The sequence below is a fragment of the Chryseobacterium sp. NRRL B-14798 genome (assembly GCF_050470705.1).
Taxonomy (GTDB): Bacteria; Bacteroidota; Bacteroidia; order Flavobacteriales; family Weeksellaceae; genus Chryseobacterium; species Chryseobacterium cupriresistens.
On the sequence record NZ_JBFLUL010000005.1, the window covers coordinates 4127055 to 4588427 of the forward strand.

The following is a 461373-nucleotide window of genomic DNA, read 5'->3' on the forward strand; positions in this document are numbered from 1 at the left end:
ATCTATAACTCTATTGAAAATTTTATTTAATTATGAAAATTCATCTTACAGCCATTATAAAATCCAAGGAAGAACATCAGGCAGAAGTACTGGAAGTTCTTCAGAATATGGTAAAAGAAACAAGAAAAGAAGAAGCTTGCGAGCTTTACAGCCTTCACCAGGGAATTGAAGACAAAAATGAATTTGTTTTCTACGAAATCTGGAAAAGTAAAGAAGGACTGGATCAGCACAATCAGCAGCCTTATATCCAGGCTTTCGGAGCTTTGGTTGAGGAGAAACTTCAGGAAAAACCACAGATTTATACCACCAATCTTATTTAACAATGAAAAAATTAGTGTTTTTAATGCTTGCGGTCTTTACGATAGGATTCGTACAGGCAAAAACCAAAAAATCAAAGAATATGAAAAAGAAAATATTATTCGTCGTAACCAGTCATGACAAAAAAGGCAGTACAGGTGAAGATACAGGATATTATCTGGGTGAAGTTTCTCATCCGTGGGAAGTTCTTCACAAGGCAGGATATGAAATAGACTTTGTAAGTCCGAAAGGCGGAACTCCTCCGGTAGACGGCTTCGATTTGAAAGATCCTGTCAACAAAGAATTCTGGGAGAACAAGGAATATAAAAACAAAATTGATCACTCAATGACTCCGTCACAGGTCGATCCTAAAGAATATTCAACCATCTTTTATGCAGGAGGACACGGAGCAATGTGGGATTTTGCAGACAATAAGGAACTTTCAGATATCGCTTCCAAAATTTATGAAAACGGAGGTATTGTTGCCGGAGTATGTCATGGTCCCGCAGGTTTGGTGAATATCAAACTGAATAACGGGAAATATCTTGTAGACGGTAAAAAAATCAATGCTTTTACCAATGAAGAGGAATCTGAAGTAAAATTAACAAACGTTGTTCCATTCTTACTGGAAGATAAACTGAAAGAAAGAGGAGCAAAATTTGAAAAATCTGGGCTTTGGCAGAATCATGTGGTAACCGATCAGAGAGTGATCACAGGACAGAATCCACAGTCAGCAAAAAGCGTTGGAGAAGCTATCGTAAAGGAATTAAATAAGTAACAAACAATTTTTAACCACAAAAGTCACAACAGTTTTCAGTCACTTAAGTAAAAAAAGATGCTATTCAGAATACAGAGAAGAACACTTAAGTTCTTTTTAAATCCGAAAAGTTCTTAGAAGTGTCACTATTGAAACAGCGAGAATTCCCCTCCTCCGGAGGGGTGGCGAAAATTCAAAGAATTTTTGACGGGGTGGTTTAACACAACAACAATTTTTAAACAAACAAAAATGGAATATAGAAAATTAGGAAACACAGATTTAGAATTATCAACTATCACACACGGTGCTTTTGCTATTGGTGGAAATATGTGGGGCGGTAATGAAAAACAGGATTCTATCAATTCTATTCACGCATCATTAGATCATGGTGTAACTTCTATCGACACGGCTCCATTCTATGGTTTCGGACTGAGTGAAGAAATGATCGGTGAAGCTATCAAAGGAAAAGACCGTTCAAAAATTCAGCTTTTAACAAAATTTGGATTGGTATGGGACGGAAGCAACAACGGAAAAGGAGAATTTTTCTTTGATGCAGAAGATGAAGGAAAAACACTTCCGGTTTATAAGCTGGCTTCAAAAGAAAACATCATCAAAGAAGTTGAAGAGAGTTTAAAAAGATTAGGTACAGATTATATTGACCTTTTACAGCTTCACTGGCCGGACAGCACAACGCCTATCTCTGAAACTATGGAAGCAATGGAACTATTGATCCAGCAGGGAAAAATCCGTGCTGCTGGAGTAAGCAACTACAGCGTGGCTCAGATGGAAGAAGCTAACAGGACTTTAAACCTTGCCAGCAACCAGGTTTCTTACAGTATGCTAAACCGTGCAATCGAAAATGATCTTGTTCCGTATTCTCTGGAAAACAATTCTGGAATTATCGTGTACAGCCCGATGGAAAGAGGTCTTTTAACCGGTAAATATTTCAAGGAAACCCAATTGAAAGATAACGACCACAGAAACGGATATTTCTCTCAGTTTGATCTGAATAAGGTAAAAACTTTCTTAGAAAAAATTGAGCCTATTGCACAGGAAAAAGGAGCCAGCCTTTCTCAACTGGTATTAAGATGGACTACGTTACAACCAGCTATTACAGTTGTATTGGCAGGAGCAAGAAATGCACACCAAGCCATCGAAAACGCAAAGGCAATGTCTATCGACCTTTCACAGGAAGAATTGAACTTCATCAATTCAGCTTTAAGCGAAATATAATACAAAGCTGGAAGAAGGGGCAGGAAGATGGAAGTTATTGATGTCGGATAACCAATAGATTGGTTTACGATTGAACTTCAACTGTCATTCCGACGAAGGAGGAATCTCTTTGTTACATGCAGAAAAGTGCATAGAAACCACCTAATTATCAATACACTAATAGAACTTCCCTCTCCCAGCTTCTGCTTCCCTCTTTTAACCCCCAAATCTTTTTAAAAATGAAAAATAATCTGATCAGAATGTTCGGGTTAGCTACACTATTGACTATCAACAGCATTAATTTAAAAGCTCAGACACTCGTCAATCCTGAAGATAAATCATGGTATCCTTCGGCTTACGGTACGAAAGATGAGATTGGAGCAGCCAATCTGTTAACACCGGAAGTTGTAAAACAAGCACTAGGACTGGTAAAACAAGGTAAAACGTTAGCACTTGCCGTTCCTATTGATAAAAACCTGCCTGCTTTCAGACACAGAAGTTTTAATTTATACAATATCCAACCCGGAGAACAGGGCGGAAAAAGCATAGGTCCTAATAAATTCACCTTCAATGATGAATTAGTAAACGGATGGACCGGAGTTGGAACACAACTGAACGGTATCGGACACATTGGTATTGACAACACTTACTATAACGGGAACAAGGCAACAGATTTCGTAACCGTAGAAGGCGTAAAAAAACTGGGTGTTGAAAAAGTACCTCCTTTCGTTACCCGAGGTGTAGTGCTTGATATGACTGCTCATTATGGAAAATCAATTGTGCCGGGAGGAACAGAATTTACGGTTGAAGACATTAAATCCGTTTTAAAGAAACAAGGACTTACTCTGCGAAAAGGTGATATCGTTCTTTTCAACACCGGATGGCTTGAATTGATCGGTAAAAACAACCAGCAATTTCTGGAAACAGAACCCGGAATAGGAATGGATGCCGCAAAATGGCTTGCCGACCAGGGAATCGTAGCTTTTGGTGGCGACACCTGGGCTTCTGAAGTCTATCCTAACCCAAAAAGTAAGGAAGAATTTCCCATCAATCAGTTTATGCTGGCTAAAAAAGGAATTTATAACCTGGAGCTGATAGACAGCCGTCCTTTGGTAAAACAAAAAGTCTGGGAATTTCTATTTGTGCTGGGACAGCCTTTGTATGTAGGTTCTACTCAGGTGAATGTAAATCCTGTGGCGATTTATTAATTTAAATGCTTACAGTAGGTTGTTTAAAATTTTATATTTATTATTTTAACCACAAAAGGCACAAAAGTTTTTTCAGAACCAAGCCTCATACGTAATAAGTACACCTTAGTTTTGTGAAAATCTCTGATTTTCATCTTGTGTGAACTTTTCTGCAGTATCATTTCAAACTTACTTAAGTGAACTCAAGTGTTTTAAAATGAACCCTTTTGTGACTTTTGTGGTTTGGTAAAATTCAAACAACTTTTATATCCGAGAAACGAAGAGACAATGTAGTTCTGTTTAAAAAAATAAAATTAACCTTAGAATTTATTTTTAGAATTAATACCCAAACTGTGTTACATTGTCAATTTGAATTTTACATTAAAACGGCCTTTCAAAAATTTGAAAGGCCGTTTTTATAAAAAGTAAACATCCGTAATTACGCAGTCTTCATCAACTTCCATCTTTCTTCCATCACTCAACTTCCTGACTCCGTTATTTTGCAATTGGAATATGCGTGCTCACTGCAATTCTGTTCCAGGCATTGATGGTAATAATCGCCATAATAATCTGAGCGATCTGGTGATCATCAAAGAATTTTTTAGCCTTCTGGAAAGTTTCTTCTGATAATCCGTTTTGACTGATCAGTGTAATTTCCTCTGTCATTGCCAAAAGTACCTGCTCTTCTTCAGTGAAAAATTCTTTCGCTTCTGTCCATCCGTTCAGAATAAAGATTCTTTGAGGATTTTCACCGTATTTGATGGCATCTTTGGTGTGCATATCAAGGCAGAACGCACATTTATTGATCTGTGAAGCCCTGATTTTAATTAATTCCTTCTGAATATGGGTTAAAGAAGTGGTCTGTAAGTATGCTTCTAATCCCATCATTGCTTTGTAAGCTGCTGAATCTACTGTTGCAATATTTAATCTTGCGCTCATAATATGTATTATTTTTTGGTTAATTGATCTATACTTAAAGAATAATGCTGCTGTACCGCCAGTAAAAGAGCGGCTGCACTTCCCACCCATACAGAATAGTTTAGTGGGGCTTTGGAACCTGATGCAATGGTCATAGAGATGGCAAAAACGAGTAGCAGTGCACTGCTTCCATAGGCTGCAAACTTTGTTTTAAATCCAAAAATAAGCATCAAAGGAAAAAGAATTTCTAAAAAGGTTGCGGTATACGCTGAAACCGTACTCAAAGCTTCCGGAAGAAAAAAGGTAAGCTGTCTTGTGTATTCTTTAAAACGCTCCATGTTTCCCCATGAAGAATTTTCTTTGCTCCATAATCCGAACCTGTCTGCTACTGCAGAAAGCATCGTAACGGCGAGAGCCAGTCTTAAAAAAAGTTGCGGAAATTGATATTTTTGATCTGTCATTGCATTAACTTTTAATCACATGACAAATTTCCGTCTTCTGATCCGTAAAAAACTTAAACTGGTTTAAGATCGTAATTTTGCTCTGATTTCACTCAGATATTCCGGAGTAAGATTCAAAAATGAGGCAATCAGATATTGAGGAATCCTTTGAATAAACCACGGATACAATGTACTGAAATGCATATAAAGTTCTTCTCTGGACATCTCATATAAATAACGGATTCTGCGTTCCGCAGCAGCATATGCCCGCTGATAGATCATGCGGAAATACCTTTCCATAATAGGATGCTTTTGTAATAATTCTTCCTGGCGCTCCAGATCAATCACCAAAACGGAAGAAGGTTCTACCGCCTGTATAGAAAAGTTAGTTTGTATCTGCCTTTCGTAAGAAAATGTATCTGTAATCCACCAGTTTTCAATGGCAAATTCCGTCGTCTGCTCTACTCCTTTTTCATTGATAAAAAACTTTCTCAGACATCCTTTCACTACAAAATACATGGTTCGGCATACTTCACCTTCCAGCACCAGATTTTGCTTCTTTTTAACATCCATTACCTCAAAAAATGATACAATAGAAGTATATTCTTCGTCAGTTACCGTAATAAATTTGTTTAAATGTGATTTGAATGAATCCATTGTAAGATTTAATACTCAAACTTAACTTTATTTTTTTAGTTTTACAATGAGAAAAATATTGAATCATGGAAATCGTTGCTAAAATTCTGATCGCTGTCGTTGCACTGGAACACCTTTATATTCTTTGGATGGAAATGTTCGCATGGGAAACCAAAGGAAAAGAAGTTTTTAAAGCAGCTCTGCCTGCAGAAATGTTTAAACCAACGAAAGGACTTGCTGCCAACCAGGGACTTTACAATGGTTTCCTGGCTGCCGGACTGATCTGGTCATTCCTGATTAAAGATCCGCAATGGCAGACCAATGTGGCATTATTCTTTTTAGGATGTGTAGCTGTGGCCGGAATCTACGGAGCCCTTTCTGCCACTAAAAAAATATTTTTCGTTCAGGCATTACCTGCCATTCTTGCTATTATTGCCATTTTATTGAAATAATCTTACAGGTTATCTTTTAAAATAATTACCATATCCATCTCTCTTACCTTTAATGATAAGAGAAAATTCATCATGAAACCACCTCTTTAAAACTATATTGAAAATCAACAATTTACATAGGTAAAAATCCATTTAATATAAAATTCGTAAATTTGCACCGTCATAAAAAATTGATAGACAGTTTTTTGATGCTGGCAAGCATTTTGATGAAATGTAGCCATTCAAGTTGTTCAGTATACATATCTGTAATTACATCATCAGTAATTTAATTGTAGAATCTATGTAAAAGATCAGTTTCTTTTTACATAATACACTCTTTTTCTAGAGTATAATCTATTGAAATATTTAAAATAAACATAAGGCCAGCAGGTCTTTATGCTATTATTTTTTTGTTTAAAGCTTTTATCACCAAAGGCTTGGCAAATTATTTTATCCTATTACCAACAACAGAACAACGAAAGCTAAATGTATATAATGAATTGGTGTACAATTTTTTATATCAAATTATTAATTGAAAAATTCTGAATATGGAAAAAAATGAAAACACTCGAAAAGTAAAACTTAAAGTGGAAGACCTGACGATCATCTTTGGTAAAAACAAAGAAAAGGCACAGGAACTTCTGGACAAAGGTTTTTCCAAAAAGGAAATTCTTGAAAAAACAGGCTGTACCATAGGAATCAACAAAGCCAGTTTTGAAATCTATGAAGGAGAATTCTTTGTGATCATGGGACTTTCAGGAAGTGGAAAATCTACTTTACTGCGTTGTCTGAACAGACTGAATGAGCCCACATCAGGAAAAGTATTCATCAATGACGATGATATCACCGGAAAAAACAATAAAGAGCTGCTGGAAGTAAGAAGAACGGAAATGAGTATGGTTTTCCAGAAATTTGGATTACTTCCTCATCATACAATTCTTGACAATGCTGGTTTCGGATTAGAAATAAGAGGAGAAGACAAAGCTTCACGCGATAAAAAAGCACAGAAAGCGCTGGATATCGTTGGATTAACCGGTTTTGAAAATCAGTATCCTTCCCAACTTTCCGGAGGAATGCAGCAGAGAGTAGGATTGGCAAGAGCGTTGGCAAACGATCCAGAAGTTTTGCTTATGGATGAAGCATTCTCTGCATTGGATCCGCTGATAAAATCTGAAATGCAGGATCAGATGCTTGAACTGCAGAATACCTTACAAAAAACCATTGTCTTTATTACCCACGATCTGGATGAAGCCATTAAAATCGGAGACCGTATCGTCATCATGAAAGATGGTGTCATAGAACAGATAGGAACAGCTGAAGATATTCTGACCAATCCGGCAAGCGATTATGTAAAAGCGTTCGTAGAAAAAGTAGACCGTAAAACCATTATTACCGCAAGATCTTTAATGTTTGACAAAGCGACAGTTGTACGTTTCAGAAAAGACGGTCCTGAGGGAGCTTTAAGAAAAATGAGAGCCACGGGATTAGAAAACTTGCCGGTGGTAGATTTTCAAAATAAATTTCTGGGTTTTGTAACCCTTAATGATGTGGTTCGCATTGCCAGAAAGAAAGAACCTACGGTAGAATCTATTATCAACAGCAATGTTCCTTCGGTTTATCCTGAAGTAACTGTAGAAGAAATGCTGCCGCTGATCTCTGAAAATAAATCATCCATCGCTGTAATTGATGAAGACAATAAATTTTTAGGTCTTGTCACTCAGTTATCACTGGTCATAGAAGCGACCAAATTTAACGAAGAAGAGATTATTGAATTAAAAGAAATCGCAAACAACCAATAAGATGAATAAAACTATAGATATAGGTCAATATGTAGAAACTGCAATCAATTGGCTCACAGAAAACGGAAAACCTGTATTTGATGTCATAAAGCATCTGGGAAATTCCTCTATTATGGGGATTGAATGGGTTTTAACAAACACTCCTTTTTATGTAATCATTCTCTTTTTTACCCTGCTGGCACTATGGAAAGCCGGAAAAGGCATTGCTGTAGTAACGGCTACCGGATTAAGTTTAATATTTTTAATGGGTCTATGGAAAGAAACCATGGAAACGCTGGCACTTATCTTTGTATCCACCATTACCGCTCTTATTCTTTCTATTCCTTTGGGAATTTTAGCAGCTAAAAGCAAAATAGCCGACAAAATCATTCGTCCTTTACTGGATCTGATGCAGACCATGCCCGCTTTTGTCTACCTGATCCCGGCTGTACTGTTTTTCAGTATCGGTAAAGTACCGGGTGCTTTTGCAACCATCATTTTCGCCATGCCGCCAGCAGTTCGATTAACGACATTGGGAATTGAAGCCGTTCCCAAAGATATTGTGGAAGCTGCCAGAGCTTTTGGAGCCACCAACCGTCAGATCCTGTTCAAAGTAGAGCTTCCTTTAGCGATGAAAACGATTTTAACGGGAATCAATCAGACAATCTTGTTATCATTATCCATGGTCGTTATTGCAGGAATGATTGCTGCAGGCGGTTTAGGAGAGAAAGTACTGGAGGGAATTAATAATCTGGATATCGGATTAGGATTTGAAAGTGGTTTATCCGTAGTGATATTGGCCATTATCCTCGACCGTATTACCCAGGGATTTGTAAAGAAAAAGCAATAAGATGAAACAATTTAAATATCTGTTTTTGCCCGTTTTAATGTTACTATTTACAGCATTAAGTTCGTGTGAAAACATAAAAAACTCAAAATACATTACCATAGGAATGGTAGATGGCTGGGCAGAAGATGTTGCGATGACGCATGTTGCAAAAGCCATTCTGGACGAGCAGGGATACCACGTTATTATTCAAAAAGCTTCTACGGATATGATCCTGGCTTCGATGAATAATGAAGATACAGACCTTTTCATGGGAGTCTGGCTTCCTTATACTCATGCTAAAAAACTGGCTAAATTTCCGGAATTAGTTCGTCTGGGAACCAATTACGACAATGGACGTATAGGACTGGTGGTTCCTGATTACGTTCCTGTTAACTCCATTGAGGAGCTCAATCAATATAAAAAACAGTTCAATCACAGAATTATTGGGATTGAAAAAGGAGCCGGGCTAACCACCGGAACGGATAAAGCTATTGTTGACTATAAACTGGATTACCAACAGATCAATTCCTCTACGATTGCCATGATCACCGAATTACAGAATGCTATTCAACGTAAAGAATGGATTGTGGTAACCGGATGGCAGCCTCACTGGATGTTTGGAAAAATGAAGCTTAAGTTTCTTGACGATCCCAAAAAGATATTTGGTGAAGCAGAACAGATTAAAACTTACTCCAGAAAAAGCTTTGCAAAAGATCATCCTGAGCTGGCCAAATTCTTTTCAAAACTCCATTTTGATGATGAAAATATGTCTGATCTTTTAATGAAAATGGAACAGAGTAAAAATAAAGAAGCCACCGCCAAAGAATGGGTGAAAGATCACCCGGAACTGGTACAGTCCTGGCTAGATAAAAATTAATAAACAGTTTGGTATTATTTAAAAATCCTCAACTCAACATGGGCTGAGGATTTTTTATCGACATAGATTAGTTGATTTTTTCTCTATGAAGCCATATTATTAGTAATCGCAAAGACGCAAAGAAATTTAATAACATACTGCTTTAAGGCGCAAGAACATTTCGACTTCGCTCAATGGGAGATTTTCAGCAAGTTTGTTTCAGTTAAAATTCAACAGAATTAAATTTTATCAAAGATAAAATCCTTGCGCCTTAAGGCATATTTAAAAGAAAATTGTTGCGTCTTTGCGTTTTTCAATATCTCATAACGATCCCATTGATTCTTTGATTTTCTCACGATGAAGGATCCCCCAATTCACCAATGTTTCTGTGACCGGAAATACAGATTTCCCGTATTCGGTCACCGCATACGTTACCGTAATCGGCTTTGTATCCTGAATGGTTCTGGTGATCAGGAGATTCGTTTCCAGTTCTTTTAATTCTTTGCTTAACATTTTCGCAGAGATACCTTCTATACTGCGTTCCAACTTTTTAAAATGAATCATCTGATCCGGTCTGTTCGTCAGATACCGTAAAATCATCAGTTTCCATTTTCCTCCCAAAACGTCCAGACTGTCGCGCATCGCGAACAATTCCTCTGTGCAGCTGGCCTCTCTTTCAATGCCGTTTTCAATGATTTTTGCCATAATAGTTTCATGAAGGTAACTAGTTACCATTGGTTAACTAGTAGCAAATATAAACTATTCCCGCTTTACATTTGTGTATCAAATTTTAAAGTATGAAAACAGTTATTTTAAATAAAAACGGAAAGTTGGAAGACGGATTTGCAGAACAGCCAAAACCCAAAGGCAATGAAGTTTTAATTCAGATTAAAGCAAGTGGTTTCAACCCCATCGATTATCAGATGCTGGAAAATGAATTGGAACGGAAACTGATCAGTTCCCCGATATTAGGAAGAGAACTATCCGGAATTGTAGTGGATAAAGGTTCAGGAGTTAAAGAATTCAATATTGGAGATGAAGTCTATTGTGGCAGCGGTTCCATGGGAAGCAACGGCACTTACGCTGAATATATTGCAGTTCCTGAAGCCATTGTTTCCTTTAAACCAAAAAATATTTCTTTTGAACAGGCGGCTGCCATTCCTTCAGCAGGGCTTACTTCTTTACAAATTTTTAATCGTCTGAAATTAAACCCCGAAAATACAGTTTTGGTAACAGGAGCAACCGGAGGAGTCGGTTCATTTCTGATCAAACTTTTATTAGCACATAATATCCGACAGATCACAACCACAGTGGGCAGTGAAGAAAACAGACAGATCCTTCTCAATCTGGGATTGAAAAATCATCAGATCATCAACTATAAAGAAGAAAATCTTATCAGTAATATTCTAAAAGCCAATAATGATCAACCTTTCGAATATGGAATTGATCTGGTGGGAAACTATATGTCTGAAATCACCGCAGAAGTTTTAAAAATCAACGGAACGTATGTGGATGTGACAGCCTTGGTCACTAGAGATGCTCATGAAACCCTTTTCAACAAAGGAACTATGATTATGAATATCTCCAATTATATGTATGGAATGGTAAAAAAATACGAGTATTATAAAAACAGTTTGCTTACCATCAAAACACTTATTGAAAACGGAATGATTCTCCCTCCACAATATAGAACCGTTGGAAATCTTTCTTTGGATACAGTTCTACAGGCACATTCTATTCTAAAAAATAATCAGACTCAAGGTCATAAACTTATTATGAAACATTAATCTATGAATAAAATACCAAGACGAATCGTAACAGGAATAAAAGACGGAAAATCCGTTATTACTGAAGATCAACAAGTAGAAAACGCTGTGGAACACTTCCCGGGGCTCATCATTTCAGATGTATGGAATACCCATACAATGCCGGCCAGCCTGGACTTTGAAACCCAAATTCCCAATACCGGATTTCCACAAACTCCTAAAAATGGTACTTACTTCCGATATGTAGTAGTTCCTCCTGATAAAGATTTAGGTATAGAATGGAAAAAGAACGAACCTCATCCGATGATGCATCAAACCCCAACACTGGATTATATCATTATTCTTTCCGGCGAACTTTACCTTATCTTGGAAGAAGAAGAAACGCTTCTGAAGCCAGGCGACATCGTCATTCAAAGAGGAACAAATCATGCTTGGAGCAACCGGTCTAATGAACCTTGCATTCAGCTAGCTGTTTTGATTGATGCAGAAATTTAATTTGTTGGAAAAACGCAAAGACGCAAGGATAAATAAATAATGTATTGTTTTTAAGGCGCAAGAAAATCAAAGATTTTCAGCAAGGATTAATGCATATAGTATTAGAATTAGACAATTTTATCGCAGATAAAATCCTTGCGCCTTACAGCATAATAATAGAAAATACTTTGCGCCCCTGCGCTTTCCAATAAAAACTCCCAATTTACAAAGCAGAAATCTCCAACAGTTTCTGCTTCATTTTTTCAGTCGTCATCTGCCCTTCCTGATAATACACCAGATTCTGATGCTTATCCAGGAATATCCACAAAGGATAAACAGGCTGATTTTTATTTTTAGACAATGCCAGCGCCAGCTCATGAATTCCCGAATTTCCATTCTGCAGATATTCAAAATCCTGGTTCTGAAAATGAATGGTCTCCTTCGTTTTCTCTGCCTCAAAGTTGATAAAATAAAAGTGATCATTGACCATATTCACCAACTCCTGATCTTTATTCATACGGAAAGACTCAATCTTACAGACCGCACACCAATCTGTATATAGATGGATCACAACCGGTTTAGGATTTTCTTTCTGCTGAACCTCAAGATCAGAAAAAGTGCCTGTCTTCATCTGAGACAGATAAAAACAGGGCACTAACATTAAAAATAAAGCTATTTTTTTCACTTTAAAGTATATTTTACTCCTAAGAAACCTCTGATTCCCTGCATCGGGGCATAACCGTATGCCGTATCAAAAGTATAATGATTAGGGTTGTTTATAGGATCATCAACATATTTATCAAACGGGTCAAATGGTCTCATCAAAGGATCTTTAGGTCTGAAATTGAATAAATTTTTCATCCCGCAATACACTTCAAATCCGGATTTGAAACTCTTGGACAACTGAATATTGGCCAGAGAATAAAAGGGCGAATATTCAGGGCGGTAGTCGTTTACCAGAACTGGAAGCCTCATGGGTCCGTAGAACTGTCCTGTAAAATCAATAGTTAGATTATTCGCAAACTTATACGTCAGATTATAAGTACCACTCCATTTTGGAGCATGAAGCTGCTGTGTTTTCTGGTTTTTGTCATCAAATTTCTGATAAACATCCAGATAAGTGACTCCCAGATTGACACTCAGAGGAAATTGAAATGTGAAATCCACATTCAGAGAAGCTCCTCTTGAAATTCCGTACCCGTGAAGATTATCATAAATAATTTTATTAGGATCGGAATCAAAATCCCCTACAATTTTATTGCTGAAATAGGTATAAAATGCAGAAGCATCAAGATTCACCATTCGACTGCCTACAGGAATTTTCCAGATATAATTCAGGTTTCCGTTGATGGATCTTTCGGGCTTCAGGTCAGATTTTACCACCACTTCCCTTGAACCTGTCAAAGCAGCATGATCTTCCGTAAACAAATTCACCACTCGGAAGCCTGTTCCAAAGTTAAAACGTAAAGTGTGATATGGATTAGGATTAAATTTCCATGCAAACCTCGGTGAATGTACGGAATGATGCACTTTATCATAATCATATCTGTATCCAAGCAGTAAAGTGTTTTTATCATTGATTTCCCACTGATCCTGGATAAATGCTCCCCAGATAGGAGATTTCATCGGTGCATTAGTGATACCATCCGCAGCTAATGTTCCGGGAGTATTATCATCGTAAAAAGTTCTTTTAAAAGTAAGTCCCGCAGTGATATCATGTTTTCCGAAACTCCTGTCCCAATAGGTCTGCACGAAAGCCACCTTTTGTGTAGCATTGAACGGATTGGAGCCATAAAATGAATTCTGATCATGGTAATTATAGGAAAACTGGGTCACAATATGTTCTTTCATGGGCCATTCATACAAACCAAAAATCTCTGCCCTGTTGGTATAGATACTTTCTCCGTACACCTCATCACTGCCACGGAAAGATTTATTCCACTGCATTTCACCACCAAAACGGTCTTCATACAGATATCTCATGGCAAAACTTGCCTGTCTGTTTTCCTTTCTTTTAAAATTCCACTTATTGAAAACCGAAATTCTGCTTTGTAAAGTAGCATCGGTGAAATTATCTTTATTCTGATCTATTCTTTCCTGAAAACTGAAATAGTTCAAACTTAATAATGAAGCTGCATTCTTTCCTACATTGAATTTAGTGGAAAGGTCCACATTATTTTCAAACCAGCTCGATGTCATCAGATCTACACTCAGCTTAGGAGCAGTCAAAGCATTTTTGGTAATAATATTGATCACACCTCCCATCGCTTCAGAGCCATAGATAGAAGACGCAGGACCTTTTACAACTTCAATTCGATCTACCAGACTATTGGGGATTCCGCTTAATCCATATACGGTGGAAAGTGAACTTACAATCGGCATTCCGTCAATCAGGATCATGGTATAAGGCCCTTCCAGTCCGTTGATGTGAATATCTCCCGTATTGCACACAGAACAGTTCAGCTGAGGTTTTACTCCATTCACCATGGCAATGGCCTCAAAAATACTGGGAGTAGGATTTTTCTGGAAAAATTTCTGACTGTAGATCTCCACTGCCACAGGACTTTTCGACCTGCTCATCGGTTTTATGGTTCCGGTAACTACAACATCTTCAATGTTACTTGTCTTGAATTCCCTCTTCATAACTTTTGCAGAATCCTGACTTTTAGACTGCTGTAAACTCAAACTGTCCGTCTCCTGCGCAAAGCAATAGGTAGATAAAAAAGTAATAGAAAATAATATTCGCTTCATGAAATTAAAATTGTTAGACAAATCTAACAATTATTTTTCAAACACAAAACTTCTTCAAAAAAATATAGATGGATTGAATTCATGAAAAATGATTAAATTTGAGAAACTACATATGAAAGTAAAATGAGATATCATCAATCGGGAAATATCCCACCAAAAAGACACACGATCTTTAAGTCTCCTGAAGATAAATTTTACTATGAGCAGCTTTTCGGTACAGAAGGCTTCCATGGTATTTCTTCTCTGTTATATCATATCCACCGCCCTACACAGATCAAATCTATCGGTGAGCCGAAAGATGTTACTCCCAAAATTGCTGTGGAAAAAAATGTGGCTCCGAGAATGTTTAAAGGAATGAACGTCACTCCTGAAGATGATTTTATGGACAGCCGAAAGATCCTTTTGATGAATAATGACCTGAAAATGGGACTGGCCAAGCCAAGAAAATCGATGGATTACTTCTACAAAAATGCAGAATGTGATGAACTTTTATATGTTCACCAAGGAAACGGAATCTTAAAAACATTTGTAGGTGATCTTGAATTCGTAACCGGAGATTATCTTATTATTCCGCGAGGAACTATCTATCAGGTAGAACTAAAGTCTGATGACATTGTGTTTTTCGTATTGGAAAGCCACTCTCCTATTTACACTCCGAAAAGATACAGAAACGAATTCGGGCAGCTTTTGGAACATTCTCCATTCTGCGAAAGAGATATAATTGCTCCTACCTACAGAGAACCCATCGATGAAAAGGGAGAATTCTTAATTAAAGTAAAAAAAGAAAACCAGATTACCGATTTCATCTACGCGACTCACCCGTTTGATGTAGTAGGCTGGGACGGATATTTTTATCCTTATAAATTCAACATTAAAAACTTCGAACCGATTACCGGAAGAATTCACCAACCACCACCTGTTCACCAGAATTTTGAGGGACACAATTTTGTAGTCTGCTCATTCTGTGCAAGAATGTATGATTATCACCCACAGGCGATTCCGGCACCTTACAACCACTCCAATATTGACTCTGATGAGGTATTATTCTATACGGAAGGAGACTTCATGAGCCGTAATCATATTGATTTGATGGACTTCACCCTTCACCCGGGAGGAATTGTACACGGACCTCATCCAGGTGCTATGGAAAGAAGTATCGGAAAAAAATTCACAGAAGAATATGCCGTAATGGTAGACCCTTTCCGCCCTTTGAAAATTACAGAAGAAGCTTTAAAAGTGGAAGATCCTTCTTATAAAACTTCATGGTTAGAATAGTCTACAAAGAATTAAAACAGTTTTAAACTTTACTATCAACCACAAAAGTCACAAAAGATATAAACGCTAAAAGTTTATAGGTGAATCTTTATTAATTATAAAGAACACAAAAGTTTTGAAAATCAAAGATTTTCCTCTAATGTGAACTTTATGCATTATTAATACTGGCTTTTTCATTAAACAAAAGTATTTAACCAAGCTTTTGTGACTTTTGTGGTTAAAAATTCAAATAGATTTATTTTAATATTAAAAAAGTCTATTAAGTTCATATCAAAAAGTATTACTGAATACATACAAAAGACGCTTTAAATCCTTTATTTAAAGCGTCTTTTTTTGTAAATTTGTGAGGTATGGTTACCATATTGGCCATCATTATTTTTCATGACGCATCCTAAGTAATGGTGGTTTAAAACAAAATCAATATTACATGTTAGAAAGAATCAGATTAGAAAGTCTACGCGAAAAAGTAACTACCGCTGAAAACGCAGTAAAAATCATTAAAGACGGTATGACCATCGGGTCCAGCGGCTTTACGAAAGCAGGTGACAGCAAAGCCATTTTGCCGGCACTGGCAGAAAGAGGAAAAACCGAAGACCTTAAAGTCACTTTAATGACGGGAGCTTCACTAGGCCACGGTACCGATGGAAAGCTGGCTGAAGCCAATGTTCTGAAGAAAAGGATGCCTTTCCAGGTAGATCCTGTTTTAAGAAATAAAATTAACAATGGCGAAATTCTATTCATCGACCAGCATTTAAGTGAAAGTGCCGAACTCCTCCACACCAAAAATCTTCAGAGTATTGACGTAGCTATTATTGAAGCAGCCTATATTGAAAGAGACGGAAGTATTGTTCCTACTACATCTGTAGGAAATTCTGTGACATTTGCTGCTTTGGCTAAAAAAGTGATTATTGAAATCAATACCGAAGTTCCTGAAGAAGTTTATGGAATCCATGATATCTACCAGGCCGAAGATTATCCTTACAGAAATGTTATTCCTATCGTAGCGCCATGGAACAAAATCGGGAGAAAAAGCATTCCTGTAGATCCTGAAAAAATTGAAGCTATCGTATTTACCAACCGTAAAGACAGCCCGGCTGATATTGCAGAACCGGACGAAAAAACTACAGCTATTGCCAAACATCTTCTTGCTTTCTTTGAAAATGAAGTTCTTTTGGGACGACTTACCGACAGACTACTTCCTCTTCAGGCAGGTATTGGTAAAGTAGCCAACGCTGTTCTGACAGGTTTCAAAGACAGTAATTTTTATGATCTGACAATGTTTTCCGAAGTACTTCAGGACAGTACCTTCGATCTGATCGATTCCGGTAAGCTAAGCTTTGCCTCAGCATCTTCCATTACCGTTTCTCAGGAATGCTACGAAAGAGTATTAGGAAATCTTTCAAAATATAAAGACAAATTCGTTTTAAGACCTCAGAATATTTCCAATACACCGGGACTGATCCGAAGATTGGGAGTGATTGCCATCAATACCGCCATTGAATTTGATATCTATGGAAATGTAAACTCCACTCATATCGGAGGAACCAAAATCATGAACGGAATCGGAGGTTCCGGAGACTTCGCGAGAAATGCTTATTTAAGTATTTTCGTAACTCAGGCTGCTTCAAAAGGCAACAATATTTCTCACGTCCTTCCAATGGTTTCTCATACCGACCATACGGAACATGATGTTGATATTCTGGTAACAGATGTCGGATTGGCTGATTTAAGAGGTTTAGCTCCAAGAGAAAGGGCACAGAAAATCATTGACAACTGTGTTCACCCGGATTATAAAGAAGAATTACAATCTTATTTCGACAGAGCCTGCGAAAAAGGAGGTCATACTCCTCATTTATTACAGGAAGCCTTCAGCTGGCATTTACGATTTGCAGAAACCGGAAGTATGAAACAGAAAACAGCTGTAGAAGCCGCTAATTAAGATTTTCATCAAAGATCAAATAAAACAAAAAGGACTGAATGCCAATGCATTTGGTCCTTGTTATTTTAAATCAAAATTGGTTTATTCATATGACAAAAATCTGTTCAATATCCTTAAAAAATTTATATGAACATAAAATTATAAAGATTATCTTTGAAAGAAGAGCGGTATTTTTATGAGATTTAAAATACGTTGAGCACCCTTTTAAAAAAGACAAAATATGAATAATTACATCAGCGCAGAAGAAGCAATATATACAATAAAAAGCGGAAACCGTGTGTTCTTTCATGGCAGTGCGTGTACCCCGAATTATCTGATTGACGAGTTGGCAAGACAGTCCGGCCGGCTGCAAAATGTGGAAATGGTTTCCATTACCCAACAGGGAAATGTGGAAATTGCAAAACCACAATACAAAGACAGCTTTTTCATCAATTCTTTATTTGTTTCAACGCCTGTGCGTGATGCTGTGAATTCTGACCGCGGAGACTTTGTTCCCGTTTTCTTAAGTGAAATTCCTATTTTATTCAGAAAAAACATCCTGCCACTGGATGTGGCGATCGTCACCGTTTCTCCACCAGATCAACACGGTTTTTGTACGTTGGGAACTTCAGTCGATATTGCGAGAGCTGCTGTAGATACGGCAAAAATCATTGTAGCCATCGTTAACCCAAGAATGCCAAGAACCCATGGAGACGGGATGATCCACATCAGCAGAATTCACAAGCTGGTATGGCATGAAGAGGAACTCCCAACAGTAGATTACGGTTCCAAAGTAGGCCCCGAAGAAATGCTGGTAGGAAAAAATGTTGCGGAGCTTATTGAAGACAGATCGACCCTTCAGATGGGTATCGGAACCATTCCTGATGCAGTTCTGAAATGCCTTACCAATCACAAAGATCTGGGAATTCACACAGAAATGCTGAGCGACGGTGTTATCGATCTGATTCAGAATGATGTGATCAATAATAAATACAAAGGCTACAACGATAACAAAACCATCACAAGTTTCTGTTTCGGAACCCGGAAACTCTATGATTATGTGGATGATAACACCGTTTTTGCTTTCAGGGATGTAAGCGAGGTTAATTTTCCTATCAATATCATGAGAAACAAAAAGATGGTTGCCATCAATTCTGCCATTGAAATAGACCTCACAGGACAGGTATGTGCCGACTCTATCGGAACGCTCCAGTACAGTGGAATCGGAGGACAAATGGATTTTATGCGCGGTGCTGCTTTAAGTGACGACGGGAAACCTATCATAGCCATTACCGCAAGAACAAAAAAAGGAGTTTCCAGAATTGTTCCCTTTCTTAAGCAGGGTGCTGGTGTAGTTACTACAAGAGGGCATATTCATTATGTAGTAACTGAATACGGAACAGCTTATCTGTACGGAAAAAACCTTCGCCAGAGAGCACAGGAACTTATCAGCATTGCCCATCCGGATGACAGAGAAATGCTGGAAAGAGCTGCTTTTGAAAGATTTAAACATTGATAATCAAACCATAAAGTTTTCAAAACTTTTTTTGCTATAAAAATTAAAACAAATTTTGAATTTAACATCATAGAATCATATGAAAATATTAATTTTTTGGCAGTATATTTGATAAAATTCATTCAAAAACAAGGAAATTGAAAACTATATATAATTCGATACGAGACGAAATTGTAAAACATTCCAAGGTAAGGAATTCTGTTTTGGGGAATGTGAATGAATGGAAGAGAAGCCACTATATTATTCTTTCCGAAATCATCAAAGATGAACTCTCTGAGGCTGAAGAACTGAAGGGAGGAAAAAAATTTGAAATCGGAAATACCATTTCCCATGTTACCCTTCAACGATTTTTTGAAAACGATTATCAGGATAAAACCCACAGTGATCTCAGATTTTTAAAAACACTGGATAAAATCTGTATCTTTTTAGGATATAAAGATCTTAATGATTACATCCTTACGGTAAGGTACAGAAAAGAGAATGATGAGGGAACAGATGACCAATCCTATCTTACACAGATGGTATATGATTACTGTGCTGCCGTTTTTGAATTTTATAAGCTGTTTCCGACTCACAATACCGAACTTTTAAAAGGTCTGGTATTTGACAACTCTCCTTTTCTGGAAAGAGCTTCACAGTTTAGTAAAGAGTTGTGTGATAAAGATTTTCACCTGGTTACAAAAAACAACAGATCCAATTATGAAGTATTTGATATTCACGTTGTCACAGACGAACCGGACAAAAAAATACTGGAGTCTCAGGAATTCTGGAATCTTCTGTTCAAAGTGGGAGAAACCGGCGAAGAACATTTCGTGAATCAACTCAGTACCCAGATCTATTTTATCCGAAAAATAAATGATACCTGGAAGATATGGGATAATTATAATCCCGACGCAGGAATGCTCAACCGAAAAATTGAAACAATCTAAAATAAAAAGCCGCAGAGAAATCTACGGCTTTCATGTTTCGAAATATTTTTTTTTCACTTGTCTTTTTGTATAACAAATGTAGGCAGACGATTTTAAACTTATGAAACTTAAATATACTTAAGTAAACTCTTCTTTAACGTTATGTTAAATATATTCAATGAATCCGGGGGAATATTTTCGCAATGTCTAAGAATTTTGTAATTTGCATACCAATAAAATAAAAGTAAAAGAGAAAATATGTCAACACTTACATTTGCCGAGAAAATAGCTCAAGCAGAAAATTTCTTACCAATTAATGGTACAGATTATATTGAGTTTTATGTAGGAAATGCAAAACAGGCTGCCCATTATTACAAAACCGCTTTCGGTTTTCAGTCTGTAGCTTATGCGGGTCCTGAAACAGGAGTAAGAGACCGTGCATCTTATGTGCTTCAACAAGGAAAAATCAGATTGGTATTAACAACAGGACTTAAATCTGACTCTCCTATCAGTGAGCACGTAAAAAAACATGGTGACGGAGTAAAAATTTTGGCACTTTGGGTAGATGACGCTTATGCAGCTTTCGAAGAAACAACTAAAAGAGGAGGAAAACCTTATTTAGAGCCTGTAACGTTAACTGATGAGCAGGGTGAGGTAAGAATGTCCGGTATCTACACCTATGGAGAAACCGTTCACATGTTTGTGGAAAGAAAAAATTATAACGGAGCTTTCATGCCTGGTTACGAAAAGTGGGAAAGTGATTATAAGCCTGAAGAAGCAGGTTTATTATACGTAGACCACTGTGTAGGAAATGTTGACTGGAACAGAATGATCCCGACCGTAGAGTGGTATGAAAAAGTAATGGGATTTGTTAACATCCTTTCTTTTGATGATAAGCAGATCAACACAGAATATTCTGCACTGATGTCTAAAGTAATGTCAAACGGAAACGGATATGCAAAATTCCCGATCAACGAACCTGCAGAAGGTAAAAAGAAATCTCAGGTAGAAGAATATCTTGATTTCTATGAAGGAGAAGGGGTACAGCACATTGCTGTAGCGACGAAAGATATTATCCATACCGTAACTGAATTGAAGAAGCGTGGTGTTGAATTCCTTTCTGCTCCACCGGAAGCTTATTACGACATGGTTCCTGAAAGAGTAGGTCATATTGATGAAGATCTTAAAAAACTTCAGGAGTTAGGTATACTTATTGATCATGATGAAGAAGGGTATTTATTACAGATCTTTACGAAGCCTGTAGAAGACCGCCCTACTCTATTCTTCGAAATTATTGAAAGACACGGTGCACAAAGTTTTGGTGCCGGAAATTTCAAGGCGTTATTCGAAGCATTAGAAAGAGAACAGGAAAGAAGAGGTAATCTTTAATTTTACAATAAAATATAAGTTTTGTCAGAATACTGTATTCTGGCAAAACTTTTTTATAAAACACAGTATATGAGAAAACTTTTTATCGGGATTTTCCTTCTGGGAACCTTAGGGCTTAAAGCCCAATATGGAACTTTGAATGAAATCCTTAACCGACTTGAACAAAGAAAAGGCATCAATCAGCATCTTGAAAATGTAAATATTGATAACAAAAAGTTTGTTTTCATCAAAGATGAAGCCGATCATACGGAACGGGACTTTATTATCATCAAAGGGAATAATGCCACGTATGTAGAAGTTTTCGATGATAAAGCAACAGGAGAAAGCAGTTCCAATGTTTTCACCGGTGATATCATCAGGAAAAAAAATATTATTTCTTTACGGGCAGACATGCTTGAAAACAAAAAAATCCCAATGCCTGTCACGAAGACTTTACTGCTGACACAACAGGACAATATTTTATACCTCATCGATGTCAATACCAGAGACAGATGGATAGATGAAGCATCTTACTCAAAAAAGGCCAAATAAATGTTCCGGGGAATTCTCCGGATGATATTGAATCTAACTAAAATCTAAACTTATGAAATCATTTGTAGACTATTCCTCAAATTCGGATTTTTCTATACACAATATTCCTTTCGGAGTCGCAGTTTTTAACAAAGAATATATCGGATGCTGTACAAGAATCGGAGATCAGGTCATTGACCTTGCTACATTGTACGATCTTGGGTATTTTGAAGATATTGAAGGATTAGACGACAATGTTTTTGAAGCGTATACCATCAACGAATTTATCGAGCTGGGTAAACCTGTTACCAATGCTGTTCGTATTAAAATCCAAACCTTATTACAGGAAGGATCCACTTTATCAAAAGATCAGAAAACTATTGAAGAGGCTTTCTATGACCTGGATAAAGTAAAAATGATGATGCCTGTTCACATCCCGAATTATACAGACTTCTATAGCAGCATCGAACATGCTACCAATGTTGGAAAAATGTTCCGTGATCCTGCAAACGCATTATTACCCAACTGGAAACACTTACCGGTAGGTTACCACGGAAGAGCATCCTCTATTGTAGTTTCCGGAACGGAGATCAACCGTCCGAAAGGTCAGACAAAGCCTGCCGATGCAGATAAACCGTTTTTCGGACCATCTAAACAACTGGATTTCGAACTGGAAATGGCTTTCATCATCAATAAAAATACAGAGATGGGAGAAAGTATTTCTACTAAAGACGCTGAAGATGCCATCTTTGGAATGGTCGTTTTCAACGACTGGTCTGCAAGAGATATCCAATCCTGGGAATATGTTCCGTTAGGGCCTTTCCTTGCGAAAAACTTCGGTTCATCCATTTCTCCATGGGTAGTTACCCTTGAAGCTTTGGAGCCGTTCAGAACCGCTTCCCCGGTGCAGGATCCTGAGGTTTTAGACTATTTAAAATTTGAAGGTGATAAAAATTACGATATCAACCTTGAAGTATATATCCAACCTGAAAACGGAGATCAAAATCTGATCTGTGAAAGCAACTACAAACACATGTACTGGAATATGACCCAGCAACTGGCACACCACACCGTAAACGGTTGCAACGTAGAAGTTGGTGATATGTACGCCAGTGGAACCATTTCCGGAAGTGACCCGAAATCTTTCGGTTCTATGCTTGAACTTACATGGAGAGGACAAAATCCTTTGTCATTAAGCAACGGAGAAGAAAGAAAATTCATTGAAGATAATGATACGGTTACCATGAAGGCCTGGGCTGAAAAAGACGGTGTGAGAGTAGGTTTCGGTGAAGTTTCAGGTAAAATCATTCCAGCACTTTAACTTTTTTTTACCACAATAGTCACAAAAGAATTTATGATTACGCAATCATTTTTAACAGATCTTACCTATAAAATAAATGGTGCTTGTATAGAAGTTCACAAAATTTTAGGGCCTGGTTTATTGGAAAGCGTATATCATAAATGTCTGGAAGAAGAATTTAGATTAAGAAATATTAATTTTAAATCTGAATTGAAAGTTCCTGTACATTACAAAGGAAAAGAAATTAACTGTGATTTCTTTTGTGACTTTTTAATTGAAGACCTAATTGTGGTAGAATTAAAGTCAGTTGCGAAGCTTAATGATATTCATAGAGCTCAACTTCTTAACTATATTAACTTAATGAAGAAACCCAAAGGCATTTTAGTCAATTTTAATGTAAAAAACCTATATCACGAAGGGCAAGAAACCTTTGTAAATCAATATTACGATATGCTTTTTTAAACTTTAATGATTAAAAGTATTTTACTTAAAACTTTTGTGCCTTTTGTGGTTAAATAGAATATGAAAACAGTAATCCCCTCCGAGATAACCTCCGTACAACTACAGACCATTATGCAGACCGCCGTTTCACCACGACCGATTGCACTGGCATCTACTGTAGATAAAGACGGTAATAATAACTTATCTCCTTTCAGTTTTTTTAATATGTTCAGTACGGTTCCTCCGATTTTGATTTTTTCACCATCGAGAAGAGTTCGTGATAATACCACCAAGCATACGCTGGAAAATGTTCTTGAAGTACCGGAAGTAGTCATCGGAACAGTAAACTTTCCGATTGTACAACAGATCTCTTTAGCCTCTACAGAATATGAAACCGGAGTGAATGAGTTTATCAAATCCGGTCTTACCATGAAAGAGGCAGATCTTGTACAACCTAAGCTGATTGAAGAATGCCCTGTTAACTTTGAATGCAAAGTTTTAGAAGTAAAATCATTGGGTGATCAGGGCGGTGCAGGAAATCTGGTGATCTGTGAAGTTCAGAAAATTCATATCAGGGAAGAATATCTGAATGAAGCCGGAAATCTGGATCAGAAAAAACTGGATATGGTAGCCCGTTTAGGCAGCAACTGGTATTCCAGAAGCAATGAAAACAGTCTTTTTGAAGTACCTAAACCTTTGGTAACAAAAGGAATCGGTTTTGATCTGCTGCCGGATTCTATCAAATATAGTAAAGTATTTACAGGAAATGACCTTGGAATGCTTGCCAATACGGAAGTATTGCCTGAAGGTGACTTTCATGCTGGTGAAAATATTCATCTCGACGCACAGAAATTACTTCTGGAAAGCAAAGTGGAAGAAGCGTGGGTTTTGCTCACTATTAAATAAAAAAATAAGCCTGAAATTTCAGGCTTATTTTTTTATGCTGGAAGTAAGAAGCTGGAAGTATATAAAGTCTTATGAATAGATTTTTGTCCAAATTAATACCCTTTGGAAAATAGTTCCATTTTGATTTCAATAGATACTGAATACTATTATCTTCCAGCTTCTTGTTTACTTTCTTATTTTGCTTTCAGTGATTCTGAGACCGTAATTTTCCCTTTTTCAGCAAATTCTGTTATCTTGCCGTTTTTATCTATGGAAACATTCAGATTATCATTTTTAGCATCGTAATAAATGCTTGTCGCGTATCCCGGACAATCGTGCTGTTTACATCCTGTCAGTTTGTAGATTCCATTTTCTGATACAACAGGACTTTCCACATTGAAATTCTTTACCATCTCATCATACTGAGCACCAGTAAGTTTTTTAAGTCTTTCTGAAATACCTTTATCTTCAAAGAATTTAATATCATGAGGATATTTCCCAACGTTTTTGGTAATAACATTATCCGGAGCAGGAGCAGAAGGAGCTGCAGTTGCTGCTGAATCTGTTTTTGGAGTTGTTGCGGAATCCTTAGGCATTACCGTTGCCAAAGTATCACTGCTTACAGAAGATTCTGTTTTTGTTTCTTTTTTACATGAAACAACACATAATGAAAGCGCAAATGCGCCTGCAATAATTTTTTTCATAAATATATTTTTATGGTGGTTACCATATAATAACGTAGTTTTAAACGTTTTATTTCAATTTTTCATTGATAAAATCAATGCATTTTTCAGTTACAGTATGGAGATCTTTTGGTAGATCATTTTCTTCCCATGGTTCTTTTGCCCCGAAAGTATGGTTGGCATTTTCAATAAGAAACAATTCAGAATTGGGGTGGAGAATATGAAGATGTTCAGCCTGTTTTACTTCTACCGCTTCATCTTCTGTTCCATGAATAATCAGCATATGAGCCTTAGCCATTTCTGTAGCTCGTTCTACATCAAAACGGTGAATATCCTTTTCATAGTCTTCATAAAACTGATAATAATGAGGCATTTCCTGTTTTGTACGGCCGTTCAGCGCATAATACACTCCATTATTCTTCCAGTTCTCAAAGGCTTCTCCTTTTGGAAAACGATCTAATGTGTCAACACTGGCCAACGTTATCAATCCATTGATTCTTTCATCTTCAAAAGTTTTGATAATGGATATTCCTCCTCCCCTGCTGTGTCCGATCAGTACAATCTTTTCATCATCAACATGAGGATCTTTACTGAAATGATCAATTACTACTCCAAGATCGGAAAGTTCTTTAGAATAATTATTATTTCCAAAAGCTTCAAGATCTCCGAAGTTGAGCGGATCATCGGTTGTTGTCCCGTTATGTGAAAAATTAAACTTGACAAAGAAAAAGCCTGCTTCCGCAAACTTTTCAGCCATCAGGTTCCAGGCTCCCCAATCTTTATACCCTTTATATCCGTGAACAAATATGATCAGGGGAAGTTTTTTTTGACTGTCTTTATAAAAAGCATCAGCAAGAAAACCTTTTGTTTCTTTATTTTCTAAGTATATATTCTTTTCTATAATCAAATTCATAAAACAAATGGGTTTTACTTAATATTATTTATATTTATAGGATGAATTCAAACTGAAATTTATGAAAAAAACTCTACTTTTTTTATCTTTAATCACATTTTCTTTCATCCTGAGCCAGACGACCAAAAGGGTATTCTTTATTGGAAACAGTTATACTTATGTTAACAATTTACCTGGCCTTATTCAAAGCATTGCTGCATCTAATGGTGATGTATTCGAGCATCACAGCCAGACTCCGGGAGGTGCTACCCTGCAGGATCATGCCAACAATCCGAATGTCACTACAGACATTAATCAGGGAAACTGGGATTACGTGGTATTGCAGGAACAGAGCCAGCTTCCTTCGTTTCCTGATTCGCAGGTACAAAACCAGGTGTATCCTTATGCGCTTCAGCTTTCCAATTTAATTAAAACAGCCAATCCTTGTGGAAATGTTATTTTCTATATGACCTGGGGCCGTAAAAACGGAGATGCTACGAACTGTCCCGGGCTTCCGGCTGTCTGTACCTATCAGGGAATGGACACGCAAATTTATAACCGATACATGGAAATGGCTATGAACAATGAAGGCATTGTCTCTCCTGTAGGTAAAGTCTGGAGAACAATCAGAGAACAAAACCCGGCCATTGAATTGTATGATCAGGACGAATCGCACCCGAGCTACATTGGTTCTATGGCGGCTGCGTATACATTTTATACCATTATTTTCAAAAAAGATCCGACCCAGATTCCTTTTAATGGAAGTCTTACTCCGGCACAGGCTCAGTTGATCAAAGAAATTGTGAAAACAGAGGTCTATAACCAGCCTGGTCAATGGTATGTAACCAACAATGATGTTCACAGCAGATTCACTTATCAGCTTACCGGAGCAGGAACCGTTCAGTTTACTAATACAACACAGAATGCAGCTTCTTATTTATGGGATTTTGGTGATGGTACAACATCTACTTTGGAAAATCCGACGCATACCTATACTGCAGTAGGAAATTATAATGTTAAACTGACAACCGATGCCTGCGGAGCAACAACTACCAAAACAAAACTGGTGGTTATAAATACATTAAATACTGCGGAAACAACTATAGAAAACGGAATTCAAATCTATCCAAATCCGGTTCAAAACCTTATTAACATTATTTCTAAAAAACAATTTGAAGTCGTTTCACTGACAGAAGCATCTGGAAAAATCATTCCCTATCATTTGAATAAGACAGAGGACGGCTGCAGTATTTCACTTCAGCATTTAGCCAGTGGAATTTACTTCCTGAAATATAAAACAGGTGAAAAGGAATTCACTAAAAAAATTATTAAAAAATAAGCTTATTTTTGCTGCATGCAGAATTTAAGAACTGTAACCGTGATGCGTTACATTCTGCCCCTGAGAGAAGGAGGATCTCTTCCGGCTCTGGCAGAAGCTGATGATGATTTTAAATATGTTTTAAAATTCCGTGGTGCAGGCCATGGGGTAAAAATGCTGATCTCCGAACTTTTGGGCGGGAAAATTACCGAAGCTTTGGGACTTAAAATTCCTGAACTTGTTTTCGTTAATCTTGACGCCGATTTCGGAAGAACGGAAGCCGATGAGGAAATACAGGATCTTCTTAAGTTTTCCGAAGGACTGAATCTTGGGCTGCATTATCTTTCCGGTTCTATTACGTATGACCCGGGAGTAAGTATTGACCCGCTTCTCGCTTCTAAAATTGTATGGCTGGATGCATTTATTACCAACATCGACCGTACTTTTAAAAATACGAATATGCTGATGTGGCATAAAGAACTTTGGATCATTGATAATGGTGCTTCGTTCTACTTCCACCACTCCTGGCAGAATTTTGATGCAGCGGCTAAAACGCCTTTCAAATATGTGAAAGATCATGTGCTTCTTCCTAAGGCCAAAATGCTTGACGAAGCGGATAAATTTGCTCATGAAGTTTTGAATGATACTCTTTTCAGAGACATTGTGAATATGATTCCTGGAGACTGGCTGCACTGGAATGATGCCGACGAAACACCGGAAGAAATCCGTGAGATCTATTTTCAGTTTATGAAAACCAGATTAGAAAATTCTCAAATCTTTGTAAACGAAGCGAAAAATGCAAGAGGATAAAATATATGAATATGCGGTAATACGCCTGGTACCTAAAGTTGAAAGAGAAGAATTTTTCAATATCGGGCTGGTGATGTTTTCCAAAAAGGAAAAATTCATCAGAGTGGAATTCTATTTGTGTCCGGACAAATTCAAACTGATGCATAGCAAACTGGATTACAATGATATCATCCACAATCTTGAAAGCTTTCAAAAAATTGCTAACGGTGAGAAAGATGGCGGTCCTATTGCTTTTCTTGATATTCCGGAACGTTTCCGATGGCTGACAGCGGTAAGAAGTTCTGTAGTCCAGACCTCAAGACCTCATCCGGGAAAATCAAAGGATCTGAATGCCACTTTTGGTAAGCTTTTTGAGGAGTTAGTAAAATAACACTCCTTAAAAATTTATTATGAAATTACACATCAACAACATATCAACATACAGGTTTTTCACAAACCTGTTTTTTATTTTATTTTTAAGCTTTACAAATTTATTTTTTTCACAAGACCTACCATTAAGACCAAACAAACCTTCTGCTGTAAAAAGTACATTACTTCCTGAAATTGCAACAGTTTCCGAAGATATCGTGTACAAAACAAACAGAAAGGGCAAACCTCTCGCTCTTGATCTCTATACACCCAAGAATGCCACCACTGAAAAACTTCCGGTATTGATCTACGTTCATGGAGGCGGATGGGTAGAAGGTGACAAAGTGGTAAATGCAGATAATTATCTTGAAACAACTGTAAAAAAACTAATAGACAAACAGTATGCGGTGATCAGTATCAATTATACGCTTTTAAGTGACAGCATTCATTTTCCTCTGCCGTTGGAAGATACCAAAGATGCCATAAGATGGGTAAGAAAAAATGCTGAAAAATATAACCTTGACACCAACAATATCGGACTTTTCGGGGCTTCAGCCGGAGCCCATCTTTCTCTGATGGCAGCCTATACACCAGACAATACTTATCTGGGTAATCCTGAACTTTCCTCTTATTCGGCTAAAGTGAATTATGTGATTGATCATTATGGCCCTGCAGACCTCAACAAACTTTTCCATACAAGATTAGGAACAATTCCGGTGGGAATTATAGGATTAATGTCTAAAAAAATTGTCGGTTTACAGGAAAATCTTGTCAAAGGAATTTCCGGATATAATATCAGAAAAGATCAGGACAGCGCTATTGACTATCTTAAAACGATTTCCCCTGTCTATTTTGTTTCCGGAGGAGTTCCAACTTTAATTGTCCAGGGGAATAATGATAAAATTGTTCCTTTAAGCCAGTCTAAAAAGCTCCACCGAAAATTAAACAGAGCCAAAATACAGAACTCCCTGATCGTCGTTGATGGCGGAGTGCATGGCTTTGGCACTACTGATAAAGCTTATCTGGACCAACTTACAGATAAGATGGTAGATTTTGTTCTTTCACAAAAGAAATAAGATATATATTTATCTATCAGAGCACAACACAAAATCCTATAAATCAAATTAATAACATAAAGAACAAATACAAATTTGCTAGATTGATATACATATTATTACTTTTTCATTGAGAATTAATTACCTTGGCTATTGTTTAAATTATTAACAACAAAAACACCAATAGTTTAATTTTTTATCAACAAAAATAAGCAGTATGGAATCTTTAAACAATATCAATGCACTTACGCTCATCTTTGTATCTGTTCTTCTTTTTGCGATAGCTTACCGTTTTTACGGTATTTTCATTGCCAATAAAGTTCTCCGGCTTAATGACGGGAATACAACACCTGCTGTAGAATTTGCAGATGGTAAAGATTATGTGGCTACCAATAAAAATGTACTTTTCGGGCATCATTTTGCAGCTATTGCTGCTGCCGGGCCTTTGGTAGGACCTGTTCTTGCTGCACAGTTCGGATATCTTCCGGGAGCTTTATGGATATTGATAGGATGCGTACTGGGAGGTGGGGTTCATGATATGATTGTTCTTTTTGCTTCAGTGAGACATAAAGGGCAAAGTCTAGCCACGATTGCTTCCAAAGAAATCGGGAAAGCAACGGGTACGGTAGCAGGTTTTGCGATCCTCTTCATTTTGATTCTTACACTGGCAGGTCTATCTTTAGCTTGCATCAACGCGATGCACGAAGCTTCATGGTCTCTTTTCACCGTTGTGATTACCATGCCTATTGCTATCATTATGGGGCTGATTATGCGTTATAAAAAGAATAGTGTCCTGTTTGCAAGTATTTTGGGAGGTATTCTTTTGGTTGCAGGAATTATCGGAGGGCACAGCCTTATGCAGAATCCTACAATGAATAATTTATTTTCATGGGATATTAAAACCATCTCTATAGCGATTCCTCTGTATGGATTTATTGCTTCGGTATTACCCGTATGGCTTCTTTTGGTTCCCAGGGATTATCTATCGACTTATTTAAAAATAGGAACGATTATCATGCTGGCTATAGGGGTAATCGTTATCCATCCAACGATACAGATGCCGGCTATCACAGCATTTGTGAATGGTGGCGGCCCTATTATTGGTGGTCCGGTGCTTCCTTTTATTTTCATTGTAATTGCCTGCGGAGCGATTTCCGGGTTCCATGCGGTGATTGCTACGGGAACCACTCCAAAAATGCTGAATAAAGAAAGAGAAATTCTTTTTGTTGGTTACGGAGCCATGCTGGTAGAAGGCTTCGTGGCATTGATGGCACTTATTGCTGCATGTACGCTGATGCCGGGTGATTATTTTGCGATCAACACACCCAAAGAAGCCTATGATTCATTTCTTGCGGCGCATCCTTCCCTGCACGGGGTAGATATTGATTATTACTCCCAGAAAATAGGTATTGATCTGTATGGCAGAACCGGAGGTGCAGTATCTCTGGCTGTGGGAATGGCCCATATCTTTAATAAAATCCCGTATATGGATCAGTTGACGGCTTATTGGTATAATTTTGCCATTATGTTTGAAGCAGTATTTATTCTTACTGCCATTGATGCAGGAACAAGAGTCGGACGCTTCTTCTTACAGGAAATGCTGGGGTCCGTAGTTCCAAAGTTTAATGATAAAAACTGGATTCCGGGAATCATTATCAGCAGTCTTCTTTTCACTTTTGCCTGGGGATATCTGGTATATACAGGAAATGTAAACAGTATCTGGCCGTTATTCGGAATCAGTAACCAATTGCTGGCAGCCTGCGGGCTTATTGTCTGTACAACGATGCTGATCAGAATGAACAGGGGAAAATATGCTTTATGCTCGGCTATTCCGGGTGTATTCATGGCTGGAATTACCTTCTGGGCGGGTTATATTCAGGTGACCGCCATTTACATTCCTAAAGGGCAGTATTTGCTGGCTGCTTTAGCGGTGACAGCCATGGTTCTGATGCTTATTGTATTTGCAGGAGCTTTCAGAAAGTGGTATCAGCTGCTTCAAATCAAAACAACTGAAATTGACCATTATGGTGAACCAGTGAAAGAACTGGTAGAAAGATAAAATTCAAATTTTATACAGAAAAAACAGTTCAGGATTTCTGAACTGTTTTTTTAAGCATTATCTTTTGTTTTATTTAAAAATTGAAATTCAATCTTGCAAAAACATATCTTCCATTCTGCCCAAACTGTGAAGTAGATCTTGAATAGATGAATTGGTCATTATTGGTAGAAGCGGTAAGGTTTTTCGTTGGATAGATATCAAACAAATTGTTTACTCCTAAAGTCAGTCCTACATTTTTAGTAAACTGATAAGCAGCAGATAAATCCGTAATGATCTTATCTCCGATCTGCTGATGTTCGTTAAAATCAATGATTCCGTCTCCGTTTACATCAATAATATCAGCACCTGTTACTTTTCCGAAATAGGTATTTCTGAGATATAAACTTGCATTCTTCCATGAAAGGGTGTGAGAAAGACTCGCTTTTACTCTAGGCACAGCCTCTTCAAGATATACTCTTGATTTTTCAGAAAAATAAATCTTTTCAAGCGAAGGAGACTGCAGCAGCCCGGCCGAATGAATTTCTCCTACCTGTTTGGTTTGGTTCAGATTAATCGCAAAGTTATTGTCCAGTTTAAATCCTGAAAACCTTGCATTATGTGAAATTACCACATCTAAACCTTTTGTTTCTGTATCGATAGCATTTGTGAAGAACTGGGCACCATTCACATTTAATTTATCATATTCTTTTTGTGCATCTGAAGGTACATCTTTTCTTAAAAACTGATCAGTAAGAATGATACGGTTATCAATTCTCGTAAAATATCCGTCCGCGGTAAAGCTAAGCCCGGCCGAAGGAATTCTGTAAGTAAATCCTACACTTGCTGATTTGGAAGTTTCCTGCTTCAGTTTTGGCATACCCAGCAGTCCTGCCAGCTGAGAATCATTACTGAAAGTTCCTACTTCCAACAGTTGATTATTGGTGAACAACGTAGAGGTTACATTATAATAGATCTGGTGGATAGATGGTGCTCTGAATCCTGTAGATCCCGCAAATCTTACATTGAAATTAGGAGCTACTTTGATTCTTGAAGCCAGTTTATAATTGAATGTAGATCCAAAATCCGAATAGTTTTCATATCTCGCCGCTGCATCTACCAATAACCAATTGGTAAAGTTGAATTCAACATCTGCATACGCTGCTACCGACTGTCTGTTTTTATCGACTGCATTTCCAGGCCTGAATCCGTTGAATACCTGAGAACCTCCCGGCAAGGGTTGTCCAAAAAAGTCTGTGGCTCTCTGGCTTGGATCTCCGTTCCAGATATTTCCAAACTGGTCATATGTCTGATAGGAAGCTTCTTCTCCTTGGGTAATTTTAAAATTCTCATAACGGTGCTCACCTCCAAAGGCTACATTAATTCCTTCCCATACATCATATTTCTTAGAAAAATCTAAATTGATCGTATTTTGAGAAAATCTTAAACCACCTGCATTAAACTCCCTTGGTGAAGCAAAACGCAAAGAGGTATTTCCTGTATTCTGAATATTATAGGTAAATGAATTCTGTCCGTACGTATTACTGAAATCAATATTCCAGCCTTCCCATTTTCCTTTGATTCCCGCTGCCAATGAGATATCCTGAATATCTGTTCCGATCTGTGGAAGATAACCGTTAGGATACAATCCCGTAAACGTTCTGCTTTCTCTCGGTCTTCTGTAAAATCCTCCGGAAGTTCCATGTCTTAAACTGTATCCTCCAAAAGTATATACTTTCCAGTTATCACTTACAGGAATTTCAGCATTCACAAAAAGCTGGTGATTGTTAAGTTTAGACTGTCCTACCTGCATATTAAAATCCTTTCTGACCTGTCCTCTGTAAGCCAGTTCCTGATCTGTCACATCGGCACTCAATAAAGACCAAAGTCCTTTCTGAAGAACATTTCCTGAAGCATCCGTAATGTCTTTAAATGTATTTGCATTTTGTATGTCAGAGAGCTGAGTTGCACTAAAATAGTTCACTCCCTGAGCATACTGATGTACATAATCAATAATCTGCTGTGAATTGGGAGTATTATTTATATTGGTAAAAAGAGAAGAAAGATTGACTCCGTCATTCAAGGCACGTTGTTCTATCGCATTATAAGCATTGTAGATTTTTCCACTTTCAGTACCGGCGCGGTAGGTAGGATTTCTGAATTGTGAAGACCAGGTAATATTAAAGAACCCTCCTTTGGTTCCGATTTTATTTCCATAGTTCAAATCCAGCTGAATATTCTGACCGTCAAAATCTCCGGTATGATCATTAGCCGTTGGCGTAAGGTTTCCTCCATAGCTTATCTGTCCTGCCAGTTTTCCTGTATCTCTTTTCAGGTCAAGGTTGATAACACCGGCAATGGCATCAGATCCGTATTGTGCGGCAGCTCCGTCTCTTAATACTTCAATCCTGTTCAAAGCGAAAGATGGAATGGCATTCAAATCGGTTCCTACGGTACCTCTTCCAGGTGTTCCGTTGACGTTCACCAATGCTGAAGTATGTCTTCTTTTTCCATTCACCAAAACCAAAACCTGGTCTGGCCCCAAGCCTCTCAGCTGTGCAGGATCCAGGTGATCTGTTCCATCTGAATTCGTTTGAATGGTAGAAGTAAATGAAGGAGCAACCGCATTCAGAATCTGCCCGATATTGGTTTGCGGGAGTATAACTGAAGATTCTTTAACATTAAATACATCTACAGGAACCGGACTATCTGTTTTGGATCTCGCCCCGGCTCTGGAACCCAGTACGACTACTTCTTCTACATTATTGGTTTTTATGGTGTCTTTATTTGCTTTTATGCTGTCTTTTTCCTGTCCATAAGTAAATACACCGAGGAAAAATAAAACAGAGGCCGAAAGAATAGTTTTCTTATTTTTCATAGTTTAGAATTTTGATAACATTTATGTTTTTACAGGGTGCAAATGTAAAATTTATTTATTAGTCTACAAAACAGATAGACTTTGTTTTTATAAAAAATAGTTATCGTTTCTTTCTATCCCTTATTTAAAGTTATGATAATTTAAGAACATTTCAATAAAAAAACATTGTTTTATAGAAGGTTAACAGTAAAATAAATTTTGAAAAAACGCTATGTGCGCTAAGAAATTCTTACTTAGTGATTATTTTTACGATCGCAACGGCACCTCCGTTCAGCAATAAAAAATCATCTCTGCTAAGTGAAACGCCCTTGCGAAAAAAAAAAATAGCAGATCCAGATAATCACATTGCGAACTTTGTATTTAAAAATAAAAACGGATCCAAAAATTGAATCCGTTTCTTTGCATCTTTATTTTTAAATTTAAATCTTAGTCAGTTTAGCATATTTCAGGATCAGATTTTTTTCTCCTTCATGCATGAAAACTACTTTTGCTTTGATATTCTGAGGATCTGTTCCATCCAGGAAAGTCACTTCTCCAATTCCGAAACGATCGTGTCTCACTTTATCACCCACTTCAATATCCTGAGAAGAAGCTCCGCTTGGATTGATAATTTTAGCCGTACTTACCGGTTTCAGTTTTCTGACTTCAGGAGCAGGTTTGGAAGTATCTCCTCTGTCGATGGTCTTTTTCTCAACCTTTTTGAAAGATCTCATTTCAGATGGATGCTCATCAAAGATATTGGATTTCACTCCTGAATTATTGATAAACCTTTTTTCCAAAGCCGGATTAAGGAATTCAATATATTCATCATCAATTTCGCTTAAGAATCTTGAAGGTTCAGCATCTGTAATTTTTCCCCATTGAAAACGGGAAACCGCATAAGAAAAGAAGGCTTGTTTTTCCGCTCTTGTCAATGCCACATAGAATAATCTTCTCTCCTCTTCCAGGTCTTCTCTGGTTGCAGAGCTCATAAAGCTAGGGAAAAGGTTTTCTTCAAGTCCTACCAGGTGAACCACCGGGAACTCCAGCCCTTTTGAAAGGTGAATCGTCATTAAAGAAACCATGTCATCTTCCAGATCTTTATCCTGGGTATCTGCAGAAAGGGCAATATTTTCAAGGAAGTTGGAAAGACTAGGATCTCCGTCCTCAAGCTGCATCTGTTCTTCAATGAAACCCTGCATGGAGTTCATCAATTCCTGAACGTTTTCTACTCTGGAAATTCCTTCCGGAGTCTGATCATCTTTTAAAAACTTGATTAAACCGCTTCGCTTTGCCACTTCCATAGCCACGCTGTAAGCTGTTTCTGTTTTCAGTAATACCTGAAAAGCTTTGATCATGGACCAGAAATCGTTCAGTTTGTTTAAAACTCCGTTGTTCAGGCCTAACTGCGGTGCATACATAGGAAGGTTCTCCAACACTTTTGAAACTGCAATATTATGAGCATCTGCAAAAACGATCAGCTTATTCTGAGTAGTTTCTCCAATTCCTCTTGCAGGATAATTGATAATCCTCATCAATGCTTCAGAATCATTTTCATTGATCAGAAGACGAAGGTATCCAATAAGGTCCTTTACTTCTTTTCTTTGGTAGAAAGAAAGACCTCCATACACTTTGTACGGAATATTTTTACGTCTCAGCGCATCTTCAAAAGCACGCGTCTGAGAATTGGTTCTGTATAAGATGGCAAAATCACTGTATTTTCTCTGGTCGCGGTTACGAAGTTCCCAGATATTTCCTGCCACAAAATTCGCTTCATCAGCATCGGAAAGGGAACGGTATATTTTGATCTTGTCTCCTTCTTCATTATCACTGAAAACATTTTTCTTAAACTGCTGAAGGTTTTTAGCAATAACAACATTAGCCGCATTTACAATATTCTGGGTGGAACGGTAATTCTGCTCCAGAGATACCGTTATAGCATCCGGATAATCTTTTTTAAAGTTTAAGATATTGTAGATATTCGCTCCACGGAAAGAGTAGATAGACTGCGCATCGTCTCCTACCACACAGATATTTTCAAATTTCGAAGCCAGAGCTTTTACAATAAGATACTGAGAATGGTTGGTATCCTGGTACTCATCTACCATAATATATCTGAACCTGTCCTGATATTTGGCCAATACTTCCGGAAAGCGGGTCAAAAGTTCATTGGTTTTCAACAAAAGATCATCAAAATCCATAGATCCGTTTCTGAAACACTGGTCTACATATTTCTGATAAATCTGCCCGATGAATTTCATATTCGCTTTTTCATCCGCTTCCATGAGTTCCGGATTGTTGAAATAAGCTTTTACCGTAATCAGGTTATTTTTATAAGTCGAGATTCTTGCCTGAACTTTTTTAGGTTTATAAAGATCGGCATCAATATTCATATCCTTCAGTACTTTTTTAATCACATTCAGGGCATCCTGCTGATCATAGATGGTAAAATTGGAAGGATATCCGAGATAATGGGCTTCAATTCTCAGAATTCTTGCAAAAACCGAGTGAAAGGTTCCCATCCAAAGGCTTCTTGCATTGCTGTCTCCTACTACCTTCGCAATACGTTCTTTCATCTCACGTGCCGCTTTATTGGTAAAGGTAAGCGCCAGAATATTGAAAGGGTCTATTCCATTGTGTATTAAATGGGCAATACGCATAGTCAATACACGCGTTTTACCGGAACCAGCTCCGGCAAGCACCATCAGAGGTCCCTGTAAAGAGGTAACGGCTTCATATTGTGATTCGTTGAGTCCTTTCAAATAGTCCATACAGCAAAAAAATTTGGGAACACAAAATTAAGGTATTCAGAGGAGAATTCAAACTTTCATAGAGAAGTTAGGGATATGAAGCATTAAGACTGTATTGATAGCATTTGTCAATGGTCAATTTTGCTTCGCAAGTAAATCGTAAATGGTTATTCTTAATCTCAAATCCCGCAACCCGAATCACGTAACCTCATTGATAAGCGAAGCGAATTCACCATTCACTACTCACATTTACCTATCTATTTTATACATTCTGTAACATTTAATTCACTTTTCATACTAATTGGTAAACAATTTCTAAATTTTATGAAAAAGCGACTTCTTTCTGCTGCTGCCGTAGCTTTCTTCGGGCTCATGCTGAATGCACAGCAAATCAAATTCGAAGAGTATGACCTTCCCAATGGTCTGCATGTAATTCTTCATCAGGATAATTCGGCACCGGTGGTAACGACAGGTGTAATGTATCATGTAGGTGCAAAAGATGAAGTAAAAGGCAGAACAGGTTTTGCTCACTTCTTTGAACACCTTTTATTCGAAGGAACTCCTAACATCAAGAGAGGAGACTGGTTTAAAATCGTTTCTTCAAACGGAGGGCAGAACAACGCCAACACGACCAATGACAGAACGTATTACTATGAAACATTCCCTTCCAACAATGAACAGCTTGGTCTTTGGATGGAGGCAGAAAGAATGCGTCACGCTGTTATCAACCAAATTGGTGTAGATACCCAGAGAGAGGTTGTAAAAGAAGAGAAAAGATTAAGAATGGATAACCAGCCTTATGGGAATCTTTTCACGACTATTCAGAAAAATTTATTCACAAACCACCCATACAACTGGCCGACAATCGGTTCAATGGAAGATTTAAACTCTGCTAAACTAGAGGAATTCCAGGCGTTTTATAAAAAATATTACGTTCCGAATAATGCTACTTTAGTGGTTGCAGGAGATATCAAACCCGAGCAGACAAAAAAATGGATCGAAACCTACTATGGAGGCATTCCAAAAGGAACCCTTTATCCAAAAGATTTCCCGAAAGAAACACCTATCACTCAGGAAAAAGAAGTAACTGCTACAGATCCCAACATCCAGCTTCCGGCTTATGTGTTCGCATATAGAACTCCGGCTAACAAAGAGAAAGATGCTTATGTTTTAGATATGCTTTCTTCTTATTTAAGCAGCGGTAAATCTTCGGTTTTATATAAAAAATTAGTAGACCAGGACAAAAAAGCACTTCAGGTGGCTGCTTTCAACCAGGGACTTGAAGATTACAGTATTTTTGCCTTCTTCGCAATTCCAATGGGACAAACTACAAAACAGGCTTTACAGACTGACATTGATGCTGAAATCAAAAAGCTTCAGACTACTTTAATTTCTGAAGAGGATTATCAAAAACTTCAAAACCAGTACGAAAACCAGTTTGTAAATGCCAATTCAAGCATTCAGGGAATTGCCGCTTCATTGGCAACCAACCACGTATTGATGGGTGATACGAATCTGATCAACAAAGAAATCGACATTTACAGATCTATCACAAGACAGGATCTTCAAAATGCTGCTAAAAAGTATCTTAATTCCAACCAAAGAATAATCATCAATTACGTACCTGAGAAAAAGTAATCATGTTCAACTTTCAGGTTACCTTATGATTATTAAAAATTAAATTTTTACAAATGAAAAAGCAATTAACATATATAGCTGCAGCATTTTTCTTTACAGGAATGGTTTCAGCACAAAAAATAGATCTTAATGCAATGCCAAAACCAGGACCTACTCCTGCGATTAACATTGCGAAGCCAAAAACTTTCCAGCTAAGCAACGGCCTTACGGTAATGGTGGTTGAGAACAACAAATTACCAAGAGTAAGTGCCAGCCTTTCTATGGACAGACCTCCATACAACGAAGGAGCAGTAACCGGAGTAAGCGAAATTATGGCTGAGCAGTTCGAAAACGGAACTACCAATATCAGCAAAGATGACTTCAACAAAAAAGTGGATTATCTTGGAGCAAACCTTAATTTCTCTTCGGGAGGTGCTTCTGCCAATTCGCTTTCAAAATATTTCCCTGAAGTTTTAGGTTTAATGGCTGATGCCATCATTAATCCTAAATTCTCTGCTGAAGAAATTCAAAACTCTAAGGAGAGAACGATTGAAGGATTAAAAGCTGACGAAAAAAATGCTTCTTCTATTGCTGAAAGAGTATCCAACGCTTTGATGTATGGAAAAAATACTTCAAGAGGTGAGTTTGAAACGGTTGAATCTATCAACAAAATCCAGCTTGCTGACGTACAAAATGTTTATAAAAAATACTACGCTCCGGATAATGCTTATTTAGTAATTGTAGGAGACGTAAAGTTTGACCAGGTAAAACCTTTGATCGAAAAAGCTTTCAGTGGCTGGAAAAAAGCAAACACTCCTATTACACCATTGGAACCTGCTTCTAACGTTGCCAAAACGGAGATCAATGTAGTAGACGTTCCTTCGGCTGTACAGTCTGTTGTTTCTTTAAACAACCTGAACACCCTGAAAATGAAAGACGCCAACTACTTCCCTGCTACAATCGCCAATTACATCCTTGGTGGTGGCGGTGAAGCCAGACTTTTCATGAACCTTCGTGAGAAAAACGGATTTACCTATGGGGCTTACTCAGAAATGGTGGCCAGCAAGTATTCTCCACAATTCTCTGCGAGTGCAAGTGTAAGAAATGAGGTTACAGACAAAGCCGTTAAGGAATTCATGAATGAACTTAATGCGATTTCTACCATAAAACCAGAAGAATTAGCGAACGCTAAAGCTAAATTAAAAGGAGCTTTCATTCTTGCCCTGGAACAACCTGCCAATATCGCAAGATTTGCTTTAAACCTGAAGGTTCAGGATTTACCTGCTGATTTTTATACCAATTACTTAAAATCTATTGATAAGGTAACTGCAGCAGATGTTTCCAATGCTGTAAAAGCTACAATTTTGCCCAACCAGAGCAGAATTTTCATCGCTGGTAAGGCATCTGATATTTCTGAAGGATTGGAAAAACTGGGTTATCCTGTAAAATATTTCGATAAAGAAGCCAACCCCGTTGCAAAACCAACTGTACAAAAAGTGGATGCCAATGTAACCGTTGCATCTGTTGTTGACAAATACATCAATGCTATCGGAGGAAAAGCTAATCTGGCGAAAATCACTTCTTATACAACCAACGCCTCAATGTCTATGCAAGGACAAAACATCGATTTTAAAATCGTTAAAGCACAGGGCGGAAAAGAGCTTACCACGGTAACGGCAATGGGACAGGTTGTTCAGAAGCAGGTATTCGACGGGAAAACCGGCTATTCTATGCAAATGGGACAAAAGGTTGACATCACACCGGAGGAAATTGCCGAAAAACAAAAAAATCCTGAGATTTTCGAAGAATTGGGATTTGCAAAATCTCCCGATTATAAATTAGGAGGAATTGAGAAAATTGGCGGGGAAGATTCTTATGCTATTAAAGGTGGAAATACAACCTATTACTACAGTGTGGCAACGGGATTAAAAACCGGAGAGACTAAAAAAATAAAAGCTAAAGGTCAGGAAATGACCATTCCGACAACCTACTCTAATTACAAAGATGTAGAAGGCGTAAAAATGCCTTTCACGATCTCTGTAAGCCAGATGGGAATGGATATGACCATGACTGTAAAGTCTTATGAGATCAATAAGGCTACAGATGCTGATTTTAAATAATAACATCCTATTTTTATAGAAAAAACGGCAACAAATGTTGCCGTTTTTATTTTTATCAACATTTGGCGATATCTTTTTTTGTAATTCAGTAAAAAAAGATTAAATTTGCCCATTCAAAAAGATATCAGAATTAATGGATACTATATTTACACTATTGATGGTTCTTATTATGATTGCCAGTGTCTTATTGGTAATTATTGTTATGGCACAAAATCCAAAAGGAGGAGGCCTTTCCAGTACATTCGGAGGTGCATCATCTGCACAGTTCGGGGTACAGAGAACCAATGATTTCATGGAAAAAGCAACATGGACTCTGGGCGGAACTATCATCGTTCTTATCCTTTTAAGCGTTGTTATTACAGGTAAGCCTTCTCAGGCACTTCCTACACAACAGCCTGCTAAGAAAGAAGCTCCGGCAAAACAGTCAGCTCCTGCTTCTTCCACAACTACTCCGGCACAGACTCCTGCACCGGCAAAATAAGAAGAATATCATCTTACATACAACAAAAGCAACTCAGATTGAGTTGCTTTTTTATTTTAACCTGATCTTTTCAATCTGATGCCGAAGCTTTAATCCTGCCTTTAAAAATGAATACTGTACAGGCTTCGATTCTTTATAATATTTATCAATAAAGATCTGCATGGCTCCGTAAAATCTGTTGAGGTATACTTCATCTTTAATGGTACTTTCCCCTTTGTGATGAAGAATTGAAACTTTCCCGTAATAGAAGTTTTGATATCCGTTTCTTAAAAAGGTATAACAAAGATCAATATCTTCTCCATACATAAAATAAGCTTCATCCAATCCTCCTATTCTCTCGTAAACGTCTTTTTTAGCCAATAAAAATGCTCCGGTGATTACTTCCACTTCAGCAATAGCATTTTCTTCTATATCGTTTCTGTAATAGGATTTCGAGTTGTTCTTTTTAAAATTGGTAAACAGCTTTTCAAATGAATTGAACATATCCGGAACCGATCGCTTGCTTTCAGGAAGAAAATTTCCTCCGGCATCATGCATTCTTACTCCCAGACATCCGAATGAAGGCTGTGCATCTGCAAAATCCAGCAGTTCTTTCATATAAAACCCTTCAAATTCAGTATCAGGATTCAAAAGCAAAATATATTCTCCTTTTGCCTTCCGGACAGCCTGGTTATTTGCTTTTGAAAACCCGCCATTTGTTGCAGAAGATATAAAATGTACGTTGGGAAATTCAGAAATAAGATCTCGCCATGAGCTATCCGCAGAAGCATTATCAATGACAATCACCTCATAATCTATATCCTGTACATACTTCCGGAGCGACAGTAGGCAGCTTCTGAGCAATTGGGTAACATTATAATTAACAATAATAACGGACAACTTCATATTAATCCTTTTCGTTGTAAGGCAGTCTGTTGATAATAGATCTTCCTAAAGAAATTTCATCTGCATATTCCAGTTCATCTCCCACAGAAATTCCTCTTGCAATGCTGGAAAAATTCACATTGAAATTTTTAAATTTCTTGTAAATATAATAGGCAGTGGTATCTCCTTCCATCGTAGCACTCAGAGCAAAAATAAATTCCTTTACCTGTCCGTCATTCAGTTTCTTTTCTATGCTTGGAATATTCAGCTGGCCTGGCCCTACTCCTTCCATGGGAGAAATTTTCCCGCCAAGAATCAGATATTTCCCGGTGTATTTTCCTGTATTTTCTATAGCAATCACATCCCGTACATCTTCAACAATACAAATCAGTTCACCATTTCTCTTTTCATTGCTGCATATTTCACAGATGTCAAAATCCGAAAAATTATGACATTCTTTGCAGTACTTTATTTCATTAACAAGATTAATCAGGGAGTTGCCAAGGCTTACAGCTCTGGAATTGGGCTGCTTCAGCAAATGTAATGCTAATCTCAAAGCCGTTTTCCTGCCAATTCCAGGCAGCCCGGAAATTTCATCTACTGCCTTTGCCAATACTTTACTAGGGTAATCCATAAGTACAAAAATAAGGATTAAAGTTGATAATTGATAGTGAATAATGAATCGTCGATTCGCTTCGTTTGTGAATTTGTATAAAGTGATTATTGACTATTGGCTTTGCGCAGCAAAAATTGACTATTGACCATGAGGTTAATGTCCCATTATGATATTTTATATTTCCCGTGTATCTGAGGACACTAAAAAAACCTTTATATTTGCGGCTTAAATTAAATATGAAAAAAATAAACTGATATGGTACTTAACAATCTTAATTATCCTCTGGATTTCAAATTCAAAATCACTACTTTAGCAAGTGACTTCAACATTACTGACAAAAACGGAAATTATGTGGCATATGTCCGTCAGAAAATGTTCAAGTTAAAAGAAGATGTTATTGTTTTTAATGATGAAAGCAAGTCTAAGGAACTTTTCAGAATTAAAGCTAACCAATGGATTGATTTCAACGCTTCTTATTCTTTGAACGACCTCATCGACAACAAAAACTTCGGCAGGCTGGCAAGAAAAGGAATGCGTTCTCTGTGGAAAGCAAGTTATGATATCCTGGATGCACATGATCAGCCTAAGTTTAAAATTCAGGAAGATAGTGCATGGGTAAGATTCTGGGACAGCTTTGTAGGAGAACTTCCTATCATCGGGATGTTTACAGGATATTTCCTTAATCCGTCCTATACTGTGACAGGGATTGATGGAAAGGCTTATTTTAAGCTAAAAAAAATGCCTTCATTCTTCGGAAGAAGATTTCAGCTGGACAGACTGATCGATATTGATGATGAGGAAGAAAGCCTGGTAATCCTTTCTTTATTGATGATGACACTTCTTGAAAGAGCAAGAGGATAAACAAATAATAAAACCACAAAGACATGAAATATGTAATCATTGTATTTTCCGCATTTCTACTGGTAGCCTGTAAAAAGCAAAAAGAAACTGTGTCAGGTTCTGCTCCTGCTGATTCTTTACATATCACTAAAGATACTGCTTCTATCGGACCTTCTTCAGGAAATATTCTGGTGGGAACCATTCCGTTTCCAAAAGAAATCAAAGAATGTTCCTGCTATTTTGCAGCCAGCAAATCTGATTTTGAAAATGAAAGATATATCTATGCGGATGATGCCGGAAAAACAGCATACATGATGCTTGACGGTAAAAGACTGGCGATGAACCTCATTTCATCAAGTGACATGGAAGTAGATGAATTGCTGACCAAGGAAATAGAAAATGATGATTATAAAATTTCTGTAAAAGGTAAAAAAATAAAGGGCGAAGAAGCTTTGCTGTTTGAAGGAACTCTGACTATAGAGAAACCGGACGGAACTACATTTACCACTCCGATCTATGGAGAATGCGGATGTTAATAAAGCTAAATCCTACAAAAATGCTTCTGTATCTCACGGAAGCATTTTTTATTTCGTAAATTTGAGAAAAATAAATTTCAATGGAATTATCTAATATAGAACCGCAGATTATATGGAAAAATTTCTCCAGATTAAATGCTGTTCCAAGACCTTCAAAAAAGGAGGAAAAAGTAATAGCTTTTATCAAAGGATTTGGTGAAAATTTAGGACTGGAAACTACGGTAGATGAAGTAGGAAACGTTATTATTAAGAAACCGGCCACGGCAGGAATGGAAAACCGTAAATCGATCGTGCTTCAATCGCACCTTGATATGGTTTGCCAGAAAAACAATGATGTGAATTTCGATTTTGAAACGGAAGGAATCAAAATGGAAATTGATGGTGACTGGGTTAAGGCTAAAGGAACTACTTTGGGCGCTGATAATGGTTTAGGAGTAGCAACCATCATGTCTATCCTTGAGAGTTCAGATATTCCACACCCTGCATTGGAAGCTCTTTTCACGATTGATGAAGAGACCGGAATGACAGGTGCTTTAGGATTAAAACCAGGACAATTGACAGGACAAATCCTATTGAATCTTGATACGGAAGAGGATGATGAAATTGATATCGGCTGTGCAGGAGGTGTAGACGTGACAATCACTCAAACCTATGCTGCAGAAGCTTCAAAAGGACAAATTGTAAGACTTGAAGTAAAAGGTCTTCAGGGAGGACACTCCGGAATGGATATCCATAAAGGTTTCGGAAATGCCAATATCATTCTGGGAAGACTTCTTTACAGCGGATTGGACAACCAAAATATTGAACTGGTTTCTATCGACAGCGGAGGTTTGAGAAACGCTATTCCAAGAGAAGGAGTTGCTATAATCTCAGTGAGAAATGCTCAGGAGTTTATTGAAAATGTAACGGTTCTTAAAAAAGAGATCTTAGAAGAATTTGCTGCTGTAGAACCGGGAATCCAGATCAATATTGAAAACTCTACGTCTTCCGACAAAGCTATTTCAGAAGCAGATTCCAGAAAAGTGATCCTTACTTTAAAGGCTCTTCACAACGGAGTTTACAGAATGAGCCCGGACGTAAAAGATCTTGTAGAAGCGTCCAACAATGTAGCAAGAGTAGAACTGAAAGGTGGAGAACTTAAGATCTTAAACCTTACGAGATCTTCTGTAGATTCTTCCAAATATTCAGTGGCAGAACAATTGAAATCGGTAGCAGAGCTTGCTGGAATGAATGTTGAATTCAGCGGTTCATATCCTGGATGGAAGCCAAAACCTGGTTCAGAGATTGTACAGCTGATGGAGAAACTTTATATTGAAAAGTTCACTGAAAAACCTCATGTAGTAGCATGCCACGCAGGTCTTGAATGTGGTATCATCGGTGCCAACTATCCTGAAATGGAAATGGTAAGCTTCGGACCTACTATCAGAGGCGCACACTCTCCTGATGAAAGAGCGAATATTCCTTCAACTCAGAAATTCTGGAGCTTCCTGAAAGATATTTTAGCAAATATCCCTCAGAAATAGAACATTAAAATAATTATATTAATATCCAAAGTCTTATGATTTTGGATATTTTTAGTTTTAGTCTGAATATATTTATTTAATTATAAAAGTGCTTCGACAGGCTCAGCATGGTATCTCTAATACTAACTGCTTTTTTAGAGATAATTTTTAGCAGCGTCATGCTGAGCTTGTCGAAGCATCCCAACAATAGAATAAAAAAACAAATCATATACAATGAAAAGTATCACCATATTCTGCGGCTCAAGCTTTGGTTCGCAAGACATTTACAAAGAACAGGCATTTTTATTGGGACAAACTTTAGCTCAACAAGGCATACAGCTTATATATGGCGGTGCTGATGTTGGTTTGATGGGAACTATAGCAGACGGAGCATTGACCGAAGGAGGCAAGGTTATTGGAGTCCTTCCCCACTTTTTACAATCTAAAGAAATTGCCCACAAGAACCTGACAGAACTTATCATCGTGGAGACTATGCACGAAAGAAAAACCAAAATGAATGAACTTTGTGATGGAGTTATCGTTCTTCCCGGCGGCTATGGTACATTGGAAGAGTTTTTTGAGATGATCACCTGGGCACAGCTGGGGCTTCACAAAAAACCGATAGGAATTTTGAATATTGACGGATTTTATGATGATCTGATCAATCTGGTTCAAACCATGGTCGATAAAGGATTTTTAAAGCAGGTAAACAGAGATATGCTGCTGATCAGCGATACCATTGATGGCCTGCTGGAAAAGATGAGAAATTATCAGGCGCCTACAGTTGGGAAATGGATTTCTAAGGAGGAAATTTAAGTTTTATAGTCTTTCATATGAATAACTACAACGTTAATAAAGAAATGCTTGGAGTTGCCACAGCATTTGTAACTATATTCGTTATTGTTCCTGCTCTTTCCTCTTATTTTATGGAAGATTGTAAGACTGCGATGGAAAGAGTCAAGAAGCAAAAATGTAAAATGAGAGTTGAAAGTATTGAAGGTATAAAATCTCTTAAATTAAAGGGAACTATTTCTGAAAGCAATCAGCCTTGTGAATGTTATGACAACGGCCAATGGTGGATTTCCTATAAAGATGAAATAGAACCGGGAGATTACTTTATAAAGAATGAAGGTGAAAGTTACTTAGAAATCATTAAAGAAGACACTCTAATCAGACACGAGTATATATGTTCTCAGAAATAAATATAAAAACAAAACCCGTCCGAAAAATCCGGACGGGTTTCTTATTAAGATTAAAAAATATTTTCTAAGGATAAGGAGCAATTTCCACTTCGAGCCCTTCCATAGCATCGGCAATATGTAACTGACATCCTAATCTGCTGTTGTCTTTCACGTGGAAAGCTTCAGCCAGCATGGCATCTTCTTCATCTCCCATTGGTTCCAGACCCGGATCATTGATTACATATACCTGGCATGAAGCGCACATCGCCATTCCTCCGCATACCCCAATAGTACCTTCTTCTGCCAATTCATAGGAACGGATAATTTCCATTAAATTCATGGACATATCCGTAGGCGCTACGACATCATGGGTTACCCCTTCTCTGTCGGTGATTTTAATATTAACGTCTGACATAATTCTGCAAAATTAGTCAATTTTTTTCACAACTGCCTTCTCAGCTTCTTTACGGCTTCCGTCAAATCCGTCTACACCACTTACCGTTGTATATTTTAATACGAATTTTTTACCAGGATTTAGTCTGTTGTACACACTCTGACACATTAAAGTAGCTTCGTGGAAACCACAAAGGATCAACTTCAGTTTTCCAGGGTATGTATTGATATCTCCAATAGCATAGATACCATCAATGTTAGTTTGATAATCAAGAGCATTGTTTACAACGATTGCATTTTTCTCGATATTCAGTCCCCAGTTTCCGATCTCACCCAATTTTGGTGTTAATCCGAATAAAGGAATGAAATAATCTGTTTCAATATCGTAAGCTTCCTGTCCTTCTACTTCTACAGTGATTGCTTCTACTTTTCCGTCACCTTTAATACCGATAACTTCTGCAGGCGTAATTAATTTGATTTTCCCCTGGTTTTTCAGATCCTGAACTTTCTCTACAGAATCCAAAGCTCCCCTGAACTCGTTTCTTCTGTGGATCAATGTTACTTCACTGGCAACGTTAGAAAGGAAGATACTCCAGTCTAACGCAGAGTCACCTCCACCAGCAATCACCACTTTTTTATTTCTGAAGTGTTCAGGTTCTTTAACGAAATATTCAAGGCCTTTTTCTTCATAATCAGCAATATTTTCAAACGTAGGTTTTCTTGGCTCAAAAGTTCCTAAACCTCCTGCGATGGCAATCGCTTTACATCTGTGAACGGTTCCTTTGTTGGTAATTACCTCAAACCATTCATCGTCTATTTTTGTATAAGAAACAGCTGTCTCCCCTAAAGTAAATCCAGGCTGGAACTGCTTGATCTGCTCCATCAGATTATCCACCAATTCTCCGGCATTCACTGAAGGATAACCAGGGATATCGAAAATAGGTTTTTTAGGATAAAGTTCAGCCAATTGCCCTCCCGGCTGTGGAAGCGCATCAATAATATGGCACTTCATTTTTAATAAACCAGCTTCAAAAACTGCAAAAAGTCCTGTAGGTCCCGCACCTATGATCAATATATCAGTGGTTATCATAATCTTTAAGATAATTTAATTATACATGTAACTGCAAATTTACTAATTTTAATGCGAAGCATATTTAATTGATTCTAAATAAAAACCTGAGATTTGTCAAATATCTATCTTTTAAGATTTTAAATTTGGCAATATTTTTGTAAAAGTCTTGTTATGAATAAACTTTTGAACCTTTTTGCTGTATTTATATTCTTTTTAGGCTCGGCCCAGATTGATAATATCGCGGATGGCGAATCCATTACTCTTAGAATTCACTATGGTTTCCTTAATGCAGGAACTGCCAATCTTACTACCAAACAAACCACTTACAAAGGTATACCTCATCTCTATGTAAAAGGAACCGGGCAGACAACAGGTGCTGTAAAAGCATTCTTCAAAGTAGAAGATTTATATGAAAGTTTCATCAATACACAGACGGGATTACCAAGCTTTTATGTTAGAAATGTACGTGAAGGAAGTTACCGCCAGCATTTTGAAACCGTTTTTAATCACGATAACAACACTTTAATTTTAACAGATAAAAAGACACCAGCCAATGGTTCTAAAGTTCTGAAATCAGTAAAAGGTGTTCAGGATATGCTTTCCTGCTTTTATTATTTAAGAAGTAAAAGCCCGGATGAACTGAAAGTGGGAACTGTTATTAATATGAATGTATGGATTGATGATGAAATGTTTCCTTTTCAGCTGAAAGTAACAGGAACAGAAAATTTAAAAACCAAATTTGGAACTATTAACTGTTTAAAAATTATTCCGTCTGTAAAAAGCGGAAGAGTGTTTAAGGAAAAAGAAGGCGTAACCATGTGGGTTTCCAATGATTCCAACCACATTCCTATGCTGTTGAAGGCTGAGCTTGCAGTAGGATCACTGAAAGCCAGTATTGATGATTATAAAAATGTGAAGTATCCTTTAAAGTTTAGTAAATAACAATCCACAGTTGTAAAGATAAAACCTGTCTCAAAAGTCAAATAATTTGATTTTTGTCATTGACTACGTCGAATCTTCGATTTCTGACGAAGGAAGAATCTCATCGATAATTAATAACCTGAGATTCTTCACTCCATTCCATTTCGTTCAGAATGACACTTTTGAGACAGGCTTTTTTATTTTCAATGTAATATATTCCTGCTACAGATTGTCTTTATAATAGAGGCAGACAAAGAGCTGCAGCATGTCAATACTTCATTTGAGGTACCTGGCGGTTCCGAACCGAAGTATGGGCATAAGAAACAGACACGTGTAAATTTTTCAATAAGATCAGTTTTTAATTACGTTTTGTTTCTTAGGTCAGTAATTAAAAACAAAAAACCTCCGGAGCTCCGGAGGTTTGATTTTTTATAGCGTTTTGAATTGTTCAAGTGTTCTGATATCATTTTCGAAGAACATTCTGATGTCACTCATCTGGTAAAGAAGCATCGTGATTCTTTCAATACCCATTCCGAATGCATATCCTGAATATTTCTCAGCATCGATATTCACATTTTTCAGTACGGCAGGGTCTACCATTCCGCATCCCATAATTTCCAGCCATCCTGTACCTTTTGTGATTCTGTAATCTGTTTCTGAGTTTAATCCCCAATACACATCAATTTCAGCACTTGGCTCTGTGAAAGGGAAGAAAGAAGGTCTCATTCTGATTTTAGATTTTCCGAAAAGCTCAGTGGTAAAGAACTGAATGGTTTGCTTCAGGTCTGCAAAGCTTACATTCTCATCAATATATAGTCCTTCAATCTGATGGAAAATACAGTGAGAACGTGAAGAAATTGCTTCATTTCTAAATACTCTTCCCGGAGATAAAATTCTGATAGGCGGCTGGTTTTCTTCCATATAACGTGTTTGTACGGAAGAAGTATGCGTTCTTAAAAGAATATCAGGATTCTGCTCAATGAAGAATGTATCCTGCATATCTCTTGCCGGGTGATATTCCGGAAGGTTAAGCGCGGTAAAGTTATGCCAGTCATCTTCAATCTCTGGTCCGTCTGCTACTGCAAAACCGATAGATTTGAAGATTTCAATAATTCTGTTTTTTACCAGGTTGATCGGATGTCTTGAACCCAATTCCAATGGAAAAGCAGGTCTTGTAAGATCTTCTTTTTCAACCACAACAGAAGATGCGGAAGCATTTTTCAAATCCTCCAGTTTTACAGCAACTGCCTGCTTCAAAGTGTTGATCTTCTGTCCGAATTCTTTCTTTTGATCGTTAGGAACTTCTTTAAATTTTTCAAAAAAATCATTTAGAACCCCTTTTTTACCATTGTATTTGATTCGGAAGTTTTCGATCTCTTCCTTAGAGGTAGCATTGAAGCCATTTACTTCGACCAGTAATTCTTCTATCTTTTCTATCATTGTTTTACCCTTTCAAAATGTTTTGCAAAAATACGATTTTAAGTTGAATAATAAGTCCGTCAAAAAAAAATCTGCCTCTTTTTCGGGAGGCAGACTTCAATCACTTATTTCACTTAAATAAAAAAATTATTTCTTTTCTAAAGCTTTAACGCTGATCTGAAGAGTTACTTCGTCTTTAATCACGCCGTTTTCAGCAGGAGCCTGAAACTTTACTCCAAACTCTTCTCTCTTGATATCTTTTGGCTCAGTAGCTACACTTACTTCTCCATCTTTCACAGAAACATTAGCTTTAAACTGAACAGGTTTTGTAATTCCTTTAATGGTTAAATTACCATCCAAAAGAGTATTATAATCACCTTCTGCAGCAGGAGTTACCTTTGTAATTTCATAAGAAGCTGTCGGGAATTTTTCAACTTCAAAGAAATCACCACTTTTCAGGTGGCCATTTAATTTTCCTAAATCTTCCGGGCTGTCTTTCAGGTCCACAGAAGTTAAAGAGTTCATATCAGCAACGAATTTTCCGCTTTCCAGTTTTCCGTCTTTCACCGTCACATCTCCGCTTTCAAACCTGATGGTTCCAAAATGGCTTGTATTCTCAGATTTAAATACTTTATATCCCTTCCATTCAACCTTACTGTTTAGCGTATCCAGAGTGAACTGGCTACCTTCTTTAGTAGTCGTCACCTCATTACTTTCACTCGTAAGTGGTTTGTCTTTTTTACAAGAAACCACTACAGCAGCAATAAATAATGCAGGAATAGCTAACGAAAACAGTTTTTTTCTCATTTTTGATTTATTTTTATTAGTTCCGCTAATATAATAAAAAAAATTATGTTTTCATAAAAACCTTACATTTGTAATATGCTATTAGAAATAAACAATTTATTTTTCTCTCATAACAAAGAAAATCCCCTGTTTCAGAACCTTAATCTAAGGTTTGAAGAAAACAGAATTATAGCGCTGGCCGGTGAAAGCGGATGTGGAAAATCTACTCTTCTCAACCTGATTTATGGTCTTTTGGATTGGGAAAGCGGAGAGATTATTTTTAACGGAACAAAGCTTTTGGGACCGAAAGGAAATCTTGTTCCAGGAGAACCGGAAATGAAATTCGTAGCGCAGAATTTTGATCTTATGCCCTACGCTACAGTGGCTGAAAACGTAGGAAAATTTATTTCTAATATCAATTTAAAACAAAAAAAAGAAACTGTAACGGAGCTTCTTGAGGTGGTAGGGCTTCAGGAATTTGCGAATGTACTTCCAAAATACTTAAGCGGCGGACAACAGCAAAGAGTGGCTATTGCCAGAGCATTGTCTGTACTTCCCAAGCTTCTTATTTTAGATGAACCCTTCAGTAATCTTGATTTTCCGAGAAAAATTGAACTGAGGGAAAGACTTTTCAGATATGTAAAACAACATGGCGTTTCTCTGATTATTTCCACTCATGAACTTCAGGATATCATGCCATGGCTGGACCAGATTGTTATTCTGCAGGATGGAAGACTGATTCAGAATGACAGCCCGGAAGAAACCTACAGAAATCCTTACAACTCTTATGTTGCTAAGCTATTTGGGGAAGTGAATATTTTCAGTGAAGCAGAAGCTGAAGATTTCCAGCTTACCAAATTCTCTTATTATCCCAAAGAAATCAGAATTACAGAAACTGGTCTCGAAGCCGAAGTTTTTGAAAGCAGATTTGCAGGAAATTATTATTGGAATAAATTAAAGACAAAAGGAAAGGAACTCATTGTGTATACGGATGAGAAAATTTCAGGAACCATAAATGTTTCGTTTATTTAAGCGAAAAGACTTAACAGAAAAAGAGAAACACTCCATTCTCTATGAGCCCGTTTTAACTTTCAATATTCGCTGCATAACTCATACATTTACTTACACTTATCAATAAAAAAATACAAACATAAGAATCTGTATATGAAACTTTTTCTTACATTTGTATTTCTAAAGTATAAGGAAATTTTTGGTTAATTCTCTTTCTGCCTTCCAGACGGACATTAGCAATCTTGCAATTAAGTCTGTTGAAAGATTACACTGTCCAATTTTTTCCTTTTCTTTATTTTCAGGGCATAGAAAAACAAAGTTTTCTTATGCTTTCTTTACAAATTCTGACTTAAGAGCCATTGCTCCGAAACCATCAATTTTACAGTCAATATTGTGATCACTTCCCGGTCTCAAACGGATATTTTTCACTTTAGTTCCGGCTTTTACCGGTTTTGGTGCTCCCTTTACAGGTAAATCTTTTATTACCACTACAGAATCACCATCCTGAAGTTCATTTCCGTTGGAATCCAGGATTTTTCCTTCATTTGCGGCTTCAGCAGCGGCTTCTGCCGGATCCCATTCGTAGAAACACTGGGAACATACCATCATATTATCGCTCGGGTATGTAAACTCAGAGCTGCATTTTGGACAAATTACTGTGTCACTCATATTTTTATTTTTTGCAAAGGTAGAACTTTTTAGAGGTTGAAGTCAATAGATAAAGCTCAGTATAGTAGATCATAAGCTCCTGTTAATTTTACACATATAGGTGAATTAACACAAATTAAATAAACTTGCTGCAAAGAAAATAAAGTATAGTAATAAACAGTGTATATTTTGTCAGCAAATATTTTTCATTAAGCAAAAAACACAGGTTTATCTGTCTTAGAGAAAAGGCTATCGTCAACAAATAAAAAATATAAATAATCGGAAAATCTTTACAATTCAGCATTAAAATTTATTTCTACCATGTAAAAAATTAATAAACATACAGGCCATTCACTACTGAATCTCAGATTGTCAATAGTCAGTTTTTGCTTTGCAAAGTGAATCGTGAATGCGCAACCTTCCATTAGAAAACTGATCTGTACAATATATAATTACTCAAACCTCTCAACCGGAAACCGAAAATTCACAAGCGAAGCGAATTGATCATTCACAATTAACAACCCTTCATCAACTCTCCCACCCCAAATTCCAAACTCTCAATTAAAAGTCGTATTTTTGCAGATTCAAACAGCGAAGCAAATTTATGGAACTTATTCACAGAAACTTGGCAATCGGAATTCACGATGCCTTACAGGAGACATTTTTTGAGAAAAACAAATATGCCGATAAAGTTATTGAAAGACTTTTGAAAGCAAACAGAAAATGGGGAAGCCAGGACAGAGCTGTTGTTTCTGAAATTTTTTACAATATTATCCGTTGGAAGAAACGCCTTGAATACTATATGGGTGAAGGTGTAAAACCCAACAATATCTACAAACTGATTATTGCGTATTTACTCTGGAGTAAAACCAATTATAAAAAATTCGAAGAATTTGACGGAATCAAAATCGCCGATATTCTTACCAAACTTAAAAAGAATACTGTTCCTACAAAAGCAATAGAACACTCTATTCCTGAATGGCTGGCTGAAACTCTTGAAAAAGAACTTGGTGCCAGCTGGGAAAGAGAAATGATTGCCTTAAACGAGCAGGCTCCTACGGTTTTACGAGCAAACTCTTTAAGAACAACCACTAAAGAACTTATCTCTGATCTTTCAGATGAGGGTGTTGTTTCTTATCCTGTTAAAGGTTATCCTGATGCTGTTCAGCTGGAAGAAAAGAAAAATGTTTTCCTTACTACCGCTTTCAAAGAAGGATTATTTGAAGTTCAGGATGCTTCTTCTCAGAAAATCGGGTATTTTCTTGATGTAAAAGAAGGACAAAGAGTAGTAGACGCATGTGCAGGTGCAGGAGGAAAAACATTGCACTTAGCCGCATTAATGAAAAACAAAGGTCAGATCGTAGCATTAGACATCTTTGAATGGAAGCTTGCAGAACTGAAGCGTCGTGCCAAAAGAGCCGGAGCACACAACATTGAAACCCGTATGATTTCCGATAACAAGGTGATCAAACGACTTCATGAAAAGGCTGACAGACTTCTGATTGATGCACCATGTTCAGGTCTTGGTGTTTTGAAAAGAAACCCGGACAGCAAGTGGAAAATTGATCAGGACTTTATTGACAGAATTAAAAAGGAACAACAACAAATTCTTCAGGACTATTCTAAAATGCTTAAAAAAGGAGGAAAAATGGTATACGCTACCTGTTCTATCCTTCCATCTGAAAACAATCTTCAGGTAGATGAGTTCATCAAAAACAATCCTGGATTCAAGATGATTAAAGATGAAAAAGTAATGCCTAGCGAAGGGTATGACGGATTCTATATGGCTTTGATTGAGAGAATTTCTTAATTTAAATCCAACAACAATACACTAAACTACTCTATTTTCCGGAGTAGTTTTTTTTATTTAAATCTTTCAAAAAAAAATGTAACATTTTTTGTAACATTTACAGTACGTTTTCTACTAACTGTATAGATTAAACCGGTTTGACGCTGTGAGAAGTTAAGAGTAACTTTGCAGTAAACTCATTTATTTATGCATACAAGACTTGTCTTCAATTTTCTGGCTGTTTTTTTATATTGTCTGTTTTCTGCACAGACCTATGAAATTCAGTACTCCAGTTCTTATAACGGAAAAGCATTAACAGATCAGCCTTCTACAATTATCTGGGTCAATGAAAAAGAAAACTTCATTCTTAACAGCACGATCAAAGAACAAAAAAGCAGCTATCCTTATGAAATCACTAAGGTGGAAAAGCCATCCAATACTATAGTTTCTTATGCCTTTTTAAAACCCGGCTCAATCATCTCAACCTCAGATGCTGAATCTGTAGGAAAACAGGATTTTGAACTGACTAATGAAACGAAAAAGATCTTAGGGTACAACTGTAAAAAAGCCTTTACGAAAATCAATTCAAATACCATTGAAGTCTGGTATACGAATGATCTGAAACTAAAAGGCGGCCCATCTGTATTGGGGCAGAATTTAGGATTAGTTCTGGAAGTGGAAAGAAATAAGAACTCTTTAACGACTGCCGCTTCAATCAAAAAAATAAAGAACACAGGGATTGAAAACATATTGAAAGGAAACATACAAATAACCGATCAGCTGGGATATAAAGATCTCCTGTGGAAAAGCAGATTTACCACGCTGAATGTTTTTGAAAACGAAATCATCAATTTCTCTGATGCCTCAAAATCTGACGGCCAAATAAAAAGATACGCCAAGGGAACTATTATCCTAAAAAAAGTAAAATTTCCTGCTATTACAGAAGGAGAGACTATTTTTGCAGAACTAAAACAGCAATCAAATGGTGATGCCTATGACAGAACCGGAACTGTATTTTTCATTCCGCAGGATAAAGAAAAGTCTTTTTTTGACGGCCTGGAAAAGGGGGCAAAAACACTTCCTCTTTACGAAAACGGAAATGGAAAACAATATTACGGGGTAACGGCTACCGACAGTTACAGCCCTGCCATGGAAATGATGCGGTTCTTTACCGCTTTTGGCATTCAGAAATTTAATCATATTCAGCTTAAGGGAAAAGACTGGCAGACCATCAGCCCTTACCGGCAGGATATTACAGAATTGAAGCCTGCTCTATCCGGAAAAGAGCTTTGGATAGGAACTTTTATTGGAAATTATGATAAAGGAGGACACAAAGTAAGTCTTGATATTACGATTCATAAAAGCGATCAAAACGTTAATAAAAATAATGTAGCCATCCCGTTATTCAACACTTTAAACATTATGGAAATGGCCGGACAGGACTATTCTACTATGTTCAGTCAGGACAAAGGTCTACTCGTTGATTTCACTTTGGATAAAGATCTGAAAAACGCTCAGCTAAGATATACCACAACAGGACATGGCGGTTGGGAAAATGGTGATGAATTTGTTCCAAAAGCCAATTCTATATTGATGGATGGAAATCCTGTATTTTCATTTATCCCATGGAGAACAGATTGTGGCTCGTATCGTTTATACAATCCAGCCTCCGGAAATTTCCAGGATGGTCTTTCGTCATCAGACCTCAGCAGATCAAACTGGTGCCCGGGAACGGTTACCAATCCTGATTTCATTCCTCTTGGAGATCTGAAAGCAGGAAAGCATACGATTCAGGTAAAAATTCCACAAGGTCCTACGGAAGGAACAAGCTTCAGTTCATGGAATGTTTCCGGAGTATTACTGGGGGCTCAATAAAAACAAAACCTTCTTGCATGAGAATTGCAAGAAGGTAAAAACACAAATGATGAAAAAAAATTATTTCGAGCCACAAAGTAAGGGGTAAAATTCATATAATTACTTACCATAGATTAATAAATATGTTATTTTTATTTCGTATGGAGATTATGCAATTTTAGTCGCGACGAAAAAAATTAATCAAAAACATCATAATTCAAATAAATAGTTAAAATTTTTAACTTCAAAACATAAATTGATTAAAAATTTTCTCATTTAAACATTTTTAATTGTTATTTATAAACATCACTTCTACTTTTGTCTCATAAATAATAAAAAATTATGTGTGGAATTGTATGTTTATTTGACGCCAAGCAAAAAACTGAAGTATTAAGACCTCAGGTATTGGAAATGTCAAAAAAAATCCGTCACAGAGGACCGGATTGGAGTGGAGTTTTCCAGGATGAGAAAGTCATTTTTTCTCATGAAAGACTTGCCATTGTAGATCCAACTTCTGGGAAACAACCTTTATTTACGAAAGACGGAAAAGTAGTATTAGCCGTAAACGGTGAAATCTACAACCATAGAGAATTAAAAGTAGAATTTCCTGATTATGAGTTTCAGACTCAGTCGGACTGTGAGGTGATCCTTGCACTATACAGAAAATATGGAAAAGATTTCGTAGAGAAACTCAACGGAATTTTTGCCTTCGCTTTATATGATACTGAAAATGATGTTTATCTTATTGCCCGCGATCATATGGGAATCTGCCCGCTTTATCAGGGTTGGGACAAAAACGGAAACTATTATGTCGCTTCAGAATTAAAAGCTCTTGAAGGGGTATGTAAAAAAATAGAAACATTCCTGCCCGGTCATTTCGTTTACAGCAAAGATGGCGCTGAGCTTCAGCAATGGTACACAAGAGACTGGGACAGCTTTGATCATGTAAAAGACAATGAAACTGATATTTCAAAACTGAGAAAAGGTCTAGAAGATGCCGTTCACAGACAACTGATGAGTGATGTTCCTTATGGAGTACTTCTTTCGGGAGGTTTAGATTCATCGGTCATTTCCGCTATTACTGCAAAATTTGCCCGCCAGAGAATTGAAAGCGGCGATACACAGGAAGCGTGGTATCCGAGACTTCACAGTTTCGCCGTAGGATTGGTTGGTTCTCCCGATCTGGCAGCAGCTCAGAAAGCTGCAGAACACATCGGATCTGTACACCATGAGGTTAACTTTACCGTACAGGAAGGACTGGACGCTGTACGTGACGTTATTTACCACCTTGAAACCTATGATGTTACCACCATCAGAGCATCCACCCCAATGTACCTTTTAGCAAGAGTGATCAAATCTATGGGGATTAAAATGGTTCTTTCAGGAGAAGGTTCTGATGAATTGTTCGGCGGCTATTTGTATTTCCATAAGGCGCCTGATGCAAAAGAATTCCACGATGAAACAGTGAGAAAACTGGGCAAACTTCACCTTTATGACTGTTTAAGAGCCAACAAAGCGTTGATGAGCTGGGGAATTGAAGGAAGAGTTCCTTTCCTTGACAAAGAATTCATGGATATTGCAATGACGATTAACCCTCAGGATAAAATGATCAGTACTGCTGAAGGAAAAATTGAAAAATGGGTATTGAGAAAAGCTTTTGAAGACCTTCTTCCAGATTCTATTGTCTGGAGACAGAAAGAACAGTTCTCGGATGGTGTGGGATATTCATGGATAGATACCTTAAAAGAGGTAGCTGAAAGAGAAGTAACAGACGAAATGATGGCGAATGCAAGATTCAGATTCCCGCTAAACACACCTCAGAACAAAGAAGAATACCGATACAGAACTATTTTTGAAGAACATTTCCCGAGTGAAACTGCAGCTGCTACCGTTCCATCAGTTCCTTCTGTTGCATGCTCCACTCCTATTGCTCTGGAATGGGATGAAGCGTTCAAAAAAATGAATGATCCAAGTGGAAGAGCGGTGAAGGTACATGAAACTTCATATTAGGAAGGGATGATGAATAGTCAATCGTCAATTCGCTTCGCTTGTCAATTTGTTGCGGGATTCGGGTTACGGGATTACAGGTTTATTATTCACTTGCAAAGCAAAATTCACTAATGACATGTATATTTTTCACATTCAAACGTATAACTCCTTCTGTTATAATTTATCAATCCTGTAGCAATACAGGATTTTTTCTTGAATTAACAATAACAATATGGCATAATTTAACTCACAATCCAAAATAATATCTAATAAATAATTATATTTGGAAAACGAAAATATCAATTATAAAAAAATGAGAAGAAACCTTACTGTTTTATTTGCCTTATTAGCGATTAGTTTTGCTTTTGGACAAGGGAAATATGGCAAATATCTGAATTCAAAGAAGCTTGCTTTGGCTTATAAGAGTGTGAAAGACCAGGATAAGGATGACTACTATCAACAATTCTACTGGCTGGTAAAAGCAGAGCAACTGAAAACTTATCCTCACCTTAAAGATATAAAACCTGTCGTTTTATATGAATTTGTAAAATACGTAAACCCTCAGAATCCGACCAAAAAACTGGATGCAAGAGGCAAAGAACTGAGAGCAACTGCAGAATTATCATTAAATCAATATTTTAAAAATAAAAAATTTGAAAACAATTCTGTATTAATGTACAATCTTGAAACGTATGTAGATCCTTCAAAAGGGCAATATTATACTAAGGTTGATCCGGAAAAAATCAAAGAGCTTGTACCAAAGGAATTATTTGCTTTCAACTCGTTCAACAGAAATATAGGAGAAGAAAAAACCTATTATCTCTGGATTGACAAGAAAAAAGATGATCTTAATATTGTAGATATCATTCCTAGCGAAAAAGAAGACAAAGCTTTTTATACCAGATTAAGACAATATCTTCCAAGCTATAAATTCTCAAAATATGTTCCTACTGTAAAAAAAGGGAACAAGTCTGACAAAACGGATATCGAATATTATTATATCATGCCTTTTGAACAGAATACCGATAACATCGAATACAAAACAAAGGATTTCAAAACTTTCACTTTAAGCCAGTACAGAAAAGCCGGTGATGAATGGAAAGGAGTAGAAAAGCCTAGAAAATAAATCAAAAAGTCCTGTGAAATTTCACAGGACTTTTTTAATTTTATATGGATTTCTTTATCTAAGAATCAAAACGCTTAGAGTAAGCGGTTCTTCAAATCAAATAAGTCTGGGGATTTTTTATAACCCAGCCGGTACAAAATGACAGAAGCAAATACACAACAGACCTCCGTAAAAAAAATACTTCCCTTAATTCTGGCCACTGCTATTTTCATGCAAATGCTGGATTCCACGATTCTGAATACTTCCCTGCCTGCTATTGCAAAAGATCTGAATGAGTCTCCGCTCAATATGCAGAACGCTATCATCAGTTATGTTCTAACCCTTGCTGTTTTTATGCCCGCCAGCGGATTTCTTGCCGACCGGTTTGGAACAAAAAAAATATTTATATTTTCTCTGGTATTATTCAGTCTGGGCTCGCTATTTTGTTCTTTGTCTCAAAACCTCACCCATCTTGTTATTTCAAGGGTCGTTCAGGGAGTTGGAGGAAGCCTGATGACTCCTGTCGGAAAACTGGCACTCATTAAAACATTTGATAAAAACGAACTGCTCAAAGCCATGAACTTTGCCATCATTCCTGCTCTTATCGGACCTGTATTGGGACCATTGGTCGGAGGTTATATGGTAGATTATCTTTCATGGCACTGGATATTCCTGATCAATATTCCGATTGGAGTTCTGGGAATTCTTTTAGGATTAAAATTCATGCCCAATTATAAATCCGATGATGTTGATTTTGATTTAAAGGGTTTCCTGATTTTTGCCGCAGCCTCTCTCCTGCTTTCTGTTTCACTGGAACTTTTCGGAGACATTCAGAATATCACACCTGTCTTATTGGTATTTATCATGGGATTTTTGTTCCTGTACTATTATTATAAACATGCAAAAAGAGGCGGAAATCCTATTTTCCCATTAAATCTGTTTCAGGTAAGAACTTTCCGTGTGGGTATTGTGGGCAATCTGGCGACCAGATTGGGAATCAGCTCCGTTCCGTTATTACTTCCGCTAATGATTCAGATTGCCTATAAACAGTCTGCAGTCACTTCGGGCTGGATCATTGCTCCTATGGCTTTGACGGCTATCTTCGGAAAATCATATGTTATTAAAATTTTAGATAAATATGGCTACCGCCAGACTTTGATGATTAATACATTCATCATCGGAACGCTGATATGCCTGCTTGCCATACCTGATATACACACATCTTTGTACTGGTTTGTTCCGATCATCGCAATATTAGGTTTTTTCAACTCTATACAGTTCACTTCCATGAATACTATTTCTATTGCCGATCTTCGTAACTTTCAGACCAGCAGCGGAAACTCTTTACTCTCAGTCAATCAACAGCTGGCGATAGGCTTCGGAATTGCCTTCGGACTGATTGTTTTAAAGTTATTTGAAAATACAGATCTTATTAATGGTGAAATCCATAATGCCTTCCGGTTAACCTTTCTCACGGTAGGAATATTAACAATTCTATCAGGATTGGTGTTCAGAAGACTCCATATTTCGGATGGAAAGAATATGAAGTCCAAGGAAGATTAAACAGATCTGATCGCAGCTTCATCCTTTTCCACGAACTTAACACAGATCAATGCTTTTCGCATATAACAATGGTAATTTTGTTTACATAAATCAACAATGTGATGGCAACTAAAAAAATAGAAATCGTAGTATCTCCAAAACCTGCGCACTTTGTAGGCGATGGGTTCAGGGTTCACAATTTCATTCCGGGAGTTCCTGGATTGGATATGAAAAGAATGGATCCGTTCATTATGCTTGATTATAATTCAAAATTTCATTTCAATGGTTCAGACAGACCAAGAGGTGTAGGAGTACATCCGCACAGAGGTTTTGAAACAGTAACGATAGCGTATAGCGGAAAAGTAGAACACCATGACAGCGCTGGCGGCGGCGGTGTGATCGGAGAAGGTGATGTTCAGTGGATGACTGCAGCCAAAGGAGTTCTTCACAAGGAATATCATGAAACAGAATGGGCAAAAGAAGGAGGAATTTTTCAGATGGTTCAGCTTTGGGTGAATCTTCCGGCAAAAGATAAAATGAGCTGCCCAAAATACCAGGCTATTGAAAACTCCAAAATGGAAAGAGTTGATCTCGGTGATAATGGTTTTATTGAAGTAATTGCCGGAGACTATGATGGTCATAAAGGACCTGCAAGCACTTTCACTCCGGTTCACATGATGAACGCAAAACTTAAAGCAGGAGGAAAAGCAGAATTTAGTTTCCCTGCTCATTTCAATACCGCGGCTTTGGTGATTGAGGGAAGTATTATTATTAATGGAGAAGAGAATGTTAAATCCGATCATTTTGTATTGTTTAAAAATGAAGGCGAAACATTTACCATCGAAGCAAAGGAAGATGCTGTTGTTTTAATCATCAGTGGTGAGCCTATCAATGAACCTATTTACCCTCATGGTCCTTTTGTGATGAATTCCAGAGAAGAAATTATGCAGGCTTTTGAGGATTTTAATACCGGAAAATTCGGATACCTGGAAGATTAAAAGATTTAAATTTATCTTAATCTTTGATTATTCCTTTTTTATTAACTTTATATAATGGCAAACCTTATAGGTTTTATGAACCTATAAGGTTTAATTGTCTTAACAAGCAATTTCCTGCATTTATAGGAAATGCAGCACCCTTAGTACAAATATTATGAAACCAGAATTTGAAAATATACCTCTTGTAAAAGCCGAAAAAAGATTTGAAATAGAATTCAACGGACATTATGCATTCATCGATTACCGTGAAACCATGCACCAGATTTCTTTGATACATACAGAGGCAGAACCGGAACTGGCAGGAACCGGCGCAGCAGCTGCGGTAGTAGAAAAAACTTTGAATTTTATTGAGGAAAGCGGAAAAAAACTTCTTCCCTTCTGTCCTTATGTTTTCGCCTTTATTAAGAAACACCCTGAATGGAAACGTATCGTGGATGAGAGATTTGAAGGCTACGACAAACTTTAAACCTTCATCAGAACTCATCAATTTATTTAAATAACATTTTAAAAAGTATCACATCATTATGTCAAATATTGGACTTATTATTGAAGAAAAAGCAGCAGATATCGGAAATTTCCTGGTAGGAAGACTTCTTCCTTTCCGTGAGAAAAGAGCCGTTGGACCTTTTGTTTTTATCGACCACATGGGGCCTTCAGAATTAAAAGATTATCAGAATCTTGATGTTCCGCCACATCCGCATATCGGATTATCTACCTTAACTTACCTGTTGGAAGGGTCTATCTTTCACAGAGACAGCATTGGAAGTGCTATAGAAATAAAACCGGGTGCCGTCAACTGGATGACTGCCGGAAAAGGAGTGGTACATTCAGAAAGAACGCCTGAATATTTAAGACACAGTGATAAAAGGCTTCACGGATTTCAGATCTGGGTGGGTCTTCCAAAGCATCTTGAGCAGTCTGAGCCTACTTTTCATCATATTGAAGCGGATGAAATTCCGGTCTGGGAAGAAGATGGTATTCAGTATAAATTAATTGCCGGTGAAGCATTCGGAAGAACATCTGCAGTTCCGGTACACAGCAAATTATTTTTCCTTGAAATTAAAACAAAAGAAGCAAGAAAAATCAGCATTGGAAAAGATCTTTATGGAGAAGCAGCCATGTATGTTCTGGATGGAACCGTAACCACCGATGGAAACTCTTATGGTTCCAAACAGCTGATGATTGCCAAAGATACCAAGCTTTGCGAATTTGAAATGAGCGAAAACGGAACGGTTTATCTTTTTGGTGGTGAGCCATTCGATGAAGAGCGTTTTATATTCTGGAATTTCGTTAACTCTGACAAGGAATTAATTGATCAGGCAAAGGTAAACTGGAATGATCAGAATCACGAAGCATTTCCTCTGGTTCCTGGTGACGAAAACGAATATGTGCCGCTTCCTAAGGCTATTCTAAACAGAAAATAACTTCAGTTCAGATTATTAACTATGAAAATATTAGCATTTGCCGGAAGTACATCTTCCACGTCTATCAACAGGGAACTGGTAAAATTTGTTCTGAAAGATTTTCAGGATGAGGAAATCAATCTGATTGACCTCAACGATTTTACGATGCCTGTTTTCTCTGTAGACCTTGAAAAGAAAGGTTTTCCGGATGAAGCCCACAAGTTTTTAAAAGCGATTGAGGAATGTGATGTAATCATCTGCTCGCTTGCTGAGCACAACCGTTCTTACAGTGCAGCTTTTAAAAATGTTTTTGACTGGGCTTCAAGAATTAACGTAAAAGTATTTCAGAATAAACCAATGCTTCTGATGAGCACCTCTCCCGGAGGCTATGGCGGCGGAAATGTGATGAATACGGCAAAAACATTTTTCCCACAGTTTGCAGCAGACATTAAGGATACTTTTTCATTGCCAAAATTCTATGAAAATTTTGATCTTGAAAGCGGGGTCATCAATCCTGATATGCTGAATGATCTGAAAGGTAAAATACAAAACTTTAAAAATCAGATAAAGTAAATGAACAAAGGAAGACTGGAGGCATTTAGTGATGGTGTTCTTGCTATTATTATCACCATTATGGTACTTGAACTGAAAGTACCTGAAGGAAATAGCTGGGCCAGTGTCAAACCTCTTCTTCCTAAGTTTCTGGCTTATATTTTCAGTTTTATTTATGTAGGAATCTACTGGAACAATCATCATCATTTGTTCCAGACAGTAAAGAAAGTAAATGGCAGCATTCTTTGGGCCAACCTTCACCTTCTGTTCTGGCTTTCTCTGATGCCAATTGCTACGGAATGGATCGGGACGACAAATTTTGCAAAAAACCCCGTTGCAGTCTATGGTATAGGGCTCATTATGTCGGCCATTGCCTACACTATTCTGGAGCATGTGATTATCCGCTGTGAAGGAGAAGATTCAAAACTGAAAGAAGCCATCCACTCGAAATATAAAGAGTATATCTCAATTGTATTTTATGTCCTTGGAATCGCTACTTCATTTTTTTATCCTTATATTGCCATAGGTTTTTATTATATCGTGGCTCTTATATGGCTGATTCCGGACAGAAGAATCGAAAAAACATTAAAAGAAAATTGATATGGAAACACACGAATATCCTAACGGAAACATTACTGTCATCTGGCAGCCTAAAAAATGTATCCATTCTGCCATATGTGTAAAAACACTCCCCAAAGTCTACGATCCTAAAGAAAGACCTTGGATAAAAGCAGAAAACGCAAGTCCCGAAGAACTAAAAAATCAGATCGACCTATGCCCATCAGGTGCATTAAGTTATAAATTCAATACAGCAAAATAATGGCGGTAACAGTAAAGGCAAGTTTAGGAAAAACAAAATATTATACAGAAGTAACAGCCGGCGAAAACACAATCATTACGGATGAACCGATTGATAAAGGCGGACAGAACAAGGGTTTCAATCCGCTGGAAATTTTGGCTACGTCATTGGCAAGCTGTACCGCAGCTACATTGAGAATGTATATTGAAAGAAAAGAATGGGATGTGGAAAACATCAATGTAGAAGTAGAGCTTGAAAATTTCCCATTAACAAAAAGAGCTGTTTTCAAAAGAGATATCAGCTTTGAAGGTATTCTGGATGATGAGCAGCGTAAAAGGCTGCACACTATTGCAGACGCATGCCCTGTTCACAAAATATTAACCAACGACATAGAAATACTAACTAAATTCTCATAATATGATCGAAGTAAAACAAAACAACGACGAAAAACACGGAAGTTTTGAAGCTTTCATAGATGGAAGACGCGCAGGAATGATGACGTATACCTGGGCCGGAGAAGAAAGATTTATTATAGACCACACCGAGGTGGAAGAAGCTTACAACGGAAAAGGCGTAGGCAAGGAAATGCTTCTGGCAGCCGTAGATTTTGCCAGAAAAAATGACAAGAAGATTATTCCCCTCTGCCCTTTCGCTAAGGCAAGTTTCCAGAAAAGTGAGGAACTTCAGGATGTTTTAGTGAATTAGTCACTGTATTACCCTTACGATACAACCCTTCCGGACAGTCTCTGGAAGGGTTTTTATTTTTAATGAAAAACATTGGCTGAAAGTAAATTAACAATTGTAATCTGCCAGGAAATGAACAGGTTTTTAAATTCATGATTCACGACTGATCTTTTTTATATATTTGCTAAAATTTAAAAATCAAGAATGAATCCAGGAACTATCCTTTTGTTATTTGTTTTCGTCTATTTTATCGGTCTTTTGGTGATTTCTTATTTCACCAGCCGGAATTCTGACAACCAGTCTTTTTTTATCGGTAACAAAAAGAGTAAATGGTGGCTCGTAGCATTCGGAATGATAGGAACCAGCTTAAGCGGGGTTACTTTTATTTCAGTTCCGGGAACCGTCGGAAAAATGACCGGCTCCGAATATATTTACGGAGGTTTTGAGTACTATATGATGGTGATCGGTTTCTTCATCGGATATTTTATTGTAGCAGCGATACTTTTACCGCTTTATTACAAGATGAATCTAACCTCTATTTATACGTATCTGGGGAAAAGATTCAATGTGGAGGCGCATAAAATCGGTTCTATCTTTTTTATTATTTCAAGAGCAATTGGAGCTACCGCAAGATTATACCTGGTAGTAAATGTTTTACAGATATTTTTACTTGAAGGATTGGGAGTTCCGTTTTGGGTAACTTCCCTTGTACTTCTGCTGATGGTACTTCTGTACACTTTTGAAGGCGGTGTAAAAACGATTGTTATTACAGATACCCTGCAGACTTCATTTATGATCATCAGCCTTGTAGCATGTATTGTTTATATTTTATCCAACCTGAATTTATCATTCGGTGAAGCTTATACGATTCTGGAACAGAAGAACTATACGCATTTCATCAATTTTGATCCTAATTCCAAAACCTTTTTCCTGAAAACCATTCTGGGAGGAATTTTCATTACCATTGCCATGACAGGGCTGGATCAGGAAATGATGCAGAAGAATATTTCTGTAGACAATCTTAAGAATTCAAAGAAAAATATGCTGACCTTCGCCGGAACACTTCTTATCGTGAACCTTGCATTCTTATTCCTGGGAGGGTTGCTATACCTTTTTGCGCTGCAGCATGGAGCGGAATATGGGACTATAAACGGTGAAACGGTAACGAATATTTTCGGATTTAAAGACCCTTCAGGAAACATTAAAAATGTAATGGGAGACGATCTTTTCCCGGCTTTATCGCTTCAGGGATATTTTCCTATGGCTATTTCCGTTATTTTCATCATCGGATTAATTTCAGCCTTATTTCCTTCTGCAGACGGTGCTTTAACAGCTGTAACAAGCTCATATTGTGTAGATTTATTAAACCTTAATGAGGATAAAACCAAAACTGAAAAAGAGAAGAAACGTCTTCGTATGAAAGTGCATTTAACTTTCACTGTCGTTTTCTTTATTCTGATCATCGTTTTCAAGGCATTAAATGATAAATCCATTGTGTACCTGATCATGGAAATTGCAGGATATACCTATGGACCGCTTTTAGGACTTTTCGCCTTTGGAATTTTCACCAGGTTCCAGATTTCAAGAAAATATTCAATTCTTGCGGTAACTATTTTTGCCCCTGTCCTTACCTATTTAATCAATCTTGCTGTTACCACGTATACAGATTACAGAATCGGTGTAGAACTGATTGTTCTTAACGGATTGCTGACCTTCATTGGTCTGTGGCTGGTAAAAAACAAGCAGCACTTAAGAGTCGTTTAACACTTATAAAAACATAAAAAAGGCTGTTTTCAATGAAGACAGCCTTTTTCTTTTTATTGGAATCAATGAAATAGATTATTCTTTAATCCACTTAATTGTTTTCTCTAAGTTCTTAGATTTAACTTTGATCATATAGTCTCCCTGGACAAGGTGAGACAAGTCAAAAGTACCTGTTTTATCATAATTCAATTTGTTATTTGCCTGAGTGAACACTAATTTTCCGCTTACGTCGTATACGGTAATATCATATACTTCATTTGAATTGGTAAACTTCACATTCAATAATCCTTTACTTGGATTAGGATATACAACAAATACATCTTTATTGGCAGCAGTCTCGTTCACACCCAATGTCTGAGTAATGGTGAAGTTGACAGGGTTAATGTTGTAAAATACGTTCGTTTCTGCAGCCACCATAATTCTTGCCTGTGTTGTATTTACGTTAGGAATAGTAACAGCTTCAGAACCATCATTCGGAGTAGAAGCCAGAATCAGTGTAGGATAGGTAAGACCGCCGTCTGTTGAAAGATAAATATTGACAGTAGCAGCATTCACAGGAAATGCCGTTGTATTGGCGACATCCCATGTTACCGTCTGAGTGGAATTACCAGCCCAGCTTACCGCTGTAGCAGGTGCAGTTACATTGAAAGGTCCGGAATTTCCATCAACGGTAATAACAGCATCATCATTGGCTACTCCGGCGCAACCCGCATTATTATCTCTTACGGTCAGTCTGAACTCCATCGTTCTTGCATAAGATGGTCTAACTTCTCCTTTGGAAACCGTACCATTGATTACATCTGTAAGTTTTGGGAAATATCTGTAAGGAACGGTTACAGGTACGTATGATCTGAACAGGGGTGCATTTCCTGTAGGAGCATTCCAGTCGCCTGCCGGGCCTACATCATTCTGCTCCCAGCTGTACGTAAGCGGATTATTATCAATATCTGTCGCAGAACCTTCCAATCTGAATGGTGTACTCTTCGGGATGGTATAATCACCTCCGGCGTTTACTGTTGGAGCAAAATTATTAACAGGAAGCGTAACCTGACATGTTGTTGACTGAACTTTTGTTGTGATAGACTGATATGATTTGGTATGGAAAGTCGGAATACTGTTAGGAGCCAGGTTATTGGTACTTCCACAAATTCCGGCGTAAGCCATTATGGTAATTCCACTTCCAGGTTCTACAGCATTAGATGCACTACGGTTACCATTACAACTCCCTGTAATGGCATTAAATGTATGCGGCCCACCAAACTGATGCCCTACTTCATGGGCTACATAATCAATATCATAAGGATCTCCAACAGGATTAGGCGAGCCCGTGATCCCTCTTCCTTTATTGGTTGCATTACAGATTACTCCCAATCCGGCTAATCCTCCGCCACCCGTACTGAAGGTGTGTCCGATATCATAATTTGCATTTCCTATCAATAAATCAATCTGAGTCTGGCTCTCATTAATTAACGTGCTGGCATTGTTATTTCCGTTAAACGGATCTGTAGCGGCATTTGTAAAGACCACATTGGCTTCATTATCCACCAGTACCAATCTTGAAGCAACTTCCTGTTCGTAGACTCCATTCACCCTGTTTACGGAGGTTACTATGGCTGAAAGTGTCTGTGCTACAGTAGGTGTGGCGGTACCTGTTGCTGCTACAGCATATTCTCCTGTACAAGCCACCGCAAGTCTGAAAACTCTAATCTGATTTCCTACGCTTGGTGCTACGGTCTTTTGAGCGTTTTTTTTTCCCAGGGGAGAGTCGTCCTCATCCTTTACTCCACAAGACCTTGGGTTTTTATCAATCAAATCACTTTTTTTATAAATGATATAATTGCTGATATCCTGTTTTGCATAGGGGTCAATATAAGAATCTCCGGCTACTATAGATTTTATCTGTGCATGGAATCCCAGCTCTGTAAAATCCAGTTTTATGGTGGCGTACTTGTCGTCAATTCCCTGTCCTGTAAAAGTAACAATCTGAGGAAACTGGCTGGCTAACCCGGGAGCCATCACTGAAGATTTCCAGATTCTGAATTTTGCTTTGGTGCCGTCAGGCATTGGCAGAACAATAATAGGAGCATTGTCTTTACGATCGCTGTCTTTTAACTCCGGAACGGAATTAAAATAACTTTTCATTCCGGCTACATCCAGTGTGTACGTTAGTGCCTTTTCCGGTTGTACTGTTCTGTTTTTAGGGTCTGCTTTAATGGATCTTTCACTAATTACTGTAAAAAAATCCTGTGCTTTCCCGGAGGAAACGGATATTATAAATATCCCCAGATAAAATAATTGTTTAATTTTCATATATAATGGTTTGTAATTTTTATTCATTCAAATAATAAGGCCAAAGCTAAAAGATAATTAACCAAGGAATAATAATTCAAATAATCTGGAATTATAAAATTAATTAAATTAATCAGATTATTACATACAAAAAGTAAAAATTTAAATACAAACCTATAGAAAATGTAAAAATTCGCCTGTATAAAGGCATTAAGCTAAAAAAAATTAATTATAATTTTTTCTTTTATTTACACAGATACTTTTACGATTTTAATATCTTTGAAATGTATAAAATAAACAGAATTAAAAATTAATCAAAATAAAAAATACAAACCTAAAAACCATGAAAAAAATTATCTCATTTTTCGCTTTCCTATTAACATTCAGCTTTATGAGCGCTCAGGACAATTTTGAACTATCAACATTAAGAATCGGGCCGTTTAAAGTCTTTATGCCGAAGGCTGAAGCCGAAAAAATTGCAGGAACAAAGCTGGTTAACACGGGTGGAGAGAAAAAAAACATGGTAAAGTATAATGGAGAAACTATACAGATTGATCTTTTTGATAATTACATTAATGAGGCCAATCCAAGTGTTCCTTCAATTACCTATATGACAACAACTAGTAAAAAGTTTAAAACCAAAAGCGGAATCGGAGTTGGAAGCACCCGCGACGACCTGATCAATGCCTACAGAAATTACCCCAACTTTAGTGTACGCCCGGATTGGGACTCTAATGGCAAACCGATTAAAGACACCGGTTATTTTAATCTTGAAGACAGCCAGGCAGGAACGCTGTTAAGCTTTAAATTTGTTAATAATATAGTCACCGAAATCTCCGTTTACCTTAATGAAGGTTGTTAAAAGCAGAAAAATATTAAAATCATACAAAAATCCGAGTTTTATCTCCAGGCTTTTGCATTTCCGTAAGCCGGTAAAAAATTGTAAATTCGCATACAAATAAATCAGATATAATGAGTAAAAGTATTGAGGAGTTAAAGACTCTTACTACGCAGATCAGAAGAGACATTTTAAGAATGGTTCACGCTGTTAATTCAGGACACCCGGGTGGAAGCTTAGGTTGTACAGAATTCTTTACAGCCCTTTATGGTAAAGTGATGAACTATAAGCTTCCTTTCACAATGGAAGGCAAAAATGAAGATCATTTTTATCTATCAAACGGACATATTTCTCCGGTATTCTATTCTACTTTAGCAAGATTTGGTTTCTTCCCTGTTGAAGAACTGAGCACTTTCAGAAAATTAGATTCAAGATTACAGGGACACCCAACTACACATGAAGGACTTCCGGGAGTCAGAATCGCTTCAGGTTCTCTTGGACAAGGGCTTTCTGTTGCACTTGGAGTAGCTCAGGGTAAAAAATTAGATGGTGATCAGTCTCTTGTTTACTCTCTTCACGGAGATGGTGAGCTTCAGGAAGGTCAGATCTGGGAGGCATTGATGTATGCTTCTGCTAAAAAAGTAGATAACATCATTTCTACTATTGATTACAACGGACGCCAGATTGACGGAGATACCGATGATGTATTAAGCTTAGGAAATCTTCATGCAAAACTAGAAGCATTCGGATGGACTGTTTTGGAAGAAAAAAACGGTAATGATCTTGAAGCGGTCATTGCAATTCTTGAGAAAGCAAAAACAGAAACCGGAAAAGGAAAACCTGTAGCCATCCTTCTTCATACAGAAATGGGATACGGAGTTGATTACATGATGGGATCTCATGCGTGGCATGGTAAAGCTCCTAATGATGAGCAGTTAGACACGGCATTCAAGCAATTGTACCTGGAAGCTCCGGTTGATTATTAATTATAAATGATAAATTATTATTGATAAATGATACTCCTGGAACTTTATAATATGATTAATCACTCATCATTTATCAATGATCAAAAACTTTAGTAAAAAATGAAATATACATATACAGAAAAAAAGGACACTCGTTCAGGATTCGGAGCAGGATTAGCAGAATTAGCGGACAAAAATCCTAATGTAGTAGCACTTTGTGCAGACCTTATCGGTTCTTTGAAGATGGAGAAATTCATTGAAAAGGCTCCTGAAAGATTCTTTCAGATCGGTATTGCAGAAGCGAACATGATGGGAATTGCTGCAGGTCTTAGTATTACAGGAAAAATTCCTTTTACAGGAACTTTCGCGAACTTCTCTACTTCAAGAGTATATGATCAGATCCGTCAGTCTATTGCTTATTCTGACAAAAATGTAAAAATCTGTGCATCTCACGCAGGTCTTACTTTAGGAGAAGATGGGGCTACTCACCAGGTTCTTGAAGATATCGGTATGATGAAAATGCTTCCCGGAATGACCGTGATCAACACTTGTGATTACAACCAGACTAAAGCTGCTACTCTGGCGATTGCAGATTTTGAAGGTCCTGTATATTTAAGATTCGGAAGACCTGTGGTTCCTGTATTCATCCCTGAAGATATGCCTTTCGAAATCGGAAAAGGAATCATGCTTCAGGAAGGTACTGATGTAACGATTGTTGCAACAGGACATCTTGTATGGGAATCTCTTGTAGCGGCTGATGAACTTGAGAAAGAAGGTATTTCTTGTGAGGTGATCAACATTCACACGATCAAGCCTCTTGATGAAGAGATCATTTTAAAATCTGTAGAAAAAACAGGTAAAATTGTAACCGCTGAAGAGCACAACTATCTTGGCGGTTTAGGAGAATCTGTTGCAGGTATGCTTGCAAGAAGAAGACCTACAAAACAGGAATTTGTGGCGGTAAACGATACTTTCGGAGAGTCTGCAACACCAGCAGAATTGATGAAAAAGTATCAAATTGACGCGGCTGCAGTAAAAGAAGCTGTAAAGAGAATTTTAGCTTAAAATAAGGTATTATATAGACAAACTCCGGCGGTTTCTTCGAAACCGCCGGAGTTTTTTGCTGGCAGATTTGTGAAAATCTGTTTTTTGTGATGTATCAACCACCCCGTAAAAAATTCTTTGAATTTTTGCCACCCTTCCGGAGGAGGTGAATGGTTATACACCCATTCTTCATTGTATTAGTTTTTACCCTGATTATTATTGTTCCGGTTGATTCAAAGGAATTCCAACAGCGATGAGAACGGGAGATAAAATTTCTTTGATGTATTCATCTTCTCTTCTTTCGGAAGCTTTAGATCCGGAAAAGTAATTGCTGATTCTGTAGTTTTTCACAAACTGATTTCTTTTCTTCCCGATGGAATAGTAATACCCACCTCTTTCATCATTAATAAAATAGGTCATTTCATCAAAGTTCATCAGCTTTTTGGAAAGTAACAGTTTTCTGTAAATACACTTTTCTGATTTATCAAAAATATATTTCACAGGAATTATGAAAAGAAGGTCAAACAGGAAATAAATCATATAAACAGCCCATAAGCCCATTGCTATTTTAAACTGGTCGCCAGACATCTTATCCATAAAATAATACACAATAACAGGAAGTGCAATCACTCCCAGTCCCAGCCACCATACCAGAGTGCGTAGGAAACTGTAATTCGGCATAAAGCTTATTTCACTTCCGTTTTCTTCAAATCTATAACGGTCTCTGATATCCATTCTCAGGACTATTAAGGTTCATTATATCTTCCGTCTCATTGACCATTTTCTGAATTCCTTTCTGAGTAAGTGCCTGGCCTATGGTAAGTTGCTTTTCTTTTCCATCTACTTCAAAATACATAGACAACATTACATTTGTGGTGATAAAACCCATGTATTTTGTAGCCAAAACATGAAAATTTCTGAAATTTTCTATGGGATAGGTCTTTACCGGAACAAAAATGGAGTGTTTTCCCGTAACTGTTTTACGGTCCATATCAATAATGAATTTCTTGGTAAAGAAATTGATCATAATAAGTACTACTGTAGCAATAATAACATAACTGAAAGTTCTTAGGCTATTAAAGAGTAATGCTGCTACAATCAGGAAAATAATACAAAGCACGGATACAAATACCGGCTGATTTTTAAAAATATATTGGTTTCCTTCCTGTTTATAAAATTGGTAGTTGTTCATAATGAATGTAATTGTTCTTTATATTTTGGTTGGTGGTTGAGTCTAATGCTTAAGAGATTGCAATGTATAAGAGGCTTCTGAGACAATTATTTTATCGGGCTTCATATGTATATATTTAAAGTGTTTTTTTATGCGTCATATTTTTAATTGCCCCAGGCAGCCATCCAGTTCAGATATTCACTTTTGTATTTATTATCGTTAAGTCTGACGATAAGATCTTTTAGCTCTTCCTTCTCAAACTCATAGTCTGAGACCGTGAAAATCAGGAAAATATCTTTGCCTGTGATCTTTGTGAAAAAGTTTTCATTTTTAAGTTTCTCCAGCACTTCAATACAGGTGGAATACAACTTCGTCTGAAAACCTTCAAACCAATGACCATCGTCGTCATGTTTAGTAAGCTCTGCTCTCAATTGGGTACAGATCTCATCAAATTCTTTATCGGCTCCTTCCATTTCGTAGGTCCATTCTGCCGGTTCATATTTATAATAAAGAGCATCTTCGTCATCTGTATTCTCCATTGCTTTCAATGTATTGGCAGCAGGGCAAACCGTCATTGCTCCCTCATCGCTGTACAAAGCAAAACTGTAAATACCTTCTGCTCCATGCTTTTCATACACTTCTAAAAAAGCTTTCCTTGCAGCGTCTTCAATTTGCTGTTTCAAAATTTCAAAATCCATACTTCTTTTCTTTTTTAAAATGGGCGTTAAAATTACCTTTATCCTGTCAAATCAGCGCATTATATTCTTTATAAGATCAGCCAGTTTCGTGATTATAGCTATTCTATTTTATCATTTTTTTAGCGTTCTGATTTTATTATCGTCAAAATGGTCTTTTGTACCTGTTAATCATCAGATATTATCTAATGAAAGAAAACTTATCTTCAAACATTTTTCCGATCAACGGTAAAGGTTTTTCAACATTGTTGGCTGCATTAATAATCCCGATAATCATTAACACCAAAGGGATCAAACCTAATATTCCCAGAATTCCGATTTTAGTAACCATCAATACAATATTGAGAATGATAGATAAAAAAATAGAAAAAAGAATTAATCCCAATGATTGTTTCAGATGGTATTTTAAAAGGCTGTCCGACTTTTCTTTTCCGATAAAGAAGGATATCAGCCATCCGAAAAGCGTAATGTAAGAAACAATTGATAAGGTTTTGTTGTCCATAGCTGTAAAATTTTTAATTAATATTCTTTGATTTTTTCCGGTCCAAAATTGCAGAAGAAAAAGATCCCAGTCTTCTTTTATGCAACTACAAAACATCTTCAATGCAGATTACGGATGACTACAAAATGTCTACAAAAACAATTAAAAATCTAATATTCAACAAATTACAAACAATACATAGTTCTACTTTTTCAGACAGGAAATTGACAGGTGTCTACAATTTTTGTACTTTCACCTTATGAAATTAAAGTACTTACTTTTATACTGTATACTTTTTATCTGCCCATTATATCCCGCACAGAATGCATTTATTGATGGTCTTAAGAACCAATTAAATGAAGATCATATTTCTACTGCAGAAAGATTCAGAATTTACAATGAACTTACCGAATATTACAGAGTCAGCGATCAATATTCTACTGCTGAAAAATATGTTCAGCAGCAACTTGATCTTGCTAAAAAAGAAAATGATTATGCTGAAGAAGTAAAAGCTCTCAGTCAAAAAGGAGTCATTAAGCTTAATCAGTCTGAATATGATAAGATTCCTCCTATTCTGGATGCTGCGAATGCAATTGTTCAAAAGAGTCATAACAAAACGGCTGAACTATATGCCACCTATCTGAATATCTACTACAGAAATGCACTTGGCGAACTTGAAAGTACCATCAAACTTGTTCAGAAAGTTCTTCCCACCGTTGAAAAACAACCTTCTGAAATCTTATTGAACGCAAAGCTCAATTATCTTCTCTACGGAATCTATACAGAATGGAACGATGCTGACAATGCCACCAGATATGCCAAGAAATCCATAGAGCTTGCTGAAAAGGCGGGAAACAAAAATTTACTCAGCTCTACTTATTCGGCGCTGGCTGTCTGCTACTCCTTTCAATATGAGAAAAGCGGGAACTCAAAAGATCTGAAACCCGTCATTGAGATGTGTAAGAAAGCTGTTGGCCTGTACCATCAATTTCCCGGTCATGTCTCAGCCCATGTACATGCAATGGCCTTACTGAATCTTACAAACTATTATCTGAGCTATCCGGTTATGACTCCCGAAATCCGTGAGGAAATTCAGAATAACGCCCACGAAATCCTGACCCTTACCCAGCATACGACTCTTAATCAGAGTATGCAGGCAGGTGCACTTGGTGTTTTGAGCAATCTTGCATCACGGGATCAGAATGATGCTTTATCAGAGCAGTATCTTCTGAAAGCTGAACAGATTCTGCTTACCCAGCAGCCGGTTTATTATCACGTGATGATCAATGTGGTAAAAAATCTTGCAGAGCTTTATGCAAAACAGAAAAATTACCGGAAAGCTTATGAGTACGAGACAAAAGTAACAGAATACAGCAATCTTCTCTTTGATGAAGGCCAGGCTGAAACTGCAAAAAGGTTGGAAGCTCAGTATCAATCGCAGAAAAAAGAATCTGAACTCAGATCTCTCACCGAAAAAACGGCCAGTCTGAAAAAGGAAAAACTTCTTTATATTATACTGGGAATCATAGGATTGATTGGAGCCTTCTTTATGTTCCGTTCTTATCATTTTAAACTGCGGTATTCTATAGAAAGGGAAAATAAGCTTGATACAGAAAAGCATGAAGCAGAAATGCAGGTCAAACTTCAGGAGGAAGAGCAGGCCCGATTAAGGGCAGAACAGGAACTACTTACCCTTCAGCAGCAAAAACTTCAAAGTGAGGTACTGGCGAGCCAGCTTCATATTCAGCATAAGAATGAGGTTCTGCAGCAGCTTCAGACCCAGCTTTCCGATACGGATATTAATATTCATCAGGTGGTAAAAGGAGAAAATCGGGTTGACAATGATTTTGAAAAAATCAGATTCACCATTCAGGAACTGCATCCTGATTTCTTCAAAAATATCAATGAAAAAGCTAAACAAAAGCTTACTGCTCTGGATTTGAAATACTGTGCTTACCTCTATCTGGGAATGGACACCAAACAAATTGCCAACCTCCTCAATGTAGAACCCAAAAGTGTAAGAATGACCAAATACCGTCTGAAAAAGAAGTTCGGTCTGGATCAGGATACCGCTTTAGAATCTTTTTTCCAGGGGGTATTTTCTGAGTAACTATATATATTTTATTTTTATACTCAATTGAAAGCTTTTCGTCTTAAAATTGAAGAGCTTTTTTATACTTAAAATTCATTTGTTAATATCCAAAGTTTTAAAATCAGAGGTTTTTTTATAAAAACTGAGGGGATACTTACGTGGTTTTTGGTGCTAAAAAAGTTGATTTTAAATAAAACAAATCACAAGAAGCATACAAATAGTACCCAAAACAAATTATTCAACATCTTATTTCCAGGCTTACATCCCTTATTTTCCGGTATTGTACAATAGAAAATATTACCGTACAAACTATTGTTAAAGTCATTAGCTTTCTTTTTATAGCCGGTATGTAATTTATACTTTTTCGAATTTCAAATATTTCACCAAAGCCCAGCTCCTATTCAGAGTAAAATTTGCATTTGTACACAAAGCAAAATACAAATCATTTACACATTTTATCCCTATAAAGTGATCTAAATATTTATAGTTTTATCCCATCAACGTTGACAAAATGTATTCTTCAGATTGACAATACAAGTGTACAGTGTATAATAAATAGGAAGAATTATTCACCCAAAGTCAAGGGTTAATTTGACACAAATGATTTATATAAAAACAATTAAAAATTACACACATGAAAAAATTAAATGGAATGAAGAGTGGCTTCTCTTCTACAGAAAACAAGAAATTACAAAGAAAGGATCTAAAATCTATTTTAGGTGGAGATGGTTATAAATATGTAGAAACAGATTGTGGTTCTACATGTTATGATAAAGAAACATGGAAAGATGGGACTCTTATCAGTACTTTAAAAATAGATACCAGCCTTAATTAGTATTATCACAGATAGAGGGTTATCCCTCTATCTCTTTTATCATCACACCATATTCGTTAGAGAATTTATGAAAAAGGATATTTGGAACTATGCTTCATATGGTTTAATAGCTATAATTTTCACTCTCATAGCTTGCAAGAGCAGAAATTTGAACTATATAACCTATTATAATAGAATCAATGAAATCGACAGTATATTTCGTTTACAAAAGGATACAATATTTACAATTAAGCAGTACAAAAAAATATTCAGCCAATATCCTCCCAAAAACCAGGAACGGAGGGAGGAATATGAAAATTACATAAAGCTTGCAGATCAACATCACAAAAATTTCGGAGGGAAAAAAAGTCTTTACAAGCTTATTCCGTTAGTTGCACATAATTGGAAATATAAAAAGCAAGACTCCAGCTTCATACAGCTCTATCAAAAATATGGTATTGGCAGGCAGGAAATGGAATTGAAAGTTGAGGAATGGAAAAGAGGACTTAATCAAAAACTTGTAGATTCTTTTACAGTCGCGTTTAAACGTGATCAAGACAGCCGTATTGATTCAAATTATGCAGATATCAATAAAAATGATAAAAAGAATGCTGAACTTCTGAGGTGGATGTTTGAGAATTATGGTTTCCCAAGTCTGCAAAAAATTGGTTTATCAAATGGTGATTTCTTTATGCCATCAGGACCTATATTACTACACATGGCAGATTATGAAGAGTATTATCCATATTTGAAAATAAAGCTATTAGAGTATGTAAAATCTGGTGAATGTCCCCCAAGAGACTACGCAGCTATGGTAGATAGAAATAATTTACACCATAAAGTACCTTATACTTATGGCGTTTATCAAGGATATGAAAATATAAAAGACTCCGCAACCGTCAATCGTAATCGCAAAAACATAGGGCTGCCAAGCTTAAAGCATGCTCAGTTGATTACAAAAGATTTTTTCAAAAAAATAAAAAAGAAAAATTGATACTGATCATTTCTCAAAATAACGAGATAACCACTACAGAAGTCATTAAATGGCTACAAAAATTGGATAAAAGCTTTATCCGGGTGCATGAAGATGAAATTTTTGATATTAAAATCCAAGAAAAACGGATTTATCTAGAAAGCCCGAGAAATTGTTTTTTTATTGATGAAATTAGCAGTGTATGGTATAGAAGAGGTAGACTGAAGTTTAACCGCCTGTACTATAAAAATGAAGCGATTAACCTCCATATGAATGAATATCAACACTGGCTGGAAGATTATGTAATAAAGGTTTTAGAGTCAAAAAAACATATTAATAAACAAAGCAATTGTGATATCAATAAACTTCTTGTGCTTGAAGAGGCCCAAAAGGCTGGATTAGATGTTCCGTCTTATTTTCTGGCTGACAACACAGATCATGTTACTTTAAATAAAACAATCATCAAAACCATTGGTGGCAACCCAAGAATGGAAAGCATACTCAAGGATTCCAGTGGGATGATGTATACAACAGTTGTTCAAGAAAATGAAAATAAAAATTTTTTAATCACTTTTTTTCAGGAAAAAATCGAAAAAAACTTCGAGATCAGAAGCTTTTATCTAAATGGTAAAGTTTGGTCTACAGCCATCTTTTCGCAAAATGATAACCAAACTAAAATTGACTTTAGGAAATACAATGATGAAAAACCCAATAGAAAAGTACCTTATAATCTTCCGAAAAATATTGAGCAAAAAATACATCTGTTAATGCAGTCATTAGATCTTAATTCCGGTTCTCTTGATTTCATCAAAAATGATGGTAAATACTATTTTTTAGAAGTCAATCCAGTAGGCCAGTTTTTGGGAATATCAGTAATATGTAATTATTTATTGGAAAAAGAAATAGCTGATTATTTATGAAAAGAGATTTTACTAACAAAGAAAAACATAAACTTCCCCTCACCTTTAAATATATTGACGTTGTAAAAAACAAAATTCGTGAGAAAAAACATTTTAGCATCACCATTCCATGCGAAAAATACTATACTGATTCTTACGCAAAACTTAATCCTTATAAATTTCTGACGAGATTATTATGAACTATTTCAGCCTATTTGCCAACATCCTTATCACCAAAGGAGCCACCAGAATTCTCATTTCAGATCTACAGAGAAATATATCAGAACTGTATCCGTTGGAGTTGTATGAAATTATAGAAGAGCTGAAAAACAAATCCGTTGAAGATACAATGACAAGTTATGATGAAGAATCCAAAGAAATTGTTCAGAACTATATCAATCTTCTGCTGGAAAAAGAATATGGATTTATTACAGAGAATGATTGGGACAGAAATTTTCCTCCTCTCTCTTTTGAACATCATGAGCCCAGCGCTATCACCAATCTCTTTATCGAAATGGAAGATATCGTGATCATAAAGAAGATATTTCCGTCAATAGAAAATCTTGGGATTAAGCATTTGGTTATTTACAGCTTGAAACCTTTACCCTTAAAAGATTGTATAGAAATTGATGAAATTTTTAAAACCTCAGTGTTATCAGGAATAGAAATTTTCTCACCGTTTCACCAGAAAGTCAACCTCTCTTTTATACAGGCTCTTCAAAAAAATACAGTCAGAATATACAGTCTCATTTTTTACAATTGTCCGGAACCTCCTTTCAAAGCCAAAGATGAATATAGATTCTCACTGAATTTTCTGAAAGACGATCTGAAAATATCTACCTGTGGAAAAGTAGAACTGAAATACTTCAACACGAATATTACTAAAGTTATAGAAGCAGTGAACCACAATTCCTGCCTGCATAAAAAGATAGGCATTGATAGAAAAGGTAATATTAAAAACTGTCCACTGATGAATGAAAGCTTTGGAAACATCCAAAAACAAAGCCTTGAAGAAGCCATCAATCAACCTGATTTTAGAAAATACTGGGATCTTACTAAAGACCAAATTGAAACATGTAAAGATTGTGAGTTCCGTTATGTCTGCACAGACTGCAGGGCATATACTGAAAACACGTTAAAAAACAAAGAGGGCCTTAGTATATCAAAACCTCTGAAATGCGGCTATAATCCTTATACAGGCGTTTGGGATGACTGGTCAAAAAACCCTTTAAAACAAGAAATTTTTAATTCCCTGGTACTCAGATAATTTTTTTCATAATCCCTGTTAATTGAAAACCGCTTTTAAATCTAATTTAAAAGCGGTTTGTTATCTTATCGTATTGATTACATTTTATTTAAAAAACTTCCATTTTGGGATAATAGCAAGCATTCCGAATCCTGTAAACAGAAAAAGATTGGTTACATCCGTATACAAAAATGTAGACAGATAGTAATTGTGCATAAAGAAATGCAGCACCAGTAAAGCCGGAAACATAAAGATTCCTGCCTTTTTGTAGAAGAACATCAGCACAAGCCCTATCATCATCAGTATATCAATAGAAAAAATCACATAGAAGTACCACCTCGGAATCTGAAGGTATTCATGCTGCAGATATTCATCCACATCGATACCAAGTCCCATAATAGTAAACAACATCAAGGCTGCAAACGCCAAAATAAATCCCCATCCTTTCTTTGGGTCTTCGTCAAAATAGCTGTATTCTTCCATACCTACAAAAATAAAGAACTTATGAGAGATTTCATAAGTTCTTTTATAATTATTCGTTTAAAATTTGACTTACACAGAGATTGCGTTGATCAGTCTGTTTTTGTCACTTAAGAATTCCTCCATAGAGATCATACTTTCAGTTCTCATTACATCCTGAATGTCGTCGATCTGGTAAATAATTCTTTTGGCATCATCAGTATTTTTAGCTCTTACTTTACAGAAAATATTATATTTTCCTGAAATAACGCTAGCCTCGATTACGTTAGGAATAGTTGACAATTCTTTCAATACTTCCTGAGTACGGTTTGATTTTGTCAAAAGGATACCTATGAAAGCTGTAAAGTGATAATCCAGCTTACCATAATCGATGTTAAGAGATGATCCCAAAATAATACCTGCATCTTCCATCTTTTTCACTCTTACGTGAATTGTTCCAGCAGAAACATCCATCTGCTTTGCAATTTCAGTAAAAGGCATTCTTGTGTTTTCTACTAAGAAATCAAGAATCTTCTTGTCTATTTCGTCCAGTTGATAGTTCATATTAGTTAAATTACAATTTCTTTAAAAAATCTATGTATTTTTTGCAAATTTACGAAAAATAATTTAACTAAAAAATATATATCAAATATTAACAATAATTAACACAGATGATAAAAATCATTAAAATATTCTAATTATTTACCATTCGATTTTATAGAATCTGTTTTTATTTCACCTTTTGCGTCTGAAGTTTTTTTGTCTTTTTTCTTCTTTTTAAACAAAGAATTGAAGCTTTTACTCCACACTACCCCTCCGCCATAAGCTTGATTAGCAGAACCGTTTGTACTCACCATACCGATGTTTGTAGGCTTGGAATACGCACGTATCACCAATGAGCCATCATTCTTTTTAGACAGATCATATTCTACAGATCCTTCCGTGGAAAGGTAATTGTTTTGTGCACCATCCGTTTTTGATAACGGAATACCCAAACCAGTCTTGATATTGACTCTCGGGGAGAGGGCTACACTTACTCCCGCATTGGCTCTGTCTCCATAATTTGAGTTCTGATCTCCTTTCACATAATTAAGGTCAATCTGAAATTCGTTACTCATCGTATTAAGAACGGATCCCAACTGCTTCAGAAGTATATTATATCCTGAGGATTCCGCTACATTTCCTACATTTACATCGAACCCACCAGTGTTGGATACGTTAAAGGTACTCAATAACAATACAGATCCGAACTGGAGAACCTTCTCTCCTTCCTGGCTCATTTTCGCAGCTAGTGTTTCTCTTACCTGGCTGGATACATCCATTGCCGTCACATTAAGATCAATCTGGGGGTCTACCAACGACTGGGTGATATGGGCCTGCAGCAGAATACTGATAGGCTGCAGTTTCCCCATACTAAGATATTCTCCCGCATTGGAAACCATTCTGATGTAGTTGGCATTAATATCCAGCATTGGTTTCATCGCATCACCATCCCACCTTATACTGCTGTTTCTTTCGATCTGGAATGTTTTATTAAGAATGGCCTTAGAGACAAATGTTCCGTTATCTACTTTATAGGTACCGCTCATCGCAATATTCCCCTGTCTGTTCATATGGAACCTCAACGGATCAGCTGATCCTTTTACCGTAATATTTCCCACATCGTCTCCTACCAGTACATTTACGGTGGTTCCTTTATCTACCGCCAGATTGAAGTCAATATTCATATTGGCTCCTGTTTTCTTCTTTTCTTCAAGTGTAATCAGACCATCTTTTCCTTCTTTCAGGAACCTCAGCATTTTAAATTCTTCTACATTGGACGTTGAGCTGGAATTAAAGGTAAAGGTACTTCCGTTAAGCGCCTTCATATTAGGAGTGGTTATACTTAATCCTGATACAGGTCCGTCCACGTACAGATCTCCCTGTCCGTAAACTCTTCCCCAGAAAAGGTCAAAATCTTTTTGCGTGGTATTCAGCATCAACAGGTTGTCTGCTCTCATTACAAGAGATACCCCCATGGAAGAAAGGGTTTCAAACTGAATCGCTCCGGAGATATTCCCTTTGGAATTGGTTCTTCCGTCGTGTACTTCAATATTATTGAGGATAGCAAGTCCTTTGGAAAGCTGAATCACAGTATCATCAAATGAATAATCTACCCCGGTAAACAATAGTTTTAATCCAAAATCTTTTAATGCAATATCTCCGCTATAATCAAGATTGTTAAGCTTTCCATTGATTTTAAGATCCCCTGTTGCCTTTCCGCGAAGGTTTCCGAAAATAGTCTGCACAAACTGCTGCGTAAATGCCAGGTCAAAATCACGCATTTCCGCAGTAAGATCAATAATCGGAGAAGAAGTATTATTATTAACCGTTCCTGTAAGGTTAAGGCTGTTGTTTCCAAGTACGCCGGCAGAGTGAACTTTCACATCAATATCATACACATTCAGCGAGAATCCATTGGTGGCAGAAATAGAGATATCCCCCATATCATCACCATTCATCTTAATATCATCAATGTTAAGATCTACCAGCGGCTGAAGTGTACTTTTATCCATTTTGATCTTAACGCTTCCGTTGGCAAGACCTTTAATATCCATAGTATTTCCTCCGGACTGCATTTCCAGCAGCTTTTCTACCGCAAAATCGTTGATATCTGCATCTACATAAAAGTCTTTCGCAGACTTAAACTGGGCTTCTTTAATAAACAAAGCACTTTTATCGGAATATACCCTCAGATTCCTGATATCAAAATCTCCGATTTTCTTTCTGTAGGTAATAGAGTGATTCAGCTCAGGACTTGTATCTATAGCCCAGGTAACTTCATTGAATTTTACCTCGGTAGGTTCAAACCTGAATACATAATCACCTGCTGCATCAGTAGACTGGTCTACGTTGATGGCGTATTCCTTAAGCTTTTCATTAAGCTCATCATCAGGACTTCCATGCTTGAACACGGTTGCTAAATGAAGTGTATTTCCATTTTCATTATTCCCTTTAAGCTCAAAATCTTTAATTACATTTTTATTATAAATGACCCTGTTGATCTTAGCATACAATTGCTGGTTAAGGTCACCTGTGTTAATTCTCACTTTAACACTATCCACCATTGCACTGTCTCTGCTGAGATTTTTTCGGTCATTAATTTTATAATCAGAATTTGAAGATGCCAGCGCCTGGTCAGCATCTGTAATCTCCTCTTCCTTGGTCATTATATATTTTAAAGATGCCGCATCAAGATTCAGGATCAGGTTGTTGGAATTCCCATCATATTCTCCTTCAACAAGAGCCCCCTGTGGTAATCTCAATTCAGGTAAGAAATAATTAACAAGGCCCTGCTGGACATCAAACTTCAACGCAAAATTCTGTCCACGGTATAATTTTCTTGGCGGTGGTCCCACTAATATTTTCCCTACTCCATTTTCTACCATTCCTGCAAGATCTGCAAGATTGTATTTTCCTGAGATTTTACCTGTGGCAGCTCCCGGAGCATCTACATCAATGACACGACCTCCTGCTTCAACAAACGTTTTTAACCTGGCATTCGGAATATTATATTTTTGAGTAGCTGAAGCAAAGTGAAGGTTATTGGCATTCACATCTAAAGTAAGATCGTTGATAGAAGACATGGCCATTTTCCCTTCTACCTGGCCACTTACCACCTGAGTGCCGGGCTTGTTGGTAAAGTAATTCATGTTCAGGTAAGTGACGTCTGCATTAACGTCCATAGCGATCCTCGAAGTACTGAAATCAATCAATCCTTTGACTGTAGCTTTAGCCTGCTCATCATTAACAGTGATGAGTCCGTTATATTTTTTATGATCCAATAAACCATCCAGATACAGATTATTGATCGTTTTATCCATAATTTCAATACTGGCAATCTGAGATTTCGTAGTCAGACGCATGGTATTGACGTCAAAACTTTGTCCGTTAAGATCAAATTTACCGGAAATTAAGCCTACCGATTTATTCTTAGTGATGACTGAGGTATTGAGATCTTTTACATCAAGATAACCGGAATATTTTGGCATTGCAGTGCTGTAGCCTGTCAGAGTAAGTTTCGAAATTTTCGCCTGCCCGATTCCTGTCATTAAATTACCATTATCCACATAAATTTGCTCAGGATTCACTTTTGCGGTTCCGTTATATTTCAGTTTTCCGAAATCATCTGCAAAGTTCTTCATCTTTTTGGAGATGAATGAAGGCATCATGGCTTTTAAATCCTTGTACGTAAAATCTGTTGAAAGATCTTTTGTTTCAATAGCAAAATTTCCTTTCAGCAGATTGTCAACCTTCATCGTTTTGGTAGCAATATTGACGTCAGGATTTCTGATCAGAAAGTTCTCCAGGTGGAATTTATTCAATGGCCCTGTCATTACCCCGGAAAGATTGAAGGGTTTGATATTATCCCAGTTGGTTACAAAATAACTGATATCATATCCGCTTAGCTGGCTTCCCTGTTTAATATTCATATCCCAGCGTACTTTGTCTGCAAAATCTGCCCAGGATCCGTCGTGAAGATTAAATTTGATATCTCCCTGAAGTAAGGTATGATCCGTATTCAGGGTAAGGTCTTTTAACGACAAAAACTGCTTCGTTAGAGAAAGTTCTGTTGAAAAGGTATCCACAAAGTGAGATTTTCCCCACCTTGAAGTTACAAATGACATATTATTAATCAACGCCGAAACATTCGGTCCGTTGACTTTTACGTTCGGTGCTTTTAAATTGAATTTTGTTGCGGTAAGCCATTTTCCCTGTTCTCCGGGAGAATTTTCATTAACGATGGAAACCTTAGAATCAATAATCTGAATTCTGGAATTCAGTTGAAAAGGAGGTTTCTTGGGATCTCTTTTCTTACCATTGTCAAAGAGTTCTACAAACCTTACAAAATTGGATATACTGTCTCCTTTATAAGTAATCACCTTTACATCGGCATTCACAAGAGCCAGAGAGTTAAAACTTAGAGAATTGCTGCTTCCTGAGATGGCATTTACTGCCAGAGATATCCAGTCTGAATCTGCGCGAAACTCACGGGCTGTAATAAAATCAAAACCTTTATAATCTTTTACTTTTAAGCCTTTAATTGTTACATCACCGAAGTAATTTACATCTACACTTTCTGTAGAAAAATCAGATTTAAAATCGTTATTAACAAGCTTCAGAGCCTGATCAGCAGCCCATCTTTTTGTTACCGGAAGGTTGATGGCAATAAGGACTCCACCTACAAGGAAAATACCCAGCCAAAAGAGAATCAGGAGCAGTTTTGCCCACCAGGTATAGCTGGTAACATCCTTTACAGCCTGTTTCCCAAATTCTTCAGCTGTTTCTACAGGATGATGTATCGCATCCGAAGCAAGCTCAGAGGCTTCTTTTACTGTTTCCCTTACTTTTCCCTCTACATTTTCAACAGTTTTCTGTACCTGATCCCCTAGGTTTTCAGCTACTGATTTTTTATTCTCATTCTCGTTATTATTCTCTAACTTTGCCATTATTATGAGCGACTCTATAATTTTAGGTATTGAATCGTCCTGTGACGACACCTCAGCAGCTATCATCAAGGGAAATTCTATTCTTTCAAACATTGCCGCGAACCAGGCCATCCACAAAGAATATGGCGGCGTTGTCCCTGAATTGGCTTCACGAGCCCATCAGCAAAATATTATCCCCGTTGTTGAAAAATCTTTTTCTAAAGCAAATATACAACAAAATGCTATCTCTGCTATAGGATTTACTCGCGGACCGGGACTTTTAGGATCTCTTCTTGTAGGAACATCATTTGCTAAGTCTTTGGCGATGAGCCTGAATGTACCTTTGATTGAAGTAAATCACCTTCAAGCCCACATTCTGGCCCATTTCATCGAGGATGCAAATCCTGTGCCGCCTACCTTTCCTTTTTTATGCCTTACCGTAAGCGGCGGACATACCATGATTGTATTGGTAAAAGACTATTTTGATATGGAAATCATCGGCAAAACCATTGATGATGCAGCAGGAGAAGCTTTTGATAAAATCGGAAAGATTTTTGACCTTGATTACCCTGCAGGCCCCATCATCGACAGATTGGCTAAGGAAGGAAATCCCGATGCTTTTACATTCAACAAACCGAAACTGGAAAACTACGATTATTCTTTCAGCGGTATTAAAACTTCCGTGCTGTATTTCATTCAGAAAGAAGTCAGAAAAAATCCGGATTTCATTAAGGAAAATCTTAATGACCTTTGTGCTTCCGTACAAAAATCAATTATTGAAATTCTGATGAATAAACTTGAAAAAGCAGCCAAAGATCTCAAGGTAAATCAGGTCGCTATTGCAGGAGGTGTATCTGCCAATTCTGCACTTAGAAAGGCAATGGAAGACAATAAAGAAAGACTGGGATGGAGTATTTATATTCCAAAATTCGAATATACTACAGATAATGCAGCCATGATTGCCATGGTAGCAAAACTGAAGTTTGAACGTGGAGAATTTACCGATCTGAGAACTTCCGCAACGGCAAAATACGATTTATGAAAATACTCTTAGAAGAAAAAGTACTGGGAACACATTCTAAAAAGAACTCAAAATATTACTGGGTATTGGAAACTATCACAGGAAGACATGAGGGCTCAGAAACTTTTTCAGAGTTTAACGGAGAAAGTTCTGAGACTGGATATATTCAGGATATCAAAGAAGAAGTTTTAAAATTAATTAATTCTGAACATCTTTTTAGTTTTCCCTATATTCCAAAAGAAGGAGATTATTTATCCATCAAAAATAATTTGAGAAAACAGGAATATTTAAATCTGATTTTCATTAATAATGTATGGATAGAAGAAATATACATGTGTTCTTACCGGGAATGTGATACAGATATATATACAACCATCAAAACAGGAGTAGCATTTATAAACCAGGATATATGAAACTATTCTACGGAGACATCAACAGAAATAAAGTTATAATCAACGACGAAGAACAGCAGCATATTGTAAAAGTTCTTCGCATGAGAGATGGTGAAACGATTCACGTGACGGATGGAAAGGGAAAACTGGCTTCCGGAAAACTGATTATAGAAGGCAAGAAAGCGGGGATTGAAGTTTCTGAGATCAAAGAAAATCTGCCGGAATTCAATCCTCAACTTCATATTGCGATTGCTCCCACCAAGAATATTGACAGAATTGAATTTTTTGTGGAAAAAGCGGTGGAAATGGGGATTTCAGAAATAAGCATTATTATCACTGAAAAAACGGAGCGTAAAAACATCAACATCGATAAAATCAGGAAACAGGCTGTTGCAGCATCCAAGCAGAGCCTGAGATTTCATTTTCCGGTTATCAATGATGCTGTAAAACTGACGGATTTTCTGAAAAATATTGATCCGGAGCATACCTTTGTAGCGCATTGCCATCAGAATCTGCAAAGAATTGATCTTAAAAATATTCCTCAGCTGAAGCAGCTTACTTTTTTAATAGGCCCCGAAGGTGATTTTTCTGAAAAGGAGATTGCATTTCTGGCAGAAAACAAAGTAAGAGCGGTTTCTCTAGGAAGTCAAAGACTGAGAACGGAAACGGCGGGAGTTTTTGTGGCCGCATGGAATTATTACAATATGATATAAATACAAAACGAGAAGGCACAAAACCTTCTCATTTTTATTTCAGATTACTATTTCCAGTCAATATTATTTTCTCTCAGATATTTTTCAAAAATCTGCTGTCCGCTTCTGATTGAATTGACAGCCCAAAGGATTTGCATCCTTAAAAGTTTTTCTTCATTCAGTTTATAATCAATCCCAGACTTTATCAGCTTTTGTTTCAGTTCGTACATACAAATGGAAGCCGCTACAGAAACATTGAAGCTTCTTGTAAAGCCATACATTGGGATGGCCAGTGTTTCATCGGCAAAATCTAAAATCTCCTGGGAAACGCCCTCCATTTCAGTTCCAAAAACCAAAGCAATGGGTTCTGTTATTTCATATTCAGGTAACATTTTAGCGTTCTTTTCCAGCGAAACAACCACTATTTTATATCCGCGGTCTTTAATATTCTGGAAAGATTCCATATTTCGGGGAAGTTTTTCTACCTCAACCCAGGTATCAGCTCCTTTTGTTACACGAAGATTGGGTTCAAAACTGTATTCTTCCTGCAAAGCCACTACTTTATGGAAACCACAGGCTTCCACAGAACGTACAATGGCTGCTGCATTTCTAAACTGATAGATATCTTCCACCACCGGAAGGACAAAGTCTGAACTTTCCTGAGAAAAATGTTCAATTTTCTCGAGCCTTTCTTCGGTTAAAAACTGTTTTAAATATTCAAAGGTTTGCGCTAAATCTTTCATCCGCATTTAGTTATTTTTTCAATAGCCTTATGAAACATCAGTCATTTTCATTTTATTTTTATAAAATTTCATGATAAGCGTTTCATTCATTTTCAAATCTTTGCAAATTAACGTAATTTTGACCTATGAACCCTAATCGGGGGCCAATTCTTAATAAATTAGTACATGAAGCGAAAAGTCCTGCTCATCTATACCGGTGGAACCATCGGAATGGAAAAAGATTATGAAACCGGAAGTCTCCGTGCCTTTGATTTTGGAAATATATTCGAAAAGATGCCTGAAATGAGGCTTATGGAATGCGAAGTCTTTGTACATCCTTTCGCCAAACCGCTGGACTCTTCGGATATGGGACCTGAAGAATGGAGAGTGATCGCTAATTATATTCACAAAAATTATAACGACTACGATGGCTTCCTGATTCTTCACGGAACGGATACCATGTCTTATACGGCATCAGCATTAAGTTTCATGCTGAAGGGATTAAGAAAGCCTGTCATCATGACCGGCTCCCAGCTTCCGATTGGAGACCTGAGGACGGATGCCAAGGAAAATCTTCTGACCAGCCTTTATTATGCCAGCCTTTATGAAAATGACGAAGCAGTCATTCAGGAGGTTGCCATTTATTTTGAGTACAAATTATTAAGAGGAAACAGAACGTTGAAATATTCCGCAGAATATTTTGATGCTTACGCAAGCCCGAATTACCCTATTCTAGGACAGTCCGGAGTTCATCTGAATATTATTAAAGATAACCTTTTCCGCTGTGACCCGACAGTAGAATTTCATGTGGATGAACATATTTCCGAAGATATTTTATTTTGGAGGATTTTTCCGGGAATGCATCTGAGCCACTTCAGGGAAATTCCTAAAATGAAGGTTCTTATTCTTCAGGTGTTTGGCTCGGGAACCATTTTCAGCAGCGCCAAAACGCAGGAAACACTTCAGGAAATCCGGGATAACGGGACTGAAATTGTAGTGGTAAGTCAATGTATTTCAGGAGGCATCTCATTCGGAAAGTATGAAAACAGTAATATTTTCTCCAGAATCGGAGCGATCAGCGGAAGAGACATGACAGCGGAAACAGCGATTACCAAAGCCATGCACTTAATTGATAATCCAAGTTACTCCGGAAGCTTTGCCGATAACTTCACCAGAAGTCTTTGTGGAGAAATTACAGATTAATTTGTAAGAATAATTTGGATATTCCAGAAAATACACTATTTTTGCAATCTCAAAAAGAAAGGTGTCCGAGTGGTTGAAGGAGCTACCCTGGAAAGGTAGTATACGGGTAACTGTATCGAGGGTTCGAATCCCTTCCTTTCTGCAAGAAAGTAAAGCCTGTGCTATTAAATAGTACAGGCTTTTTTATGATCAAGATTCTTGATTATTTTACATTCGTTCCTATAAGTATTTATACTCAGTTTAATAATTGGTCATTTATACGCTACTGCAGGTGCCTTGTTCTTCGTTACTTTGATACACAATCTAACAAACTAAAAACCAAACCAAAATGACATCAACAAGTGTAAATGCAAATTCTTCAGGTCAGTTAGTACTTGGAAACGGAGCACAATTCTGGGTGTATCTTTCCCCACAAAACGATACCTCTAAAATGATTTCTACATGGCGTGTAACTTTTTCACAAGGAGACTGGAGCGACTTCATCTCAAGTGAAAATCCTACCAAACAGATTCAAACGCCCAATCTTTCGGGAATCTTCGAAATTAAAGTAGAATTATTAAGCGGTTCAACAGGTACATGGCGCCAGATTCCACCTCAGGCTGGAAGTCATAATGAAATAGGCTGTAATTCCAACTGTGCTTCTATGGTAGGAATTGTTGCAGACAGTACAAATCCTCCTATCGGAGCTATTAATGCCCATTTCTGGACAACATGGGATGCTATGTGCGGAGTAAGACAGAATTAATAGTAAATAAACCAGTCCATAAACCAAATTGCCACAGTATTTATATTGTGGCAATTTACTTTATATACCATACAAAATCAAATAATTACACAGTAAACCAATAAATACATAGTGCTTTTCCACAAACTACTAACAAGTTACTCACATTTTATCCACAATTAAAATATTATTACAACATTAAGTTTTCCATTAGAATCTTATTCCTAATTCTATCCTAAATCAGGCCTTTACTTTGTCTTGTTTTTAAACAGTATTAAAAGATTTTGAATAAACATTCTATGAACAAAGCCTCTAATTTTGCTATTATAAAGTATTCTCTCTGCGTATCAACAGTATTCTTATCCGTCTCATGGTTTCGCAGCTATTTAAGATTAACAGTAAAACAGTTATCCATACTATTGAGCATGAAGAAATTTTTTGCAGGATTATTTTTATTGGGATGTATAGGAACATCGATCAAAGCGCAGATCAGTCCACCTGGACTGGGAGATGCCAACAATGCATTCTGGGGAGCCTTCGGAGTGAAGCGACAACTCGACTCTTTGGGTAAAAAACAGGCTTTGAGCTACGTAGCCATCGGGAGAAAAAGCAGTCCGGATGATCATAATCTGTTTTCGAAGCAGGCGATCATTGTTTTAAATCATGAAGTTTATCATTCATTTGCGCCACACCAGCAATATAGTTATGCATTAAGTTATCGGCGTCAGCCACAGTATGAAAGTACAGCTCCTTATGATAAAGAAAGTACGGAACAGGAATTCAGAATTTACGGAAGATATGCCTATACTTTTGATCTCGGCAGGAAATGGAAACTTAAAAGTACCATACGCCAGGAATTCAGGAAGTTTTTCGATGCAGACTTTCATAAAGTCGAAGAGGATTTTCAGTTGAGAACACGGATCAAGAATCAGCTCATCTATAATTTATCTCCAAAAAACAATCAGAAACTGGCCTTGAGTGCAGAAGCCCTGTTTTCTATAAGCCATCTCAATGAGCCGGATTCTGAATGGAATTCGTTTGGATATCGTGAAATGCGTATTGCGGCGTACTATATGTTTACAATTCCGAACTCTCCTTTTACTGTAGACATAGGATATATGGACGATCTGATCAGAGACAGCAGAAGTATTCATCATGGTGGCGTTCATTATCTGGCAGCCGACCTGGTATGGAATATTCCTTATAAAAAAAACAAGTAATACACATAAGCAAGTATTCATACAATTGCAATACAAAATCCCGATCATTACTGACCGGGATTTTTGGTTGAAAACATAAGTTTTCCGCAATATAATTAAGTATGAATGTTTGGTGTAAAATTTAGTTGCACAAAGTCAGAAACTGACGGCTCAACTGCACATTGAATTTGGCTTCCGCTCTTGAGCGTGCATAAATAGTCTGTTTAAAAGCATGCACAGTTTTTAATTTCTGGTCTATAAACTCTGCAATTTGAACAACAGAAAAAAGAAAATCCCTGTATACTGCCATATTAACGGTCTGTCCATAATAGGGAAGATAAGCTTTTAAAAATGGAATGGCTTTCTGATGACGGTTGTAGCTGATACAATACCCTACTCCTTCCATTGAAGTAATAATACTGTAATTATTAATATAGTCCTGAATATTTTTACTGCCATCAAGAGCATGAGCATTTTTTGAACAAAACTTATTGATCTTATCCAGAATATGCTGGGCATACTCCATCATGGAGATATTTTTAAATTCAAATACCTGATTCATTCCATTGGATGGAGAAGTTTCACTATCACAATCAATACAGAAAGAGATTCCGATTTTTTCATGATAAGGAAAAAAGCAGTCTTTCACTTCAATGGAAGCATCGGGCTTTAGCATGTCATCTGCAAAGTTATAATACACATAGGGGCGATAAAGCTCTGCAAGCGCTTTCAGGTAATCTGTTTCGCTGGTATTATGATATTCTTCAAACCATTTTTCAAGGTTATCGTAATAATTACTTTCAAAGTCGTTAAAGTTTAAGTAAAATGGCAATTCCATAGCTCTGTAATTTTGATATGACAAAGCTATAGCCGTAATGCGACAAAACTTGACGTAATATATTTTTTTGTAAAAAGATTTTTGTCAATGGTCAATTTTTGCTTCGCAAAGTCAATCGTCAATCATAATTAAAGCTAAAGTTCGCAAGGTCTATTAATATACAGAATTTATCAGTTCACAAAGGCACTCCGTTCAGCCAAGACATTAGTGTGTACATTGCTGAGTGAAACGCCTTCGCGATCGTTTTTTATAATAAAATATCGTAGCGGACTTTGTGTTAAAATCTATGTAAGTGTATCAAAAACTTGACGCAATATATTTTTTGTGAAAAAGATTTTTGTCAATGGTCAATTTTTGCTTCACAAAGTCAATCGTCAATCATAATTAAAGCTAAAATTCCCAAGGTTTATTAATATACAGAATTTATCAGTTCGCAAAGGGCACTCCGTTCAGCCAAAGACCTTAGTGTGTACATTGCTGAATGAAACGCCTCTGCGGTCGAAAAAAAGTAAACATCATAAAAACTTTGCGAACACCACGTTTAATTATATACGAGCTTATAAAATTCACAAGCGCAGCGAATTGGCCATTCACCATTGACACTTATTTATCATAATTCTTCATGATGTACTCAAAGTAGTGGATCATTTTCAGATAGTTTTCAATACTAAGATATTCATTGGTACTGTGAATACTCTGCTGCTCGGCACTGTTGATCTTAATCGGCATGAACCTGTAGACGTTTTTGCTTACAATTTCATATTTACCGGCATCGGTTCCAGCCATAGTAAGATAAGGCGTAACAATGGCTCCGGGATGAATTTCTTTCACACCGGCTTCTATCATTTTAAAAGCTCTTGTATTGGTTGGGGAAATAGCGGAGGCTTCCCTTGTATTATCAATTTCTTCTACCTCAACATCAAAACCTTCAGTCGATTTAGCAATATGATCTCTTACATCTTTCACCGAATTTCCGGGAAGTAATCTGAAATTAACCACAAATTCCACTTCTGGAGAAAGGACGTTAGTTCCATCACTTCCTTTCATCATCGTTAAAGCTGTTGTGGTTCTCACCAAAGCATTGGTTGTATTATTTTTGGTAAGCTGGGAAATCAGTACCGGTTTTAAAAGCCATTGATTCGCCAGTGCCATTCTTGTGGCAAAAGGCATTTCACCTCCGATATTCGTAAAAAATTCTTGGATTAAAGGGGTAATAACAGGTTTCATCTGGTGATCTTCCAGACGCTGCATGATAACAGCAGCTTTTCCGATTGCGCTTTCCATAGGAGGCATAGAAGAATGTCCGCCCAGCCCTTTTACTTTGATTTTTGCAGAAAGAAAACCTTTTTCAGCACATCCTACTACGGCAACGTCTGTATCAATTCCGGCTACATTTCCTTTTCTCATAATCAATCCTCCTTCGTCATAAACAGCATCGAATTTCAATCCCTTTTTCTTAAAATAATCGGCAATCTGAATCGCTCCTTTCTTTCCGCCTACTTCTTCATCAAAACCGAAAGCCAGATAAATATCACGCTGTGGAATCTGTTTGTTTTTAATCATAGAATTCATGGATTCCATCAAGGAAAAAAGCATTCCCTTCATATCTATGGCACCTCTTCCGTAGATCCTTCCGTTGGCAACAGCTCCTGAAAAGGGGGCAAATTCCCAATCTTCTGCGACTTTTGAAACGGGTTCTAAAGGTTTATCATCCGGACGGAATACATTTGGATCATTATTCTTTATATCAGCATCTCCGGGAGGAACTACGTCCATATGGGAAAGAAATAAAATGGGTTCCAGAGCAGGATTGCTTCCTTTAAGCCTGAACACCAGTCCATATTGGTTCACCTCAACATTTTCCGTATTTTGATAGACCAATGGATAGGATGTTTTCAGATAGGTTTTAAACTGATCAAACGGAGCATAGTCGAATTCACCCAAACTCCCTGTAGAAACGGTGGGTACTTTTATTCCTCCTGAAAGTCTCATGACTGCAGAATCATTTTTTACCGGTTTCCAGCCCTCGCCTGCCCCGATATTATTTTTTTTAAATGGATAGGTGTAGGTTTTGATTAATACGACAGCAGCCAGAATGACAACGATTCCCAAAAGGATTAAAAGAAATTTTTTCATAGTGAATAGTTTGTGAGGTGATTTTATTCTATAAATATAACAAAGTATTTTATGCCCAACAATTTAAAGCCTGGTTTTTTCATCAATGGAACATTTACAACAGATTCTTTTGGGTATAAGATGACGGATCGTTTTTATAGTAAACGTAAAGTTTTATATTCCTAAAACTGAATATAAGAGAGCTAAGCAGTAATCAACAAGTTGATTCGATGAAGCTTTGAGTCTTTCTAGTACTTTGTGTTTTTTCTTTAACGCAAGGACACAAAGTTTTTTATTACTGATATATTTAAGGCAATCGTTTTCACACCGTTGCGGTTTCTTTTAATCCAGGATTTCGTTCATTTCGGTTAAAATGATAGGTTTTCCATCAGTAATTACAATGGTATGCTCATGCTGGGCCATGTAACCGCCTTTATTACCTACCATAGTCCATCCGTCTTTTAATTCTACAGCAATATTGGAATCGGTGGAGATAAATGTTTCAATAGCCACCACAGAGTTTTTCTTAAAACGTCTGGAATCAAACCGGTTTCTGTAGTTCAGCAGTTCATCAGGCTGTTCGTGTAAGCTTCTCCCTACTCCATGGCCTGCAAGATTCTTAATAACTTTAAGACCTCTTTTCTTCGCTTCTGTTTCCATTAAATGCCCTATGTCTGCTATTTTGACACCACCTTTGATATTGTCGATAGCTTTTCTCAGGATATCCTTGGAAGCTTCCACCAGTTTCTGATGTCCGTGAATATCTTTTCCGATCACAAAAGAACCTCCATTATCTGCCCAATATCCGTCCAGTTCTGCTGAAACATCAATATTGATCAGATCGCCTTCTTTCAAAATCCTTTGATCTGTTGGAATCCCATGGCAGAATTCATCATCCACGCTGATACACGTCCAGCCTGGAAATCCATACGTCAGATAAGGTGCTGATTTTGCTCCGAAACCTTCCAGTATTTGGGCTCCATATTCGTCCAGATCTTTTGTGGTCATGCCGGGTTCAGCATAATCCATCATTTTCTTCAATGTATAGGCAACAGCTTCACTTACTTTTTGCATTCCCAGCATCTGATCTTCGTTGGTGATTGACATAGTTTTGTTTTGATTGTTATTGAGAACTACAAAGTTAGGAAATTAAAACGTTCTGAGATGACCTGTTTCCATTTAACACGATCCTCCAACTGGCGCGGCCGCAACGACAAAACCTGTCCTCTTAAAAAAAGGGCCAACTCAAAAGAATTGACCCTTCCAAAAAACATTAACTGTTTATTGATAGAATTATGATGTTTTATTTCCAGCCTCCACCTAAACTTTTATAGATGTCAACTACTGTGCTGAGCTGTTTCTGTTTTGCCTCAATAAGTTCCATTTTAGCATCCAAAGCATCTCTTTGGTTTAAAAGAACCTCAAGATAATCTGCTCTTGAATTTCGGAATAGCTGGTTGGCAATATCTATAGACTGATCCAGGGCTTTCGTTTCCTGAGATTTCAGTTGATAATACTGATCTATGTTTTTAACCTTTGACATCAGATTGGCAACATCCAGATAAGCATTCAGAATAGTTTTATCGTATTCGTACAACGCCTGAACCTGTTTGGCATCTGCTGTCTGAAAATTAGCCTTTATCGCACTTTTGTTAATTAATGGTCCTGCCAGTTCACCTACAAGATTGTAAGCTATTGATTCCGGCATTTTAACAAGGTATGAAGGTTTGAAAGCCTCCAGGCCTAATGTTGCCGAAATTTCCAGAGAAGGATAAAATTCTTTTCTTGCTGCTTCTACATCCAGTTTTGAAGCTTTCAATTCCAGCTCGGCCTGTTTGATATCAGGACGGTTGGCTAATAACTGAGATGGAATTCCGGTATAGACTGTCGGAGGAATGGTAGACATAAAGTTTTCCTTTGTTCTCACGATCGGTTGTGGATATCTTCCCAGCAAAGCATTGATTTCATTTTCTTTTTCAGTAATCTGCTGACGGATGGTATATTCTGCAGCTTTGGATTTCGCCAGTTCTGCTTCAAATTTCTTCACGGCAAGCTCCGTTGCAGCAGCAGCTTCTTTCTGAATTTTGGAAATTTCCAGCGCTTTTTGCTGAAGTTTAATATACTGTTGTATAATGTCCAATTGATTATCAAGTGCCAGCAATTCATAATAATTATCGGCAACTTCTTCAATAAGATTAGATAAAACAAAGTTTTTCCCTTCTACTGTAGAAAGATAATGGGCTACGGCAGATTCTTTTTCCGTTCTGAGCTTTTTCCAGATGTCAATCTCCCAGCTGGCATTTAATCCTGCTTCAAAATTTCCAAGCGGATCTGGCATTTCCTTTCCCGGTTCAATTTCTGTGGTAGCATCACCTGCTCCTTCGCTGGTATAGCGTCCGGATTTTTTCAGTCCTGCTCCTACTCCTGCAGACACCGTTGGGGTTAATCTTCCTTTTTTAGCTAACACACCACTTTTAGCAATCTCAATCTCCTGAAGAGTAATCAGCAGCTCCTGATTATTTTTTAAAGCCGTTTCAATAAGAGTTACCAGGTTTGGATCCGTAAAGAACTGTCTCCAGGGTGTGGTTCCGCTGTTATTGTTGGCATCCTGCTGCTCTTCCTGATTAAAGTTCTGAGGAATATTTTCTTTTACCTCATCTTTTATAACAGTCGCCATCGGCGCCTTACAACTTGCAAGTACAAGTGATAAGGTAATGGCTGTGATTATATTTTTAGTCTTCGAATTTTCCATCATGTTCATAAGGTTCAGTTTGTTCTGTTAAAGGATTCTCTTCTTCATATCTTGCCAATCGTGACTTATCAGCAATGGTTCCGAAGATATAATACAATCCGGGGATAATCATCAATCCGAAAATGGTTCCGATTAGCATTCCTCCTGCTGCTGCTGTACCAATGGTTCTGTTACCAATTGCTCCCGGCCCCGTTGCAATCACCAATGGAATTAATCCGGCAATGAAGGCAAATGAAGTCATCAAAATCGGACGGAAACGGATGGCAGCACCTTCAATAGCAGCTTTTGCCACTGGGATTCCTTCTTCGGCTTTCTTCTGTACGGCAAATTCAACGATCAACACTGCATTTTTACCCAAAAGTCCGATCAGCATGACCATCGCCACCTGTGCATAAATGTTATTCTCCAGTCCTAAGAGTTTTAAGCATAAAAAGGCTCCAAAAATACCTGTAGGCAGAGATAAAATAACCGGAAGCGGAAGGATGAAACTTTCATACTGTGCAGAAAGAATGAGATAAACAAATCCTAAACAAACCAGGAAGATAAATATGGCTTCATTACCACGGCTTACTTCGTCTTTAGAGATACCCGCCCAGTCGATACCAAAACCTCTTGGAAGTGTTTTATCTGCAACTTCCTGAATCGCTTTGATTGCCTGGCCACTACTGTATCCGGGAGCAGGCGTTCCACTTACTTCTGCAGAGTTATACATATTGTGTCTTGTAATCTCCGATAGTCCGTATACTTTTTCAAGCCTCATAAAATCTGAGTAGGGAACCATCTGGTCTTTATCATTTTTAACATACAGCTTCAACAGGTCGGTTGGGAGTGCACGATATTGAGGGCCAGCCTGAACAATGACCTTATACGGCCTGTCAAAGCGGATGAAACTCGTTTCATAGTTGGAACCAATCAATGTAGATAGATTATCCATTGCTTTTTCAATGGTTACTCCTTTTTGCTCTGCAAGATCATTGTCTATCCTAAGCATATATTGCGGGAAACTCGCAGAATAGAATGTAAATGCCGAACCAAGTTCCGGGCGTTTTTTAAGCTCCTTCACAAAGTCATTACTTACCTGTTCCATTTTATGATAATCTCCACTTCCTGCTTTATCCAGCAGACGAAGCTCGAAACCTCCTGCAGCTCCATATCCCGGAACGGAAGGCGGTTGGAAGAATTCAATATTGGCTCCCGGAATATTTTTGGCTTTTTCCTCAAGCTTTTCAATAATTTCTGCAGCTGATTCTTTACGTTCTTCCCAGCTTTTAAGGTTGATCAGACAGGTTCCTGAATTGGATCCGGTACCTTCAGTCAAAATCTCATATCCTGCAAGAGAAGAAACGGATTGTACTCCATCAATATCTTCAGATTCTCTCAAAAGCTCTCTGGCGATCTGATTGGTCCTTTCCAATGTAGAACCCGGAGGCGTCTGAATAATGGCATAGATCATCCCCTGATCCTCAGCCGGAATAAATCCTGAAGGTAAAGAATTGCTTAGGAAGAATGTGCAGGCACAAAATGCCAATAACAATGGTAGTGTTATTGTCTTTTTTGTCACTGTTTTATTCAGAAGCTTCTCATATCTTCCGGCTCCTTTTGTAAACAGGTTGTTGAATTTATCAAGGAAAATAGTAATTGGAGTTTTCTTTTTAGCTTTTCCATGATTATTTCTTAAAATTAAAGCACATAAAGCCGGTGTCAAAGTAAGTGCCACAACCCCAGATAAGATAATGGATGAAGCCATTGTAATAGAGAACTGGCGGTAGAATACCCCAACCGGACCGGACATAAATGCAATCGGAATGAATACCGATGCCATTACAAGTGTAATTGCGATAATTGCTCCACTGATCTCATGCATTGCTTCTTCGGTAGCCTTTAATGGGGAAAGATGTTTTTCTTCCATCTTGGCGTGAACAGCTTCAATAACTACGATCGCGTCATCTACCACAACCCCGATGGCCATTACCAGGGCAAATAGAGAAATCATATTCAGGGTAATTCCAAAAGCGGACATGACAGCAAATGTTCCCACCAATGAAACCGGAACAGCTAATGCCGGAATCAATGTTGAGCGCCAGTCTCCAAGGAACAGGAATACTACGATAGCAACCAGAATAAAGGCCTCAAACAATGTGTGGATAACTTTTTCCATGGAGGCATCCAGGAATCTTGATACGTCATAACTGATATCGTAATGCATTCCTTTCGGGAAGTTATTTTTTTCAAGATCCTTCATCAATGCTTTTACATTTTTGATAACGTCACTTGCATTGGATCCGTAGGATTGTTTTACGGTGATCGCTGCGGAAGGTTTTCCGTTCAGTGTAGAATAAATATCATACATTGAACTTCCGAATTCTATATCCGCTACATCTTTTAACCTTACAGATTCTCCGTTCGGTTTGGCTTTTAAAATAGTGTTTCCATAATCTTTTTCGTTATTAAAACGTCCGGGATATTTTAATACATATTCGAAAGACTGTGAACGTTTTCCGGAGCTTTCACCTGTTTTCCCAGGGGAAGCTTCCAAACTCTGCTCATTCAGAGATTCCATTACTTCATCTGCTGAGATGTTATAGGCGGTTAATCTATCCGGTTTAAGCCATATACGCATGGCATATTCACGGGTTCCCAGGATATCTGCAAAACCTACACCGCTAACCCTTCTCAATTCAGACATTACATTGATATCTGCATAGTTGAAAAGGAATTTCTGGTCAGCTTTAGGATCATCACTGTACAGGTTAATATACATCAACATGTTGGGTTCTTCACGCGTGATCTTTACTCCTTCACGTACTACCAGAGGCGGAAGTTTATTGACTACTGAAGATACACGGTTCTGCACGTTTACTGCAGCTACATTGGGATCCGTACCCAGATCAAATACAATCTGAATGGAAGCTTCCCCGTCATTTCCGGCATCTGAAGTCATGTATTTCATACCGGGAACTCCATTTAATCCTCTTTCTAAGGGGATTACTACGGATTTAATCAACAGTTCGTTGTTGGCTCCGGGATATTCTGCGGTGATATTTACTTTAGGCGGAGAAATGGAGGGAAACTGTGTCACCGGAAGTTTTACCAATGACAATATTCCCATAAATACAATAATCAATGAGATTACTATGGACAGAACTGGTCTGCGAATGAATTTCTTAAACATACTGTTTCGTTTTAGAGACCACTACTCTGCTTTTAGTTTCAATGATTGAAGAACTTTCTTAGGATCCTGGAATTTTGTTTTCACTTTCTGATCATCCTTTACTTTCTGAACTCCTTCCAAAAGAATCTGATCTCCTTTTGAAATTCCTGATGCCACTACATACAAGTCCGGAAGTTCATAGGCTACTTTGATATTTCTGGATTTAGCTACTCCATTTTTATCAATCACAAATACATATTTCTGATCCTGAATCTCATAGGTTGCTTTCTGCGGAATGATCAATGCATTATGAACCGGCATTGACATCTGTACTTTCCCGGTTTCTCCGTTTCTCAGAAGTTTATCAGGATTAGGGAATTTCGCTCGGAAAGCAATATTTCCTGTTTCATTATCAAATTCTCCTTCAATGGTTTGAATTTCTCCTTTTTGTGTATACATTTCTCCGTTTGCCGTAATCAGAGAAACCTGATTGCTTCCACGGTCTGCAGCATGAGTCTGATAGCTCAGATATTCAGGTTCGGAGACATTAAAATACGTATAGATACTTGTATTGTCTGACAATGAGGTCAGCAGATCACCTTCATCTACAAGACTTCCCAGCTTCAAAGGAATTCTGTTGATAATACCGGAAAACGGTGCTTTGATGTCAGTAAAGGAAAGATGGATCTGAGCTAGCTTCATTTCTGCATTGGCAGCATCCAGCTTGGCTTTTGCCATTGCTCTTTCATTTTTAGAAACGATATTGTTTCCTGCTAATGTACTTGCGTTTTTCAGCTCAATGGAAGCCTGTTCCACTTCTGCTTTTGCTTTTAATAATTCTGCCTGATACAATTTAGGCATGATCCGGAACAATGTTTGTCCGGCCTGTACGTACTGGCCTTCATCTACAAAGATTTTTTCCAGGAAACCTTTTTCCTGAGCTCTCACTTCAATGTTTTTTACAGATTGAATCTGGGCTACATATTCTTTATTGATTACGGTATCCATTACCACAGGAGATGTCACCGGATATACGGTAACTTCTTCTTTTTCTTCTTTTTTCTTATTGCAGCCAACTGCCAACAGAAGGACACTCAGCGCAATTCCCGAAACAACTCTCTTTATCATAATTCTAGAGTTTATATAAATCGTTAATGTTTTGATAGAATAAAACGGTAATAAAAGCGGTACGATGTGATGATTACCGGCATACACAGCGTAAAGTATTTCTACCTGGAATCAGGCAGAAAATCAATAAAAACGGGGAATTCTTAAATTCTAATGGAACGGATAAGAATGAATCTTTTGGTAGATAGGCCAAGAACAAAACCATGAATATCCGGTTTTGACCGCTTACAACTTTTCAATCCAAAAATATAAACAAGACTGAAAACTCCGGCAAAAACAACAATAGCCTGCCATACATCAGACAGCTGGAAATCGTTTTCGGTAAGTTCTAAAGTGGAATTGTCTACATTGTCTGCCATTTGCTGAATAGAGAGCTTTTCAAAAGTCTGATTCAGGCGGTTGGCTCTTTTGGGCATATGATGAGAAACATGACCGGAATAGTCATTTCGAAGCGTTTTAACGTTGAGTCTGCTTTCCACTACAAAGAGCAGAAAAAGACCGGTTAAAAAGTATACTATAAAGTTTCTCATTTTGAAGTTGCAAATGTACACCCAGATTATGATACTATCATAGCAGATTAACAAAATTTAACTCTCCTTTAAAATACCTGAAAATAAAAGAATGAAAAGTATTTAACATTTCCTTTATTTAAGCATAATTCAAGCAATCCTAATCTTTCATCTGTGCCCATTTAAATTTTCAAATATTAAGCCACTTTTTTGGATTTAAGGAAATTTTAATTTTAATGCTGTTGCTTTTTTGAACATTTCCAAGTGTCCCGGTATTCTATTCTGCCCCCTCCCTTATCCAAAACTAAACTTCATCATAATTTCAGATTATTAACATTAACTTATTGTTCTTCTCTTCTTTTTGAGTTATTTTTGCCAAAAATTTACACAACAAATGAAAAATGAAGAAAAACTACTTTATCCTTCTGGAAAAAAATCCTTTTAAAAATCCTGAATTAACAAGGTTTATCCTAAATTTTCCACAATAATTATTACTTTCTGTTTCGTGAATTCTGTTTCAAAAAACTGTGAGTTAAATGAGCTAATATTTTAATTATCTGTTAGTTTATGAAAAATTAACACATATTTATTAAAAATATTTGTAAATTTATATAGCATTAATATCATAATTCATGAAACACTTTAAAATCACTTATCACTATGAAAAATTTATTAGTACCAATCCTTTTCGGATTGACCCTTATTTCCCTAACAGCGTGTAAGCATCCCGGAAAAGAAGCTGAAACCATTACCGCTGCTGCCCCAGAAAATACAGATGACATTTCAAAAAATGTGTATGTTGACAGTTATGGAGAAAAAATAGAAGTGACCATCAACAATACCAAAAATACAGCAACAATACATTTAAACGGTAAAACTTTTGACCTTAAAAAAAGTGATGCCTTACCTGAATATACAGCCTCTAATGAAGAGTATCAATATTCTGATATTAAAGGCAATATCACTTTCCTGAAAAAGAATGTAGATATGGTTCTGTTTCATCTTAAACAGGCAAAAAAAGAGTCTGGTCCTGCAAAAATGGCATCGTATTAGCATAGGGATTAGCAATTCTAATTAAAAAAATAAACATTATGAAAAGTTTATATTATTATTTTTCGGCACTTGTTATCGCAACATTTTTAGTTGTTTCGTGTAAAACACAAAATGCTCAAAAAGCGACAACTGATATTACAGGAAAAACGTGGAAACTTACAGAGCTTAACGGGAAACCGATTGAACTGAAGAATCCTAAAAACAATCCTTATTTCAAACTTGAAATGGATGGAATGAGATATCAGGGACATGCCGGATGTAATGGCTTGGGAGGAACATTTGAGATCAAACCTGAGGTAATGAGAATTAAGTTCAATCAGGGAATGTCTACCATGATGGCTTGTGAAGATCTTGATATTGAAAATCAATTTACGAAAGCAATCCTGGCAGCAGATAATTACTCTGTAAACGGAAATACCCTTACTTTAAACAAAGCAAGAATGGCCCCTTTAGCTAAATTTGTTCTTCAATAATTAAATTTCACTTACATAAAAAAAAACGCTTCATTATGATGAGGCGTATTTTTTTATTTTTTTTTATTGTACATCATATAGCATATCAGAAGACTGATATTGACCAGAACAGCAAATGCATTGGACAAAATAATGGGAAGCTCGTCTTTTTCAAAGCCATACCACACCCATAAAGAGAGTCCTGAAATAAGAACCAGGAGCATAAGTAAGGAAATATCTTCCACATTTTTTTCTCTGATTACTTTGACAAGCTGTGGAATCATCGAAATAGAAGTAAGAACGCCGGCAACGATACCTAATATATTTTCATCCATAGATTTTCAGTTTGGAAATTAACACTAAGATACACTATTGAAATCTTTTCAATGAAACTTCTTCATGCAATGGAATATCCTGTTCAATAAAACGGAATAAATCTCTTGCAAAATAGCAGCCGTTGAGGATACCACGGGCACCAAGCCCGTTAAAAACGTAAAGATTACCGAATGTTTCATGTCTTCCAATGATGGGTCTTCTGTCTTTTACTGTGGGGCGGAATCCAAAATGTACTTCTTCCACTTCAAAATCATAAGGATAAAATTCTGAAAGTCCCTTCACCAATTGGTCAACTGCTGATTCATCAATGTGATGGTGAAGCTGCTCTCTGTCATAAGTGCCTCCGTAAAAATACAGTCCGTTTCCGGTTGGAAATAAAAAGTGTTTTTTCTTAATGGTTATGTTTTCAGGAATTGGCTGGGAAAGTTTCACCCTGATGTGGTGGCCTTTGTTAGGATTCACGGTGATCTCTGAAAAATAGGGATTGTCTTTCACACCCATTCCTTCACAGAAAATAATATTTTTGAAGGTATAATCTTTATAAGTGGATTCAGATGGATTTAATTTTGAATAATCAAATTTTTCCTTTACCAATTGATCATTTTTTTCAAAATAATCGAATAAACCGCTAAAAAATCCATTAACATTCAATCTAGCAGATTGATTCACCTTTCCTGTAAGAAAGTCGTTTTTTACTACCTCTAAACGATCAAAATTCTGATCAAGAAAATTCGACAATTCTTCATTTGCGGATTTTTTCAGCCATAAATTCTGTTCATTCTCATCATGAAAAATTCTGTGAATAGGAGCATTGATCAGATAATTTTCCCCTGTATATGATTCTATTTCTTTAAGACTGTCTTTAAGAAAATCTATTTGTTCCTGCGCTTTCCAGAATGTGGTAAACTTCTTCAGGACCACAGGATTGATAATTCCTGCTGAGACCTGGGAAGCACTTTTTCGTCCTTCAGTAAAAATGACGAAAGATTTATCATTTTTAATTAGCTGATGGGCCAGAAAAAGCCCTGCATATCCGTCTCCTACAATAATATAATCTACATGCTTCATATGAGAAATTTCATTTGTTTAAAGGTCATATGTGATCGCCTGTGTCATTGGTTATTGTTCGGTATAAACAAAGGGCGATTTTATCATAAAAAAACCTGAGTAAAAATACTCAGGTTTTCTATAAATATCAAGTGAAATTTAGTAATTCCACATATCATTTTCCATGTCAAGAATCTGTGCTTTGATTCTGTCGCTTTCTTCCAGCTGCTCTTCAGCATTTCTAGGAATATAGTCTTTGATAGTACCATCTCCTAAACCGCTTGAAGATTTGTAGATAATAGAAGAGAACCTTCTTGCATTGATGACATCATCGAAAGATAAGTCAGCAGAAGAATTTTTTCTATTGAAAACATAGTTGTTTGCTAAAATATCACGAGCACTTGGATAGTAAATCCAGAACAAATCGATCAGTTCATCAGCACCAGCTAAAGGTTGACCATCAGGACCAATTCTTCCAACAGATGTCGGATCCGGACCCATAGCTGCGATACCAAGCGGTCTGTATTTCATCTGACCATCTCTTTTATCGATAAACCACATACCCATCACTTTAAGAACTTTTACTTTATCAGTAGTTGTTCTGATGATATCTGTTAATCTTTTCTTCTCGTCTTCTGTAAGTGTTCTTCCAGAGTTAAGGATATCGATAGCTTCTTCGTCAAGTCTTACACTTTCCAATCTTTTCTGAATGGCTTCCGGTGAAAGTCTGGTAACGAAGTTTTCGTCATCATAAACTTCTTTGATGTCACCTTTAAGGGCTCCATCAAGTAATAATTGATATAATGATCTTGTAGAGCTGGAAAGAAGACCATCCGGATTGTCATAATAAAACGGCTGGTTGATCTTATCATTCATATCAATGATTTCCCAAACAAACATACTTTTGTAAATATCCTTGTCATCAACGAAACCATATTCAAGAGGCTTTACTTTATTGCTGATAACAGTATCCCCTGCTTTTCTCATTGATTCAGCTCTCATTTGTCTGAATTCCTCAGGAGAAGCAGCATTCAGAATAGTCTGGGAAAAAGCGAATCCCGAAACTAAAACTAAAAGGGTGCTAATATATTTTTTCATAATATGATTTTACAAATTAACCTTATTGAACATTAATAATTACAGGTGAAATTTCCTTAAGTCTCTGGTTACCCAATCCTGTAGCCGTAGCCTGAATATCATAAATCTGAACTACATCACCAGGTCTAAGGTTTCTAAGCATACCTTCTGCTCCTGATAGTGAGCTACCTTGAATCAGAGTACCTGCTTTTCCTGGAAGCTTAATAATAAAGCTATTAACAGTGAATGAAACAGGGAAGTCAAAGTCTGGTAAAGTAGCAGAAACAATCTGGTTAGGAATAGAACCTACCGGCATAAAGTTTACAGCTTTACCTCTGATCTGACCTTGTGGTCTAGGGATATTCTTAATTCTATATTCAAATACCTGAGAAACTGTTTTACCATATGGATCTGTTCCTGATAATGTTAACTTCACTACATTTCCTGTTGTAGGAGTAACATTCCATTTACCCTGACCTGTACTCTTCACAGTAGCTCCTGCTGCAGATAATGAAAGTTTAGAATTGTCAGCACCTAAGATTGATCCTGAAACAGGGTTCTCAAGTCCTCTATACATTACATTCATCTTATCGGCAGAAAGTAATAATCCTTTTTCAAGTTTTACTTCTCTTGGTCCTGCAATTACATTATAAGTATGTGTCCAAGGGAAAGACTGAGGTTTCCCTGAAGCATCTGTTAATGTAATCGTACCTCCTAATTTATGTTCGCCAATTCCAGAACCTGAAATTTGCATAACACCTTTACCGTTTTCTACTCTGCTTACTCCAGAGATGCTGATCTTGTTACTGTTAGAATAAGTTCCCAGCATTACTTTTACTTCAGCCTGTTTTCCTGCCTGGATATCTACCGGACCTGAAACAATAGGCTCATAGCTTGAGAATTTGATATTTGCATCTACTTTTTCCTGAAGTAATAGTGCCAATGCATCAGACTGAACGTTTCTGGCATCATTTTGGATAATTTCCAAATTAGATATCGCAGCGATTAGCGGCTGATGGTAAAATTTATTCTGAAACCAGGTCTTTTCATTGGGAGATGTTCCTTTAGGATACTCCGCAATAAGAGACTTATTGGCTCTTGCTACTAAATCCTGTAACTGGGCATTGCTTCCGAAAGTAGCATTGATGTAGTTTCTTACATCATCAATTTTAGCTTTCAGATCCAGTGCATTCTTTGATGGAGTATTTTCATCTCCTTCCTTAAAGAAATATTCAGTAGTAGCTTCGTTGTTGTTCAATGCAGCAAAGTTTTCACTTACATCAATATCTTTTCCTGTTTTAGGATCCTTATCGTGAAACTCAGATTGTTTTTTCAATAGATCTTTAACATCCTGAGCAGATTTCACCAACGCATCAATTTTGGTTTTCAATACTTTGTACTGAGCCCAAGGCTGTGCGTAAGTATCAGGAACTTGCTGAGCTTTAGCTTCCAACGTTCTCTCAAAGATCTTCTCGTTCTTTCTTTCTGTTAAAGTTCTGGTTTCATTTAATGCTCTGGTAGAGTCATAGTATGATCTGATGATTTCTGCATCAATATTTAGGGCCATCATCGCGATGAACACCAAATACATCAGGTTGATCATCTTCTGACGAGGGGTCTGTTTTCCTTGTGCCATTCTCTTTTCTTTGTTTTTTGATTAAGTAGTTAATTTAGAAATGGTTAGGAATTAAGACTTCATAGCAGTTAGCATACCACCATAAACTCTATTTAAGTTATTAAGATTAGATGTTAAACCTTGTAGCTCTTGGTTGAATTTCTCAGATTGCTCTGCAGATTTCTGCATATCAGCAACATACTTGTTAGCAAATTCAGATTGTCTCTTACCGCTTTCAAGCTGCATTGCATAAAGTGCATTCATACTTTCCATATGCTGAGCTGCTTTATTCAACTGGTCGTTATATTTATGAGTAGAAGCAGATACGTCAACAGTCTGATTAATCTGATCAACAGAGTTTGAGAATTTATCAATTCCTGTTCTTAATCTTTCAAATAATTGAACGTCTAATCTGGCATCTTCAAGCATTTTATCCAATTTGCTGGAAAGAGAGTTTTCCAATTCAGCAAATTGAGCGCTTGTATTTTTAGTTGTTACATTAGAATGTAAAGGATTTGGATTCGCATGTTTATCTAATAACTCAGGATAAACATTTTCCCAGGCATAAGACTCTTCAGTTTTTGGAGGGTCAAATGCAAAGATGATAAAGATAATAGCCTCAGTAATAAGTCCTACAGTAAGCGCGATGTTACCATTAATAGGTCCTAAGGTAATGTGAGTAATTTTAAGCCAAGCTCCAAGAATTACAATTGCAGCACCGAATGAATAAAAGAAATTCATCCAAGCATCTTTAGTCTTAAACATATTGAGTTAGTTTTTTTAATGTTAAATAAAATTGTTATTGAAAATTGTCTGATTAGTTATCTGTTAACTCTTCTTGGTTTAACGGCTGCTTCAGGAATGTCCTGTACAGTTCTGAATCCGATATAGCTTCTTGCGGAATCTTTTCTTTCCCAATCTCTCGCACCTGTCATCAGTGCATATCCTATATCTTTCCAAGATCCACCTCTTACGGATTTCTTCGTATCCTTTTTATCCTTAGTAGAAGGATTTAATGTAGAAGTGAATCCAGCTGAAGAGTTGTTAAAAGAAGATAATGTCCATTCAGAAACGTTTCCAGCCATATCAAATAACCCAAACCCATTTTTCTTAAATTTCTTAACTGGAGCTGTATATGTATAAGTACCTTTTTTCTCGTCTTCCATGTAGTTACCTCTCTTAGGCTTGAAGTTGGCAAGGTAGCAACCTCTGTCATCCATTAAATATGGACCACCCCAAGGGTAAGTAGCATTTTGCATACCACCTCTGGCAGCATATTCCCATTCAGTTTCTGTTGGAAGACGGAATACTAATGGTTTTTGTTTTTTTCTTTTTAAACTTTCGTTGTAATCTGATTTCAATTTAGATCTGAAGTTACAATAAGCCCTTGCCTGATCCCAGGTAACCCCGACAACAGGATAGTCTTTATAAGCCTTGTGCCAGAAATACTGTTCAAACAATGGCTCATTGTAAGCAAAGTGGAAATCTTTTACCCAAACTGTAGTATCAGGATAGATCGCGATACTTTCACTTTTCAGGTAGTTAGCTCCTCTTTCGTTATCTGCAACAGCAGCGTCCATATCTCCCCAACGGTAAGTATATTTCAGCTTACTTACATCTAAAATTCTTTCGTTTCCAATTCTTGAAGAAGAAGGCAGATACATAGATTCTAAAACTTCTGCGTATTCTACATCCGGATATTTTGATGTGCTCCAGTGTAAAGGGATTTTCCAATCTAATCTTTTGCTGGCATCATAGCTTCCGTCTTCACGGCCGCCCTGGCCTTCCATATATTCTTGATAAGGTGTTAAATTTTCTTCTTTTTTAGCAAGGTATGCGTAATCTCCTATGCTTGCTCCTTTACGTCCACCTTCGTCACCACCTTCTCCGGCAGCTTCAGCTAGTAAAGTTCTTGCGATAGAGTCTCTTACATAATTGATAAATACTCTGTACTCCGCATTGGTAGTTTCTGCTTCATCCATGAAGAAAGAAGAAACAGTAACTGTCTTCAATGATGCTTTTTCAGGTGTATTCGTCGGATCCTGGTCTGCTAAACCAGCAACAAACGAACCTGCAGGAATTGCGACCATTCCGTATGGTCTTTCCGCAACAAATGATTTAGTTTTTTCTCTTGGTATCAATTCTCCTTTTGTTCCTGGCTTCCCTACAGAAGAGCTGCCACCACCTGAACAAGATACCGATGCTACCGACGCAGACAATAATAAAAGAAATATCCTTTTCATGTTAATTTTTATAATTAAGCCGTAAATATATAATTTTTTTAAGAAACTTTTAAGATTTTTTTTGAAATAACGGAAGAAATCTAAATTTATTTTATTTACAACAACTTTTTATTCCACGGTAACAGATTTTGCAAGGTTTCTCGGTTGATCTACGTTGGCTCCTCTATATACTGCAATATAATAAGCAAGCAGTTGAAGAGGTACGGAAGCAACGATTGGAGAGAAACATTCTGAAGTTTCAGGGATTTCGATAACATAATCTGCCATTTCGCTCACCTGACGGTCTCCTTTATTCACTACAGCGATAATTTTTCCTTTTCTCGCTTTAATTTCCTGAACGTTACTTACAATTTTATCATAGTGACCTTTTCTAGGTGCTATAATTACAATCGGCATGTTTTCGTCGATCAGGGCAATCGGACCGTGCTTCATTTCTGCAGCCGGGTATCCTTCTGCATGGATATAAGAAATTTCTTTTAATTTTAATGCTCCTTCCAGGGCTGCAGGATAATTGTATCCTCTTCCCAGGTAAAGGAAATTGGTAGCTTTCACAAAATCTTTTGCAATATTCTGCGTAAGCTCATGAGTGGTATTGAGCACATCTTCAATTTTCTTAGGAATAGCATCAAGCTCAGCAATTAAGCTCATAAATTCTGCGTTTCCTAAGTTTCCGTTGTGTTTTCCTAATTTAAAGGCAATTAAAGTAAGAATGGTAAGCTGTGCTGTAAATGCTTTGGTAGAAGCAACCCCGATTTCCGGGCCAGCATGGGTATACGAACCTGCATCTGTAATTCTTGCTATAGAAGAATCTACAACATTACATATACCATATATAAATGCACCTTTTTCTTTTGCTAATTTTAAAGCAGCCATTGTATCAGCCGTTTCTCCGGACTGAGAAATAGCAATTACCACATCTTTATCAGTAATAATCGGGTTTCTGTATCTGAACTCTGACGCATATTCTACTTCAACAGGGATTCTTGCATATTCTTCAATCAGATATTCTCCGATAAGACCTGCATGCCATGAAGTACCGCAGGCAATGATAATAATCCTGTTGGCATTTTTGAATTTCTCAACATGATCCCAGATTCCAGCCATTTTAATAACTCCTTCATCTACAAGAAGTCTACCTCTCATTGTATCGTGTACAGATTTAGGCTGCTCGAAGATTTCTTTAAGCATGAAATGCTCGTAACCCCCTTTTTCAATCTGTTCAAGACTTAATTTAAGCTCCTGAATTTCAGGCTCAATTTTAGAGTTTTCATTGATGGTTCTGATATCTACTCCGTTTTCAAGAGAGATCGTTGCCATATGTCCTTCTTCAAGATAAATAGCTTCTTTTGTAAATTCCACGAATGGAGAAGCATCAGAAGCGATAAAATATTCTTTATCACCGATTCCGATTGCAAGAGGAGAACCTAATCTTCCTACGACCAATACCCCTGGATAATCTTCATGAAGTACAGTGATGGCATATGCTCCATATACTTCATTCAATGCATATCTCACTGCTGTAGGGAAATCAATTTCAGGATTAAGATCCATAAAATACTGGATAAGGTTTACCAATACTTCAGTATCTGTCTCTGATTTGAAAGTGAATCCTTTTTCAGTAAGCATTGTTTTAATAGTATCATAGTTTTCAATAATACCATTGTGTACAATTGCAATTTTACCGTTGTTTGACAAGTGCGGATGGGAGTTTCTGTCACTTGGAACTCCATGGGTTGCCCAACGGGTGTGTCCCATTCCAATTTTAGACTTTCCTTTTAGCTCTTTGGAAATATTCACCAAATCCTCCACTTTACCTTTTGTTTTTTCTACTTCCAGCTTGTTATCTGAACCTTCTAAAACAATTCCGGCACTGTCATACCCTCTATATTCCAATCTTCTAAGACCATTAATTACAATTTCATAAGCGTCTTGAAATCCTGTATATCCTACTATTCCGCACATATTTTATTTTGTATAGTGTTGTTTGTTGTTCTATTTTTTCGTTCCGTAAGTCACCAATAACTGGATTCTCTTCGGATTCGTATTGGTTTTATCTACTCCTGTAAGAATAATTCTGTTCATATCAAATGCTCTTGTTGTATTACGAACTCCTAAAAGGGTTCCTGTAGCATTGGCAGCAAATGTTCCTGCACTGATTATTAAAGGTTTATTAACAACCAGCTGTTCAACTCCATCTACTGTTTCTTTCTTCCCTTCTACAAGATCCTTAACTGTTTTTGTTACGACAAAATCATAATAACCTGGTTCAGGTTTATCTTTAAAATAATATAATCCAAGCCCGTTGGTAAGATCTGAAGTAAACGCCAGTTTTTTGTAGTCAATTTTACCACCAGCATCTAATGTATTGGTTAAAAGTGAAAATCTGCGGTCTTCAGTAGAACCTGTATTTTTCCACGTTGCAGCATCAAGATAGATTCTGATTTTAGCACTTACAATACCTGCTTTATCTTTAACAAAAATATCCTTAAGCTTTGCAATCGTCTCATCTTTAATCTTAACTACCACAGATGGTCCTCCCATTCCCTGAACAAAAAGTCTTTCATCTCCTTCACTAGGGTTACTTGCAGCCAATGCAGCCGCAACAGATGATCCGGATCTGCTGTATTCATACAGCCCGAGATGCGCATTAGAACCTCCTAAGTTGAAATTAAGGGTTGTCTGCGGTCTTGTTGTTGTTCCGTTCTCTGTTTTATCATATTTATAATACATGATAAGCTGCAAATCATTAGGAGAGAACTGGTAAAGATATTTATCCGTTTCATCTACAGAAATTTTTATTCCTTTAAAATATCTGATGAAGTTGGAAGCATCCTGAAGCTCAGGTTTTCCTTTTTTATCAAGAATATGAGTCTGGAAAAAGTCTGTATTACTCAACTTCATTCTGAATCCTAAGTTTCCGGTAAATACAACTGAGTTGTCAGATTTTTTAGTGATAGATGTAGAACTGATAGTACCGTCAAATACTCCTGATCCTAACAGTTCACCAGTACTTATTGTTTTATTGGAACGTTTGAAACTGTCATCATTTGCATCTATGAACGTGGTTACTTCATGTACATTGATTTTCATTGATTTTGAACCTGCTGTTTTACCGTATTTACGAACAGGGTACATTTTCTTTTCAATGGAAACCGCTGTAGCAACTCCATCTACCGGGAAATCAGTTTTCTCAAATGTTTTTGTTTTTAATGAATCGCCTTCAAAGAAGTAGGTATTCGCAGCAGTATTTGCAGGTGGTCTCACTACAAGAACTACAGAATCTACTTTTGGATTCGCTCCGTTAAAATCATAATTATCTACCGGCATTCTCAGCTGAGTAACATAAGAAGCTTTCTGCATTCCAAACTGGTTTTCAGTAAATGCTCCAAGAACACCTACATAGGAAGCCGAACCAGATTCGCTCACCGCACTGATCAGTCTGGCAGCATCACTTCTGATTGAATCGTTGTTACTATAATTGTATGCGATAACGGGATATGCAATTTCATTACCTTGTGCTGCATCATCATTAAACAACTGCTCACCAAGAGAATCCGGATCCGGTTCACAGTTATGAAGGAATGTACTTCCGAAAAACGCCATCAAAAGTATGGCGAAGGTCCTTTTAAGATTATGAGTCATTAAAAATGTGTTTTTTAATAAAGTTGATTTATTGAATCTATGTCCAGATACTCTGATTTTTGGGTAGCAGTTTCATTGAAAGCTTTATCCAGATCTTCATCCAGAAACTCGTCACCTTTCACAACGGCATCTACATAGTTCATACTTTCGATAACAAAACTTTTAATCGTTGGGTTATCTAACGCTTTTAATCCTGAAATATTATCAAACTGCAGTTTATCGTCAATCCTTTTATCCAGGTCGGCATCTTTCTCATTGTAAAGAGAAAGTATAATTTTCGCGTCTTTGAAATAAGTATCTGATTCGTAGTACGTTTTAAGATAAATTGGAACAAAAGAAGACATCCATCCATTTAAATGGATAACATCCGGCACCCAGTTTAGTTTCTTAATGGTTTCAATAACTCCTCTGGCAAAGAAAATAGCTCTTTCGTCGTTGTCTTCAAAAGGGTTTCCTTCATCGTCGAAATAATATTGTTTTCTTTTGAAGTATTCTTCATTGTCAATAAAGTAAACCTGAAGTCTTTCCCCCGGAAGAGACGCTACTTTAATGATCAGAGGCTGATCCAGATCATTGATAATAATATTCATCCCTGAAAGACGGATTACTTCATGAAGCTGGAATTTTCTCTCACTTATTTGTCCAAATCTTGGCATAAAAACTCTTACATCATTGCCTTCTTGGTGCATCTTAAGTGCCATTTTGTTTACCACTGCAGCCATATTTGTATCTTCCTGATATGGATACATCTCTGTAGTAATGTACAGTATTTTTTGATTCGGCATAAACTTTCTATCTAATTTTTGTAAAAATGCTTTAATGTGCAAAATTACAAAAAAACATCCAACATTATTTTAATTAACATTTTTTTACGAAAATTCCCTTTTCAAATTATTAAAACCACATATTATTATGCGATATTTTTAGTATTTTTGAAATAGTATTAAAATAAACTATGGAAGTTCTAAAAAACAGAAAAGTCCTTCAGGATTTCATTGAAAGACAGAAAGAAATGGGAAAAAGAATTGGCTTTGCCCCTACCATGGGTGCCCTGCACAAAGGCCATCTTTCTCTGTATGAAGAGGCAAGAAAGGAAAATGATCTTGTTATTTCTTCGATTTTTGTAAATCCAACTCAATTTAACAATCCTGAAGATCTGGAAAAATATCCAAGAGATGTCAACAGAGATATATTGATTCTTCAGAATTCTGGTCTTGTAGATGCAGTTTATATTCCGGAGGTAGCAGATATTTATCCTGAGAAAGCCGAAAGCCAGCGATATGATTTTGACGGACTGGAAAATGAGATGGAAGGTAAATCAAGACCAGGCCATTTTGACGGCGTAGGAACTGTTGTGGAAGAACTTTTCAGACAGGTAAAGCCTGATAATGCTTATTTTGGTGAAAAAGATTTCCAGCAGCTTGCTATTATTAAAAAAATGGTAGAGAAAAAGCATCTTCCTGTTAAAATAACCGGAGTTCCTATTTACAGGGCAGAAAACGGACTGGCGCTAAGCTCAAGAAATCAAAGGCTTCATGAAGACCGGAGAGAAGCTTCTAAAGTAATTTATGAGACTTTAAAAAAAGTAAACGACTGGTTCAGAACTGTTACGATTCCGGAAATCAAGGAAAGAGTAGCTGATATTTTTGATGACCAGCAGGGAATGAAACTGGAATATTTCCTGATTGCTGATGAAAAAACATTACAGGAGACTGATTTTTTCTATAAAGACAGAAGTTTCAGAGCATTTATTGTAGTGGTAGTAGATGGTGTAAGATTAATTGACAATATGCATCTGGATTAATCTTTCCAGATTTAAATACCAGATCCCTGACTTAGGTCGGGGATTTTTTTATTGAATAAAGTAAGGCAAACATTATTTTACAACCTTGATGCATACAAAAATCAAAGGCCTCCTGAAGGAAGCCTTTGAAACACCAAATCACAAAATATTAATATGAAAAAAATTTACTTTTCAGTAAACTTGTGACCCGGCTGGGATTCGAACCCAGGACCCATACATTAAAAGTGTATTGCTCTACCAGCTGAGCTACCGAGTCGGCCACAATTAAAATGAAATAAATTTCAATATTAATTATAAAATTTTCTTTGCAGTGCCTGCGACTGGACTCGAACCAGCACATCCTTAGGAAACCACCCCCTCAAGATGGCGTGTCTACCAATTTCACCACGCAGGCAATAAAATCACAAATTAAGTAATTATTATTGCTAGTGACCCGGCTGGGATTCGAACCCAGGACCCATACATTAAAAGTGTATTGCTCTACCAGCTGAGCTACCGAGTCGGCCACTTGTGCAACAAGTTTTCATTTAAGTAATGTCCCTTGTTTTAAGTGGTGCAAAGATATGACTTTTTTCTTTATCTCAAAACTTTTTCGCAAATTTGTTTAAAAAAAATTCATGGTAATTTCATTGATCGGATACATGGGAAGTGGCAAATCGCACATTTCCAAAATATTAAGCGAAAAAATCGATTTTAAATTAATTGACCTCGATAAAGAGATTTCCAGAAGAAATAAATTAACCATCCCTGAAATTTTCGAGAAAAAGGGAGAGATTTACTTTAGAAAACTGGAAAGGGAGGCACTTGAAGAGATATTGGCTTCTGAAGAAAATGTAGTTTTAAGTCTTGGCGGAGGAACCCCGGTGTATTATAATAATATGGAGATCATTAATCACAACTCCAAGAGCGTTTTTTTAAGAACCGGAGTGGGAACACTGGTGGAAAGACTTTCAAAGCAGAAAGAAAAAAGGCCACTGATTGCCAATATATCAGATGAAGACCTGCCGGAATTTATTGCCAAACATTTATTTGAAAGAAATCAGTTTTACAGCAAAGCACAATTCACTGTCGGGACAGATTCCAGAGAACCGGAAGACATCGTTAACGAAATAGTAGAAAAGCTCTATCTCTAGAGCTTTTTTACTTTTTATATTAATCTTCATCCTCACCTTCACCGCCAGTCTCTCCGAAGAAATCATCCCAGTCTGTAAAATCGGAGTCGATATCGTTGCCTACATATTCATCCATTTCTCTTCTGTCTTTTTTGGTAGGTCTTCCCTCTCCTTTGTTTCTGTAATAGTCCTGTGACATTTTACGAAGTTTCAGTAATTCGTATTGCTCTTTATCTGTGACGTCCTGAATGTGAAGAGGCACCAGCTTTGCTCCAATTCTGCTTTTAGGAATCTGAATTACCTTTATTTTATAATCAATCTGATTCTTACGGATTTTGATCGTATCTCCTTCTTTTACTTCTTTAGACGACTTTACGGCAGACGTTCCTATAGAAACTCTGTTCTTTTTAATCTCCTCTGCTGCAATACTTCTCGTCTTATAAAAACGAATGCTCCATAAAAATTTATCTATTCTCATATTTTTTTATACTTTTGCCGTTATATTATTTGTAAAGTAATTAAAGTTTTTTGAAATGAAAAAAATATTTTTATATATCCTTGCAGGATCTTTGTGTTTTTCTGCTTGTAAGAAAGATGATGATGTATCAACCTATGTAGAGCCGGAAGATGTTGCTACGCAAAACACGTATGATGATCAGGCCATTAAGAAGTTCATGGATGAGAATTATTTGGATGCACAGGGTAATATAAAAGCTTTCAGTTCTACAGATACTGCGGATGATACTGAAAAGAAGCTGTCTGAACTGAGTCCCATAACACTACCTTCGGGAACTATCTACATTATGAGAGACGGAGCTCAGCCACCCGCTGCCTCTGCAAAAACCATTGGAGATACTGATATTATTAAAATCATGGGAAGAGCATACTCTTACCTGGCAGTTAATTCTGACGGAAACACTTCATTTACATCAAAAACCGCTTTTTTAAATACTATTGATGGAACAGGTGTTCCTGTTATTGATCCTACGTATTATTATGTAAAAAAATCAATACTGGAAGCTGGTACAACTGATGCTGCAAAAAAAGCAAAATATTATCAAATCCCTGGGTTCAGAGAAGCTTTACAGAAGTTCAAAGCATACAATAATCTTTCCAGTGAGGCACCTTACAACCTACAGGGAGTAATCATTGTTCCTTCCAGAGCTGCTTTTGCAAGAAACCCTCATTATCCATATCTAAACATGTCTTACAGAAACAGAACTTTTGTATTCAACTTTCAGATTTATGGAAGAGAGGACAGACCTGATAGTGATAAACAGACAACAGAACAACAACAATAAAAAATATTCATACAATAAAAAACACCGTCTTAATGGCGGTGTTTTTGTTATATGTAATGTTGATTACGATCTTGCTTTCTGTTTTACATTTCCTAAAATATCCGGGAAATAAAGATCTGCAAGGTGGTCAAACTCATCTCCTCTCATAAACATGGTGGCGTCTACTTCCTCATAAGAACTTCTTCCTGCAGCGGCAATGAGTTCATTGCAGGTGTGAAGTGTATTTTTATGGAAGTGATATACTCTTTCTGCCTTATCTGTTACATCCAATCCTTTAATAAGCATTTTATCCTGTGTAGCAACTCCTGTAGGACAATTGTTGGAGTTACATCTCAAGGCCTGGATGCATCCTAAAGAGAACATAAATCCTCTGGCATTGTTACACATATCTGCTCCCATAGCAATGGCTCTCAGAATGTCAAGACTGGTAAGAACTTTACCGCTGGCGATCACTCTTAATTTACTTCTCAGGTTATAGTTATTAAGCGTTCTGTTCACAAAGATCAAAGCAGGTTCCAATGGCATCCCTACTCCATCTGAAAACTCCGGTGGTGCAGCTCCTGTTCCTCCTTCTGCACCATCTATGGTAATGAAATCAGGATAAATTTTCAATACATTCATCTGCACACAGATATCTTCAAATTCTTTGGTATCACCGATACAAAGTTTAAAACCAATCGGCTTTCCTCCTGAAAGTTCTCTTAACTGCTGTACAAACCTCAGCAATCCGGCAGCATCAGAAAAAGCGCTGTGTGAGGGTGGTGAAATAACAGTCATTCCCGGTGTGACATGACGAATCGCTGCAATTTCCGGTGTATTTTTTACTCCCGGAAGCACTCCTCCGTGTCCTGGTTTTGCTCCCTGTGATAATTTGATTTCAATCATTTTCACATTAGGAAGGGTGGAATATTTTGTAAATAATTCAGGGTTGAATTTTCCCTCGCCGTCGCGACATCCGAAATATCCAGTTCCGATCTGCCAGCAAAGATCTCCTCCTTCCAGGTGATAAGGTGAAATCCCTCCTTCCCCTGTATTATGATAGAAGTTTCCTTTTTTTGCGCCTCTGTTCAGTGAAATCTGTGCTCTGTCACTCAAGGCCCCGAAACTCATTGCTGAGATGTTAAATAAAGAAGCATGATAAGGCTGTGTACACTGTTCTCCTCCAACCCATACTCTCGGAAGTTCTTCTGATGGTGATTTTGCATAAATAGAATGCTTAATCCCTTCATACTTTCTGTGATTTACTTCCAGCTGCGTACCAAAAGCTACCGTATCACTTAAATTTTTTGCACGTCTGTATACTGCAGAACGCTGGTTTCTTGGAAATGGCTTCCCATCTGTTTCCCTTTCAATGAAGTATTGCTGCATTTCGGGTGAAATACTTTCGAAAAAATACCTGAAGTATCCCAATACAGGAAAGTTCCTCAAAATAGCATGTTTCGATTGGTAAGCATTGTAAACACCCAATGCATAAATTGCGGATAACAGCGTAGGTATCCAATAATGCGCTCTGATCAGTATTGCTATAATCCATGTAGCAGCTACTAATACAATTCCCCAAGATAAAAACTTATCTCTCATGAATGTAGTATTTAAAAGTTTAAAAATAAATTTAGTAGAATTTTAGCAAAGAGCCTACGCTTTTGCTAAAAAATTTTGGTAAGAAGATTGCACAGAAACCGTGCCATCTGACAGGATTTTTTCTAAATTCAGAAATTCGATTTGATTTACGGATGCAGGATCAAAGTCTTTCTGGACTCTCACATAGTTTTCTGTGAAGCCAAACATTTTCCCGTCTTTATTTTCGTGCTCCCAAAGAACAGGCAGCGTTTTTCCCAATTGGGTCTGATAAAATGCCATTTTCTTCTTTTCAGAAAGAATTCTCAGCATTTTATTACGTTTTTTTCTTTCCGCTACGGGAACTACTCCGTCCATAGCTGCAGCTTCCGTATTTTCTCTTTCAGAATAGGTAAATACGTGAAGGTAAGTGATAGGAAGTTCATTAAGGAAATTATAGGTTTCCATAAATCTTTCTTCTGTTTCTCCCGGGAATCCTACAATAACATCTACTCCGATAGCCGCATCAGGCATTACCTCGCGGATCTTGTTCACTCTGTCATTATACAGTTTGGTCAGGTAACGACGTTTCATCCTTTTCAAAAGATCATCGCTTCCGGATTGTAACGGGATGTGAAAATGCGGAACAAAGCTTTTGCTTTTAGAAACCAGTTCAATACTTTCATCTTTCAAAAGATTGGGTTCAATAGAAGAGATACGGATTCTTTCTATTCCTTCTACCTTATCCAGTTCTGAAATAAGATCAAGGAAAGTATGCTCGTGTTTTTTATTTCCAAATTCTCCTTTACCATAATCACCGATATTCACCCCTGTAAGAACAATTTCTTTGATATCTTTCGCAGCGATCTCCGTGGCATTTCTAAGAACATTTTCGATGGTATCAGAACGTGAAATTCCTCTTGCTAACGGAATGGTACAGTAGGTACATTTATAATCACAGCCGTCTTGTACTTTCAGGAAAGCTCTGGTTCTGTCCCCAATAGAATAACTTCCGATAAAGAAATCGGTTTCTTCAATTTCACATGAATGCACTACGCCTTCATTCTCAGATTTCTCCAAATCATCAAGGTAGCTCAGAATATTGAATTTTTCTTTTGCTCCTAAAACCAGGTCCACTCCTTCAATCTGTGAAATTTCTTCAGGTTTTAGCTGTGCATAGCATCCTACAATAACGACCAGTCCTTCCGGATTGGCTTTCATTGCTCTTTTCACGTGAAGTTTACATTCACGGTCAGCATTTTCTGTCACGGAACATGTATTGATAACATACACATTCGCTTTTTCATCAAAGCTTACCTTATCATAACCTGCATCTGTTAATTGACGGGCAATAGTAGATGTTTCTGCAAAGTTTAATTTGCAGCCCAGTGTATGAAACGCGGCAGTTCTGTGAAAAGTAGACATTTGTTACTCCTGAATTTTATGGGTGCAAAGATAGTAATTTTAATAAGAACTCAAGATTGATTCAATCTATTGTTTATATTCATCTCTTACTTCGGGGCTGTTTTGAAAGCAGACGGGCGACGAATTGGAAGCTGTATCCTGACCTGAAAATTTGGTTTTCATTTCTGTATTAAATTCCTGAGATCGGTTTCTGGCAATTGAAAGTGTACTCCAGTCTTCATTTTTTATCATTTTAGCAATATAAACAATCTGTCCGATGTGGTAAGGATAGTGAGCCAATTGACGAAGAACGGCATCAATAACAGGATGTGCTTCTCCTCTGATGTACGTTGTGGAATAGAGATTCTCCTCGTTTATTTTATCAAGAGCATCAAAAAAGCATTCCCAACCCTGTTCCCAAAAATCAAGAACCTGTTGTTTAGTAGTAAATGTATTGACAAATTCTCCGTCACGGTTACGCCAGGATTTCTCACCATCTTCGGTAAGGAAATTAGTCCATCGTGAAAGCATATTTCCTGCAAGATGTTTCACAATCACAGCAATAGAATTACTTTCTTCATTATACTGCCAGAACATCTGGTCATCTGTTAACTGTTCAAAGGTTTTATCACCAAGAGATTTATAGTATTCAAAACGTTTTACAAACAGGTCTTTCATTCTTTCTATTTTATTTCCTAATTTAATAATTTTTAAAACTAAAAACCACCTCAATTGAAGTGGTTTTTTCTATCTGTTTTATTATTATTCTCTGTTTTTCACCAGAACCCAGCCTGTATATTTAATGGCCGTATTCTTTTTATCATTTTCATTCCATGTGATAGAATACCAGTATGTCCCTGTAGGTACTCTTCTTCCACCCTGGGTTCCATCCCATTTGTAGCCGTTGGATCGGTCTGCCTGGAAAATTTTATTTCCATAACGATCGAAAACATTCATGATCAGATTTTGTTTGTTGGCAAGGGCTGAATAGTCGATCACATCATTTATTCCATCTGCATTAGGGGTTATCACATTAATCAAATTAGGTACAACGATTCCAATTTCTATCGGATCACAATCATAGGCATCTTTTACATATACTTTATGATCTCCTCTGGAAAGGTTATTGAAAACATTGGAATCCTGCCAGATGATATTATCTATTGAATATTTATAAGCCGGAGTTCCACCTATTACGGATACTGTGATTGTATTGTTCGAAATATCAATCCCGGAAACAACCGGCTGCTCGGAAGGAAGCACTTTTACCGTTTGTGTCGTCACACATTCTCCTGTTTTAAGTTTTACCCAATATACTCCTATTCCTGCTTTAATGCTTTGCGTAGTAGCTCCTGTACTCCACTCGTAGCTTTTAAATCCGGGTCCTGCATCCAGCGTAGTCTGGTCTTCTGCACAAATTGTCACATCTTTGAGCTTATCAGAATATACAGGCGGAATAACGATTAAAGTAACTTTAGCCACATTATAACAACCCTGAGCATTAGAAACTCTTATATACACAAAGCCATTAGGTGCAATGTAGTTATTGGGATTCAGGATTTCATTGGTCTGGTTAACAGCATCTGTCAATGAAGGATAATATTTTTTTGTCGGATTAGTTTGACCAGTTACTGAAGCATTGACAAGATTGAAAGAAGCGGTGGCTGGACTGGATTCGATGAAGCATGATCTCAAAGTCGTTTCATTTACGACTACAACGGGATAAAATTTCAACGTAATCTGTGCCACTGCAGTACAGCCAAATTCTGATATTACCTTTACGTAAATAACTCCTTCTGCAGAGACAAATGCCATTGGGTTGGTAATCTCATTGGTTCCGGCATTGAGATCCGCCATTGTAGGATAATATTTCTTAGTAACATTAGGGTTTGCAATAACATCTGCTGTGGTTAAATCAAATAAAGCTGTCCCTGCATTATTATTGTTACACTGGGTCAAAGTTGCGTTTGTTGCTGTGATAGAACCATTTTTAAATTTAAATGTTCCAACCTGCTTACATTTGTTGAGCGGATTAGATGCATTGGCCGGATCGGTATAATTGATACTGTAATAATAGACCGTTGTTGTATTGACTGTAATAGGAACTGTAATAGGGTTATTCCCCGTTAAGGCATCATTCTGGCTCAGATGATAACTTACCCCAAAGTTTTGATTTCCATTAAGAATTCCTGAGGATAATGTAGAAAAATCAAATAAAGCTGTTGCAGAACATATGACAACTTCTCTTGGGTCAGCAGGATTGGCAGCCGGAATTCCGGGAGGATTAAATGGCTGGGTCTGAATAGCCGGATCGGTAAATGGTGAAGCCAGTGTTGCAGTTCCTCCCCACGTTAAAGAAAACGGTGCTGTAGTGGAACTGGTACTGCTCACCCAGTTGTCAATAAACAAGTAATAGGTTTGCCCTGGTAAAACATCAAGATATCTGCAATAAGGAGTCAGAGAGCCTCCTGCAGCGCTTAAAAGTGTGCTTGTCATATTCAATCCTGTAGCAGGACCTGGTCCGATAACTGTTGCAGCATTACAACGGATTGGTGATCCTAAACTTCCACAGGTTACATTAGGACCAAAAATCGCCCAGTCATAATCGGCATCCGGATTATTCGGGACAAGGTCGAAGGTAAGTGTACCTCCTGTAGCGATTGTAATTTTATACCAGATTGAGTTGTGTTCTCCCGTAAAATCTATACAGCTTCCGGAATTGACCAGTTCCTTTATGTTACCATATCCGGTAGGACTATACGTGATATTTGAATTTCCGCAAACGGAAAGTGCAGTAGCACAGTCAGCCTGGGCATAGAAAGTATGAGAGAGACAAAGAAGTATGAAAAGTAAAAGTTTCCTCATAGATTTAATGTTTTTATGGTTATATCAGTTACACATTGCATTGATAATCAACGCACATCAAATATAACCTTATTTTAATTAAAAACAATAAAATCTAAACAATTTTACACTATTACAAATTAAAACATAGAATAATTTAAAATAATCCACATTATATCAAATTATACAGCAAATAATCAAATACACATCCTATTTATTTTATACTTGTAATATTTCCACAAAGATTTTCCAGGTGAAATATTTTATGGAAAGGACTTTTTACTTCTTTCAGATGTTCCTTATCCTGAATGAAGGTATATCTTGAGGCAATAGAATTCATATCGGAAACAATCACCAGCCAGCATTCATCTACTGACGTATCATAATAAGGGAATTTTTCGTTCTTCTTTTCAATAAGTTCCAGAATCTTTTCGGAGCACAGTTCATCAAACAGATTCATGCTGTACTCATGGGTTATGAATACATTTCTGCGATGGAAAGATTTTCTCAGACTTTTTACACAGCCTACAGCCTTATTTTTTTTAATGCTTTTATAAATACTGATAACGTTTTCCTGTTGTATTTCCAGATTATCAAATTTGGTTGCCGGGTGGAATTCTAAAAAATAAACACCACGATATTTCGTAGTGTCTTCCTGTTCTAATAATATTTCTGCCTGACGGAACATCTTGTTTAAAGTGCTTTCCACTTTTTTCATTTCCAGATGGTTGATTACTTCGGTCAGTTCTATTCCGATTTTTTTGTCGTTCAGTTTGGCGATAAAGTCCGGACTCTCGCAGGTAAGGTTTTCAAATTTCACTTCGGGAAAATGATGCATAAAAGAGTTGAGAAGAAGAATCTCGGATTTCTTTCTGTATTTTTCACGGTCGTGCAGCGGAGATTCGTCTATGGTACGGTGATACTTCTCTATGGGCTTTTTTTTCAAATGCCTGTTCAGGTAATATAAACTCAGATTCTTGATCAGATCTTCATCAGAAAATGTCTTTTTCATGTGTGATTTTTTTATTTAATTAAAGAACACATGCAGCCATTGGCTTTCATCATTAAAAGTTTTTGATAATCAAAAATTTACACTCTTAAAGATAAGCAAAAAAACAATTCAACACTTAGTTTTTAATTAATTTATCGATTAATTAATGTAAAGTTTATTTTCATAATTAATACCTTTGCCTTTTTAAACACAAACCCACATTTATGGATTTCAGGAATTTCAGAATACCTTACACGATTAATCCTCAATATTCAAAAAAAGCCGTTTATTTCTCAATGGAATTTGCTCTTGAGCAGGTACTTAAAATATATTCGGGAGGACTTGGCTTTCTGGCAGGCTCTCATATGAGAAGTGCCTATAACCTTAAGCAGGATCTTATTGGAATCGGTATCCTATGGAAATTTGGTTATTATGACCAGGCAAGAAACCACGATCAGACTTTACAACCTGTATGGACGAGAAAAATGTACAGTTTTCTTGAGGACACAGGAATAAAATTTCAAATCGAAATCCACAGTGCTCCGGTTTGGGTAAAAGTATGGTATCTTGATCCTGAAATCTTCAATACGGCACCCATGTTTTTCCTTTCTACAGATGTTCCGGAAAATGATCACGTTTCAAAAACAATCTGTCACAAGCTGTATGATGCGAATGAATCTACAAAACTTGCTCAATATATTTTATTGGGAAAAGGAGGAGCCAAGCTATTGGATGAAATGAACATTGAGAGAGAAGTTTACCATCTTAACGAAGCCCATGGGCTTCCGGCAGCTTTTTATCTCCTGAGAAAATATAACGGAGATCTGAATAAAGTTAAAGAAAAACTGGTTTTCACCACTCATACTCCTGAGGAAGCAGGTAATGAAAAGCACAGCTTCAGATTATGTTATGATATGTCCTATTTTTCGGGATACAGCATGGAAGAAGTGAAAAAGATTGAAGGATCTGATGATGACCGTTTCAATCATTCTCTATGTGCATTAAGAATGGCAAGAATGGCTAATGGAGTTTCCCAGCTTCATGGGGTTGTTTCCAGAGCCATGTGGAATAAATATCCGGGAATCTGTGAAATCACTTCTATTACTAATGCTCAGGAATTTAAATATTGGTCTGATAAACCTTTATACAATGCAAAAGATGAAAACGACACAACTGTTTTTGATTTCCGTAAGAAATATCTGAAGAAAAAACTGTTCAGCATTGTTGCAGATCAGACAGGAAATTTATTTAACCCTAATGTCTTTACCATGGTCTGGGCAAGAAGATTTGCCGGCTACAAAAGAGCAGAACTTCTTTTGCACGATAAGGAGAGATTCTACAGACTTCTGAACAATCCAAAATATCCGGTACAGATTATCTGGGCGGGGAAACCTTACCCAATGGACTATTCTGCAATTTCTACATTCAATACTCTGGTTGAAGAAAGTAAAAACCATAAGAATATGGCTGTTCTTACAGGGTATGAGCTTTCTTTAAGTAAGTCTTTAAAACAAGGTTCTGATGTATGGCTTAATAACCCAAGAGTTCCAAGGGAAGCTTCAGGAACTTCAGGTATGACGGCTGCCATGAACGGATCTGTCAATTTATCTACAGATGACGGCTGGATCCCGGAATTTGCCAAACACGGAGAAAATTCTTTCGTTGTTCCTAAAGCAGATTATCAGAATATGAGCATTTATGAACAGGATAATTATGATTTAAATACATTATATGAAATCCTTGAAAACGAAATTCTTCCCACGTATTATGATCGTCCTGATGAATGGAGAAAAATTCAGCATAATGCCATGAATGATGTGAAAGATCATTTCAACAGCGACAGGATGGCGGATGAATACTACCGGATCCTCTATAATAATCAAAAATAGAATTAATGAGTAATGTCTTGAACACACCTGAATCCGGTATGTTCAAGACTTGTATCAGGGCTGCTTTTCATACGGCGGGCTACTCTGTATCCGCTACAATAGCTATCATTGCATAAAAAGCTTCCTCCACGCAGGCTGCGTTTAACACTATACGGCTCCTGAGGGTCATACGACCTGTCGGCACCCTGAGGATTCAGAACCAGTCTGCCTTCCAGTTTTTTATAGTAATCATAATTATATAAATCGCTGCACCATTCCCAAACATTTCCAGCCATATCATACAGGCCATATCCGTTGGCTTTAAATGATTGTACAGGAGCAAGGGTAATATAGCCGTCTTTCTTTTCATTAAAATAGGGAAATTCCCCTTCCCAGCTGTTTGCTTTAGGAATTCCTTCATTGATGGGTTCATTGCCCCACGGATAGATATTATTTTTTAATCCGCCCCGTGCTGCAAATTCCCATTCTGCTTCTGTGGGCAAACGTTTACCGGACCATTTACAATATGCCTGTGCATCATCCCAGCTTATATGTACTACGGGATAATTGTCTTTCCCTTCAATATTGCTTGCCGGCCCCTGGGGATGTTTCCAGCTCGCACCTTTTACCCATTTCCACCATTGGCTGAAATCATTCAGATTCACAGGCTTGGTTGTTGGTTTAAACACCAATGAAGCAGCTACCAACAAACTATCCGGAGGTTTTGGAGTACCCTTAGGCAGATTTTTTTTTAATTCGTTCCAATCTGGTTTACGTTCTGCTGTTGTGATATAGCCTGTAGCATTTACAAATTTACAGAACTGGGCATTCGTCACTTCTGTTATATCCATATAAAACGGAGAAACCTTCACTCTATGTTTAGGGTATTCGTCTGGATCAGCCTGACTATTATCACCTCCCATATCAAACTCTCCTGCGGGGATTAGCACCATTGCTTCCAGAGAAGTTTTTCCATTAAAACTGATATGAGAAGAATCTGTTGTCCCTAATCTCTTCGGAATAGTCATGCAGGTATGCCCGGGTTTATTTCCCACAGGTTCTACGGCTTTATTTTTATTACAGGAACATACCAAACTTAATACTCCTGTACAAATTATCATTTTTATGGAAAACATCATCTTTATCTGAATATTTACAGTTTTTTATGATTTCGGTTTACTGTATCTCCATCCTTTTTTCAACTGAAGTGAAAGCTGATTGACTATTTTTTTAGAAGGAACTTCTTCAGCAATATTTATATTTTCGTCAGGATCATTTTTATGATCATAAAGCTCTCGGGCCAGATAAGCTCCGGGCTTTTCAGTCTCTTTATTCCATTCGAACCATTCTACATATCGATACCTGTCGGTACGGATGGCATATCCCATTCTTTCTACATTTTGTCCCTCTTTGGCTTTTACCCCGTATCTTCCCAATAAAAACTGACTGTAGGCTGCTGTTTTCCATTTACGGTCAGAATCCGAAAGCAGAGGTTTCATACTCGTTCCCTGAAGATAATCTGGAATTTTTATTCCGCTCATATCACATAAAGTAGGATAAATATCAACAAACTCTGTAAGTGCATTGCTGGATTTTCCTTTTGCTTTCACTCCTGCCCCACTGATAATAAGCGGTACTCTGGTATCAATCTCATAGTTGCTCTGTTTGCACCAGCTGTTATGCTCTCCCAGTTTCCAGCCATGATCTCCCCACAATACAATAATGGTATTTTCACTCAAACCTAATTCATCCAGAGCTTTTAACAATCTGCCTATCTGAGCATCTGTATAAGAGACAGAGGCATAGTAGGCATGGATAATTTCCTTTTGCTTTTCCAGATCATATGGCTTTTCCGATGGTAAAGGCAGGTCTGATCTGTCCGTATACCCTCTCAGTTCAGCATCACCATGTACGGCAAATTCCGGAGCATTTTCAGGTATGAATTGATTTTTCGCAAGAGGTATGTCGTTTCTGTTATACAAGTCCCAGTATTTTTTAGGAGCGTTAAATGGTAAATGCGGACGGTAATAACCTACTGAAAAAAAGAAAGGCTTATCTTTTCCTTTTAATTCTTTCAGCTTTTGAATGGCCATGGTTGTTTGCGCTCCATCATAATAGGCATCATCATCAACGTCTGCCATTTCAACAGAATTAGCCTTTGTATAGATAAATCCATAAGCATCCGGTTTTCCTTTTCCTATTTTCTCAAGGGCAAGCTCCTTTTCTTTCTGAATCAGTTTGTTTTTCTCCAGCTGATATACTGCGTCCGGATCAAAAGGGTATCCATTTACATGAAGTTCTTCATTCCAGGACTTATCATCAGGTAAAGTATTATGAAAGGTTTTTCCGATTCCTACCGTATAATACCCGTTATTCTTGAATACCTGCGGAAGAGTGATTACATCCGGCAGGTTTTTCCTGAAATCTGTCTGAAGATCCCATACACGAACAGAATCTGGTCTCAAACCTGTAAGGAGGCTTGCCCGTGAGGGGTTGCATACAGCCTGCTGGCAATAGGCTCTATTAAAAACAACTCCTCTTGCTGCAAGTTTGTCCATATTAGGAGTTTTTATAACAGTGTTTCCATAGCAGCCTATTTCAGGTCTTAAATCATCAATAGGAATAAACAGGATATTGGGTCTTGTTTGCTTGATAGCGGATCTTACACTTTTTTTAGGTTTGGGATTATCTTTATTAAAGCTTACACCTCTCACCGCTATGCAATTACAAATCAATATAATGAATACTATTTTTAAAAAGTTGAAATTCTTCATGAGGTATAATTTTCTTTTATTGATAAGACTTATTTGTTATCAGCTTATTTCTCACTTCCTTCCATCCTTTTTTACGTTGTTCAGAAAGCTTGTCAAGGATGTCTTTATTTTCGGGATACACTGCAATATTGAAATTTTCTTTCGGATCTGAGGTAAGATTATAAAGTTCCTGTGCCACAAGTTCTCCCGGCTTTTGGGTTACTTTATCCCAGTAGTACCACTCTATCAGATGATAGCTTTTGGTCATCATTGAATATCCCATATAATTTTTTTTGTTAAGGTCTATCCCTTCTCCTGCCGGACGCAGAAACTGGCTGAATACGGCTCCTTTCCATTCCACGCTGTTTTCATTCAGAAGTTTTTTAAAGCTCGTTCCTTGCAGATAAGCAGGAGTTTCTATTCCTGCAAGATCACAAAGGGTTGGATAAAGATCTACCATCTCTACCAGTTCATTGCTCTTACTTCCCGGATTTTTCATTCCAGGTGCATATACAATAAGAGGAACACGGGTATCATTTACATAATTAGTCTGCTTTCCCCAGGCGTTATGCTCCCCCAGTTTCCAGCCATGGTCTCCCCATAAAACAATAATAGTATTATCTATTAATTTTTGTTTTTCAAGCTCATCTACGAGTCGTCCAATACAGGCATCAACATAGCTTACAGAAGCATAATACCCATGTTTCAGAATTCTGGCTTCTTTTTCCGGCATTCTGAAGTAGGCAGGATGTTTTACATATTCAAGATCATAACAAGCAGTCATCTCCCTTTGGTTATACATGGCCATGCTTGGTGCATTAAACGGAATAAAGCTGTTATCTGCCATTGGTATTTCCATAGGGTCATAAAGATCCCAGTACTTTTTGGGAGCTACAAAAGGTAAATGCGGCCTGAAATACCCCAGTGCCATGAAGAAGGGTTTCTTTTTATTTTTAATACGGTTGATGGTCTGAATAGCAAGTGATGTCTGAGCTCCGTCATACAGCGAATCATCAGGACAGTCTGCAACTTCTACAGAACGTCCGTATGCCCAGCCATTCCCATATCTTTTAGGATCTTTGGCTAATCTTTCCAATCTTTTGGCAGCAAGCTCAGCTTTAAGTTCACCACTGAAATAAAAAGATTCGGGATCTCTGTCTCTCATATTTTTAACGGCATATCCTTCAGGGCGAAGATCCGGCTCGCGGAAAGAGATAGAATCAGGCATGTGATTATGAAAAATCTTTCCGATGGATACTGTATGATAATTGAATTTTTCGAACTGCTGTGGAATCGTTACCACATCAGGATGTATTTTACGAAATTCTTCTCCCAGCACCCACACTTTGGTGGAATCCGGCCGCAAACCTGTTAAAGCACTGGCTCTGGAAGGAGCACAAACAGCTACCTGGCAATATGCGTTTGTAAAAGTTGTACCTCTTCTTGCCAGATTATCAATATTGGGTGTTTTAATGATGGAATTACCATAAATCCCCAGTTCCGGCCTCAGGTCATCAACGACAATAAAAATTACATTGGGCTTAGACTTTTTTTGTGATTGTCCTGCAATTATATTAAATGATAAAATCAATAGAAGAATATAAACTGATTTTAAAGTTGAAACTCTGAACATATCAATTAGTTTTAAAAACCAGCCTTGTAAGAATGTGAGTTGCACCGTAATAGTAAAGAAAAAATCCCCAAGGCTGTTATTGATTAAATATTGAAAAAAGAAAAACTTTAACATCCACAAAACATTAAGAATTCTTTTTCATCATTTGTGTTTTGTATTGAAATAAGATATAATGAGTTATGGATGTGATGCGAATTTGCAACAAAAAAGAATAAACTCTTGCAAAGTAAACTACATCACATATACATCAATAACACAAGATTCACATTTACAGCGTTTTATAAATCACAAAATGATCAAAACATAGAAAAAATTATAGTTTAGGAAAACAAATCAGCTGATTTTCCATGTACTCCATTTATCTCACTTCATCTCGAAATTTCGAATTAGATAAAAAAAATCCGGAAAGTTGAGCTTTCCGGATGATGAATTACATATTTTTCTTTTTTGATGGTACTTTCATACCTTTTTCCCGCGCTTCAGAAATACCGATGGCTACGGCTTGTTTTCTGCTTGTCACTTTCTTTCCGGAAGAAGACTTTAATTTTCCTTCCTTGAATTCGTGCATTACCTTTCCTACTTTGTCCTGAGCTTTTTCTGAATATTTAGTCTTGCTCATGATCAGATTTTTTTTTTAAGATTTTGGCAGGGATACCCCTAATTCATAAACACAGGCATGTTTCAAATATTTTGAACGCTCTCTCGATGTTACCGATTCAAAATGATCGTTTTTGATCACAATAATCGGGTCTTCCGCATTTTCAATCTCAAAATTGGCTAAATATCTTTCATCCGGTGGAGATTGTTGCAGTTTTGCTTTTATTTTCTGCAGCTCATCTGCATATTTTCTAAATCCCGGATCTGAGGAATGGATAAATTTATACTCATCGCCTGCATACACATAGTAATGAATTTTTTTCTCTATCAACCCCGCCTCATCAGTAATTTCGGGATTATCATTTCCGTCTCTAAAAACTACTTCCACTAATGTTCCTCCTTTTTTATGAGCACATTCTTCAGCGTCTTTAAAACTGGAAAAACCTGTATAAACAATCTGATCGTTTAATACATAACGGTTCAGTTTCTGGTTGTATGCATTCGTTTCCATAATTATTATTTGATTTGATTATAAGGTATGATATTCAATTTTTTTGCCAAAAAAGCTTTTTTATACATTTAATAAAATTATTATCTTTGAAATCCATTACTATTAGAAATGAAAAAATTACTCTTAACTCTTACTGTTGCGGCGGTATTCCAAAATGTGTCGGCACAGGAAATCACTTTAGATAAAATATACTCAGGATATTACCGTGGAAAAGGGATCGCAGGAATCACTTCAATGAAAAACGGAGAAAATTATCTGGTCATTGAACCGTCAGGAATTGCAAAATATTCTTACAAAACTTCACAAAAAGAAGGGAATCTTGTAGATGGAAAATTTGAAAGCTATATTTTTTCTGATGATGAATCTAAAATTCTTTTACAGGTTGAAAGCCAGCCTATTTACAGACATTCTTTTCTGGGGAAATTTGATGTAAAAGATTTAAAATCCGGGAAAGTAATCAGCCTGAATGAAGGGAAACCTGTTCAGGAGCCTGCGTTTTCACCGGATGCTACGAAAGTGGCCTTTATTTCTGACAATAATCTTTTTTATCAGGACCTTAATTCAGGAAAAATCACACAGATTACAACGGATGGTAAAAAGAATTCAATCCTGAATGGTTTGGCAGACTGGGTATATGAGGAAGAATTCGGGCATGCAAAACAATATGAATGGACAAAAAATTCTGATGCCATCGTATTTGTGAAGTCTGATGAAAGCCAGGTTCCGGAAATCTATATTCCTATCTATGGGAAAACGCTTTATCCTACAGAAATGCGTTATAAATATCCAAAAGCAGGTGAGAAAAACTCCGTAGTTTCAGCACAGCTATACCGTCTTGATAACGGGAAAACAATGCAGCTGAACCTGGGTTCTTTCAAAAATTATTACATCCCGAATGTATTTCAGACTGCAAAGCCGGATGAAATGGTTCTGATCACTTCTGAAAGGATACAAAATGCTTCTGATATTTTAAAAGTGAACACAAAAACCGGAGCAGTTCAGAAGTTATTTACAGAAACAGATGAAAAATGGGTAGATACAGACAGCCCTACTCTTGAATTCCTTGAAGATGATTCCTTCCTTTGGGCTTCTGAGAGAGACGGGAACCGTCACCTGTACTGGTATGACAAAGATGGTAAGTTGAAAAAACAGATCACAAAAGGAAACTGGGAGGTAACCGATTATTATGGGTTTAATCCAAAGTCCAAAGAAATTTATGTTCAGACTACTGAAAAAGGAAGTATCAATAAAGTCATTTCCAAAGTCAATATTGAAAACGGAAAGACCCAGCTGATCTCTAATGCAGAAGGAAACAACTCCGCAAACTTCAGTAAAAACTATAATTATTTCATTGAAACATCTTCTACAGCAGCTAAACCTTATACCTATGTTTTAAAAGACGGTAATGGAAAAGCAGTAAAAGAGCTTCAGAACAACAATGACCAGTTACAGAAACTAAAAGCTGATAATTTTGTTGAAAAAGAATTCATTACGATTCCAAACGCTGTAGGTGATCAGATGAATGCCTGGATTATGAAGCCTAAAAATTTCGATCCTAATAAAAAATATCCGCTGTTTATGTTCCAGTATTCAGGCCCGGGATCTCAGCAGGTAGCCAACTCATGGGATAACGGAAATGCTATTTGGTTCAATCATCTTGTACAAAAAGGATATATTGTTGCTTGTGTAGACGGCCGTGGAACAGGCTATAAAGGAGCAAAATATAAGAAAGTAACTTATATGAATTTAGGAAAATATGAGATTGAAGATCAGATCACAGCAGCCAAGTGGTTCGGAAGCCAATCTTATATTGATAAAAGCAGAATCGGAATGTTCGGATGGAGCTTCGGTGGTTATATGACCAGTTTAGCCATGACGAAAGGAGCTGATGTCTTCAAAGTAGGAATTGCTGTAGCACCGGTAACCAACTGGAGATATTACGACTCTGTATACACAGAAAGATTTATGAGAACACCTCAGGAAAACCCGGATGGATATGATAAAAATTCTCCTACGGAATATGCTAATCTGTTGAAGGGAAAATTCCTTCTGATTCACGGAACGGCTGATGATAACGTTCACTTCCAGAATTCTATGGAGTTCTCTGAAGCTTTGATTCAAAACAAAAAACAGTTTGATTTCATGGCTTATCCGGACAAAAACCACGGAATTTACGGTGGACAAACAAGACCTCAGTTATACCAGAAAATGACGGATTTCATCCTGAATAATCTATAATATTCAATTATAACTCATAAAAAATCCCTTTCAGAAATTCTGAAAGGGATTTTTATTATTTAGGGTATTTCACCGCTTTATCCAGTTCTATAGGATTATTAAAGGCTTTTAACTTTTTTCTTTCGTTGGCTTCTGCGGGTTTCAGCTGTTCTTTGGAGAGAATTGTACCATCATCAAGCTGCAATTTTTGTCCTTCGCGCATGGTCAGATTTCCATTCAAGACATATTTAAAGGGATTGGAATAGAGGTCCAGCCTTAGTTTATTTAAATCTTTCTGAGTAACGGGAATTGCTCTGGATATAGAGGCATTTAATGAATTACGTTGATATTCATCCGGAATCTTTTCACTCTTAATTACATTAAAATAATAATTCTTTTTTGTATCATACAATTCCATAATCAATCCCGGTAATCCGTTAAACTTATAAGGTCCGTAGGGCATTGGGATATCTTTAGTAAACCATGCGATCCAGTTTCTTCCTCCGAACTGTGTAGTAGCTTTTTGAAGTTGGAAATTACTGGAAATCTTTATACTGTCTGTAATATTCCAATGTTGCTTCGTTTCTTCAGACAGTCTATAAAAATTCACATCTCCAATATATTCATAGTTTTGGTATATATTATCATCCTTCTTTTTTATTAAAAAAGAAGTCAATCTATTACCTTTAAATCCATAGTGCCCGGTAGCAGTAAATACTGAATCATTAATATAATTCAGTCTGTTGTAATACGCTATATCCTCTTTTGTGATATCCAGATAATAATTTTCCCTGGTAATATCTTTTGAGGTTGAATCTTTCTTGTATTTCACCTCATAGATGAACCTGTTGTTCTGGGAAAAAAACATTACAGTTCCAAGCAATATAAATAATAAGCTTTTCATAACAATTTAATTTTCGGATAATAATTCCGGGATAAAGAATTCCAGATCTGCTCTTTCATACTGAACCGGGTATTCCGTGTCATTGATAAAGATATTGGGTGTAAAATACACCCCATTGCTGCTTACCCATTCTTCATGTCCTTTTAATAATGCAAGTGCATTCTCTGAACTTCCAAAATATTTAGAATACTTATGATACCAGCCACTTTTGTCTTCATTATAGCCCTGAACATCATACCAGCTGCTCAACGCTTCCAGAAATTCTATTTTATTTTCACTATTGATATAAATATTGGTAAGGTTGACATGAACCGTTCTATTATCAAGATCATCCCTGCTAAGATCTATATCAAAGAAAATATTGATTCTCAAATCATTAGAATACTTTTTTACCAGCTTTAGAAAAACAGGATAAAATTCTTTGCAATGTTTACAAAAAGGATTGGTAATAAAGGTTAAAGTTTGATCTGCTTTTTCATTTCCAAACACAAAAGCGTTCGAAAAATCTTTATTCTCAACTTTTTTCTGTAAAGACAAATTATTTTTGAAAAACTGATAGTTTCTCCTGAATTTCAGATTTCTTTTTAGGGTATTTTCATCTTTCTGTCCCTTCTTATTTTTTATCCTAAAATTCATCAAAACAATGAGCGAACCTAAACTTCCTATTAGAAACAGAACAACAGTTATGTCCGGTTTTTTACTGGTAAATGAGATAAGATTGGCAGCCACCAGCTGAATACATACTGAGGTTATGATTACCATGCAGACAGGACAATACTTTTTAACAACAAATACCTGATAGAATAAGGATAAGAAAGCAACGGGTATGAATGCAAATAATCCATATTGATAGATCTCAAAAAAGAATTCAATATTTTTTATCAGACTCAATAAAATAAAACACACGATCTGACTGGTAAAAAACAGCAGTGAAATCTCAGATAAATCTATTTTATTAAAAATCTTCCATTTTTTCGAATTAAAAACCAGGTCACAATCCGTATTCAGATAATTGCTTTTACATACTCCAACCGGTATGAATGTTCCTTTCCCATGCGTTTTTTTGTAGGCTTCACGGGCAAATATGAATCCGATAAGTCCTGTAGCCGCAAAGATCAGTTTCAAAACCAGATTGGAATCATCATAAACGAAAAGGAACAGAAACAGCAGCGTTACAATTCCCCAGTTAATGTATGTATAATCTAGTTTTGATTTTGTATTGAACTGCTCCTCAGGCTTTTCTATAATAAGTATTATATTTTCCCATTCTGAAAAAAAATCTTCCGTTTGAGAACCATTGACTGTTATTTTATCACCTATATTATTCACCACTGCCAATTCTCCTTTTACTAAAGCCAGAAAATCCTCAGGTAAAATATCTTTTTCATCATTATCAATTCTGTAACTGTAATTTTCAATATTGAAAAAATGTAAAGCATCAGAAAATGCCAGAAGGCTTGGAAAATTGGGATGCCCTTCCAATTGAAGTTCAAACTCATCCTTATCAATATGTATTTTATTATCATCCAGGTAATTGATAACAGCAGTATAGCTTTTGCGTGTCATTTTACTATAACTTTTTGTATTTAAAAAAAATAGCAACAGTTTCCTGTTGCCATTTTAAAAGATTTACTTTAATTACCCACAACAAAAAGTACCGTTGCAATACGAATCACCATTCCCATTATGAGTATTTGCACATGCTGCATTGGTACATGCACATCCTGCATCCGAAATAGGATCTTCCTCTCTTAATCCCCCTTTAATGGTTTTCAACTCATTTCGGGATAAACTTCCTTTCATCTTTTTTAAATTGATCTTTTTCATAATAAATGTTTTTTTAATTACGTGTCACTATTGACATAGGCGAAAATAGAAAACAAATATCACTCACAAAGGAAATACATATGCATATTTTATGTTTATTCATTGTATTTTAATTTGTGAAATATGTACAAGTTTTTAAATAAAGAAAACCTGTCTGCACATTCATTTTTCTTATTTATTTCATTAATCATTTACGCAGCTATTATTTATTTTATCAATTAAAATTAAAAAGCTATTTTTGGGAAATTTGAAAATTGATTATATGAAGACTAAACATCCTAAAGGGCTGCCCTATCTATTCTTTACAGAAATGTGGGAGCGTTTCGGGTATTACCTGATTCTTGGAATCTTTGTTCTATATGTTATTGAGCCTACGGGCATGAAAGGCGGACTTGGACTTCCGGATAAAACTGCTGATGACATTTTCGGAACTTATATTGCTTTAACTTATCTGACTCCCTTTATTGGAGGATTCCTGGCAGACAGAGTGTTAGGATATATCAAATCTATTTATCTTGGAGGTTTTTTAATGGCTGCAGGATATATAGGTATGGGAGTTTTTAAAGATTTACCCCTGTTTTATACCTCTCTGGCATTAATTATTATTGGAAACGGTTTCTTTAAGCCTACTATTTCCACATTATTAGGAAACCTTTATTCAGAAGAACCTTATAAAGCTAATAAAGACTCTGGGTATAATATTTTCTATATGGGAATCAATATCGGGGCATTTATCTGTAATATTATTGCCGCTTTCATGCGTAATAAATTCGGTTGGGGTGAAGCTTTTATCACTGCGGGTGTAGGAATGCTTATCGGAATGGTTATTTTTACCATCGGAAGAAAGCATTACATTCATGCTGCACAGATGAAACCTGTACAGGAAGGTGATACAAAACTTTCAGAGATTCTGATCAAAGTATTTGTTCCTGCTATCGTTGCCGGAGCAATAGGTTGGTTTATCCCTGATAATATTTTTGGAAGTGACAGTACGGATGCCTTTATTTTTGCGTGTGTACCTGTTATTTATTTCTATGCATCCCTCTACTTTAAGGCTAAACCTGATGAAAAAGCCTCTATCGGAGCATTACTTTCTGTATTCCTGATCAGTATGTTCTTCTGGGCGGTTTTCAAACAAAACGGTACAGCATTGACAAGATGGGCTAATTATTACACGGACAGAAGTGTTCCTGCTTCTCTTGAAAAGCCATTGGAAGGTATCTATATGGTAGATGGGAAGAGCTATGAAGACAAAGAAACTCCTGTCTATGATAATCAGTTCCGTTCTCAGAAAGATGATAATGGGGAGACTAAAAAAGAAATGGGAAAAGATGTATACTTTAAAAACATATCCCCAGAGCAGCGTGCGACTCTTGAGAAAAACCCTGAAAACAAAGTTTATCTGTACAATACAGAACTGTTTCAGTCTATCAATCCGTTCTGGGTTATTGCGCTAACTCCGGTTATTGTAGGATTCTGGGCATTGTTGAGAAGAAAAGGAAAAGAACCATTAACGCCTACCAAGATCGTTTTAGGTTTATTTATTTCAGGACTTTCCTGCCTTGTCATGGTGTTAGCCGTAATGGCCGGAGACAATGGCGCTGTAAAAGTATCTCCTCTATGGCTGGTTGCCAGCTACGGAGTCATTACTATCGGTGAGCTGTGCCTGTCTCCAATGGGGCTTTCTTTTGTTTCCAAACTTTCTCCTGCAAGGATTACAGCATTGATGATGGGAGGATTTTTCCTGGCCAACTCTGTGGGAAATAAGCTTTCAGGAATCCTGGCAAGTACATGGTACAATTATGAAAACAAAACGAATTATTTCCTTGTTAATTTCGCTTTGTTAATATTTGCTACACTTTTAGGTCTTTCTATGTTAAAAAGGCTGAATAAGATTATGACAGAAAAAGGGCATTAAAATGCTCAATATGATAAAGATAACTAAGCTGCGGAATAGTCCCGCAGCTTTTTTATTTAAAAATAAAATTAAAACCTTGCCAAAAACCCAAAATAAACTATATTTGTCAGTCTTAACAAAAATTAACAATAGAAATGGATAATATTGAAGCATTGAGTCCGAAACCGGATGAATTTGTAGAGAATAAGAATTCCAGGCATCCTAAAGGATTATGGGTTCTTTTCGGAACAGAAATGTGGGAGCGTTTCAACTTTTATGGAATGAGAGCTCTTTTGACGCTCTTCATGGTAAATTCCTTATTGATAAAAGAAGCTGATGCAGCGATCATCTATGGTGGATTTCTAGCTTTATGTTATTTAACACCTCTTTTGGGAGGATTTATTGCTGATAAATATATCGGAAACAGATATGCGATCATCATTGGTGGATCGTTAATGGCTATTGGCCAGTTCTTATTATTCATCAGTGCCTCAACTTTTTCAGCGGATATTGGTAGTGCCAAACTTATCATGTGGCTGGCATTATTCGTGATCATTTTTGGTAACGGATTCTTCAAACCGAATATTTCTTCAATGGTGGGAAGCCTTTATCCAAAACAGGAAAAGTCTAAACTGGATTCTGCCTTCACTATTTTCTACATGGGGATCAACATCGGGGCTTTCCTTGGTCAGTTCATCTGTCCATACGTAGGAGACGTAAAAGATGCAGCAACAGGAGTAAGAGATATCTTCGCTTTCAAATGGGGATTCCTGGCAGCTTCTATTGCCATGGTAATCGGAACGGTAACATTCTTTATCCTTAAAAACAAATATGTAGTAACTCCGGAAGGAAGACCTATCGGAGGATTACCGAAAAACAATACAAGTGCTGACTTTGAAGAAGGAGAAACGCAGACTGCTAAATTCTCTGGCCAGGCTTTAGGAATCACTGGTGGAATATTTGTAGTTTTATTCTTCCTTTTCAGATATCTTCTTGTAGGTGAGTTTGGATTCAATTCTGTAGAAATGGGGCAATTGATTAAAGGAATCATTTATCCATTCATCTATTCAGCTGGTATTTCTCTTGCCTTCTTAATTATGTCTTCTGCTGAAAATAAAGTTGAAAGACAGAGAATCTGGGTAATTTATATCGTATCATTCTTTATTATTTTCTTCTGGGCTGCGTTCGAACAGGCAGGATCTTCATTAACATTTATTGCAGATAACCAAACAGACAGAAACATTTTAGGATGGAATATGCCGCCTTCAATGGTTCAGATCTTCAACGGAATCTTCGTTGTTATTCTGGCAGTTCCTTTCAGTTTAATCTGGGATAAATTAAGAGCTAAAGGAAAAGAACCGGTATCTCCGTTCAAACAGGCAATGGGATTAGCTTTGATCGCTCTTTCTTATTTCATCATTGCACACAATGTAAAAGATCTTGGAAACTCAGGTTTATTAGCCATCAAATGGTTAATGCTACTATACTTCATCCAGACATGTGGTGAGCTTTGTCTTTCTCCAATTGGTTTATCATTGGTTGGTAAGCTGGCTCCGAAAAGATTTGCTTCATTACTATATGGTGTTTTCTTTATTTCTAACGCTGCCGGTTATGCATTAGCCGGTTCATTGGGAGCACTTATCCCTGCAACAGGTGATAAATTCAAGAAAGCTGAAGAAATGGGTGTTAATCTACAGGATGTTTTGGATAAAAAAGTAACCCTGACAGCGGATCAGGTAGCTGCTTTTGATAAAGCTCAGTTACCATTACACAACCCTACTTTTGTAGGATTCGAAATCCATAACTTATTTGAATTCTTCATGGTATTCGTAGTACTTTGTGGGATTGCTGCTGTAATTTTAGGATTAATTTCACCTATCTTAAAGAAAATGATGCATGGTGTAAACTAATTGTATCAACAAAATATCATAAAACCTCTGCCAAGTCAGAGGTTTTTTTTATTTTCGTATGATGGAAATTTCCGAAGATTCTTTATTCCAATCCGTAAAGGAAATCATTAGGCAGTCGCGCGAAAAAGTGTTTCGTATAGCGAATTCTACTCTACTGCTCACTTACTGGCAGATTGGAAAATTGATTGTTGAAGATGAACAACAAGGAAAAGAACGCGCAGAATACGGAAAATATACGCTGAAAAAACTTTCTCAGAAACTTACCTTAGAATTTGGAAAAGGATTTGATGAAAGTAACTTAAGAAACATGCGCTCTTTTTATCATGCATTTCCAATATGTGACGCATTGCGTCACGAATTGAGCTGGACCCATTACAGATTACTGATAAGGCTTGACAATGCTGATAAAATGAATTACTATATCAATGAATCCGTTCAAAATAACTGGAATTACAGAGATCTTAAAAGACAAATCAATTCCCTTGCTTATGAACGCGTTTTAGAACATAAAAAATCTTCTCCGGAAACTATTCACAGTGTTTTAAAAGATCCTTATATTTTTGAGTTTCTCGGTCTAAAAGCTGATGAACAATTTTCTGAAAAAGAAATTGAAACAGCCATTATTGACCATATTCAAAAGTTTTTGCTTGAATTTGGGAAAGGATTCGCTTTTGTAGCCAGACAACAACATATTTCAACAGATACATCGGATTTTTATATCGACCTTGTCTTCTATAATTACATTTTAAAATGCTTTGTCATCATTGACTTGAAAACCGGCGAACTCTCTCATCAGGATATCGGACAGATTGATATGTATGTAAGAATGTATGATGATCTGAAACGCGGTGAAGGTGATAATCCGACCATCGGAATTTTATTATGTTCAGAAAAAGATGAGACCATTGTAAAATACTCCGTTTTGAATGATAAAAACAATTTATTTGCCAGCAAATACCTGCTGTACCTCCCAAAAGAAGAAGAATTAAAACAAATTATTGACCAGGACAGAATCCGTTTTGAACTGGATCAGGAAAATAAAAACCCTTAATTAGAACTTAATCATATATCATTATGAGCTTAACTTTAGATGAAATACAAAATTTCAAAGGAAAATATCCCAGACAAATCTGGAGCCTGTTTTTCTCTGAAATGTGGGAACGTTTCTGTTTCTACGGAATGCGTGGAATGCTGGTCTTCTTCATGATCTCACAGCTTAATTTCCATGAAAAAGAAGCCAACCTTCAATACGGTGCCACTCAGGCCTTTGTATATGCCTTTACCTTTGTGGGAGGTCTTTTTGCTGATAAAATTTTAGGATTCCGAAAATCCCTGTTCTGGGGCGGGCTGCTAATGATCGTAGGAAGTTTAATCCTGGCTACCGATCCCCATAAATTCTTTTTCTTAGGAATAGCTTTCACTGTCGTAGGAACAGGTTTCTTCAAACCTAATATTTCATCTATGGTAGGACAGCTTTACAAACCTAATGATTCAAGAGCAGATGCCGGATTCTCACTTTTTTATGCAGGAATTAATCTCGGAGCATTGCTAGGCGGTTATTTATGTATTGCCATTGGTAAAGGAGAATTCTTAAGCAACATTATTGCAGAAGAAATGAGGTGGCATATTGCTTTTGGTCTTGCTGCAATAGTAATGGTTGTAAGCTTAATTAATTTTGTATTTACACAGAGAACACTAGGAACTATCGGTTTACAGCCGGGACACCCTTTAGCAGAGGTAAAAGCAGCTCCAATTCCAAAATGGAAAGAATACGGAGTATATGTTTTGTCATTGGTTTTTGTACCCATCATCATGACCATGGTAGCCAAGACTGAGTATACAGATTATTTTATGTGGACCATCGGACCTTTAACTTTAATCTATCTGTTCTATGAAATGTCTAAAGTAACGGCATCTGAACGTAAAAAACTTTGGGCAGCTTTGGTTTTCATTATATTTTCAATCATATTCTGGGGAATCTATGAGCAAAGCGGAGGTTCTTTGAGCATTTTCGCAGCTAAAAACCTGAATAAAGATCTTTTTGGATTAGACCCAAATGGAGTGAATAACTCAGGAGGAGCTTTCTTCATTATTTTTCTTGCCCCATTGATCGGACTTCTATGGATCTGGCTGAACAAAAGAAAAATTGAACCCAACACGATTATCAAATTCGGATTAGGATTTATTTTCTTAGGATTAGGATATTATGTTTTATTTGCAACGCGCCTCTTCGCAGACCTTCAGGGAATCACTTCACTGAACTTCTTCACACTGGCATTGCTTATCATTACCCTTGGGGAATTATGCCTTTCTCCTATCGGTTTATCCATCATGACCAAGCTTTCTACCAAGAATCTTCAGGGAATGATGATGGGAATGTGGTTTCTTGCATCAGCGTATGGGCAGTATGTTGCAGGAATTATTGGGGCCAGTCTTGCCACAGCCAAAGAAGGTTCTACCAACTATGATACATTGATCACTTATACCGATGGATATAAACAATTAGGATTATATGCGGTAATTGCCGGAGTGGTATTAATTTTGATATCTCCGTACGTGAAAAAATTAATGCAAGATGTAAAATAAAAAATAAGTAATCATGCTTATTTTTATCCAAATATCACAATATGAAGAAAATTTTAAGCATAACACTCTTATTTTTATTAAATTTTAGTTTTGCACAAGTAAAGTGGATGACCATTGAAGAAGCTTTAAAAGCCCAAAAGGAAAGTCCCAAAAAAATATTAATTGATTTCTACGCAGACTGGTGTGGTCCATGCAAAATCATGGATAAAAAAACGTACGGCCACCCTGTACTGGCTCAGATATTAAATGAGAATTATTATCCTGTAAAGTTTAATGCAGAAGAAAAAAAGAGCATTGAAATTTTCGGAAGAACATTTTCCAATCCAAATACTGAACATAGAAAGGGAAAAAATTCTCTGCATGAGTTTACCCAGTATATGAATGTAGGAGCCGTTCCAAGTACAGTATTTCTGGATGAGCATGGCGATCCCATCACCATTCTTCAGGGAGAATTGTCTGCCAAAGAACTGGAACCTTATCTGGAACTGATTTCCAAAGATCTGTTTAAAAAGATTAAGACCAGAGAACAATGGGAGGATTACCAGAAAAAATTCAAATCTAAAATCAAAAATTAATTCAGAACTTTGAAACACCGATTTTCTGTTTCAATGCTAAAAAATTCATTATAGAGACTTCCAATTTTTTTGGAAGTCTTTTTTATTTTACCGAAATTCGGACCTTTATTTTTATTATCCGAAATAAGAATCAAAAAGTTCGAAAAACAGTATCCTGAAACCTGACAATGAATCTCGAAACCTCCATAGAATATGTAAAAGGAATAGGTCCGGAAAGAGCCAAACTCATCAAAAGTGTGTTGGGCTTATCTACTGTGGAAGATATGTTGAATTTCTACCCTATCCGTTATCTGGACAAAAGTAAAATCTATACTGTTTCTCAGCTTAGAGAAGAGACCAGTCAGGAAATACAGCTGAAGGGTAGAATTACTCAGGTACAGGAAATTCAGACCGGTAAAACCAAGCGATTATCTGCAAAGTTCAATGATGAAACAGGTAGTATAGATCTGGTTTGGTTTCAATATTCCAAGTGGTTGAAAGAACAGCTTCCCATCAACAGGGAAGTTTATATCTTCGGAAAGATTAATGTTTTCAACCGCCAGTTTTCCATGCCGCATCCGGAAATTGAAGCGGAAGAAAAAAAAGAGGGTGACACCCGCCTTAAACCTATTTATCCAAGTTCTGAAAAACTAACCAAAAGAGGATTAAACCAACGATTTTTCCAGAATGTTTTAAGAAATATCTGCAGAGAGATTCCGAGTCTTATTGAAGAAAATTTTCCGGAATATCTGATGAAAACCTTTAAATTCATGTCCAGGCAGCATGCTTTTCTGAATGTACATTTTCCAAAAGATCAGGAGCATTTTGATAAAGCAGATTACAGACTGAAATTTGAAGAATCATTTTTCTTTCAGTTAGGATACGGTTTAAAGAAGCTTCATCATAAAACACAATCCCACGGTAATCCTTTCCCTATTATTGGAGATCACTTCAATGATTTTTATGAAAACCATCTTCCTTTTGAGCTTACCAATGCACAAAAAAGAGTTTTAAAGGAAATTCGTATGGATATGAAAAGGCCGATTCAGATGAACAGGCTTTTACAGGGAGATGTAGGATCAGGAAAAACAATGGTTGCCCTTCTTACCATGCTTATCGCAATGGACAATGGGTTTCAGAGCTGCCTGATGGCTCCAACGGAGATTCTTGCCCAGCAGCATTACAATGGTATCAAAGAGCTGTTGGAAAAAACAGGAATCAATATCCGCCTCCTCACAGGTTCTACCAAAGCAGCAGAAAGAAGAATTATCCATGAAGAACTGGAAAGTGGTACACTTTCTATTTTGGTAGGAACTCATGCCGTTTTAGAAGATAAAGTTAAATTTAAAAATCTGGGATTAGCCATTATTGATGAGCAGCATAGATTCGGAGTTGCTCAAAGGGCTAAACTCTGGGCTAAAAATAAGATTCCGCCTCATATTCTGGTGATGACCGCCACACCAATTCCAAGAACTCTGGCCATGAGTTTTTATTCTGATCTGGATGTTTCGGTAATTGATGAAATGCCTGTGGGAAGAAAGCCTATTATTACAGCCCACCGCCGGGAAAAAGACAGACTGTATGTATATAACTTTTGTAAAGATGAAATAAAAAAAGGAAGACAGGTTTATTTCGTATATCCTCTCATCGAAGAATCAGAAACGCTGGATTATAAAAACCTTATGGAAGGTTTGGAGCATGTGATGGATTATTTTTCAGAATATAATGTCACTATGCTTCACGGGAAAATGAAACCGGATGAAAAAGATGCTGCCATGGCTTATTTTGCTTCAGGAAAAGCTGAAATAATGGTTGCAACCACAGTAATTGAAGTTGGGGTAAATGTTCCGAATGCTTCGGTAATGGTGATTGAAAGTTCTGAAAGGTTCGGACTATCACAGCTTCACCAGCTCAGAGGACGTGTAGGAAGAGGTGCTGAACAAAGTTACTGTATCCTGATGACTTCCGATAAATTATCAAAAGAAAGCCGAACACGTATTAAAACAATGACTGAAACCAATGATGGTTTTAAAATTTCTGAGGTAGATATGCAGCTTCGCGGGCCCGGAGATATACTGGGAACCCAGCAAAGTGGTGTGGTAGATTTTAAAAGACTGGATCTTATTAATGACTCGGCGATCATCAAAACAACAAAAAATACGGTAGAAAGAATACTGGAAGCTGATCCTATGCTTTCAAGACCTGACAATCTGATCATCAAAAATTATTATATCAGATACTACAAAGGAAAAAATAAGTGGAGTAAAATATCATAAAAAAACCGCAGAAAAAAACTTCCTGCGGCCCCCTTATAAAACTGTTATTTAGAAGAAATTACTTTTTGGTATGTCCAAAAAAATTTATTTTAATAGTTCAGGTTTAATATTTTGTGATGTGGTGTGAAAATATTTATATAACAATATAATAATGAGCTAAAACCATTACTATTAAAATAAATTATAAAAAAACAAAATGAATTATTTTTTCCAACTTGCTTATTATAAAAACTAACTGTGTTTCGATGGAGATGAGGGAATGAAACGAATAAAAATACCTCCAACTACTTATTGAGTTTTCATGATTGTACCGTTTTGTTTAAAGATCTTCTGTGCTTTAAAATTGGAAAATTAGTATAATTCATTTTGTTTAACTAACATCGTGATTTATATAATTTTTTTATTTTTAGAAACAATTACTTCTCATTCATCTGTATCTTGTACTATATAATAAATTTGTGTCTGAGTTTACTTTTACAAATGTCCGTATATTAATTCAGATGCCTTTTATATTATTTTAATGATTAGTTATAAAATTTTCACCTATTTGTGAATAGTATGCAATAAATACGATTTTTAAATTATTAACATTAAATTAATAAATCCTTTATTCATCATACTTTCAGGATTAAATTATCTTTATTCAAACCCGACGTGTGATACTGCCAGTTGATGGTAATAACTTCTGTAAGAACCTTTCTGAGTTTATCAAAACAGTCCGGTTTTTTCATAAAAATGTGAGCACCTTTCACAAAAATTTCTTCTACTTCATTTTCCGGAATCGGATCAGAAAAAATGGCTGTCACCATGTTGTTGAATTTTGCATTCGAACTGATATCTTCCAGACATTCCATGCTCTCTTTTCCGGGAATCATATAATTTATAAAAACAAGTTCCGGAACTACGGCATCATCATTATTCAGGTATTCCATCAGGCTGTTCCCGTTACTGAAACATTGAACTTTTATAGAGATTTTCAACTCTTTCAGAATTTTTTTAAAAAAAATCAAGATGTTTTCATCGTTATCTGCTACTATTACGTTCAGAAATTCTTTATTCATACTGCATTTTAGGGTTTATTACCGTGCTTTGTACTCTTCTTCGCCTGCCAATAATTTTTTGAAACTGGGATGGAGTAATTCCTGTTGTATTTTTAAATTGGGTACTTAAATGCGCCACACTGGAATAGTTCAGCTTATGGGCAATTTCTGTAAGGCTTTGTTTGTTTCTTATGATAAGAGCCTTCGCATGCTCTATCTTCTGCAGAATAATAAAATTCTCAATAGAGGTAAAAGCAACTTCTGAAAACAGATTGGAAAGGTATCCATAGCTGTGATTAAGTTTTTCAGAAATATAGATAGATGCTTTTACAGGTATAATTTCATCAGAAAAGACAAGCTCTACAATAGCATCTTTGATTTTCTGTACCAACGCGTTTTTTTGGCTTTCTATGATCTCGATACCATAATCTTCAAGATTTTTCTTAAAAAGATTGTGCTGTTCCTGAGTAAGGGGCTCATAGAATTCCACCTCACCGAAGTTCAGTAACCTGTACTTCAGCCCGTGTTCTTTAAGTTTCTCGTCCAATACCTTTTTACAAAGAGCATTGAAATCAAATTTAACATACATTTTCATCCTAGTATATATAAGCCAATTTATGGAGTAAATATAATAATTTATTTCAAGTAAATGTGAAATAGGTATATATTTTTAATATTTTACTATAAATACGAAAAAACTCCTGTATTTTAGAATACAGGAATTTAAACACTAAGGATGAAAAAAATATACTGATAAAAAGCTTTTCAGCTCAAAACCAAGCATATGAATGTATTGTATAAGTGATTTGGTTCTGAAGCAAAGATGAATCAAAAAAAGAAATCACTTGTTATAGAATTACAGGATAAAGTTACAAAATTTTAAGTCATTTATCTGTGAATTAGATATTCCATAAGAAAATCATCCATCACAAAACCGTTACCAATATCAAAGACACCTTCGTCATACACTCTATATCCCTGGGATTCGTAGAAGTTTCTGGCTGAATTGTATTTATTGACATTCAGGATAATTCTGTTGTTTCCGTTTTCAGAAACTTTCTCATTCAGAAACTGAAGTGCTCCTTTCCCAAATCCTTTTCCTTTACTCTCAGGAACCAGATAAATCCTGTGTAACTTTGTGGTTTCCTCTTCATAGTTGTGCTCATATCCGATAAAGCCTTCACAAGTATTATTATTTTCATCCTGAATAAGATAATAATGATAATTCGGATTTTGGAAATGATGTAAAATTTCATTTTCAGAATACATTTCTGAGAGCATAAACTCCATTTGTTCTTTGGAAAGAATGTCTGCATAGGCATTTTCCCATGATCGTCTTGCAAGATCCTGAATCAACGGGATGTCTGCAGCTGTTGCCTGTTGTAATTTCATGATTGGTTATATTATGATGATTAAAAAAAGTGAAAAGCCTAAACTTTTCACTCTTTATATTGTTCAATGATATTGATGAGTTTTAACATGATTAAAATTCATTTTGTCAGATCATTATTAAATCTTAGCCATTTCAGCTTTAATTTTTGCATGAAGACCTTCAGAAGCTTTTACCAAAGGAAGTCTAAGATAATTTTTGATGATTCCTTTTTCAGCCAATATTACCTTAATACCACAAGGATTACCTTCAGCAAAAATCAGGCGGGTAATATCTACCAGTTTGTTGTGAATTTCATAAGCTTCCTTTACTTTACCTTCGAAAGCCAGCTGTACCATTGTTGAAAATTCTTTAGGATACGCCTGTCCGATTACGGAAATTACACCATCTCCACCGGCTAATGTTACAGGTAATGTATATTCATCATCTCCTGAAACTAAAGAAAATCCTTCAGGTTTCTTTCTCAGAATATCAAAATACTGAAGAATGTTAGGAGAAGCTTCTTTAATCAAAAACAAATTCGGGAATTCCTTTGCAAGACGAAGTGTAGTATCAGCTTCTACATTTTGCCCTGTTCTTGACGGAACATTATAAATGATAATATTTTTTCCTGTGGAAGCTAATGCCTTATAATGCTGATAAAGCCCTTCCTGGTTCGGTTTATTATAATATGGAGATACTGAAAGTACTGCTTCAAATGCAGAAAGATCAGCTTCTTCAATCTGTTTCTTGACTTCAAGAGTATTGTTGCCGCCAATTCCCAAAACCAATGGAAGACGTTTATTATTCACCTTAATGATATGCTCAATTACCTGTTTCTTCTCCTCTGCAGAAAGCGTTGCGGCTTCTGCCGTTGTTCCCAATACTACCAAATAATTGGTTCCGTTTTCGATATTGTACTCCACAAGTTTTGTTAAACTGTCGAAGTCTACGGATAAATCTTCATTAAAGGGCGTTACCAATGCAACACCTACTCCTTTTAAAATGCTCATCTGTTAGAATTATTTTTGCCAAATTTAATCATTTACGGTAAGAATTTGTAATAAATAATAATGTTTTATTATACATATAGTTATATTTGCATATACTAAAAGAGATTATGAAAAATAAATTCTTGTTATTAGGAATTGCTCTGGTGTCGCTTACTGCATGCAAAACGGCTTCTGTGCCGCAGCTTGTGAATGTAAAGACCCAGAAAAATATTTCTATTAATAATGAGCTAAAGAATGATGAGGAGTTTGTAAAATTGATCGAACCTTATAAGCAGAAACTGGATCAAGAAATGAACCAGAAGATTTCACATACCAATGTGGATCTTACCAAACAGGGCGATAACAGCAATCTGGGTAATCTTTTAGCTGACTATACGTTTGAAGGAGGTAATGAGTGGATCAAAACTCATCTTAAGCAAAATGTAGATGCTGCACTGATCAATATCGGAGGGATCCGTACCACTATCGGAAAAGGAGATATTTTACTTAAAAATGTATTTGAGGTAATGCCTTTCGAAAATGAAGTAGTGATTGTGAAAATGAAGGGAGCAGATTTACAGGGTCTTTTTGAGTATTATGCAAAAACGCAGGTCAACAATCCTGTTTCTCATTTATACATTGAAACAAAAAACGGACAGGTAACCAAAGCCTTAATCAACGGCAACACAGTAGATCCGGCTAAAGATTATTATATTGCCACTTCAGACTATCTTGCCCTGGGCGGAGACAATATGAAATTCTTTGCTAAAGGAGAAACCATTGCAACAGGGATTAAAATGAGAGATATGTTTATCGATTATTTTAAAAAATCACCTGAAGTGGTGGTTAATTCGGATGTTCGTTTAAATTTTATCGGGAAGTAATAATGGATAGAAAAAGTTTTTTAAAAGCAATAGGAGGCGGATCTTTAGCAATGGCTTTAGCTCCCAATATGATGATGGCGGAGGAATTAAAAATTCTTAATTTAAAATCTGCAAATAAACTGACTATTCTTCATACCAATGACCAACATAGCAGAATAGAGCCTTTTGACGCGAGCTATACCAAAAATCCCAATCAGGGAGGTTTTGCAAGAAGGGCAAGCTTAATCCAACAGATCAGAAACCAGGAAAGCAATGTTCTTCTTCTTGATTCAGGGGATATTTTTCAGGGAACACCTTATTTTAATTTCTTTGGAGGTGAGCTGGAATTCAAATTAATGTCTATGATGAAATATGACGCCTCTACCATGGGAAATCATGATTTCGACAATGGACTTGATGGATTTTTAAAGGTGCTTCCAAATGCGAAGTTTCCATTTATCTGTTCCAACTATGACTTTAAAAATACCATTCTTGACGGGAAAACCTCTCCTTATCAGATATTCAACAAAAATGGAATCAAAGTAGGGATTTTCGGGGTGGGAATCCAGCTGGATGGTCTTGTAGGTAAAAAACAGTACGGGGAAACTGTTTATTCCAACCCGATTGATGTAGCACAGCATTATTCAAATTTTCTGAAAAAAGATCAGAAATGTGATCTGGTGATTTGTCTTTCGCACATCGGATACGACTACAGAGACGAACCGGATAAAATAAGTGATAAAATTTTAGCGGCCAATACAGAAAATATTGATATTATCTTAGGAGGCCATACTCATACATTCTTACCGGAACCACAATCCTTTACCAACAGACAAGGCAAAAATGTTCTTGTCAATCAGGTGGGATGGGCTGGTCTTCTTTTAGGTAGGATAGATTTTTATTTTGATACAAACAAAAACGTACAGCATATTTCCTGGAACAATCAGGTGATAGATAGCAGCATAACCGCATAATATGAAAAAACTTTCTCTAATTTCTCTTGGTATTTTAGCATCCCTGCAGCTGACAAAAGCACAGGTTATTTCATCAAAAAAATGGGCAGATCTGTTTTCCTATAATAATGTCTTAGCCATGAAAGAAGACAATGGAAAAATCATTGCAGCCACCCAAAACGGAATATTCTATTATACAATATCAACCGGAGAAATTACGAAGTTATCTAAAGCCAACGGGCTGCATAATATCGGAATCACAGCTTTTGATTATAATCCACAGACTAAAACAGGACTTATCGGTTATGAAAACGGTTCTATGGATGTTATTACGCCTCAGGAGATCAAATATATTGTTGATATTCCCATTGCTACAGGATATAATGGGGACAAAAAGATCAACCACATTTCCATAACCGGAGATCAGGCTGTCATTTCTGTTGGGTATGGAGTTTCCATCTTTAACCTTCAGAATAAAGAATTTGGTGATTCTGCATTTTTCCTGACCGGTGGGATTTATCAGGCAAGTAATGAAGCCACCATATTTGGGAATAAAGTATATTCTGTAACGGATACAGGTTTGAAAAGCCATCAAATGAATACTACATTTCCTGTATTTTCTACATGGACAACGGAAGCTCCCGGAGCTTTCAAACATATAGATTCAGAATCAGAACTGGTTTTCTCAACGGCTACAGCAGCTTATATTTATAATAACGGTACCCCGACACAACTTCCTACTACTTTTGAAAAAATCAGGGATGTTGTTATTACCTCCAATAGCATTGTCGTTACAGATAACAGAGTATATACTTATGGAATCAATGGAGTATCACAAAATGCGGTAAGTCTTGGTGAAGAATGCAATACTGCATTAACAGCTGGCGGAAAGATTTTAGGAGGAACGGTATTATCGGGAATTAAGGATGAAAGTAACAATACTTTTAAACCTTCCGGACCTTACTTCAATTTTGCTTATAATATCAATCTTTTTGATAATAACCAACTTCTGGTTTCTACCGGAGCAAGAGCGAATAACTATAACGAACCGGTTAGTAATCCTAAAAAACCTGGATTTTACTATTTTACTGGTACAGAATGGGTGTATCCTTCTTTTTTTGTTAATAACCCACAGTCTATCAATGTACTGGATGCTACATTAAGTCCTTTTAGTAATAATGAAGTATTTTTCACCAATTATACGATGTTTGATAATGGGGTCTACAAAATGAAGTACAATGCTACCAGCAAGGATTTTGAACTGGTAAAGTATTATAATCTTGGAGCACAGCCTTATTACAGACGCCCTGTAGGTTTTGCCACAGACTCTCAGAGTAATCTTTTTGTATCTTTTGGTTTCAATGATGGGAATCCATCTATAGGAATTTACGATAAAGCAGCAGATGATTTTGTTATTAAGAAAATAGTTCTGGCCAGTGATGGTACTCAAAAACCGGTTTTCCACGAAAATATGTTGTGGACTCCGCTGCCAAGATCCAATAACTTCTGGGTATATGATTATAAAAATGCTCTTAACCTTTCCGATGATTCAGATTATATTCTGGGAACATCTAATGGATTTAACAGTTCAGGAGGAATTTTATCTGTAGCCTTTGATAAGGCTGGTGATGCATGGATTGGTACGGACGGAGGTCTGAGGATCATGTCAAACTCAGCATCAGAAATAAAAAGTGCCCAGCCTAAAGTAGAACCTATAGTGATAGAGCAGAATGGTTTGGGTGAAGAGCTTTTCAGAGAATCAGCAATTCTTCAGATTGCAGTAGATGGAGGTGATTATAAATGGGTATCCGTTGACGGCGGCGGTGTTTACTATCTGTCTTCAGACGGTCAGAGAACCATAAAACATTTTACAAAGGAAAATTCACCTCTTCCTACCAATAGTGTTACTGATATCAAAATTGATAAAAAAACAGGCAAGGTGTATTTTGTAACGTATAATGGTATTGTAACCTATCAGGGCGATGTTGCTGATGTAACATCCAATTTCGGTGATGTTGTAGTATATCCTAATCCTGTTGTTTATTCAAACTTTAAAGGAAAAGTAACGATAAAAGGTCTTGCAGAAAAAACCAATATAAGAATCGTGGATGCTGCAGGAAATGTAGTACACTCTGCCGTTGCACGTGGAGGTTATTATGAATGGGATCTCAATAATCAGAAAGGAACAAGAGTAGCTTCAGGGATTTATTTTGTCCTGATGACGAACGAAGACGGATCTGATAAAGCTACCGCCAAAATAGGAGTGGTTAATTAATGAATTCACAAAACGGTTTTTTACTTTCATTTATCAAATACGGGGAAAATGATGTGGTATTGCATTGTTTTACAGAAGAAGAGGGTTTTCAAAGCTATTTTCTGAAAGGAATTTATTCCAAAAAGAACAAAAAGAAAGCCCTGCTTCAGCCGCTGAGCCATCTCAATTTTTCCATTAATCCAGCACGGGGCAACGGAATCCCGACTGTTTCAAAATTTGAATTGGTAAAAAACAATGACATTTATACAGATATAAAGGTCAATACTGTCATTTTCTTTATCTCGGATTTTCTGAGTCATATTCTTAAGCATGAGAATAAAAATATTCCCGTCTATTCCGGTATTGATCATCTTATCACTGAGCTGAACAATAGAAATTATCAGGCACATCTTCTGTTTTTACTGGCTTTTTTAAAAATTCAGGGTGTAGCTCCATTATTGAGTGAAGGTAATTTCTTAGATCCGGAAACCGGCACTTTTTCTCCGGGAATAAGTCATCAGCTTTTTAATGAAGAGATTTCAATGATATGGAAAGAAGCTCTTTGTGCAGAAGATTTTTATGCCACAAAAATCCGTTCTTCTTTGAGAAAAGATTTCCTTGACAGTCTTTTGGTGTACTATCATTATCATATCACGGACTTCAAAACTCCGGCCTCACTTGAAATTATACAGCAGATATTTGAATAAACCAACTTATTGTTTTTCTGCATTATCCGGCATTTCAGTTTCGGATTCTGCCATTTCTTTTTTGGAAAATCTGGGCTGAAGAATCTTAGCAATAAGTCCCGTCCAGCCTGTCTGATGGGAAGCTCCTACTCCACGGCCGTTGTCTCCATGGAAATATTCATAGAAAAGGATATAATCTTTAAAATCCAGATCGGTCTGAAATCTTTCATACTGTCCATGAACCGGGCGTTTACCATTTTCATCCTTTAAAAATATTTTCGCGAGCCTCTTATTTAAGGCATCTGCAATCTGATCAAGGTCTGAATAATTACCGCTGCCCGTAGGATATTCTACCAAAAAATCCGGACTGTAATAGAAGAAAAAACGCTGAAGACTGTCAATAATAAGAAAATTGATCGGAAACCATACGGGGCCGCGCCAGTTGCTGTTTCCACCAAACAAGCCGCTGTCACTTTCAGCAGGGGTATATTTAACAGTAAAATCCGTTTCATTCAGAGTTAAAGTATAAGGATTTCTTTCATACTCTTTGGATAAAGCTCTTACTCCGTAATCACTTAGAAACTCATCCGGATTCAACATCCGGTTTAACAGCCTTTTCAGACGATGTCCCCGAAGCAGAGATAAAAGATGTTTTGAATCCTGTCCTTTCACTTCCCATCTTGAAACCAGAGAAGCCAGTTCAGGTTTATTATCCAGTACCCATTTCATTCTTTTTTTGAAATTGGGAAGGTTTTCAATCATTTCATCATCAATAACCTCAACAGCAAACATCGGGATCAACCCAACGATGGTTCTTAATTTCAAATACATATGAGTTCCGTCACTGGAAGTAATTGCATCATAGAAAAATTCATCCTGCTCATCCCAAAGACTGAAATTCTCATCCCCCATATTATCCAATGAATGGGCAATCGACAGGAAATGTTCAAAGAATTTCATCGCCATCTCCTCATACACCTTATTGTAAAGGGCCAGTTCCAGGGCAATTCTCATCATATTGAGGGCAAACATAGCCATCCAGCTCGTTCCGTCCGACTGTTCCAGCTGTTCTCCGTTGGGTAAAACAGAATTCCTGTCAAAAACACCGATATTATCAAGCCCCAGGAATCCTCCTTCAAAGATATTATTACCGTTAAGGTCTTTTTTGTTAACCCACCAGGTAAAATTCATGAGCAGTTTTTGGAAAGCACTTTCCAGAAATTCCAGGTCCGGTTTGTCTTTTAAATATTCATCAATTTTAAATACCCTGAAAACCGCCCAGGCATGTACAGGAGGATTCACATCACTCAGGTTCCATTCGTAGGCAGGAAGCTGTCCGTTGGGATGCATATACCATTCAAACAGGAAAAGCTTTAACTGATGTTTGGCAAAATCCGGATCTATCAGTGAAAAGCTGATGGTGTGAAATGCAAGATCCCACGTTGCATACCATGGATATTCCCATTTATCAGGCATTGAAATGATATGCTCATTGTTCAGATGTTTCCAGTCGTAGTTTCTTATCGTTTCCCGGGATTTTGGCGGAGGCATTTCGGAAGGATCACCTTTCAGCCATTTTTCTACATTGTAATGGTAAAACATTTTATTCCAAAGCATTCCTGCAAAAGCCTGTCTCTGAACCAGTTTTTCATCTTCCGAAGCAATTCCTTTCTGGATTTCTGCATAAAACTCGTCTGCTTCTTTTTGTCTTTGTTTAAAAAGAATATCGAAATCTTTAAAAGGTTCTCTTATATCTTTATCTGAAAGCATGAATTCAAATATTTTTGATTCTCCCGCTTTAAAATCTTCATCAATAAAGAAAGAAGCTTTGGTTCCTGCATTTTGTGGATTTACAGACTGGGAACTTCCCGTCATCACAAAATTATTTATTCCATCTTTACAGTATTTTGAATCATTAGAACATTGATAAAGCTTTTCATTATTGGTTTCATTATTACAAAACAAGGTCTTTAAGGACTTTTTTGCATACACATTTTTAATCTCAATATCCTGATGATTGACTTTAATATGGTCAGCATCTTCCGCAGACAATTGGGGTTTATAATCATCATATCCCCATTTCCAGGTATTTCTGAACCAAACTGTCGGCAAAATGACCAGAGATGCTTCTTTTTCAGATTTATTGATAATTGTTAATCTTACTAGAATATCATTCTGACTTTCCTTTGCATATTCTATAAAAATATCAAAATAGTCATTCTGATCAAAAATTCCTGTATCAATCAGCTCATATTCCGGATCCTCTTTTCCTCTTTCAGCATTTATTTTTACAAGCTGCTCATAAGGAAATGCATTCTGAGGGTACTTATACAGCATCTTCATATAAGAATGTGTAGGAGTAGAATCAAGATAATAGAAATATTCCTTTACATCTTCACCATGATTCCCTTGTCCGTTTGTGAGTCCAAAGAACCGCTCTTTCACCATTTTGTCCTTTTTATTCCAGAAACCTACAGAGAATACAAGTTTCTGACGGTCGTCACAGATTCCGCATATCCCTTCTTCACCCCAACGGTATGTTTTGGCTTCTGCGATATCGTGGCCTGTGTAATTCCAGGCATCTCCGTCTTCACTGTAGTCTTCACGAACGAGCCCCCATTCACGGTTACTGACATAGGGCCCCCATTTTTTCCATGAAACATCTGAAATTCTCTGTTTTTCCGTCATAAGCAATAATTATGAGTAATGAATACTAAGTAATGAGTAATATTTTAATTCCGTTTCAAACTCTAAGAACAACTTCAAAACTTTAAACCTTGAACATTAAACTTTGAACTTCGAATTCCTTTATCCTCCGGTAGAAAAACTCTCAAACGTAGTCATTCCACCATCCACGAAAATGCTTGTTCCGGTAATATAATCTGCAAGATCACTAGCAAGAAATACAGCTAAATTTCCGATATCCTGCGGTTGTCCGATTCTGTTATAAGGAATAAGGCTGAGAAGAGAATTAAGGGCTTCCGGAGTATCCCATGCATTCAAGTTAATCGGCGTCTGAATCGCTCCCGGACAAATGGAATTGACACGGATTTTGTCCGCACCATATTCCTGAGCAAGCGTTTGCATCAACATTCTGATTGCCCCTTTACTGGAAGCGTAATTAGCATGACCCGCCCACGGAATAATTTCATGGACTGAACTGATATGAATAATTTTCCCACATGCAACAGAGCGGGAAGTGTCGATTCCTCTTCGCAGAAATTCTTTAATGGCTTCTTTGGCGCATAGAAATTGTCCCGTCAGATTAACTCCTATGACCGCATTCCATTGGTCAAGAGTCATTTCAGTAAATTTCGCGTCTTTCTGAATCCCTGCATTATTGATCAGAATATCTACAGTCTGGTACTCAGCAATGACATCCTGAAACATTCTAATGACCTGATCTTCTTTGGAAACATCACATTGGTAGGTCATTCCTTTCCCTCCGGCCTCCGTTATTTCCTTTAAAACAGCTTTGGCTTCATCTGTAGATCTGTATGAGGAATGGTTGACAATGACTGTTGCTCCTGCTGCGGCCAATGATTTTGCAATTCCTGAACCGATTCCACTGGAAGCTCCTGTGACTACAGCCACCTGGTTTTGAAGTGATATTTCCATGTTTTGTAATTTGATGTTACTCAAAGTTATGGAAAGATATCAGCAGATAAAAAATTATGATTTTAAAATTTTATTAAAGTTTTTTGTACATCAGATATTGAGGCCCGCTTCTTCCGATTCTGGTCTTACCGTCGTAAATATATCCTGCCATAAGGTAAATATGGTAAGCAGAATCGTTTTTCTGATTGACGGCCAATACAATTTCATCGCAGGTTTTAAAGTGGTTTCTGACAAAATGCCCCACTTCAAGCATCGCCGCTTTTCCAATTCCTTTGCCCTGCATCCCGGGATTCACAGATAAAGATCGTAACAACGTTGAGTTTTCATTATCAGTAATTTCCAGTTTATCTTTCCCGAAATCAAGGACAAAAAAGCCTGCAGGCAGATCGTTGTAAAATATAGTCACGGGAAATGCATCGTTATCATCCCGCTCACTGATGCTTTGCAAAGCCTGTTGAGCAGTCGCTGTAAATCTCATCTGATTTTCATCCAAAGCATAGCTGACCCCGGAAAGATCTTCTGGTTTAAAGAATTCTAAATGTATCATAGTATTAGTGATGGTAAATATCTTCATACATTACCCCTGTACGGATTTCCACGGGAAGCTTATTTTCCTCCGGAACAATCGGGCAGTTGTAATCATAAGCATTATAAGCACAGAACGGATGGTAAGATTGATTAAAATCAAGCACAATGGTATTTCCTTTCGGGATTTTAAGATCCATATATTTCCCTCCTCCATACGTTTCTTTTTCATTGGTTGCATCACGGAACGGAAGGAAAAGATAGTCTTTGTATTTTTCCTGTTTGATCAGATCCAGGCTTTGGTATAACGTTACAGTATACGGCTTGCCATCTAATGTAAAGGTTGCTTTTCCATATTCCTGATACGATTTGGTTTTCCCTGAAGACGTAGGAAGGTCAAAGGGTTTTGTATCTTCTGATTTTACAAATTGTGCAGTAACTCTGTATTTAGCATCAAAAGGGAAGAAAGGATGTCCTTTAAAATTTTTAAAATTATCACCTCTTAATGGAGTTTCCTTTGGGTTAAGATATTCTGCATTGAGTTCTTTCTGAAACTTCTGTACCTCTTTCTCTTCCTTTGACATCTTTTTCTGAGAAAAAACCCATAGAGGAAGCAGTAAAAAGAGTATGATATATTTTTTCATGAATTTAAAATTATAAGTAAAGCTATGGTTTATGAGATTATTTTAATAGTTCATTTTATTATAATGTAAAGTAAAAATCTTTTGATTCGCAATAAGCAACTTCTCCGTTAGATTTCATACGTTCCCAAACTTTGATCCGAGCTTCTTCCCAGTTATTATTTCCTCCTTCAGAAATAATACGTTTCATAAATAAATTTTTACAATGTAAAATCATCGCTCTTGAAATTCCTTTTCCTAAATAATATTTTTTTGAATCTGGAAACAAATCAACGACTTTCAAATCATTGCCATTTTCCATTTCTCGGAGGATAAAACTAAACTTGTCATGCTCTTCTTTCCCTTTCTCCCAAATTTCAAAAATTAATATATTAACATCATGGTCTTCTGAATATACTTGTTGAAAACTATATAAAAAAGAATAATTTATTTCATTTTTTGAAGTGTAGAGAATGCTTGTCATTTAATCGTAAATTAATATTTTTTCAACTCCTTTATCATAGTATGCTTTTCATTAATGTACTCACATATTATTTATAATTGATTTTGTGATTCAACTCTAAAGGATTATTTTCTTCAAGAATGGATTTTTGCGCTTCTCTGATCATTTCATTCATATCTTTTTCATTTCCCTGAGGATCTGTAAATATAACTTTTTTGGCGGTTTTGGTATTCCAGGGGTCATTATAATATGATTTTCCTAGCTGCTCATATTGTGTCCAGTCGATTTTAATTGTTTTTGTCCTTACATCAAACCTATTGCTGCCTTTTTTTACCTGTATTAAATTGAATGAGTAATCATGTTCTGTATCTTCAATGGAAATGATTAAACCAGGTAATCCATTGAAAATATAGGGGCCATCATTAAAAGGCAATTCCGTCGTAAACCAAGCAATCCAGTTTCTACCACCATAACTAACTTCTGCTTTTTGCGATCTATATTTTCCAATAGTTTTTTGTTCCGGTATGATTTTCCAATTTAGCTGTTCATCAATCGGTAGAACATAATTTGCCTTTAAGTAAGTAATAATTTTCTCTATTTTTTTATTAAGGATATCTTTTTTAATATAAAATTGATTTTCAACCCCCATTATATAGCCTCCATTTTTATTAATGAACTTCAGGGAATCAGCATTTCTGGACATGGAATCTCTAAAAATAGAAGTATTATTCTCCAAATCCAAAATCATATTTTCAGTATTAATATTTTCAGGTTTTTCCTTACTTGTTCTATATTTAGCCTCATAAATAAAGCTAAACTTTTGTGAAAAAATAGATGTTGATAGTAGTAAAAAAAATAAAATAAATTTCAATTTGTGTGGTATTTTCATAGAATCTATCGTTATTTGAGATTTTAAGAGGTTATTTATGTTGAGTATTTTTATTGTTTTTGATTGTCCAGTTCAAATTTCACTCGGTCTGCCTCTATCAAATTTTTCAGTTCTTTTTCGTCAGGAAGATATGTTCTGTATTTACTTGCGAATAGTTTCTCATTTTCTGACATTACGGAGTATTTCACTACCGTTTCATCTTTTTCGGTACATAAAATAATTCCTATTGTGGGATTGTCATCAACTCCTTTTTTAAGATCATTATACATTCTTACATACATATCCATTTGCCCAATGGCTTCGTGAGTCAGCTTATGAGTTTTAAGATCTACAAGCACAAAGCATTTAAGGTAGTAGTTGTAAAATACCAGATCTATATAGAAATCTGAAGTATCAGTAACGATATGCTGCTGTCTGGCAACAAACGCAAACCCTTTCCCTAACTCCATTAAAAATTGCTGAAGGTGCGTAATTAAAGCTGATTCTATTTGAGTTTCAGTTTGTGATATATCTGAAGGAAGTCCTAAGAATTCAAATATGTAGGGGTCTTTAATATAATTGGATATTTCTTTGTTTTCTGCTTCCGGAAATTTTAATAATCTACCTAAATACTGGCTGTCAATGTTTCTTTGAAGTGTCCTGGTATTCCAGTTTCCTTCAATAGAATGTTGTATATACTGTATTCTGTGTTCAGTATTTTCAATTCTACTAATAATTCGGTAGTGAGTCCAGCTCAATTCGGTACGCACTGCGTTCCAAATTGGAAATGCGATGAAAAAAGCCCGCATGTTATTAAGATTCCTTTCATTAAATCCCTTCCCAAATTCCACTGATAGATGATTAGCAAGATTCTTCAAGACTGATTTTCCATACTTCGCACGAAGTTCACCATTTTGTTCATCCTCAATAATAAGCTGTCCAATTTCCCAATACATTTTCAGCAATATAGTATTACTGTTTCTATAAACCTGGTCTTTGGCATCAACAATAATTTTTGCAATGGAACTGTAAAGCTCTTGATTAAATTCTGGTTTATTTTCTATCATTTACCAAAATTACAAAATTTACTGTCTCTAATTTAGCTAACCTCAAAGATCATTCTTCAGGTTTTATTAATTTATAGAACACACCAAACATTCAGCAATTTAATAAATCTAGAATAGCTATATAATCGTATTTTGAGATTTTTTATTACTTTTGATTTAGATCACGGAGAACTTTTCTTATTTGCAAAACAGTAATCGGTTGAGGACTTCTTACAGGAGCTTCTTTAGTAATGTAAGTGTTAAAATTTGAAAATGTACTTTTCCTAGCAACAGCCCCTCCACCTCCTGCAGAAGATGAAATTTGAGCAAGACCAATGTTTGCACCTACATTTGCTTTAAGATCTGCTTTCCCATTAAAACTTGATGATCCTGTTTTCGATGACCAAACAGCATCGAAACTTAAATCCATCTCAATGATGTCATCGTCAGCAATATTTGGAATTGCCATTAATGCAGTAAGGATATTAATTCTTAGGCTTTTATCCATTGTAACTAGATTTCCATAATATGCAGCAAGCAAAGGTGAAATTACTACACCACCTCCCACAAACATTGAATTCTGAGTAATTAAGGCAGATTCTGCTGCAACTTTAATATCAGCACCTGGAGTTGCACCAGATGCTCCAATTGCTGCGTTTAAATATCCTGAACAGTCAAGAGAATAGAAAAAGGAATTATAACCTGAAAGAATGTAATCTTCTACATTTAATTCATTGTATGTAGGAGAACTAATTACTAACCAAGAAAAATTATTGGCTACATTTGATTTTTTTATTGTTACTCTGTGAAGAATATTTGAAATACTTTCTCTAGGAATATAAATGGCAGTTATTGGCATTTGTGCAATATGTGACAATACAAATTCTGGAGCCCATGGATTTCCTCCATCTTTTAAATCTTTTAATTTTTTTGTAATTTTTGAAGGCAATTTGCAAGGATGATTTTCAGGATCAAAAAGTTTGAATATTTCCGCTCTTAGATTTACATCAATGCCTATGTTATTAGGTTGTAAATTGACAACTGTAATCGTATCTCTTAAAATGTTTTCATTAATTGCAATTAGATTAATTTTATCTTTAATATGATCTAAATTAATTGAATTTACAATGTTTTCACTTTTATTTACAACAGATGCATTTTGACATGAATGATGTATCAAAATACAAGCACAAATTAATGCTAATTTGAAAGGTTTTAATGTTTTCATAATGTATAGTTTTATTTATAAATTTATGAATAAAACTATACATTATGAAAATACTTTTACTGAAATTAATTTGAATCCTATGTTATGATAAAGTCTATACTCAATCTGTGGTTTGGTAACGCAATAAGAGAAAAATATTGGAAAAAATGATTTCAAAAATTTCCGAGCTGTTTAAATAATGTCTCATTTATAAAATTAGTAAATAAGGAAGTTTATCGTTTTTTGAGACTTTTGAATTTTTCAATTCATAAAACATCGTGATTTAATATATAAAATATACTTTACAGAATGTTTGTTAATGCCCAAATAACTCATGTAATTTTTGCTGAAGTAATTTTTTATCCGGGAGCTGGGTTTTATATTGTGAAACCATTGTAGGAGAAAGGCTTCTGCTCAAAGCATATTCTACAACCTCATTATCTTTGTCCTTACACAGCAGAATTCCAATGCTTGGATTCTCATTTATCTTTTTCACATCTCTATCAAGCGCTTCAAGATAAAAATTAAGCTGTCCCAAATGTTCTGGTTTAAATTTATCTGCCTTGAGTTCGAAAGCTACTAAACACTGTAATCCTCGATGCTAAAAAAGCAAATCAATATAAAAGTCTGATGAAACAACCTGAACTTTATATTCTTCCCCAACAAATAAAAAATCTCTACCTAATTCGAGGATGAAATCTTTCATTTGTTTGATTAAACCTTTCTGTAATCGTTTTCAGAATGTATATCCGGCAAGTTTAAGAAATCAAAAACATAAGTATCTTTGAAAGTATTTACAAGTTCCGAATCCATTTCTCTCAACGCTGGTGAGAGTGTTGATTGACCGACCATAGTTCTTTCAAACAAACTCGCATAAATCTGTCGTTCTAATTCTCTCTTACTGTAGCCCTCTTGTTTAGTTATTTTGAGATAAAATTCTTGTTCTTCCGGTGTTTTACATCGAGAAAAGATAACCATATTATGACTCCAGCTTATTTCTCTCACCGTCGGTGAGAGTTTTGGAGAATCTTTATAAGTTTCATAGAACTGTTTCATCCTCCACAAGTTCTTATCTGAAAAACCTCTTATTTCAGGCTCCGTCTTAATAATAAATTCCGATATCTCTTTTACAACGGACTGTCCCCACTCACTAACTTCTATTTTTTGGCTAATGTATGCTACAACGTTCCAATAAAGCGTATAGAGCTTATAATCTATTCTCTTTTGATTAACTTCGCTTTTATTCTTTCAATATCTTCATTCAGCTCTGAAGAATATGTTTCCCAACTAAAATAAGTTGATATAATATTTGCAGTTTTCCATTGGTTATCAAGATAAGTCTTAAAAACGATCGCTCTATCTAACCTTTTCTCAATGCTTATTTCGTTTAATATTTCCCTTTTATATGATTCCTCAAGTATTGGCGTATCGACTATAATTGAGTCTATATATGTGAATGAATGAATTAAAAATCTAAGATGATAAATGCCTGAATTAGTTACTCTAATCTGAAGAAGCGAATTTTGAACATCGAGCTGATCACCTTTTTGACTAGTTTCAAATAATTTCCTATTATAAGAGAAATTCAGTACTGAATCAATTTGATTAGCTGTATATCCAACCCCCTGCAAATAGCTAAATACTTCTTCAACTGTGACAAAACCATGGTTTCTACTATTTTTTGAATAGTCATCTAATAATCCAAGAAGAATTAATATAATAAAATGTTCATTTGCCTTTGGATATCTAATATCAAAAACATTAATTATATCTGAGCTAGTGGGTGAGAAGTGGATATTATCTCCATAAATTACAGATCTTAATAATTCATGAAGAGGAATATTATATCGACCCTCTCTTTCATAAATATCTATAATTTTTTCCATATCAACATGACCACTTCCGAAGAATTTCTTGACTAATTCTATAGCCTTTCGTATGTTTTCGTTTGAAACATTATTAATAAAGGTTAATAAGTTTTGATTAACATCAATTGAATAAAGGAATACATCTATTAATGAATGAAGTTTAGAAAAGCTTGTATTGTTGTTTAATCTGCTTAAAGCAATTTCTCCACTTGTTATTTTTTGTGCAAACTCTAATCTTTTTTTAATGACATCGTCTATTCTTGGTGGTGGTATTGTAAAAGCTTTTGTATGATAACCTGATAAAGCACCTGATTCTTTTTTTGTTCTATGAAATGTTTCTGGACGAATTGAAATGAACACTATCATTGGCCAATCAGAAGCGAATTCTTGTGAAATTAAGAAAGCAGATTCTTGATCTTGATCTGATCTTTGATCACAATTGTCAATAAAAATTATAATTTGTTTAGATTGATTTTTACAGATATAACCCAATGAAGCTTTAAGATGTTCAACTTCATCCTCAACTTTTTCAGTCAAATACTCAATTTCTTTTTCAAGAGCCTTATCATTATTAATTTCATATAGCCTTTTAACTCTAATATTTGATTTAAACTTTTGTAAATCTTGGAAATAGCAGTGACGAACAAAATCATCCTCTTCTATATCAATATTGTAAATATTTAATAGCTGTTCTTTAATTAGTCCGATAATTGCCTTTTTCATATCAAGAGCTACAATTGCTCTAGACCCTAAATCTATCTTAAAGCTTATAGCTTTTGCAAAAACTTTTGGCGCTTCTACAAGCCTGAGATAATCAATAAAAGTTGATTTACCAACACCAACATCACCAACCAGAAGGACTGGCCTTTTACTTAAGCTGTTAGCAAACAATTCGACTAGCTCTCCGGATATTCCTTTTTTAGTGGCTATTTGTTGTAAGCTTGCTTTTCTGTCACCATCTTCAAAAAGATAATTGTAGCGGGTAGATAGTATTTCTTTACTGACAAGAGAATAATTTGATAGAGCACCACTTTTGCAGTAACAAGAGATTAAAAATTCTTTTTCTATATCTTTTTCTTTAATAACATCTTCTAAAACAAGATCACTTATAATTTCAAGCTCAATTTGAAAAGGATTTCTGTTTTTAATACCTGGATATTGATAAATAGTAGAAGATAATTTAGAAGGCAATTCAATTTCAGATTTTCCTAGAAGTTTTTTTTGAAGTTGCTCACTTTCGAATCCTGTTTTTGATAAGCAATTCCAAATAGTTTTGAATTCTGCTAAAAAGACCTCTAAAGAAGGTACAATTAGTGCATTTCCTTCTAATGGTGGGATAGAGTCATTTCGATTTGCGATAAATGCAATAAATTGCCAACCATTGCATAAAACACCAATTTGTATTGAGCGATTATGACAATATCCCATAATTTGATCAATTGCTTTTTTAATGTTTATGTTATCCTTGTAAACACTCTTTAAAGGTTGAAAAAGACTTTGTTTTCCAGTTGGAAGTTCAAAATAATTACCCGATCTTTTTGCTTCCACTACAGCCACAGATCGGAATAGACTAAGAATATAATCTGTATATTCTCCCTCATAACTATCTTCACAAGAAATATCTGACTTTTCCCAGTTTAAACAATCAGTCAATAAACTATCTATAAATTTAAATCTAGTGTTTGCTTCATTTATTTTTGAATTTTCTAAAATATCAAAATCAGATTTTATTTTTTCCAGATTGGATCTACAAGTTTCGTAATTAATCATATTTTTTTTATTATTAAAAAAAGGTCAGTCTATGAGGAAAAATAATTATACTATTATAATCAAAAATAATTAAATAATTTGATGTGTAAATTTTAATTAAAAATAATTATAAGATGACAAGTTTTGACGTTAGGTCCTTATATATTTGCTTGCTTGTTAAAATGATAAAAATCCTGGATATCATTTTACGTATTACAATTTTTTATTAATTAATTTAAAATCTATTTTTATGAAAAAATTGCTTACAAGGCGAGAGTAATAAATAGTCTCCAGCTATTATTATGATTGATAAATTTCCTTAGATACTATAAATTAAGCTAATTAGATTATTGTAGATATCTTTGAAGGCTGCTAAAAAGCATTCATATTGAAAAAAATAAAAAACTGTTGATATTAATATCAACAGTTTTACTTATTTATTATTTGACATCTTCTTAATTTCTTCATTCGTATGATTATCAAGAATTTTAGCATAAAGATAAAACGTTGCTCTAGTCAAACCAAGTGGTTTGTAAATCTCCTCCGGAGCCTTAGTTGGGTCGTTTGTTGAGATTAATTATTCAACTTATACATAATTTTTAATCCTTGAATTTAATTAATATCTTCTCTTTGTTACTTTCTATTCTTATTTCTTCATCAATTCCTTTGAGAACATTCTCATAATTTAATATTCTTGGTTCTACAATATGTATATCATGTTCTCCTAATTGAAATTCTTGATTATGTAGAGTAAATTTTTTCATATTTGCAGCAAACTTTATAGTTGGATTTTCAATATCTGCAAACAATTTCTTATTCCTTTCTGTGAGGGGTATATTAAATGAAATACCCTTAAAAAACTCTTCTATTGGCTCTTTTCTAATCTTGGATATTATTCTGTTTAGAATTATATCATTTTTATCTGATACTTCATTTATATCAATGTTTGAGAATCTAATATTATATTCTTTTTCTATTTCTTTTAATTTCTCAAAATACTTTAAATAAAACAAGTTATAATCATAAAGACCTTTAAAACCATCTAAAATTCGCCTATCAAATTTTTCCACTGAAGTAAATACTAATTTACCTTCAGAGAATGCATTTATCGTATTTCCTGTCGCTAACAAATTCATAGCATTATAAAATTGAAGTTGTCTAGAGACGTTATTTATTAATGTAGAATTTCTATAATCTACGTGTAAAATAAAATTATTTTCTTTGATAGTTATTATAAGTTCAAATTCATTCTTTTGAAATTCAATGAGCACTTTAGTTCTGCTGCCGCCTCTTGTCACTTTAACACTTATATCATTAAGCTCATATCCATTTTCAAAAGAAACATCTACGTCTTTATCAAATATTGGTATAGGAGAGATCGTTAAAGTAGCGATATCACTTAGATCGGCTATTTTAATTCCTTCCATTCTTAAATCTAAATTTTTAAATGCAGATTTATCAATCACCAGTTCGTCAATGAATTCACCTTCAGAAGCATCTATCACCTTATCTATCTCTGGATAAGTTGAATCTATTACAAATTCTGCTATTGTTTCAGTATCTCCATTTAAACCACTAAAATTTTTTATGGTATTTGTTAACTCATTAATTTCTATATCAGATTTCAAATTAAAATTTCTGAGAAATTCAGCATAAATTTCTGTTGAAACCATTTTATTTTCATAATCCTTCTTTATATTATCTTTTAAATATTGAATAAGCTCAATTATAAGATCTTCTCCTTTTGAATCTATATAGTGAATTTTTTTATCACTTAAATGATACAGTTTTTGTGGTGGAACATTTGGTGAGACAAAAAAGCTTTCTTTACGATTGGCTCCGAGCTTTTTAGTAATGTTATCAAATATAACAGAAACATTAGAGTCTTCAAGGTTATATCCAATAAATAAAATACTCTTTGTTGCAATTTTTTCTTTTATCATTGTCCATAAAACTTCCTCTTCTTTTTTATTTCCAAAATAATTATCATAATCCGATTTTGTAATTATTACAGAATCCGGAACCGATAAATCTCCATGAATTTTATATAAAGTAACTTTTGAATTATCTATATATGGAATTTGGTGATCCGAGTATATTAAATTTAGTTTAGAACGATATACTAGTTCAAATAACTGATCATAATTTGTTGTTATAATATCTCTAAAGTGTGGAATTTTAGCAATATTCTCATGCGCGGAAGTAGAAAGAAAGTTATTTAATAGAATTTTTTCTTTTAGTTTCTGAATGATATAGTTTCTATTATTTCCTTTGATTCTATAAATTTCTTCAGCTAGGTCGGGCAGCAATAAATTTTTATTAATATATTCCTTTTCCTTGATTGATAGTCCATCAAATAAAAACTCCGAAAGCTTATTACCAGAAGGTAAACCTGCATATAAAGATGAACCTGCACCAACCCAGAGCACAACATCTCCTTTACTAATCAATTGAAATAAATTTTCTTTATGCATAAAATTAAAAATAGATGTGAATGAAGTAAATTTCTTATTGGGAATTATAGCAATTATTTTATGATTTTATTATTTTATAAAATGTTGCTTTACTTCCGATATTAAATGCTTTCATAATTTCCTCAATTGGAACATTCTTACTTTCATAAGAGCTCTTTACTAACGGTGCGATTTTTTTATATTTTTCGGTCATACCCTTTGGTCTTCCTCCGTTTTTACCTCTTGCCCTCGCAGCCTTCAATCCAGCATTTGTTCTCTCAATCAAAACATTTCTTTCATGCTCTGCTAAAACACAGAAAATCTGGAAAATTAATTTTCCACTCGCTGAACTTGTATCAATGTTTTCAGAAATAGATTTAAAATGTATTCCTTTTTCGTGCAGCTCTGTCACAAACTGTATTAACCCAACTGTAGTCCTTCCGATCCTATCTAATCTCCATACGGTTAAGGTATCACCTTTACGTACGAAATTTAATAAATCGTTAAGCTGCGGCTTTTCTGATTTAACACCGCTAACCTTGTCGATAAAAATTTTTTCAATTCCAAAACTCTTTAAGGCGTCAGTTTGTAAATCGAGATTCTGTTCAAACTTGCTTACTCTTGCATATCCAATTAACATAAGTTCAATTTACTCATTAGCTTCAAATATAATGTAATTTGTTTTTGTGTACAACGAAAATGTACTAAAAATAAGATAAAATGCTTTGATAAAGATATATCAAAGCAGGTACAGGAAACCGACCTCTTAAGGATAAATAAATATTCTATAAGTAATCAGTTTACGGAAAACCGTAGAAATGAAAAGAACTCCAATTAAGGAGTTCTTTATAATCATCTTCTTCAATCATGGAAATAGGCTCACCAAAGAGTCTGATCCATTCATTTCCCGATTCATAAGATGTTCTGTTTTCAAAAACAAGCTCTATATCAAGATCACTGAAATCATCTACCGGAGCATAAGGGTTTACCAATGAGCTGGTCAGGAGAACAGCCCGGATATCAGCATTGTTTTCAGCCCATTGAATAATCCGTTCCAGCTTTTCTTCCCTTACTTTCATATTCATAATTAATAAGACTCTGATATTTTGACGCGATACACATCAGAAGAGTTTCTTTTAATTGATTCTACAAAAAAACCTCCTTCCTCAGGAATAACTTCTTTCAGATCAAAACTTTTGCAGTCTTTTGGCAGCCCGGAAAAGATCAGGGTAAACCAAAAGTCTTTCATAAAGGGAACCGGTGTCCAGTATGGGGAAATTGAAATGTTTTCCGCATGAATCATTTTGCTTCTATGCTCAGACTGATTGTCAAAAAGATAGGTTGAATGCCAGATTCTGATCAGGTTTCCTAAGAATGGAGATGCCGGAAAGCAACAGTGTACAATAACCTGCCTCTCCTCTTCTGTTTTCGCTTGAAGAGATTCAAGGATTTCCTTGGCAATGACTGGTTTTACAATTACTTCTTCCACCTTTTTATAAGTAATAAGTAATGAGCAATAAATAATAGGATTACTTATTGCTCATTATGGATGTTAATATTCTAATTCTAATTTTTCTTTGGTGTAATTTCTTACTTCCTGGGTCAGTTCAGGGTTATCAGCCAGTTTTTGACCATAGGAAGGAACCATTTCAAGCAGCTTTCCTTTCCATTCTCCATGCAGTTTTTCAGGGAAGCATTTTTCCAGCACATTCAGCATGGCATATACTGCTGTGGATGCACCCGGTGAAGCTCCCAGCAGAGAAGCAATCGTTCCGCTCTTGTTTACGACCACCTCAGTTCCGAATTCCAGTTTACCACCTTCTTTTTCATCTTTTTTGATGATCTGAACTCTCTGTCCTGCTACTTTCAGTTCCCAGTCTTCTTCTTTAGCATCTTTGATAAATTCTCTCAAATGCTGCATTCTCTGAGACTTTGTCATGGCAACCTGCTGAATCAGATATTTTGTAAGCGGAATATTATGCCACCATGCTCCAAAAAGTGACCTTAAATTCTTCGTATTTACACTTTCAGGAAGGTCAAGATAACTTCCTTCTCTTAGAAATTTGGTTGAGAATCCTGCAAAAGGTCCGAAAAGAAGCGCTTTTTTCCCATCGATGATTCTAAGATCAAGGTGTGGAACAGACATTGGCGGAGCATCCACCGTAGCCTGAGTATATACTTTAGCATGGTGCTTTTCCACCAGTTCCTGATTATGACTTACCAGCCACTGCCCTGAAACCGGGAAGCCTCCGTATCCTTCACTTTCTTTAATATCTGAGCTGTCCAGTAGCGGAAGCGCGTATCCTCCCGCACCGATAAATACAAAATCTGCTACCACTTCCTGTTTGTGGCTATGGATTCTGTCTTTCACTTTCATTTCCCATGTACCGTTTTCTCTAGGGCTGATATCTTTTACTTCGTGGTATAAGAAAACCTCAACATTGGAATCTTCCAGAAGATGTCTTCCCATTTTTCTCGTCAATGTTCCGAAGTTTACATCTGTTCCCATATCCATCTTCGTTGCAGCCATTACTTCAGACTGATTTCGTTTACTCATCACCAGAGGAATCCATTCTTTCAGTTTTTCATGATCTGTAGAAAATTCCATTCCTGAAAAAAGAACAGACTCTGCCATTTTATCGTGGCGTTTTTTAAGGTATTCAGCATCTTTTTCTCCGAATACAAGGCTCATATGAGCACAGGAATTGATAAATTCTTTAGGCTCACGGATATATCCTTTGGTAATCAGATAGGACCAGAATTGTTTTGAAATTTCAAACTGCTCTGCAATGCTTTCGGCTTTGGTAATATCAATAGATCCGTCCGGTTTTTCAGGGGTATAGTTTAGCTCACAAAAAGCGGAGTGGCCTGTTCCGGCGTTGTTCCATGCAGCTGTACTTTCTTTGGCAAATCTTCCGAGTCTTTCGAAGATAGCGATTTCAAGATTTGGATCAAATTCATGAAGCAGCGTTGCTAAAGTGGCGCTCATGATTCCGCCGCCTATCAGTACAACGTCGTATTTAGGTTTCGGTGTTCTGCTTGTAAGCGATTGTGACATAATTTTAAAATTTTACTTCAAATTTCGGGAAAAGTTTTAAAAATCTGCACGATTTAATCCGTTATTTTTTTGTTCAAAAGACTTCTTGAGTACACAACAAAAAACCATGGAAAATTTCAATAAAGTACCATTGAAATGATTGATAATATAAAAAGCAGTACGGGCCGCTGCCAGGATAAATCAATAAAAAAACTTAAGCATTTAGTGCCTAAGTTTTTCTATGTATGTTTAACGAGCTTTTATTCCAGCTCCATTTTAATTCAATTTTGCGGTCAGTTTTTTAAACTGCTTTTCAGCATTTTTACCTTCATACAAAATAGCATATACCGTATCAATAATCGGGAGTTTAAGGTTTTTCTGTTTCGCTGTCTTATAAATGGAATCTGCTGCGTAATATCCTTCTGCTACCATGTTCATGGACTGAATGGCAGACTTCACGGTATATCCTTTTCCGATCAGGTTTCCAAGGTTTCTGTTTCTTGAGAAAAGTGAATAGGCAGTTACCAAAAGATCACCCAGATAGGCACTTTCATTGACATCTCTTGGTGCTTCATAAATCGCTTCCAGGAAAGTTTCCATTTCACGGATTGCGTTGGAAACAAATACTGCCGTAAAGTTATCTCCATATCCTAATCCACTGGCAATTCCTGCTCCTATGGCAAAAATGTTCTTAAGGATTGCACTGTATTCATTTCCTAAAATATCTTTGCTTGTATGCACTTTGATAAAATCTGAACTGAATATTCCTTCAAGTTTTTCAGCAGTTTCATCTTCTACTGCTGCAATCGTAAGATAAGAAAGTCTTTCCATGGCTACCTCTTCGGCATGACAAGGTCCTGCAATAACCGCCTGGTTTCTGAAACCAATTTTAAATTCATCACGAAGATAATGCGCCACCACATCATTTACTTTTGGGATAATTCCTTTAATCGCAGAGATAAAGATTTTATCTGAATAATCACATGTCATCTTATCCAGAGTATCGGACAGGTAAATAGACGGTGTTGCCAGCACAATAACATCACAGGCAGATACCAGTTCGTTAATATCTGTTGTCAGTTTTAAACTTTTAAGATTAAAATGGGCAGCGGTAAGATAAGTCGGGTTATGCCCACGAAGCTCAATAGCCCCTTTTACAAATTCATTTCTTACGCACCAGTGTACAACTTTGCAGTTTTCAACAAGCATTTTTACGATAGCGGTTGCAAAACTTCCGCTTCCTACAACTCCTACAGAAATATCCTTTTTATTCTTTTTTGGATTCGAAGATTCTGAAATAATTTTCTTTTTAGCCATAATTGGAATGTGAACTGCAAAGATATTAAAACAAAGACGTAACGCGGGCTTTGAAACTATGATAAAAGCCATTTTCTGAAAAAATTAACACTTCAACACAATTAAATAGTTAATTAGCCGTTAAATACAGAAAAAACTGAATTTTAAATAAAAATAACTCACAAAACTTATTTTTATTTAAATTTGCAGCTTCAAAACCGTTTTAAATTGACTAAGAGAAGAAATATGAAAAAATTTCTAAGCAGCAAGAAGAACGTAAACATTCTCCTGGGAGGACTTTTACTAGTAGTTTTTGCACAGGGTGTCTTCATTGCCAAGCTCTTTTCTGAAAGAGATGACAAAACCTACGAAGTGAACCTTGTAAAAATAAATACTGAAAAAGACAGTGTAGATTATCTAAAAATGAAAACTGATCTTACTCTTGTAGATCAGACTGTTGCCCAGCTCAACTCTTTCCTGAAGTCCAAAGACATTACCAACGAAAAGCTGATGATGCTCAACCAGGACAGTATTTCAAATTCTATTTATCTTTCCAAGCAGGCTAACCGATACAGCCAGTATCTGATGGATCTTCAGAAAAAACTGATGCAGGTCCCTTTAGGAATGCCTACTGACGGCTATATTTCGTCCAATTTCGGGATAAGAAAAAATCCTATCCCGTTCAAAACTGTTTTTGCTTCGGTAAAATCTGGTGCAGCGACAGAGACAAAGCCAGCTGCCGTTGCGGCAGCAAAACCAGAAGTAAAAGCCGAACCCGTTGAGAAAATTGTAGAGCTTACTGACAGCTATGGAAATAAAAGAGAAGTAAAAGTAATGGTTACCCCAAAAGCAGCTCCTGTAGCTGCTGCTCCAGCTCCTTCTACAACGAAAACTGTTGCGGGTAATGCTGCAAAAACTGCCATTGCTGAAAAAAACAATCCACCTGCTGAAGCTGATCAGATGCAGTTTCATAAAGGACTGGATATTGCTGTGGCCTATGGTTCTGATGTAAGAGCCGCCGCTGCAGGAACAGTCATTTTCTCCGGACAAAAAGGAGGCTATGGAAACTGTGTAATTGTTTCTCATGGAAACGGACTGGCCACACTATACGGACATTTATCTGAACTTGTTGCTAAGGTGAACGATAAAGTAAAAGTAGGCCAGGTCATTGCGAAATCCGGAAACTCCGGACGTTCTACAGGACCTCATCTTCATTATGAAGTACACAAAAACAATACTCCGATTAACCCGAAATTGTTTATGAATCTATAAAAAGAAAACTGTCTCGTGAGAGGCAGTTTTTTTTTAGTTTCAAAAGGCGGAGAATTCATGAAGGGATTCTTTTTAAACACGAAGGGCACTAATAATTTCACCAATATCACGAATATAATTCTCATGATCATCGATCTGCATAATCTGAAAAATCTGTGAGAGGTTATTTTAACGCAAGGTTTTTAATTTGCTTTCTTTTGATTCTAGGGAGGCAAAGTTGGAATCAGCAAGCTGATTTAATGAAGCTTAAGGATATTTTCATTGTTAATTCTTATGATATAAAAAACAGCTGCCAATGCAGCTGTTTTTCTACTTTAAGATTTTAAGCGTTCCTTTCGGATGGGTGAATGTACCGTCTGGACCTGCAATATTTGAATACACAATATTTTTATTATAATCCTGAATATGGGTTACATTGAAACCAAGGTGCGGCTCATGCCAGTAGACCATAAAAACATTTTTTGCTACTTCTACTGCAGTATATTCTACAGTATCTGTACTGTTTTTTGAACTCCCGGCTGTTCCTGTGAATGTCATGGTTTTATTATCTTTAAAATCAAGAATGAATTTTATTTCTCCAAAATCCACTTCCACTTTTTGTCCGATTGCCGGATAGGGTGATTTAAGATCCCAGTCCATTTCTTTAAGATAAACCTTTACTCCCATTTCAAGTTCTTCTTTTCCTGGCAGATCAGGGTATTTTTTTACCATGAAATCTACAATGGCAGATGTAGTTTTGTTCTCTGTTACTGCCTGCTTGTAATTTTCCAGATAGCCTTTTACAAAATCAAGAGACTGTGGTGATGTAGACAATTCTGCAAAATGAGAAGGAATAACTTTTTCCGGCTTCAAACCTTTCATAGCATCGATCTGCCCGATCCATTGATCAATGGCTTTTACATTCTGAGTGTCCGCCATCCAGAGATGTGAGCCTACAGAAACCGAAATCCCGCCCGCAATGGTTTTAATGGAAGGAATCCACAGAAAACTGTGTGCCGTATCTTCCGGGTTTTGTCTGATTTCAATTTTATTTCCTTCAAGATCAGGAATTGAAGTAACTGCTTCAGGAATTATAATTTCCGATGGTGCATCTGCCTTCAACTGTGGTTTCCACACTCCCATTTTATCATCTTTTGAAGCTGATATAAGATAAGCAGTTTGTGCCGTTGAGATAATTTTTGCATTAGGAAAAGCTTTTTTAATCACATCCAATCCAAAATAGAAATCAGGATCGCTGTGAGAAATAAAAACGGTTTTCAGGTTCTTTCCTGTTGCTTTTATTTCTTTTACCAGCTGTTCTGCATATTGTTTCTGAAACTGAGCATCTATCAATATGGCATCTTTATCTCCATAAATAATGGTAGACGTAATAGGAAAAATAGCTTTGGTTCCCGGATTATAAACTTTCACTTTGAGATTCCCTGCAAATATGCTGATGAATCCCAACAGTGCCACTAACGACCATAATTTTTTTTGTATCATTTCTGTTCTTTTATCGATTAGTAAGCTGCTGTGAAACGTTCACGGATGTGATTGTTCTGCTCTAGTTCGTCTACCAGCACTACCGCTACATCTTCTACAGAAAGACGGCTTCTTCCGTTTTCATCAAATACCGGAGTTTCCAGTGATGTTCTGTATTTTCCTGTTCTTTCTCCTACATTAGCCTGATTCATTTCGATAGCAGGGCTGAAGAATGTCCAATCCAACATATTATTCTCTCTGATCTTGTTTAAATAATCTCTTGCCGCTGTTGCCCCTGGTTTGTAAGCTTCCGGGAAATCAGGAGTGTCTACAATCTGTACGTTATCCGGTGTGTAAAGGCTTCCTGCTCCACCTACTACAATCAGTCTTTTTACTCCCGACTGTTCTACAGCTTTTTCAATGTTCTCGGAACCGTTTAAAAAATCGTTGTAAAGGTTAGGGTTGGTCCATCCTGCATTGAATGTACTGATTACGGCATCGCTTCCTTTCAATGCCTCAGCCAGTTCGTTTACATTGTTTACATCAACACTTTTTGCAGTTACATTTTCCTGTGTTTTCACTTTTGATGCATCTCTTACCAATGCTTCCACCGCATATCCTCTGTCTGCTAATTCTGATACTACGTGTGCTCCTACAAATCCTGTTGCACCGATTACTGCTACTTTTTTCATAATGTTTTATTTTTAATTAAATTGTAATAAATTTTGTTACATTTAAGGCCAAAAAATTTTTATTCAAACTGGTCAGTGAATTCCTGTAATGACTTGTCTCCTAAAAAGTTTACCACCAATTGATCTGTTTCTTCAAATAATGTATTTAAATGATTGTTGATCTCTTTTCCAACACTGCATGCCGGATTGGGATTCTGATTTTTTTTACCTAATACTTCTGTATTTTTTACTGCTTTATAGATCTCGGAAATAGTGATCGTTTCAGCATTCTTTGCAAGCTGGCTTCCTCCTTCTTTTCCCTGTCTGCTGATAATAAGGCCTGCTTCTCTCAATACGCTGATCTCCTTTCGGATAATCACCGGATTCACATTGATACTACCGGCCATCCAGTCAGAAGTAAGCCACTCCTGAGGACTTTTCGCCAATAATGTCATAATATGTACTGCCGTAGCAAATCTTGTATTGTTCATTGTAATTACAGGGCAAAGATACACATTTTTTAAATGTAACAAAATTTATTACAGTTAAATTTTTCTTAAAGGATCAGTTTATCCAGATCCAGTAACAGATAATTGATATTCTGATTAATGGTACGGGTTGCCGACTGCATCTGATTCAGCATAGCAGCGCGGTTATGAAGATCATCAGCCCTGTAAAACCCGCCATCACTGAAAATCACAGATTTATCCGCCGCTTCCTTACTATCATCAAACTGGTAATGCAGCCACCTCTGTTTCATATTCCCTATAATGGAATGCTCTTCTTTATTGGAAAACTTTTTCTCTGTGTACATATACCAGATAAAAGGGGGAAAATTCGGAGACTCTAATTTTTCTTTCCAGATATCTCTCAAAAGGTTTCTCTGGTGAATAAACTCTACCTTTTTCCCTTTTGGATTAAGGGTTGCCAGTCCAAAACCTGCTCCCAGAACCCCTCCGCCTATATCGATGGCATTACTCCAGCCTTGATCATGTACAATTCCTCCTGCTATTGAAGCTGCTGCTCCTGCAACAATTGAATATAAAATAAGCTTATTATTTCTTGATGAATTTAAGTTATCCACATAATTTCCAATCTGGGCTACTCTTTCTCCTTCACAGTCGAACTCTGCAGCTACTGCATCCAGTTCCGTAAGAGCAATCGTTATTTTGCTGTTTATTTTTGTCTTCAACTGTAAAACTTTAACCTGGGAAGCAAGGGATGAATCTTTTTTAAGATCAATAATCTGATGAACTTCATCCAGATTATCCAGTGCGTTTAAGATAAGAATACTCTGATCAGAAAATACTTCTTTTAATTCTTTATTGGCTGCCAATATAGAATCTGAATTATAAGACGGAAGTTTGTTGCTGTAGTTATATTTGAACGGCGCTTTACAGTAGCTGTCTTTCAGGGTGAGAATATTCTGCTGAATAGCCTGATTCTTCCTGGAAACACAGGAAGTAAGAAGCCCGAAAACAATCAATAGGTAAAAAAGTTTTTTCATTCAGTGATTTTTTGTGTTATCAGGTATATTGCAAAATAAATTTCTCCATTTTCCCAATTCTCCTATACGAATATAATACAAATAAAAAAATTTACCTGAAATCAGGTAAATTTTTAATCTATTTTTAAGAAGGATTATTTAATATCCAGCAGTTCAACTTCAAAAACAAGCGTACTGTTAGGCCCGATTTCTTTGCTGATTTCCTGATCGCCATACGCTAAGTGTGGAGGAATGATTAATCTCCATTTGCTGCCAACAGGCATTAACTGAAGTGCTTCCGTCCATCCTGAAATCACTCTGTTCAAAGGGAAAGATGCAGGTGTACCTCTTTTTACAGAACTGTCGAATACTTTCCCGGAAATAGTAGTTCCGTGGTAGTGGCATTTTACAGTAGATTTGGGTCCTGGTTTCGGGCCGTCGCCTTCTGTAATGATTTCATACTGTAAGCCGCTTGGTAACTGCACAACGCTTTCTCTTTTACCATACTCTTCCATATATTCTTTACCGTCTTTCAGGTTTTTTTCTGCTAATTCTTTTTTACGTTTAAATAACATATCTGCTACTCCCATATTATAATTTTTTACAAAGATAAGGCTTTTTGGGTTTGGAAGATGGGAGCACGATAAGCGAAGTTTAAAAGCCTGAAGAATTTTCCTCTCAAACAAAGTGACTTTAATTCATTCTCATTAAAAATAAATAAACACTAATAATCAACAAGTTAAAAAGATTATTTTTCAATATTCATTAATCATATAGTCTTACATTTTTGATTTTCAAAGAGCTTTTCCACAAAATTCAAATATTTGTAATACTTATTTAACACAGATTTCGAAACTTGGCGTTATAATTGGATTTTAAAAACTAAATGCCAAATCCACTAAAATATAATAAGAAGTTTGATGAGCTGAATGAAGAGGAAAAAAAGCTTCTGGAAATCAATAAAAAAACAATAGCAGATTTTGTTGAACAATCCTCTTCCATCAGCGATGTCAACTATGCTACAAGGAATGCCCATGCCAAAACGTATGCGGCAGCAAAAGGGACATTCCTGATAGAACCGGATATCCCGGAATCACTGCAGCCTTTTTTTGATAAGGAAAAATTTGACCTGACTATAAGGTTTTCCAATGCGCAGCTGAAAATTAAGAATACAAGAAAGGATATTCCTGCCTACGGCTTTGCAGTGCAGATCAAGGATGAAAACGGTGGGCTTCTTGCCAATTATCCATTGGTGAATTTTCCCCTGTTTCCTATAAATTCTGTTTCAATTTTTTTGAAACTGTTTACGGCGGTCAACAGATTTTACACCAAAAAATGGAGCAGTTTGTTTACCCTGCTGCTTCAGATGATTAAAATGACTCCTTCCCTGCTAACAGCTGATATGGTTCGTAATATGATTCAACTTCTTCGTAAAAGAAATGATTTTATTCTTTCCTTCGACTATCATTCTATAGGAGCTTACCGGCTTGGAGATCATATCATCAAAATAAAACTGTCTCCTCAATCTGTGGATAAGAACATTGGAAAAAAACAAAAGGTCAAGGATTCTTTAAAAAACTATCTGCAGACACACAACTTTACTGCAGATGTCCTGATACAGATATGTTATGACCTGAAAGACCAGCCTGTCAACAAACTGAATGTGGAGTGGAAAAACTCTCCTTTTATTAAAATCGGCGAAGTAAAAATCGACAAAGATTCTTTGCTGGATTCCCGTAACTGCAACACTGAACTTCTTTCATTCAATCCTTTTGAGAGTAAAATATTTTTTCAGCCTGTAGGAAAAATACAAAAGCTGCGTGATGAAGCCTATAAAATTTCTTTGCAGACGCGAAGGAAGATTAACAAACTGCTGCATGGGAAAAACAGCTAGATTAATGATGAATTATGAGTTTTAAATGATGAATTTTTGAGTGCAGCTATAAAGATTTTATCTAAAAAAGAGTATTTCTTGGGAGTGTCATTCTGAACACAGACTGAAAGTCTGCGAACGCAGTTCAGAAATCCAGCCTCTTTTATTAAAGTTTAAAGCTTAGAGTTTCAACGGCGTCTTTCTCATTCATTTGTGCTGCTTCTTTCCTACTGTGTCATTCTGTAGAAATCCAGCCACATTGATTAGAGTTTTAAAGATTTAAAAAGTGAAGTAATACTTCAGTTATGTGCTAATACTTTGTTGAGACTCCTACGGAGTGACAATTGGAGTGTTAAGTTAATAATAAGTGATCAATGATGAATGATAATGGTGAATTACTTATTACTTATGCTCATGTATTGGGCTGTGTTGGTATAGGTATAAAACAAAAAAAATAAAATAAAATAAAAACTGACGGCGACCTACTCTCCCTCGTTAGCAGTACCATCGGTGAAGAATCTCATATCATTGTTTATCTTTAAGATTCTTCCTTCATCAGAAAACAAAGATTCGACGTAGTCAATGACAAAAACCAAATATTTGAATTTGAGATAATTTCTTATTATTTTATCTGAACTTTCTATCTTCTACTTTGATCGCCAGATCATTGATACTGGCATATCTTTTTGCCATGAGCCCGTTCTCATCGAACTCCCAGTTTTCATTCCCATAAGCCCTGAACCATTTTCCTTCCTGAGTCTGATATTCATATTCAAAACGAACGGCAATACGATTGTCGGTGTGTGCCCAATATTCCTTTTTAAGCTTATAATGAAGCTCTTTTTCCCATTTTTTCTGCAGAAATACTACAATCTCTTCTCTCCCATTCACAAAGGTATCTCTGTTTCTCCATTCGCTATCGATGGTATATGCTTTGGAAACCTTTTCAGGATCCTGACTGTTCCAGGCATCTTCTGCGAGTTGAATTTTTTCCAGGGCCGTTTCAAGAGTGAAAGGCGGAAGCGGATGTTTCTGTTCCATAACTTATTGTATTAAATTGGTCACTATTTTTTTTGATTTTTCAATGAGTTCATTGGATTTGAAAAGCTGGCTTTCTATGATACTGCTTTCAAAAAGCATGTAGACATGATCCGAAAATTCATTATCATCGAGCAATTCTAAAAAAAAATTTCTCAGATCTGCTTTATGAGACTGAATGACGCTCAGTATTTTAGTATTATCCATGGGGATCTCCGACAGAATATTCAGAAAGCTGCAACCTCTGAAATTTTCCTTTTCGTTCATATACACGAGGAAATCGAAAGCATTGATGATCTTGGATTTTAAGCTTTTTTCTTTTGCTATAAAGTGATTGAGCTCACCAAACCAATATTCATGTCTTACCTTCAGAAATTCTACACACAGATCTTCTTTGGATTTAAAATGCTGATAAAAGCTTGCCTTGGCAACTTCAGCTTCGGAAATAATCTGATTGATTCCGGTAGAATTATACCCTTGTTTTGCAAACAATTCGAAGGTTATTTCTACTATTCTTTCTCTTGGAGATTTCATATGCTTTTCTTTTCTGGAACAAATGTATGAAAAAAAATTACATACAGACCAGTCTGTCTGTTTTTATTTTTAATTTTTTTTTGAGAATTTTGGAAAGCGCAAAGGCGCTAAATTTTTATAGATTTAACATATTTAAGGCGCAAAGATTTTATCTCCGATAAAACTTAATAATGCTAAGAAAGGCTTTGAATGAAACCGGTAATTGCGCAGTAATCTTGCTGAAAATCTTCGATTTTCTTGTGTCTTAAAAGCAGCATAATTTTTATCTTCTTTGCGCCTTTGCGTTGTCCAACTAAGAATATGAATAGAAAAAGCCTCCAGAAATAGATTCCAGAGGCTTGATAGTATATTTTAAATAGGATTACTCTTCCAGTTCTTCTTTCTTCTCTTCTTCTTTTTCAGGGAAGATAACGGATAAAAGAACAGAGATCACCAATACACCTCCTACGATTCCTAATGAAACCGGAGACGGAATATGGATCCATGGCGCAATAAGCATCTTAACTCCAATGAAGGACAGGATAATCGCCAATCCATATGGAAGTTTGCTGAACATATGAATAAAGTTCGCTAACAGGAAATATAATGATCTTAATCCTAAAATAGCAAAGATATTTGATGTATAAAGGATAAACGGGTCATTTGAGATTGCAAAGATCGCCGGGATGGAGTCTACAGCGAAAAGAACGTCCGTAAATTCAATAACACCCACTACTACTAAAAGAGGAGTTGCCATTTTAATTCCGTTTTGGATGGTGAAGAACTTATCTCCATCGTAGTTATCTGAAACTTTCCAGAAACTCTTGATCAGTTTTGCTCCTGCTGTATTACTGTAATCTTCATCGTCACCATCATCACCGTCACCCCATGATTTGATCCCTGCATACACAAGGAATAATCCGAATAAGGTCATGACTACGTTGATTTTCACTGCCTCACCGAATATTTTCATTTCAGGAAGATACGTCAGATTGATTAATCCTACCCCTGCAAAGATGAATATGGCTCTGAAGATCAGCGCTCCGATAATCCCCCAGAAAAGGACTTTGTGATGAAGGTATTTCGGAACTTTAAAGAATCCGAAAACGAGGATAAATACAAATAAGTTATCCACAGACAATGCCTTTTCAATCCAATAGGCTGCTTGATACTGGGTAAATTTCTCTATTGCCAAAGCGTGGCTTTCAGGACTTCCATCGGTATTGAATACCCAATAGACCACTCCTGAAAAAACCATAGAAAGCGAGATCCATACAATAGACCAGATGGTAGCTTCTTTGGAAGAGACTTCATGACTTTTTTTATTAAATACCCCTAAGTCCAGGAGCAGCATGATAACGACTGTTACTGCAAATCCCCACACCAGACCAGGGTGCAGTTCTAAAATACTTTGATGTTCCACTTGAGTTATGTTATTATATGATAAAAGCAATAGATGCACAGAGTACAAATATTGCTATTTTATTTATATTTTGATTGTCAATTGATTATAGATAATTCATCTGTACCGTCTGGATTGTCTGCTCCAACTTTTTATCCGCTGTAGGATCTCCGATCGCATTGAATTTCCATTCTCCGTTTCTCTTATAGAAAACACCCATTACCATGGCAACATGTCCGCTGAAAGATGCGTCATTCGCAATATCATATTTTGCAAAAACCTCTCTTACATTGGTAGGTGATCCTTCATAAATACGGATAGAAGCAAAAGGAATAGTGCCGAAATCCTGGCCTCTGTAGCTGTTCAAAACCATTGCCACATGCTCCACATTTGGTTCCAATTGGCTGAAGTCTACCGTGATTACTTCGTTATCCAATCCGTCATCGCCATTTACGTCACCGGTAAGGTCGTCTCCGCTGTGTCTTACAGATCCGTTTCTTGATTTAAGATTTCCGAAATAGATTACTTCTGTAACGTTTTTGTTTGAATCATATAAAATACAGCTTCCGTCTAAGTCTACTGCTTCTTTCTTTGTTCCGAAAAATCCTTTCTTTTCGATTGCTCCCCAGTTGATTCCTACACAAGCCTGGGAAAGCTCAGCTCCATTTTCTTTTTTAAGGTTAATTCTCTGACCTTTTTGTAAGTTGATAGCCATCTTTCTATGTTTAGTTGTTATTTACTTTTTTGCAAAAAAGGAAATCTTCTTTGCTTTTCAAATTTCGTTCTAGTTATTATTCAAATTCAAATTAAGCATTGCCCGCAGAATATTCGTTTCTTCGTCGAAGTCAAAGATTTTACTCATAATATCCATATTTTCCAGGTTTTTAATATAATCTTTCAGAACGCCTTCCACTTCAGCTGGCAAAGTACGCTTTCTTTCGTTCATACTATGTTCCAGCTGCTCATTTTTACTTCTCAGCTGATCAATAATGGAGCTCTGATTAGACTGATTCTCGGAAATATCCAGCTTATCCAGTTCTTTGTCGAAAAGATACAATTTCTTTTCGTCTACACTGAAAATAAAATAATCATCAGACTGAAAGATTCTAAAAAGTTCATAATCGTGGGTTCCGATAAGGTAACCACATACGAAACGGACTTTAAATCCCTGTATATTAAGCCTTCCCAACAGTTTCCTTTCAATGGAATATTCTTTATACTGATAGGAAGGAAAAGAATCAGTTTTCAGCAGTGTTTCATCTGCCTCCGATCTGTAAAATTCCTGGGCATATTTTTTATGAAAGTACAGTACATTGTCCCAATTGGCCGTAAAACGATCTTCCGTCAGGTCTTTATACACTGTTTTTAAGTGCTGGGAAAAGACACCGCTGTACATTTTTCTGTCAGTCTCAAAACTATCTACCCTTCTTTCTTCAAAACCTGAAATATATTTACTGTTGATGTTAATTTCATTGATGACCGCCAGCATGTCATTTTCCTTCTGCTTTTTAATTTTAGTCAGAAGTTCTATAAGGTTGTCGGTATACTGCAGGTGGAAAAGTTCCAGTTTATTATAATCTAAAGCCGTATTTTCCTGGAACAGATTGTGGATAATATCAGTTTTGATGTAAATTGATATGATGTCAATATGTTCAAAAAAATTAGCGAGAAGCTTAAGCTTTGTTAATCTTCTTTTGCTTTGCGACAATATGGTTGCTGCATCATCCCCCACCTTGGTATCCTATAAATTAACCTCTGACATTTGCTTTTAGTTCGTGCTCCAATGTCTGAAGATCCTGATCCAGTTTTCTTCTGTTGTCAGCTCCCTGTTTCTGGATTTGTTTCACTTCATTCAATGTATTGATCAGCATTGATGTTGTTTCTCTCAATGTTTCCACCGATACGATAGTCTGCTCGTTGGCTCTGGCAACATTTACTGAATTCTGGCCAAGGCGTTCCGCATTCTTTCTTAAAATCTCTTCTGTAGTAGAAGATACTTTTTGCTGGATTTCAATATTCTGCTGCTGTCTGTACATCGCTACCGCAAGGGAAAGCTGGTTTTTCCAAACCGGAAGTGTAGTGGTAAGAATCGTCTGTGCCTTTTCAGCAATAGAAACGTTGTTGTTCTGTACGAGTCTGATCTGAGGAAGTGACTGCATCATAATCACACGCACCACTTTAAGATCAGCCATTCTCCTGTCTAGCCTCGCAATGAAATCTCTTTTATCTGCAATCTGATAATCCTGATAAATCTGCGGATTCGCTTCCATCTGAGCAAGCTCGCCTGCCGCTCTTTCCATTCTGATATTACCTGCAATGACAAGCTCTTCAATCTGCTTGATAGAATTCACATTGCTTTCAAAAATAGTCTGAAGTACAGCGTTATCTTTTGTAGAGGTGATAATTCCCGCATTTACTTTATAAGAAATCTGCTCGATATTATTGATGATCTTATCGTATTTTGCAAAAAGATTTTCCACCTGAGTCATTACCTTTTTCATGAATGGCAATTTGCTCAGGAAGCTTTTCACTTTATTTCCGTTAAGTTCTTCAACATCTACATAGTTAAGCTCTACCAAAAGGTCGTTGATAAGCCCACCAACTTCTCCTGAGTTTGATCTTCTTACATTTCCTAAGAAGCTGTCACTCTGGTTGGTTAATGTTTTCTGAAGCTCTGCCCCGAAATTAACGATTGAACCAGGGTTGGTCTCGTCAATAGAGTTCGCAAGAACTTCATATTTCTGACGTTCTTCTGACTGCAGCTGTGTCAGATTTACATTTCCCTCTCTATCCACAAGAACAGCCGGCGCCGCATTCTGAGCGGGCTGAGCCGGAGTAGGAGGAGCCATTGGAGTCGGCTCAAAAGTTTTAAGGGGTTCTATTGATCCCAGCGGATCTATGGGTTGATTTTCCTGATTGTCCATGATTACTTTTGATAAATTGATACAAATTTCTCAAGGCCGTCTCTCTGTCCTGCACCTACAGCCTCAAATTTCCATTCTCCGTTTCTGTTGTAGATTCTTCCGAATTCTACAGCCGTTTCGATTGAGAAATCTTCGTCTAATTCGTATTTTAAGATCTCTTCATTCGTATCTGAATTAAAAATTCTGATGAAAGAATTTCTTACCTGTCCAAAGTTTTGCTTTCTTGAATCAGCCTCGTGAATTGTTACGACTACAGTAATTTCTTTAATAGCACTGTCAATTTTAGTAAGATCAATTTTGATCTGCTCATCGTCACCCGATCCTTCTCCTGTAAGGTTATCACCCGTGTGGATTACAGATTTGTCCGGAGACTCAAGATTGTTATAGAAAATAAAGTGATTATCTGAAACTAATTTTTTGTCGTCCCCAAGCAAAAACAAGGACGCATCAAGGTCAAAAGCGGTTCCTGTAGAAGTATTATTGATATCCCATCCTAAACCTACAGTAAATTTAGGTGCGTTGATGTTTTCTCTTTGTCCTTTTTGTAAGTTAATAGCCATAATATAATTCCGTTTGTGTTAAAGTATTGATGTTATTTTCGTATTCTTTTATTAAATGATAATTGTTACTGATCGCCAGCTCCAAAAGCAGGTCCATCTGTTCCTTTTTTACTTGAGACGTAAGATAATCAAAATTACTTGAATCTAGGCCTAAAATATATTTGACAATCCTTGTATTGAACTGAAAACTTTCTTTATTCATCACTTCTGCAACATGATTTACATTTTTTACAGCATAGTAGTTGAAAAAGTTTTCAATTTTCGGGTCAAGGTCAAAATTCATCAGTTCTGCATAATACAGGAACATAAAGTCAGCCTCCACGTTATATTCATTCAGAATTCTGTTGACAGTATATTCATGACTTCCCGTGATTTTTATATCGTCTATAAAAATACAAAGTTTTCCTCTCAAAAAGTCCTTATCGATATAATAAGTGTCATTGGCGATCAGATTTTTGCGGTCTTCAAAATTGAGATTCCCGTAATCTGTGATATAGGTATGATTACGATTGATTTTCGACAGAATACTTGACTTTTTTCCTTTTTGAAACAGATAAAAATCCAGGTGTTTTTTAAAGTAAAAACATAAAAAGTTGGATGCAGTAGGAATCGCCATATAGGGGCTTGGAAGCACTACAATCTCTTTATCTGTATTTAAAAGCTCTTCATTTGCGGAAATAAATCCGTCGAATAATTCTCTTGCAAATTTTTCAGCATACGACTTATCGCCATACTTGAAATAACTGTATTCCGCAGGTGAGAACGTAAACTCATCTGCCGAATGAATGTGGTGTAAGCTGTATCTTTTATTCATGTTTATTTTAGTGTTTAAGTAAATGGGCACTGAAGCCAAAGTTCTTTGCTCCCTGATAATCTGCCACCGGATTATCTCCGATATGCAGGATCTGATTCATAGCCAAATTCTGATCTTTAATCTTATTCTTCACTTCCTGAAAAATAAGCGGATTCGGTTTGGAACAGTTGATTTCATCAGAATAGATATGGAAATCTATGTACTGATCCAGGTTTTCATGAATCAGGAATTTCCTCATTGTTTTTCCTTTGATAAATCCAGTGTTGCTTAGAATATTTATGGTCTTTCCCTGATTTTTAATATCCTCAAAAAAATCGTGAATATTTTCAAAAATCACCACCGGCTTGTATTCCAGAAACAATTCTTCACTCTTGTTGTAAAACTCATTGAGATTTTCTTTATTCAATTGTTTTACATCCACATCCAGCGAACCGAGAATCATCAGATAGATCTCAAAAGTATCGATATTACCACCTGTTACTTCATTAATGGTATTGCAAAGATCATCATAATACTTTACGGTTTTCGCAACCTGTTCTATAGGCTTATCTACGTTAAAAAATGAGGAGAACAGCTCAACTCTTTTTGCTTTAAATTCAGGATGAGATTTGATTAAAGTGAGCCACAGGTCAAAGGAAAAATGACTGTGGTTATGGATGTCGATATCTGTTTTCAATAGGTTTTAAGTTAAAAGTTTTTATTTAGCTTCTTGAAAAAGATTTAAAATTTTTTAATCATCAAAAAGTGTTCACGATACTATTCTTCCCAAAGATAAAATATTTATCATAAAAGCATTACGTTCAAGATCTGTTTTAAGATATTTTTATGAAAATCCAAGGTTTTGAAAGGTTCACAGAAGATGATTGATGAAGCGTTTAAAAAAAATATTTTCAAAAATTCTTTGGAAATCAAAAAAAAATTATAATTTCGCAACCGATTAAAAATCAACAATGTCAACAAAAATGATAAATATTATAACGTTAAGCAATCCTGTCAGAGCTGTGTTCTTTGGCAGCACTGAATATTTATCTGAATAGTTCTATAGATCTTTTATACCCAAAAATATATTGAAGACCTGTCTATTCGGATAGGTCTTTTTTGCTGCCCTGATTTCAGACTTAACAATTCAAACAACTTCTGTTGTTTGTTAAGATCTCTGAAAATTTTCCTTTGATACGAAATACGAAAAATGTTTTGCCGCCTTTATAAGACCGGAGTGTATTTTGTGCTTATTTTTTTCAGAACCTTTTCCAAACACAGATCTAAAAATCAACAATTAAAATCAAACAAAATGAAATATAACACACGAAATATAGGGATTATAGCACACGTAGATGCAGGAAAAACAACGTTATCAGAAAGGCTTTTGTATCACACAGGAGTTATTCATAAAATCGGTAATGTAGATGATGGAAATACCACCATGGATAAAGACATCCAGGAAAGAAACAGAGGAATTACCATTTCATCCGCTGCAGTTTCTACCCAATGGAAAAAAGACGATAAAGTTTATAACATCAACATTATTGATACGCCTGGACACATTGATTTCGCAGTGGAGGTGGAACGTTCTCTAAGAGTTCTTGACAGCGTTGTCGCAGTTTTCTGTGCTTCATCAGGAGTTCAGCCACAGACTGAAAACGTTTGGTTCCAGGCTGAAAAACACGGCACATCCAAAATCTGTTTCATCAATAAAATGGACAGAATGGGTGCAGACTTCTTTGCTGTTCTTAATGAAATAAAAGCAAAGCTGAATTCTGTTCCATTGGCCATTCAGATTCCGATTGGAGCTGAAAACGATTTTGAAGGCGTTATTGATCTTATCAAAATGAAAGCCTTATACTGGACAGATGAAAATGGAGAAACCATTATGGAAAAGAAAATTCCTGCTGCTTCTATGACAGAAGCCCATGAATACAGAGTTAAATTAATGGAAACTCTGGCAGAGAATGATGAGATGTTCTTTGAAGTTTTTATGGATACTGAACAGATTGCCACTGTTGAAATGATTTCAGAAGCTATACAAAGAGTCTGCAGATCCGGATCAGCTGTTCCTGTTTTATGTGGTTCAGCCTTTAAAAATAAGGGAATCCAGCCTCTTCTTGATGCTGTCGTAACGTATCTTCCGGCACCGGATCAGCTTGCTGACCTCCAGGGAAGAGATCCTCAAACGGAAGAAACGGTAACACTGGAAAGAAATGAGGAAGCTGCTTTTTCAGGACTTGTTTTCAAAGTGATAATTGATAAACATATGGGAAGACTGGCTATGCTTCGTGTCTATTCCGGAAAAATCAAATCCGGAGATACGATACTGAATGTAAGAACGGGTGAAAGCTTCAGGATTTCGAGAATTTTACAGATGCAGTCTGATAAAACATTATCAATGGATGAAGCTAAAGCAGGAGATATTGTTGCTTTGACAGGAATAAAAGATGCCAAGACCGGTGATTCTCTATCTTCTCTTGAAAAGCCGATATTACTGGAAGCCATTACCATTCCAACTCCTGTGATCAGAGTTGCTATCGAGCCGAAAACCAATGGTGATGAGAAGTCTTTCGGTTTGGTATTGGCCAAAATACAGGAAGAAGATCCTTCTTTGGTGGTTGAAAGAGACCCGCAGACCGGAGAAACTTTATTAAGCGGCTTGGGAGAACTTCATTTGGAGGTTACATTGGAAAAAATCCGTCTGAATCATGGTATTGAAATCAATCAGGGGAAACCTAAAGTTTCTTATCGTGAGATTTTAACGGAAACCAAAGTTCACCGAGAAAAACTTTCCAAACAAAACGGAGGAAGCGGCCAGTTCGCTGATATCACGTTTGAGATTGGCCCGGGAAATGACAATGGATTGGAATTTATCAATATGATCAAAGGTGGAGTTATTCCGACTGAATTTATTCCTTCTGTTGAAAAAGGATTCAGAGAAGCTATGGAGTATGGACCTTTGAACGGATATCCTCTGGAAAACATGAAGATCACTCTTCTTGACGGTTCCTTCCACGCTCAGGATTCTGCAGCATTCGATTTTGAGATTGCAGCAAGAGAAGGATTCAAAACTGCAGCAAAAGGATGTAGCCCTAAGCTGATGGAGCCTGTCATGCAGATAGAAATTCAAAGTATTGAAGAATACACGGGTGCTGTCACAGCAGATATCAACAGAAGAAGAGGAATGATCACTTCTATTGATGAAAAATCCGGAAGAAAGATTTTTGCAGCGGAAGTTCCGTTAGCTTCAACGTTCGGATACATTTCGGATCTGAGAACACTGACAAGCGGAAGAGCTTCCATCAGCATGAAATTATCACACTATGCTTTAGTGCCTGATTTTATCGCCAATACATTAATAACCTAAACAAGGGAGGACTGTAGATTTTTTTCTTACAGTCCTTGTCTTATTTGTGAATGGTCAATTGTCAATTCGCTGCGCTTGTCAATTTTTTTTACTATAAAAATTCACCATTCACTTGCGAAGCAAAATTCATTCATTGACTCCTTTCCTATTTTTCCGGCATCACCTTATAGGTAGGATCTTCCTGGATATTAACTTCCACTACTGCTTCTGCATTTCTTAATATTTTTCTGCAATCTTCGCTGAGATGGCGCAGATATACCGTTTTATTCTGCTGCTTATAACGTTTGGACAATTTGTCCAAAGCATCTATGGCACTCATATCTACAATACGGCTTTCTTTAAAATCAATAACCACCTGATCCGGGTCATTCACAGGATCGAATTTATCCGTAAATGCTGTTACTGAACCGAAAAACAAAGGCCCATATATTTCATAGTATTTCACACCGTTTTCATCCACATGTTTTCTCGCTCTGATTCTTTTAGCATTATCCCAGGCAAAAACCAATGCTGAAATGATCACTCCAACCAATACTGCTAAAGCAAGATTGTGTAAAATAACAGTAATCAGCGCTACAGTAACGCCTACAAAAATGTCCGATTTCGGCATTTTATTCACAATCCTGATCGATACCCACTGGAAAGTGCTGATAGCAACCATCATCATCACTCCGACTAAAGCAGCCATGGGAATTTTCTCTATGACAGGTGCACCAACCAGAATAATTATCAAAATAAGCAGTGATGCTACAATCCCTGATAGTCTTGCTCTGGAGCCTGCATTAAGATTTACCAATGTCTGTGCTACCATTGCACATCCACCCATTCCACCAAAAAAGCCGTTGGTAATATTAGCCAATCCCTGAGCGACAGACTCTTTATTGGCACTTCCCTTGGTATTCGTGATTTCATCTACCATCGATAATGTCAGAAGAGATTCAATAAGACCTACTCCGGCCATAATTAAAGCATATGGAAAAATAATCTGTAAAGTTTCCAGAGAAAAAGGGACTTTCGGAATATGAAAATCCGGAAGATTTCCACTGATATGAGCAATATCTGCAACCGTTTTTGTTGGAATATTAAATCCGAGAACCACTGCAAATAAGATGATAATAGCTACCAGAGAGGCAGGAACCACTTTTGTTATTTTTGGAAAAAAATAAACTATGGCAATGGTCAGGGCAGTTAAGCCAGCCATAATGTATAAAGGCATTCCCTGCAGCCAACTTACTCCGCCATTACTGTCTGTGATTTTGAACTGTTCAACCTGTGCCATGAAAATAATAATAGCCAATCCGTTCAGAAATCCGTACATAACGGGTTGCGGAATCAGTCTTACAAATTTACCCAGTTTAAAAATACCTACCATCATCTGAAGGATTCCGGCAAGTGCTACAGTGGCAAAAAGATATTCAATCCCATGGGATTGAATAAGAGCAATCAACACAACAATCGTTGCTCCTGCTCCTCCAGAAACCATTCCCGGACGACCTCCCAAAACAGCTGTTACAAGTCCCATCATAAAAGCTGCATAAAGACCGATAAGCGGAGAAAGACCGGCCAGAATAGCAAATGAAAGAGATTCGGGAATCATTGTCATCGCTACTGTAAAGCCAGCCAGCAGTTCATTTTTATAATTGATTTTTTTCGAAAAATCGAATAAGCTAATAGTATTTTTCATTCATTGACAAAGGTATGGACTGTCAGGATGGTATACAATTTTTTCTTTTTATCATTTTTTCATGAACCCATCTGTTAATTTGAATAATTCACACATCAGTTCTTATAATATGTTAATTTTAATTAAAATAAACACATAAGGTATAATTTTTATATTTATGATTGTTTTTACTTCTTATTTTTGTCTACATTTGAAAGCGAATAAGCAATTATTTGGTACTAATTAAAAATTCAACGAGTAAAAAGCTGTTTATCAATCTATCGCAGCTTTAACTCATAGAATTGTATAAAACCTTAATAGGTTATATATTATTTCACACAAATGGCAGGAAAAGAAGTTTGAAAGAGAAGAAGAGAAGACCATTGAAAATAAAGAATATAATCCAAGTACATTAAGGTGATCCCTACCCACCTGTTTTTAAGATATTTGGCAAAATTCAAATCTATTTTATAAGATTCATCGTCTTATGAAAGCTATTTTAATATTCTTAATCATAATTTCTATTCTTTATCAATTTCAAATTTTTGTGAATTATTCCCTGCCAAGTAAGATAATATATATCACCTATTCTCGTTTTTTTATATATAAGTTTAAACAAAAGAACAATATTTAGTAAAAATGTTATATAAAGAAATCCATATTGGGAAATTTATTAAGGAAAGAGTTGATGAAAATGAAATTACAGTAGAGAGGATATGTAAATTTTTAAGCAAAGATGAAGAGGCTGTCGAAATGATGTATGACAGCAGATCAATGGATACGGATCTTCTTTTAAGATGGAGCAAATTGCTGGAATATGATTTTTTCAGACTTTACAGCTCGCATTTGATTTTATACGCACCTCCGTCGGCAGTTAACAAAAACCAGCAGAAGTCCGAAAAAACACCTTATTTCAGGAAAAATATTTATACACAAGAAATTAAAGATTTTATAATGAAAAGAATTCTTTCCGGTGAAATGACCCAAAGTGAAGTCATTAAAGAATATTCTATTCCGAAAAGCACTCTCCACAGATGGCTTCAGAAGAGTGATAATGCAAACGGATAAACAGATAAAACATGCGCCCAAATTACAAAAGAATTTATCAGGATATGCTAAAGATGGAATATCCTGAAAAGCTGAAAGATCCGAAAATCAAAGAACTTCTTGAAAAGCTTCACACCAGTGATGATGTACTTAAGTTCAATGAAAAGCTGTTCAAGCAGTCCAGAGAAAATCAGAAACTGAAAACCTATGACAGGCAGACGATGTTAAAACTGCTTCAGTATCAGAAAAAACATGGCCACTCAACAAGCTATATGTCAAGGAAATATAAAATAAGCCGGACTACTCTTTCAAAATGGAAAGGAATGTTTGAAAAAGAGCTTGAAGATACAATGAAAAGTGCCGGTACATAATCTACCGGCATTTTTTAAAGGTAATAATAAGGAAAAAACCGGGCTGTCGTTTGCCGGAGTCGAACCGGATAACCTTGCCGGAGTGATCGGCTTCGCTATTCCTCCCATAGTTGTGTTACGATGAATTTTTTCCTAACGACACTTCAAAATAGTAATATAAAGAAGCTGGAAGTGGGCAGAAGAAAGGGGTAAAGTCTGAAAAAATCATCTGACTTTATAGAAAATTATATACAAAGATATCTTTCAACGTCCCACTTCCGGCTTCTTATATATTTAAAAAACAAGGCAACAGGTGAATAATGCAGTCGTGCTCTAACCAGCTGAGCTACTCTTCCTATTTAGACTGTGTTTTTTATTGTGGAAGAGACGGGATTCGAACCCGTGACCCCGTCGTGATGAGCGAAGTAACATTTTTCTACGGCACTTGTTTGTTTTTAAAATAAAAAAGAGGCAAGATTCGAAAAGACTTGTACAAGATCACTTTCATGATCTTCTGGAGTCGAACCAAATTAAACCGAAGTAGGTCTTTTCTACGGCACTCTTTTACAAATCAAGGTAATATTTTTCAGAATCTTCCGTGCATTTGCTCTACCTGCTGAGCTACCTCTCCTTTTCGAGGGAGAAGGCAGGATTCGAACCTGCGACCCAATGTTTACTCAATCTCGAAGTATGATTCTAAGACGACACTTGATTTTAATTATTTATAGTTATTAGTTTTCTTTCTACAAAATTATATTCTTATTGCGCATTCTATTTACGTAGTATAATTTTTATTTACCTATTTGTTCGTTTTGCCTTGAAGCAAAAGAACCAAAAATTCAAGACCTGAAACTACGGCTAAAAATAACCTACACGCTCTAAAAATTCTAAAACTTGCGCGAATGTAATGTAACTTCTTCGTTTCAATTTCTGTGTCGCGCTTCAAACAATAGAATTTTCTTAACGTTCGCATAGCTTATTTTCTTAACGCCTCCGTTTCCTATGTCGCATTTCCATAGGTTTTATTTTTAAAAGCAGTGCCTGTTACAGCACTACTTTCTGAATCATTTTTACTGCAGACTTTTTGTCTTCCAACGCGTTCAGTACATCGAAAATTTTGTCTGACCAACCAGCAATAAGATGTACATCATCCTTCCTGATATCAAGCGGCTGTGTACCATAACCTGCAAGGTCAAAAATATACAGCTTTGCATGAGGCGCGATGGCTTTGTACTTTTTCCACACGTCTTCGAAAGAGTTTCTGTTTCCTGTGCTATCCCACATCTGGGTATCAGTGAAAAGCATTACTTTATCCACCTGCTCTTTTCTTTTGATAAGGTCTTCCATCACCAGATAACCGTTGGTGGAATATCCTACTTCACCTTCACGTTTGTAGAAGGCATCTACATTCCTTAAAATACCATTTTTCGGCATTGGAACTCTTAGCCAACGGTCACCGAAGATACCCGTTACCACGTTTTTACACTGTGACTGGAGGATCATAGACATCAGCAAACCGATATCATACAGCAAAATTTTACTTTTGCTGGAAACTGCTTTCTGCATAGAACCTGACACGTCGGCAGCGATCACCACTGATGTCTCAAAACCAAAACCTTTGATGTTTCTGGCACTTACCAAAACAGCACTTTCCAGAGCTTCCACTACGGAGGACAGATAAGGAGAATCAAAGTTTTTTAATTCTCTGTAAGCCGCCAGGAATCGGAATGGGAGCTGTTTTGAATTGGTTACAGCTCTTTCATCGGAAAGGTATCTGCACACTTTGTTCATCGCATCAGACGATACATTAGCTTCCAGAATATTCCTCAGGTTTCTCATGGTTGCCATATAGCCCAGTTTGTTGCTGAAAATTAATTCTTCCCATTTATTTTTGAAAGCCAGTTTTCTTTCTGCATCATTTGCAAATTTTGTCTGACCCAAAACTGAAAGCTCCACTTCCCACGTATAAGGAGTTTGCAGTGTATTGTTAGCAATTTTGTTGAAAACTGCCTGCTGATTTTCATCTTTAGCTTTCGGGTGAACCAGAAATAATGCATCTTTCAGGGTTACTTCTGCTTTTCTGTTATATTTTGCGAACTGGTATTCGTCAAACTTATTGAATGATTTTACCAGACCTTTCTGAATCTGTTTGGACAGTTTATTCAGTTTCTTGGTATCTGTTCTTTTATTGGCAAACTGATAGTAAGCCAGCAATTCTGTAATTTCATCTGCTCTCTGAATGACTCCATCTACTGTTTTGCTTACAAGGTCTGTACCTGAAGTCTGCTTTGCCAATTCAGTTGTCAAAACCAATGGGATAGATCTCAGGTACATATCTTTTCTTGCATATACGGCTAGCTTTGCCACAAATTCAGGATCATTTTTTTTGATCAGAGATTGGATTCTTGCCAATCTATCATTTCCTTTTTCATAATTGGCATCTGATAGTCCTGTTGTAACAACAGCACTATACAATTCTTCAGCGGGTGTCATGGCATATGCTTTTGCACCTTCGTAGTTCTGTACTACTTTATTTTCTTTTTTTAAAAAATTAAATTTCATGGTTACTGTTTTTCTTGTTAAACATGGGAAGGATTGATACTTCCTCTCTGATTTCTGATGCAAAGTAAAAACAGTATTGCGCAACCTTTTTGCGTAGGAAATTTTTCTTTATTTTTTTTAGTTTTTTTAATGATTCTTACAGATTATGAAGGATTACGCGGATTTTAAGTTTTGGCTGAAGCCGAATGAAAGGTGCTGTATTTGAAAGGAGGGCTAAAGACCACCTCTATAGAATAATGCTATATTGAATTTATTTTAACCACAGATTAACACAGATGCTGTGGCGATATAATTGAATTCATCATTTATCATTTATAATTCATCATTATAAAATCCTTCTATCATTCATTTCCATGAAAGAAATCGCGCATAGAGCGTTTTCAGATGAGAGTTTTCTAGCTTTGTTATTATTAAAATTAAGCTATGATTAAAGGAATATATGAGACTCATGTTCAGGTGAGCAATCTGGAAAATGCAATACAGTTTTACACGGAAGTATTAGGATTAAAACTGGCTCACAAAGATGAAACCAGACCTATTGCTTTTCTATGGGCGGGAGAAGGAAAACAATTTATGCTGGGGCTTTGGGAGCAAAAGGAGAATCTTCAGACCAGACATTTTGCTTTTTCCAGCAGTAAAGAAGATATTTTGAATTATTCTGTAGAATTTCTTGAAAAAAAGGATTTAAAACCTTACAATTTTCTAAAAAACGGAACTGTAGAGCCTATGGTATTTGCATGGATGCCTGCATTGGCAATTTACTTTAATGATCCAGATGGAAATCAGCTTGAATTTATTTCTATTCTGGAGGGTGAAGGCAGACCGGAACTGGGAGTACTGAGCTATGAGGAATGGATGAAGCAGACTGGTAATTAATAAGACACTACTACAACACAGTGGCGCAAGATGTTGCGCCTTTGTGCTGCTCAACAAAATGATAAGATGAGCATCAGCAGTATTTAAACATTAACCAGTTTTTTCACTGCCAATACATGTTTACAGGGACCTCTTTCCCCCTGATATTTACTGAACCACTCACAGGTACAGCGTTCTTTTTCTTCCTGAATGATTACTGTATGATGTACACCGGTTCCTCTTACTCTGGCTTCTGTTCTTTCTTTATTATTATTCAAGATTTCTACTTTTCCGTCTTCAATCAATTTTTCCGCATTTTTTATGCGGGGATTAAGCCCGATAATCCGGCTTAATTTAAATGGAAGTCTACGATAGAAAAATTCTCTGTCATTAAGATCATAACCAAGCAATCCCATTGCAGCAAGCCTGCCTGTACTATTTTTAACATTGTCAAAACGGATGTTCTCTTCCAAGGTAAGTCTGCCAGGATTAAAAGACTGATTGGCATAGGCATATTTATCCAGCGCATCAATCCACTCATCAGGAACATCTGAAATCAGGCTATCCAACACCGCACCTTCACCTGAAAAACCTCTCCAGCATTCTCTCGATAAAGAAAAACTTAACCGGATATTTCCCATATTGAGTTGCCATGTTGTAGACTGCATATTAGCATGTGCAAAAACCTGCAAACCATCAATATAAGGAAGAAGAGGTTCTAATAGGCGTAGTCTGTGAAGTCCTCCTATACAAACAGAATCTGCAGATTTTACCGGAGAAAAAACTGGTTTATTTCCTCTCACAATTAAATAATAATCTGATTTCACCACTCCTTTGGGCATTCCTCTGAACAATTGCTGTGTCTGAATCTTATTGAATGTATGACGCTTTTCGGATTCTGATAAATACACCTGAACAGTTCCCAGTCCTTTGATCCATTTAGCAGGCAATGGTACTTTCCTTTCTATTATTTTGCTTTCCCCCTTGTATAATCCTACTTCTTTTTGCCCTACAGAAAGCATAATTTCTTCATTCGGACGGATACTTCCCAAAGCATTTATCATAGGCTGATTGAAATCCACATTTGTTGTTCCGCTTTCAAGAAACTCACCATCCAATCCATCAGGCAGTACATCTACTCTGGCATACACTCCTGCACAATGAGAAAACCCTTCAAATCGTACTCTTCCATTTCCTGCTGTCACTATAGGATCTTTAAGATGTGCCATCTGAAGCGGCGACAGATTAAAACTGGATTTCACAATGTTGGAAAGGGTGATCAGACATCGGGCCAAAATAAAGGGCTGCCCTACATTTCCCCAAAAGAAACAGGGAGCATCAGTATTTTTATATACCTCATTGTATTTGGCGAGGAACAGCTCTTCAAGCGCACCTGTCCTAACTAAAGAGGATGCACCTGAATAGTTGTAAATAAACGTATCTTCCATGATCTATTTTTTCAGGAGTAGATTACAGATTTTTTTAAGGCTAGAGTTTTCTTTCCAGTGGTTTAATTTTTCAAGTACTTCTTTAGGAACCAATGAATGATTCAATGCCAATACTTCATGGTAAATTTCCAGAATTCTTTTCAGATTGGTAACCGGTTCTTCCATTTGAAGTACAATATTGGTAATCAATTCTTCGAGAGCAGTATTATGATTTTTGCTTACATTCAGCATGTGATGCTGCATAAGATCTGTGAATCTTTTCACCGGTGCCCACTCCAGTTTTTCGTGCAGACCAATCACTCTTCCCAGCCTTGCGTTATCCATCATCTGACAGGAAACATGTTCAAGCCAGATTTCAGCGGCAGTTCCTCGGATGGTTTTATCACCATCCAGGAAAATAGTCCCAAGAAACAGATAACCAATTTCATCCAGAGGTTTCTTGATCTGATACAGCGTATTGGCAGTATTCAAAACAAGGTTTCTTTCAAAAACTTCTGCAATTCCTGAATAAAAAAGACAGTACTTGATTACTTTCGCCAGGGCATTGGCAGGCGTATTGGGAAAACACAGCATCAGTGCAGGAATTTCATTAAGCTCTTTCTGCTCTGCTACAAAATATTCCAGGAACAAAGGTTCTTTTCTTTTTTCGAGATGATATTTTGGAATCGTAATATTCAGCTCTACCGGATAGTATGAGTTTTTCTTATTGTCAATGGTCTTCCATTGGTAAGCCCCTGAAAAGAATTCCACAGGAATATTTTCATATCCGAAACTTCTGAATTCTTCAAAAACAGTGTCAGGTGAACGTGTAATTCCGGCTGTCATCCACCATGAAGGATGTATAAACTTGCCTTCCGGTTTTTCATTTTTACCAAAGAAGAAAAGCAACAATTCTCTATATTCACCCTTTAGTCTTTTCTCTGTTTCTGCAACAGCTTCTGAAGTATCATCCAAAGCACAGCGCTGCAGGGCCAGCTGAATATCCAGATGATGAGGCTCTGTATTACTATTCTGATAATTCTCTAATCTCTCAACGAGAGTCACAGGGGAAATCCAGCATGGCGCGTGGGTGATAGGAAATAACAAAGGCAGTTTATCCCCGGATTTTATTTTTTCAACAGCATATACAGCGATCTCTTTAAAAGCCTGTCTTGCAGGACAATCTGCTCCAACATCTTCTATCGGGCCCAGTTTCTTCTGATAATTGGAATAAGACTCTCTTGTTATTTCTTCCTCCCTTGTTTTCTGATATATTTTTTCCAGATTCTTTAACTGAACCGGATATTTTTCCATTAATGCCAGCCCATAATTGATAATAGCATTGCACAGCAAAACATTCAGATAAGGAACTTCCCATTTTGCAATAGTTTTACAGGCCTTTAAAAATACAGGTTCCATTAGTTTCACAGAATCTTCATCCACATCTCCTGCAAACCTGATAAATCCCGTCAAAGCAATATCACAATGATAGCTATACGGATCGTCCATTGCCAAAGGCAGATAGAACATCAGATCCTCAAAATTCTGAAGTACCTGCACTGCATTTTCATCTGTAGCCAGCAATCGTTTTTCCGAAGCTATAGCTTCCAGTTCCGGCTGTTTTTCTTCAATATATTTTACTAAAAGCGGACGTACATTCGTCAATATATTATCTGAATAGTGAGAAAGTGCCTCAATCATATTTTCTGAAGCCGGTATGTATTTAAGAATGATCTTTGCTGCTTTTGACTGTATGCCATCATCTTTACTAACAAACGCTGTACTTAAAGCCACTCCGAGCATATCCGGATCTACCTTCTTTCTCTGAAATATTTTTTCAGTAAGTCCCAGGCTGGAAACCACCACTGTTTTTACTTCTGAACTCAGCAAATTCGGAAGGTAATGCGAAAATTCTTCATTTTTAAATTCAGCAGCCCCAACAATTTTTTTCAGGTGGGATAATATCGTATTCACGGCTTTTGACTGTGAAGAAACAAGGCCTGCAAGCAGTTCATCCTGCAGATCAGATAATTCTTCTTCTGTTGGTTTTAATGATGTAAAAGCATCCATAAACCAGCCCGTGACATTTTTATTAAAGTTTCTGTTGGAAGCCAGAAGGCATTCTTTCAGGAATCTTTTCCTTTCAATTTTCTTCTCAGCAATGAGCTTTTGAACAATGGGAAACCATTCTTTACGGAAGGGTAAAGATTTGGAAGGAAATTCACATAAATACCAGAAATGTGTATTCAGTGTTTCAGGATAACGGTCAAGATCAGCTGGATAATTACTCAGGTGATGTCCCAATAATTCAGGTTTGGGCTGTACATATCCTTTCTCTGACCATCCTAAAATATCTTTATAATTGAAGGCTGTAAATTCTGCTTCAACCGATTCATTGATAAAGTCTGAAAACCAGTCCGGGCATCCCCATTCCAATATCTGCTCGGTCTGTTCTGCATTGCGGAAAAGGCTCCAGTAATTTTTACCAAAATTCTTTTTGTCCATACATACAAAAGAAGCTATATCTATAATGGAATGCTGGTTCACAGATCCTGCCGTGTGGTAGGAGTTTTTAGTCATTACAATTTTACTGATCTCACGGTCCATTTTCTTGATAGAGGGTATCAGTGTTTTCCTTTCTTCAATGCTAAGCTCTTTTAGAAAGGGAATAATCTCATGTACTTTTTCCTCATTAAGGATCTCATAAAGTCTTTCTTTCATGGGCTTTAATTTGATGTATAAATTTGTTTCAGGTTATTCGTTTTATTCCATTCTTCAGGCAGTTTGATAAGAGCTTTCTCTGGTTCAAACCCATTATACTTTAACAGTTCATGATAGAGCCCGTACTTTTTGTTATTAAAAACCGTTTTCCCAGCTGCTGAAAGAATGGAGGTCAGCAGTTTTCCTTTATATTTTTTAAAATTGTTTGAAGACCATTTGTTAAAAAGGGTCTCAAAAGCCGTAATACATGAAGTTTCATATTTATTAAACAGCCCCGGAGACAGAAATAAATAAGGCCTCTCCATGAAAAGTAAATTCATCTTCATTTCAACATTTAAAACTTTTTCAAATCCTTCACTACAACATTAATACACAGCATTTTATAACAGCATTTTTTTCCTGTGAAAACAAAGTCTTTAAAACAGGAAGTCCTATATAAAATTGTCATCAGTCCATCATCTTAAAGATCCGGACAAAAAAATTGAATAAATTATTTAATAAAAAATGTTTTCAGGGATGTAACTTTTAAAGAATCCGATGGCAAAATCAAATGATATCTTGTCTATCCGGATTTTTCTTTGTACTCATGACCTGCTTTGCAGCCAATAACAGTTTAAATATTTTACCTTAAAACTTTCATTACTAAACATCCATTTATTCTCATTGGCTAAAATAAAAAAAAATGACTGACAGACAGTAAATTATCCCATAAAAGTGATTTTTTTAACAAATATTAAGTTAATAAAACAATAGTTGATAACGCTCTCAGTAAAATAAAAATAATTCCCTGTTTAAAGATATAAAATTAAAAAAAATAGCTAAAAGCTCTATATTGTGATATTTACACAACATTTGGTGTCTTATTTTTAGTATTGATGATGGCTTACAACAAAATTATCTTACCGTACCGATACGTTAATTTTATTTAAAATAATAAATAGAGGATAGCCATTCAATAAATTTTATATATTTGCAAAACAAAATACTTGACAACTCAAACACTTTTCAATGATAAGCACAGAATTATTACTTTTAATAAACATCAATAAACTACAGTCCGTAATTGCCAGAAAATTTGACTCTCTGAGTGTTCATGGTCTGGGATTCAATGACTTTGTTATTCTTTATGTGCTCTATTCTTCCTCTGAGAGCAGAATGAGGAGAATAGATCTTGCTGAAAGAATAGGTCTTACGGCATCGGGAGTCACCCGGTTATTGAATCCATTGGAAAAAATCGGACTGGTATCCAGAGAAAGCAACGAAAGAGATGCCCGCGTAAGTTATGTGGTCATCACTCCTAATGGTAAAAAGATATTTGAAGAAGCTAAGCTAAGCGCAGAAAATATTACTAAAGAAATTCTTTCTTCCAAAAAAGGTAAATCTCTACGCATGGTCAATGAGCTTTTATTTGATTTGGGAGGAAATATCCAATAATGAAAAGATGAAAAATGCATTAAAAAAACAACTAAGAGAAAAAGCAAAAGACCATACAACAACAATGGGAGTTCTTGCTGTTACCAACAAATTAAATGGTAAACAATATGTTCAGGCTTCTTTACATCTGGAAGCGCTGGTGAATAAGATGAAATTTCTGCTAAACGGAGGCATGTTTACAAATCCTCAGTTACAGAAGGAATGGACAGAATCGGGAAGTGATTCTTTTACCTTTGAGTTTGCAGTTGTTGTTCCGGATCAGAACAATGAATTTATCAACTACCGAAAAGAGGTTCAAAAGGCTGAACAGTCTTATATTTCCGGACTCACTACAGGATTATATTAAAGTGATGTCAAAAAAATATCTATCTCCAACTTTTGAGGCAGGTAAACATCTGTTTACTAAAAATATAGAAGGAGCCATTATTAACCTCAATCTGATCAGATTAAAAAAAGAAGCAGATTATTCAGACTATCCGGATCTGAAGCCCAATGAAAAATCAAGCGGTTTGGATGCCTATCTTACCTATATCAGGGAAACCGAACCTTATTTAAAGGAAAGCGGCGGAGAAATTTTGTTTATTGGAAAAGGAGATCAGTTTCTGATAGGTCCTGAAAGTGAATATTGGGATCTGTGCCTCTTAATCAAACAAAAAAGTGTTAATGATTTTTTCGGTTTCGAAAAAAATGAAGCTTATATGAAAATAATGGGTCACAGAATGGCTGCAGTAGAGGATTCAAGGCTTTTACCATTGGAAGAAATAGTATTAAATACACAAAGGGATTAAATGAAAACAGTCAAAATGAATGAGGTGGAATTATGCTATGAGGTATTGGGTGAGAAAAATCCTGATACCATTGTATTAATTTCCGGATTGGGAAGTCAGATGATCCGTTGGGATCATACATTCTGTGATCTTTTGGTTGAAAAAGGATTCAGGGTTATCCGGTTTGATAACAGAGATTCGGGGAGTTCTGTTTTTAATACAAAAAGGGAAATACCTTCTGATAAAAGCATTGAAGAGATTTTTGCGATGCTCAGTAAAGAAGGGATTCCTTATTCTTTAATGAATATGGCGGATGATGTTATCGGTCTTCTTAATCATTTAAATATTGAAAAAGCTCATATTGCAGGACGTTCCATGGGAGGAATTATTGCACAGCTTTTAGGTTCCTATTATCCTGAAAGAGTTTTATCATTAACCATCATCATGTCAACATCCTTAAATCCTTCCCTTCCCAAGCCTGATCCGGAAGTGATGGCTATGATGAAACAGGTGTCTGCTGATCCTGTTCTTCAGAAAGAAGAGTATCTGAGAGAAAAGATCCATTTTGCAAAGAAAATATCGGGTTCGGGATATGCTTTTGATTCGAATCAGGAAAAAGCTTTGCTTGAAGAGGAACTTATACGTTCCAGAACCAAAAACGGAATTATCCGGCAGCTTTTAGCAATGGGTTCCTTTCAATATAATCCTGAAGTGCTGAAGAAAATAACTGCTCCGGCTTTAATCATTCATGGAACAGAGGATCTGATCTTTCATCCTGATTGCGGAAAAGATATTGCGGATTCTATTCCCAGTGCCGAATGGCTCCTTATTGAAGGAATGGGACATTCTATTCCGAGGGAGCTTTATGTCTTCATCATTGCAAGAATCTTTGATTTAACAAAATAAAAAAAGACTGCCTCATCATTTTGAGGCAGTCTTCATTTTTAAATATCTGTTTCTATTTCAGTATTTAATAATTCTTCAGGCACCAATGCAGAATCTTTGCAATGTTTTTGGCATCGTCTACACCTCTGTGGTGGGTACCTTCTAAAGTCATACCTAATTCGCCCAAAGCTCTGTTCATTCCGACACTTTTCCTGATCGTAGGATGAATTTCACCAAATAATGTCTTCACATTGATATGGTCATCACTCATGGGATAATCTGTGTAGAATCTTCTTGCCTGGTTTTGAAGCATATTCAGATCATAGTTTCCATAGCTTGCCCATGTCAGTTCTTCGGAATCATATTCTGCCCTCAGGATATCGAAAGCATCATCCAGCATAATGCCTTCATGATCCAGCATATTTTGGGTAATAGTAGTCAACTCCGTACAGAACGGACTTACTTTTGAATACAGGGGTTTTATTAAAATTCCTTCATTTTTAGAGATCTTACCCGTTTTTGCATTCATGATGCATACCCCTATTTCGATGATCTCACTTTCCTGACCTCTTGGCGGCCGGTTATCCCAACACGTTGCTTCAAGGTCTACTATTAATATATTTTCTGTCGTTTTCACTTGTTTAAAATTTAATTGTTAAAGATTGGAAGAGGGATTCGGGAAGAGGGAAATTTGAACAGTGTCTTATTTACTTCCAGCCTCCAGCATCAGTCTTCCAGCCTATTTATCATTTACAGAATCTTACTTAAAATTCTGGCTGTATTATAAGCATCGTCTGCTCCGCTGTGATGGGTGCCTTCAAAATCCATATTCAAATAACTTAAAGCTCTTTTAAGGCCTATCTGTTTGTGCAGGTTGAAATGTCTTTTAAATTCATGCATCACATTCATGTAGTTTTCTGAAAAAGGATTGGTTATCCCGAGCCAGTCACATTGTTCTATGATCTTATTATACATAAAAAAGTTTCGGTAAAAAATTACCGAAACTATACTTTGAGAGTCATCAACTCTTCTTTTATAAAATCAATGACTAAAGAATTCAACTTTTTGTTGATTCTTTTCTGCTCTTCTTTTTCAATAGCCATAAAAGCTGCCGGGAAGTCTTTATCAAAGTCTTCTAAAATATCCTGCGCAAAAAGGCCAATCACTTTACCTATCATTTTAGGTTCGAATTCACCGATTTTGCTCACCACATTATTCAATCTGTTGGCAGTAGCATATTGTTGGATTTCCTCCCAGATCTCCTGAGCTTTTTCACTGAAATGAACCTGTTTCTGAACAGTTTTCGCTTGTTTTTTAACCATTTTCGCTTTTTCGGCCCATTTTTCATTCTTATTTTTCAGAATGATTCTTGCACCGTTTCCAAAGTATTTGGTCCTCAAAGTTTTTACAATGGTTCCTTCACACCTATTGTTCTCTAATTCAGGTAGCCCAAGCCATGCCGGAATGTATGAATTGAAAACATTGGGGAATTTCAAAGCTTCCTCAAGACTTCCTTGAAACAAAATTTTTGCATAGAAAAATCCTGTGTCTTCAAAAATTTGATTGACTAATTCTGTATCCAAATAGGTAACTCCATTCAGTTTAATATCGAAAGCGTAAAATTCGTTGTAAGGTGCATATTCAATACCTTTCTGTACTTTCACAGCATCTTTTACGGATTCTACTTCTTTATGCTGGTAACCACCACCGAACAATTCACCGTAGATCACTACAGTTTCAACATCCGGGTGGATGGTTTTTACTTTCTGAAACACTTCTATCACATTATTTCTGTAGCGTTCCAAAACCTGATGGGCATTGAAAAATTTTTCATCTTTTTCGATGAAAGCAGTTCTCTTCGCGATTTTAATTTCCTTTCCGTCGGTAAAGAAAGAGAAATTAGCGCCGTGAACTTTTTCCTGTACGATGAAAATCTCATCCCCAAAACCCTGCATTCTGATCTGTTCGATCACGCGGGCCTGGTAAGCATTTTCTATAGCGTTATATGTTTTGAAAATCATTTTGTTTTAGTTTTTAATCGTTTCTGATTCGTTTTTTTCCATCTGGGTAATGTGTCTTTGGGCATGGAGTGAAAGAAAATAAATATATTCATATACATTAATTTTCCCCAGGTCATTCACTGTCATTGTAGTTTTATACAAAACGCCTTCGCCATTTTTCATTACCTCAAGATAGTGTAAGCATTGAAGAAATTGTTGGCCTATTAAGCTTCGGATTTCATCTAAGCTTAATTCTCCTTTCGGCTCCATATGTTCTGGTCTTATCCATTCAAAAGCACCATATTCACCTACTTTGTCGAAATTTTCTTTATTGAAACTGTAGTTTTTTATTTCAGATTCCAGATCAAGTTCTAAAGAATTCTTCATTGCTTTTTTGGACCCTTTTTCGATAAGGATGAGCAGATAAAAATTCGTAAGATAAATGTGCTCTAAAATCTGCTGAATCGTCCAGCCTCCGTTTGAAGGCTGATGATTCAACGTTTTTTTATCTTTTTGAAACCATCCGTCTACATTATCAAATGTGAGCTTCAGATGTGCTTTTATATCTTCAATAAATCTAAAAATGTCCATTACAATTCTTTAAAGTTTTGCAGCAGGTTTAGGATATTTTCCTTTCCTACCGGATTCATGGAGTGGCAATAGAATTTCGGAAGATCCAGATAATGATCCATACAATATTCTACCAGCCATTTGGCGCAGTCGTATCCTGTTTTCTCAACAAATTCCTGAGAATTCTGTTTCAAATAGTGTTCGTCTGCAAGATCATGGTCAAAAGATATCATTTCCGGGAGTCCTTTTTCCAAGATCCTGTTGACAAACTGTTCGTAATTCCGAACAATGTGCCAGTCGCTTCTGAGGAAAATATCCTGTTGGGTATAATGATAAGCCTCGATCGGATATCTTATATCATCCAGAAATAATAATCTTTTTGTTTTTTCCATTGTTAATTTTTATAAATTCTTTAAACTTCCAGCTCCCAACATCCCTCTTCCATCTTTCTTACACCATCATATCAGCACAATTGGAACTTGCGAAAGCGTAAGGCTTTGCTTTAAACACATATCCCATTCCCAGAATATATCCCATAGCATCTTTTAATGCTACATTGGATTTAAAATCCGGGTCTGTATTAATGTCTGCGTGTACCTCCATTTCCACACCATAAGCATCCAGCACAGAACAGATCGCGTATGCAATTTCAACGGATTTGTTGACTTCATTCAGCATTCGCTCCTTGATACTGATACTCTGTATTTCTCTTTCTTTTCTGATAAAGGTAAACGCTCCTTTTCCCTCACGAATAAACACTACTGCCGTAGCATAGTTGATGGCATCTCCGTATACATGAGAGTCTGATCCCACACATACTTTCAAACGGTGTCCGTTGGCCTGTTCGCGAATGATGGCTTCTTCTACCAGCTGTGTGATAGAGTGCTGGAAAATTTTTCCACTCATATTCTGCCATGTTTGTTGTTGCGTTTCCATTTTTTCTACATGTTTTAAATTTTGTTTTAAATTAATTTGTGAATTGTGAATCGTCAATTAGTTTTCACTGTCAATATTTTTAAATTCATTTGCAAAGCAAAATTCACTATTAACTATTCACTTTGCACTCCGAACCGGACTTGAACCGATACCATCAGTTTTGGAGACTGAGATGCTATCATTACACCATCAGAGTAAATTGTTGATTCATTAGGACTCGAACCTAAACTCCAAGAATCAAAATCTCGTGTGCTGCCATTACACTATGAATCAATTTTATAATTGATAAATGTTGATTGATAATTGATGAAGTGCTCAGCAATCATTGATCATTAATCTCTTATCATTTATGTTTTTGTACGGGAAGAGGGATTCGAACCCTCAAAAGCTTGATCCTAAATCAAGAGTGTCTGCCATTCCACCATTCCCGCAGGTTTTTATAAGTAATGAGTAATATTTTCTATTTTTATTATTACTCATTGCTCATTACTTATTATTCATATCCTGTACCTCTCCCCAGATTCGAACTGGGACTTTACGGGGTTTAAAGCCGTTTTCTCTGCCAATTGGAATAGAGAGGCGTTATTTTTATGAGTAATGAGTAATTGGTAATACTTTCTATTTTCATTATTACTCATTGCTCATTACTTATTACTCATATTATGTCTAGGTTTGAGAAAGCTCTGTCTGTTTATAAATTATGCCTGCTAGTATTTGTAAAGATCTTCTGCTCTCGACAAACCTTTCTCATTTCCTAATGTATTTTGTTTAAAAAAGTAAAAGGCTGTCTGTTTTTATTGACTAAAGATCTTCTGCGCTCGACAGTCCTTTTTTCTCTTTTCTTCTTTTTTGTGTGAATGATAACTGGCCAATTTTTAAAAACAATCTGAACTTTCATGGTATTAAATCAATTCAATATTGACCAGTTATTCACATCCAGTACTCTATAAGGGAATCGAACCCTTGTTTTCTGCTCGAAAGGCAGGCGTCCTCACCGTTAGACGAATAGAGCGTTAATCCACAAACCAGGAATCGAACCTGGACAACAAGAGTACATTTCCTGCATGCTGCCATTACATTATCTGTGGTTGGTGGAAGTAGTAGGATTCGAACCTACTCAGCAATGAAGCAACAGATTTACAGTCTGCCCCGACTCTCCAACTTCGGCGTACTTCCCTGTTTTATGAGCAATTAGTAATTCATAAGTAATTCCTCATTTTTCCTTTTTGAAAAGAAAAGGTCTGTCTTTATATTGAATGTTTGGTTAAAGATCTTCTGCGCTCGACAGCCTTTTTCTTTTATTAATAAAGGATATTCTTTGTTATAGATGATAAAAGATCATTGATAAATGATTCTTTATATCTCCTATAATTTTTACATTGAGATGGCTATGGGATTCAAACCCACTCAGTTGACACAACGGTTTTGCAGACCGCCCCGACTCTTCTACTTCGGCGAACCATCAGATTAAAAAATAAAGTCTGTCTTCATTTATTTGATAAAGAACTTCTGCGCCTGACAAACTTTATTTTACCTAAAAATTTATAAATGATATTCTTTAACTTTTAATTCATCCGGAGAGAAGAAAAGCCTGTCTGTATTTTTCGTGTTTGGCGTAAAGATCTTCTGCTCTCGACAAACTTTTACTTTTTCTCCTGAAACAATTAACAATTAGTTACTGTAATTCCGGAAGGACTCGAACCTTCAACCTCCGGTGTATCAGACCGACACTCTAACCACTTGAGCTACGAAATCATTTGTATTCCATAAGGGGATCGAACCCTTGTCGTCCGGTAGAAAGCCGGATGCACTTGCCACTATGCTAATGGAACAAATTGTCTGGAAAGCAAGATTCGAACTTGCGACCTCCCGCGTCCAAGACGGGTAAACAACCACCGTTATCTTTCCAGCTTTGGGGTTCACTTCTGTTTCTTTTCCGGGAGACAGCCGGATAGGAAATTTTCCATGAACCTTTTGTGATTCCGAGAGGACTCGAACCTCTAACCCTGGGTTTAGAAAACCCATGCTCTGTCCAGTTGAGCTACGGAACCGTTTTTTGTAATCCCAGAAAGATTTGAACTTTCAACCCCCGGTTTAAAAGACCGGTGCTCTAACCGATTGAGCTATGAGATTGTTTTAAAGTCGTGAATAGTCAATAAGCAATTCGCTTCGCTTGTCAATTTTAGAATTCACATTCTTTGTAATCTCAGAAGGATTCGAACCTTCAACCTTCGGTCCCGTAAACCGACGCTCTATCCAATTGAGCCATGAGATTTTCTCCTTTGGGTATCTCCGGGAATCGAACCCTGTTCTCCGGTTCCACAGACCGGCGCTTTACCAAATAAGCTAAAGAAACCATAAAAAAAGCGCCTCTTTTCGGGAGGCGCTTCATATATTTAAACGTAAGAGATCATTAGCTGACCCACGTATATAAGCACCTTTTATCCACAATTTCACTTTCAAGAATACATGCAACACCTGTCGGCTTCTGTCCGAATAGTCTTGAATATTGATTGAATATGTTGTGTAACTGTTTCATTTTATTTTTGTTTGTTTCTAAATTATTTTTAACTGAATCCTGAAAACCTGTTGCTTTCAATTTTCGGTTGCAAAGTAAATATGAATTTTTGGAATCCGCAAATAAATTTTCAAATTAAAATACTGATAATCAATTTGTTATGCACTATTTTTAGCATAGAGAATTTCTGTCCGCAATATTTTGCAGATATCTTAATTACCTAAATGACTGTCTCTCACCGGGTTGCTTATCACTCTATTTTATCGTATTAAAGTTTCATTGTTAATTAAAAATTTTTCATGTTTATGGTTATTTTTTTTCATTCTAAATAATTTCTGACCTAAAAAACAAAAAACGCCTCGGTTTTCCGAGGCGTTTCTGTTGTATTTTGATTAATTTTTTACAAGTTTACAGTAAATAATTTCCAAAGTCAGCACATTTCGCCTCATTCCATATCACCTCATCATATCCGAATAATCCTTTGTTAGAAGGACTTTCGCATAGTTCTGCATTGATATGTGCTCTTTGTATTGTCATAATTTTCTGGTGCAAAGATAAATCTTTTTTGATATTATTTTATAATATTCACAATTTCGGGAAAGTTTTAGATAAGCAAAGGGATGTAAAGGAATCAATTAAAAATTGATTTGATAAAGCTGAATTTTCTTTAATTTTTAAATTCCTGAATCTTTAAAATTTAATTCCTGAACATTTTATTTCTTGCTGTTTTGAATCTCGAAATGTCCTTTAGAATCACGTCATCACCGGGATTAAAATATTTCAGTTCATTGACAATTTCTGAGCGGGTATCTACTTTTTCCGCGATGATTTCATAGGCTATATTTCTGATTGCGGCCTGTAATTCCGGATCTTTTTTGAATTCATACTTCATGGCTTCCAGGTAAGTGATTTTTTTATAATCCGGAGTCTTCTCATACAAATCTTTTATTTCTGATTCCAGCTTTTTAACATCAAAAATATTGGTAAAATAGTTATTCAGACAGTTGAAGGCATCTTTATCCTCTTCCCATCCCTTCAACAATATTTTCTGCGCTTCCTCCGGCTTTTCCATTTTCTTACGGTATACCAAAGAAGCTTTCACCATCTGACTATTTCCTGTATAATCATCTGCAACGATCTGATAATAATAATGGGCATTTTTAAGATCATTTATTTCTTTGTAAAGATCGCCCACTTTTTCTTTCTGCTCCATTTCTTTATAAAGCTCAATAGCTTTTTTATGCTGTTTTGCTTTTTCATAGCAAACCGCAGCATCGGATTTATTATTCAGTTTTTTAAGATATACTACCGCTGCTTCATTATAAAGCCCTCCATTTTCAAGTGTTTTTGCACCTCTGTAATTATCCTGCAGCAGGTTCATATAGACTCTTGCTGCCTTTTTGTAATCTTTTTCGGCAATGTATTTTTCGGCAAGCTCCTCATATTTACTGCGAATCCTGTCGAAAAGTGAATTTTCCAGATAGAAACTGCCGCTTCTGCTTCCTTTTCTTCCTGCGGAATTTCTGTTGTTCTGCTCTTTATCTTTTAAAGAAGTGATCACCAGAAGAATGATGAAAGCAACCACCAGGAAAATGGCTAATGTACCCATCACACTCCAGAAGCTTTCATGGAATAACTGGGCAACAATTCCGACAACCTTAAACATCGCCAGCAGCACGAATGCTGCCATGAATTTGTCTATAAATTTCTGTCTATTCATAATCATCGGATTTTAAAATGGTTTTATCTTCCCTGAAAAGACGATAAAGGAGCAACAGCACACAAATTACCAGAACCCACACAAACCAGTTGTATCCAAACATCTTGACCAGCGGATAAAATAAGTACACAAGCATGGCTAAAAGGATAGCAATTAAAATAACCTTCACCCAGACAGGGACATTATCACCACCCACATTCAAAGATTTATTTTTAAACAGGAAAGAATACAATCCTACTCCCGCAATCATCAGAATCACCATATACAGGATGTCCGAGACAGGAGCCTTTTTTTCCAATGGTGTACCTTCCGTACCTATTGCCTTTACTTTAGCTTTGTCAATGGACGCCGAAGACGGATCCATCATATCTAACGTCCCGTAAAGTTTCCCTAATGAATCAGCCATTAACGCCTTTCTCTTTTTCAGAAGATATTTTACAACATCACCATTCACAGGCTTTCCTTTGGTGTATTGCTTTAAAGAATCTGAAATTTTACGTTTCAGGTTTTCTGTTTTCTGTTCTAAGTGTTTTGTAATTTTTTTGGTGTAAATGATTTTAAGAGAATCTCTGCTCTGTTTTTCTTTATTGACAAGCTTTTCAATATCCTTTCCTATTTCGCCGACCTCTCTGCCGCCAGCTTTTTTATAATTCTCCTTGTCTTTTTTTGTTTTGGATTCTATGATTCCGGCGTGAATAAGTTCCTGGGATAATCCTTTTCTCTCCCGATGATACATAGAATCTATCTTCAGATCAATCTCAGAGGTTCCGGACTGGAAAGCGATCATATCTGAAGGAGCTCTTACCGCATTGTTTTCAATAGTTCCTGATGAAGGACCTGTTTCTTCCTGTACTGAATCACTTTTATCAGAGGGCAAGGCAACCCTTAACACGATCGCTGCAATAATGAGTGCCCAGAATACCCTGCGGAAATTTTTTGTTCCTGCACTTTCATTTTTTCCATTGGCGCCCCGACCAAATAATACTTCCAGCCATGTAAATTTAGCAAAACCATCTCCCCGGGAAGTTCCCATAACATCAAGAGAAACGCCTAGTTCTACTGCGCGTTCGGGATACTTTTCAATATACTGTAAATATTTTTCTATTTCTTTTTTGTTCCCTGCCATTACTTTTTTAAGGTCAAACGGCAGATTGTTCATCCATTCTTCTTCGGTTTGTTTGGGCTGTAATGTTTCCATAACCTGTTCATCATCCACTTCAACCGTATAGCTTTCTATTTTTTGAGGAATTGAAACACCATTCAATGGTTTTCTAATGGTTTCTTTGATCATTTCCGGTTGTTGAATCAGAGAAAGCCAATCAATTTCTTCAGACAGTTTTACCAGTCCGAATTCAGGATGCATAATCAGAAAACGGGAATCAAGCTGAGCCCAGTCTTCGGTGTTTATTTTAGGATAAAAGATGGTATTTTCCGGGAGGAAAAGTCTGTCGTCCACACTTTGAAAGTACGCGTTTCTGCCTATTTCCTGTGGAGCATGATCTTTAAAAACAAGAAAACACCCATACAGCACATTGGGACGATCAGCCGGAATCGCAAAAGACTGTACCTGATTTAAATGAATTCCCAGCGTTTCCATTTCCTGAAGCCACACCACAGGCGAAGAGCCTCTGATCAAAAGTCCTTTTTTAGGATAGCTGTTTTTCGGGAAAGGTTTTATTCTAAGCTCCATAATCCACAATCTGTTCTATAAACGGTTTTAAAAACCTGTCACACATATCATCCATTGTTCTTACTTTCAACAGGGCATGTTCCGGAAGATAATATTCTGATCCTCCAAATTCTGTATAGGTAGCCAGCGAGAGAAATCCTCCCAATGTAGAAGGAATGAAGAATTCTTCAATACTCTTGTTACTGCTTCGGAAAGTCAGCATTCCCCGTGAATCGGTAATAATTTCGCTTCCATCAGGAAATGTAAATTTATTTTTATTCTGCTCTGCAAAGATTCTGATGTCATATTTATTTTTGGAAAAGTTCAGTGTATTTTCAGAAGCACTGTATAATTCATTTCCGGAAACGACCAGATTTTCATGCTGATTAATTCCGATTTTATTGAAATTATTGATGATCTTCAATCCGCTTCCTTTAAGCTTGGCGACTTCGGCTTCGGCTTTTATATTATTTTTTTCAAATTCTTTCTCCTTTCCGGTAATAGGTTCTACGGAAATATTTCCATCAATATTAATTTTGTAATGGGTAACATTATCAGGATGATGGAGATAAAAATTCCGTCCGAAATAAATCAGCTGAAAATATTCCGGAATATTCATTCCTGTAAGGTTTTGGTCGGAATACTCTCCTGTATTAAGATTTAACTTTGAAATCAGTTTCTGATCAGACTGATACTGACATAAAATAAAGTGCTGCTGCCTGTTTTTTGACAAGGCAAACTGTCCTTTGGGTTTTATGGAAATTTTATCAAACAACACTTCACAGCCATGATGGGTTTTATAATAATCATAGGAATGTCTGTCATAATAGTTATCGGAAAGATAAGTCTTCAGCAATTGTTTTTTTGAACTCAGAATGAAAAACTCTCCGTCATATAGAAACTTAGCAATTTTATTAACGGGTGTCGGGAACAAGATCGGATAGTTTTGCGGAAGATCTGTTTTCTTTCCGTTAAAGTTTTGAACGGATTGTTTTTGCTGCGGTGGATTGGCCCACAGTTCCTGCAATGGAAGTTTTATTTTCTGGATATGCTTTCTTGCTCCTTTGTGATGTTTGTAAAAATTGATTTCACCATCTGAGGCTGTCGTTACCAAAAACTTCAGCAGGTCCCTGTTCTGATGTACAACCCGCTGAATCTTCTCATCAGCCATGTTATCCTGATGGGTAATGAAAAAAACTTCAATATCCTTTTCTGAGTGATTTTCATTAAAAAACTTCTCCAGTGCTTCTGAAACTTCCAGAACAGCACTTACCTGATTAAGATTTTCCACTACTTCTTCCACTTTGTTCAGCGCAATGGGAGTAGCAGCCTGTCCTAAAGCGAAGATTTTACATTCAGAATGGGCTTTTGGGTGTTTGACAACCGCTATTGCCGAGGCATAAGCTAATACTTTTGGAGTTCCCCAGTTTCTGAGAGAAGTGTCAATAAGGATAATTCTTTCAAAAATATTTTCTTCAGGCGGAATTTCTCTTTGCATATACAATGCCTCGTTATTCGCAACACGATTCATAAAGACATCATCTTCGTTGGCAAATTCGGAAAGAAGCATCCGGTGGAAATCACCTTTGTTGGTCATGTCAGAAATTCCTCCGATAGGCTGTTCACCGGGAGAAAGATGGCGCATGGGAATTTTCAGCCCGCTCCATATTCTTTTGATCAGGCTTCCTATCTGAAAGGTCTTTGGCTCATCAGTTAATTCTTTGATAAAGTCTTTATCCGTATCTGCTGTTGTTTCTTCTTCTACTACCTCATCATCCAGTTCCGGCTCATCAACCAGTCCTTTCATGGCATCAATGATAGACTGTACTGTAGGAAATTTTTCATTCAGATTCAAAGCACTCAGATCTTTGTTTAAAGCTATTGAACCTTCGTCTTGTTTTTCTGCACTGATCTCTAGTTCCTGCGGTCGTTTATAATAGATCTTTAAATAAATATCCGCATGAAGAGAGGCCACCCTGTTATGGCTATTGCTGAACAAAGTCTGGAGCAATACAATTCTGTTCTGTTTCTGCTTATAAACTTTGGGAAGTGATTTTATTTTTTCAAGGAATTCAATTTGCTTTTCCGCGTTGAACTCAAAATCTTCTCCGCTATAAAACTCAGCTGTACGTCTTAACGGGCCTGCAAAGTCCGTATATCCATCCTGCATCGCATACAAAACCATAAGCAATGCCCCGAACGCAGGCCATCCCTGCGGCTGAAGCTCTTTCAGTATCTCCATTAGATAAGGCCTGTAAGCTATGGCTCCTACTCCGGGAATGGAGAGGAGATTGTTTTCATGATAACCGGAATCACCGGGAACATCTTCATCAGTTTTCCATTCCCAAAAATAATTTTCATAGGACTGGAAATAAGCCTTTAATTCCATTCTCTTGATTTTTCAGTAAGGCGGAATGAGCTTAGGGACAGCGGACGGAAATCTGTATCCTGTATGAAGAGATCATTTCCATTTTCGTCCCACAGCAGCCATCCTTCCTGTTCTTCATTATATTTCTGCTGTAACAGCATACTCAAATTTTTAAATTCAAAATCCAGACCTGCAGGTAATAAATGTCTGTCCTTTGTCCAGTAGGTCTTTCCGGGAAAGCTCAATAATGGAGTTCCTATAAACAGGGCTTTATCCCCCATAACGGTCCATTTTATTTTTTCAAGCTTAAACTTCGGTAACGCAGCGATACTGTCTTTAATATCGGCGATGTTGCTCAGCAAAGCGATAACCGGATGTTCTTCATTGCTTTCTTTTAGTTGTATCCGAACCTGTTCATAAATCCCAAAATAGTTTTGGTTTGAAGGTGGAAAACTAAGCTGCAATGCTTTGTCTATCGGAATCCAGAGCAAAGCTGTCCGCATTTTTTTGCTTGGAACCAAAGCATCTTTTCTGAATAAAAGCCCATCACGAAGTTCATACAGAATAAAGTCCGGCAATTGTTGTATTTCCGGAGCTGCCGTCTGTTCCTCGGTAAAGCCTTTCAGCCAGACCGTATCGTCATCGATGGCCATCTGAATATTTTTCCAGTCTCTGATCGAGCCCAGAAAATCTTCATCTGCCCGGGGAATTTCTGCCCGGAATTCTTTTAAACGCTTTGAAGAATCTTCTGCCATAAGCTTTCAATTTCCTGCTGAATATATTGTTTCTGTTCCGGATTTCTGATCCAGTCGCAACGGGTCTGCAGATATCTCAATTTATCTTTAATCACATTTTGCTCTTCAAAGCTCAGCATTCCGCCATCCCATTTCTCCACCAGAATTTTTACGTCTTTCATGACTTCTTCAGGGTTGGGAGTTTTGTTCTGCATAGCCTGAGGATGAGAATCCGGATGATTATCTTTCTCAATCGTTCTGTTGATAATTCCTTCCAGAATTTCAATCTGTTCTTCTGTATCCCAGATATGTTTCAAAACCCATAGATCGGAAAGTACAGCTTCTTTTCTTCCGCAGATCAGTGCACTTGCAGCAATCAGATTCTGAAGTTTCACCGCTCTACGGTCGGAAATGGCAATACCTGTATTTCTAAGGTTCATAATGGTATTCAGATAGACTTCATAGATGGGTTTCAGATCTATTGTTTTGCACAGCTTCTGAAGTTGTCTGATCTCATCAGCATGAATTTCCGGAATTTCCGTTTCTTCTTCATTTTCCAGCTTTCTCCCTGCCAGAAGAACTTGCTGCAAAAGTTCAGGATTCACATAGTCTACACTGATTCTTACCAGAAAACGGTCAAATAATGCATTCAATGCTTCATCTTCCGGAAGAACGTTACTTGCTCCCACAAACATCAGTGCAGGTAAGTGCTTTGTTTCTTTTCCTCTTTTAAAAATCTTCTCATTGAGTGCCATCAAAAGGGAGTTCAGAATAGCAGAATTGGCATTGAAGATCTCATCCAGGAAAACCATGGAAGCCTCGGGCATCATTCCTTCCGTATTGGTAAGAAGTTCCCCTTCTTTCAGTTTTCTGATATCAAAAGGTCCGAAAATCTCGTTGGGTTCTGTAAAACGGGTTAATAAATATTCAAAGTTTTTCCCGTCTTTCACGGTTTTTGCCAGGGTTCTGACAATGGCTGATTTTGCAGTACCCGGAGGACCGTATAAAAAGGCATTTTCTCTTGCTAAAAGGCAGATCCCCAACAGATCTACGACATCATTTTTGCCTACAAAAGTTTCTTTTACGTAGTTTAGAACTGTATTAAGCTGATTTATATTCTGGTTCATTGACTTAAAAAATTAAAATTTCCACCATTTTTTCTTTTGGGGTTTCTGTTCTTCTTTGCTTTCTGCCTGTTCATTTCTTTTGCTGAATGAAAAGGCCATTCTCTGATAAGGATCTTTGATATCAAAGTACAATTGAGATCCATCATCAAGAGTAAGTGCATCCATGATCTTATTTCCATCCCTGACCAGACTTTGTGAAACATCCTGTTTATTGAAATGATGTCTGATCAGATCTCTTTCATCGGAAATTCTTGTAATAATATAGGGTGAATCCCTGGTTCCATCTCCTGTTTTTTCAAGGCATTCAAAAATAAGCTGTGCTATTGTCATTTCAATACTTCGTCCTTTATCTTCGCCCAGTTCTTTGTACGCAAAATATTTATAAATATGGGCTCTCGGACTCAGCAAAATATTGACGTTTACATATTGTATAACCTCTTCAAACTTTCCTTCATTGAGTAGATCCTGCATGTTTTCAATATCTTCCGAATAGGGATCATATTCAGGATCATTGATTACTAACTCACGGCATTTCAGGAACGTTTCTTTGGTGGGGTCCGCTAAAAATTCAAATACTTTCTCATACGTTTTCATTATTATCTTCGGTTATAGTTTTTAGTTCTCGCCAGAATGTGTCTTTGTGCATTCCAAATTCGGCAATCAGTTGTTTATTGATAAACGGAATTTCTGCCAGTTTATCATCTTTTTTTTCAACAATTCTTTCCAGATAGAGCTTTCTGTAGGTACTGTCTTTCAGTTCTTCAGGCCAATTTACGTTTTTCAGATCAAGATCATATCCTATTCCGGAATAGTGAAACTGTGTCAGAATATTTTTCAGCATAGGGATTAAAGCATCTTCGGGATCCACAGTATGTAAAGCAGTCATTACCTGTGGCAAAAATCTGAGTGACATATCTGCGGATAAGATAGAAGGAATATCCCGTGTTCCTTTGAATCCGGGAATAAGATTTTCAATATCCTTTTCTGTATTTTCTCTGATGAGATAAAGCTGTGCGCTGTAATAGAGAACCTTGGCGGCCCATACGGCTGTCTGTTTGTTACAGATTAAACGGTCTGATAAAAATTCAAGTCTTTCTTTTTCGAATTCTGTTTCAAAATAATCTCCTGCTTCCGCCTCTTCCTGAGGGGAGATTTGCTGTAAGCTTGAAAAAAGAGTAATACATTCTTCCTTACGAAGCAAAAAGATCGTGTCTAAAAACGGTGACTTGGTTTCCATGATCTAACAAAAATAAAATTATTTCGGTGAGAATAAAACTTTTGTGAGGAAGATTCTTGTTAAATATGGAATTAAAGTGTTGGAAAACGCAAAGATGCAAAGGTTATAAGCATTATGCCGTTTTTAAGGTGCAAGAAAATCTTACAATCTAAACCTTATAGGTTTTAAAAACCTATAAGGTTTGAAATTACGTATTCATTACTACTAAAGATTGCTTCGGCGCTAAAGCTCCTCGCAATGACTTACTGTGATACAATTTCAATGATATTATTTTCCGGATCAAGGATCACGCTTTCGTAATATCCGTCTCCAGTGGTACGTGGTTCTCCGGCAACGGTGTATCCGTCTTTTCTCAGCATTTCTGTAAGCTCGTCTACTTTATCTTTGCTACCAACAGAAAATGCAAGATGGATAATCCCATACTGTTGAGATTCGTAAGAGTTTTCAGTTTCTCTGATATCCGGTCTGGTCATAATTTCAAGGCGACAGCCGTTCTCAAAACTTAAAAAATAGGATTGAAAATTTTTAACAGGATTGTGATACTTTTCATTGGAAACGGCTCCGAAATATTTCTGATAAAACGCTCTGGATATTTCCAGATCTTTCACCCAAACAGCGATATGTTCAATTGTCATAGTTTCAATTTTTACGGTTTGACTGTTGCAAAAGTAGCCGCTGGCCTTTAACGATACCCGCTCCACATTATTCTTTTATTGTTCTGTATTTACCAGGTGACATTTTGAATTATACAAAAGACTTTAATTAAAATCTTATTTAAAGCATTTATTGATAAGATCTTATACTGTCTGTAAATGAGAGAAGGCTTCATTGTTTCCATTTTCGTAATGGCTGAAACAAACTAAAAGTTATTATCTTTGTCCCATTCAAAATAACATTATGAGTATTCACATCAGTGCAAAAAAAGGAGAAATTGCCAAAGTAGTATTGCAGCCGGGGGATCCGCTTCGTGCACAGTATATTGCTGAAAATTATTTAGAAAATGCTAAACTGGTAAGCAAAACCAGAGGAATTTTTTATTATACAGGTCTTTATAAAGGGAAGGAAATCACTGTAGGAGCAAGTGGAATGGGTTTTCCAAGTATCGGAATCTATTCTTTTGAACTGTTCACAGAGTATGAAGTAGACACGATCATTAGAATCGGGACTTGTGGTGCTTACAATACAGATCTTCAACTTTTTGATATTTTAAATATTGACAAAGCTGCCAGCGAAAGTACGTACGCCAAATATGCATGGGGAATTGAAGATGAAATCCTTTCTCACCAGGGGAATATCTTTAATACCATCAACGAAACGGCTAAAGATTTATCATTGAATGCTAAAGCCATCAATATCCACAGTAGTGATATTTTCTACAGAAAAGATCCTGCTACTCCTGAAATTGCTACCAAATATAACTGCCCTGCAGTAGAAATGGAAGCTTTCGGTTTGTTTGCCAATGCTCAGTACTTAGGAAAAAATGCTGCGACTATTCTTACGGTAACGGATATTATTCCTACCCACGAAAAAATCTCTGCTGATGAAAGAGAAACAGCTTTGAATCCAATGATGGAGCTGGCTTTGGAATCGGCGATAAAGAGTTTATAAGAGCCAATACATTATAAGAAAAGAGCTTTACTTCATCAGTAGAGCTCTTTTTTATAGTCTGAAAAAATTTCTGGCCGTTTCTGTGATCTCGTCTGCGACTTCGGAAATGCTGATCTTCTTCAGGTGGGCAATCGTTTGTGCTACATAAGGTAAAAACGAAGGTTCATTTCTTCTGTTCTGCATTCCGGGCATATTTTTCGGAAGCATAAAGGGAGCATCGGTTTCAATCATCATTCTATCAAGAGGTACATATTTTATGACGTCTTCCAGATGTTTAAATCTTTTGTCATCACTTATGGCTCCGGTAAATCCTAAATAAAATCCTTTATCCAGATATGTTTTTGCTTCCTCCAATGTTCCGGTAAAGCAATGTACAACGGCTTCGGGTAATCGGGTAAGGTATTCATCCGTGATGTCATTAAACTTTTTAAATGCAGCTCTTTCATGAAGGAAAAGTGGTTTATTAACTTCTATCGCAAGCTCCAGCTGTGCTTTATAACATTTTTCCTGGATCGTTCTCGGAGAGAAATCACGGTCAAAATCCAGCCCGCATTCGCCTACTGAAACCACATGATCCTGCTTTAATAGTTTTCTGAGCTCATCAATACTTTGTCCATTAAAAGATTTGGCATCATGGGGATGAATTCCGGCTGTTGAAAATAAAATTTCGGGATATTCTTCGGCAATTTCAGAAGATTCTTTACTTCCTCTTACGCTGGTTCCGGTGAGAATCATATGCTCAACTCCGTGATCCAAGGCACGGTTGATAATTTCTTCGTGTTCATTATAGAACTGTTTATTGGTCAGATTAATGCCAATATCAATGTACATATTCATTTGTTTTTACTTTTTTATACCCGGTTGATTTTTTTGATCCGAGTGATTTATTTTGCAAAAATAGAGATCTGCTGCGCAGTGTTTTTACGCAGTAAAAAGAATAGAAAAAGATAAAGGATAGATATATGCTTCTTAATCGTCTGAAAGACTTTACTTCCCACAGATTTCGCAGATGACACAGATACCTGTTGTATTTATTCGTTGATAAATTTTTCAAGAAAGCCGATCAGCTTTGTTCCGCCGTGGCTCCAGCGGATTCCGTGGCCTTCTTTTTCCCGGACTTCAAAGACCAGCTCATGTTTGTAATGAAAAAAAACATTCCACCAGGTTTTATTGTCAAGAATTTCACGGATTTTTGCCATGACCTTCTCCTGTTTCTGTTGATTGTTTCCTTTTATTTCGCCCCAGAAATCGTCATCCATTCTTCCAATGTGTTTTTCCCAGGCTCTTTGTGCAATGGTAATTTCGTTATTGAAAGGTTCCAGACAGGCATTAATCAGCATGTTTTTCAACGGTGGAATACCATTTTCATCGCGGATGCTTGCAGAGGTTAATCTTTGTCCTAAAACATTCAGCCAATGTTCAAAAGGAATAGCTTCCATCGATGCGGCTTTTACCTCATCTGAACCATTACTTTCAAGAATAGCAATAAATTTTCCAAAGCTTTCCTGCCTGTCAATGATTATTTCTTCATTAAAATAAGGCAGCTGCCATTCTAAAGTATTCTGCTTAAATCCATGAATATTTTCCTCCAGAGTTTCCAGGTGTTCTTCTGCTAAAAGAGCTTTGTATTTACTTTTCCATACTTCTGAAAACAGTGGAATATAAGGTTCAAATATAGTCATACTTACTTTGTTTTGATAAGATTAACAGAAAGATTTTCTTCACTGATCAAATAACCGATAAGATTGAACCATTCTTTGCAGTGATCGAGAATCCAGGCATCTGAGGAAATAACGATGGCTGAACTTTCCGCCAGAAATTTATCAGGATTAAACTGAAGATCAGCTTCCCAGTTGAGTTGATTCTGCCCGGCATATTCAAGAACAAGTTGCTTGATTCTTCCACTGTTGGAAACCGGTTGATCAAAAATCCATACAAGTTTCTGAATATGATTTTTCCTGTAAAAAGAAGCAATCAATTCAACTGCTCTTAAGGTTTGATTAACTCTTTTATAAGTTCCATGCACGCCTGAAAGGTCACGGATACAGCCATCCAATCCTTCAAAAACATAAGCTTCAGAAAGCAGACTTTCCAATAAAATAATAACATTGAAACCATCAAGATATATTGTTTTCTCTTTTAAATCTGAAATATCAACATGCTTCAACTGTCTGTTGTGAAGCTGTGCATCAGATGCCGACATTCCTCTCAAAGCTTGTATCTGACGGGTTTTCAGACGGTACCTGTTACCGACGAGATCCGAAGCCGCTTTTTCCGGGTAATCTCTGCTCAGCAGGTACTGCATGTCTTCAACGGCCAGTTTCAGCTTACTGATCTGTTTCTCTGAACCGAATAAAGTATCATCGCCGGTATTTTTTCCACGGTTTCTGTTATTCATGTTCAAAAATAAAGTTTTTGGTGGATGTTAGAAACCACCCCGTCAAAAATTCTTTGAATTTTTGACACCCCTCCAAAGGATGGGAATTTCACACCTTTGATTGTTAAATTTGTCAATGATATCATTTTTCTCATTCTGAATTGGGATCTGTTATATTTTCTACAACAAAAGAGATATTTTATACAACGCCGTGATATTTATTAGGAATAAGTTTGCAAAGACTTAAAAAATACCTTTATGAATACACTGAAAAAATTATGTTATCTGTCTGCAGCGGTGCTGTTATCAGCGTCTTTCGTTTCATGCTCAAGCGATGATAATGAAATCATTATTGAACAGCAGACTCCCTCACAAGTACTGTCTTCTACGCCGTGGGAAACTACCGGAGCTAAAGATAAAAACGGAAATAATGTTGCCCTTACTGATGCCAGTGTAGCCGGATATGTAGGGTTTGCTTATTTCAAGGCAGACGGAAAGTTTGCGATCTACAACCTTACAGATGTATTGAGATCTATGGGAACATGGTCTGTAGATGCTCAGGGTAAAACAAGAACTATTGCTGCATTAAACCCGGATGGAACCACTATTTTCACCCGTGATGTTGAAATTCTTGTGTTGAACAGAAATGAATTCACCTACAGAATCCGTCCTAATTCCAGTGATCCGTCTGTGTATTATGATATTATCCATACGAAAACTTCTCACGCTGAGCCAACGAACGGGCAGCTTACTTTAGCTTCTACTCCATGGGAAACAACAGGTGCCAGAGATAAAAGCGGAAATAATGTTGCTCTTACTGATGCCAGTGTAGCCGGATATGTAGGATATTCTTACTTCAAAGCTAACGGAACTTTTAAAATTTTCGGTTTAAATGATATACTGCGATCTGAAGGAACATGGTCTATTTCTCCTGATGGAAAGAAGAGAACGCTTACGACTCCAACTTTTACGCGTGTTGTGGATATTCTGCTTTTGAACGAAACAACATTTACTTACAGAATTACCCCAGATGCGGCTAACCCAGCTGTATTTTACGATATTATCCATACAAAGGTCAACCATAAGGAACCTTTGTAATGATTATTTTTTTTATAATAAGGAAGAACCTGCTCAGTAACGGGCAGGTTTTTATATGTTTTAATTAAAGGAATGTTCCGTTAGTAACTTATCATTTGTATTCTTCCCACCATTTTTTCCAGTTTACTTTTCCCAGCTGATCCAGATTTACTTTTTCCCCGATCATCGGAAGGGTAACCGGGATATTGTTTTCTTCAGCATGTTTTGAAGCCAGCTCTAAAGGTTCGTACCAGATATGCTGTGCAAGCTTGAATTTGGAATTGTGTACCGGGATAAAGTTTTGGGCTTTTAATTCTTTTATTTCTTTCATCAGCTGGTCCGGCAATGTATGGATATAAGGCCACTTTTCGTTATACTGCCCATTTTCCATTACTGCCAGATCAAATGGCCCGAATTTCTCTCCGATTTCTGTAAAATGATTTCCATAACCGCTGTCTCCTCCTAAAAACAGATTTTTGGAAGGCGTTTTTAAAACGAAGGAGGTCCAGAGCGAGATATTACGGTTCAGTAATCTTCCTGAAAAGTGTCTTGCCGGAGTAAGCGTGAGTCTGAAGCCTTCTGCAATGTCTATACTTTCCCACCAGTTCTTTTCAATGATTGTATCAAATGTCCAGCCCCAATATTCAAAATGCTGTCCGGTTCCCAGTCCGCAAATGACTTTTCCTACTTTATCCTTTAATTGCTGAACGGTTTTATAATCCAGATGATCCCAATGATCATGCGAAATAAGAAGGAAGTCAATCTCAGGCATATGTTCCGGTTTGTAATAATCGGATCCCTGAAAAGCTTTTATTGAACCCGGCATGGGAGAAGCATTTCCACTGAAAACAGGATCTATTAAGAATGTCTTTCCATCAACTTGTATGAAATAGGAACTATGTCCAAACCATATCAGCACATTTTCATCCGGTTGAAGATTTTTAAGATCAGTCTCTACAAAAGGGAGCGCTGTTTTGGGTGATGTGTTTTCTATTTTGCACAGGCTTTGAAGGAGTAATTTCGTCATACTCTCTCCTTCTAACAGTGCCGGGGTTGTCAATATATTCTGAAACCGGCCGTTAAGATAATTGGGCAGTGTACTGAAATATTCTTTTCTTTTTTCATCGGGAAACTGTCCCAACTGCTTTTTTAAACTTTTCATTTATTTTATTTTAAATCCAGCCCGGTTTCTAAAGAAATGCTCTTTATCTTATTGGGGTGTGAAACTTTACTATAAAATAAATATAAGCATAAGATTCTGAGATGTGAAAATAAAGGATGTGGAAATTTTAATTCTTTATGATTTAATGAAACCTATTCTTAAAAAATCCATTTAACCAGTCCAAGCACAAACATTCCTAATACTGCGCAACCTATTATCATTGCAGCAAAAGTCTGCGCAAATTCTGTCCAATACTTTTTTTTATCGAAAGTAAAATCACTGGGGTTGATATAATAGACGTCATATACCAAAGGATCTATGCGCAAATCCGGCCGAAAATGTACAATTCCCTGGATATATCTTCTTCGTAGAGCTTTTAAATTTCCGATATAGTAGCTGTAACCGGCATCAGTTCCGTCAAAATCTACATCTGCTGCCGAACCATTGTGCTTTACATTCAATACATAAATCTTGTTTCGTGGGCTGATACTTACATCATATACATCCGGAAGGTTATATTTTTCCAGATCATGATAAAGAATTTGATCTATTGTTCCATCGGCTCTTTCGTAATGAATTCCTTTATCATCAACCTGTATCTTTCGGACTACTCTTTTTCTGATTCTCTTCTGATACCTGAAGAAACGGTATAAACCAAAAGCAAGAGCCGGATAGTATAATATTGCCACAATAATAAATATGAACAGTTTATCACTCACCACAACGGGTAATCCCAATACCAGCAGAAATGCCGTCAACAATAAAAGCACTCCAAAAGTCCTGGTTATCCAGGTCATGAAGCACCATGTTTCAGATGTTAATGGCAAAAAATCTTTTCTTGAATCCTCTTGCATCTGTTTAATATACGAAAAAAGTAAATAATACAAAAGAGCCACAGCAGCACCATGACTCTTTTTACCAAATTGAAAATAAGATATGATTATTGAAACTATGAAATCGTATAGGTCTTTTCTGTAGTGGTATTGTAGGTATCGGAAATCACATTGTCTACAAACCTCCACTCTGCAGTAGAACTTCCGGTGGTAAATTTCACATGCAGATATCCTCTTTTATAAAGATTGGCATATTCCAGGTCATCAATCAATAATGAAAATGCCTGAGCCAGTTCTATTGCTTTTGCAGGATCCGAAGTGATTCCCAGATATCCTTCAAGACCGGGAGAAGAAACGGAACTGCAGGCAAGCTCTGTCCCGATAAATTTACCCTGTGCATCGGTAAGCTTTCCTAACCATGCATTGTGGGTATCTCCGGCCAGTACCACTACATTTTTTCCTGCAAGAACAGAGTAAAGCTGTTCTCTTTCCATGAAATATCCATCCCATGCATCCAGATTGTATGGTAAAGTCGTTGTGATTCTTGCAATTTCCTGCGGTGTCAATGTAGGATCCTGTTGTTGATGTCTTGTTTTAAGAATAATCAACTGAGTGATGGTATTCTGAAACACCTGCATAGTAGCCGGCTGTGCACTTCCATACTGTTTAATTTCCGCAAGAATCTGATTCAGCAGCATCAAAAGCTCTGCAGGAACCATCATTTTCGTCATTAAAATCTGTTGTCCAAGCACTTTCCATTTGGCTGTATCACCATTGATCTGGGCATTCAGCCATGACATCTGCTCGTTTCCGATCAGTTTTCTGCTGGTGCTTAAGAAATCTGTTTTAAACTGTGTCTGATTAAAACTTCCTGTATTATCAAGATAATCCGAATATTCCATTTGTTTATCCCTTGCAATCACCCTTGTATCCATCATGTAAAGGGAAACGATATTCCCGAAGCTGAAACTTCTGTAAATTCTCATATCTTTCCCTGTTTTAAGAGGAATATATTCGCTGTATGCCTGAAATGCAGCCATTTTTCTTGCCTGAAAATCTCCTTCGTTCGGCTGATGGTTTTCTGCTCCTGTTTTATAGGTATCATTGGCAAACTCATGATCATCCCAGACACAGATGAAAGGCTTTTTCTGGTGAAGAAGCTGAAGATTTTTATCTCCTCTGTACTGCCTGTATCGTTCCCTGTAATCATTGAGGGTAAGGATTTCCTTTGCCGGCTGATGCGCTCTTCCCAGCTGATTGGTGTAGGGGTTTGTTCCATATTGTCCAGGAGCATATTCATAAATATAGTCTCCAAGGTGTACGACAACATCTGCTTCAGATTTTGCAATCGCACCATACACATTGAAAAGTCCTGCAGGAAAGTTGGAACAAGATACGACAGCCATTTTTACTTCACTTACAGCATCAGATTTTGAAGGTAAAGTAAGGGTTTCTCCTGTTACGCTGACTTCCTTAGTTGTATTGTTATAGAATCTGTAATAATATTTTGTATTGGAAGAGATATTCTGTACATCTACCGCTATAGTAAAATCATTTACCAGTGCAGCATTTGCCTGACCTCTTCTTACTACTTCTGAAAAATTGCTGTTTTTACTGATTTCCCATGTAATCTCTGCATCTGTTCCTTTTGAATACCGGGTCCAGATAATAATTCCTGTTGCGCTGGGATCAAAACTTGCTACCCCGGATTCAAAACCTCCGTTTTGGAGATTATCGGGGGCATTTCCATTTTCAGTAAAATCGTCGCTGCAGCTTTCAATTAAAGGAGCTAAGAAAATTCCTCCGGCAGCCAATAGTGAATTTTTAAGAAACCTTCTTCTGTTGAGTGGATTGTTGTTTTCCATCATTACTTTTTTTGCAAAGCAACGGTATCCGGAGAAGACGGCTGTTAACTGTGTTTTAAATATATTTTATGATTTTTTAAACAAATGTTTAATGTTATGCATAAGAAATTAAATCATGACACATATTGCTGTAATGGGCAAACACAAAAGGAAACCTTTCCGGCTTCCTTTTTTAACAAGTTCCATAGAAGAAGCTTGTTTTCATCAAATATATTATTTAAGGTCTTCTTTTATTCTCCTAATTCCAGCTGGTTTCTGACCAAATTAAAATATTCTCCTTTTTTGGATACTAATTCCTGGTGGTTACCCTGCTCTACAACTTCGCCCTTTTTCAAAACAATAATATTGTCTGCACTTTTTACTGTGGATAAACGGTGTGCAATGATAACAACAGTTCTTCCCTTAAAAAATTCCTGTAAATTATCATGTATAATTTTTTCATTTTCTGCATCCAGTGCAGAAGTAGCTTCATCAAAGAAAATAAAATCCGGATTTTTATATACAGCCCTTGCAATAAGAATACGTTGTTTCTGTCCTCCGCTTAAATCATCTCCTGCGGCTCCTATTTTGGTATCAAATCCTAAAGGAAGACTTTGAATCATTTCGTATATATTGGCTAATTTACAGGCACTGATCAATAATTTTTCATCTGCGTCTTCCTGCATGGCAATATTTTCCCTTATGGTTCCGCTGAATATGTATGAGTCCTGAAGAACAACTCCACAATTGCTTCTCCACCAATCATGATTGATCTGAAACAGCTCTTCCTGCCCGATGTTCAGATCTCCTTCTGAAGAAGGATAAAATCCCAGAAGAAGTTTGGATAATGTGGTTTTCCCACTTCCACTTTCTCCAACAATGGCAAGAACTTTCCCGTTAGGAATTTTAAAATTGATATTTTTTAAAACATAGGGCTGATGTCCCCCCGGATATTTGAACCATACATTATTTAAACTAATATCCTTACTCAGCAGAGCCTGATTTCCCTCTTTTAAATTAAGGTTTTCATCGGTTTGCTGTAGAATTTCCTGAACTCTTTTATACACTAAACTTGAATCCTGAAATGAGCGGAAAAACGCGACCAGATTTTCTATGGGTGCGGAAGCAATACCTATAATATATCCTATACTCAGCATCTCACCAACCGTCATTTTCCCAAGTGATACCCAATACACGCAAAAAAAGGTAGTTGAAAATATAAATAACTGTTTAATAATGCTGGTAACATTGGTTTGATAAATATCCAGAATAAGACTTTTTACTTTGGTCTTATATATTTTTTTCTGCAGCTCTTCCCACTTTGATATCCTTGAAATATGAGCATTACTAATTTTAACGGAAACCATCCCGGTAATCATCTCAACAAGATGATTTTTGCTTTCTGAATTTAATTTAAAGGCATAATAATCTATAATCCTTCTTTTATTATGAAACAAGTAAATCCATACAGTGGAAAAAACGGCAATTCCCAGAAATCCTAATGCTATATACCGGTTATATATTAAAAGCCTTATTATAAGTACAATCAGTAAAAAAACTGATAAAATATTCGATAACAATTGTCTGGTTAATAACTGTTCTATTTTTGACTGTTCTTCTATTTTCTGTAATAGGTCTGTATATAATCTGTTTTCAAAAAAAGAGACGGGAAGTCTGACTGTTTTCTGCAGCAAGTCATTCAGCATTTTAATGCTTACCTGTGAGCTAAAGTGTACTCCTACAAAATTCTGAAGGATATTGATGAGTATCTGCCCTCCATACAAAAGCATCTGAAATCCAAAAATTCCAATGATCACTTTTCCTTCTTTCGACTTCATTCCTTCGTCAAACATCTTCTGAATCAGCTGAGGAAAGATGTAGGAAATAACAGAACTTATTGTAATTAAAAAAATCAGCAGTCCAATTTTGAAATTTTGTTTTTCTAAAACTGAACGAATATAGCTTTTGAAAATTTTTAAATCCTGCCGTTCAAAAGGAGGTTTAAACTCAACAAACTCTTCTTTCGGGATTAATTGTAATCCAATCCCTTCGTTATCTGCGGACGAAATCCAAAGCTTTACAAACTGTTCTTTTTTAAGCTTTAGTCTGCCATATTTGGGGTCTGAGATATAATAAAAATTATTTTTGATTTTATAGAGTACAACAAAATGCTCCTGCTCCCAATGTAAAATGCAGGGTAAATGAACATCCTCGTTCAGTGTAGACAAAGGAACCTTAAAGGGAGTTGTATGAAAATACAGCTTTTTACCGGCATCATTAATATCTGCCAGAGTAACCCCGGAGCGGGTAACTTCAGTAAGGTTTCTCAGATATACCAGGTCACAATCTTTACCGTAATATTTTAGAATAATCTTAAGGCAAACCGGACCGCAATCCATCTGTTCTATTTGGGAATAAAAGGGAAATTTGTTGAACACAATAATAAGTTAAATTGTTATGCCTAGTGTTTTTAGCTTTTTAGTAAATTCTTCATCATTTACTAATTGCTGGTTATTGGATATTTTATCTAAATAATTTTCTATTATAATTTTCACTAATTTTTGCGGAGAACTTTTGATATGAGAAAAATTCTCGTTCAGATAATCTAAAAAATCTTCATCTTCAATTTTGTCTATACAGCGCATGGTTATCAGTAAATTTTCCTGATCGCCTGAAAATTCATTTTGCTTTAGCAGAGCATTAAAGATCTGCTGAAATATCAGTCTTGTTTTTTTCTCATCCTGCGAAGATTTAAGAATGGCGATATAAGAGTTGTTTATAATATGTTTTATCATCCCCTGCTTATCAATAAGGGGAAGATCTTCAGCCAGATTTTTGCAGCTCTCGTTTTCATGTTGGCTAAACATGAAAAAAGCCAATATCTTCATGACTTCTGTCTTATACCGCTCTTCATTTTGAGTACGTGCAAAAATTCTGATTTTATTAAGTGATTGTTCTCCAATAATTATGGCAAAATAAGGAAACGTGTTACTCTGAACTAAGGCACTTTCAATAGCCCTGTCAATATTTTCCTCTGCCAGTACAAAATCATTTTCCACGTAATTTTTATACGCAAGCAAAGCATAGTCTAAGCTTATCATCCCCTGATGAATAGGCTCTATGAAATAGGTATTCATACTTTGCATTTTTGAATAAAGGTAATTTCCTAAGGTAGTATTCCCTGTACGAAAAGCAGAAAGTGATTTTTCAGACAGGTTCATATAGTAAAACAATCCTGCCTGGATATCTTCCGGAATATCTTTTCTAAATTCTTCAATCAGATTTTCGAAAATATGTCTTGGTTTTTTCACCTCATATTCCCTGAATTCTACTGTTTTTATTTTGTCTAAAATTATTGTTTCCATACATCATCTATTAAGAAAGCACAGCTTGTTCATTAATATATCTCTGAAGAAGAATTCTGTCGTCAATATTAAATTTGAAGGAAGGACACGCCGGGATATTATCATACCAGTTTTTCGGACATGCTCCGCCACACAGAGGAAGGAATTTACAGCTTTTGCACCATGAGTTATTGTCCGGTATTTCATTAAACCAGTTTCTCATGACAACATTTTTGCTGTCTACATCTTTATCTTTCACAATGTTTCCGGCATAAAACTCAGAGTTATCATATTTTGGAGTGTACGGGATTTCCCAACATGTAGAGACATTTCCAAAAGCGTCAAATACTTCTGAGGTCTGGCTTACTACCATACAAGGTTTAGTAACTCTTTCAGGAATAATCTGTGTTTTAAATTTTGCTTTTGATTGCAGAAGCTTCATATAAACTTCTATTTCAAGCTCAGCAAATTCTTCTTTTGACACGCCTTTAATAGTAGCTTTGTTATCACCCCAGTCGTGGATGGGAGCAAGATAGAAACTTACGTGCTGAAGGATTCCTTCTGCTTCCAGATAATCAATAAAATCTATCACATTGTAGCTGTTCTCTTTATCCACATTACATCTGATATTGAAACTTGCTTCTTTTTGATATAATTCGGAATTAACAATTTCTTTGATATTTTTAATGATAATATCAAAACTGTTAGAACCATTTTTCAGATATCTTCTCTTATCATGGAATTCCTGAGTTCCGTCAATTGTGATCTGATATTCTGTAACCCTGTAATTTTTTACCAGTTTTTCAAAAAGAGAATATTTAAGGCTTAAAGCATTTGTAATAATTCTTGAAGAATATTTTAAATTTTTCTCTTCACAAAGGCTGATTAAACGGGTGGATAAATTAGAGATAGCCGAAAGACCTGTTAACGGCTCTCCTCCATACCATGTAATACTCAAATGCTCCAGATCGTTTGACAGACTTTCCATTTTAGTAATGATTCTGTCATAGGTAAGATCTAAAACTTCTTTTGACATACTTTTGTTAGTATGCAACTGGCCGCAATAGTGACATCCCAGCTGGCAGTTTCCTGAAGGCTGAATCACATAAGAAAGTGTTTTCAGATCCTGATGATCTACAGACATGATGTTATCTGAAAGGATTTCTCTTAACTCATCTTCAAACTCAGGTACATAAAATTCATTTTTTATCAGGTTGATAAAAATTTCTTCGGGAATCTGAGTGGTTTCAAGATTACATATTTTTTCGTATAACCCTTTTTTCACTTCAATGGATGTTCCGGAACGGGTAGAAAAAAGAATGACATGATCATCTAAAATTTCTTCGTTTTCTATGGTATGGATATATCTTGATAATTTGTATTTCATAATTATTTTATTTTAATATTAAATAGAGTAGCACGAATGCTACTCTACTTTTTACTTTAGTTGTAACTCCAACATTCGTTACCACTGCAAGTTTGTGTACCTCCGAATCCCCAGCAGTCATTCTGACTTGTGCACGTTGCCGCTAGTTCTAAAGGTAACTTACCTCCTTTGATTGTCTTTACTGAACTTTCGCTCATTCCCTGTAGCTTATTTTCAGTGATTTTTTTAGACAGTTCAAACAATTTTTTGTTTTTCATCACAATAAATCTTAGGTTAATTTTTTCTCTTGTAAAGTTTTAATTCCACACAAGACCCTGCAGAACATAAATTTGTGGAATCAGAGTTCTATTAGTTATAACTCCAGCAGCTGTTACCACTGCAAGTAGCTGTACCTCCGAATCCCCAGCAGCTGTTCTGACTTGTACAGTCTGCTGCTAATTCCAAAGGAAGTCTACCTCCTTTGATTGTCTTTACTGAATTTTCGCTCATTCCCTGTAGCTTGTTTTCAGTAATTTTTTTAGACAATTCAAACAATTTTTTGTTTTTCATGACAATAAATTTTCATGGTTAATAATTCTCCTGAACAGTTTTAATTCCACACAGGACTATACAGAATACAAATTTCTTTATGAAAAGCTCCAGCAATTAGGATCTACGTGCAGATCCGGCCTGCACCAACTACAGGTACATTGGCTACAATGGTAAGCGAGTAAGCCACCGGTAATAAATACAAGGCCCTCTTTTTGCAGTTTTTTCATTTTGACATTTGTGATTTTCTGAGAAATCATCTTAAGCTTTTTGTTTTTCATAGAAGTAAGTTTTTTATGTTTATTACGAATCTTAACTCTATAAAAATTAATCAAGCCTATGTGGGCGAATTATTGGTCAAAATAAGCCCAACAACTGTTTGATGCACATGGGCTGGTTCCATAACCCCAACATGCATTTGCACCGAAACATGCACAGTCTGATATAATCTCTTTTTGTATTCCTCCCTTAATAACTTCAACTGATTCTCTTTTCATTCCTGGGATTTTGTTCTCAGTAATTTTTTTAGACAATTCAAACAGCTTTTTGTTTTTCATCACAATAAGTTTTCATGGTTAATAGTTTGCTGAAAAGTTCTGGCTTCAGAGAAGGTTCAGTAAAAATTTTTATGAAAAGCTCCAACAATCATTCGTCGAGCAGATAAACGGACCACAGTATGTATTACAATCAGGATGTCCATAGCAATCTCCAGTAATATTCTTTCCTGCGTAGATTGTTAAAACTTCTTGTTTTTCTAATTTTTTGATCTTACCGAGGGTTATCTTTTTGGATAACTCCACAAGTTTTTTGTTTTTCATGGTTATTAGTTTTTAGTAAAAGTTGAAGGATTATAGTCGGGGGTTTTCATTTTGAGTTCTCCCCTTGTCTATATCTCCGGTATTCACCTTTTTTACTTTGTTGTTTCCGAATGTTTTGGATATGCTGAGTGATATGGATCTTAAATTTGATTGCGAAAGAGTTTCAATATATCCGTCATTATTATATAGTGTATTACGGGAGTTTGAAAGATTCAACAGATCTTTTACAGAAAGCTTGAACTTAAAATCTTTATAACTCTTTGAAACCTCAAGCTGATTATTGATAAAATAACCGTTTTTCTTATTAACTAATGTATATGGAGAGGTGTAACCAAAGTTATAGCTTATGTTCCAGCCTTTATTCCAAAGATTATTTCCACTAATTGTAACGGAAGAATTATTATACCAAGAACTAGGATGAACATCATAGATATCTGCATTATTGATATAATACATTCCTGTAGACAGATTGAACATCCATTTGTTTTCAAACAATGGTTTGTTATAGTTCAATCCCACATAAAGACGCTTTACATTACCTTCAAAGTTTTTGGGTCTTGTAATGGAAACATTATCTACAACCTCTGTATAAGGAAGAATAGGATTTTTTACAATTCCGAAATTACTTACAAACACCCAGGTTCTTTTTATACTGTAGCTCGCATTGAATAAATACATCTTTGCCACATTAAGGTCAGGATTTCCTGTTTCCCACCAGGTTTCATTATTTTTATAAATAAATGGGTTTAAATCATCTACATAAGGTCTCCATAATGCAGTTCTGTATCCCAGAGAAACTCTGTTGTTCTTATTGATCATATAAGAAAGGTTGATGCTGGGTACAATATTGTTGTAACTTCTGGAAAAGTTCTCGCTAACTGTGTTTTGTTTTGCGTTGATATTTGTGTTTTCATAACGCACCCCTAAGTTGACGTCCAGCACAGAAAAGATTTTTTTCTTAATATTAGTATATAACGCGTTTATATTTTCATGATAAGTAAAATTATTAGAAAACAGGGTATTCAATGTACCGTCTGCATTATAATAGGTATAAGGATTATCTGTAGAAAGCCAATTAAGCTTTCCTCCTGCTTCAAGACTTATTTTCAGTTTCTCGAAAGTTTTAGAATAATCTACCCTTACGGTGTAATTGTCTTTCTGATAATCATTATATATTAAGTTTGAATACGGGTTCGTCAAATTGAAAAACTCCGTCGTATTATCTCTGTGATGGGTGTAATAATCAAAGTTGATATCCAATCGCTTGGATTTTTTATCATCATTAAAGCTGTAATAAACATTTCCTCCGAAAAGGTTCAGCTTATCATTTTGTGTATTTACCGTTCTGTTTTCAAAAATTCCTCCTGTAGTATCATAGTATATATTCCTGTTTTCAAGTGAAGATTCAGGTGTTTTGTGGTAATATTCCAGAATACCTCCTATGCTGCTTCTTTCATTAAGCTCGTAATCAAAACCTGTATTTCCTCCAAAGTTGGTTTCTTTAATCAGCGTACTTCCTATAATCTGATTTCTGCTGAATTTTGAGCTATAATTATCAATACTGTTTCTTTGCAGGTCATTATTATTTTCAAAAAACAACATGGTATTATTTGAAAATCTGTTTTTATGATAATTTAAAGCAATATTCGCCTGCTGGCTGTTTTTTCTGTTTTGTTTATCTGTAATGGTAAAACTTCCTTTCAGTCCATCTGTTTCCAGTTTCTTCAGCTTCAGATTAATAATCATTGCATCCTCCAGATCATATTTTGAGGAAGGATTGGTAACCAGCTCTATCTTTACCAGATTAGAAGCCGGCATAGCATTAAGATATTGTATTAAATCTTTGCCTTTAAGAACTGATTTTCTGTCATTGATGTAAACAGAGGCGTTCGTTCCCAGAAGAGTTATTTTATTATCATCTAATTTTAATAATGGTGTTTGAGAGAGAACTTCGGATATGTGATTTCCTACAACCAAATCGCTATTTTCAACATTAAAAACAAAACGGTCATCCTTTTGTTCAAAAAAAGGTTTTTTACCATTCACTTTTATTTCTGCAATTTGTTTTTCTATAACTGTTTTAATGGAATCTTTCTTCTCTTGAGAGAAACCCAACAACGGAAGCAAAACACTTACACATATTACTATTTTCCTCATTTACTTTCAATATTTCTGATGCAAACATCATGATTATACCTAAGGTTTACAAGATTAGTAATCCGAGATTGATCAATATCGGTATATCTTTTTCCAAAAATTTACAAATTCACGATTCAAAGAGATCAATACACAACTGATAAACAACCTCTTATACTTCCATGATAAAAATCCGATGATAATTCATAAATTTGCAGTGTATTTAGAAATATGAAGAAGTTTCATTTAATTATTTTAACTGTTTTCCCTGTTTTTTTCTTTTCTCAAAGCATAAAGGGACTAAACATTCCAGACTCGTTAAAGAATAAAAGTTATAAGTATATTAATGATGCTTACAATAAAGTATTCCAGGTTGACAACGATAAAGCTGAGCTTCTAGCCAATTACATTCTATTAAAAGGAAAGAAAGAAAATAATAGGGACATCCTGTTTGATGGATATTATAATATAGCACGGGTAAAAAATCTGAAGAATGAAAACGGGCATCCCTTTGCAGATTCACTCATCTCTGCCTCAAAAAACGTTAATAACTACGATTACCCGGCAAAATCTTATATATTAAAGGGTATTTTATTCAACAATGAAGGGAAATACAAAGAGGCTTTAGATGAATATACTATAGCTATTAATCACAACAAAGCTGAAAATAAAGAACAGTTTTTTTATATAAACAAGCTCATTGCTATCCTAAAAACAGCCACAGAAGAATATCAGGAAGCACTTCCTCTCTTTTTGAAATACTATAAGTATGAAAAAGATAAAATAAAAGACAACAATGTAGATGCTAAAAACTATATTGCTTCTATTTTTTCTTTAGCTAATATTTATACCAAATGTAAGGACTATAAAAAAGGTATTGAATTTGCAGATCTGGGGCTTACAGAATGTAAGAAATACAATAATTATTCTTATTACAGCTATCTGCTTATGATAAAAGGGATTAGCCTCTTTTATGTAAAAGATTATTCGCTGTCTTATAAAATCCTGCTGGAAGTACAAAAAGGATTGATAACAAATAAAGATTATAGTAATCTAGGAGTTTTATATTACTATCTGGGAAAAATAAAATATGCAACCCGCAGTGAAAACGAAGCTATAGAATTTTTTAAAAAGGCAGATTCAATTTCTTTTACTTTCAACAGTTTTGAACCTATAAAAAGAGAGGGATATGAAATTCTGATAGACTTTTATAAAAAGAAAGGCGATTTAAAAAAACAACTAAAATACATTGACAACCTGATGTATAGTGACAGTATAATAGCTGTGAACCGAAAAAATCTTTCAAAAGAAATTCTGAAAAAATATGACACCCCTTTGCTTATGAAAGAAAAGGTAAGTGTAATTGAAAGACTGAACCATCAGAATGCCTGGCTGATAGCGTGTTTGCTTATGATTACTTTAGCTTTCATATTTGTAATCAGGAAAAACAGGAAGAAAATAAAAGAATACGAAAAGCAGGCAAAAGTATTATCAGAAAAACCTTTGAGCACCCCTGTGCTGGAAAAAGAGCAAAAGAATGAAACTCCCATTACAAATGATCCTTCCATTATCATTGAAAGAAAGGAAAAAGCTACGAAAAGTGACCTTTCTTCTAATCCAAAATTTAAAATACTCATTGATAAAATAGAACAGTTTGAAAAGACTAATAGTTTTCTCAATAAAAATATTACTTTAGATTCTCTGTCAAAAGAATTTGATACAAACAGAGATTATCTCTCAAAGCTAGTCAATGAATTAAAGGGTAAAAACTTTTCCCAATATCTGAACGAGCTTAGGATCAACTATATTGTTGAAGAATTAAAATCTAACGAAAAAATAAGAAAGCATACCATTGCTGCTATTGCTGATGATATTGGCTACAACAATGCTGAGTCTTTCACGAATGCCTTCAAAAAAATAACAGGAACACTTCCTTCTTATTATATAAAAGCACTCAATTAAAACAAAATTATAAACTGCTAAAAATTAATATTTTACATGTAAATCTCACCGAAATTTATCAATTTCGGTATATATAAATTCTTTATTTACAGGAATAGAATTTCCTTTGTACTTCAATTTATTTAAAAATCTTAAAATTACTTCAGCAGTGAAAAAAATTAAAAAAACAGAAAAAAGATTATCCCTAAACAAAGTTCAAATGTCTAAAATAAAAGGAGGGATTAGCTCCGGAGGAGGTGATCAAATGCTTTTGAATGGTGGTAATGATACGGTCTTAGACAAAACATTAGATACTCTAGATGTGACAGTAAAAAATTAATGACAATTTTAACATTTTATCAGTAATTTTGAGAAAAATTACTGATTTTTTATTTTTATGAAGTACCTGTTAGCCCTATCTTTTTTCATTACATTCAATATTTCTTTTTCTCAGAAAATAAGTATTAAACATTTTAATGAATACAATATTGAAAAACTGCAGCCTTTAATTTCTTATTTAAATTCTGAAATACAAAAGAATTATAAAGAAAAAGACAAGGCGGTAAAGTATGATAATCTTTTCAGAGTAAGTATGGCAGCACAAAACTATGATACTGCTTTAAGTCAGCTAGATTCAGTACGCAGTGTTTACAGAAAAAGTAATCCCATTATTTCTTACGCCATGGGAACACAGTATGAAATTTACATAAATGCTCAAAAAAATAAAAATTCGCACAAAAATTTTCAGGAAAAATATAAAGAAGAATTTCTCAAAAAATATGAAAGTCTGCCTATAAAAACACAGATCATACTTCCCCGCTATTTCAATGGTGATACCGAGAAAACAAAAAAGGAAATTCTGGCTACTCTTAAAAATGATTTTGAGAACAAAGACAGCGTAGATCTGAAAAAAGCTTTACAACTATGCAGAAGTTATAACTCATATATAACAGGACCTACATTTGATATTGCTAAAAATTATTTAAAAGAACTCGACTCCAGGAACTTTGAGGTAAAAGACAGTTTATTAATCAATAATGAAATTAGTATAAGGGTTGTTTTAAATAAAAAAATAGCTAGTCCGGAATCTACCATCCTGGTCAATTCCATCTATCCTGATGCAGAAGATGCGAATGATCAAAAAGTACAGGCAAGCTATGGTTATCATTCTGTTTACATATATCCCAGAGGAAAATATACGAGTAACGCTGCCATAGAACCTTTTGAGCATGAGCAGGAAGATATTAATAAGGTCATTGACTGGATTACAAAACAGCCCTGGAGCAATGGCAAAGTAGGAATGATCGGAGGCAGTTATCTGGGATTCAGCCAATGGGCAGCAGCTAAAAATGTTCATCCGGCTCTAAAAACTATTATTCCACAGGCCTCTGTAGGAATTGGCGTAGTAGATTTCCCCATGAATAATAACATCTTTGCCTCCTATTCTCTTCGTTGGATTAACTATGTTACCAATAATAAAATGCTTGATGCGGGATTCAAAGATGAGGATCATTGGAATTCTGTTTTTAAAAAATGGTATGAAGGTGGTGAGGCATTTAAAAAGTTAGATTCTATTGCCGGTAAAAAAAATATCATATTTCAGCGCTGGTTAAAGCATCCGTCATTCGACAGCTATTGGCAGAAAATGATTCCTTACAAAAAGGAATATTCTAATATCAACATCCCGGTTTTAACCATTACGGGATATTATGATTCTGATCAGCTGGGAGCGTTATACTATTTCAGAAATCACTATAAATACAACAAAAACGCTAATCATTATTTGATTATCGGGCCCTATGATCATTCGGGAGCTCAGGGTTATATCAAAAATAAACTAAAAGGATATACTATTGATTCTGAAGCCAATATGGATATCGCAAATATAACAATGGAATGGTTTGATTATATTCTGAAGGGTAAATTAAAACCAGCTTTCTTAAAAGATAAAATTAATTATCAGGTAATGGGAACCAATGAATGGAGAAGTACCTCAAGCATTGATAATTTTGATAAAAATAAATTAAAATTCTATATCACAAGCCAACATCAGCTTTCTTCAGCAAAAGATAGAGATAAAGACTTCACACCGCTTACGGTAGATTTAAAAGATCGTACCAATGCAGATGAGCTTTTTAAGCAAAAAGATAACGTGCTGGATAGTAAAATTTACAGTCCAGACGCCGTTGTATTTTCATCAGAGCCATTTGAAAAACCGGTGGAATTTACAGGAAATTTTGTGGGTAATCTGAAATTATCTGTTAATAAAAAGGATGTTGATGTATATATGAAACTTTATGAAAAGACCAAAGAAGGTAAATATTTTCTGTTATCCACCTATTATGGAAGAGCAAGCTATGCTAAAAGCTCAGAGAAAAGAAAATTGCTGCGTGAGAACAAAGAAACAAGTATAACTGTTACCAACAATGAATTTGTAAGTAAAAAAATGGAAAAAGGAAGTAAACTGGTTTTAGTATTAGGAGCTATAAAAAATCCACTTATGCAGATAAATTATGGAACAGGAAAAGATGTAAGCGAAGAAACCATCAAGGATGCTGCAGTTCCTATGGAAATAAAATTTTACAATAACAGCTTTATAGAAATCCCTATTTCACTTAATTAATGCCACGTTTTCCATTTCAGTTTTTTGATACATTTGTTGTCAGATCACCTATTTTTTCATACAAAGAATTTCAGGATAATTTCTCTGGTGAAAACTTCGCCAAGGGATCTTTAGAAAAATATTGCAACCATACAATTTTTAGAGAAGCTATTTATTTAGCTTCTCTTTCCTTATATGATGAGATAGAGAAATTGATGGATCGTGAACATACAACGTCTAATTTGCCAAATGAAAAAACAAAGATTTCATTATTAAAATATTATAACCGCTCAAGTACCCGCTGTACCCCATTTGGTTTATTTTCAGGAGTTAGTATAGGAAAATTTGAAAAAGAGACTCTATTTCCGATATTCTCAGAGCCTACAAAAGTAAGAGATACAAAGCTGGATATGCATTTTTTAGTAGCGCTATCAGAGCAGCTTCTTTTAATTCCGTCCATTAAAAATAGTATCTCTTTTTTTCCTAACAACAGTATTCACAAGGTTGGAAATAAAATTCGCTTTGTAGAATATGAAAATACAGGAGGAAAAAGAGATTACATCATTTCTTCCGCTCCCATTTCCAAAGAGTTAGAACTTATACTACAGTTTTCAGAAACGGGTAAAACAATTGACCAGCTTGCCACCTCTCTTGTTCATGAAGATATATCCTTTGAAGAAGCCCGGGAATTTATTGATGAGCTTATCGGAAATCAGGTTTTAATAAGTGAAATTAATCCAACAGTTTCGGGAGGAGATTTTCTGGAACGATTAATTTATATGCTAAACAAAATTGGCAGGCATCAGGAAAAAGATATTTTGGTGGCTATTAAAAACAAGATCAGTGAACTTGATTTACATTTTGGAAATACGGCAGAAGCATATTCTGAAATTGAGGAACTCATCAAAAAGCTGAATGTACAATATGAAAAGAAATATCTTTTTCAGACAGATCTTTATTTTGAAGATGAAACAAATTTATCCTATCAATGGAAAAAAGAACTGAAGAAAGGAATCTCTTTTCTGAATAAAATTGCTATTCCTTACAAAGAATCTACTTTAGAAAAATTCAAAAAAGCCTTTTATGAAAGATTTGATAATGAAGAAGTTCCATTATCTTATGCTTTAGATCCGGAAATAGGAATTGGCTATTTACAAGATATTCCGGCCAAAGGAGTTCATCCTTATATTGAAGATTTAATCCTGCCCTATTCTAATCAGAAAAAAGAAATTCAGGTAAATCTTAATCCAGTACAAATTATTCTCAATCGTAAATTACAAAAAGCTTATTGGAATAAAGATCATGTAATACATTTAACTGATGAAGATTTTAATGGTTTTGAGGAACAGTGGAATCAACTACCAGATACACTGTCCGTTATGACCGAAATCATTTCAGAAAATCAGCAGGAAAAATTATTTTTAAAATCTGCCGGTGGAAATGCCGGAAAATTATTGGGCAGATTCTGTTCAGAAAAATCATCTATAAAAGATTTGGTGAAAGCCATTGCTGAAAAAGAACAGGAACTTAATCCGGACAAAATTTTAGCAGAAATTGTACACTTACCCGAATCCAGAATTGGAAATGTGATCAGAAGACCTTCTATAAGAGAATATGAAATTCCTTATCTGGCGGGCTCTGCATTAGAAAGAGACAATCAAATTTTTGTGGAAGACTTATACCTGTCCATAAAGAATAACCAGTTATTCCTAAGGTCAAAGAAGCACAATAAAGAAATTATTCCTCATCTTACGAATGCCCATAATTATTTAAAGAACTCTTTACCTGTCTACCATTTTTTATGCGATTATAATAATCAGAATGTAAAACCTTACTTATCATTTAACTGGGGGGGATTATCCCAAATTTATGACTTCCTTCCAAGAGTTGAATATCAAAATATAATTCTGTCTAAAGCACAGTGGAAAATTGATCCTGAACAAATTCATTATTTTGATTCTATTCTTCAATCTGGTAAAAGAGATCTTCTGTTTCAAAATATTGAAGAGTGGAGAAAATTAAAACAAATTCCACAATGGATACAGTGGGTAAAAGGAGATAATACACTGACGGTCAATCTGAAAAATTACGATTTAATTCAAATGTTTTTATTATCCGTAAAAAATGAGAAACTAATTTTTATTGAGGAGTTCCTGTATAATGATCAGTCAGATTATATTCATCAATTCGTTTTCTCTCTTTATAAAGATCTATAAATAAGATGATAACCAGAAAATTTCATCCGGGAAGTGAATGGCTTTATTTCAAAGTTTACACCGGGATCAAAACTTCAGATACTATTTTACAGGAAGTTATAGAACCATTAGTTGAGCAATTACAAATTCAAAACCTTATTGATCAGTGGTTTTTTATACGATATAACGATCCTAAACCCCACCTGAGAATAAGATTAAACCTTAAAAATATAACTGCCTATAGTATTATCCTGGGCATGATCAATTCCTTATTTAAGGACTATCTGGAATCGGGAGAAGTCGCTTCTATCATTATGGATACCTACTCAAGAGAACTTGAACGTTACGGTGAAAACACGATAGAATACGCGGAAGACTTCTTTTTTAAAAGCAGTCAATTGATTTTAAACTTTCTGGAATACAGTGATGAAGAAAAGATCATTACTTCTTTATTTTATATAGATCAAATTTTATCAGCATTCAACCTACCTCCTGAAAAGAAAATAGAGTTTGCGAAGCGTTCTGAAAATGCTTTCAAATCAGAATTCAATGCAGATAAGAACTTAAATAATCAGTTAAAGAAAAAGTATAATGAGTTTTATCCTCATTACTTTGAATTTATTACCTCTGAGGAATATGAAGAAATCAGAAATTTAATAAAAAGTAATATCACTGAAATTGCATTAAAGCCTGAAGAACTTTCAAAATTAGAAAATGACAATGTATTAAAAATAAAACCAAAAGATTTCTTCAAAAGTATTTTTCATATGCATATTAACCGATTGTTTATTTCCCATCAAAGATTATTTGAGATGGTGGTTTATGATCACTTATTCCGTCTTTATAAAACAAACAGAACCCATTCTCTGAAAAAATAAATTTGAATTTATGAAAAATAAAAAACCGCTTACATGATGTAAGCGGTTGATTTTCTGTGGTCCCACCTGGGCTCGAACCAGATTATTGATATGTAATATCTTACATATTTTTCTTAATAAGGGTATGCCGAAAAGTATACCTTTCACTCTATAAGTATACTCAAATATGAAAATGTATTAGAGAAGTAAATCAGCCTAATTTCTCTACTAGCAGGAAAATAGATGTTCTGCTAAATTACCTTTCTACTAGTAAACTTGTTCTCGGATCTATTTTCTCAGCTGCCTGTTTTTATTGTATAAATATAGTTTACGCAATCCTCTTCAATAACTAAGAAAAAATATTCTGTTTTTTTATTATATTCACAAGACTGGTAATTATGGTAAACTACATGACTAAAAAAATTATTCTTTCGCTATTACTTTTAATTCTGGGATACTTTATTTATACCCCACTAATACTATCACCGGCAACTATAGAAGATCCTAAACCCATTAACTTTAAACCTGATCAAATATTTAAATTAAAAGATATTCCGGAACTAAAGAGTTCTCAAAATATGGTTGTATATATTACTTTGACTCCGGAAGACCGAAAAAATTTAAGTCCAACAATCCCCAAATGGAAAGTTTTAAAGTCTGACAATACAGCTCTGATACATGATCTTCTTAATTGTGACTTCAGATATAACAATTCAGATGTTTCAACAATACAGAGTATGATGTATATATATTCAAACAATACATTAGTTTTTGAAAGCGAAATTTCCTTAGATAAAAATAGTTTGGGACTTCAAAACAGATTAACAAGCTGGGCAACCCCGTTAGATAATAATCGTTTACTTACTATTATAAGCCAGTTTGACAGGTATAAACTACCAGTTTTGATTCTTAAATGAATATTTAATAAAAAACCGCTCACGGTAACGTAAGCGGTTGTTTTTCTGTGGTCCCACCTGGGCTCGAACCAGGGACCACCTGATTATGAGTCAGGTGCTCTAACCAACTGAGCTATAGGACCTCAAAACTTGGTTAAATTTTGTGTTTGCAAAAATAGTAAAATTTCTTTCACTACAAAATTTTTTATTGCTTTTCTTGGCAAAGTTCTACCAGCACGCCGTTGGTAGACTTCGGATGAAGGAATACAACTAATTTGTTATCAGCACCTTCTTTCGGTTCTTCGGAGATAAACTGAAATCCTTCTTTTTTTAACCTTTTTACTTCCTCAAGAATATTTTCAACCCCAAATGCGAGATGATGGATGCCTTCTCCCTTTTTATCAATAAATTTAGAGATCGGACTTTCAGGATTACTGGCTTCCAGAAGTTCAATTTTACTTTCTCCTGTTTCGTAAAAAGAAGTCACCACACCTTCTCTTTCCACCGTTTCTTTTTTATAGGATTCTTTTCCTAATAGTTTTGCAAAAAGTTCATCAGAAACGCCTAAAGATTTTACGGCAATACCAATATGTTCTAGCTTCATAAATAGTAATCAATATAATTAAATCGTAAATTTGATACTACAGTTGAATTTCAAAGTATCAATTCAAACAAAAGTACTAAATTTGCAGAAATTATGGAAAGTAACAGACAAAGAAAAGTAGCACAGATCATTCAGGAAGACTTCGCGGAGCTTTTCCGCAAACAGGCTGCAGAAAGCAAACAGAGCATATTGGTATCTGTTTCAGATGTAAAAGTAACTGCCGACTTAGGAATTGCCAAAATTTATTTAAGCATTTTTCCACAGGAATTCCGTACCGCTGTGATGAAGGAAATTGAAGAAAACAAACCTCAATACAGAAATTTCATTGGCCAGAAAATGGCAAAGCAGGTGCGTATTATTCCACAACTTAACTTTTACCTGGATACCGCTCTTGATGATGTTGAAAGACTGGAAAGAGAATTAAGAGGCGAAGGCGACAATCCTGTTTTATAGATCTTGAAGAATATTGCATTTTACATAGCATCCAGATACCTTTTGGCTAAAAAAGGAAGTACTGCCGTTACGTTCATTACGTGGCTGGCCGTAGGTGCCATGACGGTTGCTGTGGCTGCAATGTTCGTCATTATTTCGGTATTTTCAGGACTTGAAGACCTGAATAAAGACCTCATTTCCAATCTTCATGCTGATCTTACTTTAAAAAGCACTTCCGGAAAAACAATTAAAAATCTGGATAATGTCACAAAAACTCTCATCAGCAACAAAGAAATCAGCAGTTTCTCCCGTGTTATTGAAGAAAAAGTTTACATCAGCTTCAATGGAAAGGGTGACATTGCCTATTTAAGGGGTGTAGATTCTGCCTATGTAAAGGTAAATCCTATCAATAAAGAGGTATTCTACGGAACCTATCCAAGTTTCAGATACTCCAATGAGGTATTGATGGAGAACAGTCTGGATAACAGACTTTCAATTCCTGTAGATTCTTCCAATCATTATGCAACAGTCTTCATGCCCAAACCGGGAACAGGGATTATTACCAAAGAAGAAGACATCTATAATAAAAGAGATATTCTGGTAACGGGTGTTTTCCCCGGAAAAGATCAGCTGGACAATTATATCGTTTCTCCAATTGAGCTTACGGAAGAATTACTTAGTCTTCCTAAAAATTCGGCTTACCAGATTGTTATTAAATTGAAAAATCCGGAAAATGCAGATGCAGTAAAACAAAGTCTGCTTTCTTCACTGGGAAAAAATATTGAGATCAAAACCAAGGAAGAAGAGAATGCTGCTTTCTGGAAAATGATCAACACTGAAAAGCTTTTTATTTACCTGATCTTTGCGTTGGTTATCTTTATTACCACCTTTAATCTTGCCGGAGCCATTATCATCCTTCAGCTTGATAAAAAAGAGCAGGCAAAATCATTGATATCACTCGGCTTTCCTTTAAGCCATTTAAGAATGACCTATTTCTACACCGGACTCCTGATTGTTATTTCCGGAGTAATTACCGGATTAATTTTTGGAACAGCACTTTGCTATTTCCAGCTTTACACAGAATTCTTCAGAGCCAATGAGGTTCTGCCATTCCCGGTAAAAATTGTAGGAAAGAACTATCTTATTGTAGCCCTTACGGCTTCCTTATTTGGAATCACTATTTCTTGGTTCTTTTCAAAAATCAGCAAAGAATATATTACTAAAAACTAATATTTTAAGTTTATATATTACACACAATTAATATACTTGGGTTTCATTTTTTCGTACCTTTACGCCCCAATTTTAAAAAATGAAACAAATTTTATCTTTTTTTCTTTTAAGCGTTGCATTTATGAGCGCTTTGGCACAGGCTCCGGCTGGATATTATAACCAATCGCCAACCTTAACAGGTGCAGCTCTGAAAACAGCTCTGAAAACTATTATCAGCAACGGACATATAGACAATGGCTATGGAGGTTTATGGACTGGCTATGCTACTACTGACCGTGATTATTTTTATGAAAATGACGGAACAATTCTGGATATTTATTCTGAAAACCCCAATGGACCGGATCAGTATAATTTCACCCTGGGAACCAGTCAGTGCGGATCTGCCGGATATTCTAATGAAGGTGACTGCTACAACAGAGAGCACGTTGTTCCTCAAAGTTTGTTCAACAATGCTTCCCCAATGGTCGCTGACATTCATTTTATTCGTGCTACAGACGGAAAAGTAAACGGAATGAGATCCAACTATCCTTTCGGAATTGTAGGAACCCCTTCTTTTACTTCGAAAAACGGATCAAAATTAGGAAATTCTGTATCAGCAGGATATGCAGGTACCGTATTTGAACCCATTGATGCTTTCAAAGGAGACATCGCAAGAATGATTCTTTATTTTGTAACAAGATATGAGGATAAACTTCCTAACTTCACTTCCGGTGATATGCTTGGCAACACAGCATTTCCGGGATTACAGCCCTGGGCACTTAATCAGTATTTAGCGTGGAATGCAATGGATCCGGTATCGCCGGAAGAAATTGCCAGAAACAATGCTTCTTATACTTACCAGGGAAACAGAAACCCTTTCATTGATCACCCTGAATATGTTACCCAGATCTGGGGAGCTCCGGTTATTGACAGCCAGGCTCCTACAGCAGCAACCAACCTTGTTGCCAGCAATCCAACTTCAAACTCTATTGCTTTAAGCTGGACAGCTGCAACAGATAACGTGGGAGTAACTTCTTACCAGATTTACGCCAACGGAACATTAAAAGCTACTGTTTCAGGGACAACTACATCTACTATTGTTTCAGGATTATCTCCGCTTACTCAATATACATTCTATATCATTGCTAAAGATGCTTTCTCAAACTCTTCTCCACAAAGCACAACCGCTACAGAAACTACTCTTGATACACCTGCCGGAGGAGGAAGCTGCGGAACTGAAAATTTTGAAATGATCACCGGCCCTGTAAATACATACATGACAGTAAACTGGACCAACAATGGAATTTCATGGACTGCTACAGACGCAAGAGTTGACCAGACCATCAATAATAAAGCTATTACCATAAAAAATGGAACTTTAACAAGTTCAACTTTCTCAGGTGGAGTTCAGAGTTTAACATTAACAACTCAATTGAAATTCTCCGGAAGCGCAGGATACTTCAATGTTCTTGTAAACGACGTCAATGTAGGAACTATTCCTTACAGTAATGTTGTTACTACAACTACCATTAATAATATAAATGTAAGCGGAAATGCTGTCATTAAACTGACAAATTCTTCTCTTACCAACAGAGTGGCTCTGGATGACCTAAGCTGGACATGTTTCGGAACTACTTTGGCTACTGCTGAAAACCAAAAGGACAAATCAGACTTCACTATCTACCCTAACCCGGTAAGAAATAATGAATTATTTGTAAAAGGAGAAAACCTTAGCAAAATTTCAAAAGCTGATATCTATGATCTTTCCGGAAAATTAATTGAAACGATCGCCAACCCTTTCAGACATTCAAATAGGATCAGCCTTAAAGGTTTGCTTAAAGGAACTTACATTCTGAAAACAGATAATTTCTCTACTAAATTTATCGTAGATTAATTATTAAAAAATATTTCAAATTAAAAGACTGGATTTATCCGGTCTTTTTTTTACTTTTGATAGATGGATTCCAATAAAAAATTAGGATTGATAGGACGAAACATTTCCTATTCTTTTTCTAAAAAATTCTTCGAAAACAAGTTCCAAAAGCTCATGCTGAAGAACTTCTCCTACGATATTTTTGATCTGAACGAAATTAATGAAGTAGAAAACCTTTTTGCTTCTCCGGACCTTTTAGGTTTCAATGTAACGATTCCTTACAAAGAAAAAATAATAGATTATCTGGATGAATTAAGTGATGAAGCGGAGAAAATAGGTGCCGTAAACTGCGTTCTTATTCAGGATGGTAAGAAAACCGGCTATAATACAGATGCATTCGGTTTTGAAAAGACGCTTCTTTTGCACAGAAAACCTTCACAGGATAAAGCTTTGATTTTAGGAAACGGAGGAGCTGCAAAAGCTGTAAAATATGCATTGGACAAACACAGTATTCCTTCAGTCACCATTTCCAGAAGTACGGAAATCAATTTTGAAAATCTTGATCAGGAAACTGTTGCTGAACATAAAATTATCATTCAGTGTACGCCGGTAGGTACTTTTCCCAATGTGAAAGACTGTCTTAATTTTCCTTTTGACGGGCTTTCTTCAGATCATCTGGTTATCGACCTGATTTACAATCCCAATTACACCCAATTCATTATCAATGCCTCTGAAAAAGGAGCAAAAACTGTGAATGGCTATTATATGCTTGAACAGCAAGCAGAAAAAGCCTGGGAAATTTGGAATTTTCAAAAAAAATAACATAAATTAGTACTTTAATTGGCCTTACAGCTATATTTAAAGGATATTAATGCCACTCACATAAAAGATTTGCTATGACTACAGAAAACAATCTTTCTGAAAACGAAGAAAAGAAAAATCCTAACGAAGTATCTCAGGACACATCAGAAAACACGGTTTCTCATGATGCAAACCACCATGACGATGATACAGAACATCTGGATGAACATGAAGAAGAAATTTCCCTTGCCGATGCTTTAAAGGAAATGGAAAAAATCATCAACACTCCCAACGCCGGTGAGAATTTCAAAAGATTCAATCAGCTGAAGGAAAAAGCAAGTCATTATATCCATGATGAAGTGGAAGATAAAAAGCATGAATATGTAGAAGCCGGAAATCCTGCTGAAAATTTCAGCTATGAACATCCATCTCAGGCAAAATATTCTGCATTGGTTAATATCTTCAAGGAAAAACATGATGACTTCCAGAAAGGACAGGAAGAAGAACAAAAGAAGAATCTGGACCACCGCCAAAGTATTATCGAACGACTTAAAAATCTATACACAAGTTCTGAACCGGGAATCAATCTTTTCAAATCTATTCGCGAGATTAAAGAAGACTGGTCAAAAGCCGGACAGGTTGCCAAGTCTGAATTCAAAATTCTTAATAATAATTATTTCCACCATCTGAATCAGTTTTATCAGATGCTGGATCTGAATAAAGAATTTCTGGAACAGGAATACAGCCACAACCTGGAAAAGAGAGAACATATCATTGCCCGTGCCAAAGAGCTTGAAAATGAGCCTGTAATTCAGAAAGCGTTAAACGAGCTTCAATATCTTCATAAACTCTGGAAAGAAGAAGCAGAGCCTGTTGCTGAAGAGTTCCGTGAAAAAACATGGGAGGAATTCAAAGAAATTTCCAACAAAATTCACGAAAGGAAGTCTGAACTTTCCGCATCTATTGAAAAAGAACAGGCTGTAAACCTTGAAAAGAAGAATGAGATCATCGCTGAGATCAAGAAACTGTCTGAACCTTCGGAAACGCCAAACCACAACTACTGGCAGAATGCCATCAAAAGAGTGGAAGATCTGCGTTCTGAATTCTTAAAAACAGGAAGTGTTCCAAGAAAACTTTCCAACCAAAACTGGAATGATTTCAAAACGACACTAAGAGGCTTTAATACAACGAAAAATAATTACTACAAATCGTTGAAAGGTTCTCAACAGGCGAATCTTGAAGAAAAATTAAAACTGATCCAGACCGCACAGGACAATATGAATAATGAGGAATGGGATATTGCTGTTCCGTTATTCAAAAAACTTCAGGAAGACTGGAAAAAAATCGGCCACGTTCCAAAGAGCATGACCAATAAGATATGGGATGAATTCCGTGACGCCTGTAATGCATTCTTCAACAATTACAGAGAGAAGAGCAATACTTCTACCGACAACTGGAAGGAAAACTATAAAAACAAAAAAGCCCTTCTTGATGAACTGAAAGAAGTTTCCAATGAAGAAGGAAGCATCGAAAGAATTGAGCAGATCAAAACTTCATGGAATAACATCGGAAAAGTTCCGAGAGACAAAATTTCAATCAACTCTGAATTCAACAAAACATTAAGAGAGAAACTGAAAATAAATAAAATCAACGAGCTTGAGCTGAAAGAAGAAGGTTTATCGGAAAATCAGCTTACCGACAAAGCAAGAAAGATCAAAAATCAAATCTCTGACCTTGAGGCAGAAATCGTTAAACTGGAAAACAACCTTTCTTTCTTCAACAAACCTTCGAGAGAAAACCCTCTGTTAAAAGATACTTACAATACGATTGATGAGAAAAAAGCTCATCTTGAAACATTAAAACAAAATCTCCACAGCATTATCAGTGGAGAATAAAACATAACAAAATGAATAAAGGCGGAGCAAAGCAATTTGTCTTCGCTTTTTCTTTTTATAAAACATGAACAACGACGAACTTTATATTAAAAGATGTATCGAGCTGGCTCAAAAAGCTCTTGGCAACACTTACCCCAACCCTCTTGTGGGCAGTGTCATAGTACACAATGGAGAGATCATTGGCGAAGGATACCATCACAAAGCAGGAGAAAACCACGCAGAAATCAATGCCATCAATTCCGTTAAAAATAAAGATCTGATCCCGGAATCTACCATTTATGTATCACTGGAACCCTGCGCACACTATGGCAAAACACCACCTTGTGCTTTAAAGATTAAAGAACTGGGCTTTAAAAAAGTGGTGATTGGTGCTATGGATTCTCATGACAAAGTGAACGGCAAGGGAAAAAAAATCATTCAGGATGCTGGAATTGAAGCCGTATCAGGAATTCTTGAAAAAGAATGCATTGAACTGAACAAAAGATTTTTCACCTACCACGAAAAGAAAAGACCCTATATCATTTTAAAATGGGCTGAATCCGGTGATGGCTTTTTGGATAAGGATTTTACACCGACAGCCGTTTCCAATACATTAGTAAACCAGTTTGTTCATCAGTTAAGAGCAGACGAGCATGCCATTTTAGTAGGAACTCAAACCGCATTAAATGATAATCCTAGTCTTACCGTAAGAAATGCAGAAGGAGTAAACCCTGTCCGGATTTTAATTGATTTTGATCTAAAAGTTCCTGCCAGCTTCAATATTTATAACAATGAAGCAAGAACATTGGTTTTAAATTCTGTGAAAGAAGCTATTGAAGGACATATTCAATTCATTAAAATCAACAAGGCTGATTTTCTGGCTGAACTCACGGAGGTATTGTATAAAGAACAGATACAGTCAGTTATTATCGAGGGCGGCCGTTTTACGCTGCAGGAATTTATTAATGCAGGTCTCTGGGATGAAGCAATAGTGATAAAAAATGAAAATCTTATCCTTGAAAATGGTACAAAAGCCCCTGAATTCAATTATACACCTACTAAAGTTGAAAACTTCAGAGATAATACGATCTCATTTTTCAAACAAAAATAAAAGAAAAGCCGTCTAAACTGACGGCTTAATTTATGATCATGGTGCAGAATCGTAAAGCATTTAATATTTTTGCATCAACAAAGCAGGAACCTCCAATGACGTTTGAATATAAAACCATAGAAAAACCCATAGAAAATACTCTTTTAAAAGAAAAAGGGAGCAAATTCATCGGATTTGCTTTCCCGGTAACCAATGAAAAAGAATTAAAGAGTGCGCTGGAAAAGATCAGAGAAGAACATCCGAAAGCTACTCATCACTGCTATGCCTTCAGAATGGGATTAAATGGTGAAAATTACCGTGCCAATGATGATGGTGAGCCTTCCGGAAGTGCAGGTTTGCCAATTTACAACCAGCTTCTGGCTAATGAAATCACGAATGTGCTTGTCATTGTTGTCCGTTATTACGGGGGAACCAAATTAGGGGTTTCAGGATTGGTAAAAACCTATAAAGAATCGGCAAAGATCACATTGGAAGAAGCCAGCATCATTACCAGAGAACTGGAAACAGAAGTAGAGATCAGGTTCAACTTCAATCAGCAGAATACGATTTTCACCTTGCTTTCAAAATTTGATGCTAAAGTTTTGAACTTCGATGCGAATGAAAACTGTATTCTTACCGCTTCACTGAAACTGGCACAAAAAGAAAGCATCTCAGAAAAGCTTTCCGAGATGCAATATGTTTCATTTGAATTTAATGATTAATCCCTTCTTCCTCCAAGAAGCAAAGATGCCCAGTAAAGAAGCTGTGCCAGAGAGCCTAAGGCTGCCACCACGTAAGTTCTTGCTGCCCATTTCAAACTATCCTGTACTCCAACAAATTCTTCTGCAGTTACAGTTCCCGTGTCTTTAAGCCACTTCATTGCCCTGTTACTCGCATCGTATTCTACAGGAAGCGTTACAAAAGCAAAAAGAGTGGTCATCGCAAACATTGCTACTCCGATGGCAAGAACAGTCGTATTTCCATTTGGGTTTTCAATTGTTCTTGATGCCGCCATTACTGCGATACCCGCAATAAGAACAAACTGCATCAGATTAGAACTAATATTTACAATCGGAACCAGTTTTGAACGTAAATTCAGCATAGAATATCCTACCGCATGCTGCACTGCATGTCCGCACTCGTGAGCTGCTACTGCCGCTGCCGCTGCATTTCTCTGCATATAAACTCCTTCCGAAAGGTTCACTGTTTTATCTGCCGGATTATAGTGGTCCGTCAACTGCCCGGGTACTGATATTACCTGAACATCATTTATCCCGTTATCTCTCAACATCTTTTCCGCTACTTCTTTGCCTGAAAGGCCATTTCGAAGGTGTACATTGGAATAATATTCAAATTTCGATTTCAATCTGGACGAAACCCACCAGCTCACCAACATTGAAATACCAATAATGATATAATAACCCACCATTTTATATAAATTTTGTGTTTAATTTTACCCATAATCATATAAAAACTGTGCCAAAGTATACGATATTATTATTTATATTTGTCCTTTAATTCCTCTCAAAAAACATGTCTACAGTTTCAATTATTGAAGTAAAAACAGCGGGTCAGCTCAAGCAATTCGTAAAGTTTCCGATGGATTTGTATAAAAACAATCCCTACTATGTTCCGTCTTTTATCAATGACGAAATCAACATCTGGAATGCTGATGAAAATCCTGCGCTTCAATATTCTGAGGCAAAACAGTATCTTGCCTATAAGAATGACAGGATTGTAGGAAGAATTGCCGTTCTGATCAATCATAAGGAAGAGAGAGAATTAGGAATTAAAAAAGTTCGTTTCGGATGGATCGATTTTATTGATGATGCTGAAGTTTCAAAGGCATTAATTCAAAAAGCAGTTGATTACGCTAAAGAAAAAAGTATTGACAAAATTGAAGGGCCTATGGGCTTCACCAATCTTGATAAAGCTGGAATGCTGGTAAAAGGTTTCGACCAGCTTGCAACCATGATTGGAATTTACAACCATGCTTATTATCCTCAGCATCTTGAAAACCTGGGGTTAATCAAAGAAAAAGAATGGGTGGAGTTTGAAATCATTTTCCCTGAAACCTTGCCTGAAAAAATCCACAAGTTCAATCAGCTTATTTCTGAAAAGTACAAACTGAGAGTTTTAAAATTCAAAACGAAAGAAGAGATTATTCAGTATGTGGACCCTATGTTTGATCTTTTGGATGAAACTTATAAACACCTTTCCACGTACACCCCTATTTCGGACGAGCAGCGTAAAACCTACAAAGAGAAATATTTCAAACTCATCGATAAAGATTTTATTGTATGTATCGCTGATGAAAACAACAATCTGATCTCATTCGCCATTACAATGCCTTCTTATTCCAAAGCGCTGCAAAAATCCGGAGGAAAACTGCTTCCATTCGGCTGGTGGCATTTCTTACAGGCAGGAAAGAAAAATGACAGAGCGAACTTCTACCTGATCGGAATTCATCCGGATTATCAGAGAAGAGGAGTCACTTCTATTATTTTTAAAGAAATCTGGGATATTTTCAGAAAAAAAGGAGTAAAGTACCTTGAAACTAACCCGGAACTCGAAGAAAACAAAAGTATTCAGCTGTTGTGGCAGGATTACAATCCGGTAAATCATAAAAGAAGAAGAACGTATTCAATGGAAATCAAATAATTGATACCGTATTTTGTACGATGTAAATTTATCACCTAAACTTTGAATTTTATGAAACCACAGCTTATCATATTTGCCATTTTAATTGCCGGATTTATCGGTTATAACATTTTTTTTCAGTCGCCCGATGACAAAACCAATACGGTAATCAATATTCTTTTTGCCAGTATTCTTTTTGGATATATTTCCTTTATGGCCTATACTCTTTTGAAAAAAATGAAAAAATAAGCCATAACCATAGCCCAATAGGTCATTTAATCACTTGTTTTTATTCCTCAATAAATAAATTCAAAATATCCACGATATACATGATGGGATGCAATTTTTCCAGAGTTACTACAAAAAAAGGGGAAAAACACCACAAAAAAATAATCACAAAAAGCTAATTTTTATTGATTCTAAATTACCGGTTTAGCTCATTTTCATCCGACTTTTAAGCTGATAAATTTCATGCTTTCTTGTTTATTCGCTAAATTTGCAAATTGAGATAATAATGCAAAAATGAATTTACCTGAAAGTTATATTCCAATCCTTATCCAGGCTGGTGTAGCAGTAGGATTTGTAGCGGTTTCTTTGCTTGGAGCACATTTCTTAGGTCCACAGCAGAAAAAAGGAAACTCTGTAAAAAACCAAAGCTGGGAATGTGGGGTTCCTGTAGAAGGAAACGCCAGAACACCGTTTTCTATCAAGTACTTCCTGACTGCGGTATTGTTCGTACTATTCGATATTGAAATCGTATTCTTTTATCCTTACGCTGTAAACTTCAGAGAATTCGGTATGGAAGGTTTCCTTGCCGTGCTTACATTCGTTGCGATCTTCTTCGTAGCGTTTTTCTATGTCTGGAAACGAGGCGCACTGGATTGGGATAAATAAATTTTAACATTAAAAGATTGAATAATTTAATCATTTAAAAACAGAGATGATTAAATTTATAAAAGTTTTAATCTTTAAATATCAACAAAAGAAAATGTCAGATAAAAAACCAGTAATAAGAACAGATGCACCTGCTCCCGAAGGCTATGAAGGAGAAGGGTTTTTCGCAACAAAACTGAGCAGTGTAATCGGGATGGCAAGAAAGTTTTCACTTTGGCCGTTACCCTTTGCAACCTCTTGTTGTGGTATCGAGTTTATGGCTACCCTGAACCCGACATATGATGCTTCAAGATTTGGTATGGAAAGAAACTCTTTCTCTCCAAGACAGGCAGATATGCTGATGGTTTGCGGAACTATATCAAAGAAATTAGGACCTGTCCTGAAAGAAGTGTACACTCAGATGGCTGAGCCGAAATGGGTGGTAGCAGTTGGAGCTTGTGCTTCCAGCGGTGGTATTTTTGATACGTATTCTGTACTTCAGGGAATTGACAAGATTATTCCGGTAGACGTTTACGTTCCCGGATGTCCTCCAAGACCTGAACAGATCATTGAAGGTGTAATGCAGGTACAGGCTCTTGCAGAAAGCGAAAGCATCAGAAGAAGAGACATGCCTGAATATCAGAAATTATTAGATTCTTACAACATAAGCAACTAAACGGAAATGACAAACGAATTTGTATTAGAAGCAATCACAAGAGAATTTCCGGAATCTGTCATTTCAAGCTCAGAACCTTATGGAATGTTGACTATTGAAGTGAAGAAAGAAGATATTAAGAAAATCATTCACTATCTGAAAGATTCATCACTGGAATTTAATTTCCTTACGGATATCTGTGGTATTCATTATCCTGAATTCCCTGAAAAGGAAATTGGTGTTGTATACCATTTGCACAATATGATGGCCAATTTCAGATTACGTCTGAAAATCTTTATGTCCAGAGAAAATATTGAAGTAGACTCTCTTGTAGAGCTATTTGCAGGAGCTAACTGGATGGAAAGAGAAACGTATGATTTCTATGGGATTAAATTTAAAGGACACCCGGATCTCAGACCTATTTTAAATATGGAAGATCTTGGATACCACCCAATGTTGAAGGAATATCGCCTTGAAGACGGTACAAGAACCGACAAGAACGATAGCATGTTCGGAAGATAAAAAATAATGCAATAAGCAGTAAGCAGCAAGCAATAAGCTTAAAGCCTAGAGCCTATAGCCTAAAGCATTTAAATTATGAAAGATAACTCATTATCTAATATACTAAACCAGTACGAAAGTAAGGAACAGATTGACGGACAATTATACACCCTGAATCTGGGACCTACCCACCCTGCTACGCACGGGATTTTCCAGAATATCTTAACGATGGACGGAGAAAGAATCCTTCACGCAGAGCAAACCGTAGGATATATCCACAGAGCATTTGAGAAAATTTCTGAAAGAAGAAACTATTCTCAGATCACTACCCTTACGGACCGTATGAATTACTGTTCTGCACCCATCAATAACTTAGGCTGGCACATGACAGTAGAAAAACTGATTGGCGTAGAAGTTCCAAAACGCGTAGACTATATGCGCGTTATCCTGATGGAGCTTGCCAGAATCGGTGACCACCTGATCTGTAACGGGGTAACCGGAATGGACTCAGGAGCTATTACAGGTCTTACTTATATGTTCATCGAAAGAGAACGTATTTATGATATGTATGAGCAAATCTGCGGAGCCAGAATGACAACCAATATGGGAAGAATCGGAGGTTTTGAAAGAGATTTCACTCCTAAATTCCATGAGCTGATCAAGGATTTCTTAAAAACTTTCCCACCAAGATTCAAAGAATTCTGTACTTTATTAGAAAGAAACAGAATTTTCATGGACAGAACCATCGGTACAGGAGCTATTTCTGCCGAAAGAGCTTTAAGCTACGGTTTCACAGGTCCTAACTTACGTGCAGCAGGGGTAGATTACGATGTACGAGTTGCGCAGCCTTATTCTTCATATCAGGATTTCGACTTCATTATTCCGGTAGGAACTTCAGGAGATACTTACGACCGTTTCATGGTTCGTCAACAGGAAGTCTGGGAATCAATCAAAATTATCAAACAAGCATACGAAAATCTTCCGGAGGGGCCATTCCATGCGGATGTCCCTGATTTCTATCTTCCTGAAAAGGCAGATGTATACCAGAAAATGGAAGCATTGATCTACCATTTCAAAATCGTAATGGGAGAAACCGATGTACCGAAAGGAGAAGTTTATCATGCTGTAGAAGGTGGAAACGGAGAATTAGGTTTCTATCTTGTGAGTGACGGAGGAAGAAGTCCTTACAGACTTCACTTCAGAAGACCATGCTTCATCTACTATCAGGCATACCCTGAAATGATTACAGGTTCTGTAATTTCAGATGCCATTGTAACGATGTGTAGTATGAATATTATTGCGGGAGAATTAGACGCATAAAAAGAAGATGTCAGACATCAGATTTCAGATGTTAGACTCTTCGCTTTATATATAAATTTAAAATCTGATGTCTGAAATCTGGCATCTGAAATCTTAGATAAAAAATGAGCGAAACAATAGCTTTTAAACCGGAAAGTTTAGCACAGGTACACAAAATTATCGCAAGATATCCTGAAGGAAGACAAAAATCTGCTCTTCTTCCTGTACTTCACTTGGCACAGAAAGAATTCGGAGGATGGTTAGATGTTCCTGTGATGGATTATGTTGCCGGACTATTAAGTATCCAACCGATCGAAGTATATGAAGTGGCTACTTTCTATACGATGTTCAATATGAAGCCGGTAGGTAAATATGTACTGGAAGTTTGCAGAACAGGACCTTGTATGGTTTGTGGAAGCGAAAAAATTCTGGATCATATCAGAACCAAACTGAACATTAAGGATGGAGAAACTACTGAAGATGGTATGTTTACTTTAAAACCAGCTGAATGTCTTGGAGCATGCGGATACGCACCCATGATGCAGCTAGGGAAATTCTTTCATGAAAATTTAACGATAGAAAAAGTAGATGAAATCCTTGATCTTTGCAGACAGGGACAAGTTGCTTTAGACTAATAGAAATTTTAAATTCTACATTTTAGATTTTAAATTATTCAGTTATTTTCTTTAATAATTATAAAAAGCTAGAAGCCAATGGCCAATAGCGAAAAGCATAATAAACAATGAGTAAAAAACTTTTACTTAAAGACGCACATATAGAAGGTATCCGCTACTTTGAGACTTACCGTAAACAGGGAGGTTATACAGCAGCTGAAAAAGCCTTGAAGATGACTCCGGACGAAATTCTTGAAGAAGTAAAAGCTTCAGGACTGAGAGGTCGTGGTGGAGCTGGATTCCCAACAGGAATGAAATGGAGCTTTCTGGCCAAACCTGAAGGTGTTCCAAGACACCTTGTTGTGAATGCGGATGAATCTGAACCTGGAACATTCAAGGACAGATATCTGATGGAGTTCCTTCCTCATTTATTGATTGAGGGAATGCTAATTTCTTCTTACTGTTTAGGATCCAATACTTCTTATATCTACATCCGTGGAGAATATTCGTGGATTCCGGATATCCTTGAAGAAGCTATTGAAGAAGCTAAAGCAGCAGGATTTTTAGGTAAAAATATTTTAGGAACCGGTTTCGATCTTGAAATCTATGTACAGAGAGGTGGTGGAGCATACATCTGCGGTGAAGAAACGGCATTGCTTGAGTCCCTTGAAGGAAAAAGAGGTAACCCGAGATTAAAACCACCATTCCCGGCTGTAAAAGGTCTTTGGGAAAGACCAACAGTGGTAAACAACGTTGAATCCATTGCGGCAGTAGTTCCGATCATTGATATTACAGGTGCTGAGTATGCTAAAATCGGAGTGGGAAGATCTACAGGTACGAAATTGATTTCTGCTTGTGGGAACATCAACAAACCGGGTGTATACGAAATCGATATGACGATCACCGTAGAGGAATTCATTTATTCTGATGAATATTGCGGTGGTATTAAGGATGGTAAAAAATTAAAGGCTTGTATTCCTGGAGGAAGTTCTGTTCCGATTGTTCCAGCAAATCTATTGCTAAGAACCGTGAACGGAGAGCCAAGATATATGAATTATGAATCATTGGCAGATGGTGGTTTTGCTACCGGAACCATGATGGGTTCAGGAGGTTTCATCGTTTTGGATGAAGACCAGTGTATTGTAGAACACACCATGACATTGGCGAGATTCTACAATCACGAAAGCTGCGGACAATGTACACCTTGCCGTGAAGGAACGGGATGGATGTACAAGATTTTAAAGAAAATCGAGAAAGGAGAAGGAAAAATGGAAGATATCGATCTGCTTTGGGATATCCAGAGAAAAATCGAAGGAAATACGATTTGTCCGTTGGGTGATGCAGCAGCTTGGCCGGTTGCAGCAGCGATCCGTCACTTCAGAGATGAATTTGAGTGGCACGTGAAAAACCCAGAGTTGTCTCAGACACAAAATTATGGATTGGCACATTATGCTGACCCTATCCCGGCTGTTGAAAAGAACGCATAAGTAAAAGATGAAAAAATTATTGGTGGTCGGCTTAATGATGTCGAATTTTGTATTTGCACAGAATAAAAAAACTGATACTGCAAATTATAACAGATCCGTTGAAGAGGATTTATCATATTTAGTAAGTGAGAAAGAGCAGATTAAAGCTGAGAGAAAAGAAAAGCCTTTACCATTAAGCAAAAAAGGTCAGGTTTTCGTATTTTACGGTTGGAACAGAGCCGCTTACAGCAATTCTGACATCCACTTTACCGGAAATGGATACGATTTTCAGCTGAATAATGTAAAGGCACAGGACAGACCTACAAAATTTGGAATTGTCTATTTTGATCCGAGCTGGTTTACTGTAACACAGTATAATTTCAGAATAGGATATTTTATTAAAGACAATTTAGCATTGGTACTTGGGATAGACCACATGAAATATGTAATGGATCAGAACCAGACTGTAGGTTTCAAAGGTCATATTTCAGATCCTGAGTATGCAGCAATGGTTCAGAACGGGCAGGTTAATCTTGCAGATGAGAAGTTCCTTACTTTCGAACATACAGACGGGCTTAATTATGAAAACTTAGGTCTAGAGAAATACAAAAATCTTGTTCATAAGAAAAATATAGATTTAGTATGGTCTTATGGAGCCGGAATCGGATTTATGTTTCCGAAAAGTAATGTAAAACTTTTTGGTAACGAAAGAAGTGACCGTTTCCACGTTGCAGGTATGGGAACCGATATCAGATCCAGTCTTAACCTTGTATTCTGGAAAAACTGGATGCTGAGATTAGAAGGAAAAGCCGGTTATATCAATATGTGGGATATTAAAACTACATTAAATAACAAACCGGACAAAGCACGTCAGGATTTTGTTTTCGGACAGGTTCTTGGAGGAATTGGATATACATTTAATACAAAGAAATATAAATAACAAAGCCTATTGCTTAACGCATAAAGCTTAAAGCATATCATATGAGCGAAGAAGTTAAAAAATTCAAAATAACTATAGACGGACAGACTACCGAAGTTTTGCCTGGTACTTCTATTCTGGAAGCTGCAAGACAAATTGGTGGTAAATCTGTGCCTCCTGCAATGTGCTACTACAGCAAGTTGGAAACCAGTGGAGGGAGATGTAGAACTTGTCTGGTAGAAGTTTCTAAAGGATCTGAAGCAGATCCTCGTCCTATGCCAAAATTAGTAGCAAGCTGCAGAACTAATGTAATGGACGGTATGGAAGTAAAAAATCTTACTTCTGAGAAAGCTCAGGAAGGAAGAAAAGCCGTTACCGAATTCCTATTGGTAAACCACCCGCTGGACTGCCCTATCTGTGACCAGGCAGGAGAATGTCATCTTCAGGACTTAGGATATGAGCATGGTGTTGAAAATACAAGAACAGAATTCGAAAGAAATACTTACGAAGCTGATGATCTTGGACCGAACATCAAATTAAATATGAACCGTTGTATTCTTTGCGCAAGATGTGTACTGACAGCCAACCAGCTTACAGAAACAAGAGAACACGGTATCCTTTTCAGAGGAGATCACGCTGAAATTTCAACGTATTTAAATAAAGCTTTAGACAATGACTTCATCGGAAACGTTATCGATGTTTGTCCTGTAGGAGCATTAACAGACAGAACAGCCCGTTTTGCCAGCAGAGTTTGGTTTACAAAACCAATGAACGCTTCTTGTAAATGTGATAAGTGTTCAGGAAAAGCTGTAGTATGGATGAAAGGTGACGAAATTGTAAGAGTTACTGCCAGAAAAGACCAGTGGGGAGAAGTGGAAGAATTCATCTGCGATACATGCCGTTTCGAAAGAAAATCTTTATCAGACTGGAATATCGAAGGTCCTAGACATATCGACAGACATTCTGTAATTTCATTGAACCACTACGAAAAGCCAAAAGACGAACTAAGAGTTTTAGACAATCCGATGGCTAAAGAAATCAGTGAAAAAGACGAAAAATAATTAATAAGACATCAGATTTCAGATACCAGACTTCAGACAGCAAATTAAATCTGACATCTAGCATCTGACATCTTAATATCTAAATAAAAATGGATTTACTTACATTTAAACTTATACTTGTACTAGCACTTTTTCTGCTGTCACTTACGATTGCAGCCTACTCTACCTGGGCAGAAAGAAAAGTTGCCTCTATTATGCAGGATAGAATTGGTCCCAACAGAGCCGGACCTTTCGGATTGCTGCAGCCTCTTGCTGACGGTGGAAAGTTTTTCTTCAAAGAAGACTTTACGCCTGCCAATGCAGAAAAATTCCTTTTCGTATTAGGACCAGCGCTGGTAATGTTTATTTCATTGATTACAGGAGCTGTTATTCCTTGGGGTAAAAGTTTAAATATTGCAGGTACTTCTTTTGATCTTCAGGTAGCAAACATCGATGTTGGTGTACTTTTCATCATCGGTATGGCTTCCATCGGGGTTTACGGAATTATGATCGGAGGTTGGGCTTCAAACAACAAATATTCATTACTAGGTGCTATCCGTGCTTCTTCTCAGATGATTTCTTATGAATTGGCAATGGGATTAGCGCTTCTTTCTATCATTATGATGTCTGGAAGTTTGGATTTAAAAGAAATCACTGAAAGCCAGACTACCGGAAAATTATGGGGAGTTATTCCATGGGTTTCAGGATTGAACTGGAACATTTTCTACCAGCCGATTGCATTCCTTGTTTTCTTTGTAGCTGCTTTGGCAGAAACCAACAGACACCCGTTCGATTTACCTGAGTGTGAATCTGAATTAGTAACAGGATACTCTACAGAATACTCTTCCATGAAGTTGGGATTATATATGTTCGGAGAATACGTGAACATGTTTATTTCCAATGCATTCATGGTAGTTCTTTTCTTCGGAGGTTATAACTATCCGGGGATTGAATGGGTAACTCAGAACTGGGGTGAAAACACTGCAGGAATTTTGAGTATCGTAGCATTCCTTACAAAAACAGTAATTGGAATTCTGATTTTCATGTGGATCAGATGGACACTTCCAAGATTCAGATATGACCAGTTAATGCACTTAGGATGGAAAACATTAATCCCGATGGCATTAGTAAACCTATTAATTACAGGTGCTGTAATTTTAGCGTTTGGAAATTAAATTATCTAAACCTAACAGGTTTTTGAAACTTGTTAGGTTTGTGTAAATATTGAATATTAAAAATTAAGATAACAGACAAGATTAGTCTAAAATCTGGTGTCTAACATCTAATATCTATAATTAAATGAAACTTACAAACAGATCAAAAGTTGTTTCCAATAAAGAAATGACCCTTGCTGAAAAAATCTACCTTCCTGCCATCTTTACAGGGATGGGGATTACATTTAAGCATGCTGTAAGAACCGTGATAAAGGGTGCTCCCGCAGTATATTCGTATCCGGAAGTACAGAAGCCAAGAACCACCATCTGGAGAGGCCAGCACGTTTTGAAAAGAGACGAAGAAGGCAGAGAAAGATGTACAGCTTGCGGACTTTGTGCGGTAGCTTGTCCTGCAGAAGCCATTACAATGACTGCTGCTGAAAGAACTAAAGAGGAAAAACATCTTTACAGAGAAGAGAAATACGCTTCAGTATATGAAATCAATATGCTAAGATGTATTTTCTGTGGTATGTGTGAAGAAGCTTGTCCTAAATCTGCCATCTATCTTACCGACAGGTTGGTAGACGTAGAAACCAACAGAGGTTCTTTCATTTACGGAAAAGATAAATTAGTTGAAAAAATAAATGAAAGGATTGATATCACCACAAGACAATCCGAGAAACAAAAAAATGCGGTAAAATAATGGATCAGTTTTTATTTTTCTTGGTGGCGTTTTTAGCTGTGGCAAGTGCAGTTTATTTTGTATTTGCAAGAAATCCTCTATATGCTATTTTGTCATTAATTGTTACGATGTTTTCAATTGCCGGAATGTACATTCTTCTCAATGCACAGTTCCTGGCAATCATCCAGATTATTGTTTACGCAGGTGCCATCATGGTACTTTTCCTTTACATCTTAATGATGCTTAACCTTAATAAACAAGACGAAAGTAAGAAGAACAATACTTTAAAATTTGTTGGAGTTTTTACTGCATGTCTTTTATTAATTGGAGTTTTAGGGGTATTCAGAGGAATTCAGGACCACCACATTGTTGTTGAAAATGTAGACAGAGGAGTTGGTCTTACCAAAAATCTGGGTAGACTTTTGTTTAATGAATATGTTTTACCGTTTGAGCTTGCTTCCATCCTAATTCTGGCAGGTATTGTAGGCGCGGTATTAATCGGTAAAAAAGATTTATAAAATTATGGGAGAAGTAAATACATTTATACAAAGCATCCCTTTGGACTACTTCATCATTCTTTCATCAGTATTATTCTGTCTGGGAGTAATGGGAGTATTGCTTAGAAAAAATGCTATTGTGATTCTGGGCTGTGTAGAGCTTATGCTGAATTCTGTAAACCTTTTATTGGCAGCTTTTTCAGCGTATAAAGGCAACGGCGACGGACAACTTTTAGTTTTCTTCATTATGGTGGTAGCAGCGGCTGAAGTAGCAGTAGGTCTGGCAATTATTGCTATGCTATATAGAAACACCCGTTCTGTAGATGTGAGTATATTTAATAAATTAAGAGGATAAGAATGGAGAATCTAGTATATGCAATAGTACTTTTACCACTTTTAGGGTTTCTTATTAACGGGCTGTTCGGAAAAAATCTTCCAAAAATATTGGTAGGATCTCTGGCTACTGCTGTAGTTTTCGGATCTTTCTGTATTGCAGTAAGCCTTTTCATGAATTTCAATTCTGAAAGCCAGCCTGTCATTGTAAAAGCTTTTGAATGGTTTAGAGTAAACGGAGTTCAGATCAATTTTGGATTCCAGATTGATCAGCTTTCTTTAATGATGGTAATGATCATCACGGGTATCGGTTCACTGATCCACTTATACTCTATCGGATATATGAGTCATGATAAAGGATTCTACAAGTTTTTTACTTACCTGAATCTTTTCATCTTCTCGATGTTACTTTTAGTAATGGGAAGCAACTACCTTATCCTGTTTATCGGATGGGAAGGTGTAGGTCTTTGTTCTTACCTGTTGATCGGATTCTGGTATACCAACGAAGAATACGGTAAAGCAGCAAGAAAAGCTTTCATCATGAACAGAATTGGTGACCTTGCGTTATTGATCGGTATCTTCATGATTGCTTCTCAAACCAATGCTGTAGATTATCTTTCTGTAGCAGAAAACGCTTCAAAATTTGAATTAGACGGAACAGTGATTATCTTTATCACAGCGAGTTTATTCATCGGTGCTACCGGTAAATCGGCTCAGGTTCCATTATATACATGGTTACCGGATGCGATGGCGGGACCAACTCCTGTATCAGCGTTGATCCACGCGGCAACGATGGTAACAGCAGGTATCTATTTAGTAGTAAGATCCAATTTCTTATTTACTTTAGCACCAACTGTACAGGGAGGAATTTTATTCATCGGATTCTTAACTGCTGCTTTGGCAGGGTTTTATGCACTACGTCAAAACGATATCAAAAAAGTGTTGGCTTATTCTACAGTTTCACAGCTTGGATTTATGTTCATCGCTTTAGGTCTTGGTGCCTATACAACAGCAATGTTCCACGTAATGACACACGCATTCTTTAAAGCGTTATTATTCTTAGGTGCAGGTTCTGTAATCCACGCGATGAGCAACGAACAGGATATGCGTTTCATGGGAGGTCTTAAAAAATATATTCCTCTTACGCATGCTACATTCCTTATCGGAACATTAGCTATCTCAGGTTTCCCTTTATTATCGGGGATGATCTCTAAAGACGAAATTTTAGTAGCAGCTTTCGCTAAAAACCCTGTTTACTGGGTAATCTTATTTGTTTTAGCGGCAATGACTGCAACGTATATGTTCAGACTATACTACCTGACATTCCACGGAGAATTCAGAGGTACTGAAGAACAGAAGCACCACTTACACGAAAGTCCGTCAAATATGACATTACCATTGATCGTATTGGCTATTCTTTCTGTAATCGGAGGTTTTATCAACCTGCCACACTTTATCGGTCACGGCCACTATGCCAAACTGATGGAATGGTTAAAGCCGGTTCTTACGGAACAAAGCTACAGCCAGATGGAAGCTACTCTTTCAGGAGTACCTTTCAATACTGAAATGATCTTATTAGCAGCTACGGTCTTGATGTTCTTCACTGTATGGTTCATCGTTAGAAATACTTATGTAAGTAAGAAAAAGATGGCTGTTGCAGAGGAAAACTATACCGGATGGGAAAAGCTTTCTGCTAAGAAATTATACGTTGACGAACTTTACAACGCATTGATTGTAAAAACTGTTGAAGGATTAGGACGCGGAGGAAAAATGTTTGATAAGGGTATCTTAGACCGTTTTGTAAACTTTGTAGGTGATGGTGCTGAAGACAGCGGAAAAGCTATGAAGCGTGTACAGAACGGAAATGTAGAGACATATATCCTTATCATGTCTTTAGCGGTGGGAATTATATTAATTGTTAACTTTTTATTACAATAATAATGTCTTGTTTGTTATTAACATTATTACTATTACCTCTAGTAGGTTCGGGATTAGTTTTTGCCTGGAAGAATAATTCCAGCAAATATTTGGCGCTTGGAATTGCATTGGTACAAATGCTCCTTACGTTTTACGTACTTTCGGATTTTGATTTTACTCCGACAGTAGACAGCGTATTGCAGCATGAGATCAATTATCCATGGTCACAATTTATGAAGAGCTCTCTTCACTTCGGTATCGATGGAATGAGCATGCTTCTTTTATTACTGACCAATATTCTGGCTCCAATCATTATTTTATCATCTTTCAACGAAAATGTAAACTATAGAAATACATTCTACGGACTGATTCTATTGATGCAGTTTGGTCTTGTAGGGGTATTCACTTCTTTAGACGGATTGTTATTCTACATTTTCTGGGAGGTAACTTTGATTCCAATTTGGTTCATTGCCGGACTTTGGGGACAAGAGAATAAAAGGTTTGAATTCACTACGAAATTCTTCGTATATACATTCGTGGGATCATTATTTATGTTAGCCGGATTGATCTATGTGTACAACCACTCTGCATCATTCGCTTTAACAGATCTATATAATGCACAGCTTAACGAAGTACAGCAGACTGTGGTATTCTGGTTTATTTTCTTTGCTTTTGCAGTGAAATTACCGGTATTCCCTTTCCATACATGGCAGCCTGACACCTATACCTACTCTCCTACTCAGGGATCCATGTTATTATCAGGGATCATGCTGAAGATGGCAGTATATGGTGTAATGCGTTATTTACTTCCAATCACTCCGCTACCAATTGCCGGAATTTCCGGACAGATCGTAATTATTCTTGCCATCGTGGGTATTGTTCACGGAGCTTTGATCGCTATTATCCAGACGGATATGAAGAGAATCATTGCATACTCTTCCTTCTCTCACGTAGGATTGATGGTAGCAGGGATCTTCGCTTCAGCAGTAGTTACTTTAAGAGGAACTTTCAATGTAGAAGGTGCTGAAGGAGCTTTGGTACAGACATTTGCTCACGGTATCAACGTAGTGGGATTATTCTACTGCTGTGATATTTTATATAAGAGATTTAAATCAAGAGACATCAGACAAATGGGTGGTTTAGCTAAAGTAGCACCTAAGTTTGCGGTGTTATTCCTGATCATTATATTAGGTTCAATGGGAGTTCCATTAACCAATGGATTCATCGGGGAATTTATTTTGTTGAAATCTGTTTATGATTTTAACGGAACAGCAGCAGTAATTGCTGGTCTTACGGTAATTCTTTGTGCGGTGTATTTATTGAGATTCTACGGAAAAGCAATGTTTGGAGAAGGAGATGAAGCCGTTTTAAGTACAGCAAAAGATTTATCAGGCGTAGAATTTTCTGTATTGGCAAGTTTAGCGGTTTTTGTGATTTTACTAGGTATTTTCCCACAACCGGTAATCGACATGGTGAGTAGTTCGGTGAAGTTTATCTACCAATCAATGGTAAGTTAATTTGATATTTTAAGAAATGAGTGTTTTAATTATTGTTTTCCTAACGGCAGTTATTGCGTTATTTTCAGGAGTTTTTGAACAAGGAAAATTCGCAAGATACATTGGGATTTTGGGATTAATCATCGCATTGTACGTAAGTTTTATGCCGGAATGTTCGTTTTTCGACCATTACAAGCATATGTATGAGTACAGTGACAATACCGCATTATTCACTAAAATATCAATCGTAACAACATTATTGTTATTCTTCCTGGGCGGTTTTGCTTTCAGCAACCACAGAAGCCACCAGTCAGAATTATATGCATTGATGCTATTCGCATTATGTGGAGGGATCATCCTTTTCGGATACCAGAATCTGGTGACGATGTTCTTAGGAGTTGAGATCCTTTCTATTCCATTATATGTAATGGCTGGAGCTAACAAAACGGATTTAAGATCCAACGAAGCTTCTATTAAATATTTCCTTATGGGTGCATTCGCAACAGGTTTCTTACTGTTCGGGATTGCGTTCATCTATGGAAGTGCAGGAAGTTTTGATCTGTACAAAATCCACGATTTCGGGGTAGCCAATTCAGGGAATGTAATGTTCATCTTAGGAGTATTACTGATTCTTTGTGCATTAGCATTTAAAGTAGCATTGGCCCCTTTCCATATGTGGAGCCCTGACGTATATGCAGGTTCTCCTTCATTGATCACAGCTTTCATGGCGAGTGTAGTAAAGATCTCAGGATTCTTTGCGCTGTTCAGATTGATGACGCTTGGCTTCGCTGGGGTTACTCACGAATGGATTAATGTTTTAGGGGTATTCTTAATCATTACATTACTTTTGGCAAACGTTATGGGTCTTGCTCAGACGAATGCAAAAAGAATGCTGGCATACTCTTCAGTATCTCACGCAGGATATATCGGATTGGTATTCTTCGGAATGACAAGCCTTTCTACTTATAACCTTGCCTTCTATCTGTTTGCTTATTCTTTATCTACAGTAGGAGTTTTCATGTGCCTGATCTGGGTAGAGAAATTAAAAAGAGAAACTTCTTTCGGAGCCTTCAAAGGATTGGCGAAGACAGAACCTTTATTGGCAACAGCCGCAACGATCTCTATGCTTTCAATGGCAGGAGTTCCGTTAACAGCTGGTTTCATGGGGAAATTTGCTTTATTCTCCCAGGCTATGAACGGTGCAGCTTTCTTAGTATTGGTAGCTGTATTAGGTTCTGCCCTATCCATTGCTTACTATTTAAGACTGATTATCGCGATGTTCTTCTTTAAAGAATCAACATTCAAATCATCAGAAAAAGTAACTCTTACATACAATATCATTGCAGTAATTGTTATTGCCCTGATCATCATCCTTGGAGTTTTCCCGGATCTATTTGCAAGAATGTTCGGATTGTAAAATCTGAATTTTAAGATATAAAAAGCACAACTCGTCGGTTGTGCTTTTTTATTATCCTTCAAATAAAGAACATCTCATCCCAAAAACTTTAATTTTTATTTATCAATAAATCTATAATCTGTCTATATAAAAAACAATAAGGAATTATAAAATACCTTGCAGAGTTTCCCAAAGCACCTGCAAATTATATACAATAAAATAAAAATTCCACACGATCAATATTCTGCTTTTTTCATAACTTTACTTTAAATTTTTCAGCTCTTGGCTAATCTCTATAAAAAAGACTCTCCCTTTCAGGTTTATATATCATTCAAAAAATATTTGGATGTTCTGGAACATATCCGATATAATGACAGACTGGAATACAGGGTCAATTATGCAGAGTCATTACTAGAGAGCACCCGAAATTTTAAAGACCTTAGAGAAGGCTTTCAGGATACAGCCCTTCTTGAAAAATACGATGACCTCATCAGGCTGCTTCTTGCAGACCTTTTCCCGACAGGCCTCACCAGAAACGAAATAAAAGCGGCAAGTATTCCGCTCTCCAACATTACCTTTAACTATACCGAAAGGTTTAAAGATATTCTGAAAGATGCAGGAAAAGATTTCGAAATAGAACTCAGGAATATTTCAGATAACGAATTCTATGTATTTTGCTGCTGTCTGATTCTTCAGAGCTACTTCAAAAAAGATATTAAAAGTACACTTCCGTTTTATTATGATATTCCCAACAAACAGGGAATCATGAAGCATTATAAAATTACGGTCAATTCAGATTTTACGGAAATTACTCCTACAGAAGATGCCAAAATTCCATCTGATGATATTCTGGATATGCTTTTGGAAAATCTTGATGATTTTAAACTCTGGAAAAAGTATTTCCCTTCACAATCGTGGATACTGAAAGGATTTACCATCATTTCACTGGTAGACTGTACCTCTGAAGTGGCCCTTTCCGATCTGAAATCAAGCATGATTGAAATTGATCCGGAAAATATGAATCCCAATGAAAATCTGACTGAAATTTTCAAATCCTATTTTGATGTTCCGGAACTCAACTTCGGGTTGATGACGTTCAACAAAAAGGAACAGAAACTTGATAAACTTCCGATTTACGAAAGTCTTCTCACAAATCACATCCTTGATTTCTGGATCAATGCATTTGATGAAGAAACCCGTAAGAGTACCTTCAATAATTTAAATCATAATTCAAAGCCTGTAGTTGTTTCCAATGTAAACAACCTGGAAGAGAATGTCAAGCTGCTTCCTTCCTTCAGTATTTTAAAAGACAATAATGTCAACAGTTTCATGGTAATTCCTATCATGAAAGATGGAGAACTCCTTGCGATCATGGAATTCACCTCTCCGATTGCCGGAAGTTTCAATGGCTTAAAACTTAAAAAACTGGAGTTTTTCACTGATATGGTTCTCTTCTCTCTGAACAGGTTTTACTTTGAGAAAAACTATCAGATAGAAGCCATTATTCAGCGTGAGTATACAACCATCCACGACAGTGTGGTCTGGAAGTTCAGAAATGAAGCTGAGAAATATTTTACGGCGTCACTCGGAAAAAAGATATATACTTTAAAACAGATTGCATTCAAAAATCTTACCCCGTTGTTTGGGGTTTCGGATATCCGTTCTTCTTCTGAAAAGCGTTTTAATCTGATGCTGCAGGATCTCAACCAGCAGATTGAATGGCTGAATGAAATTCTGACACTCACCAACTCGGATTCCGAAAAATTTATACTGGCACTGGATGTTTTTGAGAATGAGATCAACAATGAGATCAAAGCGGATACGGAACAGCGTTTTCAGAGATTGTTAAGAGAAGAAATTCATCCTTTTTTACAGGGAAAACTGGAAATTAAAACGTCCAGGGAAATAAAGGCAAAGATCAAAGACTATTTCTCCCACATCTTTACTTCTACGGATCTGTTTTATCATCACAGAAAAAACCTTGATGATTCTATCACGCTTGTTAACCGGAAACTGGCAGATATGCTGGATGAAAGCCAGGTAAAAGCACAGGAAATTTTTCCACATTATTATGAAAGGTTTAAATCTGACGGTGTGGAACATAATCTGTATATTGGTTCTACCATCGCTCCCGAGCTGCATTATACCTCAAAAGTAGTCCACAAACTGAGATACTGGCAGCTGAAAACCATCTGTAAAATGGAACTTGAATTTCAGTCGTTCAAAAAATATCTTCCGTTACCACTTGATATTGCTTCACTGATTTTCGTCTATAATGAAAAAATAGACATCCGTTTCAGAATGGATGAAAAACGTTTTGATGTAGACGGAGCCTATAATTCCTATTACGAGATTATTAAAAAGCGTCTGGATAAGGCCCATGTGAAAGATTCTTCCGAACGTATCACCGCTCCCGGAAAAATCACCATTGTCTATTTCGGAATGGAAAATCAGAAGGAATATTTAGATTATATTTCCAAACTCCAGAAAAAAGGGGTTTTGCAGCATGACGTAGAATTTTTAAGAGTAGAAGATCTGCAAGGAATCACGGGATTGCTGGCGTTAAGGGTTTCCTTTACACTTCCACAGGAATAAAATGATGCTTCTTTAATCCACAAAATAAGTATCCGGCTTCTTCAGTTCGCCCTGAGGAATTCCTGCCTGTTCAAAAATTGAAAACTCAATAGTACGGCAGATGCTGTTTAAAGCAAGATCATTTTCCTCTTCACCAAAAGGCTCTCCAATCTCCTGAATAATAGCATCAAGAGCAATAAAGGTATAGCTGATCAGCAGAACGATCAAAGGCATCATCCATCCCAAAGAATCTACCAGTCCGAAAGGAAGCCAGAAACAATATAAATAAACAGTACGATGCAGCAAAACACTGTAAGCAAAGGGTAATGGTGTATTGTAAATCCTCTCACATCCGCCGGAAATATTAGAAAACTGGTTCAGCTGATGATCCATGGAAGTCATAACAATGGTATCAATGTTTCCTTTTTTATTCTGTTCGCTAAGCCAGTCTGCAATAAAACCAAGAATACTGTTGGGAATGAGTTTTTTGTTCTTTACTTTTTCCAATTGTTCTGATGAAAGCAGTCTCTCAAGATGTTCTGTACCAGATTTATCTCTCAGCTGAAAGTTCAGTGACCATGCAAATGCAGAGATCAGCTTGATGATTTTCTCTTTTTCCTCTTTAGCTTCAGGCGAAGAATCGTTTACCAGCGATAGGATCTGTCTTGTAAGGGATCTGGTTTCAATGACCAGTAATCCCCAGAGTTTCCGGCCTTCCCAGAAACGGTCATAGCTTGCAGAATTACAGAATCCCATAAAAATGGCAAGAGCCAGTCCTATTAATGTAAAAATAGTAGGATTGAGATGTACTTTATAATCAAAAATTTTTCCTTTGAAAAAATAGATAGCCAATGAAAACAGCGTGATAATGGTAAGCTGAATAACAATTTTCTTCAATACGGATCCTCTCCATATAAATAACATTTTCAGCCAATTCGTACGCTGTCTGACGATCATTTGTGTGGATGTTTATTAATTAAAGACTAAGAAAAGCCACCCCGAAAGATAAAACGGAAATAATAATTCCAGCCATAAAAATCTTGTAGGTAATGGATAAAAGTTTGTACTTCCTGTTAAGAACTTTCCCGAGATAATACAGATCCTTCACCATTGAGTCATAAATATAATCCCTGTCTTTAATAAGGTCTTTCATGGCGTTGTTATAGTCATCAAACAACATCTGCTGAAAGTTTCCAAAGAACAGCAGGTTTACTTTTCTGTTGGCAATATCCTGAGAAGTAAATGTTGATTTGGTTACATTCGGTTTTGTAGACAGAATCGCAAATATGATCGTCAGTACACTTGACAGCAATAGTATGAAACTTGGAAGAATCAGATGTGAATTTTTAGGAGCATCCAGCTTCGGCACAAGCACGGAAAGACACACTGAAATAATAATGGCATTTACCGATAAAAGAATATTGGCTTTGCTGTCTGCAATGTCACTTAGTCTCGTATGATTGTTCAGTGTCACCCTGAATAAGGTATCTACACTTCTGTCCGATTTTTCTTTTTCTTTTTTACCTTCCGAAGCCTCCTTTTTGTTTTCTTTTTTCTCTTCTTCTTTTTCCAGCTTCTTTTCGATTTTTTTAATATTTTTCTTTTTCAGGGGTTCCCAGTTTTCTTTAGCATAATCCGTATAAAAAGTATGCTTATTTTTTAACATATCCAGATTTCCGGCATTCCATTCTTCATTGGAAAAACATCTTACATTCGTTAGTTCCCATTCTTTTCTCAAAGCATCAGAAATATCACTATAATCATGACCTGCAAAATGGCTGAAGTCAGCATCTTTTACAATTTTTTCCAGTAAATTCTGGGGTTCGTAATGAATTTTCGTAGCCAGAATCAGTTTTTCAACATCTGCAATATAGTTTTCAGGATAATTTTCCTGATGTAAAAAGGCTTTCATCACCTCCACACTTCTTTCTTCATGGTTCAGGGCACATTCTATATACCCTGTATCATGAAACCATAATGCAACAAGAACCTTTTCCTGATCCTCTTCAGAAACAGGGGTATTTTTCATGATTTCCTCAGCCTTATTAACGGTATAGGCAGTATGGATAAAATTATGATAAAAATATACTGAAGATAACTTATCTTTGAATAAGATTTCAACATAATTTTTAGCTTTTTGTAAAATGCTCATCCCTGAAATTTTGTTAATGTAAATTTATGAATTTATCCTTTAAAACTCATCTAAAAAATACTTCTATTGTTCTTCGAACGGTAATGTCCGCAGGAGCTCTTTATTCCTGTGCTACATATAACGTACAAAAGGGCAAAAACTTATTTGAAGTAAAAGATTCCGAAATAAAATCTGAAAGTGATTTTAAACTTTTTCTGATTGGAGATGCAGGAAATGCAGATGAACCTCAGGCACAAAAAACACTGAATTTACTGAAAAGTAAGCTGGATTCTGCCGACAGCAATTCTATGCTGATCTTTTTGGGCGATAATATCTACCCTAATGGTATGCCCAAAGAAACAGATAAAGATTATGCCCTGGCAAAACAAAAACTGGAAAATCAGCTAGCTATCACCAAAAATTTCAAGGGAAAAACATTAGTAATTCCCGGGAATCATGACTGGTACAATGGACTGGAAGGATTGAATACCCAGGAAGGACTGGTTAAAAAATATCTTGATGATAAAAAAGCTTTCCTTCCGAAAAATGGCTGCCCTATTGATGATATCAATGTTTCTAAAGATATAAAGCTTATTGCCATTGATACAAAATGGGTGATAGCAAACTGGGATAATTATCCTGGAATCAACAAAAACTGTAACATCAAAACCCGTGAAGATTTTTTCACCGAGTTTAAAGACCTGATCATTAAAAATCAGGGCAAAAAAATAATTGTTGCTTTACACCATCCTATCATCAGCAGCGGAACACATGCAGGTTTTAATTCTGCAAGATCTCATCTTTTTCCTTTAAAGAGTAAAATTCCTGTACCTATAGTGGCCAGTGTCATCAATATATTAAGGAGTTCCTCAGGAGCCAGCCCCGAAGATATCAATAATCAACATTATGCAGATCTGGCCAACCGACTGAAAAGTATTGTTCAGGATAAGGAAAACATTATTTTCGTATCCGGTCATGATCATAATCTGCAATATCACGAAGATGGAAATTTAAGACAGATTATTAGTGGCGCAGGCTCTAAAACAGACCCGTCTACCATTGTAGAAAAAACAGACTTTTCCTACGGAGGAAGTGGTTTTGCGGTTTTAAATTTCAGAAAAGATGAAAGTACAGATGTTGAGTATTTTTCAACCAAAGATGCCCAACTTCAAAAGCTCACTCATATTTCCGTGATTTCCAAACCGGATGTATTCGTCAATAATTTCCCTAATTCTTTTCCTGCCACATTTTCTTCCACCATTTACCCGGTACAGCTAACTGAAAAAAGAAAGTTTTACCGCTGGCTTTGGGGCGATCATTACAGAAGATACTACGGAATTCCTATTGAAGCACCAACCGCCAATCTTTCGGAATTGAACGGAGGGTATATTCCTTTCAGGGAAGGTGGAGGAAATCAATCCAACAGTTTACGACTGAAGTCTGCAGATGGACAGGAGTTTGTAATGCGCGGTGTGAAAAAAAGTGCGATCCGCTTTCTTAACAATATGGCTTTTCAGAAAAGTACATTAGGAGAAGAACTTGCAGATACATTTCCTGAGAAATTCCTGCTGGATTTTTACACAACCAATCATCCGTTTACCCCTTTTACGATTGGAAACATGTCGGAAAAGCTGGGTATTTTCCATAGTAATCCAAAGCTGTATTACATTCCTAAGCAGCAAGCTTTGGGAAGGTATAATGAAAACTACGGGGACGAAATGTACATGATTGAAGAGCGTTTTTCTTCAGATCCTAAAACATTGGCTTATCTGGATCATGCAAAAGATATCGTTTCTACAGATGATGTACTAAAAAATCTTAACAAAAGCGATAAATATTCTGTTGACAGAGAATCTTATATCAGAGCAAGGTTGTTTGATATGCTTATTGGTGACTGGGACAGACATTCGGACCAGTGGAAATGGGCAGAATATGAAGCGGGTGATAAAGTAATCTATAAACCTATTCCTAAAGACAGGGATCAGGCATTCAGTAAATATGATGGTGCAGCCTTCAGAATCATTATGAATGTTCCTGCCATTCGTCACATGAAAACCTTTACAGAAGATATCAGCAGTGTAAAATGGCTCGCTATGGAACCTTATCCGATGGATCTTGTGTTCTTAAAAGGGGCAGACCAGAATGAATGGGAAACCCAGGCAAAATATATTCAGGAGCATCTGACTGATGCGGATATTGATGAAGCTTTCCACAATCTTCCGAAAGAAGTGCAGGATGAAACCATCGATGAAATTCAGAGAAAACTGAAAATAAGAAAGACAAAACTACAGAGCTATGCCGCTCAGTATTATGATGTACTGCAGAAAAAAGTTCCTTTGGCAGGAACGGTAAATCCTGATAAGTTTGTCATCACCAAAAACGGACATTCCGTCCTTGTGCAGCAATATAAGCTGGGTAAGAATAAAGATCAGAATGAACTTGTTTTTGAAAAAACCTATCATGATTCAAAAACAAAGGAATTATGGATTTACGGACTGGAAGATGATGATACCTATGTAGTAACCGGAAGCGGAAATCCTAAAATGACGATCCGGCTGATTGGTGGATATAATCATGATACCTATAACGTTGCTGATGGAAGAAAAGTGAAGATTTATGATTTTAAATCTCAGAAAAACACCTATAATGCCGGTAATGCAACCAAGAATATTACAGATGATTATGACATTAACAGCTATAATTATAAGCATCCTAAATATAATTCCGTTGCAGGATATCCAAACCTGGATTACAACCCGGATGACGGTGTGATCGTAGGCGTCCTGGCCAATTACACAGTAAATAATTTTATCCGCGACCCATTTACTCAGAGGCACAGTTTAAAAGCTAATTTTTATACAGCTACAGCAGGATTTAGCCTTACCTACAAAGGAGTATTTAAAAAAGCCATCTCAGGCTGGGATATTAACCTTGATGCATTTTATACGACTCCAAGGTTCTCTCAAAACTTCTTTGGACTTTCCAATGAAAGTGAGTATGATAAGGAAGAAACAGAAAGAGAATATAACAGAGCCAGAATTTCCAAGTTCAACTTTGCTCCATCCATCTCTCAAAAGAGCTGGATGAATCTCAGCCACCAGTTTCAATTGACTTTTGAAGATAATAAAGTACAAAGAAAAGCCGGCCGTTTCATCAACCAGTCTCCGGATGTGAGACCTGGAGTATTCAACAGCCAGCAGTTTGTTGGAGCCAATTATACTTTTGGTTATAAAAATGCTGATAATACGGCCTTCCCTACTCTGGGACTGGAATTTATGCTGAATGCAGACTGGAAAGCAACTCTTTCTGATTTCAATAAGAATTTCGTAACGGTAAAAGGAAAACTGGCCATTGACCACAGGATTGATAAAAAAGGAAAATTTGTATTCGCCAATTCCAGCAATGTAATGTGGATCAATAACAATAATTTTGAATTTTATCAGGCTGCGGCTATCGGAGGTAATAATGGAATGAGAGCCTTCAGAAACGAAAGATTCTCAGGAAGATCCTATTTTACCAATAACTCAGAAATCCGATGGGATTTTGGAAGGGTAAGAAATAATATTGCTCCTGCCAACATGGGTATTCTTATCGGATATGATATCGGCCGTGTATGGAATGACCATGAAAATTCCAGAAAATGGCATCAGTCTGCCGGAGCTGGAGTATGGCTGAGTATTGTAGAAATGATGTCTGCAAGATTAAATTATTTCTATGGTTCAGATGGTGGAAGGATTTCTGCCGGAGTAGGAATGAAATTTTAAGTTTTACACATGAAATAGTTAATGATGAGCTTTATAGCCTCAAATCAGTTTTAATAAAATTTAATCATTCAAATTTTGACTCATATTTTTTACCGATAAAACAAATATGGCTTTTATTGAAAAGCCATATTTTTCATTTATATAGGTACTATTTACATTTCTTATTCTCCTGAAAACTTCATACGGATACATTAAATGTATAAGAGTTTCTAGGTAATATAATTTGATGCTTTTAACATTGATTAAAAAAAGGAATAGATACCAATCTGTTTATAATTGCAAATTGGGTAGATAAATATCTACAAAAAAATATAAAAATCACAAAATAGTGATATTTAAAAAAAATAATTAAGTTGCATAATTATTTCAAGCCTTTTTGATACATGTAAATCATCCTATCACTCAATTCTATTCACTTCTTTGCAAATCACGGATTATAAAAAAAAAATAATTTTGTTCTCTATAATCACAAAATATACATCCGATGATCAAAAGATTATTTCTTACATTGTTTCTAATCACAGCATTTTCTGCCAATGCACAGATCGGGATCTTGACATCTACTCCACAGAGAACACTGCATGTCAACGGTTCGTTACAACTGGTAAAAGAATTAAATGTAGGAGGTTCTGAAAATGTACAGGGTACTGCAGGAAAGGAGGGAGAGTTTTTAAGTTCTAATGGAGCCGGTACATCACCAACCTGGCGAACGATAGAATCCCAAAGTTTTTTAAAGATTGTTTTTACGGGGCAAAAAACAAATATCTCACCTGGTACCGGTAGTTATACAGGAAGCAGCAGCGCAACAAACTATGAAGCACCATCCAGGAACTATATCTATAATATCGTCAATAAAATAGATAATAATTATGTATCGTATGATGCCAATACAGGGATATTTACTGTTAGCAGAGCCGGATATTATAACATTTCAACTTATTTATCATATAACCTGAGTTTAAACGGAACCAATCAGACAGCAGGAACGGCAATATCCAGACTTGAGAGAAGTTCAGATACGAGTGATTATATTTCAGCAATGTCGACAGGACATGGAGAAAGAACAGAAAGTATATATCATCAACTGACAGGTATCAAGTTTCTTAATTCCGGAGAAACCTTTTCTCTCAGATGTGTTTATACCCAGAACTTCAGATTAGCATCAGGAAATATCAGCATTTCTTATCTGCTGCCTTAAAATTGAAAACACAAATATTTAGCACTACCAACAACAAATACTCAATCCAATGAAAAAAAATTTATTACTGACATTGTTTTTAGTCATGTCATTTTTAGCCAATGCACAAGTTGGGATATTAACACCAACTCCCCAGAGAACATTGCATGTCAACGGCTCACTGCAGCTGGTAAAAGAATTGAACGTAGGAGGCTCTGAAAATATACAGGGTACCGCAGGTAGAGAAGGCGAATTTTTAAGTTCAAATGGTGCAGGAACAGCTCCTACCTGGCGAACTATAGAATCTCAGAATTTTTTAAAAGTAGTCTTTGTAGCCAATAAGGACGATATATCACCAAATACAGGAAGCTATGCAGGAAGCCATTTAACCGGAACCTTTGAAAACTTTGCTCAAAATTTTATTTATAATATCGTTAACAAAATAGATAATAATTTTATTGCCTACGATGCAAACACCGGGATATTTACTGTCAAGAAAGCAGGTTTCTACAATGTAGCAACCTATTTTACATATGATTTAAACCTCAACGGAACTAATCAGACAGCAGGAACTGCAACGTCACAACTACAGAGAGAGGCTGATACCCAAAACTTAGTTTCAGCAGTATCAACAGGACATGGAGAGAGGACAACACAAGTATATCATCAGCTTGCGGGCATACAGCCTTTTGCTGCCGGAGAAACTTTCAGGCTAAGATGTAAATATACCCAGGATTTTAGATTATCAAAAGGTAATATCAGTATCTCCTATCTTACTCAGTAAACAATAGAACATCAATTACTTCCATAACATTCATTTATTTTAAAAACCCTTCAGATTTCTCTGTAGGGTTTTACTTGGTGTGTTATGGAAACGGAAAGTATAATAATACCTGGCCATTCTGATCATAATTATAAGTCCATTTTGATTTGGATATTTCCGGCTGCGGAGGTATACCGGTATCAGGATAATCAGCATATTCAGTCACTGATTCCTTAGCTCTAAAATTATTTTTTGATAAACTCTTTTCATAAAAATCATCATTAATCAAAAATAATTTTTTAAATGGATTTTTAGCATTGTCAAAATCTGAATATACAGTAGTTGTGAACTGTTTATCCTTACCAGTATCCTTTTCTAATGTTTCACTTTTAGAAAGGTTACTATTTCCATCAAAATAATATGTTGTAAAAAACTCCTGATAACCACGCTTAGTATATACACTTATTGTATTGGATCCATACGTATAGGTCCTTGTCATCTCCAGTTCGGCAAAACTTCCATTCTTATAATACTTTTCAGCCTTAACAGGTCTGTTATTTTCCGTCAGATAAGAAGTTGTTCTATACCCGGAAGTCGTTTCCGATTCAAAATAATCTACCTGTATCTTATTGTTTGTATAAGTTAACTGAGTAACTATATCAGGATAAAAAACTTGGGTATTTGCTGTTACAAAATAGTTCCTTCCGCGCATTTTCTGTAAACGTCCGTTTTCATAGAAAAACTGATAATATTTTTCCGGACTGCGTAGTGTTGTGCGCTGATCCATCTCAAAAATGTATCCTTTATCAGGTTGTAAATCTTCAGTTTGATTTTCATTTACAGTTATAGATTCATCATTAGTACTACTGCAAGAGGAAAAACCAAGTACCAACAGGATATACAATATTTTTTTCATAGTTATTTAATCGGCTGTAAAGATAAGGCTTATAATGAAAAACTGTACACATTTCCTCCTTCATCTTTCCCTTTCTCATCTGCGATCATTAATGTTTTATCATCAAAGAATACAATAGCTTCCTTCTGGGAATTATGGTTCAAAGGAATTTTTTGAATTTTAGCAGAATTAAAATCGTTAGCAGTAAATCCGGTAAGAACGTGAACATTTTTATGGGTAAGCAAGACAATTTTATCTTTTGTACTGTTGATACTGGCAGAGGTAATAGCTGCATCATTATATCCTCCATCAAGCTTTAATTTTCCTATTAGCTTAGCTTCAAAATCCCCCTCTTTGTTAGGTATCTGGAATATAAGAAAGGTTCCATCAAAACCTTTGCTTCTGTTTTTGGTGAATAAGTAAAAATTCCCGTCCATTTCAACAAAACCTTCACAGTCGTACAACAGGTTCGACTTTTTCGGAGGAAATTCTGTCTGCCCCTGATAATGAAATTTTGTAGTCTGAACAACTTTGGTAACAATTTGTTTGCTGTCTTTCAAATCTGTTTTTAAGATCGCCAGATCCTGTCGGTTATTATCATTATTACCAAAATCTCCGATATAAATATTTCCCTGAGAATCGGATATAATGTCTTCCCAGTCGGTGTTTTCAGCATTTTCCACCGGTATTTTTGCCAGCATGTCACCTTTATCACTCAGACCATATATTGCATTTTTATTTCCTTTGTCTTCTATCGCCCAGATGGTTTTCTTATCTTTTGACAAAGTAATTCCGGAAACTTCCTTCAACTTTTTAGGTAAGGTAAACTGGACTTTCAGTTCATCCTCCTTAGTAGGGGAATTCTGAGCTTTTGGATTGCAGCTCAATAAAAGCAAAGCAGGTAAAATAAGAAAACGTAACATATTTATTTTTTATTTTTTTAACTGAATATAAGAAGCATTAATTGTTCCAATCGGGAACTATGAAAGTTTTTTTGCTTTTTCCCAGAGAACATCCATTTCTTCCAGTGACAGATCTGCCAGTTTCAGATCCTGTTCTTCAGCAAGACCTTCCATTTTCTGAAATCTTGAAATAAATTTTAGATTGGTTCTTTCCAATGCAGAATCCGGATTGATTCCTGAAGTTCTGGCATAGTTGATCAGAGAGAAGAAAACATCACCCAGCTCCTGTTCTTTCTTATCCAAATCTGTTTCAGCATGGAACTCCTGAATCTCCTCATCTACTTTTTTCCATGCGTCTTCTGCATCATGAAATTCAAAACCTATCCCTTTTACCTTATCCTGAATTCTATACGCTTTTACCAAACTTGGCAGACTTTTAGGAACTCCGCCTAAAATAGACTTATTACCTTCTTTTAACTTTAATTTCTCCCAGTTCTGCTTCACTTCTTCTTCATCCTTCACTTCAGTATCTCCATAGATATGAGGATGACGGAAGATCAACTTTTCATTCAGGGAATTGATAACATCTGCAATGTCAAAACTTCCTTTTTCAGAACCTATTTTAGCATAAAAAACAAGGTGAAGCAGGACATCGCCCAGCTCTTTCTTTATTTCCTGTAAATCATTTTGCAAAATAGCATCTGAAAGTTCATACGTCTCTTCAAGGGTAAGATGACGAAGGGATTCTAACGTCTGTTTCTGATCCCATGGACATTTTTCACGCAAATCATCCATAATATCCAGTAATCTTCCGAAGGCCTCCAGTTTCTCTTGTTTCGTATTCATAAATAATGGGAAATTCAATCTTATACAAATGTAAGGGTTATTCGGGCATCATTACAAACGTTGGAAGTAAAAGTTGCGGAGTGCAGAATTTAGGATAGATTTGATATGTAAACCTAACAGGTTTCAAAAACCTGTTAGGTTTGGAATATTACCCCCCAATTATTTACTGCCAGAAAACAAAAAACCTTGTCCGGAATTTCCAGACAAGGTTTTATATTTTAATTCAAATGAATTATCCTTGTTTTCTGTGGGTGCTCTTTGGAGCTGATTTTGCTGCTGAAGTCGCTTTAACTTTCGGAGCAGCAGGTTTCTCTGCTTTTGGAGCTTTTTTAGCTTCTTTTTCAATGCTTACTTCTTCAGCAGGTTCTCCGTCTAAAGTTTCAGGTTCTGCTTTTACAAAGCTCTCAGGAGTAATATATCCTGCTTTTTGAAGGATGTTGTACCACTGAGCCAATTTCTTGATATCAGAAGAATATACTCTTTCTGTGTCATAGTTTGGAAGAGAAGCCAGCATAAAATCTTTCAGATCTGCATCAGAAGATTTGTGAGAGATTGTTTCCTTATAATCGTTGTTTTTAGCAATATTTTCAAATACTTCAAACAAAGGAACTTCTTTCTCAAATGTAAACATGGCGATATTGTCCAATAAACTTACCTGGCTTGAGTTTCCAATGCTTACTTTTTTCTTTGAGGTAACATCTTCAATGATGAATCCGTTTCTTAATTGAGAAACTAATTTGAAAAGTCCTGGTTTTCCAGAAATTGAAATTATTTTTTCTAACAGCATAATTTTATTTTTTGTAAATTCTGCAATCAGCACTAGCTTTTTGCTTTTTATTATTTCTTTTTAATCCTTGTTTAATTATTTTGGAAATCTCATTTTGTAACCGATGTTTACGTCACCCTGAGAGATTTTCGTCAGCTTACCTTTTACCAGTTTCTTCTTCAGAGCACTCAGGTGGTCGGTAAATAAAATCCCTTCAATGTGGTCATATTCATGCTGAATTACGCGGGCTCTAATATCGGAAAAAGTTTCTGTATGTTTCACAAAATTTTCGTCATAATATTCAATAACGATTGTTCCTTTTCTTTTCACATCTTCTCTTACATCCGGAATAGAAAGGCAGCCCTCATTGAACTTCCATTCTTCACCTGATTCTTCAAGAATCTGAGCGTTGATAAATACTTTTTTGAACTCTGCCAACTCATCTTTAATATCTTCATAATCCTCATCTTCTGCAAGAGGCGTCACATCTATTACAAACAGACGGATGTCCAAACCAATCTGTGGCGCTGCAAGACCTATGCCATTTGCGCTGTACATGGTTTCGAACATGTTATCTATCAGTTCCTGTAATTCGGGATAGTCTTTGTCTATATCTTTTCCTACTTTTCTCAAAACAGGATCCCCAAAAGCTCTTATCGGTAATATCATCTTAATCTTTGTTCTAAAAAATTTTGCAATATAATTGTTGCGCTTACTTTATCTATTAATCCTTTTTCCTGCCTCTTTTTCTTGTTTTTTCCACTTTGGGAAATAAAAAAAGAAGCCATTTTGGATGTAAATCTTTCATCGAAACGGTGAACTGCAATATCCGAAAATTCTTTTTTAAACTCTTCTATAAATTTTAAAATATCGGTTTCCACTTCCGAAACATTTCCTTTCAAATCTATGGGAAGTCCAATCACTACTTCATCTACCTTATTTTCACTGAAATATTTTTTCAAAAATTCCATTAAAAAACGGTTCTCTACAGTCTCCAGTCCACTGGCTATAATCTGCATATCATCGGTTGCAGCGATACCACAACGAGCCTTTCCGTAGTCTATTGCAAGGATTTGTCCCATAAGTCTGCAAATTTAGTAAAATTTACTGATTTTATTCATAACGCAGTTTTTTTATATAAATCATGTTTTATTCCATTATTTTTTTTATAATTTTAATCTTCCAAAAAACAATTATATGAAGAAACTCATCCTCGTAAGACATGCGAAAAGCGACTGGCCGGAGGAAACGGAGGACTTTGACAGACCTTTGGCAGACAAAGGTTTGGAGGATGCTATGCACATGTCCAGATTCCTGAAAAGCAATAATATTTCTATTGATCATTTTGTGTCCAGCCCTGCGGTACGTGCACTGAATACCTGTAAAATTTTCAATCAGGCCTATCAACTGAACTGTGCTACTGATGAAAAATTGTATAATCCTTCTGAAAGAAGCTTTGAATCTGTAATTTATGATCTGGATGACAACCTGAATTCGGTTGCATTCTTCTCTCACAATAATGGAATTTCCAATTTTGCCAATTCTATTTCTGAGGATATTTTCCATTTTCCCACCTGCGGAGTGGCGGGTTTTGAGGTAGACTGTGATTCCTGGTCAGAGTTCGACGGTGCCAAAAAGAAACTGCTATTCTTTTATGAGCCCGGGAAAATATAACTTTACTTCTTTACTTTTTTATGTCTCAATATTGATCCTTCTTTTCTCATGTCAGAAACAGAAGAAAACCTACTATGAATCTATTGCACTGAATGATATAAAACTTTCCTCTTCTCCAAAACCCGGAAGCTGGCGGTATAATCATGAGGAACATTTCCAGACATTTGCAGATTTTCAGAAATTAAAAAAGATAAAACCTGCACCTGGAAAGAACACCATTTATCTTCAGCCCATCGGGAAGTTTGATGAACTTCAGAAAAAAGAAATAGCACTTACCCAACACTATTTAAAAATCTATTTTCAGCTGGAAACAAAGGTTCTTCCTGTTTTGCCCAATACTATTTTCCCTGAAAAAGTTAAAAGAATTTCAAAGGAAGGACATGAACAGGTTCTTGCAGGATATGTACTGGACAGTATTCTGATCAAAAGAAAACCTAAAGATGCTATTGTATTAATGGGTATTACGGAGAAAGACCTTTTTCCATTACCGGAATGGAATTACGTATTCGGACTGGCTTCATATGAGGATGGTGTAGGAGTAACCTCTATATACCGATTTGCAGACGGACAATTAACAGATTCTAATTTTAATAAAAGTCTTTTAAGATTAATAAAAATCAGTTCGCACGAGATCGGGCATATGTTTGGAATCAGCCATTGCCTGAATGCCAATTGTGTGATGAACGGAACCAATTCATTAACGGAAACGGATTATCATCTTGCCAGAGCATGCTCACTCTGCCAGAGAAAACTCAATTCAAGTATCCATTATGACAACAAAAAAAGACTTCTTGAGCTGAAAAATTTCTTTGAAAAGCAACATCTTAACACAGAACTTACGTTAGCAAATCAGGATCTGAATCTTGTACAATAAACCAGCATTCCTATTACCGACTGCCTATTCCCCTCCACCGGAGGGGTGGCGAAAATTCAAAGAATTTTTGACGGGGTGGTCTTTCGGCTAAAGCCACTATCGTTGTAAACATGAAAAACGGGCTTCCTTCTTGAACTGGTGTTCGTAACCTTTCAGCTTATGCTCAGGATGATAGCCCTTTCCTATCGAATCATTTCAGTTCTCATTTTCAATAATCATTAAAATGAGTGCTATCTGTGAATAAATTAGTTGCATTCGTGGTTAACAAACAAAAAAAGAACGGACCCAGGCCCGTTCTCTATAGAATATTTTATTATCTCTATTTTATTTCTTCTTCAAATCCAGATCATCAAAATCAAAACTGAAATCTGTTACATCAGAAATCGCCTTCAATTTTGCAGATTCTGCTTTTCCGTTTTCATCATAGCTGAAAATAATATAGGCATCCGCATCATAGCTTCTGTCGTCCCATTTGATAATGAAAGAATTATTGGAATAAGGAAGCAGCTCTCCTTTTAATCTTGGAGAGTTTTTGCACGAAATTCTGTAGGTATTTCCCTGTTGTGTAATTTCTACATCACCAAACCATACATCATTGTAAGTTCCTGTAAACTGTTCTGCTTTTGGCTGTAGAGATTTTTCTTTTTTGAAGGCTTCAGATTTTGCAAAAGCATCTTTCTTTTGTTTGCTGAATTCGGCTTCCATTTTAGACATTCTTTCACTATAGGTTTTCAGCCAGTTTCTGTCTGCTACCCCAAGATAAGAATCTTTCACGGTATTGGTAATTGTGTTGAAAGCAGCTCCCGACTGCTGATTTGTTAATACTACAATTCCCAGTTTCATATCCGGAATTAATGTAAACTGTGTTACCGTTCCGATCAATCCACCGGTATGTTGTACCTGTTTATGTCCTTTCACATCACTCAGAAACCATCCTAAACCGTATCCATAGAAACTTGTATCATAAGGATTTTTCGCAGCCACCCTATCCGGAATCTGAAGGCTCCAAAGTTGTTGAACATTCTTATCCGAAACCAGTTTTTTACCATCTTTTGTGGTGAAATTATTTAGGAGACATTCCGCCCACGTGGTCATGTCTTTAATGTTACTCATAATTCCGCCTGCAGCATTGCCCGTTTCGTTCCAGTCGTGGGGAACAGCAATTGCTTTTCCGTCTACCGGAGCATGTGCATCAATTTTATTGGCAACAGCCTTTGCTCTGCTGTAGCTTCCGAAACTTGAAGTCATTCCTACAGGTTTCATAATTCGCTGTTCAATAAATTCCGCCCAGCTTAATCCGGAAATTCTGTGGATAACTTCTCCGGCTACAATAAACATGATATTGTTATAATCCAGTTTTGTTCTGAAAGGATTTTCCGGTTTCAGATACCTCACATTATGCACAATATCATTAACGGTTAAATTTCCTCCTTCCGGAAAAAACATAAGATCTCCCTGTCCAAGTCCTAATCCGGCTCTGTGGGTAACAAGATCCTTGATCGTTATATTTTGAGAAACATAAGGATCATACATTTGAAACTCAGGAATATATTTTGAAACTTTATCATCCCAGTTCAGTTTTCCTTCATCTGCTAAGATGGCTAATGCTGTACAGGTAAAGCCTTTTGAGTTGGAAGCAATCCCTACCAGCGTATTGTCATCCATTGGCTGCTTTGTTGTAAGAGAACGTACCCCAAACCCTTTGGAATAGATCATTTTGCCATCTTTCACAATGCCTACCGACATTCCCGGTACATCAAAGGTTTTCAGGGTATTTTGGATCAGTTCGTCCAGTTTTTTTTCTTCAACCTGCGCATTGGCTAATCCTACGGTTAAAAGAAAAATGAAAAAAGAAAGTTTCTGTTTCATTGTTTATTTTAATTTTCCCAAATTTACTAAATATTAAGAGATGCTAATTTTAGCGTTGTTAAAACTTTACAATAAATCAGTTGTATTCATGAAAAAGCCTATTTGTATCTGTATTTTCTTTCTTTTCACAGTCAGCGGTATCAAAGCCCAGGACAGAACTGCCAATCCTTTGCTTTTGCAAACCTGGAATCTCAGTAAAATGGATACTTATATTTATACTTATGAAAAACAGGATGGTTTTGAATCGAGAAGAGAAGGAATCAGATTTCAGAAAAACGGAAAAATTACAGGAAATCTGATTAAATCAACCTTAAGATATGATACGCTGGAAGAGCCTGTTACCAAAAAAAATGAAAAGCCGGACCGTTACATCGGAAGCTGGAAAAAAGCTTCAGACTCTACAGTAACGTTAGTTTTTCCTTCTAATACTAATATGACCGGCACTTTTGTTATTTCAAAGCTTACGGAGAATCAACTGAAACTGAAAAAGGTTTTCAGTGCGGATATAGAAAAGAAACTGGATTCCATCAGGAAAACAAGAAATATTACCGATTAGGATCTCCTATAAATTGATAAAAGCTTCTTTATATTTGCACTCTTAAAAATGGCAGTACATGACAAAAATTCTTCTTCTTTCCGATTCCCATTCTTATATTGATGACCGTATCCTGGAATATGCTTCTCAGGCTGACGAAGTATGGCATTGCGGAGATTTCGGAAGTCTGGATGTCATTGAACAGCTGGAAAAAATAAAACCTCTGAAGGGCGTTTACGGAAACATTGATAATACCAAAATCCAGGCTGAATTTCCAGAGGTAAACCGTTTCTTTTGTGAAAAGCTGGAAGTTCTGATGATTCACATCGGAGGGTATCCGGGAAAATATACACCACTTACTAAAAAAGAAATGGCAGAAAAGGCTCCGAAATTATTTATTTCCGGTCATTCTCATATTTTGAAAGCGATGTATGATGAGAAAAACAATCTCCTCCATCTGAATCCCGGAGCCTGTGGTAAACAGGGCTGGCATAAAGTGAGAACAATGATGCGCTTTGTGGTGGATGGTGAAGAAATCAGAGATCTTGAAGTGATTGAACTGGGACCGAGAGTATGACAGGCGAAAGGGTTTGAGAGTTTGAGGGTTTAAAGGTAAAGGAGTTTGTGTTCATCCATTTTACTTTCTACCTTTGCACAAATATTGGTTCATACAAACCTTTAAAAAATTATGAAGATCGGTGATAAGGTTTCGGTAGTAGACGAGGATTTAAGCGGGGTAATTACTTCCGTGAAGGTTAATATTGTCGTTTTTAAAGATGAATATGGCTTTACCCATCAATATCCCAAAGAAAAACTGGTTCCGAAAGATGCTGATCTGTATGAAAATATAAGAGTTGTAAGAAAAGCAGAACCTAAAAAAATCATTTCCAAGAAACATCAGAAAAATCATTTGGTTTTAGACCTGCATTTTCATAATTTGGTAAAGAATCCCAATGACTATGACAGCTTTGAAAGATTGTTTATACAAAAGGAAAAACTGATTGAAGTGATTGAGTTTTGCAGAAAAAACAACCTGAAGAGACTGGAAATTGTTCACGGTATTGGTGACGGTACTTTACAGAGGATGGTTCGGGATGTATTGGAAAGCCAGGTTAATATTGATTTTTATAATAAGGAAATACTTCACCATCAATCGGGTGCGGTAATGGTAGAATTTCACTAAATTTGCAGGAATTGAAATATGAACGTACTTAATTTACTTTTTACCAAAGACGGATTGATCTGCCAGATTGTTAAAAACAAAAACATTCTGGAGGAAAAGTCTTATTTCGTTACTGAAGAGACACCAGCCAATCTTATTGACCAAAAGCTGGACGAAGTTCTTATTAAGCAGCGCTACGACGAGATCCATGTGATTTCAGCATTGAATCATTTTACCCTGATGCCGGAAGGCTTCTCTGAGCATGAGGCAGGATTTGATCTGATTGCTTTCAACGCTCCGACTGACAGAGAAAAAGAAGAGCTGATGCTTTCGATCAACAAAAAATTCAATATTCAGTTTTATTATACTTTCCCGAAAAACTATTATAAGAAAATAAAAGAGCTGGCATTACCGGTTCATTTTAATTTCTCCGGGGAAAAGTTTCTAAGTTCGATCAATAATAAAACCAGTAAGGAAATTCATATTAATCTGTACCATAACCAGTGTGAATTTTTTGCGATCGATAATAAGAAAATTATTCTTTATAATAACCTGGATGTCAATTCTGAAGTAGATTTCCTTTACTTCATTATGTTTACATTGAGCAAGATAGGTTTCGGAATCAATGAAACCAGTTTTTATGCTTATGGAGAAACTACGGAAAATGAAACGTTTATTTCCGAACTTCAGAAATTTGTTAAAAACCTGAAAATTGTTTTTGACAATATTCCCAACAAAAATTTTATACTTAATTAGGTTACAGGCTGCAGGTAACAGCAATTAAAACACATTCACCTGCCTCCTATAATCTACTACCTAAACCCTAACAACAATATGTTCAGAATCATATCAGGCAAATGGAAAGCCAAAAAAATTGCCGCTCCTAAAAACTTTGAAGTAAGACCTACCACCGATTTTGCGAAAGAGGCTTTATTCAGCATTCTGGAAAATAAATACGATATGCAGTCGATTTCCGTACTTGATCTTTTTGCAGGAATTGGCTCTATCACCTTTGAATTTGCTTCCAGAGGATGTCAAAATGTAACGTCTGTAGAATTGAATCCGAAGCATACCGCCTTTATAAACACCACTGCATCTGAGCTTGACATGGCACTTCAGATCAATGTACAGCGAGGAGATGTTTTCGACTGGCTAAAAAAATTCAGAAATAAAAAATCTTTTGAGATTGTTTTTTCTGATGCTCCTTTTGAAATGGAAGAGAAAAAATACCACGAGCTGATTTCTCTTGTTTTAAACAATAAATACCTTAAGGAAAACGGAGTTCTTATTGTAGAGCACCAAAGTCGTATGAAACTTGACCATCCCAATTTAATAGATACCCGAAAATACGGAAACGTAAGTTTCAGTTTTTTTGAACCCAATAAAGAAGATAATCAGGAACTTTAATTCCTGATTATTTTTTTGGAGATAACCGGAGACTCTTCACCCCATTTTGTTATGGCTTCCAAAACAGGTAAAAGCGTCTTTCCAAAGTCCGTTAATTCATATTCTACCACTAAAGGAGGTTTTTCTGTAAAAACTTTTCTGTCAACAATTCCATCTTCCTCCAATTGCTTTAGCTGCAAACTCAATGTTCTTTCCGTAATGGTAGGAATAGACTTTCTTATCTCGTTATAGCGCTTAGCACCGCCAATAAGGTGATGTAAAATTACTGCTTTCCATTTCCCTCCGATAAATTTCATCGTAACGCTGGTACAGCAGGGATAGGATTTATTATCTATTGTATACATTTTTATACTATCATTTTTTACCGTTATTGCAAAGTTAGGAAACTTAAATTAATTTTGTAACTATAAAAATGATAGTATAAAATTATGAACTTTTTAGACCAAATGAAAAACAGGTATACTGTAAAAAAGTATAATCCACAGGGAAAAATCAGTGAAGAACAAATTGCAATGCTTCAGGAGATTTTAAACTTAAGTCCTTCCTCCATTAACAGCCAGCCATGGAATTTTATTTTCGTTAATGATCCGCAACTGAAAAAGGAATTGGGTGACAAGTCTTATTTTAATAAAGAAAAAGTACTGGATAGTAGTCATGTAATTGTTTTTCAAGTGATCAGAAATATAGAAAACTTTGAAAAGCAAATTGAAGAAAACCTTCCTGAAGGTTCTGTTAATTATTACCGAACGATGGTAAAACCTAAGGGAGAAGAAGCAATAAAATCATGGCTTGGTCATCAGGTATATTTATCATTAGGAGTTCTTTTGTCTGCATGCGCAGCAATGGGAATAGATTCTACTCCAATGGAAGGAATTGAACCGGAGGGTTATGATGCTGTTCTGAATAATGAAAAATATGAAACCTTATTTGCCGTAGCCATCGGACAGAGAGATGAAGCAGATGCTAATCAGCCGAAATTCAATCCGAAGAAAAGGCTGAATGCTGAAAAAGTAATTATAGAGGCGTAACATAAACACAAATTTCACAATCTCTTTCACAAAGGCCTAATAAAAAAGTCTGCTTCAATATGAGGCAGACTTTTTATTTATAATACTTTCAATTCTAAGTCAATGGATTTTCCGAAGAACTTCTTTGAAATTTTCTCAAAATTCTTGGTAATATCCGAAAGATAGAAATGATAATTAGGCTTTGAGTTATGATCATGTAAAAGATTATACTTATCAAGAATGATCTTCAGATGATTGGCTACAATATTCGGAGAGTCAATAACACGGACTCTGTTTCCATAATACTGTTTAATCTCATCAATTAAAAGAGGATAATGCGTACAGCCAAGAATCAGAGTTTCAATATTTTTTAATTTATTATTACTTAAATAATTATAAATAATAGCATGGGTGATGGGATGGTTTTTAAACCCTTCTTCAATAGCAGGAACCAATAATGGTGTTGCCAGTTCGTCTACTTTGATCCATTTATTATGCTTTCGGATACTCTTTTTGTAGAGCCCTGAATTTACGGTTGCTTTGGTAGCAATTACGCCTACATTATTATGGATTTCATATGATACTTTTTCAGCCACAGGATTAATAACGTCTATGACAGGAACTCTTCCTGCAACGGACTGCATCACTTCATTCAAAGCATTTGCCGTTGCCGTATTACAGGCAATTACAATCGCTTTACAGTTCTGCTCAAGCAGGAAATTGGTGATCTTTGTAGAATATTCAATAATCGCATCTTTGGATTTTTCTCCATAAGGAAGGTGCTTTGTATCTCCAAAATAGATCAGATCTTCGTTAGGAAGAAGTCTCTTGATTTCTTTGGCAACGGTAAGACCTCCTACTCCGCTGTCGAAAATTCCGATAGGCTGGTTGGGTGAAAGATGTGAATAATCTTGTTTTTTTGTTTTCAAATGAGTTGAAATTTTATACAAAAATAGTGAATTTTATGGCATGCTGTATACATACAAACATTATACAATAAACAAATCCGAAGCAATTCCGTCTGCCATAAACCAATGTTTTTCAGGAATTTTTAAATGTTCATTCTCAATGATTAAAATACCTTCCTCCATTTTAGCTTTGATTTCTCTATGAAAATGTTCTAACAATCTCTCTGAAAATTTATTTTTTAAACTTTCCAGATCTACACCCCAGATGGTTCGTAAGCCTATCATAATCATTTCATTAAACTGATCTTCCTGGGAAAGAATTTCTTCTTCTTTGGCAAGAAGTTTATCATTCAGTTTTTTGATGTACTGCTGATTATTGGCGACATTCCAGCTTCGGACATCAAATCCGTTATAGGAATGTGCTGACGGTCCTATTCCAAGATATTCATTGTATTTCCAGTAAGCAGAATTGTGTCGTGAGTAAAAACCAGGTTTGGCAAAATTGGAAACTTCATAATGTTCAAAACCATGATCTTTTAAAAAGTCGGATAGATAATAGAATTCCCTGTTTTGCTCTTCTTCCCGGGGACTTTTTACTTTCCCTTTGGAGATCCAGTTTTCTAAAGCTGTCTTAGGCTCAACAGTTAATGCATAAGATGAAATATGGGGAACTTCCAGAGCGATGGTTTTATTCAGATTTTCTTTCCAGATTTCAAGATTGGATGTGGGCGAACCATAGATCAGGTCAATACTCAGGTTTTCAAAACCGGAATCCTGAGCCCGTTTGATGGAGCTTTCTGCTTCTGAAGCACTGTGAGCCCTGTTCATCAGTTTCAGATCTTCTTCAAAAAAGCTTTGTGTGCCAATGGACAATCTGTTTACAGGTGTTCCGGCAAGCTGTTTTAAAAAATTTTTATCTAAATCATCGGGATTGGCTTCCAAGGTAACTTCTATATCTTTTTCAAAACTGAAATACCGTAATACTTCGTCTATTAAAGAATTAATTTCATCCACAGAAAGAATAGAAGGAGTTCCTCCTCCGAAATACAGGGATTTCAGGTTTTTGTTCTGCAATTCATCTTTTCTCAGCAGTATTTCAGTTTTCATGGCACGAAGCATTTGATCCTTGAAATTCAGGGATGTTGAAAAGTGAAAGTTGCAGTAACTGCATTTTTGTTTACAGAACGGAATGTGAATATATATCATAAAAAAAGCTCTGAAAAATTTCAGAGCTCAAATTTATTTAAATTAAATTAATTAGTATCTAAATCCTCTAGCATTAATAAAGTTGTCGAAGTTATATCCAAGACCGATCATGAAGCTGTTTCCTCCATAGCTCTGGATATCAGATAATCCAAGGTTATAAGTAGCTCCGATCATGAATTTGTTGAATCTTACCTTTACAATTGGAGAGATACTCAGGTCCTGATTGTCAAATCTGTTCTGAACCGTTCTGTAGCTTACCCCGAAAGAGAATGCGTTGATATCGTTAGAGAATGTCGCCATCAGGTTCCAGTCGATCATTCTTGTTGAATTTGTGTTAAGGTTGATCAATGCTGACGGTGCAATGGTAATATTATCAGCAATGTTCCAGTTGTATCCTAAATTTAAGAAGAATTTAATTGGAGAAGGCTCGTAGTTGTTTACGATAGAGGCATCATTACTTAATGCGATATCATTTACGGAAACACCCCCGAATAATCCTCTGTAGGTAGCGGCCAAACCGAAGTTGGCATACACCATGAAGATGTTACTTTCTTCACCTCTCAATAATGGGTCTCCTCCTTCTTCAGTATTGATTTTTGAATAATCAAAATTCATGTTATAGAAGTTAACACTTGTACCGAAAGAGAACTGGTCTTTTCTGTCTCCTTCACTACTTAGCGGAATAAAATATGAAGCACCAGCCGTGATACCACCCGCAGAGATCGGTCCGTTACTGTCTCTGAATACGGAAATACCAGCACCTACTCTATCAAAGATATTCGCATTGATCCCGATTGACTGCACATTCGGAGAATTACTAAATTTTGAAAATTGTTGTTGATAATTGGCGTTGAGCTGTACGTAATCTGTTTTTCCGTATTGAGCTGGGTTGAACAGGAACTCACCATCCAAAAGATATTGCTGATAGTATGGTAGTGATTCTTGTGCTTTGTATGCATTTGACAAAAGAGCTAAACATACGATAGCATATAGTTTTCTCATAACAAATCTTGATTTCAATTCAACAAATATAAAAAAAATCTCAATATATTTTTAGTTTTCCAAATAATTTCTCCATTTTTTTACAGCATCCGCCATATCTTTGGGCATTGGGCTCTCAAAATATAATTCCTTCTTTGTTGTTGGGTGTATAAATCCAAGGGTATGGGCATGAAGGGCATGTCTTGGCAAAATTTCAAAAACATTTTTAATAAATTGCTTGTATTTGGGAAGATTTACCCCTCTCAAAGGTGTATGTCCCTCATATCTTTCATCATTAAACAAAGTATGGCCAATATGTCTGAAATGCGCTCTGATCTGATGGGTCCTCCCCGTTTCCAGCTTACATTCTACCCAGGTCATATATTTGAATCTCTCAAGGACTTTATAATGGGTCACAGCGTGTTTCCCCTGGCTGCCGTCTTCATAAACGGACATCTGCATTCTGTTTTTAGGATGTCTTCCGATGTGGCCTCTGATGGTCCCCTCATCATCCTGCATATTTCCCCACACAAAAGCCCAGTACAGTCTCTTTGTAGTTCTGTTAAAGAACTGTTTGGCAAGGAAGCTCAATGCATATTCATTCTTGGCAATCACCAACAGTCCTGATGTATCTTTATCAATCCTGTGTACAAGCCCTACTCTGTCAAGATCGGATTTCTCACCGTTCTTTTCAAAATGGAAAGCAAGCGCATTCACCAATGTTCCGTCCCAGTTTCCGAATCCGGGGTGTACTACCATTCCTGCTTCTTTATCTACTACTACAAGATCATCATCTTCATAAACAATATTCACCGGAATATCCTGTGGAATTATGACATTCTCTCTTGGAGGGTGCGTAAGCAAAACTGAAATCTGATCTCCCGGTTTCACCCGGTAATTCTGTTTCACCGCAGTTCCGTTCACGATAACATTTCCGGCTCTGCAGGTCTGTGAAATTTTATTCCTTGAAGAATTCTGTCTGTATATTAAAAGGAACTTATCAATTCTTAATGGTTCCTGTTTACTGTCAACAGTGATATTAAGATGTTCATATAAACCTTTATTTTCCTCATCAATATCGATGTTTTCGATACTGTTGGAATCTAATAATTCTTCATCTAAAAAATCTTCGTTATCTTCTGACATTGTTTTATATTTTTTACACAAAAGGCCTCAACATTTTGCAGTTGAAGCCTGTATTTTTGATATTAATCTGATTTTATTCTACGACAACCTTCTTAGCTTTCGGCTTTTGTGAAGGCTGCTGAGTGGTTGTTGCAGCCGGCTTGGCTGTACTTCCTGCTGCAGAGGTAGTGGTGGAAGTTTTAGGCTTCTCTGTACTTTGGGCTGCAGGTTTAGAAGTGGTAGTCTGAGGTTTTGGAGTCTCAGTTTTCGGTACTTCAGGTTTTGGAGTTTCTCTTCTAGGAGCTGGTACTACCGGAGCTTCATAACTTGGCTCACTATGTACTTCTTCATATCGTACCGGAGGAAGTGAAGTATCTACTTTCATACGATAGATAGAATTCAGCTGCTCTACTTTAGCTCTTAATTCGGCAGGAGTCCTCTTACTTGCCCAAAGATCGATCTGCATTCCCTGATCACGAACATCACCGGAAGCAGGATCCTGATAATAGATAATATCAGACTCATCTTTACCTCCATCTTCATGCTCTACCAATCCTACTTCAAACATACTTTTGGTAATGACAGCTCTTGCTTCTTTTACTGTAAGTCCTACAACATTAGGAATCGAGATATTTCTCATCGGCCCGGATCCTACTACCACATCAATAGTAGAGAATCTTGGTAAACGGGTACCCGGATTTACCGCATTTCCTTTATATAATATTCTTAAAAGAGCATCTTTCTGAATACTAGGCTCATAAATCGTATCTCCGATTTTAAGGCCTACCTGATCCAATCTCTGGAATGCCAGTCCTGAATATTTATTGATCACATTCGGCACCGCAATAGGAGCCCATGTTCTCGGATTTACTTTTAGCGTTACCGTTCTTCCGTCTTTTACACGGGAACCTGGCGCAGGATATACCTGCAATACCTGGAATGGTCTGTATTTAGGATCATAATTGGCACTGTCTACTTCATATTCCAGCCCCGTATCATCTAATATTTTAACGGCATCATGCACTGATTTATTTACAACATTGGGAACAGGAATTTCCTGACCGTGATTAGTATGGTACTCCAACCAGCGAAATGTAAGCCATACAAGCCCCACGAAAACACCGATGGCTACTACTAAATTCAGTAAAACTTTCCAATTGAAAAGTGATTTAAGCATACTTAAAAATACTTTAATTATAACCGCAAATATAGCTAATAATTTTAGAATGGACTTTTTATTTAACACAATTCATTTTTGATTTTAAAATTTGCCGATTTCCCATATTGCATTGCATAAAATGATTAAATTTGCCTTAATTGATACTATATGGTTATGAATAAAAAAAGTGTTGCCGTAGTAATGGGAGGCTATTCCGATGAATATGTTGTTTCCTTAAAAAGCGGACAATTGATTTATGATTCTCTGGACAGAAATCTCTATGATGTATATAAGGTAGTAGTCCTTAAAGATGAATGGTATTTTTTAGGGGAAAATGACACAAAATATGCCATCAACAGAGGAGATTTTTCTGTGACTTTAGATAATGGTGAAAACTTAAAATTTGATGTTTGTTTCAATATCATCCACGGAACTCCGGGAGAAAACGGAGTTCTTCAGGCATATTGGGATGCTATTGGACAAAAATATACAGGCTGCGATTTTTATCAGAGTGCTCTTACTTTCAATAAAAAAGACACTCTTGCCGTATTATCAAAATACGGAATTCCTTCTGCTAAAAGTATTTATTTAAGAAAAGGGGAAGACATCAATGTGGATGAAATTGTAGCAGAATTGAATCTCCCACTATTTGTAAAACCTAACCAGTCCGGTTCTTCTCTGGGAATTTCAAAAGTAAAAGAAAAATCAGAACTTATTGCTGCCACTGAAATTGCATTCAAGGAAGATGACGAAATCCTGATCGAAAGTTTCTTAGATGGAATGGAAGTTTCCGTAGGCGTTATTGATTTTAAAGGAGAAACCATTGTTTTGGGAATCACAGAAATTGTTCCTACCAATGAGTTTTTTGATTATGAGGCAAAATATGAAGGTGCTTCTGAAGAAATTACACCGGCAAGAATTGACGAGGAAACCACAAAAAGAGTGGAAGAAATCGCTAAAAGAGCTTATAATTCATTAGGAATGAGTGGTTTTTCCAGAAGTGAATACATTCTGATGAACGGAATTCCTTATATGCTTGAAATGAATACCAACCCAGGATTCTCTCCTGCAAGTATTCTTCCTCAACAGGCAAGGCATTATGGAATTTCCATCATGGATCTGTGTGGAAATGAAGTTGAAAAAGCACTTAATAAATAAATAGAAGTTAGAAATTAGAGGTTAGAAGTTAGAGATTGAATACACTTTTAACAAATAATTCACTACTCAAAATCATAACTCGTACAACATGAAAATTGCTGTTTTCCCAGGGTCTTTTGACCCTATTACACTAGGACATTACGACATTATAGAAAGAGCGGCACCGCTATTTGATAAATTAATCATTGCTATAGGGCAAAATTCTCAGAAAAAATATATGTTCCCTCTTGAAAAAAGAATGGAATTTATCCAGAATTCTGTAGCAGAATTTCCCAATGTGGAAGTAGATTATTTTGAAGGACTTACCGTTGATTACTGTTTTGAAAAAAACGCACAATACATCATCAGAGGACTGAGGAATCCGGCTGATTTCGAGTTTGAAAAAGCAATTGCCCATACCAACAGAACTTTAGCCCATAAAAAACTGGAAACGGTATTTTTACTGACTTCTTCCGGAAAATCATTCATCAGCAGCAGTATTGTAAGAGAGATCCTTAACCATGGAGGGGAATACGAACTGCTGGTTCCTGAATCCGTGAGAGTAGAGCGATAAAAAAATATAATTGATGAGCGATAAATGATAATTGATATAATGGCCAAGAATTTGCTTAAGCAGAAATCATTCATCAATTATCATTTATCAACAATCATTTATAATTATATATGCACGAACAGTTCAATTTTGCAATAGAAGTCCTTGGGACCATTGCCTTTTCCATGTCCGGAAGTTTTGCAGCAATGCAGAAACGGCTGGATCCGTTCGGGGTGCTTATTATTGCATTTGTAACTTCTGTAGGAGGAGGAACTGTAAGAGACCTGCTGCTTGATATCCCTGTTTTCTGGATGCATGATATTCTGATGTGTACCCTGATTCTGGTGACCAGTATTTTTTCAATGATCTTCAAATCTCTTGAGAAAAACTTTAAAGTCACTTTATTTATCTTCGACAGCTTCGGGCTCGGATTATTTACCATAATTGGTGTACAAAAAGGTTTAAATGCAGGAATTCACCCCATGATCTGTATTGCATTAGGAACCATAACCGGCTGTTTTGGCGGTATCATCCGGGATATATTGCTCAACAGGATTCCTTTGATTTTCAGAAAGGAAATTTATGCTACAGCATGTATTGTGGGAGGAGCTGTATTTCTGTTGATGACCAAATATTCTGTACTTTCCTATACTTTTGTACAAATTCTCACCATTCTCCTTATTGTTGCCATACGGACACTTGCTGTAAAATACCACTGGCAGATGCCTAAATTTTACGGCTATGATCATAATAATTCGGAAATGTAATTTAAAAAGACACTTTTTATCTCCACTATAAAAAACAAAAAGTCCTGAAAAATTCAGGACTTTTATAGTATATGTTAGGATGACTAGAAGAATTTTCCTCTGTTTCTCATATTCGGGTTATGCATATGCTTCTGCATGGTTGGCATTTTCAACTGTTCTTTCATCATTTTGATCTGATCGGTCATCATTCCAGCACTGTCTAATCTCTTTGCTTCTTCCAACAGCTTCTGCCCTTCCTGTTTTCTTCCTTTGGAAATAGCGGCTGCCGCCAGATTCAAAGTAGCCATTGCTCTGTCGTGTTTCATATTCAAACCATATTCCAAAGCTTTCTTCATGAAAGGTTCTACTTTTGCAGGGTGATCCTGAGCTTGTGTCAACCCTGATAAATAGTGGAAATATCCGTATTGAGTCTTATGAAGCTGTGTTTTATAGTCTGTAATTTTTGATAACCATTCTCCGGCTTTCTCCATATTCTGCTTTCTTAATTGCCAGAATGCCAAAAGGATATATTCATTTTTAAAGAATAGCAAGATCGGAAATGCAGCCAAAAGAAAAACAACAATACCCCATCCCAGATTTCTTGTGAAAATCATCATATAAAGTCCTAACAGGATAAGAAGTGCTGCTACTGCAATTTTTATGTATTTATTCATTATTAAATTTTAGAAGTGCAAAGATAATAAATTTAAGGCTTAAAGTTCAAAAAGTCAATGGTGAATGGTCAATTCGCTGTGCCTGTTAATTTTTATACCTGTGAGAAATTCACGTTTCACTTTACAAAGCAAAAATTGACTATTGGCTCTACGCTTCGCTTTTTATTTTTTCAAACGTCTGGAAACAGAAATCATAACCGTTCTTTTCATCTTTCTCATGGCAGATTTCGTTGGTCATTTTCCAGGTTTTCGGATCTATTTCCGGAAAGAATGTATCAGCCTGAAGATCTGCTTTCACCAAAGTAACTTCAAGTTTGTCCACTACATCCATAGTCTGCTCATAGATATTTCCGCCACCAATAACAAAAACTTCTTCATCAATCTTCCTGGCAAATTTCAATGCTTCTTTGATGCTTCCTACAATAAGAATTCCTTCCTCAAACCAATCTTTCTTTCTTGACACAACAATGTTGGTACGGTTCGGAAGAGCTTTTCCAATACTTTCATAAGTCTTTCTTCCCATAATAACCGGATGCCCTGAAGTAATCTCTTTAAAATGTTTCAAATCTTTTGGAAGATGCCAAAGCAACTGGTTTTCAAAACCAATTTCATTTTTCTCTCCCATTGCCACCACTATTGTTGTCATTCAAATAATTTTTTACAAAATTAGCACATAATTTGTATATTTGGTTAGCACAAAAAATTTAAAAAAATAAACTATGAAAAATAAAGGATGTCTGGGCGCAGGAACCATTGGTATTGCCCTTCTTATTATTGTTGCAATTCTATTCTTCTGGGGAAAAAGCGGATATAACAGTTTTGTCAACAAAGAACAGACAGTAAATGCAAAATGGTCTAATGTAGAGACTGTTTATCAGAAAAGAGCCAACCTTATTCCTAACCTGGAAAGAACCGTAAAATCGTATTCAAAATTTGAGCAGGAAACTTTAACTCAAGTTGTGGAAGCCCGTTCCAAAGCGACTTCTATCAATATTGATCCTACGAATATGACCGAAGCTGATCTGGCTAAATTCCAGGCAGCACAAGGAGAATTATCGGGTGCATTAAGCAGATTGATGGCCGTGGTGGAATCTTATCCTAACCTGAAAGCAGACCAGCAGTATATCAACTTCCAGAGAGAATACACTGCTATTGAAAATAGTATCAGAACTGAAACGGTTTACTATAATGATGCTGCAAAGGATTATAATACTTCCATCAAGACTTTCCCGAATAATATTCTGGCGAATTTCACCAACTTCAAAGAAAAACCTTATTTCAAAGCTGACGCAGGCGCTCAAAAAGCTCCTGAAGTATTCAAATAATAATGGGTAATTTCCTAACAAATCAACAGATCGCTTCCCTTGTGGAAGCGATTCAGTCTGCGGAAGATCATTCTACGGGAGAGATCAGAGTGCATATTGATTCCAATACGGAAAACCGCGATGCCAAGACTGCATTTGAAGTTTTCAAAAAACTGGCTATGGATAAAACAGCAGACAGAAATGCAGTACTCTTCCATGTCAATTTTGAACAGAAATATCTTACCATCATTGGAGATACCGGCATTCATGAAAAAGTAAAACAGTCTTACTGGGATCATCTTCACGATTATATCACCGCAGAATTTGCCAAAGGAAATTATTATCAGGCTCTGAAAAGTGCCATCCTGGAAACAGGACTTGAACTCAAAAAACATTTTCCTGTAGAAGGAGAAAACCCAAACCAACTTCCAAATGAAATTACGTTCTCTTAAAATAGTATTTTCATTTTTACTGCTCTGCTTTTACACTTTTGTATCAGCACAATATACCATTCCTGAAAAGCCAGCAGTGCTTTATCCTGTTTTTGATGAAGCCGGATTACTTTCCCAACAGGAAAAAGATGCACTTAATCATAAACTGATCAAGTTTGCAGATTCTACCTCAACGGAAATTGAAGTTGTCATCATCCGTTCTACCAAAGGAGAAGATGTAAATTTTCTGGCCACCATGTTTGGTGAAAAATGGAAAATCGGAAAAAAAGGAGTAGACAACGGAGTGGTTTTCCTTATCGCAACAGAAGACAGAACGATGTCTATCCAACAGGGGCGTGCCGTAGAGCAATACCTTACCGCTTCAGTAGCTGGACAGATCTTAGATTACATCGTCACCCCAAATTTCAAAAAAGGACTTTGGTATGAAGGGATCAATGGTGGAACCTCAGCGATTATGGAGGCTGTTGAGGGAAAATTCAAACCTGTAGCTACAACGGCTCCTTCCGGTAATGGAAGTGCCTTTAAAGTTCTTATCATTGCTTTTATTATTTTCATCATCATTGCTATCCTTTTTGGAAACAGAGGTGGTGGACGTGGCGGAAATAATGACGACGATGATGATGTGATCATCACCAGAAGAGGACGCAGAAATTATCCTGGCGGTTTCTTCCCATTCCCTGGCAGCTTCGGAGGAGGTGGCTTTGGCGGTGGAAGTTCAGGTGGCGGAGGCGGATTCGGAGGCTTCGGCGGCGGTGGAAGTTTCGGAGGAGGCGGTGCATCCGGTGGATGGTAATCAAGAAATATTCAAAAATGATATAGAATCAGATCATCACGATCTGATTTTTTTTATTTAAAAACCAAAATAATACTGATTTATTAACTTTTATTAATGTTAAATTGATATTTAGCTGTTAAAAAGTTAATAAAACATCATAAAAACCACCTTTTATTCAATATTTTTTCACTATATTTACGGAAAACAGGATTATGAAGAAGACGCTGGTAGTATTTGCACACCCTTATCTGGAGCACTCCAATTCGAATGTAGAGCTCATCAATTTCTACGTTCGCCACCAGCATTATACCCTGAGAGATCTTTACGAAGAATATCCTGACTTTCATATCGCAGCTTTCCGGGAAAGGAAACGCCTTAAAAACTATGAACGTTTTATCTTCCAGTTTCCCCTGATATGGTTCGGAATGCCTCCTCTTCTCAGATTATGGATTGATGAAGTTTTCGACAGAGACTGGCTGAAAGAGGGCGAACATAATCCACTCGAAGGAAAAGAAGTCTATATTCTGGTAACCACCGGCGGAAAAGAAAGATCTTTCAGCAAAACCGGAACTTATCAATATACCATAGATGAACTCATCAGCGGGCTTATTGTTTCATTAAAAGTTTTTAAAGCGGATATCAAACATATCAAAATTGTATACGAAGCCAATAAGCTCTCTAAAAAAGAAATTATTTTACACAAAAAAGAATTTACAGAACTACTCAATCAATAGCATATGGAATCCAGCTTAGCGATGAACACATTAATTTTCCTGGGTGTAGCCATTATCATGGTTCCATTGGCCAGGAAATTAGGGCTGAGTTCTGTCATCGGTTATATTTTAGGAGGAATTATCATAGGCCCTTATGTCCTTAAACTTACAGGAAACAATGTTAACGATATTATGCATGCCAGCGAGTTTGGCGTGATCATGCTTTTATTTTTGGTAGGTTTGGAACTGGAGCCACGGAAGTTCTGGGAAATGCGAAAGAAGATAATGGGATTGGGACTGTCACAGATGGCTCTTACCATTCTGCTGCTTTTCCTGGTATTCACAAGCGTAGGCTGGAGAGTAGACAAAGCCATTGCTATTGCCATGTGTTTTGCCCTATCTTCTACAGCTATTGTTCTGCAGACTTTACAAGAAAAAAACAACCTCAAGACTACCGCTGGAGAAGCTTCATTTTCTACCCTGCTGTTTCAGGATATTTCGGTAATTCCTATTCTGGCCATATTGCCTATTCTGGCCAATTATAAAGCCAAGCATCATGACAATGAAATTCAGATTCTGATCCAGAAACTCCCGGAATGGCTTCAGGCCGGGACGGTTATTTTCGGAGTAGCATTGCTTATTTTATTGGGGCGATATGTATTTGTTCCTTTTCTGCGCTATGTTTCAAAATCGGGAATGTCAGAGCTATTGACTGCTTCTTCATTATTTCTGGTTATTGGGGTTTCGGAGCTGATGGTGGTGATCGGCCTTTCACCTGCTTTAGGTGCTTTCCTGGCAGGAGTAATGCTTGCCAACAGTGAATTCCGTCATGAGCTGGAAGCACAGATTGATCCGTTCAAAGGCTTGCTTTTAGCTGTTTTCTTTGTGAGTGTAGGGTCTACCATTAATTTTAATATTATCCAGCAAGATCCCTTATTTATCTTCAGTACTGTTTTTGCCGTGCTGGCTGTAAAATTCGTGGTTTTATACACCATTGGAAAATTCTTCAGGATAGATACTCCCCAAAGTCTTTTTTATGCATTTGCCCTTTCTCAGGTAGGAGAATTTGCATTTGTACTGCTTAATTATGCATCGGATCTTTATCTTTTAGGGCCGGAGATGAATGCACAGATGATGGCTGTTACGGCAATTACCATGTGTATCACTCCTATTCTTCTCATCATCAATGATAAATTTATCACTCCGAAATTCATTAAAGAAATTCCCGAGGAAGAACATGATTATAATATTCTCGACAGCGATGTTGCTCAAAAGAAAATTATTATTGTAGGTTTCGGGCATTTTGGAAGTACCGTAGGACGTCTTTTAAAAGCCAATAAAATATCAGCTACCGTTTTGGACCGGGATTCTGACCGTGTGAAGCTTCTCAGAAGCTATGGTTTTAAAGTCTATTACGGTGACGCAACGAGAATTCCTATTTTAAGAGCGGCAGGAATTGAAGATGCTGAAATTCTCGTTTTATGTCTGGATGATCCGGATGATAATAAGTTTATTGCAGAACTTGTCCGTGAACATTATCCCAATGTGAAAATTTTTGTAAGGGCAAAAAACAGGATTGATGCTTATGATTATCTGAACAGCGGAGTCAATCACATTTACCGTGAAACATTAGGAACGGCTGTGGATATGGCTGTGGATGTACTTCATGAAACGGGAATGAGAAAATACGCAGCAAGACGTCTCGGACAAAGATTTATGGCTATTGATAAAGCGTCAATCCGGAAGCTGGCAAAAATGAAGGAAAATGATGAAGACATTACCCTGTTTACCACAAAAGAAATCCTCCAGCGAGAGGAGGAATTATTAGCTTATGATAATCTTAATTTTGAAAATAAAAACTGGGAAGGTTCCTCATCCGCAGATGAAGAAGATGAGGAAGAAACCCAGGATTAATTTATTGGATGTTTACGCTTCCACCGCTGCTTTCGTCTTTTATCACGCTCTTAAGCTCTCCTTTTTTCGAGATATCCACACTTCCACCAGATGATGCCCCGGCATTTACACTGGAAACAGCACTTATATGTATACTTGCTCCACTGGAAGCATCTGCCTCTACATCATCAGCGATAACTCCTTTAGCAGAAACGCTGCTCCCTGAAGAAGCACTCACGTCTACTTTTTTTGCTTTACCGGAGAGATCAAGAGTTGATCCTGATGAAGATTCAATATCAAGGTTTACAGCCCATATTTTACCATCGAAACTACTGCTACTGCTTACATTGATATCCATATCATTAGCTTCAAGGTCTCCGGAAATACTTCCAGCACTTGATGCTTCGATATCTGTTTTCTCCTGGGTAAATTTATCTTTTACAATAATTCTTGCTGCTGAATCGGCAAGGAGTTTTTTAAAGTCTTTGGCATAAATCTTCGCTGTCACTTTGCTGATATTCATCACTCTGATCCCCGGCTTATAATGAATATGCAGTTTCCCGCCATCATTTTCTACCAGAATTTCATCAATGATACTTTGAGGGGCTGAGATTTCAACTTTCTCAGTTTCAGATTTTATAATTTCTGCTTCAATGGCCTGTGAAACCTGAATTTCATCAAAATCACCGTTAAATTCCTTATGCTGTATCGGGCCGCTTTCTTTGCTCACTACTTTCTCTACCCAATTACTTTTGTCTCCTTCCCGGTCTCTGTTTCTGTTCTCATGTTTATCATTACATGAGGCTAAAGCCACTAAGGCTGAAAAAATAAATAAAGTACTTGTTTTCATGCTTATTTCTTTTGTTAATTTTTTTATTGATTTCTTTATTTAAATAACAACTAATTTATAAAAAATATTACATTACATTTGAAAATACTGTAAATACCACAGAGAGCTTAAAGAAATACATACGCCGAAATATGTTCTATGATACAAGTTTTTAATATCTTTATGCTTTAATAACAACTATATTATGAAGAATATTTCATCGGTATTATTAATTTCTGCCTTGGCGTTCAATCAATCTTGTACTACAATGAAACAGACCGATATTCAACAGGAGCTACCTGCACCTGACCCCTCTTTAGCTTCCAATCCTTTTATGAAGAAGAGCAAGCTTCAGTACGAAGCTCCGGAGTTTGACAAAATCAAAAACGAACACTTCAAACCTGCTTTTAACTATGGTTTAAAGCAACATGAAGCTGAAATTATAAAAATTGCCAACAATCCGGCTGCCCCTACTTTTGAAAATACCATCGTTGCATTGGAAAAAAGTGGTGAAGTACTGAGAAGAGCACAAATTGTGTTTTCAAATCTTACCAGTGCAAATACAAACCCTACTTTACAGGCTTTGGATGAAGAATATGCCCCTATTTTTGCTGCACATTCCGATAAACTGTACCTGAATGAAAATCTTTATAAAAGAATTCAATCCATTAAAGAAGACGGTCTTGATTCCGAAAGCAAAAGACTGGTACAATATTATAAGCAGAATTTTGAAATTGCAGGAGCTAACCTTTCTGCAGCGGATAAAGAAAAATTAAAGCAGCTCAATCAGGAACTGGCTTCTCTTTCTACACAATATGCCAACAAATTACTGGAAGCAAGAAAGCAAGGTGGAGTTTTCTTCTCAGACGCCAAAGAACTGGATGGACTTTCTGCTGATGAAATTGCAGCGGCAGCAGCTGATGCCAAAACAGCAGGACAACCCGGAAAATATCTTCTGACTTTACAAAATACAACACAGCAGCCTCTTTTACAAAATTTAAAAAACAGGGCTACCAGAGAAAAGCTATTTAAAGCTTCATGGACAAGAGCTGAGAAAGGAGATGCCAACGATACGAGATCAACCATCGAGCAGCTTGCTAAACTAAGATTGAAGAAAGCACAGATTTTAGGCAAGAAAAACTTTGCAGAATGGAAACTTCAGGATCAAATGGCAAAAACCCCTGAAGCAGCAACAAAACTTATGAACCAGATTGCTACTCCTGCAGTGGAAACAGCAAGACGTGAAGCAAAAGATATTCAGGATCTTATTGATCAGCAGAAAGGAGGTTTCAAAGTAGAACCCTGGGACTGGAATTTCTATGCTGAACAGGTAAGAAAAGCTAAGTTTGACCTTGATGAAAGTGAAATTAAACCTTATTTTGAAATTACAACCGTTCTTGAAAAAGGAGTTTTCTTTGCTGCTGAAAAATTCTACGGACTTACATTCAAAAAGAGAACAGATCTTCCGGTTTATCATCCGGACGTAGTAACATATGAAGTTTTCGATCATGATGGAAAATCTATTGCCATTTACTATCTGGATTTCTATACAAGGGATTCTAAAAACGGTGGTGCATGGATGAGTAATTTTGTTGAGCAGTCTTATTTACTGGGAACAAAACCTGTAATCGTGAACTGCTACAATTATCAGAAACCTGCTCCGGGAAAACCTTCCTTAATCAGCTATGATGATGTTTCAACCATCTTCCATGAATTTGGCCACTCTATTCACGGAATGTTTGCCAGCCAAAAATATCCTTCACTTTCAGGAACGAATGTACCGAGAGACTTTGTGGAATTCCCATCCCAGATTAATGAGCACTGGGCTTTAGATCCTGTTGTTCTGAAGAATTATGCTGTACATTATGAAACAAAACAACCTATTCCACAGGCTTTGGTAGATAAGATCAAAAAGGCATCTACTTTCAACCAGGGGTATATGACTACTGAGTTGGTTTCTGCTGCTGAACTCGATATGGATTGGCATACAGTAAGCAATGAAAATCAGTTTATTCCTGTTTTAGATTTTGAAAAGCAGTCTTTAGCCAGCCATGGATTTAATCTGGCCACAGTTCCGCCAAGATATCACACGCCTTATTTTGCACACATCTGGGGAGGTGGATATTCTGCAGGATACTATGCTTATTTATGGTCTGAAACTTTGGATAATGATGCATGGGAATGGATCAGTAAAAACGGAGGATTAACCAGAGAAAACGGTGACCGTTTCAGAAAGTATATTCTGTCCGTAGGAAATTCTGTAGACCTGAATCAGGCATTCAGAGACTTTACGGGACATGATCCGGATATCAAACCTTTATTGAGAAACAGAGGGTTTATTAAATAAATCAAGGGAAGCATTCTTTAATCAGAGTGCTTCTTTTTTATACCTATCTGTGATAAATAAATTTTCTATGTTTCGGCTAAAGCCGGTGGATTTTTGTTTATTTATTTGAACGGGCTAAAGCCCGTTTCTATTGAATATATAACAATTCAACATATTAATTCCATTATAAAATTCAAATAGGCAGAACTCCTTTCTAACGAGATTCATTATTTTTGCATTTAAAATTTAAAATACAATATATGGACTGTCCATGCTGTTCAGGAAAATCATACGAAGAATGCTGCAAGCCTTATCATATGGGAGAAAAACATGCTCCTACGGCTGAAGCTCTGATGCGTTCAAGGTTCTCTGCTTTTGCCATTCCAAATGGTGAATACCTGATGGAAACTACTCTTCCGGGAAAAAGAAAATACCACAATAAAAAAGATCTGCAGGAATGGGGAGAAATCAACCAATGGACGAAACTGGAAATCATCAGAACTCCGGCTTTAAATCATGTGGAATTTAAGGCTTATTATACCGATCAGGACGGGCATCCGCAAGTTCATCATGAGTTTTCTGTTTTTCAGAAGATGCACGAACGCTGGTATTATGTTTCCGGGGAATTTTTGGATTAGTAAGTATAGAGTTATGCTTTGCGTATAGAACCACCCCGTTAAAAATTCTTTGAATTTTCGCCGCCCCTCCACCGGAGGGGAATGCCAAGCAACCAATACCTATTATCAATAAAAATGAGCCACAGGATTATCTGTGGCTCATTTTCTTATCTGAAACATGTCCGAAAAAATCGGGCATTTATATTTTTAGTGAGCTTCGTTTCCGTCAATTCCGTGAGCATGACCATGTGCCAGCTCTTCTTCAGTTGCCGGACGAGTGCTTAAAACTTCCACGTCGAAATCTAATACTTTCCCAGCCATCGGGTGGTTAAGATCTGCTACTACAACTTCCGGAGTAATTTCTACTACAAAAGCCTGGAAATTATTCCCCTGATTGTCTGATAAAGGAAGAATAGCTCCTACAGGCGGAAGTCCTGATTCTTTAAACATTTCCACTGGTAACTGTGCAATGGCATCCGGCTGTCTTTCACCGTAAGCTTCTTCAGGCTGAATCACAAAAGCCGCTTTGTCGCCAGCTTTTAAACCTAAGATATTCTGTTCAAATTTTGGAATCATCATTCCCACACCATACAAAAATGTAAGTGGATTTTCTGTTGTTGTCTCTTCTACAAGAATCTTACTTCCATCTGGTTCGATCGTATGAAGTATATACTTTACAGCTACAACGTGATTGTTTTCGATTGTCATATTTTTTCTTTTTTTCGTGATTTCGTCTCACGATTAATCATACAAATATACTCTTTTTGAAATGATTCAATGAGCCTGGAGGCTGGAGGTTGGAAGAAGGAAGCTATGAAAGGCATAAAGAAATGGAGATTTTCTTTTTACAGCCTTTATTTTTTTCTACTTTCGTCTCTCTTTTTTTGTCTTAGCATAAAGAGATACAGGCTCTCCACTTTTGTTCTGGCCCAGAGTGTTTTCCGTAGAAATTTCAGCGAAGAACTTATGCTAGGGTTATCTGTAAAACATTTAATATTGATCTGTTCACCTAGCCTTTCGAAACCTTGATAATATTCTACCAGTTCTTCCAGGATAGCATCAAGTCTTTTTCCGTGTAAAGGATCTTTGGACTGCTGTTCCATCTTTTTTTTGCAAAATTAATTGATTATAAGTTTATATGGAAATCTACACCTCTTCTTCCCTTTTTGTTTCTTATTTTTGAAGAAGCTATTTCTTACCCATAAAAAAATATGAGCAAAAACAACGAAGCGAACAGGAAGAAAAATAAAAAGAAAATTGATCAGAAAAAACGTAAAATACAAAATGCAGAAGCTGAAAGAAAAGCAAGGTTAAAACAAATCCGGGAAGATTTCAAAGCAAGAGAAGCTGACAATAAGCTATAATTGTCTTGATCCGAAGTAAGGGAAACCTTAATTTTTAAAATGAAGTATTCTCTATCTTTACATTGTAATAACATCAAAATAATTCTCTGCGAAACAACTTGAAAATTACGCTGCATATATTCTTTTTAATTCTCAAATTTACATTATGAAAATCCTCCACACTGCCGACTGGCATTTGGGTAAGCGCCTCGACCGTTTTTCAAGACTTGAAGAACAGGTTTTGGTTATGAATGAAATTGTTAAGATGGCCGATGAGCAAAATGTTGATTTAGTTCTCATTGCCGGTGATCTTTTCGATAATTTTAATCCAGGTGTTGAGGCTGCTGAACTTTTTTATAAAACATTAAAACGTTTATCCCTGAACGGAAAACGTCCTGTAATTGCTATTTCCGGTAATCATGATTCTCCCAGCTTAATCAATGCTCCTGATCCTTTGGCAAGAGAATGCGGAATTATTTTAATCGGCCATCCCAAAGCGGAGATTGTGCCTTTCGGTACAGAATATTTCAACATTACCAACTCGAAAGAAGGTTTTATCGAGCTGAAAATTGATAGAATAGATTTTCCTGTAAGAATTCTTCATACTCCTTTTGCGAATGAGGTCCGGTTAAAGGAATACTTTGGAGAAAATAAAGAGGAAGAAATCAACAAAGTGCTTTCCCAGACCTGGAAAAACCTTGCTGATCAGTTTTGTGATGATTCCGGAGTGAACCTTCTGACAGCTCATTTATACATGAATAAAAGAGGTGCGGCAATTCTCGAGGAACCGGAAGGAGAAAAACCAATTAAGATAGGAAATGCAGATCTGATTTTTTCGGACAGTATTCCTGAGCAGATTCAATATACGGCATTGGGCCACCTTCATGGTTTTCAGAATATCGGAACGAAGGAAAAGCCTGTGATTTATTCATCCTCTCCTCTGTGCTACAGTTTCAGTGAAGCCGGACAAACGAAGTATGTTTCTATTATTGACGCAGAACCTGGAAAAACAGTTTCCTACGAGAAGAAACTCTTGAAGAGCGCGAGAGCTTTAGTCCGAAAAACATTTACCGCCATTGATGATGCTGTTCAGTGGCTGGGTGAAAATCCCAATACATTTATTGAACTTACACTGGAAAGTGAGACTTTTTTAACGGCAGACGAAAGAAGATTAATCTACCAGTCTCACAACGGAATTGTACACCTTATCCCCAAAATAAAAAATCTGGAATTGGCAGAAAATCAAAACCAGGAGATCAATTTAAGTCAGGATATTGATATTTTATTCAAGGATTATTTTAAATCCAAAAACGGCGGGCAGGAAGCCAATGAAGAACTGATGAATTTGTTTAACGAAATTTTAAATGCATAAGCCATGATCCCTGTTCAATTAACTATCGAAGGACTTTACTCGTACCGGGAACGCCAGACCATTGATTTCAGAAATCTCACTGAGGCGGGGCTGTTTGGGATTTTCGGGGCTGTAGGTTCCGGAAAATCATCAGTTCTTGAGGCCATTTCGTTTGCTTTATATGGTGAAACGGAACGTCTGAATATGCGCGATAAAAGGGCTTATAACATGATGAATTTAAAATCAAACAGTTCTTATATTGAATTTGATTTTATCAATTATGAGAATAAACTTTTCCGTGCTTCCCGTGATTTTAAGCGAAATTCAAAGAAATTTGAAGAAGTAAAGCCTAACGCGGTTACATTTTATGAAAACATCAATGGCAAATGGATTCCTTTGGATCACTCGAATGCAGAAGCTATTATTGGGTTAAGCTATTCCAACTTCAAAAGAACCATCATTATTCCGCAGGGACAGTTCAAAGAATTCCTTGAATTGGGCGCTGCAGAAAGAACGAACATGATGAAGGAAATTTTTAACCTTCAGAAATTTGACCTCCAGAACAATGTTTCTGTACTCAATGTAAAAAACAGATCTGAACTGGATCAGCTGGAAGGACAGTTAAAAGGTTTCGAAGAAATCAATGAAGAGAAGATCCGGATTCAAAAAGAGCAGCTTGCAGAGGAACAAAAAAAGCTCTCCGAATCCAATGAAAAACTGGAAAAGGTTTCCCAGACCTATCAACAGCTAAAAAACCTGAAAAGTGACTTTGACAGTTTACAGCAAAACAAAGAAAAATTCAGTAAACTCTCAGAAGAAAAGCCTCAGATGGATGCTCTGGAAATGCAGGCAGAATTATACGACAGGATTTTCAGAATTTTCAACCCTTTGATTATTGAGAAAAATAAACTCTCAAAAGAAATTGCTTCAAAACGAAACGAAAAGGAGCAGCAAATCAAAGACTGGCAGGAAACTGAAAGGGCTTTTAATACTGTAAAAGAGCAGCTCATGACTCTTGAACCACAGTTTAAGGCATTAGAGCAATCCAGAATTCAGGAAAATGATCTGAACCTTATTATTCAGATCCTGAAATTTTCTGAAGAAATCAAGATCCTGAACGAAAGAACCCGGAAAGGTTCTGAAAAAGTAAAAGAAGTAAATCTTCATAAAGAGAAAATTCAAAAGACTATTGATGAGCTTTCCGCACAGATTAAAACCTTAAAAGAACAAAAACTGGATTCTGCCCTGCTTTCTGAAGTGGGCAACTGGTTTATTCAGCAAAAGAATTTAAAAAAATCGCTTCAGGAACAAGCTGAAAAGATCGGGAAACATCAAAAGCAGATCGGAGAAATTACAGAAGAATTAAAGCCTTTTGCTTATACCGAAAATTATAAAGAAGATTTCAGAATCAGAAAAGAAACCTTAGAGGCTCAAAAAAAGGAACTTTCCCAGAAACTGGATCATCTCAAAATACAAAAAGAACTTTCCCGTTTTGCCAGTGAACTTCATGACGGAGAAAACTGCCCGCTCTGTGGTTCTAAAGAACATCCGCATATTGTGGAATTTCATGATGTAAATACTGAACTGCAGGAAATTCAGGAGAAAATAGCATCGCTTGAACAGGAAGCAACAGGACTTCAAAAGCAGGAGGCTGAAATTGACAAGATTCTGGACCGTAAAAAGATCTTTGAGGAACAGCTTTTTTCGGAACAAAAAATACTGCTGCAGATTCAGAAGGATATTGAAAATCATCTGCTGAATTTCACCTGGAAACAATTTGCTTCCAACCAGGAAGAGGAATTTGAGAAAAAACGCTCAGACTCGTTTACGCTGGAGAAAAAGATTGAAGAAACGGAACGGAATATCGCTTTAGCAAGGGAAAATTTTGACAGAGAATCCAAAACACTGGAAAAATATAAGAGTGCTCTTGAAGCTTTCCGTCTGGAAGAAGTTTCGAAGCAGGAGCAAATTAATATCAGCCGTTCCGGTCTTAAAATTCTCGAATGGGATCTGTATGCTCAAAAGGAAATAAAAGAAATTGAAGAATCATATCAAAAGCTTGCTTATTCTAATAAAGAGATTGAAGAGAATTACCTGAAAACTGTAGAACAGGAAAAAATTCTTTCTCCGAAACTGGCAGAGCAAAAGGCTATTGTGAGCCAATCTGAAAAGCAGATTACAGAGCTGGAGAAGGAAATTTCAGGGAATGAAGAAGCAGTTGTCAAAGCATTGGCTGATCAAAATTTCACAGAATTTAAAGAAGTTGAGAATATTTTACTTCAGGAAATTAATGTTGAGCTGGTGAGGACTAAAGTTCAGCTTTTCAAAGTTGAATTTGAAGCTTTAAAGAAATTCATCGGAGAGCTGGAGTTAAAACTGAAAGGCCTTTCGTTCAATAACGAACAGTTTTCTATCGCTGAACAGCAGTTCACCGAAGCACAAACCGAACAAAAGCAGATTAGTGATTCTGTAGTCACAAAAACTGCTGAAATAGATCGTCTGGAAAAGGAATTTGTAAAAAAAGAGGAACTTCTGAAAGAACTTGCACAACTTCAAAAACGCTCAGAAAATTTAAAAATCATGATGAATCTTTTTAAAGGTGCGGGTTTTGTACAATATGTTTCATCTATTTATCTGAGACAGCTTTGTGATCATGCTAATGTGCGTTTTCACCGGATGACCAGAAATCAGCTGAGCCTCCAGCTGAATGAGAATAACGATTTTGAAATTATTGATTACCTCAACGAAGGAAAAAGCAGAAGTGTCAAAACACTTTCCGGAGGCCAGGCATTTCAGGTATCTTTAAGTCTGGCTCTGGCTCTTGCAGAAAGTGTTCAGGCCAATGCGCAGGCCGATAAAAATTTCTTCTTTATTGATGAAGGTTTTGGAACTCAGGATACGGAATCTGTGAATATCGTTTTTGAAACGCTCACCAATCTGATGAAAGAAAACAGGATTGTAGGAATTATTTCGCACGTGGAAGAACTGAAAGAGAAAATTCCTACAGCACTCAATATTATTAAAGACGAAGAAAGAGGAAGTCTGATTGAGATTGTTTAATACTATATTTAAAACAACAAAAGCCACAAAAGAAACAGATCTTTCGTGGCTTTCACACCTCACAAACTTTCCTGTTACAGTCCTTTTATAACAGGCTTCACTTCATTTCCAAACAATTCTATCGATTTCATCATCACATCATGAGCAGGATCTCCTACATCCATGTGGCCGATAAATCTTGTAATTCCGAAAATTTCTTTCATATAAGCAATCTTGTCTGCTACTTCCGCCGGACTTCCGATAAATAATGCACCATCTTTACTTCTTCCACCTTCATATTGTGCTTTTGTATAAGGAGCCCAACCTCTTGAAACTCCAATTCTGTCCATCTGTGATTTATAATTATGGAAATATCCATCCACTACTTTCTGATCATCACTCACAAAAGTATGGGAGTGAATTGCGATCTGCATTTTTGAAACATCATGTCCCGCTTTTTGGTATTCCTGCTTATAAAACTCGATCAGATTTCTAAACTGGATTGGCATTCCTCCAATAATAGCTACCACTAATGGCATTCCCAATTGTGCTGCACTCAAAACAGACTGCGGCGTTCCCCCAACGGCTCTCCAGATGGAAAGTTTTCCGTCATTTTTTGCTCTTGGGTATACCGTCTGATTCTGCATCGGTGCACGAAGTTTTCCTGACCAGCTTACATTTTCTTCAGAATTGATTTTCAGTAATAATTCCAGTTTTTCATCAAATAGCTGTTCATAATCATTCAGTGAATAGCCATACAAAGGAAATGACTCGATGAAACTTCCACGTCCGACAAAGATCTCTGCTCTTCCGTCTGAAATTAAATCCAGCGTTGAAAAATCCTCATACACTTTTACCGGCTCCGAAGAACTCAAAACAGTAACGCCACTGGCCAGTTTTATATTTTTTGTAATGCTTGCTGCTGCTGCCAAAACAATCTCCGGAGAGGAAACAGCATAATCCGGACGGTGATGTTCTCCCATAGCAAAAACATCAATTCCTACCTCATCCATCAATTTTACCTGATCCAGTATTTCACGGATCTTAATTCCTGCATCTCTATATTTCCCGGTTGACTGGTCAAAAGCCAGATCACCGAACATTCCTATTCCTAATTCCATATTGTTGATTTTAGTGATACAAAGTTACCACTATGGAAAATCAAAAACATTGATGTTTGTTAAGATCGGAAGGGCTGTTGAATACTGATGATTCTTTTGTTGGAAAACGCAAAGGCGCAAGGAATTTTTATTTTTATGATTTTTTAAGGCGCAAGAAAATCGAAGATTTTCAGCAAAGGCAGAATGATATTTAGATTAAATTTTATCCCAAATCAAGCAGATTACGCAGATTTCCATTGCATCTGCTTAATCTGCAAAATCAGCGTGAAATAAAATTACAAATCATAAAATTTTATCGCAGATAAAATCCTTGCGTCTTACAACATAACCTATTTAATAATCTTGCGCCCTTGCGTTTTCCAAAAAACATAATACTTGTGTAGCAAAAACAAAAAATCCAGCCTTTCCGACTGGATTGTATTATTATTTCTTCAGATACAAATCAAAATAATCTGTAATTTTCTGCATCAGGTGAACTCTGTCTTTCCCGATCACATTATGCGGATGTCCCGGATAAGTAAAGTAGTCCAGCTGAACTCCGTTATCAACAGCAGATTTGATGAATTTAATAGAATGCTGCCATACGACTACATCATCCTGTGCACCGTGAATCATCAGTAATTTTCCTTTCAGGTTCTGAACTTTATCCAATAGATTTGCAACCGCATAACCTTGTGGATTTTCCTGCGGAGTATCCATATATCTTTCTCCGTACATGATCTCGTACATGCTCCAGTCGATTACAGGTCCTCCTGCTACACCCACTTTGAATACATCCGGCTTACGAAGCATAAAACTTGTTGTCATAAATCCTCCGAAGCTCCATCCATGAATTCCCATTTTATCTCCGTCTACATAAGGAAGAGATTTTAAGTACTCTACACCTTTCATCTGGTCGTTCATTTCTGTAGTTCCCAAGTTTCTGAATACAGCCTGCTCAAACTTCATTCCACGGTTAGAAGAACCTCTTCCGTCCATTGTAAAAATAATGTATCCGTTCTGAGCCATATATTCATACCAAAGGTTTCCTGAGGCCGGAAAGCTGTTCGTGATCAGCTGTAAGTGTGGTCCGTTGTACAGATAAACAATAGTCGGATATTTTTTGTTCGGATCAAAATTGGTTGGAAGAATAATTTTTCCATACAAAGGAGTTCCGTCATCAGTCTTTAACACTACGTTTTTAATTTCCGGTCTCTGATAATTTTTTAATGGATTTTCAGAAGTAAGGATATTCGTAGTTTTTAAATTAGCTGTATTGATAATGTTGGCAACTCTCGGTGAATTCGCATTGCTGTAAGCATCATACAGATAATTCCCATCGCCGCTCAAAGTTCCGATGTGCATTCCTTCTGCATTATCAAGCTTTTGCATTTTGAAGTTGGTCCAGTTGATTCTGTATAAATGTCTTTCCAAAGGAGTCTCTTTTGTTGAGGTGAAGTAGATCTCCTTTTTCTTTTCATTGAATCCTAAAATATCTGTTACCAGCCAATCCCCTTTTGTGATTTGGGATATCAGTCCTTTTTCAAGGCTGTAGTGGAACAAGTGGTTGTATCCAGTTCTCTGGCTCTGCCAGATAAAGTCTGCATTAGAATTCGGGAAGAAAGTAAGCGGGTGCTGCGGCTCTACATATTTGCTGTCTGTTTCTTCAAATAATGTTTTTACCAATTCTCCTGTAACAGAGTCATACTGATTCATTTTCATATGATTCTGAGCTCTGTTCAAAACTCCTACAAAAATATATTTTGAGTCCGGGCTCCATGTAACCGCTGTCAGATACTGATCTTTTTCCCCTTCAATTCTTAAGAAAGTAGTAGATTGTGTTTTAATATTGAACACCCCTAATGTTACCTGATGAGAAGTCTGGCCAGCCATCGGGTATTTGATGTTGTGATTGACAGCAGGTGTTACAGACCAATCGATGATCGGGTAATCTGCTACCATGCTCTGATCCATTTTATAGAAAGCTACACTCTCAGAATTCGGGGCAGGAAAAATTCCGGTATCAATTCCGAATTCATTTCTGTGAACGGCCTGTCCGCTAATGATATTTTCATTGGTCTCGTTGGTTACAGCAATGGTCTTTCCGTTCCTGTTGACAAATAAATTATTCTTTGCTGTGAAGGCAAAAGTATGGCCGTCACCAAACATTTTAACATTGGCAGCATTCTGATCAATAGCAGCTGTGCTTTTTATTTTCCAATCGTTTCCGGATTTTTCAATCCAAGACATTTTGCCCTCTGTCGTAAAATATCCATTGGAATTCCCTGTAAATTTAATAGGAGGAACAGCTTTAAGCTTATCATTGGAAAGATTTCTGTTCAGCTGACTCAAGGAGATCAGGGTATCCTGTTTGTTGGTTTTCAAATCTGTAATCAGATAACCGCCTTTTACTGCCTGAATGTATGATTTTCCGTCTGCAGACCATGAAAATTGGGAAATATTTTTCACAGCAAGGTTGGTCCTCATTCCATTTACAGCCTCCGCCATGGTAAACTTCTGGGTCTGGGCAAATACCGAACTGCCTAAAACCAGCATCAATAAAGAAAATTTATGTAATTTCATTGTATAAAATTGAATCCTTCAAAAATAAGAAATAAAAACCATTCGTTAAGAAATGTTAAATTAAAACATTCATAAAATGGAATTCATGTATTCAATGGAAATATTCCTTAACTTAAGAGTAGAATTTTTAAAGGAGATTAGAATAAGTCAATCATGAACTGTCAATCCGCTGCGCTTGTCAATTGGATGCTGGAATCAATTCACCATTCACTTTCGAAGCAAAATTGACGATTGATGTTAAATAAGTCAATCGTGAATAGTCAATCCGCTGCGCTTGTCAATTGGATGTTGAAAGAAATTCACCATTCACTTGCGAAGCAAAATTGACAATTGACAAAAAAACTCATTTCTTATCCTATATCAATGACTTGTATAGGTACGCTGTCCTAAATTTGCATTATTAATAACAAACAAAAAATACGAAATACAATGGCAACAAAATGGATTTTAGACCCTACGCATAGTGAAATTACTTTCAAAGTAAAACACATGATGATCTCTAACGTAAAAGGAAGCTTCAGAACTTTCACTGCTGAAATTGACTCTGAAGATGAGTTTTTTGCAAATGCTAAAACTACTGCTACGATTCAGACGGATTCTGTATTCACCAACAATACGGACAGAGACAACCACTTAAAGTCGGCGGAGTTCTTCAATGCTGAAGTTCACCCTACGATCACATTTGAATCTCAGGCATTAAACAATACTGTTGTAGGTAATCTTACCATCAACGGAATTACAAAACCTGTAACACTTGATGTAGACTTCGGAGGAATCAACGTAGACCCATGGGGAAATACAAAAGCAGGTTTCTCTTTTGAAGGAAAAATCAGCAGAAAAGACTTTGGATTAAACTGGAATGCTGCTCTTGAAGCAGGAGGTGTAATGGTAAGTGATGATGTAAAAGTAGCTGGTGAATTACAGTTTGTAAAGCAAGCATAGTTAATAACATATATTTTAAAAGGTTCAGGGATTTTTCTAAAAGCCTTGAACCTTTTATTTTTTATAATCTTCAATATTTATGAACCTCAACGATCTTCAAAACATTAGCGACGGTTTTAAAAGTACACAGAGAATGCCTGTTTTATTTCTTGGACATGGTTCACCAATGAATGCCATTGAAGAGAATCAATTTGTACAGGGTTTCCGGAAAGCAGCCTCAGAAATTCCAAAGCCCAATGCAATTCTTTGTATTTCTGCCCACTGGTATACGGACGGAACTTTTGTAACGGCTATGGATATGCCGAAAACCATTCATGATTTTTACGGTTTTCCCAAAGCCCTTTTTGATGTGCAGTACCCTGCACCGGGAAATCCCGAACTGGCAAGAGAAACTGCAGAGTTACTTCTTCCTGTAGATGTGGAAGAAGATCATAGCTGGGGACTTGATCATGGGGCATGGTCTGTGATCAAACATATGTATCCTGATGCAGATATTCCGGTGATCCAGCTGAGTATTGATTATACAAAACCTCCTCAGTATCATTATGATCTGGCAAAAAGACTGAACAAACTTCGTGAAAAAGGTATCCTGATCATCGGAAGTGGAAATATTGTTCATAATCTTCGTCTTATTGACTGGAAAAACATCAATACAGTAGGAGCCGGCTGGGACTGGGCAGTGGAAGCCCGTGAAAAAACCAACAACTGGCTTCTGGATGGCAATTTTCAGAATATCATAGATTACCAGAAACAGGGTACGTTCTTACAATATGCTGTTCCTACTCCTGATCATTATCTCCCTCTATTATATACTTTAGGATTGAAAGATCAGGCTGAAGAGCTTACTTTATTCAATGATGAGCTTATCGGGGGTTCATTGAGTATGACAAGTGTAAGGATTGGATAGCCTTCTCTATATTAAAACAAAAAGGAAATACCTCAGCTGAGATATTTCCTTTTTTTTATAGGGTTATTATTTTATTGTACAGCTTTTAAAACATTGATATTTCCATAGCCATAGCTTGAATTAACATTTGGATAGTAGGTTGAAGCCTGTCTCATTTTAGTAAGAACCTGGTCTCTTGTCCATGATGGATTTTTAGCCCAAACGAGTGCCGCAATTCCCGCTGTAGCTGCTGTAGCCACTGAAGAACCACCCACATAATCTGCCTGACCATTGTAATAGCTCAATACAGGAACGGTATTTCCTGAAGATCTCTCCATCTGGAAGGTAAAATCAATCTGACTTCCCGAGTGGCACACATCACATTTCTGATTGGAAGTATTTTCTTTCACTCCCGTTATAGCCTGAGTTTCCGGCATGGATGCAGGGAAAATTACTCCGACAAAGCTGGTAAAGCTGGTTGAGGTACCTCCGGCGCAGAAAATCAGTTTTCCTTTAGAATAAGCATATTTAACACCGTCTTCAATTTTTCCAACGGAAAAGATGTGTCCCATCGACATAGAAATGATTTTTACATTGGTATTGTTACCCAATTCAGTGAAAGCCGTTTTTACAGCAGTTTGCTCACTGGATGTTTCAAGAACAACATTTTCTGCGGCTCTGTAAGCGATCAGATTGGCATTATAAGCTACTCCTACAGGTAATCCTGCATTATTTCTCGGAGCTGCTATTACAGAAGCCATTTTTGTTCCATGCCCGCACTGATCTCCTGATCCATCTGAATTATACACTCCGTATTTGCTGATTGTTCTTCCTGAAGAAGCTCCATTATTAAAACTTCCACCCAATAAAGTCTGTTCAGGAGAAACACCTGTATCAATAAGCCCGATGGTTACGCCTGCTCCGGTACTATAGCCCCAGGCTTCAGGAATGCTGTGTTTAGTAAAAGCCCACGGTATTTTTGCACCTGGCGTTGTTGAGGTATAGTCTGCAGTACTTAATGTAGATGATGAAAATCCACACCCTGACGAACCGCTTCCTGAAGATTTTGCAGCTGCATTATATTGAGCTTCAAATTCAAAATAATGATAATCTGCCGGTTCTACATATCGGATGTTCTTCATTTGGCGAAGTGCGGAAACAGTTTCCTCATTTTCAATGACAACATCCATCTGATTAAGATACTGATCTGAAAGAAGAAGGAAATTTCTTTCGTCTTTTCCTTCATACTTTTTGATCACAGAAAGAACTTCTTTTTCGATATCATTGCTGTTTGGAGATTTACTTCTATCGAAATCATCTTTAGAAGTTCCAAAACCGATCGATACCATTTTATTTCCGCGGAAAATAGCACTCCATACGAAATGATCGGATTCATTCTTCCAATTGAAAGTACCGTCCGTTTTAATCGCCTGATTGATCCTTTCGTTGATTTGTTTTGCAGTCAACGGATCTTTCTGGGACATTTCGGTTTTTACATTTTCGTTCTGAAGATCTTCTCTGGTGCACGAGTTTAAGGCAAAAAATATTGCCAGTAGGAATACAGTTTTTTTCATATGTTATAATTTTGGTTGAGACCACAATATAACACTTTAACGGGAATTAAAAATTGAAAAAAAATGAATTTAGCATTACATGAATATTAAATTACAATACTTTCTCGTAGCACACACTTTGCTCTATTCCAACGTATTGACCATAATTAGGTATTTTGTAAAAACCACTTTTTTCATACACCGAGATGGCACTCTTAAGGTCCCTGGAAGTTTCCAATACAGCTTTTGTAAAGTTCAATTCTGTTGCCCAGCTTTGAAGTTCTTTCACAATAGCGGAACCTAATCCTTTTTTTCTGAAATCAGGATGGGTAAACATTCTTTTTATTTCTATGGTATCTTCTGAAAATGGTTTGAATGCTCCGCAGGCTGCTGGAATATCATCTATATAGGCTACGATACAGTTTTTGATAGTATCTATTGTATTGAACTGAGCAAAGAAGTCATCATTTTCTCCATTATGTTCGGATAAAGTAGCGTCAAGGGATTTTACAAGAGTTTGAAAATCTGTATTGGCAGAATCTGTTCTGAGTATATTCATCTAGTTGATTTAACGATTTAAAAATTGAAGGATTTAAAGATTTGTGAAAACAAAAAGCTCCCTTCCGGAAGCTTTCAAGTATTTTGTATTAGTTGACAACAAATTTTCGTTCGTTAATCAATTCTGCAATGGCCAGCATATCTTTACCGATCAGTCTGTCATCTTCAAGCTTGGCAACTTTAGAACGAAGAATTGCAAAGTTTTCTTCAATTACTTTAGAGCATTTCGCAGGTCTCCTGAATTCAAGTCCCTGAGCGGCAAACATCAGCTCAACAGACAGAATATTCACAAGATTTCCCAGAACCTGATTGAATTTTCTTCCTGAAATACTTCCCATAGAAACATGGTCTTCCTGTCCTAAACTTGTTGGAATAGAATCTGCCGACGCCGGGAAGCATAATGTTTTATTTTCTGTAACCAAGGCTGCTGAAGTGTACTGAGGGATCATAAATCCGGAATTCAATCCTGAGCTTTCCGTTAATAATCTTGGAAGTCCATATTTTCCTTCTAATAATAAGTAGCTTCTTCTGTCTGAAATATTCCCTAGCTCTGCAGCTGCTAATGTAGCATAATCTAAAGGTAATGCCATCAGCTGTCCATGGAAGTTTCCACCTGAAATAGATTCTTCAGCACTTAATACGATCGGATTATCCGTAACGGAATTCAATTCTGTTTCTGCCATTCCTCTAAGATGCTCAAAAGCATTTCTGCTGGCTCCGTGAACCTGTGGTACACATCGCATGGAATAAGGATCCTGCACTCTTTCACAGTCTTCGTGAGCTTTCAAGTTTTCTGATCCCTTTAAGAACTTAAGCATTCTTGCCGCTACTTTTTTACTGCCTTCAAACGGTCTGATCTCATGAAGTTCTTTTTTGAAAGGGCTTGCAGAACCTCTGTACGCTTCAATACTCATAGCTGCCGTCATATCCGCCAGATCCAGTAAGTATTCAAATTTTTCAAGTCCTTTGATGGCATGGGCAAGGATAAACTGTGTTCCGTTGATCAGCCCTAATCCTTCTTTCGGACCTAAAGCCAGTGGTTCAAGGTCATGCTTTTTCAACACTTCCATGGTATCGGAAACCATATCTCCTTCCCAAACCTGTCCTAAGCCAAGTAAAGGCAATACGAGATGCGCTAATGGAGCAAGGTCTCCGGAAGCTCCTACAGATCCCTGTTCAGGAACCACAGGAATGATATCTTTCTCAAGCATGAGAATCATTCTTTCAATAACCTCCAGGGAAACTCCCGAAAATCCTTTAGAAAGAGCATGTACTTTAGCAATCATCATGATCTTGGAAAGTTCTTTATCAATCGGTTTTCCTACACCTACCGCATGAGAAATGATCAGGTTATATTGTAACTGAGCGGTTTCATCCGCTGAAATTTTAGTATCACATAATGGTCCGAATCCTGTATTGATTCCATATACGCATCTGTCTGACTCTACTATTTTCTGTACGTTTTTCTGAGATTTTAAAATTTGTTCTTTTGCAGCTTTGTTCAGCTTCGCTTTATTTGGTTTTTTACATATTTCCAGAACATCATGGAAAGTAAAAACATCTACCCCGTATATCATTTCTAAAAAATTTCCTTAAAATTACGCATTTAACAATAATTGGAAAAGCTAAATTTCAATCTTCTATATTTTTATAAAACAAGCGAATTAATTTACTACATTTAGCCCCGAAAATTAAAAACAATAACACATGAGACTGAAAACTCTACTCCTTGCTTTATGTGTAGCAAGCACAGCTGCTTTCGCCCAGAAAGTAAAATATTCAAAAGAAGAAAGAAAAGAAATGAACCGCTATCTGTTTAACGAAGGTTTCAATACTGCAACAGATAAAAAAGTTTCCACCATTATTTTAAAAGATAATACAGAACATCAGGGTTACAGTAAATCCTGGGAAAAACAGAGGGGACAGATTCTTTCCATCACCATTGAGGATGTTGATACCAGAAAGCCAATAAAATTTGAGGCAACCGATATTGCTGAAATGTATTTATATGCTACAGAGACTGAAAAGTCGATGAAAGCGGCAAAGTTTATTTCAAACATGAGAAATTACAGCACAAAAAAATATAGCAAATCTGTTACCGACGATGCCATTCCTTACGAAAACCAGATTGTTTCTTTAAAAAACAAGAAAGAGCCCAGAGCTTTTTTAATGCAGGTGATCAATCCTGAATTTAATGAGCTTATTACGGTTTATCATGATCCGTTTGCTTCAGAAACAGTGAGTACCGGGTTTGCCGGTGCCCCTGCATTTGGCGGAGGTGTTATTAAATCTTATTATATAAAGAAAGGCAATAAAGTAATGTGGCTTCACAAAGATGATTTTGAAGACAACTATGACTTTTTGTTTGGTGACAGTCCTGAATTCATGAAAAAATATCCAAAAAATTCTGTAGAATGGAATTATTTAAGCTTTCTCATCTATCAGTATACCGAAATGAACCACGGATAGGATACACTATCAAAATACCGGAACCTGTAGAATTATCTGCAGGTTTTTCTTTTTTTAAATAGGGAAAGTTTCCTTAATTTTGTTATATGAATCCTTCTTTAGAATTACAGCTCAAAACCTTACCATCTGAACCCGGCGTTTATCGTTATTATGATAAAAACGAACAGCTTTTGTATGTGGGAAAAGCTAAAAATCTGAAAAAGAGGGTACTATCCTATTTCAATAAAAACCTTTCAGGATACAGGATCAAAATAATGGTCAGCAAAATCCAGCGATTGGAAACGACAATTGTAAACAGCGAGTATGATGCACTTTTATTGGAAAATAATCTGATTAAAGAGTACCAGCCGTTTTATAATGTTATGTTGAAGGATGACAAGACTTATCCATGGATCTGCATCAAAAATGAAGATTTTCCAAGAATTTTTCTGACCAGAAATATGATTAAAGATGGATCCGAATATTACGGTCCGTATGCCAAAGTGCGCCCTGCAAAGATATTGCTGGATACTATAAAACATATTTATAAGCTTAGAACCTGCAATCTGAATCTTTCCCCATCCAAAATTGCGGAAGGCAAATATAAAGTCTGCCTGGAATACCATATCAAAAACTGTGAAGGGCCCTGTGAAGATCTTGAAAGCAAGGAAGATTATGACGAAAAAATAGATGCTATCCGCGGAATTATCAAAGGGGATTTCCGTAAGGCAAAGGATTATCTAGTGAATCAGATGATGAAGCTGGCTTCCAATCTTAAATTTGAAGAAGCTCAGATCATTAAGGAAAGACTGGATATTCTTGAGGATTATCAGGCTAAAAACACCGTTGTAAATCCGAATATTGATGATGTAGATGTTTTCGGAATGACCAGTGATGAGACCGCTGCTTATGTCAATTTCTTTAAAATCAGAAACGGAAATATCATCCAGAGTTTTACCACCGAGATTAAAAAGATTCTTGAGGAAACGGATGAAGATATTATGGAAGAAGCTTTGATTGAGATCCGTCAGAAGTTTTCTTCAGATTCTAAGGAAGTTCTTTTACCGTTTCATTTGTCTGTAGAAATCCCAAATGTAAAACTGATTGTTCCCAAGGTAGGAGATAAAAAAAGAATTGTAGAGCTTTCTGAAAAGAATGCTAAAGAATACCGTCTTGAAAAGCTGAAGCAGGTTCAGATTGTAGATCCTGAAAGGCATACTAACAGAATTATGGCCGAAATGCAGAAACTACTGAGAATGCCTGTAGAACCAAGACATATTGAAGGTTTTGATAACTCCAACATTCAGGGAACGAATCCTGTGTCTGCATGTGTTGTTTTCAAAGATGGAAAACCGAGTAAAGCAGATTACCGAATTTTTCATCCTAAAACGGTAGAAGGGCCAAACGACTTTGCAACGATGGAAGAGGTCATCTACCGCCGTTACAAAAGAATGCTTGATGAAGGAGAAAGCCTTCCTCAATTAATTCTGATTGATGGTGGAAAAGGACAACTTTCTTCTGCTGTTAAAAGCCTGAGGTTATTAGGACTTTATGGAAAAATTACCATTGTAGGGATCGCCAAGAGACTGGAAGAAATATTTTTCCCGGAAGATCCTATTCCTTTATATCTCGATAAAAAATCTGAAACGTTGAAAATCCTTCAGCGTGTTCGTGATGAAGCCCACCGGTTTGGGGTAAAACATCACAGAACGAGAAGAAAAAACTCTACGATAAAATCTGAACTTGAAGAAATTCCTGGAGTTGGAGAAAAAACAATCGAATTGCTTTTGTCTAAACTGAAGTCTGTAAAACGAATCAAAGAAGCCAATTTTGAAACTCTTGAAGAAATTCTGGGGAAAAGTAAAGCGAAAGTGATTTGGGAATTTTTTAATGCTAATTGATAAACTAATGCAGTACAGCAGCTAATTTGTCACAAACAAAATGAAGTTTTAATGCAAAAACTCATATACTTTTTTCATTTACTCAATAAGAGACAAAAACCAACAATCCCCAGTACAAAAAGGAAATTTATCAATAAAAAACACAAACAAATAAATATTTTATTAAATATTAGTATTATTTATATTTTTTCCATAAATTAGTAATATCAACTAATGACAATAATGCTATGAAAATTCTTCTCTTTTTATAAATCTAATCACATTTCATTTGACATCCAATTGCTTTTATATCTATAAGACTCTTGTAAAATGCTAAAAGAATGAAAAACACATCAACATATATATTATAAAAGGCTCTTTTTAAGAGCCTTTTACATGTATTATTTTTTTATAATCTTACCCATATATTCCCCTTTATTTGTTTTTAACTTAATAAAATATATTCCTGATGGAAGTTCTGCTACATCAATATTTTTATTATTGTAGATAATATTCTTCACAAGTTTTCCGGAGGCATCAAAAATTTTCACGATTTCTATTTTAGAATTTTCGTTCAGTCTTATTGAAAAATATTCTGAAACAGGATTAGGATAAATCTGCAGATCTGAATTTCCTTTTTTACTTTCTGCGCCTGATATTTCATGGGTTGCCAGATAAACAGGCAGTGGATCAGTCACTACATACAATTCACTTCCATGTTCTTTGGTATTAATGGTCAGAAATAATTTCTCACCATCTGTTCCCATTTTCTGAATATTTTCATTAACCAACAGCTGATTATCATCGTTTGTCACAAAAATATCCATCGGAGAGGTTGAAACACCGTCACTTTTCCATACCTTTTGGGAATCCCCATTAAGAAAGTAAAGATAATTGTTGGCACACGTCATATCTTTCACTGAAGAAAAATTTTGGGATAAATCAGATGTGCCATTCGCTGTTCCATCTGTTTTCCACAACTGTGTACTATTGTTATTGGTAAAAAATAACTGATTTCCACATTTTTTAAATTTTACATCACCAAAAAAGTTTCCCGCTAGTATCTGTTCTGTCCCTGCCACTGTTCCATCTGTAGAATGCAGCGCTGGAGAAGGATAACCTGAAGTGACATAAAAAAGCTTATTATTAAATATTATTGTTTCTCTCGCAATACTTGAAGAGCCATAAGGAGCAGCGTAAGATTTCAGTAATGTAGCAGATGCCTGATCGCCGTTTGAAATCCAAAGCTCGTTTTGCCCGGAGCTGTAATTCGCAGGAGTATTTTCCTGTTGTTTTGTAAAGAATAATTTATTATTAAAAGCATTCAGTACCTTAATATCTCCATTTGTCCCATCCTGATAGGAAAACTGTATTACCTTTTGGGTATTGGCTTCAGTAGCATCTGTTTTCCAGATCCCAAGTTTTCCATTATCTTTTGCCACAAAATAAGCAAAACCATTCAGTATTGCAGTTTTTGAATCTACGGAATAAAGACTTCCCATATTATCCTGGGAAATATCTTTGACCATACTAACAGTATTGGATGTATTATCAATCTTCCAAAGTTCAGTTCCTACCACATTATTGTATCCGGCAAAAAGTAATGTATTATCGTTCAAGCTGGTATACGGTACCCTGCTGGTAATATTCGGGGATGATATTGACAAAGTATTGGCTTCTGTACCATCTGTTCTGTAAGCTGCTTCTGGAGTGTAAAGATAGTTTCCTACTTTAATGAAATTGTCATTAAAGTCACTGCCCATACCTATAAACGAATTTCCTCCAAAGCTGGATATTCTCTCAATCTGCTGTGTATTTTTATTTCTCTTATAAATCTGGCTGTTATACTGTCTGTCTGTCGCAATGAAAATAAGATCATCATTCAGTACCTGAAATGCATGAGGCAAAGAACTTTCAAATCTACTGATGTCCGAAGCTATTGTAGTCTGATGGGTCACCGGATTTAGTGAAAATAGTTCAGTGCCATATTTGGGGGTATTTCCGGTAAGATAAATTTTAGAATTCAGGTCTACAAAACTATTATTATTTGGCATTCCAAGGCCTGTAATCTCAAAACTCTGTGAAGAATTTCCATTCACTATCCAATATCTGTTTCCATAATTAGCCATCGTAAGAATCAAATGATTATTATCTGAGCTGTTCCCATAAATCAAAGCTCCTGCGTGCGTATTGAAGAGAACAGTTCCGGCTTCTGTACCATCTGTTTCCCAGATATAATTACCATACACAGAGTTAACACCGTTGGCACTACTTTCAAAGAATATTTTGTTATTATATTTTACAAATTTTTTCATTGCCATAGAACTTGTAGCTCCAGGCATTAGATTTTTCAACAGATAAGTTCCTGCCGTTGTCCCATCAGAAACCCATGGTTCATAGCCATTTGCTGCATCAAAGCCTGTAAAAACAAAATAATTATCAGCGGCAGCTCCTTCCAGCTGCGGATAACCTACAGATTTTATGGATACTGTTCCCGCTTCTGTTCCATCTGATGAATATAATTCATATCCCGCTGTTCCTGTTCCAAGATTAACCACGAAGTATAGTTTATTTTTAAAAATCAGTGCTTTAAAATCGCCATTAATACTTCCACCTGCATTGGGAACGATATCCTTTAATAAAGATGTTCCGGCAACGGTTCCATCTGATTTCCATATCTCTTTTCCATGTGTGCCATCATCTGCTGCCAGGAACAAAGTATTGTTCAAGGTATACATTTTTACATCACCGGAATATTGAAATGTTTTTAATAGCTGCAGACTATCTGTAACGGTATTGTAAGACCAAAGTTCATTGTGGTGGTAGAAAAAGATATTATTTCCGACCGCAGCAGTTGCAGCCACCGAAAACTCAAAATTCAGATCTTTTACCTTGGATGTTCCTACCGTGGTTCCGTCTGTGACCCAAAGCTGATTATTGGACGAACTATTGCTTTGTACAGCAATAAAGTAAATTTTATTATTGAGCCTCATAAAAGACGGATCTCCAGTCATCCCAATGCTGTACCCCGGAAAAACATTCTTCAGCAGAATTGATTTTTGAGTACCCGGATCAAAACTCCACAGTTCCCTTCCTTCCTCTGTAGACTTGGTGGCTGTGAAAAGAATATGATTATTGAATTTTATAAAATTATCAGGATCACTGGAAGCCCCAAAATTAATTTCGTTTAACTGGGTATTAAATACACTTTGTGCACTCGAAAATACTGACAGTATTGCCAATATAGAAATGTAAACTTTTTTCATATCTATGTAGTTAAAATAAATCCTTAATTCTAAAAAGTTATGAATTAAGGATGATATTTTTCTTATTATTGATGTAAATTATTTTGCTGTAAAGACTTCTTTGGAGAATCTTCCGTCAGTCTGTGGAATATCTATTACAATATTCCCGTTTTCAAAATATCCGATGGTAGTATTTCCATCAGCCATTTTTACAAGGAAAACAGCACTCTTAGAAGTCGTTTTGAAAACAGCAAATGGTACGGAACTTCCGGATTTTGCCAAGATAAACTGATTAGAATCAATCTGTATTTTCTGAAGATCAAGTTTCCCGTTCGAGTAATTATTTGCTTCCGGAGTTCCTGCAGATACAACGGTTTCAGAAACTGTATTCTGTACGTTTTCAGCAGCATCTGATATTTTAGCAGGCTTCATTTCTACCGGGCTGGAAAGTGGAACATGTGTCAGAGCCTGCTTTAAAGCATCAGGAAACCCTTCTTCAAATTCCTTTATATCTGAGCGCCCTTTGGATTCTAAAATGACCTTTTTATTGCAGTCTTTGAACTGCAAAATCACTTTATTTGTAAATAAGCTCTTATCATTCAGCACTTCAGCATTAATTACATTACAGGAATTATTTCTAGCCTCAGATGGCCATTTGTCCATTGCCTCAGTTAAAATTTCATACTTTTTTCCCTGTAGCCCTTTAGCCAGATAAGCTTCCAATCCAAAACTGCTGTTTTTAAAGGTTTTAAATTTTTCCGGAATTACTACATATTTATAATCTGAAACCTTCTGCGTAAAAGCCATTGTTGAGCTTATTACCAGCATCAGCATTAATAACTTTTTCATTTTTATAATTTTAATCGTTTCTAAATGCTCCCATATCCAGTTTTAAGGAGAAGAAATTGGAATAAAAATTAGATCCGCCAATCCCTGAATTTGTAATGGCATAATCCAGTGTAAGCCCTCTGTATCTTATTCCAAGACCTGCACTTGGCTGGAAAGAAACTTTTCTTTTAAGATCTTCTATATCTGTAATTGACTGGAATCTGTTGATCCCCAATCTCACAAAAATCATTTTCTGGTATCCCAGCTCAGCTCCTGCGTAAGGACTGATACTGGCAAAGTCTGTAGAAATTAAGGATGCTGTTTTAGCAAAATCCACATTTATACCTGCTTCCGGCAATACATATACGCTGCTGTTGATTTCAAATAATTTGCTGGCCCCTACATTCAGTTTAGGCATTGTAAGTTCCAGTTTATCTTTGGGAGCAGGGTTAAATTCTTCCCCGTTTACAACAGTAGAAAGTTCTTTCTGATTGACCGTCCAGAAGTTGACAGTAGTTGTAATATCTCTTACCATCCCCCCGAACTTCCATCCGTTATCTGCTTTATAAATCGCCCCAACATCGAAACCAAAACCATAACCATTAGCAAATTTACCCACATTTCTATATACAATCTTAGCATTGATCCCGACATCTAATTTCGGATTTCCTCCTGGTCTGAAAGCATAAGAAAGAATTGCAGCATAATCGGATTGAGAGAACTTTGTGATTTTATCATAATCAATATTCCCTTCAGAATCGATCATCTGGGTTGTATTTAAAATATTATCTACTCCCAGTCTTACTACGGAAACCCCAAAAACACCTTCCTCAAGTACTTTTGCATAAGCCAGATAGTCATATTTCGCAATAGACTCAAAGTATTCTGCATGCATTGCTGCTCCCTGCCAGTCTCTTTCAATGGACATCAAACCTGCGGGATTCCACATAGGAGAATATACATCATCCTGGTTGGTAATTACCGCTCCTCCCATTGCAAGGCCTCTTGCTCCGGCTCCGATATTTAAAAATTCATTGGAATATTTTCTGATAATCTGAGATTGAGAAAGCCCAAACAACAGTGAAAATGCAAGTAAAAAATATTTTTTCATCATATAAATTTGATGCTTAGTTTAAGTTTTTAGTTTTTCTGGCTTTTATTAATCCGTTTGCAATGATTGCCAGTATCATAACACCTGAAGCGACATAAAATATAGGGCTCATATGTTCTGATTCTCCAAAGATAAAAAAAGCTAGTATAATTCCGTAGACAGGTTCTAAATTAACTGTTAAAATTAAAGTAAAAGGTGATATATATTTCATTAAATTCACAGATTCCAGCATGGGAAAAGCAGTGAAAACACTGGCTAACAAGCATATTAACGCCAAATCCCTGTAGTTTATTTCATTCATCTGAAAAATTTGTCCCGAAAGCAGATAAAATATCATTAAAATGAACCAACCACAGAAGATTTCATAAAAAATAATGTTTCCCGAACTTGTTTTCCCAAACATTTTACCATTAAAAACAGAAAAAACAGTCCCGAATATAGCACACAAAATTCCATAAATAATACCTTCTTTAAAATGAAATTCTGTTTTAAAAATCAATAATATACAGGCCACAATAACAGTTCCCATTACTACTTCAGATATATCAATTTTCCTTTTGAAAATAATGGGTTCCAGAATCGAAGCAAAAAGTGTTGATAAGGAAAGGCAGCTTAAGGCAATTGAAACATTGGAAACTTTAATAGAATAAAAGAAACAATACCAGTGAAGTGCCATTGCAAAGCCTATAGCAGCCAGCTGAAAGAATATTTTCCTGGACACCTTAATGCTTTCCTTTTTAAAGAATCTGATAAATACATACAAAAAGATTGAGGCAAACAACATTCTGTAAAACACAAGAATCTGAGCATTGGCCTGAATCAGTTTTCCTAAAATTGCGGTGAATCCCCATAAAAAAACTATTAAATGTAACCTGAAAAGCGCCAATTTATGCATAACCTATCCCCTTTTGATTTTAACGTGCAAATTTACAAATACGCTTTTATAAATCTTACAAAAAAACATAAATTTATATTAATAAAAAGATGATAAATAAAGTTTTTAATAGTTTTTACTCTTAATTCAGGACGTTTTCTAATAATTTAGTAAAAATCAAAACCAATATGATATCAAGTCAGGATTGAAATCAACAACATGGTCTCTTAAATATCATATAGAAAGTATTACTGGCAAACCCATATAGATATAAAAAAACCCTGAAAATTTGTTAAACTTTCAGGGCCTTCAAATAATAAACTATTAAAAAAATAAACTAGGAACTTAGAGTATTTTGCAGAGAATATCACCTCTGTTACTCTAGTGTAAAGTTAGAAAAAATATAAATTATTTAAAAATATTTTTTAGTTAAAAATTTCACAATTTACTAGAAACCAAATAATTAAACATCTGTTTTACTTCCAATTTATATTCCTCATAAAAATAGTATCTTTAAGCGTAAAAAATTGAAAATTTTATGGACATCGAATTCAATAAACGAGAGGATCAGAACAGATTAAAATTATCTGAAATAAATCGCTTACTCACTGAGATTAAAAAAGGAGGTGGTGAGAAAAGGCTTCAAAAGCTTCGTGATGAAGGAAAAATGACAGCAAGAGAAAGAATAGATTATCTCCTCGATAAAGATTCAGATTCCATAGAAATTGGAGCATTTGCAGGATATGAAATGTATCAGGAGCATGGAGGATGCCCTAGCGGAGGTGTTGTAGTTGTTATTGGCTACGTTTCCGGAAGACAGTGTATTATTGTCGCTAATGATGCATCTGTAAAAGCTGGTGCATGGTTTCCTATCACAGGAAAGAAAAACCTGAGAGCACAGGAAATTGCTATGGAAAACAAGCTTCCCATCATTTATTTAGTAGATTCTGCAGGTGTTTATCTTCCTATGCAGGATGAGATCTTCCCGGATAAGGAACATTTTGGACGAATTTTCAGAAATAATGCTAAAATGAGTTCTATGGGAATCATCCAGATCTCTGCCGTTATGGGGAGTTGTGTAGCTGGAGGAGCTTACTTACCCATCATGAGTGATGAAGCTATGATTGTGGATAAAACAGGCTCTATTTTCCTTGCAGGAAGTTATCTGGTAAAAGCAGCTATCGGAGAAAGTATTGATAATGAAACATTGGGTGGAGCAACCACTCACTGCTCTATTTCAGGAGTAACGGATTATAAAGCTAAAGATGATAAAGATGCTCTGAACAGAATCAAAAACATCATGAAATCTGTCGGAACTACTGAAAAAGCGGGCTTTGACAGAATAGAAAGCTTCCCACCAAAAGAAAATCCTGAGAATATTTTCGGAATTATGCCGGTCTCAAGAGCTGAGCAATACGATACCTACGAAATTATCAAATGTATTGTGGATAACTCAGAATACGAAGAATATAAACCAGACTATGGTAAAAGTATTATCTGTGCAACAGCAAGAGTTGACGGCTGGTCCGTAGGGATTGTTGCCAATCAGAGAAAGCTGGTTAAAAGCGGTAAAGGAGAAATGCAGTTCGGAGGAGTGATCTACTCTGATTCTGCAGATAAAGCAACCCGATTTATTGCCAATTGTAATCAGAGAAAAATACCATTAATTTTCTTACAGGATGTCACCGGATTCATGGTGGGTTCAAAATCAGAACATGGCGGGATTATTAAAGATGGTGCTAAAATGGTAAATGCGGTTTCCAATTCCGTAGTTCCTAAATTCACTATTATAACAGGAAATTCTTATGGAGCAGGAAATTATGCGATGTGTGGAAAAGCTTATGATCCCAGATTAATTGTTGCATGGCCTTGGGCAGATTTAGCGGTAATGGGTGGCGCACAGGCAGCAAAAGTACTCGCTCAGATTCAGGAGTCTACCTTAAAGAAACAAGGAAAAAATATCTCAGAAGAAGAGCATAACGAAATTCTGGATACCATCTCAAAGAAATATCAGAAACAAACTGAATCTACCTATGCAGCAGCAAGATTATGGACAGATGCCATCATCAATCCTGCTGATACCAGAAAATGGATTTCTATGGGGATTGAAGCTGCAAACCACTCTCCTATCACGGAGAAGTTCAATCTTGGAGTAATACAGGTCTGATATTATTGTTATACTTTTCAATAAATTAATCCCTTATCGCATTGATAAGGGATTTTTTATACCCATTCTAGAAATTGACAATAAAAACACTTTAAAATCCTTTATTTAACAGGCAAAAAGCTTATATCATATAAAAAAAGCAAAAAAAAATAAAATTCACAGATAAGTAATATATAATCATTTCTTATATTTTCAATATTATCAATTACAGAATATTATACATTAAAATCAACATTAAACAATAAAACACAAAACATTAAATACTGATAACCAACACTTTATATTTCAATTTATAACATTCGTGCCATATTTTTTTTTAATATTGCAGTAATAAGCAAATGATGAACAAAATGAAACAATTAAGTACAAGACTTCCCTTGGCTGTTGGTGTTTTTTGTTTTCTATTGAGTACAAACCACCTAAGTGGTCAAAAGTCAAAGAAGGATTCTATAAAGAATAAACAAATTGATGAAGTTGTTGTTACTGCACTTGGGATAAAAAGAGATCAGAGAAAACTAGGCTATGCCATTACCAAGGTTGAGACCAAAGACATTACTCAGGCTGGGGTCGTTAACCCTATGGAGGCTCTTCAGGGAAAACTGCCGGGGGTAGAAATAACGGCAGGATCCGGAGGCCCGCAGTCCAGTGCAAGGATCCAGATCCGTGGAAATACATCATTAGGCAACAATAACCAGCCGCTGATAGTAGTTGATGGAGTAATTATTGACAATGGAGTAACCGGTGCGGATTCCTGGGGTTCCGGTTACGATTTCGGTAATGAAATGAAAAACCTTAACTCAGATGTTTTTGAGTCCGTTTCCATATTAAGAGGTGCTGCAGCATCTGCACTTTATGGTTCACGGGCTGCTAACGGGGTTATTGTCATTACAACCAAGAAAGGAAAAGGTACGAATGGATTAGGTGTCAGGATAAATTCTTCTCTTACTACACAGCACGTCTATAGCAGCCCCAGGTTTCAGAATGAATTTGGTGCCGGTTTTGGATCCAACTTTTCAACGGATACTAATGGAAACCGTTTTATAGATCCCAACAATTTTTTTTACAGCTACGGGCCAAAATTTGACGGAAAACCTGTACAGGATATTGATGGAAGAACAATTCTATGGAATCCTCAGCCGGATAATTATAAGGATATTTATCAGGTAGGATTTGATCGTAAAAATTCATTCGAACTCTCCGGAGGAAATGATAAATCTACTATTCTGTTGAGTTATACCAATCAGGAAGCTGAAGGTATTCTTCCCCGTAATAAGTTTATAAAAAACGCTTATTTTATCCGTGTAACCCATCAGTTTAGTAAATATTTGCAGGTAGATGCAAGTTTCAACTATAACCGGTCTTTCGGGCAGAACCCCGTACCTCAGGGAGGAAATGAAAGTCCTCTCTTCAGTTTTATATATGGCACTCCAAGAAGTTTTGATGCTGTTTATTGGAAAAACAATTATCTGGATCCTGTAAATGGGGGAAGGAAACAAGACAGTGCGGATCCTTATGGTATGACGTCTACTTATTTTAACATTTTCCAGAACACAAGAACCCAGAAAGAAAACAATTATATAGGCAGGCTTGAGCTCAGATCCCAGCTAACAGACTGGTTAAACTTAATGATATCAGGCAACTTCAATAATTATGATTTCCTGAATGAATTTAAAATACTTGGAGAAAACCCCGGATTTAATGGCGGTGGCTATAGTATTTTGGAAGGTAGAAAAGAACAATATACTACAAAATTTTTATTGAATGCCAACTTCAAATTGTCGGAAAATATTACTCTTAATGCATCTGTTGGTGGAGAAGACTTCAGATCCAAATACAAAGCCACAAGGCAATGGACTAATGGAGGGCTTAATTCTCCTGGCGTTTTCCAGATCCAGAACTCAATAGATCCGGCAGGAAGCGAGGTCTATTATACCGATGGTAATCAGTCGCCGAAAAGAATTCAGGGACTGTATGCTTTTGCTAATTTCGCCTGGAAAGATCAGCTATTCATTGACATTACAGGTCGAAACGACTGGTCTTCCACATTGGCATACCCTGATGGACATGGAAGTATAAGCTATTTTTATCCTTCATTTGTTGGAAACTGGATATTTTCTAATTCTTTTAAACTTCCAAAATGGATCAATTCCGGAAGTCTGAGAGGAAGTCTGGCATGGGTGGGAAGAGATACTTCGCCATACAACACAAGTTCCGGTCTCTATTACAGACCCGACCCTTCTGCTTATAATTCCCCTGATGGCGTGCGCATTCCGTTAGTGGGTTTCAATAGTAATTCTCTTGCGAATTTAAATTTAAAAAATGAATTGAGCAGATCCATAGAATTTGGATTAAATATGGCCTTTTTCAATAACCGGCTGGATTTTGATGTTTCTTTTTATAAGACCAATACTACCAATCAGCTGTTAACACTTCCTTTGCCACAAGAATCAGGACTCAGTCAGCAGCAGATTAATGCCGGAAATCTGCAAAATCAAGGCATAGAGGTAATTGTCAACGCAATTCCGGTGAAACTACCTAACTTCAAATGGAATACCACAGTTACATTTTCTCAAAACAGGGATAAACTTATTGAGCTCTATCCAGGAGTTACGGAATATGTCCTGAACTGGGCCATGGGCACTGACGTAAAAAGTATAGCAATACCTGGCCAGCAATACGGTTTGATACAGACCAAATATGCCTATGCAAGATATCAGGCATTGGATGCGAATGGTAATAAAATTGATGATCCCAGAAACGGAATGAAAGTGCTGAAAGCTGATGGCTCTTACCTGAGATCAGATTCTTACCAAAACCAGGGATATACTACGGTAGGAAAGTTAACTCCTGATTTTTTAGCCAGTTTCAGAAATACTTTCAGGTATAAAAATTTATCTTTAAGTCTACTGATTGATGCAAGAGTAGGGGGTGATATTCTTTCTGCCACATACAATTATGGTGTTCAGTTTGGCAACCTTTCATCCACATTAAGGTACAGGGATGAAGAAAGAGGTGGAATCAAATATATTGATTCGCAGGGCAACACTCAATACGGGGTAATTCCCGATGGAGTATTTGGCCAGAATTCCATCATAAAGGATAAACAAGGAGTCACCAGAGATGTAAGCGGTATGACTTATCAGGAAGCTTATGAAAAAGGGTGGATCAATCCCGTAAAAACATCTTCCTACTACAACAGATTAGCCTCATGGGGAAATGGTATCCGGGAGCAGGCTGTGTTTGAAAATACATGGGTCTCCCTACGTGAAGCACGCCTGACCTATTCCTTTAAACCAGAAATCATCAAATCTCTTGGAGTCAATACTCTCAACCTCTCCCTTATCGGTAGAAACTTATTCTATATCTACAATAAATTACCAGATGGAATAAATCCTGAAGGAAAATATTCCAACAGCGCAGGTAGCTTTGCTGAATATGGAGGTGCACCTATGTCGAGGTATATAGGATTTAATCTGGATTTCTCATTCTAGTTATTTCTTATTCTAAAAATTATCAAAAATGAAAAAAATACTTATACTTACGCTATCGTTTTCTCTGTTTGTATCTTGTACCAGTGATTTTGCTGAGATTAACACCAATCCGGTAGATAAAATAAAAGCTACACCTGAAGAACTTTTGCCTTTGGCAATTATGAAAGGATTTGATGGCAGCTTTGAATACTACTATGATTACTACCGCAGAATTATGCCCTGGACTCAGACGTTGGTTCCCAGCACAGGCAATTCTCCTCAGTTTATGGCTGACGGCTCCAATATGAATCAAAGAAAAGATATCTTTTATGGAGATCATGGTGCTTTACTTACAGACATTATATACAAAATTGATCATATGCCGGCTGAAGATCAAAAAAAATACGTGAACATTAAAAGTATTGCCACGATTTTAAAAGTTTATTATGCATGGTATGTAACAGATGTGAATGGAAGTATAGCTTATACAGAAGCATTCCAGGCCCGCTACGGGGGAACACAAACTCCTAAATATGAAACACAGGAACAATTGTATGATGTTTTTGACAAGCAGTTAAACGATGTATATACTGCAATTCAAAGTGCTGATCAATCTGTACAGGTAGATCCGGGAGATAAAGACTTATTCTTTAAGGGTGATATAAGCAAATGGAAACGGGTAGCTAATTCACTCAGATTAAAAATTGCGTCAAGACTCATGAAAAGAAATCCTGCCAAACTGACTGCCATTGCTGTACAGGTTTTATCAAGGGATGAAATTAACGGTACGGCAGAGAGCTTCATGTTACGGACTAAAAGGCTTACGGAGCATGGTAATTTTAATCCTGTAGGCATGTCTGCTGCAAAACCTATGGTTGACTTTATGAATGAAAGCAAAGATCCCAGAATATCGATATTTTTCCAGGAAAATGATTATTCCCAGGAAAATATAGATAAGCTGGTAGCAGCCGGTAAAATGAAAAAAGCTACGGAAAGCCAGCGTTATGTTGGTGGCTTTGTCAGCCCCAACATGGTTTCAGCGGATATGAGTCGTTATTATACTTCAGCAAAAAGATTATTAAACGGAGTGAATTATGATACCATTTCAAGATTGCAATATAGAATATGGAGGCCGGAAAATATTTCAAAAGGTATTATTGGGACAGGAAATGCTATATTCCCAATTCTTACCTATGCTGATTATTCTCTGTTGAAAGCAGAACTGGCTGCAAGAAATCTTATTCCTGGTAATGTAAAAGATCTTTATGAACAAGGAATCACAGCATCTATTGAAACCTATAATTATATTGCCAAAGAAGCATTGGTAGATGATTATAAAACAGCCTATAATACCGATATTTTAGCTTATCTAAAGCAGCCTCAAATCAAATTTGATCCATCACTAGCCCTGGAACAGATTATCATTCAGGAATATTTAAACTATTTCAAGCAACCCAATGAAGTATGGGCATTGATTAAAAGAACAGGATTGCCTAATGTATCGACTGCGCTTAAGCTGGAAAATCCATTCAGTGAGTCCGGAGTTCTGTTAATAATGCCAAGAAGAATTGTTCTTCCCACTCCTTCAAAAGACAATCTAAATTATCAAAATCAAAAGGAAGCACTGGACCAAATGAAGCAGGATCCTGAATTTGGAGCCAGTGAAAGCGATATAAAAGGTCGAATTTGGTGGGATAAGAAATAAATTACATCAATGTTATTTACTTTTATTGTTTAATACAGAAAAGTGCAACATCTCCATAGCTATTTAATTAATCGAAAGGCCATTTAAACAGATAATAAATTATCTATTAGCATTAGAATCTTTACAGCCTTTAAGTCATCCTTAGGGTCTAAGCGCCATACTTTGCAATCTTCATTATTTTAGGCTCTTGGATCCTTAGAGGATGATAATTTGAATTATGGAGATTAACAAAATAAGTGAAAGATGATTTCAGGAGCTGTTTCCCGCTATCCATTCATACTCCTCGCGCCTGCGCTCCCAGCGTTGTCACCCTGAGCGAAGCCGAAGGGTCCCACACTCCAACCCATTCACCCTCCAACCCAGCTGCGGGGTAACCATTCCTATCGGGGCTAGGATGGTGAATGAATCATCAATGATAAATTATAAATGATGTAACGAAGTCCGGGATACCGATTCCGTGGTTATCTTTCAATGGAGTTATTGGTTGCAATGGCGTCTTTCTTTTTATTTGGTCTGCTTCTTTCCTACTGTGTCATTCCGCAGGAATCCAGCCTCCTTTATTAGAGTCTTTATGATTTTTTTAACTCAGACGGTTTGATACTGTAAAATTGTTTGATGATACTTTGTTGAGACTCCTACGGAGTGACAATTGGAGTGTATGCTGTCCAGCATAAGTGATCAATGATAGGTGATAAGTGATAGTTGATCAATGATAGTTGATTGATGTATCGTTTATCAATTATTATTCATTGCTTATTGCTTATAAGCTTAGCTTGGGTATAAAACAAAAAAATCCTTTATCACAATGATAAAGGATTTTTTAAAAATAAAATAAAAACTGGCGGCGGCCTACTCTCCCGCGTTAGCAGTACCATCGGCGCTGGTGGGCTTAACTTCTGTGTTCGGAATGGGAACAGGTGAGCCCCACCGCTAAAACCACCCTAAAGAAGGTATATAGCTTTAAGCATTAGGCCTGAAGCCTTAAGCTTATTGCGTTTTAAGCGATAAAAACTTTCACAAAGACAAAACCTTCGCTGCGCATAAAGAACTTGTCATTTATTATATTATAATTTCATATAGCAACCATAGGCTATAAATCTACGGGTAATTAGTACTACTTGGCTATGACATTACTGTCTTTACACCTATAGCCTATCAACGTCGTCATCTACAACGACCCTTAAAAGATGTCTCATCTTGAGGCGAGTTTCGCACTTATATGCTTTCAGTGCTTATCTCTTCCAAACGTAGCTACTCAGCGGTGCACCTGGCGGTACAACTGATACACCAGAGGTTTGTTCAATTCGGTCCTCTCGTACTAGAATCAAGCCCTCTCAAACATCTAACGCCCGCAATAGATAGAGACCGAACTGTCTCACGACGTTCTGAACCCAGCTCGCGTGCCACTTTAATGGGCGAACAGCCCAACCCTTGGGACCTTCTCCAGCCCCAGGATGTGACGAGCCGACATCGAGGTGCCGAACCTCCCCGTCGATGTGAGCTCTTGGGGGAGACTAGCCTGTTATCCCCGGAGTACCTTTTATCCTATGAGCGATGGCCCTTCCATACGGAACCACCGGATCACTATGTCCTGCTTTCGCACCTGATCGACTTGTTGGTCTCACAGTCAAGCACCCTTATGCCATTACACTCTACGCACGGTTACCAAGCGTGCTGAGGGTACCTTTGAAAGCCTCCGTTACTCTTTTGGAGGCGACCACCCCAGTCAAACTACCCACCACGCAATGTCCTTCTGAAAGAAGTTAGGCTCCAAGTAAGTAAAGGGTGGTATTTCAACGTCGGCTCCACAAACACTAGCGTGCCTGCTTCAAAGCCTCCCACCTATCCTACACATTACTTACTCAAAGTCAATACGAAGTTATAGTAAAGGTTCACAGGGTCTTTTCGTCCCATTGCGGGTAATCGGCATCTTCACCGATACTACAATTTCACCGAGCTCGTGGCTGAGACAGTGCCCAGATCGTTACACCATTCGTGCAGGTCGGAACTTACCCGACAAGGAATTTCGCTACCTTAGGACCGTTATAGTTACGGCCGCCGTTTACTGGGGCTTCAGTTAATGCCTTCGCTTACGCTAAGCACCTTCCTTAACCTTCCAGCACCGGGCAGGTGTCAGACCCTATACAGCATCTTTCGATTTAGCAGAGTCCTGTGTTTTTGATAAACAGTCGCCTGGGCCTCTTCACTGCGGCCACCATTGCTGATGGCGTCTCTTCTTCCGAAGTTACGAGACTATTTTGCCTAGTTCCTTAGCCACGACTCACTCGAGCACCTTAGGATTCTCTCCTCGACCACCTGTGTCGGTTTTGGTACGGGTTGCTTCACTTCGGCTTTTCTTGGATCAGATTACACTACAGCAGCTTCGCCCGAAGGCTAGGCCTTGACTATTCCGTCAGTCTCCAGCAGCTACATCCAACCGTCCCCTTTTATTGTGAGCAAGTATGGGAATATTAACCCATTGTCCATCCACTACCCCTTTCGGGTTCGCGTTAGGTCCCGACTAACCCTCAGCTGATTAGCATGGCTGAGGAAGCCTTGGTCTTTCGGTGAGCAGGTTTCTCGCCTGCTTTATCGTTACTTATGCCTACATTTTCTTTTCTATCCGCTCCACAATACCTCACAGTACTGCTTCGGCGCAAATAGAATGCTCTCCTACCAGATATATCTAAAATATAAATCCATAGCTTCGGTAATATGTTTATGCCCGATTATTATCCATGCCGGACCGCTCGACTAGTGAGCTGTTACGCACTCTTTAAATGAATGGCTGCTTCCAAGCCAACATCCTAGCTGTCAATGCAGTCCAACCGCGTTGTTTCAACTTAACATATATTTGGGGACCTTAGCTGTTGGTCTGGGTTCTTTCCCTCTCGGACATGGACCTTAGCACCCATGCCCTCACTGCCGTAGAACATTTATTAGCATTCGGAGTTTGTCAGGAATTGGTAGGCGATGAAACCCCCGCATCCAATCAGTAGCTCTACCTCTAATAAACTTATATACGACGCTGCACCTAAATGCATTTCGGAGAGTACGAGCTATCTCCCAGTTTGATTGGCCTTTCACCCCTACCCACAGGTCATCCGAAGACTTTTCAACGTCAACCGGTTCGGTCCTCCACTCTGTGTTACCAGAGCTTCAACCTGCCCATGGGTAGATCACAAGGTTTCGCGTCTAATCCTACTAACTATGCGCCCTATTCAGACTCGCTTTCGCTCCGGCTCCGGTACTTAATACCTTAACCTCGCTAGTAAAATTAACTCGTAGGCTCATTATGCAAAAGGCACGCCGTCACAGCATTACGCTGCTCCGACCGCTTGTAGGCGTACGGTTTCAGGTTCTATTTCACCCTTCTATTCGAAGTGCTTTTCACCTTTCCTTCACAGTACTTGTTCACTATCGGTCTTTCAGGAGTATTTAGCCTTGGAGGATGGTCCCCCCATATTCAGACAGGATTTCACGTGTCCCGCCCTACTCATTTATCATCTCTATATACCTTTCGAATACCGGGCTATCACCGTCTATGGCTGTTCTTTCCAGAACATTCTTCTAAATATATAAAGACTTTTGGGCTAATCCGCTTTCGCTCGCCACTACTTACGGAATCTCTTCGATTTCTTTTCCTCCGGGTACTTAGATGTTTCAGTTCTCCGGGTTTGCTCCTCTTGCGAGGTGACATATCTTCAATATGCCGGGTTGCCCCATTCGGATATCTGCGGATCAATTCGTGTGTGCCAATCCCCGCAGCTTTTCGCAGCTTACCACGTCCTTCGTCGCCTCTGAAAGCCTAGGCATCCGCCATACGCCCTTAACGATTTCTTTCCTATTGGTTACTCAAGCGCTTTATGCGCTCGGTTTTCTCTTTGTGATGTCTTTACCGTTAATGTCAATGATCTTAAATCTATTTCTGATTTAATTCGCAAATATTGTTTTTGGCTCTATTTGCTTTTTTAAAACTAAACCATCTATGATGGTGGAGAATAAGGGAGTCGAACCCTTGACCTCCTGCGTGCAAGGCAGGCGCTCTAGCCAGCTGAGCTAATTCCCCCTCTAGGTGCTGCAGGCCTTACGCTATAAGCTTTAGGCGTATCGCCTACTGCTTCCAGCTTAATGCTTACCGCTTTAATTAGTAGTCTCGGGCAGGCTCGAACTGCCGACCTCTACATTATCAGTGTAGCGCTCTAACCAGCTGAGCTACGAGACTGTCTTTTAGACGTAAAAGATGATAGACTGATAGATAATAGACTAATTTCTTCGTCTTTCTCTCTCTGCTTTTATCTTCTTTGCCTCTCTCAATCCCTTTACTAATTTCTAGTGGGTTTTGTATTTTTAATATAAATCAACCAAACAAAAAACTAAAGCTATGCTTTAAGTAAGTATGATGTATCTTACGATACTAATTTTGTTTAACGTCCTAAGACGCTCTAAAATGAGATGTTCCAGCCGCACCTTCCGGTACGGCTACCTTGTTACGACTTAGCCCTAGTTACCTGTTTTACCCTAGGCAGCTCCTGTTACGGTCACCGACTTCAGGTACCCCAGACTTCCATGGCTTGACGGGCGGTGTGTACAAGGCCCGGGAACGTATTCACCGCGCCATGGCTGATGCGCGATTACTAGCGATTCCAGCTTCATAGAGTCGAGTTGCAGACTCCAATCCGAACTGAGACCGGCTTTCGAGATTTGCATCACTTCGCAGTGTAGCTGCCCTCTGTACCGGCCATTGTATTACGTGTGTGGCCCAAGGCGTAAGGGCCGTGATGATTTGACGTCATCCCCACCTTCCTCTCTACTTGCGTAGGCAGTCTCACTAGAGTCCCCAACTTAATGATGGCAACTAGTGACAGGGGTTGCGCTCGTTGCAGGACTTAACCTAACACCTCACGGCACGAGCTGACGACAACCATGCAGCACCTTGAAAAATGTCCGAAGAAAAGTCTATTTCTAAACCTGTCATTTCCCATTTAAGCCTTGGTAAGGTTCCTCGCGTATCATCGAATTAAACCACATAATCCACCGCTTGTGCGGGCCCCCGTCAATTCCTTTGAGTTTCAAACTTGCGTTCGTACTCCCCAGGTGGCTAACTTATCACTTTCGCTTAGTCTCTGAAACTTACATTCCAAAAACGAGTTAGCATCGTTTACGGCGTGGACTACCAGGGTATCTAATCCTGTTCGCTCCCCACGCTTTCGTCCATCAGCGTCAGTTGTTGCTTAGTAACCTGCCTTCGCAATTGGTGTTCTAAGTAATATCTATGCATTTCACCGCTACACTACTTATTCCAGCTACTTCAACAACACTCAAGACCTGCAGTATCAATGGCAGTTTCACAGTTAAGCTGTGAGATTTCACCACTGACTTACAGATCCGCCTACGGACCCTTTAAACCCAATAAATCCGGATAACGCTTGCACCCTCCGTATTACCGCGGCTGCTGGCACGGAGTTAGCCGGTGCTTATTCGTATAGTACCTTCAGCTACCCTCACGAGGGTAGGTTTATCCCTATACAAAAGAAGTTTACAACCCATAGGGCCGTCGTCCTTCACGCGGGATGGCTGGATCAGGCTCTCACCCATTGTCCAATATTCCTCACTGCTGCCTCCCGTAGGAGTCTGGTCCGTGTCTCAGTACCAGTGTGGGGGATCACCCTCTCAGGCCCCCTAAAGATCGCAGACTTGGTGAGCCGTTACCTCACCAACTATCTAATCTTGCGCGTGCCCATCTCTATCCACCGGAGTTTTCAATACCGAATGATGCCATTCAGTATATTATGGGGTATTAATCTTCCTTTCGAAAGGCTATCCCCCAGATAAAGGCAGGTTGCACACGTGTTCCGCACCCGTACGCCGCTCTCAAGATCCCGAAAGATCTCTACCGCTCGGCTTGCATGTGTTAGGCCTCCCGCTAGCGTTCATCCTGAGCCAGGATCAAACTCTCCATTGTATGTTTGTCTGACTCACTCAAAGTTTTTAACGCTTTAGTTTTTCCTTACTTGGTTGTTATATTGTATGTCAATGATCTTTATATCTTCCGCTTTTCAACGAAGCAATCTCTCTGTCAGTGTCGCTCCGTATTTGCGAGTGCAAAAGTAAAACTTTATTTTTTAATGACCAAATGTTTTTGAAGAAAATTTTAAAGTTTTTTAAGTAACCTTAACCCTTCTCAAAACCTCAATCTCTATACTCCTGCGCTCCCTCTAATTGGGACTGCAAAGATACAAACTCTTTTTAAACCGGCAACTTTTTTTACAAAAAATTTTAAAGTTTTTTTCGTCCGTCTCTTTTTTGAAGTAATATTGTCTCTGCCTATCTAAAGGCGCTTCTGCGCTACTGTTCTACTCTCGTTTTCAGTGGGGCAAAGATAGGAACTTCCCACAACGCAAAACAAGTTTATTTAACATAAATTTTACATTACGGTGATATTTGTTCCTAAAGGACTGGGTAGCAGGGGGAAAAATTTTAAACATTTGTTTGGAGAATCGGGGGGGGGAGAGCGTGGGAGCGTGGGAGTGTTTGAGGGGGAGAGAGGTATAATTCGGGGTGCGGGATGCGAGGGTTTGAGGTGTGGAAGGATTAAATAGGGTATATATTATATAGTAGAGACCAGACTATAAGCTTTCTTCGATTAAGCTCACGATTATAGTCCGCTCCTATTGATGGAAGATTATATATTATATAATGAAGGGAGATTGTTGTTTTTTATGTATGGGGATGATCATTGCCCACAGATCTCGCAGATTTACACAGATAAGAGGGGCCTGCTTTATTGTATACATTTATATTATAATAGAATGGGAAGGATGGAAATGCTAAAGAGTATATTTATATATTATATAGAGTAATAAGGTTTAGCTCCTACACCCGTAATTAATTACAATGCTTCGGTTCAGCTCAGTATGACATGGCTAATACTAACGGCTAAAAGGCCTTAGACATTATATTGGCATTTTGCTTCTTTTAAGACTCTCGTAAAGAAGTTGGGATTCCTGAGGAATAACACAAGGGGAATAGAGATTGATACTCAATAACCAGTTTCCATAGAAATCAGCAATATGAAAATTAAAACCAATATTCCTTTTCTACCTAAAAACCCGAAACTCGCAACACAATAACCCGAACCTCATCATTCATCATTCACCACTTATCATTAACGACTCCTACCCTAGCCCTGATAGTAATGGTTACACCGCAGCTTGCTTCGGAGGGTGGGTGGTTTTTTGGTGGGGGGACCCTTCGGCTTCGCTCAGGGTGACAGCGTGGGAAAGCCTCGGCGCGAGGAGTATGAATGGATAGCAGGAAATAGCTCCTGAAAAAAGTTCGAGAGTTGGAAAGTTGGAGGATGAAAAAGCTTAAATGTACTGGTGAAGAGAGAATAAAAAATGGATATAAAATCGTGATGATTTGAAAGGCGTGTTAAAAGAAACGCTTGATTAATAACTTATAGGTATAATATCCTAATAAGCATCCAATGGTATCTGCTACGATATCTAAAGTTTCCATCGATCTTCCCAGTCCCATTTCTTCCTGCAGGATTTCTGTAAGGAAAGCATAAATAAGGATGATCTGGACAAAGTATGAGAATTTTATTTTGGGAAAAGCAGCAATGAAAGAGAAACCCAGTGCTGCGAATATGCTTACATGCAAAACCTTGTCGATACCGCTGAACATGAACCAATATTCATGGTTTTCTTCTCCCGGCTTGAGAAGCATATAAGTAAGAAATGCCCAATAAATGGGCAGTATCTTACTAAATATTTTTGAAATCTTATCCAATGATCGCTTTGTAATCATCTGCAGAAAGTAACTCTGACTGATCTGCTCCATCAGCAATTTCCAATTTGATGATCCATCCGTCTCCATAAGGATCTGTATTTAACAGTTCAGGCTGATCTTCTAATTCTGAATTAAACTCGATAACTTTTCCTGAAATAGGTAAGAACAGGTCTGAAACAGTTTTTACTGCTTCTACACTTCCGAAAACGTCTCCTCCATTAAGATCATCATCTACAGTATCTACATCAACGTAAACGATATCTCCAAGTTCTCCCTGTGCGAAGTCTGTAATACCGATTGTAGCAACGTTACCTTCGATCTTGATCCATTCGTGATCTTTCGTGTACTTTAATTCTGATGGTGTGTTCATTTTTAAATTTTTATTTTGTACAAATGTATTCAAAAATATAGTAGCTTCAAATATTGGATATAAAAAAAGTCCTTCAAAACTGAAGGACTTTTACGTTTGTATTATTTTTAGAATCCACCTCCGGAATCTCCGAATGTAAATGTGGCTGAGATACCTGCTCTGACCGTAGACAGCGGGAATGCTGTGGAGATCTTATATTTTGAGGTCATCTGTTCGTAGAACACTCTCAGATTCAGATTCTCGGAAACATTGTAATCTGCGGAAAGTTTAATGTTCATGAGTCTCTGTCCTCCTGTAACCTGGGCATCATTTAACAGAATATTCATAATAGATGTTTTACTGTCTCTTAATGAAATGTCTCCTCTGATGTTAAGATCACTTCCTTTTCCTCTTGTTCCTCTTCCTCTGATATTGGCTGTTCCTAATCTGAAGTTTCTGACAATATACCCCAGTCTTACTACATATTCTGTATTCGCATCTTCGGTAAGAGTCTGGTTAACCAATCCCAGTACCATCATTCTGGTTCTGTTGTACTGTATTCCGAACTGCATATTGTTTCTCATGGTAACATCTACTCCGATAAGTGGTGAGAAAGATTCTACATATCCCACCTGTGCGAATGTATATGGGTTAATCTTATCTCCATCATTTTTTTTCACATTACCGGCATCATCCACTGTTTGATAATATCCATCTGGATTACCATGATAATCTACATTGCTTTGAATACCTGTTGCTGTATACGTAGCAGTATAGGCATGTAAGATATCGAACTTTGTGAACTGCCCGCTGATGATCGGGATATTTTTTAATCCAGAATAGGTAATTCTCCAGTTTGGCAATGGGAATCCTGCTTTTTTAGGGTTACCCATAGGTGACACAGATTTTCCTTCCATCGCTGCTCTAAAGGCTGGGATTAATACATAGGCATTTCCAATGCTGTAATGCTTTGCAAATCCGTTATTATCCAATACTGCCCCGGGACCTCCCAATTGTTGAGAAAGCGCTCTTGCATTTTCTCTGATCGCCTGGTAAACTGCCTGCCCATCTTTAAATGACGTGCTGAGAAGCGACGTAGTATTGGAATACGTTATCATTTCGCTGGCAAATGTAAAATCCGTATCAGGAACCCCACCATTGGTATAGTTAAATCCTGTATGCGAGAAGTTGCTGTTGAAGGTATGCAACACATTAAGATCGACTCTCAGGTCATTCATAGGCATCACCTGTAAGTCTGCTCTCAATTCTTTGGTCGACATTCTTACATACGGATCTGTCATATAATTTGAATTACTCACCCATCCGTTTTCCATTACTGTTCTTCTGATATCTGCCTGTGAACCTAAAAGGAATCCCAGTGTCGGACCTCCCAATGTCTGTCCGTATCCATACCAGTTTGGTGCTGATATTAATCCCGGAAGTACTGTTCCATTCGTTTCGTTGTAACTTACGTTTAACTGTTTAAAGGAAGTTAAGAAGAATGCAGCACTTTGAAGTGGAGTAAGCTTATTCTTAAATTTATATTTTTTATATCGGTATCTGTTTTTCTCCCATTGTTTCGCATACACATTATTCAGAGAGTCCATCTCCTGTCTGCGTTTTTGAAGTTTGGCATTAATATTTTTGAAATAGTTAAACTGTCCAAAGAACTTCGGAAGATCCGCAGAAGCTGTTGCCTGAATCACATTGGTATTTTGTCCAACGGATCCTAAACTTGCGGTCTGATTTGTATTAGGATCAGTAAATCCAAGCAATGACGTAGACCTCGCCGCCCAGTTATAGGTAAATCCGTATCCTACTTCTGCATCAATGAAATCCAGATAAGGCAAATATTGGAATGGTAGCTTATAGTTTAACTGTGCTCTGTGATTATACAATACCGGCCTTCCTGCTCTGAATATATTTCCGAAAATCGATTTGCTGTCCATCGAATTTACATCCAGATTGTCATTTAATGTTCTGGTTGCGGAATTGATTTCCAGTTTTAATGATTTTGTAAAGTTGAATCCTAATCCATACTGCCATCCAAAGAAGAAGTTTCTGTTTCTGATGGCATCGAAATTACTGTTCATATCACCATTAAGGATTGCTTCCACATTTCTGAACTCAAGCTCGTTGTAGTTTCTGTCGATTTCAGTTCTGAAAGAGATTCTTGTAGGAATTGGATTAATATTGAATTCTTTTACCCATCTCAGATACTTTGTCGATTTCGCCGTATCACTGATCATTTTGTTGAAAGGCTTAAGTACCCACGGTTTAAAAGTGTAGTTATAATCAATATACCCTCTCAGATACTGTCTGTAATTTCTCTTGGTATAGATATCTCTGAAATAGTCATCGTTATAAACAGCAGTTACTGATACGTTTTCAATATCATAAAACTTAGGCTTTTTATTTGGATTTACTCTTTCTTTATGCATGTTAACGACTCCTATACTTCTCTGTTGAGTATAGGTTCTCGCTACTTTTTTCAATTGCTCTTTGTTCGGTGCCTTATTGAATTCTACGTCGGTATCCAGAGGATTGTACTTTGGATCTTCAATAGTCTGCGAGTAAGAATAGTTTAAAGGAATTTTCACCCCAGTTTTTTCCGGAAGGAATTTATCTACATTGATCGCCGTATTGATGCTGAATGCAGATTGAGTAGACTGTGTCCTTTCTGCAGGTTTTGAATCGATATTTCCGAAACCAACTGAGGTATAAGAGGCATTGGCATTCACTGTTGCCAGATCTCCCATATTGAAGTTTAAGCTGGCATTTCCTGCATATCCACCATCATTCTCAATTTCAGAAAGACGGATTTCGTTTACCCACAGAACTCTTGTTATGGTAGAGTTTGTTCTTGGATCTGCATTTCTTACCCCAATCATAATGGTGGTAATATTTCCTAAACTAGGTCTACCTTTAATATAAATATTTTTATAAGGTTCCTGATATCCTGTGTCAACGGTTCTATTCGTAATGGCAACACCTGATTTATCTCTTCTGATTTTAGCATCTACAAAGTTCTGAACATCGAAATCAACTTCATTTTCCATTGGCCATATCTCCATAGGAGCTGTTGCTGTTGTAGGAGTCATTCTTAAAGATGATTCATACTCATAATAGTTATCAGTAGCATCACTTCCGAAACGGATAAAGAATTTGGTATTTTCATCCAATCCAATCACTCTGTTCAATGGATCGTGAGCGTGTACAAACAGCTTCAGCTTTTTGTATCTTCTCATATCCAACGTCGTATTTTTGAATACACCTCTTGCCTCAGTTTTAAGATCTTTCACTTTCATGTAAAGTGAAGCTTCATTCTGTCTCTGAGCTCCTGCATTTCCACTCAATACCTGTCTGTCAATTCCCGGAGGCAATACATAGGGAGGTTGGTTCAATGCATTTTCTTCAATATTTACACTTCCTATTTCAAAATTAGGATCTGTCACAGTTCCCGTTCCTTCGTCGGAATTTGGAACATTTACACTGGCAATTTTACTGGTATATTTTCTCCAGTCTGATCTTACAAGATCCATTGTTCCGAATCTCAGAGTAGAGGTCTGGTCAAATCCTGCCAGCATCAATCTTGCAAACCTTACATTATTCAATACAGATGGCTCTGCTGTCCCTTCAGCTGGATCATAATTCGCTACAGGAATTCTGAACAGGTACCATTTAACATCTGAACTCTGTCCGTTCTGGAATGTTGCTTTTACTGTTTTTACATCTACAATATTATTCGTTCCAAGTGACAAACTTGGCTGATCAAGCTTTATAACATATTGGTTATAGTTTTCAGTCTGATCCAGGTTGTAATCTTTATTGATATCTTCAACATCCGGAGTTTGTGAAGCTACGTTAAGAGAGTTTGCTTCTGAGTTTCCTTCAGGGTTTCTGAAATATTTGTATCGTTCCACTACTGAAGCTGCCTGACTTCCTGTAAATTTATCCGAAAGATAGAATACGAAGTCATCTACTGCAGGGTCTGCAATATTGGTTACCGGATTTACAAACGTATTTCCGAATCTCATGGCTTCCTGGTCCGAGGTAAGACCATCATATCCGGCATCCTGTACTTTCCTATCCTCTCCTTCTGTAGAGAATGCATATAAGATTGGCGGCTGTTTTGGCTGTACTCCCCAATTTGAATTCGTTGTAGAAGATGGTGTACCTGGCGTTGGCAGTCCGTTTTCATACTGCATTTTTCCATCTTTCAATACATCTTCTGAAACGTTTCCTAAGTGAAGTAAAAGTTTTGGATCAGTACCCAGCGTTTTACCATCTGCGTAAGGATCCATCATCCAGAATTCAACATACTCAATGTTTGAAGTAATAAAGTTCGGAACACTGATTGATCTCATAATCCCTGCCCATCTGCTCTGTGCCTGTTCTGTTACTGGATTTACGTTATACGGTCCTTTTTCTTTCGGAAAATAAGAGATATCAAAAGTATTCGTAAAGGTTTGTTCTCCTGCTACGAAATCTCTGTTATTATAAATCTCCGAATATTGTACTCTTCTGGAAGCGTGATTAGATACAGACTGCGGTGTAATTCCTGCAGGTGCTTTCCCTCCAACTCCCCAGAATCTAGGGTCGATGTTATACCATGTTAATAATCCTCTTCCATATCCGCTTGTTAGATCATCATTGCCAGGCACTGTGTTAAATGGCGGTAATTTATTTTTTTCCGGTTTTGAAGCTAAACTCCATGCTGCCGGCTCTTTTAATGATATTTTAGAGGTTGTTTGTTCAAAATCGTCAATATAAGATTGATTATTTGTTCCTTTATTCAATCCAGGTAATAAGTAAGCTGCTTCCATCTTAAAGTTTAAGTTGGATGGAGCTTCAGTTTTTACCATCGGAAGTTTATTGGCAAATCTTGTAAGATAAGGGGCCTGATTGTTGTACATCAGGTTGATCCCTGCCATGGTATTGTTTACCGCTTCCTGCCCGAAGTTTACTTTCTGAGTCAATGGAGATTCTGAGTAATTGATTACTGTTCCTCCCAAGATAAAGTTTTCACTGAATCTTCTTTCTAAGTTTAATCCTAAGAATCTTTTCCTTTGGGTATTAAATGTCAACTGATTTTCCAGTGAAATATTGATGGCCTGTCCGGACTGTTTTACATTTTCATTGATGATCGTAACCGTACCCAGCATATAATCTACTGTATAGTCTACGCCTTCCGTAAGCTGTACTCCGTTTGCTGCCACTTTTACTGATCCCTGAGGAACGTTTACAGCTCCTAAAGAAATACCTTGTCCCTGAACACCTTTGTAACGCCCTTCCATGGTATACCTTTGTGTAAGGTTACTCTGGGAAGCTTCTTGTTTTTGTTTGGTATAAAGATCCTTAAATATATATTGAGGATCACTTGTTCCTAATTTTGCTTCCAGAAATTTACCGAAAGGCTGTACTTTGGTAAAGATGACTCTTCCTGTTTCCGGTCTGATGGTAATCCCATTCACAAAGTCGAAAATACCGTCTCCTTTACTTCCATCTTTATTGTTCTGGATATCTCCATTCATATTAAGACGGTCCCAGTTAAATAACTTCAGTAAATTCTGATCTTTTACAGGAGTATCTGGAAGATAGTTTACTTTACCTCCTGTTTTTGGATCTCTGTAATATACGTTAAGGATAAAGCCATCCGGAGATACCTGTCCCGCATCAATAGAATAGATATTCTTCATCATCAGATCCCACATCGGAGATTGAGTGTTCACCTTGTTATTTACTCTCAATACCTTGGTGATCAGCACAGGGCTTTCTTCAGAAAATTCCCCTACTTTGTATACTTTATTACTTCCATTAACAGTATAAGAGTACGAAACGGCTAAAAGCTGCTGGTCATTCAATTTTTGGTTTAATGAAATATATCCCAGCTGTGGCTGGTAGATAAATTCGTTAGCATTCAGCTTTCTCGCTTTTGTAGCAAGAACAAATTCTTCTCCGTTATTGTAGGGAGTAGGTGTTCCCGGGAAGACATGCCCCTGAAAAAGAGCATTGTAATTTTTCCCAGCTTCTCTTGTTCCAGCTACTTGTGATACTTCATCATACAATCCGTTCAGCGAGTTATCCGGCAGCGTAACTCCTCCAGGACCTTCTCCCAAGTCTCTGATCCCGATAATACTTTTCTGATATGCCAGATTACTGTTCCCCTGATCCAATACCCAGACTTCCATTCTGGTAATGTTGATGGTTGAGTTGATCTGCGGATAATTAAGTAAGGCATCATCATATTTGTTCAGGAAATAATGTCCTATAAAGAAGTGCTGGTTTTCTTCGTAGTCAATGGCATTGACTTTAAAATTGTTCATCACACCACCACCCTGTACTACAATATTACGGGCTTCACCCTGCTGCTGGGAAAGAACTACTGTTCCAAATGTTTTTCCTAACTGGAATTCTGTTTTCACCCCGAACAGCGATTGTGAACCACGGATAAGGCTGGTTGATAGCGGCATGTTTACGTTACCAAATTCAACTCTTTTGATGATTTTATCCTCTCCTCCTTCGTTGGGTTTATCTACATTTCCAAGACCTTTACTCTGAAGATCTTTCCAGCTTCCTTTTGCCTGCCATACAAGATTCATCCTGTTTTCAAAAGCAAAACCACTCTGGGTATCATAATTGGCCTTTAACTGAAGGTTTTCCCCTACTTTCCCCAATAATCCCAACTGAATTCTCTGATCGATATCAAAGGTAAAACTGGTCCTGTTCTGAGGCAGGATCATTGGGTTATCTATTTTCTGGTAAAGTCCTGCAAAGTCCAGGGATGCGTATCCTGAAGGGATGATTTCAATTTTATTACCACCGAAAATGGTTTCAAAAAGCTTGTTGTTGATCTGTAATGAAGGAATAAGCCCCTTCTTTCTGGCATCAGATCTGTCTCTTCTGAAGAGAAGATTATATTTATCGGATTTCTCCTTGTAATAGGCTTTTGTCTGGCTGGCAAGCATATATTCTTTATACTCTTCCGGAGACATGGCTGTAGGAGGACCTGTAATGGTATTTCCGATTTTTGGATATACATAGTACATCCCGGTTTTTATGTCGTAATAGGCTTCATACCTCGTAGGGTCGGCCACTTCATATTGTTTTCTTATGATCGCTGTATCTTTCTGGGCCTGCCCAAAAGCACTCACAGACATACACAGGAACGACAGGAACAAAAATATGTTAAGATGCTTAATATTCGCCACCAAATGTTAAATGTTTTTTAATATTTGTTTAACCAATTCTTCTACCGAGATGTTTGGATTTTGTTTGATAATTTTATCCGCAATCTTCTCGCTTGTTCGTTTAGGAATGCCTAAAACTTCTAATGCAGATAACGATTCTTCCTTAATTTTATTATCCACCATCACAGAAATGTTCGCGTTTGGATCGCTGTATTTCTGTACTTTATCTTTAAGATCCACGATAATCCTTTCGGCAGTTTTTGCACCAATTCCTTTTGCTTTTTGGATCAATGCACTGTTTCCGGAAAGTATCGCCGAAGCAATCTCATCAAGGCTCAATGTTGACAACAGAATCAATGCTGAAACAGCTCCTACTCCATTAACGCTTATTAACAGATTGAACATTTCTTTTTCTGAACGTGTGTTAAATCCAAAGAGAAGATGAGCATCTTCACGAATGATCTGCTGAATAAATAAAAAGGTCTGCTGATTCAAAACCAGCGTCTGTGAGGTCATCAGACTGATTCCCACGTAGTAACCAACTCCTTGAACATTGATGACAGCGTAAGTAGGCGTAAGTTCTTGAACAGTGCCTTGTAAAGAAAATATCATTATTAATTTTTAAAACTCCCAAATATAGCAATTTAAACTAATTAATGTTTTCATTTGATGTACGAATGATTTTTAACTTAAATTTTAAATAAGAATTCAAGGAATTAACAGAAAAACAAAAGACTCCAAAATATGGAGCCTTTTTACTATCTGTACACGGTTTAAAGTGTCAATTTTGAAATAAGAAAGATGGATTATTTATTTCGAGTGATGCCATCTGTTCTGTATTATTTCTTCTCTCTTCTTTGAGCATCAAGAACAGCAATGGTAGCAAGGTTTACGATCTCATCAACGCTTGAACGCATCTGAAGTACGTGTACCGGCTGCTTTAATCCCATTAAGATAGGTCCGATAACCTGTGCTACTTTCATACCTCTCAGAATTTTGTAAGAAAGGTTTGCACTTTCCAGATTCGGGAAAATGAATGTGTTGGCAGGAGTAGTTCCTAATTTTGAGAATGGATAATCGCTCAGGTGGTCTGCGTTCATTGCAAAATCAGGTTGAATTTCACCATCCACAACCATTTTCGGATATTTTTCATGAAGGATTCCTACTGCTTTTGCTACTTTCTTGGAAGTTTCAGAAATCGCAGCAAAGTTTTCAAATCCAAGCATTGCAATTCTTGGTTCAATCGCAAAAGATTTTACTGTAAATTCAGCCATTTTAGCAATATTCACAAGATCTTCTGCTGTAGGGTTTTGGTTGATAGAGGTATCTGCGAAGAAAATAGGTTTCTTTTCAGACAAGATCATCATCATGGCCGCCACTTTATCTACTCCTTTATCTTTTTCAATAACTTCTAAAACAGGACGTAAAACAGAAGTATAGTTTTTAGAGAATCCTACGATAAGTCCGTCTGTATCACCATGTTTCAGCATCAAAGGTCCGAAATAGTCTCTCTGGCGTACATATCTCTTCGCTTTGTACTCGTTCATTCCTTTTCTCTGACGAAGTTTCCAAAGAGTTTCTCTGTATTTTTTTCTGTTTTCTTTCTGATCGTCATCACTTGGATCAATGATCGGAACATCCAGAGTAATTCCGTAACGCTCCATCTGCTCCTTGATGTATTTTTTATCTCCTAAAAGGCTTGGGGAAGCAATTCCTTCTTCATAAAGAATCTGAGCAGCTTTCAATACATTGTATTCTTCAGCATTTCCAAGGGTAATTCTTTTCGGATTGGATTTCGCACGGCTCTGCATCATTCTTACCAATCTTTCATCTCTACCCATTCTGTCTAAAAGCTGGTGCTCGTATTCGTCAAAATCCGTAATGGTTTTTCTGGCAACACCACTTTCAATAGCTGCTTTTGCTACAGCGCTTGATACTTTTGTGATCAGTCTGTTATCAAATGGTTTTGGAATAAAGTATTCTCTTCCAAACTGAAGGTTCTGAACATTGTATGCTAAAATTACAGCTTCCGGCACCGGTTCTTTTGCAAGATCAGCAATAGCGTGTACCGCAGCGAGTTTCATGGCTTCATTAATTCCTGTAGCCTGTACATCCAATGCTCCACGGAAGATATAAGGGAATCCCAATACGTTGTTGACCTGGTTAGGATAATCACTTCTACCTGTAGCCATGATCACATCTTTACGGGTCTCCAGTGCAAGATCATAAGCAATTTCCGGATCAGGGTTGGCAAGAGCAAATACAATAGGATTTTCATTCATGCTCTGCAACATCTCAGGAGTCATTACGTTTCCTTTTGACAATCCTACAAAAACATCAGATCCTTTTACAGCATCTTCTAATGTTTCGATATCTGTCTGAGCGATGAAATCTAATTTTTCAGGAGTAAGGTTTTCTCTTTTATGATTGATTACGCCTTTACTGTCACACATCAGGACATTTTCTTTTTTCAGTCCTAAAGAAATATAAAGCTTGGTACATGCAATCGCTGCAGCACCAGCTCCGTTCACCACCATTTTTACTTTATCAATATCTTTATTGGCAATTTGCAGAGAGTTGATCAATGCAGCAGCTGAGATAATAGCTGTTCCGTGCTGGTCATCGTGCATCAAAGGAATATTCAACTCCTCTTTCAGTCTTTGTTCTATATAAAAAGCTTCAGGAGCTTTAATATCTTCAAGATTGATTCCTCCGAAAGTAGGAGCAATTCCTTTTACGATTTCAATAAATTTATCCGGATCTTTTTCATCGATCTCAATATCAAAAACGTTGATATCTGCAAAGATCTTGAATAATAGTCCCTTCCCTTCCATTACCGGTTTTGAAGCCTCAGCACCGATGTCTCCCAGTCCAAGTACGGCAGTACCGTTAGAAATGACTGCTACCAGGTTTCCTTTTCCCGTATAATCATATACAGTTTCCGGCTTATCATGAATTTCCATACAAGGAACCGCTACTCCCGGAGAGTAAGCCAATGATAAATCTCTTTGGGAAGAGTGTGGCTTTGACGGGATAACTTCAATTTTTCCTTTGGGTTCTGCTTTATGATAATCTAGCGCTGCCTGGCTAAAGTTCTTTTCGTCACGATTGTTGTTACTTGACATAAAATTTTGTTTTTTGTTAAAGTATATATTTAATGTGGTAATCTACTAAGCTTTCAATTGGTTTCTGCACAACATGTCCCACATTTAAATTAAGTTCTGCAGCTACAGAACGTAGTATATTTTCATAATAATAAGCGATGGAGCCAATAAAATTGATCTCGGCCTCATGCGCCTCCTCATAAGGAAGAACCTGGTATTCAAAGAAACTTTTCATTTCTTCAAAAACCATATCTTTGAAATAAGGATGATCTTTTCTTTCGATTACAAATTTGGTAAAATTCGCCAGATATGCATTGGGTCTCGGCGTGTGATACATGTTTTTCAATGCATCTTCTACGGTAAGCTGATAATCTGCTTCAAATTCTTTATGAAGATCCGCAGGCAGTTTTTTCATAAAATATCTGCGTACCAGCTGCTTTCCGATAGCACTGCCGCTTCCTTCATCCCCGATCAGGAATCCCAGCGAAGGCAATTCTATCTTCACATTTTCACCGTCAAAAAAACAGGAATTAGATCCTGTGCCGAGAATGCACACGATAGCAGGTTTTCCACTGTATGCTGCATAGGCTGCAGCCATCAGATCTTCCTTCACAATAATCTCTGCTTTTCCAAAAACTTTTGTCAGCTCTTCTTCTATGGTTTCGCAGTTTTTTTTCACTCCGCATCCGGAACCATAAAAAAAGACTTTGGTAATTGAATTTTTAACCGATATCAGATTGCTATTTTTCTGTATTTCAGGAGCGATAAGTTCTCTGTTGATAAAATTTGGATTGAAACCGATGGTTTCTGTTTTCAGAAAAACTTTTTTAAAGTCATCAAGAATTACCCAATCCGTTTTAGTAGAACCACTATCTACAATAGCAACCATATTTTAGATTTTAATTTAAGGGTGCTAAATTATGAATTTATCTTCAATTAGCATTTAAAAACAACCTGGAAGCTGTCTAAAATCATTAATGTTTGATTTGTGTTTTTTTTTCGTTGAATTGTAAAAGCCAATCTTCTATTTCATCTTCAAGATAGGAAGTCTGTAATTCCATTGCATTGATAAAATCATCAGGCACCGGATCGCCAGTGGAGTTTTCAAGATTCCACAATTCGTTTGACATATTTTCATACTCTGAATACACTCTTTTGAAGCGGGAATTTTCTTTCTCAAGAGCCTCAATATTTTTCTGTTGAAGCTGGAATTTTCTGTATTTGTTTTGACGTTTCATACAAATATTATTAATAATTGGGTCATAAAAAAGTTGGAGTATATGCTCTTAACCGTGCACTACAAGATAGAAAAAACCATCAACACAAGGAGTTGAAAATGAATTTATTATCAGGTCTTTATTACATCATTCTGAATATTAAAATTAGAAATAATTTTTATTAAAAAAAATATTTTAACAACTTTTTTCAGTGTTTAACATATAGTTATAAATTTGCATATTCATATTGTCAAGCGGTATAACTGCTGGGATTTAAAAACCGTTATAAACAGAAGAAATTCTCTAAGGTGTTTATATTGTGAGAGATAAATCAACCTGGCAGACTGTCCGATATGTACAAAGATGTTTAGTTTTATACTTATTAAATGAAAGAAATACTCTTACGCCAGAAACAGGTTTTGTTCTTCATCATTGCAGGAGGACTGAGTGCCATTGTAGAAATAGGAAGCTTTAAGATTTTCAGCACCTATCTTCCGCACTTCTTTGTAAAGGAAACCAATTTCTACGGAGTACACTATCCTTTAAGCAACATTTTTTCCACGAGCTGCGGGATTATTACCAATTATTTTCTGAGCATCTGGTTTGTATTTGAAAGGGGAAAACATTCGAAGAGAAAAGAATTTGCTTATTTTATGGTAGTATCTTTTTTTTCAACATTACTCAGCTTAGGTTTTTTCCAGGTATTTTACAGTTTCGTATTTAAAGATAATATCAATTTATTTTTTTATACCTTGAGCCCGGAAATGATCAGTAAAATTGCAGCAATATTGCTGGTTTCCATTCTGAATTATTCGATAAAAAAGAAAGTAATTTTTAACGGTTAGGCTGTGACAAAAATTTTAAATTATCTCTGGAGATTCTGGCTGCTGCTGTTGGCATTTTTTCTGACAGTTATTATTGGGATCCCGGTTTACATTTTATCCTTTAATAAAAAGCATTATAAATACGGCTATAAACTGGTCAGGCTATGGTGTTTCGGTATGTTCTACGGAATGGGTTTCAGATATGACCTGATTAAACTTTCGGAACAGGAAAAAGATAAAAATATCCCTTATGTCTTTATCTCCAATCATACGTCTATTATGGATATCATGCTTGCATGTATTCTGTTTCCTGATCATCCGATCTGTTTTGTAGGAAAAAAAGAACTGGTTAAGATTCCTATTTTCGGAACTATATATAAAAGGATATGTGTAATGGTAGACAGAGCGAGTGCAAAAAGCCGTGCAGATGTTTACCGAAGATGTGCAGAGAAGATGGAAGAAGGCAACAGTATCGCGATTTTTCCTGAAGGCGGTGTGCCGGACGACACTTCTATTATCCTGGATGATTTTAAGGACGGTGCATTTATACTGTCTTCAAAACATCATTCTCCTATCGCTGTTTATACCTTTGTGGGACTTAAAGAAATGTTCCCTTTTGAAAACTCAAAAGGCTTTCCCGGAAGGGTAAAGGTATATTACAATGGCATCATTGAGCCTTCAGATTCTCCAAAAGACTCAAAAGCAGAGGCTTATGAGACAATAAAAAAAACCTTAATCAGGTATTCCGTTGAAAGGAAATAGTTATATTTGTTTGTGAAATCTATAATAAATATGTCAAATTATTCTAAACAAACCAATTGGGCCCAATTCATTCCGTTGGTTACTGTATTCTTCTTTTGGGGATTTGTAGCAGCCAGTAATGATATTCTGATCCCTGTTTTTCAAAAAGCCTTCAATCTATCCCAAACTGAAAGTATGCTTGTACAGATATGCTTTTATGTAGCATATACTGTAGGTTCTTTAATTTATATGCTTGTATCAAAGAGCCTTAAACAGGATTTGATCAATAAAATCGGATATAAGAATGGTCTTATTGTGGGGCTTCTGATTTCCGCATTGGGAACCTTATTGTTCTACCCGGCTGCCAATATGCATTCTTTCCCTTTAATGATCTCAGGGTTATTTATTGTAGGTTTAGGATTCTCTCTTCAGCAGATTGTTGCTAATCCGCTTGCTATTGAAGTAGGTCCTACGGAAACGGGATCTCAGAGGCTAACAATGGCAGGAGGGATTAATAACTTAGGAACTACTATTGGACCACTTATCGTTGCATTTGCTATTTTTGGATCTGCAAGTGCTGCCAACACGGAAGCAAGTATAGAAAGTGTAAAAACACCTTATCTGATATTAGGAGCAGCTTTTGCTCTGGTAGCTTTAATGCTTAAATTCTCTTCTCTTCCTGCAGTAACTCCAACAAACACTGAGGACACCGATGATGCAACTCCGGGAGAACATAGAAAGTCAGCATTCCAGTATCCTCAGCTGGTGATGGGAATGATCGCTATTTTTGTTTATGTAGGGGTAGAAGTTTCCACAGCCAGTAACCTTCCGGCTTATATGGAAAAAAGCTTGGGATTTGAAACGAAAGAGGTAGCACCTTATATCTCTTTATACTGGGCATCATTAATGATTGGCCGTTGGACAGGTGCTGTAGAAGCATTTGATGTCAATGCAGGATTCAAAAAGATCTTAAGATTCTTAGCTCCTTATCTTGCATTCGGTGTATTTTTATTGGTAAACGCTATTGCCGATCATGATCTTTCTCCGTTCTATGTATATGGATTTATCATTATCGCAATGATTATCTGTGATATTTTAAGCAAAGGAAACCCGGCAAGAATGCTTCTGATCTTCTCTCTGGCAGGGATCACCGCTCTACTTATAGGGATGTTCACTACAGGAATGGTATCTGTATATGCATTTACCAGTGTAGGTCTTTTCTGCTCTACGCTATGGCCGTGTATCTTTGCACTGGCTATCAACGGGCTTGGAAAACACACTAACCTGGGTTCAGGATACCTTATCATGATGATTATGGGAGGAGGTATTGTAAGCGTTATACAGGGATATGTTGCAGATATTACCAATATTCATTTCAGTTATATCGTAGGGGTTATTTGTTTTGCTTATCTTGCATTCTATGCGATCCGTGTAAGTGGGATTCTGAAAGCCCAGGGCATTGATCTTGATAAAATATCTAAAGGCAGTGGTCATTAATATAACAACAAATATATATAAGAAAAAAAGATTTTGGGCAGGTGTATTACTTGCCCAATTTCTTTTGTTTTATGGATTTTCAAAATCCAAAATAATGATTTCTTTTTTTGAACGCTTTTTTGAATTTCAGAAAGAGCTTCATCAGGTGCTGTTCAGCTGGGTTCCATTTTCTGTCGGGGATTTGATCTATATTGTGCTGGGAGCTTTTCTTTTATACTGTTTCATCACCTTATTCAAAAAGCAGCAAAGAAGTGATTCGATGAGAAAAATTCTTATCGTCATGAATATCTTTTATTTTATTTATCAGATCTTTTGGGGAATGCTGTATTTTCAGGTTCCTATTATTAAAAAACTTTCCAGCCAGAATGAACCGGATATAGAAAAAGCAAAAAAACTGGCTCTTGTTTATCTTGAAAAGTGTAAGGCAACACGACAGTATACACAGGAGGACAGCAACGGAGTATTTATAATCACAAACCTTACATCTATTCAAAGGGAAATCCTGAATCAGCAGACAAAGCTGCCTTCTTATATTTCCGATAAAAAAGCTCCAGAGATACTGGACATCAAGCCTAGTTTATTCAAAAATGTAATGAGCTTTACAGGAATTTTAGGCTATTATAATCCTTTTACAGCTGAAGCCCAGTATAATACTGAGCTGCCTCATACATTAATCCCTTTCACCACAGCGCACGAAAGTTCACATCAGCTTGGATTTGCCAGAGAGCAGGAAGCTAATTTTATAGGGTACTTAATAGGCATTCATTCCGGTAATCCTGAGTTGAGATACAGTACTGAATTTTTCACTTTAAAAAGTCTTTTAAGATTTATTGTGGAGAAAGATCCTGAATTTGTAAAGAATATTCTTCACCAGTATTCTCCCGCCATGAAAAGAGACCGTGCTTATGAAAAAAGTTTTATTTTTCAACATCAGGGATGGCTTGATGAATTCTTTGGATTTACTAACAACCTGTTCCTGAAAAGCAATCAGCAGGAAGGCTCTGTTACCTATTCTTACTTTATTGATCTTCTCTTAAGCTATGAGAAAACATAAAAAAAGAATCGTATCAGGCGATACGATTCTAAAAACACAAATGATGAAAAAAAATTTATTACCTTGACTTGTTCCCTCATTCAAGGCGATGTAAAAGTACGACATATTTTATAAATACAAAAACATTTCTATCCTTTTTTAAAACTTTATGAAAACTTTATGATTTTTTAAGTTTTTTTGAGTTCATTTCTGTTTGTTACAAATTACATAGAATATCGAAATTTAATAAACAAAACAAGGGTAAAACCCACTACAAGCTATAAAATAATAACAAAATAAAACATTTGTTTAAATAAAAAATATTATTTCTCAGCTTTATTTCCTATGTTTTAAAGTTGGAGTTATCCTCAGTATTTTATATGATATTTCCAAAAATCTGAACTTCATAATCCAGGATATTCTCAGATAAAAATCCATTCATTTTTATATCGATTCCGTTTATTGTCTCAAAATAGGGATTTCCACATAACTGCCATTATACCATATGATCTCCCAAGCTCTTTAGCATCAGATATGTTGACAAATAATCCCAGCTTGAATTAAAGTCCACAAAGATTATCAAGTATTACATTTCCATAAAAATCAATCGAAATAGTAAAGGACCTTGTGTTATATTCCTGTAAAGGCATAATGGTACACTTTTCTATTTTCTTAATTCATTCCATCAACGCAATCCTACAGGAACGGATAATAGATTATCCAAAATTTATCAATTCCGACATCCCTTTCTTGCATTCCCAGAGTTATGAATGCATCTTTGTCTCAGGTAAAAACACGAAATACTTTTTCTAATAGATCCTTTTACTTCCCACAGGCAACATTTAATGTACGCTTAACCATGAAAACTTTAGAATACCTGCCTGTGGGAAATGGATCTTTCCTTCTTAAAATAATCCCGCTTAAAATATTAAAACATCAATTACTCAAAGAATAATACAAAAGGCATATTCCAAGAACTGCTTTCGTATCCGGATTCAAGAAATAAAATACTGAAGATCAAATAAAATTTATCAACATCCGTTTATATCTCACTAATAAAGGAGATTTTTTTTTGTATATTTAAAACATCTGTGTATTTTAGATAAAAATATTAATATGATTTTTGACAAACTAATCAACCATCTAAAACTAGATAAACAGGAATTTATTTTCCAGTTCAACTCTCATCCCAATTACCCATCTGCACTGGCATTCAGTGACACACTCAACTTTATGGGGGTAAAAAATGACGCTTATGAACTTGACAAAGAATATTGGGACGAACTTCCAGAGGAATTTATTGCCATTGTTGAGAATTCATTCTCTCTTGTAAAAAAGTCAGGAAGCAATTATTCAGTATATTCGGAAAAAGCAAAAACTTTCGGTAAAGAGGAGCTTTATAATAAATCGACGGACTTTGTATTATTGTTTGAAAAAACAGAAAATGCAGAAAGCAAACTGACATTCAATTTCAAGCCGGTTCTTTATATTATTTTTGCTGCCGTTCTTGCTTATTCTTTGATAAGCCAAAGCATCTATGAAGCTATATTCAACCTTCTTTCGTTAGCAGGAGTTTATATTTCTCTGGAAATTTTCAACCAGAAATTCGGAAACACCTCTACGGTTATCGGAAGTATATGCGGAGGCGGAGGTGCAGCAGCAAGCCAGACAGCCAACTCCTGTGATAAAATTATAAAACAGGATAAAACCAGTATTCTGGGTTTAAAATTTGCAGATTTTTCTCTGATTTATTTTACAGGACTCGCTGTATTAGGTCTGTTCTTACCAGCTACAGCTTATATTGTAAAAGGATTTACATTCGTTTCTGTACTTGCAATCGGGTACTCTCTGTACATTCAGGCATTTGTAGAAAAAACATTCTGCAGAGTATGTCTTTTGATCATTTCAATTCTTGTAGGCCAGATCGTAGTAAGCAGTTTATTTTTTGAGAACCTGTCTTTCAGTGTGGGAACTCTTTTATTGACTGTCATTCTATGGGCTCTTGTATTTTCGGCAGTTATTTATTTCAATACTCTTCTTGAGCAAAAAGAAACGCTGCAAAAATCGAATGCAAAAAATCTCAGATTCAAAAGAAACTATGAGCTTTTCAAAAATCAGATGGAACAAAATCCAAAAATAGAATTTCAGGATACTGAAACTTTTGCTGTTGGAAAAAGGGATGCCAAGCTTCGTATTTCTATCGTTTCCAACCCATACTGTGGTTTCTGTAAAGATGCGCATAAATTGGTGGAAGGACTTTTGGAGAAATACCCTGATGATATTTCATTGCAGATGAGATTCAATTACAGCCCGGACAGAGCTCCAGAAAAATATACACAGCTTATTTCAGATTTAACTCATATTTATCATAACAAACCTGAAAAAGAGTTTTTACACGCTGTTGAAGAATGGTTTGAAACCAAGGATGAAGGCAAAATCAATGCACTTTCCGGAGGAAAAGTAAATTCAGAAAATCTGGATCCGCTGATAGAGATGTCTAAGGAAAACAGTAATGCAGGATTAAGCTTTACGCCAATCTTTATCATCAACGGATATCAGTTCCCGGATAAGTATGATCGCGAAGATATCACCTTCTTTATTGATGAATTAATCGAGGATGATGAGATTTAGCAAATAAATCTTCTTCATTTAAAAATTTCACTATCTTAGGAAAAACAAAATAACCATCTGAAAAGATGTAAAAGAGTAGAAAAACGGTGATCAATGGGACTATTTCCAGTTTACCATTTCATTGAATTATAATTGAATTAAAGCAAAAATGTCGCCATAATTTGGCGGCATTTTATAATGAGTAGTAGTTTTGAAAAAAAAGTTTCCTTTTTATAAGCAGCCAGATACCAAAGACTGCGGTCCTACATGTCTCAGGATCGTAAGTAAGTATTATGGTAAAAGTATATCCCTGCAGCAGATCCGTAACCTTTCCGAAACCACCCGTGAAGGAAGCAGCCTTCTTGGGCTGAGTGATGCCGCAGAAAATCTGGGATTCCGGTCAATGGGAGTCCAGATCGATTTCAATACCCTCACAGAAGAAGTTCCTTTCCCATGTGTGGCACACTGGAATAAAAATCATTTTGTTGTTGTATACAAAATTGACAAAAATAACAAGGTATATATTTCAGATCCCAGCTATGGACTGATCACTTATACCAGAGAAGAATTTATCAAGTCCTGGATCGGAGAAAATGCCAACGAAAATACAGAAGAGGGAATTGTCCTGATCCTTGAAACTACTCCTGCATTCTTTCAAACAGAATTTGATGCAGAAGAAAGTAAGGCAAGTTTTACATTCCTTTCCAAATATCTTCTAAAGTACAAAACACTTGTTATACAGCTTGCGATCGGACTTTTAGGAGGAAGTTTACTTTCCCTTATATTTCCGTTTCTTACCCAAAGTATTGTAGACGTTGGGATCCAGAACCAGGATATTAATTTTATCTATGTAGTTTTGCTTGCACAGATTATGTTATTTCTGGGAAGAATGGGAATTGAAACCATAAGAAGCTGGATTCTTCTCCACCTTTCAGCAAGAATTAACATTTCGATCATCTCCGATTTCTTTATTAAATTGATGAAACTTCCGATAAGTTTCTTTGATACCAGGATGACAGGAGATATCATGCAGAGAATTAATGACCATCACAGAATTGAACAGCTCCTTACAAGTTCTTCATTAAATACATTATTCTCACTGGTGAACCTTATCATTTTCAGTATTGTCTTACTGTTTTATGATTACAGGCTTTTCCTTGTTTATCTTGTTGGAGCAGTATTATATATCGGATGGATCAGTTTCTTCCTGAAAAAAAGAAAAGAACTTGATTACAAGAGATTCTCTCAGGTATCTCAGGAGCAGAGTAAAGTCATCGAACTTATCAACGGAATGCAGGAAATCAAAATGCATAATGCTGAAAAACAAAAACGATGGGACTGGGAATTTCTTCAGGTAAAACTATTTAAAATCAGGATAAAATCTCTATCCTTAGAACAATGGCAGTCTGTGGGAGGTAATTTTATCAATCAGATGAAAGATATTCTGGTGAGTTTTCTTTCTGCCAAACTTGTTTTAAGCGGAAACCTTACTTTGGGGATGATGCTTTCTGTTCAGTATATCATCGGACAGCTGAACAGCCCGCTTCTTCAGCTTATCGACTTTATCAAGCAGACACAGGATGCTAAAATCTCTCTTGAAAGATTAGGAGAAATCCACGATAAAGATGATGAAGAAGATAAGAATGAGCAATACGTTACCGATGTTCCGAAACAAGATATTGAAATCAAAGATATGTCGTTCAGGTATATTGGTTCCGATGTTCCGGTTTTTGAAAATCTCAGCCTTACAATACCTTATCAGCAAACGACAGCAATTGTAGGGGCCAGCGGAAGTGGAAAGACAACTTTATTGAAACTGCTGATGAAGTTTTATGATCCTGATCAGGGTGAAATCAGAATCGGAAATACCAATATGAAAAATATTTCTCCAAGATACTGGAGGGATCATTGTGGTGTTGTCATGCAGGAAGGATATGTATTCAATGACACCATTGCCAACAATATTGCTGTTGGTGAAGATCATATAGATAAACAAAAGCTGAGACGTGCTGTAGAAATAGCCAATATCAAAGATTTTATTGAAAGTCTTCCATTAAGCTATAACACTAAAATCGGAAATGAGGGTGTTGGAGTAAGTGGTGGCCAGAAACAGAGACTTTTCATTGCAAGAGCTGTTTATAAAGCTCCTGAATATATTTTGTTTGATGAAGCTACCTCTGCACTGGATGCCAATAATGAAAAAGTGATCATGGAAAACCTTGAGCAGTTCTTCAAAGGCAAAACAGCAGTGGTGATTGCCCATAGACTTTCCACAGTAAGACATGCGGACAAAATCATTGTACTGGATCAGGGAAGAGTGGTAGAAGAAGGAAGCCATGCTGAGCTGGTAGACTTAAGAGGAGAATATTACAGATTGGTAAGAAACCAGCTTGAATTAGGAAATTAACCAAGATAAAGCCACCCTATAGCGGAATCCGAAAAGCTTACAGAGTAGGAAAAATAAAACTAATAGTAATCATGAAAAATCTTAAAAAACTTTCGAGAAAAGATTTGACATTTGTCAGCGGAGGTGTTATTATTCCGGACAACAACTGCTGTGGATCCTGGTGTCTAGGCAGCTGGGTACCATGCAGCATAAAGCATTTTGAATGCCCGCCGGATGCAGACACATCGCCACCATCATGGTATGACGGGAACTGCCCAATTATTTAAATTATATTCCCCCTGAAATATTGGGGGAAATTTTACTACATAACAATGAAAGAAGACGTTTTAGACAATATTGAACTCCGCTCAGAAAGCGTACAGGATATTCTTACCCAACCGCCTCATTGGATGATCCGCTGGGGAAATACGGTAATATTTATTATTCTGCTGTTGATTCTCTTAATGAGCTACATTATAAAATATCCGGAATTTGTGCCGGCTCCTATTATTGTGACTTCTCAGAATCCTCCGGAGAAAATAGAAGCACGAACCAGCTCTAAAATTGAAAAAATATTCATAAAAGACCACCAGGAAGTTAAAAAGAATGATGTCCTGATGGTGATGCAGTCTGCAGCCAACTATAAGGATATTTTAGAGCTTAAAAAACTGGTAGACTCCATCACCCCCGATCAATTATACTCCTTCCCTATTGCCCAGGCTTCAAGATTCAAGCTCGGTGAATTACAGGGTGAGTACAACAGTTTTGCAAAAGCATTTCAGGACGAAGCCCTTTTTACAAGATTACAGCCATACGCTCCCGAAAATCTGGCGGCCAATCAGAGTATTTCAGAATATAAAGTAAGAATTGCCACGTTAAAACAGCAGAAAAATCTGGAGTCTATAAAGTATGATCTGACTAAGAAAAATTTCAACAGATCTCAGGAACTATTTAATCAAGGTGTTATCTCTGCTATGGAACTTGAAAACGAAAAAATCAAATATCTTCAGGCTCAGCAAAATCTTGAGAATATTAAAATTTCCATATCACAAATGGATGAAGGGATCTCCAACCTGAATAAAACCAAAAGCGGAACTGCCATTAACACAGAAAAAGACAGAATTACCTACTCGTCACAAACCCTGCAGCTTCTTGAACAGCTGCGAAAATCTTTGAAACAGTGGGAGCTGAACTATCTGGTGATCTCATCCACAGACGGCGTTGCCAGTTTTCAGCAGTTTTTTGGCGAGAATCAATTCGTAAAAGTAGGTGAACCCATCCTTTCTATTCTTCCTAAAAATAAAGAGCAGTTGGTGGGCAGAATGTCCGTACCTACAACAAACTCAGGAAAAATAACTCCGGGTGAAAAAGTTCTGATTAAACTGGATAACTACAGATTCCAGGAATACGGTATCATCGAAGGAAAAGTACAGAACATCTCCCTGATTCCTGATGATAAAGGAAACTACTATGTAGATGTGATCTTGCCAAAAGGATTAAAAACGAGCTACAACAAGACACTTACATTCGATAAAGAGCTTAGAGGCAGTGCAGAGATTGTCACACAGGATCTGCGACTGATTGAAAGATTCTTCTATCAGATCAGAAAGCTGCTCGGATATCAGGTTTGATAAACCTTTTATTAAAAACTAACCCCGTTTTACAAATTGTAAAACGGGGTTTTTATTATTTATTATTAAAATTACAGCACCTGATACTTGCTGGTATCCGAATACAATTTCCTTTCTTTTTTTAAACAGGCTATTACGGAAGTTATCTGAATAATTAAAACTTTACCCAATCCTTGAAAAAAGACCGCAAGAATGGAAATACAGGGAACACAATAATATAATTTTAAAGAATAAAAAATTGATATATTAAAAAAGCAGTAAAATTTAAAGAGTTAATCTATTTGATTTTTTCGATAGCCAATTTTTGAAAATTACAGTAATTTCATCTGCCATAATATAATCTAATTGTAATTGAATTATAAACGTAAATCAAGTCGTAAATAATTAAATTTGAGAGACCTAAATTGTTTTACGGTTAACCATAATATATTTATTCGCAATAATCATATTTTTAAATAAGAAATAACAATTTAAAATTAATAACAATATTAAACTTTTAAAATGAGAAAAAGCGGGTCAGAATGGAGAAAATGGGATTTACATTTTCATACACCATCATCTTATGATTACAAAAACAAAGGTATCTCTAATCAAGAAATCATTGACATATTAATTTCAAATAATATTGAAGTGATTGCAATTACAGATCATCATTATATTGATGTACATAGAATTAAAGAACTCCAACGATTAGGAACTGGAAAAGTTACTATTTTACCAGGAATAGAATTTAGAGCAGAATTAGGAGGAAGTGAATCTATTCATTATATCGGAATTTTTTCTGAAAAATCTGATGTTAATGATCTCTGGATTAAAATTCAATCAAGCTGTGGAATTACTGCAAAAGATATTCAAGATAAAGGAGGAGATAATAATATTTACTGTGATTTTAAAGAAACTTGCAACCTAATTCATAGTTTAGGTGGCTTAGTTTCTGTCCATGCAGGAAGCAAAACAAATACTGTTGAAAATATAACTAATTCATTGCCTTACAAAATGGCTCAAAAAATAGAATTAGTTTCAGGCTATATTGACATCTATGAATTAGGACAAGAAAACGATCAAAATGATTATAATACTATTGTTTTCCCTGCAATAAAGCGAAGACTTCCAATGATTATCTGTTCCGATAATCATGATATCAAAAACTACGTTATTAAACAAAATCTTTGGATAAAAGCAGAACCAACATTTGAAGGTTTAAAGCATATTATTTATGAACCTCAAGACAGAGTGAAAATACAAAATCATAAACCTGATTTTAAAGAAGATAAATTAATAATTGATTCTGTAAAATACATTTCAAATGATAATCTCTTTAATTCTGAAACAATTCATTTAAACAAAAATCTAAACGTCATCATCGGTGGAAAATCTTCTGGAAAATCTATTTTGCTCTATAATATTGCAAAAACCTTAGAAACAAATGATGAAGTTTCCAAAATAACCAGTATAAATGGTGAGGAAAAGTATAATTTTAGAGAAAAAGATAAAGATTTTGATTTTGAAGTTATTACTTCATCTGGTGCAACTAAAAGGTTATATGACGGAGAAAACTCAATTATTACAAACATAAAATATATACCTCAAAACTATCTTTCAAAACTGGCAGAACCTAATGAAAATAAAAAAGGAAATGAATTATTAAAATATGTCAGAGGCCTATTACTAGAATCACCTGAACATAATGAAAAATATGATGAATTTTTGCACAACGTTCGGTCTAATGATAAATTACGCAATGATATTATTGACAACTATTTTAAGATAAAAGATTATATCAGTGAGAAAGAAAAGGAACTCAAAGAACTTGGAAATGAAGAAGCACTAAAAAAAAGTATTGAATCTAATTCTAGGAGGATTGAAGAATTAAAAAAAGGGTTAGGATTAACGGAAGAGCAAATTAAAGATTATAATGCAAAAAAAAATCAATTAGAAACAATTAATTCTGAAATCACACAAACTAATGAAGACTACAAAAGAATAACAGGTTTTAATACGGAGGTTATTAATGCTTTACAAGAATTAAAGAGTAGAAAAGAATTAATAGAAAAATCTATTAATAGAGAAGAAATAAAAACGCTATTTAACTCAAAATTTGATTTCATAGCGGAAAAATTTGATGAACTTAATTCTTTTAAGGATCTGTTAAAAATTGAAGAAAAACAATTTGTCAATGATAATCTATTTAAAACCATTTATAATAGTTATTTTGAAAGAAGGAATAGCATAAATAAAGACTTAGAAGTTTATCAAAAAAATGAACAAATTAGGGAGGAAACTTCCAAAATTGAGAAAACTGTTAGTGATGACAAGATCACCTTACAAAAAATACAAAAATTAAAAGATGAAATTATTTTAAATAAGCAAGAGCTTCAAAAGGAAAAAGAAAAATTATTTAAACTTTATACAGATAATTTTAATGAATATCCTAGAATTGTTGAGATCCTAAAAGATAGAGCGTCATTGGCAGAAGAAGACAAATTAATAATTGAAGGGTCTGCAAAATTTAATGCATCTAAGTTCAATAAAAGAATAAGGGGAATTAGTGATTTAAGAAGTTTTCCCGAAAATAATTATACCCTTTTTAAGGAAAGAGAAGATTTGATATTATTTGATAATAATGCTCATTTAAACCAAATAAAAGCATTATTTTCCTCGATAACAGAAACACAAGATTTTGTCCTTAATTCTGAAAATAGAAAAAATCCAGCAAATGCAATAAAAGTTTTATTAGATGATTATTTTGTAGATTATTGGGAAACCTTATATGATGGAGACAAAATGGATAAGATGTCTACAGGAAAAGCAAGTTTCGTTATTTTAATGCTCATAATTGGTTTAAGCAATTCAAATGCCCCTATACTTATAGATCAGCCGGAAGACAATTTGGATAACCGTTCTATTACAAAAGACTTGGTAGAATATCTAAGAAAAAAGAAATTAGAAAGACAAATTATATTAGTTACTCATAATGCAAATGTAGTTGTAAATGCCGATGCCGAAAATATTATCATTGCACATCAAAAAGGTCAAAACGATAAAGAAACCTCAAGCATTTATACTTTTGATTATATAAATGGAGCAATTGAAGAAACCAGACAATATGATAAAAGCGAAAAAAATTTGTTGAAAAGCATGGGAATAAGAGAACATATAGCAGATATTGTTGAGGGAGGTGAAGAGGCATTTAGAAAAAGAGAAAGAAAGTATGGTTTTAAATCGTAAAAAGTTTACTTTACGATTTAGAAGATGAAATAAAATCTTAAAATTAATTATGGACGAAAATAACAAACAACAACCTATTTGGAGGGGATGGATAAAAAATCTAGTTTTTCTGGCAATAGTTTTAATATTACTTTCCTTTATTGCTCCTTTAGTATTAACGCAACTCAAAAGTTTCATTGAATTTAATACAGATACTGGTGCCATTGGAGATACTATAGGAGGAATAGCAAACCCTTTTATTGCTCTTGCTGGTGTTATTGTTACAGGTCTTGCATTTTACATGCAGTTAAAGGCAAATGAAATACAAATTAATAATTTTCAAACAGAATTACAAAACCAAAAAGAAACTTTTCAAAAGCAGTTAGAAATACAAAAAGAAGACAATCGTTTCAATCAATTTGAAGCTCAGTTTTACGAAATGTTAAGATTACATAAAGAAAATGTAAATGAGATTGAAATAGACTTATATGTTTATACTGAAAATAAAATATATAATACTGAAAAACAAAATTCAAGAAATTTGTTAGCATCAAGATCACCTATAACTGAAAAGCACAGACAGATTAAGACAATTAAAGGAAGAGATGTTTTTTTATATTTTTCTAATGAATTAAATTTTGCATATAAGATTTATATGAATTTCTTAGGAAATAGATTACAATTTTTCAATTTTTCAATTCCCTATAGTGCATTTTTTAATGGGGTAAGTTCCATGCATGAAAGCGATTATAAAATTAGTATAATAGATAATAAAGGTGATTTTGAAAGGAATTTCTTAAATGATAATCCGGCTGGGACTAAATTTCTTGATATTGAGATTAGATCAAATTACACTTTATTTGAAGGACATGAAAACAAACTCGGACACTATTATAGACATTTATATCATACTGTTAAATATGTAGCAATAGAAAATGACTTCCTAACATATATAGAAAAAAGAAAGTATTTAAGAATATTAAGAGCTCAACTTTCAAACTACGAACAAGCAATGCTATTTTATAATTATTTAGCATTTGCTCCTGAATGGGAAATAGAAAATAAATTTCTATCAGATTTTAGAATGATTCATAATTTATATAAGGAGATATTAATTCCAGATGAATATTTTATGAAGGAATATGATAAAATAAAAAACTCTCAAAGTACAACACAAGGATATAAAGAAAAAGACTATATTTTTGAATCTCAAAAATGGGATTTCTAAATAAAAGAATGATAATCGGGATCATATCGGGATTATTTAAAGTAAAAACCGCAATCATTGATGTAATGATTGCGGTTTATTGTAGCGAAGACGGGAATTGAACCCGTGACCTCAGGGTTATGAATCCTGCGCTCTAACCAACTGAGCTACCTCGCCGTTTTGGTGGTGCAAATATAGAAAATATTTCTTTACCTCCAAAATTATTTTACCTTAAAATATTCTAAAACATCTCCAACATGATCTGGTTTGCTGATTATCTTATTGTTAGCATCCAAAATAAAATACGTCGGAGTTGCATGAATATTATACAAATCTGTGTAACTGCTGTTCCATCCTCTCAATTCTGAATCATTCACCCAGGGAAATGCAGCGATTTTTTTGGTATATGAATTCTTATCCACATCCAAAGACAGCCCTACAATCTGGATATTTTTTGATTTCAGATCATTGTATTTTTCCAAAAGTTTTGGAAGTTCACTTTCACAGTGTGAGCATGTGGATGACCAGAACACAACAACCTTTTTATCTGCTTTAATATCGTGTAATGATTTTGCAGTGGTATTAACAGGTGACTGGAACTTATAATTAGGAAAAACAGCACCCATTTCTATGTTCGCATTCGATTTCAACGTAGAAGCAAGTCTATCGTTAATGGTACACTTAAGATTTTTGGCAAGAGACAGATATTTACTCTTATATTCATCCATCTGATAGACATCAAAAATATCAATCAATTCTGACAATACAGTCTGCCCTCTTGGAGTTTCTACCTTTAAACGATCCAATACCTTATCAACAGAAGCCGTAACGTTTGTATTCCCTCCTGAATTCAGATAAGCCACCAACAAAGGTCTTAATAATGATGAGCTTTCAAGCATATCACCGGATTTGTCCAGAAAGTTGATTATTTCTTCCTGATCTACTTTTTTCACGGAATCAGGAGAGTTGGAAAGAAACTTGCTGTAATTCGTATTGTAATAAGCAATAAACGGGTGTTGCGCTGCATCAATAGAGCTTGATGTGCCGGAAAGCCTGTCAATTTCTGTTTTCAGTGCTTTCCCAAAGTCTGTATTATCTTTATAATATTCTTTAATCTGTGCTAAAGCCGGTAAAATAAGCTCTTTCTTTTGTGAACCCTCCTGTTGTTTACTCATCAGATTATTGGCTTCATCCAGATAGATAACATCCTTCACTTTATTATTCTGAATATCCAGTTTAAAGTTGACATTTTTATTTTCAGAAATAAAGCTTACGGTATTATTGGAGCCAGGGAAATAGACTTTCATCATCCCCATATAATGGCCCGGATATTTAAAAGTCCACGTACTATTCTTACTCTGTTCTTTAGTAACAATAATATCTTTCGATCCGTTTAATGTATATAAAATAGCGTCCTGATCTTTAAAATCTGCCGGAGTCTGAATTGTAACAGTAAATTGAGCCTGCAGAGCAAATGCAGTTAAAACTGCAGATAGCATATAAATTTTTTTCATATAGTAAAAATAAAAAAACTCCCTGACTAATCAGAGAGTTTAATATTATTTTAATAAAATTTTATGCTTTTACGCTCTTGTACTTTTTTGTAAAGTAAACAATAAATCCAATTGCTACGATACCAAGTACATATACATACATATCAATTGGTGAGGCAGGTGACCCGGTACCATTTCCTCCGTTTCCTCCTCCTCCCGGGATTGCTGGTTGTGGTGGAGCGGCATTTGCTAAAGATACAGCAAACAGGAAAAACGCCAGAACTAGTTTATTAATAGTTTTCATGTGGTTTATTTTAAGATTTTAGTATTAACAGTTTCTCCCTTATCAGAAACGATTTTTACAACATATGAATTTTTAACTGAGCCATCAAGCTCGATTACAAAATCTCGGGATGTTTCAACCGCTTTTTTAGAGATTACCAGTTTACCGCTCATATCATAAACTTGAATGTCCGCTTTTTTCCATTTTGGATCAAATCTAACAATGTAATTTGTAACTGATGGATCGTAAACAACAAGTGTTCTTGAAACACTAGGAGCTGTTTTATCTACAGCCAAAGTAATATTACTTGGCTCACCATAATACAAGTTAGCTTCTTCATTTGTTACCGCTACAACATCTCCTTGTTTAGCCTGTACTAAATTTCCATTTTCCGCTTTATAATAGAAACCAATTCCTGAAGATAACTGGTGTGTCCCAGCAGGAATAAGTTCTGCATTTTCTCTGATCTCGAACTTATAAGATTTAACCTGATCAAGTTTATAGTTAACTAACTTAACATTTTTACCTTGGAAGTTACTCTCATTAGCTTCGTTAATATATAACCAATAATTAGTATAATTGTTATCATACCCACCATTCAGCGCTTCTTCGTAAGTACCAATGATTCTGGTACCTGCTGAAGCCTGAACTGTTGTAGCTGTAGAAACCTGGTGTCCTGTTGTAAATGATGGAGAAACCACATAATATGTTCTGGAAATCTCTTTACCATTAGCATCAAGACCGATTACCCCAAGCTGTTTCACTGTACTGTTTGTACCTTTACCAGCCATTCTGGCTGCATTTACACCGTTAGGGGTACCTGCTGCTCTTGCTGTTGATTTGAATCTTCTCAGTGTATTAAAATCTAAAGTCTGAGCTGTATTGTCTCTTAACTTTATTTTAAATGACTGCATAGGTTTCATTACTACATTATCAACATCTCCAACAGCTGGAGCAACACCATCACCTGTAGTAACAAAAGTAACCACCTGAGCACCTGTAGCATAAGTAGAACCTCCCGGAAGTGTAACAACAGTACCCGGGTTATATTCAATACCCCAGATATTTTTTACAGCATTTCCGTCTGATCCGGTAACACTTTCAGTATATCCGATATTAGATAAATCTAAATTGGTAAGGAATGGGTTACCAAACTGATACCAGTTTTGTCCAAATGTTCCAGCCCATGCGCTTGTAGTAAACTCAAAACTGTCATCTAAATAAGTGTTGTACTTTTCGTTGTAAGAATTCACAGCATTACCACCAGCTCCGAATACGACATTAGAAGGTCCCAAATTAGATTTTCCTCCATTCTGCAATGTTACAGTTCCAGCTAACGGAGCATATGGCTTTCCGTTAATATTGAATACTGTTCCGGTTGCAGGTGTGCTTGGATTCCAATCATTATTGGTAACTTTCAGCATATAATATCCCGGACCATCAGTAGTTGTAGTTGCTAAATTTGTAAAATGTGCAGAAACTGCATTAGCGTTGTCCCACTTAAGAATTGGATTGCTGTATCTCCCCGTATTGAAAGTCTTACCAACTTCAGTAGATAATGAGCTTAAAGCTTTACCATAGAAAGGCAAAGCAACTTGTTGGAAATAATTACCACTACCATTACTTGTAGTTCTGTACTCTTTGGTTACAATACCCGTAATGTTGGACTGGGATAGCCCATCGATGTACAGCTGGCCATACGTGGAAGTAGCAAAAGAAGCAGGGGTATTCAGTCTTAAGATGATATTTCCACCATCAGTTTTATCACCTGTTCCGGCAGCATTAATTGTCTTAAAAGCATCTGTACCAGATCCTACAACCATAATATTTCCATGCACGTCCAAAAGGCCATTACCCTTTGTTTGTACACCTCCACCGCTATAAACTAGGGTGCCTTCGCTCACATACATATTAGCATTAGTGTCAACATGACATAGTATCTGCGCCTGAACAGAATAACTAATTGCTAAAAGACCTATAGCAAATAAACTTTTTCTCATTGTATAAATTATTTGTGTGTTAATACAATCTTCACCCGCAAAGGTATTATTATTTTTCTTAAAAAAAAAATTTTTTATCTATTAATCAAAACATTATCTTCATTTAAGATGATATCTTTCTCCTCTCCTATTGAAAACATGTAGTCTTCTAGAACTTTTTCGGTGGTCCCTCTAAGACCTCTTGCACCTAGTCCTTTTTCAATAGTTTCTTCTACGATTTTTTCAATGGCTCCGTCTGTAATAACCAAATTTGTGCCATCCATTTTAAAAAGTTCCACAAATTGATTCACAATAGAGTTTTTAGGTTCCTTCATGATTCTTACCAGAGTCTCTTTGGTGAGTTTATCAAGGTAAGTGATGATTGGAAATCTTCCTAAAAGTTCCGGAATTAATCCGAAAGTACGAAGATCAATTGCATTAATATTTGTTAATATATATTCGTCTTCGTCAGTTTTATTGATTTTTTCAGAGCTGAACCCGATGGCCTGCTTGTTCATTCTTCTTTCGATGATTTCTTTGATTCCGTCAAAAGCTCCTCCTGCAATAAATAAGATGTTTTGGGTATTTACCTGAATATATTTCTGATCCGGGTGCTTTCTTCCTCCCTGTGGCGGAACATTCACAATACTTCCTTCCAGCAGTTTCAGCAATCCCTGCTGTACTCCTTCTCCGGAAACGTCTCTTGTAATACTTGGGTTGTCTGATTTTCTGGCAATTTTATCAATCTCATCAATGAAAACGATTCCTTTTTCAGCTTTTTCCACATCATAATCTGCCACCATAAGAAGTCTTGAAAGGATACTTTCAACATCTTCTCCTACATATCCGGCTTCTGTTAAAATAGTAGCATCTACGATACAGAAAGGAACATTAAGCTCTCTGGCAATCGTTTTCGCCAAAAGGGTTTTACCTGTTCCGGTTTCCCCTATCATGATAATGTTTGATTTTTCAAGCTCCACCTCCCTGTTTTCGTCCTGGGCGTGAAGTAATCTTTTATAATGATTATATACAGCGATTGAAAGCTGCTTTTTTGCCTGATCCTGTCCAATTACATACTGATCAAGGAATTCTTTGATCTCTTTTGGTTTTTTAAGCTCATCCATGCTGTCTGCAGGTGAATATCCTGTTTTGGATGCACCATCTTTTACGATCGCATGTGCCTGCTCTATACAATTTTCACAAATAAAACCATTCTGCCCGGAAATCAGCATCTGTACTTCATTTCTTTTTCTGCCGCAGAAAGAACATTGGTTTGAGTTCATATGATATAATATATATGTATATGTTAAAGAAAATCGTAAAAAATTACTTTTTTACGATTTTCTGGTTGTTAAGAATTCATAATTGAGTGTTGAATCTCTGTATATTCTTCGTTCGTTAATTTTAATCTTTCATTTCTGAAATTCATATCTTCCATCTTATTTAAAGGAATCAGATGGATGTGCGCATGAGGAACTTCAAGTCCCACCACTGCTACTCCTACTCTCACACATGGAACTGCAGTTTTGATCTTCTTGGCTACCTCTTGGGCAAATCCCCAAAGGTTTTTGTATTCTTCACTTTCAAGATCAAAAATCAGATCCACTTCTTTTTTAGGTACAACTAAAGTATGTCCCTTCACCAAAGGCATTGCGTCTAAGAATGCAATAAAGTTTTCATTTTCTGCAATCTTATAAGAGGGAATTTCGCCATTAATGATTTTCGTGAATATAGTGCTCATTTTATCAGAAGTTTGGGTTAGATATTTAGAAGTTTAGAAATAGAAAGGGATATCAGACTATAAAGAAATGTCTAATACTTCGAAAGACAGTTTGTTTCCGTTGGGTAAAATAATTTCAGCAGTTTCACCAATAGCTTTTCCTAACAGACCTTTTGCGATAGGTGTATTCACAGAAATCTTCCCTGTCTTCAGGTCGCTTTCATTATCCGGTACCAATGTAAATACCTGCTCCTGCTTGGTAGCATTATTTTTAAGTTTCACTGTTGTTAAGATTGAAACTTTTGAAGTATCTAATTGGCTTTCGTCTATAATTTTAGAAGTAGAAATAACATCTTTCAGCTTGGAAATTCTCATTTCAAGCATCCCCTGAGCCTCTTTAGCCGCATCATATTCTGCATTTTCCGATAAATCTCCTTTATCTCTTGCTTCTGCGATCTGCTGAGTAATTTTTGGTCTCTCCACAGTTTCCAACTGTTCCAGCTCAGCTTTCATTTTCTCTAGGCCCTCCTTAGTTACATAGCTTGCCATAATTTTCAAAATTTAGTTTTAGTATAAAAAAATAATCCGACATTTGCCGGACAATGTTTTCGTGTTGTAATCGTTTAATTTTTACAAATATATAAAAATTTAAATTGAAATGAAAAAAACTTTTTCAATCTTATCCATTTTCAGTTTATTGATTTTCAGCAATTTAACCATAAACTCATGTGGAAGCAGAGAAGATACGGTAACCTGCTTTCCCAATGTTCCTATCAATGTATCACTTAATTTAAACCTGCCTGCTTATTATGCTTTAAACAATATCAACGGCTGGATTTATGTGAACGAGCAACAGTCAGGAACCAGAGGATTGATTATTGTCCGTACAGCCAACGGATTTAAAGTGTATGACAGAAATGCACCGCACATATGTCCTGATAACAATACTACTCTTGAGGTAAAAGATAATATTGCCATCGTATGTCCTGAGGATAATACCAGATGGATCTTAAGTACGGGACAACCGGAATCGGGTGCAAAAACTTCTCTGCCACCTAAGACCTATCCTTACAGTTACGATGCTGCAAGTAAAACCTTAAATGTTTATTATTAAAAATACAAAATGAAGATCGTTATACAAAGAGTCTCCGAAGCCAGTGTAAAAGTGGACGGAAAAATTGTGGGTGAAATCGGAAAAGGGCTTATGCTGCTGACAGGTATCGATGAAAATGATGAAAAAGCTGATGCAGACTGGCTTGTACAGAAGGTTTTAAATCTTAGAATCTTTGGTGATGAAGATGACAAGCTTAATCTTTCTGTGAAAGATATTTCAGGAGAAATTCTTTGCATCAGCCAGTTTACATTAATTGCAGATTATAAAAAAGGCAACAGACCTTCTTTCATAAAGGCCGCAAAACCGGATAAAGCTATACCGCTTTTTGAGTATTTTAAGGAGGAAATAGCCAAATCGGGATTAAAAACAGAAAGCGGAATTTTTGGAGCTGACATGAAGGTTTCTCTGGTCAATGACGGGCCTGTAACCATTGTAATGGATTCTATTACCAAAAGCTAAGCAGAAAAAGACAAATATGTAAAATACATCCGATACGCTTCAATTTATGAAGCGTATTTTTTTGATGAGTACGTATAAAATATGCGCTCTTAACCCTCACTGGTTTTGAAAACCTGTGAGGTTATAACTCAAAAAAAAAAAAAAATCCTTTATACAAAAGAAAAGAGTAAAAATTTTAAAATTAAATTCACAAAAATGTGATTTGTTTTCAATTTATTATTATTTTTGACGCAAATCAAAACTGATTCACAACCATTTAACAAAATTGTATGAAAACAAAAATCAATCTTTTCGCATTGTTTGCGTTCTGTTCTACTCTGTCATTCGGGCAGGACAGTCAGCCCAAAATGGCTACTGAACAAAATTCAATTATTTATGTATGCTTTTCAAAAGGCATCAATTCAGAAAAAACAGCCTTCAGCAGAAACGCTGATCTGGAAAGATTTTCAAGAGAAAATCACATCGCATTCAAGTATGATCTGGACTTCACAGACAGCAAACTTGATGAAATGGCCAGAAACAGCAAGGCCATCGGAAATTCCACGGAATCTGTGGAAAAACTGAAAAGAATTTATAAGGCTGATATTCCTATTCAAAATAAAGAAACCTCAGAAAAAATCATCCATACTCTGGAGAGGTTTCCTGAGATAGAATATGTATCTGTAATGAGTGGCGAGCCTATCGAACCACCTTTGGTAAATGCTTTTGTGGCAACTCCTGATCTGGAAAGCCTGCAGACCTACCTGAATGATAATCCGGGAATCAACGCCAAATATGCATGGTCCCGAGGAATCACAGGCCAGAATATCCGTGTGCGGGATGTAGAATATGGGTTCTATAAAACTCACGAGATGCTGTCTAATCAAAACTCCATACAACTGGAACCGGGATATTCTCCAAATGCCGGACTGGCCAATAATAATTACCGTGATCACGGAACGGCAGTAGTAAGTATTTTAGGTTCTGTAAAAGATAATATTGGGCTTACGGGAGCAGCCTACAATACTTCTGAGATAAAAGGCTATATGGAATGGACGACAGTAGGTTATAACAGAGCTTCTGCCGTGAGCAGATCCATCAACGCTTCTCAGGCCGGAGATATTATTTTGTATGAAATGCAGACTGGCGGAAAAGACGGGCAATATTGTCCTGCAGAATATGATAAAGTAATCTGGGATCTTACAAAAGCTGCTACTGATTCAGGAATCATTATTATCGCAGCGGCAGGTAACGGGAATCAGAACCTGGATGACCCTTTTTATGCTACGTATCTTGCGAGAGGAAACAGCGGAGCTATCATTGTAGGAGCAGGATCTCCCAATACTACCCATTCAAAATTAAGTTTCAGTACTTATGGAAACAGAGTGGATGTACAGGGCTGGGGAAGCAGTGTGATGGCAGCAGGTTATGGGTCTTATGCGAAATATGACAATGATAACAACAGAACCTATAATTATTTCAGCGGCACCAGTTCTGCTACGCCGGTGGTATCTTCTGCGGCTATTTTGATCCAGTCTTACTATCGTCAGACTACAGGTCAGTACTTAACCCCTTCAGCGATGAAAAACCTTTTAATTTCAACGGGGATTCCTCAGGGAGGAACTGTGACCGGCCAAAAGATCGGACCTCTTCCCAATGTGAAGAATGCGATTCTTCAGCTGGAAAGTAAATTGGCAACACCTGTTACAGCTTTACCGGCATTGGAAGTTAAGATCTATCCTAACCCGTCCAGCAGTTCTATCGCTATTCAAAGCAATGAAAATAAAAAACTGGATGTAGAGATTATTAACCTTCAGGGTCGTACGGTTATCAAAAATTCAGTTGTACCAAATGAGAAAATTGATATTTCCCAATTACCGACAGGTCAGTATATTATTAATATTAATGAAGGCCAGAGAAGAGTTGTTGAAAAACTGACAAAGCTCTAAAAAATAAAGATTTTTATATACATTTTACTTCACATTAAACCCTCTTCCAGAATACTGCAAGAGGGTTTTTAAATAGTAATTTTTTTTGCACTTATTGCGCAGGAACACTGCTGAAATTCAGTGCCACTTTGATGTTCATATCTGAAGAGGTCTGATTTTTCAGCTCGTACACTGTTCTTACTGTTAAACCAGAACTTTTTACAATTTCATCCAGAAATCCGGTATCATTAAGATCAAGATTTAAGCTGGAAGAATTGGTGGAAATATTGGAACGCGAAGCGATGAGTCTTTCTCCCGTTCCGTTGGATGAAACGTATATTTTTACAGTTTTGAAAGCACCCAGATTTCCTCCTGAAGGAGAAGCTACAGAGATTTTCGCATCTGAAATTCTTACGTCTTTAATTTTTGCATTGTTATTTCCTCCGAACCAGGTCTGTACATTGGTAGCTGTTGCAGTGGAAGAAACTTCTTTATCTGCAGGAACTCCCGTAGACACCAAAACATTCGTTGTGTATGGAAATGTATTCTGAACCAGCGACTGTACGGTTCCGCAACTTACGAGTACAGCTGAAGCGGCCATTGCTGTTAGAACTATATTTTTCATAATTTTTAAATTTTAAACTTAAAGGTTAGTTTGCAGAAATTGTACCAAATTGATTGAATTTTATTCTACAGTTACCGTAAAACTTCCTTTTGTATTTCCGGAAGCCATGTTACTTTTCCCGATAATCAGCCATACTTCACCTTTTCCGGGAGTATCATAGGTGATTTCTCTTCCGAAAGGCCCATCATAATTTCCGTTTGGAAGTCTGATCTGATTGAACCGGATATTGAAGTCCTTTTCTTTGGTAGAAATTTTTGCTTTGATGTTCGGGCGGTCGTAGTGGGTCAGTTTTAAAATAAAATCCTGATCATCTTTTGTAAATTCTTCTCCAATGGTAAAAGGCAGCTGATTAGCATCCGCGGTTCTTATGATCTGTCCGTCTTTTTCATTTCTCATCACCCCTTTTCGCAGAACTTCCTTAGTGGCCGGAGCATTGTTAATAATGGAGTCTTTCTTTCTTAATGCTGCAGAATCTGTTTTTACCACAGAATCCGGCATTTCTGTTACCACTGTAGAATCCTTCTCCGGAACGTTTGTCACAGCTGGATCTTTTTTACAGGCAACAATAATCAAAGGAATTAACAATAAGCTTTTTTTCATAATAATTATTTTAAGAATGGATCAACATTAATTATGCTGAGCTCATTTAAATGCTAAAACTGTTCCAATCCGTTTAATGATTTGCTTCCCGGCCGCAATTCTTTTTCTTCACTGATGCCCGACCATTTAAATGTAAAGTACATAAAGTTGAGCATAATTCCCATCAAAAGAGTAACACCCCATGTTTTGGTATATTCCATCGGATAAATAAATCTCACTACAATATCAGAGAACAGGCCGAAAGGATTATTAAGTACATCCCAGCTGTTCCATCTCAGAAAACGGCCAAGATAAACTCCAAAGCTGCTCATGAAAAGAAAAAATACAATAATTCCATTGATACTATTTTTTTTTCCCGTAATAAGAAAGTTTTTTTTCAATATCATTAAGGCTAATAAATCCGCAGATCAGGCCGGTCCATGCATAAGAAAGAATCACAATGAGATCATACCAGACCGGGATTGAATTTCTTGCTCTGAGATGAAAAAGATCTGTCAGGATGTAGGGAGAATTGGGAAAGAACAAAATCCAGATTATAATAATAAAGACCAGCGAGATTTTACTTCTGATATTAAAAGCAAGAACAAAAGAACTTAATAATAAAGGAATCCACGCCAGAAAGAGGTTCCAGTTGAGAAACAAAAACACTTTTGTATCACTGATATAGTATCTAAAAGCAGAAAGACTGAAACAGAATATGGTCATCATTATCAACAATACATTAATTTTAAATTTTGAGGGTTCTACAAAGTTTTTCATGATCTTTTATTTTATAGTCTGATAATATAAAATCTTTGAAAGAAAGTTTTTGGATGTTTCGTTTTTCACCTTATCCTGCAAGGTCTTTTTAAGTTTCTCATCATTTTTTTCATCCGCATATTTCAGAAGTGCTTTTTCACTAAAGTTGATAGACGTTACATGATAGTTGACCGCAAAATCCTTTCGTTTCATATTCTGGGAAGTAATAAAACCACCCCAGTTGAAGTAACTGCACACAAGGACAGTTCCATAAAAATACCAGATCATTGTATTAACAAGGAAAATATTTCTTTTTTGCTTTTGAATTTTAACATAAGTCAGAACAAGGCCGATCAGTGATAAAAGCAGGAAAGCAAATACACCTAGTCTTTTATAGGTAAATGCATAATAAACAATATACTCATAATTTTTAAGGGCTGCGGAAATAACAAGAACAGCATTAAGGAAAATCCATATTTTGGCTAATACTTTCAGTGAACCTGCTTTCGGATCAAAATTAAATCCTGATTTAAAATAAAACATAATCACAAGAATTGCCATGACAATAGACATAATAACGGCGTTTACTCTCTCATGGGTTTCTTCTGAAAGCTGAACAGGTGTTTTTACAGCTTCATAAAACTGTTCATAATTATAGGTAATAATAAAGAATACCAATAAAACATTCAGCAAGACAAAAGAAATAATTCCGCTTATTCTTTCTGCATCAAGATCAAGAAAGGAATAAGTAGCTTCGGGAATCCGGGATTCTTTGCGGAACTCGTTATCCAGAACATGATTGTTTTTATAGATCAACTTTTCCACTGCATAATTCCAGTAATTAAAGGCAATAAAGAATCCCAGCACAGAGAGACAGAATACCTGCCATAGATTAATATCCAGCTCATAATCTGTGAAAAGGGCTGCAAAATGGTCGCTTCCTGCAGAATATATTCCAAAGAAAACAGAAACCAGCACCAGCGGAATCAAAAAGAAAGCCAATGTCTTTTGCCAAAATCCTGAAAAATTTTTCTTAGGCAGCCACTCATCAAAGCTAAAAAAACGACAGAAGGAAGTACAGCTATTCACAATAAAAACCGGTATTAAAAAGAGAATCTTCAGCCTTCTGTTCTTTGATTTATATCCCAGCAAAAGCAACGAGCTCACCACTGCAATAAAGGATGTAAAATCTCCAAACCAGGCAAATGCAATGCTGGATAGAATACTTGTTGCAAAAAGGCCATATAGTATTCCTGTTTTATTTTTTGCAGGTGTTCTGAAAAGTGTTAATAATGCGTAGACAATTCCAAGAATTCCAAGATTAAGCCCCAGCTCCTGATCATAAAAAACGATGACAAAGAGAATGGCTGTAAGAAATATATAATGATGTGTTTTCATGAGGTTAATTATTTAAAAGATTGAAAGAATTGAAAGATTTAATTTACAGAGATAGAGATTAGCAAAAATTAAAGAATAGGGTGAGGTATAGAAAAGTAACAGGGATATTGAGCAGCAATAGAAGGACAGAGTTTCCGTTTCTTTTCTTTTCGGAAATATCACTCAGGAATTCCATCAACTCATATAAAGTGATCAACAGGTTCGTTACAGCAGCAATCACAACGTAATAAAACCCAAATATGATCAGAAATTCAGCTCTTGTGATCCAAAATAAAAGCAGCAAAGAGGTACCCAGCAAAAAGGAGATTAAAAATGTCTTCTCCCCTAGTGGGCTGAATTTTATTTTTTCCATTATTTTTAATTTTAATGAAGAACTATCGTTTCTTTCTGTTGAATAAAATCTTTCACATGCTCATAATTCTGCCATAGCAGCTCTTCAAAATCCCAGTAATGAAAGGCTCTCATATTTTGTCCCTTTTTATACGCTTTGATATAAATTTTCGCATACTCAGGCAGTATAATTGTTCCCAATACGATTGCAGCCAACAGATGTGCATTGAGTTTACCGTTTCCAAGGAGCAGATACTGCATGGCAATTTCATCTTCGAAGCTCGTTCCACAACCGGTAATCAGATGGTGTACATCATGATTTTCCATTTTGGGGATCATCGAAAAACCGTGTTTTCTGTAAAATTCTCCCAGTTTTCGGCCTAAAGAATCTTCCTGAAACTCCAGCAGTTGTTTTTCATTGAACTGCCACTGTCTTTTTTTCTTTTTGAAATATTTTCTGTATAATTTTTGAGTTTTATCGTATACAAAAAGCAGAAACTGAACACGTATTTTTTTCATAGTGAATTAATTAAAAATAACAAGATTGCATCCTATTATGGTATAAAGTATAGCTATGGGTATATTGATCAGAATTAACCCCGCCGACTGTAAACAGGCTTTACTTGCAGACCGGTCTGCAGCAGCATATATCAACAAAACTGATAGGACAATAACATTGAATACAGTTCCATAAGTAATCAGTAAAAATCCTGAGTCTGCAAACCAATATTCTTTTGTTAGAATGTATCCGAAAAGACAGATATTTCCGGCTAAAAAGAATAATCCGAATATGAATCTTCCGAAGTATATAATTTTTTGATCTTCCATTATTTCAAGGTTTAAATAAAGAAGGCTGATCAGCTTCCCGCAAACGGGCTTCCGAAGATTCCTACTGCTAATTCGCCCCAGATAAGTACCAGAGCCAGCAATATGAGAATGCAGATCATCATTCTCTGACTTTGCTTTTTGATTTTATTTCTAACCATATTGATCAGAAAAGCGGTTGTAAAAAGCAAAGCTCCCGCAATAAGAAAATCTGCTCCTGACCAGTTCACTTCCTTAGAAAACAGATTGCCAACCAAGGGAATACTGAGTAAAGCCAATGGAAGGGCATAAATGGCGATTGTTTTTTGTTTCTGTGTCATCATTTTATTTAATTTAAACATATAAAGTACTTTGTAATTCAAAGTTAATTTTCAAAAAAATATAGGACTATCGCCCCAATAATTTTTCCAGTGCATCTAAATGCTCATTAAACGCCTGCCTTCCGCTCTGTGTAACACGATAAGACGTTTTAGGTTTCTTCCCGACAAATTCTTTCTTTACTTCGATATAGCCTGCTTTTTCCAGCGCATTGCTGTGGCTGGCAAGATTTCCGTCTGTAATTTCGAGCAGGCTTTTCATTTCAGAAAAATCAACCCAGTCGTTAACCATAAGAACGGACATTATCCCCAGTCTTACACGGCTTTCGAATTCTTTATTGAGCTGATTTATTTTGATCATTTTACTTTATCTTTATTCTGAAACACTGCTAAAATGCAATATGCTTGATTATTATTCCGATTTTCACTACTCAATAGCAAAACCACATCTCATTCATTATTTATACTTCTTATGCATGATCAATCCATACACAATATGCAGAACACCAAAACCAATGGCCCAGAACAGCAATCCCCATCCTAAAAAGAACAAAGAAATAAGTCCCAAAATAATCTCAAGATATCCTAAATACTTTACATCCGTTAATGTATATCGTTCTGCGGCTACCAGAGCCAATCCATAAAAAATAAGCGTAGCCGGAGCAATGAAAACAAAAAGATGATGATAAAGAAGCGCAAGGCAAAAGACACCACCTGCTGCCAAAGGCACTGCAAAGGTAACCAAAAGTCTCTTTGTTGTAGCATCCCAGATCTTCAAACCTTTCTTTTTACTTTTATGAGCTGTAAAAAGATAACCGCTGAGGATTGCAATTACCAGAATAACAATACCAATCAGGACAAGCTCTTTAACCAAGGCAGGTCCCAGAATATTTCTGTCCCCATCAAAATAACTGATTCCTTCCCTCTGAAAAACGCAGTACACATATACAGCACCGATAATAGCCGTTAAACCCGCAACAACTCCTGATAAACCACTTAGCGAAATAAATCTGGAGGACCGCTCCATCATAGAACGGATATGCGATAAGTCTTCGTGATAGTTTTTTGAATCCATAAAAAGAACTTTGAATTACAAAGTTATGATTTATTTTCAATCTTCCAAGTTTTTTTTAAAATTCTGGAAATAATTCTCATAACGATATATTAATTGTTTTATAAGCAGCGGAAAAGCTAAAACTTGTATCCTGACATATAATAATGCACAAAAAATCCGTAAAAACAAAAATTTCTACGGATAGCTTTTGGATTAAAATCCTTTATTTTTATACCTTATTTAGCCCTTAACCTTTCTTTAATAGACTCAATATTTTTCTTTGCAGAATCTTCAAGAATAAGACTTGCACTCATGTGAATTCTTGCCGGCATCAATTCATTGAAATGATCTGTTCCTTCCCATGAAACTTTTTTAATTAATGCTAAAGCATCACTGCTTCTGGATGCTAAAGTCTGCAAAAATTTCTCCAGCTTTTCATCCATTTCTTCAATAGTATCTGAAACCGAATGATAAATATTATGCTGTTCAGCCCATTCAGCAGATCTGAAGTCTGCATCAATGGCCATAGCGGAGAATTGTGACTTACCTATTTTTCTTTCAACATAAGGGCCAATTACAAAAGGGCCTATTCCAAGATTGATTTCTGTAAGTGCAAGAGCTGAGTCTTTAGTAGCAAAACAATAATCTGCCCCGCAGGCAATCCCTACTCCTCCGCCGGTAGTTTTTCCCTGTACTCTTACCACAACAATTTTCCCACAGTTTCTCATTGCATTTAAAACTTTGGCAAAACCTCCGAAAAATTGTGTGGAAGCTTCAAGTTCCTCAATGGCTAAGAGCTCGTCAAAACTTGCTCCTGCACAGAAAGCCTTCTCACCGGCACTTTTCACTAAAATAGCTTTCACTTCTTCTTTTGCCCCTTCTTCAAGGATAGTTTCTGCCAGTTTTTCCAAAATTGCTCCTGGAAGAGAATTACTTTTAGGTGTTCCGAAACTGATTTCGGCAATATTATTTTTAATTTCTGATGCTACAAATTCGCTCATTTTTATTTTTATTGGATTCTTACAAAAATACGAAATACAGCTCGTTCAGAGAAACTTAAAGTATAAATTTTCTTTTCCGAATCCGCAAAATTCAAGACATTATTACGTAGAAATACGGAGTTTTTAATTTGGTATTTTCTACTCTAGTACCTGCCTTTTATTAATTGTTCCTTTGAACTAAGAATTAATAACCAAAAGGCGGAATCTGAAAAGCCTGTAAAAAGAGTAAGAAATCTAAAAAACTAAAAACATATTATCATGGACGAGTACATTGGAATCGTAAAATTATTTGCAGGAAATTTCGCACCTAGAGGCTGGATGTTTTGTGATGGAAGTTTAATAAGCATCTCAAGAAATTCTGCTTTATTTTCTATTTTAGGAACAACGTACGGTGGAGACGGTATCACTACTTTTGCCCTGCCTAACTTAAAAGGACGTATGGCTTTGGGAGCAGGGAATGTAAACTCCGGCGAAAGTTATCCTTTGGGAATCGTATCCGGTACAACACAAAATACTCTTTTATCATCGAACCTCCCAAGTATAGGAGCCGGATTTCAGCTTAAAGTAGCGAATAAGAATGCCAATTCATCTACTCCTACAGCTACCTCAACAATTGCCATTTCAGGAACGCAAGTGGGAAGAGATTTCAATGCAGTACCGAGTTTCGTGAATGATGCCAACCCTGATACAACTATCAATCCGTTAAGTATTTCTTATACAGGACAAGGCTTACCGCTGAATAATATGCCTCCTTACCTAGGCTTAAATTATATCATTTGTGTTGAAGGTATTTATCCGCCAAGGGATTAATATCCACACCATAACCTAACATTTAAAACAAAACATCATGAAAAGCACTACTTTTTTAGCAATCTGTAGTCTGCTCATTTCAATTTTTTCATTCGGGCAGACCAGTACAGAACAATTTGAAACGGAATCGCACGGAAGTACCAGCTTCACCGATAATGGAGTCATCTTTAATATCATTTCACATGTAAGTGTTTTTGATATTCAGGGGAATTTCCCGGGAACCGGCTGGAGTGGAACAGCAAATGATAACAGATACATTGATAATTCTAACAATACTCAATCTCCGCCATCATTCAGCATCAAAACCACATCTAATTTGTTTAAAGTAAACAGATTCTGGATGTTTCTTTCTGCATTGAACCTGGATCTTAATGTTGCGGGAACACTAACTGTAACCGGAAAACTAAGTGGCGTAACAAAATTTACCCAAACAAAAACAACCGGATTTGCAACAAGCTTAGGTAGCACGAATGGATATACTTTGATTGATCTTACCAACTTAAATGGTCAGAATTACTCAAATATTGTGATTGATGAGTTACAAATCACCGCGAACGGAGCTTTCCGATATGTAGGTTTGGATGCTTTCACCTGGGTGAAAGACAGTAATCTGGTACTGGGGACATCGGAAACTAAAAGCACAACAAAAGACCTGACTGTTTATCCTAATCCAACCAACGGACCTCTTTCTATTACAACAGAAAAAGCAAGTGAAGCTAAGATCTACAACCTGGATGGTAAATTGCTGAAAACTATTCAAACTCAAAAAGGAAATAATGAGGTTAATATTTCAGAGCTTCCAAAAGGAGTTTATATTATTAAAACAGCAACAGAATCTACCAAAGTCATTAAAAACTAATATCATGAAATTTTACAAGTTCCATATCCCACAAAGATTCTAATTCATGAATGACAAATCCCTTTTAACGAAGGGATTTTGTCATTTTCTCAAAGCTAAAATGTACTTGTCTATATAAAGCTGTTTTTCTTTTGATTTGTACTGCTGGATATATCTTGGATGCTCCAGAACGGTCATCGTCTCAAAGAGTTGGGTTTCTTTGTTTAATTGTGAAATGAATTCGGCATTCTTTTTACCCAGAACAAAAACTTCTGAGGTATCCAGATTAAGGCTGATATGCTTCTTCAAAGATTCGATCATAAAGTCTTTGACTGAATTGAAGAGTTCTTTATCATCATAATAGTTGGCATTGAGCCAGCCGTTTTTTGTTTTTCTTACAATAGCCAGCGGAAATGGAGAATTGATATAAATATCTTTATAGAAAAGATCAGTACCACCATAGTCTTCAATCATATCATACATGAAAACGGAAGAAACTTCATGGGTACGGGCAGATTTCATTTTGATTCCGCAGACATTTTCCAGTCTTTTTGTATCGGTAAACGGAACTCCAGTTACTCCCGCGCCATGGCGGCTGGGATTGATTCCGATGATGAATTTCCTCTTAGCTGAATCATCGTAGAATTTATGATAAAACTCTTCCATCACCTTCAACGTCTCAGGATTATCCAGATAAGGATTCAGGACTTGAAAATCATCAGGAAGATTTCCTGTGAAACTAAGGTTTTTGTTGAAATCTATCACATGATCCGCAAAAGTTTTATCCATGAAATCATTTTTATTGTAAAGTAACAAAATTATCCTGTTGCTCAAACCTTTTATCATCATCCTGTCAAGGTTTAAAGTCTTGAACGATAAATATTTTAAAGAAACTTTTCGCATCCGTTTTTTTATTATATTCGTTTTCAATAAGATAACACTTATTCAATTAAAACTTCTAACCTATGATTGGAATTATTATTGAGCTTATCATTTCGTGGCTTCTCCTGAGGTTCATCGCAAAAAAGGACCTTTCTGTTTTAGGATTTAAACCCAGCCAGGCAAGATTGATTAACCTGAGCATAGGTTTTCTTTTGGCAGCTGTAGTATGCAGCGTTTATCAAATCTTGACAACAGCCTTTATCAATAACAGCTGGATACTGAATAAGCCAATATCATTTTCTGCAGCATTGATGAGCTTATGGTGGATTGTAAAGTCTGTTTTGTTTGAAGAATTACTTTTCAGAGGGGCTTTGCTATATCTTGCTATTGAAAAATGGGGAACAACAAAAGCCTGCATTTTATCTGCTGTCTGCTTCGGAGTCTACGACTGGTTTTCTTATAGTGCATTCGGAAATCCTTTTCAGATGGTAATTATTTTTGTAATGACGTCTATTTTTGGGTGGATGCTCGCAGTGTCCTTTGCTAAGACAAAATCTTTGTACCTTCCTATAGGTCTTCATCTGGGCTGGAATTTGTTTAATATTCTGATATTCTCGAACGGACCGCTTGGCAAGCAGCTCCTTATAAAAGCTAATGCAAATCATCTGGAAGGAATCCCTTCATTGCTTGTTTTTTTGTTTCAGATATTCGCGTTACCCATTTTAATGTACGGATATTTTAAGTTTAAGAAAAAAATATAAAAAACTGCCAATCACGAGGAGTAGCAGCTTTGTGTATTGTTTTAAGTTAAAAAAGTCTAAGAATCCGCACAGATATAACATGCTCTTGCAATATCAGGCCATCTTCCGGGAAGACAACATGTTCCGGGAGGACAAGGGTTAAGCGTACAAGACCAGTTTGGCCCGGCTCCTTTAAGAGATCTCAACTCATGTCTTGAAAGTTTTTTTAAGTTTTTCATAGTGGTTTGTTTTGGTGTTCTCTCCTACTCTGTATGCTTTTCGGATTTCGCCTATTAAAGTTAGTAATTTTTCAAACAAAAAACCATAACTAACTGAAATAATGAATATTTCAATTTATATAAGACTAATATTCTAAAGGCTTATAATTTCTAAAAACCTTATAAAGATCCTTATCATTTCCTGTGAATACTTTTTCTTCAATAACCTTAAACTTGCCTGTAGAATCTTTTTCTTCCACCACTATTTTATCAGAAACATCTACCCGTGCAAATTCATCCAGAGAATCTTTTTTAATTTTTAGAAATACTGTTGTGATAGAGCCTGTTAAAATTACAGAATTGATACACTTTAGTTTTGAATTAAAACTCAGGTTTGGATAATTATCTGAATTTTTGATGTGGATAAAATTTTTATTTTCCGGTTCATACACGAATAAAGTCATTACGATATTTCCCCCTCTTCCTGCGATTCCACTTTGATACGTCACATCATTAAAGCCATCATTATTAAAATCACCAATTTGAACATCTAAACCCGTTACTCCATCTTTGATAAATTTAAAAGTATTTTTTAATTCCCAGGTATGAAACATAGATCCTTTACTTTCTACCCAAATATCTTTTAGATCATAAACATTCAAGGTTACAAATACATCACCATTCTTAATATGTCTAAATTTTTCAAACTCTACTTTAGTTTTACCTTTTCTTCCCACATTCAGACTGTCAACAAATTTTTCTTCAGAATAATAGCCGTCTTTATCTTGTTTTAGATTTCCCGAACAGGAAAAAAGAAATAAAATTGAAAAAGCCCAAAAGACAATGTTAAAAAAGGTTTCTAATGATTTCATGATTAAAAATTTTCTGATTTTATTACTTATGTTAAGGTTTCAAAACTTGGCAGGAGTTATTAAAAAGTCCCTTTCGGTTTAAACCGGAAGGGACTCTAAATTTATATTTTATTTTGAATTAAATCAATCCAAATTGTTGGAAGTGGTGTGTAAAATGCTTTTTGTGCATCAGTTCCCACATTTCTTTATTCAGTTTTCCGAAAACGTAATTCATGTGCTCTGCCTGCGGGTTGTCCTTGTAGTAGATCACAAATTTCTTCAGGTTATCCATGAATGACAGTTTTGCTGCTTCCAGATTTTTATGTTTGGGTTCCGGAAGTGAACCATCCTGAGGAAGGAAGGGAGCTGTGAATTCTTTTGGCATTGCTCTGTGATTGTAAAGAGAATCCTGCCATTTTTCAAGATTTTCTTCAGGAGTGAAACATTTTTCTGCTTCGGGTTCTCCAAAACTTACCAATACAGCCTGTTCCAAATGCTCAACCATCTGCTGCGGAGACATTTTTCCCCAAAGCGCAGGAGTACTTTCCGTTAATCCATTCAATATTTTCTGAACATTTTTCAAATTCAGATCAATGAAAGGAGATTGTTTTGCTACCAGTGTTAAAATTGTTGCCACGCAAACTACCTCATCTCTTTGGTTTACAACTTCAACCAGCCATTTTACAACACCTGAAGGAATATTTCTTCCTTTTACTCCTCTGTTGATTTTCTCTTTTGCTGTCAGATAAACAGTGATCGTATCTCCGGCATATACAGGCTTGAAGAAACTACATTCTTCTAATCCGTAATTGGCAATAACAGGCCCTTTTTTACCTGAAACGAATAATCCCGCTGCTGCTGAAAGAATGAAATATCCGTGAGCAACAGTTTTATCGAAAATAGTACCTGTTAAACTTGTAGCATCTGTATGGGCATAAAAATGATCCCATGAAACATTGGAGAAGTTAACGATGTCTGCATCAGTAACTGTTCTTCCTGCTGTTTCTAAAGAGTCTCCTACTTCTACTTCCTCAAAATATTTCTGGAAAGGATGTTTGTCTGAGAATTTTTTCTCTGCTCCCTGCTGATAAATCTTAGTGATTGCTTTTAATACATCCGGTGATCCCTGAATAGCTGTTTTCTGTAAGAAGAAATGAAGACCGCTAAGTCCACCCATTTCTTCACCACCTCCCGCTCTACCAGGACCTCCGTGCATCAGTGTCGGAAGTGGAGAACCATGACCTGTGCTTTCTTTAGCGTTATCTCTGTTCAATACAAAGATTCTTCCGTGCTGAGAGGCCATTTTCCACGAAGTTTCGGCGATAAAGTTTTCGTCATGAGAAACGATAGATCCTACCAGACTTCCTTTTCCTCTTTTTGCCAGTGCAGCTGCTTCTTCAGCATCTTTATACGGCATCAATGTAGATACCGGTCCGAAAGCTTCTACATCATGAGAGATATTTTTTTCAAAAGGTTTGTCGTTCAGGAATAGTTTCGGACTCATAAATGCCCCATTTTCATAATTGGCATCTACCAGCTCGTGTTTTCCGTCATAGACAAGTTCTGTTTCTGATTTTAATAGATTTACTTTTCTTAAAACTTCTTCATACTGCTGCCTTCCCACCAAAGATCCCATTTTGGTTTCTCTGCTTAATGGGTTTCCGATTTTTGTCTGATCTAAAGCTTTAGACAAAGCATTCTGAACATCACCGATTAAATGTTCAGGAACAATAATTCTTCTGATCGCTGTACATTTCTGTCCTGCCTTCGTGGTCATTTCGTTGCGGACTTCTTTGATGAATAGATCGAATTCCGGAGTTCCCGGTTTGGCCTCTAGTCCAAGGATAGAACAATTCAACGAATCGGCTTCCATATTGAAACGAACGGCATTTCCTGCAATAGAAGGAAGTGATTTCAATTTTCTTCCCGTGTGAGCAGAACCTGTAAATAAAACAGAGTCTCCATCCTGAACATAATCAAGAATATTTCCCGGCTCTCCACAAACTAACTGAACAGCTCCTTCAGGCAATACTCCACTTTCAATCATATCCTGAAATACCGCATTGGTAAGGTAAGATCCGAAAGGAGACGGTTTTACAATAGAAGGAACACCCGCCAGCAAGGAAGTGGATAATTTTTCCAACATTCCCCACACCGGAAAGTTATAAGCGTTAATCTGTACAGAAACCCCTTCACTTGGCGTTAAGATATGGGTTCCCAAGAAAGTTCCGTTGGCAGAAATCTTCTGAGTATCGCCATCTACCCAAAATGAAGTATTGGGAAGCATTCTTTTTGCCAACCCGGAATAGGTAAAGAAAGTTCCGAAACCTCCTTCGATGTCCACCCACGAATCTATGTGGGTAGCTCCTGTTTTGTATGATAAATCATAATATTTTTTCTTTCTTTCTAACAGGTAAAGTGCTACTTTTTTCAACATTTCTCCACGATCGTAGAAAGTCATTGAAGAAAGGTTTTTATATCCTACGGTTCTTCCGTAGTCCAGAGCCTGTTCAAAATTAAGTCCTTCTGTATCGGAAACAGCTACCTGTTCTCCTGTAACGGCATTGTACAAAGGAATTCCGTTTCCGGTACCTTCTACCCATTGTCCGTAGATATAGTTTTTTAACTTTTCCATAAAATATTTAATTTATCAATGTAGAAGTGTAACAGTTTACCAATAATTGTTTGCTGTGGATTTATTGTTACATTTTTACATTGGTATATTGTTACATTTATTTTTATTTCGGTTCCTGATAAGGAAACATTTTCACCAATCCTTCATATAAACTTCTGTGAAGAATGGTTGCGTGATTGTCTGTTTCCATCATTTTATATTCCAATGTCCAGTTTTTCTTTCCTGCTTTTTTTAAAACATCATAGAAAGCTTCAGCATCTTTTACCATCACCGGATGTTCTCCTTTCCCTACAGAAACATAGACAAACTTTTTAGTATCCGTAGATTTTGAAAGCAGTTGTAGAGCCTGTTTTAAAAGGCTTTCATCATCCCACCATAAGCTTGGACTGATGATAAAATAGTTATCAAACATTTCCGGATTTTTCAAAAGGATTTCCGTTGCCAGAAGCCCTCCCAAAGACTGACCGAAAAGGTATTTATCTGTAGTTTTAAACTGACTTTCCACGTAAGGCTTTAGTTCTTTTTCAACGAATGCAATAAACTTATCTGAATGTCCTGTTGTAGGATAGTCTTTTTGTAAGTCTTTCAAATCCGTGTGAAATGTAAAATCTCTTTTTCTGTCTACATTAGCAACTCCCACCACAATGGTTTCCGGCATGGAATACATCTGATTAAAGAATTGTACTAATCCTGTCACATGAATAAAATCTTCATTGATACTTCCATCCAAAAGATAAATTACCGGATATGATTTTGTTTTGTCATATCCCTGCGGAAGATAAATATTCAGCGTTCTGTCTTCATTTAATGTTTTGGACTTAATGGTCCTCACTTCTCCGATGGTAAGCGGTTTTGTAGCAACAGTCTGTGCTGATAACGTACACGCCACCGCAAACATTATGCTGCATGCAAGTGCAATTTTTTTAATCATATTTATTTTTGTTAAACCCAACGGGTTTTTGAAACCCGTTAGGTTTGATTATTAGCCATTATTCAAAATTTAAAAAGTCATATTCAACAGTAGATTGATGATAATTTTTAAAAACCTCTACCGAATCAAAATACGGCATGATTTCTTCTCTATTCAATTTACTTCCTTTTTCAGGATTTAAATATGAATTATACGAAGAATGCTTCCATTGGTCAATTTTATTTACAAATCCGTGATTAACCGGATTATTATGGATGTAATGGAGAACTTTCAATAAATATTTCTCATCTGATATTTTCTTTCTTTTTACCGCATTCAGAAAAAGAGCTCCTTTTCTATTATATTTTTTGTTGTAAGCTTTAGCATAAGCATTCAATAAATTACCAAAATTCTTCATTAAAAACTGATGCTCATTTTCACTATTCACATCATCAAAATTCTTAAATCTTAATAACAAATGAAAATGATTAGGTAACAGACAGTAGGCATAAATATCAGCAACCGGAAGAATATACTTTTCTATCTTTTCCAGAAAAAATTGATAATTTGAGGGTTCACGAAAAATAACTTCAGTCCCATTTACATGAGAGAAAATGTGATAGGTACCTTCAAATTCAAAATTTTCTGTATTAATCATTTTAAATCTGGTATTAATTTAAACCTAACGGGTTTTAAAAACCCGTTAGGTTTGATTATCAGCAATTAAATTCATCCTATTTTATATCATCCCAGATACTGTAATCCACAACTTTAGTCGGAATCTGCTGAACATATTCTGTAAAAGGCTCACAAGGAAGAATAGCTTCTTTTCCTTCCCTTGCCAGCTCCTGATATAATTTTGTTCCTTCTGTTTTCCAGTGAATCATTTCATCAGAAACATCACGGATCACTTTTGCAGGGCTTCCTACCACCAGTTTTCTTGGTTCACATCTGAAATTAGCTGGTACAAAAGCCAATGCTCCTACAATACTTTCATCACCAATATAAGCTTTGTCCATTACAACGGAATTCATTCCGATCAGGCAGTTTTTGCCGATGTGTCCTGAATGAATAATCGCGCCATGTCCGATATGTGCAGATTCTTCCAGGATCGTTTCTATATTCGGGAAAACGTGAAGGGTACAGTTTTCCTGTACATTGGCTCCGTCTTTAATAATAATTTTACCCCAATCACCGCGAATGACCGCATTGGGACCGATATATACTTCCTCACCTATTTCAACATTCCCGATAATGACTGCCTGCGAATGAATGTAGGCGGAGGGCTTTATAATGGGACGAATCCCGTGGTATGAGTAGATGTTCATTTTTTTAATTTGAAAATCTGAGAATGAGATAATCTGAAAATTAATAATGTCTTTCAACATTCTCAAATTAGCTCACTTTCAAATTAATTATACTTTTTCAATGACCATTGCATATCCTTGTCCGACACCGATACAAAGGGTACACAATGCATACTTTTTATCCTGCTTCTGAAGCTCCATTGCTGCAGAACCTACGATTCTTGCCCCGGAAACCCCAAGTGGGTGGCCGATGGCAATAGCACCTCCGTTCGGGTTTATTCTTGAATCATCATCTTTTAAACCTAAGCTTCGGGTTACAGCCAGTGCCTGTGCTGCAAATGCTTCGTTTAATTCGATGATATCCATATCTTCCAGGGAAAGGTTTAATCTTTTCAATAGCTTTTGAGTGGCTTCTACCGGTCCGATTCCCATAATTCTTGGTTCAACACCTGCCACGGAAGATCCCAGAATTTTTGCTTTGGGTTTCAACCCATATTTTTTAACGGCTTCTTCACTTGCTAAAATCAAAGCAGCGGCTCCGTCATTCATTCCTGAGGCGTTTCCGGCAGTTACCGTTCCTTCTTTTCTGAAAGCGGGACGAAGTTTGGCCAACCCTTCCATCGATGAAGTTGGTTTAATAAATTCATCTTTTTCGAAAACGATCGGATCACCTTTTCTCTGAGGAATTTCAACTTTTACAATTTCTTCTGCCAGTCTTCCGCTTTCCTGAGCTTTTGTCGCTTTCTGCTGAGACCAAAGGGCAAATTTATCCTGATCTTCCCTGTTGATCTTGTGGATATCTGCTAAGTTTTCTGCAGTTTCCCCCATTCCGTCAACTCCATACAGTTCTTTCATTTTAGGATTGATGAAACGCCAACCGAAAGTAGTATCAAACATCTGGCTGTCTCTCCCAAAAGCAGCGCTTGGCTTTGACATCACATAAGGAGAACGCGTCATATGCTCTACTCCTCCTGCAATATAGATTTCTCCTTCTCCTGCAGCAATAGAACGGAATGCATTGGCTACCGCAGACATCCCTGAAGCACACAATCTGTTAACAGTCTCTCCTCCAATTTTGTAAGGAAGACCAGCTAATAAAAGCCCCATTCTGGCAACGTTTCTGTTATCCTCACCCGCCTGATTGGCACATCCGAAAATAACATCCTCAATTTCCTCAACAGGAACTTCAGGGTTTCTTGCTACTACTTCTTTAATAACAATAGCAGCCAGGTCATCGGCTCTTACTTCTGATAATCCTCCCTGCAGTTTTGAAATGGGAGTTCTGACATAGTCTATGATGTATACGTTGTTCATTTTTATTTGCTTTAGGCTTTAAGCTATATGCAATAGGCTCTATCAGCTTCAAAAAAGCTTACTGCCTATTGCTTCAAGCTTACTGCTTATTATAATTCTGTTACTTTTTTCCCTATTTTGTAAACTGTTCCTACAAATTTTGCAATCAGTTCTTTGTTTTGATTGGTAATCTGAATGTCATAAACAGCGGTTTTTCTTGTATCATTTACCAAGACACTTTCTGCTCTGAAAACATCACCTTCCTTTCCTGCTTTGGTAAAATTGATGATACAGTTCAATGCTACTGCGGCATCTCCTTTATTGTTGGAAGAAAATGCCAGCGCAGAGTCTGCAAACGCAAAGGTAACTCCGCCATGAACTGTTTTAAGTCCGTTCAGCATATCCTTCTTGATTGGCATTTCTATTAAACAGTAATTTTCTTTTACTTCAATCATTTTAATATTCATCCACTGGGAAAAATAATCCTGATTGAACATATAATCTGCAACTTGTCTTGGATTCATTTCTATTAATTATATGTTTGTTATTTCTTCATACAGCTCATCGGATAATCTGTCGTAAACACTCATTGTTTTGCCCAGAATGACTTGCTCATATGAAAGACTTTCTGAATCTGATGAATTTTCAGAGGGATATGAATCATTCAAATCAATCCCGTTTTCATTGGCCAGTCTTTTGATCAGCTCTTTATATTTCTCATTAAATTTTCCTAAAAGCTCAAGTCTTTCCTGCTCATCAACGGAGGAAGCTTCCTGAGTTAAATACTGTTTCTCAATTAAAAGTCTGGTCTCCAGTTCAGCCCTGAATTCATCTATATTCATTATTTTTTTAAATGTAGCAATTTAACAATCTATAAGTTTAGCAATGTTTATAAAATGATTGTTCCATTAATAAACTGATACATTGGTATATTTTATAATTTACGAAGCAAGGGACTTTGTCTGTATCTTTCTTCCTGATATTCTTCGTAAAGATTCTGAAGGGTTTCGGAGATTTTTGCATATCCGATTTCTTTACCCCAGCTTAATAAACCTTTCGGATAGTTGACGCCTTTCTGCATGGCCAGCTCGATATCTTCGTCATTGGCAACGCCTAATCTTTTGGCTTCAACAGCTTCATTGATCAGCATTGAAATGATTCTTAAAAAGATCTGTTGATATAAAGCTTCGTCTTTCCGAGCTACAGGTTTTTCTGCTCCTTCGCTGTAATCGTAAAAACCTTTTCCTGTTTTTCTGCCGTGAAGTTTGGCTTCAGACATTCTTTGCTGTAATAAAGACGGCTTGTATTTCGGATCGTAGAAATAATCTTTGTACACAGTAGTTGTTACCGCAAAATTCACATCAACTCCGATAAGATCCATCAGTTCGAAAGGTCCCATTTTGAAATTCCCCAGCGTTTTCATGGCTTCATCAACCTGTTCAGGTGTTGCAATGTTTTCTTCAACAATCCTAAGGGCTTCCCCATAGTAAGGTCTGGCAATTCTGTTGACGATAAACCCGGGAATATCTTTGGCAATAACAGGAGTTTTCCCCCATTCTTTCATGAGGTTGTAAATTTTTTCTGCTAATGTTTTTTCTGTTAATAAGGATGGAATAACTTCCACTAAAGGCATCAATGGAGCCGGATTAAAAAAGTGAATTCCGATGAAACGCTCCGGTTTTTTGAGTTCTGCACCAAGAGAGGTGATAGAAATAGATGAGGTATTGGAACTGAGAATACAGCTTTCAGAAACATAGTTTTCAAGTTCTGTAAACACTTTGGTTTTGATCTCTTTGTTTTCGATAATGGCTTCTATAATCAGCTCACAGTCTTTGAAATCCTTCAGTTCTGTAGCAATGGAAATATTAGCTAAAATTTCAGTCATTTTCTCTGCCGAAATTTTTTGTTTATCAACCAATTTGGTCAAGGTTTTTTCCAAACCTACCGTTGCCGTTTCTACTTGTTTTGCGTTGGCATCATAAACCCATACTTTGCATCCGTTCGTTGCGGCTACTTGTGCAATGCCGATTCCCATGGTTCCGGCACCGATAATTCCTACATATTTCATAATGTAACAGTGTATCAATGTAACAATGTAACAATCATTGTCATGCTGAGCTTGTCGAAGCATCTCATTGATAAACTGCTACATTGGTACATTGTTATATTAGTTCTTATTTTCCTTTATAATTAGGTTTTCTTTTCTGTAAAAAGGCATTTACTCCTTCAATGAAGTCTTCTGTTTCTGCAGCTTCCTGCTGAAGATCACCTTCCAGTTCAAGCTGTTCTTTCAATGTGTTGTTATAAGAATTGGCAAATGCTTTTTTCGTAAGCTTGATGGCTGCTGTCGGCATGTTTGCCATTCTTTCAAGAATTTCCATAGATTTCGGAACAAATTCTTCTTCAGTGAACACTTCTGCTACAAGGCCATGCGCTTTAGATTCTTCTGCAGATAATTTTTTACCTGTAAATGCTAAATAATTGGCTAATTGTCTACCTAGAAGTTTCGGTAAGAAGTACGTTCCTCCTGTATCAGGAATCAAACCGATATTTGAAAATGCCTGAGCAAAATATGCTTTCTCATTCGCTAGAACGAAGTCAGAGATTAACGCCAACATTGCTCCAGCTCCTACTGCAGGACCGTTTACTAAAGCAATAACCGGTTTTTTGCAACGGGTAACTTCCATTACTAATGGATTGTAATAGTCTACCACAATTTTTCTGATGATGTCATGATCATGGTGTTCTTTGCCTACTACAAAAGCTTCGTCCAGATTCTGACCTGAGCAGAATGCTCTTCCTCTTCCGGAAATGGCAACACATCTTACCGTTTCGTCTTCGCTGCACTCTTTAACAAAGTCTCTAAGATCTGATAAAGCCGGTTTTGTAAGGGCGTTCATCGTTTCCGGTTGATTAAGATATGCGATTTTCAGCTTTCCGTCAAAATGCGTTTCAATATCAAGTTGTGTATACATAGTTTTTATTAATTTATTATTTAACAACGCACTAATTTAACAATATAAATCAATGTAACGGTCTAATAATTTAACATTATAACAATTCCTTCGTTATGCTTTGCATAGCCGTAAAATTTGTTGTGTATGGGTTGATTATTCATCAATGACATTTAAAATAATCAAATGGCTCCAGGCAGTCTAAGCATTGATACGAGGCCTTACACAAAGTAGACCCGAATCTGCTGATCTGTTTGGTATGCTCGGAACCACAGCGCGGACATTTTTTCGGTTTTCCGATGTGGTGTTCGTCTGCTCCTTTTTCGGGAGGAGTGATTCCGTAAACACGGAGCTTTTCTCTCGCTTCATCAGTAATCCAGTCTGTTGTCCAGATCGGAAACATCTTGGTGACTACTTTTGCATCCCATCCGTTTTCTTTCATCATTTTGATAATATCCTCCTCAATGGTAAACATAGCTGGACAAGCAGAATAAGTTGGCGTAATCGTTACTTCACAAGAGTTCTCGCTGGTAATTTTCGCTTCTCTTACAATACCCAATTCCACAATATTGATTACCGGAATTTCCGGATCGGGAATGGTTTTTAATAAATCTAAAAGCTGATTCATATTTTATTTTTTATCAGAATCAAGGATTATTTTCATTGCTTTCTGATAATCTAAATTATCTGTTATGCCGTTGTGATACTGATCTTTTAATACAATCAGACGATCACCTTTTTTAAAGTTATTTTTAAGTTTTAAAGAGGCTTTATAGTTAATAACCTCATCTTTATCACCGTGAAAAATAACGACTGGTGACTTAACGGTTTTTAAATATTCACAAGTCTCAAAATTATATTTCAGCAAAAACTTCGGAAGGAATGAAAATTTCTGATTCATTTCATCTTCCATACTGTAATATGGTGCCTGTAAAATCAATAATCCTGCATTATGCATGGATGCTAATTTTGCAGCTAATCCTGTTCCTACAGAATATCCCAAAATAATAATTCTGTTTTCCGGATATCTTTTCAAAAGCTCTTTGTAGGCACTTTCAACATCCGAAAAGATCTGATTTTTATTATTAATTTTATCTTCACTTTTTCCGTAACCCCGGTAATCAAGTATCAAAGTATCATAATTCAGACTTTGATACAGCTGAACTACTACTCCCCAGCTTTTTATTGATCCTCCGTTTCCATGAAGATAAAAGATGACTCCTTTTGGATTTTGAGCTTTGAATAAAACAGAACTCAAATGCTTTCCATCCTGCATTTTAATGGGTACTTCTTCAAAATCACCATCAAATGTAAACTTGTAATTTTCGGGTAACTTTTCAGGATAAAAAATAATTTTCTCCTGATAGAAATAGATTCCAACACATAGTATCACATAGGCTGCAAGAAAAAAAGCCAATATCCCAAGAAGCAACTTCTTCATAATTTACTACCACGTACAGCCAGGATACGCTCTCTGCATATACTGAAGCTCACAAAGGATATATCCGAAATACTCTGTATGATATCCTGTTCTTGATTTGGGCTGCATGAAATGATTTTCCGGATATTCTAAACCAAAATCTGCAAAATCTTTCTTGGTAATCGCAAGAAATTCTTCGTAAAGCGCATCTGAATTGGGAGCAATATTCAAGGCAACAAGATCATCTTCACCTTCTGTTTTAGCAAAAAGACCTTTCGTATATTCCCAGATATTTTCTATAGCTTTTACCAGACGGGACTTACTTTCTTCTGTTCCCTGAGCAAAGATTTTCATCCAGGATGCAGCGTGTGTATAGTGATATCTTACTTCTTTCAGTGATTTTTGAGCAATGGCAGCCAATTCTTCATTAGCAGAGTTTGATAAAGCCTCATACATCAGTTTCTGATAGACAGATAATACGTATACTTTAAGAATAGTCTGTGCATAATCTTCATTAGGAAGTTCTACCCAATGGGCATTCACATATTCATGCTCATATCTTAAAAATGCGATATCATCTTCACTTTTACCGTTATCAATCATTCTCGAAGCGTAAACGTAAAAGTTATTCGCCTGACCTAGTTCATCCAACGCAATATTTGTCAATGCAATATCTTCCTCTAAGTAAGGACCTTCACCGCACCATTCAGACAGACGCTGTCCCATAATGAAACTGTCGTCTGCAAGTTTTAATAAATAATTATATAATGGGTTCATTATTTTAGCTTTTGGCTTTTGGCATGTAGCTTTTAGCAAATTGCAAGCAGCTAATAGCCATTAGCATTTTTACATATTTTTTACGTCGTTAGGAATCTCGTAGAAAGTTGGATGACGGTATAGTTTATCATCAGCCGGATCAAAGAATGCTTCTTTATCTACTCCTTCCGAAGTCACAATATATTTACTTGGAACAACCCAAACAGAGGTTCCTTCTTTTCTTCTTGTATAAACGTCTCTTGCGTTCTGCAAAGCCATTTCTGCTGTTGGTGCCTGTACAATTCCAACGTGTTTGTGAGATAATCCCGGTTTAGTCTGAATAAACACTTCCCACATATCTAAATTTGCCATAATCAAATTAATTTAACAATGTATCAATGTACCAGTTTAACAATGAAATGCTTCAACAAGCTCAGCATGACAATGATTGTTACATTTCTACATTGGTATATTGTTACATTATTATATTACTTCTTTTTGTTGTTTTTCTGCAAAAGCCGCCGCAGCTTCTTTTACCCAAGCATTCTCTCTTTGAGCTTTTCTCTTCGTTTCGATACGCTTTTTGTTGCAAGGACCGTTTCCTTTTAAGATTTCCATGAATTCATCCCAGGGAAGTTCTCCGAAATCGTAATGCTGTCTTTCCTCATTCCATTTCAGATCTTTATCAGGAATGGTTAATCCTAAGAATTCAGCCTGAGAAACGGTAACATCGATAAATCTCTGACGAAGACTGTCATTACTTTCTCTTTTTACTCTGTAGTTCATAGAGATTTTAGAGTTGGGTGAGCTGTCATCATTAGGTCCGAACATCATCAGAGCCGGCCACCAGAAACGGTTTAATGAAGCCTGAGCCATTTCTTTCTGTTGTTTTGTTCCACGGCACAATGCCATAAGAATTTCATACCCTTGTCTTTGGTGGAAAGATTCTTCCTTACAGATTTTCACCATCGCTCTTGAATAAGGACCGTAAGAATTCCCCATCAGCATTACCTGGTTCATAATAGCCGCACCGTCTACTAACCAACCGATGGCACCGATATCAGCCCAGCTTAGGGTAGGATAGTTGAAAATACTTGAATATTTTGCTTTTCCTTCCAGCATATCATCATAAGTAGCATCTCTGTCTGCTCTGATGCTTCCGTCTCCTAACGTTTCGGTAGCAGAATAAAGATATAAGCCGTGGCCTGCCTCATCCTGAACTTTGGCTAAAAGAGCCATTTTTCTTCTCAATGAAGGCGCTCTGGAGATCCAGTTGGCTTCCGGCAACATTCCTACAATTTCAGAATGCGCGTGCTGTGAAATCTGACGAACCAGTAGCTTTCTGTAATCATCAGGCATTACATCTTTTGGTTCTACTTTATTTTCTTCGTGAACGTATTGAACAAATTTTTCTAAGTCCATAATTTTTTCAATTTAACAATGTATTAGTCTAGCAATGTACCAATGATTGTTATATTGATACATTGTTATATTGTTACATTAATTTTTAAACATCATAATTAAGCATCACCACATTCGTTGTCGGGTGACATTGGCAGGTAAGAACATAGCCTCTGGCTACTTCTTCTTCGGTAAGCGCATAGTTTTTCTCCATGAAAACTTCTCCTTCCAGAACTTGTGCTTTACACGTACAACAAACACCTCCTTTACATGCAAAAGGTACAGGAAGATTGTCTTTCAATGCTTTATCTAAGATACTCTCTTTTTTAGAATTAAGGTGGAACGAATATTCATCGTCATCAATGATTACCGTTACCATACTTTCAATATTGGCAATGGCTTTGAATTCATCACTCATTTCCTCCGTATTTTCTTCATCCGGAGCGGTGAAATATTCAAATAATACCTGGATAGCAGGTACTTTTTTATCTTTTTTCAGATAGTCCGCAATCCCTTTAATCATTTCTGAAGGGCCGCAAATAAAATAAGTAGCTTCTTTTACATCAATATCTGTATATCTTTCAAACAGCTGCTCTAATTTTTCTGACGAAATTCTTCCTTCAAAAATAGGGTCCTCGTGTTTCTCACGGCTTACGAGGTAAATCACTTTAAGTCTTCCGTTGAAGTGCTCTACAAGTTTATCAATCTCTGCTTTTCTTAAAACATGATTCATGCTTCTGTTGCTGTAAAACAGATAAGCATTACTGTTAGGTTCCTGATAAAGACTTTCTTTAATATTGGATAATACAGGCGTAATTCCGCTTCCTGCAGCCAGGCCAACGTAAGTTTTTACATTGCTTGGGTGATATGAAGTATTGAAACCACCCATCGGAGGCATTACTTCCAGCACTTCATCCATGTGAAGATGTTCATTGAAATACCCTGACACCTTTCCGCCTTCCAGCAATTTCACCAATACTTCCAGCGTGTTGCCTTTTTCACTTGGAGCATTACAGATAGAGTAAGAACGTCTTTCTTCATTTCCGTTGATCATCATTCGGAAATTCAGATATTGTCCCTGCTTGAACCTGAACTTATCTTTCAGTTCTTCAGGAATTTCTACCGCCACATTCACTGCTTCGGAAGTATCTTTCTGAACTTTAACTGTTTTAAGTTTATAAAATGAATTCATTATTTTTTTAGTATTCTATTAATTTTTCCACCTTCGCACTTTGGCAGGCTGTCCTGAGCATGAACTTTTACTTTCGTAGTGATTCCTACTCTCTTTTTTATTTCGTTTTCTATGTTTTTCCCAAAGTTGCCGACAAAATTAAAATAATCATTGGTATTTGATTCTATTTTTTGAGATTTTACCAATTCATCATCTATTTCAACATCAATATCCAAAGCAATACACATGTGTTCTTTCTCTACAGGTGTTAAATAGTAATTGGGAACCACTCCTTTTACATAAGAAAAAGCATCTTCAATCTGGCTTGGGTATACGTTTACTCCTCTTACGATCAGCATATCATCTGCTCTTCCTACGATAGGTTTCATTTTCACCATTGTTCTTTTGGCATTTTCATCGTAGTAAAGACTTGTAATGTCATTCGTCCAGTAACGTAAAAGCGGCATTGCTTTTTTAGTTAAAGTAGTAATCACTAAAACCCCTTCTTCTCCAAAAGGAACCGGCTGTTTGGTAACAGGATCCAAAATCTCGGGATAAAAATGATCTTCCCAGATATAAGCTCCTCCCTTCTCTTCGAAATCCTCCATGGAAACTCCGGGACCGATAATTTCGCTTAATCCATAGATATTGGTTGCATGAACGCCTAATCTTTCTTCAATGTGTCCTCTGATAATCTCCGTCCATGGCTCTGAACCCAGCACAGCGTATTTAAGACTGATTTCATCTGCTGATATTCCTCTTTTTGCAAATTCATCTGCAATCGTTAAAGCATATGAAGGAGAACAGCAGATCACTTCCGGTTTAAAATCTACAATAAGATCTACCTGTCTTGCCGTCATTCCCCCTGAAATGGGAAGAACACTCATTCCCAGCATTTCGGCTCCGTAATGAAGACCTAATCCTCCTGTAAAAATCCCATAACCATAAGCATTATGTAACTGCATTCCCGGTTTAGCACCAGCAGCATTCAGTGATCTTGCCACCACTTCACTGAAAAGCTCTACATCTTCTTTTGTATATCCTACCACAGTCGGTTTTCCTGTCGTTCCGCTTGAGCAGTGAATCCGCTGAAGCTCATTTTTAGGAACCGTAAATAATCCGAACGGATAGTTATCTCTTAAATCCTGCTTGTAAGTAATAGGAAGTTTAGTGATATCCTCAATCGACCTTATATCCTGAGGGGATATTTGAAGTTCATCAAATTTCTTTTTATAAAATTCCGACTTCTCTCCCAAATAGCTGATCAGGCTAATCAACCGGTCGGATTGAAGCTGTCTCAACTGACCCAGCTCCAGATATTCAACTGAAAAATCCATAAAACTAACTAACATTTGTTAGGTGTAAATTTAAAAAGATTTCGGAAGCTGGCAAAATTTTTATGACTTTTGTCATATTTTGAATGGTTCTAAATAAGAAAAGTGCTTAAAATTATGTCCAATGTCATTCTGAGCGGAACGAAGTGTAGCGAAGAATCTCTTATTAAATACATAATTAAATAACATAACTATGAGATTCTTCCTTCGTCAGAAATCGAAGATTTGATGTAGTCAATGACAAACGGCGTGCTTATTTCTTCTGGTTTCCAAGCAGGCCGAAAAGAATTTTCTCTCTAATTTCCTCGGTAATTTCATCCGTAGAATCGCTGCTTCTTTTGAACCAGAAATAGGAATTATTTAAAGTATGAAGGATAAATCTGGTGGTAAATGATGGTGATTTCAGTTCCCAGTTTTCTGCTTTGTAGATCTCAGAAATCAGTTGTTCTACTTCCTGCTGGTAGTTTTTCCTTAATTCTACAAATTCGGGAAGCCTTTCCTCAAGATGTTTCCATTCATTGGAATAGATATGGGTAACATCACGATTTTTAAGAACAACAGATAAGTGTTTATCTAATAAGAGATTCAGTTTTTCTCTGGGAGCGATATTGGTATTTTTTACTTCCTGAAGTTCATCGAAAAACTCCTGAGCAATGCCAAAGCAAATCCATTCCAGAATTTCTTCCTTTGAACGGATATGTGCATACAGTGATGCAGCTTTGATATTAAGTTTTGTAGCCAGGTCTCGTACTGAGCTTCCCATATACCCTTTCTCTTTGAAAAGTTCTACTGCTACGTTGAGTATTTTTCTCTGTTTTTCTTTGAGTTCCATCTGGTAAAATGCAAAAGTAATTATTCTGATTTAAACTGTCGTTTTTTTGATCATAAAAAGAAAAAAGTCTTCATCTTCAGTTTAATCGTTGAGTTATTTATCTGCTATGACGATTTGTTCATCAATTGTAAAGAGATAATCACGAAACCGGAAAATTTGTCAAGTTAAATTTCCGTTAAAAATATAATATCCGGAAAATTTGTCCATTTTTTTTGTAAATTTAATAATTGAACAGTTTTTGCGATACAGTCATCGAATAAATGATTAAATAATTGATGGCATTAAGAAACTGAGCCTTAGAATTTGGTTTCTTGATGTTTTTTAAAAACTAAACTTAAAACGAATCATTACCAAAAATATATAAAATATGAACTTAAACCAATATACTGTAAAATCACAGGAAGCCATCCAGGCAGCACAACAGGTTGCGATGGAGTTTGGCAACCAAAGTATTGAACCTCAACATCTTCTTGAAGGAATTTTTCAGGTAGATGAAAATATTTCGCCTTTCTTATTAAAAAAATCTGAAGCAGATGCAGCATTAGTAAGAGAGCGCAACCGTGAAAATTTAGAAAAGCTTCCTAAAGTTCAGGGAGGAAATATTTATCTTTCACAATCTGCCAACAAAGTATTGCTGGACGCACCAAATATCGCTAAGAAGATGGGTGACGAATATGTAACGATTGAACACTTATGGCTATCTCTTTTGGACACCTCTTCTGAAGTTTCCAAAATGCTGAAAGATATGGGTGTAACCAAAAATCTGCTGGAAGGCGCAATTAAAGAATTAAGAAAAGGAAGTAAAGCTACTTCTGCAAGTTCAGAAGAAACGTATCAGTCTTTAAATAAATATGCTAAAAACTTTAATGAATTAGCAGCAGAAGGTAAGCTGGACCCTGTCATCGGACGTGATGAAGAAATCAGGAGAGTTTTGCAAATTCTTTCCAGAAGAACAAAAAACAACCCTATCCTTATCGGGGAACCGGGAGTAGGTAAAACCGCAATTGCTGAAGGAATTGCCCACAGAATTATCAGTGGCGACGTCCCTGAAAACCTGATGGATAAAACTCTCTATTCATTAGACATGGGAGCTTTGATCGCCGGGGCAAAATACAAAGGTGAATTTGAAGAGCGACTGAAATCTGTAGTGAATGAGGTAATCAAGTCTGATGGACAGATTATTCTTTTCATTGATGAGATCCACACTTTGGTAGGAGCCGGAGGTGGTGAAGGAGCAATGGATGCAGCCAACATTCTGAAACCTGCTTTAGCAAGGGGAGAATTAAGAGCCATTGGTGCCACTACATTGAACGAATACCAAAAGTATTTTGAAAAAGATAAAGCGTTGGAAAGACGTTTCCAGAAGGTAATGGTGGAAGAACCGGATACTGAATCTGCAATTTCTATCCTTCGTGGTATTAAAGATAAATACGAAGCTCACCACAAAGTAAGAATCAAAGATGAGGCAATTATTGCCGCTGTGGAAATGTCTCAAAGATATATTTCAGACCGTTTTTTACCGGATAAAGCCATTGACCTTATTGACGAAGCTTCTGCAAAGCTGAGAATGGAAATCAATTCCAAACCGGAAGAACTGGACGTTCTGGACAGAAAACTCATGCAGATGGAAATTGAGCTTGCTGCTATTTCAAGAGAAGGCAACCAGACCAAGATTGATCACCTTAAGGAAGATATTGCAAAAATATCCGAACAGAGAAATGAGATCAATGCCAAATGGCTGAAAGAAAAACAGAAAAGTGAAGATCTTACCCAGATCAAAAAAGATATTGAGTCTCTGAAATTAGAAGCTGAAAGAGCTTCAAGAACAGGAGATTATGCTAAAGTAGCGGAGATCCAATACGGAAAACTTCGTGAAAAGGAAGAAGAGCTTGCCAAGGTTGAACTCGAAATGCAGAATCATCAGAATGAACTGATCAAAGAAGAAGTGACTGCTGAAAACATCTCTGAAGTGATTGCTAAATGGACAGGTATTCCTGTAACTAAATTGCTGCAATCAGAAAGAGATAAGTTATTGAATCTTGAGGCCGAACTGCATCATAGAGTTGTGGGACAGGATGAAGCGATTCAGGCGGTTGCAGATGCGATCAGAAGAAACAGAGCCGGATTGAGCGATGATAAAAAGCCTATCGGATCTTTCTTATTCCTTGGAACTACCGGAGTCGGTAAAACGGAGCTGGCAAAAGCACTGGCAGAGTTCTTATTTGATGATGAGAACAATATGACCAGAATTGATATGAGTGAATATCAGGAACGTCACAGTGTTTCCAGATTAGTAGGAGCGCCTCCTGGATATGTGGGATATGATGAAGGCGGACAATTGACTGAAGCGGTTAGAAGAAGACCTTACTCCGTAGTGCTTTTAGACGAGATTGAAAAAGCACATCCTGATGTCTTCAATACATTACTTCAGGTTTTGGATGACGGACGTCTGACGGATAATAAAGGCCGTGTAGTGAATTTCAAGAATTCCATCATCATCATGACCTCGAATTTAGGATCACATCTGATTCAGGAGAATTTTGAGAATCTTACGGAGGAAAATCAGGATGAAATTGTGGATAAAACAAAAGACGAAGTATTCGATCTGCTGAAACAAACGCTCCGTCCGGAATTCCTGAACAGAATTGATGAAATTGTACTCTTCCAGCCTTTAAGAAAAAAAGAAATCGGAAAAATTGTTCAGTATCAGCTGAGAGGGTTTAATGAAATGTTATCTAAACGAAACATTATTATGACTTTCACTCAGGACGCAGTAGATTATCTGATGGACAAAGGATATGATCCTGCCTTCGGAGCAAGACCACTGAAGAGAGTAATTCAGCAGGAAGTTTTAAACAAACTTTCTAAAGAGATTCTTGCAGGAAATGTAAATGATGGAGATAGAATTACGCTGGATTACTTTGTAGAAACAGGTTTGGTTTTCCGACCTACTGAATAATAAAATAGTTTTTTTCATATACATTATTTTTGTAAGTAAGTGCTGTAGAATAATCTGCAGCACTTATTTTTTATACCAACATCTTTTTAAGCAATTTATTTTCAATAAATAATAATTTACATTTAATTTCAAATTTTTAGAAAAAATATCCCTATTAAAAAATCTAATCTGTAGCATATTTATTAAAAAACAATATTAATAATGTAAATATTTCATACAAAATAAAAATAAATTAAATTTAACATAAAATAATAACTGATTAATTAAATATATCATATTAAAATTTCACCTATATTCGTTTTACTAAAAAACGAGATTTTATGAAAAAAACAATTTTCGGAGTCTTAATCACACTCCTGGTTTCATGTAATAATAATGAAACAGAAAACATTACTCCAGGGAACACAAACGTGGAAGAAACCAATATCACAGCCGGCAAAGAGGCCTTCTGCGGCTCTGATATTCTCAGAAAAAAACACCTTGCTGAAGATCCTGCAGCTATGCAGCGAATGCTTCAGATAGAAAGCCAGACCGCAAACTATATCGAGCAGAAAAAAATGGGTAAAGTTTTGCCTGACGGAAGCGTAGAAATACCGGTCATCTTCAATGTCCTTTACACAAAAGCATCAAATAACGTATCAGATGCCAGGATAAATTCCCAAATAGATGTACTTAATAAAGCCTTCGCATCTACACATTCTGATATTTCCAAGATTCCCGCAGAATTTCAACCGGTAAATGCAGGAGATACCAAAATTAAATTCAGATTGGCGGGCATTAACAGAAAGTCGACAAAGACTTCCAGATGGGCACCGGATGATAAAATGAAAAAAGCATCTACAGGAGGAATGGACTCTACGGATCCTAACCAGTATCTGAATATCTGGGTAGTTGATTATATGCCGTATCAGTCCGGATATGTCTTAGGATATGCTACTTTCCCGGAAGATGCAGGACTTTGGAACGACGGTGTTGTTATGATGGACGATTATGTGGGTGAAGGTGGTCCTGATGCCACTCATAATCAGGGAAGAGTAACAGTACACGAGGTTGGACATTACTTAAATCTAAGACATATCTGGGGAGACGCCAACTGTGGTAACGATTTCGTAGATGATACACCTCAACAGATTACAAAACACTCCGGTGTACCAACTTATCCGAGATACGAAACCTGCGGAGGAGTTTCACGCTCTGTAATGTTTATGAATTACATGGATTATTCTGACGAAACAACATTGTTTATGTTTACACAACAACAAAACAGCAGAATGCAGGCTACCATTTCAGCATCCGGCCCTCGCGCAGGATTAAGAGTTCTGTAAAAAATTAAAAAAACAATATAAAAGGTCGCTTGTGAAAGGCGACCTTTTGTGTTTTGCCCCCGTATGCCTTTCAAAGAATTCAGATTGAAAGATTTTCTCCAAATTCCAACTTATTCTTTATAAAATATACAATCCGTAAAATCACGGTAAAAATAACAGTGTAATTCCCTATTAACAGATACATTTTCTACCATTATTTTTCCGAAATTTGCATATTAATTAAGTTTTATCCGCAAACCACTAAGCTATGAATACAGAATCAAACAATCCACTGGAACCTGGAATTATGTCAAACAGTCTTATCCAGGCTCTGATTGACAATTACCGTCAAAATCATCTCACTGCTATTAATACCGCCTTAGGAATACAAGATGCTCATTCCATCTGGTTTGATCTTCCTAAACTAAAAAGTTTTATTGCAAAGATCGAAGAAGAAGCTGCCAAAGTGAACCCAGCTGCGTCTTCAGAAGACTTAGGGATCAGATTTTATTATGCTACTTATCCGAAACAGGAAAACTGGTCTATCATGGATTCACATCCTGTTCCGACAGAATATGCAGGAAGACACACGCTGGTGATGGTCCCAACATTAAAAAAAGCCAATGAAACCGGAGAGCTTATTGATTATGATTTCAATCCTTTTCAGAGTGCTGAAGGAAAATCTTTAGTATTAGCAAACAAAGGTATGGGAGAAGATAGTGATACCGGTCTTGGAGAAAATAGTGGAACACTTATTCCGCCATCACCTCCGATGGGTACATCTTATTAATTACTATTCATAGTCTTAAATACAGTATGACTGAGATTCAAAAAATTTTTTCATCATTTATGTATTGGGGAGAAGCCTTTGCTGCTATAATCTCCCTGATTTATTATAATCGTGTAAAAAAACAACATTGGAAATATCTGGCAATTTATCTGATTCTTATTTTCCTGTGTGAGTCAGCTGTAAAATGGGGAGAAAAACCGCTTAAAATAGACAGGATAAATTTTCACAACTACTTTGTGATTCCACTGCAGTTTATATTTTTTTATTGGCTGTACGCAAAAGAGTCTTTAAAGAAAACAAAACTATTCTATATCTTAACGGGAGCATATCTTTTAACATATATTCTCAGGGCACTCTTTTTTCCGGAAAAGAAAGTCATCTTTTCATTCAATTATAATATAGGGTGTCTACTCTTAATGGCTCTGGTTATTATGGAGTATTATAAACAGGTTAATTCGTCTGATATTCTTAATTTCAGCAAAAACAAAATGTTTTATATTAATTTGGGAGTAACACTTTTTTATATTGCTAATATGCCATTTATGACGTTCAACTCTCTTCTGTGGAAATATATAGATATCTGGGATATTTATTTTATATATTTTCAGGTTTCAGGAGCGGTTATGTATATTTTATTTGCAAGTTCATTTATATGGGGAAAACAGAGCTCTTAATAACTATCATCTCATTCAATATCTTTTTTTTGATGTTTGTAATTGCCGTATTTATCTATATCCGGAATTACAGGCAACGAAAAAAAGAGTATTTGAATGAAATTGAAAGAAAAAATGAACTTCATCAGAGAGAGCTCCTTTCTACCCAACTGGAAATTCAGCAGGCCACCATGCAGCAGATCGGAAGAGAACTGCATGACAATATTGGTCAGAAACTTACCCTGGTAAGCCTCTATGTACAACAGATGCTTTATGAAAATAAAGTATCCGAAGCAAGTGAAAGAATTGATCAGGTTTCACAAATCATCAACCAATCTTTGCAGGATCTCAGAAGCTTGTCAAAAACACTTACAGACGACAATATCAACCAGAAGGAAATTGTAACTTTGATACAGGAAGAAGTAGACAATACCAATTCCTTTAAAAAGTGCCATGTAAATTTTGAGCATAATTTTAAACAACTGGACTTGGGCTTTGTTCATAAAAATGTTCTTCTTAGGATTACCCAGGAGTTTATTCAGAACAGTATAAAACATTCCCGCTGTAAAAATATTTTTATCAGCCTGAATACGTCTGAAGACATCCTTTGGGAACTTGATATTCGTGATGATGGAATCGGGTTCGATACTTCACAGATCAAATCCAACGGAATAGGCCTTACCAATATGAAAAACAGAGCGGAAATCATAGGAGCTAGTTTTCGTATGGAAAGCCGGGAAAATGCAGGAACCCAAATCAATATTATCTTAAAAAAGCAGTCATGAAAAAATCTATCGTAATTGTTGACGACCATATACTTATTGCAAAAGCCCTGGAAGGAATTATAGGTAACTTCAGTGAATTTGAAGTCATCTATGTAAGCGAGAACGGGAAAGATCTTATCCAAAAATTTGAAGAAGGCAATGCCATTCCTGATATTATTCTTTTAGATATCAGTATGCCTATTATGGACGGTTTTGAAACGGCAGTCTGGCTTACAAAAAACCATCCCGATATTAAAATTATGGCTCTCAGTATGCAGGGAGATGACAACAGCGTAATTAAGATGATTAAAAGCGGAGCAAAAGGTTATCTGCTGAAAAACACCCATCCAAGAGATCTGGAAACCGCACTTACCCGACTCAATAGTGATGGCTTCTTTTATCCGGACTGGGCTTCCAAAATTATATTCTCCAACCTGAACAAAGAGACTGAATCTGAAATGGCGATAAAAATTTCAGACAGAGAAAAAGAGTTTCTGAAATACACTGTAACCGAACTCAGTTATAAGGAAATTGCCGACAGAATGTGCTGCAGTCCGAGAACAGTAGAAAGCTACCGTGATCAGCTATGTGAAAAACTGGATCTTAAAACCCGCGTAGGTCTAGCCGTTTTTGCCATTAAAAATGGTTTTGCTAATTAAGTCTTTATAGTGAAAAAATTCTTTTAAAAAATAAATATAAACGAAAAGTATACACACAAAATAATCAAAAACTAAAAACGAACCAGTAGTTTTATCTAAATTGATTAAAATTCAATACATTCGAGATAACGATAGGATTTAATTAAACAAAAAGACTAATTATTAACAATATACCAATTAAATTACAAATTATTTGCATATTAATTTCAAATAATATAATTTCACATCCTCAACCTAAATGATTTTGATATGAAAAAACTATTATTTGGAGCTTTTATGCTCACTGTAATGTCTGCATGTAACACTGACAGCGTTACTAATCAAAATGAAAACACAACTGACGAAGCAGTAGCAACTGCAGGTTTTGCTCAAAGGGGCTGTGCGTCTGAGGAAATCAGACAGGAAGCATTGAAAAGAAGTCCTGAACTCCAACAAAGATTTGCAGCATTAGAAACCAATACAGAAAAGTTCGCCAATGATGTAAAATTTGGAAAAGTTTTAGCTGATGGTACTGTAGAAATCCCGGTTGTAGTGAATGTTATATACAGAACTACAGCTGAAAACGTTTCTGATGCAAGAATTGCTGAACAAATTGCAGTATTAAATGCTGACTATTCCGGTACTAACACTGATGCCAGCAAAATTCCGACTGAATTCCAGGCTGTAAGTTCCGGTGACACAAAAGTAAAATTCAGACTGGTAAATACTGTTAGAAAATCTACCACAAAAACCGGATGGGCTACCAATGATGATATGAAAAAAGCATCTAAAGGAGGAATTGATGCTACTAATCCTACCAATTATTTAAATTTATGGGTTGTAGGTAAAATGACCAGCCAGGGACGTACCATTCTTGGGTATGCAACATTCCCTGAATCTGCAGGTCTATGGAATGACGGTGTTGTAATTGCTGCTCCATATTTTGGAAAGACAGGAGCTTCTTCACCTTTCAACCTGGGAAGAACAGCAACACATGAAGTAGGCCACTACTTAAACTTAAGACACATCTGGGGAGATGCTAATTGTGGAAATGACCAGGTAAGTGACACTCCTACACAAACTACAGCAAATTACGGAAAACCTTCATACCCGCTATATAATACTTGCAGCGGTGTACAGAGATCTGTAATGTTTATGAATTACATGGATTATGTAGATGATGCAGCAATGTTTATGTTCTCTGCAGGACAAAAAACAAGAATGCAGTCTGTAGTAGCTTCTTCTGGTGCAAGATCCGGATTGAGAGTATATTAAAATTTAAATATTGACAAACTTAGGATCTATCTCAAATTGAGATAGATTTTTTTATTCTATCTATCTCCTGAAATTAAATCCCTTTTCAGTTTCAGCAACACTCCGTTTGTATAAAATATCCTATAAAAAACAATAAAAACATGAAATTATTCACACACAAAATCCGATTGATTATTAAATATAAATAAAACAATTAATTTTAACTAAAATTCAATTAAATATCATTTTATTTGCATTTAATTCAAGCAAATGCTATACAATTTAAAATTCCTCTACCTTTTTCAATGAATAATTTGCATATTAATCACAAATAATATAATTTCACACCCTCAACCAAATTATATTATAACGATATGAAAAAATTCTTAATGGGAGCCCTGGTCCTGGGCTTTATGTCGGCATGTAACACCGACAGTTTAACCACTCAAAATGAAACACCTGCGGATCAGGAAAATTCTGTTCCAAGTGCTCTTAAAAGAAGCTGCCCTTCAGAAGAAATCAGACAAGCAATGCTTTTGAAAAATCCAGCGCTACAAAAGAAAATAGCGGATATTGAATCCGGTACTGAAAAATTTGCAGAAAACCTTAAAGTGGGAAAAGTTCTTGCAGACGGAACTGTTGAGATCCCGGTAGTTTTTAATGTCATCTATAACACTTCTACTCAAAATGTTTCTGACACAAGAATTGCAGAACAGATTGCTGTTCTTAATGCCGATTACGGAGGCACCAATTCTGATGTTACGAAAATTCCTTCTGCATTTCAGCCTGCAGCAGCAGGTGATGTAAAAATCCGTTTCAAATTAGTTGCAACCAACCGTAAACAGAGTTCAAAAACAGGCTGGAGATCTGATCTTGAACAAATGAAAAAAGCCAGCACCGGAGGAATTGATGCAACTGATGTCAATAAAAACCTGAATATCTGGGTTGTAAATTCAATTCTTGACGAAAACAATCAACCTGGAACACTGGGCTACGCTTATTATCCTGAACATGCAGGACAATGGTATGACGGTCTTGTAATAGGCTATCAGTATATAGGAAAAACAGGTGCTTCAGCTCCGTTTAATTTAGGAAGAACAGTAACCCATGAAGTAGGACATTACCTGAACCTTCCACACCTTTGGGGATCATCAGACACAGGCTGCCAGACAGATTACTCTAATGATACTCCTACATCTCCCGGCCCTAATTATGGAAATCCCACCTACCCTCTAAACAGAATTTGTGGAGGTGTAAGCCGTTCTCAGATGTTTATGAATTATATGGATTATGTAGATGACAAATCTATGTTTATGTTCTCTGCCAACCAAAAAACCAGAATGCAGGCTGTAGTATCAGCATCGGGACCAAGAGCAGGATTAAGATAATCAGCCGGATTGCTTAGAAATATTATAAAAATATTAAAATAGTCTATCTCAATTTTTGGGATAGATTTTTTTAATACTTTTACGCAATTTAAATTCAACACCACTACGATGAAAAAAATAGCATTAGCATCAGGAATACTATTGCAATTATCCTGTATTAAAGCACAGGATACTATCCCATCCCGAAATCTCAAGGAAGATCTGGCACTTATCAATTCAGGGTATACAATTCAGGAGAAAACTCCTTTTTTCCAAAAAGAATGGGTGAAAAAATCGGTGGCTCCAGCTCTACTTTTTACGGCAGCCGCAGCAACATGGGGAGAAAAAGAGAATATTCGCGAGGTAAGAAACCGGTACCTTCCCAACTTCAAAGTAAAATATGATGATTATCTGCAGTACGCTCCTGCTGCTGCAGTCTACGGATTAAAACTGGCAGGTGTAAAAGGGCGTAACAATATAGGACGGGCTACTTTATCCTACGGCACCAGCTTAGCCATCATGGCTATTTTAGTCAACTCTATTAAATATACAGCAAAAGTGGAACGTCCCGATGGATCCAAAAACAACTCTTTCCCATCAGGGCATGCCGCAATGGCTTTTACCAATGCCACATTTCTACACAAAGAATATGGTTTGGTGAATCCGGCCTACAGTATTGCCGGATATGGTTCTGCTACCCTTACGGGACTTGGACGAAATTTAAATAACAGACACTGGGTTCCGGATATTCTCGCCGGTGCAGGTATCGGAATTATATCAACAGAACTGGGGTATTTTTTTATTGACAAAATTTATAAAAACAAGGGTGATAATTTAAGCATCTTATCCAGAATACAGGGTAACGACTATCCATCCTTTCTTTCTTTAAAAATGGGAACCGCGTTTGGTACCACTAACTTCCTGAGGGAATCTGAACTGGATGATAAAAAACAAGTCGGTTTTGAGGGCGGACTGGAAGGCGCTTATTTCTTTTCAAAAAAATGGGGTGTGGGTGCCGATGTATCTTTCAGCAGCTTCCCTATTAAATCTCAAAGAATAACATTAGATGACGGGCAGGATTTTGGTGATCATGAAATCAAAACACAATCTATGGGATTCCTTTCTGCAGGTATTGGGCCTTATTTTTCCCATGAAATATCAGATAAATGGCAGCTTACTTTAAAAATTACCGGAGGATATGCCGCTACTGCCACTGGAAAAGTATTTGTAAAGGGAGAGGACATCGATGCTCCCAACCATGAGCTCCAAATAGCCAGATATAAACCAAAACCAGCTTTCCGATGGAATACAGGTGCTTCTATGACTTATAAGTTTAATCCGGGATTAGGTCTTACTTTCTATACGGATTACAATCAGATCAACTCCACCATTCGTTATTACTTCAGCGATGAAATTAAGGAAAGTGCTGAACTGGATCAGGAACTGAACAACCTGATTGCTAAAGAAAAAATCAATTATATCACGCTAGGTTTACGATTGACAGCCTATTTTTAAAGCAAGAAAGCCTCCAGAATCTGAAGGCTTTACTTTTATAAGTTTTTACGGTTGTCATCCGGAGTATAATCCATAAAGATATCTCCGTCCAGCTGTACCGATTTTATCTTCTTCTTAATAGGAATGACTAGATCGGTCAGTTTCTGGTCTTTTTCCCATACTGAAGGTGAAAAATGGATTTTTTCTGTCGTTCCATCATCATAAGACAGAATGGCATCAAACGGAATGGCAAAACCTCCTACATTCGCTACGTTGATGGTAAGCATGTCATTCATCTGGGATGCTCCTGTTACTTTTAAATCTATATAATTATTGGTATAAAACCAATTATGGAAGAACCAGTTCAGATTTTTTCCTGATCCCGTATTCATAGAATTGAAATAATCCCATGGCACAGGATGCTTCCCGTTCCAGTTGTCCATATAATGGTGTAATGCTTTTTTGAAGAGTTCATCTCCCAGATAATCTTTCAGCGCCAGATAAGACAATGAAGATTTTACATAGGAGTTGTTTCCATATCCGGCACCGCTTACCTGCGTACTCATGGTAATTATCGGTTGATCCTGCTCTGCAGAAGGATCATTGATCCATTTTTTAACGCGGAAGTTTTTATAAAATTCCCTGGCAGCAGCTTCTCCGTTTTCATCAATCCCTATAAGATATTCCAGCGTGGTTGCCCAGCCTTCATCCATAAATGCATATCTGGTCTCATTGATTCCCATATAAAAAGGGAAGTAGGTATGGGCAATTTCATGATCTGCCGTAAGCCTTGCATCATTAAGATCATCAGGAATACTGGTATCATTAATCATCATAGGATATTCCATATCTGCGTATCCCTGGATAGCCGTCATTACGTTATAAGGATATTCTACGCCTGGCCAGTTTTTCGAGAACCAATCCAGGTTGTAACGCATCCAGTCTACATAATGTTCAAAATCTTTAGCTCCGTTTTTATATCCTGCCTGAACGCTGGCTCTTTTTGTTTTTAACTGAACGCTGGCGGCATCCCATACATAATGGTTACTCATGGCAAAACAGAAATCTGTAATATGGCTGGCTTTAAATTTCCAGACATTCCATTTATTCTGTTTGGTTACTTTACCGGACTTCATTTCCTGTTCTGTGGCAATATGCATCAGCTTATCACTTTTCAGGGAAGCTTTATATCTTTTTAAATATTGAGGCTGAAGCACAGCTTCCGGATTCAGAAAATCACCGGTTGCCCAGACTACATAATTTTTCGGTGCTGTGATGGCAAAACTGTAATCATTGAAATCATTATAAAACTCCTGTCTGTCTGAGTGTTGAAGCATATCCCATCCGTTGTAATCATCATACACGGAAATCCTTGGAAAAGAATATGCCACATAGAATGTTTCAGGATCAATCTGTCCTTCTCTTCCACTCTGAACCGACAATGGATATTCCCACTCTATTTTAACCTCAGCTTTTGATTTGGATTTCAGGGCTGATTTTAATTTTACTTTTTCAACAGTACTCCAGTCATCACTGTTGATCTCATATTTTACATTGTTTACTGTAAAAGATTTAATTTTCAGCCCGGATGAAAGGAAATCTTTGGATACAAATCCTGATCTTGGCGACTGTGGTTTGTGAAGGTTATTCACAAATCGTATAGCCAGTTCATTCAGGTTATCCGGACTGTTGTTGGTATAAATAATGGTTTCTTTTCCGGAAACCACTTTTGTAGCAGCATCTATTTTCACCTCTACATTATACACTCCTTTATTCTGCCAGTAGTTTTTCCCTGGTGCTCCGGAGATATCACGTGTACCTCTTTCATACGCTTTTTTGATATTCCTCGGCATATACAATTCCTGAGCTGACAGCTGCAGTAAAGAAACTGCGATCAGCATTCCGGAAAAAATTTTCTTCATAGCGATCTCTTTAAAGATAGGCATCAAAAATAACGAAAATGTGCCATCAGACGACCATTCTTTCACAATAATATTTTACCGTGATTAACTTTTATATTAAAATATTCTACAATCTATCTTGTTCGGCTGTTTTTTTAATTGTTTTGGCATTTTTAACTGATTGATTTCCAAAGTTGAATTTCAATGAAAATGTTACTCCCTGAGTATCGGTATAATCAAGAAAATAATTATCCTGATTTGCATATTTTGTACTGACCTTCTGTTCTGTGGATCTGAAAATATCGCTAAAAATAAGGCTGGCTTCCAGTTTTTTACTAAAGAATTTCCTGTTCATTACAAAATAAGCCGACCATAGAGAAGATATCCTGAATGTTCCCTGTATGCCGGGAGAATAGTAGCGGTGTCCCATTTCCATTTTCCAGTCGCTGTTTTTATCGAGCGTAAAGCTTGTTGAAATGTTTGAAACCCAGTTCCAGACTTTATTTTTATACAGCATTCCATCAACTCCTGTGAAATAATTTTCATTGTGTTCAAGGTTTTCAGAAAGGATGATATTCCACCATGGTTTCACCTGGAAATTTTTATAAAAGCTTAATCCGAAAGCCTCTCCTTTCTCAATATTGGTAAAATAATAGATCAAACTGTTAGTACTTGGTTCCTGATAGGAAATTTCCATGGACGGATAAATTTCTTTTCTATAGTACAAATCCAGATTCCAGTCTTTCCATGAATAAGTAAGATTGAGATTGTGGGTAATCGTTGCTTTTAATTTGGGATCTCCCTGATAATAGGAAAACAGATTGTAGTAAGATTTTGCAGGATTCAGCCATGAATAGGATGGTCTGCTGATTCTTTTCCCATAGGAGAACCCGAATTCCTGTTTATTTTCTGTCGTGTACTGTGCATAAAAAGTGGGAAAGAATTTCCAATAATTACTTTTATTCAGTTCATAAGGTTCTGAAACCACACCTTCAAGATCTGTCATTTCCGCACGAAGACCTCCCTTGAAATTCCACTTCCCGATATTGTAGGTTAATGAAGAATACAAGGCAAAATTGTGTTCTTTATAATCAAAAATACTGCTTTTTTCCGGTCTGTATTGTAGTGTTCCGTTCTCGTTATCAGAGAAATCAAGTTGACTGCTGGTTTTTACAAAACTATACTTAATCCCCGATTCTAGTTCCAGTTTATCCCCTTTCCATTGGTAATCGAATTGGGTAGAATATAGCTGAACATCTGCTTTATTCCGGGTAAGGAAATTATCTTCTTTGGGAGGTTGCCCTGCAAAATTCAGATAGGTGATTACATTCTGATATTTATCGGCATTATTTCCGGTAAAATAATTGATCCAGGAAAGGCTGCTTTTCTTATTGATTTTCCTGTCTATCTGAAAACTTACAGAGTTATTGATGGAACGTGAGCGATGATCATTGATGGTAGTATAATCAGATTCTACCCTATCCTGCTGGTTAAAGATCAGCGTAGGAACATTGTAGGTTCCGAAGGATTTTGGAGAAAAATACCCTGAGTAGTTGAGGCTAAGATTGGTCAGGCTGTCCAGTTCATATTCCACATTAAAATTCAGGGTATTCTGGTTATTGTTTTTATCCTTCCTGTTCATTGTACTTACCCATCGGGTTTGGCTTTCCGGATAGTTTACATAATCTGTTCCTTCCCGGTAGTACGTTCCCAGCCCTTTATAATAGCTCCCCATAATGGAAAGTTTATCTTTTTTATAATATTGGGAAAGACCGAAAACGCCTTTCGCATATTGTGTCTGTACATATTTGGATGAGAGAATGCCACGGTAACCTTCAATTTTATTCTTTTTCAGAACGATATTCAGTACTGCGCTTCCTGAGGCTTCATATTTTGCAGGTGGATTGGTAATCACTTCCACAGATTTCACTTCATCTCCCTGTGTATTCTCCAGAAGGTTTTTAAGCTCATCCCCTGTCAGCATTACTTTTTTATCATTAATCGTCACCAGAATTCCGGTACTTCCCTTTACACTCAATACACTGTTGCTGATAGTAACACCTGGTGTATTTTTCAGGATTTCCCAGGCATTGAGCGAAGAAATATTACTGTTTTCCACATTAAATTCCAGACGGTCTACCTTTCTTTTCACCAAAGGCTTACGTTTCGTCATGACTATTCCTTCTATTTCCTGAGATTCTTTTTTAAGAACGATATTCAGAGGTTCAGGCTCTTTTAAATCCAATTTTTTCTCAAATAAAGAATATCCCTGATTTTTAACTATCAGCTTTACATCCTGTTTTTCTATACCCTGGAGTACAAACTTCCCGTGTTCATCCGTTTTTAATTCTTTGATCAATGCATTCTGAGCGTTATATACTTCTACCTTTACGAAAGAAAGTTTTTCATTTTCGGTGTTCATCACTGTACCTTCAGTTTTTTGTTGCTGGGCAAGAATCAAAGCTGGAAAACACAGAAGAAAAAGAATTTTATACATGGTTATTTTTTTATCCGTTCAAACAAAAACAATTGTTCTGTTCTATGGGTACAAAATTCTATATTGACTGGAAAAAAAACGGTTAATAGAAGGTTAATGATGGGTTAATATCTTTTCTGTCATAAAATTACCAGCTTCTGATAAAGAAATGAAACTGTTTTTGAAGATTCAAAACTATGGTTAACGGAAGGTTAATAATAAAATAATCATTCCCGGAACATGGCTAAAGTTTTATCTTTGTTTTAATGATAGCCAAAAGTAAAATTCTGATTTCGGTTTTTGCCGCTCTGTTCCTGCTTTTACTGGGAATTCAGGTTTATTTTATGTATAAAACCTATCAGGTAAAAGAGAGAGACATCTACAGATCCGTGAATGACGGGCTTACCAATTACACAGACGATCTTGAAGATATACAGGAAGTAAAAGAAAGGAATGATGACTCTCTTCAGGAAATCATCATACAGTATCATAATAAGGAGATCAGCAAAAAAGATTTTCTCCGCTATTTCATAGAAAACAGGAAATCTGCCAGAGAAAGACTGATTCATTATATTGACAGCCGTTATCAGAAAGACGGTTACGAAATTTCGGCCAGAATAAGATATCTTTCTATTGTACATCTTCCGGACAGTTCAAAAGTAATTACCGAACCTATTGTTATTTTTGAGACAAAAGACAAGATCAAAAAGCCGCGTATTGCGAGTATCGGAAGCTGGGAAACCTCCAGTACCAAAAGAAATGATTCGGATAAGGGGCATATTGAAAAAAAGAATACTTTTCTTGTTAAAACCCAGACCGATTTTGAGATCAGAAATATAAAAAGTATCGTTTTCAAGGAGCTTACTTTATTGATTATATGCTGTATTATTCTTCTTTCGGGAGTTCTTCTGCTTTATATTTTCACGATCAGAAATCTTATTCAGCAGCAGAAGCAGGTGGAAGTTCTCCACAGCATTGTGGATAACATTTCGCATGAATTTAAAACGCCTATTGCCACTTTAAAAATAGCTTCCAAAGCATTAAAAAAGGAATGGAATCCCGATACGCTGCCTCTTATAGACAGACAGATTTCCAGGCTCGAAAGTCTGATGCTTCAACTTCATAAGGATGAAATTCCGGATGAAATGACTGCTATACAACCTGAGAACTGGAACTTTTTTATTCATGATCTTTCCGTTACTTACCCAAATTGTGATTTTAACCTCGAAAACACCGTTTCACAAAAACTTCCTTTTGATAAAAACCTGATGGAAACAGTCATTAAAAACCTTTGTGAAAACAGTGTGAAATATGGAGCATCGGTTATTACAATACATATCCGCAACAATTCTCAACAATTGGAAATTGAAGTTGCCGACAACGGTCAGGGCATGGAGGCTAAAGAACTGAATACTATTTTTGAAAAATTCTACAGAATACAGAATAACAATATTCACAATAGCAAAGGACTGGGACTGGGACTTTATTTCGTAAAAAAAATTATTACCAGTTATGGTGGTAAAACAGAGGTTTCCAGTCAGCTTCATACAGGCAGTACTTTTAAAATATCAATTCCTTATGAAAACTAAAATCCTTCTGGCAGAAGACGATCCGGATTTCGGAATGATTCTTAAACAATATCTTGAACTGGAAGATTTTGAAGTCAGCTGGTTTCAGAATCCGGAAGATATCGTACCATTGTTTCAGGCTGATTTTCCCTTTCAGATAGGAATTCTGGATGTGATGATGCCCAATATTGATGGCTTTTCTCTGGCGAAAATGATCATTAAGGAAAGAAGTAATTTCCCTTTATTATTTTTAACGGCTAAAAATCAAAAAATAGACCGATTGACCGGATTGAAAATAGGTGCCGACGATTATATTTCCAAGCCTTGCGACCCTGAAGAACTTGTTTTACGAATTAAAAATATTCTGAAAAGAACACTTCCCGCCGTTACGGAAAGCCAAATAAAAATAGGAGAGTTTTCACTGGATACTACCAAACTTCTGTTGTCACATCCTGACGGGAATACCCGATTGACCATACGGGAACAGGAATTACTGCTGTACCTTCTGAAACACAACCGGACGATCATCACCAGAGATAATATTCTTGATAATCTCTGGGAAACCAATGATTATTTTACCGGAAGAAGTCTTGATGTGTTTATCAGCAGGCTTCGTAAATATTTCATCCATGATCCCCAAATAAAAATCCAATCCCTGAGAGGAATTGGATTTGAAATTGATTTTCCAACCAATTGATTTTTATAGGGAAAGATTCACGATCACCGGAAAATGGTCTGACGGATACAAAAGATTTTCTCTTCTGTCATTGATATGTCTGTGAGATCTGATCTTAAAGCCTTGTGTAAAAATATAATCGATTCGGTCTTTCGGGACTGTATTGACATCAAAAGCGGTGAAAGTTCCTACAGGGCCGTAATGCTTCGTCTCTGAATGATAGAAAGTATCTTTCATATTCTGGGAAAGAATTTTAATCGGTTCTGAATCATCTGTCAGGTTAAAATCTCCGCTCAGCGTTACCGGAAGGTTTTTTGGATTCAGTTCTTTGATTTTTTTCAGAATCAGTTCCGAAGATTTTACTCTTGCCACATTTCCTACATGATCAAAATGAAGATTCATTGCCAGGAATTTTTTCTTCGATTTTTTATCTTTAAATATGGCGTAAGTACAGATTCTGTTCAGTGCAGCATCCCAGCCTTTTGACGGTTTTTCCGGAGTTTCAGATAACCAGAATGTTCCTGATTTTACTGCTTCAAGTCTGTTTGTGTCATAAAAGATGGCAGAAAACTCTCCTTTCTCTTTGCCGTCATCTCTTCCTACTCCTATATAATCATAGTTTTTTAATCCTGATTTAATATCTTTCATCTGTTCCGGAAGCGCTTCCTGTACTCCGAAATAATCAGGATGATAATACGTCAGTAAATCGGCAACATCCTGCTTTCTTTTTGGCCAGGCATTGTCTTTATCCGACTCTACATTCAGTCTGATATTAAAACTCATTACGGTAAGGTCCTGTGAAAATCCCAATGCAAAAAACATCAGAAACACCATTGAAAATCTGAAATTCATATGTTATTTTATCATTAAGAGACAAAAATAAAACTTCTCTGCGACAGAAAAGCTTTATTGATGTGATTATATTGTTAAATTATCTTTTTCTTCTTCTACAGATATAAAATATTCCTGAAATTCAGACACTGAAACCGGCAGCTGACTTTCAAGTTTTACAATTCCCAGGGTTTTATAGTGTGAGGCCAGTTTTATGCCTTTAGTTTTGAGAAGAGCTTCAAGCCTTTTAAAATTTATATCTTTCTTTAAAACTGCGAGATAAGTGATCATAGGCATACCTGTATTAAACCATTTCCAATATCTCTGTATTTTATCCCTTCAACAGGTCTTGCTTTGTTTTCAATCAGTTCCCAGATCTCTTTTGCCGATTTATCGGGAAACTGTTCCATATACAACGCTGCAAGCCCTGAAACATGCGGTGCGGCCATACTGGTACCACTCATTGTATAGTACAGGTTATTTTTGTTCTTCGCATTTTTAGGATAGGAACTGATAATATCTACTCCGGGAGCACAGACATTGATGTTTCCGCCTGTAGATGGATTAAGACCTGCGTTTGAAAATCTGGCGATCTTCATTTGTCCGTCAATAGCTCCAACAGCCATGATCGATTTTGAATTGGCCGGCATTGAAACAGGTTGTGGAATCTGTGGTCTGTTGCTATCATTTCCTGCTGCTGCGATAATAAGGCAGTTATTTTCCAGTGCTCTTTCTCCAATGGTTTCAAAAAGAACAGACGGCTGATCATCAAACTTCACAGGAGAAGCTAGTGAAAGAGACAATATTCTGAATTTCTTCGAAATGGCCCAGTCTATCGCATCAATGACACTGCTGGTAGTTCCTCTTCCATTATCTGCGAGTACTTTTGCTATTTTCAGGTTGCAATCCTTAGCTATTCCGTAACGTCTTCCGTTATCACTTCTTGTATTTCCTGCAGCCACTCCTGCACAGTGGGTACCATGTCCGTTTGGATCTCTGTTCCAGTCCTCACCATCTATGAAAGATTTCCCTTCAATCACTTCGGCGGAAAAATCCGGATGGGAAATTTCAAGTCCGGTATCAAGAATGCATACATCAATACCTTTTCCTGTATAGCTGGCATTTTCCAGTCCGATCGCTTTTAATCCCCATTCCATTTCAATGAATGATTTTTGAGGTAAAGGTTTGCTGGTAATATATTTTTCAAGTTCTGAGATTTTTTCTGCAAGCCCGGCCGACTGCTTTTTAAGCTCATTAATCAATTGCAATTCATCTGCAGGAAAAAATTCCCTTTCTTTTTCGTAGTATACAATAGAATTGGATTCATCTTTCACAGCACTTTTCAATTGGTCTTCATCCATATTTTCCACCACCAGAACACCAAGATTTTTGTAAAGTACACCATTGTCCTGATCAATGATTTCATAGGAACGATTTTCTTTCGATAGAAATTCTGAAGAGGTGATACTCACTTCCAGCTCTTTCTCAATTTTTTTGAGTGCATTTTTCTGCTGGTTCTGTAGCAGAACAATATATCTTCCGGTTTCCATAATGATCTTTTTTAAATTAACTTCAGAAATATCTTTTCGAGAATAAGAAAAATATCCTCCGGAATAATGGTCAGTCTGAGCTTTTTATTAATTCCTGATATCGCTGTATTCTGTTCAGCCAGTGAAGTCCAGAAACGTTCAATTTTAGGCACGGAATTCATGTCCTTCAGCTTTTCATCATCCAGAATACCATTTTGATATAATGAGACAATGATTCCTGAAATAAGTTCTTCCGCCTCATCAAGTTTTTTATTTTCCCTGGCATATATTTCCATCAGAATATCATAAATACTTTCCATTCCGTTAAATGAGAATCCTGCAAGCATTTCTCTTCTTCCCGTCATTATTTTTTCCATTTTAATAGGATTAAAGCCTCTTTTAACGGTAGAAATCATATTCATTACCTTCAGCACTTCAGATTCATGACTGGTGTTTCCTTTGGTACGGAAATACTCCAGAACCTCGTTGAGAAACGCATCGAACCGGGCATCAAAGTCAAATGATTTTGACAGGTATAAAGCCTGAACTTCATTGAACTGTTCCAGCAGTTCTTTGATTTTCTGTACCGTAAAGTGAATAAGTTCCTGCATTACTCAAAAGTTATCTGTTCTATTTCGTTGCCGTCTTTATCTTTGTAAGACACAATTCTGATTCCTTCCTCCTCCATTTCCACATGCAGGTTGATGAATAATTTGTCTTTATCTTCTGCCGCACTTGTATTGGGATCTATGTAAATGCTGTTCAGCTTTGCATTCACCAGCGTATATTTATTCAGCAGAACTTTTGAAAAAATTTCTTTCAGTTCATCGGTTTCTTCTTCTGTTCCTTCCTGCGGTCTGAAGATCCCTGAATTTAAAAGCTGCATTTTATTTCTGAGATCCAGCTTGAGCACTTCATTGGCAGGAAGTTTCCCGAATTTCTGATCATTCTTTTCCAGCTTGCTGAACAGGGTTCTGAATTCTTCAGTCTGAAGCTGTCTTTTGCTGATTTCGGGAATATTAAATTTCTTCTCCCTATTCACCAGACGGATTCTTTCATTTATTTCTGTCACAAACTGATCTTCATTCAGTTTAAAATTATATTTGGGATCTGAATCGATATCCGTAATTTTAATCGGAATGTCCATCTTTACACTAGGCAGAGCATAGCGCGGAACCTTGAAATACTTAAGATATTCATGGCGGGCATATTCTTTGGCAATAAGAACCGCATTCTCATCTGCTTTTTTACGAGCCTGAATTATCTCGTTGTTGAGATAATCCAGGTAATCTGATAGTTTTATCATCTTTCGTAAAATCTTTTACTGTGAAAGAAGTCCAAGCACTTTTTCAAGCCCTGCAGGCATTTCGTCATTGGTTGCACGCACTTTTACCCCAAGAGAATATTCTTTTTCCACTTTGATTCCTGTACTGGAAGTTCTCTTATAGGATACATCCACTTTGAATTTCACAGGTCCCCATCCACCGGATACTCCGGCATTGATCCCGAATTCATCACTTACGTCTTTTGTGTATGTAGAATTAAGTTTCACATTAAAGTCTACTTCACAGGTCTCAATTCTGAAGCTCGGAACATTCAGCAAAGCAATAAAAGGCACTGAAATTTCCACGTCGTTCGGAATCATTTTAGGGTTGGTGGCACTTACCGGCTCATCTTCTTTAAAATCCGGGTTCGGAATATTTTTTTTGTATTTGAATTCTGCCATTCTCAGTTTTTTAGGACTGGCAGCATTGGCCGGATCTGTAAGTTCGAACCCGACTTCGTTGATGAAATTAACGGTGGCAATTGAGGCATTGGACTGTGCTTTTACACAAGCATCCAAAGGTCCGCCAATAATCGTTGCAAAGTCGATGCTTCCCAATTCTGCTGCAAAATCTGCATTGGCAGCATCTGAAGTTCTGAAGATCTCTTCATCGGCAGCCATTCTACCGGCAATCAGTTTCATGATCTCAGAAGAGGCACCGGAAAAAGATTTTTCCCACTTTTCATCATAATTCTTTTTGAACTCGTCTACAATGGCTAACAATTCCTTATTCGTCAATGAACTCAGTTCTGAAGTTTCAATTCCTGACACTTTTTCATAGACTGCCGGAGTCAATATTTTTTCTACTCCCGATAAAAGGTCGATTAACTCATTTTTTGTTTTTTTGGCGTGGCTTGCTTCAAGCACCGATTTTAATGTTTCCATGTTTTTTGTTTTTGATTAATATTGTGGGACAAAATTAGATCACCGGCCTTCAAAACATTTCAGGAGAACCCCTCTACTTGTTCAGGAAAAACACCCTAAAAAATAAAAAGCCTGAACTTACGGTGGTAAGCTCAGGCTTTTGTAATATATAGCAAATATTTATTTTATAGACGCAAAGATCATATTAACTATTATTATTTTTAAGTAAGCTGAGAAAGCAACAAGTTGCTGATGAAGCTGCATGGATATGCTTACGCTTAGACAGTGAAATGAAGAATCCAGGTTTTATGTGAGATTCTTCCTTCGTCAGAATGACAATGGCGTAAAATTGTATATAGTCGCCAATTAAATAAATTCACCTTTTCTATGCCGGCTTTTTGCTGTTATTTTCCAGATTGACATCCGGAACAACAGAATTCGGATCCAGTTTCACCTCATCAATTTCCTTGCTGGATTCTACCTTGAATGTCCATTCAGTATTTCTTTTCCAAACTTCAACAGGAATTTTTACCATCTGTGTTGTTCCGTCTTTGAATCTGATTTGTACAGTTGTTGGCATTGGCAGCTGGCCAATATTTTCAACCGTAATCTGAACGCCGTTTTTAAAGTCTCCGTTGACATATTGTACGTTTTTAACAGCCTGATCAATTTTCCATTTATTAAAGAACCATCCTCTCCAGAACCAGTTCAGTTCTTCTCCGGAAACATTTTCCATTGTGTGGAAGAAATCCCATGGTGTCGGATGTTTGAATGCCCAGCGATCTATATAGGTTCTGAATGCTTTGTCAAACTTTTCAGGTCCGAGAATTGCTTCTCTTAAAACATCTAATCCTGTTCCCGGTTTATAGTAAGCCAACGCTCCGATACTTCTTTCTTTCATATTATCAGGACCTACCATTACAGGCTCCAGACTGTCAGTCAGCAAATACATTCCTGATCTTGCCAGATTCGGTTTACGGTAATATTCTCCTTTATTAAAAGCTTCGGTGGAAAGTCCGTTGATAAAAGTATTAAATCCTTCATCCATCCATGCAAATAATCTTTCATTAGATCCTACGATCATAGGGAACCAGTTGTGTCCGAACTCGTGGTCGGTAACGCCCCAAAGATCTTCCCCTTTGGAATCCATATGACAGAAAACAATTCCCGGATATTCCATTCCACCTTCGTTTCCTGCTACATTGGTGGCAGCCGGATAGGTGTATTCATACCATTTTTTTGAATAATGTTCTATGGCCGCTTTCGTATATTCTGTAGATCTTCCCCATGCTTTTTCACCAGCACTTTCTACTGGATAAGCAGAAATAGCTAAAGATTTCTTTCCACTGGGTAAATTGATTTTTGCTGCATCTAAAATAAATCCTGCAGATGATGCCCATGCAAAATCTCTTGTCTGATTAATTTTAAATTTCCAGGTCTTTGTTCCTGAAGTTTTATTTTTACCGATTTCAGACTCAGGGCGGATCATTACCGTTTTATCACTGTTTCTTGCCTCATCCCATCTGTTGATTTCTTCTTTGCTGTACACTTCTTTCTCATTCAGAAGTTCTCCGGATGCTACGACATAATGACTGGCAGGAACAGTAATATTGGCTGTAATATTTCCATATTCTAAATAAAACTCTGAAGCTCCAAGGTAAGGAAGCGTATTCCATCCCATCACATCATCATACACGCACATTCTCGGATACCACTGTGCGATGGTAAATATCTTACCGTTTTTAGTATCCTGAACTCCCATTCTATCTGAACCATACTCAGGAGAAATAAAAGAATATTCTATTTCTATCTTTGCCACACCTCCATTGGCTTTCAGCTCTTTGGGAAGATCAATCTGCATTCTTGTATCGGTAACGGTGTATTTTACATCTTTCTTACCATCCAGTTTGACTGATTTAATGGTATATCCACCGTTAAATTCTTCACCATGAGCTCCGTTTCTGCTCCCGGAGAGCGGAACTACTCCATTTCCTCTGGAATCTTTTGCAAACAGATTCTGATCCAGCTGCAGCCAGAGAAAACCTAATTTGTCAGGACTGTTGTTGGTATAGGTAATCTGGGCTGTACCGGTAATTTCTTTTTTATCTTCATTCAGGCTGACGTTCAAATGATAATCTGCTGAATTCTGCCAGTAAGCATGTCCCGGCTGTCCGCTTGCAGAACGGGTAGCTGTGCCTGTCTGCGGATAAAAGAACGGCTTAAATGCTTCTACATAATCGTATTTCGGAGTTTGCTGTGCATATGCAGATCCTGAAAAGAGGACAACTGCAAGCGTCGAAACAAGGGTTGGAAGTTTAAAATTCATTTGAAAAAGTATTATTTAGTGTATAGGTAAAAAAAACTCCCGGATTTGTTACACATCCGGGAGTTTTTTTAATATAAGTTTAATTTAATTCGATTTTTTGGCTTTAATCATTGCTTCCAAAGCATCCCACATTTCTTTAGGAATTGCTTCAAGCATATTGAATTCTCCGGCTCCCTGAAGCCATTCTCCACCATCAATAGTTACCACTTCCCCATTCATATACGCTGAATAATCGGAAACCAGATAAGCCGCAAGGTTGGCAAGCTCCTGATGTTCTCCCACTCTTCTCAACGGAACTTTTTTCTTCATATCAAATTTCTCCTGCAGATCCCCGGGAAGAAGTCTGTCCCAAGCTCCTTTCGTAGGGAAAGGTCCTGGTGCAATAGCATTGAAACGGATTCCGTATTTTGCCCATTCAACCGCTAATGATCTGGTCATCGCCAGCACTCCTGCTTTTGCACAGGCAGACGGTACAACATAGGCTGAACCTGTCCATGCGTAAGTGGTTACGATATTCAGTACTGTTCCGGGAGTTTTAGAATCTATCCAGTGTTTTCCTACGGAAAGGGTACAGTTTTTCGTTCCTTTTAAAACAATATCGAGAATGGAGTCAAAAGCAGAGTGAGTCAGTTTTTCTGTGGGAGAAATGAAGTTTCCGGCTGCATTATTCAACAAAATATCAATCTTTCCGAATTCTTTCAGAGTTGCTTCTTTCATGGCTTCCACCTCATCCCAGTTTCTTACATCACAAGCTACACAAAGCACCTTGCCTCCTGTTTCCTCTTCCAGATCCTTAGCTGTTCCCTGTAATTTTTCCAGGTTTCTGGAAGTGATCACTACTTTGGCGCCCAGTTCAAGAAAGTATTTAGTCATCGCTTTTCCAAGACCGCTCCCGCCTCCTGTAACAATCGCTACTTTATCTTTTAGTGCACCTTCGCGCAGCATAGGTTGTGTATATAGACTCATAAAATATTTTTTCTTAAAAATAATAAATATTGAAATGCAATCCTGTAAAATAGGTTGATAAATAATGCTACAAATAATTATTCTTCACATAGAAGCTCTCTCAACTTTTACATTCATGATTTTTAACCCCAAAAGACATAAAAGTTTTAAATCCTTAAGTTTTTAGAGCCAAGCTCTATGTAAATAAGTACATCAAAGATTTTCATCTTATTTGAACTTTTCTCCGGCATTATTTTAAACTTACTTAAGCGGACAAAATGAAAGCTTTTGTGCCTTTTGCGGTTTCATAAAGATTAGGCGCCTTTATAAATAAACTATTCAAAAAAGAAAATAGCCTGATAACAATTACCAGGCTATTTCTATTTGTTAAAACGATATATTAAGAAGCTACCACTCCTTTGAAAGAAAGTGTTTTAGGAGTTTTGCTGTCGCTGGTAGTAACATTTACTGTCTTCATAAATGGCCCTACTGTTGCTGCGTTATAGCTGGCTTCCACAAATCCTTTTTTTCCTGGCTGGATAGGAGTTTTTGTGTAATCAGCAGTTGTACATCCGCATGAAGGAGCTACATTCTGAATAATGATTGGTTTTGAACTTGTGTTTGTAAATTCAAATCTGATCAATTTTGGTTTACCCTGAGGAATATTTCCTACATCGATAGATTCTGATTTCCATTTAATAGCATCAGCAACCATTTTTACGATAGATGGAGCATCTGTTGTCAATACATTCGCATAAAACGGAGAGAACGCCAACACGGCTAAAAGAGCTGTAATTTTTAATTTTTTCATGAGTATATATTTTAATATTTGAAACTGACTATGTTCTTCTATATGACAAATGTAAAGCAGACAATGATTATGGCTTGTTAACCGCTGTCTAACATTTGTTAATGAGTTGTTAATAGTAAAAGATAAATAGATATTTTTGGATAATATTGTTTCAGGAAATGAAAATAAAAAGACTCAATATTATTATCACGCTGGGATTCGTCGCTATTATCGGAATTTTAATAGCACAATTGATGTGGACGATACAGGCTTATAATCTTGAAGATAAAAAGTTTAACCAAAAGGTCAATATTGCCTTAATGGAAGTCGCAGAAAAACTCTCAGGAGGAAAGACATCCTACACCGAAAATCCTGTACAGAATATTGCCAATGACTATTATGTGGTTAATATCAACAATGAATTTCACCCTGTTGTGCTTGAATATTATCTGAAGACAGAATTTACCCGCTTTCAGATCAATACAGATTACGTGTATGCATTATACAATTGCCACAGCGATAAAATGGTATATGGAAAGTATATGACGACCCATCAGGAAAGCCCAGGCAATAAGATCATTAATTTTCCGAAGCATAAAAATCTGATCTACTATTTTTCCATACGATTTCCTGATAAAACCACTTACCTGATCAGTTCATTAAGATTCTGGTATCTCCTTACATTTGCCCTTATCATCATCCTTTTGGTGTATGTATATTCTATTTATACGATCATTCAGCAGAAGAAGTTCTCGGAGCTGCAGCGTGATTTTATCAATAATATGACTCATGAGTTTAAAACACCTTTATCCTCCATCCTGTTAGCATCAGAAGCGCTTAATAAACAGGAACTGGTACAGGATAATTCCAAACTGCAGACCTATACATCCATTATCATCAATCAAAGCCACAAGCTCAATAGCCACATTGAGAAAATATTGAATATTGCGAAGAACGATGCAGCCGGACTATCATTAAAACCTCAAAAAATCCTGTTACAACCTTTTATTCAAGAGATTGCAGATAATATACAGCACAAAAATAAAGATCTCAGCATCGAAATCGATATTGAAAACAGTACTTCGGTAATGGCAGATGAATTTCACTTTACGAATATCATTTACAACCTGCTGGATAATTCCATCAAGTATTGTGAAACAAAGCCTGTGATTAAAATTTCAGCTTATAAAGATTCAAAAGGCTTATATTTAAAGTTTAAAGACAACGGAATGGGAATTCCTGCTAAAAATATTCCTCATATTTTTGAAAAGTTTTATCGGGTACATACCAAAAGAAGTGAAGAAGTAAATGGTTTCGGACTGGGATTATTTTATGTAAAAAAAGTAGTTCAGCAGCATCATTGGAAAATTTCTGTAGAGAATAATGAAGACAAAGGAATTACTACAACGCTCTTCTTTCCGTTTTCAAATTAATCATGTGTAAGTATGGAGAAATCTAAAATTTTATATGCCGAAGATGATAAAACAATAGCTTTTCTGGTAGAAGACAGTCTGGAAAGTTATTATGATATCAGCTGTTATTCTGATGGAGAATCTGCGTTGGAAGCATTTAACAGCCAGGATTTTGATATCTGCCTTCTGGATATTATGATGCCTGGCATGAACGGATTTGAGGTGGCACAGCGAATCCGCAGTAAAAATGCTGAGGTTCCGATTATTTTTATCTCTGCAAAAGCTTTAAAAGAAGATAGAATTAAAGGGCTTAAAATTGGAGCTGATGATTATCTGGTAAAACCGTTCAGTATTGAAGAACTGATGTTGAAAATTGAAGTTTTTCTGAAACGCACTAAGAAATCGGATACTTCCCCTCTACAATATAAAGTGGGCAAATATGATTTTGATCCAAAAAATTACACCCTGAAAGGTGCGGAAAACAATATTACCCTTACCCAAAGAGAATCTGATCTTCTTTTATATTTTATCCGCCATAAAAATCTGGTGGTTAAAAGGCAGGAAATTCTAAAGGCCATCTGGGGTGATGATGATTATTTTATGGGACGAAGCCTCGATGTTTTTATTTCCCGGCTGAGGAAGGTACTGGCTGCAGAACAGAACATTTTAATAGAAAACCTTCATGGAATAGGTTTCCGTTTTTCTGAAAAAGAGTAAATAGCCCTTAACTAATTTAAAACACAACAGAAAATGATGATTTTAATTAATTTTAAACTTTGAAAAATTGTCATTAATGAAAAATCGCAAGTCTATTGTTTTTCTTTCTCTAGCATTTTTAAGTGCAAACTTTCATGCCCAAAAATTTGAAAAATTAATACAATATGTCAATCCTCTGATCGGAACTGAAAAGATGGGACATACGTATCCGGGAGCCACCGTTCCTTTTGGTGCCGTACAGCTAAGCCCAGAAACAGATACCATTTCCTATGAACTTAACGGAAAATACAACGGTGAGGTATATAAATACTGCGCCGGCTACCGTTATGAAGATAAAACCATAGTGGGATTCAGCTCTACCCATTTCAGCGGTACAGGACACTCTGATCTCGGAGATTTTCTGGTAATGCCTACCGTGGGAAAACTTCAATTAAACCCTGGAACAGCAGCTAATCCTGAAAGCGGTTACAGAAGCAGATTTTCACACCAGAACGAAACTGCAGAAGCCGGATATTATAAAGTAAAACTGGATGACCACAATATTCTGGCAGAGCTGACAGCAACTCCAAGAGTGGGAATTCACCGTTATACTTTCCCAAAATCTGACCAGACTCACATTATTCTGGATCTGATGGCCGGCATTTACAATTATGACGGAAAAAATGTATGGACATACGTTCGTGTAGAAAACGGAAATACCATCACAGGTTATCGGCAGACCAACGGCTGGGCAAGAACCAGAACGGTTTATTTCGCCATGAAGTTTTCAAAACCTTTTAAATCTTACGGTCAGCAAAACTATGATGAAAAACAGGTTTACAAAGGATTCTGGAGAAAATTCGACCAAAATAAAAACTTTCCGGAGATTGCAGGAAAGAACCTGAAAATGTATTTTGATTTTGATACCAATGAAAATGAAGCGATTGAAGTAAAATTGGCCATTTCTCCGGTAAGCCAGACCAATGCTCTGGAAAATCTGGAAAAAGAAACCGGGAATATGACTTTTGATCAGGTTAAAGCTATAGCCCAGGACAACTGGAACAAGGAATTAAATAAAATTGTCATCAAAGGTTCTGATACGGAAAAGACTAACTTCTATACAGCAATGTACCACACCTTTATCAATCCCACCACTTATATGGACGTCAATGGAGAATATAAAGGACTGGATCAGAATGTTCATAAAGCAGATGGCTTTACCCATTATACAACCTTCTCTCTGTGGGATACTTACCGCACGCTTCATCCTTTCTTTAATATCATTCAGCCTAAACGGAATGGTGACATGGTAAAATCTATGATGGCTCATTACAATCAATTCTCAATGAAAATGCTGCCGATCTGGTCTCATTATGCCAATGACAACTGGTGTATGAGCGGTTATCACAGTGTAAGTGTTGTTGCTGATGCTATTATTAAAGGAAATTATACAGGTGATCCTGAAGAAGCCTTAAAAGCATGTATAGAAACAGCAAACAAAAGAGATTACGAAGGTATAGGACAGTATATTGATCTTGGATATATTCCGGCTGAGAAAAATGGAACATCAGTTTCCAATACATTAGAATATGCCTATGATGACTGGGCGATTGCTCAACTGGCAAAGCATTTAAACAAAACAGATATTTACAATCAGTTTATTAGACGGTCTGAAAACTGGAAAAATAATTTTGACAAAACTATCGGTTTTATGCGCCCACGTCTGGCAGATGGAAGTTTTAAGAAAGATTTTGATGTATTAAGTACCCATGGGCAGGGCTTTATTGAAGGGAATTCATGGAACTACAGTTTCTTTGTCCCGCAAAATCCCGATGAACTGATCACGATGATGGGCGGAAAGAAAAAATTTGCATCCAAACTGGATGAGCTGTTCACCATGCATTTACCTGATGAATTCTTTGCAGACACTGAAGATATTACCCGTGAAGGAATTATTGGTGGATATGTTCACGGAAATGAACCGGCTCACCATGTTGCGTATTTTTATAACTGGGCAGGACAGCCGTGGAAAGCACAGGCACAGATCCGCCGTATTCTGGAAATGCAGTATAAAGCAACACCGGACGGACTGGGCGGAAATGATGATGCCGGACAAATGAGTGCATGGTATATTCTGAGCTCATTAGGTTTCTATCCTGTAGCTCCTGGATCAGAAAACTATTCTATCGGAAGCCCGGCGATTGATCATGCTGTACTGAATCTGGAAAACGGAAAAACTTTTGAAATTGAAGCGATCAACCAAAGTCCGGAAAATGTGTATGTTCAGAAAGTTCTTTTGAATGGAAAAGAGATCAAAAACTTTACATTGAAGCATTCTGAGATCATGAACAGTGGGAAGTTGACATTTTATATGGGAAATAAGGCGAAAAAGTAAAAAGGCGAATGAGCTGGAATTTGAACATTCACAGTCTTTTAATTAAATAAGTTTTGGCTCTAAAGCCAATGGAAGGTTAAATATAAAGTGAGCGGGCTAAAGCCCGCTCCTATTGATTATTTTCCTGAACATTTTTCGTTGTATAATTTAGTTCCTTCTGTTTGCTCCAGATCCTTCAATCTTTTTAATGCTGTGCAAGCAACATCTGTTTTGTTTTGTGCTGTTGCAATTGAAGCAATGTTGTACAATGCTTCTGTATTTGTATTATCGTCTTCATGAGCCTTATTGAAGAAGTAAACTGCGTTATCAAATTTTTGACTGTTAATGGCTTTTAAACCCTTATTAAAATTTTCTACAGACACAAACTTATCTTTTATTCTCACTACAGTTTTTTCATCTTTTTCAAAAGAAACTTTGCCAAAAAAAGCAATACTACCGGCATCACCATCTTCTAATTTAACGTTGAGGTAGTACGGAATAATAATTTTTTCAAAGCTCTCAAAACCTGTCAGATCCCATACTTTATAATCTTTTTCCAGCGCTGTTTTGAAAAATTCAATAGCTGTCTGATTATCTTTAGTCTGCTTTTTAGAGTCCACTGTTACTTCAACTTTTTGTTTTTTAGGAAAAATTCTGATTTCTCCTACTGTCTCAAAATTCAGAGTATATTTCTTTTTAGAATAACTTTCAAGAAGTTCAAAATTTATTCCTCTTTTTAATGATGGCATTGCGTTTCGGGAAGTAATTACAATCGAATCGCCAGTTGCTTTATCCGTAAAATCTTTCAAAACCTCAGAGGTTTTTACAAACCATCTCTTTCTTATTTTATCAGGAAAAGTAACACCTTCTGGTTTTTCTATAACAATTAATGAATCGGATGTCAACTTTTCAATTTCATAAATTGGCTTATCAGCTATCCTTATTACATTTTTTTCGATCTTAACATTCACACAACTTTTCCTCTCCAAATACCAAGGATCAATATATTCACAAAGGTTATTCCCATTAATTTTCCATAGTAAAAAACTGGATGGTTTTTGAAATAAATCCCTGCTTCCATCTAACATGCTGGATTTTACACTTGTCCATGACGAATTTGAAAGTAACCCTGTATTTATTTGTGAACTAAATTGCAAAGAAATTGATAGAAATAACAATAAAAAGAGTTTGTACATAGGTATTAATTATTTTTTGCGCGAAGCTACATAAATTTAAAATATCTTGAAACTTAAAAGAGTGTCTAGCTAATCATTCGCCAATCTTTAATAATCTTCCAGCTTAGTTTTGGCTGAAGCCAATGGAAGGTTAAATATAAAGTGAGCGGGCTAAAGCCCGCTCCTATTGAATTATAATAATCTCAGATTAATCTCTAGGTTCAAAAAGTAGTCTCTCTCCAAATTTCTCTTCTGCAATTGTACCATTGTTATACACCAAATGACCATTGACAAAAGTATGGGTAACCTTAGAGTGAAAATTCATCCCTTCCAGTGGGCTCCAGCCACACTTGTAGAGTAGATTGTCTTTGGAAACCGTCCAATCCTGATTTAAATCTACCAAAACAAGATCTGCTTTATATCCTTCTCTTACAAAACCTCTTTTTTCAACTTTGAAAAGAATCGCAGGATTATGAGCCATCTTTTCAACGATTTTCTCAAGGGATATTTTACCGTTTTTATAGTTTTCAAGCATTACAATCAATGAATGCTGTACCAAAGGTGCACCAGACGGACATTTTGTATATACATTATTCTTCTCTTCTGCCGTATGCGGAGCGTGGTCTGTAGCAATCACATCTATTCTGTCGTCCAGTAATGCTTCCCAAAGGGCATCTTTATCTTTTTGGGTTTTTACAGCAGGATTCCATTTGATGAGGCCTCCTCTTGTTTCATAATCCTCATTGGTAAATGTAAGATGATGAACACATACCTCAGCAGTGATTTTTTTGTCTTTTAGAGGAATATCATTTCGGAAAAGTTCCATTTCCTTTGCTGTTGAAAGGTGGAAAACGTGAAGTCTCGCCCCTGTTTTTTTCGCAAGCTCTATCGCCTTGGATGAAGATTTATAACATGCCTCTTCACTTCTGATCAGGTGGTGGAATTTTACAGGAATATCATCTCCATATTCATCCATATATTTCTGAGTATTGGCTCTGATGGTAGCTTCATCTTCACAGTGCACAGCAATCAGCATTTTGGTATTACTGAAAATGTTTTCCAGAGTTTCAGGATTATCAACCAGCATATTTCCTGTAGATGATCCTAAAAATAACTTGATTCCCGGAACATTTCTAGGGTTCGTTTTCAAAACTTCCTCCAGATTATCATTCGTTCCTCCCATCATAAAACCATAGTTGGCATATGCTTTTTGGGAAGCAATCTCATACTTGTCTGCCAATAGCTCCTGGGTAACAGCGTTTGGAACAGTATTCGGCTGATCAATAAAACTGGTGATCCCTCCGGCAATGGCTGCTCTTGACTCGCTCTCAATATCGCCTTTATGAGTAAGTCCAGGCTCACGGAAATGCACCTGATCATCTATTACCCCGGGAAGAAGATATTTACCTGAACCATCAATAATCTGATCCGCGTCTTCAGAAATGCCGGCAGCTATTTTAGAGATTAAATCATTTTCTATCAGGATATCGCTTTCAAAGACTTTTCCTTCGTTGACGATATTTACATTTTTTATAAGAACTTTCATTTCAATTTATTTCGCCGTAAAATTAAGATTTTAAGTTTTAATTCACCCCAAAATCGCAAAACGAATGCTTAAAGTTTTACATTTGCAAAAAAAAAATTCGACTTTGTATAAGAAACTATTAGGACAGACAGCGGTATATGGACTTAGCTCCGTACTAGTCCGTATTTTTCCATTTATCATTGCACCCATCGTTACAAAGGCTTTCGGACCAGCTGCTTCGTCACCGTTTGTAGACTGGTATTCCATTGCAGGTGTAATTACGGTATTGCTTACACATGGGATGGAAACTTCTTTCTTCCGATTTGCACAAGAGGATAACATTGACAAAAAAACATTGATTTCAACCTGCTCAATGAGTATCATCAGTATGGGGTTAATTTACCTTATTCTGGGATATGTATTCAGATTTCAGCTTGCTGAAGCTTTTGAAACTCCTGATCAGGTCAATTTTCTAATCATATTCTTATTTATTCTCTCATTGGATGCATTTTCCACCATCCCATCTGCTATATTGAGGTTACAAGGAAAACCCTTCAAATATATGCTTTCCAAGGTAGCCGGCTCCCTGGTTTACTTTTTACTGGTTTTATTCTTCATCAGATGGCTTCCTAAACATCCTGAGGGAGTACTTGGGTTAAAATATAATCCTGACTTCGGAGTCGGATATGTTTTCGTTGCCAATCTCATCCAAAGTATTATCACCCTTTTGATTGTAGGAAAAGAATTCTTCAGCTTCAGTATATCCAAATTCGATTTCGGACTGTGGAAAAGAATTATGAACTATTCCTGGCCGGTAATGATTGCAGGACTGGCTGGTATTGTAAATCAGACATTAGACCGACAATTCTTAAAATACCTCCTTCCTGAAGAAGAAGCCCGTCATCAGATTGGAGTATATGGAGCAGTTTACAAGATTGCTACCTTTATTACTGTGTTCAGACAGGCCTATCAATTGGGTATTGAACCTTACTTTTTTTCAAGTTTCAAGAACAAGGATTCTCACAAGACCTATGCCGTACTGATGGATATTTTTGTGGTATGCAGCTGCATCATTTATATGGGACTTATGGTAAATCTTCAATGGATTTCTGAAAAATATTTAAGAAACCCCCTCTACTATGAGGGAATTGAAATCATTCCATTTATCATGCTTGGAGCTCTGTTTCTGGGAATCTACCTTAATCTTTCTATATGGTATAAGTTATCAGACCAGACAAGGGTTGGCTTATATATTTCTGTTATAGGAGCTTGCATCACCATTCTTATCAACTTCCTGTTCATTCCTCAATATGGATATTGGGCAAGTGCCATAGCAGCACTGATTACATTCATGTCTATGATGATCATTTCCTATGTATGGGGACAAAGGCAGTATCCTATTCATTATAATATAGGTAAAATAATGATTTATCTGGGATTTACCATTGTTTGTTCATTGGTTTCTTTCTATTATTTCAGAACTAATTATCTGGTAGGTAATCTATTCCTTATCTTATTCCTGGCTTTGATAGTATTCAAAGAAAAAGCAATAGTATCCAAAATCATAAAAAGATCTTAAACTTTGGTCTTTATTTTGCTTGTAAACAAACCTGTTGTTAATTTAAACAATTATTTAAAAAGATATAAATCATAATCTCTTAAAGGTTTTAATTATTATCTTTAACCTAAATATCAAAAACAACTAATAAAACATCTTTTATACATATAATTTATGAAAATTATTGTCCCTATGGCTGGACGTGGTTCCAGATTACGTCCACATACACTGACAGTTCCAAAACCTCTTATTCCTATTGCAGGAAAACCTATCGTACAGAGATTAGTGGAAGATATTGCTAAAGTTGCAGGAGAAAACATTGAAGAGGTAGCTTTTATCATCGGAGATTTTGGCCCTGAGATCGAAAGATCCCTTATTCAGATTGCTGAAAAGCTGGGAGCAAAAGGAAGTATATATTATCAGAACGATCCTCTTGGAACTGCTCACGCCATCAAATGTGCGGAACAATCTATGCAGGGAGATATCGTTATTGCCTTTGCAGATACTCTTTTCCGTGCAGATTTCCAGTTGGACAAAAATTCTGACGGTGTAATCTGGGTGAAAAGTGTTGAAGATCCATCAGCGTTCGGAGTCGTAAAACTGGATAATTACGGTTTTATTACCGACTTTGTTGAAAAACCAACGACTTACGTTTCAGATCTTGCTATCATTGGTATCTATTATTTCAACAGTGCTGAAAAGCTCATGGAAGAAATCAATTATATCATGGATAATGATATTAAAAACGGCGGCGAATACCAATTAACAACCGCTCTTGAAAACCTCAGAGCTAAAGGTGCCAAGTTTACCCTTGGAAAAGTAAACGACTGGATGGATTGCGGTAACAAAAATGCTACAGTAGAGACCAACAGCAAAATCCTTGAATATGAAAGAGAAGCAATGACTCACTATCCTGCTTCCGCTGTGATTGAAAATTCTTTGATTATTCAGCCTTGCTTTATTGGAGAAAATGTAAAAATCTCCAATTCAAAAGTAGGACCTGGCGTTTCTTTAGGAAACAACACAACTGTTGTGAATTCTAACATTGAAAACTCCCTGATTCAGGAAAACACAAGAATTAATCACGGGAACCTTTCAAATTCTATGATCGGTAATTCCGCACAGTATTTTGGGGTTGCCAGAGAAATATCTTTAGGTGATTATTCCGTGTTAGATTTTTTATCTAAATAAGGATAGGAAATATTTAACTTAAACATCATATCATCAGGCCACACAAAATGTTTTGTGTGGTTTGGCGTTAATATTGCAACGTATTTTTTAATTAAAAGATAAATACATGAAAAACTGGATCCCATTTCTTTTATTGCTTCTTGCCTTATCATCCTGTAAGACCCGTAATACTGCCCAAAGTGATACTGATCATACACGGGATAGCATTAATGGTACAAAAAATATAGATAATGGAAATCCAAAAGATGTTAATGAACCGGTGAGAGACAAACTCACGTTTTATGAACATGTATTGATCCCACCCAAATTTGAACAAATCAAAATAGACAGCAAAGTAAGAGTAGAAACAGGAAGCTATGTTCCTACACTGGACGCAACCATCTATATTGAAAATGATAAAAAGGTGTGGATGAATCTGAGAGCTTTGTTCATCAATGCTGCCCGCGGTATTGCCACTCCGGAAGGAATAAAAGGCCAGGATAAAATCAATAAAACCTATATAGATTCCGATTTTGACTACCTTAACAATCTTCTGAACGTTAATTTCATTGATTATAAATCATTGGAAAAGATCCTACTGGGGAGAACTTTTGTAAAAATCAACGACAGACAGTTTGATCTTACTCAAAATGCCCAGGGATTTAAAATGGTCTCCAATACGAACCAGAAAATCGTTACGGATGAAAAAAACAGGGAGTACAAAGTGGCCCTCCAATACGACACCAATTACGATTTGTTAGCCGTGAATTTAAAAGATATTCTTTCATCAGACGAACTCGATGTTTCTTACAGTGACTGGAATGAATACGAAGGAATACGCCTTCCGAAAAATGTTAAAATAATTATAAAAGGCTCAAAATCTAGTCAAATTTTACTGGAAAACACGAAATTTGACTTTTCGAGGATGGAAACACCTTATTCTGTACCATCCAGTTATAAGAAAATTGAGATTAAATGATTAGAAAATTTAGCTTTTTAATAGGTGTTTTGATGTTCGGACTGCACCAGGGACAGCAGACCAAAGAACAGCTGCAGAAGCAGAATGCCGAACTTAAAAAACAAATTGCACAAATAAATACCGATTTAGCCAAAACCAGAAGTGAATCTAAACTTTCCGTAGCCTACCTTTCCAGTGTCAACCAAAAACTGGTGTTAAGAGAAAAGGTTTACAATAATACGCAGAAAGAAAAAAGATTCATTGAGGATGATATTTATTTACGTCAGCTGGAAATCAACCGTCAGAATAAAGAACTGGCAGTTTTAAGAAAAAACTATGCTGAAGTTTTGGTGAATGCTTATAAAAACAAAGGAGTACAGAACAAAGTAACTTTTATTCTTTCTGCTAAAAATTTAGGAGAAGCCATACGAAGAGTTCAGTATCTGAAACAATACTCAGACTATCAGGATAAAAAAGCAGCTGAAATCACAGATGCTGCCAATCTCATCAAAAAGACCATTGCCCAAAAGCAAAATTCTGTAAAAGCGAAAGAATCCCTTTTGATTAACCAGCAGAAAGACCTGGCAACCATCAATGCTGAAAGAGCTCAAAAAGAACAGTTGGTAGCTGAATTCAAGAAAAACGAATCCAAGCTGACTGCTGAACTTAAGCAAAAACAAGTTCAGTCTAAAGCATTGGAAGGACAAATCAGAGCTATTATTGCAGAAGAGATCAGAATTGCAAAAGCTGAAGAAGAAGCCAGAAGAAAGGCAGAAGCAGAAAAAATACGTTTGGCAAAACTGGCTGCTGAAAGAGAAAAAGCAAGAATCGAAGCGGAAGCGAAAGCAAGAGCAGAAGCCCTTGAAAGAGAAAGAAGACTTGCAGAAGCAGAAGCCAAGAGAGCTGCGGAACTTGCTGCAAAAAGAGCTGAAGAAGAAAGGAAGCGTAATGAAGATGCCGCGAGAGCCGAAGCTAACGCAAGAGATGAAGCCAGAAGAGTAGCTGCTAAAAAAGCTTCAGACGAAGCCAATGCAAGAGCTAAAGAAGCTGCAGATAAATTAGCTGCCGCAAGAGCAGCAGAAGCAGCGCTTACAAAAAGAAAAGAAGAAGAGAAAAGGGCAGCAGAGACCAAAGCCATGACAAGCTACGGAGTTTCCACCGCTACAGGAAGCAGTTTTGCAGATAACAGAGGTAGATTAGGCTATCCTGCAGACAGAGCCGGACAAATCACTCACCGTTTCGGAAGACAGCCGCACCCGGTTTTCAAAAATATTACTGAAGAAAACAACGGGATCAAAATTTCTGTTCCTTCAGGTGCACGTGCAAAATCGGTGTTCCCGGGATCAGTATCTTCGGTACTGGCTAATAATGACGGAACCAAGACTGTTATCATCAAACACGGAAGTTATTTTACCATTTATTCCAACTTAGGAAATGTAAGTGTTTCCAAAGGGCAACAGGTTTCATCAGGAACTCCGGTAGGTACGATAGCTCAGGATTTTGATGGTGCTTATACGCTTGATTTCCAAGTATGGAACGGAAGTACACCAGTTGATCCATTAGGTTGGATTTCATATTAAAAAAAGTGTAACTTTGCAAAAATTTTAAGAGATGAATACACTAACAATACTTGCCTTATCTTGGCAGCACATCCTTATCGTAGCAATACTTTTGGTATTACTTTTCGGAGGAAAGAAAATCCCTGAATTAATGAGAGGAGTTGGTTCAGGAATCAAGGAATTTAAAGATGCAGTAAAAGAAGAAGACAAACCAGGTTCTGAAAACAAATCGGCTTCCAACAATAACAATTCTTCCAGCAACTAAAATTCCTTAGAATTAATGAAATTTACTGAGACTGCATGGAAAGTCTTCAATCAAGCTATTGAAGACTATCACGTGTCTGATGACGTTAACACTCTAATTAATAACCCGTTCGAAAAAGATAGTTTGGAACGGATTTTGTATGCAAAGAACTGGATTGATACCGTTCAATGGCATTTGGAAGATATAATTAGAGATGAAAATATTGATCCGGCTGAAGCTCTTCAACTGAAGAGAACAATAGACGCTTCCAATCAAAAAAGAACTGATTTGGTAGAGTATATTGATGGCTGGTTTCTTAATAAGTTTGAAAATATAACTCCTAAACCTGAAGCAAAAATAAATACAGAAACTCCCGCTTGGGCAGTAGACAGGCTATCAATTCTTGCATTAAAGGTTTATCATATGTCGTTAGAAGCTAATAGAGAATCCGCTTCTGAGGAACACAGAAATAACTGCCAGGCTAAACTGGACGTTCTGCTTACTCAGAAAGAAGACCTATCAACTTCTATAGATCAGTTGCTTGCTGATATTGAGAACGGTAACGTTAAGATGAAAGTGTACAAACAAATGAAAATGTACAACGATGAAAGTCTTAACCCAATCCTTTATCAAAAAGGGCAACAAAAATGAAACGACTATTTTTCTTTGGAGTACTTATCATATTAACATCTTCCTGCGCATCGGAGAAGCTTAATCTTTCTCCGTTGTCAAATAATTTTTACAGTGATGCTAAAGGGTCTGATTCAGACAGAAGCTCTAAGAAGAATTTTAATATCAATATCAAACAGAATGTCAATGCTTCTGAAATTTCAAATATGATCTCCACTTTTCCTAAGTTTAAAAACAACGGATTAAATGATGAGATTACCAGTTTGAAATACAGTCTGCAGAATTATTTATATGCTATTGATGCCAGCAATTCTGCCGGAAAAAGCAGAGCCCTTAAAAGCTTCGAAAAATCATACAAAAAAATTCAAAAGCTAAGGCAGAATCTTGACAGAGACGACGATGAAGTTCTTAACAGATATCTGGTACGTTTAAAAACCAATATTTCTGTTATTGAAGATACTTTGCCAGGAAGTTAAAAACTAATTGAACTATCAATGATTAAAATTCAGGCGGAAGCCAATGTTCCCACAGAGCACGGCACTTTCCGAATGATCGCTTTCTCCGAAAACGAAAACGACTGGATGCCGCATATGGCCATCGTTGCTGAAAATACAGATTTTTCAAAACCGGTCAATGTTCGTTTCCATTCAGAATGTATTACTGGAGAAGTTTTCCATTCAAAAAAATGTGAATGCGGCCAACAATTGGATGCTGCAATGAAATATATCCATGAAAACGGTGGGATTATCATCTACCTTCGCCAGGAAGGAAGAAACATCGGGATCATCAATAAACTGAAGGCATACTCCCTGCAGGAAAAAGGTCTGGACACTGTACAGGCTAATCTTGAACTGGGACTTCCTGCAGATGACAGAAACTTTGGCGTAGCCATTGAAATCCTGAATCTATTGGATGTAAAAGATATCAACCTTCTCACCAATAATCCTGAAAAGGTAAAATATGTTGTTGACAGCAATATTCACCTTAATTCAAGAGTCCCATTACAGATTCCTGCCAATGAAATAAGCAAAGGATACCTGCAGACAAAAAAAGATTTCTTTGGACATCTTCTGGATGACAATGATAATTAATTTTCCAAAAGATATAATAAAAAGCTCCAAGAAATATATTTTTTTGGAGCTTTTTAATTACTGAAATTAATAGAACATTCTATTTCTATAACATTTCACCAATTAGTGTATTTTTTATAAAGTTTTATCTTTGCGATGAAATTATAATTTTATGAAAAAAACACTATTTATCATTTCTTCACTTTTTTTCATTGGCTGTGCAAATAGCAATGATATACTTTATTCTCAAGATGAAAACTCACTTCCTAAAAATACTACTGAGCTTTCATTGATATCTAAAAATATGTTAGCTAAGAATGCTACCGAATCAGTTATAATGGATTTATCTTTTACTACTGGTGTCATAAACGAAAATGGGGGATGCTCTTTTACAGATTTAATAAGTCCACAAGGGAGTTATTTTACTTCAACAAAATGTTATGGACCAAATCCAATAGAACAAAATGGATATTTAGTTAGGGGCTATGGAAAGCCACGTCGAGTTCCTAACTACTCAGGCTATTTGTATTGGCATGGTGTTATGCTAAAAGCAGAAAATCGCAGTAAAACAGTTATTTCAACAAGAGGAGATGCAACCATAGTAGACGACCCAATTTCAAATGCAATTTCGATAGAACAATATTTTGAAGAGAATAAAACATATGAAATTATTATAACTTCTAACATATCAGATTACATATATGTTACTAAAAATAACAATCGAGAAAACAGATTAGATGACGACTTATTTAATATTGATAAAAGTGAAGCAGTTCCAACTTTAGCCTTGGAATTATCAGACTCACCACAAATACCTGGAAATGATCCCTGCGCTGAGAGGCCGAATGTTGGACGAAAAGTTGTTGCTGCTAACTACTATAAAACACAAAAGACGGAAAAAACAACCGAATGGAATCGTGAGGACAAAACCTACACTTTTTATTTTTCTACAACAGCACCTAAGAATAGCCTTATCATATATTATTTACCCGAACAATCAGGTGAAAGGCCTGCCAATCATGTTCCTGAGAGTGCATATACAATTGACATTAGAAATGTAAAAATAATAAAAAAACCATTTGATCCAACTCATGTAGTACCACCTAGAGTTACTACGCCAGACCCAGATCTACCATGTGGTTTTAGAGGAGGTTGCTAACCCAATTATTATAAAAAAATCAAAAGCCCCGGAAGATGTTCTCCCGGGACTTTTTTAATTATAAAAAACTGAAAAGATATTTCTAAATTATCTAGTCTTGATTTTAGACTCATCAATATTGTAATACTTAATTACGCTATTGTAGTCTGAATAATCAACTGCAGCAGCTGCTTCACTCTTAGATGTACCTGTTTTTGCAGGAACAATGACAACTCTGAATTTTTTGTTCGTGTAGTATACTGGATTATTATCAAGGTTAACTCCAGTAGTTGATCTCACATCAATTCCTATATCAAACTTACTGAAATCGTATGAGTATTCAACTTTATCAGCACCATTATTAGGATATTCTGTATAGGTAAGTAATTTCCAGATTGGAGAATTATTATTGGTAAGACCTGTCTGTAAATAAATCAGAACTACATCAGATTCAAGTAATGGACTTTTAAATGCATCATCAAAATGATATGTATAGCTATCTTGTTTATTAAATTTCGGAATAATATCATATGCTGTTGAATACGTATCATTATCCTGACCTTGTACCACAACATCATCACTATTATCACAGCTATAAGCAGTAAAACCTACAGCCCCCAGGAATAAGAAAAGAAGTATTTTTTTCATTTTTAGTAAAGTTTAGTTATTATTTATATTGCGTATTCAAATCATATACCAAAAATCTCAAAAACTTTGTTTTCCTCACTTTTTTAATTGTATTTTTGTTCTTATTCAAAAAAGTCATGAAGAAATTATTGTATACTTCACTCTTTATTGCCGCATTGATAAGCCCTAAAGTGAAAGCTCAGTATCAGCCAAAAAATGCTTCCAAGGAAGATGTAAAAAAAGCACAGCAATGGGTTGATAAAACATATAAAAATCTTTCTCAGGATGAAAAACTAGGACAGCTTTTTATTGTGGCATTGTATACCAACAGAGGGGAAGAGTATATCAGCCAGGTAAGAAATATCGTTACGAATGATAAAATAGGCGGTCTGATCTTAATGCAGGATGATGCCGTAAGAGAAATCAATCTTGTTAATGAATTTCAGCAAAAGTCTAAAGTTCCTTTGATGATTGGTATGGATGCTGAATGGGGAATCTACCAGAGAATTGCTACCGCTCACAAATTTCCATGGGCCATGACATTAGGCGCTATCCAGGATAAAAATCTGGTGTATCAGATGGCCGCAAAAATTGCAGAGGATTGCAAAAGAATGGGTATCAACTGGGATTTTGCACCTGTAGTAGATGTTAACACCAACCCTGATAACCCGATTATCGGCAACAGAAGTTTCGGCTCTGAAGTGAATAATGTCATAACATCAGCCCTATCCTACTCCAACGGTCTTCAGGATAATAATATTTTAGCGGCTATAAAACACTTCCCGGGACACGGAGATACCAGTACAGACTCTCACCTTGATCTTCCGGTAGTTCCTCATGGTATTGACAGACTTGACGCTGTGGAACTTGCACCTTTTAAAGCCCTGATGAATAAAGGAATTGGCGGTGTAATGGTTGCTCACTTATATGTTCCAAGCTTAGAATCAGAAAAAGGAATTCCGGCCTCTGTTTCTAAAAACATTATTACAGGAGTACTGAAAGATAAACTGGGTTATAAAGGTTTAATCATTACAGATGCATTAAACATGGCCGCTGTAGCTAATAAATACCAACCGGGCGAACTGGATGCCATGGCCTTTAAAGCGGGAAATGACATTATGCTTTTCTCACAAGGTGTTTCTGAAGGCAAAAAACTGATCCAGAAAGCTATTGATAAAGGAGAAATTTCACAATCCAGAGTAGAGGAAAGTGTGAAAAAAATCCTTTTAACCAAATATTTCCTCGGTCTTACACAATATACACCTAAAAACCCTGAAAATATCAATAAGGATTTAAATAATGATTCTCATATCCAATTGGTACAGAATCTTTACTCCAATGCATTGACTTTACTAAAGGATGAAAAGAAATTACTGCCTCTTACAGGAAAACAGACTTATTATGTTCCTCTTGAAGAAGCTCCTTATCAGACTTTTGCCAACAGATTGGGTAACAATGTTATCATTAAAAAAGCAGGAGAAATTAATACAATTCCAGCTGGTTCTACAGTTATCGTAGGTTTCCATAAGGATAATTCAACAGCTTATAAGCCATATAAAATCTCAGCAGACTCTAAAAAAGTACTTTCTGATCTTACCAAAAATCAAAATGTTATATTGAATGTTTTCGGAAGTGCTTATGCCTTAAAGGATATTGATATTTCAAAAGTTTCAACCGTTCTTGTTTCTTATGAAAACAATGATGATTCGATGAATGCTGCAGCTGATGCTTTAACCGGAAAAACAAAAATCTGGGGAAAACTTCCTGTACTGGTTAACGACAAGTTAAAACCGGGAATGGGTATAGAACTTCCTATGGCAACCTCAACAAAAACCAAATAATACAAAATTAAAACAATAATAATCTAATGAAAATAGGCATACTTTGCTATCCCACCTATGGAGGAAGCGGAATTGTAGCAACAGAATTAGGAATGTCTTTGGCCAACAAAGGCTATGAAGTACATTTCATCAGTTCTGCACTTCCTGCAAGATTAGATATCACCAACCCGAATATTTTCTTTCACAGGGTCAATGTTCAGACGTATCCGCTTTTCCAGTATCAGCCTTATGATATTGCGTTAAGCTCTATGATTTATAGGGTTGTTAATCTTTACAAACTGGATCTTCTTCACGCACATTATGCCATTCCTTACGCATATGCCGCTTTTACGGCAAAACAAATGCTCAAGGAAGACAATAATGATATTCCGTTGGTCACTACATTACACGGTACAGATATTACCCTTGTAGGGCAGCACCCAAGTTATAAACACGCAGTAGAATTTTCGATCAATCAGTCTGATGCTATTACTTCAGTTTCTGAAAGTCTGAAAAAAGATACCCTTCAGTTTTTCAATATCAAAAAAGAAATTCAGGTGATTACCAATTTTATTGATAATTCCGAATTTGATGACTGTTCTGAGTGCCAGAGAACCCAGTTTGCCAATCCGGATGAAAAAATCCTGATCCACGTGTCCAACCTTCGTCCTGTAAAACGTGTAGACGAAGTACTGCAGATCTTTAAGAATGTGGAAAGAAAAGTGAAATCCAAGCTGATTATCATTGGTGAAGGCCCTGATATGGAAAAAGTAAATCAGTTCCTTGAAGAAAATCCTGAGCTTATTTCCAAAATCCGCCTTTTAGGAAAGGTAAATGATTTGTATAAAATCTTACAACTTTCAGATGTATTTCTCCTGCCTTCCGAGCAGGAAAGTTTCGGTCTTGCAGCTTTGGAAGCTATGGCTGCGTATACTCCGGTTATCAGTTCCAATGCAGGAGGAATTCCTGAGGTGAATATTCAGGGGGAAACCGGATATCTGGCTGAAATCGGAAATGTAGAAGCTATGAGCAACTATACCATCAAATTGTTGAGCAATGATGAACTTTTAGCCAAAATGAAGCAAAATGCGAAAGATCAGGCAATAAAATTCGATTTGAAAAACATTCTTCCTATCTATGAGAAAATGTATAGAACAACCATAGAAAATTTTAATAAGGAGCTGACGAAAGTATAATATTTCTATTATATTTACGTCACACTTATGACGGAAAAACTACTTCAATATCTTTGGAACTATAAGGTTTTCAAAAATTTTGACTTCAAGGATATTGAAGGAAATTCCGTTGAGATCATCCATTTTGGAAAATGGAACAAAAATGCAGGCCCTGATTTTCTTAATGCTCAAATCAAAATCAACGGCTTACTTCTCGCAGGAAATATAGAACTGCATGTACGCTCTTCAGACTGGATTTTCCACAATCATTCCCAGGATCCCAATTACCGGAATATTATTATTCATGTGGTATTCCAGCACGACATAGAAATTCGTGAACTTACAGTAAAGCAAGTTCCAACATTGGAATTGCATAGTTACATTGATGAAAATATCATCTCGAAATATGAAAAACTGGTTGATGGAGAGGAATTTATTGCCTGTGAAAAAATTTTTGATCCGAAAAAATTACCCGTCAATTTTCATGAAGAAAGCATCCTGAAAAAACTGGATGAGAAATCTTCAGAGCTTGAACAGAGCTTACATCAATATAAAAATAATTTTGAAGCCGTTTTATTTCACAGTTTTGCCTACTCATTCGGTTTAAAAGTAAATGCTTCTATTTTCCGGCAGATTGCGGAAAGTATAGATTACAGTATTATCAATAAAATACGTCAGAATCCTCTTCAGCTTGAAGCCTTATTATTCGGAATTTCAGGATGGCTTGACAAACCACAGGACGGGCAGATGAAAATATGGAAAAAAGAATTCGATTTTATTAAGGCAAAATTTTCCATTTCTGATTTAAAATTTCATCCTAAGTTTTTAAGACTGAGACCACCTAATTTTCCAACAATCCGGTTGTCACAATTGGCTGGCCTGTACAGGCAGCAGAATTTATTTTCAAAAATCATGGAAGCAAGAAGTGCAGAACAGCTGTACACTATTTTCAGCTCCGTAAAAGCTTCTGAATATTGGGATTTTCATTTTAATTTCGGGAGTATTTCCAAAGTACAGCCTAAAACACTGAGCCAAGATTTTGTTGATCTTCTCATTCTGAATTCCATACTTCCTTTACAATATGCTTATCACAGATATCATAAGGAAGACATTGCAGATGAAATTATTGCGCTTTACAAGACAGTTTCCGGAGAGAAAAACACCATCATTACGAGCTGGAAAAAACATGGATTAAAGGTCACCAATGCGTTGGAAAGTCAAAGCCTTATTTATCATTATAAAACCTATTGTGAACCGAAAAACTGTTTAGCCTGCACCATCGGCTATAAACTTTTAAAAGAATAACCTTATCCGGGCAGTTTTGTCGATCAAAATCTTTGTCAAAAAAATTCCTTAACTTTGATTGATAGATTCAAACTTTTAAATAACAATCTGGAAATGCTGAGTAATATTCGTCATAAAATGGAAAGAGAATGGTTTGGTGTACTGACCAGAATGGGAGCCAAGCTGGGAATTCCTGTTTCTAAATTGAGAGTTTTCTTCATCTATTCTACTTTCGCTACAGCTGGATTTTTCTTTCTGATCTATCTGGGACTGGCATTCACCCTTTGGATTAAAGATATTTTCATCACCAGAAGACCGAGTGTCTTTGATTTATAAATTATGGAATTTTTACCGATTACTTCCGCAGAAGATCCTAGAGTTCAGGAAATCTATACTTCTTATACTACCACTTTTCCTGTAGACGAACAAAGAGATAAAGATCAGTTTGAAAGTTTATTTACAAATCCTTATGTGGAATTCATGTCTGTTATCCACGAATCGGAAGCTATTGGCTACCTCATCCTTTGGAAGCTGAGTTCTTTTGTTTTTGTAGAGCATTTTGAAGTTTTTGAAGCATTCAGAAGTAAAAAACTGGGATCTCATATTATGAATCATTTATCAGAAAATTATCCAAGTATTATTCTGGAAATTGAACCTGCAGAATTGAGCGAAGATGCTTCAAGACGGTATTCTTTTTATCAGAGAAATAATTTCAGTCTGATTGACACCACTCATGTTCAGCCGAGCTATGGCGAAGGTAAAAAATCTTTAAACTTATGGCTGCTGGCCAATTATACTCCTGAAAATATAGAGGAAGCCAAAAAAGAAATTCATAACATTATTTATGCTTAAAATATAAAACGCCGGAATAGTCTTCCGGCGTTTTTATTTTCTATTTCTTGACCACAAAAGGCACAAAAGTTTTAAACACTTAAGTTTTTAGAGCAAAACTTTATGCATAATGAGTTCACCTAAGTTTTGTGAAAATCTTTGATTTCAATCTTATGTGAGCTTTTATGAGGTATAAATTTAAACTCACATAACTGTACAAAAGTGTTTTAAAATGAGTCCTTTTGTGACTTTTGTGGCTTTATAAAGTTTATCAGACAACTTTTTCTATTAATTTACTTCATACTCCAGTTTGATGGTAATACTGGCTTCTTTTTCTTTGGATGAAGTATTGAAAGTTCCGCCATAAGAATAATCTTCATTGGAGTTGGGTGCCGTAATCTGAATCACTCCCATTGTTGCTTTCTTCAGA

The 461373-nt window shown here is 36.6% G+C and carries 410 protein-coding genes, 22 tRNA genes, 3 rRNA genes and 2 pseudogenes (2 of these 437 running past the window's edge); 198 read left to right on the forward strand and 239 right to left on the reverse strand.

Translation table 11 applies throughout. The annotated features are described in order from the left end of the window. The 5 genes from AB1278_RS18860 to AB1278_RS18880 all read left to right on the forward strand — a co-directional run. On the forward strand, window positions 1-30 hold the 3' portion of the coding sequence (locus AB1278_RS18860) for an NAD-dependent epimerase/dehydratase family protein (protein WP_202843246.1). Its footprint begins 855 nt before the window's first position; the window shows 30 of its 885 coding nt (coding positions 856-885); its start codon lies off the left edge, out of view; its stop codon occupies window positions 28-30. Between the two features lie 2 nt (window positions 31-32). After that, window positions 33-320, forward strand: coding sequence for a putative quinol monooxygenase (locus AB1278_RS18865; protein WP_110010915.1), 288 nt, complete (start codon window positions 33-35; stop codon window positions 318-320). 2 nt (window positions 321-322) lie between these two features. After that, window positions 323-1075: a type 1 glutamine amidotransferase domain-containing protein gene (locus tag AB1278_RS18870; RefSeq protein ID WP_429816331.1), complete on the forward strand. Its 753-nt coding sequence runs from the start codon at window positions 323-325 to the stop codon at window positions 1073-1075. A 228-nt stretch (window positions 1076-1303) separates the two neighbouring features. Next, window positions 1304-2287 carry an aldo/keto reductase gene (locus tag AB1278_RS18875; RefSeq protein ID WP_429816334.1) on the forward strand — a complete coding sequence of 328 codons (984 nt, stop codon included), beginning with the start codon at window positions 1304-1306 and terminating at the stop codon, window positions 2285-2287. A 218-nt stretch (window positions 2288-2505) separates the two neighbouring features. Continuing rightward, the gene (locus AB1278_RS18880) at window positions 2506-3474 is read left to right on the forward strand and encodes a cyclase family protein (RefSeq protein ID WP_202843252.1); all 969 of its coding nucleotides are present in this window, start codon (window positions 2506-2508) and stop codon (window positions 3472-3474) included. 474 nt (window positions 3475-3948) lie between these two features. Here AB1278_RS18880 and AB1278_RS18885 read toward each other — a convergent pair whose 3' ends face one another. From AB1278_RS18885 to AB1278_RS18895, 3 genes are all read right to left on the reverse strand, one after another. Next, window positions 3949-4392, reverse strand: coding sequence for a carboxymuconolactone decarboxylase family protein (locus AB1278_RS18885; protein WP_202843254.1), 444 nt, complete (start codon window positions 4390-4392; stop codon window positions 3949-3951). A gap of 8 nt (window positions 4393-4400) precedes the next feature. Beyond that, complete coding sequence (locus AB1278_RS18890; protein WP_202843256.1) at window positions 4401-4832, reverse strand: DoxX family protein; 432 nt, start codon at window positions 4830-4832, stop codon at window positions 4401-4403. 63 nt (window positions 4833-4895) lie between these two features. Then, the gene (locus AB1278_RS18895) at window positions 4896-5468 is read right to left on the reverse strand and encodes a Crp/Fnr family transcriptional regulator (protein WP_062675366.1); all 573 of its coding nucleotides are present in this window, start codon (window positions 5466-5468) and stop codon (window positions 4896-4898) included. 65 nt (window positions 5469-5533) lie between these two features. On the opposite strand from AB1278_RS18895, the gene AB1278_RS18900 reads away from it, so the two are divergent. The 4 genes from AB1278_RS18900 to AB1278_RS18915 all read left to right on the forward strand — a co-directional run bounded on the left by AB1278_RS18900 (window position 5534) and on the right by AB1278_RS18915 (window position 9362). Next, window positions 5534-5899 (forward strand): DUF1304 domain-containing protein, encoded by a 366-nt coding sequence (locus AB1278_RS18900; protein ID WP_429816339.1) that lies wholly within the window; start codon window positions 5534-5536, stop codon window positions 5897-5899. Window positions 5900-6426: 527 nt separating this feature from the next. Further along, window positions 6427-7677 carry a quaternary amine ABC transporter ATP-binding protein gene (locus tag AB1278_RS18905; protein ID WP_429816342.1) on the forward strand — a complete coding sequence of 417 codons (1251 nt, stop codon included), beginning with the start codon at window positions 6427-6429 and terminating at the stop codon, window positions 7675-7677. Window position 7678: 1 nt separating this feature from the next. Then, window positions 7679-8506 carry an ABC transporter permease gene (locus tag AB1278_RS18910; RefSeq protein WP_429816346.1) on the forward strand — a complete coding sequence of 276 codons (828 nt, stop codon included), beginning with the start codon at window positions 7679-7681 and terminating at the stop codon, window positions 8504-8506. 1 nt (window position 8507) lies between these two features. Then, window positions 8508-9362: a glycine betaine ABC transporter substrate-binding protein gene (locus AB1278_RS18915; protein ID WP_202843264.1), complete on the forward strand. Its 855-nt coding sequence runs from the start codon at window positions 8508-8510 to the stop codon at window positions 9360-9362. A 300-nt stretch (window positions 9363-9662) separates the two neighbouring features. Here the strand turns inward: AB1278_RS18915 and AB1278_RS18920 are convergent, their stop codons facing one another. Then, window positions 9663-10046, reverse strand: coding sequence for a winged helix-turn-helix transcriptional regulator (locus AB1278_RS18920; protein ID WP_202843266.1), 384 nt, complete (start codon window positions 10044-10046; stop codon window positions 9663-9665). 92 nt (window positions 10047-10138) lie between these two features. Between AB1278_RS18920 and AB1278_RS18925 the strand changes: the two genes are divergently transcribed. Next, the gene (locus AB1278_RS18925) at window positions 10139-11128 is read left to right on the forward strand and encodes an NADP-dependent oxidoreductase (protein ID WP_202843268.1); all 990 of its coding nucleotides are present in this window, start codon (window positions 10139-10141) and stop codon (window positions 11126-11128) included. Window positions 11129-11131: 3 nt separating this feature from the next. Continuing rightward, the gene (locus tag AB1278_RS18930) at window positions 11132-11602 is read left to right on the forward strand and encodes a cupin domain-containing protein (protein ID WP_202843270.1); all 471 of its coding nucleotides are present in this window, start codon (window positions 11132-11134) and stop codon (window positions 11600-11602) included. A gap of 202 nt (window positions 11603-11804) precedes the next feature. Here AB1278_RS18930 and AB1278_RS18935 read toward each other — a convergent pair whose 3' ends face one another. Both AB1278_RS18935 and AB1278_RS18940 read right to left on the reverse strand, forming a co-directional pair. Next, entirely contained in the window at window positions 11805-12212 is a 408-nt protein-coding gene (locus AB1278_RS18935; RefSeq protein WP_343641571.1) for a thiol:disulfide interchange protein, read from the reverse strand. Window positions 12213-12262: 50 nt separating this feature from the next. Then, entirely contained in the window at window positions 12263-14332 is a 2070-nt protein-coding gene (locus AB1278_RS18940; protein WP_429816352.1) for a TonB-dependent receptor plug domain-containing protein, read from the reverse strand. Window positions 14333-14455: 123 nt separating this feature from the next. Here AB1278_RS18940 and AB1278_RS18945 point away from each other — a divergent pair, with 123 nt between their 5' ends. The 9 genes from AB1278_RS18945 to AB1278_RS18985 all read left to right on the forward strand — a co-directional run bounded on the left by AB1278_RS18945 (window position 14456) and on the right by AB1278_RS18985 (window position 24495). Next, complete coding sequence (locus tag AB1278_RS18945) at window positions 14456-15607, forward strand: homogentisate 1,2-dioxygenase (RefSeq protein WP_343641575.1); 1152 nt, start codon at window positions 14456-14458, stop codon at window positions 15605-15607. 427 nt (window positions 15608-16034) lie between these two features. Beyond that, window positions 16035-17546 (forward strand): succinate CoA transferase, encoded by a 1512-nt coding sequence (locus tag AB1278_RS18950; RefSeq protein WP_202843290.1) that lies wholly within the window; start codon window positions 16035-16037, stop codon window positions 17544-17546. Window positions 17547-17766: 220 nt separating this feature from the next. Beyond that, the gene (locus AB1278_RS18955) at window positions 17767-19041 is read left to right on the forward strand and encodes an acetyl-CoA hydrolase/transferase family protein (RefSeq protein ID WP_202843292.1); all 1275 of its coding nucleotides are present in this window, start codon (window positions 17767-17769) and stop codon (window positions 19039-19041) included. Between the two features lie 137 nt (window positions 19042-19178). Further along, complete coding sequence (locus AB1278_RS18960; RefSeq protein WP_202843295.1) at window positions 19179-19970, forward strand: hypothetical protein; 792 nt, start codon at window positions 19179-19181, stop codon at window positions 19968-19970. Window positions 19971-20207: 237 nt separating this feature from the next. Continuing rightward, entirely contained in the window at window positions 20208-21338 is a 1131-nt protein-coding gene (hppD, locus tag AB1278_RS18965) for a 4-hydroxyphenylpyruvate dioxygenase (protein WP_202843296.1), read from the forward strand. Window positions 21339-21407: 69 nt separating this feature from the next. Then, window positions 21408-21869 carry a hypothetical protein gene (locus AB1278_RS18970; protein ID WP_202843298.1) on the forward strand — a complete coding sequence of 154 codons (462 nt, stop codon included), beginning with the start codon at window positions 21408-21410 and terminating at the stop codon, window positions 21867-21869. Window positions 21870-21921: 52 nt separating this feature from the next. After that, window positions 21922-23169, forward strand: a complete 1248-nt coding sequence (gene fahA, locus AB1278_RS18975) for a fumarylacetoacetase (RefSeq protein ID WP_202843300.1) — start codon at window positions 21922-21924, stop codon at window positions 23167-23169. 33 nt (window positions 23170-23202) lie between these two features. Further along, a complete protein-coding gene (locus AB1278_RS18980) occupies window positions 23203-23610 on the forward strand; it encodes a GxxExxY protein (protein ID WP_202843302.1) in 408 nt (135 codons plus the stop codon). Window positions 23611-23670: 60 nt separating this feature from the next. Further along, window positions 23671-24495, forward strand: a complete 825-nt coding sequence (locus tag AB1278_RS18985; protein ID WP_202843304.1) for a flavin reductase family protein — start codon at window positions 23671-23673, stop codon at window positions 24493-24495. 173 nt (window positions 24496-24668) lie between these two features. Here AB1278_RS18985 and AB1278_RS18990 read toward each other — a convergent pair whose 3' ends face one another. Together AB1278_RS18990 and AB1278_RS18995 are read right to left on the reverse strand one after the other, a co-directional pair. Further along, the gene (locus tag AB1278_RS18990) at window positions 24669-25178 is read right to left on the reverse strand and encodes a hypothetical protein (protein WP_202843306.1); all 510 of its coding nucleotides are present in this window, start codon (window positions 25176-25178) and stop codon (window positions 24669-24671) included. Between the two features lie 49 nt (window positions 25179-25227). Next, a complete protein-coding gene (locus AB1278_RS18995) occupies window positions 25228-26070 on the reverse strand; it encodes an alpha/beta hydrolase family protein (protein WP_429816360.1) in 843 nt (280 codons plus the stop codon). A 61-nt stretch (window positions 26071-26131) separates the two neighbouring features. Between AB1278_RS18995 and AB1278_RS19000 the strand changes: the two genes are divergently transcribed. From AB1278_RS19000 to AB1278_RS19020, 5 genes are all read left to right on the forward strand, one after another. After that, a complete protein-coding gene (locus AB1278_RS19000) occupies window positions 26132-27388 on the forward strand; it encodes a PKD domain-containing protein (protein ID WP_429816363.1) in 1257 nt (418 codons plus the stop codon). A gap of 15 nt (window positions 27389-27403) precedes the next feature. After that, window positions 27404-28177: a HipA family kinase gene (locus AB1278_RS19005; protein ID WP_343641595.1), complete on the forward strand. Its 774-nt coding sequence runs from the start codon at window positions 27404-27406 to the stop codon at window positions 28175-28177. Then, on the forward strand, window positions 28164-28547 hold the full coding sequence (locus AB1278_RS19010) for a DUF3037 domain-containing protein (protein ID WP_202843321.1): 384 nt from the start codon (window positions 28164-28166) through the stop codon (window positions 28545-28547). The genes AB1278_RS19005 and AB1278_RS19010 overlap by 14 nt, the downstream gene beginning before the upstream one ends. A gap of 19 nt (window positions 28548-28566) precedes the next feature. Further along, window positions 28567-29601, forward strand: a complete 1035-nt coding sequence (locus AB1278_RS19015; protein WP_429816366.1) for an alpha/beta hydrolase fold domain-containing protein — start codon at window positions 28567-28569, stop codon at window positions 29599-29601. Between the two features lie 196 nt (window positions 29602-29797). Beyond that, the gene (locus AB1278_RS19020; RefSeq protein WP_411414287.1) at window positions 29798-31639 is read left to right on the forward strand and encodes a carbon starvation CstA family protein; all 1842 of its coding nucleotides are present in this window, start codon (window positions 29798-29800) and stop codon (window positions 31637-31639) included. Between the two features lie 73 nt (window positions 31640-31712). On the opposite strand, the gene AB1278_RS19025 is transcribed toward AB1278_RS19020, so the two are convergent. Then, a complete protein-coding gene (locus AB1278_RS19025) occupies window positions 31713-34493 on the reverse strand; it encodes a TonB-dependent receptor plug domain-containing protein (protein WP_411414288.1) in 2781 nt (926 codons plus the stop codon). 419 nt (window positions 34494-34912) lie between these two features. Then, the gene (locus AB1278_RS19030; RefSeq protein ID WP_202843329.1) at window positions 34913-37243 is read right to left on the reverse strand and encodes an ATP-dependent helicase; all 2331 of its coding nucleotides are present in this window, start codon (window positions 37241-37243) and stop codon (window positions 34913-34915) included. 303 nt (window positions 37244-37546) lie between these two features. On the opposite strand from AB1278_RS19030, the gene AB1278_RS19035 reads away from it, so the two are divergent. The 3 genes from AB1278_RS19035 to secG all read left to right on the forward strand — a co-directional run bounded on the left by AB1278_RS19035 (window position 37547) and on the right by secG (window position 41440). Next, window positions 37547-38860: a M16 family metallopeptidase gene (locus AB1278_RS19035; RefSeq protein WP_047429324.1), complete on the forward strand. Its 1314-nt coding sequence runs from the start codon at window positions 37547-37549 to the stop codon at window positions 38858-38860. Window positions 38861-38913: 53 nt separating this feature from the next. Beyond that, window positions 38914-40959 carry a M16 family metallopeptidase gene (locus AB1278_RS19040; RefSeq protein ID WP_429816371.1) on the forward strand — a complete coding sequence of 682 codons (2046 nt, stop codon included), beginning with the start codon at window positions 38914-38916 and terminating at the stop codon, window positions 40957-40959. A gap of 133 nt (window positions 40960-41092) precedes the next feature. Continuing rightward, entirely contained in the window at window positions 41093-41440 is a 348-nt protein-coding gene (secG, locus tag AB1278_RS19045) for a preprotein translocase subunit SecG (protein WP_110010885.1), read from the forward strand. 51 nt (window positions 41441-41491) lie between these two features. Here secG and AB1278_RS19050 read toward each other — a convergent pair whose 3' ends face one another. Beyond that, entirely contained in the window at window positions 41492-42331 is an 840-nt protein-coding gene (locus AB1278_RS19050; RefSeq protein WP_411414326.1) for a glycosyltransferase family 2 protein, read from the reverse strand. After that, window positions 42327-42938, reverse strand: coding sequence for a recombination mediator RecR (gene recR / locus AB1278_RS19055; RefSeq protein WP_202843333.1), 612 nt, complete (start codon window positions 42936-42938; stop codon window positions 42327-42329). The genes AB1278_RS19050 and recR overlap by 5 nt, the downstream gene beginning before the upstream one ends. A gap of 237 nt (window positions 42939-43175) precedes the next feature. On the opposite strand from recR, the gene AB1278_RS19060 reads away from it, so the two are divergent. The 5 genes from AB1278_RS19060 (at window position 43176) to AB1278_RS19080 (ending at window position 47000) form a co-directional block, all read left to right on the forward strand. Then, a complete protein-coding gene (locus tag AB1278_RS19060) occupies window positions 43176-43781 on the forward strand; it encodes a hypothetical protein (RefSeq protein WP_202843335.1) in 606 nt (201 codons plus the stop codon). 23 nt (window positions 43782-43804) lie between these two features. Beyond that, on the forward strand, window positions 43805-44296 hold the full coding sequence (locus AB1278_RS19065) for a hypothetical protein (protein WP_202843337.1): 492 nt from the start codon (window positions 43805-43807) through the stop codon (window positions 44294-44296). Window positions 44297-44376: 80 nt separating this feature from the next. Continuing rightward, window positions 44377-45819: an aminoacyl-histidine dipeptidase gene (locus AB1278_RS19070; RefSeq protein ID WP_202843339.1), complete on the forward strand. Its 1443-nt coding sequence runs from the start codon at window positions 44377-44379 to the stop codon at window positions 45817-45819. A gap of 213 nt (window positions 45820-46032) precedes the next feature. Then, a complete protein-coding gene (locus AB1278_RS19075) occupies window positions 46033-46614 on the forward strand; it encodes a TIGR00730 family Rossman fold protein (protein WP_429816376.1) in 582 nt (193 codons plus the stop codon). 17 nt (window positions 46615-46631) lie between these two features. Next, window positions 46632-47000 carry a hypothetical protein gene (locus tag AB1278_RS19080; protein WP_227943659.1) on the forward strand — a complete coding sequence of 123 codons (369 nt, stop codon included), beginning with the start codon at window positions 46632-46634 and terminating at the stop codon, window positions 46998-47000. Window positions 47001-47064: 64 nt separating this feature from the next. On the opposite strand, the gene AB1278_RS19085 is transcribed toward AB1278_RS19080, so the two are convergent. Continuing rightward, window positions 47065-47394 (reverse strand): 2Fe-2S iron-sulfur cluster-binding protein, encoded by a 330-nt coding sequence (locus AB1278_RS19085; protein WP_034697026.1) that lies wholly within the window; start codon window positions 47392-47394, stop codon window positions 47065-47067. Between the two features lie 12 nt (window positions 47395-47406). Further along, on the reverse strand, window positions 47407-48462 hold the full coding sequence (locus AB1278_RS19090) for an NAD(P)/FAD-dependent oxidoreductase (protein ID WP_429816379.1): 1056 nt from the start codon (window positions 48460-48462) through the stop codon (window positions 47407-47409). 153 nt (window positions 48463-48615) lie between these two features. Here AB1278_RS19090 and AB1278_RS19095 point away from each other — a divergent pair, with 153 nt between their 5' ends. Continuing rightward, entirely contained in the window at window positions 48616-49386 is a 771-nt protein-coding gene (locus tag AB1278_RS19095; protein ID WP_429816382.1) for a DUF3108 domain-containing protein, read from the forward strand. A 408-nt stretch (window positions 49387-49794) separates the two neighbouring features. Here the strand turns inward: AB1278_RS19095 and pheS are convergent, their stop codons facing one another. Next, window positions 49795-50805 carry a phenylalanine--tRNA ligase subunit alpha gene (pheS, locus tag AB1278_RS19100; protein WP_343641627.1) on the reverse strand — a complete coding sequence of 337 codons (1011 nt, stop codon included), beginning with the start codon at window positions 50803-50805 and terminating at the stop codon, window positions 49795-49797. A gap of 126 nt (window positions 50806-50931) precedes the next feature. After that, window positions 50932-51591, reverse strand: a complete 660-nt coding sequence (locus AB1278_RS19105) for a YceI family protein (protein ID WP_202843347.1) — start codon at window positions 51589-51591, stop codon at window positions 50932-50934. 75 nt (window positions 51592-51666) lie between these two features. On the opposite strand from AB1278_RS19105, the gene AB1278_RS19110 reads away from it, so the two are divergent. Next, a complete protein-coding gene (locus AB1278_RS19110) occupies window positions 51667-52602 on the forward strand; it encodes a sulfate/molybdate ABC transporter ATP-binding protein (RefSeq protein WP_202843349.1) in 936 nt (311 codons plus the stop codon). A gap of 303 nt (window positions 52603-52905) precedes the next feature. Here AB1278_RS19110 and AB1278_RS19115 read toward each other — a convergent pair whose 3' ends face one another. Further along, window positions 52906-53250: a zinc ribbon domain-containing protein YjdM gene (locus tag AB1278_RS19115; protein ID WP_062675403.1), complete on the reverse strand. Its 345-nt coding sequence runs from the start codon at window positions 53248-53250 to the stop codon at window positions 52906-52908. 583 nt (window positions 53251-53833) lie between these two features. Here AB1278_RS19115 and AB1278_RS19120 point away from each other — a divergent pair. From AB1278_RS19120 to AB1278_RS19185, 14 genes are all read left to right on the forward strand, one after another. Further along, window positions 53834-55039 (forward strand): RsmB/NOP family class I SAM-dependent RNA methyltransferase, encoded by a 1206-nt coding sequence (locus AB1278_RS19120; protein WP_062675404.1) that lies wholly within the window; start codon window positions 53834-53836, stop codon window positions 55037-55039. A 186-nt stretch (window positions 55040-55225) separates the two neighbouring features. Next, window positions 55226-56893 carry a GLPGLI family protein gene (locus AB1278_RS19125; protein ID WP_429816388.1) on the forward strand — a complete coding sequence of 556 codons (1668 nt, stop codon included), beginning with the start codon at window positions 55226-55228 and terminating at the stop codon, window positions 56891-56893. 321 nt (window positions 56894-57214) lie between these two features. After that, entirely contained in the window at window positions 57215-58882 is a 1668-nt protein-coding gene (gene asnB / locus AB1278_RS19130; protein WP_202843353.1) for an asparagine synthase B, read from the forward strand. 262 nt (window positions 58883-59144) lie between these two features. Next, window positions 59145-59987, forward strand: coding sequence for a hypothetical protein (locus AB1278_RS19135; protein ID WP_227944262.1), 843 nt, complete (start codon window positions 59145-59147; stop codon window positions 59985-59987). A gap of 138 nt (window positions 59988-60125) precedes the next feature. Further along, a complete protein-coding gene (locus tag AB1278_RS19140; protein ID WP_202843355.1) occupies window positions 60126-61529 on the forward strand; it encodes an MFS transporter in 1404 nt (467 codons plus the stop codon). A gap of 101 nt (window positions 61530-61630) precedes the next feature. Continuing rightward, window positions 61631-62506 (forward strand): pirin family protein, encoded by an 876-nt coding sequence (locus tag AB1278_RS19145; RefSeq protein ID WP_202843357.1) that lies wholly within the window; start codon window positions 61631-61633, stop codon window positions 62504-62506. A gap of 154 nt (window positions 62507-62660) precedes the next feature. Then, window positions 62661-62972 carry a GNAT family N-acetyltransferase gene (locus AB1278_RS19150; RefSeq protein ID WP_110010867.1) on the forward strand — a complete coding sequence of 104 codons (312 nt, stop codon included), beginning with the start codon at window positions 62661-62663 and terminating at the stop codon, window positions 62970-62972. Window positions 62973-63030: 58 nt separating this feature from the next. Then, complete coding sequence (locus tag AB1278_RS19155; protein WP_429816393.1) at window positions 63031-63930, forward strand: pirin family protein; 900 nt, start codon at window positions 63031-63033, stop codon at window positions 63928-63930. Window positions 63931-63951: 21 nt separating this feature from the next. Beyond that, window positions 63952-64482 (forward strand): NADPH-dependent FMN reductase, encoded by a 531-nt coding sequence (locus AB1278_RS19160; protein WP_429816395.1) that lies wholly within the window; start codon window positions 63952-63954, stop codon window positions 64480-64482. Then, window positions 64483-65061: a TMEM175 family protein gene (locus tag AB1278_RS19165; protein ID WP_062675413.1), complete on the forward strand. Its 579-nt coding sequence runs from the start codon at window positions 64483-64485 to the stop codon at window positions 65059-65061. 1 nt (window position 65062) lies between these two features. Then, window positions 65063-65281 carry a (4Fe-4S)-binding protein gene (locus AB1278_RS19170; RefSeq protein WP_120233505.1) on the forward strand — a complete coding sequence of 73 codons (219 nt, stop codon included), beginning with the start codon at window positions 65063-65065 and terminating at the stop codon, window positions 65279-65281. Then, window positions 65281-65676, forward strand: coding sequence for an OsmC family protein (locus AB1278_RS19175; RefSeq protein ID WP_202843365.1), 396 nt, complete (start codon window positions 65281-65283; stop codon window positions 65674-65676). The genes AB1278_RS19170 and AB1278_RS19175 overlap by 1 nt, the downstream gene beginning before the upstream one ends. A gap of 1 nt (window position 65677) precedes the next feature. Beyond that, window positions 65678-65965, forward strand: a complete 288-nt coding sequence (locus AB1278_RS19180; RefSeq protein ID WP_171006298.1) for a GNAT family N-acetyltransferase — start codon at window positions 65678-65680, stop codon at window positions 65963-65965. Window positions 65966-66148: 183 nt separating this feature from the next. Beyond that, on the forward strand, window positions 66149-67708 hold the full coding sequence (locus AB1278_RS19185; RefSeq protein WP_411414296.1) for a sodium:solute symporter: 1560 nt from the start codon (window positions 66149-66151) through the stop codon (window positions 67706-67708). A 75-nt stretch (window positions 67709-67783) separates the two neighbouring features. On the opposite strand, the gene AB1278_RS19190 is transcribed toward AB1278_RS19185, so the two are convergent. After that, window positions 67784-70018 (reverse strand): reprolysin-like metallopeptidase, encoded by a 2235-nt coding sequence (locus tag AB1278_RS19190; protein ID WP_429816401.1) that lies wholly within the window; start codon window positions 70016-70018, stop codon window positions 67784-67786. A 322-nt stretch (window positions 70019-70340) separates the two neighbouring features. Here AB1278_RS19190 and AB1278_RS19195 point away from each other — a divergent pair, with 322 nt between their 5' ends. The 3 genes from AB1278_RS19195 (at window position 70341) to AB1278_RS19205 (ending at window position 72865) form a co-directional block, all read left to right on the forward strand. After that, the gene (locus AB1278_RS19195; RefSeq protein ID WP_110010859.1) at window positions 70341-70859 is read left to right on the forward strand and encodes a hypothetical protein; all 519 of its coding nucleotides are present in this window, start codon (window positions 70341-70343) and stop codon (window positions 70857-70859) included. Between the two features lie 77 nt (window positions 70860-70936). Then, window positions 70937-71821, forward strand: coding sequence for a transketolase (locus tag AB1278_RS19200; protein ID WP_429817401.1), 885 nt, complete (start codon window positions 70937-70939; stop codon window positions 71819-71821). A gap of 99 nt (window positions 71822-71920) precedes the next feature. Next, window positions 71921-72865: a transketolase family protein gene (locus tag AB1278_RS19205; protein WP_110010857.1), complete on the forward strand. Its 945-nt coding sequence runs from the start codon at window positions 71921-71923 to the stop codon at window positions 72863-72865. Window positions 72866-73060: 195 nt separating this feature from the next. On the opposite strand, the gene AB1278_RS19210 is transcribed toward AB1278_RS19205, so the two are convergent. From AB1278_RS19210 to AB1278_RS19225, 4 genes are all read right to left on the reverse strand, one after another. Then, window positions 73061-73579 carry a hypothetical protein gene (locus AB1278_RS19210; RefSeq protein WP_238349698.1) on the reverse strand — a complete coding sequence of 173 codons (519 nt, stop codon included), beginning with the start codon at window positions 73577-73579 and terminating at the stop codon, window positions 73061-73063. Then, the gene (locus AB1278_RS19215; RefSeq protein ID WP_202843373.1) at window positions 73557-74036 is read right to left on the reverse strand and encodes a hypothetical protein; all 480 of its coding nucleotides are present in this window, start codon (window positions 74034-74036) and stop codon (window positions 73557-73559) included. Before AB1278_RS19215 ends, AB1278_RS19210 begins: the two co-directional genes overlap by 23 nt. Before the next feature lie 143 nt (window positions 74037-74179). Continuing rightward, window positions 74180-74713, reverse strand: a complete 534-nt coding sequence (locus AB1278_RS19220) for a DUF4303 domain-containing protein (protein WP_202843375.1) — start codon at window positions 74711-74713, stop codon at window positions 74180-74182. A gap of 178 nt (window positions 74714-74891) precedes the next feature. After that, window positions 74892-75212, reverse strand: coding sequence for a DUF4870 domain-containing protein (locus tag AB1278_RS19225; RefSeq protein WP_429816407.1), 321 nt, complete (start codon window positions 75210-75212; stop codon window positions 74892-74894). A gap of 238 nt (window positions 75213-75450) precedes the next feature. Between AB1278_RS19225 and AB1278_RS19230 the strand changes: the two genes are divergently transcribed. From AB1278_RS19230 to gwsS, 5 genes are all read left to right on the forward strand, one after another. Then, window positions 75451-77301 (forward strand): helix-turn-helix transcriptional regulator, encoded by a 1851-nt coding sequence (locus AB1278_RS19230; protein WP_429816410.1) that lies wholly within the window; start codon window positions 75451-75453, stop codon window positions 77299-77301. 616 nt (window positions 77302-77917) lie between these two features. Beyond that, window positions 77918-78118 (forward strand): TIGR04139 family peptide modification target, encoded by a 201-nt coding sequence (locus AB1278_RS19235; protein ID WP_202843381.1) that lies wholly within the window; start codon window positions 77918-77920, stop codon window positions 78116-78118. A 67-nt stretch (window positions 78119-78185) separates the two neighbouring features. Next, window positions 78186-79091, forward strand: coding sequence for a hypothetical protein (locus AB1278_RS19240; RefSeq protein ID WP_202843383.1), 906 nt, complete (start codon window positions 78186-78188; stop codon window positions 79089-79091). Next, window positions 79088-79990, forward strand: a complete 903-nt coding sequence (gwsG, locus tag AB1278_RS19245) for a grasp-with-spasm system ATP-grasp peptide maturase (protein ID WP_202843388.1) — start codon at window positions 79088-79090, stop codon at window positions 79988-79990. Before AB1278_RS19240 ends, gwsG begins: the two co-directional genes overlap by 4 nt. A 175-nt stretch (window positions 79991-80165) precedes the next feature. After that, complete coding sequence (gene gwsS / locus AB1278_RS19250) at window positions 80166-81236, forward strand: grasp-with-spasm system SPASM domain peptide maturase (RefSeq protein WP_429816414.1); 1071 nt, start codon at window positions 80166-80168, stop codon at window positions 81234-81236. An 84-nt stretch (window positions 81237-81320) separates the two neighbouring features. Here the strand turns inward: gwsS and AB1278_RS19255 are convergent, their stop codons facing one another. From AB1278_RS19255 to AB1278_RS19265, 3 genes are all read right to left on the reverse strand, one after another. Continuing rightward, window positions 81321-81698, reverse strand: a complete 378-nt coding sequence (locus tag AB1278_RS19255; RefSeq protein WP_202843392.1) for a hypothetical protein — start codon at window positions 81696-81698, stop codon at window positions 81321-81323. 69 nt (window positions 81699-81767) lie between these two features. Beyond that, window positions 81768-82238, reverse strand: a complete 471-nt coding sequence (locus AB1278_RS19260; RefSeq protein ID WP_002984446.1) for an Lrp/AsnC family transcriptional regulator — start codon at window positions 82236-82238, stop codon at window positions 81768-81770. A gap of 134 nt (window positions 82239-82372) precedes the next feature. After that, the gene (locus AB1278_RS19265) at window positions 82373-87163 is read right to left on the reverse strand and encodes a translocation/assembly module TamB (protein WP_429816418.1); all 4791 of its coding nucleotides are present in this window, start codon (window positions 87161-87163) and stop codon (window positions 82373-82375) included. Between the two features lie 4 nt (window positions 87164-87167). Here AB1278_RS19265 and tsaD point away from each other — a divergent pair, with 4 nt between their 5' ends. Genes tsaD through AB1278_RS19280 form a run of 3 tightly spaced genes read left to right on the forward strand, consistent with a single transcriptional unit; the run spans window position 87168 to window position 89268 of the window. Continuing rightward, the gene (tsaD, locus tag AB1278_RS19270) at window positions 87168-88184 is read left to right on the forward strand and encodes a tRNA (adenosine(37)-N6)-threonylcarbamoyltransferase complex transferase subunit TsaD (RefSeq protein WP_110010838.1); all 1017 of its coding nucleotides are present in this window, start codon (window positions 87168-87170) and stop codon (window positions 88182-88184) included. Then, complete coding sequence (locus AB1278_RS19275) at window positions 88181-88576, forward strand: hypothetical protein (RefSeq protein ID WP_110010837.1); 396 nt, start codon at window positions 88181-88183, stop codon at window positions 88574-88576. The genes tsaD and AB1278_RS19275 overlap by 4 nt, the downstream gene beginning before the upstream one ends. Then, window positions 88573-89268, forward strand: coding sequence for an RsmE family RNA methyltransferase (locus AB1278_RS19280; RefSeq protein ID WP_110010836.1), 696 nt, complete (start codon window positions 88573-88575; stop codon window positions 89266-89268). Before AB1278_RS19275 ends, AB1278_RS19280 begins: the two co-directional genes overlap by 4 nt. A 47-nt stretch (window positions 89269-89315) precedes the next feature. Here AB1278_RS19280 and AB1278_RS19285 read toward each other — a convergent pair whose 3' ends face one another. Then, entirely contained in the window at window positions 89316-89996 is a 681-nt protein-coding gene (locus tag AB1278_RS19285; RefSeq protein ID WP_202843407.1) for a TrmH family RNA methyltransferase, read from the reverse strand. Between the two features lie 159 nt (window positions 89997-90155). Between AB1278_RS19285 and AB1278_RS19290 the strand changes: the two genes are divergently transcribed. From AB1278_RS19290 to AB1278_RS19305, 4 genes are all read left to right on the forward strand, one after another. After that, complete coding sequence (locus tag AB1278_RS19290; RefSeq protein ID WP_202843409.1) at window positions 90156-91172, forward strand: asparaginase; 1017 nt, start codon at window positions 90156-90158, stop codon at window positions 91170-91172. A 55-nt stretch (window positions 91173-91227) separates the two neighbouring features. Then, window positions 91228-91314: transfer RNA gene (locus AB1278_RS19295), tRNA-Ser, on the forward strand. A gap of 186 nt (window positions 91315-91500) precedes the next feature. Further along, window positions 91501-91917, forward strand: coding sequence for a hypothetical protein (locus tag AB1278_RS19300; RefSeq protein ID WP_034696971.1), 417 nt, complete (start codon window positions 91501-91503; stop codon window positions 91915-91917). Between the two features lie 404 nt (window positions 91918-92321). Continuing rightward, window positions 92322-93116, forward strand: a complete 795-nt coding sequence (locus AB1278_RS19305; RefSeq protein ID WP_202843411.1) for a DUF2490 domain-containing protein — start codon at window positions 92322-92324, stop codon at window positions 93114-93116. A 121-nt stretch (window positions 93117-93237) separates the two neighbouring features. On the opposite strand, the gene AB1278_RS19310 is transcribed toward AB1278_RS19305, so the two are convergent. The 7 genes from AB1278_RS19310 to AB1278_RS19340 all read right to left on the reverse strand — a co-directional run bounded on the left by AB1278_RS19310 (window position 93238) and on the right by AB1278_RS19340 (window position 103609). After that, window positions 93238-93933: a hypothetical protein gene (locus tag AB1278_RS19310; protein WP_202843413.1), complete on the reverse strand. Its 696-nt coding sequence runs from the start codon at window positions 93931-93933 to the stop codon at window positions 93238-93240. Window positions 93934-94536: 603 nt separating this feature from the next. Continuing rightward, entirely contained in the window at window positions 94537-96069 is a 1533-nt protein-coding gene (locus tag AB1278_RS19315) for a M20/M25/M40 family metallo-hydrolase (RefSeq protein WP_202843419.1), read from the reverse strand. Window positions 96070-96390: 321 nt separating this feature from the next. Beyond that, window positions 96391-97155 (reverse strand): type I methionyl aminopeptidase, encoded by a 765-nt coding sequence (gene map, locus AB1278_RS19320; protein ID WP_429816426.1) that lies wholly within the window; start codon window positions 97153-97155, stop codon window positions 96391-96393. 196 nt (window positions 97156-97351) lie between these two features. Next, window positions 97352-98809, reverse strand: coding sequence for a TolC family protein (locus AB1278_RS19325; RefSeq protein WP_202843429.1), 1458 nt, complete (start codon window positions 98807-98809; stop codon window positions 97352-97354). Then, window positions 98781-101972, reverse strand: a complete 3192-nt coding sequence (locus AB1278_RS19330) for an efflux RND transporter permease subunit (RefSeq protein ID WP_429816430.1) — start codon at window positions 101970-101972, stop codon at window positions 98781-98783. The genes AB1278_RS19325 and AB1278_RS19330 overlap by 29 nt, the downstream gene beginning before the upstream one ends. Before the next feature lie 21 nt (window positions 101973-101993). Continuing rightward, window positions 101994-103076, reverse strand: coding sequence for an efflux RND transporter periplasmic adaptor subunit (locus AB1278_RS19335; RefSeq protein ID WP_410668096.1), 1083 nt, complete (start codon window positions 103074-103076; stop codon window positions 101994-101996). Between the two features lie 146 nt (window positions 103077-103222). After that, the gene (locus AB1278_RS19340; RefSeq protein ID WP_110009503.1) at window positions 103223-103609 is read right to left on the reverse strand and encodes a hypothetical protein; all 387 of its coding nucleotides are present in this window, start codon (window positions 103607-103609) and stop codon (window positions 103223-103225) included. Window positions 103610-104248: 639 nt separating this feature from the next. On the opposite strand from AB1278_RS19340, the gene AB1278_RS19345 reads away from it, so the two are divergent. Beyond that, entirely contained in the window at window positions 104249-104641 is a 393-nt protein-coding gene (locus AB1278_RS19345) for a multicopper oxidase domain-containing protein (protein WP_120233455.1), read from the forward strand. A gap of 38 nt (window positions 104642-104679) precedes the next feature. Beyond that, window positions 104680-105114: an META domain-containing protein gene (locus tag AB1278_RS19350; protein WP_202843434.1), complete on the forward strand. Its 435-nt coding sequence runs from the start codon at window positions 104680-104682 to the stop codon at window positions 105112-105114. Between the two features lie 53 nt (window positions 105115-105167). On the opposite strand, the gene AB1278_RS19355 is transcribed toward AB1278_RS19350, so the two are convergent. From AB1278_RS19355 to AB1278_RS19395, 9 genes are all read right to left on the reverse strand, one after another. Beyond that, on the reverse strand, window positions 105168-105428 hold the full coding sequence (locus tag AB1278_RS19355) for a SemiSWEET transporter (protein ID WP_202843436.1): 261 nt from the start codon (window positions 105426-105428) through the stop codon (window positions 105168-105170). Window positions 105429-105462: 34 nt separating this feature from the next. After that, window positions 105463-106497, reverse strand: a complete 1035-nt coding sequence (locus tag AB1278_RS19360) for an NAD(P)/FAD-dependent oxidoreductase (RefSeq protein ID WP_429816435.1) — start codon at window positions 106495-106497, stop codon at window positions 105463-105465. A gap of 138 nt (window positions 106498-106635) precedes the next feature. Then, window positions 106636-107574, reverse strand: a complete 939-nt coding sequence (gldN, locus tag AB1278_RS19365) for a gliding motility protein GldN (RefSeq protein ID WP_110009508.1) — start codon at window positions 107572-107574, stop codon at window positions 106636-106638. 22 nt (window positions 107575-107596) lie between these two features. Further along, window positions 107597-109189 (reverse strand): GldM family protein, encoded by a 1593-nt coding sequence (locus AB1278_RS19370; RefSeq protein WP_202843440.1) that lies wholly within the window; start codon window positions 109187-109189, stop codon window positions 107597-107599. 51 nt (window positions 109190-109240) lie between these two features. After that, entirely contained in the window at window positions 109241-109933 is a 693-nt protein-coding gene (gene gldL / locus AB1278_RS19375) for a gliding motility protein GldL (protein WP_110009510.1), read from the reverse strand. A 56-nt stretch (window positions 109934-109989) separates the two neighbouring features. After that, entirely contained in the window at window positions 109990-111411 is a 1422-nt protein-coding gene (gene gldK, locus AB1278_RS19380; protein ID WP_110009511.1) for a gliding motility lipoprotein GldK, read from the reverse strand. 108 nt (window positions 111412-111519) lie between these two features. Then, window positions 111520-113373: a glutamine--fructose-6-phosphate transaminase (isomerizing) gene (glmS, locus tag AB1278_RS19385; RefSeq protein WP_110009512.1), complete on the reverse strand. Its 1854-nt coding sequence runs from the start codon at window positions 113371-113373 to the stop codon at window positions 111520-111522. A 30-nt stretch (window positions 113374-113403) separates the two neighbouring features. Then, complete coding sequence (locus AB1278_RS19390) at window positions 113404-115053, reverse strand: DUF4270 family protein (protein ID WP_429816440.1); 1650 nt, start codon at window positions 115051-115053, stop codon at window positions 113404-113406. 14 nt (window positions 115054-115067) lie between these two features. Next, on the reverse strand, window positions 115068-115838 hold the full coding sequence (locus AB1278_RS19395; protein WP_429816443.1) for a glycogen/starch synthase: 771 nt from the start codon (window positions 115836-115838) through the stop codon (window positions 115068-115070). 170 nt (window positions 115839-116008) lie between these two features. On the opposite strand from AB1278_RS19395, the gene panC reads away from it, so the two are divergent. Next, entirely contained in the window at window positions 116009-116857 is an 849-nt protein-coding gene (gene panC, locus AB1278_RS19400; RefSeq protein ID WP_330745365.1) for a pantoate--beta-alanine ligase, read from the forward strand. 183 nt (window positions 116858-117040) lie between these two features. Here the strand turns inward: panC and AB1278_RS19405 are convergent. From AB1278_RS19405 to AB1278_RS19415, 3 genes are all read right to left on the reverse strand, one after another. After that, window positions 117041-117113, reverse strand: a tRNA-Lys gene (locus AB1278_RS19405). A 55-nt stretch (window positions 117114-117168) separates the two neighbouring features. Beyond that, window positions 117169-117251 (reverse strand) — tRNA-Leu (locus AB1278_RS19410). A 35-nt stretch (window positions 117252-117286) separates the two neighbouring features. Then, a tRNA-Lys gene (locus AB1278_RS19415) sits at window positions 117287-117359 on the reverse strand. A gap of 115 nt (window positions 117360-117474) precedes the next feature. On the opposite strand from AB1278_RS19415, the gene AB1278_RS19420 reads away from it, so the two are divergent. After that, complete coding sequence (locus AB1278_RS19420; protein WP_202843446.1) at window positions 117475-117990, forward strand: shikimate kinase; 516 nt, start codon at window positions 117475-117477, stop codon at window positions 117988-117990. A gap of 19 nt (window positions 117991-118009) precedes the next feature. On the opposite strand, the gene AB1278_RS19425 is transcribed toward AB1278_RS19420, so the two are convergent. After that, on the reverse strand, window positions 118010-118447 hold the full coding sequence (locus AB1278_RS19425) for an RNA-binding S4 domain-containing protein (RefSeq protein ID WP_202843448.1): 438 nt from the start codon (window positions 118445-118447) through the stop codon (window positions 118010-118012). A 55-nt stretch (window positions 118448-118502) separates the two neighbouring features. Here AB1278_RS19425 and AB1278_RS19430 point away from each other — a divergent pair, with 55 nt between their 5' ends. After that, window positions 118503-119270 (forward strand): hypothetical protein, encoded by a 768-nt coding sequence (locus tag AB1278_RS19430; protein WP_202843451.1) that lies wholly within the window; start codon window positions 118503-118505, stop codon window positions 119268-119270. Window positions 119271-119333: 63 nt separating this feature from the next. On the opposite strand, the gene AB1278_RS19435 is transcribed toward AB1278_RS19430, so the two are convergent. The 5 genes from AB1278_RS19435 to AB1278_RS19455 all read right to left on the reverse strand — a co-directional run bounded on the left by AB1278_RS19435 (window position 119334) and on the right by AB1278_RS19455 (window position 126087). Further along, the gene (locus AB1278_RS19435) at window positions 119334-120851 is read right to left on the reverse strand and encodes an FMN-binding glutamate synthase family protein (RefSeq protein ID WP_110009518.1); all 1518 of its coding nucleotides are present in this window, start codon (window positions 120849-120851) and stop codon (window positions 119334-119336) included. A gap of 54 nt (window positions 120852-120905) precedes the next feature. Further along, a complete protein-coding gene (gene mtaB, locus AB1278_RS19440) occupies window positions 120906-122252 on the reverse strand; it encodes a tRNA (N(6)-L-threonylcarbamoyladenosine(37)-C(2))-methylthiotransferase MtaB (protein WP_429816448.1) in 1347 nt (448 codons plus the stop codon). 66 nt (window positions 122253-122318) lie between these two features. Next, the gene (locus AB1278_RS19445; protein ID WP_411414304.1) at window positions 122319-122909 is read right to left on the reverse strand and encodes a DUF1572 family protein; all 591 of its coding nucleotides are present in this window, start codon (window positions 122907-122909) and stop codon (window positions 122319-122321) included. An 84-nt stretch (window positions 122910-122993) separates the two neighbouring features. Further along, complete coding sequence (locus AB1278_RS19450; protein WP_411414305.1) at window positions 122994-125096, reverse strand: T9SS type B sorting domain-containing protein; 2103 nt, start codon at window positions 125094-125096, stop codon at window positions 122994-122996. A gap of 193 nt (window positions 125097-125289) precedes the next feature. Further along, the gene (locus tag AB1278_RS19455; RefSeq protein WP_202843467.1) at window positions 125290-126087 is read right to left on the reverse strand and encodes a hypothetical protein; all 798 of its coding nucleotides are present in this window, start codon (window positions 126085-126087) and stop codon (window positions 125290-125292) included. A 203-nt stretch (window positions 126088-126290) separates the two neighbouring features. On the opposite strand from AB1278_RS19455, the gene glgP reads away from it, so the two are divergent. Beyond that, window positions 126291-127955, forward strand: a complete 1665-nt coding sequence (gene glgP / locus AB1278_RS19460; protein ID WP_429816452.1) for an alpha-glucan family phosphorylase — start codon at window positions 126291-126293, stop codon at window positions 127953-127955. A 2-nt stretch (window positions 127956-127957) separates the two neighbouring features. Here glgP and AB1278_RS19465 read toward each other — a convergent pair whose 3' ends face one another. From AB1278_RS19465 to AB1278_RS19485, 5 genes are all read right to left on the reverse strand, one after another. Continuing rightward, a complete protein-coding gene (locus AB1278_RS19465) occupies window positions 127958-129055 on the reverse strand; it encodes a formylglycine-generating enzyme family protein (protein WP_429816455.1) in 1098 nt (365 codons plus the stop codon). Between the two features lie 42 nt (window positions 129056-129097). Next, window positions 129098-130708, reverse strand: coding sequence for a sulfatase (locus tag AB1278_RS19470; protein ID WP_429816457.1), 1611 nt, complete (start codon window positions 130706-130708; stop codon window positions 129098-129100). A gap of 16 nt (window positions 130709-130724) precedes the next feature. Further along, window positions 130725-132320, reverse strand: a complete 1596-nt coding sequence (locus AB1278_RS19475; RefSeq protein ID WP_429816460.1) for a sulfatase — start codon at window positions 132318-132320, stop codon at window positions 130725-130727. A 430-nt stretch (window positions 132321-132750) separates the two neighbouring features. Further along, a complete protein-coding gene (locus tag AB1278_RS19480; RefSeq protein ID WP_202843477.1) occupies window positions 132751-132939 on the reverse strand; it encodes a DUF6496 domain-containing protein in 189 nt (62 codons plus the stop codon). A 15-nt stretch (window positions 132940-132954) separates the two neighbouring features. After that, the gene (locus AB1278_RS19485; protein WP_062675487.1) at window positions 132955-133428 is read right to left on the reverse strand and encodes a hypothetical protein; all 474 of its coding nucleotides are present in this window, start codon (window positions 133426-133428) and stop codon (window positions 132955-132957) included. A 108-nt stretch (window positions 133429-133536) separates the two neighbouring features. Here AB1278_RS19485 and AB1278_RS19490 point away from each other — a divergent pair, with 108 nt between their 5' ends. Beyond that, a complete protein-coding gene (locus tag AB1278_RS19490) occupies window positions 133537-135666 on the forward strand; it encodes a S9 family peptidase (RefSeq protein WP_343643734.1) in 2130 nt (709 codons plus the stop codon). Window positions 135667-135721: 55 nt separating this feature from the next. On the opposite strand, the gene AB1278_RS19495 is transcribed toward AB1278_RS19490, so the two are convergent. From AB1278_RS19495 to AB1278_RS19505, 3 genes are all read right to left on the reverse strand, one after another. Beyond that, entirely contained in the window at window positions 135722-136549 is an 828-nt protein-coding gene (locus AB1278_RS19495; RefSeq protein ID WP_120233442.1) for a GLPGLI family protein, read from the reverse strand. A gap of 6 nt (window positions 136550-136555) precedes the next feature. Beyond that, entirely contained in the window at window positions 136556-138115 is a 1560-nt protein-coding gene (locus AB1278_RS19500) for a vitamin K epoxide reductase family protein (protein WP_429816464.1), read from the reverse strand. 72 nt (window positions 138116-138187) lie between these two features. Beyond that, the gene (locus AB1278_RS19505) at window positions 138188-138376 is read right to left on the reverse strand and encodes a hypothetical protein (RefSeq protein ID WP_120233440.1); all 189 of its coding nucleotides are present in this window, start codon (window positions 138374-138376) and stop codon (window positions 138188-138190) included. A gap of 262 nt (window positions 138377-138638) precedes the next feature. On the opposite strand from AB1278_RS19505, the gene AB1278_RS19510 reads away from it, so the two are divergent. The 6 genes from AB1278_RS19510 (at window position 138639) to recG (ending at window position 147599) form a co-directional block, all read left to right on the forward strand. Next, complete coding sequence (locus AB1278_RS19510) at window positions 138639-140294, forward strand: peptide MFS transporter (protein ID WP_202843490.1); 1656 nt, start codon at window positions 138639-138641, stop codon at window positions 140292-140294. Between the two features lie 134 nt (window positions 140295-140428). Then, entirely contained in the window at window positions 140429-142183 is a 1755-nt protein-coding gene (locus tag AB1278_RS19515; RefSeq protein ID WP_343641818.1) for a peptide MFS transporter, read from the forward strand. Between the two features lie 61 nt (window positions 142184-142244). Further along, entirely contained in the window at window positions 142245-143234 is a 990-nt protein-coding gene (locus AB1278_RS19520) for a PDDEXK nuclease domain-containing protein (protein ID WP_429817405.1), read from the forward strand. Window positions 143235-143257: 23 nt separating this feature from the next. Beyond that, window positions 143258-144769, forward strand: a complete 1512-nt coding sequence (locus tag AB1278_RS19525) for a peptide MFS transporter (RefSeq protein WP_429816469.1) — start codon at window positions 143258-143260, stop codon at window positions 144767-144769. Between the two features lie 41 nt (window positions 144770-144810). Beyond that, window positions 144811-145344: a thioredoxin family protein gene (locus tag AB1278_RS19530; RefSeq protein ID WP_202843502.1), complete on the forward strand. Its 534-nt coding sequence runs from the start codon at window positions 144811-144813 to the stop codon at window positions 145342-145344. 167 nt (window positions 145345-145511) lie between these two features. Continuing rightward, on the forward strand, window positions 145512-147599 hold the full coding sequence (gene recG / locus AB1278_RS19535; RefSeq protein ID WP_202843505.1) for an ATP-dependent DNA helicase RecG: 2088 nt from the start codon (window positions 145512-145514) through the stop codon (window positions 147597-147599). A gap of 614 nt (window positions 147600-148213) precedes the next feature. Here recG and AB1278_RS19540 read toward each other — a convergent pair. The 4 genes from AB1278_RS19540 to dapA all read right to left on the reverse strand — a co-directional run bounded on the left by AB1278_RS19540 (window position 148214) and on the right by dapA (window position 151021). After that, a complete protein-coding gene (locus AB1278_RS19540) occupies window positions 148214-148660 on the reverse strand; it encodes a response regulator (protein WP_202843507.1) in 447 nt (148 codons plus the stop codon). Continuing rightward, on the reverse strand, window positions 148653-149234 hold the full coding sequence (locus AB1278_RS19545; protein ID WP_110009546.1) for a helix-turn-helix domain-containing protein: 582 nt from the start codon (window positions 149232-149234) through the stop codon (window positions 148653-148655). The genes AB1278_RS19540 and AB1278_RS19545 overlap by 8 nt, the downstream gene beginning before the upstream one ends. 293 nt (window positions 149235-149527) lie before the next feature. Further along, window positions 149528-150031, reverse strand: a complete 504-nt coding sequence (locus AB1278_RS19550) for a GNAT family N-acetyltransferase (RefSeq protein WP_110009547.1) — start codon at window positions 150029-150031, stop codon at window positions 149528-149530. A 117-nt stretch (window positions 150032-150148) separates the two neighbouring features. After that, entirely contained in the window at window positions 150149-151021 is an 873-nt protein-coding gene (gene dapA / locus AB1278_RS19555; RefSeq protein ID WP_202843509.1) for a 4-hydroxy-tetrahydrodipicolinate synthase, read from the reverse strand. A 107-nt stretch (window positions 151022-151128) separates the two neighbouring features. On the opposite strand from dapA, the gene AB1278_RS19560 reads away from it, so the two are divergent. The 4 genes from AB1278_RS19560 to recO are packed head-to-tail and all read left to right on the forward strand — an operon-like array spanning window position 151129 to window position 155777. After that, the gene (locus tag AB1278_RS19560; RefSeq protein WP_202843511.1) at window positions 151129-151884 is read left to right on the forward strand and encodes a 5'-nucleotidase C-terminal domain-containing protein; all 756 of its coding nucleotides are present in this window, start codon (window positions 151129-151131) and stop codon (window positions 151882-151884) included. 2 nt (window positions 151885-151886) lie between these two features. Then, window positions 151887-152837, forward strand: coding sequence for a bifunctional metallophosphatase/5'-nucleotidase (locus tag AB1278_RS19565; RefSeq protein ID WP_202843513.1), 951 nt, complete (start codon window positions 151887-151889; stop codon window positions 152835-152837). A 1-nt stretch (window position 152838) separates the two neighbouring features. After that, entirely contained in the window at window positions 152839-155091 is a 2253-nt protein-coding gene (locus tag AB1278_RS19570) for a T9SS type A sorting domain-containing protein (protein WP_202843518.1), read from the forward strand. Beyond that, window positions 155091-155777: a DNA repair protein RecO gene (gene recO, locus AB1278_RS19575; protein WP_429816477.1), complete on the forward strand. Its 687-nt coding sequence runs from the start codon at window positions 155091-155093 to the stop codon at window positions 155775-155777. Before AB1278_RS19570 ends, recO begins: the two co-directional genes overlap by 1 nt. A gap of 6 nt (window positions 155778-155783) precedes the next feature. Here the strand turns inward: recO and AB1278_RS19580 are convergent, their stop codons facing one another. The 17 genes and pseudogenes from AB1278_RS19580 to AB1278_RS19660 all read right to left on the reverse strand — a co-directional run bounded on the left by AB1278_RS19580 (window position 155784) and on the right by AB1278_RS19660 (window position 174527). Further along, window positions 155784-158444: an MGH1-like glycoside hydrolase domain-containing protein gene (locus AB1278_RS19580; RefSeq protein WP_429816480.1), complete on the reverse strand. Its 2661-nt coding sequence runs from the start codon at window positions 158442-158444 to the stop codon at window positions 155784-155786. Window positions 158445-158564: 120 nt separating this feature from the next. Then, on the reverse strand, window positions 158565-159374 hold the full coding sequence (locus AB1278_RS19585) for a glucose 1-dehydrogenase (RefSeq protein WP_429816483.1): 810 nt from the start codon (window positions 159372-159374) through the stop codon (window positions 158565-158567). Window positions 159375-159447: 73 nt separating this feature from the next. Beyond that, on the reverse strand, window positions 159448-159921 hold the full coding sequence (locus tag AB1278_RS19590; protein WP_411414310.1) for a GNAT family N-acetyltransferase: 474 nt from the start codon (window positions 159919-159921) through the stop codon (window positions 159448-159450). A gap of 4 nt (window positions 159922-159925) precedes the next feature. Beyond that, window positions 159926-160543 carry a DUF1684 domain-containing protein gene (locus AB1278_RS19595; protein WP_429816487.1) on the reverse strand — a complete coding sequence of 206 codons (618 nt, stop codon included), beginning with the start codon at window positions 160541-160543 and terminating at the stop codon, window positions 159926-159928. A 58-nt stretch (window positions 160544-160601) separates the two neighbouring features. Next, window positions 160602-161003, reverse strand: a complete 402-nt coding sequence (locus AB1278_RS19600; protein ID WP_110009557.1) for a hypothetical protein — start codon at window positions 161001-161003, stop codon at window positions 160602-160604. 67 nt (window positions 161004-161070) lie between these two features. Next, entirely contained in the window at window positions 161071-161871 is an 801-nt protein-coding gene (locus AB1278_RS19605; protein WP_429816490.1) for a GLPGLI family protein, read from the reverse strand. 50 nt (window positions 161872-161921) lie between these two features. Continuing rightward, window positions 161922-162917, reverse strand: coding sequence for a PDDEXK nuclease domain-containing protein (locus AB1278_RS19610; protein WP_429816493.1), 996 nt, complete (start codon window positions 162915-162917; stop codon window positions 161922-161924). A gap of 145 nt (window positions 162918-163062) precedes the next feature. Continuing rightward, window positions 163063-164124: a hypothetical protein gene (locus AB1278_RS19615; RefSeq protein ID WP_429816496.1), complete on the reverse strand. Its 1062-nt coding sequence runs from the start codon at window positions 164122-164124 to the stop codon at window positions 163063-163065. Between the two features lie 295 nt (window positions 164125-164419). Then, window positions 164420-164809 (reverse strand): annotated as a pseudogene (locus tag AB1278_RS19620) (PDDEXK nuclease domain-containing protein). Window positions 164810-164817: 8 nt separating this feature from the next. Further along, window positions 164818-165321 (reverse strand): DUF1016 N-terminal domain-containing protein, encoded by a 504-nt coding sequence (locus AB1278_RS19625; RefSeq protein WP_429817408.1) that lies wholly within the window; start codon window positions 165319-165321, stop codon window positions 164818-164820. Then, on the reverse strand, window positions 165318-167741 hold the full coding sequence (locus AB1278_RS19630) for a hypothetical protein (protein ID WP_429816498.1): 2424 nt from the start codon (window positions 167739-167741) through the stop codon (window positions 165318-165320). The genes AB1278_RS19625 and AB1278_RS19630 overlap by 4 nt, the downstream gene beginning before the upstream one ends. Window positions 167742-168319: 578 nt before the next feature. Then, window positions 168320-170194, reverse strand: coding sequence for an SIR2 family NAD-dependent protein deacylase (locus AB1278_RS19635; protein WP_429816500.1), 1875 nt, complete (start codon window positions 170192-170194; stop codon window positions 168320-168322). A 58-nt stretch (window positions 170195-170252) separates the two neighbouring features. Then, entirely contained in the window at window positions 170253-170813 is a 561-nt protein-coding gene (locus AB1278_RS19640) for a recombinase family protein (RefSeq protein ID WP_429816503.1), read from the reverse strand. Window positions 170814-171024: 211 nt separating this feature from the next. After that, window positions 171025-171252, reverse strand: a pseudogene (locus AB1278_RS19645) (aminoglycoside 6-adenylyltransferase); the annotation flags it as partial. A gap of 8 nt (window positions 171253-171260) precedes the next feature. After that, the gene (locus AB1278_RS19650; protein WP_034693615.1) at window positions 171261-171662 is read right to left on the reverse strand and encodes a hypothetical protein; all 402 of its coding nucleotides are present in this window, start codon (window positions 171660-171662) and stop codon (window positions 171261-171263) included. A 63-nt stretch (window positions 171663-171725) separates the two neighbouring features. Further along, the gene (gene mqo / locus AB1278_RS19655; RefSeq protein ID WP_429816507.1) at window positions 171726-173231 is read right to left on the reverse strand and encodes a malate dehydrogenase (quinone); all 1506 of its coding nucleotides are present in this window, start codon (window positions 173229-173231) and stop codon (window positions 171726-171728) included. A 255-nt stretch (window positions 173232-173486) separates the two neighbouring features. Beyond that, window positions 173487-174527 carry an NAD(P)H-dependent glycerol-3-phosphate dehydrogenase gene (locus AB1278_RS19660; protein WP_110009564.1) on the reverse strand — a complete coding sequence of 347 codons (1041 nt, stop codon included), beginning with the start codon at window positions 174525-174527 and terminating at the stop codon, window positions 173487-173489. Window positions 174528-174752: 225 nt separating this feature from the next. Here AB1278_RS19660 and AB1278_RS19665 point away from each other — a divergent pair, with 225 nt between their 5' ends. Then, window positions 174753-175778: a M23 family metallopeptidase gene (locus AB1278_RS19665; protein WP_429816510.1), complete on the forward strand. Its 1026-nt coding sequence runs from the start codon at window positions 174753-174755 to the stop codon at window positions 175776-175778. 309 nt (window positions 175779-176087) lie between these two features. On the opposite strand, the gene AB1278_RS19670 is transcribed toward AB1278_RS19665, so the two are convergent. The 5 genes from AB1278_RS19670 to AB1278_RS19690 all read right to left on the reverse strand — a co-directional run bounded on the left by AB1278_RS19670 (window position 176088) and on the right by AB1278_RS19690 (window position 179986). Beyond that, window positions 176088-177260, reverse strand: coding sequence for a MoaF-related domain-containing protein (locus tag AB1278_RS19670; RefSeq protein WP_429816513.1), 1173 nt, complete (start codon window positions 177258-177260; stop codon window positions 176088-176090). A 17-nt stretch (window positions 177261-177277) separates the two neighbouring features. After that, window positions 177278-177931, reverse strand: coding sequence for an NAD(P)-dependent oxidoreductase (locus AB1278_RS19675; RefSeq protein ID WP_429816516.1), 654 nt, complete (start codon window positions 177929-177931; stop codon window positions 177278-177280). 59 nt (window positions 177932-177990) lie between these two features. Beyond that, complete coding sequence (locus tag AB1278_RS19680; protein ID WP_429816519.1) at window positions 177991-178443, reverse strand: Rrf2 family transcriptional regulator; 453 nt, start codon at window positions 178441-178443, stop codon at window positions 177991-177993. 23 nt (window positions 178444-178466) lie between these two features. After that, complete coding sequence (locus AB1278_RS19685) at window positions 178467-179417, reverse strand: hypothetical protein (protein WP_202843542.1); 951 nt, start codon at window positions 179415-179417, stop codon at window positions 178467-178469. Window positions 179418-179551: 134 nt separating this feature from the next. Further along, complete coding sequence (locus tag AB1278_RS19690; RefSeq protein ID WP_052198510.1) at window positions 179552-179986, reverse strand: FKBP-type peptidyl-prolyl cis-trans isomerase; 435 nt, start codon at window positions 179984-179986, stop codon at window positions 179552-179554. A 296-nt stretch (window positions 179987-180282) separates the two neighbouring features. Here AB1278_RS19690 and AB1278_RS19695 point away from each other — a divergent pair, with 296 nt between their 5' ends. After that, the gene (locus AB1278_RS19695; RefSeq protein ID WP_429816523.1) at window positions 180283-181290 is read left to right on the forward strand and encodes a catalase; all 1008 of its coding nucleotides are present in this window, start codon (window positions 180283-180285) and stop codon (window positions 181288-181290) included. Window positions 181291-181896: 606 nt separating this feature from the next. On the opposite strand, the gene AB1278_RS19700 is transcribed toward AB1278_RS19695, so the two are convergent. The 9 genes from AB1278_RS19700 to AB1278_RS19740 form a co-directional block, all read right to left on the reverse strand. Beyond that, window positions 181897-182310: a DUF1348 family protein gene (locus AB1278_RS19700; protein ID WP_411414321.1), complete on the reverse strand. Its 414-nt coding sequence runs from the start codon at window positions 182308-182310 to the stop codon at window positions 181897-181899. A gap of 3 nt (window positions 182311-182313) precedes the next feature. After that, entirely contained in the window at window positions 182314-182841 is a 528-nt protein-coding gene (locus AB1278_RS19705; protein WP_202843550.1) for a TetR/AcrR family transcriptional regulator, read from the reverse strand. A gap of 361 nt (window positions 182842-183202) precedes the next feature. After that, window positions 183203-184243 carry a TerC/Alx family metal homeostasis membrane protein gene (locus AB1278_RS19710; RefSeq protein WP_429816526.1) on the reverse strand — a complete coding sequence of 347 codons (1041 nt, stop codon included), beginning with the start codon at window positions 184241-184243 and terminating at the stop codon, window positions 183203-183205. Between the two features lie 85 nt (window positions 184244-184328). Next, the gene (locus AB1278_RS19715; RefSeq protein ID WP_047428248.1) at window positions 184329-184937 is read right to left on the reverse strand and encodes a TerD family protein; all 609 of its coding nucleotides are present in this window, start codon (window positions 184935-184937) and stop codon (window positions 184329-184331) included. Window positions 184938-185006: 69 nt separating this feature from the next. Beyond that, a complete protein-coding gene (locus AB1278_RS19720; RefSeq protein ID WP_429816529.1) occupies window positions 185007-185954 on the reverse strand; it encodes a hypothetical protein in 948 nt (315 codons plus the stop codon). Between the two features lie 16 nt (window positions 185955-185970). Then, window positions 185971-187146 carry a toxic anion resistance protein gene (locus AB1278_RS19725; protein WP_202843562.1) on the reverse strand — a complete coding sequence of 392 codons (1176 nt, stop codon included), beginning with the start codon at window positions 187144-187146 and terminating at the stop codon, window positions 185971-185973. Window positions 187147-187148: 2 nt separating this feature from the next. Then, complete coding sequence (locus tag AB1278_RS19730; RefSeq protein WP_062675525.1) at window positions 187149-187706, reverse strand: TerD family protein; 558 nt, start codon at window positions 187704-187706, stop codon at window positions 187149-187151. Then, a complete protein-coding gene (locus AB1278_RS19735; protein ID WP_429816532.1) occupies window positions 187696-188520 on the reverse strand; it encodes a phosphoribosyltransferase family protein in 825 nt (274 codons plus the stop codon). Before AB1278_RS19735 ends, AB1278_RS19730 begins: the two co-directional genes overlap by 11 nt. Before the next feature lie 7 nt (window positions 188521-188527). Then, the gene (locus AB1278_RS19740) at window positions 188528-189196 is read right to left on the reverse strand and encodes an HAD family hydrolase (protein ID WP_202843568.1); all 669 of its coding nucleotides are present in this window, start codon (window positions 189194-189196) and stop codon (window positions 188528-188530) included. Between the two features lie 615 nt (window positions 189197-189811). Between AB1278_RS19740 and fusA the strand changes: the two genes are divergently transcribed. Then, window positions 189812-191872, forward strand: a complete 2061-nt coding sequence (fusA, locus tag AB1278_RS19745; RefSeq protein WP_429816535.1) for an elongation factor G — start codon at window positions 189812-189814, stop codon at window positions 191870-191872. A 145-nt stretch (window positions 191873-192017) separates the two neighbouring features. On the opposite strand, the gene AB1278_RS19750 is transcribed toward fusA, so the two are convergent. Next, window positions 192018-193556, reverse strand: a complete 1539-nt coding sequence (locus tag AB1278_RS19750; RefSeq protein ID WP_429816538.1) for a SulP family inorganic anion transporter — start codon at window positions 193554-193556, stop codon at window positions 192018-192020. A gap of 618 nt (window positions 193557-194174) precedes the next feature. On the opposite strand from AB1278_RS19750, the gene AB1278_RS19755 reads away from it, so the two are divergent. Together AB1278_RS19755 and AB1278_RS19760 are read left to right on the forward strand one after the other, a co-directional pair. Further along, a complete protein-coding gene (locus tag AB1278_RS19755) occupies window positions 194175-194603 on the forward strand; it encodes a hypothetical protein (RefSeq protein ID WP_062675529.1) in 429 nt (142 codons plus the stop codon). Window positions 194604-194614: 11 nt separating this feature from the next. Beyond that, complete coding sequence (locus tag AB1278_RS19760; RefSeq protein ID WP_110009580.1) at window positions 194615-194953, forward strand: hypothetical protein; 339 nt, start codon at window positions 194615-194617, stop codon at window positions 194951-194953. A gap of 1023 nt (window positions 194954-195976) precedes the next feature. Here the strand turns inward: AB1278_RS19760 and AB1278_RS19765 are convergent. Continuing rightward, complete coding sequence (locus tag AB1278_RS19765; protein WP_062675532.1) at window positions 195977-197494, reverse strand: TROVE domain-containing protein; 1518 nt, start codon at window positions 197492-197494, stop codon at window positions 195977-195979. 423 nt (window positions 197495-197917) lie between these two features. Between AB1278_RS19765 and AB1278_RS19770 the strand changes: the two genes are divergently transcribed. Then, the gene (locus AB1278_RS19770) at window positions 197918-198370 is read left to right on the forward strand and encodes a VOC family protein (RefSeq protein WP_062675533.1); all 453 of its coding nucleotides are present in this window, start codon (window positions 197918-197920) and stop codon (window positions 198368-198370) included. Between the two features lie 83 nt (window positions 198371-198453). On the opposite strand, the gene AB1278_RS19775 is transcribed toward AB1278_RS19770, so the two are convergent. The 3 genes from AB1278_RS19775 to AB1278_RS19785 are packed head-to-tail and all read right to left on the reverse strand — an operon-like array spanning window position 198454 to window position 202817. Next, window positions 198454-199797, reverse strand: a complete 1344-nt coding sequence (locus tag AB1278_RS19775; RefSeq protein ID WP_429816543.1) for an SWIM zinc finger family protein — start codon at window positions 199795-199797, stop codon at window positions 198454-198456. Window positions 199798-199800: 3 nt separating this feature from the next. Continuing rightward, a complete protein-coding gene (locus tag AB1278_RS19780; protein ID WP_429816546.1) occupies window positions 199801-202497 on the reverse strand; it encodes a DUF6493 family protein in 2697 nt (898 codons plus the stop codon). A 5-nt stretch (window positions 202498-202502) separates the two neighbouring features. Then, window positions 202503-202817: a hypothetical protein gene (locus AB1278_RS19785; RefSeq protein ID WP_429816549.1), complete on the reverse strand. Its 315-nt coding sequence runs from the start codon at window positions 202815-202817 to the stop codon at window positions 202503-202505. Window positions 202818-203505: 688 nt separating this feature from the next. Here AB1278_RS19785 and AB1278_RS19790 point away from each other — a divergent pair. Genes AB1278_RS19790 through AB1278_RS19805 form a run of 4 tightly spaced genes read left to right on the forward strand, consistent with a single transcriptional unit; the run spans window position 203506 to window position 205604 of the window. After that, window positions 203506-203931, forward strand: a complete 426-nt coding sequence (locus tag AB1278_RS19790) for a MarR family winged helix-turn-helix transcriptional regulator (protein ID WP_202843587.1) — start codon at window positions 203506-203508, stop codon at window positions 203929-203931. Window positions 203932-203938: 7 nt separating this feature from the next. After that, the gene (locus AB1278_RS19795; protein ID WP_202843589.1) at window positions 203939-204277 is read left to right on the forward strand and encodes a GIY-YIG nuclease family protein; all 339 of its coding nucleotides are present in this window, start codon (window positions 203939-203941) and stop codon (window positions 204275-204277) included. 4 nt (window positions 204278-204281) lie between these two features. Further along, the gene (locus tag AB1278_RS19800; RefSeq protein WP_202843591.1) at window positions 204282-204719 is read left to right on the forward strand and encodes a DUF1330 domain-containing protein; all 438 of its coding nucleotides are present in this window, start codon (window positions 204282-204284) and stop codon (window positions 204717-204719) included. After that, on the forward strand, window positions 204720-205604 hold the full coding sequence (locus AB1278_RS19805) for an alpha/beta fold hydrolase (RefSeq protein WP_429816553.1): 885 nt from the start codon (window positions 204720-204722) through the stop codon (window positions 205602-205604). It begins immediately after the preceding gene. Window positions 205605-205668: 64 nt separating this feature from the next. Here the strand turns inward: AB1278_RS19805 and AB1278_RS19810 are convergent, their stop codons facing one another. The 29 genes from AB1278_RS19810 to AB1278_RS19950 form a co-directional block, all read right to left on the reverse strand. Continuing rightward, the gene (locus tag AB1278_RS19810) at window positions 205669-206220 is read right to left on the reverse strand and encodes a 3'-5' exonuclease (protein WP_343641738.1); all 552 of its coding nucleotides are present in this window, start codon (window positions 206218-206220) and stop codon (window positions 205669-205671) included. Window positions 206221-206333: 113 nt separating this feature from the next. Continuing rightward, window positions 206334-206558, reverse strand: a complete 225-nt coding sequence (locus tag AB1278_RS19815; RefSeq protein WP_429816556.1) for a hypothetical protein — start codon at window positions 206556-206558, stop codon at window positions 206334-206336. A gap of 29 nt (window positions 206559-206587) precedes the next feature. Then, complete coding sequence (locus AB1278_RS19820; protein WP_429816559.1) at window positions 206588-207604, reverse strand: RNA ligase, Rnl2 family; 1017 nt, start codon at window positions 207602-207604, stop codon at window positions 206588-206590. A gap of 6 nt (window positions 207605-207610) precedes the next feature. Continuing rightward, on the reverse strand, window positions 207611-208174 hold the full coding sequence (locus tag AB1278_RS19825; protein ID WP_429816562.1) for a DinB family protein: 564 nt from the start codon (window positions 208172-208174) through the stop codon (window positions 207611-207613). Next, window positions 208174-208545 (reverse strand): cyclic-phosphate processing receiver domain-containing protein, encoded by a 372-nt coding sequence (locus AB1278_RS19830; protein ID WP_120233401.1) that lies wholly within the window; start codon window positions 208543-208545, stop codon window positions 208174-208176. Before AB1278_RS19830 ends, AB1278_RS19825 begins: the two co-directional genes overlap by 1 nt. A gap of 58 nt (window positions 208546-208603) precedes the next feature. Beyond that, the gene (locus AB1278_RS19835; protein WP_062675669.1) at window positions 208604-209089 is read right to left on the reverse strand and encodes a ribonuclease H-like YkuK family protein; all 486 of its coding nucleotides are present in this window, start codon (window positions 209087-209089) and stop codon (window positions 208604-208606) included. 125 nt (window positions 209090-209214) lie between these two features. Beyond that, a tRNA-Trp gene (locus AB1278_RS19840) sits at window positions 209215-209285 on the reverse strand. A 6-nt stretch (window positions 209286-209291) separates the two neighbouring features. Beyond that, window positions 209292-209362 (reverse strand) — tRNA-Gln (locus AB1278_RS19845). A gap of 85 nt (window positions 209363-209447) precedes the next feature. After that, window positions 209448-209520, reverse strand: a tRNA-Leu gene (locus tag AB1278_RS19850). Window positions 209521-209596: 76 nt separating this feature from the next. Further along, window positions 209597-209670 (reverse strand) — tRNA-Leu (locus tag AB1278_RS19855). A 359-nt stretch (window positions 209671-210029) separates the two neighbouring features. After that, window positions 210030-210101, reverse strand: a tRNA-Glu gene (locus tag AB1278_RS19860). Window positions 210102-210178: 77 nt separating this feature from the next. After that, window positions 210179-210265, reverse strand: a tRNA-Tyr gene (locus AB1278_RS19865). 206 nt (window positions 210266-210471) lie between these two features. Further along, window positions 210472-210553, reverse strand: a tRNA-Cys gene (locus AB1278_RS19870). A gap of 217 nt (window positions 210554-210770) precedes the next feature. After that, window positions 210771-210844, reverse strand: a tRNA-Ile gene (locus tag AB1278_RS19875). Between the two features lie 5 nt (window positions 210845-210849). After that, window positions 210850-210921, reverse strand: a tRNA-Glu gene (locus tag AB1278_RS19880). A gap of 6 nt (window positions 210922-210927) precedes the next feature. Beyond that, window positions 210928-210999: transfer RNA gene (locus AB1278_RS19885), tRNA-Pro, on the reverse strand. A 67-nt stretch (window positions 211000-211066) separates the two neighbouring features. Continuing rightward, window positions 211067-211140: transfer RNA gene (locus AB1278_RS19890), tRNA-Arg, on the reverse strand. Window positions 211141-211148: 8 nt separating this feature from the next. Further along, window positions 211149-211222, reverse strand: a tRNA-Lys gene (locus AB1278_RS19895). A 68-nt stretch (window positions 211223-211290) separates the two neighbouring features. Further along, window positions 211291-211364: transfer RNA gene (locus AB1278_RS19900), tRNA-Arg, on the reverse strand. 8 nt (window positions 211365-211372) lie between these two features. Continuing rightward, a tRNA-His gene (locus AB1278_RS19905) sits at window positions 211373-211440 on the reverse strand. A 575-nt stretch (window positions 211441-212015) separates the two neighbouring features. After that, window positions 212016-212144, reverse strand: coding sequence for a penicillin-binding protein (locus AB1278_RS19910; RefSeq protein WP_120233400.1), 129 nt, complete (start codon window positions 212142-212144; stop codon window positions 212016-212018). 160 nt (window positions 212145-212304) lie between these two features. Next, a complete protein-coding gene (locus AB1278_RS19915; protein WP_429816566.1) occupies window positions 212305-213327 on the reverse strand; it encodes a hypothetical protein in 1023 nt (340 codons plus the stop codon). Further along, window positions 213320-215017, reverse strand: a complete 1698-nt coding sequence (locus tag AB1278_RS19920; protein WP_343643235.1) for an APC family permease — start codon at window positions 215015-215017, stop codon at window positions 213320-213322. The genes AB1278_RS19915 and AB1278_RS19920 overlap by 8 nt, the downstream gene beginning before the upstream one ends. After that, on the reverse strand, window positions 215007-217385 hold the full coding sequence (locus AB1278_RS19925; protein WP_429816569.1) for a hypothetical protein: 2379 nt from the start codon (window positions 217383-217385) through the stop codon (window positions 215007-215009). The genes AB1278_RS19920 and AB1278_RS19925 overlap by 11 nt, the downstream gene beginning before the upstream one ends. Beyond that, a complete protein-coding gene (locus AB1278_RS19930; protein ID WP_343643237.1) occupies window positions 217376-218119 on the reverse strand; it encodes a hypothetical protein in 744 nt (247 codons plus the stop codon). Before AB1278_RS19930 ends, AB1278_RS19925 begins: the two co-directional genes overlap by 10 nt. Then, window positions 218092-219225 (reverse strand): AAA family ATPase, encoded by a 1134-nt coding sequence (locus tag AB1278_RS19935; protein WP_343643238.1) that lies wholly within the window; start codon window positions 219223-219225, stop codon window positions 218092-218094. The genes AB1278_RS19930 and AB1278_RS19935 overlap by 28 nt, the downstream gene beginning before the upstream one ends. 12 nt (window positions 219226-219237) lie before the next feature. Next, window positions 219238-219819 carry a DUF4919 domain-containing protein gene (locus tag AB1278_RS19940; protein WP_343643239.1) on the reverse strand — a complete coding sequence of 194 codons (582 nt, stop codon included), beginning with the start codon at window positions 219817-219819 and terminating at the stop codon, window positions 219238-219240. Continuing rightward, window positions 219806-220462 (reverse strand): hypothetical protein, encoded by a 657-nt coding sequence (locus tag AB1278_RS19945; RefSeq protein ID WP_343643240.1) that lies wholly within the window; start codon window positions 220460-220462, stop codon window positions 219806-219808. Before AB1278_RS19945 ends, AB1278_RS19940 begins: the two co-directional genes overlap by 14 nt. 242 nt (window positions 220463-220704) lie before the next feature. After that, entirely contained in the window at window positions 220705-221097 is a 393-nt protein-coding gene (locus tag AB1278_RS19950) for a VOC family protein (RefSeq protein ID WP_343643241.1), read from the reverse strand. Between the two features lie 262 nt (window positions 221098-221359). On the opposite strand from AB1278_RS19950, the gene deoD reads away from it, so the two are divergent. Further along, window positions 221360-222070, forward strand: a complete 711-nt coding sequence (gene deoD, locus AB1278_RS19955) for a purine-nucleoside phosphorylase (protein ID WP_343643242.1) — start codon at window positions 221360-221362, stop codon at window positions 222068-222070. A 51-nt stretch (window positions 222071-222121) separates the two neighbouring features. Here deoD and AB1278_RS19960 read toward each other — a convergent pair whose 3' ends face one another. From AB1278_RS19960 to AB1278_RS19970, 3 genes are all read right to left on the reverse strand, one after another. Continuing rightward, a complete protein-coding gene (locus AB1278_RS19960; protein ID WP_343643243.1) occupies window positions 222122-222907 on the reverse strand; it encodes a TatD family hydrolase in 786 nt (261 codons plus the stop codon). A gap of 194 nt (window positions 222908-223101) precedes the next feature. After that, window positions 223102-223752 (reverse strand): hypothetical protein, encoded by a 651-nt coding sequence (locus AB1278_RS19965; protein ID WP_429816576.1) that lies wholly within the window; start codon window positions 223750-223752, stop codon window positions 223102-223104. A gap of 2 nt (window positions 223753-223754) precedes the next feature. After that, complete coding sequence (locus AB1278_RS19970; protein ID WP_429816579.1) at window positions 223755-224468, reverse strand: DUF434 domain-containing protein; 714 nt, start codon at window positions 224466-224468, stop codon at window positions 223755-223757. A 237-nt stretch (window positions 224469-224705) separates the two neighbouring features. Here AB1278_RS19970 and AB1278_RS19975 point away from each other — a divergent pair, with 237 nt between their 5' ends. After that, complete coding sequence (locus tag AB1278_RS19975; protein WP_429816582.1) at window positions 224706-225545, forward strand: DUF4822 domain-containing protein; 840 nt, start codon at window positions 224706-224708, stop codon at window positions 225543-225545. A gap of 91 nt (window positions 225546-225636) precedes the next feature. Here AB1278_RS19975 and AB1278_RS19980 read toward each other — a convergent pair whose 3' ends face one another. The 10 genes from AB1278_RS19980 to AB1278_RS20025 form a co-directional block, all read right to left on the reverse strand. Further along, window positions 225637-226686 carry an MBL fold metallo-hydrolase gene (locus AB1278_RS19980; protein ID WP_429816585.1) on the reverse strand — a complete coding sequence of 350 codons (1050 nt, stop codon included), beginning with the start codon at window positions 226684-226686 and terminating at the stop codon, window positions 225637-225639. A gap of 158 nt (window positions 226687-226844) precedes the next feature. Continuing rightward, window positions 226845-227483, reverse strand: coding sequence for a hypothetical protein (locus tag AB1278_RS19985; RefSeq protein ID WP_429816588.1), 639 nt, complete (start codon window positions 227481-227483; stop codon window positions 226845-226847). 152 nt (window positions 227484-227635) lie between these two features. After that, the gene (locus AB1278_RS19990) at window positions 227636-229387 is read right to left on the reverse strand and encodes an alkaline phosphatase D family protein (protein WP_429816591.1); all 1752 of its coding nucleotides are present in this window, start codon (window positions 229385-229387) and stop codon (window positions 227636-227638) included. Window positions 229388-229614: 227 nt separating this feature from the next. Then, the gene (locus AB1278_RS19995; RefSeq protein ID WP_429816594.1) at window positions 229615-231801 is read right to left on the reverse strand and encodes a peptidase domain-containing ABC transporter; all 2187 of its coding nucleotides are present in this window, start codon (window positions 231799-231801) and stop codon (window positions 229615-229617) included. A 9-nt stretch (window positions 231802-231810) separates the two neighbouring features. Further along, window positions 231811-232728, reverse strand: a complete 918-nt coding sequence (locus AB1278_RS20000) for a hypothetical protein (RefSeq protein WP_227942357.1) — start codon at window positions 232726-232728, stop codon at window positions 231811-231813. A 10-nt stretch (window positions 232729-232738) separates the two neighbouring features. Continuing rightward, window positions 232739-234094, reverse strand: a complete 1356-nt coding sequence (locus tag AB1278_RS20005; RefSeq protein ID WP_002983497.1) for a radical SAM/SPASM domain-containing protein — start codon at window positions 234092-234094, stop codon at window positions 232739-232741. Between the two features lie 348 nt (window positions 234095-234442). Continuing rightward, complete coding sequence (locus AB1278_RS20010; RefSeq protein WP_002983500.1) at window positions 234443-234643, reverse strand: hypothetical protein; 201 nt, start codon at window positions 234641-234643, stop codon at window positions 234443-234445. A gap of 329 nt (window positions 234644-234972) precedes the next feature. Next, the gene (locus tag AB1278_RS20015) at window positions 234973-235179 is read right to left on the reverse strand and encodes an ecotin (protein WP_202843656.1); all 207 of its coding nucleotides are present in this window, start codon (window positions 235177-235179) and stop codon (window positions 234973-234975) included. A 69-nt stretch (window positions 235180-235248) separates the two neighbouring features. Continuing rightward, window positions 235249-235440, reverse strand: a complete 192-nt coding sequence (locus tag AB1278_RS20020) for an ecotin (protein WP_202843658.1) — start codon at window positions 235438-235440, stop codon at window positions 235249-235251. A 30-nt stretch (window positions 235441-235470) separates the two neighbouring features. Beyond that, window positions 235471-237597 carry an outer membrane beta-barrel family protein gene (locus AB1278_RS20025; RefSeq protein ID WP_227942359.1) on the reverse strand — a complete coding sequence of 709 codons (2127 nt, stop codon included), beginning with the start codon at window positions 237595-237597 and terminating at the stop codon, window positions 235471-235473. Window positions 237598-237807: 210 nt separating this feature from the next. On the opposite strand from AB1278_RS20025, the gene AB1278_RS20030 reads away from it, so the two are divergent. From AB1278_RS20030 to AB1278_RS20055, 6 genes are all read left to right on the forward strand, one after another. Beyond that, complete coding sequence (locus AB1278_RS20030) at window positions 237808-239538, forward strand: helix-turn-helix domain-containing protein (RefSeq protein ID WP_429816601.1); 1731 nt, start codon at window positions 237808-237810, stop codon at window positions 239536-239538. A 148-nt stretch (window positions 239539-239686) separates the two neighbouring features. Beyond that, window positions 239687-239857, forward strand: coding sequence for a hypothetical protein (locus tag AB1278_RS20035; RefSeq protein ID WP_171006273.1), 171 nt, complete (start codon window positions 239687-239689; stop codon window positions 239855-239857). A gap of 57 nt (window positions 239858-239914) precedes the next feature. Next, entirely contained in the window at window positions 239915-242140 is a 2226-nt protein-coding gene (locus AB1278_RS20040; RefSeq protein WP_429816605.1) for a CocE/NonD family hydrolase, read from the forward strand. Further along, the gene (locus AB1278_RS20045) at window positions 242140-244335 is read left to right on the forward strand and encodes a lantibiotic dehydratase family protein (protein ID WP_429816608.1); all 2196 of its coding nucleotides are present in this window, start codon (window positions 242140-242142) and stop codon (window positions 244333-244335) included. Before AB1278_RS20040 ends, AB1278_RS20045 begins: the two co-directional genes overlap by 1 nt. 5 nt (window positions 244336-244340) lie before the next feature. Then, window positions 244341-245192 carry a thiopeptide-type bacteriocin biosynthesis protein gene (locus tag AB1278_RS20050; RefSeq protein ID WP_429816611.1) on the forward strand — a complete coding sequence of 284 codons (852 nt, stop codon included), beginning with the start codon at window positions 244341-244343 and terminating at the stop codon, window positions 245190-245192. A 389-nt stretch (window positions 245193-245581) separates the two neighbouring features. After that, window positions 245582-246088, forward strand: a complete 507-nt coding sequence (locus AB1278_RS20055; protein ID WP_343643257.1) for a hypothetical protein — start codon at window positions 245582-245584, stop codon at window positions 246086-246088. A gap of 48 nt (window positions 246089-246136) precedes the next feature. On the opposite strand, the gene AB1278_RS20060 is transcribed toward AB1278_RS20055, so the two are convergent. Together AB1278_RS20060 and mce are read right to left on the reverse strand one after the other, a co-directional pair. Beyond that, window positions 246137-246210, reverse strand: a tRNA-Ile gene (locus tag AB1278_RS20060). A gap of 62 nt (window positions 246211-246272) precedes the next feature. After that, window positions 246273-246671 (reverse strand): methylmalonyl-CoA epimerase, encoded by a 399-nt coding sequence (gene mce / locus AB1278_RS20065; protein ID WP_110009625.1) that lies wholly within the window; start codon window positions 246669-246671, stop codon window positions 246273-246275. Between the two features lie 93 nt (window positions 246672-246764). On the opposite strand from mce, the gene rbfA reads away from it, so the two are divergent. The 7 genes from rbfA (at window position 246765) to AB1278_RS20100 (ending at window position 254672) form a co-directional block, all read left to right on the forward strand. After that, window positions 246765-247124 (forward strand): 30S ribosome-binding factor RbfA, encoded by a 360-nt coding sequence (rbfA, locus tag AB1278_RS20070; protein WP_002983518.1) that lies wholly within the window; start codon window positions 246765-246767, stop codon window positions 247122-247124. Window positions 247125-247127: 3 nt separating this feature from the next. Next, entirely contained in the window at window positions 247128-248333 is a 1206-nt protein-coding gene (locus AB1278_RS20075; protein WP_202843668.1) for an ABC transporter permease, read from the forward strand. Between the two features lie 79 nt (window positions 248334-248412). Next, window positions 248413-250206 (forward strand): endonuclease, encoded by a 1794-nt coding sequence (locus tag AB1278_RS20080; protein WP_429816617.1) that lies wholly within the window; start codon window positions 248413-248415, stop codon window positions 250204-250206. Window positions 250207-250269: 63 nt separating this feature from the next. Beyond that, window positions 250270-251007, forward strand: coding sequence for a shikimate dehydrogenase family protein (locus AB1278_RS20085; RefSeq protein WP_202843673.1), 738 nt, complete (start codon window positions 250270-250272; stop codon window positions 251005-251007). Window positions 251008-251081: 74 nt separating this feature from the next. Beyond that, complete coding sequence (locus AB1278_RS20090) at window positions 251082-252881, forward strand: DUF349 domain-containing protein (protein ID WP_330745274.1); 1800 nt, start codon at window positions 251082-251084, stop codon at window positions 252879-252881. A 64-nt stretch (window positions 252882-252945) separates the two neighbouring features. Then, the gene (gene ribD / locus AB1278_RS20095) at window positions 252946-253971 is read left to right on the forward strand and encodes a bifunctional diaminohydroxyphosphoribosylaminopyrimidine deaminase/5-amino-6-(5-phosphoribosylamino)uracil reductase RibD (protein WP_429816622.1); all 1026 of its coding nucleotides are present in this window, start codon (window positions 252946-252948) and stop codon (window positions 253969-253971) included. 95 nt (window positions 253972-254066) lie between these two features. Beyond that, on the forward strand, window positions 254067-254672 hold the full coding sequence (locus AB1278_RS20100) for an IMPACT family protein (RefSeq protein WP_227942420.1): 606 nt from the start codon (window positions 254067-254069) through the stop codon (window positions 254670-254672). On the opposite strand, the gene AB1278_RS20105 is transcribed toward AB1278_RS20100, so the two are convergent. Continuing rightward, on the reverse strand, window positions 254669-255379 hold the full coding sequence (locus tag AB1278_RS20105) for a zinc metallopeptidase (protein WP_171006330.1): 711 nt from the start codon (window positions 255377-255379) through the stop codon (window positions 254669-254671). The genes AB1278_RS20100 and AB1278_RS20105 overlap by 4 nt on opposite strands. 104 nt (window positions 255380-255483) lie before the next feature. Between AB1278_RS20105 and AB1278_RS20110 the strand changes: the two genes are divergently transcribed. The 18 genes from AB1278_RS20110 (at window position 255484) to AB1278_RS20195 (ending at window position 274027) form a co-directional block, all read left to right on the forward strand. Beyond that, entirely contained in the window at window positions 255484-256611 is a 1128-nt protein-coding gene (locus AB1278_RS20110) for a GNAT family N-acetyltransferase (protein WP_429816625.1), read from the forward strand. 51 nt (window positions 256612-256662) lie between these two features. Next, window positions 256663-256839, forward strand: coding sequence for a hypothetical protein (locus AB1278_RS20115; RefSeq protein ID WP_167348785.1), 177 nt, complete (start codon window positions 256663-256665; stop codon window positions 256837-256839). Between the two features lie 273 nt (window positions 256840-257112). Next, window positions 257113-257484 (forward strand): NADH-quinone oxidoreductase subunit A, encoded by a 372-nt coding sequence (locus AB1278_RS20120; protein ID WP_034693436.1) that lies wholly within the window; start codon window positions 257113-257115, stop codon window positions 257482-257484. Between the two features lie 94 nt (window positions 257485-257578). Next, entirely contained in the window at window positions 257579-258139 is a 561-nt protein-coding gene (locus tag AB1278_RS20125; protein ID WP_002983540.1) for an NADH-quinone oxidoreductase subunit B, read from the forward strand. A gap of 6 nt (window positions 258140-258145) precedes the next feature. Further along, window positions 258146-258640, forward strand: a complete 495-nt coding sequence (locus AB1278_RS20130) for an NADH-quinone oxidoreductase subunit C (protein WP_062675584.1) — start codon at window positions 258146-258148, stop codon at window positions 258638-258640. Window positions 258641-258715: 75 nt separating this feature from the next. Then, window positions 258716-259939: an NADH dehydrogenase (quinone) subunit D gene (gene nuoD / locus AB1278_RS20135; protein WP_002983543.1), complete on the forward strand. Its 1224-nt coding sequence runs from the start codon at window positions 258716-258718 to the stop codon at window positions 259937-259939. A gap of 104 nt (window positions 259940-260043) precedes the next feature. After that, window positions 260044-260553: a complex I 24 kDa subunit family protein gene (nuoE, locus tag AB1278_RS20140; protein ID WP_062675585.1), complete on the forward strand. Its 510-nt coding sequence runs from the start codon at window positions 260044-260046 to the stop codon at window positions 260551-260553. A 107-nt stretch (window positions 260554-260660) separates the two neighbouring features. Beyond that, on the forward strand, window positions 260661-262019 hold the full coding sequence (gene nuoF, locus AB1278_RS20145) for an NADH-quinone oxidoreductase subunit NuoF (protein ID WP_089697000.1): 1359 nt from the start codon (window positions 260661-260663) through the stop codon (window positions 262017-262019). Between the two features lie 7 nt (window positions 262020-262026). Then, a complete protein-coding gene (locus AB1278_RS20150) occupies window positions 262027-262938 on the forward strand; it encodes a hypothetical protein (protein WP_117753116.1) in 912 nt (303 codons plus the stop codon). 41 nt (window positions 262939-262979) lie between these two features. Further along, window positions 262980-263978 (forward strand): 2Fe-2S iron-sulfur cluster-binding protein, encoded by a 999-nt coding sequence (locus tag AB1278_RS20155; RefSeq protein WP_062675587.1) that lies wholly within the window; start codon window positions 262980-262982, stop codon window positions 263976-263978. Between the two features lie 89 nt (window positions 263979-264067). Continuing rightward, complete coding sequence (nuoH, locus tag AB1278_RS20160) at window positions 264068-265132, forward strand: NADH-quinone oxidoreductase subunit NuoH (RefSeq protein ID WP_062675588.1); 1065 nt, start codon at window positions 264068-264070, stop codon at window positions 265130-265132. 124 nt (window positions 265133-265256) lie between these two features. After that, on the forward strand, window positions 265257-265814 hold the full coding sequence (locus AB1278_RS20165; protein ID WP_002983553.1) for a NuoI/complex I 23 kDa subunit family protein: 558 nt from the start codon (window positions 265257-265259) through the stop codon (window positions 265812-265814). Then, window positions 265814-266311, forward strand: a complete 498-nt coding sequence (locus tag AB1278_RS20170) for an NADH-quinone oxidoreductase subunit J family protein (protein WP_202843683.1) — start codon at window positions 265814-265816, stop codon at window positions 266309-266311. Before AB1278_RS20165 ends, AB1278_RS20170 begins: the two co-directional genes overlap by 1 nt. 4 nt (window positions 266312-266315) lie before the next feature. Beyond that, complete coding sequence (gene nuoK, locus AB1278_RS20175; protein ID WP_002983557.1) at window positions 266316-266645, forward strand: NADH-quinone oxidoreductase subunit NuoK; 330 nt, start codon at window positions 266316-266318, stop codon at window positions 266643-266645. Window positions 266646-266647: 2 nt separating this feature from the next. Beyond that, on the forward strand, window positions 266648-268561 hold the full coding sequence (gene nuoL / locus AB1278_RS20180; RefSeq protein ID WP_120233372.1) for an NADH-quinone oxidoreductase subunit L: 1914 nt from the start codon (window positions 266648-266650) through the stop codon (window positions 268559-268561). A 2-nt stretch (window positions 268562-268563) separates the two neighbouring features. Further along, window positions 268564-270057 (forward strand): complex I subunit 4 family protein, encoded by a 1494-nt coding sequence (locus AB1278_RS20185; RefSeq protein WP_062675590.1) that lies wholly within the window; start codon window positions 268564-268566, stop codon window positions 270055-270057. Between the two features lie 16 nt (window positions 270058-270073). After that, the gene (locus tag AB1278_RS20190; protein WP_330745268.1) at window positions 270074-271453 is read left to right on the forward strand and encodes an NADH-quinone oxidoreductase subunit N; all 1380 of its coding nucleotides are present in this window, start codon (window positions 270074-270076) and stop codon (window positions 271451-271453) included. 261 nt (window positions 271454-271714) lie between these two features. Next, complete coding sequence (locus AB1278_RS20195) at window positions 271715-274027, forward strand: GAF domain-containing protein (RefSeq protein WP_429816639.1); 2313 nt, start codon at window positions 271715-271717, stop codon at window positions 274025-274027. Between the two features lie 12 nt (window positions 274028-274039). Here AB1278_RS20195 and AB1278_RS20200 read toward each other — a convergent pair whose 3' ends face one another. Then, window positions 274040-274963, reverse strand: a complete 924-nt coding sequence (locus AB1278_RS20200; protein WP_429816642.1) for a bestrophin family protein — start codon at window positions 274961-274963, stop codon at window positions 274040-274042. Window positions 274964-274982: 19 nt separating this feature from the next. After that, on the reverse strand, window positions 274983-276158 hold the full coding sequence (locus AB1278_RS20205) for a Pycsar system effector family protein (protein WP_343643554.1): 1176 nt from the start codon (window positions 276156-276158) through the stop codon (window positions 274983-274985). A 26-nt stretch (window positions 276159-276184) separates the two neighbouring features. On the opposite strand from AB1278_RS20205, the gene AB1278_RS20210 reads away from it, so the two are divergent. The 3 genes from AB1278_RS20210 to AB1278_RS20220 all read left to right on the forward strand — a co-directional run bounded on the left by AB1278_RS20210 (window position 276185) and on the right by AB1278_RS20220 (window position 281862). Then, complete coding sequence (locus AB1278_RS20210; RefSeq protein WP_343643552.1) at window positions 276185-279901, forward strand: metallophosphoesterase; 3717 nt, start codon at window positions 276185-276187, stop codon at window positions 279899-279901. 484 nt (window positions 279902-280385) lie between these two features. Continuing rightward, on the forward strand, window positions 280386-281099 hold the full coding sequence (locus AB1278_RS20215; protein WP_343643549.1) for a hypothetical protein: 714 nt from the start codon (window positions 280386-280388) through the stop codon (window positions 281097-281099). 49 nt (window positions 281100-281148) lie between these two features. Further along, window positions 281149-281862 carry a hypothetical protein gene (locus AB1278_RS20220; RefSeq protein WP_202843697.1) on the forward strand — a complete coding sequence of 238 codons (714 nt, stop codon included), beginning with the start codon at window positions 281149-281151 and terminating at the stop codon, window positions 281860-281862. An 82-nt stretch (window positions 281863-281944) separates the two neighbouring features. Here AB1278_RS20220 and AB1278_RS20225 read toward each other — a convergent pair whose 3' ends face one another. The 6 genes from AB1278_RS20225 to ruvX all read right to left on the reverse strand — a co-directional run bounded on the left by AB1278_RS20225 (window position 281945) and on the right by ruvX (window position 286332). After that, window positions 281945-282757, reverse strand: a complete 813-nt coding sequence (locus AB1278_RS20225) for a hypothetical protein (protein WP_202843699.1) — start codon at window positions 282755-282757, stop codon at window positions 281945-281947. 29 nt (window positions 282758-282786) lie between these two features. Continuing rightward, window positions 282787-283659, reverse strand: a complete 873-nt coding sequence (locus AB1278_RS20230) for an SdiA-regulated domain-containing protein (protein ID WP_202843702.1) — start codon at window positions 283657-283659, stop codon at window positions 282787-282789. 57 nt (window positions 283660-283716) lie between these two features. Next, window positions 283717-284484, reverse strand: a complete 768-nt coding sequence (gene mazG, locus AB1278_RS20235) for a nucleoside triphosphate pyrophosphohydrolase (protein WP_202843707.1) — start codon at window positions 284482-284484, stop codon at window positions 283717-283719. 232 nt (window positions 284485-284716) lie between these two features. Then, window positions 284717-285271, reverse strand: coding sequence for a DUF5606 family protein (locus AB1278_RS20240; protein WP_202843709.1), 555 nt, complete (start codon window positions 285269-285271; stop codon window positions 284717-284719). 75 nt (window positions 285272-285346) lie between these two features. Then, window positions 285347-285919 (reverse strand): peptide deformylase, encoded by a 573-nt coding sequence (gene def, locus AB1278_RS20245; RefSeq protein ID WP_110009647.1) that lies wholly within the window; start codon window positions 285917-285919, stop codon window positions 285347-285349. Further along, window positions 285916-286332, reverse strand: coding sequence for a Holliday junction resolvase RuvX (gene ruvX, locus AB1278_RS20250; RefSeq protein ID WP_202843711.1), 417 nt, complete (start codon window positions 286330-286332; stop codon window positions 285916-285918). The genes def and ruvX overlap by 4 nt, the downstream gene beginning before the upstream one ends. 115 nt (window positions 286333-286447) lie before the next feature. Here ruvX and AB1278_RS20255 point away from each other — a divergent pair, with 115 nt between their 5' ends. Together AB1278_RS20255 and AB1278_RS20260 are read left to right on the forward strand one after the other, a co-directional pair. Next, on the forward strand, window positions 286448-286924 hold the full coding sequence (locus AB1278_RS20255; RefSeq protein ID WP_110009649.1) for a SixA phosphatase family protein: 477 nt from the start codon (window positions 286448-286450) through the stop codon (window positions 286922-286924). Beyond that, window positions 286905-287798: an archaemetzincin gene (locus tag AB1278_RS20260; RefSeq protein WP_202843713.1), complete on the forward strand. Its 894-nt coding sequence runs from the start codon at window positions 286905-286907 to the stop codon at window positions 287796-287798. The genes AB1278_RS20255 and AB1278_RS20260 overlap by 20 nt, the downstream gene beginning before the upstream one ends. Before the next feature lie 324 nt (window positions 287799-288122). On the opposite strand, the gene AB1278_RS20265 is transcribed toward AB1278_RS20260, so the two are convergent. After that, window positions 288123-289667, reverse strand: coding sequence for a serine hydrolase (locus tag AB1278_RS20265; protein ID WP_429816652.1), 1545 nt, complete (start codon window positions 289665-289667; stop codon window positions 288123-288125). Window positions 289668-289755: 88 nt separating this feature from the next. Here AB1278_RS20265 and AB1278_RS20270 point away from each other — a divergent pair, with 88 nt between their 5' ends. The 5 genes from AB1278_RS20270 to AB1278_RS20290 all read left to right on the forward strand — a co-directional run bounded on the left by AB1278_RS20270 (window position 289756) and on the right by AB1278_RS20290 (window position 292771). After that, entirely contained in the window at window positions 289756-290223 is a 468-nt protein-coding gene (locus AB1278_RS20270) for a hypothetical protein (protein WP_202843717.1), read from the forward strand. Window positions 290224-290281: 58 nt separating this feature from the next. Beyond that, entirely contained in the window at window positions 290282-290779 is a 498-nt protein-coding gene (locus AB1278_RS20275; RefSeq protein WP_429816655.1) for a metallophosphoesterase family protein, read from the forward strand. Window positions 290780-290890: 111 nt separating this feature from the next. Beyond that, window positions 290891-291385 (forward strand): Smr/MutS family protein, encoded by a 495-nt coding sequence (locus AB1278_RS20280; RefSeq protein ID WP_343643531.1) that lies wholly within the window; start codon window positions 290891-290893, stop codon window positions 291383-291385. 18 nt (window positions 291386-291403) lie between these two features. Next, entirely contained in the window at window positions 291404-292120 is a 717-nt protein-coding gene (locus tag AB1278_RS20285; protein WP_110011729.1) for a DUF3822 family protein, read from the forward strand. 78 nt (window positions 292121-292198) lie between these two features. Further along, entirely contained in the window at window positions 292199-292771 is a 573-nt protein-coding gene (locus tag AB1278_RS20290; RefSeq protein WP_062675611.1) for an RsmD family RNA methyltransferase, read from the forward strand. Here the strand turns inward: AB1278_RS20290 and AB1278_RS20295 are convergent. Then, window positions 292768-293115: a winged helix-turn-helix transcriptional regulator gene (locus AB1278_RS20295; RefSeq protein ID WP_034693356.1), complete on the reverse strand. Its 348-nt coding sequence runs from the start codon at window positions 293113-293115 to the stop codon at window positions 292768-292770. The genes AB1278_RS20290 and AB1278_RS20295 overlap by 4 nt on opposite strands. Window positions 293116-293199: 84 nt before the next feature. Here AB1278_RS20295 and AB1278_RS20300 point away from each other — a divergent pair, with 84 nt between their 5' ends. Further along, a complete protein-coding gene (locus AB1278_RS20300; RefSeq protein WP_202843725.1) occupies window positions 293200-293799 on the forward strand; it encodes a nitroreductase family protein in 600 nt (199 codons plus the stop codon). A gap of 77 nt (window positions 293800-293876) precedes the next feature. Here AB1278_RS20300 and murI read toward each other — a convergent pair whose 3' ends face one another. The 5 genes from murI to AB1278_RS20325 all read right to left on the reverse strand — a co-directional run bounded on the left by murI (window position 293877) and on the right by AB1278_RS20325 (window position 299175). Further along, a complete protein-coding gene (gene murI, locus AB1278_RS20305) occupies window positions 293877-294707 on the reverse strand; it encodes a glutamate racemase (RefSeq protein ID WP_137905466.1) in 831 nt (276 codons plus the stop codon). A 60-nt stretch (window positions 294708-294767) separates the two neighbouring features. Then, a complete protein-coding gene (hemW, locus tag AB1278_RS20310) occupies window positions 294768-295892 on the reverse strand; it encodes a radical SAM family heme chaperone HemW (protein ID WP_429816660.1) in 1125 nt (374 codons plus the stop codon). Between the two features lie 51 nt (window positions 295893-295943). Next, window positions 295944-296894: a PorP/SprF family type IX secretion system membrane protein gene (locus tag AB1278_RS20315; RefSeq protein ID WP_110011724.1), complete on the reverse strand. Its 951-nt coding sequence runs from the start codon at window positions 296892-296894 to the stop codon at window positions 295944-295946. Between the two features lie 51 nt (window positions 296895-296945). Beyond that, a complete protein-coding gene (locus tag AB1278_RS20320) occupies window positions 296946-298019 on the reverse strand; it encodes an RluA family pseudouridine synthase (protein ID WP_171006329.1) in 1074 nt (357 codons plus the stop codon). A 73-nt stretch (window positions 298020-298092) separates the two neighbouring features. Next, window positions 298093-299175, reverse strand: coding sequence for a PASTA domain-containing protein (locus tag AB1278_RS20325; protein WP_411414441.1), 1083 nt, complete (start codon window positions 299173-299175; stop codon window positions 298093-298095). A gap of 156 nt (window positions 299176-299331) precedes the next feature. On the opposite strand from AB1278_RS20325, the gene AB1278_RS20330 reads away from it, so the two are divergent. From AB1278_RS20330 to AB1278_RS20340, 3 genes are all read left to right on the forward strand, one after another. Further along, entirely contained in the window at window positions 299332-300315 is a 984-nt protein-coding gene (locus AB1278_RS20330) for a D-alanine--D-alanine ligase (RefSeq protein ID WP_429816665.1), read from the forward strand. A gap of 88 nt (window positions 300316-300403) precedes the next feature. Next, a complete protein-coding gene (gene coaD / locus AB1278_RS20335) occupies window positions 300404-300868 on the forward strand; it encodes a pantetheine-phosphate adenylyltransferase (RefSeq protein ID WP_047428484.1) in 465 nt (154 codons plus the stop codon). A 110-nt stretch (window positions 300869-300978) separates the two neighbouring features. Beyond that, window positions 300979-301614, forward strand: a complete 636-nt coding sequence (locus tag AB1278_RS20340; RefSeq protein ID WP_047428487.1) for a trimeric intracellular cation channel family protein — start codon at window positions 300979-300981, stop codon at window positions 301612-301614. A gap of 83 nt (window positions 301615-301697) precedes the next feature. Here AB1278_RS20340 and AB1278_RS20345 read toward each other — a convergent pair whose 3' ends face one another. Both AB1278_RS20345 and AB1278_RS20350 read right to left on the reverse strand, forming a co-directional pair. Beyond that, complete coding sequence (locus AB1278_RS20345; RefSeq protein WP_110011721.1) at window positions 301698-302267, reverse strand: hypothetical protein; 570 nt, start codon at window positions 302265-302267, stop codon at window positions 301698-301700. Window positions 302268-302415: 148 nt separating this feature from the next. After that, window positions 302416-302913, reverse strand: a complete 498-nt coding sequence (locus AB1278_RS20350; protein WP_429816670.1) for a dihydrofolate reductase — start codon at window positions 302911-302913, stop codon at window positions 302416-302418. Window positions 302914-302986: 73 nt separating this feature from the next. Here AB1278_RS20350 and AB1278_RS20355 point away from each other — a divergent pair, with 73 nt between their 5' ends. From AB1278_RS20355 to AB1278_RS20375, 5 genes are all read left to right on the forward strand, one after another. Beyond that, window positions 302987-303592 (forward strand): LemA family protein, encoded by a 606-nt coding sequence (locus AB1278_RS20355; protein ID WP_034693337.1) that lies wholly within the window; start codon window positions 302987-302989, stop codon window positions 303590-303592. Between the two features lie 2 nt (window positions 303593-303594). Further along, entirely contained in the window at window positions 303595-304023 is a 429-nt protein-coding gene (locus AB1278_RS20360) for a TPM domain-containing protein (RefSeq protein ID WP_227942397.1), read from the forward strand. Beyond that, window positions 304004-304816, forward strand: a complete 813-nt coding sequence (locus tag AB1278_RS20365) for a TPM domain-containing protein (RefSeq protein WP_062675618.1) — start codon at window positions 304004-304006, stop codon at window positions 304814-304816. Before AB1278_RS20360 ends, AB1278_RS20365 begins: the two co-directional genes overlap by 20 nt. Before the next feature lie 194 nt (window positions 304817-305010). Further along, window positions 305011-305532, forward strand: coding sequence for an NAD(P)H-dependent oxidoreductase (locus tag AB1278_RS20370; protein ID WP_110011719.1), 522 nt, complete (start codon window positions 305011-305013; stop codon window positions 305530-305532). A gap of 3 nt (window positions 305533-305535) precedes the next feature. Continuing rightward, window positions 305536-307425, forward strand: a complete 1890-nt coding sequence (locus AB1278_RS20375) for a monovalent cation:proton antiporter-2 (CPA2) family protein (protein ID WP_429816674.1) — start codon at window positions 305536-305538, stop codon at window positions 307423-307425. Between the two features lies 1 nt (window position 307426). Here the strand turns inward: AB1278_RS20375 and AB1278_RS20380 are convergent, their stop codons facing one another. Then, complete coding sequence (locus AB1278_RS20380; protein WP_202843737.1) at window positions 307427-308254, reverse strand: GIN domain-containing protein; 828 nt, start codon at window positions 308252-308254, stop codon at window positions 307427-307429. A 184-nt stretch (window positions 308255-308438) separates the two neighbouring features. On the opposite strand from AB1278_RS20380, the gene AB1278_RS20385 reads away from it, so the two are divergent. Both AB1278_RS20385 and AB1278_RS20390 read left to right on the forward strand, forming a co-directional pair. Beyond that, entirely contained in the window at window positions 308439-310580 is a 2142-nt protein-coding gene (locus tag AB1278_RS20385; RefSeq protein ID WP_395972451.1) for a M3 family metallopeptidase, read from the forward strand. A gap of 239 nt (window positions 310581-310819) precedes the next feature. Further along, window positions 310820-311197: a YchJ family protein gene (locus AB1278_RS20390; RefSeq protein WP_411414439.1), complete on the forward strand. Its 378-nt coding sequence runs from the start codon at window positions 310820-310822 to the stop codon at window positions 311195-311197. A 186-nt stretch (window positions 311198-311383) separates the two neighbouring features. Here the strand turns inward: AB1278_RS20390 and AB1278_RS20395 are convergent, their stop codons facing one another. Then, on the reverse strand, window positions 311384-311884 hold the full coding sequence (locus AB1278_RS20395) for an FKBP-type peptidyl-prolyl cis-trans isomerase (protein ID WP_062675624.1): 501 nt from the start codon (window positions 311882-311884) through the stop codon (window positions 311384-311386). Window positions 311885-312030: 146 nt separating this feature from the next. Further along, on the reverse strand, window positions 312031-312279 hold the full coding sequence (locus AB1278_RS20400; protein ID WP_429816679.1) for a VF530 family DNA-binding protein: 249 nt from the start codon (window positions 312277-312279) through the stop codon (window positions 312031-312033). A gap of 108 nt (window positions 312280-312387) precedes the next feature. Here AB1278_RS20400 and AB1278_RS20405 point away from each other — a divergent pair, with 108 nt between their 5' ends. The 3 genes from AB1278_RS20405 to AB1278_RS20415 all read left to right on the forward strand — a co-directional run bounded on the left by AB1278_RS20405 (window position 312388) and on the right by AB1278_RS20415 (window position 316930). After that, window positions 312388-312540 carry a hypothetical protein gene (locus tag AB1278_RS20405; RefSeq protein WP_171006328.1) on the forward strand — a complete coding sequence of 51 codons (153 nt, stop codon included), beginning with the start codon at window positions 312388-312390 and terminating at the stop codon, window positions 312538-312540. 145 nt (window positions 312541-312685) lie between these two features. After that, entirely contained in the window at window positions 312686-313891 is a 1206-nt protein-coding gene (locus AB1278_RS20410; protein ID WP_429816683.1) for a metallophosphoesterase family protein, read from the forward strand. 3 nt (window positions 313892-313894) lie between these two features. Continuing rightward, complete coding sequence (locus AB1278_RS20415) at window positions 313895-316930, forward strand: SMC family ATPase (protein WP_343643052.1); 3036 nt, start codon at window positions 313895-313897, stop codon at window positions 316928-316930. Window positions 316931-317004: 74 nt separating this feature from the next. Here AB1278_RS20415 and AB1278_RS20420 read toward each other — a convergent pair whose 3' ends face one another. Both AB1278_RS20420 and AB1278_RS20425 read right to left on the reverse strand, forming a co-directional pair. Then, a complete protein-coding gene (locus tag AB1278_RS20420; RefSeq protein ID WP_411414435.1) occupies window positions 317005-318030 on the reverse strand; it encodes an LLM class flavin-dependent oxidoreductase in 1026 nt (341 codons plus the stop codon). A 423-nt stretch (window positions 318031-318453) separates the two neighbouring features. After that, window positions 318454-320592: a DPP IV N-terminal domain-containing protein gene (locus tag AB1278_RS20425; RefSeq protein ID WP_429816685.1), complete on the reverse strand. Its 2139-nt coding sequence runs from the start codon at window positions 320590-320592 to the stop codon at window positions 318454-318456. Between the two features lie 429 nt (window positions 320593-321021). On the opposite strand from AB1278_RS20425, the gene AB1278_RS20430 reads away from it, so the two are divergent. Both AB1278_RS20430 and ygiD read left to right on the forward strand, forming a co-directional pair. Beyond that, window positions 321022-321534, forward strand: coding sequence for a YceI family protein (locus AB1278_RS20430; protein ID WP_002983653.1), 513 nt, complete (start codon window positions 321022-321024; stop codon window positions 321532-321534). Between the two features lie 79 nt (window positions 321535-321613). Then, a complete protein-coding gene (gene ygiD / locus AB1278_RS20435; protein ID WP_202843754.1) occupies window positions 321614-322441 on the forward strand; it encodes a 4,5-DOPA dioxygenase extradiol in 828 nt (275 codons plus the stop codon). Between the two features lie 71 nt (window positions 322442-322512). Here ygiD and AB1278_RS20440 read toward each other — a convergent pair whose 3' ends face one another. From AB1278_RS20440 to hutH, 3 genes are all read right to left on the reverse strand, one after another. Then, entirely contained in the window at window positions 322513-323994 is a 1482-nt protein-coding gene (locus tag AB1278_RS20440) for a S8 family peptidase (protein WP_202843756.1), read from the reverse strand. Window positions 323995-324085: 91 nt separating this feature from the next. Then, window positions 324086-324532 (reverse strand): GNAT family N-acetyltransferase, encoded by a 447-nt coding sequence (locus AB1278_RS20445; RefSeq protein ID WP_202843757.1) that lies wholly within the window; start codon window positions 324530-324532, stop codon window positions 324086-324088. 88 nt (window positions 324533-324620) lie between these two features. Further along, window positions 324621-326108, reverse strand: coding sequence for a histidine ammonia-lyase (hutH, locus tag AB1278_RS20450; protein WP_202843759.1), 1488 nt, complete (start codon window positions 326106-326108; stop codon window positions 324621-324623). A gap of 130 nt (window positions 326109-326238) precedes the next feature. Between hutH and AB1278_RS20455 the strand changes: the two genes are divergently transcribed. Together AB1278_RS20455 and uvrC are read left to right on the forward strand one after the other, a co-directional pair. After that, a complete protein-coding gene (locus AB1278_RS20455; RefSeq protein ID WP_429816688.1) occupies window positions 326239-327000 on the forward strand; it encodes a hypothetical protein in 762 nt (253 codons plus the stop codon). 86 nt (window positions 327001-327086) lie between these two features. Beyond that, window positions 327087-328880: an excinuclease ABC subunit UvrC gene (gene uvrC / locus AB1278_RS20460; RefSeq protein WP_110011808.1), complete on the forward strand. Its 1794-nt coding sequence runs from the start codon at window positions 327087-327089 to the stop codon at window positions 328878-328880. Between the two features lie 380 nt (window positions 328881-329260). On the opposite strand, the gene AB1278_RS20465 is transcribed toward uvrC, so the two are convergent. From AB1278_RS20465 to AB1278_RS20480, 4 genes are all read right to left on the reverse strand, one after another. Beyond that, the gene (locus AB1278_RS20465) at window positions 329261-332125 is read right to left on the reverse strand and encodes a T9SS type A sorting domain-containing protein (RefSeq protein ID WP_411414430.1); all 2865 of its coding nucleotides are present in this window, start codon (window positions 332123-332125) and stop codon (window positions 329261-329263) included. 78 nt (window positions 332126-332203) lie between these two features. Next, window positions 332204-332953: a hypothetical protein gene (locus AB1278_RS20470; RefSeq protein WP_343643069.1), complete on the reverse strand. Its 750-nt coding sequence runs from the start codon at window positions 332951-332953 to the stop codon at window positions 332204-332206. Between the two features lie 10 nt (window positions 332954-332963). Next, window positions 332964-334046, reverse strand: a complete 1083-nt coding sequence (locus tag AB1278_RS20475; protein WP_110011810.1) for a PorV/PorQ family protein — start codon at window positions 334044-334046, stop codon at window positions 332964-332966. A gap of 13 nt (window positions 334047-334059) precedes the next feature. Continuing rightward, window positions 334060-334938, reverse strand: a complete 879-nt coding sequence (locus tag AB1278_RS20480; RefSeq protein WP_110011811.1) for a DMT family transporter — start codon at window positions 334936-334938, stop codon at window positions 334060-334062. Between the two features lie 517 nt (window positions 334939-335455). Between AB1278_RS20480 and AB1278_RS20485 the strand changes: the two genes are divergently transcribed. From AB1278_RS20485 to AB1278_RS20495, 3 genes are all read left to right on the forward strand, one after another. Beyond that, window positions 335456-337084, forward strand: a complete 1629-nt coding sequence (locus AB1278_RS20485) for an acyl-CoA carboxylase subunit beta (protein ID WP_110011812.1) — start codon at window positions 335456-335458, stop codon at window positions 337082-337084. Between the two features lie 350 nt (window positions 337085-337434). After that, window positions 337435-340575 carry a SusC/RagA family TonB-linked outer membrane protein gene (locus AB1278_RS20490; RefSeq protein WP_429816693.1) on the forward strand — a complete coding sequence of 1047 codons (3141 nt, stop codon included), beginning with the start codon at window positions 337435-337437 and terminating at the stop codon, window positions 340573-340575. 28 nt (window positions 340576-340603) lie between these two features. Next, on the forward strand, window positions 340604-342259 hold the full coding sequence (locus AB1278_RS20495; protein ID WP_429816695.1) for a SusD/RagB family nutrient-binding outer membrane lipoprotein: 1656 nt from the start codon (window positions 340604-340606) through the stop codon (window positions 342257-342259). 836 nt (window positions 342260-343095) lie between these two features. Here the strand turns inward: AB1278_RS20495 and rrf are convergent. From rrf to AB1278_RS20555, 12 genes are all read right to left on the reverse strand, one after another. Continuing rightward, window positions 343096-343203 (reverse strand): 5S ribosomal RNA (gene rrf, locus AB1278_RS20500). Window positions 343204-343347: 144 nt separating this feature from the next. Further along, a 23S ribosomal RNA gene (locus AB1278_RS20505) occupies window positions 343348-346102 on the reverse strand. A 149-nt stretch (window positions 346103-346251) separates the two neighbouring features. Then, a tRNA-Ala gene (locus AB1278_RS20510) sits at window positions 346252-346328 on the reverse strand. A gap of 82 nt (window positions 346329-346410) precedes the next feature. Continuing rightward, window positions 346411-346484 (reverse strand) — tRNA-Ile (locus tag AB1278_RS20515). 223 nt (window positions 346485-346707) lie between these two features. Further along, a 16S ribosomal RNA gene (locus AB1278_RS20520) occupies window positions 346708-348224 on the reverse strand. Together the 16S, 23S and 5S rRNA genes with 2 tRNA genes alongside form the textbook arrangement of a ribosomal RNA operon. A gap of 1469 nt (window positions 348225-349693) precedes the next feature. Further along, on the reverse strand, window positions 349694-350071 hold the full coding sequence (locus tag AB1278_RS20525) for a VanZ family protein (protein WP_202840546.1): 378 nt from the start codon (window positions 350069-350071) through the stop codon (window positions 349694-349696). Continuing rightward, window positions 350046-350423, reverse strand: a complete 378-nt coding sequence (gcvH, locus tag AB1278_RS20530) for a glycine cleavage system protein GcvH (RefSeq protein ID WP_047098621.1) — start codon at window positions 350421-350423, stop codon at window positions 350046-350048. The genes AB1278_RS20525 and gcvH overlap by 26 nt, the downstream gene beginning before the upstream one ends. Before the next feature lie 107 nt (window positions 350424-350530). Continuing rightward, complete coding sequence (gene sprA / locus AB1278_RS20535; RefSeq protein ID WP_429817412.1) at window positions 350531-357562, reverse strand: cell surface protein SprA; 7032 nt, start codon at window positions 357560-357562, stop codon at window positions 350531-350533. Between the two features lie 57 nt (window positions 357563-357619). Continuing rightward, window positions 357620-358204 (reverse strand): Holliday junction branch migration protein RuvA, encoded by a 585-nt coding sequence (ruvA, locus tag AB1278_RS20540; RefSeq protein WP_110010714.1) that lies wholly within the window; start codon window positions 358202-358204, stop codon window positions 357620-357622. A 227-nt stretch (window positions 358205-358431) separates the two neighbouring features. Continuing rightward, on the reverse strand, window positions 358432-360717 hold the full coding sequence (locus tag AB1278_RS20545; RefSeq protein WP_429816698.1) for an NADP-dependent malic enzyme: 2286 nt from the start codon (window positions 360715-360717) through the stop codon (window positions 358432-358434). Window positions 360718-360733: 16 nt separating this feature from the next. Continuing rightward, complete coding sequence (locus AB1278_RS20550; protein ID WP_202840544.1) at window positions 360734-361585, reverse strand: BadF/BadG/BcrA/BcrD ATPase family protein; 852 nt, start codon at window positions 361583-361585, stop codon at window positions 360734-360736. An 85-nt stretch (window positions 361586-361670) separates the two neighbouring features. Further along, a complete protein-coding gene (locus AB1278_RS20555; protein WP_110010711.1) occupies window positions 361671-361934 on the reverse strand; it encodes a hypothetical protein in 264 nt (87 codons plus the stop codon). A gap of 365 nt (window positions 361935-362299) precedes the next feature. On the opposite strand from AB1278_RS20555, the gene AB1278_RS20560 reads away from it, so the two are divergent. From AB1278_RS20560 to AB1278_RS20600, 9 genes are all read left to right on the forward strand, one after another. Further along, on the forward strand, window positions 362300-362758 hold the full coding sequence (locus AB1278_RS20560; protein ID WP_110010710.1) for a GtrA family protein: 459 nt from the start codon (window positions 362300-362302) through the stop codon (window positions 362756-362758). Between the two features lie 3 nt (window positions 362759-362761). Then, the gene (locus AB1278_RS20565; RefSeq protein WP_429816703.1) at window positions 362762-363499 is read left to right on the forward strand and encodes a lysophospholipid acyltransferase family protein; all 738 of its coding nucleotides are present in this window, start codon (window positions 362762-362764) and stop codon (window positions 363497-363499) included. 30 nt (window positions 363500-363529) lie between these two features. Beyond that, window positions 363530-364975: an MFS transporter gene (locus AB1278_RS20570; RefSeq protein ID WP_429816705.1), complete on the forward strand. Its 1446-nt coding sequence runs from the start codon at window positions 363530-363532 to the stop codon at window positions 364973-364975. A gap of 94 nt (window positions 364976-365069) precedes the next feature. Beyond that, window positions 365070-366029, forward strand: coding sequence for a DUF3810 domain-containing protein (locus AB1278_RS20575; protein WP_429816707.1), 960 nt, complete (start codon window positions 365070-365072; stop codon window positions 366027-366029). A 1095-nt stretch (window positions 366030-367124) separates the two neighbouring features. Then, on the forward strand, window positions 367125-368639 hold the full coding sequence (locus AB1278_RS20580) for a thioredoxin domain-containing protein (RefSeq protein ID WP_227943459.1): 1515 nt from the start codon (window positions 367125-367127) through the stop codon (window positions 368637-368639). A gap of 190 nt (window positions 368640-368829) precedes the next feature. Next, on the forward strand, window positions 368830-371025 hold the full coding sequence (locus tag AB1278_RS20585) for a peptidase domain-containing ABC transporter (protein WP_429816710.1): 2196 nt from the start codon (window positions 368830-368832) through the stop codon (window positions 371023-371025). 311 nt (window positions 371026-371336) lie between these two features. Beyond that, window positions 371337-372635: an HlyD family secretion protein gene (locus tag AB1278_RS20590; protein WP_181397983.1), complete on the forward strand. Its 1299-nt coding sequence runs from the start codon at window positions 371337-371339 to the stop codon at window positions 372633-372635. Between the two features lie 501 nt (window positions 372636-373136). After that, a complete protein-coding gene (locus tag AB1278_RS20595; protein WP_429816714.1) occupies window positions 373137-375863 on the forward strand; it encodes a TrlF family AAA-like ATPase in 2727 nt (908 codons plus the stop codon). Window positions 375864-375912: 49 nt separating this feature from the next. Then, window positions 375913-377070, forward strand: coding sequence for a putative phage abortive infection protein (locus tag AB1278_RS20600; RefSeq protein ID WP_429816717.1), 1158 nt, complete (start codon window positions 375913-375915; stop codon window positions 377068-377070). Window positions 377071-377152: 82 nt separating this feature from the next. Here AB1278_RS20600 and AB1278_RS20605 read toward each other — a convergent pair. The 7 genes from AB1278_RS20605 to greA all read right to left on the reverse strand — a co-directional run bounded on the left by AB1278_RS20605 (window position 377153) and on the right by greA (window position 383073). After that, window positions 377153-377226, reverse strand: a tRNA-Met gene (locus AB1278_RS20605). Between the two features lie 44 nt (window positions 377227-377270). After that, window positions 377271-378563 carry a TlpA family protein disulfide reductase gene (locus AB1278_RS20610; RefSeq protein ID WP_429816720.1) on the reverse strand — a complete coding sequence of 431 codons (1293 nt, stop codon included), beginning with the start codon at window positions 378561-378563 and terminating at the stop codon, window positions 377271-377273. 61 nt (window positions 378564-378624) lie between these two features. Then, on the reverse strand, window positions 378625-378846 hold the full coding sequence (locus AB1278_RS20615) for a signal peptidase (RefSeq protein WP_110010702.1): 222 nt from the start codon (window positions 378844-378846) through the stop codon (window positions 378625-378627). Window positions 378847-378851: 5 nt separating this feature from the next. Continuing rightward, the gene (locus AB1278_RS20620) at window positions 378852-380825 is read right to left on the reverse strand and encodes a T9SS type A sorting domain-containing protein (protein ID WP_110010701.1); all 1974 of its coding nucleotides are present in this window, start codon (window positions 380823-380825) and stop codon (window positions 378852-378854) included. A 74-nt stretch (window positions 380826-380899) separates the two neighbouring features. After that, window positions 380900-382087, reverse strand: a complete 1188-nt coding sequence (gene clpX, locus AB1278_RS20625) for an ATP-dependent Clp protease ATP-binding subunit ClpX (protein ID WP_110010700.1) — start codon at window positions 382085-382087, stop codon at window positions 380900-380902. Between the two features lie 68 nt (window positions 382088-382155). Next, on the reverse strand, window positions 382156-382545 hold the full coding sequence (locus AB1278_RS20630) for an HIT family protein (protein WP_110010699.1): 390 nt from the start codon (window positions 382543-382545) through the stop codon (window positions 382156-382158). A 57-nt stretch (window positions 382546-382602) separates the two neighbouring features. Beyond that, entirely contained in the window at window positions 382603-383073 is a 471-nt protein-coding gene (gene greA / locus AB1278_RS20635; protein ID WP_110010698.1) for a transcription elongation factor GreA, read from the reverse strand. Between the two features lie 109 nt (window positions 383074-383182). On the opposite strand from greA, the gene AB1278_RS20640 reads away from it, so the two are divergent. The 3 genes from AB1278_RS20640 (at window position 383183) to AB1278_RS20650 (ending at window position 386025) form a co-directional block, all read left to right on the forward strand. Beyond that, window positions 383183-383638, forward strand: coding sequence for a hypothetical protein (locus tag AB1278_RS20640; protein ID WP_343641198.1), 456 nt, complete (start codon window positions 383183-383185; stop codon window positions 383636-383638). 9 nt (window positions 383639-383647) lie between these two features. Next, window positions 383648-384097, forward strand: coding sequence for a D-aminoacyl-tRNA deacylase (gene dtd / locus AB1278_RS20645; RefSeq protein WP_343641196.1), 450 nt, complete (start codon window positions 383648-383650; stop codon window positions 384095-384097). Window positions 384098-384366: 269 nt separating this feature from the next. After that, entirely contained in the window at window positions 384367-386025 is a 1659-nt protein-coding gene (locus tag AB1278_RS20650) for a S8/S53 family peptidase (RefSeq protein ID WP_343641194.1), read from the forward strand. A 91-nt stretch (window positions 386026-386116) separates the two neighbouring features. Here AB1278_RS20650 and AB1278_RS20655 read toward each other — a convergent pair whose 3' ends face one another. From AB1278_RS20655 to AB1278_RS20710, 12 genes are all read right to left on the reverse strand, one after another. Then, on the reverse strand, window positions 386117-386629 hold the full coding sequence (locus tag AB1278_RS20655; RefSeq protein WP_110010694.1) for a hypothetical protein: 513 nt from the start codon (window positions 386627-386629) through the stop codon (window positions 386117-386119). Between the two features lie 60 nt (window positions 386630-386689). Beyond that, on the reverse strand, window positions 386690-387229 hold the full coding sequence (locus tag AB1278_RS20660) for a hypothetical protein (protein WP_110010693.1): 540 nt from the start codon (window positions 387227-387229) through the stop codon (window positions 386690-386692). Between the two features lie 53 nt (window positions 387230-387282). Then, window positions 387283-387540, reverse strand: coding sequence for a DUF1361 domain-containing protein (locus AB1278_RS20665; protein ID WP_429816728.1), 258 nt, complete (start codon window positions 387538-387540; stop codon window positions 387283-387285). A 31-nt stretch (window positions 387541-387571) separates the two neighbouring features. Beyond that, window positions 387572-387988: a DUF1361 domain-containing protein gene (locus AB1278_RS20670; RefSeq protein WP_429816730.1), complete on the reverse strand. Its 417-nt coding sequence runs from the start codon at window positions 387986-387988 to the stop codon at window positions 387572-387574. A 6-nt stretch (window positions 387989-387994) separates the two neighbouring features. Further along, a complete protein-coding gene (locus AB1278_RS20675) occupies window positions 387995-389365 on the reverse strand; it encodes a DUF4153 domain-containing protein (protein ID WP_429816733.1) in 1371 nt (456 codons plus the stop codon). A 58-nt stretch (window positions 389366-389423) separates the two neighbouring features. Continuing rightward, window positions 389424-389717, reverse strand: a complete 294-nt coding sequence (locus AB1278_RS20680) for a hypothetical protein (protein ID WP_343641183.1) — start codon at window positions 389715-389717, stop codon at window positions 389424-389426. A gap of 11 nt (window positions 389718-389728) precedes the next feature. Beyond that, window positions 389729-390214, reverse strand: coding sequence for a Coq4 family protein (locus AB1278_RS20685; RefSeq protein ID WP_343641181.1), 486 nt, complete (start codon window positions 390212-390214; stop codon window positions 389729-389731). Between the two features lie 6 nt (window positions 390215-390220). Next, the gene (locus tag AB1278_RS20690; RefSeq protein ID WP_429816737.1) at window positions 390221-390523 is read right to left on the reverse strand and encodes a hypothetical protein; all 303 of its coding nucleotides are present in this window, start codon (window positions 390521-390523) and stop codon (window positions 390221-390223) included. Window positions 390524-390552: 29 nt separating this feature from the next. After that, entirely contained in the window at window positions 390553-390843 is a 291-nt protein-coding gene (locus tag AB1278_RS20695) for a hypothetical protein (protein WP_343641177.1), read from the reverse strand. A 64-nt stretch (window positions 390844-390907) separates the two neighbouring features. Then, a complete protein-coding gene (locus tag AB1278_RS20700) occupies window positions 390908-391198 on the reverse strand; it encodes a winged helix-turn-helix domain-containing protein (RefSeq protein WP_110010688.1) in 291 nt (96 codons plus the stop codon). A 96-nt stretch (window positions 391199-391294) separates the two neighbouring features. After that, the gene (locus AB1278_RS20705; RefSeq protein ID WP_202840515.1) at window positions 391295-391912 is read right to left on the reverse strand and encodes a hypothetical protein; all 618 of its coding nucleotides are present in this window, start codon (window positions 391910-391912) and stop codon (window positions 391295-391297) included. 215 nt (window positions 391913-392127) lie between these two features. Next, entirely contained in the window at window positions 392128-392892 is a 765-nt protein-coding gene (locus tag AB1278_RS20710) for an enoyl-CoA hydratase/isomerase family protein (protein WP_202840513.1), read from the reverse strand. Between the two features lie 258 nt (window positions 392893-393150). Between AB1278_RS20710 and AB1278_RS20715 the strand changes: the two genes are divergently transcribed. Next, a complete protein-coding gene (locus tag AB1278_RS20715) occupies window positions 393151-393702 on the forward strand; it encodes a phage tail protein (protein WP_110010685.1) in 552 nt (183 codons plus the stop codon). A 37-nt stretch (window positions 393703-393739) separates the two neighbouring features. After that, window positions 393740-394561 carry a T9SS type A sorting domain-containing protein gene (locus AB1278_RS20720; RefSeq protein ID WP_429816743.1) on the forward strand — a complete coding sequence of 274 codons (822 nt, stop codon included), beginning with the start codon at window positions 393740-393742 and terminating at the stop codon, window positions 394559-394561. 81 nt (window positions 394562-394642) lie between these two features. On the opposite strand, the gene AB1278_RS20725 is transcribed toward AB1278_RS20720, so the two are convergent. Further along, window positions 394643-395329, reverse strand: a complete 687-nt coding sequence (locus AB1278_RS20725) for an SMUG2 DNA glycosylase family protein (protein ID WP_202840510.1) — start codon at window positions 395327-395329, stop codon at window positions 394643-394645. A 176-nt stretch (window positions 395330-395505) separates the two neighbouring features. Here AB1278_RS20725 and AB1278_RS20730 point away from each other — a divergent pair, with 176 nt between their 5' ends. After that, complete coding sequence (locus tag AB1278_RS20730) at window positions 395506-396183, forward strand: CPBP family intramembrane glutamic endopeptidase (RefSeq protein ID WP_429816746.1); 678 nt, start codon at window positions 395506-395508, stop codon at window positions 396181-396183. A 56-nt stretch (window positions 396184-396239) separates the two neighbouring features. On the opposite strand, the gene AB1278_RS20735 is transcribed toward AB1278_RS20730, so the two are convergent. The 19 genes from AB1278_RS20735 to AB1278_RS20825 all read right to left on the reverse strand — a co-directional run bounded on the left by AB1278_RS20735 (window position 396240) and on the right by AB1278_RS20825 (window position 413244). Then, a complete protein-coding gene (locus AB1278_RS20735; protein WP_429816749.1) occupies window positions 396240-396401 on the reverse strand; it encodes a bacteriocin-like protein in 162 nt (53 codons plus the stop codon). 125 nt (window positions 396402-396526) lie between these two features. Next, the gene (locus AB1278_RS20740; protein WP_411414637.1) at window positions 396527-397252 is read right to left on the reverse strand and encodes an XAC2610-related protein; all 726 of its coding nucleotides are present in this window, start codon (window positions 397250-397252) and stop codon (window positions 396527-396529) included. A 118-nt stretch (window positions 397253-397370) separates the two neighbouring features. Next, window positions 397371-399866, reverse strand: coding sequence for a phenylacetic acid degradation bifunctional protein PaaZ (paaZ, locus tag AB1278_RS20745; RefSeq protein WP_429816752.1), 2496 nt, complete (start codon window positions 399864-399866; stop codon window positions 397371-397373). A 103-nt stretch (window positions 399867-399969) separates the two neighbouring features. Further along, the gene (locus AB1278_RS20750; RefSeq protein WP_202840505.1) at window positions 399970-400797 is read right to left on the reverse strand and encodes an alpha/beta hydrolase; all 828 of its coding nucleotides are present in this window, start codon (window positions 400795-400797) and stop codon (window positions 399970-399972) included. A 58-nt stretch (window positions 400798-400855) separates the two neighbouring features. After that, window positions 400856-401434, reverse strand: a complete 579-nt coding sequence (locus tag AB1278_RS20755) for a transposase (RefSeq protein WP_202840503.1) — start codon at window positions 401432-401434, stop codon at window positions 400856-400858. A gap of 76 nt (window positions 401435-401510) precedes the next feature. Continuing rightward, window positions 401511-402104: a transferase hexapeptide repeat family protein gene (locus AB1278_RS20760; protein ID WP_202840501.1), complete on the reverse strand. Its 594-nt coding sequence runs from the start codon at window positions 402102-402104 to the stop codon at window positions 401511-401513. 87 nt (window positions 402105-402191) lie between these two features. After that, window positions 402192-403397, reverse strand: a complete 1206-nt coding sequence (gene pcaF, locus AB1278_RS20765; RefSeq protein ID WP_429816756.1) for a 3-oxoadipyl-CoA thiolase — start codon at window positions 403395-403397, stop codon at window positions 402192-402194. Window positions 403398-403486: 89 nt separating this feature from the next. Next, window positions 403487-403900, reverse strand: a complete 414-nt coding sequence (locus AB1278_RS20770) for a PaaI family thioesterase (RefSeq protein ID WP_202840497.1) — start codon at window positions 403898-403900, stop codon at window positions 403487-403489. A 9-nt stretch (window positions 403901-403909) separates the two neighbouring features. Next, window positions 403910-404218 (reverse strand): hypothetical protein, encoded by a 309-nt coding sequence (locus AB1278_RS20775; protein ID WP_202840494.1) that lies wholly within the window; start codon window positions 404216-404218, stop codon window positions 403910-403912. A gap of 92 nt (window positions 404219-404310) precedes the next feature. Continuing rightward, window positions 404311-405444 carry a 3-hydroxyacyl-CoA dehydrogenase NAD-binding domain-containing protein gene (locus AB1278_RS20780; protein WP_137905310.1) on the reverse strand — a complete coding sequence of 378 codons (1134 nt, stop codon included), beginning with the start codon at window positions 405442-405444 and terminating at the stop codon, window positions 404311-404313. 106 nt (window positions 405445-405550) lie between these two features. Then, a complete protein-coding gene (locus tag AB1278_RS20785) occupies window positions 405551-406351 on the reverse strand; it encodes an enoyl-CoA hydratase/isomerase family protein (protein ID WP_062672201.1) in 801 nt (266 codons plus the stop codon). Between the two features lie 142 nt (window positions 406352-406493). Beyond that, window positions 406494-406958 carry a 1,2-phenylacetyl-CoA epoxidase subunit PaaD gene (gene paaD, locus AB1278_RS20790; RefSeq protein ID WP_202840492.1) on the reverse strand — a complete coding sequence of 155 codons (465 nt, stop codon included), beginning with the start codon at window positions 406956-406958 and terminating at the stop codon, window positions 406494-406496. Between the two features lie 3 nt (window positions 406959-406961). After that, window positions 406962-407771, reverse strand: a complete 810-nt coding sequence (locus tag AB1278_RS20795; protein WP_202840490.1) for an alpha/beta hydrolase — start codon at window positions 407769-407771, stop codon at window positions 406962-406964. 6 nt (window positions 407772-407777) lie between these two features. After that, window positions 407778-408527 carry a 1,2-phenylacetyl-CoA epoxidase subunit PaaC gene (paaC, locus tag AB1278_RS20800; protein WP_202840487.1) on the reverse strand — a complete coding sequence of 250 codons (750 nt, stop codon included), beginning with the start codon at window positions 408525-408527 and terminating at the stop codon, window positions 407778-407780. A gap of 69 nt (window positions 408528-408596) precedes the next feature. Next, window positions 408597-408878 carry a 1,2-phenylacetyl-CoA epoxidase subunit PaaB gene (gene paaB / locus AB1278_RS20805; RefSeq protein ID WP_002981782.1) on the reverse strand — a complete coding sequence of 94 codons (282 nt, stop codon included), beginning with the start codon at window positions 408876-408878 and terminating at the stop codon, window positions 408597-408599. A gap of 111 nt (window positions 408879-408989) precedes the next feature. Beyond that, window positions 408990-409928: a 1,2-phenylacetyl-CoA epoxidase subunit PaaA gene (gene paaA / locus AB1278_RS20810; RefSeq protein WP_110010672.1), complete on the reverse strand. Its 939-nt coding sequence runs from the start codon at window positions 409926-409928 to the stop codon at window positions 408990-408992. 85 nt (window positions 409929-410013) lie between these two features. Further along, on the reverse strand, window positions 410014-411099 hold the full coding sequence (locus tag AB1278_RS20815; protein ID WP_202840485.1) for a 2Fe-2S iron-sulfur cluster-binding protein: 1086 nt from the start codon (window positions 411097-411099) through the stop codon (window positions 410014-410016). Continuing rightward, window positions 411099-412415, reverse strand: coding sequence for a phenylacetate--CoA ligase family protein (locus AB1278_RS20820; protein ID WP_202840483.1), 1317 nt, complete (start codon window positions 412413-412415; stop codon window positions 411099-411101). The genes AB1278_RS20815 and AB1278_RS20820 overlap by 1 nt, the downstream gene beginning before the upstream one ends. Window positions 412416-412665: 250 nt before the next feature. Continuing rightward, window positions 412666-413244, reverse strand: a complete 579-nt coding sequence (locus AB1278_RS20825; RefSeq protein WP_429816766.1) for a TetR/AcrR family transcriptional regulator — start codon at window positions 413242-413244, stop codon at window positions 412666-412668. A gap of 367 nt (window positions 413245-413611) precedes the next feature. Between AB1278_RS20825 and clpB the strand changes: the two genes are divergently transcribed. The 9 genes from clpB to AB1278_RS20870 all read left to right on the forward strand — a co-directional run bounded on the left by clpB (window position 413612) and on the right by AB1278_RS20870 (window position 424488). Then, a complete protein-coding gene (clpB, locus tag AB1278_RS20830; RefSeq protein WP_343641140.1) occupies window positions 413612-416203 on the forward strand; it encodes an ATP-dependent chaperone ClpB in 2592 nt (863 codons plus the stop codon). 320 nt (window positions 416204-416523) lie between these two features. Beyond that, the gene (locus AB1278_RS20835; RefSeq protein ID WP_343641138.1) at window positions 416524-417528 is read left to right on the forward strand and encodes a zinc metalloprotease; all 1005 of its coding nucleotides are present in this window, start codon (window positions 416524-416526) and stop codon (window positions 417526-417528) included. A gap of 247 nt (window positions 417529-417775) precedes the next feature. Beyond that, window positions 417776-418297 (forward strand): hypothetical protein, encoded by a 522-nt coding sequence (locus AB1278_RS20840; RefSeq protein WP_429816769.1) that lies wholly within the window; start codon window positions 417776-417778, stop codon window positions 418295-418297. A 26-nt stretch (window positions 418298-418323) separates the two neighbouring features. Continuing rightward, window positions 418324-418971: a hypothetical protein gene (locus AB1278_RS20845; RefSeq protein ID WP_411414641.1), complete on the forward strand. Its 648-nt coding sequence runs from the start codon at window positions 418324-418326 to the stop codon at window positions 418969-418971. 92 nt (window positions 418972-419063) lie between these two features. Then, entirely contained in the window at window positions 419064-419735 is a 672-nt protein-coding gene (locus tag AB1278_RS20850; RefSeq protein ID WP_238349623.1) for a sensor histidine kinase, read from the forward strand. Further along, a complete protein-coding gene (locus tag AB1278_RS20855) occupies window positions 419732-420373 on the forward strand; it encodes a response regulator transcription factor (protein ID WP_110010663.1) in 642 nt (213 codons plus the stop codon). Before AB1278_RS20850 ends, AB1278_RS20855 begins: the two co-directional genes overlap by 4 nt. A gap of 249 nt (window positions 420374-420622) precedes the next feature. Beyond that, window positions 420623-421627 (forward strand): zinc metalloprotease, encoded by a 1005-nt coding sequence (locus AB1278_RS20860; protein ID WP_110010662.1) that lies wholly within the window; start codon window positions 420623-420625, stop codon window positions 421625-421627. A gap of 353 nt (window positions 421628-421980) precedes the next feature. Further along, window positions 421981-422994 carry a zinc metalloprotease gene (locus AB1278_RS20865; protein WP_110010661.1) on the forward strand — a complete coding sequence of 338 codons (1014 nt, stop codon included), beginning with the start codon at window positions 421981-421983 and terminating at the stop codon, window positions 422992-422994. A gap of 108 nt (window positions 422995-423102) precedes the next feature. Then, window positions 423103-424488, forward strand: coding sequence for a phosphatase PAP2 family protein (locus AB1278_RS20870; protein ID WP_429816774.1), 1386 nt, complete (start codon window positions 423103-423105; stop codon window positions 424486-424488). A gap of 35 nt (window positions 424489-424523) precedes the next feature. Here AB1278_RS20870 and AB1278_RS20875 read toward each other — a convergent pair whose 3' ends face one another. Both AB1278_RS20875 and AB1278_RS20880 read right to left on the reverse strand, forming a co-directional pair. Further along, window positions 424524-426389 carry a M1 family metallopeptidase gene (locus AB1278_RS20875; protein ID WP_202840460.1) on the reverse strand — a complete coding sequence of 622 codons (1866 nt, stop codon included), beginning with the start codon at window positions 426387-426389 and terminating at the stop codon, window positions 424524-424526. Between the two features lie 106 nt (window positions 426390-426495). Further along, complete coding sequence (locus tag AB1278_RS20880; protein ID WP_202840458.1) at window positions 426496-428865, reverse strand: outer membrane beta-barrel family protein; 2370 nt, start codon at window positions 428863-428865, stop codon at window positions 426496-426498. A 245-nt stretch (window positions 428866-429110) separates the two neighbouring features. Between AB1278_RS20880 and AB1278_RS20885 the strand changes: the two genes are divergently transcribed. After that, window positions 429111-430433, forward strand: coding sequence for a sensor histidine kinase (locus AB1278_RS20885; protein ID WP_202840455.1), 1323 nt, complete (start codon window positions 429111-429113; stop codon window positions 430431-430433). Continuing rightward, entirely contained in the window at window positions 430423-431109 is a 687-nt protein-coding gene (locus AB1278_RS20890) for a response regulator transcription factor (RefSeq protein ID WP_202840453.1), read from the forward strand. The genes AB1278_RS20885 and AB1278_RS20890 overlap by 11 nt, the downstream gene beginning before the upstream one ends. Before the next feature lie 3 nt (window positions 431110-431112). Here AB1278_RS20890 and AB1278_RS20895 read toward each other — a convergent pair whose 3' ends face one another. The 9 genes from AB1278_RS20895 to AB1278_RS20935 form a co-directional block, all read right to left on the reverse strand. Beyond that, on the reverse strand, window positions 431113-431940 hold the full coding sequence (locus tag AB1278_RS20895) for an endonuclease/exonuclease/phosphatase family protein (protein WP_202840451.1): 828 nt from the start codon (window positions 431938-431940) through the stop codon (window positions 431113-431115). Between the two features lie 66 nt (window positions 431941-432006). Beyond that, complete coding sequence (locus AB1278_RS20900) at window positions 432007-432210, reverse strand: hypothetical protein (protein WP_343641124.1); 204 nt, start codon at window positions 432208-432210, stop codon at window positions 432007-432009. Beyond that, window positions 432207-433469 (reverse strand): S8 family peptidase, encoded by a 1263-nt coding sequence (locus tag AB1278_RS20905; protein WP_343641122.1) that lies wholly within the window; start codon window positions 433467-433469, stop codon window positions 432207-432209. The genes AB1278_RS20900 and AB1278_RS20905 overlap by 4 nt, the downstream gene beginning before the upstream one ends. Window positions 433470-433480: 11 nt before the next feature. Further along, entirely contained in the window at window positions 433481-434059 is a 579-nt protein-coding gene (locus AB1278_RS20910; protein WP_202840447.1) for a hypothetical protein, read from the reverse strand. Then, window positions 434059-434754, reverse strand: a complete 696-nt coding sequence (locus AB1278_RS20915; protein WP_202840446.1) for a hypothetical protein — start codon at window positions 434752-434754, stop codon at window positions 434059-434061. The genes AB1278_RS20910 and AB1278_RS20915 overlap by 1 nt, the downstream gene beginning before the upstream one ends. Window positions 434755-434769: 15 nt before the next feature. Then, window positions 434770-435657, reverse strand: coding sequence for a DUF2589 domain-containing protein (locus AB1278_RS20920; RefSeq protein WP_411414646.1), 888 nt, complete (start codon window positions 435655-435657; stop codon window positions 434770-434772). Window positions 435658-436021: 364 nt separating this feature from the next. Continuing rightward, entirely contained in the window at window positions 436022-437962 is a 1941-nt protein-coding gene (locus AB1278_RS20925) for a M1 family metallopeptidase (protein WP_411414647.1), read from the reverse strand. An 84-nt stretch (window positions 437963-438046) separates the two neighbouring features. Next, window positions 438047-438928 (reverse strand): SDR family oxidoreductase, encoded by an 882-nt coding sequence (locus AB1278_RS20930; protein WP_343641114.1) that lies wholly within the window; start codon window positions 438926-438928, stop codon window positions 438047-438049. Between the two features lie 379 nt (window positions 438929-439307). Next, window positions 439308-439718 carry a DUF1573 domain-containing protein gene (locus AB1278_RS20935; protein WP_202840441.1) on the reverse strand — a complete coding sequence of 137 codons (411 nt, stop codon included), beginning with the start codon at window positions 439716-439718 and terminating at the stop codon, window positions 439308-439310. Between the two features lie 158 nt (window positions 439719-439876). Here AB1278_RS20935 and AB1278_RS20940 point away from each other — a divergent pair, with 158 nt between their 5' ends. From AB1278_RS20940 to AB1278_RS20950, 3 genes are all read left to right on the forward strand, one after another. Continuing rightward, window positions 439877-441130: a sensor histidine kinase gene (locus AB1278_RS20940; RefSeq protein WP_202840440.1), complete on the forward strand. Its 1254-nt coding sequence runs from the start codon at window positions 439877-439879 to the stop codon at window positions 441128-441130. A gap of 12 nt (window positions 441131-441142) precedes the next feature. Continuing rightward, the gene (locus tag AB1278_RS20945; protein ID WP_343641109.1) at window positions 441143-441826 is read left to right on the forward strand and encodes a response regulator transcription factor; all 684 of its coding nucleotides are present in this window, start codon (window positions 441143-441145) and stop codon (window positions 441824-441826) included. A 76-nt stretch (window positions 441827-441902) separates the two neighbouring features. Then, window positions 441903-444200 carry a GH92 family glycosyl hydrolase gene (locus AB1278_RS20950; RefSeq protein WP_429816785.1) on the forward strand — a complete coding sequence of 766 codons (2298 nt, stop codon included), beginning with the start codon at window positions 441903-441905 and terminating at the stop codon, window positions 444198-444200. A gap of 116 nt (window positions 444201-444316) precedes the next feature. Here the strand turns inward: AB1278_RS20950 and AB1278_RS20955 are convergent, their stop codons facing one another. Then, window positions 444317-445375: a hypothetical protein gene (locus AB1278_RS20955; RefSeq protein WP_429816788.1), complete on the reverse strand. Its 1059-nt coding sequence runs from the start codon at window positions 445373-445375 to the stop codon at window positions 444317-444319. A 187-nt stretch (window positions 445376-445562) separates the two neighbouring features. Beyond that, window positions 445563-446900 carry a dihydroorotase gene (locus AB1278_RS20960; RefSeq protein WP_343641105.1) on the reverse strand — a complete coding sequence of 446 codons (1338 nt, stop codon included), beginning with the start codon at window positions 446898-446900 and terminating at the stop codon, window positions 445563-445565. A 103-nt stretch (window positions 446901-447003) separates the two neighbouring features. Between AB1278_RS20960 and AB1278_RS20965 the strand changes: the two genes are divergently transcribed. The 9 genes from AB1278_RS20965 to AB1278_RS21005 all read left to right on the forward strand — a co-directional run bounded on the left by AB1278_RS20965 (window position 447004) and on the right by AB1278_RS21005 (window position 455227). After that, window positions 447004-448458, forward strand: coding sequence for a lipopolysaccharide biosynthesis protein (locus AB1278_RS20965; RefSeq protein WP_202840435.1), 1455 nt, complete (start codon window positions 447004-447006; stop codon window positions 448456-448458). Between the two features lie 153 nt (window positions 448459-448611). Continuing rightward, a complete protein-coding gene (locus tag AB1278_RS20970; RefSeq protein ID WP_110010644.1) occupies window positions 448612-449628 on the forward strand; it encodes a sugar phosphate nucleotidyltransferase in 1017 nt (338 codons plus the stop codon). 106 nt (window positions 449629-449734) lie between these two features. Further along, window positions 449735-450586, forward strand: a complete 852-nt coding sequence (locus AB1278_RS20975; protein WP_343641100.1) for a DUF4292 domain-containing protein — start codon at window positions 449735-449737, stop codon at window positions 450584-450586. After that, window positions 450583-452145 (forward strand): peptidoglycan DD-metalloendopeptidase family protein, encoded by a 1563-nt coding sequence (locus AB1278_RS20980; RefSeq protein ID WP_343641098.1) that lies wholly within the window; start codon window positions 450583-450585, stop codon window positions 452143-452145. Before AB1278_RS20975 ends, AB1278_RS20980 begins: the two co-directional genes overlap by 4 nt. A gap of 31 nt (window positions 452146-452176) precedes the next feature. Further along, window positions 452177-452389, forward strand: coding sequence for a twin-arginine translocase TatA/TatE family subunit (locus AB1278_RS20985; protein WP_076596910.1), 213 nt, complete (start codon window positions 452177-452179; stop codon window positions 452387-452389). A gap of 15 nt (window positions 452390-452404) precedes the next feature. Then, on the forward strand, window positions 452405-453019 hold the full coding sequence (locus AB1278_RS20990) for a DUF4254 domain-containing protein (protein WP_002981819.1): 615 nt from the start codon (window positions 452405-452407) through the stop codon (window positions 453017-453019). After that, window positions 453016-453474: a hypothetical protein gene (locus AB1278_RS20995; protein WP_062672271.1), complete on the forward strand. Its 459-nt coding sequence runs from the start codon at window positions 453016-453018 to the stop codon at window positions 453472-453474. Before AB1278_RS20990 ends, AB1278_RS20995 begins: the two co-directional genes overlap by 4 nt. 18 nt (window positions 453475-453492) lie before the next feature. Continuing rightward, entirely contained in the window at window positions 453493-454089 is a 597-nt protein-coding gene (gene ribA, locus AB1278_RS21000) for a GTP cyclohydrolase II (protein ID WP_034695719.1), read from the forward strand. Window positions 454090-454240: 151 nt separating this feature from the next. Then, the gene (locus AB1278_RS21005; protein WP_411414663.1) at window positions 454241-455227 is read left to right on the forward strand and encodes a hypothetical protein; all 987 of its coding nucleotides are present in this window, start codon (window positions 454241-454243) and stop codon (window positions 455225-455227) included. 87 nt (window positions 455228-455314) lie between these two features. Here AB1278_RS21005 and AB1278_RS21010 read toward each other — a convergent pair whose 3' ends face one another. Then, complete coding sequence (locus tag AB1278_RS21010; RefSeq protein WP_306597298.1) at window positions 455315-455854, reverse strand: hypothetical protein; 540 nt, start codon at window positions 455852-455854, stop codon at window positions 455315-455317. A 116-nt stretch (window positions 455855-455970) separates the two neighbouring features. On the opposite strand from AB1278_RS21010, the gene AB1278_RS21015 reads away from it, so the two are divergent. From AB1278_RS21015 to AB1278_RS21035, 5 genes are all read left to right on the forward strand, one after another. After that, the gene (locus AB1278_RS21015) at window positions 455971-457674 is read left to right on the forward strand and encodes a glycoside hydrolase family 3 protein (RefSeq protein WP_429816798.1); all 1704 of its coding nucleotides are present in this window, start codon (window positions 455971-455973) and stop codon (window positions 457672-457674) included. Window positions 457675-457700: 26 nt separating this feature from the next. Next, a complete protein-coding gene (bshA, locus tag AB1278_RS21020) occupies window positions 457701-458849 on the forward strand; it encodes an N-acetyl-alpha-D-glucosaminyl L-malate synthase BshA (RefSeq protein WP_079240311.1) in 1149 nt (382 codons plus the stop codon). Window positions 458850-458876: 27 nt separating this feature from the next. After that, the gene (locus tag AB1278_RS21025; RefSeq protein ID WP_343643768.1) at window positions 458877-460133 is read left to right on the forward strand and encodes a DUF2851 family protein; all 1257 of its coding nucleotides are present in this window, start codon (window positions 458877-458879) and stop codon (window positions 460131-460133) included. A 93-nt stretch (window positions 460134-460226) separates the two neighbouring features. Further along, the gene (locus AB1278_RS21030) at window positions 460227-460448 is read left to right on the forward strand and encodes a PspC family transcriptional regulator (RefSeq protein WP_002981826.1); all 222 of its coding nucleotides are present in this window, start codon (window positions 460227-460229) and stop codon (window positions 460446-460448) included. A 3-nt stretch (window positions 460449-460451) separates the two neighbouring features. Beyond that, window positions 460452-460964: a GNAT family N-acetyltransferase gene (locus AB1278_RS21035; protein ID WP_429816803.1), complete on the forward strand. Its 513-nt coding sequence runs from the start codon at window positions 460452-460454 to the stop codon at window positions 460962-460964. A gap of 267 nt (window positions 460965-461231) precedes the next feature. Here AB1278_RS21035 and AB1278_RS21040 read toward each other — a convergent pair whose 3' ends face one another. Continuing rightward, window positions 461232-461373, reverse strand: partial view of an SIMPL domain-containing protein gene (locus tag AB1278_RS21040; protein WP_429816806.1) — the 3' portion only. 593 nt of this gene lie beyond the right edge of the window; only the last 142 of its 735 coding nucleotides appear in the window; the start codon falls outside the window, past its right edge; its stop codon occupies window positions 461232-461234.

What these genes read in the sequence shown, in the direction of transcription:
- AB1278_RS18865 (WP_110010915.1), top strand. Translation starts at nt 33, where the DNA reads ATGAAAATTCATCTTACAGCCATTATAAAATCCAAGGAAGAACATCAG.
- AB1278_RS18870 (WP_429816331.1), top strand. Translation starts at nt 323, where the DNA reads ATGAAAAAATTAGTGTTTTTAATGCTTGCGGTCTTTACGATAGGATTC.
- AB1278_RS18875 (WP_429816334.1), top strand. Translation starts at nt 1,304, where the DNA reads ATGGAATATAGAAAATTAGGAAACACAGATTTAGAATTATCAACTATC.
- AB1278_RS18880 (WP_202843252.1), top strand. Translation starts at nt 2,506, where the DNA reads ATGAAAAATAATCTGATCAGAATGTTCGGGTTAGCTACACTATTGACT.
- AB1278_RS18885 (WP_202843254.1), bottom strand. Translation starts at nt 4,392, where the DNA reads ATGAGCGCAAGATTAAATATTGCAACAGTAGATTCAGCAGCTTACAAA.
- AB1278_RS18890 (WP_202843256.1), bottom strand. Translation starts at nt 4,832, where the DNA reads ATGACAGATCAAAAATATCAATTTCCGCAACTTTTTTTAAGACTGGCT.
- AB1278_RS18895 (WP_062675366.1), bottom strand. Translation starts at nt 5,468, where the DNA reads ATGGATTCATTCAAATCACATTTAAACAAATTTATTACGGTAACTGAC.
- AB1278_RS18900 (WP_429816339.1), top strand. Translation starts at nt 5,534, where the DNA reads ATGGAAATCGTTGCTAAAATTCTGATCGCTGTCGTTGCACTGGAACAC.
- AB1278_RS18905 (WP_429816342.1), top strand. Translation starts at nt 6,427, where the DNA reads ATGGAAAAAAATGAAAACACTCGAAAAGTAAAACTTAAAGTGGAAGAC.
- AB1278_RS18910 (WP_429816346.1), top strand. Translation starts at nt 7,679, where the DNA reads ATGAATAAAACTATAGATATAGGTCAATATGTAGAAACTGCAATCAAT.
- AB1278_RS18915 (WP_202843264.1), top strand. Translation starts at nt 8,508, where the DNA reads ATGAAACAATTTAAATATCTGTTTTTGCCCGTTTTAATGTTACTATTT.
- AB1278_RS18920 (WP_202843266.1), bottom strand. Translation starts at nt 10,046, where the DNA reads ATGGCAAAAATCATTGAAAACGGCATTGAAAGAGAGGCCAGCTGCACA.
- AB1278_RS18925 (WP_202843268.1), top strand. Translation starts at nt 10,139, where the DNA reads ATGAAAACAGTTATTTTAAATAAAAACGGAAAGTTGGAAGACGGATTT.
- AB1278_RS18930 (WP_202843270.1), top strand. Translation starts at nt 11,132, where the DNA reads ATGAATAAAATACCAAGACGAATCGTAACAGGAATAAAAGACGGAAAA.
- AB1278_RS18935 (WP_343641571.1), bottom strand. Translation starts at nt 12,212, where the DNA reads ATGAAGACAGGCACTTTTTCTGATCTTGAGGTTCAGCAGAAAGAAAAT.
- AB1278_RS18940 (WP_429816352.1), bottom strand. Translation starts at nt 14,332, where the DNA reads ATGAAGCGAATATTATTTTCTATTACTTTTTTATCTACCTATTGCTTT.
- AB1278_RS18945 (WP_343641575.1), top strand. Translation starts at nt 14,456, where the DNA reads ATGAGATATCATCAATCGGGAAATATCCCACCAAAAAGACACACGATC.
- AB1278_RS18950 (WP_202843290.1), top strand. Translation starts at nt 16,035, where the DNA reads ATGTTAGAAAGAATCAGATTAGAAAGTCTACGCGAAAAAGTAACTACC.
- AB1278_RS18955 (WP_202843292.1), top strand. Translation starts at nt 17,767, where the DNA reads ATGAATAATTACATCAGCGCAGAAGAAGCAATATATACAATAAAAAGC.
- hppD (WP_202843296.1), top strand. Translation starts at nt 20,208, where the DNA reads ATGTCAACACTTACATTTGCCGAGAAAATAGCTCAAGCAGAAAATTTC.
- AB1278_RS18970 (WP_202843298.1), top strand. Translation starts at nt 21,408, where the DNA reads ATGAGAAAACTTTTTATCGGGATTTTCCTTCTGGGAACCTTAGGGCTT.
- fahA (WP_202843300.1), top strand. Translation starts at nt 21,922, where the DNA reads ATGAAATCATTTGTAGACTATTCCTCAAATTCGGATTTTTCTATACAC.
- AB1278_RS18980 (WP_202843302.1), top strand. Translation starts at nt 23,203, where the DNA reads ATGATTACGCAATCATTTTTAACAGATCTTACCTATAAAATAAATGGT.
- AB1278_RS18985 (WP_202843304.1), top strand. Translation starts at nt 23,671, where the DNA reads ATGAAAACAGTAATCCCCTCCGAGATAACCTCCGTACAACTACAGACC.
- AB1278_RS18990 (WP_202843306.1), bottom strand. Translation starts at nt 25,178, where the DNA reads ATGAAAAAAATTATTGCAGGCGCATTTGCGCTTTCATTATGTGTTGTT.
- AB1278_RS18995 (WP_429816360.1), bottom strand. Translation starts at nt 26,070, where the DNA reads ATGAATTTGATTATAGAAAAGAATATATACTTAGAAAATAAAGAAACA.
- AB1278_RS19000 (WP_429816363.1), top strand. Translation starts at nt 26,132, where the DNA reads ATGAAAAAAACTCTACTTTTTTTATCTTTAATCACATTTTCTTTCATC.
- AB1278_RS19005 (WP_343641595.1), top strand. Translation starts at nt 27,404, where the DNA reads ATGCAGAATTTAAGAACTGTAACCGTGATGCGTTACATTCTGCCCCTG.
- AB1278_RS19010 (WP_202843321.1), top strand. Translation starts at nt 28,164, where the DNA reads ATGCAAGAGGATAAAATATATGAATATGCGGTAATACGCCTGGTACCT.
- AB1278_RS19015 (WP_429816366.1), top strand. Translation starts at nt 28,567, where the DNA reads ATGAAATTACACATCAACAACATATCAACATACAGGTTTTTCACAAAC.
- AB1278_RS19020 (WP_411414287.1), top strand. Translation starts at nt 29,798, where the DNA reads ATGGAATCTTTAAACAATATCAATGCACTTACGCTCATCTTTGTATCT.
- AB1278_RS19025 (WP_411414288.1), bottom strand. Translation starts at nt 34,493, where the DNA reads ATGAAAAATAAGAAAACTATTCTTTCGGCCTCTGTTTTATTTTTCCTC.
- AB1278_RS19030 (WP_202843329.1), bottom strand. Translation starts at nt 37,243, where the DNA reads ATGGACTATTTGAAAGGACTCAACGAATCACAATATGAAGCCGTTACC.
- AB1278_RS19035 (WP_047429324.1), top strand. Translation starts at nt 37,547, where the DNA reads ATGAAAAAGCGACTTCTTTCTGCTGCTGCCGTAGCTTTCTTCGGGCTC.
- AB1278_RS19040 (WP_429816371.1), top strand. Translation starts at nt 38,914, where the DNA reads ATGAAAAAGCAATTAACATATATAGCTGCAGCATTTTTCTTTACAGGA.
- secG (WP_110010885.1), top strand. Translation starts at nt 41,093, where the DNA reads ATGGATACTATATTTACACTATTGATGGTTCTTATTATGATTGCCAGT.
- recR (WP_202843333.1), bottom strand. Translation starts at nt 42,938, where the DNA reads ATGGATTACCCTAGTAAAGTATTGGCAAAGGCAGTAGATGAAATTTCC.
- AB1278_RS19060 (WP_202843335.1), top strand. Translation starts at nt 43,176, where the DNA reads ATGGTACTTAACAATCTTAATTATCCTCTGGATTTCAAATTCAAAATC.
- AB1278_RS19065 (WP_202843337.1), top strand. Translation starts at nt 43,805, where the DNA reads ATGAAATATGTAATCATTGTATTTTCCGCATTTCTACTGGTAGCCTGT.
- AB1278_RS19070 (WP_202843339.1), top strand. Translation starts at nt 44,377, where the DNA reads ATGGAATTATCTAATATAGAACCGCAGATTATATGGAAAAATTTCTCC.
- AB1278_RS19075 (WP_429816376.1), top strand. Translation starts at nt 46,033, where the DNA reads ATGAAAAGTATCACCATATTCTGCGGCTCAAGCTTTGGTTCGCAAGAC.
- AB1278_RS19080 (WP_227943659.1), top strand. Translation starts at nt 46,632, where the DNA reads ATGAATAACTACAACGTTAATAAAGAAATGCTTGGAGTTGCCACAGCA.
- AB1278_RS19085 (WP_034697026.1), bottom strand. Translation starts at nt 47,394, where the DNA reads ATGTCAGACGTTAATATTAAAATCACCGACAGAGAAGGGGTAACCCAT.
- AB1278_RS19090 (WP_429816379.1), bottom strand. Translation starts at nt 48,462, where the DNA reads ATGATAACCACTGATATATTGATCATAGGTGCGGGACCTACAGGACTT.
- AB1278_RS19095 (WP_429816382.1), top strand. Translation starts at nt 48,616, where the DNA reads ATGAATAAACTTTTGAACCTTTTTGCTGTATTTATATTCTTTTTAGGC.
- pheS (WP_343641627.1), bottom strand. Translation starts at nt 50,805, where the DNA reads ATGATAGAAAAGATAGAAGAATTACTGGTCGAAGTAAATGGCTTCAAT.
- AB1278_RS19105 (WP_202843347.1), bottom strand. Translation starts at nt 51,591, where the DNA reads ATGAGAAAAAAACTGTTTTCGTTAGCTATTCCTGCATTATTTATTGCT.
- AB1278_RS19110 (WP_202843349.1), top strand. Translation starts at nt 51,667, where the DNA reads ATGCTATTAGAAATAAACAATTTATTTTTCTCTCATAACAAAGAAAAT.
- AB1278_RS19115 (WP_062675403.1), bottom strand. Translation starts at nt 53,250, where the DNA reads ATGAGTGACACAGTAATTTGTCCAAAATGCAGCTCTGAGTTTACATAC.
- AB1278_RS19120 (WP_062675404.1), top strand. Translation starts at nt 53,834, where the DNA reads ATGGAACTTATTCACAGAAACTTGGCAATCGGAATTCACGATGCCTTA.
- AB1278_RS19125 (WP_429816388.1), top strand. Translation starts at nt 55,226, where the DNA reads ATGCATACAAGACTTGTCTTCAATTTTCTGGCTGTTTTTTTATATTGT.
- asnB (WP_202843353.1), top strand. Translation starts at nt 57,215, where the DNA reads ATGTGTGGAATTGTATGTTTATTTGACGCCAAGCAAAAAACTGAAGTA.
- AB1278_RS19140 (WP_202843355.1), top strand. Translation starts at nt 60,126, where the DNA reads ATGACAGAAGCAAATACACAACAGACCTCCGTAAAAAAAATACTTCCC.
- AB1278_RS19145 (WP_202843357.1), top strand. Translation starts at nt 61,631, where the DNA reads ATGGCAACTAAAAAAATAGAAATCGTAGTATCTCCAAAACCTGCGCAC.
- AB1278_RS19150 (WP_110010867.1), top strand. Translation starts at nt 62,661, where the DNA reads ATGAAACCAGAATTTGAAAATATACCTCTTGTAAAAGCCGAAAAAAGA.
- AB1278_RS19155 (WP_429816393.1), top strand. Translation starts at nt 63,031, where the DNA reads ATGTCAAATATTGGACTTATTATTGAAGAAAAAGCAGCAGATATCGGA.
- AB1278_RS19160 (WP_429816395.1), top strand. Translation starts at nt 63,952, where the DNA reads ATGAAAATATTAGCATTTGCCGGAAGTACATCTTCCACGTCTATCAAC.
- AB1278_RS19165 (WP_062675413.1), top strand. Translation starts at nt 64,483, where the DNA reads ATGAACAAAGGAAGACTGGAGGCATTTAGTGATGGTGTTCTTGCTATT.
- AB1278_RS19170 (WP_120233505.1), top strand. Translation starts at nt 65,063, where the DNA reads ATGGAAACACACGAATATCCTAACGGAAACATTACTGTCATCTGGCAG.
- AB1278_RS19175 (WP_202843365.1), top strand. Translation starts at nt 65,281, where the DNA reads ATGGCGGTAACAGTAAAGGCAAGTTTAGGAAAAACAAAATATTATACA.
- AB1278_RS19180 (WP_171006298.1), top strand. Translation starts at nt 65,678, where the DNA reads ATGATCGAAGTAAAACAAAACAACGACGAAAAACACGGAAGTTTTGAA.
- AB1278_RS19185 (WP_411414296.1), top strand. Translation starts at nt 66,149, where the DNA reads ATGAATCCAGGAACTATCCTTTTGTTATTTGTTTTCGTCTATTTTATC.
- AB1278_RS19190 (WP_429816401.1), bottom strand. Translation starts at nt 70,018, where the DNA reads ATGAAAATTAAACAATTATTTTATCTGGGGATATTTATAATATCCGTT.
- AB1278_RS19195 (WP_110010859.1), top strand. Translation starts at nt 70,341, where the DNA reads ATGAAAAAAATTATCTCATTTTTCGCTTTCCTATTAACATTCAGCTTT.
- AB1278_RS19205 (WP_110010857.1), top strand. Translation starts at nt 71,921, where the DNA reads ATGAAATATACATATACAGAAAAAAAGGACACTCGTTCAGGATTCGGA.
- AB1278_RS19210 (WP_238349698.1), bottom strand. Translation starts at nt 73,579, where the DNA reads ATGGATATCAGAGACCGTTATAGATTTGAAGAAAACGGAAGTGAAATA.
- AB1278_RS19215 (WP_202843373.1), bottom strand. Translation starts at nt 74,036, where the DNA reads ATGAACAACTACCAATTTTATAAACAGGAAGGAAACCAATATATTTTT.
- AB1278_RS19220 (WP_202843375.1), bottom strand. Translation starts at nt 74,713, where the DNA reads ATGGATTTTGAAATTTTGAAACAGCAAATTGAAGACGCTGCAAGGAAA.
- AB1278_RS19225 (WP_429816407.1), bottom strand. Translation starts at nt 75,212, where the DNA reads ATGGACAACAAAACCTTATCAATTGTTTCTTACATTACGCTTTTCGGA.
- AB1278_RS19230 (WP_429816410.1), top strand. Translation starts at nt 75,451, where the DNA reads ATGAAATTAAAGTACTTACTTTTATACTGTATACTTTTTATCTGCCCA.
- AB1278_RS19235 (WP_202843381.1), top strand. Translation starts at nt 77,918, where the DNA reads ATGAAAAAATTAAATGGAATGAAGAGTGGCTTCTCTTCTACAGAAAAC.
- AB1278_RS19240 (WP_202843383.1), top strand. Translation starts at nt 78,186, where the DNA reads ATGAAAAAGGATATTTGGAACTATGCTTCATATGGTTTAATAGCTATA.
- gwsS (WP_429816414.1), top strand. Translation starts at nt 80,166, where the DNA reads ATGAACTATTTCAGCCTATTTGCCAACATCCTTATCACCAAAGGAGCC.
- AB1278_RS19255 (WP_202843392.1), bottom strand. Translation starts at nt 81,698, where the DNA reads ATGGAAGAATACAGCTATTTTGACGAAGACCCAAAGAAAGGATGGGGA.
- AB1278_RS19260 (WP_002984446.1), bottom strand. Translation starts at nt 82,238, where the DNA reads ATGAACTATCAACTGGACGAAATAGACAAGAAGATTCTTGATTTCTTA.
- AB1278_RS19265 (WP_429816418.1), bottom strand. Translation starts at nt 87,163, where the DNA reads ATGGCAAAGTTAGAGAATAATAACGAGAATGAGAATAAAAAATCAGTA.
- tsaD (WP_110010838.1), top strand. Translation starts at nt 87,168, where the DNA reads ATGAGCGACTCTATAATTTTAGGTATTGAATCGTCCTGTGACGACACC.
- AB1278_RS19275 (WP_110010837.1), top strand. Translation starts at nt 88,181, where the DNA reads ATGAAAATACTCTTAGAAGAAAAAGTACTGGGAACACATTCTAAAAAG.
- AB1278_RS19280 (WP_110010836.1), top strand. Translation starts at nt 88,573, where the DNA reads ATGAAACTATTCTACGGAGACATCAACAGAAATAAAGTTATAATCAAC.
- AB1278_RS19285 (WP_202843407.1), bottom strand. Translation starts at nt 89,996, where the DNA reads ATGCGGATGAAAGATTTAGCGCAAACCTTTGAATATTTAAAACAGTTT.
- AB1278_RS19290 (WP_202843409.1), top strand. Translation starts at nt 90,156, where the DNA reads ATGAAGCGAAAAGTCCTGCTCATCTATACCGGTGGAACCATCGGAATG.
- AB1278_RS19300 (WP_034696971.1), top strand. Translation starts at nt 91,501, where the DNA reads ATGACATCAACAAGTGTAAATGCAAATTCTTCAGGTCAGTTAGTACTT.
- AB1278_RS19305 (WP_202843411.1), top strand. Translation starts at nt 92,322, where the DNA reads ATGAAGAAATTTTTTGCAGGATTATTTTTATTGGGATGTATAGGAACA.
- AB1278_RS19310 (WP_202843413.1), bottom strand. Translation starts at nt 93,933, where the DNA reads ATGGAATTGCCATTTTACTTAAACTTTAACGACTTTGAAAGTAATTAT.
- AB1278_RS19315 (WP_202843419.1), bottom strand. Translation starts at nt 96,069, where the DNA reads ATGAAAAAATTTCTTTTAATCCTTTTGGGAATCGTTGTCATTCTGGCT.
- map (WP_429816426.1), bottom strand. Translation starts at nt 97,155, where the DNA reads ATGTCAATCACCAACGAAGATCAGATGCTGGGAATGCAAAAAGTAAGT.
- AB1278_RS19325 (WP_202843429.1), bottom strand. Translation starts at nt 98,809, where the DNA reads ATGAACATGATGGAAAATTCGAAGACTAAAAATATAATCACAGCCATT.
- AB1278_RS19330 (WP_429816430.1), bottom strand. Translation starts at nt 101,972, where the DNA reads ATGTTTAAGAAATTCATTCGCAGACCAGTTCTGTCCATAGTAATCTCA.
- AB1278_RS19340 (WP_110009503.1), bottom strand. Translation starts at nt 103,609, where the DNA reads ATGAGAAACTTTATAGTATACTTTTTAACCGGTCTTTTTCTGCTCTTT.
- AB1278_RS19345 (WP_120233455.1), top strand. Translation starts at nt 104,249, where the DNA reads ATGAAAAATTTATTAGTACCAATCCTTTTCGGATTGACCCTTATTTCC.
- AB1278_RS19350 (WP_202843434.1), top strand. Translation starts at nt 104,680, where the DNA reads ATGAAAAGTTTATATTATTATTTTTCGGCACTTGTTATCGCAACATTT.
- AB1278_RS19355 (WP_202843436.1), bottom strand. Translation starts at nt 105,428, where the DNA reads ATGGATGAAAATATATTAGGTATCGTTGCCGGCGTTCTTACTTCTATT.
- AB1278_RS19360 (WP_429816435.1), bottom strand. Translation starts at nt 106,497, where the DNA reads ATGAAGCATGTAGATTATATTATTGTAGGAGACGGATATGCAGGGCTT.
- gldN (WP_110009508.1), bottom strand. Translation starts at nt 107,574, where the DNA reads ATGAAAAAATATATTAGCACCCTTTTAGTTTTAGTTTCGGGATTCGCT.
- AB1278_RS19370 (WP_202843440.1), bottom strand. Translation starts at nt 109,189, where the DNA reads ATGGCACAAGGAAAACAGACCCCTCGTCAGAAGATGATCAACCTGATG.
- gldL (WP_110009510.1), bottom strand. Translation starts at nt 109,933, where the DNA reads ATGTTTAAGACTAAAGATGCTTGGATGAATTTCTTTTATTCATTCGGT.
- gldK (WP_110009511.1), bottom strand. Translation starts at nt 111,411, where the DNA reads ATGAAAAGGATATTTCTTTTATTATTGTCTGCGTCGGTAGCATCGGTA.
- glmS (WP_110009512.1), bottom strand. Translation starts at nt 113,373, where the DNA reads ATGTGCGGAATAGTAGGATATACAGGATTTCAAGACGCTTATGAAATT.
- AB1278_RS19390 (WP_429816440.1), bottom strand. Translation starts at nt 115,053, where the DNA reads ATGACTCATAATCTTAAAAGGACCTTCGCCATACTTTTGATGGCGTTT.
- AB1278_RS19395 (WP_429816443.1), bottom strand. Translation starts at nt 115,838, where the DNA reads ATGCCGAATCAAAAAATACTGTACATTACTACAGAGATGTATCCATAT.
- panC (WP_330745365.1), top strand. Translation starts at nt 116,009, where the DNA reads ATGGAAGTTCTAAAAAACAGAAAAGTCCTTCAGGATTTCATTGAAAGA.
- AB1278_RS19420 (WP_202843446.1), top strand. Translation starts at nt 117,475, where the DNA reads ATGGTAATTTCATTGATCGGATACATGGGAAGTGGCAAATCGCACATT.
- AB1278_RS19425 (WP_202843448.1), bottom strand. Translation starts at nt 118,447, where the DNA reads ATGAGAATAGATAAATTTTTATGGAGCATTCGTTTTTATAAGACGAGA.
- AB1278_RS19430 (WP_202843451.1), top strand. Translation starts at nt 118,503, where the DNA reads ATGAAAAAAATATTTTTATATATCCTTGCAGGATCTTTGTGTTTTTCT.
- AB1278_RS19435 (WP_110009518.1), bottom strand. Translation starts at nt 120,851, where the DNA reads ATGAGAGATAAGTTTTTATCTTGGGGAATTGTATTAGTAGCTGCTACA.
- mtaB (WP_429816448.1), bottom strand. Translation starts at nt 122,252, where the DNA reads ATGTCTACTTTTCACAGAACTGCCGCGTTTCATACACTGGGCTGCAAA.
- AB1278_RS19445 (WP_411414304.1), bottom strand. Translation starts at nt 122,909, where the DNA reads ATGAAAGACCTGTTTGTAAAACGTTTTGAATACTATAAATCTCTTGGT.
- AB1278_RS19450 (WP_411414305.1), bottom strand. Translation starts at nt 125,096, where the DNA reads ATGAGGAAACTTTTACTTTTCATACTTCTTTGTCTCTCTCATACTTTC.
- AB1278_RS19455 (WP_202843467.1), bottom strand. Translation starts at nt 126,087, where the DNA reads ATGAAAAAGACATTTTCTGATGAAGATCTGATCAAGAATCTGAGTTTA.
- glgP (WP_429816452.1), top strand. Translation starts at nt 126,291, where the DNA reads ATGGATTTCAGGAATTTCAGAATACCTTACACGATTAATCCTCAATAT.
- AB1278_RS19465 (WP_429816455.1), bottom strand. Translation starts at nt 129,055, where the DNA reads ATGATAATTTGTACAGGAGTATTAAGTTTGGTATGTTCCTGTAATAAA.
- AB1278_RS19470 (WP_429816457.1), bottom strand. Translation starts at nt 130,708, where the DNA reads ATGAAGAATTTCAACTTTTTAAAAATAGTATTCATTATATTGATTTGT.
- AB1278_RS19475 (WP_429816460.1), bottom strand. Translation starts at nt 132,320, where the DNA reads ATGTTCAGAGTTTCAACTTTAAAATCAGTTTATATTCTTCTATTGATT.
- AB1278_RS19480 (WP_202843477.1), bottom strand. Translation starts at nt 132,939, where the DNA reads ATGAGCAAGACTAAATATTCAGAAAAAGCTCAGGACAAAGTAGGAAAG.
- AB1278_RS19485 (WP_062675487.1), bottom strand. Translation starts at nt 133,428, where the DNA reads ATGGAAACGAATGCATACAACCAGAAACTGAACCGTTATGTATTAAAC.
- AB1278_RS19490 (WP_343643734.1), top strand. Translation starts at nt 133,537, where the DNA reads ATGAAAAAATTACTCTTAACTCTTACTGTTGCGGCGGTATTCCAAAAT.
- AB1278_RS19495 (WP_120233442.1), bottom strand. Translation starts at nt 136,549, where the DNA reads ATGAAAAGCTTATTATTTATATTGCTTGGAACTGTAATGTTTTTTTCC.
- AB1278_RS19500 (WP_429816464.1), bottom strand. Translation starts at nt 138,115, where the DNA reads ATGACACGCAAAAGCTATACTGCTGTTATCAATTACCTGGATGATAAT.
- AB1278_RS19505 (WP_120233440.1), bottom strand. Translation starts at nt 138,376, where the DNA reads ATGAAAAAGATCAATTTAAAAAAGATGAAAGGAAGTTTATCCCGAAAT.
- AB1278_RS19510 (WP_202843490.1), top strand. Translation starts at nt 138,639, where the DNA reads ATGAAGACTAAACATCCTAAAGGGCTGCCCTATCTATTCTTTACAGAA.
- AB1278_RS19515 (WP_343641818.1), top strand. Translation starts at nt 140,429, where the DNA reads ATGGATAATATTGAAGCATTGAGTCCGAAACCGGATGAATTTGTAGAG.
- AB1278_RS19520 (WP_429817405.1), top strand. Translation starts at nt 142,245, where the DNA reads ATGGAAATTTCCGAAGATTCTTTATTCCAATCCGTAAAGGAAATCATT.
- AB1278_RS19525 (WP_429816469.1), top strand. Translation starts at nt 143,258, where the DNA reads ATGAGCTTAACTTTAGATGAAATACAAAATTTCAAAGGAAAATATCCC.
- AB1278_RS19530 (WP_202843502.1), top strand. Translation starts at nt 144,811, where the DNA reads ATGAAGAAAATTTTAAGCATAACACTCTTATTTTTATTAAATTTTAGT.
- recG (WP_202843505.1), top strand. Translation starts at nt 145,512, where the DNA reads ATGAATCTCGAAACCTCCATAGAATATGTAAAAGGAATAGGTCCGGAA.
- AB1278_RS19540 (WP_202843507.1), bottom strand. Translation starts at nt 148,660, where the DNA reads ATGAATAAAGAATTTCTGAACGTAATAGTAGCAGATAACGATGAAAAC.
- AB1278_RS19545 (WP_110009546.1), bottom strand. Translation starts at nt 149,234, where the DNA reads ATGAAAATGTATGTTAAATTTGATTTCAATGCTCTTTGTAAAAAGGTA.
- AB1278_RS19550 (WP_110009547.1), bottom strand. Translation starts at nt 150,031, where the DNA reads ATGAAATTACAACAGGCAACAGCTGCAGACATCCCGTTGATTCAGGAT.
- dapA (WP_202843509.1), bottom strand. Translation starts at nt 151,021, where the DNA reads ATGAGCATTTTAAAAGGAGTAGGTGTTGCATTGGTAACGCCCTTTAAT.
- AB1278_RS19560 (WP_202843511.1), top strand. Translation starts at nt 151,129, where the DNA reads ATGAAAAATAAATTCTTGTTATTAGGAATTGCTCTGGTGTCGCTTACT.
- AB1278_RS19565 (WP_202843513.1), top strand. Translation starts at nt 151,887, where the DNA reads ATGGATAGAAAAAGTTTTTTAAAAGCAATAGGAGGCGGATCTTTAGCA.
- AB1278_RS19570 (WP_202843518.1), top strand. Translation starts at nt 152,839, where the DNA reads ATGAAAAAACTTTCTCTAATTTCTCTTGGTATTTTAGCATCCCTGCAG.
- recO (WP_429816477.1), top strand. Translation starts at nt 155,091, where the DNA reads ATGAATTCACAAAACGGTTTTTTACTTTCATTTATCAAATACGGGGAA.
- AB1278_RS19580 (WP_429816480.1), bottom strand. Translation starts at nt 158,444, where the DNA reads ATGACGGAAAAACAGAGAATTTCAGATGTTTCATGGAAAAAATGGGGG.
- AB1278_RS19585 (WP_429816483.1), bottom strand. Translation starts at nt 159,374, where the DNA reads ATGGAAATATCACTTCAAAACCAGGTGGCTGTAGTCACAGGAGCTTCC.
- AB1278_RS19590 (WP_411414310.1), bottom strand. Translation starts at nt 159,921, where the DNA reads ATGATACATTTAGAATTCTTTAAACCAGAAGATCTTTCCGGGGTCAGC.
- AB1278_RS19595 (WP_429816487.1), bottom strand. Translation starts at nt 160,543, where the DNA reads ATGAAAAAATATATCATACTCTTTTTACTGCTTCCTCTATGGGTTTTT.
- AB1278_RS19600 (WP_110009557.1), bottom strand. Translation starts at nt 161,003, where the DNA reads ATGACAAGCATTCTCTACACTTCAAAAAATGAAATAAATTATTCTTTT.
- AB1278_RS19605 (WP_429816490.1), bottom strand. Translation starts at nt 161,871, where the DNA reads ATGAAAATACCACACAAATTGAAATTTATTTTATTTTTTTTACTACTA.
- AB1278_RS19610 (WP_429816493.1), bottom strand. Translation starts at nt 162,917, where the DNA reads ATGATAGAAAATAAACCAGAATTTAATCAAGAGCTTTACAGTTCCATT.
- AB1278_RS19615 (WP_429816496.1), bottom strand. Translation starts at nt 164,124, where the DNA reads ATGAAAACATTAAAACCTTTCAAATTAGCATTAATTTGTGCTTGTATT.
- AB1278_RS19630 (WP_429816498.1), bottom strand. Translation starts at nt 167,741, where the DNA reads ATGATTAATTACGAAACTTGTAGATCCAATCTGGAAAAAATAAAATCT.
- AB1278_RS19635 (WP_429816500.1), bottom strand. Translation starts at nt 170,194, where the DNA reads ATGCATAAAGAAAATTTATTTCAATTGATTAGTAAAGGAGATGTTGTG.
- AB1278_RS19640 (WP_429816503.1), bottom strand. Translation starts at nt 170,813, where the DNA reads ATGTTAATTGGATATGCAAGAGTAAGCAAGTTTGAACAGAATCTCGAT.
- mqo (WP_429816507.1), bottom strand. Translation starts at nt 173,231, where the DNA reads ATGTCACAATCGCTTACAAGCAGAACACCGAAACCTAAATACGACGTT.
- AB1278_RS19660 (WP_110009564.1), bottom strand. Translation starts at nt 174,527, where the DNA reads ATGGCTAAAAAGAAAATTATTTCAGAATCTTCGAATCCAAAAAAGAAT.
- AB1278_RS19665 (WP_429816510.1), top strand. Translation starts at nt 174,753, where the DNA reads ATGAAAAAATTTCTAAGCAGCAAGAAGAACGTAAACATTCTCCTGGGA.
- AB1278_RS19670 (WP_429816513.1), bottom strand. Translation starts at nt 177,260, where the DNA reads ATGATACAAAAAAAATTATGGTCGTTAGTGGCACTGTTGGGATTCATC.
- AB1278_RS19675 (WP_429816516.1), bottom strand. Translation starts at nt 177,931, where the DNA reads ATGAAAAAAGTAGCAGTAATCGGTGCAACAGGATTTGTAGGAGCACAC.
- AB1278_RS19685 (WP_202843542.1), bottom strand. Translation starts at nt 179,417, where the DNA reads ATGAAAAAACTTTTTTACCTATTGATTGTTTTCGGGCTTCTTACTTCC.
- AB1278_RS19690 (WP_052198510.1), bottom strand. Translation starts at nt 179,986, where the DNA reads ATGGGAGTAGCAGATATGTTATTTAAACGTAAAAAAGAATTAGCAGAA.
- AB1278_RS19695 (WP_429816523.1), top strand. Translation starts at nt 180,283, where the DNA reads ATGCCAAATCCACTAAAATATAATAAGAAGTTTGATGAGCTGAATGAA.
- AB1278_RS19700 (WP_411414321.1), bottom strand. Translation starts at nt 182,310, where the DNA reads ATGGAACAGAAACATCCGCTTCCGCCTTTCACTCTTGAAACGGCCCTG.
- AB1278_RS19705 (WP_202843550.1), bottom strand. Translation starts at nt 182,841, where the DNA reads ATGAAATCTCCAAGAGAAAGAATAGTAGAAATAACCTTCGAATTGTTT.
- AB1278_RS19715 (WP_047428248.1), bottom strand. Translation starts at nt 184,937, where the DNA reads ATGGCTATCAACTTACAAAAAGGTCAGAGAATTAACCTTAAAAAAGAA.
- AB1278_RS19725 (WP_202843562.1), bottom strand. Translation starts at nt 187,146, where the DNA reads ATGGACAATCAGGAAAATCAACCCATAGATCCGCTGGGATCAATAGAA.
- AB1278_RS19730 (WP_062675525.1), bottom strand. Translation starts at nt 187,706, where the DNA reads ATGGCTATTAACTTACAAAAAGGACAAAGAGAAAACATCAACGCACCT.
- AB1278_RS19735 (WP_429816532.1), bottom strand. Translation starts at nt 188,520, where the DNA reads ATGAATAAAAGATACAGCTTACACCACATTCATTCGGCAGATGAGTTT.
- fusA (WP_429816535.1), top strand. Translation starts at nt 189,812, where the DNA reads ATGAAATATAACACACGAAATATAGGGATTATAGCACACGTAGATGCA.
- AB1278_RS19750 (WP_429816538.1), bottom strand. Translation starts at nt 193,556, where the DNA reads ATGAAAAATACTATTAGCTTATTCGATTTTTCGAAAAAAATCAATTAT.
- AB1278_RS19755 (WP_062675529.1), top strand. Translation starts at nt 194,175, where the DNA reads ATGTTATATAAAGAAATCCATATTGGGAAATTTATTAAGGAAAGAGTT.
- AB1278_RS19760 (WP_110009580.1), top strand. Translation starts at nt 194,615, where the DNA reads ATGCGCCCAAATTACAAAAGAATTTATCAGGATATGCTAAAGATGGAA.
- AB1278_RS19765 (WP_062675532.1), bottom strand. Translation starts at nt 197,494, where the DNA reads ATGAAATTTAATTTTTTAAAAAAAGAAAATAAAGTAGTACAGAACTAC.
- AB1278_RS19770 (WP_062675533.1), top strand. Translation starts at nt 197,918, where the DNA reads ATGATTAAAGGAATATATGAGACTCATGTTCAGGTGAGCAATCTGGAA.
- AB1278_RS19775 (WP_429816543.1), bottom strand. Translation starts at nt 199,797, where the DNA reads ATGGAAGATACGTTTATTTACAACTATTCAGGTGCATCCTCTTTAGTT.
- AB1278_RS19780 (WP_429816546.1), bottom strand. Translation starts at nt 202,497, where the DNA reads ATGAAAGAAAGACTTTATGAGATCCTTAATGAGGAAAAAGTACATGAG.
- AB1278_RS19785 (WP_429816549.1), bottom strand. Translation starts at nt 202,817, where the DNA reads ATGAATTTACTTTTCATGGAGAGGCCTTATTTATTTCTGTCTCCGGGG.
- AB1278_RS19790 (WP_202843587.1), top strand. Translation starts at nt 203,506, where the DNA reads ATGATAAGCACAGAATTATTACTTTTAATAAACATCAATAAACTACAG.
- AB1278_RS19795 (WP_202843589.1), top strand. Translation starts at nt 203,939, where the DNA reads ATGAAAAATGCATTAAAAAAACAACTAAGAGAAAAAGCAAAAGACCAT.
- AB1278_RS19800 (WP_202843591.1), top strand. Translation starts at nt 204,282, where the DNA reads ATGTCAAAAAAATATCTATCTCCAACTTTTGAGGCAGGTAAACATCTG.
- AB1278_RS19805 (WP_429816553.1), top strand. Translation starts at nt 204,720, where the DNA reads ATGAAAACAGTCAAAATGAATGAGGTGGAATTATGCTATGAGGTATTG.
- AB1278_RS19815 (WP_429816556.1), bottom strand. Translation starts at nt 206,558, where the DNA reads ATGTATAATAAGATCATAGAACAATGTGACTGGCTCGGGATAACCAAT.
- AB1278_RS19820 (WP_429816559.1), bottom strand. Translation starts at nt 207,604, where the DNA reads ATGATTTTCAAAACATATAACGCTATAGAAAATGCTTACCAGGCCCGC.
- AB1278_RS19825 (WP_429816562.1), bottom strand. Translation starts at nt 208,174, where the DNA reads ATGGACATTTTTAGATTTATTGAAGATATAAAAGCACATCTGAAGCTC.
- AB1278_RS19830 (WP_120233401.1), bottom strand. Translation starts at nt 208,545, where the DNA reads ATGGAAAAAACAAAAAGATTATTATTTCTGGATGATATAAGATATCCG.
- AB1278_RS19835 (WP_062675669.1), bottom strand. Translation starts at nt 209,089, where the DNA reads ATGGAAACGCAACAACAAACATGGCAGAATATGAGTGGAAAAATTTTC.
- AB1278_RS19910 (WP_120233400.1), bottom strand. Translation starts at nt 212,144, where the DNA reads ATGACAATACAAAGAGCACATATCAATGCAGAACTATGCGAAAGTCCT.
- AB1278_RS19915 (WP_429816566.1), bottom strand. Translation starts at nt 213,327, where the DNA reads ATGAATAGACAGAAATTTATAGACAAATTCATGGCAGCATTCGTGCTG.
- AB1278_RS19920 (WP_343643235.1), bottom strand. Translation starts at nt 215,017, where the DNA reads ATGGAGCTTAGAATAAAACCTTTCCCGAAAAACAGCTATCCTAAAAAA.
- AB1278_RS19925 (WP_429816569.1), bottom strand. Translation starts at nt 217,385, where the DNA reads ATGGAATTAAAGGCTTATTTCCAGTCCTATGAAAATTATTTTTGGGAA.
- AB1278_RS19930 (WP_343643237.1), bottom strand. Translation starts at nt 218,119, where the DNA reads ATGGCAGAAGATTCTTCAAAGCGTTTAAAAGAATTCCGGGCAGAAATT.
- AB1278_RS19935 (WP_343643238.1), bottom strand. Translation starts at nt 219,225, where the DNA reads ATGAACCAGAATATAAATCAGCTTAATACAGTTCTAAACTACGTAAAA.
- AB1278_RS19940 (WP_343643239.1), bottom strand. Translation starts at nt 219,819, where the DNA reads ATGAAAACGTATGAGAAAGTATTTGAATTTTTAGCGGACCCCACCAAA.
- AB1278_RS19945 (WP_343643240.1), bottom strand. Translation starts at nt 220,462, where the DNA reads ATGGAAACCAAGTCACCGTTTTTAGACACGATCTTTTTGCTTCGTAAG.
- AB1278_RS19950 (WP_343643241.1), bottom strand. Translation starts at nt 221,097, where the DNA reads ATGACAATTGAACATATCGCTGTTTGGGTGAAAGATCTGGAAATATCC.
- deoD (WP_343643242.1), top strand. Translation starts at nt 221,360, where the DNA reads ATGAGTATTCACATCAGTGCAAAAAAAGGAGAAATTGCCAAAGTAGTA.
- AB1278_RS19960 (WP_343643243.1), bottom strand. Translation starts at nt 222,907, where the DNA reads ATGAATATGTACATTGATATTGGCATTAATCTGACCAATAAACAGTTC.
- AB1278_RS19965 (WP_429816576.1), bottom strand. Translation starts at nt 223,752, where the DNA reads ATGACTATATTTGAACCTTATATTCCACTGTTTTCAGAAGTATGGAAA.
- AB1278_RS19970 (WP_429816579.1), bottom strand. Translation starts at nt 224,468, where the DNA reads ATGAATAACAGAAACCGTGGAAAAAATACCGGCGATGATACTTTATTC.
- AB1278_RS19975 (WP_429816582.1), top strand. Translation starts at nt 224,706, where the DNA reads ATGAATACACTGAAAAAATTATGTTATCTGTCTGCAGCGGTGCTGTTA.
- AB1278_RS19980 (WP_429816585.1), bottom strand. Translation starts at nt 226,686, where the DNA reads ATGAAAAGTTTAAAAAAGCAGTTGGGACAGTTTCCCGATGAAAAAAGA.
- AB1278_RS19985 (WP_429816588.1), bottom strand. Translation starts at nt 227,483, where the DNA reads ATGACCTGGATAACCAGGACTTTTGGAGTGCTTTTATTGTTGACGGCA.
- AB1278_RS19990 (WP_429816591.1), bottom strand. Translation starts at nt 229,387, where the DNA reads ATGATGGAAAACAACAATCCACTCAACAGAAGAAGGTTTCTTAAAAAT.
- AB1278_RS20000 (WP_227942357.1), bottom strand. Translation starts at nt 232,728, where the DNA reads ATGGAAACAATAATTTTAGACAAAATAAAAACAGTAGAATTCAGGGAA.
- AB1278_RS20005 (WP_002983497.1), bottom strand. Translation starts at nt 234,094, where the DNA reads ATGAAATACAAATTATCAAGATATATCCATACCATAGAAAACGAAGAA.
- AB1278_RS20010 (WP_002983500.1), bottom strand. Translation starts at nt 234,643, where the DNA reads ATGAAAAACAAAAAATTGTTTGAATTGTCTAAAAAAATTACTGAAAAC.
- AB1278_RS20015 (WP_202843656.1), bottom strand. Translation starts at nt 235,179, where the DNA reads ATGAAAAACAAAAAGCTGTTTGAATTGTCTAAAAAAATTACTGAGAAC.
- AB1278_RS20020 (WP_202843658.1), bottom strand. Translation starts at nt 235,440, where the DNA reads ATGAAAAACAAAAAACTTGTGGAGTTATCCAAAAAGATAACCCTCGGT.
- AB1278_RS20025 (WP_227942359.1), bottom strand. Translation starts at nt 237,597, where the DNA reads ATGAGGAAAATAGTAATATGTGTAAGTGTTTTGCTTCCGTTGTTGGGT.
- AB1278_RS20030 (WP_429816601.1), top strand. Translation starts at nt 237,808, where the DNA reads ATGAAGAAGTTTCATTTAATTATTTTAACTGTTTTCCCTGTTTTTTTC.
- AB1278_RS20040 (WP_429816605.1), top strand. Translation starts at nt 239,915, where the DNA reads ATGAAGTACCTGTTAGCCCTATCTTTTTTCATTACATTCAATATTTCT.
- AB1278_RS20045 (WP_429816608.1), top strand. Translation starts at nt 242,140, where the DNA reads ATGCCACGTTTTCCATTTCAGTTTTTTGATACATTTGTTGTCAGATCA.
- AB1278_RS20050 (WP_429816611.1), top strand. Translation starts at nt 244,341, where the DNA reads ATGATAACCAGAAAATTTCATCCGGGAAGTGAATGGCTTTATTTCAAA.
- AB1278_RS20055 (WP_343643257.1), top strand. Translation starts at nt 245,582, where the DNA reads ATGACTAAAAAAATTATTCTTTCGCTATTACTTTTAATTCTGGGATAC.
- mce (WP_110009625.1), bottom strand. Translation starts at nt 246,671, where the DNA reads ATGAAGCTAGAACATATTGGTATTGCCGTAAAATCTTTAGGCGTTTCT.
- rbfA (WP_002983518.1), top strand. Translation starts at nt 246,765, where the DNA reads ATGGAAAGTAACAGACAAAGAAAAGTAGCACAGATCATTCAGGAAGAC.
- AB1278_RS20080 (WP_429816617.1), top strand. Translation starts at nt 248,413, where the DNA reads ATGAAACAAATTTTATCTTTTTTTCTTTTAAGCGTTGCATTTATGAGC.
- AB1278_RS20085 (WP_202843673.1), top strand. Translation starts at nt 250,270, where the DNA reads ATGGATTCCAATAAAAAATTAGGATTGATAGGACGAAACATTTCCTAT.
- AB1278_RS20090 (WP_330745274.1), top strand. Translation starts at nt 251,082, where the DNA reads ATGACTACAGAAAACAATCTTTCTGAAAACGAAGAAAAGAAAAATCCT.
- ribD (WP_429816622.1), top strand. Translation starts at nt 252,946, where the DNA reads ATGAACAACGACGAACTTTATATTAAAAGATGTATCGAGCTGGCTCAA.
- AB1278_RS20100 (WP_227942420.1), top strand. Translation starts at nt 254,067, where the DNA reads ATGACGTTTGAATATAAAACCATAGAAAAACCCATAGAAAATACTCTT.
- AB1278_RS20105 (WP_171006330.1), bottom strand. Translation starts at nt 255,379, where the DNA reads ATGGTGGGTTATTATATCATTATTGGTATTTCAATGTTGGTGAGCTGG.
- AB1278_RS20110 (WP_429816625.1), top strand. Translation starts at nt 255,484, where the DNA reads ATGTCTACAGTTTCAATTATTGAAGTAAAAACAGCGGGTCAGCTCAAG.
- AB1278_RS20115 (WP_167348785.1), top strand. Translation starts at nt 256,663, where the DNA reads ATGAAACCACAGCTTATCATATTTGCCATTTTAATTGCCGGATTTATC.
- AB1278_RS20120 (WP_034693436.1), top strand. Translation starts at nt 257,113, where the DNA reads ATGAATTTACCTGAAAGTTATATTCCAATCCTTATCCAGGCTGGTGTA.
- AB1278_RS20125 (WP_002983540.1), top strand. Translation starts at nt 257,579, where the DNA reads ATGTCAGATAAAAAACCAGTAATAAGAACAGATGCACCTGCTCCCGAA.
- AB1278_RS20130 (WP_062675584.1), top strand. Translation starts at nt 258,146, where the DNA reads ATGACAAACGAATTTGTATTAGAAGCAATCACAAGAGAATTTCCGGAA.
- nuoD (WP_002983543.1), top strand. Translation starts at nt 258,716, where the DNA reads ATGAAAGATAACTCATTATCTAATATACTAAACCAGTACGAAAGTAAG.
- nuoE (WP_062675585.1), top strand. Translation starts at nt 260,044, where the DNA reads ATGAGCGAAACAATAGCTTTTAAACCGGAAAGTTTAGCACAGGTACAC.
- nuoF (WP_089697000.1), top strand. Translation starts at nt 260,661, where the DNA reads ATGAGTAAAAAACTTTTACTTAAAGACGCACATATAGAAGGTATCCGC.
- AB1278_RS20150 (WP_117753116.1), top strand. Translation starts at nt 262,027, where the DNA reads ATGAAAAAATTATTGGTGGTCGGCTTAATGATGTCGAATTTTGTATTT.
- AB1278_RS20155 (WP_062675587.1), top strand. Translation starts at nt 262,980, where the DNA reads ATGAGCGAAGAAGTTAAAAAATTCAAAATAACTATAGACGGACAGACT.
- nuoH (WP_062675588.1), top strand. Translation starts at nt 264,068, where the DNA reads ATGGATTTACTTACATTTAAACTTATACTTGTACTAGCACTTTTTCTG.
- AB1278_RS20165 (WP_002983553.1), top strand. Translation starts at nt 265,257, where the DNA reads ATGAAACTTACAAACAGATCAAAAGTTGTTTCCAATAAAGAAATGACC.
- AB1278_RS20170 (WP_202843683.1), top strand. Translation starts at nt 265,814, where the DNA reads ATGGATCAGTTTTTATTTTTCTTGGTGGCGTTTTTAGCTGTGGCAAGT.
- nuoK (WP_002983557.1), top strand. Translation starts at nt 266,316, where the DNA reads ATGGGAGAAGTAAATACATTTATACAAAGCATCCCTTTGGACTACTTC.
- nuoL (WP_120233372.1), top strand. Translation starts at nt 266,648, where the DNA reads ATGGAGAATCTAGTATATGCAATAGTACTTTTACCACTTTTAGGGTTT.
- AB1278_RS20185 (WP_062675590.1), top strand. Translation starts at nt 268,564, where the DNA reads ATGTCTTGTTTGTTATTAACATTATTACTATTACCTCTAGTAGGTTCG.
- AB1278_RS20190 (WP_330745268.1), top strand. Translation starts at nt 270,074, where the DNA reads ATGAGTGTTTTAATTATTGTTTTCCTAACGGCAGTTATTGCGTTATTT.
- AB1278_RS20200 (WP_429816642.1), bottom strand. Translation starts at nt 274,963, where the DNA reads ATGATCGTCAGACAGCGTACGAATTGGCTGAAAATGTTATTTATATGG.
- AB1278_RS20205 (WP_343643554.1), bottom strand. Translation starts at nt 276,158, where the DNA reads ATGAGCATTTTACAAAAAGCTAAAAATTATGTTGAAATCTTATTCAAA.
- AB1278_RS20210 (WP_343643552.1), top strand. Translation starts at nt 276,185, where the DNA reads ATGAATTTATCCTTTAAAACTCATCTAAAAAATACTTCTATTGTTCTT.
- AB1278_RS20215 (WP_343643549.1), top strand. Translation starts at nt 280,386, where the DNA reads ATGATCAAAAGATTATTTCTTACATTGTTTCTAATCACAGCATTTTCT.
- AB1278_RS20220 (WP_202843697.1), top strand. Translation starts at nt 281,149, where the DNA reads ATGAAAAAAAATTTATTACTGACATTGTTTTTAGTCATGTCATTTTTA.
- AB1278_RS20225 (WP_202843699.1), bottom strand. Translation starts at nt 282,757, where the DNA reads ATGAAAAAAATATTGTATATCCTGTTGGTACTTGGTTTTTCCTCTTGC.
- AB1278_RS20230 (WP_202843702.1), bottom strand. Translation starts at nt 283,659, where the DNA reads ATGTTACGTTTTCTTATTTTACCTGCTTTGCTTTTATTGAGCTGCAAT.
- mazG (WP_202843707.1), bottom strand. Translation starts at nt 284,484, where the DNA reads ATGAATACGAAACAAGAGAAACTGGAGGCCTTCGGAAGATTACTGGAT.
- AB1278_RS20240 (WP_202843709.1), bottom strand. Translation starts at nt 285,271, where the DNA reads ATGCTGTTAGAAAAAATAATTTCAATTTCTGGAAAACCAGGACTTTTC.
- def (WP_110009647.1), bottom strand. Translation starts at nt 285,919, where the DNA reads ATGATATTACCGATAAGAGCTTTTGGGGATCCTGTTTTGAGAAAAGTA.
- ruvX (WP_202843711.1), bottom strand. Translation starts at nt 286,332, where the DNA reads ATGGGACAAATCCTTGCAATAGACTACGGAAAGGCTCGTTGTGGTATC.
- AB1278_RS20255 (WP_110009649.1), top strand. Translation starts at nt 286,448, where the DNA reads ATGAAGAAACTCATCCTCGTAAGACATGCGAAAAGCGACTGGCCGGAG.
- AB1278_RS20260 (WP_202843713.1), top strand. Translation starts at nt 286,905, where the DNA reads ATGAGCCCGGGAAAATATAACTTTACTTCTTTACTTTTTTATGTCTCA.
- AB1278_RS20265 (WP_429816652.1), bottom strand. Translation starts at nt 289,667, where the DNA reads ATGAAACAGAAACTTTCTTTTTTCATTTTTCTTTTAACCGTAGGATTA.
- AB1278_RS20270 (WP_202843717.1), top strand. Translation starts at nt 289,756, where the DNA reads ATGAAAAAGCCTATTTGTATCTGTATTTTCTTTCTTTTCACAGTCAGC.
- AB1278_RS20275 (WP_429816655.1), top strand. Translation starts at nt 290,282, where the DNA reads ATGACAAAAATTCTTCTTCTTTCCGATTCCCATTCTTATATTGATGAC.
- AB1278_RS20280 (WP_343643531.1), top strand. Translation starts at nt 290,891, where the DNA reads ATGAAGATCGGTGATAAGGTTTCGGTAGTAGACGAGGATTTAAGCGGG.
- AB1278_RS20285 (WP_110011729.1), top strand. Translation starts at nt 291,404, where the DNA reads ATGAACGTACTTAATTTACTTTTTACCAAAGACGGATTGATCTGCCAG.
- AB1278_RS20290 (WP_062675611.1), top strand. Translation starts at nt 292,199, where the DNA reads ATGTTCAGAATCATATCAGGCAAATGGAAAGCCAAAAAAATTGCCGCT.
- AB1278_RS20295 (WP_034693356.1), bottom strand. Translation starts at nt 293,115, where the DNA reads ATGTATACAATAGATAATAAATCCTATCCCTGCTGTACCAGCGTTACG.
- AB1278_RS20300 (WP_202843725.1), top strand. Translation starts at nt 293,200, where the DNA reads ATGAACTTTTTAGACCAAATGAAAAACAGGTATACTGTAAAAAAGTAT.
- hemW (WP_429816660.1), bottom strand. Translation starts at nt 295,892, where the DNA reads ATGATATATATTCACATTCCGTTCTGTAAACAAAAATGCAGTTACTGC.
- AB1278_RS20315 (WP_110011724.1), bottom strand. Translation starts at nt 296,894, where the DNA reads ATGAGAAAACTATATGCTATCGTATGTTTAGCTCTTTTGTCAAATGCA.
- AB1278_RS20320 (WP_171006329.1), bottom strand. Translation starts at nt 298,019, where the DNA reads ATGTCAGAAGATAACGAAGATTTTTTAGATGAAGAATTATTAGATTCC.
- AB1278_RS20325 (WP_411414441.1), bottom strand. Translation starts at nt 299,175, where the DNA reads ATGCTTAAATCACTTTTCAATTGGAAAGTTTTACTGAATTTAGTAGTA.
- AB1278_RS20330 (WP_429816665.1), top strand. Translation starts at nt 299,332, where the DNA reads ATGAATAAAAAAAGTGTTGCCGTAGTAATGGGAGGCTATTCCGATGAA.
- coaD (WP_047428484.1), top strand. Translation starts at nt 300,404, where the DNA reads ATGAAAATTGCTGTTTTCCCAGGGTCTTTTGACCCTATTACACTAGGA.
- AB1278_RS20340 (WP_047428487.1), top strand. Translation starts at nt 300,979, where the DNA reads ATGCACGAACAGTTCAATTTTGCAATAGAAGTCCTTGGGACCATTGCC.
- AB1278_RS20345 (WP_110011721.1), bottom strand. Translation starts at nt 302,267, where the DNA reads ATGAATAAATACATAAAAATTGCAGTAGCAGCACTTCTTATCCTGTTA.
- AB1278_RS20350 (WP_429816670.1), bottom strand. Translation starts at nt 302,913, where the DNA reads ATGACAACAATAGTGGTGGCAATGGGAGAGAAAAATGAAATTGGTTTT.
- AB1278_RS20355 (WP_034693337.1), top strand. Translation starts at nt 302,987, where the DNA reads ATGAAAAATAAAGGATGTCTGGGCGCAGGAACCATTGGTATTGCCCTT.
- AB1278_RS20360 (WP_227942397.1), top strand. Translation starts at nt 303,595, where the DNA reads ATGGGTAATTTCCTAACAAATCAACAGATCGCTTCCCTTGTGGAAGCG.
- AB1278_RS20365 (WP_062675618.1), top strand. Translation starts at nt 304,004, where the DNA reads ATGAAATTACGTTCTCTTAAAATAGTATTTTCATTTTTACTGCTCTGC.
- AB1278_RS20370 (WP_110011719.1), top strand. Translation starts at nt 305,011, where the DNA reads ATGAAGAAGACGCTGGTAGTATTTGCACACCCTTATCTGGAGCACTCC.
- AB1278_RS20375 (WP_429816674.1), top strand. Translation starts at nt 305,536, where the DNA reads ATGGAATCCAGCTTAGCGATGAACACATTAATTTTCCTGGGTGTAGCC.
- AB1278_RS20380 (WP_202843737.1), bottom strand. Translation starts at nt 308,254, where the DNA reads ATGAAAACAAGTACTTTATTTATTTTTTCAGCCTTAGTGGCTTTAGCC.
- AB1278_RS20385 (WP_395972451.1), top strand. Translation starts at nt 308,439, where the DNA reads ATGAAGAATATTTCATCGGTATTATTAATTTCTGCCTTGGCGTTCAAT.
- AB1278_RS20390 (WP_411414439.1), top strand. Translation starts at nt 310,820, where the DNA reads ATGGACTGTCCATGCTGTTCAGGAAAATCATACGAAGAATGCTGCAAG.
- AB1278_RS20395 (WP_062675624.1), bottom strand. Translation starts at nt 311,884, where the DNA reads ATGACAATCGAAAACAATCACGTTGTAGCTGTAAAGTATATACTTCAT.
- AB1278_RS20400 (WP_429816679.1), bottom strand. Translation starts at nt 312,279, where the DNA reads ATGGAACAGCAGTCCAAAGATCCTTTACACGGAAAAAGACTTGATGCT.
- AB1278_RS20405 (WP_171006328.1), top strand. Translation starts at nt 312,388, where the DNA reads ATGAGCAAAAACAACGAAGCGAACAGGAAGAAAAATAAAAAGAAAATT.
- AB1278_RS20410 (WP_429816683.1), top strand. Translation starts at nt 312,686, where the DNA reads ATGAAAATCCTCCACACTGCCGACTGGCATTTGGGTAAGCGCCTCGAC.
- AB1278_RS20415 (WP_343643052.1), top strand. Translation starts at nt 313,895, where the DNA reads ATGATCCCTGTTCAATTAACTATCGAAGGACTTTACTCGTACCGGGAA.
- AB1278_RS20420 (WP_411414435.1), bottom strand. Translation starts at nt 318,030, where the DNA reads ATGGAATTAGGAATAGGAATGTTCGGTGATCTGGCTTTTGACCAGTCA.
- AB1278_RS20425 (WP_429816685.1), bottom strand. Translation starts at nt 320,592, where the DNA reads ATGAAATTACATAAATTTTCTTTATTGATGCTGGTTTTAGGCAGTTCG.
- AB1278_RS20430 (WP_002983653.1), top strand. Translation starts at nt 321,022, where the DNA reads ATGGCAACAAAATGGATTTTAGACCCTACGCATAGTGAAATTACTTTC.
- ygiD (WP_202843754.1), top strand. Translation starts at nt 321,614, where the DNA reads ATGAACCTCAACGATCTTCAAAACATTAGCGACGGTTTTAAAAGTACA.
- AB1278_RS20440 (WP_202843756.1), bottom strand. Translation starts at nt 323,994, where the DNA reads ATGAAAAAAACTGTATTCCTACTGGCAATATTTTTTGCCTTAAACTCG.
- AB1278_RS20445 (WP_202843757.1), bottom strand. Translation starts at nt 324,532, where the DNA reads ATGAATATACTCAGAACAGATTCTGCCAATACAGATTTTCAAACTCTT.
- hutH (WP_202843759.1), bottom strand. Translation starts at nt 326,108, where the DNA reads ATGATATACGGGGTAGATGTTTTTACTTTCCATGATGTTCTGGAAATA.
- AB1278_RS20455 (WP_429816688.1), top strand. Translation starts at nt 326,239, where the DNA reads ATGAGACTGAAAACTCTACTCCTTGCTTTATGTGTAGCAAGCACAGCT.
- uvrC (WP_110011808.1), top strand. Translation starts at nt 327,087, where the DNA reads ATGAATCCTTCTTTAGAATTACAGCTCAAAACCTTACCATCTGAACCC.
- AB1278_RS20465 (WP_411414430.1), bottom strand. Translation starts at nt 332,125, where the DNA reads ATGAAAAAAGTTTACATTTCTATATTGGCAATACTGTCAGTATTTTCG.
- AB1278_RS20470 (WP_343643069.1), bottom strand. Translation starts at nt 332,953, where the DNA reads ATGAAAAAGTTATTAATGCTGATGCTGGTAATAAGCTCAACAATGGCT.
- AB1278_RS20475 (WP_110011810.1), bottom strand. Translation starts at nt 334,046, where the DNA reads ATGATGAAAAAATATTTTTTACTTGCATTTTCACTGTTGTTTGGGCTT.
- AB1278_RS20480 (WP_110011811.1), bottom strand. Translation starts at nt 334,938, where the DNA reads ATGCATAAATTGGCGCTTTTCAGGTTACATTTAATAGTTTTTTTATGG.
- AB1278_RS20485 (WP_110011812.1), top strand. Translation starts at nt 335,456, where the DNA reads ATGGACATCGAATTCAATAAACGAGAGGATCAGAACAGATTAAAATTA.
- AB1278_RS20490 (WP_429816693.1), top strand. Translation starts at nt 337,435, where the DNA reads ATGAAACAATTAAGTACAAGACTTCCCTTGGCTGTTGGTGTTTTTTGT.
- AB1278_RS20495 (WP_429816695.1), top strand. Translation starts at nt 340,604, where the DNA reads ATGAAAAAAATACTTATACTTACGCTATCGTTTTCTCTGTTTGTATCT.
- AB1278_RS20525 (WP_202840546.1), bottom strand. Translation starts at nt 350,071, where the DNA reads ATGATTACAAAGCGATCATTGGATAAGATTTCAAAAATATTTAGTAAG.
- gcvH (WP_047098621.1), bottom strand. Translation starts at nt 350,423, where the DNA reads ATGAACACACCATCAGAATTAAAGTACACGAAAGATCACGAATGGATC.
- sprA (WP_429817412.1), bottom strand. Translation starts at nt 357,562, where the DNA reads ATGTCTGTGAGTGCTTTTGGGCAGGCCCAGAAAGATACAGCGATCATA.
- ruvA (WP_110010714.1), bottom strand. Translation starts at nt 358,204, where the DNA reads ATGATATTTTCTTTACAAGGCACTGTTCAAGAACTTACGCCTACTTAC.
- AB1278_RS20545 (WP_429816698.1), bottom strand. Translation starts at nt 360,717, where the DNA reads ATGTCAAGTAACAACAATCGTGACGAAAAGAACTTTAGCCAGGCAGCG.
- AB1278_RS20550 (WP_202840544.1), bottom strand. Translation starts at nt 361,585, where the DNA reads ATGGTTGCTATTGTAGATAGTGGTTCTACTAAAACGGATTGGGTAATT.
- AB1278_RS20555 (WP_110010711.1), bottom strand. Translation starts at nt 361,934, where the DNA reads ATGAAACGTCAAAACAAATACAGAAAATTCCAGCTTCAACAGAAAAAT.
- AB1278_RS20560 (WP_110010710.1), top strand. Translation starts at nt 362,300, where the DNA reads ATGAAAGAAATACTCTTACGCCAGAAACAGGTTTTGTTCTTCATCATT.
- AB1278_RS20570 (WP_429816705.1), top strand. Translation starts at nt 363,530, where the DNA reads ATGTCAAATTATTCTAAACAAACCAATTGGGCCCAATTCATTCCGTTG.
- AB1278_RS20575 (WP_429816707.1), top strand. Translation starts at nt 365,070, where the DNA reads ATGATTTCTTTTTTTGAACGCTTTTTTGAATTTCAGAAAGAGCTTCAT.
- AB1278_RS20580 (WP_227943459.1), top strand. Translation starts at nt 367,125, where the DNA reads ATGATTTTTGACAAACTAATCAACCATCTAAAACTAGATAAACAGGAA.
- AB1278_RS20590 (WP_181397983.1), top strand. Translation starts at nt 371,337, where the DNA reads ATGAAAGAAGACGTTTTAGACAATATTGAACTCCGCTCAGAAAGCGTA.
- AB1278_RS20595 (WP_429816714.1), top strand. Translation starts at nt 373,137, where the DNA reads ATGAGAAAAAGCGGGTCAGAATGGAGAAAATGGGATTTACATTTTCAT.
- AB1278_RS20600 (WP_429816717.1), top strand. Translation starts at nt 375,913, where the DNA reads ATGGACGAAAATAACAAACAACAACCTATTTGGAGGGGATGGATAAAA.
- AB1278_RS20610 (WP_429816720.1), bottom strand. Translation starts at nt 378,563, where the DNA reads ATGAAAAAAATTTATATGCTATCTGCAGTTTTAACTGCATTTGCTCTG.
- AB1278_RS20615 (WP_110010702.1), bottom strand. Translation starts at nt 378,846, where the DNA reads ATGAAAACTATTAATAAACTAGTTCTGGCGTTTTTCCTGTTTGCTGTA.
- AB1278_RS20620 (WP_110010701.1), bottom strand. Translation starts at nt 380,825, where the DNA reads ATGAGAAAAAGTTTATTTGCTATAGGTCTTTTAGCAATTAGTTATTCT.
- clpX (WP_110010700.1), bottom strand. Translation starts at nt 382,087, where the DNA reads ATGAACTCAAACCAATGTTCTTTCTGCGGCAGAAAAAGAAATGAAGTA.
- AB1278_RS20630 (WP_110010699.1), bottom strand. Translation starts at nt 382,545, where the DNA reads ATGAGCACTATATTCACGAAAATCATTAATGGCGAAATTCCCTCTTAT.
- greA (WP_110010698.1), bottom strand. Translation starts at nt 383,073, where the DNA reads ATGGCAAGCTATGTAACTAAGGAGGGCCTAGAGAAAATGAAAGCTGAG.
- AB1278_RS20640 (WP_343641198.1), top strand. Translation starts at nt 383,183, where the DNA reads ATGAAAAAAACTTTTTCAATCTTATCCATTTTCAGTTTATTGATTTTC.
- dtd (WP_343641196.1), top strand. Translation starts at nt 383,648, where the DNA reads ATGAAGATCGTTATACAAAGAGTCTCCGAAGCCAGTGTAAAAGTGGAC.
- AB1278_RS20650 (WP_343641194.1), top strand. Translation starts at nt 384,367, where the DNA reads ATGAAAACAAAAATCAATCTTTTCGCATTGTTTGCGTTCTGTTCTACT.
- AB1278_RS20655 (WP_110010694.1), bottom strand. Translation starts at nt 386,629, where the DNA reads ATGAAAAATATAGTTCTAACAGCAATGGCCGCTTCAGCTGTACTCGTA.
- AB1278_RS20660 (WP_110010693.1), bottom strand. Translation starts at nt 387,229, where the DNA reads ATGAAAAAAAGCTTATTGTTAATTCCTTTGATTATTGTTGCCTGTAAA.
- AB1278_RS20665 (WP_429816728.1), bottom strand. Translation starts at nt 387,540, where the DNA reads ATGAGCAGCTTTGGAGTTTATCTTGGCCGTTTTCTGAGATGGAACAGC.
- AB1278_RS20670 (WP_429816730.1), bottom strand. Translation starts at nt 387,988, where the DNA reads ATGAAAAACTTTGTAGAACCCTCAAAATTTAAAATTAATGTATTGTTG.
- AB1278_RS20675 (WP_429816733.1), bottom strand. Translation starts at nt 389,365, where the DNA reads ATGAAAACACATCATTATATATTTCTTACAGCCATTCTCTTTGTCATC.
- AB1278_RS20680 (WP_343641183.1), bottom strand. Translation starts at nt 389,717, where the DNA reads ATGGAAAAAATAAAATTCAGCCCACTAGGGGAGAAGACATTTTTAATC.
- AB1278_RS20685 (WP_343641181.1), bottom strand. Translation starts at nt 390,214, where the DNA reads ATGAAAAAAATACGTGTTCAGTTTCTGCTTTTTGTATACGATAAAACT.
- AB1278_RS20690 (WP_429816737.1), bottom strand. Translation starts at nt 390,523, where the DNA reads ATGGAAGATCAAAAAATTATATACTTCGGAAGATTCATATTCGGATTA.
- AB1278_RS20695 (WP_343641177.1), bottom strand. Translation starts at nt 390,843, where the DNA reads ATGATGACACAGAAACAAAAAACAATCGCCATTTATGCCCTTCCATTG.
- AB1278_RS20700 (WP_110010688.1), bottom strand. Translation starts at nt 391,198, where the DNA reads ATGATCAAAATAAATCAGCTCAATAAAGAATTCGAAAGCCGTGTAAGA.
- AB1278_RS20705 (WP_202840515.1), bottom strand. Translation starts at nt 391,912, where the DNA reads ATGGATTCAAAAAACTATCACGAAGACTTATCGCATATCCGTTCTATG.
- AB1278_RS20710 (WP_202840513.1), bottom strand. Translation starts at nt 392,892, where the DNA reads ATGAGCGAATTTGTAGCATCAGAAATTAAAAATAATATTGCCGAAATC.
- AB1278_RS20715 (WP_110010685.1), top strand. Translation starts at nt 393,151, where the DNA reads ATGGACGAGTACATTGGAATCGTAAAATTATTTGCAGGAAATTTCGCA.
- AB1278_RS20720 (WP_429816743.1), top strand. Translation starts at nt 393,740, where the DNA reads ATGAAAAGCACTACTTTTTTAGCAATCTGTAGTCTGCTCATTTCAATT.
- AB1278_RS20725 (WP_202840510.1), bottom strand. Translation starts at nt 395,329, where the DNA reads ATGGATAAAACTTTTGCGGATCATGTGATAGATTTCAACAAAAACCTT.
- AB1278_RS20730 (WP_429816746.1), top strand. Translation starts at nt 395,506, where the DNA reads ATGATTGGAATTATTATTGAGCTTATCATTTCGTGGCTTCTCCTGAGG.
- AB1278_RS20735 (WP_429816749.1), bottom strand. Translation starts at nt 396,401, where the DNA reads ATGAAAAACTTAAAAAAACTTTCAAGACATGAGTTGAGATCTCTTAAA.
- AB1278_RS20740 (WP_411414637.1), bottom strand. Translation starts at nt 397,252, where the DNA reads ATGAAATCATTAGAAACCTTTTTTAACATTGTCTTTTGGGCTTTTTCA.
- paaZ (WP_429816752.1), bottom strand. Translation starts at nt 399,866, where the DNA reads ATGGAAAAGTTAAAAAACTATATCTACGGACAATGGGTAGAAGGTACC.
- AB1278_RS20750 (WP_202840505.1), bottom strand. Translation starts at nt 400,797, where the DNA reads ATGATTAAAAAAATTGCACTTGCATGCAGCATAATGTTTGCGGTGGCG.
- AB1278_RS20755 (WP_202840503.1), bottom strand. Translation starts at nt 401,434, where the DNA reads ATGATTAATACAGAAAATTTTGAATTTGAAGGTACCTATCACATTTTC.
- AB1278_RS20760 (WP_202840501.1), bottom strand. Translation starts at nt 402,104, where the DNA reads ATGAACATCTACTCATACCACGGGATTCGTCCCATTATAAAGCCCTCC.
- pcaF (WP_429816756.1), bottom strand. Translation starts at nt 403,397, where the DNA reads ATGAACAACGTATACATCATAGACTATGTCAGAACTCCCATTTCAAAA.
- AB1278_RS20770 (WP_202840497.1), bottom strand. Translation starts at nt 403,900, where the DNA reads ATGAATCCAAGACAAGTTGCAGATTATATGTTCAATCAGGATTATTTT.
- AB1278_RS20775 (WP_202840494.1), bottom strand. Translation starts at nt 404,218, where the DNA reads ATGAATATAGATGAATTCAGGGCTGAACTGGAGACCAGACTTTTAATT.
- AB1278_RS20780 (WP_137905310.1), bottom strand. Translation starts at nt 405,444, where the DNA reads ATGAAATATGTAGGAATTATCGGTGCCGGAACCATGGGAATCGGCATT.
- AB1278_RS20785 (WP_062672201.1), bottom strand. Translation starts at nt 406,351, where the DNA reads ATGTATACACAACTTGATATTGAAACGCATTTTGACGGAAAGCTGAAA.
- paaD (WP_202840492.1), bottom strand. Translation starts at nt 406,958, where the DNA reads ATGAATCAGCTTTTAGATTTATTAAAAACCATTCCCGATCCGGAAATT.
- AB1278_RS20795 (WP_202840490.1), bottom strand. Translation starts at nt 407,771, where the DNA reads ATGAAGAAGTTGCTTCTTGGGATATTGGCTTTTTTTCTTGCAGCCTAT.
- paaC (WP_202840487.1), bottom strand. Translation starts at nt 408,527, where the DNA reads ATGAACCCATTATATAATTATTTATTAAAACTTGCAGACGACAGTTTC.
- paaB (WP_002981782.1), bottom strand. Translation starts at nt 408,878, where the DNA reads ATGGCAAATTTAGATATGTGGGAAGTGTTTATTCAGACTAAACCGGGA.
- paaA (WP_110010672.1), bottom strand. Translation starts at nt 409,928, where the DNA reads ATGGACTTAGAAAAATTTGTTCAATACGTTCACGAAGAAAATAAAGTA.
- AB1278_RS20815 (WP_202840485.1), bottom strand. Translation starts at nt 411,099, where the DNA reads ATGAATTCATTTTATAAACTTAAAACAGTTAAAGTTCAGAAAGATACT.
- AB1278_RS20820 (WP_202840483.1), bottom strand. Translation starts at nt 412,415, where the DNA reads ATGGATTTTTCAGTTGAATATCTGGAGCTGGGTCAGTTGAGACAGCTT.
- AB1278_RS20825 (WP_429816766.1), bottom strand. Translation starts at nt 413,244, where the DNA reads ATGGAACTCAAAGAAAAACAGAGAAAAATACTCAACGTAGCAGTAGAA.
- clpB (WP_343641140.1), top strand. Translation starts at nt 413,612, where the DNA reads ATGAACTTAAACCAATATACTGTAAAATCACAGGAAGCCATCCAGGCA.
- AB1278_RS20835 (WP_343641138.1), top strand. Translation starts at nt 416,524, where the DNA reads ATGAAAAAAACAATTTTCGGAGTCTTAATCACACTCCTGGTTTCATGT.
- AB1278_RS20840 (WP_429816769.1), top strand. Translation starts at nt 417,776, where the DNA reads ATGAATACAGAATCAAACAATCCACTGGAACCTGGAATTATGTCAAAC.
- AB1278_RS20845 (WP_411414641.1), top strand. Translation starts at nt 418,324, where the DNA reads ATGACTGAGATTCAAAAAATTTTTTCATCATTTATGTATTGGGGAGAA.
- AB1278_RS20855 (WP_110010663.1), top strand. Translation starts at nt 419,732, where the DNA reads ATGAAAAAATCTATCGTAATTGTTGACGACCATATACTTATTGCAAAA.
- AB1278_RS20860 (WP_110010662.1), top strand. Translation starts at nt 420,623, where the DNA reads ATGAAAAAACTATTATTTGGAGCTTTTATGCTCACTGTAATGTCTGCA.
- AB1278_RS20865 (WP_110010661.1), top strand. Translation starts at nt 421,981, where the DNA reads ATGAAAAAATTCTTAATGGGAGCCCTGGTCCTGGGCTTTATGTCGGCA.
- AB1278_RS20870 (WP_429816774.1), top strand. Translation starts at nt 423,103, where the DNA reads ATGAAAAAAATAGCATTAGCATCAGGAATACTATTGCAATTATCCTGT.
- AB1278_RS20875 (WP_202840460.1), bottom strand. Translation starts at nt 426,389, where the DNA reads ATGAAGAAAATTTTTTCCGGAATGCTGATCGCAGTTTCTTTACTGCAG.
- AB1278_RS20880 (WP_202840458.1), bottom strand. Translation starts at nt 428,865, where the DNA reads ATGTATAAAATTCTTTTTCTTCTGTGTTTTCCAGCTTTGATTCTTGCC.
- AB1278_RS20885 (WP_202840455.1), top strand. Translation starts at nt 429,111, where the DNA reads ATGATAGCCAAAAGTAAAATTCTGATTTCGGTTTTTGCCGCTCTGTTC.
- AB1278_RS20890 (WP_202840453.1), top strand. Translation starts at nt 430,423, where the DNA reads ATGAAAACTAAAATCCTTCTGGCAGAAGACGATCCGGATTTCGGAATG.
- AB1278_RS20895 (WP_202840451.1), bottom strand. Translation starts at nt 431,940, where the DNA reads ATGAATTTCAGATTTTCAATGGTGTTTCTGATGTTTTTTGCATTGGGA.
- AB1278_RS20900 (WP_343641124.1), bottom strand. Translation starts at nt 432,210, where the DNA reads ATGATCACTTATCTCGCAGTTTTAAAGAAAGATATAAATTTTAAAAGG.
- AB1278_RS20905 (WP_343641122.1), bottom strand. Translation starts at nt 433,469, where the DNA reads ATGGAAACCGGAAGATATATTGTTCTGCTACAGAACCAGCAGAAAAAT.
- AB1278_RS20910 (WP_202840447.1), bottom strand. Translation starts at nt 434,059, where the DNA reads ATGCAGGAACTTATTCACTTTACGGTACAGAAAATCAAAGAACTGCTG.
- AB1278_RS20915 (WP_202840446.1), bottom strand. Translation starts at nt 434,754, where the DNA reads ATGATAAAACTATCAGATTACCTGGATTATCTCAACAACGAGATAATT.
- AB1278_RS20920 (WP_411414646.1), bottom strand. Translation starts at nt 435,657, where the DNA reads ATGGAAACATTAAAATCGGTGCTTGAAGCAAGCCACGCCAAAAAAACA.
- AB1278_RS20925 (WP_411414647.1), bottom strand. Translation starts at nt 437,962, where the DNA reads ATGAATTTTAAACTTCCAACCCTTGTTTCGACGCTTGCAGTTGTCCTC.
- AB1278_RS20930 (WP_343641114.1), bottom strand. Translation starts at nt 438,928, where the DNA reads ATGAGTCTATATACACAACCTATGCTGCGCGAAGGTGCACTAAAAGAT.
- AB1278_RS20935 (WP_202840441.1), bottom strand. Translation starts at nt 439,718, where the DNA reads ATGAAAAAATTAAAAATTACAGCTCTTTTAGCCGTGTTGGCGTTCTCT.
- AB1278_RS20940 (WP_202840440.1), top strand. Translation starts at nt 439,877, where the DNA reads ATGAAAATAAAAAGACTCAATATTATTATCACGCTGGGATTCGTCGCT.
- AB1278_RS20945 (WP_343641109.1), top strand. Translation starts at nt 441,143, where the DNA reads ATGGAGAAATCTAAAATTTTATATGCCGAAGATGATAAAACAATAGCT.
- AB1278_RS20950 (WP_429816785.1), top strand. Translation starts at nt 441,903, where the DNA reads ATGAAAAATCGCAAGTCTATTGTTTTTCTTTCTCTAGCATTTTTAAGT.
- AB1278_RS20955 (WP_429816788.1), bottom strand. Translation starts at nt 445,375, where the DNA reads ATGTACAAACTCTTTTTATTGTTATTTCTATCAATTTCTTTGCAATTT.
- AB1278_RS20960 (WP_343641105.1), bottom strand. Translation starts at nt 446,900, where the DNA reads ATGAAAGTTCTTATAAAAAATGTAAATATCGTCAACGAAGGAAAAGTC.
- AB1278_RS20970 (WP_110010644.1), top strand. Translation starts at nt 448,612, where the DNA reads ATGAAAATTATTGTCCCTATGGCTGGACGTGGTTCCAGATTACGTCCA.
- AB1278_RS20975 (WP_343641100.1), top strand. Translation starts at nt 449,735, where the DNA reads ATGAAAAACTGGATCCCATTTCTTTTATTGCTTCTTGCCTTATCATCC.
- AB1278_RS20980 (WP_343641098.1), top strand. Translation starts at nt 450,583, where the DNA reads ATGATTAGAAAATTTAGCTTTTTAATAGGTGTTTTGATGTTCGGACTG.
- AB1278_RS20985 (WP_076596910.1), top strand. Translation starts at nt 452,177, where the DNA reads ATGAATACACTAACAATACTTGCCTTATCTTGGCAGCACATCCTTATC.
- AB1278_RS20990 (WP_002981819.1), top strand. Translation starts at nt 452,405, where the DNA reads ATGAAATTTACTGAGACTGCATGGAAAGTCTTCAATCAAGCTATTGAA.
- AB1278_RS20995 (WP_062672271.1), top strand. Translation starts at nt 453,016, where the DNA reads ATGAAACGACTATTTTTCTTTGGAGTACTTATCATATTAACATCTTCC.
- ribA (WP_034695719.1), top strand. Translation starts at nt 453,493, where the DNA reads ATGATTAAAATTCAGGCGGAAGCCAATGTTCCCACAGAGCACGGCACT.
- AB1278_RS21005 (WP_411414663.1), top strand. Translation starts at nt 454,241, where the DNA reads ATGAAAAAAACACTATTTATCATTTCTTCACTTTTTTTCATTGGCTGT.
- AB1278_RS21010 (WP_306597298.1), bottom strand. Translation starts at nt 455,854, where the DNA reads ATGAAAAAAATACTTCTTTTCTTATTCCTGGGGGCTGTAGGTTTTACT.
- AB1278_RS21015 (WP_429816798.1), top strand. Translation starts at nt 455,971, where the DNA reads ATGAAGAAATTATTGTATACTTCACTCTTTATTGCCGCATTGATAAGC.
- bshA (WP_079240311.1), top strand. Translation starts at nt 457,701, where the DNA reads ATGAAAATAGGCATACTTTGCTATCCCACCTATGGAGGAAGCGGAATT.
- AB1278_RS21025 (WP_343643768.1), top strand. Translation starts at nt 458,877, where the DNA reads ATGACGGAAAAACTACTTCAATATCTTTGGAACTATAAGGTTTTCAAA.
- AB1278_RS21030 (WP_002981826.1), top strand. Translation starts at nt 460,227, where the DNA reads ATGCTGAGTAATATTCGTCATAAAATGGAAAGAGAATGGTTTGGTGTA.
- AB1278_RS21035 (WP_429816803.1), top strand. Translation starts at nt 460,452, where the DNA reads ATGGAATTTTTACCGATTACTTCCGCAGAAGATCCTAGAGTTCAGGAA.